This window comes from Candidatus Enterovibrio altilux (genome assembly GCF_002381345.1).
GTDB classification, from domain to species: domain Bacteria; phylum Pseudomonadota; class Gammaproteobacteria; order Enterobacterales; family Vibrionaceae; genus Enterovibrio; species Enterovibrio altilux.
In genome coordinates this window covers 1-343,518 of sequence record NZ_CP020663.1, presented here as the reverse complement: position 1 = coordinate 343,518, position 343,518 = coordinate 1, and the positions used below count along the sequence as shown (strand labels likewise).

Here is a 343,518-nt window from a genome sequence, read left to right as displayed (position 1 = left end):
AAGACACCATGGCGACGGACAAACCAACGCTGACACTCATAGGCGACAGTGAAGTCATCGAAGGTGAAGACGCAAACTACACACTAGCTATCAGTGAAGCACCAATATCTGACTTGACCGTGACCGTGGTGGTAGGTCACAAGACCTCAGAAGATGATGATGTCACTCCAATCACGCATCAAGTCGTGATTGCCGCGGGCACCACCTTTACCAGCTTTACCGTTAATACAATTAATGATGGACTTAATGAATCCGTCGATAACGATGTGTTTACTCTTTCAATATTAGGGTCTTCAGGTGGTGGTTTTGAAGAACTCCCCTCCACATTAACAGCCATTGAGACGGTTATTAGAGATGACGCAGAAGATGCCGCACAATTGATGGAAGATATAGGCACGCAATCTATTTCAGGTGTGCTGCATGTCCTCGATTCTAACGGCTTGACTCCTCTAGAATTTACTAATACCACTGTCGTAGGTAATTACGGTTCACTAACACTAGTTAATGGAGATTGGACGTATTTACTCTACCCAACCGCTCAAATACTCAATGAAGGTGAGAATGTCACCGAGTTTATAATATTGACAGCAACAAATGGCACGGTTCAAACTATTGTAATTTCGGTAATAGGAACAGAAGATTCAGCTGTCGTGACAGGTGATTTCATAGGCAGTGTTGATGTCGCTGACTTCAGTATTAATACAGAAGCAAGCAATAACATTAGGGCAAGTAATGGAGAAATTATCAGTAATGCTAATTCGGCATGGACAACGACATCCACCATGGTAAACAACGTACCGTATGTGATTGCAACTCAATGGGGAAGCAGCGGTTCTACTATCATTTCACGTGTAAACAACGACGGCACGCTAACCGAAACAGACCGCATAACATATAATCAAAGCTCTGCGAGTGTCATAACCACGTCTGGTGGGAATATAACAGCAGATGTCCGAGCTTTAGGCATTCTGCCTGAATCATTGGGTAACGGCCTGACGCAATCCAATGCTGCCAATATTGATGGGCAAAATACCCTTTTTGTGACATCGCAAAACAGTTCATCACTAACAGCATGGAACATATCAGATAGTGGAGTGCTAACAATTAATGGTGGGATCACAAACATAAATGCAGAAGATGGTCAAAGCTATATTCGGGAAAATATCACTTTTGAAGGTGCTAATGGAATTAACTATATTTACGTAACACGCCCAGGAACTGACGGTATATCTAAATTTACTTATAGCTCAAAAACAGGCGAGATGGTTAATACTAATGAATTTGTTTTTGGCGGAGAAACAGTTTCATCTATTGATGTATGTACAACAAATGACTATAACAGCTTTTTGGCTGCAGCATCCAATGATGCAGTGCGAATATTCGCTATTAATCAAAGTACTGGAGCACTAACATTGGTTGAAGCTGTGGTCGTGCCGCAAGGAACGAGTAATAGCGTTAACTATTACCACACTAACGACAACAGAAGCTACATTATCTATTCCAATAATACCAGCAATAAGGCTTCGATCTTCCAGATGGCAGAGAATGGTTCTTTAACTCTGACTGACACGATTGACGGAGCAGGACATTATTTTTCTTCGGCGGGGTACATTGACGGCGAACCTGTTTATATCATGCCAAATGCCACTGCTGGCGTTGACCTCTACACAATTGGTCGTAATGGTTCATTCGTGTTGCAAACTACGGTAGCTAACATTAGTAACGATTGGACGCCTCCTGTTATTGTCCAAACCGAAGATAGCAGTTACTACCTTGTTGACGCTGATGGGCTAGCAAGTGCTATAAAACTCACTGTTGGCAATACTGGTGATGGTTCGGTTGGTAATGAAGGCGTTAAGGTGTCAGGTTCTCTGCATATATCTGATATCGACTCAGAGGATTTTTCATCCTTCGAAAATATTACGATTACGGGTACGTATGGCACATTAGTTCTTGTAGAGGGAACATGGATTTATACTCTAGATAAAGATAAATCTAGCAACATTCTAGATGATAAAATAGCTAAAGATGCCTTCAGGTTGACTGCGATAGATGGTACGACGCAAGACATTATTATTGATGTTACTGGCCACGAAACAGCATTGGAAGGTGGTGTTTATGGAAAAAATACAGATGCAATCATTGTCTACCTCTCACCGCAAGCGGCCTCTCCAGGATTTATTGAAGAGAGTTCAGGTGATGTTAATTTTAATTTGAGAGAATATGTTGCTGACTTAGTTGATGACGCTGATCTTTCAGATGCTCGCAAAACAAGTATGCAAATTATATCTCTTCCAAATGATGGTGTTCTCTACTATTACAATGAAAGTGGAGACAAAGTGCCAGTGGTGATTAATAATGTATTGTCTGATGAAACAATATTTATATTTGAGCCTAATCGAGCATCCATAACTTTCAGTCAAAATGATATCATAATCGCGACGCAAACAACCATCATTAGTAATGGTATTACGGTTTCAGGAGGAATTTTTTCTGGTACGAAACCAGATGACAGCAGCACCATTTCGCCTGCTAATATTGTTTGGGAATTCCAGAGTGGTGAAAGTGGTATTGGGGTGGGGTTAGATAGAGAGATCACATCGTCGCTAAAAGAAGTCTTAACCATAGAATTTACAGGAAGTACAAACGTCACCAATGCTGATATTGTTGTTAGTAGCGCTTTTGGAAATTTTTCCGACACTCGTTCAGCACAAGGCAAAGGTCAGCTTATAGCTTTTCGTGATGGCCAAGTTGTGGGAGAATATTCATATGCTAATCTTTGGGAGGCGTCAGGAGGAGATGGTGTAGCTACTTTGAATATAGTAAACTCAGAGGGATTTAATGAACTCCGTCTCTACATTACTGCAAATGTTAACTCAAATTTCAGCGTTACCAGTATTTCAGCTTCAGGTGTGAACACAACCGATACACAATTTACCTATAAAGCTATCAATTCGTTCGGAAACGAAAGTGAAATTGCTACCGTTAATTTGGGTGAAAACATTATTGATTCCGTGACAATGCCGGCCATCTCTACGGTGTCAGGAACGTTAGTTATTGTAAATTCAACAGGGGTAACGGCAGTATTTGCCAACACAACAAAATCAGGCACATACGGCTCAGTCACTTTAATGAACGGTACCTGGACGTATACACTACACCCCGCACTTTTGACCGTAATTTCCAATAATCAAAGTATTCAGGATACCATTACACTTACTGCAACAGATGGGACGATAGCGGAAGTAACCATTATTATCAGTGAATCGAGCAATGCGATCATTAGTTACTATACGACAATAGCTAATAACAGTCTTTCTGGTCTTATCGATATGGGCAGTATTTCTTTTTTAGGAAACAACGATACAGATAATATTTACGCTGGGAATAACAATGATGGCATCTTAAGTCTTGATGGAGATGACACTGTTTATAGCGGTGCAGGCGATGACATAATAGATCTAGGTGCAGGTAATGACTTGGTTGTCGGAGGTGCAGGCAATGATATTCTTATTGGTGGAGACGGCGAGGATGTTTTTACCTTCCTGAATGGCAACGAAGGTACAAATGAGGTACCCACCATTGATCATATCGGCGATTTTAATACCAATCAGGACGCACTTAATGTCACAGATTTGTTGCAAGGAGAAACGAATGATACCATTGGACAGTATCTAAATATTGTCATGGATAGTCAAGGATATGCAATGTTGAATATATCTTCCATGGGTAATGGTATGGTCGACCAGCAAGTTGTATTTGATAATCTAAGTGTCAATGATATGGCTACAGCCTATCAAATCGATGCTAGTGGTATATCGGCAGATCAGATTAGTACATTGATTATTGATGCGATGATTGTACAATCAAGAATCATCATTGATTAAACTTGCATATAAATCGATAAAATAATGAAATACTGCCTTTTTTATTGTTTAGCGATCATTTTAAAGTATTATTTGAGATACTCGTAAATAGCTATGCATTCAATAAAAAGTGTAGTGAGTAGCTAACTATAAAAGTTTTATTTCTTAAATCAGAGAACTAAAGGATCAATTTATGCTCTAAACAGCTAGGTTCACTGAAATATTCAGGTCTGTGAATAAATTTCGCCACAAAACAACCAACTGAAAGCAGTATAATCAAGCTTTAATCAATCATTGTTCGCTAATATGATGGATTCATGGAGCAGCCATTTAGCTATGGAATTAAACTAAACAGGGTAATCATGGGAGATCTCGTTTATTGAAAGGCTTAGTCAGTACGACAGCCATTATGGTTAAACGCACATTTTCCATGCTATTGAGAGGTCTGTAGTGCTTCATTAATTTTGTTTTTAGACTTACTAAACTGTCATTGTCATGCCTTCACTATTCATGATAAACAAGCGGGTTAAAATGGGTAAAATTATACGCTCAAGACTAAAGGAACTATCCAGCATTTAGCCATTGATTCTACGGGGCGCAAAATCTATGATGAAGTCGAATGAAAGTAAAAAAGCATGGTATTGATGAAAAATGGTAAGTCTGGCGTAAGGTACATTTAGCGGTTGATATCAATACGCATGAAATTATTGATACTGAGTTAAGTGCATCAAATGTGACTAACAGTGAAGTATTAGCTAACTTGCTCAAATAAACTTGCAAAAAATAAATGAAATATTAAGCTATAGTGCTTACGATACATCAGATAATATTATAAAACTGTTCGTATTAAACACGCGGTTTTGCTTACTCCATCAAGAAAAGGAACAACTTTTTAAAAATAAGGTTATCCGCGTAATGTAGTGGTAAGTTACTAGAAGCTATACGGTTTAAACCAGCATTAGGAAACGAAGTATGATTATCGTAAACGTTCCTTATCAAAAATGGTAATGTTTCAAGTCAAACAATTTCTCGGAGAGACATTGAGCTTAGGAGATCACCGTGCTAAAATTCGAGAAAGTAACGTAATAATAAAAACATTAAATAAATTGATTGGGCTAAGTATGTCTAAAACGTAAGTGATTGTTTAATAGTCAACTATTTTAGAATTTGCTATTGGAACTTTAACAAAGAAACAAAGCCAATTAATGAATTCATTTAGACCTCTTAATGACATTGAAAAATATGCGTTTAACCGTGAGAGTTATCTGAATGGCTAAGTCTCTAAATAAATGAGAGCTTTTATGATTACCCTGCTTAGTTTGATTCTTAACTGAATGGTTTCTTCATCAATTTAAAACATGAGTGAGCCATGATTGATTAAAACTTAATTACATTGCTACTCGTTGGTTGTTTTGTAGAGAAGCTTATTTATAGACCTGAATATTGCAGTGAGTCTAGTTGTTTAGAGCGTAGATTAATAATTTAGTTCTCTTATTTAGGAAACGAAGCCCCTCTGCGTAGTGATCTTTAGTACAAGAGACTTTTCATACATTATAATAAAAATATAACCATTTAATTTTGCAGTTTGAGACTCTTGTGTGACATCCTTTTGGCATTTTATCATTGAACGCATTATGAGGAAGCTATTTGTTTATTCTAGCTATCATGTATTGCACGTCAACCTGTTTATTAAGATAGGCAATAATTTGATAGATATGATGGTAAGTGAGCTTGCTGAGATAATTCATAAAATAGTCATGTATTCAATAAGCATTCTTCGTGTAAAATACTGTCTTATTAATGATGATTATTATAATTATCGTTGATATTTATTTTTGCCACAATAATCACTCAAAAAGTGGAACATATTACGCTAAGTTCAATATCATGAATACATGACTACTACTTTGTAAAGCAAATCAAGCCTACTTTTGATTCATTTAATTTCTAAACAATTGGACGCTGGCCGAGGCTAATCCATTTTAACAGAAGACGATCAGTAGCTTCAGCAGCAGAATCTGCTAACTGCTGAGTTAGCTTCTTACGCTCCACATAACGAATACCTAATACGTTTTTTTCTTTTATTGCAGACATAAGGTAATCATCACTCGTGCCTATACTATCGATTAAACCTAGGGGGAGAGCTTGATTGCCAAACCAATGCTCACCAGTTGCAACTTTTTCAAGATTCAACGATGGACGATGAACGGCAATAAAATTTTTTAATAAAACGTGAGTTTCTTCTAGTTCGCTTATAAACTTATCTCGCGCTTTATCAGTATTTTCACCAAACATGGTTAATGTACGCTTAAACTCTCCTGCAGTTAATTGTTCGAATTCAATATTATATTTTTTAAGAAGTTTATTGAAATTTGGCAATTGGGCAATAATGCCAATTGAACCGACAATAGCGAACGGAGCGGCAATTATTCTATCTGCTACGCAAGCCATCATGTAACCACCACTTGCTGCAACTTTGTCTATAGATATGGTCAGCAGTATTCCTGCTTGCTTGATGCGATCAAGCTGTGAAGACGCTAGTCCATATGCATGCATCATACCTCCACTACTTTCAAGGCGAACCATTACTTCGTCGCCTTCTTTAATCACAGCCAAAACAGCAGTAATTTCTTCACGCAATGCGGTTACTTCACGCGCATCAATGCTGCCTTTAAAATCTACAACAAACAAATGCGGGTTTCGACTCGACACCAATTTTGTGAGATCAGTTATTTTCTTAGCTTCTGCTTTGACTTCCTGTGCTTTTGCTTTATTTGCTTTTTTTTCTTTCTTATTACGCACTTTTAAGACTGCGTCATCATACAAGTGCGATTCTATCGCGTGGATAAGATCTTTATGTTTATCCGTTAGGTTAGTTATTGTAAGTTTTCCTTTTTGTCCTTCTTTACCACCTGCATTTTTTATAATGGCAAAAATGATAATGACTGTACTAGCGAAGGTTAAAATTTTGGCCAAAAACAGACCGTAATCAAGCAAGAATTCCAAACTATTTTCCTCTATATTATGTATCCATATAGTCTACTACTAATCAACGGATAGATTCACGAGGAATGTTAACTAAAATGCTGGTTTCACCTCGCTTTTTGACATCAGCAGGCTGTTTATGATACTAGTAAGCACTGTAAATGCTTAGTTGCTGAATAATTCGAAATCATGGTATAAAGTATGAAAATTTTTTTAACAAGAGCTGAAAACAAAAACTCCAAATCTATCATTGTGATACTCATGATAGCCGAGTGTGTAATCGCATAAAAGCGCTTTATTTCCTAATTAAGGGAACTTCGTTTTCAATCTTCGCTACAAAATAATGAACTGGAATCAGTAGAATCAAGCCTTAGTCAATCGTCGCTCACTCACATTCTGAATTAATTTAAAAAGCTATTCAGCCATGGAATTAAACGAAGCAGAGTAATCATGGAAGATTTCGTTTACTTAGTGACTTAGCTATTACGATGGTCCTTATGGTTAAATGTGCATTTTCAATGCCATTGAAAGGTCTCCCATGATTCATTAATTCTGTTTTCAAACTTGCTTAACTACGATTGTCATGCCCTCACTATTCATGAATGAACAAGCGAGCCAAATCGTTAACGTCACGTTCAAGACGAAGAATAAAAGAACCATCCAGTGCTTAGCGATTGATTCTACGGGGACCAAAAGTCTACGGTGCAAGAGAAAGGAAAGTAAAACAGCATGGTATTGATGGGGAATGGTGAGTCTTGCGTAAATTACATTTAGTGGTGGATATAAATACGTATGAAATCATTGCCGTTGAGTTAAGTGCATCAAATGTGACTGACGATGAAGTGCTACCTAAGTTACTTAAACAGACCCGCCGAAAAATTAATGAAATATCAGCCTACAGTGCTTACGAAACCAAACAATGTTACGCAATTGTTCGTATTAAATGAGCTGGCTCACTCATCCCGCCAAGAAAATGAGTACTTTTTAAAAACGAGGTTAGCCCCGAAATTTGGCGGTCGGTTACCAGAAGTGATGCGGTTTAAATCAGCATTGGAAAACGAAATATGGTTACCATAAGCGTTCCCTATCAGAGACGGCAATGTTTCTAGCTCAAAAGCTATTAGGAGGGACATTGAGCTTAAGAGATCATAATGCTTAAATTAGCAAAACTAACGCCGTGATAAAAACGTTAAATAAGCTGATTAGGCTAAGTATGCCTTGCATAAAAGCGATTGTTCAATTGTTAGTCATGTTGGAATCAGCTATCTGAACTCAAATTAGGAAACAAAGCCTTAATTTACTGGTATTTTGCATTATTATATTTAGAACTAGTATAGTTCGCATAATATCAGATTTAATGCTAAATATATAAATCATGTTAAAAAAACAATATTTAACATTGCAAGGACGTACAAAGGTGGAATAAAAAATGGTTTTTATTAAAAAAAAAGTCTCTAAAGAGTTGGATCGTATAGATAAAAATATTCTTAATGAATTACAAAAATATGGACGAGTTTCTAACGTTGAGTTATCAAAACGTGTTGGTTTGTCTCCCACCCCTTGTTTGGAGCGTGTTCGACGCTTAGAGAGGCAAGGATATATTAGTGGCTACACTGCATTATTGAACCCGCAATTTCTGGATGCTTCATTACTGGTTTTTGTTGAAATTACGCTTAATCGTGGGGCGCCAGACGTGTTTGAACAGTTTAATAAAGCCGTTCAACAGCTGGGCAATATTCAAGAGTGTCACCTTGTTTCAGGTGACTTTGATTACCTTTTGAAAACCCGTGCTTCTGATATGTCTGCTTATCGTAAGTTATTAGGTGATACGTTATTACGTCTTCCAGGTGTGCATGACACTCGTACTTACGTGGTAATGGAAGAGGTTAAACAAACGAATCATTTGGTAATTAAAACACGATAATGACTTATATCGTTCGGATAATCCAAGTTATAATGAGTATTGTATTGGCTTTATTTCCTAATTTGAATTTGTTTTTTGAGCACGAATTAAGAAACAAAACCAATTATATTCGACAAACCGAGTAGCTTACTGCTCGGTCTGTTTTTTGTTTAGTGTACACTTTTACAAAAAGTGGATGGACTGAGTAGTCTACGTATGATGTATGAATCATTCAAAAACTTTGGCTAGCTAAAATGATTCATCGAATGCATGCAGTTTGGTAACAACATCGTACAGTTATGCAGGAACATTCTACTTGAACACGATTTTATAGATAGGTGACAATGAAGCTTTTTTGGCGTCAGGAGCATAAACAGACATACACCTCATGTCGATTAAATGGGAAGCAGCGTTTAAAAGAAACAGCTCTCATTTTGGGATTATTGTCAGCGGTGTTTATACTTATTTCTCTTTTTAGTTATGATTCAGCTGACCCTTCATGGTCTCAAACTGCTTGGGATCGTCCAGTACAAAATGCTGCAGGCACATTTGGTGCTTGGATTGCAGATACATTCTTCTTTGCTCTTGGTACTCTTGCGTACCTTCTCCCATTTATTTTGGTTTTAGGTTGTTGGGTTTTATTTCTACAACGTGATGAATTAGAGCCTATTAATTATACTATTCTCGCAACACGTGTCTTAGGTATTGTACTTTTACTTTTGACTAGTTGTGGTTTAGCTGACTTGAATTTTGATGATTTTGGGTACTTTTCATCTGGTGGTGTTGTTGGAGATCTGATTTCAAGTATTGCATTACCCTTGTTTAATCTACTAGGTACAACACTGGTATTTTTGTTTCTGTGGGCAGCTGGTTTTATGTTATTTACTGGTATTTCATGGTTGACCATTGTTGATACACTCGGTGAAAAAATGCTTTCAATAATCACTTGGGTTATTAATCATGCATGCGGCGGTAAACTGCAAATATTTGGAATAACAATTAATGTCTCCGACACGTTTGATGAAACAGGTATAGCGAATGGGAATACTTTGCTTGCTAAGAACGCTAAGTTAGAAAAGCAAGAATTAGTGAATCTGACTATACTGCATAAAGCCCAGAATATTGACCAACCAGAAATATATTCGCCACTTATTCCCCACGAGCCTTCAGCGTCAATGGGAGCTGAACATAAAGATCCTATTGTTGCTTTTGGAGATTCTTCTGTAAAATCTATTTCGTTACCTGTAGATGTGGAACATGCTTTTGAAGGAGAACATAAACATGCTCTTTTACCAGCAGTGCATTTTCATGAAAGAGCCAAGTATGAGTTAGGTCCTGACGGCTTTAATAGTGTTGAAGATATGATTTCGTTTGCTAATGTGGATTATGTAGTCTCAAATATGGTGTCACTTGAAGAGCAGAATGGAAGCGTCACTAAAGAAGAATTAGGTACTCAAAATAGCCCATTAACGGGATCATGTCTGTCATTGGACACTGACACCTCGAAAGATATGACAGAGCATGGAGTATTAATAGATGAAATGGCAAATACATTACATCCGTTGTTGTTTAAAGACGAGCTCAACTCACCAAAGCCGAGAGAATCCCTACCAACGGTAGATTTACTGGATCCACCTCGTAATACGACAACACGAGCCTCTAATGAAGAGCTGGAGTATCAAGCCAGATTGATTGAAATGCGCCTTGAAGATTACAAAATCAAAGTTACGGTAAAAGATATATTTCCGGGGCCTGTTATTACGCGCTTTGAACTTGATCCTGCTCCTGGTGTGAAGGTAAGCCGTATAATGGGACTGTCAAAAGATATTGCACGTTCTTTATCAACTAGTTCTGTGCGTGTTGTCGATGTCATTCAGGGTAAACCCTACATTGGCTTGGAGTTGCCAAATACCAGTCGAGAAACGGTGTTTATGTCTGACGTAGTCTCCAGCAAGCGATTCAAGACATCTAAGTCGCCATTATCAGTGGTTCTGGGAAAAGATATTGCTGGTGAAGCTGTTGTAACTGATTTAGCCAAAGCTCCGCATATGCTGGTGGCTGGTACGACTGGCTCGGGCAAATCGGTAGGCGTAAATGTTATGATCGTTAGCATGCTATACAAAGCAGGTCCTGAAGATGTTCGTTTCATTATGATTGACCCTAAGATGTTGGAGCTGTCGGTTTACGAAGGCATTCCTCATCTATTGACAGAAGTGGTGACGGACATGAAAGATGCAGGTAATGCATTGCGATGGTGTGTTGCTGAGATGGAGCGACGTTACAAGCTAATGTCTGCATTTGGTGTACGTAGCATTGATGGTTTTAATGATAAAATTAAAAAAGCTCATGATGCTAGTCACCCAATTCTGGATCCACTCTGGAAGCTGGGTGATAGTATGGATGACACAGCTCCTATTTTAAATAAACTTCCATATATTGTAGTCATTGTTGATGAATTCGCTGATTTAATAATGGTAGTAGGTAAGAAGGTTGAAGAACTGATTGCGCGTTTGGCGCAAAAAGCTCGCGCCGCAGGTATTCACCTTGTACTTGCAACACAGCGACCATCAGTTGATGTCATTACAGGTTTGATAAAAGCCAATATTCCGACGCGAATGGCGTTTACTGTATCAACGAAGACTGATTCACGTACTATTCTTGATCAAAGTGGTGCAGAATCGTTGCTTGGGATGGGTGATATGCTGTTCATGCCTAATGGCTCTAATCGTCCTTCACGTATTCATGGTGCCTTTGTGAATGATGATGAAGTTCATCGTGTTGTTAGCAACTGGAAGGCTCGAAGCAAATCACTGTATATAAATGATATTATTAACGGTGACCATGGCTTTGCAGGGCTTCTACCTGGGGAAACTGGAGAAAGTGGTGATGGTGAAGAACTGGATGAGTTGTTTGATCTAGTGGTTGAATTTGTAACTGAATCACGCAGAGCATCAGTTTCAGGCGTACAGAGGAGATTTAAAATTGGTTATAATCGTGCTGCACGTATTGTTGAACAATTAGAAGTGCAGGGTATTGTAAGTTCATCCGGACATAACTCGAATCGCGAAGTGTTAGTTCCGTCACGATCATCGAGAGATGGAGTGGAGTGATACGAATGAGGCAGATGTTGTTGTCTTTGCTATTATGTGCGCCTGTAGTGCTTGCATCTCCTAAGCAAGAATTGAGTACCCGCCTCGACAAATTAAATAGTTTCACTGCAGTCTTTAAGCAAATGGTGACTAGTCCCGAAGGGGAAGTAATTAGTGAGAGTGAAGGTACCTTGGCCATGAAGCGCCCTAATTTATTTCATTGGAAAACTATCATTCCTGATGAAAATTTGCTGGTTTTTGACGGTGAAACGTTATGGTATTATAGCCCAGTTATAGAACAGGTGACTGCGATGAGGCTAGATGATATGATATCGAAAACACCCTTTTCGTTGCTAATACGTAACGACTCAAGAAATTGGCAGAACTATAATGTTAGCCACGAAGGAGATAAGTTTGTGTTATCACCAAATAAAGCATCTAACATGGTTACACTTATCATTACAGTCCTGCCTAATGGTTGTATAATGAAGTTTTCAATTGTTGAACAAGATGGGCAAATTAGCCGTTTCGCCATGTCAAATATCAAAAATGTGTCACCTAAGGCATCTCTTTTTCGCTTTACTGTTCCAAATGGTGTGGAGCTGGACGATCAACGATAGTAAGTGAGTATTCCTATGGAATAATTTAAGTTTCTATCTTGCCAATGATTGTCTTCCCCGGGTTGCGTGTATACGGCTAATAAACTTAGACGGATTCATCGGGCAAAAAATGGCAGGTTCACTTAAATACTCAGGGCTATAAATAAACTTCACTATAAAATAACTGACTGGCAGCAGTATAATCAAGCTTTATTCAATTGTGGCTGACTAACATTGTGAATTGGCGAAGAAGCCGTGCAGCTATGGAATTAAATTAAGCAGGGTAATTATGGGAGGTTTCATTAATTCTATTCTTAAATTTGCTCAACTGCCGTTGTCGTTCTCTCACTATTAATGTATTAGAAAGTGAGCTAAAACGGTTAACGCTATATTCAAAATGAAGAATAAAGGAACCATTTAGAACTTAGCCATTGATGCTATGGGACCCAAAGTTTACAGTGAATGAAAATAAAAAGTATAAAAACATTGCTTTGATGGGAAACGATGAGTTTGGTGTAAGTTACATTTAGTGGTAGATATAAATATGTATGAAATTATTGTTGCTGAGTTAAGTTTATCAAATGTGATTCATGGTGAAGTGTTGCCTAATTTACGCCAGACTTGCCGAAGAATTAATAAGATATTCTGCGATGGTGTTTACAATACCAGACCGTGTTACGAAACCGTTCATATTTAATGGACGGTTCCAGTTGTTCCCCCAAAAAAGGAACAACGTTAGGAACGGCTCATCTGTTTAATTTAACAGTGAGTTATCTGCAGTTATACGGTTCAAATCAGCGCTGGAAAACGGAGCATAGTTACTGTAAACGTTTCCTAGCAGAGACAGCAAGAGTTCAAGTTAAAAAATTACTGGGAGGGACATGGAACCTAAGGAGCATGCAATTCAGGTTAGTTGAAACTGACGGCATGATAAAAGCGTCCAATAAGCTGATAAGACTAGGTATGCCTAAAACGAAAGCTATTGTCTAATAGTGCATCATGTTGGGATTTACCATCTGAGCTAGAACTAAGAAACAAAGCCCTTCGTAAGGAATAATCTATGTCGGTGGGTTCCCACGATAAAAGCAATGAACGGATAGAACCAAATCAAATGGTTTGCGTGCATTTCCTGAAATGACACTTCAATGACAATAAGTAATAGCGTAAAGCATACCAGTATTTCCTCCGAGTATAACGTTCTGTTGACGTTGCGAACGATAAAATAGAGCACTGCGCAAAATTGGACCAGAGGGAATAAAACATGTAGTGTATCTGGCGTGATGGAGTAAAGGCTGGTTGAGTCGAACTCAAGACTCATGCGAAGAATAAATACATTTGCCATTATGGCATGATAATCCCATGCGAGAAAGACAATAAGTGGCATTATACCCAACACACAGCCAATGAAAAAATTGCGCTGAATATCTTTACGTAAAAACATGATCAGCAAGAATGCAGCAGGGGAAAATTTGGATGCAATCGAAAGTCCCATCAGTATCCCGGCAAATAGCCATTGTTCTTTTTGGACGCAAACGATACCCAATAGAAGCAATGCGACGGGGTATATATCGTTTGCTCCTACTTTGAAAACTTCATACCAAAGTCGCTCTGGCAATAGAAACAATACGAGAGTGATGAGTATTGTACTGATAACCTGCCAGCATCCCTTTTTTTTGATATTATTGAAAACTAGCATACTTAAAGAAATAGACGCAATAATGAAGTATAACAAGCTCATTGCTTTGTAGCCAATATCAGGAAAAAAAGCAGCGGGAGCATATCCAAGTAACATTCCTGGGCCATAATGAAACCCACGATGCTTTGGTGCAAGTTCAGGGCGAACATTGATGTCTTGGCTAAGATATGGGTTTTGTCCAAAAAGAAAAAATTGCTTAGCAGCGTGTTCAGTAGTGTAGCCGATATCAACCGTCGGAGGTACAAATATAAACTCACCATAGACTGGTATCATACGAACAAGAATGAATGCAAGTCCAGCTAAAGCAAGTAAACATTCTGTGATAAGTAAAATATTACCAATATCGTCTTGTTGATGACGGTGTTTGAAAAGCATCAGGATTAAGGCGAATAAGCCACTAAAACAGAGAAATTTAGTAAATGAGTGCCCCCAATCATAGGTTTGAAATAGACGATAAATGAAATAAATAAAAATTAGTGAAACAAAAAATGATGCTAAACAATTTACTATGTGAAGACTTTTTTGCGATGAAGTATGTTGATTGAATGCAATGAAGCTCATAACGGTCACCCACCAAATAAATCCATGTTGGCATTATGATTAAAATACGATTTTGAACTCTTATTATCAGTGTAGTTATTAAGCAATAAAGTGCGTCAGATGAAAGACGAATTATGAGCGCTGCTATGCATTTGTGATTTTAATGAATTTTGTTTCCTAATTCGAGTTCAGGGAGCAAATTCTAAGATAATTAATTACTAAACAATTATTTTTGTTTTAGGCATACTTAGCTCTACCAGCTTATGTAACGCTTTTATCATGCCGTAAGTTTCGTTAATTTGAATATTGTTACCTCTTAAACTCAATGTTCCTCTCAGTCAATGTTTAATTCAAACCATTTCTGTCTCTGCTAGAGAACGCATATGGTAACGGGCTTTATTTCCTAAATAAGGAAACTAAATTTTTGATCAATACTCTAAACAGCTAGGTTCACTTAAATATTCAGGTATGTGAACAATATTTGCTACAAAACAACGAATTGGAAACAGTATAATCAAGTTTTAATCAATCGGACCCACTAATATTTTGGATTGATGAATAAGCTATTCAGCTATGGAATGAAATGAAGCAGTGTAATCATGGAAGTCCTTGTTTATTTAGCGACTTAGCCATTACGACGACTCTCATGGATAAATGCGTATTTTCAATGTCATTGAGAGGTCTGCAAGGGTTCATTCATTCTGTTTTTTAAACTTGTTCAATCACTGTTATCATGCTCTCATTTCTTATGCATTAGCAAGTGAGCCAAAATGGTGAACGTCGCGTTTAAGACGAAAATTACAGGAACTATCCAGTACTTAACTATTGATTTTAAAAATAAAAATTTACAACGAAGGTAAACGCCAAGTAAAAAGGCATAGCACTGATGGGAAACGGCGGGTTTAGCGTCAGTTACATTGAACGGTAGATATTAATACGCAGGAAATCATTGCTGCTGAGTTAAACGCATCGAATGTGACTAACGGCGAAGTGCTACTTAATGTGCTCAGACAGATCTGCTGAAGGACCAATGAAATATCAGACTACAGTTTTTATTCCACTAAGAAAAGGAACAATTTTTTGAAAATGAGGTTACTTGCGTAATTTATCGGTTAGTTACCAAAAGTTATACGATTCAAACAAGCGTTGAAAAATGAGGTATAGTTACCATAAAGATTCCCTCTTACTAGATGGGTACATTTCGAGTCCAAAACTCTTCGAAGAGATATTGAGCCTAAGGGATTATAATGTTTAGATTGGCTAGACTTATGCTACGATAAAAGCCTTAAATGAGCTTAAAGGCTAGGTATGTTTAAAATGAAAGCACTCACCTAATAGTTAACCATGTTCTGGTTATATGAATACGAGCTAAGCAACAAAGCTCCATTTAATAAGTGTTTTATTAAATTCATGGGTAGTGTTATCGAAATTTATATGCTCTTTTACACTCCCTTCATCATCATATTCTTCAATGGAGCTATTATGTATATGCTTGCTGTTAATAAAAATTTGACATACATATTGACCCTTATTTGACTATATTCTAGGCAACATTTCATGTTTGAGCTGAAAAAATTTATATCAACTTTACTTATGCCACTCCCTGCGCTACTAATTCTTGGTTTTTTGGGCTTGTTCTTCATCTGGTTCACGCAGAGGATAGGATTTGGTTCATTTTTGGTCTTTATTTCTTTGTTTTTAATTGCTCTGGTTTCATTCCAGCCATTATCATCTTTACTTTTGATGAAGCTTGAACGTCAATATATGGGGTTCCTCACACCGAGTGAACCCATTAACTATGTAATGGTATTAGGTCATGGCCATGTTGTTGATTATGAAATTCCTCCAACATCAGAATTGTCACCTACGGCATTAATGAGGTTAATTGAAGGAATACGTATCCACTTTATGTACCCAACGTCTAAACTCATTTTGTCAGGGTATGTAGGTGGTAACGAAGTAAGCCATGCACGAATGCTTGCACGAGTAGCCATGGCGATGGGAGTGCACAAAAACAACATACTTCTTCTAGAAACGGAAAAGGGCACTTGGGAAGAAGTATTCCATGCTGCATCTATTGTGGGGCAAAGTAACTTAGTTTTAGTGACGTCAGCAAGCCATATGCCACGAGCATTATATGAATTTAAAAATGCGGGTTTAAACCCGATCCCTGCACCCACGAATTACATGGCTCAAAAAAACATTCATCAACCTTGGATTAAATATTCGCTTCGTGCACAATACCTGGAACAATTTGAACGCTATTGGCATGTTTGCTTAGGTCAAATTTGGTATCTGTTACGTGATAAAATCACACAGCAAAAAGTGCAGCTTCAGGGTGACTCTGTAACATCATCGGAACTTACGATAAATGACTCAGTAAAAAAATATGATAACAAGTTTTTGTATGTATTAAGCTAGTATAAATAAAGTTATATTGCAGCTTGAACGCTTACACTAAAGAGATCAGCTACAAAAAATAGCTGAATATTATTAAGCCGTTTTTTATTCATCGTTTTTAAACTAAGTGGAATTTAACATAAAAAATAAATTAAATACAAAGATGAAATTCAAGCGTTAGAGAAAACCTATTGGCTGCACGAAGACCTGAACATAAATCACTTAAACTCTATTTTTATCAATATCGAAAATTTTTACCAGACTTTCTCCCTGTATTAGCTTTCTTTTTTAAATGAAAGAACTAAATTATCAATCTACACTCTAAGCTAAGTTCATTTAAGCATTTAAGCATTTAAGCATTTAAGCAAGCTTAGCTATAAAATCATCAACTGGAAGTCGTATAATTAATTTTAAGTGATGGTGGCTTATGGACATTTTGAATGTATGAAGGAATCATTCAGCTATAGTATTAAACCAAACAGATAAGTTGTGGGAAGTTTCGTTTGTTTGACCATTGAACCATTGCGCGACTCTCATGAACGAATGGATATTCTCAATGTATTGAAAAAATTTGTAATATTCGTTCTATTCTTAGGCTTGCTTAGCTGCCTTTAGTATACCATTATTATGGATTTATTACCTCATTCAAGTTTAGATAGCAAAGCTCAACATGATTAAGAATTAAATAATAGCTTTTGTTTTAGGCATACTTAGCCTGGCCGGCTTATTTAACGTTTTTATTATGGTGTAAGTTTCGCTAATTTGAGCATTATGATATCTTAAGCTCAATGTCCTCCCAAGTAGTTTTTTGACCCGAACCATTGTTGTCTTTGATAGAGAATATTTACGGTAACTATACTTCGTTTTTTAACGCTTATTTGAACCGTATAGCTTCTGGTAACTTACCATTAAATTACACGCATAACCTTGCTTTCAAAAAATTGCGCCTTTTCTTGGCGGGATGAGTGAACCGCTCATTTAATCCGAATGGTTTCGTAACATTATTTGGTGTCATAAGCATCATCGGCTGATATTTCATTAATTTTGCGTCGGGTCGTTTTGAGCAAATTAAGTAATACTTTACCATAGACTGTGAGCCCTGTAGAGCCAATGGCTAAGTTCTGGATGCTTCCTTTATTCTTCGTTTTAAACGTGACGTTAATTGTTTTGGCTTGCTTGCTAATGCATGAATAGTGAGGGCATGACAATGGCATTGAAAGTATGTATTTAACCATGAGGACCGTGGTAATTGCTGATTCACTAAATAAACAAAGTCTTCCATGCTTATTCTGTTTAGTCTGATCCCATAGCTGAATAGCTTCTGCATTAATTCATATTGTTCTCGATGAAGCAGAAGTATCGGAGTAATTTCATCAAAGGTACGGTATTTATTTTTAATATTGCTTTTTACTACATTTGCTCTTATAGCCCAAATTTCAACTCAATAGAGAAGCTCCGGAAGGTAATAAATGAAGATTCAAGGAATAGCATGTTTCAGAAGTAAATATTATTGCAAAGAAGTTATTAATTAATTTAGCATTATGACTTTTTCAATGGTTCTAGATATCTTTGATATCAAGAATGAAATACTCAAGCCTGTGTATTTAAGTTGATTGAGTATTGCTAAACCATTGTAAAAATGTTGTCCATATAATTGGCAATGAAAAAGACAAAGGATCTTTTAATGCGATTAGTTTTAACCATAAGACGAATAATTTACTCTGGCTTACTGATCATGTTTATTACGGCATGTTCCAGTACGTCTAATCAAAAAATTGCTGCAACTTTAGCTGCACAACGTGCAGATATGTTGAGTAATATCGTTCCTGTTAGCATGAAAGGTTATAATATTATTCGTGCAAAAGCAAATGGTACTAATATTGAGTTAATGCTTCTTTATTTTGGTAACAGTAACATTACACCGACAGTACTTGCATACAGTCTTAAAAAAGCGTACTGCTTGGACAATGAAATTACATGGCTAATGAAACAAGGCGTTGAGTATGATCTGTTATTTCGAGATAATCGCGGCCATTCGGTGTTTGAATGCAAGATCAATCATCATGATTGCGTACAGTAAAAAGCAGCCAAATAAAAAATTTTAACAAATTTTTTAAGGGTTTTATCGTAAAATTTTTAAAAAACTACATCTACAGCATGGCTTTGTTTTCTAATTAGAGTTTAGAAAGTAAATTTCAATATTATTCATCATAAGACAATAGCTTTTGTTTTAGGCATACCTAGCTCAGTTATCTTATTTAATGTTTTTATCATGGCATTACTTTCGTTAAGTGGAACATTATGATCTTTTAGGATCAATGTCCTTCCAATTAATTTTTTTGACTAACAACATTGCTGTCTCTGATAGGAAACGTTGATGATAACCATATCTTATTTTTCAATGCTGATTTGAACCGTACGTTTAATACGAACGGTTTCGTAAGATGATCTGGTGTCATAAGCACCATCGGCTGATATGTTATTGCTTATTCTGCTGGTCTGCTTGAGAAAGTTAGGTAGCACTTTACTATCAGTCACATTGGATGCATTGAATTTAGCAGCAATGATTTCATGTGTATTGATACTTACTGTTAAATGTAATTTACGCCAGACTTGCCGTTTCCCATCAGTGTCATGCTTTGTACTTGCTATTCGCTTTGACCGTAGATTTTGAGCCTCGTATAATCAATGAATAAGTGCTGGATGGTTTCTTGATTTTCCATCTTGAACGTGACGTTAACCGTTTTGGCTTGCTTATTAATGCATGAATAGTAAAGGTATCACAATGGCATTGAAAATATGCATTTAACCATGAGGTTCGTCGTAATGGCTAAGTGGTTAAAGAAACGAGATCTTCCATGATTATTCTGCTTAGTTTGATTCCATAGCTGAATAGCTTCTATATCAATACAAACTGTTAGTGAGTCATGATTGATTAAAGCTTGATTATACTGCTTCCAGTTAGTTGTTGTGCAGCGAAGCTTTTTTTTAAACCTAAATATTTAAATTTGCTTAGTTGTTTAGAATGTTAATTGAAAATTGAGTTTCCTGATTGTAGGAAATAAAGTCGGTTACCATAAACGTTCCCTAGCTGAGGAAGTAAAGGTTCGAGTTACAAAATTACTGGGAAGAAGATTGAGTCTAAGGGATGACACAACTCAGATTAGCGAAACCCACACCATGATGGAAGCGTTAAGTAAGTTGACAAGGTTAAGTATGCCAACACGAAAGCGATTGTCTAATAGCTAATATTGTTGAGATTTGCTATCTGAACTCGGAGTAAAAAATAAAGCTGAGATTACTTCAAATCTGAAGACTTTTTTTATTTGGCATCTCAAATTTAAACATGTCATACAGCTACTAAACCGCGGTTTGAATAATTACTGTATCCGCTTTTTTAGTATATTCATTCATCCGGTGAAAGTTCAAATAGCGGTAAGTATCAGTTGCTGTTGTGTCTATTTGTTTAGCAAACTCAAGGTACTCTTCAATCGATGGAATACGACCAATAATCGCACTGACAGAAGCGAGTTCTGCAGATGACAAGTAAACATTTGCTCCTTTACCCAAACGATTCGGGAAGTTACGCGTGGAGGTAGAAATCACGGTTGCTTTATCTGCAACGCGCGCTTGGTTACCCATACACAGTGAACATCCTGGCGTTTCGATACGAACTCCGGCACGCCCGAAGATGCCATAGTAACCTTCTTCTATCAATTGATCGCGATCCATTTTTGTTGGGGGCGCGATCCACAGACGAGTTTCAAGCGTACTACCGAACGTATCGAGAAGTTTACCCGCTGCACGAAAGTGACCAATGTTAGTCATACAGCTACCAATGAAAACTTCGTCAATTTTTTCTCCAGCAACTTCAGATAGTAAGCGTGCATCATCTGGATCGTTTGGTGCACACAGAATTGGCTCCTTAATGTCAGCCAGATCTATCTCCATCATTTCTGCATACTCAGCGTCTTTGTCAGCTTCCATCAATTCTGGGTTAGCTAACCACGCTTCCATTGCAGAGATACGGCGCTCAATGGTACGACGGTTGGAGTAGCCTTCGCTAATCATCCACTTCAACATCACAACATTGGAACTCAGATATTCAACCACGGATTTTGACGATAATTTAACAGTACAACCTGCTGCGGAGCGTTCTGCAGACGCATCAGATAGTTCAAATGCCTGCTCAACAGTGAGGTGTTCAACACCTTCTATTTCCAGTATACGGCCAGAAAATTCGTTAATTTTGCCTGCTTTTTCAACGGTCAGCAGACCTTGCTTGATACCGTAATAAGGAATCGCATGTACCAAATCACGTAGTGTGATACCCGACTGCATTTTCCCTTTAAAACGCACTAAAATCGATTCAGGCATATCCAGCGGCATAACACCAGTTGCCGCAGCGAATGCCACCAATCCAGAACCGGCGGGGAATGAAATGCCCAATGGAAAACGAGTGTGCGAATCACCACCGGTACCTACAGTATCAGGTAAAAGCATCCGGTTTAGCCATGAATGGATAACACCATCACCAGGACGAAGTGCAATACCACCTCGATTGATAATGAAATCAGGCAATGTGTGATGTGTGATAACATCCACAGGTTTCGGATACGCAGACGTATGGCAGAATGACTGCAGGGTAAGATCCGCAGAGAAACCTAAACACGCAAGGTCTTTTAACTCATCACGAGTCATAGGTCCTGTGGTGTCCTGAGAGCCCACAGTGGTCATCTTAGGCTCACAGTACGTACCAGGACGAATACCTATTACTCCACACGCTTTACCCACTATTTTTTGAGAAAGTGTAAAGCCTTTACCTGAATCAACAATAGGTTGTGAACGACGGAATACATCTGAAGCACTAAGGCCTAATGCTTCACGTGCTCTGTCAGTCAGGCCACGACCAATGATTAGTGGAATACGACCACCTGCCCGTACTTCGTCATACAGTACATCCGTTTTCAAAGAGAACGTTGACAGCACATTGTTCGTACCATGAGCGCATACTTCGCCTTTAAATGGGTAAACGTCAATTACATCACCCATGCTTAGTTTAGATACATCCAATTCGATTGGTAGTGCGCCAGCATCTTCCATTGTGTTAAAAAAAATTGGAGCAATTTTTCCACCTAGACAGTAACCGCCAGTACGTTTGTTTGGTACATGAGGGATATCATTACCCATGAACCAAAGCACTGAGTTAGTCGCTGACTTACGTGAAGAGCCTGTACCAACGACGTCACCAACGTACACAAGCCGATGACCTTTTTCTTTTAATGCCTCGATTTGTTTGATAGAGCCAATAACACCTGGTTGATCTGGTTTAATACCATCTCGTGCGTTCTTGAGCATTGCAAGTGCATGCAAAGGAATATCTGGACGAGACCAAGCATCAGGGGCTGGTGACAAGTCATCTGTGTTCGTTTCACCGGTAACTTTAAATACAGTAAGTGTTACTTTTTCTGGTACATTAGGTTTAGATAAAAACCATTTTGCTTCTGCCCAGCATTGTATAATTTTTTTTGCGTGCGCGTTACCAGCGTTCGCTTTATCTTCTATGTCATAGAAAGCGTCAAATATTAGCAGCGTATGAGCAAGTGCTTTTACCGCGATAGGTGCAAGGGCTTCATTATCTAAAAAGGTAATAAGTGATTCAATGTTGTAACCACCTTGCATAGTGCCTAACAGTGCAACCGCTTTTTCTTTACTGATAAGTGGCGATGTTGTTTCACCTTTGGCAACTGCTGCCAGAAAGCATGCTTTCACATATGCAGCTTCATCAACGCCAGGCGGAATGCGATTTTCTAACAGATCAATTAGGATTATGTCCTCACCTGCAGGTGGATTTTTGAGCAGTTCAATAAGACTAGCTGTTTGTTTTGCATCTAGTGGTTTAGGGACGATACCCTGAGCGGCACGTTCTTTTACATGTTTATAGTAGGCTTCAAGCACGATGTATTCCCTCATATTGCTGCCTGACCTATACGGTCAAACATCCTTGAAATTAAAGCTCAGTTAGCAGGCAACACGCGAAGTATAAGGGTTACTATTTTTTACGATGTTACTGCATAATGAAGCTGATATGTTATCATTTTTTGACGAAATTTTAAATTTTCAGTATGATAAGTTTTGTTCCCTGATTGAAACTTAGAGAGAAGATCCCAAGATGCTAAACTATTAAACGCTTGTTTCCTTTTTAGCCATATCTATCCAGTCAGCTTATTTAACGTTTTTATCATGGTGCAAGTTTCGCTAATTTGAGCATTGTGATCTCTTAGGATCAAGATCCCTCTGGATAGCATGTTGACTTGAACTATTGCCGTCTCTGATAGGGCATGTTTATGGCAAGTATACCTCGTTTATACTTTTTATTTGGGCAGTATAAATTCTGATAACTAACTACTAAATTACACTGATGATTTCGCTGCAAAAAAGTTATTCTTTGCCTTGGTGGGGTGAGCGGAGCTGCTCGTGTTATACGAGCGGTTTCGCAACACTGTATGGTGTCGTAAGCACCATCGCCTAATATTTCATTGATTCTTCGGCTAGCCTGTTTGAGTAAGTTAGATAGCACTTTGCCGTCAGTCATATTTAATGAATTTAACGCAACAGCAATGATTTTATGCGTGTTTATACCTACCACTACCTGTAAACTTGCGCCAGATTCGATGTTTCCCGTCAGTGTTATATTTTTTACTTATCCTTCACTTTAACCGTAGACTTTCAGCTTTGTAGAATCAATGTTAAAGTGCTGAACTATTTCTTTAGTTTACGTCTTGAGCGTAATCTTCACTGTTTTGGCTAGCTTACTAACGTATTGATAGTAATGGTATAAAATGGCAGTTGATCCAGTTTGAGCATATAATTAATGAATCCTTGCAGATCTTTCAACGGCACTGAAAACATTCATTTAACGATGAGAGTCGTCATAATGGCTAATCTGTTAAAGAAACAAAGTCTTCTAAGACTGCTTAAATCTTGATTATGATGCTTCCAGTTAGTTGTTTTGTAACTCCTCTTTTCCTTAGACCTACATGTTAAAGTTAACCTAGCTGTTTAGAGCGTATATTGATGATTTAGTTCTCTGATTTGGGAAACATAGCCTATAGTTGGTTAATATATGGATCTATGCCAGTATTTTGAAAATTTTTTAAAAAATTACGATCCAGTGATATTTTATAGAATAGATCACTGAGGAGATTTTATGCCGCAAATTATACGTTCTGCACTTGTGCCGTTTAGTGCTGAACAAATGTTTGAACTTGTTAATAATGTAGAAGCATACTCGTCATTCGTGCCGGGTTGTTCTGGTTCTTGTGTGTTGGCAGCTAGCAACAATACTATGATTGCATCAGTTGAGGTTGCTAAAGCTGGCATTCATAAAACCGTCATAACCCGCAATGAATTAGTTGTGGGTGAAACTATTAAAATAGAATTAGTGGATGGTCCATTTCGTAAATTGGTGGGTGGTTGGAACTTCACATCTTTAGATGAGGATGCTTGCAAAATTGAATTGAAGTTGGATTTTGAATTTCATACTGGTTTGATCGAAATGGTGTTTGGTCAGGTATTTAATAAGCTGGCTATTAATATGGTAAAAGCTTTCTCTGACAGGGCGAGAGTAGTTTATGAGCGACAAGATGCTGCATGTTGAAGTTATGTATGCCTTGCCTGACGAACAGCATGTGTTTGAGGTGATAGTTTCGCATACCATGCATGTAGGAGACATTATTTATAATTCAGGTGTTTTAGATGTGTATCCTGAAATAGATTTAGCAAAAAATAAGGTGGGTGTGTTTAGCCGCGTGGTAAAGCTGGATGCTTTAGTGCATGATGGTGATCGTATTGAAATTTATCGTCCGTCACTTGCTGATCCGAAAGAAATTCGCCGTCGCCGAGCTGAATGCGCAAAGCTGGAAGGTAGAGCAGATCCTGTGATGGGAGGAGAAATGAATCCTCAGCGCAAATTGAAGTAGCAATGAGCCTTGTTTCCTAAATCCGTGAACTCAATGAGTAGTTTACGCTCTAAACAGTTAGCTTCATTTAAATGTTCATATTTCTGGATAAGCTTCGCTGCAAAACAACCAACTGAAAGTCATATAATTAAGCCTTAATTAATTGTGGTTCACTAATATTCTGGATAGATGCAGAAGCCATTCAACTATGGCATTAAATTAAGCTGAGTAATCATTGAAGACCTAGCTTATTTAGCGACTTATCCCTTACGACAGCTCTCATGGCCAAACGTGTGTTCGTAAGTTTCTAGTTTAGATAGCAGATCTTAATGTGAACGGGTCGTAAGCACGATCGCTTAATATTCCATTGATGCTCCGGCGGGTTTGTTTGAACAAATGAGGTAATACTTCACCGTGAGTTATATTTTATGCACTAAATTTCGCAATAATGATTTCATGCGTATTTGTATTTATTCTTAAATGTCACTTATGTCAGGCTCGCTGTTTCCTAACAGAGCCATGCTTGTTTACTTGCTATTCGTTTTTACTGTAGACATTGAGCCCTGTAGGCTCAATGGATAAGTATTGGAAGGTTCCTTTATTCTTTGTTTTAAACATGACATTAACCATTTTGAATTATTTGCGGACGTACGCACCGTGAGGGTATAAGAACGATAGTCGAGCAAATTTAAAAACAGAATTAATTAATCCTGGCAGACCTCTCAAAGACCTTACAATATGCATTTAACCATGAGGAAGGTAGTGATGGTTAAGGCGCTAAATAAACGAGTTCTTTCATGATTACTTTGCTTAGTTTGATTCCATAGCTGCATGGCTTTTGTATTTATCCAGAATGGCTAGACAGCCACGATTGATTAAAGCTTGATTCTTAGGGGTTAAAAGTTCATGGTGAGGGCGAATACAAGCAAAAAGCATGGCACTGATGGAAAACGTTGAGTCTGGCGCAAGTCACATGTAGCGATGGATATAAATACGCATGAAAGCATTTTTACCGAATTAAGTGCATTAAATATGACTGGCGGTAAAGTGCTACTTCACTTGATCAAACAGATCCACCGAAGCATCAATGAAATATCAGGCGACGGAGCTTACGATACCGTTCGGATTGAACGAGCGGATCCATTCATTCCACAAAGTAAAGGAACAAGTTTTTGGGTAGAAGTATGATTACTCTAAACCTTCCCTATCAGAGGCGGTAATGCTTCGCATCAAAAAACTATTGAGAAGAACATTGAACCTAAGGGACGACAACGCCCATATTTGCGAAACCTACGCCATGATAAAAATATTAAATAAGCTGATAGGTCTAGGTATGCCTACAATGAAAACGATTGTTTAATCGTGAATTATGTTAAAATCTGCTATCTAAACTTGAATTAAAAAAGAAAGCTCTATAGGTCTTTGATCGTAGCAATTGTTCGTTAGGTAATAGACAAAACTGCATCTGTTTGCCTTGACCAAACCAACGTTTTGCTTGATAACGCATCTTAATATTTTTATTTATTATAGTATTAAGATGGATACAGATTTATTACGCACATTTTTAGAAGTTAACAAAACTCGTCACTTTGGTCGAGCAGCAACGAACTTGTATTTGACGCAATCCGCGGTTAGTTTCCGTATACGCCAGCTCGAAATTAAACTGAGAACACCCGTATTCACACGTAAACGTGGTAATTTACGTTTGACCTCTGCAGGTGAAAAATTTGTTCCTTATGCTGAAAATATTTTGCAGACGTGGGGGCGTGCTCGCCAAGATGTAGCGCTGACAGATAGCTATCAGCAACAGCTTACTGTTGGTGCAACCTCATTAATTTGGGAAATCAACAATACCAATGAGTGGTTGGAGCAGGTCGAAGCCATTCAGCCTGAATGGGCCCTTCGTACGGAGTCATTGAATCGTCAACAGATTCCAAGCGCATTATTGGAGAAACAAGTCGATATTGTGTTGACCAGTGAGCCGCCAAAATTGGCAGATCTTCAACAGGTGAGATTGACTAATTTTGTTGTAGTGCTAGTATCGAATGAACCTGAACAAAACATGAATACTATTATAGGATTACCGTTAGTCTATTTAGATTGGGGGACACGTTTTGCTGTTGAGCACAGCCGCATTCCTGCGTTGCAACGTGCACCAATACTACATAGTCATGGCTGTCAGCCAGCACTTAAATTTTTGATCAACCGTGGTGGCGTTGGCTTTTTACCATTGAGCATTGCACAACCTTGGATTGACTCGTGCAAATTGTACTTTGTTAAAAATAGCCCAATAATACAAAATGAACTGTTCATGGTGTGGCTGTCCAGTAACGAAAAATATGAAGACATCAGTGTGCTTATTGATGTGTTTTCTGAAACACAAAATACTTGTTAAACGTAGATAAAAAAGCGCTTTTATCGGCACTTCTTATTTTTGTACTTTGCTTACAATAGTCTGGTTTGAATTCATATGTAATTTTAAAACTTTCTCCACTTTATAATCGTTTAATAAAGTAGTTAAGTCATACTTGATGCAACTAAACTCAATATTGCAATGTATGATGTTCGTAAATATTACTGATCCCGCATTGCTTAATAATTAAGGAAATGGGTTTTGTTTTCTAAATCATGGAACTAAATCATCAATTAACCCTTGAAACATCTAGGCTCACTTAAATGTTCAGGTCTATAAACAAGCTTCGCTATAAAATAATTAACTGGAAAGAGTATAATTAAGCTTTCATTAATTGTGGCTGACTAATATTCTGAATTGATGAAGTAGCCATTCAGTTATGGAATCAAGTGAAGCGTGGTAATCATGGAGACTTCGTTTATCTAGTGACTGAGCAATTACGATGGCTTTCATGATTAAACGCGTATTTTCAATGCCATTGAGAGGTTTGAGAGAATTTATGAATTCTGTTTTCAAACTTGCTCAGCTAATGTTGTCATGCTCTCACTGTGTCTGCATTAGCAAAAGAGCTTAAATGGTTAACGTCATGTGCAAAATGAAGAATAAAGGACGCATCCAGTACTTAGTTATTTATGCTATGGGGTTTGAAATTTAGGGTTAGATACTATCTAATTTACTGAAATAGACCCGCCGAAGAATCAATGTAATATTAGGCGATACTGCTTATGACAACAGATAATGTTGCGACATCATTCGGATTAAATGCGCGGTTTTATGCATTTTATCAAGAAGAGAAGTAATTTTTTGAAAACGAAATCATTTACGTAATTTAGCGGTTAATTACCAGTAGTTATGTAGTGCAAATCAGCATTGGAAAAGGATGTATGGTTACCATAAATGTTCGTTATCAGAGATTGTAATGTTTTGAGTCAAAAATTTATCGGAGGGACATCGAGTCTAAAGGTGCTTTGGTTCTTAATTCGTGTTCAGATAGCTAATCCCCACATGATTCACTATTAGATAATTTTTTATTATAAGCATACTTAGCCTGGTCTCTTTATGTAACATTTTTATTATGGCGTCGGTTTTGCTAATCTGAGTTGCGTGATTCAGTAGTCTTTTGCCTCGAACCATTGCTGTCTCTACTCGATAATGTTTAGGATAATCATACCTCATTTTTCAAGGTTAATTGAACCGTGCAAATGCTGGTAATTAACCGTCAAATCACGCAGGTAATTTTAGTTTTAAAAAATTGCTTTTTTAGTGGGATGAGTGGAACTATTCGTTTAATACGAACGGTTTTATAACATTGTTTGGTGTCGTAAGGACTATCGCCTGATACTGCATTAATTTTTTAGCGGGTCTCTCTGTAACTGGTGTTAGACTCGCTGTTTCCAGTCAATGCCATATTTTTTTTACTTGCTATTTGCCTTTACCGTAAATTTTGAACTCCCGTAGCATCAATGGTGAAGTGCTGAATGGTTCTTGTGTTCTTCTTTTTAATGTGACGTTAACCGTTTTTATTCGCTTGTAAATGCATGCATAGTGAGGGTATGGCAACGGTAATTGAGTCAGTTTGACAACAAAATTAATTAGGTCTTGCAGACCTTTTAATGGTATTTGAAAATATGCATTTAACCATGAAAGCCGTCGTAATGGTTAAGTCGATAAATAAACGAGGTCCCCCATGATTACCCTTCTTAGTTTGATTCTATAGCTGAATTATTTTTTCATTAATGAAGAATATTAGTGAGTCACGATTGATTAAAGCTTGATTATACTGCTTTCAGTTAGCTGTTTAGAGTGTAGATTGATAATTTAGTTCTCTTATTTAGGAATAAAGTCAGAAGAAAGAGCAAGGAATGGCGTCGGAGAATTGAATCAATATAATCAACTTAATCAATAAGCTTTCCATTGAAAAAGCAGATTAATGCCCTATTAAAAAACAGGTTCAAAGCCAGTGTAATACAGTGTTCGTGCCCCGTCACGACTATTTCTGCGGTTGCAGGAATACGGTGTCATGTCCTCATTATTCATAACAGTTAACATTACGTTCAAGACGAATAATAAAGGAACTACCTGGTATTTAGTCATTGATGCAATGGGGTTTCAAATCCACGGTAGAGAAGAATGATAAACAAAAAGCATGGTTCTAACGGCCAACATTGAGTTTAGGGCCAGTTACAGGTAGTGGGAGATATAAATACGCATTAAATCATTGCTGTTGAGTTAAGTGTATCAGATGAGACTGGTGGTAAAATGCTATTTCACTTGTTCAAACAGAGCCGTCGCAGAGTCAATACAATATCAGGCGATGGTGCTTACAATGCAAGTCAATGTTGCGAATCATTCAAAGTCAACGAATGGTTCTACGCATTCTACCAAGAAGATGAATAATTTTTTGAAAACGAAATTATTTACGTAATTTAGCGGTCAGTTATTAGCAGTGATACGGTTTAAATCAGCATTGTAAAACGAGGTATGATTATAGTATATATTTTCTATCAGATGCTACAATCTTTCGAGTTAAAAAACGGTTTGAATGGACATTTAGTCTAAGCAATTATAATGCTTAGAGTGGCGAAACTTACGTTACAATAAAAGCGTTAAAGAAGATGACCAGGCTAGGTATGCAATTACACATTTACTTTATGGCGCCGGAAGGCGCTGAAGTGAATGGACAATGTATTGATGCACAACCGCAATAATTAAGGTTTATTTTCTGCATAATAAATGTTTTCTAAATTAGGGAACTAAATTGCCAGTCTACACTTTAAACAGCTAGGCTAACTTAAATATTAAGATCTATGAACAAGATGCGCTACAAAACAATTAACTGGAATGAAATTAAGTAGGTTAATCATGGGAGATCTCGTATATTTAACAACTCAGCCATTACGATAGCTCTCATGATTAAATGTGCATTTTCAATGCCATTGAGAGGTCTGCAAGGATTCATTCATTCTGTTTTTTAAGCTTGCTCAATTACCATTGTCATGCCCTCACTAATCATGCACCAGCAAGCGAGCCAAAACGGTTAACGTCACGTTCAAAACGGAGAATAAAGACACCACCCTGCACGTAATCATTGATGCTAAGAGAGCTGAAAATCTACGGTACAGGCGGACGGTAAGTAAAAAAGCATGGCACTGATAGAAAATTACAAGTCTGGTATAAGTTATATTTAGCAGCTTAGTTTTCTAATTTGAGTGTAATTAGTCAATTCCAACACGCTTAACGATTAAATAATCGCTGTTATTTTAAGCATACTTAGCCTGGTCAGTTTATGTAACGCTTTTATCATGGCGTAAGTCCCGCTAATCTTAACATTATGGTTTTTAAGTTCAATGTCCCTCTAAGTCATTTTTTGACTCCAAATATTGCTGCCTCTGATAGGGAATATTTATGGTAACTATACCTCGTTTTGCAATGCTGGTTGGAACAGCTTGTTTAATACGAACGGTTTCGTAATATTGTCTGGTGTCATAAGAACTATCGGTTGAGATTTCATTAATTTTTTGGCGAGTCTGTTTGAGTAAGTTAGGTAGCACTTTAAGGTCAGTCACATTTGATGCACTTAACTCAGCAGCAATGATTTTACATGTATTTCTATTTTCCACTAAATGTGACTTGTACCAGATTCGTTATTTTTCATTAGTACCGTACTTTTTTACTTTCCATTTGTCTACTCTGTAAATTTGGAGCCTCGTATAATCTATGGCTAAGTGCTAGATGTTCTTTTTATTTTTCGTCTTGAACATGATGTTAATCGTTTTGGCTCGCTTACTTATGCATGAATAGTTGAGGGCATGACAATGGCATGGAAAATACGCATTTAATCATGAGGACCATCATAATGGCTAACTAGCTAAATAAAGGAGGTCTCCCATGATTACCCTGCTTAGTTTAATTCCATAGCCGAATAGCTTCTTCATTAACCCAGAATATTAGTGAGCCACGATTAATTAAAGTTTAATTATACTGCTTACAGTTAGTTGTATTGTAGTGAATTTTGTTCATAGACCTGAATGTTTAAGTGAGTCTAACTGCTTAGAGTGCTGATTGAAAATTTAGTTCCCTTACTTAGGAAATAAAGTCGTTGTTTGCTGACAAAAAACAGCATTTAACATTAATGGTAGTGATAATAATAACTTCGAAAAAGAAGTGTCTTGTGTTAGGTGCAATCTGATAAATACATACTTACCTATTTTCAATGTTATACGAGTATAGATCGTTATCTATTACATAAAATAACCAATCCACATAGTAAATAAAAAATGCTTTACATATAAATATATACATCATAGAGATCCATATCTATTACAGTTATTCAAAGTAAGAGAGTGGGTTTATGCAGGTCACAAAGATAAAGATCAACAATCAAAGTGAAGACTTCTAGATTATTATTGGATCTGATTACCTTCCTGTCAAACAAATAGACCTTTATCTAAAATATTTACACTCTACTGGTAAGTCACCAAACATGATTAGATCGTATGCTTATCATCTAAAAGAGTTCTGGTTGTTTTTGGATAATTCTCAGCTAGACTGGGATGATATTAGTTTGGTTGAAATGTCATAGTTCATCAACTGGTTAAAGGTTGGTTATACTGGTAACGTTATTACATTTTTCGAAACCACCTCATTGCGCTCAGAAAGAGGATAAACTCCATAGTAACTGCCGTAAGCTCTTTCTATGACTATCACGCAAGACTAGATAACACCAAGCCATTACAGATACACAAGACAGACAGTTTTGGCGGCAAGAGTTATAAATCGTTTCTGCATCATATTAGTAAAAAAGAAAACAATAAATGTAATATCCTCAAAATAAAAGAACCTAAGCGAATCCCAAAAATCCTAACACCCGAACATGTTAAAGCTCTTGTTGCTGCCAGTGGAAATAAAAGGAATAAATTTCTAATTTGCCTACTGTATGAAACAGGAATGCGTATTGGTGAGACTCTTGGATTGAGGCATGCAGATATTCATAGCTGGGACAAAGTAATTCAGGTTATCCCAAGAAGAAACGAAAACAGAGCTAGCGCTAAAAGTAACGAGTAAAGAAGTATTGATATTAGTTCTGAGTTAATACAGCTATACACGGATTATGTTGTTTATGATTTTGACGAGATTGATTCTGACTATGTGTTCGTCAATATATGAGGTGAGAATATTGGCAGCCCATTAACATACAGCACTATTTACACTAAATTTCGCCGTGTGGCTAAAAAACAAGGTATCCTATTCTCTCCTCATATCTTTAGGCATACTCATGCTACTGAGTTGCTTATGAGTGGCTGGGATGCGTCCTATGTTCAGAAACGCCTCGGGCATAAAAATATACAGACCACGATTAATACTTATGCTCATTTGAATGGTCAAGATCTCAAGGAAACATTCCAAAATTTTCAAAAGGATAAGCAATGAACAGTAAACTTGCTCTCGTTAGTACCTAGAATACAGCTCTGGATGCAAAACAAACGAATTACTTGGCGACACACGCAAGTTAGCTATTGAGGCTATTGATCGTATTATGATGGGTTGTCCCACTAAAATTGAGCCTAACTCAAGACTGATATTTAATAATATAGTCAAAGAAGCTGGTATTTCCTCTACCGTTCTTCATCGTGAATTTCGTGATGTCATGAGTTATGTTGAAGTGGTTAAGAGGAAAGGTACGAGCCATCGAACCACTGTTCATGCCATTGATGCAAGAAAACGATGCTTTGATGCCATTGAGCGTATCGTAAATAAAGCAACATATATCATCTCAAATTCTGCAAAATTAAATACAGTAAATGTTGCAAAAGAGGCAGGGGTTGATGATGCGTATATCTATCAGGCACTACCTAACGTTCTAAAAGAAATTGCAAAACAGCAAACAGAAACAGAAGTTTTCGGAAATAAGAAAACCAATGCCAAGTTAGTAGCAGTTGTTAATCGATTGGTTGAGTCGGGTCAAAAGATTACTGTTAAAGATGTTTGCCGCGAAGTTGAGATGAATAAGTCTTTCGACGTTGTAGTTCGCAAAAGTTACCCCGATGTACATAACGCAATCTTGGATGTGATTGTTGAGCAAAAAAAGGAAGTTCGCTCAGATGAATGCATAGCCTTTTTAGGCGCACTTGAAAGGTTAAGGTCTGGCAAATCAATAAATACCAATCCGATTCCTGTTGGCGGCTATCTTAGCGTAAAAAATTAATGGAAGAGTTTGGTATCCATGAAACAACGATTAACCGACACCATAAGGATATTTGCAAGGAATGTACTTCAAGAAAAAGGCTTGGAAGTGATGATGTATGGTTTTTTAATGATGGTGAAGTTCAGTTAAAGGGCGGGACTGACGCAATAAAACTAAATTTTAGTGATTTGCCATTTGACTGGCTAATAGATTCAGCCAAAGTCTTTATTAAAGCGTGTCATGTAACAAGATCAAGCGCAACATGAGTTGCAAACCTTCAATCAATTCGCATGTTTGGTGCAGCGTTTTTGATATAAATTTGACTTGCACACCAAAGGAAATTGATAGATCAGTTATGGAGAATATGCTTTATAATTGGTCGACAACAAAATTAAAAGAAACAAGCATAAAAAAAGACTTGCGTTTTTCAGACAATATATCGAATAGTACGAAGACACCGCTATGGTCGAGTTCGGGGGGCTATTCGTTTAATTAGAGACTCAGACTATCCCAAAGAAATGAAAAGCCTACGTAAGTTCATTCCTGAATATGTCATGAGCCAATTAAATGCTAATATTGATGGGTTACACCCTCATGTCATGCGCTTCTTTCTGGTTCTCCAAGAGGTCGGAATGAAGATCAGTGAATGCTGCGGTCTGCCTTATGACTGTATTTACTCCGACGCTCAAGGTGATTACTTCATAAAATATTACCAATACAAAATGAAGAAAGAACATGTTGTCCCTATTACCAAAGAGACCGCAGAGGTTCTCAAAGAACAACAAAATGAAGTTATTTTAGAGTTCATGGGGGCAACGAAATTATTATTCCCAACCCCCGAAGTTACAAGATAATAAGCGACCTTACCCCATAGTTGGCAAGGCATGGTCTAAGGGCACGCTAATTAAAAATTATTAACGCTCTGGCGCAAGAACGCAATATTGTTAGTGAAAGTGGCTCTATTTATCATTTTTCGTTCCATATGTTTAGGAACACAACTGCAACTCGAATGATTAATAATGGCGTAGCACAGCATATCGTCCAGAGATACTTAGGTCATGAGTCACTAACAATGACTAGTATTTATGCTCATATTATGGATAAAACTCTTAAAGAGGAATACGCTAAATTCAATGACAAGATGGCAGATATTAAAGGCGCTATCTATGACGTTGCAGATGTAGCAGAAAGTTTCAGTGAAGGCTGTGATGCTGACTCGATTGATTCTCAGTGGCTTAAAAAGAATATCGCCGTACAAGCATTGCCTAATGGCTTGTGTTCGTTACCAGTTGTGCAGGGAAGTTGTCTACATGCTAATGCTTGTCTAACTTGCCCAAACTTTAGAACTGACCACAGGTATTTACCTCAACATAAAGATCAGTTAAACCGCACAGAAGAGATCATTCCTACATGCTCCAGCAAAGGTTGGGCTAGGAAGCTAGAAATGAACGAAAAAATTAAACAATCACTCGTTAACATAATTGAACCGCTAGAGGTAAAATAACATGGCGCATAAAAAATACTTCTGGCTTAAAGTCCAACGCTGGGAAAAAAAAGAAGAAGCTTTAAAGAAGACCAATGAAGCTACCAAGCGGTTGATAAAGAAGAAAGAGGTCATTAACTTTAACACTGTAGCGGAAGAGGCTGGCGTATCTAAAGCGTGGCTCTACAAAGAGAGTGACGTTGCGGAGCGAATTAAGCGAATACGAGATCAATCATCTGACAAAAAATAGTAGCAGTTAAAGCATCGACCAAAACAAGTGATTCATTAAAAGATGCATTAATCTCAACATTAAAGGCTAAAGTGAGAGAGCTAGAAACTGCAAATAGTGAGTTAAAGAAACAACATCAAGTTGTATATGGTAAATTTCACGACTCTTTTATGTAGACGTATCCACAAGGTACTAACCACTAAGTATAACGGGGTTGGCGATTCAAATGTAATCTTATGTTTAGATAGCGATAGAGATTAAGATGCCGCTTTGAATATCCGTTATGAAGGTACCCTAGGATTAAAAGCGGCTAGGCAAGTTGTTACTGCTTGCGGAGGATGATGCAATTATCATCACAAACTAATTACTACGTAGACAACAAGAAGGATCGTTAGATAGAGTGGGGAGACGTCACAAAATCAATGATTTTACAGAAAGAGAACTAAAAACAGAAATAAAATTCACTCCTTGCAAATCAGTTTCTTAACCTCCCGTACAAGTTTATCAATTCCTTTTTTAGCTTCTGATATACTTGAAGCGAGCATGTAAGCAGGTGTCGTTACTACTTTATTTTCAAAGTCAGTGACAGTCTGATCGACATCAGTAAATTTGTGCTGACCACCAAACGACTCAATACAGGCAGCAGTATCTTTATCATGACCTATTGTAACTAACACTCCTTCACCGTATATTAAAGGTAATAATACTGGAGCAATACACATGTAACCCACTGGTTTTTTGATATTTTTAAAATCATGACAAACAAACGAAATGTCCTGTTGTATTGATAAATTGCTACCTTTGAGTGTAAAATTAGAAAAATTCTTTGCAACACCCAAACCGCCTACAACGAATAAAGCAGAGAAATCACTGGCTTTGCATTCCGTTACAGGTTGTATATTACCTCTAGCAATTCTTGCTGCTTCAACCATGATATTTCTAATTTCAAACATTTCATTGCCTGTTATATGATTTATAACTTGGTGCTGATTACGATTAGGTGCAAAGACTTGATATTCTAACCCGGATTCTTCAATTGCAAGTAATGTCAACACTGCTTCGTTGATCTCTGCGCCATCAAAAGCGCCATTTCCTGATAATAAAACAGCAACTTTATTCATTCCAATTTCCTCTCGTTACTTAATGTTTTGATTAAGTGTTATATAATAATATCATTGAAAATAGCTTTATTTTTTTAACATTTAATTAATTAAAAAGTAAGCTATTTTTTATTTACAGGCTTTGTTTCCTAATTCAAATTCAGATAGCAAATCCCAACATAGTTAACGATGAAACAATCGCTTTTATTTTAGGAATACCTAGCCCAGTCAGCTTATTTAACATTTTTGTCATAGAGTAAGCTTCGTTAATCTGAGCATTACGATCTCTCAAGCTCAATGTCCCCCCCCAAGTGATTTTTTGACTCTAAACATTGTCGTCTCTGACAGGGAATATTTATGGTAACCATATCTTGTTTCCCAATGCTGATTGGAACCGTATAACTGCTAATAACTGACCGCTAAATTACGCGGATGTACCTCGTTTTTAAAAGTTGCTTCTTTTTTGGTTGGGTGAGCGGAACCTCTCGTTTAATAAGAATAGTTTCGTAACATTGTCTGATATCATAAGCACTATCGGTTGATACTTCATGGATTTTTTAGTAGATTTGTTTGAGCAAGTTAAGTAGTATTTTATCGCCAGTTACATTTAATGCACTCAATTTAGCAGCAATGATTTCATACGCATTAATGTCTACCATTCAATGTTATTTATGTTAAACTTTGCGTCTCCCATCAGTGAAATATTTTTTTACTTTCCATGCTCCATCGCCGTAGACTTTGCGCCCGCAGAATTAATAGTTAAGAACTGGATGATTCCTATATTTTTTGTCTTGAACGTGATGCTAATCATCTTGGTTCGCTTGCTACTACATGGATAGTGAGGGCATGACAATGGTAGTGGAACAAATGTAAAAATAGAATTAATGAATGTTTACAGACCTATGAATTGCATTGAGAATATTCGTCTGATTATAAAAACCGTCGCAATGGATAAGTTGCTAAATAAAAGAGGTCTCCCATGATGACCTAGCTTAGTTTAATTCCCTAGTTGAATGGCCTCTTCGTCAATTCAGAATGTTAGTGAGCCACGACTGATTAAAGCTCGATTATACTGCTTCCAGTTAGTTGTTTTGCAGCAAAGATTATTTATAGATCTAAAAATTTAGTTTCCTGATGTAGGAAACAAAGCTAGTTACCATAAGCTTTTCCTAGTAGAGGCAGCAATGGTTCGAGTCAAAAAGCTACTCGGGGGGATATTAAGCTTAAGGGAGCACGAACTCAGATTAGCGGGACCTACGCAATGATAAAAGCATTAAATCAGTTGATCAGACTAGGTATACCTAAAACGAAACGATTGTTTAATAGTGAATTATGTTTGGATTTGCTATATGAACTTGAAACTGATTTTTGCTACAAAACAACTAACTAGGAGCAGTATAACCGAACTTTAATCAGTCGAAGCTCACTAACATTCTGGATTGACGAAGAGGCCATTCAGCTACGGAATTAAACTAGGCTGGGTTATCATGGGAGACCTCGTTTATTTGGTAACTGAGCCATTACGATGGTTATCATGGTTAAATACATATTTAAAGTGCCATTGAGAGGTCTGCAAAGATTTATTAACCTGTTTTTAAATTCACTTAACTGCCATTATCATGCTGCTCACTATGCATGGCATCATTGCTGCTAAGTTTAATTCATCAAATGTGACTGACGGTGAAATGCTACCTACCTATTCAAATATACCTGCCGCAGAATCATAAAATATTAGGCAATGGAACTTATGACATAAGACAATGTTACGAAATCGTTCGTATTAAACGAGAGATTCTACTCATCCCACCAAAAAAAGAAGTAATTTTTGAAAATGAAGTATGGTTATCATAAACGTTTCCTATCAAAGAAGGTAATGTTTTAAGTCAAAAAATTTCGGAGGAACGTTGAGTCGCAGGGATCACAATACTTAGATTAGCGAAACTAATGCTACGAAAAAAGCTTTAAATAAGCTGCAGTGCTAGGTATGCCTAAAACGAAAGAGCTTATTTCATAGTGAATCATGTTGGGATTTAGTATCTGAACTCAAATTAAAAAATAAAGTTCCAGTAGACACCCAACCCGCAGTGTACTATGCATTGGTTTCTTGTTCATGGACGCCAGTTCTGTCAAGCTTTAGCGATGTGCTAAAATCCCTAAATTTCGTAAAATAATATATTCACTCATGGATTAAAGAATTAACATTTTGTTATTGTGCTAATAAGTTGAAAACCAACCCACTCATCTATATTTTCAATGCTTAACTTAGTGTAGACTAACTAATAAAATACTCTTCAGTTGCTTAGCCATATATGTATGTTGCGTTTCATACAGTGTGATTAAGGCAGGGAACTGTTTACGAGCGAGGAGGGAAATTTTAATTTTATTATCGATTTTTCAGATTAGTTTAATCTGTCATATTCACTTTTTTTAATTCAGTTGTTCCATTATAGTATGCTTAGTTAATTAAGGAATGCTGGTTTTATACTGGATATTGAAAAATTGTAGGAGTTTAAAATGGTATTAGTTGGGCGTGAAGCCCCAGATTTTACTGCAGCAGCAGTACTGGGCAATGGTGAAATAGTAGAAAATTTCAACTTAAAAAAATTCATTAAAAATAAGAAAACTGTTTTGTTTTTCTACCCACTGAACTTTACTTTCGTATGTCCTTCTGAGCTGATTGCATTTGACAAGCGTCACGCAGACTTTCAAACGAAAGATGTTGAAGTAATAGGTGTTTCAATTGATTCTCAGTTCTCTCATAATGCATGGCGTAACACTGCGATTAATGCTGGTGGTATTGGTCAAATTTTTTACCCGCTCGTTGCTGATGTTAAGCATGAGATCTGTAGAGCATACGATGTTGAGCACCCAGAAGTAGGCGTCGCATTCCGTGGCTCTTTCTTGATCGATGAAGACGGTGTAGTCCGCCACCAAGTGATTAATGATTTGCCACTAGGTCGTAACATTGACGAAATGCTCCGTATGGTTGACGCACTTAGCTTTCACCAAAAAAACGGCGAAGTTTGCCCAGCACAGTGGGAAGAAGGCAAAGCAGGTATGGACGCATCACCAAAAGGCGTAATAGCCTATTTATCTGAGCATGCTGAAGACTTGTAATCAGATTTCAAATAAACATGAATAATGCAGCGAAGTGTCTTCCCCCTAACGCATTAACGTAAAGCTCAAGGCAGCTAAAACAAAAATACTGAGGCCCAGACCACTGGGCCATTTTGTGCCTTACTATATCTTTTTACATAAAAAATCCATCCGTTTTGAGCTCTCCACTTTTATTAAATTTTACACTTTTCTTCGGTTTGTTTACTAAATTAGGGAACTACATTATCCATTTATGTTCTAAACAGGCAGGTTCATTTAAATATTCAAGTCTATGGATAAATTTAACTATAAAAGAATCGACTTGAAGGAATATAAGTAAGCTTTAATTAATCATGGTTGACTAATACTCTAGATTGATGAATAAGCTATTCAGCTATGGAATTAAACTAAGCCAAGTAAAGCTGAGAAACTTCTGTTGTGTATCAGTTTGCTCATTATGACGGTTCTCATGGTGAAGCAGGCTTTCTTTCCTAATTAGAGCTCAGATGATAAATTTCAACCTAATTCGCTAGTAGGCAATCGCTTTCGTGCTAGGGAGACCTAGTTTTGTCAGCTTATTTAACGCTTTTATCATGGTGTAGGTTCCGTTAACCTGAGTTGTATGATCTCTTAGATTCAATGTCCATTTAAAAAATTTTTAATTAGGACCATTGCTGTTTCTGCTAGGTAATGTTTATGGTAACCGGCTGTGTTTTTTCAGTAAAGGAACTAAATTTTAAATAAAACTCTAACCAGTTAGGCTCATGTAAGCATTCAGATTTATGAATGATCCTCGCTACAAAAGAACTAACTGGAAGGAGGGTAATCATGAGAGATCTCATTTATTTAGTGACTTAGCTACTGTGATGGTCCTCATGGTTAAATGTGTATTTTTAATGCCACTGAGAGGTCTGCAAGGACTCATTAATTCTGTTTTCATTCCTTTGTTATGTCCTCGCTATTTATGCATTAGCAAGCGAGCCAAAATGGTTGATGCCGCGTTCAAAACGAAGACTGAGAGAACCATCAGGGACTTATCCCTTGATTCTACAGAGCTTAACGTCTACGGTGAAGGCGAATGGAAAGTAAAAACATAACACTGATGGGAAACGGCGAGTCAGGTGTAAGTTACATTTAGCGATAGATATAAATACGCAGGAAATAATTGCTGCTTAGTTAAGTGCATTAAATGTGATGGACTGTGCAGTGCTACCTAACTTACTCAAACAAATTTGCTAAAAATCAATACAATATCAGCCTATAGTGTTTACGAATTAACAATATTACGAAATCGTTTGTATTAAAAAAGCGGTTTCACTTATCCAACCAAGGAAAGGAGCAACTTTTTTTAAAACGGGATTACTCGCGTAACTTAGCGGTCAGTTATTAGCAGTCATATGGCCCAAATTAACATTGAAAATCTAGAATCTTAATTATATGGGTATGTCAATGATTCATGAATTTATTTGGCGGAACTGAGTCACTAAACATTTTTGCGCTTGTAACGCTTGATAAAGTGCTTTAGCTTCATTCACTGATTTTTTAGCGATAACAATGGTCTCTTGTGAAACATTAGATACTGATTGGATATTTATGTCCATTTCGTTAAAAATAGCGGCTTGTTCCTGCACCGCAGCAGCAATTTGATGGTTTCTATCATTGATGTCAGTCACCAACTCTTGAGAGTTACAAAGAACTTCACCCGCCAGTTCCGCACTGGATACACAGTCAACAGACAGTGCAATACCTTGCTTCATGGATTCAACAGCCTGTTTGGTTCCGTTTTGAATTTGTAAGATCACATCTTGGATCTCAGATGTTGACTCTTGAGTCCGCTGCGCGAGTGCACGTACTTCATCTGCCACCACGGCGAAACCTCTACCTTGCTCACCAGCTCGTGCTGCTTCAATCGCAGCGTTGAGCGCAAGTAAGTTAGTTTGTTCTGCAATTCCTTGGATAACATCAGACACAGTGCCAATACGTTTACCGTGTTCATCAAGTTCAGCTATTACACTTGAAGCAGCGTTAAGTTGCTTAGCTAAATTCTGAATGGCCCCAACAGTTTTTTTTACTGTTTCCATTCCAGTAAGAGTTGTTTCTTGAGCTTTCGTAGCTGCATCTGATGCACCTTGCGTGTTACCAGACATATCGTTAGCAGTTGCAGACATTTCATTAATTGCAGCAGCAATTTGATCTGTTTCTATATTTTGCTTATCAAGGTTATCCGCTGTTTGCTGACCATTTATTTGCGCCAAATTAGCTGCCGAAAGGACTTGATCTCCACCATCCATGATTCTGCCAACTACAGCATTTAGCTCCGTTTCACGCATTTGCAATGCTAGTTCAATTTCGGAAATATCATCTATAGTACCATTATAAATATATTCCATTAATGGGTTATCATACGCGTTTCGCGCAAGCTTAGTGATATTTTCTAATCTACGAGTTAATCGATGAATCACCACAATAGATACAAGCAACTGAACGCCAATTGATGCGGCAAAACCTGCGAAAAAACCTACGCCGCTAGCAAGAATAGCACCAGCTACAAACCACATTGCTGCGCGTTGCCATATACGACTCCTTGGCATTTTAAGTGCTAGCGGTATCTTTCCCACTAGTAATAATTGATACAATTTATCAGCTCTGTCAATTATTTTTTGATTTGGTACCATACGAACAGACTGATACTCAACGATCTGACCGTTTGATTTAATTGGAGATGCAAAAGCATTTACCCAGTAATAATCGCCATTTTTAGCACGATTTTTAACCATGCCCATCCATGATTTACCGTTTTTTATATACTTCCACATATTTTCGAATGCTGCAGGTGGCATTGACGGATGTCGAACTATGTTATGAGGCTGACCAATAAGTTCATCGCGGGTATATCCAGCAATTTCACAGAATTCATCACTAACATACTTAATGATCCCGCGAGTATCAGTCGTGGATAGTAAATTGTAATCGACAGGGAATCTGATTCCCTTATCCGTTACAGGATTATTGATTTGCATACGACATTACCCTCTATTAATTGAAATAGATTTCTAATAATTAATATTAGACGAATAATTTAAAAGATATTAATAAGGTTCTTTTAAATTAACCATTTAGATCGATATAGTTTAAATTATCAATGAATTTCAGTAAGTTATATTATAAATAATTTTTTTGAAGTGAAATGACACATTAATACATAAAGGTCATCCATGTGGCCAATTGCCTCGAATAAAACAGATACTCTCAAGAGATGATTGATTATCAGATCATGTATTTAAAAAGTTTATTATAAATATCAGATCTGTTTCCTATTTAGCATTGAGTCTTCTGACTTAGGAAACAAAGCCCCTCTAAATCATAATCAACTGATTGAGCATAATTGATTTGTATATAGAATGCAGGATTTTTGGCGTCCAGAATAAATAATAAGTTTCAAGTGCTTAAGCCTTCATCTTCAAGTTGATTGAGTATAAACCGTATAATTGTGGCTACTATTCATGGTGTGTGGATTTAATTGATTGAGAATAAACATGAATGTATTAGTGACAGGTGGCTTAGGATACATTGGGAGTCACACGTGTGTACAGCTGATTGAAGCAGGTATGAATCCCATTCTTATCGATAACTTACATAATAGTAAGTTGGCGGTTTTAGAGCGTATTGAGAAACTAGTAGGTACTTGCCCAATATTTCACCAAGGTGATATTCGCAATAAAGTCTTTCTTTTCTCCGTATTTGCAAGAGAAAAGATTGATACTGTCATTCATTTTGCTGGTCTTAAGGCCGTGGGTGAGTCTGTTGAGAAACCACTGGAGTACTACGATAATAACGTTAATGGTACGTTAGTACTGATGGATACAATGCGCAATGCAGGCATAACATCCATTATCATCAGTTCGTCTGCAACCGTTTATGGTGATTCTGCATCAGTGCCGATTCGTGAAGACTTTCCTACTTTTGCGACGAATCCTTATGGACGAAGTAAATTGATGGTGGAAGAGTGCTTAACAGATTTTCAGAAAGCGAATCCCGGCTGGAGTATTACGCTATTGCGTTATTTCAATCCAGTCGGCTCGCACAAATCAGGTGAAATAGGCGAAGATCCGCAAGGCGTGCCGAATAATTTGATGCCGTATATCTCTCAGGTTGCGGTAGGACGCCGAAAGTATTTGTCTGTGTTTGGCGATGATTATCCAACCCCAGATGGTAGTGGTATTCGCGATTATATCCATGTTGTTGATTTGGCGAATGGTCATCTTGCTGCACTCCGTAAAGTCAGTACAATGTCGGGACTTCATATTTATAATTTGGGAACTGGTGATGGTACGAGTGTGTTTGAAATGGTCGCAGCATTTAGCAAAGCAAGCGGTAAAGAAATTGCATATAAGGTGGCTCTTCGTCGTTTAGGTGATATTGCTGAATGTTGGGCTGATCCGACTAAGGCTTACGTTGAACTAGGTTGGGAAGCAACTCATTCGTTAGATGATATGGTTATGGATACGTGGCGTTGGCAGTCAAATAACCCAAGTGGGTATCCTGGTAATTGATTTCGGGCTTTGGCTGTCATATGTAAGCACCGTAGGTCTTGTTCTCTAAAGCAGGGGACTCAGTTATTAAGCTATGCACTAAACAGCTAGGTTCGTTTAAATATTTAAGTCTATGGACTAGTTGTGCTACAAAACAACTAACTGGAAACAGTGTGATTAAGATTTAAGCAATGGCGGGTCACTAACATTTTGGATGAACGAAGAAGCCATTTAGCTATGGAATCAAACTAAGCAGGGGAATTAAGGAAAATTTCGTTTATTTAGCGACTTAATTATTACGAGGGCTTTCATGGTAAATACGTATTTTAAATGCCTTGAGAGGCATGGCAGGGTTCATTAATTTTATTTTTTAACTTATTCAACTACTATTCTCATGCCCTTACTATTCATGCATTAGTAAGCGAGCCAAAACAGTTAATGTTGCGTTTAAGACGAAAACTAAAACTAAAAGATTCAACCAGTTCTTAACCAAAGATTCTAGGAGGTTAGAAGCTTACGGTGAGGTGTTATCTAATTCGCTCAAACAGACTTGTAGAAGAATCAATGAAATATAAGGCAATGATGCTTACGACGCTGTTTGTATTAAACGAGCGGTTCCTTTTATTCTGCAAAGAAAAGGAGCAACTTGTCAGGAACGAGATCATTCGCGTAGTTTAGCGATGAGTTACCAGAAGTTACACGGTTGAAATCAGCATTGAAAAATGAAGTTTGATTGCCATAAACCTTCTCTATCAGAGGCGCAATGTTTTGAGTCAAAAAACTACTCGAAGGGACATTGAGCCTAAGGGATCACATAACTCAGATTGGCGAAGCCTACGCTATGATAAAAATGTTAAATAAATTGACGGGACTAGGTATGCCTAAAACAAAAGAGAGCGTCTAATAGTTAATTCTGTTGGGATTGATTACCTGAACTCGAATTAAGAAAAAAAGCCATGTGTATACGTCAGTGACGTATACTATTTTATCCTTGTGAAGAAGCGTGGGTATTACTTATTTCTTGGCACATAGTGCTCATTTTGTTTCAAATTCATTAAGTGCTTGTTACGCAGAAACTAGCCGTTTGCTGGGTAAATTAGTGTTTTAATGTTAATTCATAAAAATGCAAGGTTAAATTTCTTTGACTCTAGATACTGTGGGGGCTAGAATTTATGTTTGACACAAAAGATGAGATTTTTATTAATAGTTGATGCATTCAAGAGTGTATAAAAATATTTTAATAAAGATGGTAGTGTAATAAATCAGAGCTTTGAAAGGTAATTGAATGTGCCATTGTTGGTATAGATATTATACTTTCTTTTAACGTTGAAACGTAACTGCTATTATTGATATTAGTATTGCATGCAAAAGTTTATTCGTATTATGGTGACACAGAGTTTCGTTATAGGCTTGCCTTTAATGAAGATTAGGTTGGTACTGTACCCGACGTTGATGAGCCTACGTAGTTGATGAAAATAGTGATATTAATTTTTTTTTAGCGTATTGAAGACGAATTAATGGTGACTATGTGCGAAGAGGTTGATTACGAAGTTGATTTTAATAATATATTAGTGGATAAGTACGTCTCACTGATGAGCATTTGAATCTATTTGTTGTTTAAAAAATCTACAGTAAGAATAATGAGGATTAGGGTTAATGGCCGTACAAAAGAGCAAGAAAACACGTTCTATGCGTGGTATGCGTCGTTCGCATGATGCGCTCACTGCAAGTACATTGTCTGTAGATGTAATGTCTGGTGAGACTCACCTGCGTCATAATATAACTGCTGACGGTTTTTACCGTGGCCGTAAGGTAATCAATAAGTAAGGTTGAGTTTTTGACAGGTTTGACCATTGCACTTGATGCGATGGGTGGGGATTTTGGTCCTAAGGTTACAGTGCCTGCTACCGTGCAGGCATTATCGTATTTTCCTTCGCTAAAAGTTGTACTTGTCGGTAATAAACCTGATATTACTCATCAGCTTGTGTCATTAAATTATAATAATGCTTCCCGTATATCAATAGTACATGCGGAATCTTCTATTGGCAATGACATCAGTCCTTCTCAAGCACTTCGTTCGAGCAGAGGAACATCAATGCGTATTGCGTTAGAACTTGTTGCTGATGGCAGTGTTGATGCTTGTATTAGTGCTGGAAATACTGGCGCACTAATGGCACTTTCTCGTTCATTATTAAAACTTTTACCAGGAATCAATAGACCAGCATTGGTTTCTGCGCTCCCTACATTGGGATGTCATCAGAGTTGGTTGTTGGATCTTGGTGCAAATGTTTCTGTTAATGCGGATACTTTGTTTCAATTCGCGGTTATGGGGTCAGTATTAGCAGAAGCGCAGCTTGGATATAAACCTTCTGTAGGATTATTGAATATTGGTGAAGAAGCGATAAAAGGTAATGATTTAGTTAAGCGTTGTTCTGAAATGCTTCAACAGTGCTCTGTAGTCAATTACATCGGCTATGTAGAAGGGGATCAACTTTATACAGGGAAAGCCAACGTGATTGTCTGTGATGGATTTGTGGGTAATGTGAGCCTTAAAACTAGTGAAGGTGTTGCAAAATTACTTTTAGGTAGTATGAATGTACATATTGCAGCTAATCCTTTCAAAAAGCTAGCGGCTAAATGTCTGTTTGGGGACTTATTTAATATGCTAAATCATTTAAACCCTGATCAGCATAATGGTGCAAGTCTATTAGGATTGCATGGTATTGTAGTAAAAAGTCACGGACGTGCTGATGTTTCTGCTTTTCAACATGCTATCGAGGAAGCGGTACAAGAAGTTGAACGGCAACTCCCTAAAAAAATATGTGATCGTTTAGAAGCCGCACTACTCGAGAGGCAATATTAGTCTTCATGTTCAGTAAGATTCTAGGTACAGGCAGCTTTTTGCCAGCCCAAATTCGCAGTAATGCGGATCTCGCTAAAATGGTAGATACCAGTGATGAGTGGATTATCGCTCGAACTGGTATTAAAGAGCGTCGTATTGCTGCTGAAAATGAATCAGTAACAACTATGGCTTATTATGCTGCTTGTCAGGCTATTGAAATAGCTGGAATTGATAAGCAAGACATTGACCTTATCATTATTGCTACTACTAGTGGTGAGAGTGCATTTCCAGCAGCTGCATGTGATGTGCAAGCAATGCTTGGTATTTCAGGTTGTCCTGCGTTTGATATTGCAGCAGCATGTTCTGGTTTTGTTTATGCACTTAGTATTGCAGATCAGTACGTGAAAGCAGGAATGGCGTGCAATGCGCTAGTTATTGGCGCAGATCGTCTTTCTCATACTTGCGATCCTAAAGATCGTTCAACTATTATCTTATTTGGTGATGGTGCTGGTGCGGTGGTTTTGGGTGCCAGCGAAGAGCCTGGAGTGATTTCTACCCACTTGCGTGCTGATGGAAAATTCGGTGAACTTCTGAATTTAAAGCATCCTGCACGTAATAATGCTCGTTCGCAAGTAAAAGAAGATTCTTGGCTGGAAATGGCGGGGAATGATGTCTTTAAGGTTGCTGTGACGCAACTGGTAAATATTGTCTCTGAAACGTTAGATGCTAATGAAATGGATAAGTCTGAAATTGATTGGCTTGTTCCGCATCAAGCAAACTATCGTATTATTAAAGCCACTGCGAAAAAACTGTCTATATCTATGGGTCATGTGGTAATCACTTTGGATAAACACGGTAATACGTCTGCAGCTTCTGTTCCTATCGCGCTTGATGAAGCTGTTCGAGATGGACGTATTCAACGTGGCCAAACGATATTACTAGAAGCTTTTGGCGGTGGTTTCACATGGGGTTCTGCTTTAATTAAATTTTAACAAGGAAATACAATGTCAATTTTTGCTGTGATCTTTCCAGGACAAGGTTCACAAACAGTAGGTATGTTGGCAGAACTTGCAAAAAAATTTAAGGTTGTACAACGGACATTTGCTGAAGCATCTGACGTACTGGGTTATGATCTTTGGGCGCTGGTTCAAAATGGCCCAGACGCTGATTTAAACCAAACGCACCGTACACAACCTGCTTTGCTGGCAGCATCAGTAGCAATTTGGCGTGTATGGTTACAAGAAAGTGGTGCACAACCTTCAGTAATGGCTGGTCACAGTTTGGGTGAATATTCTGCGCTTGTGTGTGCAGGTGTGATTGATTTCAAAGAGGCCATTAAGCTTGTTGAGTTACGTGGCAAATTAATGCAAAAAGCTGTTCCTGCTGGTATTGGTGCAATGTCTGCGATCATTGGCTTGGATAACGAGTTTATTTCTAAAATGTGCGAATATGCAGCACAGGGGCAAGTTGTTTCCCCTGTAAACTTTAATTCGCCGGGCCAAGTTGTTATTGCAGGTAATAAAGAAGCGGTAGTGCGTGCAAACGAACTTTGTAAGGACGCAGGTGCTAAGCGTGCATTACTATTGCCTGTTTCTGTGCCGTCTCATTGCGCGTTAATGAAACCAGCAGCTGATAAGCTTGCTGTGGCATTAGACTCTATCGAATTTTCTTTGCCGTCTATTCCTGTCATTAATAATGCGGATATTGCAGTCGAAACATCTTCTGATGCAATTAAGTCAGCATTAGTACGTCAATTGTTTGGTCCAGTACGCTGGGCTGAAAGCATTGAAAAAATTGCAAGCAAGGGTGTTAAATTATTATTAGAAATGGGTCCAAGTAAAGTGTTGACTGGTCTAACAAAGCGCATTGATCGTAAACTTAACGCGGTTGTAGTAAACGATCCAGCTTCTTTGGAAGCCGCAAAATAATTTTTGGAAGCAGCGGTTAAATTTTTATGTCTGTGATCATTAAGGAACGAACTAAAATGGACCTGAACGGTAAAATTGCTCTTATCACGGGTGCAAGTCGCGGTATAGGACGTGCAATTGCTGAACTTTTGGCTGAGCGTGGGGCGACGGTTGTTGGTACAGCAACAGCGGAAAGCGGAGCAGCAGTAATCAGTGACTATTTATTGGGTGAAAACGGTAAAGGATACGTGCTAAATGTTACTTCTGCTGAGTTCATTGACACAGTACTAAAATCTATTAAAGAAGAATTTGGTGATATCGATATTTTAGTAAACAATGCAGGTACTACGCGTGATAACTTGTTGATACGTATGAAAGAGGATGACTGGCAATACATCATAGATACTAATTTAACATCTATCTTCCGTATGTCTAAAGTCGTGCTGAGTACAATGATGAAAAAACGCAATGGACGTATTATTAATGTTGGTTCTGTTGTGGGTACAATGGGTAACCCAGGGCAAGCAAATTATTCAGCGGCTAAAGCTGGAATTGTAGGCTTTACTAAATCTCTGGCACGTGAAGTCGCATCGCGCGGCATTACCGTAAATACTGTTGCTCCCGGTTTCATCGAAACTGATATGACAAGAGCGTTGGATGATGATCAGTACTCGGTAATTTTGGCTCAAGTACCTACTGGACGTTTAGGCTATCCGCGTGAAATTGCAGCAACTGTAGCTTTTTTAGCCTCTGATGATGCAGCGTATATTACAGGTGAAACACTGCATGTCAATGGCGGCATGTATATGATTTGAACATCATAGTTGCAACATGAAATAATACAGGTCAAACTCCGACTTACTTATACAGTAAATCGTGGTTTGATTATCATTAAGGGTATTGCAACTTCTACGTTATTGAATAAACTACTGCACATATTGCATCTGTGAATCTTGTAAGGAATCGTATTAACATGAGCAACATTGAAAAACGAGTAAAAAAAATAATCATCGAGCAACTAGGTGTAAACGAAGCTGAAGTTAAGAATGAAGCATCTTTTGTTGATGACCTTGGCGCTGACTCACTAGACACAGTTGAGTTAGTCATGGCTTTGGAAGAAGAGTTCGACACCGAGATTCCAGACGAAGAAGCAGAGAAGATTACTACCGTTCAAGCCGCTATTGACTATGTTGTTGGTGCGTCTGAGTAATCATGAAAAATTTTTCCAGGCGGTCGATTTGGCCGCCTGAGTTATTTTTAGTGCCCTGAAATATTTAAGACTTGATTTTTTTAGGAGAATCTCATTATGTCTAAACGTCGTGTTGTTACAGACATGTGGATGTTATCACCAGACTGTTGTATTTTCTTGGAAAGTGCTGTTATCTGGCCAGAGAGGTATTCAAACTATTAATTATTGCGATACTACAGAATTCGTGATAAGGATTGTGGGTTTAGTAAATAATTTTAACGGTGAAGATTAAATTTTTAAAAAGGACGCTCATAAAATGGTTTTTTTTATTTAGTACGGGATCGCAGCAAGTGTGCAAGCATTGAAAAATTCTGGTTTGGGAATCATAGAAGAACATGCTGAGCGCATAGGTATTGCTATTGATTCGAGCATCGGTTGTCTTGGTTTGATTGAAATAAATCACTGTACGTATGTTAAAAAAGTCCATAAAAATCAGTCCATTGTTGTATCGTCAATCATTGTTAACATGATCGTCGGTTATATTTCGATCTATTACGGCCCTCTTGTGCTAAATATTGCTATTTCAACTGCGTGTATCATTGGCTTGCATAATATTGGCCATGCAATACGTATGATTGCATGTGGTGACATAGATGCAGGTTACTGGTGATATTAAAAGGCTTTGTTCCCTAATTTGAGTTCAGATAGCAAATCTCCACATCATTAACCATTAAACAATTGCTTTTATTTTAGGCATACTTAGCCCAGTTAGTTTATTTAACGCTTTGATCATGACATAAATTTTGCTAACTTGATTTCAAATTAGGAAATAAAGTTCAAGTTTGAAAATAGAATTGATGAATCTTTGCAGACCTCTTAAGCGCATTGAAAATATGCATTTAACCATGAGGGCTGTCGTAATGGCTCAGTCGTTAAATAAATGATGTCTCCTATGATTACCTGGCTTAGTTTGATTCCATAGCTGAATAGGTTCTTTATCAATCCAGAATATTAGTTAGCAACGATTAGTTAAAGCTTGATTATACTGCTTCTAGTGAGTTGAATTGTAGCGAAGATTGTTCATGGATCTGAATATTTAAGTAAGCCTAATTATTTTGAGTATTGAGTGAAAATTTAGTTCTCTTATTCAGGAAATAACAAGGACTGGTAGGGACATTGATTTTAAGGGATCATACAACTCATATTAGTGAAACCGCCGCCATGATAAAAGCGTAAAATAAGCGGATAAAACTAGGTATGCCTAATACGAAAGCGATTGTCTAATAGCGAATCATGTTAATATTTTTTCTCGACACTTGAATTAGGAAACAATGCAGCATTGAAAATAGCATTGACTGAACTTGGTATTGGGGGGGTTTACTACTGTAAAAGCGCTCTCTACGCGTAATGACAGTCCATAAAGAGCTTCTCAGCCTTGGGATAAAGCCTGTGATGGTTTTGTCATCAACGCACTTGTGGTGCATGGGCAATGAAAGCTGCTATTCACGATGCGGGTATCATATTAGAATAAATCGAATATATTGATGCTCATGGTATGTTTACACTAGTGGTGACCTTATGGAAACGAAAAGTATCTGTTTGATGATAGATGCTGCTGCTGATAAGACGATGGTTTCGTCTACCAAGTCAATGATAGGACATCTTTCAGGTGCAGTTGGTTCTGCTGAATGTATTATTATGCCATTGGTTGATGAGACTGTTGCATCACCATTTATTTAAATAATTTTGAGTATGGTTGTGATTGGTATCGGGTGCTTCATGATATGTGTCAAATGAATATGGAGTATGCACTATATAAATTTTTTGATTGGTGAAATAAAGAGTCTTTTAAGTTTTTAAAATTTGGGTTTTTGTTAGATTAAGGTAGTGGAATACCCTGTATGAGATCATTTTTTATTTGTACCATCAGGAATATGTAATGATTTTGCTAAACGGGCAAGAGACTACAGCTATTGCGATTTCAGATCGTGGTCTGCAGTATGGTGACGGATGTTTTACCACCGTTTTGGTACAGCATGGTATAGTATCTGCGTGGGATCGTCATGAGGCTCGTTTACGTGATAATACTGCTCAGTTGTTTATAGTTTTGATTGATTGGAAGCAGTTGAAACGTTGGGTTCAACAAATGGCGGATACGGTAAAAAATAAAGAAAAAACAATTTTAAAAGTTATTATTACCCGTGGGACAGGTGATCGAAGCTATAGCCCAGCAGGCTGCCATTCGCCTAATGTAGTGGTATTCACGCATGACTATCCAGTTCAGTATGATGTTTGGCGTGATGAAGGTATTGCACTTATACTGTTAACTCAAAAAATGGGAATATCCCCTTTTGCGGGACTAAAGCACCTAAACCGTTTGGAACAAGTGATGCTGAAGCATGAAGTAGATGCATCTAACGCAGAAGATGGCATTGCCTGCGATATGAATGGATACATGATAGAGACTTCAGCCTCTAATTTATTTTGGCGAAAGCAAAATACATTGTATACACCAAATTTGCAGTATGCTGGCGTGAAAGGCACGATGCGTGCTCAAGTAATGGAAATCGCCCATGATTTTGGGTATAGCGTAGTAGAAATAACGTCTGCCTCTGATGTGCTTTGGGATGCCGATGAAATATTTATAACAAATGCAATAATGGGTCTTATACCCGTTAATAGGATTGAGAACACACCATACAGCGCTTTTGATGCATGTACAGCAATAGCATTAAGGTTAAATTAGTGATTAAAAAAAATAACTTTTTAGTTATTAGTCTTGCATTAACTGCATTAGCTGCATTAGCTGCTTTAGGTAGTGCATATTTGGAAATTGAACGCTATGTCTACGCACCAATAAAGATTAAAAAAAAATTTTTTTTACAGTCCCTTATGGCGCAAACTACCATTCTTTAACTCAGGATCTCGTTGAACAAAATATTATAAATCCGTCTCGGTGGGTGCGTTGGGCTGCAAAAACACACCCTGAATTGACTCAAATAAAAGCAGGCACTTATCAGTTAACCCCTCATATATCACTGGCTGATGCTTTTAACATTTTCAGCGTGGGTAAAGAGCATCAATTCGCTATTACTTTTGTTGAAGGAAGTACCTTTAAAGAGTGGCGAGCAATTATAAACCAATTTCAATTTTTAAAACATGATTCGAGTTTACTTAGTGAAAAGGAAATCGCAACAAAACTGGATTTGTCTTCAAATAAAGTAGAAGGAATGTTACTACCTGAAACGTATTATTTTGTGGCGGGTGAAAGTGATATGTCGATTTTTCGGCGCGCATCCAATCAGCTGCAAGTGGTGCTAGATTCCGCGTGGAAAGCTCGCGAAGCTAACCTTCCTATAAAGTCGCCTTATGATTTGTTAACGCTCGCATCCATCATCGAAAAAGAAACAGCAGTTGATATTGAACGCGGAAAAGTGGCGTCTGTTTTTGTAAACCGCTTAAAAAAGCGTATGCGTTTGCAAACAGACCCAACTGTTATTTATGGGATGGGTGATAAATACAAAGGTAATATTAGGGAGGAAGATTTACGTACGCCAACACCGTACAATACGTATGTGATTTCGGGATTGCCGCCAACGCCGATTGCTATGCCGGGGAGTGCTTCCATTTTTGCAGCAGCGAACCCTGACCAAACAACGTATTTTTATTTTGTTGCGAGCGGTTATGGTGGACATCAGTTTTCAAAAACACTCGCTGAACATAATTATGCAGTTCGACAATATTTAAAAAAATCAAGAAGCCCATGAACGGAAAATTTATTGTAGTTGAAGGTCTTGAGGGCGCAGGTAAAACCAGCGCCATCCAAAAGGTAATTGATACTTTAAAGGCACATGGTATTGATGATATTGAAACTACACGTGAGCCTGGGGGTACACCTCTGGCTGAACAAATACGGACATTGGTAAAAAACGGTCATCCTAATGAACCATTAACTGACATTGCAGAATTATTGTTACTTTACGCTGCGCGTATTCAGTTAGTTGAAAATGTAATAAAACCTGCATTGAGTCGCGGTGCAGTAGTGGTAGGTGATCGTCATGACATGTCTTCTCAAGCTTATCAAGGTGGTGGTCGTGGTTTTGGCAAAATGCTCATGCAGAACTTGCGTGACATAGTGCTTGGGGATTTTCGTCCTAGCTTTACGCTTTACATGGATATTGATCCGACGCTTGGTCTTTCTCGTGCTCGTGCTCGCAATGAGTTAGATCGTATTGAACAAATGAAACTAGATTTCTTCTGCCGAACACGTAAATACTATTTAGAGCTTGCAGCGGTAGAAGAAAATATTGTGATTATTGATGCATCTCAGTCCATTGGGAAAGTAGCAATTGATATCCAAGAGGCATTGGAGAGCTATCTGATTTATGAAGGCTAACATATATCCTTGGCAAACTGAGATTTGGCAGAACTGGCAGCTATTGTTGAGGCAAGAACGTTTGTGTCATGCAGTGCTGTTTACGGCACCAAAAGGTAACGGACGTTTGGCGCTTGCCGCGATGCTTGCCAAAACTCTTTTGTGTGAAAACAGTGTTACTGAGCCTTGTAGTATCTGCCATAGCTGCCAACTGTTTGAGGCCGAAACGCATCCTGATTTTCACGTTATTAAGCCAGAGACTGAAGGTAAAAAAATTAGTGTGGACGCGGTTAGAACGGTTAATAAATATGCATGGGAAACCTCTCATTTAGGCGGTCGGTGTATTATTTTAATACAAAATGCTGATAGCATGGGTGAGGCTGCGGCGAACGCCGTATTGAAAACTCTCGAAGAGCCACCATTAAATTGCTATTTTATTTTATTTACTGCTTCTATAGATCACATGTTGACAACGGTGGTTAGCCGTTGTGATAAATGGCACCTTAAATTGCCGCATGAAAGCGTGGTGAAATGTTGGGTTGAAAGTGAACTTTTTGAATCTGTTCCTTTGCAAGTAATTCGTATTAACCGAGGGGCTCCACTTGCAGCAAAAGCATTTGTTGAACGTGGTAGCTTAGCTCTGCATGAAGAGTTGATAACAGAATTTTCAGCATATGTAGCTTTGAAGCAAAACTTATTCATTGTGACTAAAAAATTAATTAAATCCGGGAGTGATGCCTTGCAATGGTTAAGCTTTTTATTGCTTGATGTGATGAAGTTACAGCTAGGTACTACTGAAGGCATAGTTCATAGTGATTCGATGATATTGGTAGAGCAAATCAGTTACTCAGTATCATTTACGCTTGTTATGCGTCAATTAACTGCCTTGAATAGGCTCAAAAATGATTTGATAAAAAATTCAGGATTGAATCATGAACTTATGCTAAGTCGTTGGTTAAGTGATTTTCAGTAACGTTTTATATTCAGTCGACTTAAACGCAGGCTTAAATATTTGAAACTTAGTATTTATTTTGTTCCCTAATTCGAGTTCAAATAATAAATTTTGATATGATTAATTATTAGATGAGTGTTGTAAAAAATATTTATTGTTATCAGCTTATTTAACGCTTTTATCATGACGTAGGTTTCACTAATTTGAGTTGCGCATCCCTTAGGCTCAATGCTCCTCTTATTAGTTTTTTGACTCGAACCATTGCTGTCGCTTCCAGGGAATGTTTATGGGAACTGACTTTATTTCCTAAGTAAAAAAACTAAATTTTTAATGAATATTTTGAATAGTTAGGCTCACTTAAATATTTAGGTCTATAAATAATCTTAATTACAAAACAACTAACTGGACGCAGTATAATTAAACTTTAATTAATTGTGGTTCACTAATATTCTGGGTTGATGCAAAAGAGGTTCAGTTATGGAATAAAACGAAGCGGGATAATCACGGAAGATCTTGCATATTTAGCGACTTAGCCATTACGACGGTCCGCATGGTTATATGCGTATTTTCAATGTTATTGAGAAGTCTGCAAAGGTTAATTAATTCGGTTTTTTTAAACTTTCTCAACTGCCATTGGTATGCCCGCATTATTCATGCCTGAGTAAGGAGTTAAAATCGTTAACGTCACGTTCAAGACGAAGAATAAAAAAAGTATTTAGCACTTAGTCATTGATTCTACGGGGTCCAAAGTTTACGGTGAGGGAGAATAAAAGGTAAAAAAGCATGATACTGATGGTAAACGTTGAGTCTGGCGTAAGTTTCATTTAGCGGTAGATATAAATACATATGAAGTCATTGTTGCTGAGTTAGGTGCATCAAGTGTGACAGACGGTAAGGTGCTACCTAGCTTACTCAAATAGACGCGCCGATAAATCGATAAGATTTTAACAGATGGGGCTTACGACACCAGACAATGTTACGAAACCGTTCGTATTAAATGAGCGGTTCCGTTCATACAACCAAAAAAAGGAGCAATTTTTTGAAAACGAGGTTATCCGCATAGTTTAGCGGTCAGTTACCAGAAATTATTTAGTTCAAATCAGTATTGAAAAAATGAAGTATGGTTACCATAAACGTTTTTTATCAGAGCAGCAATGTTTCGAGTCAAATAACTACTTGGAGGGATATTGAATGTAAGAGGTTGTAATATTCAGATTAGCGAGACTTACGTCATGATAAAAGCGTTAAATAAGCTGACCAAGCTAGGTATGCTTAAAACAAAAATAATTGTTTAATCCTTAATCATGTTGGAATTTGCTATCTAAACTCGGATTAGGAAACATAGCCTCTCGTGATATAAAATAATGGTAAATGGAGTTAATTTATGGTTCAAAATATTGACCGATTTTTTCTCGCCGTTATTATACTTATTTTAATGGGTTGCTCAAATAAGCTTGCTCCGCAAATGGAATGGCAGATTCATAAGCAAACACTATTGAACATTACTCAATTTACGGCGAAAGGAAAAATTATTTTTATCGGTCCTGAACAACGCATCTCAGCCAATTTTATTTGGGAGCAAAATCATAATGCAATATTATTACAGCTAATAAATTTTTTCGGTGTAACCTTATTAAGGCTGGAAGCAACTCCCAATTACGCAATACTGATTGATAATGAAGGCCAGCGATACGTAGGTAAAAATGCAGCTAGCTTATTAAGACAATTAACAGGGATGACTCTTCCAATAAACGAAATGACCCAATGGATTAAAGGTTTACCTACTGGGAATAATAATTTTCGGCTAAGCGCAGACAATCGTGTAGTTTTCTTGTCCACAGATGATTCATCAACTAATCAGCTAAGTTTGCAATTAGAATATCCAACATACGACTCCAATATTTGTAGCTTATTGCCTACAAAAATAAAAATAAATATAAACAATAACCATCAAAAAGTGAATTTAATTATTTCAAATTGGAAATACTAGTAATGACCAAGGATAGTTCTGTTTGGCCTTCGCCGGCCAAACTTAATCTTTTTTTATATATCACAGGACAACGTGAAAATGGGTATCATGATTTACAGACATTATTCCAATTTCTTGATTATGGTGACACATTGACTATTTCCCCTAATCAAACAGGTAAAGTCACTATATCACCAGCCATTGGTGGCGTTGCGGTGAAAAATAATTTAATATATCGTGCAGCAATGGTATTGCAAGATAAAACTGGTAGCACAAATGGCGCACATATTCACATTGACAAAATTCTTCCCATGGGAGGTGGTTTAGGTGGGGGATCTTCAAATGCTGCGACTACATTGATCGCACTGAATTACCTATGGAACACAAGACTGACTACCGATGAATTGGTTAGATTAAGTGTAACACTTGGTGCAGATGTGCCTGTTTTCGTGTTGGGGGTGACAGCCTTTGCAGAAGGGATTGGTGAACTACTCCAACCTGCTTACGCTAAAGAAAAATGGTATATAGTTGTTAAGCCTGATGTGACAATTGAAACTGCAAAAATTTTTAAGCATCCTAATTTGACACGTAACACGTCAAAACGGTCACTTAATGTATTGTTAACAAAAAAACACGAAAACGATTGTGAAAAGATAGTGAGAGAGTTGTTCCCAGAGGTTGATAAGGCTATTTTATGGCTGCTAGAATATGCGCCATCAAGATTAACCGGAACTGGCGCTTGCATTTTTGCGGAATTTCAATATGAAGCAGTGGCTCATTCAATATTAGATAAATTGCCCGATTGGCTTTCTGGATTTGTTGCTCGCGGTGTGAATACATCACCGCTTGTAATTACGTTGAATAAACAACTCCAGTGAGACTGACAAAAATCAATGGATATAATTCCGAGGTTCTTCACTGTGCCTGATATGAAGCTGTTTGCTGGTAATGCGACGCCTGTACTCTCTCAACACATTGCTAATCGCTTATACATGTCACTTGGTGACGCGACAGTTAGCCGTTTTTCTGATGGGGAAGTGTGTGTACAAATTAATGAAAACGTGCGAGGTAGTGATGTATTCGTTATTCAGTCTACGTGCGCGCCAACCAATGATAACTTAATGGAATTGGTTGTGATGATCGATGCACTGCGTCGAGCATCTGCTGGTAGAATCACTGCTGTTATTCCTTATTTTGGCTATGCTCGTCAGGATCGTCGTGTTCGTTCAGCACGTGTGCCAATTACTGCAAAAGTTATCGCAGACTTCCTATCTAACGTTGGTGTTGACCGTATTTTGACTCTTGACTTGCATGCTGAGCAAATTCAAGGCTTTTTTGATGTACCCGTAGATAATATTTTTGGCACCCCTGTCTTGTTGGAAGATATGTTGGCAAAGAAATTAGAAGATCCAGTTGTTGTTTCTCCAGATATCGGTGGTGTTGTACGTGCTCGTGCAACAGCTAAATTGCTGGATGACACGGATATAGCGATTATCGACAAGCGTCGTCCACGCGCAAATATTTCTCAAGTTATGCATTTAATCGGTGATGTTGAAGGTCGTGATTGCATTATCGTAGATGACATGATTGATACTGGTGGCACCCTGTGCAGAGCAGCTGAAGCACTGAAGAACCACGGTGCTAAGCGTGTATTTGCTTACGCAACACACGCCGTATTTTCAGGTAACGCTGCACAAAATATTAAAAACTCAGTAATTGATGAAGTTATAGTCACTGACTCAATTCCACTCACAGCTGGAATGCGAGCAACAGATCGTGTTTCTCAGTTGACTTTGTCTGGTATGCTGGCTGAAGCAATTCGTCGCATTAGTAATGAAGAGTCAATCTCTGCCATGTTTGACTAACCGAGTATTTTCGAGTAAAAACAGTTGGCATTTATGGTGAATGTTAAATTTTTATGTTAATAAGGAGTGATGGTACTATATGTTATCTTGTGAATTTGTAGTTTTGTTTGAGCCAATACTCAAAGTGTTTAACTCATTACATTAATAACAATGAGAACCTCATCGTGAGCAATCAAATTCATCTTTTAGTTGGATTGGCTAATTTAGGGCCGGAATATGCTAAAACTCGTCATAATACTGGCGCTTGGGTAGTAGAAAAATTTGCACGCATTCATAATGTGTCGTTAAAAGAAGACAAAAAGCACTTCGGGTTGACTGCCAGAATTAGTGTATATGGTGAAGATTTGCGTCTATTGATTCCTGGAACATTCATGAACCTATCAGGTAAATCTGTTACTTCGTTAGCAACTTTTTTTCAAATTAAGCCAGAAAAAATTATGGTTGCTCATGATGAATTAAATTTACCATCAGGTGTTGCTAAGTTTAAAAAAGGTGGGGGTCACGGTGGTCACAATGGCCTGCGTGATATCATTAATAAAATGGGAAACAATAAAGAATTTTATCGTCTTAGGGTTGGTATTGGGCATCCAGGTCACAAAGATGAAGTTTCAAGATTTGTTTTAACCAAAGCGCCAGTAAATGAACAAAATAAAATTGAACAAGCTGTTGATGAAGCAGTCCGTTGTATAGACATATTACTTAAAAATAATTTGGTTAAGGCGCAAAATAGTTTGCATACATTTAAAGCGCAATAAGCACCATATTGTTTTTTAACGAAAGGTTACTATTTCATGGGTTTCAAATGTGGTATTATTGGTCTGCCAAACGTTGGTAAGTCAACTTTATTCAATGCTCTGACGCAAGCCGGTATTGAAGCGGCAAATTTCCCATTTTCTACCATTGAACCGAACATTGGTATAGTGCCTGTACCAGATTTTCGTTTAGATGCTCTTGCAAAAATTGTGAATCCTAAGCGTATTATGCCAACTGCTATGGAATTCGTGGACATTGCTGGCTTGGTTGCGGGCGCGTCCAAAGGTGAAGGTTTGGGGAATAAGTTTCTTGCTAACATTCGTGAAGCTGATGCGATTGGTCATGTTGTTCGCTGTTTTGAAAACAATAATATTATCCATGTCGCGGGTAAAGTTAATCCGGTAGATGATATTACAGTTATTAATACTGAACTGGCGTTAGCAGATTTAGAAACGTGTGAGCGTGCAATTTACCACCAAACGAAGAAAGCAAAAAGTGGCTATCGTGGTGTTAAAATTGAAATTGCAGTGCTAGAAAAGCTTATGTCTGTATTGGGAGATGGCAATATGCTTCGCTCAGTTGAACTGACTAAAGACGAAAAAGCTGCGATTGATTACCTGAACTTCCTAACATTGAAGCCAATCATGTATATCGCGAACGTCAATGATGACGGCTTTAAAAACAACCACTACCTAGATATTATTCATAAGATTGCAGCAGCTGAAAATGCAATGGTTGTTGCTGTTTGTGCTGAACTAGAAGCCGAGCTTGCAGAATTAGAAGCTGATGCAGCTGGTTTATTTTTTGAAGACATGGATCTTGAAGAACCAGGTCTAAATCGTGTTATCCGTTCTGGTTATGAGTTGCTAACCCTTCATACCTATTTCACCGTCGGTATAAAAGAAGTACGTGCGTGGACTGTGCCTGTGGGTACAACTGCTCCCCAAGCAGCAGGTAAAATTCATACTGACTTTGAGAAGGGCTTTATTCGTGCTGAAATTATTGGTTATAATGATTTCATCGATAATAAAGGCGAAGCAGGCGCAAAAAGTGCTGGTAAATGGCGTCTGGAAGGTAAAGATTACATTATTAAAAATGGTGATATTGTCCACTTTCGCTTTAACGTATAATGTCTTATTATGAAAATTATCTTAATAAATAGTTTAACTCAGTTTTTTATTTTAGAATCATTAACTTCAGGTATGTGATAGGATGATAGATAATCCTAAATTTATTAATTATGCTGTGATTCGTACTCAAACTAACACGTATATTGTATCAACAAGATGAGTTATGATCACTTAAGTGAGTTTAAAAACAGATGGTAAATTGCAAAAAAGTATAAATGTAAGGCAGAAAGTGATGAAGAAAAAAGATCACCCACTACGAAGATTAAGCCGCAAAAATTTTAACAATAATAAATATTATGTATGCAACTATTGAACTATTAGTTTTTTAAAAAGTTTTATATTCGATCTAATTTATTTGACTACATAATTATGTAGTTAAATATGGGGCAGGGGTGGAGAGATTCGAACTCCCAACACGCGGATTTGGAATCCGCTGCTCTGCCAGTTAGAGCTACACCCCTTTAGCTATTTTGAAGACGCAACTTTATTTGAAATAAACGACGAGACGTTGAGTTAAGATCTACGATTCCGGCGTAACAGGATCGGTATTTTAATCGACTGAATTACCACCTACCATGGTGATCAACATCTTTATTTTTGTTTAATATATATAGTTAAAGACATATATTTATAATTTCAAGTCAGCTGATCTCTTCCTTTTATATGGAAGCACTTCCCACACTACTATCAGCACCAAAATAATTTTATTATAAGTTATTACTTATTTTTTAGCCACATGAGACACTAAACTTTTCATCACAATACTGAAGTATAATACTGATACAAACATATCCGCAAGTGATTATTTTAAATTATTTCGTTATTGATGATACGGTATACTGATTTATTATCCTGTGCTATATAAGTAAGACACTACATTAATAATAACTAATGATTATAAGTACGATTCAGATCTTAGCAAAGGATTATGGTGATAAATATTATAAAAAGCATAAAAAGCATAAAAAGCATAAAAAGCATAAAAAGCATAAAAAGCATAAAAAGCATAAAAAGTATTAATTGTGTAAGTTAATAACATTTAATACAAAAACTGGAATAAGTCTTTTATTAATTTAAACGGTTTTAGTTTTTAGATCCGGAGACTAAAATATGATCCTTTGGTTTAAATAGCTAAGTTTATTTAAATACTTAGATCTATCGGTAAACATCTTTATAAGATAACATTTGGAAGCAGTATCATTAAGCTTGAATCAATAGTGGCTCACTAACATTTAAATTGATGAATATAAAGCTAAGCAGAATCATAGTAAGTGCCACCGTTTATTTAAAAACTTAGTCATTATGACGGTTCTCATGGTTAAACAGGTATTTTTAATGCAGTTAATAGGTTTGCAAAGCTTTATTCATTTTGTTTTTATGCTTACTCAATAGCTATTATTATGCTCTTACCATTGATCGCGCCTTGTGTGTATTGTATCCACTTGCAGCATTAGGGGATGTCTTCTGCCACTCGTGTCGTTAGAATATTTGATGATAATGAGTATCGAACTGATCTGAACCTAATAAATCCCATTTCCATAAAAGCACATTTATTACTGCATAATTTTTTATCATTATCTAAAATTATTGATTCAATATGGAAACATGATGCATACTATAACTATGTTTAGTATGTTTATGCTGGGAATTTTTCAGTGTGATAATAAAAATAACATTTAACTAAAATTTTTGTCAATATAATGAGCATAAATACGGGCTAGCAGAGTGGATAATTGTCTATAATAGCCATAATTTTTTGATCTGAATCACTGCATCAGCTAGAGTCATTGTGGGTTTTGAACATGACCATGAGCAACAAGATAAATGAGGAAATTATAGCTAATTTAAAATGTAATATACTTTTTACTACTATAATTAGTCAAAAATAGTGATACTTTATAATAAATTGGTTGAATACGTTTACCAATACTGAAAAAATTAAAGTTTAGTATCTTTGACATATTATTTACTTTTCAAGTAAAAATTATTTTTCAATTATTTATTGCTGGCCATAATTATTGTATTAGGCTGAAGTTTGGGCATAAGGAACTTTTATTTCCTAATTCGAGTTCACAGAATAAATTTCAAAATGATTAACGATTAAACAATTGTTTTTATTTTAGGCTTAACTAGGTTAGCTTATTTAACGCTTTTATCATGGCGTTGATTTCTGTAATATGCGCATTGTGATTTCTGAAGTTTGATGCCTATCTAAGGAGTTTTAGACTTAAAAATATTGCTATCTCTAATAGGGAACGTTTATAGTAACTATATCTCGTTTTCCAATGTTGATTTGAACCGTAGAATTTTTGGTAATGAGCCGTTAAATTATGCGGATGTCTTTGTTCCCAACAAGTTGATTTTTTTTGATGGAATGAGTGAAACAGCTTGTTTAATACGAATAGTTTCGTAATATTATCTGGTGTCGTAAACACTATTGCCTGATATTTTGTTGATTCTCCGGTGTGTTTGCTTGAGCAAATTAGGTAATACTTCCCCCGTTAGTAATATTTAAAGTATTTAACGTAGCAGCAATGATTTCATGCGTGTTTATATCTACTGCTAAGTGTAATTTGTAACCAGATTCATTGTTTTTCATAAGTGTCCCATTCTTTTTTACTTGCCATTCTCCTTCACTGTAGATTTTGAGCTCTGTAGAATTAATTGCTAAGTGCTGGATGGTTCTGTGTGTCTTTGTCTTGAATATGACATTGACCATTTTGATTCACTTTCTTAATGCATGAGTAGTTAGGGCATGGTAACGGTAGTGGAGCAAGTTTGACAACAGAATTAATGAATCCTTGTAGATCTTTCAATGACATTGAAAATACATGTTTAACCATGAGGGCCATCATAATGGTTAAGTCGCTCAATACACGAGGTCTCTCATGGTTACCCTATTTAGTTTGATTTCACAATTGAATGGATTTTTCATCAATCCAGAATGTTAGTGAATCACTAGTGATTAAAATTTAGTTACCTGATTAAAAAAATAAAACCGGTTACTATAAACGTTTTTTAGCAGCGACAGCAGTGGTTCGATTCAAAAAATACTGGGAGAGACACTGGGCTAAGGGATTACAATGCTCAGGTTAGCGAAACTTACACAATGATAAAAGCATGAAATAAGCTGACCGTTCTATATGTACTTAAAATTAAAATGATCATTTGATTATTAATCATGTTGGGACTTCTTATCTTAACTCAAATTAGGAAGCAAAACCGCTACGAAAGGCTATGAGTGTAGAATTTGAAAATCCTGATTATTATTTAGATGCAGAAGGGCTTCGTTGTCCAGAGCCAGTGATGATGGTAAGAAAAACAATGCGTAATATGCAAAATGGAGAAGCTTTGCTCATTATTGCCGATGACCCTTCAACGATAAGAGATATCCCCAGTTTCTGTCGTTTTATGGAACACACACTAATTGCTCAAAAATTAGACAAAAAACCATACCGTTATTTAATTCGCAAAGGATTATAATTGGCTTTATATGAGCACTTTTATTATGGCGTAGGTTTCGCTAACCTGGGCATTGTAATTTTGTAGACTCAATGTCCCTTCAAGTAGTTTTTTGATTCGAACCATTGTTATTTCTGTTAGGGAACGTTTCTGATAACCATACCCTGTTGTCAGTGCTGATTTGAACCGTATAACTGCTGAGAACTAACCGCTCAGTGCGCCGGGACTTTCTTCCTGAAAGTTGCTCTTTTTTTCGGGGAGCTATGAGTGGAACTTCTTGTTTAATACCAACGGTTCCATACGCATTAATGTTCTGATATTTGATTGATTCTGCAGTAGTCTGCTTGAACAAGTTAGGTTGCTTTTCACTGTAACCACATTCGACGAGTTTAACGTCTTAACAATAATTCATGTATATTTATATTTACCACTCAATATAACTTGTGCCATATTATAGGTCTGTAGTCAATGTCATGCTTTTTTACTTTCTATTTGCCTTCACCGCAGACTTTAAGTTATAAAGTCAATAGTAAAGTGCTGCATGACTATTTTTGTCTTCATCTTGAACATGACGTTAACTGTTTTGGCTCGCTTACTAATGTATTAATAGTGAATGTAACGGTAGTCGAGCAAGTTTGAACACAGAATTAATGGGTTTATAGAGATCTCTCGATGGCATTGAAAATGCACGTTTGATTATGAGAGCTGTCGTAATGGTTAAGTAGCGAAATAAACGAGGTCTCTCCCAATTACCCTGCCTGGTTTGATGCCATAATTAAATTAATTTTTAAACAATTCAGAATGTTAGTACATTACGATTGATTATAATTTAATTATATTGCTTTCAGTTGCTAGAAGTTATACGGCTCAAATTAATTTTGAAAAATGAAGTATGGCTATAATACACGTCCTCTATCAGATACGATAGTTTTTAAATCAAAAAATGCTCGTAAGAACATTAAACCTAGAGGATAATAATATTTAGATTAGCGAAAATTTATGTCATGATTAAAGTGCTAAATAAGTTTATAGGCTTCAATATACTTAAAATGAAAGCGATCGTTTAATGGTGCATTATATTGGGATTTACTACCTGAGCTAAAATTAGGAAACAAAGTCTTATGTGTTGGTAAAACAACATTTAAGGCTAGAAGTGACTATAATGATTACCATGGGAAATTGGTATTTTATACGCAGAATAAACTATTGAATACAGGATCCAGTTTTTAATCATCATTGATGAGGCTGATTTAGAATGTAGAAATATTAATAAAAAGACCAACTTTTAAATCTTTTGCTACGTAAATCTCTTTACCATCAACTAACATATGACCGTCCGCAACACCCATAACGAGTTTACGATTAATCACACGCCGCATATGAATTTCATACGTTACTTTCTTCGCTGTTGCTAGCACTTGTCCAGTGAACTTTACTTCACCAACACCTAGTGCTCGGCCTTTTCCTTTGCCTCCCATCCAGCCTAAAAAAAAGCCAAGAAGTTGCCACATAGCATCTAGGCCTAAACAACCAGGCATGACAGGGTCACCTGGAAAGTGACAATTGAAGAACCACAAATCGGGGCTTATATCTAATTCAGCAATAATTACACCTCTATCGAAATTGCCACCTTTATCGGTAATCTTAGCAATACGGTCCATCATTAGCATATTAGGCGCTGGGAGCTGTGGACGACCTGGCCCAAATAATTCTCCTTGACTTGATGCGAGTAAGTCTTCCCTAGTGTAAGAGTGACGTTTCATTAGCATTATACTATTCCTTTAAAAATATAGTTGCACTTTAGCGTACACGTGTACGCTAAACAACTCGGATCAGTGTGCGAGCCAATTTCTAAGTTTATACATTAAGGATGTATGACGCTGTTCACCATGATGAAAAGCATCAATACGGTCGGCAATTTTGCCTAAAATGGTTTCTTGCTCTTTTTGTTTCTTGTTAGCCAGTTTATTTACGTTTGCTTGTCGTTGTTTCGTTTCTTTTGTATCACTGAATCGAAGACCAGTGATTAGTGGGAAAGCTTCTTCAACATGCTCTATTGCCCAAAGATAAAAATTTTTTTCTTTAATAGCATTAGCAACATTATGATTTAAACATAGTGCGTTCAAGTTTGTTTTAGGTAAAATTATGCCTTGGTCGCCAGATAATCCTCTGTTTTCACAGATGTAATAAAAACCTTCAATTTTTTCATTAATACCGCCTACTGCTTGTACGCGACCAAATTGGTCGACCGCACCTGTGATAGCAATACTCTGATTGATTGGCTGTTGTGCCAATGCGCTCACAAAAGCACAAAGTTCGGCAAGAGAGGCACTGTCACCGTCGACTTCACAGTAGGATTGCTCGAACACGATAGAGGCAGAATAGGGAAGAGGTTCAAATAGATTTAGCGCGGCATTTACGAAGGCTTGCATGATCATCATGCCTTTAGCGTGAATGTTACCCGCTAAATCAACTTTACGTTCTACATCTGAAATATCGCCATCGCCAAAATGAACAACACATGAAATTCGTGTTGGTTCACCGTAAGCAATAGGATGTCCTAACCTTTCAACAACAGTAAGGCCATTTACCTGCCCAATATGTTCTCCTTTAGTATCTATAAAAACTTGTCCTTTATGGATATAATCAACCGCTCGCAATGGAAGGTAAGATTCTCGGAAGTATTTTTGGCTAATAGCCATTTCAACGTCATAAGCAGAAATCTCATCGTGTTGAGATTGATAATTAGCTTCTTGCATAAGTGATTTAATCCAAAGTGGGCAAAGTGGCATACGGTCTTGATCTTCGGTAAATCTCACACCTTCTTGCATGATGCGTTTTACGGCATTTGCTGTTAATGGTTTCACGCCGTAATACGTTTGGAAGCCTTTAAGGATAGACAAGTAAGTGTCGACATTTTCTATTGTTAAAAACACGTCTTGTTCGTATTCTGTATAGATACTGATTCGGTGCAGTTCAGGTTCTTCTGTTTCGAAATCAGACATCAGCGAACGATCACCGATGACAATAATACGCAGCGATATTTCATTAGGCTTTGGAAGTTCACAATAAAACTCTTGTTTCATTCTTTTCCATGCGAGGGAGTGGGTAGCCAAAACGTGCTTTAAGCGGATCCATAAATTAGGCTGGCTAATCATGACAGTAAGAGAGATAAGAAGCACGCCACCATTAGCTTGATGCACTAATCCTTCCACTATGCGTGACGTTGTCACATCGGCTGGGTTGGAATACACCCCTCCAAACAGTGTAGTTTCATCAAAATTTTCACACAATAGAACAGGAATGTTTTTGTGCGGTAAAAAGTTTGCGACGATATTTTTAATAAGTGAGTAATAATCATGAATGTCTGGTGCTGTGACCAACAGTAGGCGAGAAGAGCTAGAATTATTCATGAGTCGCTGAATACTATTTTTCAGTCTAGGCTGTAATGCACAAGGTGGCATTGAGACTAAAGCTGCGTAGTTGTTAATTTGTTGCTCAACATTTGAAAATCGAGGAATAACGGACTGCCAGGTTAATTCTTGCATACAGTTTAAGATTCAACTTTAAATGGGTAACTCACTCAGAGTATAAATGAATACGGTCACCCAAAGTAGCTAAGATAGTGGCTTAGAGAACAACAACAAATATGTTTATCAAAATAAGAAATGGTGTAGTGCAAATTTTTTTAACGTTTAGGGCTGTTAAGTAACATTTGATTAAAAAATTAGCTACTGTTAGGCTGTAATTGTTTTAATTTGTTATTTTAAATAAAATACATAAAAGATATGAAATATCAACAATTTAAAAATGTAGAAGCTCGTTGGAAGTGGGACTATGTCGTTAAAAAATACAAAGAAGGTAGAAATGTTACACGATATATTGACATTTGTGAGGCACAAATTGCAATTAATGGTTTATTATCGCTAGAGAATGAACCTGCGAAAATCATTGAGTGGATTAGAGAGCATATGTCTCTTGATCTTGATAATAAGCTTAAGCAGGCTATTCGTGCCAAGCGTAAACGTTATTTCAATGCTGAGCAGGAATACACGCGTAAGAAGTCAATTGATTTAAATTTTTGTGTATGGGAAAAACTTTCAATGAAAGCACAAGATCTGGATGCTACCTTATCCGATACGATTGAGTATTTACTTAGTGAAGCGAACCGAGCTCAGAATGCCAATAAAAAAGTAAATGCACTTAAAAAAGATTTGAATAGTTTATTATACTCAATAAATGTGAAGGTGTAGGTTTGAGTATCTGCAACTTATTATTTATTTTAGCCGTTAAAAAATTTGCAATTTTTGAAATAGTCACAGTTAAAAATCATTCAATAGTCTTTTGAACGTAACGTTAACTATTTTGGCTCGCTTATTAATGTATGAATAGTGAGTTCATGACAATGGCATTTGAGTAAGTCTGTAAACAGAATTAATGAATTTTTGCAGACCTCTCAATGGTATTAAAAATAGAAGTTTGATCATGAGAGCCATCGTGATTGCTCAGTTGCTAAATAAATGAAATTCTCCATGATTATTCTGCTTAGTTTGATTCCATATCTAAATTAGTATGACTAATGCAGATTTACCCGCATTTGTTAAATCAAAAATATTTTGAGCCGACTCGCTCGATCGATTGGCATTTAACTTGGTCCATCTATTTTCCGTTCGTAAATATTGCGGAGGTATTTTGCTGCTTGCAGAATATTACGCCTTAAAAATATTTTGTGAATACGAATATAAATATTTTATGGGATTCACTTTGACGGAAAAAATAATGTTAAATACTGACAATCGGATTGAATTAATTCGATATCATGATGCAGACGAAGATGCCTTGTTGATGTGGTTCACCTTAACTCGCTTAAAAGTTCTTGGAACCCATTAAATGATATTCAAGATGATATTATCGCTCGTTCCTGGCTTCCGATAAATTTTAAACGATGGTAATAGATGCAAAAAAGAAGTTGTTTAATTTATGATGGCACAAGCGAAGATAATTCGCAGAGCAACTAGAGTTAAGTTGCTATCAAATAAGGTGATTACTGTGAAAGTATAACTTAGTAGATGATACAAAAGATAAATGAAGGTAGTAATGCCATCAGATATATTGATTTTTATTGGATGCTCACGTAGCCACTAGGTGATGGCGTATCTTAAGTGGTACAGTAATTCACTTAACTTTATTATATATTTATTGGCTTATGAGATCTTTATGCTGTTTACTATTTGTAGGCGTGACCATCCTCCTTTTAGCAGGATGTGAAGATCCGTTTTCAGATAACTCAGTTCGAAACCGCGGCTTTATTTACTGCGGTCTTGGTCAACCTAATACATTTAATCCACAGTTGGCGGATGGTGGGCTAACAGCTGGTGCTCTCTCTAGTCAAATTTTTGATAGGCTTCTTCAACTTGATTCGGATACATATCAACCGATCTCTATGCTTGCTCAAAGCTGGACTGTGAGTCCTGATGGTAAGCAATATACATTTACATTGAGACAAAATGTGAAATTTCAAGTAACAAAGTGGTTTATTCCTCATCGCGGTGTCACCTCAGCTGACGTTGTATTTAGCTTTAATCGTCTTATTGATTCGGAGCATTCTTTTCATAATGTATCAGGTGGTGAATACCCTTGGTTTGATAGCATGGATTTTTACGGCCTTGTAAAGAGCGTTGAAGCCATTGACGATTACACTGTTATTTTTACGCTTTCCCGACCTGATGTTTCATTTCTTTCTATACTTGCTACTAGATATGCTGTTATTCACTCTGCGGAGTATGCAGACAAATTAAGTCGCGAAAATGCTCACGCACGTATCGATACTCAACCAGTAGGATCTGGAGCGTTTTATTTAGATGAATACAAGCCGCATCAAATCATTCGCTTAAAACGCCACTGGGGATATTGGAATGGTGCGGCATCGATGGAACAAATCGCTTATGATGTAAGCATCCGTGGAACTGGCACATTAGCCAAATTAATTACTCGCGAGTGTGATATTCTTTCCTCTCCTATTGCTAGTCAGCTTTCCGTCATAGAGAAAAACTCAAATTTTATTTTAGCGTCACAAACAGGAATGAATGTTGCTTTTCTTTCACTGAACACGCGACATTCTGCTCTCTCTGAACTTGAAGTAAGACAAGCAATAAGCTTAGCAATCAACCGTGATGCATTGATTCAATCTGTTTACTATGGTACGGGTACACCAGCAATAGGTATGTTACCGCCAATGTCGTGGGCGTTTAACGAGAAGAATAAAATTCACTTTGACCCGGAATTGGCTATCGAATTAATGGCCAAAGCTGGCTATAGACATGGTTTTTCTGTTGACCTTTTAGTGCCGATGACGCCAAAACTATACAACCCAAGCCCCAGGAAAACAGCAGAACTGATCCAATCCAACCTAAAAGCCATCGGAATAACCGTGAATCTTATTCTTCAAGAAGATATGAACCGGAAGCAACTTCTAGAAAAACTAGATAGTTTAGGTATGGTGTTAACAGGATGGATTGCAGATAACGGCGATCCCGATAACTTCTTGCGCCCTTTGCTTTCATGCAATGCTAAATTTACTGGATGGAATTTATCAAACTGGTGTAATCGTTATTTTGACCGTTTGCTCGATGCCGCTATTATCACTGATGATCGTTTTGACCGTCGTGATCTTTATTTGCAAGCGCAAGGAATCTTGCGTGAACGCATGCCAATTATTCCTCTCGCTTATGGCGTTCATTATCAAGCAAGAGATGTGACACTGGAGGGTATTCAATTCAGCCCTTTCGGGGATAAATCATTTGCTGAAGTATTCAGGAGCCGATGAGTCATGTTGATTTATGCACTTCGTCAGTTTAATCTATTTATTATCACTTTGTTGATCCTTACGTTGATTGGGTACAATATTGTTCGACTTGAGACATCATCTATTTTTAACCAGCAAGAATTTTTGGTAGGTTGGACTCAGTATTTAAGAGAACTTATGCAAGGAAATCTTGGTCTTGCAGCCAATGGAACTCCAATAACAGAATCATTAGCACGTGTTTTTCCTGCAACGTTAGAATTGTGTTTTTTTGCTTTTATTCTCGCGTTAATTATTGGTGTCCCACTTGGCACTCTTGCTGGAGTCCGCCGGGGTTCACCTGCTGATATTATCATTTCATCGATTACGCTATTTACTTTCTCAATGCCTATTTTTGGGATGGCTATTTTAATGATTATGGTGTTTTCGCTTTATCTTGGCTGGCTTCCAGTGTCTGGCCGTTATAATTTGCTTTTTGAGATCCCGCAAATAACTGGTTTTGCTTTAGTAGATGTGATCATTTCTAATCACCCTCAACGTTCGCATGCATTGGAAGATATCATTCGTCATTTGATGATGCCAATTGTAGTACTTGCAGTGGCACCAACCACAGAGATAATCTCGTTGTTGCGCGACTCAGTTTCTGATGTAATGGATCAAAATTATATTAAAGTTGCCGCAACGAAAGGGCTTTCTAAATCAGAAATTGTAATGCGTCATGTCCTTAAAAATGCGCTTCTACCTATCATCCCAAAATTTGGTATTCAGATATCAACAATGATAACATTTGCCATCATCACTGAATCAATATTCAACTGGCCAGGCATTGGTACATGGTTACTTGATGCTCTCAGTTTTAAAGATTATATTGCAGTTCAAGCTGGTGTACTAACCGTTGGCAGTGTCGTGCTTTTTGCAAATATTTTTTCAGATTTAGCTGGAGTTGCTATCAGCCCTTTAGCAAGAAAGGAATGGTATGTCCTCAAATAGTATTTATTTGGAGCAACACATTCCTAACCAATTAGAACGTTGTTGGAAAACATTTCGAGAGAACACAATTTCAGTGTTTGGTCTTTGGTGTTTATGTTTATTAATACTCATCACTCTTTTTTCGCCCTGGATCTCGCCATACGGACCGCAATTTCAGACTGGGCAACTACTTTTACCTCCGTCATGGGATACTATTGGTTCTGTTGATTATTTTTTAGGGACTGATGATTTAACACGTGACATGCTATCTCGCTTAATTGCTGGTGCACGCTTAACCTTTGGTTACGCAGTTTTGGTGGCTCTTGCCGCCGGGGTTATTGGCGTATTTATTGGTGCTCTCGCTGGTATGACATCAGGGCTTAAATCTAGTTTGTTGCACCATCTACTTGATACCGTGCTATCTATTCCATCACTACTGCTTGCTATTATTGTTGTTGCGTTTTATGGTCCTGGTGAACTTAGTATTATGCTAGCGATTTGGTTAGCTCTAATCCCACGCTTTATCCGCTCAGTATACACTGCTGTGCACGCAGAAATGGAAAAAGAGTACATTCTTTCATCTCGACTTGACGGTGCCAATAATTTTTATTTACTCTATTATTCAGTGCTGCCAAATATTTTTGTAACATTAAATACGGAATTGGTGCGTGCGATTTCAGTGGCAATTTTGGACATTGCGGCGCTCGGTTTTTTGGGCTTAGGAGCACAAGCGCCTTCTCCAGAATGGGGCGCAATGTTAGGTGATTCCATTGAATTTGTTTTTACTGCACCATGGACAGTCACATTACCAGGGTTAGCGATTATGATAAGTGTGCTAGTTGTGAATCTTGTTGGTCAGGGGTTAACACAAGCGATTAACTCGGGAACTGAATAATGCCATTATTAGATATTCGACACTTGACCATTGAAATTAAGACTCCCCACGGTCTTGTTAAAGCAGTAGATCGAATGAGCTTAACCATCAATGAAGGTGAGATCCGTGGTTTAGTGGGAGAATCAGGTTCAGGAAAAAGCTTAGTTGCTAGAGCTATTTGTGGTGTTACCAAAGATAATTGTCGTATAACCGCCGATCGACTTCGTTTGGGTAGCATTGATTTATTGTCGTTGCCAGCCCGCGATCGTCGCCACGTTGTTGGTAAAGACATTTCAATGGTTTTCCAAGAGCCTTCTACTTGTTTAGATCCCTCAGAAGTTGTTGGCTACCAGCTAGAAGAAGCAATCCCGCCAAATTCTTTTAGTGGAACTTGGTGGCAACGACTCTCTTGGCGTAAAAATCAATCAATCGCTTTGCTGCATAAAGTTGGTATTAAAGACCATAGACGTATCATGACTAGTTATCCTTATGCATTAACGGATGGTGAATGTCAAAAGGTAATGATTGCAATGGCAATTGCTAATCGTCCTCGCTTATTGATTGCAGATGAACCGACTAATGATTTGGACCTTATCACACAAGCACAAATATTTCGTCTTCTTAGCAGGGCGAACCAACTGTCCAATACCACTATACTATTAATTAGCCACGATTTAACTACTGTAATTCAGTGGGCTGATCGTATAACGGTAATGTATTGTGGACAATCTGTAGAATCTGCGGATAAAAAACAGATCCTTAAAACACCGTATCATCCTTATACGGAAGCACTTTTACGTGCGATGCCAGATTTTAGCAAGAACATCCCACATAAAAGTAAGCTCGAAGCTCTACCTGGTGCTATTCCACCCCTACAGCACTTACCAATTGGCTGCCGTCTTGGTCCTCGTTGTCCTTATGCTCAGCGAAAATGTGTAGAAGTACCTCGTACACGAAAAGTGAAAAATCATAAATTTGCCTGTCATTTTCCTCTGAATATGAGGGTCAAAAAACGTGACTTCACTGCTTGAAGTGGATGGCTTATGTAAAAACTATCAGTACCGAACAGGCCTGTTTACTAAACGTGTCGTAGAAGCTGTAAAACCTGTTGCTTTCTCTTTAGATGCAGGGCAAACTCTTGCCATTATTGGTGAAAATAGTTCAGGAAAATCAACGTTGGCTAAAATGTTGGCTGGTGTCATTGAGCCTTCAGGCGGTGAAATACGCATAAATAATGAGATCATGCGGCCTCGTGACTATAAGATGCGTTGTAAAGTGATCCGTATGATTTTTCAAGACCCGAATACCTCTCTGAATCCACGGAATCAAATTGGACAAATTTTAGCAAGTCCTTTAAAACGAAATACCAACATGACCTTACAAGAATGTGAACGCAGGGTAATGAATACTCTGAGGCAAGTAGGACTTTTACCAGAGCACGCATATTTTTATCCTCAGATGCTTGCTACTGGCCAAAAACAACGTGTATCACTCGCCAGAGCAATAATACTGCAGCCTAGTGTTATTGTTGCAGACGAAGCATTTAATGGATTAGATATGTCTATGCGGTCGCAAATTCTCAATCTTCTGTTAGAGCTCCAAGAATTGTTGGGATTATCATATGTATATGTGTCACAACATGTGGGCGTGGTTAAACATATAGCTGATAAAGTAATGGTGATGCAAAAAGGTAAAGTCGTTGAGGTTGGGCCAGTGGCTGTTGTTTTTTCTGCGCCTCAGCATTTATTGACGCAACGTTTGATAGAAAGCCATGTTACTGCGTCCTCTCTTGACCGCCGCTTCCGCTGTAATATCGTCTAAAAAAACAAATTTTTAACAAAAAAACGATTTGGATATGTATAAAGCATTTGCTTAAGAGTGTGTGAGTTTTATATGCCATGTTTTCGTCTGGTAGACTTCGTTTTCTAAATCAACGAACTAAATTATTAATTTATTTTCTATACAGTTAGGCTAACTGAAATATTCAAGTCTATGAATAAGCTGTGCTACAAAGCAATTAACTGGGAGCAGTATAATAAAGTTTTAATTAATAGTGACTCACTTGCATTCTGGATTGATGAAGAAGCCATTTAGCTATGGAATCGAACTAAAAGCAAGGTAATTATGGAAGATTTCGTTTATTTAGCGATTTAGCCATTACGATGGCCCTTATGGTGAAACGCGTATTTTCAATGCTGTTGAGAGGTCTGAAAGGATGAATTAATTCTGTTGTTAAACTTACTCAACTGTTCTTGTTATGCCTTCACTGTTCATGCATTAGCAAACGAGCCAAAGCAGTTAACGTTGTGTTTAAGGATAAGATTAAATAGAACTCACTTAGCACTTAGCTGTTGCTTTTATGGGCTTCAAAATCTGCGGTAACGGCAAATGGAAAGTAAAGAAGCACGGCACTAGTGGGAAATGAAAAATTTGGCACAAATTACATTTAGTAGTAGCTGTGAATACGCATGAAATTATTGCTGTTGAGTTAAGTGCATCAAATATGACTGATGGTGAAGTGCTGCCTAATTTACTCAAACAGACTCGCCGAAGAATCAATGATATATCAGGTAATGGAAGTTATTACATCCAAAAATATAACGAAACCATTCGTATTAAATGAGTGGTTCCAATCATCCCACCCAAAAAAGCAACTTATTAGGAACGAAGTTATCTGTGTAATTTAGCGGTCAGTTATCAAAAATTATATGGTCCAAATAAGCATTATGAAAAGAGGTATGGTTACTACAAATATTCCTTATCAGAGGTGATAATGTTTCGAATTAAAAAACTCTTTGAAGGGACATTGAATTTAAGAAATCCCAATACTCAGATTAGCGAGACTTACTCTATGATAAAAAGGTTAAATAAGCTGATAGAGCCAAGTATGCCTAAAGCAAAAGTAATTATTTAATAGTGAATCATGCTAGAATTTATCATCTGAGTTTAAATTTAAAAATAAAGTCAACAAAAATCGTACTTAATGTCAACGGTAGATACAGTAATAACTCCAAAAGAACAGGTATGTTACGTTAGGTTAAAGATAATTAACACATGTCCTAGGGCATGTGTTAAGGAGAGCAACACAATACCCAATGAAAATAAAAAATAATAAAATATTCGTTCTGAAGCGAGAGGTTTTAGGCGCTTGCTGAAATATTTTTAGTTATCAAAATAACTACAATTTTGGCATAATGTATAGCGCCCGTTAGGATCATTGAGATTATTTAAGTTATTTATCTCAGATATTGCGGACGTGGCTAACCGTTTAATTATTGATGGTCGTTCAAATTGTGTATCAATACTAACAGTGGTCATAACTTGAGCAATTATATCATAAAATAATTGCTGAATGGGTGTTAATGGTTCGTGCATCCAATTTAATGAGTACTCAGAAATGTTGGCCAATTCTGCTGCAATCACAATAGCATCATCAAAGTCACCTATTTGATCAACTAATCCGTATTTCATTGCATCATGACCTGTCCAGACTTGACCTTGAGCAATCAGCTGAACATCAGCAACAGAAATGTGGCGGTCATTTGCAACCTGTTCGATAAAGTGCTGATAGGAATGATCGGTACTAAGCTGCAGGATTTCGCTAATTTTTTCAGGCATGGGACGTGTTGTTTGTAGGCCAACGAATGGGGTGGTACCAATGCCATCACTGTAAATACCACATTTCGCCAAGGCGTCTTCAATGGTGTTGTAAATAGAGATCACACCAATAGAGCCTGTTATTGTGGCTGCTTGCGCCAAAATACGGTTGGCGCTGGAGGAGATCGAGTATCCGCCAGATGCGGCCACCTCGGACATGGATACGACAACAGGTTTGCCTGCATTTACCAGTGCGTTAACTTCATGATGAATTATCTCAGATGCATAAGCGCTGCCTCCTGAACTGTCAACACGTAAGATGACGGCTTTTATAGCGTCATTAAAGCGTGCGGTTCGCAAGATTGCAGCAGTAGTATCCCCTCCCACGGTGCCTTCCCCCGCAGAACCATCAATGATCGTGCCACTTGCTACAACAACAGCGATTTGATCGGTTTTAGATGGTGTCAAATCTTTAGCGTGATAGCCGTAGATGCTGGTATAGTTGTAACTATCTTGGCCATCACTGCCAAAGATCTCAGCGAGTCTGGTGTGAGTTTGTTGACGAGTTAGCAATACGTCAACGAGGCCCAAATTTTGTGCTACTGCGGCATAGTCTCCATTTTCAATTTTGATGGCATCTAGCAGCCTTTCAGTGTCCAGTGATAACGATTCTGCAGTTACGCCACGATTCGTCGCTATATCATTTATATACGTGCTCCAAAGTTGCTTTAGCCATATTGAGTTGTTTTCACGTGCTTTTTGAGACATGTCTGTGCGGATATAAGGTTCAACATAAGATTTATAAGCACCACCGCGAAATATGTGTGTGTTAATATTAAGGCTTTTCAGTAAGTTTTTGTAATACAAGTTGTAGACGCCATAACCCTTCAATGAGACTAGGCCCTCCGGTATCATTATAACTTCATCCGCATAACTTGCGAGGTAATATTGGCTCTGACTATAGTTATCGCCAAACGCGATAACAGGTTTACCTGTTGCTTTGAATTCCTTGATGGCTTTGGCAATATATTGCAATGTTGTCAGGCTAGTCTTTGACATGTAATCAAGGTTCAGTACCATACCGTTGATATTGTTATCGTTTGCTGCAGTTCGAATTTTAGCGACCACATCAAATAAAACTGTTTCTGTTACATTAGTTCGCCCGCTTAGGGCACGTATTGCTAGATCGTAAGGAGTATGAGAATATGCTTTTTCAACGATTGGGCCTGAAAGATCTACTAAAAGTGCGTGAGCATGTTGCTCCATATAATTGGAATATTCCGTATCCTTCATGATAAAGTTGAAATAAATAGCAATAAGTACACCAATAAAGAGTAAGTTGAGGAGTAATTGACGTGAAAAACTCAATATTGTCCAGCACCATTTAAAAAAAATGCTTAAAAATTTAAAAAACTTTTTCATGGGTAATTCCAGTAACTTCCCTAGACATAACCTTAATATATCATACTAGAGACTATATGTTTTTGATTAGCGTAGTTTTATTGAGATGCTGTTTTTCAATTCACGTTTAAACAGCAAATTTCAACATGATTAACTATGAGACGATTGCTTTCGTGTTAGACATACTTAACATAGTAAGATTATTCAACGTTTCTATCATGACGTAGGTTGCTCCAATCTAGGCACTGTAACCCGTTAGACTCAATGTCTCTCCGAGAAATTTTTTGATTCAAAAGATTGCTTGTCTCTGATAGGGAACATCTATGGTAATTATACCTCATTTTTCTATACCTCATTTTTCAAGGCTTATTAGAATCGTCTAACTTCTGGTAACTAACCACCATATTACGTTACGCGAATGATCTCGTTTCCAACAAGTTGTTCCTTTTCTTGGTGGGATGGGTGGTCTGCTTGTTTAATATAAACTATTTTGTAACATGTCTGGTATCATAAGTGCCATCACCTGATATTTCATTGATTCTTAGGCGGGTCTATTTGAGCAAGTTAGGTAGCACTTCACCGTCAGTTATATTTGATGTATTTAACTGAGCCGCAATGATTTCGTGCGCATTTATGTTTACCGCTAAGTCTAACTTACGCTAAACTTCATGTTTTTCATCAGTGCCATGTTTTTTTTACTTTCCATTCGCCGTCACCGTAAATTTTGAACTCCATAGAACTAATGGTTCAGTGCTAGATAATTTCTTTAGTCCTTGCCTTGAATGCGACGTTAATCGTTTTGGCTCGTTTGCTAATCCACGAATAGTCAGTGCTTGATAACGTCAGTTGAGTACAGAATGAATCTTTGCAAACTTCTTAATGACATTGAAAATACGCGTTTAACCGACTTGTTTCTGAGTTTGAAGTCAGAAAGCAAATGGCAACATGATACACTATGAGACAATTACTTTCGTGTTAGGCATACCTAGATCGGTCAGCTCATTTAACGCTTTCATTATGTCGTAAATTTCGTTAATTTGAGCATTGTGATCTTTTAAGCTCAATGTCCCTTCAAGTAGTTTTTTGACTCGAAACATTACCACCTCTAATAGGGAATGTTTATGATAACCATACTTCATTTGCCAATACTGATTGGAACTGTGTAACTTTTGGTTACTGACCACTAAATCACGTGGATGATATCGTTTTCAAAAAGTGCTCCTTTTCTTGGTGGTATGAGTGAAATCGATCGTTTAATATGAACGGTTTCGTAGCATTGTCTGGTGTCACAAGCACCGTTGGCTGATATTTCATTGATTTTTCGGCGGGGCTGTTTGAATAAGCTAGGTAATATTCACCGTTAGTTACATTTGATGCAGTTAACTTAGCAGCAATGATTTCATTAATATTTATATTTACTGTTAAATGCGACTTGCATCAAACTAGCCGTTTTCCATCAGCACCATGCTTTTCCACGCTCCATTTTCCTTTAACATAGACTCTCTGCCCCGTAGAATCAATGGTTAAGTGCTGAATGTTTCCCTTACTATTCGTTCTGAACGTGACGTTAACCGTTTTGGCTCGCTGGCTAATACATCAATAGTGAGGGCAGGACAATGGCCGTTGAGAAAATTTACAAAAAGAATAAATGAATTCTTGCAGACTTCTAAATGGCATTGAAAATACGCATTGAACCATGAGGGCCGTCCTAATGGCTAAGTCGCTAGATAAACGAGGTCTTCCATGATTACCCCGTTTGGTTTGATTCCATAGCTGGATGACTTCTTTATTAATTCAAAATATTAGTGAGTGATGATTGATTAAGGTTTGATTATATTGCTTCCAATTAGTTGTTTGTAGGGAAGCTTGTTAATAGCCTGCATATTTAAGTTAACCTAGTTGTTTAGAGCGTAGATTAATAACTTAGCTCCCCAATTTAGGCTTTGTTTCTTACTTAGAATTAAGATAAAAAATCCTAACATGATTCACAAGTAGACAACCGTTTTCGTGTTAGACATACTTATGAGTTGTTAGCTTATTTAATACTTTTATCATGGTGCACGTTTCTTTAAGCTGAGTATTGTAATTTTTTAAGCTGAATGCTTCTCTTAAAATTTTTAATTTGAAGTATTGCCGTCTCTGCTAGGGAACGCTTATGGTAATTGAACCTCGTTTTTCAATTCTTATTTGAACGCTAAAACTTCTGATAATTGACCACTAAAGGATACGGATGACTTCGTTCCCCAACAGTATTTTTTTGTCTTGGTGGGATGATTGGAACCACTCGCTTAATGCGAACAGTTTCGTAATATTGTCTGGTGTTGTAAGCATTATTGCTTGATATTTCATTGATTCTTCGGCGGGTTTGTTTGAGTAAGTTAAGTAGTACAGCATCGTCAGTCACATGTGATGCACTTAACTCAGCAGGAACGATTGAATTCGTGTTTATGTTTACAGCTAAATGTGGCTTGTGTCAGACTAGCCGTTTTCCATCAGCGGCATGTTTTTTAACTTCACATTTGCCTACACAGTAGGCTTTGAGCCCCATAGAATCATTAACTAAGTGTTGAAAGGTTCCCTTATTCTTCGGTTTGAACTTGACGCTAACCATTTTGGCTCGCTGGCCAATGCATGAGTAGTGAAGGCATGACAACAGCAGTTGAGCAAGTTTGAAAACAAAATTAATGAATTCTTGCAGACTTCTCAATGGTATTGAAGATACGCGTTGAATAATGAGAGCCATCGTAATGACTAAGTCGCTAAATAAACGAGCTTTCCTATCATTATCCGGCTTAGTCATTACGATGGCTGAATGGCTTTTTCATTAATTCAGAATGTTAGTGAGCCACGACTGATTAAAGCTTAATGATGCTGCTCCCAGTGAGTTGTTTTGTAGGGAAGCTTGTTCATGGACCTGAATATTTAAGTGAGCCTAACTGTTGAGAGCGTAGACTGATAAGTTAGTTCTCTAATTTAGGAAATAAAGCCTGTTATCATAAATGTTCCCTAGCATAGACAGCAATGCTTCGAGTCGAAAAACTACTTGGAGGGACATTGAGCCTAAGGGATCACACTGCTTAGATTAGGGAAACCACCGCTATGATAAAAGCATTAAATAAGTTGATTGGGTTAGGTATTCTTACAACGCCAATGATCATAATAGCTTATCATGTTGGTATTTGCTGTCTGAATTTAAATTAGGAAACAAAGCATACACCATTGAAGTTTTATACTTGCGAGCAACAAAGATGCTTGATTTTAAGCAAAAGGAGGATCAAGCTACGTGTTATGAAAATGACGTTGATTCTATATTAAAAGCAAAAGCTTAAAAATAAGCACGATATCACGTGTGATAGTCGAGTGTGTGATCGGATAAAAGTAGTACTATTTGCTTCAAAAGGTTGGAATGCTAACATGATTTTTCAGGCTCAACGTATCCATGCAACCATGGTTCTACGTTACTTCAAAGATTACAAACAGTCTGAAAAACTAGGCTCAAACAATTTTTTTCAATACTAACATAATTATTGCATACCAAGTTGTTACCTATATTGGTCAGTAGTTTAGAGCTAAATACACGGTAGAGAAAATGCGTAAGTGACTTCATTATAATGCATGCAGTTATAAAATTTAGCAATGGGTTCACCACAAGTTTCATGCTAAAAAATAAAAAATTTTGTTCATCTCTGTGGTGCAATGACAGCCGCTTATATCACGTATGCATCTATTTTACGTATTATGTTAGTCATGCAGAAAATGTGGCCAAAACAACACTTAAGACTCTCTGGATACGCAAAGACCAGAATCAGATCTTAGAAATAACGGATAGTCGTAGTAATTTTAATTTTATTGATGCCCTAAACCGTTACTATATTATGGGTACTGTGGCCAGTGAGTATGGAACAATAAATAACGAAAAAATTTTGCGTGCTTCCTGTAAACTGAGAGAGTTAATTTATCAGTTTTATATGGTTTTAAATGGAGCAGGATATCATTGTAGTAGCTTTGGCAAAGAGCCGGCATTCGTTGCCAATGTTGAGCTGCACTACTTTCCTCCGTATACCACAAATTTTAATTCGTTAGAGCCTTTATGGAAGGTGAGGAATGAACTGTCAATAAACAACTGTTGCTTCAAAAGTAAACAGTTTTTCAAAAAATCTATCAATCAATTTTATTACTGTTATTTTATCAGAGATTACAGACTCTTTTACCTTCCGAATACATGATAAGTTTCAGGTGCTCAAGCCTGCATGTTCACGTTGATTAAGTATATGGATAAAAAAAAACATCGATTACTTGCCCAGTGGCTAAAAGTACAGAGCAAATTAGGCAAAATATGGCTCATAACCTCCATTGGTTTAGCATTGCTGTCAGTTATATTTTTAGTTGCTCAAGCGGCTATGTTAGCTAATATTTTGCACGAAATAATTATGTTGAAAACCAATAAATTTAACCTTTGGCTTTCATTTATCGGTCTCGCTGGCATTGTCTGCTTACGGGCACTTTGCAGTTGGGGAAAAGAACAAGCAGGTTATCGTGCTGGCGATGCTGTTCGTCTCCACATCAGACAACTTATTTTAGACAAACTCCAATTTTTAGGTCCGGCTATAATCCAAAGTAAACCTGCAGGTACTTGGGCGAGTCTTGTTCTCGAACAAGTCGAAGAAATGCAGGATTTCTACTCGCGATATTTACCTCAAATGACAATAGCTGTACTGATTCCTTTTGTTATTTTGAGTGTTGTTTTTCCGATGAACTGGGCTGCAGGCTTAATATTTCTTGTTACTGCACCCTTAGTTCCATTATTTATGGCTATGGTTGGTATGGGTGCTGCAGATGCTAACCGTCGAAATTTCAAAGCACTTCAGCGTTTATCTGGCCATTTCTATGACCGCCTGCGTGGCTTGTCGACGCTTCGTTTGTTTGATCAGACTGAGTCTGAGAGCAAGCATCTACGGGTAGCCTCAGAAGATTTTCGAAAACGCACCATGGAAGTGTTACGTCTAGCATTTCTTTCATCAGCCGTACTTGAATTTTTTACATCCTTATCCATTGCGGTTACAGCTGTCTACTTTGGTTTTAGTTACATCGGTGAACTTAATTTCGGCCATTATGATATCGAAATTACATTATTTATAGGTGTATTTGTACTCATGTTGGCACCAGAATTTTATCAACCGCTGCGTGATCTTGGCACTTATTACCATGCTAAGGCACAAGCAATAGGTGCTGCTGAGTCTATTGTAAATTTTCTAGAAGCCTTCCCCGAACACCATACTTCTGGGGAAATGAAAATTCCAGTAAAAGCTGTTACAATTAAAGCACAAGACATAGAAATTCTCAGTCCTGACGGCATAGTTATCGTTGGTCCTCTTAGTTTTTCAGTTAAAGCTGGTCAACGCGTTGGCTTGGTAGGTCAAAGTGGAGCAGGTAAAACTAGTCTGATTAACACCATACTAGGTTTCCTGCCTTACCGAGGTAGCCTCTGTGTCAACGGTGTTGAACTTAAGGATGCCGATTTGAGATATTGGAGAAAACAAGTAAGTTGGGTAGGTCAAAACCCACAGCTTTTCCATGGGTCAATCAAGGATAATATCTGTTTAGCCTCTTCCTTGACCACTGTTCATCAGATGCAATGCGTTGCTAAAGCTGCTTATGCGGATGAATTCATTTCCGGATTAGATCATGGCTACGACCATCATATTGGCGATCGTGCCAGTGGATTATCAGTTGGCCAAGCTCAGCGTATTGCCGTAGCGCGTGCCTTGCTACAAGATGGTAACTTTTGGCTTCTTGACGAGCCAACGGCCAGTTTAGATGTGCCAAGTGAGAAACTAATTATGGCAAGCTTAGAGCATGCCACTAAAGACACCACAGCACTGCTAATTAGCCATAATATTGATCAACTTGGCTTTTGTGATCAGATACTTGTAATGAAAAAAGGAAAATTGATTCAAGTGGGCACCTACGAAGAATTACAACTAACAGGCGTATTTGCAGATATGATGCAAACTGTTAACAAGAATGATCTTGATGCGTGATCTTATTCCATTTATTAAACTTTATCAAAAACATTGGTTTGGCTTAACCATTGGTATGTTGTTATCGTTTGTGACATTGGCTGCAGCAATCGGACTATTAACTCTTTCTGGCTGGTTTATCGCAGCTTCAGCGGTTGCTGGTTTTGCCACAATCCAAAATTTTAATTATATGTTGCCTGCTGCTGGAGTGCGCGCATTTTCTATTACTAGAACTGCTGGTCGCTGGGGAGAACGAGTTCTTAGCCACAATACGACGTTGAAGTTACTAGCGGACCTTCGTATTTTCTTCTTCGACAAGCTAACACCGCTCATCCCGGGAAAAATTGGAAATCTCCGAGACGCTGACATCCTAAACCGTTTAATTGCCGACGTTGATGCCATGGATCACGTATATTTACGCTTGGTTAGTCCTATGATTGTAGGTATACTTGGTCTTTTTAGCATCAGCGCATTCTTGTGCTGGTTTGATCTAAAAATTGGCTTAATACTTGGCATTATCCTGCTATTATTAATGTTTATTTTACCGATTATATTTTTTGTCCTTGGTAGACCTCATGGTATAGAAATCACTCAAGCAAAAGCATGCCTGCGTATTTCTATATTGGATTGGTTACAAGGCCATGCTGAATTACAAATATTTGGTGCGGCAAATCGCTATCGTGAACAAGCACACCGTGACGAAACGAATTTATTGAATGCACAACGTCGAATGGCAGCTATTACTGGGCTTGCAAATGGCGTATTACTGACTGCCAATGGATTAACCTTAGTCTTAATACTTTGGATTGCGGCTGATGGTATTAGTGGTAACTACCCTAACCAGATGGTTGCAATGGTAACATTCGCTACAATAGCTAGCTTTGAGTTGATGATACCAGTAGCTGGAGCTTTCCAATACCTTAGTCAAACAGTCACATCAGCAAAACGTCTCAATGAAATTATTGAAACAACGCCAGAAACGCAATTTAATCCAAACGGCTACAGCAATACCGCAAAAGGTGATATTGTGTTTCATAGTGTGAGTTACTATTACGATGGTCATGAGCAACCAGCAGTTGATAATATCTCTCTACACATTAAAGCAGGCGAAAAAGTAGCGTTGCTTGGACGAACAGGTAGTGGTAAATCTACATTGCTGAAATTGCTAACTCGCTCATGGGATCCAAGCCAAGGTCATATTGAATTTGATAGTGTGCCTCTATCAGCATGGCGAGAATCTGCACTTCGCTCATCTGTTGCTGTTGTAAGCCAACGAGTTGATGTGTTCAATGGGACGCTCCGAAATAATCTTTCAATAGCTAAGCCACTAGCAAAAGATGAAGAATTATCAGATGTTATTAAGCAAGTCGGTTTATCTGTCCTACTCAAAGGCACTGGACTAAATATTTGGTTAGGTGATGGCGGACGTCAGCTTTCTGGTGGAGAACGCCGTCGTTTAGGCATAGCCCGGGTTCTTTTACGTGATGCACCTATCTTGCTGCTTGATGAACCAACAGAAGGATTAGATGTGCAAACTGAGCAAAACATTCTTTTCTTATTGTTAGAGCACAGCAAAAAAAAGACCGTGCTATTCATTACGCACCGGCTAGTTGGTTTAAAAGAAATGGATGTAGTTTGTTTAATGGATGAAGGTAAGATCATCGAAAAAGGCTCTCACCAAACACTAAAAGCAGCAGGTGGTCATTATGCCCAGCTTATTGGTAAACAATTCATCACCCCACATGTCAACCAGCCACATACTTTAACATAGTACCTTTTTCACCGGAATAACTATGAATCAAGAGGCTTTGTTTCATAATTCTAGTTTAAAAAGCAAATCCCAACATTATTCACTATTAGATAAGTACTTTCATTTTATGCATACCTAATTTTGTCAACTTATTTAATGCTAATATTGCGCAGGTTTCGTTAATTTAAGAATGGTCATCTCTTAGGCTAATTGTTCCTTTGATGAATTTTTTGACTCGAAACATGACCGTCTCTGCTAGGGAATGCTTATGATAACCATGTCTTGTTTTTCAATGCTGATTGGAACCATATAGCTTTTGGTAGATTACCACTAAATTACGTGAATGCTCTTGTTTCAAAAAGTTGCTCCTTTTCTTGGTGATATGAATGACACCGCGCGTTTAATACGAACGGTTTCGTAAGATTGTTTGGTGTCGCAAGCACCATTGACCATTGGCTGATATTTCATTGATTTTTTAGCGGGGCTGTTTGAATAAATTAGGTAACATTCATCGTTAGTCACATTTGATGCACTTAACTTCACAGCAATGATTTCATACGTATTTATATCTATAGCTAGATGTGCAACTTGCGCTAAATTTTGCCGTTTCACATCAGTATCCTGCTTTTTTGCTTTCTATTTTTTTGCACCGTAGACTTTTAGCACCGTAAAATTAGTGGCTAAGTGCGAGATGATTCTTTTATTCTTCGTTTTGAGCGTAACGTGAACTATTTTGGCTCACTTGCTAATGCATGAACAATGAGGACATGACAACGGATGTTGAACAAATTTGAAAACAAAATTAATGAATCCTTGAAGACATCTCAATGGTATTGAAAATATGTGTTTAGCCATGAAAGCCTCTGTAATGGTTCAGTCACTAAATAAATGAGGTCCTCGATGATTGCCTTATTCAGTTTGATTCCATAACTGGATAGCTTTTTTATCAATTTAGAATGTTAGTGAGCCACGATTGATTACCGCTTGGTTATATTGCTTCCAATTAGTTGTTTAGAGTATTGATTGAAAATGTAATTCCCTGATTTAAGAAATAGAGCTGGTTACGATAAATGTTTCTGAGCAGAGGCAGCAATGCTTTGAGTCAAAAAACTACTGGAAGGAACATTGATCCTAAGGGATCGTAAAGTTCATATTAGCGAAGCCTAACCAGAACAAAAGCGTTAAATACGTTGACAGAATGAAGTATGCCTACAATGAAAGCGCTCATCTAATAGTTAATCATGCTTTGAATTGGCTATCTAAACTCCAATCAAGCAACAAAGCCGTTTTAATATCCTGAATGATGGAGAACTATTCCCATTGTTATTACTTTGCGAACGGAGAGGAGATAAGGTTTATTTCTTTGTTTGACACTGAAAGGAGTTAGGTGTTATTTCTACGGTGGGAGATAAATTTAGTTGAAATAGTTAACATCAGTAAAAAAAGTGGTTAAGTTATTCATGCTAGAATCTTTGTGCAGTTAATAAATTTTTAAAATAATAGTTAGTGTATGACTTTGGCATTTATCTCATATCTTACGTGCAGTTTAGATTAAATAGTTATATCTAACTCCTTGCTCAAATAAAACCCCACGTTTCCTCTGGGATGATGTTCTTGATCAAGGGAGCAATAATCTGAACTATTCACTCTTCTCCACAAGACAAAAAATTTGCTCATCGTTAACGTTTACATACATTATCTAAGATAATATTACAATTAATTTCAAGAATAAGAGGAAAATTTTGCATGGTTAATCAGAAGCGGATCCTAGTGGTGGATGACGATTTTGAAATCCGTGAGCTGCTTCAAGAGTACTTGTCTAAAGCGGGTTATAATCTAAGTACCGCCAGAGCGGACCAGAAATGAAAGCAAAGTTAGCCGTGCAATATCCGGAGCTTATCTTGCTCGATGTCATGCTACTAGGCGATCACGGATTTACGCTGTGTAAATATATTTGCCAATACTCCAGTGTGCCTATCATCATGTTAACGGCAGTATCAGATGAGACAGATCAAATTGTTGGTTTGGAACTTGGTGCGGATGACTATATAGCAAAGCCATTTAGCCCACGTCAACTAGTTGCACGCATTCGAGCTTTGTTACGGCGCACACAGCAACTGCAAGAAACTACCATGTCTAAACCTAAAGCCATTCGTTTTGCTCGGTGGCGTTTGGATACCAGTACACAGTCTTTAAATCATCAAGTGACAGGCCAAGATGTTGAAATGACATCATCTGATTTTGCTTTATTTATGTTATTCATAGAAAATCCACAACAATTGATGGAGAGGAATGCTATATCAAATGCAACGCGTGGTCGTGAAACAAAACGGCAAGAACGCGGTATTGATGTACAAGTGAGCCGACTACGCCAGCGACTCAAAGATAATGGTCGCCAATCAACCATTATTAAAATAGTACGTGGCAATGGCTACATTTTTATTGCAGATATTACTTATGAACCTTAAGCAATATTTTTGGCCTCGTTCACTTCTTTCGCGAACTCTGATTCTTACTGTACTGTCTGTGTTTATCGCACAGACAGTTGCAAGTATGTTTTGGTACACACAATCGAAGCAGCGAAAAGTTGAAGGCTTAAAAGCTGCGTCAGAAAGTATAGCGCAAATGTTTGCCTCAACCACTTCTTTTTTCCAATCACTACCTGTTGAATATCGGCATATTGCGTTAGATCAACTACGAAATATGGGTGGTGCTCGTTTCTTTGTTTCATTTAATACCGAAGAAATTCATATTGAGCCGCTTCCTGATACTATTGAAAAGCGCGAAGCGGTTTCCACCATCCAAAAGGTATTACAGAAAAAATTGCTCAACGTTCAAACCATTAAGGTGAACTTCTCTCGGCCTGAAACCTCACGCGTTCTCAACAACCACTTGTTCCTAACTTATTTACCCAAATCATGGGCATACCACACCTTAAGCTTAGAACCACTGAACTCAGCCATTCTTGTCATTCAAATTGAATTAATGAAAAATCAGTGGGTTTACATCGCTACTGTGCTTTCAGCGCCCTACATCACTCTTGAAAACGAAATTGTAAATGCAGAACAATTTGTTTTTTTCATTACAATTACTACACTACTGCTGGTTTTTTCTTTCATTTTGATACGTAATCAAACACGTCCGCTTAAACGTTTAGCGCAAGCTGCTAACCGTTTCAGTACAGATATTGAACAACCTGAGCTTGTTGAAGAAGGTGCCGCAGAGATTATTGCGGTAACGCGTGCTTTTAATTTGATGCAAAAGCGTCTTCAGTGTTATATGGATGATCGAAAAAAACTGTTTGGTGCAATTTCACATGATTTAAAAACACCTATTACTCGCTTACGCCTACGCGCAGAATTAATTGATGATAAAACGCAAGCAATTAAAATCAATAGAGACCTTGATGAACTGGAAATTATGGTAAAAGGAGCTATTCAAACAGTAAAAGAAACGGATATCCATGAAAATATTACTCAAATAGATGTACTTAATATTCTCATAAGTATTGCTGAAATCCATAATCAACGGCATCAACGAGTATTGATTAGTGGAAAACAAACACTGCCATTTAGCGGTAAGCACCTTGCCTTCAAACGTTGTCTCACTAATATTATTGATAACGGCGTGCAATATGGAGATGAAGTCACCATATATATCCATGACAACGAAAAGTTTTTCGAAATTACACTTTGTGATAACGGTCCGGGAATTCCACAAAAATATTTGAAGAAGGTGTTCGATCCCTATTTCCGCCTTCATACTGACTTACATGGCACTGGACTTGGCCTAGGCATTGCTAAAAATATTATTCACGCTCATGGTGGTGACATAATTTTATCTAATCGTTCATCCGGTGGACTCCAAATCAATATTTCTTTCCCCAAGGTAGAATAATGAAATATGTACCACTTTTTCTTGCGGCTTTACTGTCGTTCCTTGTCGTAGCGAATATAAACAACAATATAGATTTCAATAACGGCGTTGAAGTCCTTCACTGGTGGACAAATTATGGAGAAGCACTAGCTTTAAGCTTGTTGAAAAAAATATAGGCAAAAAGTCATCATTGGAAGATTCTGTTATTTCAGGTTTTGTAGGCAAAAAGTTATTAATGCTCTTCGAATACGTGTTCTTTCTGGCAACCTTCCAAACGTATAGCAGATAAAAAGTTCTGAAGTTTAATAATGGTGGCGTACTGACTTTCTTGCTCCATTGGATGATGCAGTCGCAGAATAATATTGAGAAGAATTAACACTCTACACAGTAGCTGGTTACCTGAAGGTTAATGATCCGTGTGTTACTGTCCTTGTTAATATTCACCGTGTTAATTTATTTTTAGCAAATTCAGACATCTTCAAAAAGCGGGCATAGAATTATCTCCAAACATTAGAGGATTTTTTCATTGCTGCAGATAAGGTTAAGGCAGCAGGTTATATCCCACTCACCTTAGGAAGAGAACTTTGACAGGAAACAACATCATTTGAAGTAATCGGCCTAGCCTCAATGGGGTCGGTCGGAGGCATTCATAAAAGCATTTATAAAATAAAATTTTAATGTGCTGGTAAGCGACATGTGCTAAAAAATCTATTCATTATACACCGCATCAAACAGTATGCAGACTCATATTTTCCAGATTAACGGTAGGCCACAATGCAAATGACGGGAGATTGGGTGAAAGGTAAATTTTTAACAGCCAATAAAATTGAAGACAAAGATTTTGTATGTATGTCATCCACTGAAACCATCAACCAATTTTCGTGCAGCATTGATGGCTTTGTATTTTTCAGAGGCAGTGACCTGCAAAAAAATCAGGCGCAAAAAGTACTCTCGAAACTAATATTGAAATCAGAGTTTCAGTGAAAGTTTCACCATTCTAAAGGTTCTATCCCTGTGCGCGTTCATGTAGATATGACAAATTTTAATGCATGTGCAAAAGACTCCATGTAGACATTTATTTGTGCTGTTACTACGAATAATCTCGTGGGAAGCCTTTCTCACAATATGGTTCTTGGTCATGCCTCACCGATAGCATTATTTAATATTATATAATGTTTTTTTAACGACGAAAATACTGATATTGATGAAACCATGTGCTAGATACGCACCGCCGTTTTTGTAGATAGACTAACTTTACTTTCTAATTGGAGTCAGATAGCAAATTCCAAAATGACTAACGATTAAATAATTATGTTTATTTTAGACATACCTAACCTTGTCAGCTTATTTAACGCTTTATCATGGCATAAGTTTCACTAATCTGAGCATTGTGATCTCTTAAGTTAAACGTTTCACCGAGGAGTTGTTTAATTCAAAACATTGTTGTCTCTGATAGAGAATGTTTATGGTAAGCATATTTTATTTTCTAATGTTGATTGGAACCGTATAACTTCTGGTAACTGACTATTAAATTGCGCGGATGGTCGCATTTTCAAATAGTGGCTCCTTTTTTTAGTGGGATGAGTGGAACCGTTCGTTTAATGCGAATGGGTTCGTAATATTGTTTGGTGTCGTAAGCACCATCGGCTGATGTTTCATTGATTTTTTAGCAGGCCTGTTTGAGTAAGCTAGATAGCACTTCACCGCCAGCCACATTTAATGCACTTAACTTAGCAGCAATGATTTCATGCGTATCTATATTTACCACTAAATGTAACTTGCGCTAGATTTGCTGTTTTTCACCACGACTATCTTTTGTGCTTTTCATTCGCTTTCACCATAGATTTTGAATTCGGTAGAATCAATAGTTAAGTGCTGGATGATCCCTATATTTTTTGTTTTGAACGTGACATTAACCGTTTTGGTTCGTTTACTAATGCGTGAATAGTGAGGACATGACAATGGTAGTTGAGTAAGCTAAAAAACAGAATTAATGAATCCTTGCAGATCTTTCAATGATATTGAAAATACGCATGTAACTATGAGGGTTGTCGTAGTGGCTAGATCGCTAAAGAAACTAGGTCTTTCATGATTATTCTGCTTAGTTTGATTTCATAGTGAAATAGCTTTTTCATCAATTCAAAATCTTAGTGACCACGATTGATTAAAACTTGATAATACTGCTTTTAGCTAGCTATTTAGAGCGTACATTGAACACTGAGTTCTCTGATTTAGGAAATAAAATCAAAACTTATGTCATGATAAAAACATTAAATAAGCTGACCGAGCTATAGGTATGCTAGAAACGAAAGCAATCGTCGAATAGTTAATCATGTTGAAACTTATTACTTGAATTCGAATGAGACAATAAAGCTCGAACATAAAATTTATTTCACCTCAGATGTTTGCAAAGCTTTTGCTTCCTTTGCGCGGCATGCAGCAGCGGTAAAAAGCACATCAGTAGAACTGTTCAATGCAGTCTCTGCAGAATCTTGAATTACACTAATGATGAAACCAACAGCAACAACCTGCATTGTAATATCATTTGGAATACCAAACAGTTTACAGGAAAGCGGGATCAATAGGAGAGAACCACCAGCAATACCAGATACACCACATGCAGATACTGCAGCAATAATACTTAAAAGAATAGCAGTTGCAAGGTCTATTTGAATGCCCAGTGTGTGTACGGCTGCCAGTGTTAGCACCGTAATGGTAATTGCAGCACCTTCCATATTAATGGTTGCACCTAACGGAATTGATATTAAATACGTGTTTTTATCTAGTTTTAGTTTGTTACAAAGCTGCATGTTAACAGGAATATTAGCCGCTGAACTGCGCGTAAAAAATGCGGTTACGCCGCTCTCTCGTATGCATTGAAATACCAGTGGGTAAGGGTTGGTATGCGTTTTTAAGTAAACAATCAGTGGGTTCACCACCAAAGCAATGAGCATCATGCTACCCAAAAGTACAACCAGTAAGTGAGCATAGCCAACTAGGGCATCAAATCCAATGTCAGCGAAAGTGTCAGCAACTAGACCAATAATACCAATAGGTGCCAATTTAATAATAAAACAAACGATAAATGAGACACTTTCTGCGATGTCACCAAACACTGTTTTTGTTGTATCTGATGCATGGTGGAGAGCAATACCCAAACCCACGGCCCAAGCCAGAATTCCGATGAAGTTACCCGTTATTAATGCGTTGATTGGGTTATCAACTACATTAAGAAGCAGAATTGAAATAACTTGTACAATCCCTTCGGGTGGGGAATTGATTATTTTTGACGTTATTAGCGTTAATTCTGTCGGGAACAAAAAGCTCATGAGTACAGCAGTGAGCGCTGCTGCAAATGTGCCAATAAAGTAAAGAGTGATAACAGGCCGAAGATGGGTATGTTGACCTTTTTTTTGGTTAGCGATTGATGCTGCGACCAATACGAAAACTAAAATTGGTGCGACTGCTTTTAATGCGTTAATGAATAAATCACCAAGAAAGCCTATGGCTTTTGCGCTGTCAGGAAAAAAACTAGCTAGAACAATACCAGCTCCAATACTGACCAGTATTTGTGCTACTAGACTGGTATTCGTCACACGTGCTAAAGTAAATTGTCTTTGCTTCATAATTTTCATTACACTGAAATGATTCACACTTGGATTAAATCAGGTGAAGAACTACTCTGTAAAGCGGAATTTGAAACAAAATATTACGATAAATTATATAAACTTCATTATAGTTTATATTTTCCTCTGAAAGTTAACGGTGGCCACTGTGATAATTATTCAAAAGAAAAGCAGTATACTACACTCGGTTTAATCAATCGCATACATGATCTTTGCAAGTGATAGCCGACATACAACACCAATATATGCGCATTATCTGCGTAAGACGGGAAAAGCTTTACTTCCTAAATTAGGGAACTAAAGTCCTTATTAGTTAAAGATTCTTAGTTGTTGAAATATGAATAATAGCCGACGGATTATTGAATATGCGAATGTTTATTACCCCCTTTAATTGGGGAGGTCAATAAAAATCATTGACGTGGCATCTTCTCACTTTATAATTTAGTATTATATCTGTATTAAACTTGAACTAAATGCGCTCTTAGCTCAGATGGATAGAGCAACGATCTTCTAAGTCGTAGGTCACAGGTTCGAATCCTGTAGGGCGTGCCATCAAATTCAAAAATCAAGAAATTTTAATTCTCTAGCTTTGTATGCAAGGAGTGTGTCGGGCATTTTATTATATATTCCTGCTAATTTTTAGGATTTGGTTGTTTTTTAATTGAACCTCCCTAAGGGAGTACAAAGGATTAGATTCACTGTCTCAATGTGTTAAATATACAATATTTGGTTGGCTTTGTTTCTTAATTTGAGTTCAGATGGCATGTTTCAACATAATTAATGATTAAACAATCGTTTTCGTTTTAAGTATACTTAGCCCTGTTAGCTAATTTAACGCTTGTAGCATGCTATAAATTTTTTAATCTGAGCATTGTAATCCCTTAGGTTCAGCGTCCTTTTTAGTAGTTTTTAACCCGAACTATTGTTATTTTTATTAGCTAAAAAATCGGATTATGTCTTATGTAGAGTTGAGCAAAGCTCAATTAATTTGGTTATAATCGCGCATAATATCCCTCCGAATCCCTTCCCATGAATCAATATTTAGCAATGACCCCTCGTGGCATTGAAAATTTATTTGAAATAGAACTTGAGCAATGTGGTGCAAGCAACAGTAAAGTGATTAATGCTGGTGTTCATTTTCGTACTGATGAAAAGAGACTGTAGACTTGCTATCTTTGGAACCGCACTGCATTACGCTTCATTCTTGTTCTTAGTGAATCTGATGTATGTGATGACATGGATCTGTATCTGGGCGTAACTGCTATTAACTGGCCTACATATTTTAGTGAAAATAAGCGTATTTTTGTCAATTTTAATGGTAGAAATAACGAAATCCGAAACAGCCAGAACGGCATACTAAAAGTTACAGGTGCTATTGTTAGCTGTTTCGTGAAAACGGATTGAGATCGCCCAAGCATCGATTGTGAACTGCTTGATCTTCGTATGCATGTGCGTTTATCGAGAAAGACGGGTATGTGAGGTATTGATATGGTTGGTAGTAGCTTGCACCAACGTGTCTATTGTGCTGAAATTGGTCTAGTATCATTACGCGTAACCAATGCCGCTGCACTTGTAATAGAAAGCGGTTGGACATTGGAGCTGTCATTGTTTAATCCAATGTATGGTTTAGCTACTGTATTGACAGAAGCCGCAATGATGGCAGCTCAAGTTGCACTAGGTCTAAAACGTAAACATTGAAGTTTTGAATCATTGCGTTCATTTAACTGTGAGCTGTGGATGGAAGTGTATGCTGGAGTAACGTTCAAATCGAAAAATGGACCAGCTACATGTAAAATGCATCTCTTTGATTATGACAATGATGTCCGTATACTTGAAATTGCTAAATCAAATGTATACTATACTGGTGTCTATGACTTGATCTTATTTGCACTACGTGATGTTGCCGAGCTGATGAAACTAGACGGTTTTAAAACGGGTCATGTCATTTTTAACCCGTCATATGGCGACCGCCATGGTACAATATCTGACTTAATTACACTGTATACTCGGTTGAGTGTGCAACTACAAACGGAATGCAAAGGATCAGTCATCTCTATCTATTCAGGTTCATATGAATTGCTTAGCTGTATTAAAATGCAGACAAAAAGTAAATGTAAGTTACATAATGGCACACTAAATTGTATGCTGAAAACCTGCCAGATTACTGCCCACAGGAAAGCTGTTATCACTGAAAGTCATAAAATGGTTGCGCCTGAATTTTTGAATAGACTTCGTAAAAACATTAAAAAATTTGAAAAGTGGGCTAAAAAGCAAGATATTGAATGCTACCGCTTATACTATGCAGATTTGCCTGATTATAATGTTGCTATTGATCGCTATAAAAATTACATAATTATTCAAGAATACGCAGCACCTAGAACAATTTCGAAGAAAACGGCACGTTGTCGGCTGTTGGATATTGTTCGTGCATCTATCGCCGTGACTGGCGTTAATGCTAACAATATAATTTTGAAAAAACGTGAAAAGCAAAAAGGCGCAAACCAGTATCAGAAGCTGAGTGAAGCAAAGCGCTTCATGAATGTTATGGAATACGGTGTTAAGTTAGAAGTAAACCTTCAAGACTATATTGATACGGGTTTGTTCTTGGATCACCGCAATATTCGTAAGATGTTAGGTGAAAAAGCAGCTGGTAAAAAATTTTTGAACTTGTTTGCGTATACAGGAGCAGCTACGGTGCATGCGGCTACTGGTGGCGCTAAATCGACAACAACAGTGGATATGTCTAAGACGTACCTTGCTTGGGCTGAGCGTAACATGCAGTTAAATCACAAAGTAGGGCACCAACATCAGTATATTCAAACAGATTGTTTGAAATGGTTGTCTATGGCTTCTGGCCAGTATGATCTTATTTTTATCAATCCACCGACTTTTTCTAATTCTAAACGTATGGAAGATACGTTTGATGTTCAGCGTGACTATTTGAAGGTAATGGTTGCCTTAAAACGTCTTCTTCGTGTAAATGGTGAAATTGTGTTTTCAAATAATAAGCGCAACTTCAAAATAGATCTTGAAAAGTTAAACGAAATAGGCTTGTTTGCTAAAAACATTACTAAAGGCTTAATACCTTTGGATTTTGAACGTAATAAATATATTAATAACTGCTGGCTCATGACTCACATGAAGGTTCATGACCTTAGTGTTTTATAGTATGAGAACTTATTTATTGCATACTAAGACGCATTGTAAATGTTTTATGTATTGATGATTTCAGGCCATACTATGAACTATAGGAGTGTTTCTAACCGCTAACCGCTAACCAAAATAGAAACTCACCATTCAGTACGATAAAATTTATGATGGTAGAGCGTATTATCGTATAATAAGAGGTACTTCTTACTTTCTAAAGTTGGAATATAGCAATGATTTTTCAGGTGTTACGTATCCATGAAATAATGGTTCTATGTCACGTTAAAAAGGCCTTATTTCTTAATCGAGTTCAGGTAACCAATTTCAACATGACTAATAATTGAATAATCGCTTTCATGTTAGGCATACCTAGCCCTGTCAGCTTAGGTAACACTTTTATCATGGCGTCGGTTTTGCTAATCTGAGTTGTGTGCTTCTTTAGACTCAATGTTCCTATCAGTGGTTTTTTGATTCGAACCATTGCTGTCTCTGCTATGGAATGTTTATGGTAACCGGCTTTATTTCCTAAATAAGGAAACTAAATTTTTAATCAATACACCAAGCAGTTAGGCTCACTTAAATATTCGGGTTTATGAACAATCTTCGTTACAAAACAACTAATTGGAAGTAGTATAATCAAGCTTTAATCAATCGTGGCTTACTTACATTTTGGATTGATGAAAAGCTATTCAGTTATGGAATCAAATTAAGCAGGATAATCATGAAAAATTTCGATTATTTCGTGACTTAACGATTACAACTGTGCTCATAGTTAAATATGCATTTTCAATGTGATTTAGAGGTCTGCAAGGATTAATTAATCCTGTTTTTAAACTTGTTCCACTGCCATTATTATGTCCTCACTATTCATGTATTAGCAAGCGAGCCAAAATGATTAACGTCACGTTCAAGACGAAGATTAGAAGAATAAAGGAAGCATACAGCACTTAGCCATTCATTTTACGGGGCTCAACGTTTACGGTGAAGAAGAATGGAAAGTGAAAAAATATAGTATTGATGGAAAATGGCGAATCTACCACAAATTACATTTAGTGGTAGATATGAATACGCATGAAATTATTGCTACTGAGTTAAGTGCATCTAAATGTGACTGATGGTGAAGTGCTACTTAGCTTGCTTAAACAGACCTGCCGAAAAATTAATAAAATATCAGCCGACGGTGCTTACGAAACCAGACAATGTGACGGAACCGTTCGTATTAAACGAGTGGTTCCACTAATACCACCAATAAAAGGAGCCACTTTTTGGGGACGAGGTTATCCGCGTCATTTAACGGTCAGTTGCCAGAAATTATACGGTTCCAATGAGCATTGAAAAATAAAGTATGATTACCATAAATATTCTCTATTAAAGACGGCAAGGTTTCGTGTCAAAACGTTACTTGGAGGGACATTGAACTTAAAAGATCATAATGCTCATATTAGCGAGATTTACGCCATGATAAAAGTCTTAAATAAGTTGATAAGACTAGGTATGCTTAAAACGAAAGCGATGGTCTAATAGTTCATCATGCTGTGATTTGCTATCTGAACTCGCATTAGGAAACAAAGCAGCCTACCCAGCTCAAGCAACAAAATGACGCGTGAATGGATATGTAAAGGGCAAAATAAAGTTGTAAAATAATGGATAATTGTAGTCATATTAATTTTACTGGGGCCAGAAATTTTGCGATATTGGTGGTTCCGTGGTCTGCAAGTATGAAAAAATAAGTAATAAAAATATTATGAAAATTTTTAGTAAACTGAGAAAATTACCTATTAATTCATCAGTTTTATATTGCTTTCAATGTCGCAGGACATTATCAGCATAACTTAGTCAAAGGTACGGCATTTGTTTGCAATATTGAGCTTCACTACTATTTTCCTTATAGTCTACGTTTTAGCCCAATAGAGTGACTATGAAAGATGATGAGTGCACATTTAAAAAACAACGTTTACTTTCAAAGTGAATGTTCTTTTAAAGTAACTTTTGAATAATTTTTTACTGTGCTTTTTTCAGAGCTTATAGATTATTTGATCTCTAGAACAAATGACAAATTTTAAGTATTCAAGCCTGAATTTTAACATTGATAGAGTATACTAAGCCATGAAAAATATTATAATATCCAACTATATTAAAAAAGTAACATTTGTTGATATGATATTTTTACGTTATGACATCACTATTTCAGTACTATATCTTCAACATGAAGGCAATTTAGTTCCCAATTTACGAGGTTTGCTCTTTGGTTTCTTTAAGTTTAAAACATGGCTAGATATACATGTCATTGATTAATATAACTAACGCCCAACTTGCGTACGGCGATAATCCGCTACTTAATAAAACGGCATTTATTCTTCAACCCGGTGAGCGTGTGTGTTTGGTGGGCCGTAATGGGACCGGTAAATCAACACTGATGAAAGTTATATACGGCACGGTTCAGCTAGATGATGGTAGCATTAACCGTAAGCAAAATTTGAAAGTATCTTGTCTTGAACAAGATCCTCCGCGTAATGTAGTAGGCACGGTTATTGATTACGTTGCTGAGGGACTGGCTGAAGTGGGGAAAATTCTTAAAGAATACCATGAACTTCTTGGTTATATGGAAACGGATTCGAGTGAAAAGGAGATTAATCGTTTAGCACGTGTGCAAGATCAACTTGATCATAGCGGAGGATGGCATTTTGAAAACCAAATTACGCAAGTATTGCATGACCTGAAATTAGAGGGTAATAAAAAGCTTGCTGAGTTGTCGGGAGGTTGGCAGCGTAAAGCCGCACTAGCGCGTGCGTTAGTGTGCGATCCTGATATTCTTCTGCTTGATGAGCCAACGAACCATTTGGATGTGGCAACCATTATGTGGTTAGAAAATTTTCTCAAAATTTTTAAAGGTTCAATCATTTTTATCTCACACGATCGTGCATTTATCCGCTCAATGGCAACACGCATCGTGGATCTTGATCGCGGCATACTTTCTTCTTGGCCGGGTAATTATGACATGTATCTCGAAGGTAAAGAAGAAGCGCTACGTGTAGAAGCAGAACAAAATATTTTATTTGATAAAAAGTTGGCACAAGGAGAAACGTGGATTCGTCAAGGCATTAAAGCTCGTCGTACCCGTAATGAAGGACGAGTTCGAGCACTGAAAAAGCTGCGTCGCGAACGTTCTGAGCGCATTGACATGCTTGGGAATGTAAATATTCAACTTGACGATGGTTTTCGTTCTGGAAAAATTATTTTTGAAGCGAAGCACATTAGTTATCGATTGGGTAAAATGCGTCTTATTGATGATTTTAGCTTCAATGTAATGCGTGGTGATCGCATTGCTCTAATTGGCCCGAACGGTTGTGGCAAGAGTACTTTGCTTAAAGTGATGCTAAAGCAGCTGAAAACTGATACCGGTAAGTTACACGTAGGTACAAAGTTAAATATTGGTTACTTTGATCAGTATCGTGAAACGTTAGATCCAAATAAAACAGTGATCGATAACCTCGCAGAAGGTAAATTGGAAGTTAATATTGGTGGACGCCAGCGCCATGTACTTGGATATCTACAAGATTTTTTATTTCATCCTAGTCGCGCTCGTACTCCAGTGAAAGCTTTATCTGGTGGTGAAAAAAACCGTCTTCTATTGGCTCGTTTATTCCTCAGACCTACTAACTTATTGGTGCTAGATGAGCCAACCAATGATTTGGATATCGAAACTCTGGAACTGTTAGAAGAATTACTTGCCAACTATCAGGGCACCTTACTATTAGCGAGTCACGATCGTCAATTCGTTGATAACACTGTAACACATAGCTGGGTTTTTGAAGGTGATGGAATTATTTTCAAATGTATTGGTGGCTATCATGACGCACTTCAACAACGAGAGAATTATTTAAAGGCTACTGAAACAAATGAACTGAAGACAGTGAAAGCACCAGTTGCATCTGTGTTGCCTAAAAAAAACGGAAACCAAAAATGTATGTAAAAAACGGTCTTATAAGTTACAAAGAGAGCTTGTAGTACTTCAACAAATTTTTGAAAACTTAGAAAATGAAATTTTGCGTGTGCAGGAGTTAATTAATAATCCTGCATTCTTCCAGCGAAGTAATGATGGAACACAGCTTATGCTGCAAAAATTGAGTGAAACAGAAACTGAATTAAAAGTTGTTTTTAAACGTTGGGAAGAACTTGGAGAGATGCAAAAGGAATAGGTAATGCAATTCAATACAATTAAATTATCAGCAACCGCTATAATGGTTATTGGAATACCTTTTTGCGTGAATGCTGCTGTTTATAATGTCACGTTAGAAACCGTTGCGGTGACCGGACAATCGTCTGCAGCAACTGCTATTTCTCCAGATGGTTCACAAGTTGCTACTGAAGTATTGATTGGCCCTGTAGGGTTGCATTACTCAGAAGAAATGCCTTACATGGTAGATGAAGAGCATATAATTAATAGTTACAAGACATTAAAGACTTATTGTGACAACCACCTAGGCTATAATACATGTAATTCATGGGCTGCTGGGCAATGGTATGGCTTGAAAGCAGAGGGGACAATTTGTGATGCTGAAGACAGCAACCAAGTCTGTTATGGAGGCTTAAAAAAAGAGATTAATGCGTGGAATGACGGTTATATATCGAACATTACTGCGGCGGTTAATGGTACGAAAACGAATCCTTTTGGAGCTGGTGTCAGTGGAACACCACCGTTGGGTTCAGCTAATCCTGATTCTACCAATGTTGTGATAAATCAAATTTTAAATTCTGGAAGCACTGTTGGTGTTTCAAGCAGCCCGTACTTTCAAAATGAATCTGTTTACGCAAGAGCATTTAAAGTTCGTGGATTCAACGACACCATGGAGTTGCTCCCACCATTCTCCTCAAATCAGTTAATTCCTTTGATTGGTCAAAGCATTGCACATGGTGCTATTATTTTCAGTGGAATAAAAATCACATTTGGCTCTGCTTCTATTAACAATATGGCGGACCCAAATAACGGAAAAAAGGCTCCTGAAGGCTCAATGCTCGAGAATTTATCTAGTTGTATAATGAATGTAAGTTATACTGATCGTGCTTGCCAGTACTTTCAGTTTGCCAATCAGGCTGCTATTTGGGTTGATTCCTATACTAATCCTGAAAATGCTCGTATTATTGCCGACTTTCAAACTGGGACAGGCAACAGCTCTATTAAAAGTACAACCAATACTCCACAAGCTTCGGTTAAATCTGCTTCTATACTAACGGGCGAAACTGCACCAATGATGGTGGGTTTTAATACTTACAATGACAATGACTTCTATGTGCGTGCAGTTAAGTATACACCAATATTAGATTTTGCTACGTGTCTGACTAATCTCAATACAAATGCGTCTTTGCGTTGTTGGACAATGTCACTCATTCCTGGTATTGACCTTAGACAAAACGGTAACATTATCTACTCGTATACTGTGGCTAATGATATAAATACGAATGGTATTGTAGTGGGTATCGTAAAGAACTCTCGTCGATCTAACGGAGCATATGCTGAAACAGTATTTATTAATGAGGGGAACTCCACTACATTACTTGGAATGTCGCAAAGTGCCTTATTTTTTCCTGGCTACAATGCAACCGTAGCCGCCATCAACAATAATAACGAGTTGGTGGGTAAGGTTGACGTGGAAACAGCACGTAATCGCTCTCGCCGTCAACGCGGGTATATTTATCTTCATGGTTCCGCGCCAAATTTGACTGATTTAAACAATAAGCGTGGCTGGTTGCTAGATGATTTAACCAATGACGGAAATTCGATGGGTAATAACAACCAATTCCGTATTGCTGAAGCATTTGATATTGCGGATAATGGTAACATTGCAGCATCTGCATTTTATTGTGTAGGAGGCTACAATTCAACGGTGCAAAATGCTTTGTGTAATGGTACTGAAGAGTTGGTAGCAGTGAAGTTAACACGAGTTACTGGTGACATTATTCCACGTGTATATAAAGTTAGCAATGTATCTCGCTCTGGTGGTAGTATTGGCTTTATTGGTTTAGGATTGTTTGCTTTTGCTTGCGCATTTTGTCGTAAAAAATAGTTTTCATTGTTGGCTCATATTTACATTTTTATCGAAATTAACCGTACAATGCTTGATTATTATTGGTGCTTGAATAAGTCTAAAATGAGTACAGTTCATAAAAAAGCAGGCTAATTGCGATCATACTGAGAAGATGAACACGTCGAAGAATAGGAGGACGGAGATATGAAAAGACAGAAGCGAGATCGTTTAGAACGAGCGCAGTCTAAAGGTTACCAAGCAGGAATAAATGGTCGATCTTCTGAGACCTGTCCTTATCAAACCATGGGCACTCGTAGTTAATGGCTAGGTGGTTGGCGTGATGGAAGAGGTAGCAAAGTATTAAACATGAAGTAAATTCCCTCCCTAAACTTATCTAAAAAGCCCCTAGATAGGGAATTTTCCTTGTAACACTAAATGGGGTGTGTACTCTAAATAAGATGATTTAACCATAAATCTATGGTTTAAATAGCTAGGTTTACTTAAATATTTAAGTCTATGGATAGTCCTTGTTACAAAATCACTAGCTTGAAGCAAGTATAGTATAATCAAGCAGAATAATCGTAGGAAACATCATGTATTTAGCAACTTAATCATTATAATAGTTTGCAGTTTGCATTACCAAATGTGTATTGTAATGCCATTGAGAGGTCAGCAAAGATTCATTTATTTTACTTCCTAATTTGAGTTCTAATAGTTAATCATGTTGGGATTTGCTATCTGAACTCAAACTAGGAGACCAAGCCCCACTGACGGCTAAATTACACTGATGATCTTGTTTATTAAAAGCTAAGCTATTTCTTAGCGGAATGAATGGAACTTCCCGTTTAACATGAACAGTATCATAAGAATGATCGTCTGATATCTCATTAGTTCTTCGGTGGATTCGTTTGAACTAATCAGGCAGTACTTCACTATCAGTCACATTCGATGGGCTTCATTCCGCAGCAATAATTTTATGCGCATTTATAACTACCGCTAAATGTCACTGACACCAAACTTGCCGTTTATCCGCCAGTGCCATTCTTTTCACTTTCCACGAATCTTCATCATAGACTTACAGCCCCGTAGAATCAATGATATTCATGCTGACCAGCTAAACTCAAGAACAAGAACAAAAATAGGAAGAAGATTAATAATTTTACCATGAAATTATGTAAAATAATAATGACACAATCATCGTCACTTTATTATAACTATAAGGTGACGAATTCATTATCCAATCTTCAAAGCAGTAACAGCCTTCAGATATTCTCATTTTGACATGCATTTTAAAATAAGATGTAATTTAGAGAGTTCTGATTGTATCTTTTAACACGGATGCTAATAGTCTAATCATCTTTCATCTGGCATACTATTTGCTGTATAAATTATATATTGTTTCAGCTTGCTTACACTGAGGCATTAATCATCTTGAGTGATAAACCTATATGAGTGACTGATGCTAGCGAGCCACTGGATTAATGAACAGCGAAAATGTTTATTAATGCGCTTACACACACACTTTATACATGCTACCGTTCTTTTCCTGGTGTTGACGTGTGGCTTATGGTTTTTTATTCCGCATCCTATCATCCCCATTGCTATAGGACTTACTCCATTCATCATTTTGATCATCATCAGCCAACCGATTTTACTTGGTCTTCTTTTTATTGCCTTCTCTTTTTTTCGTCTCCATGAAGCATTACCCTTTCTCTATTCACTCAATATACCGTTAATGTTATCAATTGGCACCACGATAACCTTAGCCTGGCATCTTGGTTTCAACGGAAAAATGCGGATATTCAATTGCAAAGAACTATTCAGTTTTTATGTATTTTTTTTATTCGTTACACTGGGTCTTCCACTGTCAAGTAATGTGGGTGAAGCTGTTAGTTACTACGAACAAGTCTATATAAAAATTGGTATTATGACGCCTGTGTTAGCGTGGCTTTTGTGTCATGTCGACTGCTACAGAAGAACTTTACATATGATATCCTTGTCTGGTCTTATTATTGCTTTGATCACTATTCATAATAAAGTTAATGGCATTGGTATGGTCGAAGAAACTCGTGTTACTGTTGGTCGAGAGTTGGGCTCTGTGTTGGGAGATCCTAATGATCTTGCACTGGTGTTGCTTTTTCCCTTTTCCTTTGCAATCAGTGTCGCGATGACATCTGGACTTTCCAAAAAGCAACGGATCTTTGGGTTAAGCACCGCAGTAGCAATTTTAATTGCCATCATTGGCACACAAAGTCGTGGAGGTATTCTTGGTATTTTATCTGTGCTAACTACGGTTGGCTGGCGTTGTATAAAATCCAAGGCTCTGCTTCTGACCTTGGGAGGAATTTTATGTACCATATTGTTTGTTACAGCAGGTATCAATGATAGAAAATCTGGTGGTGCTATGGAAGAAGGATTGGATGCATCAGCCAAAGGCCGTTTATATGCGTGGGAAGCAGCCTTCTACATGGCTATTGATAATCCTATCTTTGGTGTTGGATTGAATAACTTCTACTTTAATTACTTTTATTATTCTTCTCACTGGGATGGGGTAAACCACGCAGTACACAGTACTTGGTTTGGCGTCCTTGGAGAAACAGGATTTGTGGGATTAGTAGCTTTCTTAACCATGATATTGATCACGTATAGGTCTGCACATAAAACTGTCAACATTATTACTAAATATCCAGAGACTTACCCACCTGTTATGAGAGCCGTCAGCAATGGGATCTATTTCGGAATTATTGCGTTTTGTGTAGCTGGCACGTTCTTAACGCAGAGTTTTACATGGCCACTGTATATTTTAATTGCATTAACAGCCTCTATATCTAACTTTGTTAAAAACATTGAACATCAACGAAAGAATGAATGTAGTAGTTTGTACTCTTAATCATTTATGGTGCGTAATCTTTTAATAAATTAGACTAAACTATGAAATTTTTTTATTCACTAGTCAATAATAAAAATGCAAAAATCATCACGCTAAGATCCGTGATGGTGCTTTGTTTCCAAATTCAAATTCAAATTTAGATAGCATAATTAATTATTAGATGATTGCTGTTGTTTTAGGGATACTTAGCCCTGTTAGCTTATTTAACGCTTTTATCATCGCGTAGATTGTCGTTATTTTAGACATTACAACCACTTAGGTTCAATATCGCACCCAGTGATTTTTTGACTATAATCATTGCTGTCTTTGATAGGCAACGGTTATGGTAACTATACCTCATTTTTCAATGCTGATTGGAACCGTACAACTACTGGTAATTAACCGCTAAATTACGCGGATAACCCTCGTTCCCCAAAGTTATTCCTTTTTTGGGTAGGGTGAGTGGAGTTGCTAGTTTAATGCTAATGGTTTCGTAATATTATCGGGTGCTGTAAGCATTATTGTCTGATATCTCATTAATTTTTTTGACTGGTCTGTTTAAGAAAGTGAGGTAATATTTTACCGTCAGTGCTATGTCTTTTTTACTTTCTATTTGCTTTCATCGTAGATTTTGAGTCCCGTAGAATCAATGACTAAGTGCTGAATGGTTTATTTAGTCTTCGTTTTGAACGCGATGTTAACAACTTTGGTTTGCTTGCTAATGCATGAATAGTGAGGGTATGAAAATGGCAGTTGAGCAAATTTAAAAGCAGAATTAATAAATTTTCTCAAAGCTTTTAATGGCATTAAAAACACGCGTTTAACCATGGAAGCTATTGTAATGGCTAAGTCGTTAAATAAGTGAGAGTCTTGCACTATTACTCTGTTTGGTTTCATTTTATAACTGAATGGGCTTCTTTACCAATCTAAAATGTGATTGAGTTAAGATTAATTATACTGCTTCCAATCAGTTGTTTCATAGCGTAACTTATTTATAGTTCTAAGTATTTAAGTTACCTAGCTGTTTAGAGCGTAGATTAAGTATTGAATTCTCCAATTTAGAAAATAAAAGTGGAGAATCATTAAAGAGTAACAATGGTTAAACATAAAAAACTAGCCCATCAGGCCAGTTTTTTATGTTTTTTTTATACTTCTTAGCTTGTTAGATCATCAAAAAATTTTTTCACTCCATCAAAGAATCCAGCAGATTTAGGTTTGTGTTTTTCCGCTGTATTTCCACCTAAAGATTCCTCAAATTCTTTCAGTAATTCTTTTTGTTTAATGTTTAAATTAACGGGCGTTTCAACCACAAGCTTACAAATTAAATCACCTATCCCTCCGCTACGCACAGACTGAACACCTTTACCTCGCATGCGGAACATACGACCAGTTTGAGTTTCAGTAGGTACTTTCAAGCTTACACGACCATCTAATGTTGGTACTTCCACTCCACCACCCAGGGCCGCCATCGTAAAACTAACTGGAACCTCGCAATATAGATTATTTGCTTCACGCGTAAAAATATGGTGGTCGCGAACATGTACCTGAACATACAAATCACCAGCTGGTGCGCTAAACTCTCCTGCTTCGCCTTCACCTGTTAAACGGATACGGTTGCCTGTGTCTACTCCGGCTGGAATTTTAACATTAAGGGTTTTGGTTTTCTGAACCCGTCCCTGTCCATGGCAAGAGTCACAGGAATCTTTAATAATTTTTCCGCGGCCATTGCAAGTAGGACACGCCTGCTGAACAGTAAAGAAACCTTGACGCATCTGTACCTGACCATGACCATGACACATTCCGCAATTTAGCGGAGATGAGCCAGATTTTGCACCATTGCCACCACAAAGATTACAGCTTACATAAGTTGGAACAGCAATTTCTCTGGTAATACCGCGTACAGCCTCTTCAAGAGACAATTCCATATTGTAACGCAGATCTGCACCACGTTGAACACGTTGGGTGCCACCACCACGACGACTGCCTCCAAAAATATCACCAAAAACATCACCAAAAATATCACTAAAATCTGCACTTTCATTATTGCCCATTCCGCCTTGCTCAAATGCAGCATGTCCATATTGATCATATGCAGCACGTTTTTGAGCGTCGGTTAAGATCTCATAAGCAAGTTTAACTTCTTTAAATTTATCTGTAGCTGACTCATCACCAGGATTTTTATCTGGATGATACTTCATGGCCAGACGCTTGTATGCTTTTTTAATGTCGCGTTCGCTTGCGTCACGGCTTACGCCAAGTACTTCATAAAAATTACGTTTTGACATTTTTAAGCTGTCACCTGTTTTTGTATCAAGCGAAGATAAACCCGCTTCACATCATACAATTACGGGCGGAGGAGAATCCTCCTGCGCCCGTGCGAAATAAAATACTTCATTAACTAGTTTTATTTTTTATCGGCTTTTACTTCTTCAAACTCAGCATCAACAACATTATTATCTTGTTTCGTTTCTGCACTAGCATCTTGAGGTTGAGTAGCTTGTGTTTGCTGCTGAGCCATTGCCATCAGCTTATGGGAGGCTGCTATAACAGCTTGAACTTTTTCATCAATTGATGCTTTGTCTTCACCTTTACGTGCATTTTCAAGTGCAAAAATTGCCGCTTCAATTTTTTCTTTTTCATCAGTGGGAAGAATATTGCCTATTTCTTCTATTTGTTTTCTAGTGCTGTGAATAATTTGGTCAGCTTGATTGCGTGCTGTAACAAGCTCTTCAAATTTTTTATCAGCTTCTTTGTTTGTTTCTGCTTCCTGAACCATTTTATCAATTTCTTCAGTACTTAAACCACCAGATGCTTGAATAGTTATTTTAGTTTCCTTGCCTGTGCTCTTATCTTTCGCAGATACATGCAAAATACCATCAGCATCAAGATCAAATGTCACTTCAATTTGAGGCATACCACGTGGTGCAGCTTGAATTCCTTCTAAATTGAACTGACCTAGAGATTTATTATGCATGGATTGCTTACGCTCACCTTGCAAAACATGAATAGTTACCGCACTTTGATTGTCGTCCGCAGTTGAAAATACCTGATTTGCTTTAGTAGGAATCGTGGTATTTTTTTCGATAAGTTTGGTCATTACGCCACCCATGGTTTCAATACCCAAGGACAACGGTGTTACATCAAGAAGAAGAACATCTTTTACTTCACCCGCGAGAACACCTGCTTGCACCGCAGCACCAACAGCGACTGCTTCATCAGGATTTACATCTTTACGTGCTTCCTTGCCAAAGAACTCAGCAACTTTCGCTTGAACCATTGGCATACGTGTTTGACCACCGACAAGAATAATGTCATTGATATCACGGATAGACAAACCAGCATCCGTCAGAGCAACTTTCAAAGGTTCCAGTGAACACTGAACCAAATCTTCAACGAGAGACTCAAGCTTAGCACGAGTTACTTTGATGTTCATATGTTTAGGACCAGATGAGTCTGCAGTAATATACGGCAAGTTCACATCCGTTTGTTGTGCGGAAGATAATTCAATTTTTGCTTTTTCAGCTGCTTCTTTCAGACGTTGCATAGCCAGCGGATCTTTACGTAAGTCCATACCTTGGTCTTTTTTAAACTCTTCAACCAAGTAATTAATCATACGGTTATCAAAATCTTCACCCCCTAAATGTGTATTACCATTGGTTGCAAGAACTTCAAAGGTTTTCTCACCTTCAACTTCATCGATCTCGATGATAGAAATGTCAAAAGTCCCACCACCAAGGTCATATACTGCAATAGTACGATCACCACCTTCTTTATCCAAGCCATAAGCAAGTGCCGCTGCAGTTGGTTCATTAATAATACGTTTAACTTCTAACCCTGCAATACGTCCAGCATCTTTCGTTGCTTGGCGTTGAGCATCATTGAAGTACGCAGGAACAGTGATTACTGCACCGGTAACTTTCTCGCCAAGGTAGTCTTCTGCAGTTTTTTTCATTTTTTTTAAAACTTCAGCAGAAATCTGAGGCGCAGCCATTTTCTCGCCTTTTGCTTCTACCCAAGCGTCACCATTATCAGCTTTGACTATTTTGAATGGCATAATTTCTAAGTCTCGCTGTACTTCTTCGTCTTCAAAACGACGACCAATTAAACGTTTGATCGCGTATAAGGTGTTCTTGGGGTTAGTTACAGCTTGACGTTTTGCAGGCTGACCTACCAAAATCTCACCATCCTGGGTGTATGCGATGATCGATGGTGTAGTACGATCGCCTTCAGCGTTTTCAATTACGCGCGGCTTTCTACCGTCTAATACTGCTACGCATGAGTTAGTAGTACCCAAGTCAATACCAATGATCTTACCCATTTGGTTTTCTCCGAAATTCGTCTTATATATTGCGTAAACCCTATATGGGGTTCACTATTCAGGGTTCAACCCTAAAAAAGAAAATTTTTTATTTTCTTTCCTGACTACAGGTAAATAAGAGTAGTTTTTATGCTTGTAAAGCTTCAAAAAAATTTTCAGACAAGGAGGATTTTTTTAAAAGTATATTGTTTACGCTTGCTCATTCACAGTTCCTGTTACAGCTTTTGCCACCATTACCATAGCAGGACGAACAACTCGCCCGTTCAATACATAGCCTTTTTGCATTACCAACATCACAGTGTTAGGTGCGTGTGCTGCACTTTCTTGTATTGCTATTGCTTGATGAAACTTAGGATTGAATTGTTCACCAGTAGGATTTAGTTCTAGTAAGCCAAATTTAGCGACTGAATCACGCATGGTTTTTAGCGTTAGCTCTACACCTTCTAACATTGGTTTAATGATTTCACTCTCTCTGTCGGCAATTTCAAGGGCGCGCTCCATGTTATCAATAACAGGGAGTAACTCATTGGCAAAACGTTCTAAAGCAAACTTACGTGCTTTATCAATCTCGTGTTCGGTACGCCGACGCATATTTTCTATGTCTGCATAAGCCCGTAACACATTATCTTGTTGTTCTTTTATGGTAGCATTACTTGCCTCTAGCGCCGCTTCAAGTTTTGTGATTCGGCTAACCATTATATCCGTTTCAACATCAAGGGTAGTTTCATCTTTTACGTCAATAATATCATTTTGCAACTCTTCTTCCTGAATCTTTTTTTCTTCTTTGCTCATTTTCGCTCCGACACAATACTATGTTGAACCTCAAAAAAAATAATAATGAGGATTTAATTTAAATAATTTTGTTTATTATGGGGATGTATAGCTGCGTTTCAAAGTACTATTAACAGCAAATCACGATAATTCACTTATAGTCAAACTTCTAAACAGCACAAGATCAAAGCTTTGTTGCCTAATTTGATTCCATAGTGGAATAGTTTCTTCATTAATACAGAAGGTTAGTGAGCCTAACAGTTTAGAGTGCTGATTGAAGATGTTGTTCCCTTATTTAGAAAATAAAGCTGGTCATCATAAACGTTACCTAGCAGATATAGAAATGGCTTAAATTAAAAATTTTTGAAAGGAATATTGAGTCTAAGGCATCACGCAATTCAGATTAGCAATCTGCGCCATGATAAAAAATTAAATAACTTGACCGGGTTAGGGGGATGCTTAAAGAGAAAGCGAGTGTTTAATAGTGATTCATGTTGAAATTTGCTATATGAACTGGAATTAAGAAACAAAGCTCCTGCTAATTGTACATACAATTGCTACCAATTGTATGAATGAAAAATTTGCTTTAAAAATGCGACACCGTATTATTCGTGTTGTTTATATGGCACTTTTTTAGTTCTATCGTCATGACTTAAGTAAGTAGTAAGTAAACTTTATTAAAAATTTCTCAGTCCTTGGGTTGATAATGTTATTAATCTTCTGCTACAGCCTTGCTTCAATCTGTCTTATCACTAATTCTGCTGTCGCAAGGGGACGATAAGTTACTGTGAGTATCCTCTAATATTAGAATGTATGAAGCGTAAATATTAATATTATTACTTAAAATATGGCTGTGTTCTTTAGTCTTTACGTTTCCCCCGTGATTTATAATTAATTTTAACGCGCAGGTTGGTTTTAAAGATGACGATCGGCAGGGCTCTAGAGGCCATTCTGAGATCTCCCTAATAAGAACTATCAGTGTTTAACTTCATACAACCTATTACGAAGTGACGTAATTCGGTTTGTATCTAAAAGGTTTTAGTTTATGCGTAAATTAGTGAATTTATTTTCATTAGTGATTGGGATCTTCATGGTCTTTTCTTTTGGCAACGCCATGGCAGCGGAGATACCACAAGGGTGCATTGTAAGTTTGAATACTGGTACCAAATACTGTTTACCTATTGGTAAACGATCAGGTTATTCATTACCGAGTTGGATCAAATCACATGAAGTTTATGTCCAAGCAGAGGAGGGAACTGCTGTAATGCTTTCTGATTGGGATAACTTGCCATATAATCGTCTCGCGACATTTCCTGGCACCGTTGAAAATCAAAAAATGACGAATGTTAGTGCTTACAATGGTAAGAAGCTTGATTTTTCTTCTCCCCGTTCAATGCGAGTCGTCACTAATAACCAACCTTTGGGCTGTATTGTGAGTCTGAAAACGAATGCAAGATACTGTCTATCCGTTGGGCAACGTTCTGGCTACTCACTACCCACTTGGATAAAGTCGCATGAGGTATATGTAGAACCATCTGCAGGTACGGCAGTTATATTATCAGACTGGGATAACCTTTCCCACAATCGTTTAGGTATATTTAATTGTATGACACCAAATAGCCAACTGGAGAATGTAAAGTCGAGCAAAGGTCAGAATCTTGATTTTTCATCGCCACAGTCCATGCGTGTTATTGCAAACACTATGTCATCGGATCAGGTTATCAATGGTACTGCTAGTGATGATGTACTTCACGGTTGCTCTGGTAATGACACCATTTTTGGTGGTCCTGGTAATGACATCATTAATGGCAGTAATGGCGATAATATCCTGCACGGTGATTTAGGGGATGACAAATTATTTGGTGCAGGCGGTAATGATTCACTCTATGGTGATGCTGGTAACGATATTTTGCAAGCAAGCTATAAAAACAAAGTCATTATGAATGGTGGTACTGGTTTTGATGTATATATAGGTAGTGAAGGTAATGACACTATGCACTTTGATCAGGAAGACTTCTCTAATGAAGCCTTTTTGGTTCGAAATGGTAATATCTATACAGGTGAGGAGGTTTTGACTAACTGATTGTTAGTGGTGATGCAAATATTGATTTCTCTGGTAGCTCTTATTTTAAAAGTAGTCAAGTTCCTATTGCAAGACCGATAACATACGTGGAAGCGATTGTTGCTGATGCAGGTAATCAAACTGTGACTGTCAATGCAAATGCTATTTTTTCAGTCGGATGGTATGAAGATTGGCACAAATATTCATCCTGAGGATTGGAATGGTTTTGTGGCTTATTTAGGTACTGGAAACGATGCGCTGAACGTTGAAGCTGGTATCTGGCAGTATGATACCGCAGCTTCTGTTGCGGTGGCTATATCAAATGAAATGATTGAGTTTATAGGATTGAATTTTGCTCAAGTAACTGAACTTCGTCCTTATGTTTTTACCTATACCAATAGTAAAATGACTATTTGGACTGATGCTGAAACGGTCCAGTCAAATGGTCAAGCTCTTTAAATAATAGCCGTTTACTATCAGTGTCATGCTTTTTTTACTTGCCATTCGATGTTACTGCAGACTTTGAGTCCTATAGTATCAATGGCTAAATTAACCATGCTAGTTCATGCTTGCAAATGTATGAGTTTTGAAACAGAACTAATGAATTTTTACAGACTGCTCAATAGCATTGAAAATACGCGTTTAACTATGAGAGCTGTCGTAATTGTTAAGTGGTTAAATAAACGAAGCCTCTCGCTATTGCCCCGCTTAGTTTGATCCCATAGCTGGATGGTTTCTTTATTAATCTAGAATATTAGTTAGCTACTATTGATTAAAATTTGATTATACTGTTTCCAGTTAGTTGTTTAAAGCGTAGATGAATCAGTTAGTTATCTATTTTAAAACAAAGCTCATAGTCCATTATTTTAGAATATCTTATCTGAACTCAAATTAAGAAGTAAAGCAAAAAATTACACAAAGATGTTTCCCGCATACTTGCTTTTTACGCGTAAACAGGCAGCCGCTTACAAATTGCAAGCACTTTGGCTTTAGTTTCATTAATAACATCTTGGTTTTCAATGTCGTCTAACACGTCGCTCATCCAGTTAGCTAGTTCTTTTACATCGTTTTTTGTGAAACCACGACGTGTAATAGCAGGTGAACCGATACGAATACCAGAAGTGACGAATGGTGTACGTGGATCATTGGGTACACTGTTTTTGTTGACAGTAATGTTTGCTGCACCTAGCGCTGCATCTGCTTCTTTACCTGTAATATTTTTGTTAATTAAATCGACAAGGAACAAATGGTTTTCTGTGCTGTCAGAAACGATTTTATAACCGCGCTTTTGGAACTGAGCCACCATTACTTTTGCGTTATCAACTACGTGCTGCTGGTATGCCTTGAATTCGGGCTCCATAGCTTCTTTGAATGCAACCGCTTTTGCTGCGATAATATGCATTAAGGGACCACCTTGAGTACCAGGAAAAACTGCTGAGTTGAGCCTTTTATAGAAGTCTGCGCCTGCATTTGAGAGGATAAGACCACCACGAGGGCCTGCTAGGGTTTTATGCGTCGTTGTTGTAACAATGTGTGCGTGTGGTACAGGCGTTGGGTAAATTCCTGCGGCAACAAGGCCCGCGACGTGTGCCATATCAATAAATAGGTAAGCAATTACTTTGTCCGCAATTTCACGCATGCGAGCCCAATCTACGATTTGTGAGTAAGCAGAGAAACCACCAATAATAACCTTTGGATTGTGCTCAATCGCCAGTGCTTCCATTTCATCGTAGTTTATCTGGCCCGCTCTATCGATACCGTAATGGATAACGTTGTAGTGCTTGCCAGAAAAGTTAACTGGAGAACCGTGTGTTAGATGACCACCATGCGCCAAACTCATACCTAGAACAGTGTCACCTGGATTTAGAAGCGCCATGTAGACAGCACTATTGGCTTGTGAACCGGAGTGAGGCTGAACGTTAGCGTATTCAGCACCAAACAATTTACACGCACGTTCAATAGCAAGTGTTTCTGTTCTATCTACAAATTCACAACCACTATAGTAGCGTTTGCCTGGGTAGCCTTCTGCATATTTATTGGTTAACTGGGAGCCTTGCGCTTCCATAACACGTGGGCTAGTATAATTTTCTGACGCAATAAGCTCAATGTGCTCTTCTTGGCGTACAGTTTCTTTTTGGATCGCCGCAAAAAGTTCTGGGTCGTAATCAGCGATATTCATAGTACGCTTTAGCATCTGTATCTCCTGACTCAGATTCTTCTATGGGCTAACCTTTTTAACTTACCAAGCTGACTAAATAGCTCTAAAAGTTAAGGAATTTGATTAATTTGACTTCAATTTCAGAATGAGTTGATTTTTATCAAACCGAAACCACCAGCACTCATGCAGACGCAAACATTATTGTATTAGTTTTCTTAACTGCTGTGATTCTACAAGATTTATTCCGTAACAGGTAGTAGCAATTATCTAATTTTTACGCTACTGAAAATAAGGTTGCTTTTTATTCTTCTCATTAATTGAATTTACGCCACCATTTCATTACTGGATGTATACCATCATTAACTGGCTGTGCATAAAAAACGTACTAAACGCCAACGTCATATTCTATGTTGTTTAAATAAAATTATTGACTATATAAAAGCTTAAATACTAATAATTTAAACGCTGGTTTAATCGATATTAACGGCTTCGGTTATCTTTGCCTTCCTGCATGGAAAAACCCTAAGTTTTTAGCGACAAATGGTTTAGTTTCCTAAGTCAGGAAATTCAATTATCAATTTACATTTTAAACAGTTAGGCTACCGTAAATCTTCAGGTTTATGAATAAGCTTCGCTGTCAAACAATTAACCGAAAACAGTGTAATAAAGCTTTCATCAATCATAACTCACTAATACTCTGGATTAATGACGAAGCTATTTAGCTATGGAATCAAACTAAGCGTGGTAATTATGAAAAATTTTATGTATCAGCAAGCGAGCTAAAATGGTTAATGTTGCATTCAAGACGAAGACTAAAGGAATCATCCAGTGCTTAGTTATTGGTTCTACGGATTAAAAGTCTATGGTGGAAACTAACGGCGAGTAAAAAAGCATGGTTCTGATGGGAAACAGCAGTTTGGCGCAAGTTACATTGAGCATTAAATATAAATGCGCATTTAACCATAAAAATCATTGGAATAGCTAAGTTGCTAAATAAACGAAGTCTCTCGCTATTGCCCTGCTTAGTTTGATTCAGTAGCTGCATGGCTTGCTCATAGACCTGAATATTTAAGTTAGTCTAGCTGTCTAGAGTGTTGATTGAAAATTTAGTTTCATTATTTAAGAAACAAAGTTATAACTGATGCTTAATAGACACGTTTTTATTGTTGGTTCATAGCGCTTCCGGTGTGAAAGGTACTATGACAAAGCCTGCTCGTTATTAGTAGATGAGGTTTATAAGCTGCTTATGAATCTGTTTGATACTCGTAGTTAATTGAAACATAAGTATTGGTAAAAAAACCCGCCGCATGGGTCGGGTTTTTTATATTTGTGAGACGAGAGGATTAACGCGCACGGAAGATAATACGTCCTTTTGATAGATCATAAGGTGTCATTTCTACGGTAACTTTGTCACCAGTAAGGATACGGATGTAGTTCTTGCGCATCTTACCAGAGATGTGAGCAGTTACTACATGTCCGTTCTCTAGTTCTACTCGAAACATAGTGTTTGGCAGGGTATCCAGTACGGTACCTTGCAGTTCGATTACGTCTTCTTTTGCCATTTAATCCTCTTAGGCTAGCTCTCATTCATTTTTGACTGGCAAATGATGCCTTGATTGTTTAAGCCTGTAAAGTTCAGAACTGCAATTTTACCTCTTTGTATTCTTAGTAACCAGTAAAATGATGGGGGGTGAGTCTAAATTTGGCGTTAATTTGCAAGCTGTTTATGCGCATGGACTATGTTAAATGAGGTTATTCGGTTATCATAATGATGATATTATTATCATTTTTACGCTGGTTATCTATTCAATAAATAGTTGTATTTTAAAAATAGTGCTTACCTTAATAAATATATCCATGACTTTATAATGCATTTCCGTTAATTTTGGATATTAATTCATTTTTTTATTGAGTTATGTCAAGAATTTTATTTCCTAATATACGTTCAGATAGTAAATTTCAAGATGATTCACCATGAAACAATTATTTTCATTTTAGGTATATCTAACCCAGTTCGCTTATTTAATGCTTTTATTATGGCTCAGCTTTCGCTAATCTGAGCATTATAAGCTCTTAAGTTCCATGCTCCTTCAAGTGTTTTTTAACTCGCACCATTGCTGTTTTTGCTAAGAAACGTTGGTGGTAACCGTCTTGAGTTACTCAATTAGGGAACTGAATTGTCAATCAACACGATAAATAGCTAGGCTCACTTAAATATTCAGGCCTATGAACACGCTTCGCTGCAAAATAACTAACAGGAAGCAGTATAATCAAGCTTTAATCAATAGTGGCTCGCTAACATTCTGGATTGGTGAAAAAAATATTTAGCTATGGAATCAAACTAAGTCGTGTGATCATGGGAGACCTCCTTTATTTAGTAACTTAGCTATTACGATGGCGCTCATGGTTAAATGCGTGTTTTCAATGCCATTGAGAGACCTGCAAGGATTAATTAGTTTTGTTTCAAACTTGCTCAACTGCCATTGTGCCATGCCCTCACTAGTCAGACATTAGCAAACGAGCTACAATGGTTAACGTCACATTCAAGATGAAGGCTAAAAGAATAATCTTGCCCCTAGCCATCTATGCTACGGAGTTAAAAATCTACGGTGAGAGCGAATAGTAAGTAATATAGCATGACACTGATGGAAATGGTTAGTTTAGCCAAAGTTACATTTCAAGGTAAATATAAAGACGCATGAAATCATTGCTGCTGCGTTCAGTGCGTTAAATATGACTGGTGGCCAAGTGCTACCTAACTTGTTCAAACAGGTTAATCAAAAAATCAATAAAATATAAGTCAATGGTGCTTATAATCCAGACGATGTTATGAAACTGTTCGTATTAAACGAGTGGTTCCACTTATCCCCCAAGAAAAGGAACAACTTTGTGGGAACGAAGTTATTCGCGTAATTTAGCGATCAGTTACCAGAAGTTATACGGTTTAAATAAGCATTGAAAAGCAAGGTATGATTCCCATGCATGAACATTTCCTACCAGAGGCGGCAATGTTTTGAATCAAAAAGTTAATTGGATGAACATTGAGCCTAAGGGCTGACAAAGCTCAGATGGGTGAAAGCTACGCTATGGTAAAAGCGTTAAATAAGCTAACAGGGTTAAGTATGCCTGAAATGAAAGTAATTATCCAATAACCTATTATGTTTGGGCTTGCTATTTGAACTTAAATTGGGAAACAAATCCTATTCACAATTAAAATAAAATTTTATAGTTTATCACGGGTGTCTACTATGTTTGATTTAATGAATCCATGATTTTTTTTAAACGTGCAAGAAGATTAAATCTTATGCATTGCCTTTCACTGGCAGTCGAAACTTTGCTGCAAAGTTCAGCATACGGTTCAATGGGACCAGTGATTTCAAGCGAATTGCTTCATTAATTTGAATTTCATGCTGATCACCGCCTTCTGTTAACGCACGTTTAATCGCCTGAAGGCCATTCATTGCCATCCAAGGACAATGTGCGCAACTACGACATGTTGCGCCTGCTCCTGCTGTGGGAGCTTCAATTAGTTCTTTTTTTGGTACAATTTGCTGCATTTTGAAGAAAATACTTTTGTCTGTCGCAACAATCATTTTTTGGTGTGGTAACTCTTTTGCTGCTTTAATAAGTTGGCTGGTAGAACCTACAGCATCAGCTAATAATACTACGCTTGCTGGAGACTCAGGATGCACAAGAATTGCTGCATCAGGGTACACTTCTTTCATGTTTTTCAGCGCGTTTGCAGAAAATTCATTATGCACAATACACTCTCCTTGCCACAACAGCATATTGGCTCCAGTATTATGAGCAATGTAAGCACCTAGGTGACGATCAGGCCCCCAAATAATTTTTTTACCTTGTTCATCAAGATATTCAATGATTTCCAACGCAATAGATGAGGTAACGACCCAATCAGCACGTGCTTTTACCGCAGCAGAAGTGTTGGTGTACACCACAACAGTATAATCAGGGTGCGCATCGCAAAACGCAGTAAACTTGTCTTCTGGACAACCGATATCAAGTGAGCATTCAGCATCTAGTGTTGGCATAAGAACAGTTTTTTCAGGTGTCAAAATTTTCGCGCTTTCACCCATAAAACGAACTCCAGCAATCAGAAGAATTTTTGCAGAAAATTTATTGCCAAATTTTGCCATTTCCAGTGAGTCACCTACGAATCCTCCCGTTTCTTCTGCGAGCGCTTGAATTTCTGGGTTAGTGTAATAGTGAGCAATTATCACAGCATCTTTTTCTCTTAGCAGCTGTTTAATACTCTCGATGTAGCTGGCCTTTTGAAAGGTGGATAATACCTCCGGTTTTGGAGGAAACGAGTATACCGTTTCGACGGTATTTATAACTTGGCTCATCGGTTTACTCAGACATGCTTATAATCCGGTCATTATACAGTCTTTGTTTCCTAATTCGAGTTCAGATAGCAAATCTTCACATGATTCATTATTAGGAAATCACTTTCGTGTTAGGTGTGCCTAATCCAGCCAGCTTATTTAACGCTTTTATCATTGCTAGCTTTCACTAGCCTGGGCATCGTAAGCCCTTAGGCGCAATGTCTCTCCCAGTAGTTTTTTGATTCGAATCATTGCTATCCCTTTTAGGTAACGTTTATGATAACCGACTTTATTTTTTAAATAAGAGAACTAAATTTTTAAATACTTTAAACAGTTAGGTTCACTTAAATATGCGAGTGTATGAACAATCTTTGCTACAAAACAACTAACTGGAAGCAGTATTAGTAAGCTTTAATCCATCGTTGCTAACTATTATTTTTTATGGATACAGGAATTATTTAGCTATGGAATTAAACTCAGCAGGGTAATTGTGGAATAACACGTTTATTTAACGACTTAGTCATTACTGCGGCCTTCATGGTTAAATGCGTATTTTCAATGCAATTTAGAGGTCTGCAAGAATTAATTAACTTTGTTTTCAAACTTGTTCAACCGCCATTGTCATACCCTCACTATTTATGCATTAGCAAGCAAGCCAAAACGGTTAACATTACGTTTAAGATGCAGAATAAAGGAAGAATATAGCACTTAGCTATTGATTCTACGGGGATCACAGTTTACGGTGAAGAATAATGGAAAGTAAAGAAGCATGGAACTGATGGAAAACGGGGAGTCTGACGTAAGTTAGATTTAACGGTAGATATAAATATGCATTAAATCATTGGTGCTTAATTAAGTGCATCAAATGTGACTGACGGTGCAGTGCTACTTAACTTATTGAAAGAAGCCCGTTTAAAAATTAATGAAATGTCAGCCGATGGTGCTTATGATATCGTTCATATTAAACGAGCGGTTCCATTCATACCACTAAGAAAGGGAGCAATTTTTTGAAAACGAGGTTATTCGCGAAATTTAGTGATCAGTTACCAGAAATTATACATTCCAATCAGCATTGGAAAACGAGATTTGATTACCATAAGTATTCCTTATCAAAAACGGCAATATTTTGAATTAAAAAATTTTCTGTAGGGATATTGAGTTGCAGGGATTACACTATCTTAGATTTGTGAAACTAACGTTATGGTAAAAGCGTTAAATAAGCTGACAGGATTAGGTGTGTTCACAACGAAGCGATTATTTAATAGTGAATCATGAAAAGATTTGCTATCTAAGCATGAATTAAGAAATAAAGCTTATTATACACCGCATATTGTTGTATTTAAGCCTAGGGTGGCAGAGATTTGAAAGAAAGATATGAGTTCTATACTCATATAATCCTTGATTTTTAAATTACTTGTGTATATCTAGTTGAAGAGTAACAAAGATAAAAGCCGATATAATGTCGGCTTTTATCTAAGTAAGAAAATTTTTTTATTTTTTCATTTGCTTTTCAGCTTGGCTTGCGGTGGTCGTTCTAGGGTATTCTTTTATGACATTTTGGAACAATATCTGCGCATTCACTTTATCACCTTGACGATCTGCAATCATGCCTAGTTTAAGTAATGCATCAGCGCGTTTACTTGATTTAGCATGGTGGCTTACTGCATCGAAATGCTGCTTGGCTAAGTCTAGTTCACTCTTAGAAAAGTAAAGTTGTCCCAGCCAGTAATGTGCGTTTGGTTTATAAATAGACTGAGGGTATTCAATCAAAAATATATTAAAGGCCTGTGTCGCACCTGTGTAGTTTTTTTCTTTAAGAATTAGGTTAACCGCAGCATCGTATTCTTCATTTTCAAACTGATTGCTTGAATAGACTTCCGATGTAGAAGGTTTTTTAAGCTTATTTTCAACCACAGATTCTCGCTTGGCATTATGTAGAATATCAATTTCTTTGTACAAATTGCGTTGTCGTTCTAGTATCTGATTTAACGTGTGACTATTTTCTTCAACAGTGCCGCGCATTTCATCTAATTCGTCTGCTATTTGTGCAAGCTGACGTTGCATATTCATTTGCATTTGGTTGCGTATTTCTAGCATTCGCTCCAATCGCTCAGCGGAGCTACTGCTTCCACCCCCTAACTCAGTCACCGTAGCAGGTGTGGCAACCACAGAGGCTGTCACATTCACCAGTAACGCCAACGAAAAAAAACGTAATGTGTTACTGTTCATAATGATTTACCTGCTAACTTAGTAAACCAGAACCGCACGACGGTTCTTAGCATATACATCTTCACCTTGTCCTAGCATCAATGGCTTTTCTTCGCCGTAGCTCACAATAACAATTTGAGATGCTGGAACACCTAGTGTTTGCAGGTATTTAGCCACTGCATTTGCACGACGCTCACCCAGCACAATATTGTATTCAGGTGTGCCACGTTCATCAGCATGACCTTCTACAATAACATTAATACTATTATTTGTACGCAGGAATGCAGCGTGTGCATTTAGCATGTCTTCAAACGTTAGACTTACAGAATAGTCATTGTAATTAAAATAAACAGTTTGAGATTGACGTAATTTATTATTATGGAGCTCATGTTCCATTAAGCTACTGTGACCATCATCTATTACTGGGGTTATGACTGTGGTTTTTGCATCGTTTATTGGTTGAGAACCACTGCTATCAATTAAGCTATCAATTGAGCTACATGCCACTATAGTAAACATAGGTAGTGTAACAGCCAAATTCTTAAGTACTTTATTTAATTTCATTTTATTTTCCTTAATTTCAAATACGCGCAAATATTATTGGAATGAGGACCATGATGGTGCCTTGGCTCGACCGTTTGTCGCAGGTAATTGCGCTTTAAATCTCCCATCAATGGAAACCAGTGAAAGCACGTTATTACGTTCGTGTACTGTGCTGTAAATTACCATACTGCCATTAGGTGCAAGGCTTGGTGATTCATCAAGTATTGTTTTGGTCAGAATTTCAAGGGTACCAGTTTGTAAATTTTGCCTTGCAATGTTGTAGCCTGAATCTGAATAGTGAACCATCACCAGATATTTACCGTCTGGAGTTAATTGACCTCCAAGGTTTTGGCTACCCTGCCAAGTTATCCGCTCAATAGAACCATTGGTTAAATTTACTTGATAAATCTGTGGTTTACCACCCCTATCCGAGGTAAAAATCAAAGACTGTCCATTTGGATCCCAGAATGGTTCAGTGTTATTCGCGCGCCCTCTGGTAATTTGGTCCATTTTACGCGTTTTAAGATCCAGTATATAAATTTGTAAACTTCCTGTTTTTGACAAGACTAAGGCTAGTTTACTGCCATCTGGGGAAAATATTGGTGACCCATTGTGACGAGGAAATGCTGAAATTTTTTCGCGTTCACCTGTATAAATATTTATGCAAAATATTTCTGCTTGATCGTTTTCAAAACTTACGTAAGCAAGATTTTTTCCGTCTGGTGACCAGGCTGGAGACATTAAAGGCTGCTTAGAACGTAGTACCAATAATTCATTATAACCGTCATAATCAGAGATGCGTAGTTGGTACGGATAATCTAACTCATCATCGATAACCACATATGCAATACGCGTTAAAAATGCTCCTTTCTCACCCGTTAATTTTTCATAAACTAAATCGGAAATACGGTGAGCATATTGGCGTAATTGTTTGCCGGCAACCGTCTTACGGTTGTTAAGCAAAAGATGACCTTGCACTAATTCAACGTTAGTTGATAGCCATTTACTTTTACCACCTGTCAACTGACCACTAATAACGTCAATAAGTTGATACTCAATTAGGTACTTACCATCTGGCATAAGACTTATTTTACCCGTTACCAATGCATCCACACCCATTGCGGTCCAATCATTGAAATCCTTGTTTTTATCGCTGTAAAAAGTTTGTGACATTGTGTCAGTAAGGACTGGACTAAATTTTCCGCTGCGTTGAAGATCTGATGCTATCACATCAGACACATTGGTTGGTAATTTGCCTTCTCCTTCCCACTTAAAAGAAACAATGCCGATAGGGCGTGCAGAGTTTACCCCTTCAGTTATGACGAGCTTGAGTTCAGCATGTGCAAGCTGGATGATAGTAATCATGAGTGTAGACATACCAAATAAAACATGTTTCAACATACAGCATTCCTTTTACTTTGGTTTCACCGTCAGTTCAATGTTTTGAAGCTTGGTTATGATTTCTTTGTCTTCAGGAACTGGGAAAGATGATATTTTTAATACAGCCGTTTGTGTTGCACGGCATAAAGTGCGATTCCCGCTCACTTCATTGACATCAAATAAAAATCCAGTGCTTGATAACCGTATTCTTACAATACACTGTTGACCAAAAAAACTGCTGTCTACTAGCAAATTTTGCTGAATCATTTGTGTATAGATTGCGCCATAACGGGAAACTTCATTAAAAATAAATCTTCCTCGAGCCGAATTTCTATTGACAGATTCAAATTCGAGATCATTAAAAAGCTCATTACGAGTAGCTTCTTGCTCTATAAGTTTACGTTTGCGGATTTCTTCAATTTTTAGCGCTTCAGCTTTCTTTCGCTTTTGCTCAGCACGTTGACGGTTCGCCTTGACTTGTGCAGCAGCTTCTTCAGCTTTATACTGTTCTGCTTCTTGCCATTTCCTCTCAGTTTCTGCAGCCGCTAATTTTTCTTTAGCTATGCGAGTCGCTTCTTCTCTCTGATGTTGTTCTTCTGCTTCCTTCTGACGGGCTGCAGATATACGTTTACGTTCAGTCTCAATCTTACGTATGTCTTTTTCAGCAGCTAATCTCTCAGTCCTTAACTCATGAAGACGTTTTTTTTCTTGTTCGTGCTGTTTCTTAAGTTGATTAGTTTGTTGTTTTAACTGATGAAGATGATTATCTTCTTGTCGTTTAGTTTCGCTACGCTGCTCACGAATTTTTCGCACTTGTTCGTTCACAAGACTGGAGTCAATAACTACAGCTTCAATATTATTCACTGTGAGGTGGCTTGCTACATTTGTAAAATAATCCCCTAAAAGCAAGCCGCCTAAAAGTCCTGCATGTAGCAACACAGAAATAATTGTTACGCCAGAGTATCCTGTGTTTTCTTTTTTGTTCATTTAGTTATTATATCACGAATCAAACGGTTCAGTCATGAGTCCTACAGAGGATACGCCCTCTTGGTTCAACGCATCCAATGTGACGATGATTTTTGAATAAGGTACCCTACCATCGCCACCCACAAGAACAAGCGATGTAGGGTTGAGTACAAGTTCAGCTCTAACTCGCACCAATATATCCGGCAATGATAACCCACGCTCCATGTCACCATTGTTAACACTTAATCCCAAAGCACCATTTTGGTCAATTTCGACGATAATGAATGCACTACTATCCTTATCTGATGCCATTTTTGCCGTTTGAGTATGTGGAAGATCCACATCTACACCTTGAGTGATAAAGGGTGCTGTTACCATAAAAATAATCAGTAACACCAACATAACATCGATGTATGGGACCACATTTATTTCAGCGGTAAGTTTACGCCGTTTACTTTGATAGACCATGAATTACTCCTTTGGTGCAGCAAACGCTTGACGATGTAGAATGCTTGAAAACTCTTCCATGAAGTTAACGTAGTTATTTTCTAACTTGCTGACTCTAGATGTCAGCCTGTTGTATGCCATTACCGCAGGAATTGCAGCAAATAAGCCCATTGCAGTCGCTACCAATGCTTCTGCGATGCCAGGTGCTACCATAGACAGCGTTGCCTGCTTTACAGTACCAAGTGCAATAAACGCATGCATGATGCCCCATACAGTGCCAAACAAACCGATATATGGACTGATTGAACCAACTGTAGCAAGAAATGGGAGGTTGATTTCCAACAACTCTACTTCTTTTGACAGGGATACACGCATTGAACGAGAGGCACCATCCATAACTGCCTCTGGTACTTTGCCGTTACTGAGGTGCAGGCGCGCAAATTCTTTAAATCCAGAATAAAAAATTTGCTCGCTACCTGTCAGCTGCTCTTTACGTGCCTGTACCTCTTGGAACAACTGAGAAAGCTCCATTCCAGACCAAAAATGGTCTTCAAAATGCTCTGCTTTTGCAGCTGCCTTAGATAAAATTTGAGAACGTTTGATGATCATCGCCCAAGACACGATTGACATACCAAGCAGAACTAGCATAACTACTTTTACTAGTATGCTTGCTTGCAAAAACAGATCAAAAATTGACAGTTCAGCATTCACTTAAAATCTCCGATTGAATTGAGTTGGGTTGAATTTTATTTGATTAAAATAGATATAGGCTACTTTAACGACAGCTCGACACAACATCTTACTCTCTGAATCCGCTACATTTTGACAGAAAGTTAAGCTGAACCGATGTAATTCAGACACAATAATTTGAACGGTTAGTTGCTCGTCCAAAATTTCATATTTAATGAAGTTAGTGTCCATATCATGCACAATAAACGTAGGGTAATATTCAAATAGTACTTTGTTAGTTATACCAATAGCACGTAGAAGTTCAGTTCTTTTGTTTTGCAAATACTTGATATAATATACTAGGCTACTCACATCTGTATCCTCATAATACACATGCGTAAGCCAATAAAATGGATCAAAACGATTCATTTTATAATGACCTGTAATCCATCAAAAATTTCATGAAACACAATGATTAATTTATTTAAAGTATTCAAAGCATATTGCATTGGAGTACATCACGATTGCCGCAAAATACAACAATCTGAAGTTAAAAAATTTTCCTCCAAGGGAGGCTTTGTTTCTAACTCAAATTCAGATATCAAGTGTAAACATGAGCAACTACAGATGCTAGCTTCGTTTTAGACAAACCTGCCTAAAAATTTTTAATTTGATTATGATAATTATTTAGTTAAGTGTTCCTCCGAGCAGCTTTTTTACTCAAAAGTTTACCGTTTTTGATAGGAAATATTTATAGTAACTATAGCTTGTTTGTCTGCTCTGTATTCAATAGATTAATTGTAATTCAAAGATAATACTTCATTCAATGAATGTACTAATTATTTTATCGTACATTTTCTTTCATTTTAAGATCTGATCATTTGCCTAGTAAATTGTTTCAAGCGAATACGAAGGGTGCAATTCTTTCTCTCAATACGTTACGTATAGAGTTTACAATAATGTGTTTATTTTCGTGAAGGGTATTTATACATTAAAACGGCTTAGTTTCATTTCATAGCTAAATGACTTCTTCATCAACCTAGAATGTTAGTGAGTTCCCGATTAATTAAAGCTTGATTATACTTTTTCAGTTGATTATTTTGTAGCTAAGCTTATCCATAGACTTGAATATTTAAGTGAACCTAGCTGTTTAAAGCGTAGATTGATAATGTAGTTTCTTGATTTAGGAAACAAAGGCATGGTTACTATCAGCATTCACTATTAGATACATCAATGTTTCGAATCAAAAACTATTCGGAGGAACATGAAGTCTAAGAGATCACAATGTCCAGATTGGCGAAATTTACGCAATAATAAAAGTGCTAGATAAGCTGATAGGGCTAAGTATGCTTAAAACAAAAATAACCGTATAATAATTTGTCATGTTGAAATTTGCTATCTGAACTAAGATAGGGAACATAACTTACGGTAAATTCAGTGATGTTTGCTCTTATTTTTACGACTTTCTAACAGTTGCTAATTTTTACAAGCGACGGAGAACATAAATTGTAATGCCAGAAACTACTATCCAAAGATAAAGCGGCCAATCACCATAAAGAGTGTAAGGCGTTTGCCCTTGCGTTGTAGCAACATTAGCACGCAAAATCACAGTTTTAAACTGTGGTACCTGCTCTATCAATTTACCTTTATAGTTAATAGCCGCTGTCAAGCCAGTGTTAGTGGAACGCAATACGGGCTTACCGTGTTCCAATCCGCGCATGCGTGCTATTTCAAGGTGCTGATGTGGGCCTATTGAGTTGCCAAACCATGTATCATTCGACAATGTCAAAATAAATGTAGAATCTATAGTTAGGCTATGTCTTACTTGATCGCTAAAGGCTATTTCATAACAAATTGCAGGGGCTAGTTTATGGCCTTTAGCATTAATATTTGGTTGGGTGTAATTACCGCGGCTAAATGACGACATGGGCAAATTAAAGAGTGGTGTGAGTGGACGTATAATATCTGCAAATGGCACGAACTCTCCAAATACCAATAAGTGATGTTTACTGTAACTCTCTGGTGCAGGATAGCTATAACCCTCGGTGCTATTATTACCCAGCGTAATCACGTTATTGTAAAATTGTCCTTGTCTATTTTGATCGATCACGCCTACAATGATGGCTGAGTTGTTCTTTTTAGCTGAATTGTCTAGCCTTGTTAAAAAATCGGAAAGATCACGCTCTAATGCAGGTATGGCTGCTTCGGGCCAAATGATAATGTCAGCATCCCAATTTTGGCGTGTCATGTCTTGGTAGCTTAATAGTGTAGTCCAACGTTGGCTCGGCAGCCATTTTAATTTCTGAGGAATATTTCCTTGTACCATCGCGATATCAACAGTTTCTCCCGTTTCTTGCACCCAGGATATCTGGGTGAATACGATGGTAATTACGATAACAGCACAGGTAAATAGTAAAGTTGATACCTTTTGGTTAAGCAATGCTGTAGTAATAGACGCGGAGATAATCATGAGAGCAAACGTAATGCCTTGTACGCCAAAGACAGGAGCAATGCTTGCTAGTGGACCATCTATCTGGCTATAGCCAGGCCAGAGCCACGGAAAGCCTGTTAGGAACCAACCCCGGAACCAATCGATAACCAGCCAAAGCGAAGGTGCTAGCAGTAAGTAGGATATGGAAAGAGGCAACTGAATGCGTCTTAGGAGATAGGTGAAGAGGGCGGGAAAAAGTGCAAGATACGCAACTAATAATCCTATGAGTATTAAACCTACTGCTGTAGGTAGACCCCCAAATTGCTTAATAACAACGTAAATCCAGCCCACACCAGTAGAAAATTGGCCTATGCCCCAACTATAACCGATCAGCATTGCCTGTTTGGGCGTTTGCTGGTGGACAAGCAAGAGTAAAAAAATTAGCGAAACTAGCATTGCTGGCCAAAAAGAATAAGGGGCGAAAGCCAGTGTTGCGATTGCACCAAAAAAAATGGCTCCAATGATCCTCATGAATACTTGGCGCTGTTTAAAAATTTTACTGTTTAACATATGAAGATTATGCTGTTTCCTCTATAGTAATATCAGGAATAGTAACCTGCAATTGGACAATACGTCGACTGTCAGCTGTTGTCACTTTGAAATGAAAATTTTCGATGTTGACTTTTTCACCACGTATTGGCAGGTGACCAAAGCTAGTCATCACTAACCCGCCTATGGTGTCTATGTCATCATCATTAAATTGTGAGCAAAATCTCTCATTGAAGTCCTCTAGTGTCGTGAGCGCTTCCACTGTAAAAGTGTGCTTACTCAATTGGTGGATTTCCTGTTTTTCATTATCATCGTATTCGTCTTCAATATCGCCAACGATTTCCTCCAAAATGTCTTCGATTGTCACAATGCCAGAAACGCCACCAAATTCATCGACAACAATCGCCATGTGATAATGTTCTTCCTGAAACTCTTTAAGAAGTCGGTCAACTCGTTTGCTCTCTGGCACGACAACAGCAGGACGAATTACCTTATCGATATCGAATGATTCGCTGTCACGGATTAAGTAACGAAGTAAATCTTTCGCTAAGAGGATACCTTCTACATGATCTTTATCATCGTTTATAACCGGGTAGCGAGAATGCTGGGCATCATTTATAACATTAATTATCTCTTCCAGCAGTTGTGTGCGTTCGATGGTTACCATCTGTGAACGTGGAATCATAATATCGCGAATCCGCATCACGGAGATTTGCATTACACCTTCTAACATGTCCCGTGTTTCGTGATCAATTAGATCATTCTGTTCCGAATCACGGAATACATCTACTAACTCCTGACGATCTCTCGGGTCACCCTGAAAGATTTGGCCAAGGCGTTCGAAGAAAGTTTTCCTACTCGGACTTTCAGTACTTTGTGGGTTGTCTTCGTTCATTGTCTCAATATTTATAGTTATTTAGATGAAATCGGCGGCGTAAGGATTCGAAAACCCTAATGAAGTCATGATTGAAATCTCGAGAGATTCCATTTTTTTTGCTTCTTCATCATCCATATGGTCATAACCTAGCAGATGAAGACTGCCATGTACAACTAAGTGAGCCCAGTGGGTAAACAGGTCTTTATTCTGTTCTTCTGCTTCTTTTTCTACGATTTGACGGCAAATTACTAAATCACCTAATAAATTTAACTTTACACCAGAAGGTGCCTCAAAAGGAAATGACAAAATATTGGTTGGTTTGTTGTTGCCACGGTAATCGAAGTTTAAAGATTGGCTTTCCAATTCATCCACGATACGTATGGTCACTTCCGCGTATTCGTGAAAAGATTTCACCACATGCTCAAACCAGCCCTGAAGTTGTATCTCTGATGGTAGGTTATCATCGTTTTGTGTAGCTATTTGTAGGTCTACATATGGTTGCATGTATGATTATTTTTTCTGATTGTGCGATTATATTTAACGCAGCTTAACGCTTTTTTTAGTGATGTTCTTCTGCGTGCTTATGTGCGCGTGCGTTTTCATTTTTTCCATATCTCAAATAATACGTATCATAACGGGATGGCTAACTACATCATCTGCTTGGGTAAAATTGAAGCTAATTTTTTTCGTGCATATTAATATTTCAATGGTATGGTTAAAATTTGAATACTTATTATGAAGGTAATTAATGTATGTTACACCAACAGTAGGTTCTGTTTCTTAATTTAAACTTAAATAGTAAATCTCAACATGATTAATGATTAAACAATCGTTTTTGTTTTAGGCATACCTAGCTCGGTTAGCTTCTTTGATGCTTTTATCATGCCGTAAGTCTCGTTAATTTGAGCATTATAATCTCTTAGGCTCAATGTCCCTCACAGTAATTTTTGATTCAAAATATTGCCGTTTCTGATAGGGAACGTTTATGGTAGCCATATCTCGTTTTTCAATGCTGATTGGAGCCATATAACTTCTGGTCACTAATCGCTAAATTATGCAAACGATTTCGCTTCTAAAAAAATTGCTTTTTTTGGTAATATGAGTGGAACCGCTCGTTTAATACGAAAGGTTTTGTAATATTGTCTGGTCTCGTAAGCACCATCGGCTGATATTTCATTGATTTTTCCGTGAATTTATTTGAGTAAGTTAGGGAGTACTTCGCCGTCAGTCACATTTGATGCACTTAACTTAGCAGCAATGATTTTATGCGTATTTATATCTATCACTAAATGCAACTTGCGCCAGACTTGCCGTTTCCCATCAGTACCATGCTTTTTTGCTTTCTATTCTCCTTCACTGTAAACGTTGAGCCCCGTAGAATCAATGGCTAAGTGCTGTATGCTTCCTTTAGTCTTCGCCTTGAACTTGACGTTAACCGTTTTGATTCGTTTGCTAATGCATGAATAGTGAGAGCATGACAATGATAGTTGAGCAAGTTTGGAAACAGTATTAATGAATCCTTGCAGACCCCTCAATGATATTGAAAATACGCATTTAACCATGAGGACCATCGTAACGTCTAAGTCGCTAAATAAACGAGGTTTTTTATAATTACCCTGCTTAGTTTAATTCCATGGTTAAATAGCTTCTTCATCAATTTAAATATTAGTGAACGACGATTAATTAAAGCTTAATTATACTGCTGCCAGTTAGTTTTTTGTAGCGAAGATTATTCATAGGTCTGAATATTTAAGTGAGCCTAACTGTTTAGAGTGTTGATAAAAAATTTAGTTCCCTTATTTAGAAAATACAGTCGATTACCGTAAACGTTCTATAGCAAAGACAGTGATGTTGTGAGTCAAAAAATCTCTTGGAGGAACATCGAGCCTAAGAAATCATAATGCCTAGATTAGCGAAACTGATGCCATAATAAAAGTATTAAATAAGCTGACAGAGTTAGATATGCTAAAAACGAAAGTGAGCGTCTAGTAGTTAATTATATTAGGATGTGCTATCTGAACTCGAATCAGAAGATAAAGCCACGCTCATGGTTAAACGCGTGTTTTCAATGTCATTGAGAGATCTGCAAGGATTCAGCAATTCTGTTTTCAAATTTACTCAACTGTCATTGTCATACCCTCACTATTCATGCATTAGCAAGCGAGCCAAAACGGTTAACGTCGCGTTCAAAACGCAGACTAAAGGAACCATCAAACGCTTAATCATGTATGCTACGGGACTAACAGTTTACTGTGAGGACGAATGAAAAATAAAAAAGTATCGCACTGATAGCCAACGTCGAACCTGGCACAAATTATATTGAGCGGTAGGTATAAATACATATGATATTATTGCTGCTAAGTTAAGTACATTAAATATGACTGACGGTGAAGTCCTACCTAACTTACTCAAACAGACCCGCTGTAAAATCAATGCAATATCAGGCAATGATGCTTACGATATCAAACAGTGTTACTGATCAAAAATGGTACGGTTGCGAGCTAAAAAACTGCTCGGAGGGACATTGAGACTAAGGGATCACAATGTTCAAATTAGTGGAATCTATATAGTGACACAAGTGTTAGATAAGTTGATAGGACTAGGTACTTCTAAAATAAAAGCGAGCGTCTAATCATTCATCATGTTAAAATTTGATATCTTTAGTAGACTTAAGAAACAATTTTTATTCTCGTGTAAAAACATTCAATATATGTTTATTTATTCATGTTTATAATTGTATTTTAGTGTACAGGTAATGTTAATAGATACGCTATTTTTCTGAAGATCAATATATTATTGGCAAGCTTTATACGCAGCGTATTGATGAAAAAATTTGACCTTCTGCACTTGCTTGAAACACCTAACTCAATAAAAAAATAATTGGATACTCAAAATCAACGACAATATATGATAAGCCATGGGAATATTCATTAGAATGTAAGTATTCTCTTTAGATTACTGGTTGTAGAATTTCAAGCAAGTCTTACATTAAGCTTCTAATGCCTTATTGATCTTCTCGTAAAGATCTTTTGCTAAATTATTTAATGCTGATAATCGTTCGAGTTCTACACGCATTAAGTGCTGTCTTTTGTGATCAAATCGTTTCCATTGGAGTAAAGGATCAATCAAACGAGATGCAACTTGGGGGTTTAATTCGTTCAATTGAATAATAATGTCAGACAAAAATTTATATCCAGAACCGTTTGTTGCATGGAAATGAATTAGGTTATTAGTCGAGAATGAAGCTACCAGCGATTGTGTGCGATTTGGATTTTTCAAATTAAATGCAACGTGTTGCACTTGGAGCTTGACGTTTTCTAATGCGTTATTTGCTGGATTACAGCCTTGCAATATAAACCATTTGTCCATCACGAGGCCATCATGTGTCCATTTATTACTGAATGCCTGCATTAATGACTCACGGCAAGGTAATTGGGCGTGGTTAGCAACTGCAAGTGCGGCTATTGAATCCGTCATATTATCTGAATTATTATAGTGAACTGACACTAATTCATTACCATGATTATTTAACGCTAAATAACTAAGGCAAATATTTCTAAGATTGCGATTTCCGATAGCCTTGTAATCAATTCGATACTCGGATTCATTTAATGTATGATAAATAGCACTAAATTCATCTGCAAACGATTTAGCGAAACAGCACTTAATTGCTTCGCTAACTTGATGTATAGCATTTACATCCACAACATCAAACCAACCACTTATTTCATTTTCGCTTGGTAACGTCATTATTTCTGCTTTGAGTGCCACATCCAAATCACGATTCAACAAAATGCTTCTGAATGCATTAAGTACATCGTTCTTCAAGACTATATCCTCGCCTTGCTGAATATGAAAAATATTTATTTTAATATGCTTCGCAAGCAACATTTGTGCCGCATCCCAGCGCGCAAATTCATTACGTGCATGCACCATTAAGAACGTAAGTTCTTGGTCACTATAATTATAATTAAGTTTAACTGGTGCGGAAAATTCACGAAGCATAGAAATCATGGGTTTTTCATTCACGTTGTCAAATACAAATTGCTGCTTAGTGCCAGTGACATGAAGCACATTGTCAATAGCCTTTCCATGAAGTTGTAATTCAATCACACAGCCATCAGATGCATAAAGTTCTATATCGAACGGAATCAGTAGTGGTTGCTTATCTTTTTGATCTCTTGTCTCTGGAGTCATTTGCGCGATGTTAAGTATTAACGTTTTTTCATGCGCATCGTACTCAGTCTCAATAGTTAACGTTGGCGTCCCTGATTGACTATACCACAAACGAAATTGGGAGAGATTTACACCAGACGCATCTTCCATTGCCTTGATAAAATCTTCACACGTGACTGCTGTGCTATCATGGCGTTCAAAATATAATTTCATGCCTTTTTGAAAGCGCTTCTCTCCCAATATAGTATGCATTATTCTGATGACTTCACTTCCCTTTGCATACACAGTTAGCGTATAAAAATTATTCATTTCTATGATTTTATCAGGCCGAATAGGATGCGACATTGGACTGCAATCTTCTGCAAATTGAAGGCTACGCATAATACGAACATTACCAATGCGGGTAACAACACGAGACCCAAGATCTGATGAGAACTCTTGCTCACGAAAAACAGTCAAACCTTCTTTCAAACTAAGTTGAAACCAATCACGGCATGTAACGCGATTTCCCGTCCAGTTATGAAAATATTCATGTCCTATGACAGCTAAGATACTTAAATAATCAGAGTCAGTTGCAGTGTCAGGGTTAGCAAGCACAAACTTAGAGTTAAACACATTTAACCCTTTGTTTTCCATTGCACCCATGTTAAAAAAATCAACTGCTACGATCATATAAATATCAAGATCATATTCGAGTCCAAAACGACTTTCATCCCATTTCATTGAGTGTTTCAATGATTCCATCGCATGTTTTGCACGATATAAATTGCCTTTATCAACAAATATCTCGAGCGTAATCTCCCGACCACTTCGAGTTGTAAAGGTATCCTCTAGCAGGTCAAAGTCTCCACCTACTAAAGCAAATAAGTAACTCGGCTTCGCATGAGGATCTTTCCATTTGACCCAGTGGCGGCCATTTCCTGCATCGCCTTCACTCACTTTATTGCCGTTACTTAGTAGATAAGGGTAAGCAGCTTTATTTGCAGTGATGGTTGTAGTGAATTGTGTTAGCACGTCAGGACGATCTAAAGAGTATGTAATCCGACGGAACCCTTCGGCTTCACACTGGGTACAATATGCACCATCTGATTTGTATAAGCCTTCTAACGAAGTGTTTTCGTCTGGATTTATCTCAGTCTCAATTAAAAGCTCAAATTTTTGAGGTAATTGGAATAAAATAAGACCTTCCGCTGTTTTAAAGTAATGTGGCCAACTTTTACCATTTATATTGAGTTTTTTAAGCGTTAGACCTTCACCATTTAAAAGCATAGAATCAGCGCCGTCAACCATCTGTTTAACACGACTTCTTGCTGTTACACGCGTGTGTGTGGGCTGCAAATTAAAATCCAAATTAATGTGAGTTATCGTAAAATCAGGAGCATTGTAATCTTTTCGGTATTTCACCTGAAGTTGTTGCGTCATGTTAGATTCCTTTTGTTACATAACGAAAACGTGCGATCAGTATTTTTACTGAATTTACACGATAAAGAATACATAACTATCTAAGATACTAGCTAACAAATACTATTGCTATAGTTTCACTGTGAGTTATGTATGTGACTAATTGGTATGGATTCAAGGGTTTTGTTTCCTAAATCAGGGAATTCAATTATCAATCTACGGACTAAATAATTAGGTTCACGTCAATGTTCAGGTCTATGGATAAACTTTGCTACAAAACAACCAACTGGAAGCAGTATAATCAGGCTTTAATTAATCGTGGCTCACTAACATTTTGGATTGAAGAAGAAATCATTCAGTTATTGAATCAAGCTCAGCAGGATCATGATGGGTAACTTAATTTAGTTAGTAACGCAGCTATTACGATGGCTTTCATGGTTAAATGCGTATTTTCAATGTCATTGAGAAATCTCCTAGGATTTAGTTATTCTGTTTTTAAACTTACTTAATTGCCGTTGTCATGCCTTTATTATTAATGTCTTAGTAAGCAAATCAAAATGGTAACGTCATATTTAAGACGAATACTTTAGGGATTATCCAGCACTTAGTCATTGATTTTACTAAAAAAGCAGCTTATTAGGAACGAAATCATCCGCGCAATTCGGAGGTCAATTATCAGCAGTGATACGGTTCCAACGAGTATAAAAAACAAGATCTGGTTGTTATAAACGCTCGTTATCAGAAATGGAAATGTTTCGAGTCAAAAAACTCCTAGGAAAGATATTGAGCTTAAGGAATCATAATGCTCAGATTAGTGAAACCTCCACAATGATCAAAGCGTTAAATAAGCTAACAGAATAAGGTACGCCTAAAACGCAAGCGCTCATCTAATAGTGAACAATGTTGAGCTGTGCTATCTTAACTAAGATTAGGAAACAAAGCCTCTGTTTTTAAATTTACTCAATGGGCGTTGTCATGCCCTCACTGTTCATGTGTTAGCAAGCGAGTTAAAATGATTAACGTCACATTCAAAGACAAAATTCCAGGTATCATTCAGTACTTAGCCGTTGGTTCTACGGGGTTCATAGTCTACGGTGAAGGTGAATGGCCAGCAAAAAACATGGCCCTGATGGTAAACGGTGAGTCTGATGCAAGTTACATTTAGTAGTAGATATAAATACGTCTAAAAGTATTGCCGTTGAGTTAAGTTCACCAAATGTGTCTGATGGTTAAGTGTTTCTTAGTTTACTCAAACAGACCGGCTGAAGAACTAATGCAATATTAGGCAAAGATGCTTACGATACTAAACAATGTTATGAAAGCGTTCGTATTAAACGAAGGGTTCCATCATCCCACCAAGATAAAGAAGCAACTTTTTGAAAAACGAGATCGTCCCTGTAATTTAGTGGTTAGTCACCAGCAGTTATACGGTGCAAGACAGTATAGAAGAACAAGGCATGGTTACCATAAATGTTCCCTATAAGAGACGGCAATATTTTGAATTAAAAAAATTTTTTGGAGAGACATTTAGTCTAAGAGAGTATAATGCTCAGAGCAAAACTAACGACATGATACAAAGATTAAAGAAACTGACAGAGATAAGTGCACCTAAAAGGAAAGAAGTTATTTAATAGTCAACTTTGTTGAGATTCGCTGTTTGAACTTGAATGAAGAAACAAAGCCCCATTAATCATTAAAGGTAGACTCACTAAAACAGGAACAAAGCCTATGAAATAATAACTATTTATAGTTTTATATGTAAAATTGGTAGATGGATATCCTCTTCAGGGGGCAGTCATGAGATGCTTATACAAAACAGTAAATTATATCGTTAATACCTGAGACTTGGGGTGGTTTCAGCATCTATAAACACCTTGAACCGATTCGAGGATTTTTTATGACGGCATTAAGTAATTTTGCTATTAGAGTTCGCGATGAGCTTTTAGCGCGAGGCATTGAGACACCAATGCAATCGTATTCACCGTTGACAAAAGCAGAAAAAAAAGAAAAAATTGAATATTATATGCGAAGCATATTGTCTGTCATCGAGCTTGATCTAGATGATGATAGTTTAGCCGAAACACCAGCTCGCATTGCTAAAATGTATGTGGATGAAGTATTTTCCGGTTTAGATTATACGAACTTCCCTAAAATTACAGTTATCGAAAATAAGATGGGCTGTGATGAAATGGTAAGGGTAAAAGACATTACATTGACTAGTACCTGTGAACATCATTTGGTAACAATTGATGGTTCATGTACTGTTGCTTATCTTCCTAAAGACAAGATTATTGGTTTATCGAAGATTAATCGTATCGTTCAATTCTTTGGTCAGCGTCCTCAAATACAGGAGCGTTTAACACGTCAAATTTTAGTTGCATTACAAATTTTACTTGAAACCGAGAATGTGGCTGTTCATGTGAATGCTGTCCACTACTGTGTGAAAGCTCGTGGAGTAATGGATGCAACCAGTAAAACGACGACGACAGCATTGGGTGGTATGTTCAAAAAAAATGTGGCTACACGAGCAGAATTTTTACATGGCATTGACATGTGAATATGGGTTGTGAATATTGCTATTAACGCTCAATACCGAGGAAATAAAGCTAAAAAACGTCAATATAGATTGGCGTTTTTTAGCTTTATTTCCTCATTTTAGTTCAGATAGAAAATCCTAATATGATTCACTATGTGACAATTTCTTTCGTCTTAGGCATGCTTAATTCGAGCAAATTATTTAATCTTTTGATCATTGCGGTGGTTTCGTTAATCTGAGCATGTATCATTTTTTAGATTTAATGTTTCTTCGAGTAACTTTTTGATTCGAAACATTGACGTCTCTGATAGGGAACGTTTATGGTAATCATACCTCGTTTTCCAATGCTGATTTGAACCGTATCATTGTTGGTAACTCACCGCCGAATTACGTGAATGACTGCGTTTTCAAAAATTTGTACCTCTTCTTGGGGAATGAGTGGAGACGCTCGTTTAATACGAATGGCTTTGTCACATTGCCTGGTGTCGTAAGCCCTGTCGCCTGATATTGCATTGATTGTTAAGCGGGTTTGTTTAAGTAAATTAGGTAGAACTTTACCATCAATAACATTTGATAAACTTAATTTAGCAGTAATGCTTTTATGTATATTTATATCTACTGCTAAATGTAATTTGTGCCAGACTCGTCGTTTATCGTCAGCGCCATCTTGTTTCACTTCTATTAGCTTTCATCGTAGACTTTTAGCTCCATAAAATCAATGGATTAGTGTTGAATGAGTCCTTTCTTCTTTGTCATGAATGTGAGGTTAACCATTTTAACTCGCTCGCTACTTCATGCATAATGATGGCAGTTGGGCAAGTTTGAAAATAAAATTGATGAATCCTTGCAAGCCTCTCCACGGCATTGAAAATACGTGCTCTACTATGAGAGCCATCGTAAGGGCTCAGTCACCAAATAAACGAGGTCTACCATGACTATTTCGTTTAGTTTGATTCCATAGCTGAATCTCTTTTTCATCAATCCAAAATATTCGTGAATCACAATTTATTAAAATTTAATTAAAGTAGCTTTAATTTATTGTTTTATAAAAATATTTACTCATAGACCTAAATATTTAAGTTCCCTAATTTAGGAAATAAAGCCATACCGGAACCACAATAATATTTCAACACCAACTAAAATATTACATCAAACTACATTGTAATTTAAAAGAAAAGCTTTTATTAAGCGCACCCCACAGGGAATGCAATTACTTCATTGATGTGTGATTTTCCTAATGCTACCATGACCAATCTATCTATGCCCAGCGCAACGCCAGCACAATCAGGCAAACCCGCACGAAGAGACTCAATAAGATGATGATCGATTGGTTGAGCTTTCAATCCCATCATTTTGCGTTTGTGATTATCTTCTGCAAAACGGTTAAGTTGTTCATCTGCATTATCCAACTCATAGAATCCGTTCGCAAGTTCAACACCGTGATAATAGACTTCAAAGCGAGCGGCAACGCGTGAATCATCACTGCAAACACGAGCTAATGCAGCTTGGGATACCGGGAAATTGTAAACAAACACTGGCACTGTCTCACCTAGTTTACTTCCAACGCCCATGTTGAAAAGTAATTGCAGAAGAGTGTCTCTGTCTGTCTCATGTTTCATAACATTGGAGCAACCAAGTCTAGCCGCCGTAACGCTGAGCTCACGCATCGGGGCTTCAAGTGGACATACTCCAAGCACAGATAAAAAAGCGTTTTGATAGGTCACTTTGTCTACAGAAGCAACATTAAGTACAGTACGTAATAAGATATCTATTTCATCCATTAATTTATAGTGATTAAAATCCGGTCGATACCATTCTAACATGGTAAATTCAGGATTATGATAACGTCCAGTTTCTTCATTCCGAAACGATTTTCCTATTTGATAGATGGCTCCACTTCCTGCTGCCAGCAAACGTTTCATGTGAAACTCCGGGCTCGTCATCATGAATAACGGAACGTCATGTGCGAAGCCTGATCCCATAAATTTAGTTTTAAAAGAATGAATATGAATATCAGTCACGGTAGCCTGACTCATCGCAGGCGTTTCAACTTCTAATATATCACGATCAGCAAAAAACTGACGAATCAATTGGATCAAGTTAGCTCTGGCTTTGAGAGACTCAATGTCAGCAGTTGGACGCCACTGTAAGGTCATAAACAGAATTCTTAGTAATCATTATTTACAGCATTGTAGCAGTTTTATTACCTAATTCGAGTTTAGATAGTAAATCCTAACATTATTAACTATTAGATGATTGCTTGTATTTTAAGTATACTTAATTTTATCAGCTTCTTTAACGCTTTTACCCTGGCGTAAATTTCACTAATCTGAGCATTGTGATTTTTTAAGCTCAATGTCCCTCTCAGTAGTTTTTGACTAGAGCCATTGCTGTCTCTGCTATGGAATGTTTATGGTAACCAGCTTGATTCCTAAATAAGACACTAAATTTTCAATTAACAATCTAAACAATTAGGTTCACGAATATTCTGGGTTGATGCAGTGGCTACGTAGTCATGGAATTAAGCTAAGCAGAATAATCATGGGAGATCTCGTTTATTGCGCAACTTAGCCATTACTACGGCCCTCATGGTTAAATGCGTACTTTAAGTATCATTGAGAGGTCTGCAAGGATTCATTAATTCTGTTTTTAAGCTTACTCAATTGCCGTTGTCATGCCCTCACTATTCATGCATTAGCAAGCGAGCTAAAATGGTTAACGTCACATTCAAGACGAAGACTCCTGGCATCATCCTGCACTTAGCCGTTGGTTCTACGGGGCCAAAGTCTAAGGTGAAGGCTAATGGCAAGTAAAAAGTATTGCCCTGATGGTAAACGGTTAGTCTGGTACCAGTTACATTTAGTAGTAAACATAAATACGTATAAAATTATTGCTACCGAGTGAAGTGCATCAAATGTGACAGACGATGGTACTTGCGACGTCAGCAAATATTACGAAACCGTTCGTATTAAACGAGCGGTTTCATTCATCCCATCAAGAAAAAAAGTAACTTTTGGGGACGAGGTTATTCGTGTAATTTAGTTGTCAGTTGCCAGAAGTTATACGGTTCCAATTAGCATTGGGAAAACGAGGTGTAATTACCATAAGCGTTCCTTGTTAGAGGCGACAATGTTTCGAGTTAGAAATTTTTAGGAAGGACAGTCAACCTAAGGAATAACCACGCTTATATTAGAGAAACCTAAGGCATAATAAAAGCGTTACATTCGCCGATAGGACTAGGTATGCCTAATACGAAAGCAATTGTTTAATAGTTATTCATGTTTAGATTTGCTATCTGAACTTGAATGAAGACACAAAGCCTATTGTACTATAAAAAAAGGAATTTTAGACTTCCCTCTTTGATGTTTCGTTATCAATTAATTGTGATAATTTAGCTATGTGAAAAATAATTTAGGAAAAATCGATTGTTGCTGTTAAACACGGTAAGTATGTTGCCAAGCCCTAAGCATGCAGTTGCCATTCGGATTAACGTTTGAGCAAAGGTAAGGTTTCCATCAAATTCACTAATCACTTGTAATTTCCATGCTTTCATGCCGACGGTTTGTCCTGCTCGCGCCCAGAAGTAAGTATAGAAAAAAGCGGCAACAATAAAGACATAAGCAATGAATAGCGGGCTAATGATAGGATCACGTGTTAAGTAATCACTTATGTCAGTATAGCCTTCAATAGAGAAGCCAATCTGTATAGCGATCTCGATGCCACTAATCACAATAATAATTGCTAGCCTTTCAATCGCAGCAATTACCAATAGGTCATAAAGCCACGCGCCCATTCGTCGGGCGAAATTGGCTCCCTTTGGTACGCTATTATGAAGTAGAAGATTGCGGCACGTGTTTATCCAATAAGTAAGTATGAACATAGTTTACCAGTGTTTTAGGTTCAGGTGAATGCGTGAAGATGCCGAAAATTGACGGTATGTCCAGCTGAGTGGCTAAAAAATAAACTACTAAGGAGAATAACAAATTAAAGGCTTGCGCCGTTGTGCGGTCTGCGTATAATTTAATGTACTTGCCCGAGTGGTGAAATTGGTATACACGACGGACTCAAAATCCGTTTTCTTTGGAAATGACGGTTCAAGTCCGTCCTCGGGCACCAAATTCAAGTACTTAAAATACTACAAGTTTATAGGTAAGTTAAATCATACAATAAACGACTGGGAACAGGATAACTTAGTTCTAATTAATGGTGATTCACTAATGCTCATGATTCATAAAGGAACCATGTAATTATTGGATTAAATTAGGAAGGATAATTGTGGGGTATTTCGCCTGCTTAGCGATTTAGCGATTATGATGGCTCTCATGGTGAAATGTGTATTTGAAATGCCATGAATAAGTTTGAAAAAATTTCTTAGTCCTATTTTCTAGCTTACTTAGATGTTGTTGTTATGCTATTATTGATGCATCAGTAAGCAATCTAAAACAGTTAACGTTGCACAAAACGAAGACTACAGAACCTATCTAGTACTTAACTAGTGATGCTACTGGGCTAAAATTTTACGGTGAAGACGAATGGAAAGATTTTATTCATTAATTTGAGTTCAGAGAGTAAATTTCAACATGATTTACGATTAGACAATAGCTTTCGTGTTAAACATATTTAACTCTGTCAGCTTATTTAATATTTTATCATGGAGACGGTTCCACTAATCTGATCATGGCGATGTCTTAAGCTCAATGTTACTCTCAGTAGTTTTTTTAATTAAAAACATTGCCATATCTGGTAGAGAATATTTGTAGTTATTGTACTTTCTTTTTCAATGCTTATTTGAACTGTATAACGTTTGGTAACTAACTGTTAAATTACTCGGATAATCTCGCTTTAAAAATTTTTCCTTTTTCTTGGTAGGATGAGTGGAACCATTTGTTCAATCCGAACGATTCGTAATATTATTTGGTGTCGCAAGGACCACCACCGGACATTTCAGTTATTTTTAAGCGAATCTGTTGGAGCAAGTTAGATAGCACTGCACTGTCAGTCATATTTAATGCGCTTAATTTAGCAACCACGATTTCATGCGTATTTATCTCTACCGCTGAATGTAATTTATGCCAGACTCTCCGTTTCCCACCAGTGCCATGATTTTTTACTTGCCATTCGCCTTCATCGTAGACTTGGAGCCTCGTAGAATAAATGTTTAAGTGCAGGATAGTTGCGTCATTCCTCGTTTTGAACGTGACATTAATTATTTTGACTCGTTTGCTAATGCATGAATAGTAAGGGCATGACAACAGCAGTTGAGTAAGTTTAAATTAGAATTAATAAATCCTGGCTAACCTCTCAATAATATTGAAAATACGCATTTAACCATGAAAACCGTCGTAATGGTTAAGTTGATAAATCAACGAAGTCTTCCATGATTACCCTGCTTAGTTTGATTCCATAGCTGAATAGTTTCTTCATCAATCCAGGATATTAATGAGTCACGATTGATTAAAGCTTGATTATAGATCTTAATATTTAAGTTAACCTGTTGTTTAAAGTATTAATTGAAAAGTTAGCTTTCTTATTTAGGAAATACAGCTAGTATCATAGCTGTTCCCTAGCAGAGGCAACAATGGTTCGAATTAAAAAATTACTGTGAGGGGACATAGAGTCTATGGGGTCACACAACTTAAATCAGCAAAATCGACGTCATGATAAAAAAGTTGAACAAGTCGACTGGGTTAGGCATGTTTAAAATGAAAGCAATTGTTTAATAGTAAATCATGCTGAGATTGGCTATTTGCATTCAAATTAGGAAACAAAGTCACTTCTGTACTCTATCAAAGAAAGATATAATACATGCGAAAAATTCGTCAACTCTTCATGTTTCGGTTGATTTTTTGTATGCCTGCATGATGCAAGTACATGACGACTGTTACTATTGGGTAAATTACAATAAATTTTTTTATGTAATTCGTGAGCTATTTTATGGTTTTTAATACGAAGAGATATTAGTATTAGTAATAAATGATGGTTGTGTCACTCTCTCACTTTGAAAGACTTTGTCACTTTTTTACATCGTTCATTTGTGGGGGGTGCTGAATAGGTTGCGATAATCCTTGAATCGAAACCATGCTTACCTTAAGGATGAACTAATTGAATTTATGCACGTCCAGACAGTTTTTTCCACGCCACATTATCTCGAAGGTATACAGGACTGGCGTTTTCTGCATCAACCGCTTCACCGCGTAACAAAGCATGATGAGCGAGAATAAGCATATCTTCAGATTCAGGGTAAAGCACACTACTATTGTTTATTGCTAAGTGTAGCTGACTTGCAAGTGCTGGGTAAGCAAGCCAACCTGTCCCAGCGATAGTCCATTCACCATTAACGGTTACCACGTTGCTTGTTAGTAGTTTTTTGTTAAGATCTTTCGGTGGCAGCACTGTTTCCTCAAAGGCTACATCCCAATCGCCATTCTCTTTACGCTGGTATCCGCCAAAATATATTTCATTCATGTGCGCATCAATCGCGATCAACACTCGGGTTACTTGCTTGCGACGATACGTTTGCTGTGCCATTGCCGCCATAGTTGATACACCAACCATTGGAAGATCCGCACCAAATGCTAACCCCTGAGCGATGCCTATACCAATGCGAACGCCAGTAAAGCTACCAGGTCCACGTCCATACGCTACTGCATCAAGCTGCCCCAATGTCAAATTTGCTTCTGCAAGTACGTTGTCGATCATTGGCAATATTTTTAGCGTGTGCTCTCGTGGCGCCATTTTACAACGTGTAATTACGTCATTACCAACCGTTAACGCAACGGAACAGTTTTCAACTGCGGTGTCGATAGCAAGAATTGTGTATGCCATTCATACCTCTGCTGGGGCCGGCAATGCAGCATCATTATTATTAACTATTTCGATTACAGTGAGAGACTCGCTTACTTTTTTTAATCCATAGTACGATGCATTAGGAGCAAACTCTCGTAAGAATTTTTTATCATATCACCTGTTAACTAAACTATTATCATAAAATATAAATATACCATGAAATTTTATTTTTTGATTCGAGTTCAGACAGCAAATACCAAAATAATTAACGATTAGATAACTGTTTTCGTTTTAGGCATTCCAAGTTTTATTAGTTTATGTAATGCTTTTATAATGGTGCCAATTTGCGTATGATAATTTTTAAAATCAATGTCCCTTCGAATATTTTGTGATTCGCAACATTGGTGTCCTCTCATAGAGGACGTTTATGGTAACCATACTGCATTTTCCAATTTTTATCTGAACCGCATAAGTTCTGATAACTGACCGTTAAATGACTCGGATGACGTCGTTCCTTAAAAGTTGATTTTTATTGGTAGGATGATTGGAATGGTTCGTTTAATACGAACGGTTTTGTAACATTAACCTAGTGTTGTAAGCACCAATATTTGATATTTCATTAATTCTGTGGCAGGTTGGTTTGAGCACGTTAAATAACACTTCACCGTTAGTCATATTCAATAAATTTAACTCTACAGTAATGATTCCATACGTATTTACATATACTTCTAAATGTAACTTGCACCAGACTCTCCATTTCTCATTAGTGCTATGCTTTTTTTGCTTGCCACTTGTTGTTTCTGTAGATTGGCAGCTCTGTAAAATTCATTTTTGAGTACTGAGTTATTCCTTGACTTTTCATCTTGAATGCTAAGTGAATCGTTTAAGCTCGCTTGCTAATGCATGGATAATAATGGTAGTTGAGCAAGTTTGAAAACAAAACTAATGAATTCTTGCAGACCTCTAAATGACATTAAAAATATACGTTTCACTATGAGAGTCATCGTAATGGTTAAGTAGCTAAATAAACGTGGGTCCCCCAGATTATTCTGATTAGTTTGATTATAGTGCTTCCAGTTGATTATTTTGTCGCTCAGTTTATTTATAAACCTAAATATTTAAGTGAGCCTAGCTGTTTAGAGCGTTTAGTTCCCTGATTTAGGAAATAAATCTAAGTATACGTTACTTAAAAGAGGCTATTGATTAATTTTTCACTGTAATTCTTTTAAAATTGCAGGATCTAAGATGTCCTACTAGATGACAAATCTAAGGTATTCAAACATGTATCTTCAAATGGATTGAGTATATACCTTTAGAACTAGTGACACTTCTGCCATAATGCTCGTCTATTTTATATTTATCATTGTCGACATGAATCAAGAAACTAACCTAAATGCACTTAAAGCACGATTTCGTGGATATTTTCCTGTTGTGATCGACGTTGAAACGGCAGGTTTTAACGCTAAAGCTGATGCACTTTTAGAAATTTGTGCTATTACCCTAAAAATGGATGAAGAAGGTTGGCTACAGCCAGATAAAATAATTCATTTCCATGTGGCACCTTTTCAAGGGGCTAATCTCGTTACAGAAGCGCTGAAATTTAATGGTATCCGTGATCCTTTTAGTCCTCTTCGAGGAGCTATTGATGAAAGAGATGCACTCAAGAAAATTTTTAAATTTATTCAAAAAGAACAAAAAGCACAAGATTGTCAACGTTCTATTATGGTGGCTCACAACGCTAATTTTGATCATAGTTTTGTAATGGCCGCGGCAAAGAGAAGTCAACTGAAGCGCAATCCTTTTCATCCATTCGCTACATTCGACACAGCTGCTCTTAGCGGTTTAGCATTCGGCCAAACAGTACTTGCTAAGGCCTGTAAGATAGCAGGCATTGTCTTTGATACTAACGAAGCTCATTCAGCACTATATGATACAAGGCGTACAGCAGAGCTCTTTTGTGGTATTGTTAATAAGTGGAAAAAATTGGGAGGATGGCCAGTCGTTTCTGCCGATGACCATTTCGTACAAACTCCTACGAAATAATACGTTTATAACGCGTAAAATGAATTGTGAGTTTAAATGAAAAACAAAGTTTCGCATAATATCTGGCAACTGATTGTTAAATGTAACTTGCATTTGACTTGATGTTTTTCATGAGTGGGAGGCTTTATTACTTTCCATTTTTCTTCACCGTAAAGTTTAATGCTATAGCGTTAATAGTTAAGTGATGGACGGGTCTTTTAGTACTCGTCTCGAAACCGCTTGGGTTCACTGCTAACACATGAATAATGTATGGCACACCAAAAGCAGTTAAGTAAGCTTAAAAAAATTAATAAATTTTTTTAAGCTCTTGACAGCATTGAAAATACTCCTTTAACTATGAAAACTGTCGTAATGACTAAGTTGTTAAATAAACGAAGTTTTCTATGATTGCCTACTTAGTTTGATTTCATGGCTGAATGGTTTCTTCATCAATGTAGACTGTTAGTGAGCCATAATTGATTCAAATTTAATTATAGTGCTTACAGTTAATCGTTTTGTAGCTAAGCTTATTTGTAGACTTGAATATTTAAGTTAGACTAATTATTTTGAGTGTTGATTAAAAATTTAGTCTCCTGATTTAGGGGATAAAACCGGTTACCATAAACGTTGCCTAATAGAGTTAGAAATGGTTCGAATAAAAAATTACTGGTAGGGACATTGAGCTTAAGGGATCACATAGTTCAGCGAAATTTATGTTATAATAAAAGTCTTAAAGAAGCTGATAGAACTACGTATGCCTACAATAAAAGCGATTGTCTAGTAGTGAATTATGTTGGGATTTGCTATCTGAGTTTGAGTGAGGAAAAAGAGCCATTTTAAGCTCAAGTCTCTAATTTATTCACTCCTATTTAATACGTAGTTATCATTATAAATGCTATAGTCAATTTTACAATTATTTTCGACGCATTGACCGTAAAGATAGAGGCTGTGGTTTGCCAAACGGACATTGTATTTATTGCAATTTTTAGTTGACATTGCTTAATGATTTCATATATAAAATGAATGATTTTATCATAATTTAAGCAAACAATATGATCGTGGTGGTGTTGTCTGGAGAGTTTAAAAACTGATTTTATGCCTTCAGAGTGGTGACAAATCATAATCTCTGCGTAATCGAATTAATTGAATACGTAATATATAGCAGTTCATTCGATTACTTCACCAATCTTAATGAATTTTTTATAGAGATCTTCGGTGCTGGCAGTCTGACCTGTGTAAAATTTTTAAAATATTGCTATTTTTGATAGGGAATATTTACGGCAACTATACCTCGTTTTACAATGCTGATTAGAATCGTGTAGCTCCTGGTAACTGACCGTTAAATTACGTGGATGCTCTCGTTCCTCAACAGTTGTTTTTTTCTTGATGGGATGAGTCGAACCGCTCGTTTAATACAAACGGTTTCGTAACATTGTTTGGTGTCGTGAGAACTATCAGCTAATATTTAATTGATTTTTCGCCGGGTTTGTTTAAGTAAGTTAAGCAGCACTTCATGGTCAGTCACATTTAACGCTCGTAATTTAGAAGCAATCATTCTATGCGTGTTTATATCTACCGCTAAATATAATTTGCACCAAACTCGCTGTTTCCCATTAGCACCATGTTTTTTTGCTTTCCACTCGCCTTCACTGTGGCTTTGTTACCTAATCTGAGTTGTGTGATTCCTTAGATTCAATATCCCTCCCAGCCGTTTTTTGACTCAAACTATTGCTGTCTCTGCTGTGGAACGTGTATGGTAACCGACTTTATTCCCCAAATAAAGGAACTAAATTTTTAAGCAACACTCTCAACAGTTAGGTGTGCTTAAAAATCTAGGTTTATGAATAATCCCCGCTACAAAACAACTAACTTGAAACAGTATAATCAAGCTTTAATCAATCGTGATTAACCCACATTCTGGATTGATGAAGAAGCCATTTCTCTGTAAAATTAAACTAAGTAGGGTAATCATGGGAGATTTTATTTATTTAGTGACTTAGCCGTTACGACGGTCTCATGGTTAAACGCATATATCCAATGTCATGGAAAGGTCTGCAAAGATTCATTAATTCTGTTTTTAAACTTGCTCAACTCCCTTTATGATGCCATCACTATTTATGCATTAGCGAACAAGCCAAAACGGTTAACGCTGCATTCGAGACGAGACGAAAGGAATCATTCAGCACTTAGCCATTGATTCTATGGAGTTCAACATTTACGGTGATTGTAAATGGGAAGTAAACAAAGCATGGCACTGCTGGGGAACGGCAAGTTTGGCGTAAATTATATGTAGAGGTAGATATAAATACGTATGAAATCATTGCTGTTGAGCTAAATGTATTAAATATAACTGACGGTTAAGTGTTGCATAATGTGCTCAAACAGGCCCACTGAAGAATCAACGAAATATCAGGCGATGGTGTTTGTACGACACCAGATAATGTTACTAAACCGTTTATATTAAACGAGCGGTTCCAATCATGCTATCCAGAAAAAATCAACTTCTGGAAAATAAAATTATTCGTTCAGCACTGGAAAACTAAGTATGGTGACTATAAACGTTCTCTATCAGAGAAGGCTGTTTTTTTAAATCAAAAAACTGCTCGGAAGGGGATATTGAGCCTAATGGATTACAATGCTCAGGTTGGCGGAACTGACACCATGATAAAAGTGCTAAATAAGCTGACAGAATTAGGTATGCCTAGAATGAAAGTAATCATCTAATAGTTAATTATGCTGAAATTTGCTGTCTAAACTCAAATAAGGAAATAAAATCGATGAATCCTCATATGTGCACTTCATGGATAAGACAAAGTAGTATCATGAGTATTTTGCTCACTCTATTGGGTGTCTATTTTTTGGCATCTGTTTCAACTGAAAACTTGAATTTACTGTCTCGTGTTGCTATATCAACTATGTTATCAGACGATGTTCATCACCATGAAAATACATCAAAAAAACAGAATCATTTGTGGGTTGCATACAGGATCCCTCCGAAAGCAATTTCGCTTAGTTTAGTCTCTTTACTACGCAACTGGTTTTTTTCACTTGAATGTTTTCACAATGCAACACCGAATTACGAGCTCGTTTTTGATTTCGAGTTTTCTGATGCACGCATGCGATTGAGTAGAATATATAATACATTTGAACATTGGCACGACTGGATATTAAGAAACTTCACTTTTTTCCACCGTATCTCGGGCTGGTAAAAATCCAATTTACTTTATTGCTTTATCAGTCAATCTCATGCTTAATCTAATACGCTCCCCTTGAGTCATTGTCTCAACTCTTCTGTACGCCTACATAAACGTACTGTTACGAATTATGTGCGTAGTTAGTCATGTTATTTTAGGCCCAAACTAAGATTAAAAATACTAAAATTTAACCATCGAGAGAATTGATATGCAGCTGCAATCCAAACGAAATATCGTGCTAAATCATTATCCTGCATGGACATACGTCGTACTGATGGCGGCCATTTTTATTATGTCTCTCAGCGCCTTACCCTCATGGTTTGGTGAAGAGGCAGCTGTTTTCATTAAACACCAAAATGAGCCAATTTCTCCGACATCACTATTGCATAAACTTAATACCAATAACATTCACATTAAACGTATTGATCAAAAACACAAAGACACAGTAGTCATCCTACAAAATGAAGGCAACCAAACTAAAACTAAAAAGTTATTAACGGAATTCGTGGATAAGGAAGATACTGTTACACTTGGTATGGTTTCAGCTGCTCCTAATTGGTTATTAGCAATGGGGTTTAAGCCTATCAAGTTAGGGCTCGACCTTAGCGGTGGTGTCCAATTTTTACTTGACGTGAATATGCAAGAAGTTTTTCGCTCCCATTCTGTTCAAGCAATTGATGCCATCAAATCTTACGCGCGTGAAAACCGTATTCGTGGCTTGCGTGTGCAGCCGTACGGTCTAGATGGGTTCATTATCAAAGCACCTACAGAGTCTGCTACGCATAACCTCCGCAAATACCTTCGCGAGCAATTCCCACAATTAGAAGTAAAGGTAGATCATGCTTTTACACTAACTGTTACTCTTCGAGAATCAGAAAAAGAAACATTAATAACCCTGACCATTCAACAAAATCTGCAAACTATGCGTAGACGTATTGAAGCGTTAGGTATTACTGAAGCCGTCGTTCAACGTCAAGGTGCATACCGAATTCGCATTGAATTGCCAGGTGTGCAAGATCCTGCTACGGCAAAAAATGTCATTGGTGCAACAGCAAGTCTCGCTTTCTACGAGGTTAAGCCCAACCAAGCACCTGGTACTATACTGATCCCCGATCAGCTAGGTGCCCCAGTTTACGTTAATCGCAAACCGATTCTTTTAGGTGAGCATATTGTTGATGCACGTGCGGGAATGGGTGAAATGGGAATGCCTGAGGTAAATATTTCTTTAGACGCATATGGTGGCCAAATCATGTCCTATTTTTCAGCGAAGCATATCGGCGATCAAATGGGGACTGCGTATAGCGAATACAGCCGTGATGCTACTGGTAATGTTAAGCAAACCAATACCATCATTAGTATTGCAACTATTCAGTCTCAGCTAGGTAATCGTTTTCGCATTACAGGTGTTGGACAATTCGATAAAGCCCAAAATTTAGCTTTGTTGCTACGAGCTGGTTCTCTTACCGCTCCTGTAACTATTGTTGAAGAACGTACCATTGGTCCATCATTGGGTATTGAAAACATTCAAAACGGGTTTGCTGCACTTATACTGGGCCTGGGTTTGACATTACTCTTTATGGCTGTTTGGTACCGCAAACTAGGTTGGGTCGCAAACATTGCACTCGTTATTAATATGGTGATGCTACTGGGTTTAATTGCTTTATTGCCGGGTGCTGTTCTTACGCTACCAGGTATAGCAGGCTTGGTGCTCACCATTGGTATGGCTGTTGATACCAATGTCCTTATTTTTGAACGAATAAAAGAAAAAATGCGGGAAGGCCGCAGCTTCGCACAATCTATAGACCTTGGTTTTAGTAGCGCATTTGCGACGATTTTAGATTCAAATATTACAACATTAATCTCAGCATTAACCTTATACACGATCGGTCATGGACCAATTCAAGGTTTCGCTCTCACGCTAGGATTAGGCTTACTAACTAGTATGTTCACCGGTATCTTTGTTTCTCGCGCGGTGATTAATTTATTTTGGGGTAAAGATACTCGTCATGGTGTGAGGATATAAAGATGATTAAAATGCATAATATAACAAAATGGCGTCATACCTGCAGTTTGCTTTCTTGTGTCTTTATATTGATTTCTATATGCTCACTCGCCACAAAAGGACTTCATTTCGGGTTAGATTTTACTGGTGGCATACTTAGTGAAGTAAAACTAGATCAAATTCTCATAGCAAAAGAGATCCAAGAAAAACTTGAAATGGCACTCAATCAGCCAGTATCTGTGGTGGCTGCAGGTGAGCCACATCAGTGGATACTTCGGTATGCTGCGCCTGAAAAACTGAATTCTCAACCTGAAATAAAAGCTATGCTAACCAGTTTTTCCGATCAAGTTGAAATACTTAACGTGAGTTTGGTTGGCCCACAAGTTGGACAAGAGCTCGTTGAGCAAGGAGCATTAGCGGTTCTTATCACCTTGCTAGTAATTCTTGTGTACATGAGTTTTCGCTTTGAATGGCGACTCGCTTCTGGAGCTCTTCTTGCACTTGTTCATGATGTGATGCTACTTTTAGGCTTCTTCTCTTTCACAGGCATGGAGTTCAACCTCACTGTATTTGCCGCATTATTAGCCGTCCTAGGATATTCTCTTAATGACTCCATTATTGTTTCTGATAGGATACGTGAGCTCTTAAAAGCTAACGTTACATTACCAATCGCTGAACTCAATAATCGCTCGATTTTGTTTACATTATCTCGAACATTGATTACCTCGGGCACAACATTGATTTCTGTTGGTTCCTTATGGTTATTGGGTGGAGAGCCACTGTGTGGGTTTTCAATCACGATGTTTATTGGTATTATTACAGGTACCTGGTCCACTATGACAGTCGCCACCATTATTCCTGAATTAACGAAACTTGGACCTCAGCATTATATGTCATCAAAGATTTCTGATACGCCTTAGGTGACTGTTTTTATGAGCAGGATTAGTTTCTCAATTTTAGTTCAAATAATCAATCTCAGCATACTTAGCTTTGTCAGCTTATGGAACACTTTTATCGTGGTGTAAATTTTTTTAACTTGAACATTGTGATTTTTTAGGGTGTATGTTCCTCCCAGTAGTTTTTTGGCTCGAACTATTGCTGTTTCTGATAGGGAGTATTGATGGCAATCACATTGCGTTTCCTAATGCTTATGTAAACCGCATAGTTTTCAGTAATTGACTGCTAAATGGTACGAATGATCTTATTCCCCAGGAATGGCTCATTTTTTTGGTGGAATGATTGAATCCGCTCGCTTAATACGAGCGGTTTCGTAATATTGTCTGGTGTCATAAGTTCTATCTCCTGATATTTCATTGATTCTATGACGGATCTGTTTGAGTAAATTAGGGAAAAATTCACCTTGGTCAGATGTGGTGCACTTAACTCAGCAGTAATTATTTTATGCATATTTATATCTGCCGCTAAATGTAACTTGCGTCAAACTTGCCGTTTTCCATTAGTGCCATGCTTTTTTACTTACCATTCGACTTCACCGTAGACTTTGAACCTCGTAAAATTAATGATTAAGCGCTGAATGGTTCCTCTAGTTTTCATTTTTAATGCAGTATGAACCGTTTTGGCGCTCTTGCTAATGCATGAATAGTGAGGGTATGGCAACGGTGGTTAAGTTAGTTTGAAAACAGAATAAATGAATTTTTCATTAATCCAGCATGTGAGTGAGCCATGGCGGATTAAAGCTTGATTATACTGCTTCTAGTTAGTTTTTTTGTCGTGAAGCTTGTGCATAGATGTGAATATTTAAGTTAGCCTAGCTGTTTAGAGCGTAAATTAATGATTTAAAAATAAAATTACTTACAATATAATATGTACCTGCTCATAGGCTTGTTTGCAGTTCACGATCAATGTACATTTAAAGTTATTTTTGATAAAACACACTAAAATTTAAATGTGAGCATGACGAGAGCCAATTATGCCAATGTATGTAGTGGGACATAAAATCCCAGATTCCGATTCAATTTGTGGCGCAATTGCGCTTGCGTACCTTAAAAACCAAATTAATGAGCCAGCTGTAGCTAGTCGCTTAGGTAATATTCCTCCAGAAACTGCATTTATTCTTGAACATTTTGGTGTCGATGCACCTGAGCTAAAACTTAGTTACGCAGGTGAAGAAGTTTATATTGTTGACCATTCAGAATTAACTCAAGCACCAGATGATATTGCTCAAGCAATTATTGTTGGTATTGTTGATCATCATAAATTGGGTGACTTAACGACAGCTACACCGCTTGAGTGCTGGATCCGTCCCGTTGGTTGCTCAAATACAGTTATCAAAATGATGTTCGATTTTTTTAATGTTGTAATTCCAAAAGATATAGCAGGCATTATGCTGGGAGCGATCCTTAGTGACACCATTATATTTAAATCACCGACATGTACTACTGCAGATATCCGTTGTGTTGAAGAGCTTGCTAAAATTGCTGGCATCAAAGATTTTAAAGCACTGGGTATGGAAATGTTTATGGTGAAGTCCTCAATTGCAGACACATCAGCACGTGATCTTGTTATGCGTGACTTCAAGGATTTTAACATAAATGGTTATTTTATAGGTATCGGTCAACTTGAGGTAGTTGATCTTTCGGTTTTCGATGAAATTAAAATTGAACTTGAAGTTGGTATTATGACGTTAAAAAATGAAGGTTATCGCCACTCTGTGATATTACTTCTAACTGACATAATTAAAGAAGGCTCTGAATTACTAGTTGTATCAGATGATATAACTATTATCGAGCGTGCGTATGGCAAAGCAATAAAAAATGGTCGAGTGTGGCTTGATGGCGTATTGAGCAGAAAAAAACAAGTTGTTCCACCACTACAAAATACCTTTCGCATACGCGAAGGTCTCATGTAGTGGTTATAATTGTGAGCTCTTTTAACTTACTAACTTTATAGGACATGTATGCAATAAATTGAGCATAGTATAATGTACTTTTTTCACATAGAAATTATTGTGGCTAACGTTGATGTTAAGTGCTATTTTATCAGTAAACTAGTGTAGCTCTAAAGGCACGGTAGAAGCTATGGCCAACATATATGCTACTGTTTGTTGCCAGTAATGCAGCCATTAGACCTTCCAGGTTACATATACCTACAAAGCTTATTATACTAGTATGCGTGAAAATTTAAATTGAAGAAAATTATTACGAACGTATTTGGTTGCTATAAAAAATAAATGTTAAGAGGAAGAATTTAACTTTGCATACTCGTTTAAAAGGATTTAATAAAAAAATAAAATATGAAATATTAACAAAAAAGCATGATAGCATCATTAATAAATTCATGAAACATAAGTATTACATTACTGTGTAAATCACAGTCAATTTATTAAAGATGGAACATAATTTTAAAAAATATTAAGATTAACTATTACAAGCTTCTTCATTAAAATATCTAATTGAGTGATTTCACTTCAATAAAAGCTTATTTTAGTATAATAAACAAATAAAGTAGCAATTACCATCCGGTAATTTCACGTAATGCTTTACCAATATTAGCAAGGCTGTTAACGATCTTAACTCCCGCAGCTTCTAGCACTTCACATTTACCTTCTGCTGTACCTTTACCACCAGAGATGATTGCACCAGCGTGGCCCATGCGTTTGCCAGGAGGAGCAGTAACACCTGCAATGTAAGAAACAACTGGTTTAGTTACGTTAACTTTGATGTAAGCTGCTGCTATTTCCTCAGCTGTACCACCAATCTCTCCTATCATAATAATCGCTTCAGTTGCTGGATCTTTTTCGAACATCTTCAAAATATCTATAAAATTTGAACCAGGAATAGGGTCACCACCAATACCAACACAAGTAGATTGGCCAAAACCTTCATCGGTTGTTTGTTTGACCGCTTCATAAGTTAATGTTCCTGAGCGGGAAACAATACCGACATTACCAGGCTTATGAATGTAACCAGGCATGATGCCCATCTTACATTCACCAGGAGTAATAACGCCTGGACAGTTAGGACCAATCATACGAATTCCGGCAACATCAAGCTTAACCTTGACTTGGAGCATATCTAGCGTTGGAATACCTTCAGTGATAGTTACTATAAGTTTAACGCCTGCATCTATAGCTTCAAGAATTGCATCTTTACAGAATGATGCAGGTACATAGATAACAGATGCTATTGCACCCGTTGCCTCCACTGCGTCAGCCACAGTATTAAATACTGGAAGACCAAGGTGGATTGAACCGCCTTTACCTGGAGAGACTCCACCAACCATTTGCGTGCCATACTCAAGCGCTTGCTTCGAATGGAACGTACCCTGGCCACCGGTAAAGCCCTGACAAATAACTTTGGTATCTTTATTGATCAAAATAGACATTATTTGCTCTCCGCTGCAGCAACAACTTTATTCGCTGCTTCAGCCAGTGAAGTCGCAGTAATAATGTTCAAACCACTTTCAGCAAGTTTTTGAAGCCCAAGTTTTGCATTGTGACCTTCTAATCGAACAACAACTGGTACTTTAACACCCACTTCTTCTATTGCACCAATAATACCGTCTGCAATAAGATCACAACGAACGATACCGCCGAAGACATTAACTAAAACTGCTTTCACATTATTGTCAGAAAGAATGATCTTGAATGCTTCTGTAACACGTTCTTTCGTAGTGTCACCACCAACATCCAAGAAGTTTGCAGGACTACCATTGTGTAGGTTAACAATATCCATTGTACCCATCGCTAGGCCTGCACCATTAACCATGCAACCAATGCTTCCATCTAGTGCAACGTAGTTTAGTTCCCACTGAGCCGCATGCACTTCACGTGCATCGTCCTGACTAGGATCATGCATTTCACGAATTTTTGGTTGACGATAAATTGCATTACTATCAATAGTCAACTTTACATCTAGGCAATGTAGATTACCTTTATCATTAATAACCAATGGGTTAACTTCAACCAAGGCTACATCGTATTCAATGAATAGTTTGGCAATTCCCATAAAAATTTGGGTGAACTGTTTAATTTGCTTGCCTTGCAACCCAAGTTTGAATGCTAGCTGACGACCTTGATATGGTTGGGGACCTACGAATGGATCGATTGCAGTTCTATGGATAAGTTCCGGTGTTTTTTCCGCAATTTTTTCAATGTCTACACCGCCTTCAGTTGATGCCATAAAAATAACACGATAAGTATCACGGTCAATAATCGCACCTAAATAAAGCTCTTTCGCGATGCTTGTGCATTTTTCAACTAAAATTTTGCTAACCAGTTGACCATGTACATTTGTTTGGTATGTTACTAGGTTTTTACCTAGCCAGTTCTGTGCAAATTTTTTGATGTCTTCTTTGATGCTAACAAACTTTACACCGCCTGCTTTCCCGCGTCCACCAGCGTGTACCTGACATTTTACAGCCCACTTTTTGCCACCAATTTTATCAGCAGCTTCAACGGCTTCTTGGGGAGTATCGCAGGCGTACCCTTCAGATACTGGTAGCCCGTATTCAGCAAATAACTGTTTTGATTGGTATTCGTGCAGATTCATGATATTCTATCCGTGTCAGTATCCATTATATTGATTTAATTTTGCTTTTTATACAGTGGGTATGCTCCCCCAGTATACCGACAAAATCTGAACTACTTATATGTCAAGTAGCAAACGCATTGGGTCTTCTACAAGCGTTTTAATCGCCACCAAAAACCCAACAGACTCACGCCCATCGATCAAACGATGATCATAAGAAAGGGCAAGGTACATCATTGGAAGGATGTTAATCTGAGCATTGATTACCATCGGACGTTCTTGGATTTTATGCATACCAAGAATGGCCGCTTGAGGTGGGTTAATGATTGGTGTCGACATTAGCGATCCAAAAACCCCCCCATTCGTAATAGTAAAGTTACCTCCTGTCAAATCGTCCACAGTCAACTTACCATCCCGGCCTTTAATTGCTAATTCTTTGATGCTTTTTTCGATGTCCGCAAGACTTAAACGATCACAGTCTCGAAGCACTGGTGTCACCAAACCACGAGGGGTTAACACAGCCACGCTCACATCAAAGAAATTATGGTAAACGATTTCATCCCCATCGATAGAAGCATTTACTTCCGGATAACGTTTTAATGCTTCAACAACCGCTTTTACATAGAAAGACATGAAACCTAATCGAATACTGTGACGTTCCTTGAATATATCTTTGTACTGCTTACGAATATCCATTATTGGCTTCATGTTCACTTCGTTAAAGGTTGTTAGTAGCGCGGTGCTATTCTTAGCTGCCAGTAATCGTTCCGCAATACGCTTCCGTAAACGCGTCATTGGTACACGTTTTTCGCTGCGATAACCAAAAGACAGTGTTTCTTTTTTCTCTTGAGGTTTCGTTGCGTTTACATCAGCTTGCTTAATAACAGCGCCAATATCTTCACGTGTAATACGCCCACCAACACCGGTACCTTTTACTTGTGTTGGCCGCAGATTATTACCCGCCAACAAGCGACGTGCCACAGGACTCAGAGTATCATTTTGCTCTGAAGTCAGAGAAGCTGTGTGTCTTTTATTTGGTGATGATTCAGACGACGCCGGTACATCTTGTGTGGGTTCACCCGCGACAGTTCCTTTCTTGATTCTCGCGAGTAGCTGTTTGGACAGTACTGTCGCACCTTCTTCTTCAAGAATAACTTCCAGAACACCGTCTTCAGGTGCTGGTACTTCAATAATTACTTTATCAGTTTCAATATCGACTAAAACATCTTCTCGAGAAACAGTATCGCCCGGATTTTTGTGCCAAGTAGCAATTGTTGCATCCACAACAGACTCAGGTAAGTCAGGAACCAGAATTTCGATTGTCATATCATTGTTTTCCTTAGCTTTCTAGTTCTTAATTTAAAGTAAGCGCATCTTCAATCAACGCCTTTTGTTGTTTTAAGTGGACAGACATATAGCCGACAGCTGGTGATGCAGATGCAGCACGCCCCGCATAACTTAGCGTTGCGTCAGCTGGGATCACCATTCGCAAATTATGTTGGCTACTGTACCAAGCGCCTTGATTTTGAGGCTCTTCCTGACACCACACAAAATCTTTAGCATTAATGGACTGACTTATAGCCGCTTGTAAGTCCTCTTTCGGGAACGGATACAATTGCTCAATACGCACAATAATTATATTTTTAATGTTTTCTTTGCGTCTTACTTCAAGTAAATCGTAAAATACCTTGCCAGAACACATAACAACACGTTTAATTGTATGAGGATCTAGCTCGTCAATTTCACCAATTGCAGCTTGAAAATTACCATTAGCCAGTTCTTCAAGTGAAGATGTGCATAACGGATGACGCAGCAATGATTTAGGTGACATAATCACAAGTGGACGACGCATTGGACGAAGTACTTGGCGACGAATCGTGTGATAAATCTGTGCGGGTGTTGATGGCACACAAACTTGCATATTTTGTTCCGCACAAAGCTGTAAGTAGCGTTCTAAACGTGCGGATGAGTGTTCTGGACCTTGACCTTCATAACCATGTGGTAACAGCATGGTCAATCCGCACATACGACCCCACTTTTGCTCACCAGAGCTAATGAATTGATCAATGACAACCTGAGCACCGTTAGCAAAATCACCAAACTGAGCCTCCCAGATGGTCAAACCGCACGGCTCTGCCGTGGTATACCCATACTCAAATGCAAGTACCGCTTCTTCTGATAATACAGAGTCAAACACTTGGAATGGACCTTGTTTGTCATGAATATTTGCAAGGGGAATATAAGTACTTGCATCAATTTGATTATGTAACACTGCATGACGATGGAAAAATGTCCCTCGCCCTGAATCTTGACCACTGATACGAATACGCTTTCCTTCGTCTACAAGTGTTGCATAGGCTAACGACTCTGCCATGCCCCAGTCGAGTGCTTTTTCACCATCCGCCATTAATATTCGATCTTTATAAGGTTTATCAACACGACTGTGAAGTTTGTGACTTTTAGGATACTGACATAGGCGATGACCTAACTCACTCAGACGCTTCATATTAAATGTATTTGGCCATTCAATTGTCCAGTCATGCCCAAGGTAAGGCGACCAGTCAGCAGAGTGAAGTGTCATTGGACGGTATTCTTTCGCCACATGCTCACCACGATCCAAAGCGTCTCTGTATTCATTAACGAGGTAAGTTGCCTTTTCAAGATTAGCAACCCCTTGATCAGACAAAACATCTGCATAAATTTTACGTGGTGTTGGGTGTTTTTTAATTTTTTGATACATTAATGGCTGAGTAGCATTTGGTTCATCAGCTTCATTGTGACCATGGCGACGATAGCACACCAAGTCAATAACAACATCACGTTTAAAGGTATTACGATAATCCAAGGCTAAGCGCGCTACAAACACGACGGCTTCAGGATTATCTGCATTTACATGCAAAATAGGAGCTTGAATCATCTTTGCAATATCAGTACAATACTGTGTTGAGCGCATATCATGTGGGTTCGATGTTGTGAAACCAATTTGGTTATTGACAACGATTCGAACAGTACCACCAACACAATAACCACGAGCTTGTGACATGTTAAATGTTTCTTGCACTACACCTTGTCCCGCGATTGCAGCGTCACCATGGATGGTAATTGGCAATACCGTTGAGCCATCTTTATCGCCTAGACGATCTTGACGTGCCCGGACTGAACCAATAACCACCGGGTTTACAATTTCTAGGTGTGATGGGTTAAAAGCCATGACTAAGTGAACATTTCCACCTGGTGTTGCAAAGTCACATGAAAAACCTTGGTGATATTTAACATCCCCTGTTCCCCATAATTCACCGGGTTTACCAGCAAACTCATCAAACAGTTCTGACGGCTTTTTACCTAAAACATTGACTAGCATGTTTAAACGACCGCGGTGAGCCATACCTATAACGACTTCTCTCATTCCATTCGCTCCCGCTTGGCGAATAATTTCTTTCACCATCGGAATAAGTGCATCACCACCTTCAAGAGAAAAACGCTTAGCACCAGGAAATTTTGCTCCTAAATAACGCTCTAACCCTTCTGCAGCAGTTAATTCTTCAAGTAAGGTTAGTTTTTCTCCAGTCGAAAATTCTGGCTGACCCACAATAGACTCGATACGTTGCTGTAGCCAACGTTTTTCTTCGGTATCAGTGATGTGCATATATTCAGCCCCAATAGCACCACAGTAAGTTTTATTGAGAGCAGCATATAAAGCGAAAAGTTTCATATTCTTTTGTCCAATTGCAAAAGAACCTACGTTAAATGTCTTTTCGAAATCATCTTCATTGAGAGAGTGAAATGACGGCTCCAAATCGGGGATTTGATCGCGGTGCCAAATACCTAATGGATCTAAGTTTGCTTGTTGATGTCCTCTAAAACGATAAGCGTTGATAAGTTGCAATACTTTAACCTGTTTAGCATCTACATCTGGGTCACTAATTGATGCACTATTGTACGCTGTTTTGGTAGCGAGCCTCCTAAAATAGTCACGAACTTTAGAGTGAGTTTGCTCTGGTACTTTACCATTCACAACTGGTAATGTATCAAAAACTGCTTGCCATTCGTTATCAATAGACTTGGGGTCATTGAGGTATAGTTCGTAGAGATCTTCTACGTAAGTTGCATTGGCGCCAGCCAAATGAGAAGACTTAATCCAAGCCTTCATCACGCCATTTTGCATTGTTATCCCTTAACCACTTAGTGTTATGTGTTATAATATGACAGGGATTATCCGGTCTCCTTTAAAATTCTCTTTCAGAAAATTTATAATTTTTCTTTGGTTCATTCATAAATTAGATAGCTCTTTTAAGCAACATTGAGCGAATGTTACCAATTGCTTTTGTTGGGTTAAGTCCTTTAGGACAAACATCTATACAGTTCATTATACTATGACAGCGGAAAACACTAAAAGCGTCGTCCAAATCTGATAAGCGTTTATCTGTCGCGGTATCTCGACTATCAATAAGCCAGCGATATGCCGCTAGAAGACCAGCCGGTCCAATGAATTTGTCTGGATTCCACCAAAAAGATGGACATGCTGTTGTACAACACGCACACATGATGCACTCATAGAGACCATCAAGGTGAGCTCGCTCATCAGGTGACTGAAGATTTTCACGCGACGACGGCATTCCATCGTTGATCAAAAATGGTTTGACGCGCTCATAGTTTTGATAGAACTGTATCATGTCGACAATTAAATCTCGTATTACTGGTAAGCCAGGTAGAGGTCGAATAATAATGCTCGATTTATCTGCTAGTGTAGAAAGTGGAGTCACACAAGCAAGACCATTCTTACCATTCATGTTAATGCCATCAGAGCCACAGACACCTTCACGGCATGAGCGACGAAATGCCAATGTTGAGTCTTGCTCTTTTAATAAAATCAATGCGTCTAGTACCATTATGTCAGAATCATCTGGCACTTCAAGGGTGTATTCTTTCATGTGCGGTGCATCATCAACATCGGGATTATAACGGTATACAGAAAAATTAAATGTCATGATTAGCTACCTTTTTTAGTATACACGCACTTTAGGTGGGAATGTCTCGCGATGAATTGGTGTCATGTTAACATTTCGCTTGGTCATCTCTTCTGTTTCTGGGTTGTAAATAGTATGACACAACCAGTTAGCATCATCCCGATCTTGGAAATCAAAACGTGCATGTGCGCCACGGCTTTCGGTACGGTAATTTGCGGCAACTGCTGTCGCGCAGGCTGTTGCTAATAAATTTTCTAGTTCAAGGCATTCAATGCGCTGAGTATTAAACTCACTAGATGTATCATCTAAGCATGCTTCTTGAAGACGTTCACGAATTATTTTAAGTTCTTCTAACCCCTTCGCCATAGCATCACCTTCACGGAATACTGAAAAATTATTGTGCATGCAAGACTGGAGATCTTTACGTATTTGAACCGGATCTTCACCTTGTTGTGTTAGATTCCAACGGTTAACTCGATCCAAAGATGCCTCAATGTCTGATTCCGATGCATCACGAACTTCAACCTGAGTCAACAAAGTTTCACCGAGGTGTAGACCTGTTGCTCGTCCAAATACAATAAGATCAAGCAGTGAATTACCGCCAAGACGGTTTGCTCCGTGAACAGAAACGTTGGCAATTTCACCACATGCGAATAAGCCTTGAATTTCTACATCATTACCATGCAGGTCTTGCTTAATCACTTGTCCTGAAATTTGAGTTGGAACACCTCCCATCATATAGTGGCAAGTTGGGATAACAGGAATTGATTCTTTAATTGGATCAACGTGCGCAAATGTACGAGATAGCTCAAGAATGCCAGGAAGACGCGCTTCAAGCACATCTCTACCAAGGTGATCAAGTTTAAGCTTAAGATGTGGGCCCCATGGGCCATCACACCCTCGGCCTTCTCGGATTTCGACCATCATCGAACGTGCAACCACATCACGACCAGCCAGGTCTTTTGCATTAGGAGCATAACGCTCCATGAAGCGTTCGTTATTTTTATTCAGCAAGTACCCTCCTTCACCGCGGCAACCTTCTGTAACAAGGACGCCTGCACCAGCAATACCTGTTGGGTGGAACTGCCACATTTCCATATCTTGTAATGGCACGCCAGCACGCAGAGCCATACCTATACCGTCACCAGTGTTGATGTGAGCGTTAGTGGTAGATTGGTAAATGCGACCAGCGCCGCCAGTTGCAAGGATAGTTGCCTTAGCTTTGAAATAATAAATTTCACTATTTTCCATACACATGACGGTAGCGCCAACTATTACATCATCTTGATTTTTAACCAAATCTAAAGCATACCATTCAGAAAAAATAGTTGTTTTATTTTTTATATTTTGTTGATAAAGCGTATGAAGCAACGCGTGACCTGTACGATCAGCAGCCGCCGCTGTACGTACCGCTTGCTCACCACCGAATGCTTTTGATTGGCCACCAAAGGGTCGCTGATAAATGCTGCCATCTTCGAAACGAGAAAATGGTAAGCCCATTCTTTCGAGCTCAATGATTGATTGAGGTCCTGTTTTGCACATGTATTCGATTGCGTTTTGGTCACCTATATAATCCGATCCCTTAACGGTGTCATACATGTGCCATTCCCAATTATCTTCATGGGAATTACCAAGCGCTACTGTGATTCCACCTTGTGCAGAAACAGTATGTGAACGTGTTGGAAATACTTTAGACAGCAAAGCACAAGATAAACCTTCTTCAGATATTTGCAATGCAGCACGCATGCCTGCACCACCAGCCCCGATGACAATTGCGTCAAATTCTTTAATTAGCATACTCACTTAAACTCTCCACAATACGCAAAAGCCGGTTAATAGATAGATAAACAATAAAACAACAATACCAAACTGCATCAACACGCGAAGAAGCGTAGGCTTAATGTAGTCAGTAAGCACTTGCCACATGCCTATCCATGCATGGATAAGTACGCAAATCAAAGCCAGCATAGTAAACGCTTTATTCCATGTCTGACCCCAAAATTCGAACCAGATCTGACCAGACAACTCAGGACCAAAAGCAAAACATCCAACCATATACAGAGTATATAGTGTCATAATAATGGCAGTAGCACGGATCATAATAAAATCATGCACACCGCTTCCACCGAAAGAAGATACATGTTTTACCATACTAAAATCCCCGCGAACACTGACAACAATAAGGTTACACTAAAAGTAACTTGTGCACTCAACGTGCCAGCTTCAAGTGTTTCAAAACACTTCATATCCATCAAGATGTGGCGAATACCGCCAACAATGTGATAAGCCAATGCTGTGAGGATGCCCCACAGAATAAATTTAGCAAAGAAGCCATCTATAAAATTTGCAGCAGATTCGAAACCACTAGGGGATGAAAGAGATAGGCTTAAAATCCATAGTAGGATAGCAACCGATATTAAAGTAATAACACCAGATACACGGTGCGTAATAGACGCAATTGCTGTAATTGGGAACCTAATGGTATGAAGGTCTAGATTTACCGGTCTTTGCTTCGTTACTTTCATGATATATACTCAATCAACTTGAAGATACAGAGGCGAAAAACTGAGACTGATTATTTACTTTGAACGTTAAATAGCCTGTAATCTTTGAAATGGTCCCAGTAAATAATTGTATAATAGCCTCTTTAAACCAATGTTGATTTTTGTAGTACACACTGGTGCTTGACTGCTCATTCATTATCTGCCATAGCTGCTTTAACGGGTTGAGATCTGAGTTATAAAGGGGAGGGAAATAATGAAGCTTAATCTTAAGAATGAATACTGCGTTTTTGACGAAATTACTTCGATGATATGCCGTTTTATCGAGAACAATATGGAGCTGATGAGTTGGTGGACAATTTTTTCTTAGTTTGCTAGAAAAATGAGTGATATGTGCACTGGTTATTGCCTTATAAGTGTTGACTAAGGGATCCTTAATATCGCTAAAATCTAAGTCTTGCATAATATTATTATGACTGCGAATACTCACCGCTTCAAGGACTTTATTTTTCGATTTACGTATCCATTCATACGTTATTTGTGTCGCTTGTATTGGGTGAATGGTGTCAATGAATAAACTGGATGCTTCCTTAGTATAAACGGTTTTTAATGCATCATAGTGATAAGTAAAATTTTCTTGTTTTTTTGCATCAAACTGATGTGGAATCTCTTTCGCCATATTGTCATTGGATGTATTATGCTGATGCCACTGGTTCGTTATTGTTACCATGTGTTTCACTACAAATTGCTCATCAACATTAAAAAGAGTTTGATGGGTATGGGGGTAAATAAACTCGCTGAGGTTCTCAATAAAGGTTATTATCCGGGAGGCATGAAAGTGACTGCTTGTGTTATTATTTTTAAGTTTTAGTGTTACAAATTGCTTATGATTTTTGAGGTGACGTAGAGCTGTTATTGCATGAATACGTAGAACTTTAGAAATCATGGCAGTATTCCAACCTTAGAATATAAGAAGTATTGCATTTATGCAGCCATATACTTAGCTATCACGAGCCTTATCATGCTGGATTTCAAGTTTTTATTTTTGACTTTTAGTTTAGGAAAACTGCCACAGCTATAATATGGTTCTGAACCATTAAGAGATCCAGCATCTTCAATGCTTATGAGTGTAGTACACTCATAAGCATTGAGCAATTATTATCAGACTTTCTGATATTATATCTCGTTACAGCGTCTAGACTCATAATATCTTGATTATTCGTGACGAATGCTATTGCCATTTACTTCTATTTATGCTGCGCTTTACGCTGAAAAATATTATATAAAGCCTTAAATATCTCGGCTTTCTATAATATTCAGAGACCTTCAGCAAAGTATATGCCCTGCAACATTTAAGCATAAATTAATAAAATTAATGGAAGTACCGAAACCGAGCATTAACTTAAACTACATATATTTGTTATGCTTGCACGTACCCGACAAAGTTCACTTCTCTAAATTGACATCTTATTCAGCGCTCGGTACAACAATGTTGTTTGTATCCAGAATAGGATTCTATAATATTAAAGGTGGATATTATGACTGATCAGAAAGCTATCCTGCAAATAGAAGGGAAAGCACCTATTGAACTGTCGATTAAAGGAGGCACAGTAGGTCCAAAAGTTATTGACGTACGGACGTTAGGAACACATGGATTTTTTACATTTGATCCAGGATTTGTTGTAACTGCATCATGTAACTCGCAAATTACATACATTGATGGTGATGCTGGGGTCTTATTGCACCGAGGGTACCCAATTGATCAATTAGCTAATAACGCAGATTACTTAGAAGTTTGTTATATCCTTATGTATGGGGAAGTACCCACCCGCCAGCAATATACAGAATTTCGTCGAGTTGTAAGTCGTCACACAATGGTTCACGAACAAATTGCCAGTTTTTTTCGTGGTTTCCGTCGTGATGCACATCCAATGGCGGTTATGGTCGGTGTGGTTGGTGCGTTGGCAGCATTTTATCACGACTCACTCGATGTCAATAACGAAGTTCACCGCGAGATCACTGCATATCGTCTACTCTCTAAAATGCCGACCTTAGCGGCGATGTGTTATAAATACTCAATTGGTCAACCATTTATCTACCCACGCAATGACTTAGATTATGCTGAAAACTTCTTACACATGATGTTTGCGACCCCATGTGAAAGATATGACGTAAACCCAATACTGGCTCGAGCAATGGATAAAATTTTTACGTTACACGCTGATCATGAACAAAATGCATCCACGTCTACAGTGCGTTTAGCAGGCTCTTCTGGTGCTAACCCATTTGCATGTATTGCCGCTGGTATTGCATCTCTTTGGGGACCAGCACATGGTGGTGCTAATGAAGCCTGTTTGAAAATGCTAGAAGAGATAGGTTCGGTGGAAAACATTCATGAATACATTGAACGAGCAAAAAACACAAATGATCCATTCCGTTTAATGGGTTTCGGTCACCGTGTGTACAAAAGCTATGACCCGCGTGCTACAGTGATGAATGAAGCATGTCATGAGGTTCTTAAAGAACTGGAAATCAATGATCCATTGCTAAATATTGCAATGGAGCTTGAGCGAATTGCTCTTTCAGACCCGTATTTTATTGAGAAGAAACTGTACCCAAATGTCGATTTTTATTCAGGTATTACCTTGAAAGCAATTGGTATCCCGATGTCTATGTTCACTGTGATTTTTGCGATGTCTCGCACTATTGGTTGGATTGCACATTGGAACGAAATGCATGAAGATCCGCAAAATCGTATTGGTCGTCCTCGTCAGCTCTACACTGGTTATGCTAAACGTAATTTCAAGCCTCTTGACGAGCGTGATTAATTGCAATGTTTGTTGTATATGTGTTACATGTAAACGTCGCATATGCGACGCATTTTGAATGCGATGCATCAATATTTATACCGGATTATCAATATCAATAAAGGTCACATCAATCCCATGGTTGCTAGACAACCATTCACCCAAGGCTTTCACGCCGTATCGTTCTGTAGCGTGATGGCCAGCCCCAAAATAATGAATTCCTTGTTCACGTGCTGAAAATGTTGTTCGTTCAGATACTTCACCAGAAATAAAGGCATGAAGCCCTTTACTAGCAGCAAGATCAATAAAGCCCTGACCTCCTCCGGAAGACCATCCAACACGTTTAATGTCATTAAAAATCCTTCCATCAATATACAGAGGCATACGATGTAGACGTTGCTGAATATGCGCAGTGAAGGCAGTTACCGACATTGGTTTACTCATCTCGCCCCAAATTGCAACAGACTGTGGATTTCCGTCTTCCATGCTACCTTTAATGTCGATCTCCAATAATGCTGCAAGTTGTGTATTATTACCTACTTCTGGATGCACATCGAGCGGAAGGTGATAGGCATAAAGGTTTATATTATTTTCAATTAAGGCTTTAATTCTACGAAATTTCATGCCTTTCAACGGTTCAGGTTCACCACGCCAAAAGTAACCATGATGGACCAATATTGCATCAGCAGTATGGCTAATCGCTTCGTCAATTAGCTCCTGACAGGCCGTCACACCTGTGACAATCTTCTTTACGTTCGATGTTCCTTCAACTTGCATGCCGTTGGGGCAATAATCCTTTATGACATGGGTCTTCAAAAATACGTTGAGAAGCGTTTCCAATGTAAAATTATTCATGTGCATCCTAAATGGCGGAAAAAGTACGAAGAGTCATCTTATTGTATATTCAATAAATATAAAGATGCAGGTTTGAGAACCTGAAATTTATTATTGGCTCAGGACGTCAAAGAGGCTTTGTTTACTGAACCTGGGAACTACATTAGTAATTTACATGTTAAAAGCTAGGTTTACTTAAATATCTAGGTCTATGGGTAAACTTCGCTATAAAACAACCAACTGGAAGTAGTATAATTAAATTTGAATTAATCGTGACTCACTAGCATTCTGGATTAATGTAGAAGTTATGTAGCTATAACATCAAACCGAGCAAGATAGTTGTGGAAAATGTCGTTTATGTAATGGCTTAGCCAATACGATGGATTTCATGGCTAAACTAGCATTTTCAATGCCATTGAAAGGTTTGTAAGGATGTATTAGTGCTATTTTTAAACTTGTTCAACTACCTTTATTATGCCCCCATTATTAATGCATTAGCAAGCACGCCAAAATGGTTCACATCCGTGCCTGAGGCGAAGCTTAAAGGAATCATCCAGCACTTAGCTATTGATTGTATGGGGCTGAGAGTCTACGGTAAGGGTAAGTAATACGTAGAAAAGTATGGTATTTATGAAAACGTCAAATTTGGTGCAAGTCACATTTAGCGGTAAATATAAAGACGCATGAAATCATTGCTGTTGGGTTAAGTGCATCAAATATGATGAACGATTAAACAATCGTTTTTGTTTTAGGCATACCTAGTCCGGTCAGTTTATTTGATGTTCCTATTATGGCGTAAGTCTCGTTAATCTGAGAAGTATGATTTCTTAAACTCAATGTCCCGCCAAATAGTTTTTTGATTCAAAACATTGCCGTCTCTGATAGGGAACGCTTATAGTAAACATACCCTGTTTTTCAATGCTGCTTGGAATCGTCTAATTTTTGGCATGGACCGCTAAATTACGTGAATGACCTTGTTCCCTAAAAATACTCCTTTTCTTGGTGGTCTGCCTAGGCTTGCTCGTTTAATGCGAAGGGTTTCGTAACATGGTCTGGTGTCACAAGCGCCATCGGCTGATATTTCATTCATTTTTGGCGGTCTGTTTGAGTAAGCTAAGTAGCACTTCACTGTCTGTTATATTTGATGCACTTAACTCAGCAGTAATAATTGTATGCGTATTTATATCTACCGCTAAATGTAACTTGCGTGAGATTCTTCGTTTCCTATGAGGACCATGCTTTTCTGCTTCTCATTTTCCTTCACCGTAGACGTTAAGTCCAGTAAAATGCATGGCTAAGTGCTGTATGCTTCCTTTATTTTTCGTCTTGAACGTGACGTTAATTGTTTTGGTTCGCTTGTTAACGCATGAATAGTGAGGGTATGACAATGGCAATTGAGTAAATTTGAAGACAGAATTAATGAATTTTTAATGGCATTAAAAATACGCATTTAACCATGAGCAAGGGGGGTAAATCGCTAAATAAAGGAGGTTTTTTTATGATTACCCGGCTTAGTTTGACTCCATAGCTGAATAGCTTCTTGATCAATCTAGAATGTTAGTGAGCCCCAAGTGATTAAAGCTTGATTATGCTGCTTTCAGCTAGCTGTTTAGAGTGTAGCTTAATAATTTAGTTCCCTCATTTAGGAAGTACAGTATACACAGGTCCAGGATAAAAGTACTAGATTGAGCATTGTGAACACTGACGATGCTGTTGTAAGCTGCCTGGTAAGTCCTTCAGCTTGTATATGCTTAAATAGCTTGTCCGGCAAATATAGCAGAGCACATTGTCAAACTTGCTATGAATAATGCTGTGTATACTCAACGCATGGAAAGAAAAAAATTAACTTTGCATGCGTGCTTAAAATGACTTAATCGGGGAATAATCAGATACATAAAATCAAGAGTAATGCATAAATAGTCTGTACGTGTATTGAATGATAGTATTACCTCTAAACCATAATCAACTTATTGAATGCATGATCGTATAGTTTTACAATTCTTAATTGAAATAGTTTTTATTGCTGCTTAAGTCGTACACTTTTTCTGATTTTTATCTAAACGATACTATCAGGTATTGGGAGTATGATAGTTATTGAATGGGCCTCAGGGCGATTAACGGAAATAACAATTACACAGGACATGGCAATGGAAAATGCGATTCAAGGAGCGGTTAATTGGTATGCAGAAAACCAAAATGTACTGCTACAATATGCGGTTAATGTTATATCCGCATTCTTGATTATGATTATCGGTAACTGGGTCGTTAAAAAAATCACCAATACTGTGGCGAGAATCATGTACAAAAAACAATTCGATAAAAGTATTGTAGAGTTTCTTCATTCTTTTGCGCGTTACTTCCTATTTGTCATTGTTATCATAGCAGCACTAAGTAAATTAGGAATTCAAACTGCGTCTATGGTTGCTATTATCGGGGCGGCAGGTTTGACCGTTGGCTTAGCTATTCAAGGTTCTCTCTCCAACTTTGCTGCGGGGGTATTGCTTGTTGTTTCCCGTCCATTCAAGTCAGGAGACTATGTTGAAGTGGCGAGTATATCTGGCTCTGTTAAATTTATTCAAATTTTTTCAACAGTATTGACAACACCTGATAATAAAATGATTATTGTGCCAAATAGTGCGGTGATTTCAAGTCCTATTACGAATTATTCACGGTATAATACGCGTCGTATAGATTTTATGATTCGTGTGTCATACAGTGCAGACCTTCAAAAAACAAAAGCTGTGCTAGCGTCGGTATTAGCTGCGGAACCTCGCCTTCTTGCGACACCGAAAGCAACTATTGGTGTGATGGAATTGGGCGATTTTTCTGTAAATTTTATTGTTCGCCCATGGGTTAAAACAGTAAATTACTGGGGTGTATATGTTGATCTTTTGCAAGCAATTAAAGAAGGACTTGATAAAGACGGTATTGAAATTCCATTCCCACAGATGGATATTCATGTTCAAAAAAGTGATGTGTAAATAGGCTTTGTTTCCTAATTGGAATTCAGATAATAAATTTCAGCATCATTAACTATTAGACGATCGTTTTCGTGTTAGGTATACCTAACCATGTCTGCTTATTTAACGCTTTTATCGTTGCGTAGGTTTTGTTAATCTGAGCACTCTGATCCCTTAAGCTCAATATTCCTTCGAGTAGTTTTTTGACTCGAAACATGCCCGTCTCTGATAGGGAAAGTTTCTGGTAACCATACCTTGTTTTTTTATGTTGCTTGGAATCGTATAACTTCTGGTAACTGACCGCTAAATTATTTAGGTGATTTAGTTCCCAAAAAGTGTTCCTTTTTTTGGTTGTATGAGTGAGCCTTCTCGTTTAATATGAACGGTTTCGTAACATTGTCTGATTTTGTAAGCACTATCGGCTGACATTTAATTATTTTTTTTGGGAGGTTTGTTTGAGTAAGTTAGGTAGCACCTTACCGTCAGTCGCATTTAATGTACTGAATTCAGAACAATGATTTCATGCGTATTTATATCTACCGCTAAGTGTAATATGCGGCAGACTTGTCGTTTCCCATCAGTACCATGCTTTTTTACTTTCCATTCGCTTTTACCTTAAATTTTGAGCCCCGTAGAGTCAATAGTCAAGTGCTGTGTGCTTCCTTTATTTTTCGTTTTGAACGTGACACTAACCGTTTTGGTTCGCTTGCTAATGCATGTACAGTGAGAGCATGACAATGGTAGTTGAGCAAATTTAAAAATAGAATTAATGAATCTTTGAAGACTTCTCAATGATATTAAAGTACGCATTTGACAATGAGGGTTGTTATAATGACTAAGTAGCTAAGTAAACGAGGTCTTCCATGATTATCCTGCTTAGTTTGATTCCATAGCTGAATAGCTTTTTCATCAATTCAGAATGTTAGTGAGCTACGATTGATTAAAGCTTGATTATGTTGCTTCGAGTTAGTTGTTTTGCAGCGAAGATTGTTAATAGACCTGACTATTTAGAGTGTTTCTTGAAAATTTTATTCCATTATTTAGGAAAGTAAGCCGCTTCCCAGAAACGTTCCCTGTCAAAGGCGGTAATGTTTCAGGTTAAAAAATTACTTGTAGGGACATTGAGTCTAAGGAATCACACAACTCAGATTAGTGAAACCGACAGCATAATAGAAGCATTAAATAAGCTGACAGAATTGAGTATACCTAATACGAAAGCGATTGTTTAATAGTGCATCATGTTGGGATTCCCCATCTGAATTCAAAATAGGAAATCAAGTATTTAAATTGTATGACTCCGTTTATTCCAGCATCATTTAGGGACCAGAGGTTTTAGTGCACCAACGGCTGCATTATCTTGTTTTACTTTAGCGACTTTTTCAAGTAGTTTTAATAAAACTGTATTATTCCACGTCGTTTTTGTGTGACTATAATGACTTGCCATCATAGTAGTGACTTCAATATCGATATCTTTACGAAGTTTTTTCAAAACATAGAGCGAGTCCCATTCTCTATAGCGTGTTGAAACAACTAATGCATTATTTTCACGTACAGCTGTTTCCAAGGCATGAAGAACAGAGCTCGGTGCTTTAGTGCGGGTGTGTAGTGCGTTGCTTGTTCTTATTGTCTGCTTGAGCTTGCGAATAAACATAAACAGTGTTCCCAACCAGAGTATCGCAAAGATATAAGTCGTCCATCGCCAGTAAGTAGCTACTTGTGCTACTGGAGCTTGCGAGGAAATAACGTGTGATTGAGTTGGATTAGAGGTTATCAAATTTTGTATTATTGTGTCATTTATTCCTGATATAATCCGCAGCGTTAAACTTGGAATATTGCTTGATTTTTGTTTTCCCGCATTGGTATCAAACCAATTAATTGAGAGTGCTGGCAAAATAACTTTTCCCTCTTCACGAGGGATAACCACCTGTTTTACTTTCATCACAGTGTAACTATTTTCTTCATGGTATTCTGCTTTATTAGAATATACGCGCACATTTACAGGGTAATCTAAGCTAAAATTAGGCATTACACTTTGAGTAGTATTCTTGATTTTAAGCGTAATAGTTCGGGTGATAGGTTCTCCGATTCTAGCTGTTTGGTCTTGATTATTCAGTTCCGAACCTAGTGAATCTGGATCCCAACGTTGAGATAATTGAAGATCTGATGTAGGTAACCAGAGGCCAGTATAAGCTAGAGGTTTTTTTTTAATGTGTAAAGAAAGATTTTTGGCTTGGCGACTCAGTGGGATACCTATGGATGAATTCCAACGATTACCCGTTACATATGTCCCTGTGAATATCGGACCTTCTAACGTGAAATTGCCTGATGTTCTTGGGGTGATTTGGTACTGTCGTTGGAGAACGATATATAGACGACCATTACGCACTATTTCCGTTTGCTGGTCTTTACCTACTTGCTTAATATCTAAACCATCACCGAATGGTGATTGTAGTGTAGGAGAATCAATGCGTGTGCCAATAAATAGTTCAACGCCATAGGTAAACGTTTCACCAATGTAGCCATTTTGTCGATCAATGCTCACGTTCATCTGAATCGCTTGATCGTCAGCATGCTTGTCATGTTGGCTGCTTTTTATTACCTGTATCTGAATGGGTGTAGTTTGCATGCCTTTCAGCTGAAAGCTCGGAATAGTAAGAGTACCGACCGCTTTGCCAGCAACTGTGATATTAAACTCTGTCTTACGTGTCATAGCGCCATTTATAATCGATGTGCTACTGCTGATACTTGGGCTGCCATATATAAAATTTTTAGCAAGCGGCGTAAGATCTAGCACATTATTATCAATATTTTGATCGACTGAGATAGTTAGTTGAAATGGTTCATTGATGGCAACAACATTTTTCGACACCGTAGCAACGGCTTGTGCGGCAAATGTTAATCCAGGCATAATTATCATTATTATTGCTGAAAGCAGTGCAAAACCTTTTTTGTATTGTGAGCATGCATTCAGTGTAATTGTCAAAAATATCATTGCGCATTTACCATGAATTTTCAGTTGGTTCTGGCTTGTTTTTTTGCCGAGCCTGTAAAATTATTTGTGCGTGGATCAGTCCCGCGGTGTCATTATGTACTTGTTCTAGCTTGTTCAAAAAAGAATGACTGGTGGAAAGGCTATCTTGGCTGTTATTAGGCGCTTCACCCACTGGGTTGGGATTTTGTTCACTATTTTTATTACTTTCTTTTTTTGGGTTAGCCTCATGCTGAGGGAACGATTGCACTGGTTCGTTGGTCTTGTTACTGCTCTTTGCGTTATTAATATTGTGACTTTTCCCCTCGCTCTTTTGATCTTGCGCGCCATTGGCTGTTTGGCTCTCAGAGAGTGAAGACATATTTTTTTGTTCTAATTGTTTACTGTTTTGTTCCTGTTGCTGAACTTGATCTTGTGCTGAGTCATTTTGGTCGTTCTGCTGTTGAACTAATGGTTGTTGCTCAGATGATTGATCTTGCTGTTGTTGCTCAATCGCTTGTTGCACCACATTTAAATTTTTTTTAGCATCTGCATTATTAGGATCATTTTGCAATACAAATGTAAAGGCTTCTGCTGCTTTCTTAAGATCGCCTGATAGAGCATATGCGTTGCCAAGGTTGAAGCGTGACGTCATATCATTTAGTGTAGATAAAGTGTCAATTGCACCTGGATAATTGCCATTCTTATATTGGGCAATGCCTTTCCATTCTGGGGATGTAAACCCCTCTGCAGCTTGCTTAAAATCACCAGATATATATTGGGAATATGCTTGTTGGTCATTGGTTTGAAAAATGGCTGCGGAGACTGAATGTGTTGGCACTAAAATAAACATTACTGTCAACACGGCACCACGGCGGAAGCCAAACAGTGCTAGAAGCATCACGGGCATGATTAACCAAAAACCTGCATTCAAACGTTTTTCTATAAATTGGTTTGTGTTTTTCGTTGTGCTATCCATTGGCTTTTTTGTAAAGGTCACGAGGTTCTCAACATCACGGTCTGTTGGTTGCCATATTTGCAAAATACCACCTGTTTTTTGGGTTATTACAGACAATGATTGTAAAGCTACTTTTGCAATAACAGGTTTACCGTTCTGCTCGAGTAAACTGCCGTCTGGCAGTTGAATAGGTGCACCTTGTTGTGTGCCTATGACGAGTATTGATACTCGATATTTGCCACTATTAAGCGTATTTAATGTGGTTTTGGATTCGCGTTCTGTCATTCCATCGGTGATTAAAATAATGTCACCATGTGTAAAGCCTGCTTGTGTAAGTAATTCGATTGCCTGCATAATGCCTCCGGCTGCATTACTGCCGGTACTAGGCATAATGTTAGGTGATAGTTCTGGTATCAGGGTTTTGAGTGTTTGTGCGTCATCAGTCAGTGGGCTGATAACATAGCCATCTCCTGCATAAGCTACTAAACCAGAACTGCCTTCTTTCCAACCCGGTAACATATCAAGCGCTTTGAAACGCGCTTGAGTTAATCGGTTTGGCAGAATGTCTGTTGCATACATAGAACGTGACATGTCCATGACTAACACGCGTGCACCTGACAAGCTTACCGCAGGCATTTCGTTTTGCTGCCAACTAGGCCCAGCTAATGCAAATACTGACAATAACCACGCCAACACTAATGCGATGAGCGGCCATTGTTTTTGTTTATTTTTAGTTGCCTCTTTATCAGAAAGCAGTGCTAAAAGATGTGGAGCAATTAAGCCTGATTTTTGTGTTTTACCTCTCATCCATGGGGATAGCAGTACCAGTGGTAATGCCGCTAATAACCATGTAGGATACATCAATGTGACGTCAAACATTACGCCTCCTTATCATGACGATTATAACAGAAAACACTAATGAAACCGCCAGTGGAAAACGAAAAAGCTCATCATGAGGACGCCATGTTTGTTCTGCTCTAAAAATGGGTTCAAGCTTGTTAATGATTGAGTAAATCGTTTCTAATTCTTGAGGGCTGCGGGCTCGAAAATATTCCCCACCTGTTATTTTAGCGATTTGTGTCATGGTTTTTTCATCGAGATCTTGCGAAGGGTTTACCATGCGAGACCCAAATAAACTTCGCTGGCGTATTTGTTCAGCTCCCACACCTATCGTGTAAATAATCACGTTGTTATCTTTAGCAAGTTGTGCTGCTTCAAGCGGGTCGATTACTCCGGAGGTATTGGCACCATCACTGAGTAAAATGATTACGCGCTGTGGCGCTTTGCTGTAGATAAAGGTTTTTATTGCAATACCTAAACCTTCGCCAATGGCAGTGCTTTGTCCGATCAAGCCTAATACGACACGATCAAGCTGTTGAGCGACAGTATTTCTATCAAAGGTAAGAGGTGTCTGTAGATAGCCATGGTCCGCAAAGAAGACAAGACCGAGACGGTCACCAGAGCGTCTTTGAATGAAGTCGGATAGCACGTTTTTTACTGCGGTGATGCGATCGATGATACTACCATTGGTGGTTACCATATCTGCCATTGCCATTGAACCGGACAAATCCACGACTAACATCATGTCGCGGTGTTTGGGTTGAATTTGTATTGGGTCTCCGTACCACATGGGCCGTGCCATTGCACTTACAAGGCTTAACCAACAAAGCGTCATTAATATATGTTGATGTCTGGTTGTGGTTTGCTTCTCACCAAGGCCTTTTGGTAAACGCGGTAAATGGATAATAGTAGGGCATGTGATAGGTTTAGCAAGCTTGAATACCAGCCAAGGCACAGGAAGCAAAGCAAATGCTAACCACCATATAAATTCAAACATGGTTAACCTTTTTTCTGTCGGTGGATTTTGGGTTATTGAATGTGTGAAATGTTTTTGGTGGTAATGCTTTTTTCAGCCATTTTACGGCTAATGCTCTACATGTTCTGAACTCATCATCCGACAAGCCTTCTTGCGAAAACGAGCCTTTTTGCCAGAGACTTTCATGAGCAACAAAACTGTCTTCCCCTACAACAGGTTGTTGATCATCTAGAAAGTGAATCCATGCGTTGCCAGTGAGCCCCGCCACATGTTCTCGATCGAAGTAGCTTAATGCAGCGCGCTTAAGTAGTGAATTGATGTCTGCTAATGATGTTAATGAATTCAACGTTTGCAGAGCTTCTTTTTGCGCACACGTTTTTTTAGTATGCATTTGATACCATATAATAAAGAAGATTATTACGGACAATGTTACGGTAATAACTAACCACCATCCCCATGCCAGCGGCCAAATGCCGGGAGCGTTTTGAAGGTGGATATCCGCCAGTGGCAGTGTATTGGACGTTTGCGTAGTCATCTTGACATCTTTACCTTAGTCTTCTTTTTACTCAATTGCTGCAATAACGATTGTGATGCTGTAACTGAATGCTGCGATATCGCTAGCGAACGAGCTAAATCGGTAATAAAGGATTGGTGACGTTGATATTGTTCAGCCAAGCCATCTCTGGTTTTACGAATCGAAAAATTTAACCATGCGGTTTGTATATTGTCTGTGACTAGTTCTTGCCCGCGAAAAGCCGTTTTACCTTGTTCTAGCGGATCAAAAATTTGAATAAACTGGATGTGGTTATGTTGTCGAAGTTGGTTTAAGTGGCGTTCATCTTTCGTAGTTAATGAATAAAAATCACTTATGATGGCGATTTCACTACCTTTTGGACACAGATGATGCAAATGTCGCAGCATATTCTGCCAGTCTGCTTTAGGAGAAGATAGCAATGGTGCAGAGTGGTTAGTAGCAAGCATTTCTGCATGGGATTTAGTTAAAGCATGAATGATGGTAAGAGGCCCTTGCTGACGAGCCGTCGGTTTGCATTCTTGTAGTCGAATACCATTATAAATTATTGCCCCTATCCGATCTTGCTGGTTCACAGTGAACCAACTGAGTAAACTAGCAAAGTGTGCAGCTTGCACTGATTTTAGCATCAATTGAGAGCCGAACTTCATGCTGGTACTGAGATCAATAGCCAACATTACTGGATGCTCTCTTTCTTCGATAAACAGCTTAGTGTGTGTTTTCCCAGTGCGCGCGGTGACTCGCCAATCGATAGAGCGGATATCATCACTTGGTTGGTAAAGGCGTGATTCAGAGAAATTCATGCCGCGGCTTTTATATCGGCTGCCATGTTGACCATTAAGTTGTGACCAAATGTGAAATGCTGGCGGCAACCAACACACTGCTTGTTGCCGATAGTAAAGCAGCTCAGCTAAACATAGATTTACGCCATTACTGTGTGCAGGTAGCTCTTGTGGAAGTAAAATGTCGTTGGTGTTGTTTGAACTCATACACTGGTAACCTGATTCAGTAGGTGTTTAACCACGCTGTCTGCATCAATTCCTTCTGCTTGCGCTTCATAGCTAAGTAATAAGCGATGTCGTAGCACAGGGTAGGTCATGGTTTGTACGTCATCAGGAGTCACAAAATCACGGCCTTCTAACCACGCATGAGCACGTGCGCAGCGATCGAGTGCCAACGTTGCGCGTGGACTTACACCCATGTCAAGCCATAAGGTTAGTCGGTTGCTGTAACGATTTGGTTCGCGTGTCGCCATCACGAGGCGAATAATGTATTTTTCTACATCGTCGGCCATGTAAATACCTAACACAGATTTACGAGCTTCAAAAATACTTTCCTGATTGATGTGTATAGGTTTTTGTTTTACGACGCCCTGTGCTTCTCCTCGGTTAAGGCGAAGTATCTCTAACTCGCTATCTTCATTCGGATAATCGATATTTAATTGCAATAAAAAACGGTCAAGTTGTGCTTCAGGAAGTGGATAAGTACCTTCTTGTTCAATTGGGTTTTGTGTGGCCATCACCAGGAAAAGTTTTGGTAATGCATAAGTTTGTCGACCTGCCGTAATTTGCTTTTCTGCCATAGCTTCTAGCATGGCTGCTTGTACTTTGGCTGGAGCACGGTTAATCTCATCTGCCAGCAATATGGAATTGAAGATAGGACCCGCTTGGAAGGTGAAGTCTCCAAGTTCAGGACGATAAATATCTGATCCTGTCAGGTCTGATGGCAATAAATCTGGCGTAAATTGGATACGATGGAAATCTCCTTCGATGCAATCAGATAATACTTTCACTGCGCGCGTTTTTGCTAATCCAGGTGGACCTTGAACTAAGATATGCCCATCCGCTAAGAGGGCAATTAGTAATTGCTTGACGAGAGCAGGTTGCCCAATAATCTGACTTTGTAAGTAAGTGTTAAGACATTGAAATATATTAACTAGCATGGTAAATATAACCTTAGTGTGTCAAAAATAAAAGAAAAATAATTGATCTTAGACCACTTGAATGTTAAGGCCTTGTATCTTATTGAATTGATATGGAGCGCTTGAAGAGGTCTTTCAAGGGATGTTAAAAAAAAAGCATTAGTAGCGACCAATAAAGTTTAGTTTTTGGTGCCGCATGTGGCTCTGCTTCTTAATTTGAGTTAAAAATAAGAGGGTAAACTCAATATAATGGACTGTTAGAAGATTGCTTTCGTTTTAAGCATACCTCTAGCTCTGGCAGCTTATTTAACGCTTTTATCATGGCATAGGTTTTGCCAGTCAAGGCATTGTAATCCCTTAGGTTCAATGTCTCTTCGAGTAGTTTTTTGATTCAAAATATTGCCATGTTTGATAAGGAACCTTTATGGTAACTATACCTTGTCTTTCAATGCTTATTTGAATCGTATAACTGCTGGTCACTGACCGCTAAATCACACAAAGATTTTATTTTTAAAAGTTGCTTTTGTCTTGGTGTAGTGAGTGGAACCGCTCGTTTAATACGAATGGTTTTGTCAGATTGTCTGGTGTCGTGAGCATCATTGTTTCATGTTTCACTGATTTTTCGGAGGTCTGTTTGAGCAAGCTAGGTAGTACTTCACCTTCAGTCAGATTTGATGAACTTCATTCAGCAGCAATGACTTCGTGCATATTTATATCTACCGTTTACTGTTTTGGTTCATTTACTAATGTATGAATAATTAAGGTATGATAATGATAGTTGTACAAATTTGAAAACAGAATTAATTAATCCATGCAGACCTTTCAATGGCATTGAAAATACGCGTCTAATCAGGAGAATCCTACGTGATGACTAAGCTAAGTCGTTAAATAAACGTAATTTTTTATAATTATCCTGCTTAAGTTAATGCTATAGTTGAATTACTTTTTCATCAATTCAGAATATTAGTGAGCCATTATTGATTAAAGTTTGATTATACTGCTGCCAGTTTATTTTTTTGTAGTGAAGCTTGCTCATAGACCTGAATATTTAAGCGAACCTAGTTGTTAAGAGCGTAGATTAATTATTTTGGTCTATGGTTTTAGAAGCCAAGCACTATGTGCTCGCTTGAAATGATGCAATAAAAAAATGAGCGGCTCTTTAAAGTAGACGTCAATGCATGAAAAGTTATTGGTACATTTGCGGAACGTAAGTATGATCTTTAAATCACAATCAGTATATTGAATACATGACCCACAGGATTATCATGCTGGATTCTAGATTACTTCGTACCGGGCTGTATGCAACAGCTGAAAAACTGGCGTATCGTGGTTTTAAACTTGACGTTGATATACTCCGCGACCTAGAAAAAAAACGAAAATCATTACGAATTCGTACCGAAGAATTACAAGCGAAACGTAATTCACAATCCAAATTCATTGGGCAGGCTAAAGCGAAAGGCGAAGATATTCAGCCGTTGCTGGCAAAAGTTAAGAATCTAGGCGATGCTCTAAACAATACAAAAAAGGAATTGGTGGTACTTCAGAACGAATTAAGCGCGATTGTTCAGTCTGTTCCTAATATTGCGGACGACGCAGTACCTGTTGGTCATGATGAATCTGAAAATGTGGAAGTCTCCGTGTGGGGTGAACCTAAAACATATGATTTCGACGTAAAAGATCATGTTGATCTGGGCGAACTTTCTGGTGGTCTCGATTTTGTGAGCGCAGTTAAGTTATCAGGTTCGCGTTTCATTGTGATGAAAGGTCAAATGGCGCGTCTACATCGTGTAATTGCACAATTTATGTTAAATTTGCACACGACTGAACACGGCTACACCGAAATGTACGTGCCTTATTTAGTAAATGCAGACAGCCTTTTTGGTACTGGCCAACTTCCGAAGTTTAGTAAAGATTTATTTCATATCCAGCCTGAAGCAGCAGAAAGTATGGCTTTGATTCCTACTGCTGAAGTACCACTGACCAACATAGTACGTGATACCATTGTTGACGAAGTGGATTTACCAATCCGCATGACCGCATACACTCCATGCTTTCGTTCAGAAGCAGGTTCTTATGGTTGTGATACTCGTGGTTTGATCCGTATGCACCAATTCGACAAGGTTGAGTTAGTTCAGATCGTGAAGCCAGAGAATTCAATGGTTGCACTGGAAGAATTGACTAGTCATGCGGAAAAAGTGTTACAATTACTGCATTTGCCATACCGTAAAGTAATCCTGTGTACTGGTGATATGGGTTTCTGCTCTGCTAAGACTTACGATCTGGAAGTTTGGGTGCCAGCACAAAATACATATCGTGAAATTTCATCATGTTCTAACATGACTGACTTTCAAGCACGACGTATGCAAGCACGTTTTCGTCGTAAGTCAGCAAAGAAACCAGAGTTGCTTCATACGTTAAACGGTTCTGGTCTGGCTGTTGGTCGCACTATGGTTGCTATCCTTGAGAATTACCAGCTTGAAGATGGTCGAGTGCAGGTGCCTGAAGTGCTTCGCCCATATATGGATGGTGCAACCCATATTGGTTGATCTGGCAGCCTATTTAATGCTTTTAGCATGGTTTTGGCGTCGCCAATCTGGAATGGTAATCCCTTAGGCTCAATGTCCCTTCCAGTAGTTTTTGGACTTGACCATTGCTCTCTTTGCTAGAAAATTTTTATAATAACTGGCTTTATTTCCTGAATCAGTGAACTAAATTTTAACCAATATTTTAAACAGCTAAGCTAACTTAAATATTCAAGTATATGAACAAGCTTCGCTACAAAACAACTAATTGAGAGAAGTATAATCAAGACTTAATTAATCGTGGCTCATTAACATCCTGTGTTGATGAAAAAGCCATGCAGCTATAGAATCAGACTAAGCTGGGTAATCATAGGAGACCTTGTTTATTTAGCAACTTAACCATTACGACGGCCCATATGGTTAAATGCGTATTTTCAATGCCACTGAAAAATCTGAAAGGATTAATTAAGTTTGTGTTCAAGTTTGCTCAACAGCCGTTGCCATACCTTCACTATTCATGCATTAGCAGGCTAACTAAAATGGTTAATGTCATGTTCAAGATGAAAAATTAAAGAACCATCTAGCACTAAGCTATTGCTTCTATGGGACTCAAAGTCTACGGGGAGGGAGAATGGAAGTAAAAAAATATGGTACTGGTAGAAAACGGCTAATCTGGTGCAAATTATATTTAGCGGTAGGTATAAATACGCATGAAATCATTGCTACTGAGTTAAGTGCATTAAATGTGACTGACGATAAAATGTTACTTAACTTGTTCAAACAGATCTGTCGAAAAATCAATAAAATATCAGCCGATGGAGTGTACGACACCAGACAATATTACTAAGCCGTTCGTATTCAACGAGCGGTTCCACTCATCCCAATAAGAAAAGGAACAACTTTTTGAAGACGAGGTCGTCCGCGTAATTTAGTGATCAGTTACTAAAAATTATACGGTTCAAATAAGCATAAAAAATGAGCTATGGTAACCATAAACGTTCTCTATCAGAGATGGTAATGGTTCGAGTCATAAAGCTTCTTGGAGGAGCATTGAGTTTAAGAGATCGTAGTGCTCAGATTAGCAAAATTTTCGCTATGATCAAAGCGTTAAATAATTTGACTGGGCTAGGGATGCTTAACCTAAAAGCAATTATTTAATCGTGAATCATGTTGAAATTTATTGTACTGTTACTAGTTTGTTGTTTTGTAGCGAAGTTTATTCATAAACCTGAGTATTTAAGTTAACCTAGCTGTTTAGAATATAGATTCATCATGTAGTTCCCTGATTTAGGAAACAAAGCTGATTATAAGTGCATTGGTACTCCGAATAAATATTAAGTTTCAGGTACTAAAATCTGCATCTCAAAGTTGATTGAGTATATAATAGACTTCTTTGAAGTTATACGGAAGTTAACAACGTGCTAGTTGATTCGCATTGCCACCTTGATAAGTTGAATTATGAGGGTCTGCATAAAGATGTTGCAGAGGTCATAGAGAAAGCCAAAAAACATGGTGTGGATTATCTACTGTCTGTGGGAGTTACACTGCGTAGTTTTCCAGTAATGATGAATTTAATTCGTCCATATACAAATGTCTTTGCATCTTGTGGTGTTCATCCTTTGGAGATTGCTGAAGGTTTTGATTACGAGAAACTGAGAGCCTTGGCATCGGATGATCGTGTTGTTGCCATCGGTGAAACAGGATTGGATTATTATTACCAGCCTGATTTAGCTGATATACAGAAAGATATATTTCGTCAACATATTCGCTTGTCTGTTGAACTCAGTAAGCCATTAATCATCCATACTCGCATGGCACGTGAAGACACCGTACGTATTCTCCGTGAAGAACATGCAGAGAAAGTGGGAGGAGTCTTGCACTGCTTCACTGAAAGTTATGAGATGGCAGAAGCGGTGATTGAACTTGGCTTTTATATTTCTATTTCTGGCATTGTGACGTTCAATAATGCGTATGAGTTAAAAGACGTAGTCAGTCGTCTACCGCTAAATCAATTATTGGTAGAGACGGACTCTCCTTATTTGGCGCCGATTCCTCACCGTGGGAAACAGAATCAGCCCGCGTATGTTCGTGATGTAGCCGAATATGTTGGTTTATTAAAAGGTGTGTCAGGTGATGAGGTGGCAAAGATCACTACTGAAAATTTTTTTAAACTTTTTTCTACGGCCATGCGTTAGTCGATAAGAGCTCATACTTATGATTTTATTTGGATTTATTTCCTAACTCTAATTTAGAGAGTAAATCTCCGCATGATTCACTATATATAATCGTTATTGTGTTAGGCATATCTAGTCTTGTCAACTTATTTAACGCTTTTATTATGGCGCCGGTTTCACTAATCTGAGTCGTGTGCTTCCTTAAACTCAATGTCCCTACCAATACTTTTTTAACTCAAATTATTGCTGTCTCTGCTATGGAACGTTTATAATAACCAGTCTTATTTCCTAAATAAAAGAACTAAATTTTCAATCAAGATTTTAAACAGCTAGGCTGACTTAAATATTCAAGTCTATGAACAAGCTTCACTACAAAAGACCTAACTGAAAGCAGTATAATCAATCTTTAATCAATCGTGGCTCACTAGTATTCTGGGTTTATGAAGAAGCTATTCAGCTATGGAATCAAACTGAGAAGGGTAATCATGGGAGACCTCATTTATTTAGCGCTTTAGCCATTACGATGGCCTTCATGGTTAAATGCGTATTTTTAATGCGATTGAGAGATTTGCCAGGATCCATTAATTCTATCTTCAAATTTGTTAAACTGCTATTGTCATGTCCCCCATTATTCATGCAGCACTTAGCCATGGATTCTACAGGGCTGAAAGTCTAGGATGAAGGCGAATGGAAAGTAAAATCATGGTACTGATGGAAAACGGCGTCTGACGTAAGTTATATTTAGCAACGGATACAAATACGCATAAAATCATTGTTTCTAAGTTAAGTGCATTAAATGTGACTGATGGTGAAGTGCTACTTAATTTGCTCAAACAGCCCGCCGAAAAACTAATGCAATGTCAGCCGATGGTGCTTACGATACCGTTCGTATTAAGCGACGGTTCCGATCATGCCATCAAGAAAAGGAGTCATTTTGTGGGAACGAGATCATCCGCGTAATTTAGCGGTCAGTTATCATAAGCAATATGGTTCAAAGAAGCATTGAAAAACGAGGTATCGTTACCATAAATGTTTCTTATCGGAGACGGCAACGTTCCGAGTTAAAAAACTACTTGGAGGGATATTGAGCTTAAGAGAGCACAACACTCAGATTAGTGAAACGTGCGCCATGATAAAAGCGTTGAATACGCTGACCTAGCTAGGTATGCCTAAAATAAAAATGATTGTTTCATTATTAATCATGTTGAAATTTATTCTCTGAACTCTAGTTAGGAAACAAAGCTCGTTTCTGTCATATGTTTGATGGCTCTGTTAGAAACTCTATTAGCGAAGATGAATTAAAAATATGCATTTTTTAAATGTTTAATCGTTGCCGACAAGGATTTGTTAGAAGTGAAAAAATCTTGCAGTCTGGTGTCTCAAGTGGATAAAAATTTCTAAAACCTATATTTAATAGGTTCTTTGAAATATCATACCTAAAGTTCGTGTGTGTTAAACCCATTAAAATAATGCGGTAATCTATAATGAGAACCACATAATTAATGGAAGAACGTATCGTAGCTTTTTAAGTCTTTAGATGTGGGATTACTAGAGAGAACAGAAAACGCAGAGATAGCGCAGAAGCTGAGTGCTACTGGCTTGTTAACATATTTCGTTAATCAAACATTCTCTGGTTCGACCTCTTGCAATTAGATCCTTGTGTACATTTATGTTTTTGTCTGCAAAAATTTTTTTGATTTTCAGGACACTCTGTTTATTTTGTTCGTAATTCGATAGAATTCTGCAGTTAAAGCTTGTTCTGAATTGAGAAGTGACCATGTTTGAAATCAATCCTATTAAAAATCGCTTAGTGAACATTGTTGAACGTGTAAATATCCTTCGGGGGTATCTTTGACTATGGCACTAAGCAAGAACGTCTAGAAGAAATTAATGTCGAACTTGAACAACCTGATATTTGGAACGAACCAGAGCATGCTCAAATGCTAGGTCGCGAGCGCTCTGTGCTTGAAGCAGTAGTAGTAACCATTGATTTATTAGATCAGGGTGGCGGGTATATTAACGATTTGCTGGAATTGGCCGTGGAAGAAAGTGACCAAGACACCTTTGATGAAATTGAACCTAATTTAAGTGAATTAGAAGCGAAACTGGTGAAACTAGAGTTCCGTTGTATGTTCACGGGGGAGCATGATGACTCTGATTGCTATATCGATTTGCAAGCAGGTTCAGGTGGTACAGAAGCGCAAGATTGGACATCTATGATGTTGCGTATGTACTTGCGATGGGCTGATACAAAATGCTTCAAATCAGAAGTTATTGAAGTGTCAGCTGGCGATGTGGCTGGATTGAAATCAGCTACAATTCTTGTTAGTGGTGAATACGCTTATGGCTGGCTGCGTACTGAAACTGGTGTTCATCGCTTAGTGCGTAAATCACCATTTGATTCAGGTGGTCGTCGTCATACATCGTTTGCTTCAGTGTTTATTTACCCTGAAGTTGATGACAACATTGATATTGATATTAATCTTTCTGATTTACGTATTGACGTTTATCGTGCCTCTGGTGCAGGTGGACAGCACGTAAATACTACTGAATCAGCCGTACGTATCACACACGTACCGACAAATACCGTGGTTCAGTGCCAGAATGATCGCAGTCAGCATAAAAATAAAGATCAAGCGATGAAACAACTTCGCGCAAAACTGTTTGAGCTAGAAATGTATAAGAGAAACGCTGAGAAACAAGCGAGCGAAGATGCAAAAGCGGATATTGGTTGGGGAAGCCAAATTCGTTCTTATATTCTGGATGATTCACGAATCAAAGACTTGCGCACTGGCGTAGAAAACCGGAATACTCAAGCCGTGCTTGATGGTCATCTCGATAAATTTATTGAAGCCAGCCTGAAATCTGGGTTGTAATTTCACGTTGATTAAAGGTTAATTATGACTAATCAATTACTAGATGAAAACAAGTTAATTGCGAAGCGTCGTACTAAGTTGAACCACATTCGTCAAACTTGTAACGCAAATGGCCACCCGAATGATTTTCGTCGTGAGCATATAGCTGCAGAGCTTCAAGTGGAATTTAACGATAAGAGCAAGGAAGAACTAAATAGGCTTGGTCATAAAGTAAGCATTGCTGGCCGTATCATGGCGAAACGTGGACCATTTATTGTATTACAAGATGCTTCCGGTCGTATTCAATCTTATGCATCAAAAAAGGTACAGAATGATCTGAAAAAAAAATTTCACGGTCTAGATATTGGTGACATTATCGGTGTGAAGGGTGCATTGCATAAGTCAAGTAAAGGTGATCTTTATGTGAACATAGAAGAATGTCAACTACTCACTAAATCACTGCACCCATTACCAGAAAAGTTTCATGGTCTTGCAGACCAAGAACAATGTTATCGCCAGCGGTACGTTGATCTTATAGTTAATGAAAATTCTCGTAATGTGTTCGTTATACGTTCTAAAGTTGTTATGGCTATTCGTAACTTTATGACGGAAAGAGGTTTCATGGAAGTGGAAACTCCAATTATGCAAAGCATCCCAGGTGGAGCTTCTGCACGTCCGTTCGTGACTCATTATAATGTGCTGAATCAAGAAATGTTCCTGCGTATTGCACCGGAGCTTTATTTAAAACGCTTGATTGTGGGTGGTTTTGAGCGTGTATTTGAAATTAACCGTAGCTTCCGTAATGAAGGTGTGTCTCCACGTCACAATCCAGAATTCACTATGATGGAATTCTATATGGCTTATGCAAATCATCATGATCTGATGGATCTGACCGAAAAAATGCTGCAGAGTATAGTACTTAGCGTTCTAGGGTGCGCTATCATACCTTATGGAGAAATAGATATAGACTTTAATTACCCATACACACGTATAAGCATGTTGAAGGCTATTAAGGAATATAATCTTAATAATGTAATTATCCAAGCGCTAACTTACGAAGGCGTGCAAGATCGTGACCTGATGGCTGGTATTGCGACTAATCTTGGTATTTACGTCAAAAAATTTTGGACTTATGGTCAGTTGCTTGAAAAAATTTTCAGTGAAACAGTTGAACCTAATCTGATTCAGCCGACGTTCATTACTGAATATCCAGCGGACATTTCTCCACTAGCTCGTCGTAACGATGAAAATAATTTCATTACCGATCGTTTTGAGTTCTTCATTGCTGGCCGTGAAGTGGCGAATGGATTTTCTGAGTTGAATGATGCAGAAGACCAAGATAACCGTTTTAAAGCTCAGTTTGATGCAAAAAAATATGGAGATGAAGAAGCAATGTTTTATGATGGGGATTATATTACAGCGCTAGAATATGGTCTGCCACCAACAGCAGGTCAAGGTATTGGTATCGATCGTTTGGTTATGCTGTTCACTAACACGCACACCATTCGTGACGTGATTCTATTCCCGTCTATGCGCCCACAAAGCAAAGCCTAAAGGTTACGTTTTATTTCCTAATTTGAATTTAAAGAGCAAATTTCAACATAATTGACGATTCAATAATTACTTTTATTTTAGGCATACTTAGCCGGTCAGCTTATTTAACGCTTTTATCATGGTGTAAGCCTCGCTAATCTGAGTATTATAATTTCTTAAGCTTGATGTCCCTTCAAGTATCTTTTTGACTCGAAACATTGCTGTCTCTGATAGGGAACGTTTATGGTAACCATACCTCGTTTTTTAGTGTTTATCTGAGCCGTATAATTTTTGATAATTGACCGCTAAATTGCGCGATGACCTCGTTCTTAAAAGTTACTCCTTTTCTTGGTGGTTTGAGTGGAACCGGTCGTCTAATACAAACGGTTTCGTGATATTGTCTAGTCGTAAGCACCATCGGCTGATATTTTGTTAATTGTTCGGCGGATCTATTTGAGTAAGTTAGGTAGGATTTCACCGTCAGTCACATTTGATGCATTTAACTTAGCAACAATGATTTAATACGCATTTAATCATGAGTGCTGTTGTAATGGTTAAGTGGCTAAATGAACGAGGTCGTCCATTATTGCCTTGCTTAGTTTGATTTCATAGCTAAATAGCTTCTGCATCAATCAAGAATGTGAGTGAACCACGATTGATTAAAGCGTGATTATACTGCTTCCAGTTGGTTTTTTTGTAACGTAGCTTGTTTATAGGCTTGAATATTTCAGTGAAGCTAACTGTTTAGAACGTAGGTTAATAATTGATTTCCCTAATTTAGGGAAGAAAAGTATGACTATAACCGATTCGATATTAGCAATCAGCATTAAGTATTAAGTGTTAAGTGTTAAGTGTTAAGTGTTAAGTGTTAAGTGTTAAGTGTTAAGTGTTAAGTGTTAAGTATTGCACATTAGTATTACACATTAGTATTAATGTGGCTGTCATGTTTGAAAATTAGGAGACAGTTGTTTTTGGTCTGCATGGGAATTCCGATTAAAAAATCAATGCTTGCGTATTTGATTATCATAGAAAAAATATTCAATGTACTTTGCGATTATTTTATCTATATGTAAAGTTACGTTATGGTGTACAGATGATTTTACTGCATACAATTTTTTAGTATAAACATACTGTTGGTAACTCTATATGCAATGTATTGAGAGGGAAAGTCGGCTCTCCTGTACTTGTTTGAAACACCTTGATAGAAAAATTAGCGCGTATTTAAAATCAGCAAAGATGCACGGCAAAGTCATGGTTACATTCATTGAATGTGAGTATTACCTTTAAACCATAATCAACTTATAGAAAATATAACTCGTAAAAATTTCATTAGATCTTTTGAAAAAAGTTACTGCAATATCCTAGGCAGTAATTTTATCACTTTCACTCTAGCTTAGTGATAAACATAAGCAAGCTGCAACCGTTGTTGCAGTTAACAATAGTGATGACGTTTTTAAAGTTACCGATTACATGATTTAAGTATATACAAGGTTAACTCTCGAAGTGATGCTGGTGACCAACTCGTAACCAATTGTTCCAATATGAGCAGCTACCTCCTCAACAGGGAGATTTTCTCCCCACAAGATTACTTCATCACCTACACAATCCTGCGAGTACGAGCCTAAATCGATGGTTAGCATGTCCATTGAGATACGTCCAACCAATGGCACTCTTCTCCCGTTAATTATCACTGGCGTGCCATCCGGAGCAACGTACGGGTATCCGTCCCCGTAGCCAATAGCGACAACACCAATACTGGTATCATTTTCGGCTATCCAACGCCCGCCATAACCAACCGATTCTCTTTTTTTTATTTTTTTAATGGCAATCAAACTTGACGTCATGGTCATCACGGGTTTCAAACCAAGTATTTTACTCGTGATAGATGAGACCGATGAGATCCCATAAAGACAAATACCGGGTCTTACCCAGTCTAAATGACTCTTTGGCCAAAAGAAGCATCCTGATGATGCCGCCAGTGAACGGTAACCTTTCTGCCCTGCAATAGCATCAAAAAACACTATCATTTGTTTCTGTGTTACCGAATTTTCAAGCTCATCAGCACAGCTAAAATGACTCATAAAATGCAGTGGTTTCGCCACATTTGGACATGCATTTAATCTTTTGATGAACATGTTGACATTCTCAGGACGCACACCGATACGATGCATGCCTGAATCGATTTTTAACCACACTCGTAGAGGTCTTACCAATATAGCTTGCTCAAGCGCTTCTAACTGTTCTATGCAATGCACTGCAGTTTGCAGTTGATGCTTAACCAATAGGGATAAGTCTTTCGCAGCATAAAAACCTTCAAGTAATAAAATTGGTGTTTCTATGCTATCTGCTCTAATCGCCAGAGCTTCTTCTAAACGAGCAACACCAAACCCATCTGCATGGAATGCAAGCGTATTCGCGACAGTCAACAAACCATGACCGTAGCCATTCGCTTTTATCGTGGCCCATACACGACTATTAGCTGTTTTTGTACGAACAATGCCAAGATTATGCACCAAGTTGTTTAGTTGAATATAAGCGGTTGCCGCCTTCATAATACCTCGTCATTATTTTTCGTGAAACGCAGGGCCTGTATAATTGTCAAAACGTGAATATTGACCTTGGAAGGTCAAGCGTACTGAACCAATAGGGCCATTACGCTGTTTACCGATGATAATTTCGGCAATACCTTTCAACGGACTCTCAGGATTATAAACTTCATCACGATAGATGAACATAATAAGGTCAGCGTCTTGCTCTATCGCGCCTGATTCGCGCAAATCAGAGTTAATTGGGCGTTTGTCGGCACGTTGCTCCAATGATCGGTTAAGCTGTGATAAAGCAACAACAGGTACATGCAGTTCTTTTGCTAATGCCTTCAAAGAGCGACTAATCTCAGCAATTTCTAACGTACGATTATATTGCATGCCAGGAACGCGCATCAATTGAAGATAATCAACCATGATCATTGAAAGACCACCGCAATCACGAGCAATACGGCGTGCGCGTGAGCGTAAAGCCGTTGGCGTCAGAGCTGAACTATCATCAATGTACATGTTTTTCTTTTGAGTTAATACACCCATTGTTGTTGAAATACGCGCCCAATCATTATCGTCCAACTGGCCAGTCCGAATTTTGGTTTGATTAACACGAGAGAACGACGCAAGCATTCTCATCATCAACTGTTCTGCCGGCATTTCTAGAGAAAAGATAAGAACAGATTTTTCCTGATCCATTGCGGCATTTTCACATAAATTCATCGCGAAAGTTGTTTTACCCATGGATGGGCGAGCTGCGACAATGATTAAATCTGACTCTTGCAAGCCGGCTGTTTTCTTATTCAAGTCGGTAAAACCTGTGGACACTCCTGTCACACCATCATGTGGAATTTTGAGCAGTGATTCAATCCGCGCTAAGGTTTTTTCCAGCACTACTTCAACGTTTTGAGGCCCTTCACCTTCGCTGGTACGCTCTTCAGCGATAGCAAATACTCTACTCTCTGCCATGTCAAGCAGATCTTCTGATGAACGTCCCTCAGGTTCATAACCTGCATCTGCAATTTCATTTGCGACTCTGATAAGGTTACGTACTATCGCTCGTTCACGAACAATATCAGTGTATGCGATAATGTTAGCAGCACTCGGTGTATTTTTGGCAAGATCTGCTAGGTAAGCGAAACCACCCACATCATGCAAGTGATTTTGTTTTTCGAGGTGTTGCGACAGAGTAATAAGATCTAGAGGATTACCGCTATCAAGCAACTGTTTCGTACTTTCAAAGATCATGCGATGTGAATGACTGTAAAAATCAGATGCAACCACTTTTCCAGCCACATTTTCCCAGCGATCATTATCCAGCATTAACCCCCCTAATACTGATTGTTCGGCTTCTAAAGAATGTGGCGGCATTTTCAGGGCATCAATCTGACGATCTTTGGGTTGATTAGAGTTAAATTGCTTGTTGCGTTGCTCTGCCATATTACTTAATACCTTGTCGTTGTACTGTCATTATATTGGCTGTGCTTCCTAATGCGAGTTCAGATAAAATATTTCAACACGATTAACTCTCGGACGATGGTTTGCATTTTAGGCATACCATCCTGTTGGCCTATTTAATGCTTCTATCATTACGTAGGCCTTGCTAATCTGGGTATTATTATTCCTTGGGTTCAATGTTCTTCTGAGCAGTTTTTAGCACGGAATCTTGCCGTCTCTGATAGGGAACGTTTATGGTAACCATGTTTGCCAATACTGCTTTGAACCATATAACTTTTGGTAACTAACTTCTACATTATCGCGGATGACTTCGTTCCCAAACAGAAGCGTCTTTTCTTGGTGAGATGAGTGAAGTCGCTTGTTTAATACGAACGGCTTCGTAACACAGTTTAGTGTCGTAAGCATCATCTCCTGCTATCTCATTGCTTCTCTGGCGTGGCGGTTTGAGCAGTTAAGCAGCACTTAACCATCAGTGCCATGCTTTTTGATTTTTCATTCGCTTTAACCGTAGATTTTTGGACCATAGAATTAATGGGTAAGTACTGGATTATTCCTTGATTCTTCGTTTTGACCGCGATATTAATCCTTTTTGCTTGCTGACTAATGCATGAATAATGAGAGCATGACAACAGCAGTTAAGCAAGCGTAAAATAAAATTATGAATTTTTACAGACCTTGCAACTGCATTGAAAATATTTGTTTGACCATGAAAGCAATCTTAATGGCTAAGTTACGAAATAAACGAGGTCTCCCACGATTATCATGCTTAAGTTAATTTCATAGCTGAATGATTTCTGCACAAATTTAGCATGCTAATTAGCTACAATTGATTAAAGTTCAATTGGACTGCTTCCAGTTGGTTGTTTTGTAGCTAAATTTGCTTATAAACTTAAATATTTCAGTGGATTTAAGCTGTCTAAAACGTAGATTAATGATTTAGTTACCTGGTTTAGTAAATAAAATCCACTGATATAACTTATTCAAAAGCACGATACCCGTGGAGCTGCTTTCACTTCTGCGCTAAACTCCACAATTAAGAAGCTCTCTACAAATTGGTTAAGGATTTTGTTATGAAAAAAGCCGTAATTGCATTTAGTGGTGGGCAGGACTCTACCACTTGTCTAGTTCAGGCATTGCCTGAATTTGACGAAGTACATTGCATGACCTTCGATTATGGCCAGCGACACAAACAAGAGATTAAGGTTGCTGAAGCTGTGGTCAAAGAACTTGGTGCGACATCGCACAAAATTATGAATGTTAGCCTATTAAATGAGTTGACGAGCAGCTCGCTGACGTGTGACAATATTCCTGTATCCCATGAATTGCAAGAGAATGGATTACCTAATTCTTTCGTACCTGGACGTAATATCTTGTTTCTCACTTTGACGTGTATTTATGCGTATCAGTTAGGTGCAGAAACCGTTATTACTGGCTTGTGTGAAATAGATTTTTCCGGCTACCCAGATTGCCGGAATGATTTCGTTCAGGCAATAAATAAGGCCTTGGTACTTGGCATGGATCACCAACTAGAAATACGCACCCCTCTAATGTGGCTGAACAAAGCAGAAACGTGGGCATTAGCCGACAAGCTCAATAAATTTGAGTATATTCGTGATAATACATTAACTTGTTATCATGGTGTTATCGGAAGCGGTTGTGGTGATTGTTCTGCTTGCAAGTTGCGTCAAAAAGGCTTAAATAGCTATATCAATAAAAAATGTAATAATATTATGCAATAACTCTATTGTCTCATTGTTACTCAAATAGCCAGTGGCTTTGCTCTTTAAATAAGGAAGCTAAATTATCAATTTATGCTCAAAATAGCTAAACTTGCTTAAATATTCAGGTTTATGGACAAGTTCCGTTACAAAAGAACTAACTGAGAGCAGTATAACCAAGCTTTAATCAATTCTAGTTCAGTAACATTCTGGATTTATAAAAAAAACCATTCGGCTATAGGATCAAACTAAACAAAGTAATCATGGGAGACCTCGTTCATTTCGCAACTTAGCCATTATGACGGCTTGTATTGCCAATCAAGGCCATGGTGAGGTTTGCAAGAATCAATTAATTTTGTTTTCAAACTTGTTCAACTACCGTGACTGTGCCCTCATTATTCATGCATTAGCAAGTGATCCAAAACGGTTAACGTTGTGTTTAAGACGAAGACGGAAGGAACCATCTAGTACTTAGCCATTGCTGCTGAGTTAAGTGCATTACATATGACTCATGGTGTAGTGCTATTTAACTTGCTCAAATAGACCTGCCAGAGAATTCATAAAATATAGGCAATGGTGCTTATGATTCCCGGTAATATTACGAACTCATCGAATTGAATGAGCAGCTCCAACCATCCCACCCAAAATAAAGAATAACTTTTGAGAAATTATGTTATCCGTATAATTTAGTAGTTAATTGCCAGCAGTTATGTGGTTCAGAGTAGCATTGGCAAACATAGTGACCATAAATGTTCCTTATCATAGATGGTAATATCTCGAGTTAAAAAATTTTTCAAAGGACATTGAGCTTAAGGAATTACAATGTTCAGATTAGCGAAACCTGCGGCATGATAAAAGCGTTAAATAAGTTTACAAGGGCTAGGTATGCCTAATAACAGAAGCGATGGTCTCATAGTGAATCATGTTGGGATTTGCTATTTGAGCTCAAATTAGGAAACAAAGCTACATGAATCCTGTACTTAGCCTATTTTTTTGCTTGATTGGTGCTTCAACACTTAGGAGTGGTTGAGTAAATAACCAGAATCTGAGATTATTTAATAATATTTTTAATAAGCTAAATGCTGATCTTCTTATGAGGTATTTTGATGAGTGAATGTGGGGCTTATTCAAGCAACTTTATACGCCAAATCATCAACAAAGACTTAGCGAGTGGTGCTCATGTGACCATCCACACGCGTTTTCCGCCTGAACCAAATGGCTATTTACATATTGGTCATGCTAAATCTATTTGTTTGAATTTTGGCATTGCAAAAGACTATCAAGGTCAGTGTAATCTGCGTTTTGATGACACAAATCCTGCAAAAGAAGATATAGAGTTTGTTGAATCAATCAAAGAAGATGTTAATTGGCTTGGTTTTCAGTGGGATGGTGCAGTGTGTTATTCATCAGATTACTTCGATTGTCTGCATGGTTATGCTATCGAGCTAATTGAAAAAGGCTTGGCATATGTTGAAGAGTTGAGTCCCGAGGAAATACGAAAATTCCGCGGGACGTTGACGGAAGCAGGGAAGTACAGTCCATACCGAGATCGAAGCGTAGAAGAAAATATTTCGTTATTTGAAAAAATGAGAAACGGAGATTTTGCAGAAAGTAAAGCATGCCTACGTGCCAAGATTGATATGACGTCTTCATTTATGGTGATGCGTGATCCCGTTCTTTATCGTGTGCGTTTTGCGAAGCACCATAAAACTGGTGATAAATGGTGTATTTACCCGATGTATGATTTCACTCATTGTATTTCAGATGCTCTTGAAGGGATTACTCACAGCCTGTGTACATTAGAATTTCAAGATAACCGTCGTCTTTACGATTGGATACTGAATAATATTATGATTGAACGTCATCCACGCCAGTACGAATTTAGCCGCCTAAACCTTGAATATACTGTGATGTCAAAGCGTAAGCTGAGTATACTGGTGAGTGAAAACTTGGTTAATGGTTGGGATGATCCGCGTATGCCGACCATTGCCGGTTTACGTCGCCGAGGTTATACGCCTGCGGCAATTCGTGAATTCTGTAAGCGAATCGGTGTAACGAAGCAAGACAATACCATTGAAATGAGTGCATTGGAATCATGTTTACGTGATGATTTAAATGAAAATGCACCACGCGCCATGGCTGTTCTTGATCCCGTTAAAGTGGTTATCGAAAATTATGCAAAAGATAAGATTGAAATATTAACTGTACCGAACCACCCGAATAGACCTGACATGGGTACTCGTGAAATTCCGTTCAGCCGTGAAATTTGGATTGAACGTGAAGATTTTCGCGAAGAAGCGAATAAGAAGTACAAGCGTTTGGTATTAGGGAAAAAAGTTCGTTTGCGTAATGCGTATATGGTGAAAGCTGAGCACTGTGAAAAAGATGAAGATGGCAATATTACAACTATTTTCTGTAGCTATGATTCAGAAACCTTAGGTAAAGATCCTATAGATGACCATAAGCCTAAAGGGGTTATCCATTGGGTATCTGCTGATGCAGGTGTTGAAGCTGAAATACGTTTGTATGATTATTTATTTACAGAAGCAAATCCAAACATTGCAAATAATTTTGCGTCACTAATAAATCATAAGTCTCTCATTGTAATGCGCGGATACGTTGAACCAAGCCTTAAAATAGCAGACAAAGAACGCGCATTCCAATTTGAGCGCATAGGATATTTTTGTCTTGATCGCAAAGACAGTAATGAAGATACACTTGTTTTTAATCGAACAGTTGGTCTTCGCGATACCTGGGCTAAAATGAAAGCTAATCATTGAAGATAAAAAACCGGGGTATAAAAATTTAATGCTGACTATTTTAAGTAATGACTAAATTCTATGAAGACGAGCTTTGTTTCTTAATTCAAGTTCAGATAGCAGATCCTAACATGTTGGAGTGATGAAGAAGCCATCCAGCTATGGGATCAAACTAAGCTGAGTAATAATGAGAGACCTCGTTTATTGAGTGACTTAGCCATTACGACAGCCCTCGTGGTTAAATATGTATTTTTAATACCATTGAGGGGTCTGTCAGGATTCATCAGTTATATTTTAAAACTTGCTCAGTTGCCGTGATTATGCCCTCATTACTCATGCATTAGCAAGTGCGCTAAAAGAGTTAACGTCGTATTCAAGGCGAAGAATAAAGGAACCAGCCAGCATTAACCATTGATTTTACGAGGCTCAAAATCTACGGTAAAGACGAATGGTAACTAAAGAAGCATGGTATTTATGGGAAACAACGAGTTTGGTGTAAATTAAATTTAGCGGTAAATATAAAGACGCATGAGATCATTACGGCTGAGTCAAATGCATCAACTGTGACTGGCGATGAATGCTACCTGATTTATTCAAATGGACTCGCTAAAGAATTGATAAAATATCAGGTAATGGAGCTTACGACACCAGACAATGTTATGCAACCATTCGTATTAAACGAGCGTTTCTACTCATTGTACCAAGAAAAGGAGCAACTTTTGGAAACAAAGTTGCCAGCAGTTATACGGTGCAAATTAGCATTGTAAAGTGAGGCATAGTTGTCATAAACGTCCCCTGTCAGAGACAGCAATGTTGCGAGTCAAAAAACTTCTCGGAGGGCTATTAAGCCTAAGGGATCACAATGCTCAGATTAAAGAAACCTACATAATGATAAAAACGTTAAATAAGTTGACAGGGCTAAGTATGCTTCAAACGAAAGAGATTGTCTAATAGTGAATTATGTTGGGATTTGCTATCGGAACTTAAATTAGGAAACCAACCAGAAATATACAAAAAATTAGTGACTTTACAGTAATTATAGGCAATTGAAAAATATGACTCAACTATCGAATACACAGGTTACACCTGATTTAGAGCCGTTTTTCACTACTACCCATTTTTCTGTTGCACCAATGCTGAATTGGACTGACCATCATTGTCAACATTTCCACCGTCTTTTTTCTAAAAATACACTACTTTATTCAGAGATGGTAACCACGGGTGCCATGATCCATGGTAAAAAAAATCTTTTGCGCTGTAATGATGAAGATCATCCGGTTGCATTACAGTTAGGTGGTTCCAACCCGATTGATCTGGCGATGTGTGCCAAGCTGGCGGTTGAACGTGGTTATGATGAAATTAACCTAAATGTTGGTTGCCCATCTGACCGTGTGCAAAATGGTCGCTTCGGGGCATGCTTGATGGGTGAAGCTAATCTAGTGGCGCAGTGCATTTCCGCTATGAAAGAAGTGGTGGATATCCCAGTGACAGTGAAGACTCGCATTGGTATTGATGACCAAAACAGCTACGAATTTTTGATAAATTTTGTGCGCATTGTTCACGAGAGATCCGGTTGCAGTAATTTCACCATTCATGCGCGTATAGCATGGCTCTCTGGTTTAAGTCCGAAAGAAAACCGTGAAATTCCACCACTGAATTACTCGCGCGTTTACCAATTAAAGAAAGATTGCTCACACCTAACTATTGGCATTAACGGCGGTATTAAATCACTTGAAGAAGCGAAAACACACCTGATGTTCATGGATGGTGTAATGATTGGTCGTGCAGCATACCAAAATCCATATATGTTGGCAGAAGTGGATCAGCGTCTGTTTGGTAGTAATGCTCCAATCATCAAGCGTAGTGATGCGGTAAAAGCGATGTTCCCATACATTGAGGTACAACTGAGTAATGGTTCTTACTTGAACCATATTAGTCGCCATATGCTTGGTGTTTTTCAAAATATTCCTGGTGCACGTCAATGGCGTCGTTACATCAGTGAGAATGCTCACAAGCCTGGTTCAGGCATTGAAGTGTTAGAAACTGCACTGACAAAAATATCCTCTGAGCTGAATATATAAGTGTGAACGAGTACGACTAAGTTAGTTGGGTTTCGTTTCCTAAATTAGGGAACTAAATTATTAAGCCATACTCTAAACAGGGCTTTATTTATAATGTATATTATTTAACTATTAAAGTTGGATCGCTTCCTGCAATCTAATCGATCAAGGAGTGTTAGGATGATATAATGATTGTATCTTTATTTTTGGTAGGATTTACAATTGTATTGCTGGCGATGGGGTGGAGCCTTATCGGTATTATTGTCGCGGTAGCATTTGGATTCGTTATAATGGCGCTTGTTGGCATGATTGACCTGATATTTAAACTGCTGTTTTGGCTTGTATTGATTGTAGTGGTGATGTGGTTGTTGAAAGGCAGTAATAAGCATGCAACTTAGTACCGTGATTAATACTCAAAGCGTGCTCGTCTCTATCAATGAGCAAGCGGATATTAATTTAAAATCAAAGGTTTACACTGTTATTAATATGAACTGTCTCGCATAAATATCCAGTGGTTTTAATAACTAATTATATTTTGCTATAGTTAGTATAAACATATTTTAATAAAGTTAGGCGGGACCCTTTCAATGAAAAAAATTAATCTTTCTATTGTCGTGTTAGCAGCTGCTGGAGCATTTGCAATACCAGCGCAATCTGCAGTACTTCTAGGGGCCAAAATCGGTACTGATGCTTGGTACGCGGGTGCTAAAACCAATGATATTCATGTGGATGATGCCAGTATTCAATCTTCTTATTACATTGCGTTTGAGCACTTTATTCCGCTGATCCCTAATGCAAAAGTGCGTTACACTGGTGTTGCGTCAGAAAAATCTAAGACTGATTTTACGCAATATGATTTCATTACGTATTATGAAATTTTAGATAATAATCTCATCTCTTTTGACATCGGCTTGAACTTGCAAAAATTTACAGGCCGTTTTAACAACCTAAACTTCGACGAATGGCAGCCAAACATATACAGTGATGTACGTCTAGGCATTCCAACAACGCTTGTTTCTCTATTTGGTAGCTGTAGTGTTGGTAGTTACAATGAAACCAACACCGTTGATGGTGAAGCGGGTATTTTGTTTACTCTAGGCTTAGTTGCGGCAGACTTAAATTTCAGGGTGGGTTACCGTATTCAAAATTATAAATTCAATTACTTCGGTACTAATAACGGTAAATTCCAAAATAATGGCTTCTTTAGCGGTATTGCATTTGCCTTCTAATCTTCCATTTTGAATGAAAAAAACGACGTATTTTGAGGGTCCCACATGATTTTATTTCCTACTTCGGATTTAGATAGCAAATCCCAAGATGATTCACTATTAGGCAACCATTTTTGTTTTAGGCATGCTTAGTTCTGTCAGCTTGTTTAACGCTTGTATCATGGCGTAAGTCTCACTCATCTGAGCATTCTGATCCCTCAGGCTCAATGTTTTTCTCAGAAATTTTTTGATTCGAACCATTACTATCTCTTACAAGGAACATTTATGGTAACCACACTTCATTTTCTAACGCTTATTGGAACCGTGTAACTTCTGGTCACTGACCGCTAAATTACGTGGATGATTTCGTTCCCCAAAAGTGGCTATTTTTTTGTGGAATGATGGGAACCGCTTATTTAATGCGAGTGGTTTCGTGATATTGTCTGGTGTCATGAACACTCATCGCTTGGTATTGCATGGATTCTTCGGCGGGTCTGTTTGAGTCAGTTAAGTAACACTGCGCTGTCAGTCACATTTAATACACTTATTTAACGGCAATGATCCCATGTGCATTTATATTTACCGTTTCCCATCATTGCTATGCTTTTTTTACTTTTTATTCGTCTTCACCGTATACTTTGAGCTCTGTAAAATTAATGGTTCAGTGTTAGATAGTGCCTTTAGTCTTCGTTTTGAACGTAATGTTCACTGTTTTAGCTCGCTTACTAATGTATGACTAGTGAGGGTATGACAACAGCAGTTGAGCAAGTTTGAAAACAGAATCAATGAATTTTTGCAGATCTTTCAATGGCATTGAAAACAAGCGTTTAACTATGAGAGCTGTTGTAATGGTTAAGTGGCTAAATAAACGAGGTCTTTCATGATGACCATCCGCTTAGTTTGACTCCATAGCTGAGTGGCTTCTTTATCAATCCAGAATGTTAGTGAGCCACAATTGATTAAAGCTTCATTGTACTGCTCCCAGTTATTTGTTTTGTAGTGAAGATTATTCATAGATCTGAACATTTAAGTGAGCCTAACTGTTTAGAATGCTTATTGAAAATTTAGTCCCCTTATCTAAGAAATAAAGCTGACTACCATAAACGTTTCTTAGCAAAAACAGTAATGGTTCGAGTCAAAAACTACTAGTAGGGATATTGATCCTAAGGGATTATGAAACTCAGACTAGCGAAACTTTGATCATGATAAAAGCGTTCAATAAGCTGACAAGACTAGGTATGCTTAATACGAAAGCGATTATCTAATAGCTAATCATGTTGTAATTTGCTACCTGAACTTGAATTAGGAAATAAAGCCCATTATCCATGCTAAATTGCTTGCTTGGACAGTGGCTTTGTTTTTATTGCTCAATATGCGTATTTTTGTTCTTAGTTTTTAGTTCTTCTTGTAACGAAAACACTATGTTAAAGCATGTGACTGATTGGTATATAAGGTTTATTAATTGCTTACGCAGAATCTTAGAATAGAGCAATTACGGAATAGCCCAATGTCTAAAACCATCCGCATAACTTGCTTGGAGGTAAATAATATTTACGCACCAAGATATGTTTAGTTTGCTGAATAGCCTCTTCGAGCCACTTTAAAGCGAGTATCTCAAGAGTGAGAGATTTATGATGAAGCCATCCTAGGAGTATTCAATGTCTTCATTCGATTGACATTACTATATATGTAGGTTGCATTGCAGCTCATTCCGTTACAAGCCATTTGTTGGATATTTTGTATAGTAAGAATTACGCTAACATAGCGTTAATTGCTGTCAACACTGACATTGGGTCATCCGCTTGCGTAATAGGACGTCCTATTACGAGATAGTCAGAACCAGCAGCAACAGCTTCAACTGGTGTCATAATTCGACGCTGATCATGAGCATCACTGCCTACTGGGCGAATACCTGGCGTTACCAACTGAAATTCAGCTCCCAATGCTGATTTAAGCATGCTGGACTCATGTGCAGAACAAACGACACCATCTAAACCACTGTTATACATTAAGGTTGCCAAAGACATAACGTGGACTTGAGTAGCGTGACTAATACCAACACCATCAAGGTCACTTTGTTCCATACTAGTTAGTACCGTAATACCAATCAATAATGGTTTGTCTTTACCATAAGACTCTAATGCTTCACGTGCTGCAACCATCATTCGCTCGCCACCAATGGCATGAATATTAACCATCCACACGCCCAATTCAGCTGCCGCAGCAACGGCCCGCGCACACGTATTTGGAATATCATGAAACTTAAGGTCTAAGAACACGGTGTGACCGCGCGTGTGTAATTGGCGTATATAATCTGGGCCATATAGGGTAAACATTTCTTTTCCCACTTTCAGATGGCAACTACCAGGTTCTATGCGATCAACAAATGTTAGTGCATTATTAATATTTGGGTAATCCAATGCAACAATTATTTTTGGGTCCAGCATTTTTACTTATTCTCCATCTAACCCTTTGATAGGTTTAATTAAGCCCCACCCTTTACAAGAAGGGCAGTGCCAGTACAACGCATGCGTTGAAAAACCACATTTCCAGCAACGATAATTAGGCTTTATTTTGAGCTGTTCTTCAACGAGATGCTTTAGTGTATTTAAGCTCGATTTTGCACGGCCTTCTTCCGCTTGCTCTACATGAAGTTCCATAAGCTTATGAAAACCTTTCATTGTAGGATTTTTCGTCAATTGCCTAGTGAGAAACGTCTGCGCCATTGCTGCGTTTTCATGGCAGTTAATAATATCTGACATCATCAATTCAGCAGATACACCGGTATTTTTTTCGATACAAAGTTTAAGGAAACGGACGAATGCCATGTTTTTCTCCATATCGTGATAGCAGCCTTCAAGCATTGGAAGTGCTTCACTGACAAAGTCAGGATCTTGATCGAGCACCGATTCTAATAGTTTTACAGCACCTTTATAGTCTTTTTCATCAATGTCTAAGCGTGCCAATATTAACGATGCTCGCACACATGATTTATCTACTGACAATGCTTTACGAAGGAGTTGCCTGACAACCTTATCATCACTATCCGTAGTGGACTGCATTGCAAGTTCACAGTAAAAATGAGAGATGTCACGCTTAAGTTTATTTTTTCCCGCTTTAACTAATCGACTAGCAATCTCAATCGCTTTTTCCCATTCACGAGTTTGCTGATAAATAGCAAGTAGTTGTTGCAAGGCAAATTCTTTATAATCAGGCTCTCCAATTAACTGGTGGAAAATTTTTTCTGCACGGTCAAAGAAACCTGCAACCATATAGTCTTTGGCAAGTTGTTGTAAGGCAAGATTACGTTGATCTTGTGTGAGGTTTGGACGAGCAATTAAATTTTGGTGGATACGGATAGCACGATCGACTTCGCCACGAGAACGAAACAGGTTCCCGAGTGTTAAGTGAGTATCGATTGTCTCATTGTCAACTTGGAGCAGTTCAATGAATAGGTCGACTGCTTTATCAGATTGATCTGATAAGAGTAAATTAAGACCAGCTACATATTGGCGTGACAAATGATGAGATTGATCCTGACGACGGTAACGAGTATTCCTATTACCCATGTACCAACCATATCCAGCGGCGATCGGTAGTAATAGAAACAACAGTTCAAGCATTTAAAATTATTCCTTAACTGGGTCAGTACGGAGTTTATCCAGTTCTTTGCGCTGTTTATTTACTTGTTTCTTGAGTATAGCCGCAGACATACAAACTTTGAGATAAGGAATACTGCATATTAACCAACCGAGTGTGAATCCGGTGCCGAATATGACACCCAGAAGTAAAGATAGTTTGAACTCTCCCTGAGCGACTAAATAGTTAATTTTAACTATTTCTTGATTTTGAGCACCAAGGGCTAGCGTGATAAAAAAACACAGAACGAGTATTACTATACCAATAATATTCACAATCACTTCCTATAAAATTTCAGTAAACAATAAACATTCACTAAATAGTAGTCATACTATTTATGTCTGATTATTCCGTAATTTGGTTTGTCAGACCATTCCATGAGATATAAAAAAACGGCATACATAACATATGCCGTTTTTTTATTCAAAAGCAAATCAACTAAGGTTGATGCGATCACGAAGCTCCTTTCCTGGTTTGAAGTGAGGAACGTATTTACCATCCAACTCAACTTTATCACCAGTTTTTGGATTGCGCCCAATGCGAGGAGCGCGATAGTGCAATGAAAAACTACCGAAGCCACGGATCTCAATTCGGTTACCCTCTTCGAGTGCAGTGGCCATGTGTTCAAGGATCTCCTTGATGACATCTTCTATTCGTTTGGCAGAAAGATGAGTTTGCTGACTACATAGTCTCTCGATTAACTCAGACTTGGTCATGGATACCCCACTTTTAGTAAGTTTATCAACAGCATAATCATAGAAAAATATTTTTTCCACGGCACTAAATTATTCACTTTTCGCAGCTTTGAAAGCATCAGCCATTGCATTACCAAAGACAGTATCATCTACTTTATTAAGAGTTGTCATAGCTTCTTGCTCGTTGGCTTCATCTTTCGCTCGAATAGAGAGGTTAACCATGCGATTCTTACGATCTACACCAGTAAATTTCGCTTCAACTTCGTCACCAACAGCCAAAATAAGAGTTGCATCCTCAACACGGTCACGTGATGTTTCAGAAGCACGTAGATAGCCTTCAACGCCTTCAATAAGTTCAATAGTTGCGCCTTTAGCATCAACAGCAGTTACTTTGCCCTTAACAATTGTACCTTTCTTAAAATCAACCAGATAGCTGTTGAATGGGTCTTCTTTCATTTGCTTAATGCCAAGTGAGATACGTTCACGCTCAGCATCAACCTGAAGAACTACTGCAGAAATTTCATCACCTTTTTTGAAGTCGCGTACTGCTTCTTCGCCTATAATATGCCAAGAGATATCAGACAGGTGTACCAGACCATCGATGCCACCGTCTAAACCGATGAATATCCCAAAGTCAGTGATTGATTTAATCTTACCAGTAACATGATTACCCTTGTTTTGCGTTTCTGCAAACGACTGCCAAGGGTTAGCTTTACATTGTTTCAGACCTAAGCTGATGCGGCGGCGCTCTTCGTCAATGTCCAGAACCATAACATCAACTTCATCATTCACGTTAACAACTTTAGATGGGTGAATATTTTTATTAGTCCAGTCCATTTCAGAAACGTGTACTAGCCCTTCAACTCCTTCTTCGATTTCTACAAAGCACCCATAATCAGTCAAATTAGTTACCCGCCCTGTCAATTTGTGGCTTTCTGGGTAACGGTTAGCAATTGCTACCCATGGATCTTCACCAAGTTGTTTAAGACCTAGTGATACGCGTGTACGGTCACGGTCAAATTTAAGAACTTTAACTAAAATTTCGCCTCCAACGTTAACTATTTCTGATGGATGCTTAACACGTTTCCAAGCCATATCAGTGATGTGAAGCAGGCCGTCAACACCTCCTAAATCTACGAATGCGCCGTAGTCAGTTAAGTTCTTGACAATACCTTTAACTTCCATACCTTCTTGTAGAGATGCAAGCAGTTCATCACGCTCAACACTGTTTTCGGATTCGATCACAGCACGACGAGAAACAACAATGTTGTTACGTTTCTGGTCTAACTTGATAACTTTAAACTCCAGCTCTTTGCCTTCTAGATGAGAAGTGTCACGAACTGGGCGAACGTCAACCAGTGAACCAGGGAGGAACGCACGGATACCATTTAGCTCAACAGTGAAACCGCCTTTAACTTTACCGTTAATAACACCAAGAACAGTTTCAGCTTCTTCGTAAGCTGTTTCTAGTTGGATCCAAGCTTCATGACGTTTTGCTTTTTCACGAGAAAGCTGCGTTTCACCGAAACCATCTTCGATCGCGTCTAACGCTACGTCAACCTCAGAACCAACTACAACTTCTAGCTCGCCAGCAGCATTTTTGAATTGTTCTGCAGGGATAGAAGACTCAGATTTCAGGCCAGCATCAACAAGGACGTAACCGTTCGTAATAGCTATGATAGTACCTTTAACTATGGCACCAGGGCGAGTTTCAATCTCTCTTAGAGATTCTTCAAAGAGTGAAGCAAAAGATTCAGTCATTAATTTGATCTTCAATTATTTAAACGTCCACTGGTATCCTACCGTATGGGGTTGATATTAATGTTGGTCATCATCCTTGCGACCAAAGAAGTTACCGCTGTTTCAAAAAGTGACGGTAAATTTACTTTCAATATAAGACAAAGCATACTCAAGTACCTTCTCAATATTGATAACGGTTGAATCTAGCAATAATGCATCGTCTGCGGGACGTAATGCCGCAATTGAGCGGTTGCGATCTCGATCATCACGTTCCTTGATTGCATGTAAAAGGCAATTAAATTTAACATCTAACCCCTTTTGTTGCAACTGGTTCATGCGACGTGTAGCGCGCTCTTCTGTGCTAGCATCTAAGAAAATTTTTACTTCTGCCTTAGGAAAAACAACTGTTCCCATATCACGACCATCAGCGATTAAGCCTGGCGCCTCAGCGAATGCACGTTGACGACGCAGTAATGCTTCACGCACGCGTGGCAATTCAGCTACTTTTGAAGCCGCCATGCCTGTTTCTTCTTTACGTAATTCATCGGAAACATTTTTACCTTCTAAAATAACCTTTATAAGTTTACCTTCCGCTTTAAATTGCACATCAAGATGAGTAGCCAGAGGTACCAGCTCATCTTCAGATGTAGAGTCAAGACTATGATGAATGGCCGCTAGAGCAAGAACACGATAAATCGCCCCTGAGTCCAGTAAATTCCAGCCCAGCTTCTTCGCTAAAAGCATACATAGAGTTCCCTTCCCAGCTCCACTTGGACCATCAACGGTAATTATATGCGCTTGGGTAGACATTCTTTTCTCCAAATCTAATTTATATTTTGAATAAGTTAAGCAGTGTATCCACAAACACTCCGCATATACTGAAGCAACTGAAAGATGCAGAAAATAAATTTTGCATCTATTTTATTTGTTTACATGTTTTTTTGTGAGTTCAATGTGTTTTGTACTAAGCATAATAAATAACCAGTGCTCTTTTATTCGATGATCATTATGTTTTCAATTTCTACCATGAAGTTGAATATTTGTTGGCCACGCCGAACGTCAGAGTATTTAAAAAAGAGTATTCCATGAATTATCTCTAGTTTAGACTGTAACTATTTGACCACTTTTATGATATTCTTATTAGCTTGCACGTAGTCATTTTTGACATACTTACCTGAGGGATATTGGCTCCATGAGCAATCTTGCTAAAGAGATTACGCCCGTCAACATTGAAGATGAGCTGAAAAGCTCTTACCTAGACTATGCGATGTCAGTCATCATTGGCCGAGCTCTTCCTGACGTGCGTGATGGTTTAAAGCCGGTACACCGCCGTGTTCTTTTCGCGATGAATGTGTTGGGCAACGACTGGAATAAAGTATATAAAAAATCTGCACGTGTTGTCGGCGATGTGATTGGTAAATATCACCCACATGGTGACAGTGCGGTCTATGATGCCATCGTCCGTATGGCACAGCCTTTTTCGCTGCGTTATATGCTAGTCGACGGACAAGGTAACTTCGGTTCAGTTGACGGAGACTCCGCGGCAGCAATGCGTTATACAGAAGTGCGTATGTCGAAAATTGCCCATGAATTATTGATGGATTTGGATAAAGATACTGTTGATTATGTACCCAATTATGATGGTACAGAACAGATCCCAGAAGTTATGCCAACTCGTGTGCCAAACTTGTTGATTAATGGCTCGTCGGGTATTGCTGTAGGCATGGCAACCAATATTCCTCCGCACAATTTGACTGAAGTTATGAGCGGATGTTTGGCATATATTAGAAATGAAAACATTACTCTTGAAGAATTGATGGCTCATATTCCAGGGCCAGATTTCCCAACTGCAGCGATGATTAATGGCCGAAAAGGCATTGAAGATGCTTACCGCACTGGCCGTGGTAAAATTTACTTGCGTTCTCGTGCTGAGATTGCAGTCGATAAGAACGGTAAAGAAACGATTATTGTTTATGAAATCCCTTACCAAGTAAATAAAGCGCGCCTGATCGAAAAGATGGCCGAGCTGGTTAAAAATAAGAAAATCGAGGGTATTAATGCGCTGCGTGACGAATCTGATAAAGATGGTATGCGTATCGTTATCGAATGTAAGCGTGATGCAGTCGGTGAAGTGATTCTCAATAACTTGTATTCTCAAACGCAACTTCAAACCTCTTTTGGTATTAACATGGTCGCGTTGGATAATCACCAACCCCGCTTGTTTGGTCTGAAAGACATGCTGAAGTGTTTTGTCAATCATCGACGTGAAGTAGTAACGCGACGTACGATTTATGAATTACGCAAAGCGCGTGATCGCGCACATACCTTGGAAAGCTTAGCAATTGCACTTGCAAATATCGATGAAATTATAGAAATGATTCGTAACACACAAACTCCGGCAATCGCTCGTGAACAGCTTCAACCATGTGGTTGGAATTTGGGAACTGTTGCGGCAATGCTTGAAACGACAGGTGTTGATGTAGCTCGCCCTGAATGGTTAGAAGATGAATATGGTATTCGTGACGGGAAGTATTTCTTAACTGAGCAACAAGCACAAGCTATCTTAGATTTGCGGCTACACAAACTGACTGGTCTCGAACACGAGAAAATTTTGGAGGAATACAAAGAACTGCTGAAACTGATAGGAGAGTTAATGTATATCCTGTCTACTCCAACTCGTCTCATGGAAGTTATCCGTCAAGAGTTTGAAACGATTCGTGATGGATATGGTGATGCACGTCGCACTGAAATCACTGTGGCAAGTGCAGACATCAACATTGAAGATCTTATCAATCAGGAAGACGTGGTTGTTACATTGTCTCATGAAGGTTATGTGAAATATCAACCTCTGAATGACTATGAAGCACAACGTCGTGGTGGTAAAGGTAAGTCCGCGACTCGCATGAAAGAAGAAGATTTCATCGAGCGTCTGTTAGTTGCTAACACCCACGATACTATTCTGTGCTTCTCAAGCCGCGGTCGCATGTATTGGATGAAAGTATATCAATTACCTCTAGCGTCTCGGACAGCGCGTGGTAAACCAATTGTTAATATTCTGCCTTTAGAACCGAACGAACGCATTACTGCGGTTCTGCCCGTCAGAGAGTATGCAGATGACAAATTTGTCTTCATGGCAACTGCAGATGGTACCGTCAAGAAAACATCATTGACTGATTTTAGCCGTCCACGTAGTGCTGGTATTATTGCTGTGAATTTACGCGAAGGTGATTCACTTATTGGTGTTGATATCACTGATGGTGATGATGAAATCATGTTATTCACTGATGCGGGTAAAGTTGTTCGTTTTAAAGAAGCTGAAGAGTTTCCAGTTTTAGATGAGAATGGTAAGCCAGCACTTGATGAGAATGGTAATCCAGAGATCAAGTTTAAAGGTGTACGTTTAATGGGACGTACAGCTGCGGGTGTACGCGGTATTAAACTTGCACCAAATAATAAGGTGGTTTCACTAATTGTTCCGCGTGCTAATGGTGATATTCTTACCGTCACAGTGAATGGTTATGGTAAGCGTACCGCACTAGTTGAGTACCCTTCTAAGAGCCGTGCAACACAAGGCGTTGTATCTATTAAGGTGTCTGCACGTAATGGCTCTGTAGTAGGCGCCATTCAGGTGAGCGAAGGTGATGAATTTATGATGATCACCAACGCGGGCACATTGGTTCGTACTCGCGCATCTGAAGTGAGTCAAGTTGGCCGTAATACTCAAGGCGTTACTCTGATACGTACTAGCCAAAATGAAGCAGTTGTTGGTCTTCAACATATTGATGAACCAGAAGAAATCGGGCTGATGGAAGATATAGACGATGATGAAAAAAACAAAGATTAATTTTATTTAGTGTCATCAATGCATACGCAGCATTTACTTAAAAACACTTACTTTTAAGTAAGTGTTTTTTGTTCATATTTTCATCAAAAATTTTACACAAATAAAATTCGTATACTCAATTAACTTAAAGGTACAAACGTAATCATCTTAAACCTATTATATATTATGGGTATTTTGTAGTCTACAATGGCAGGAAGAGCCACAGTAAAAAATTGTTTCATAACCTATTTAAAATAGCTTTGTTTCCTAATTCGAGCTCAGATAACAAATCTCAACATGGTTTATTATTAGATAATCGCTTCCATTTTAAACATCTTTATCTCGGTCAGCTTATTGAACGCTTTTATCATGGTGCTGGTTTCACTAATATGAATTGTGTAATTTTTTAAACTCAATGTCCGCTGAGTAGTTTTTGGACTTGCACCATTGCTGTCTCTGCTATGAAACGTTTATGGTAATCGGCTTTCTTTTTTAAATAAAAAATTAAATTTTTAATCAACACTATAAACAGTTAGACTCACTTAAATATTCAAGTCTATGAATAATGTTCGCTACAAAGCAACTAACTGGAATCAAACTAAACTGGGTAATTATGGAAGACCTCGTTTATTTATCGACTAGCCATCACGATGGTCTGCATGGTTAACAGTGTATTTTTAATGCTATTGAGAGGTCTGAAAGGATTCATTAAATTTGTTTTCAAACTCACTCAACTGCCATTGTCATATCCTTACTATTCATGCATTAGTAAGCGAGCCAAAACGGTTAACGTCACGTTCAAGATGAAGAATGAATGAAGCATCCAGCACTTGACTATTAATTCTATGGGACTCAAAGTCCACGATGAAGAATAATGGAAAGTAAAAAAGCATGGTATTGATGAAAAACGACGAATCTGGCGTAAGTGATATTTAGTGGTAGATATAAATACGGATGAAATCATTGCTATGCGGCTCCACTCAGCATTGAAAAACGAGGTATAGTTGCCATAAACGTTCCCTATTAAGAATTGCAATGGTTCAAGTAAAAAAATCACTGGGAGAGACATTGAGTTTAAGGGCTCATAATGTTCAGATTAGCGAAACTTACGCCATGGTACAAACGTTAAAGAAACTAACAGGGCAGGTATGCCTAAAATAAAAGCAATTATTTAATCGTTAGTCCTTTTGAAACTAGCTATCTGAACTTGAATTAGAAAACAAAGCAGATATATAAAAATAATTTCGTCAAAAATACAACATTTATGCTTAATATTAAACTTCACTACTTTCTTTCTTCTATATAGCCTAAAGTTTAACTTAATAGTGCGGCCATATAAGGCGATGAATGAATAGCTTAGAAATAATTTTTACTTTGAAGCTGAAAATTGATTTAAAGAAGCTGTGAACTATTTTTACTATGATTTTTAAAAAATTGCAGGCTCTTTAACACCCCAAATAAATGATAAGTTTTAGGTGTTTAAGCCTGCATCTGTGAGTTGATTAAGGTTGATTTTATTTGCAATAATACAGTAGTAACCTGCAATCATTTTTAAAATCATTAAACCACTTACAATGACCAGTATTAATTAATAAATTATCTTTTATTACTCATTCTTTAGCGGCAGTTTTATATTAATTACTTAAAAATGTGAATAATCAGGTCCAGCACTTTGTTTGAATAACCGATTTCGTTATCGTACCAAGATACAACTTTAACGAATGTATCAGTGAGAGCAACACCTGCTTTAGCATCAAACACTGAAGTTTGAACTTCACCAATGAAATCTTGAGAAACAACTTCGTCTTCAGTGTAGCCAAGAATACCAGCCATCTTGCCTTTTGAAGCAGTTTTCATAGCAGAACAAATTGTTTCGTAAGTAGCAGGTTTTTTTAGGTTAACAGTCAGGTCAACAACAGAAACGTTAGCAGTTGGTACGCGAAACGCCATGCCAGTCAGTTTACCTTTTAGTTCTGGAATTACTACTCCTACTGCTTTAGCTGCACCAGTTGATGATGGGATGATATTTTGATAAGCACCGCGCCCACCACGCCAGTCTTTAACAGAAGGGCCGTCAACAGTTCTTTGCGTAGCTGTCGTTGCGTGAACAGTTGACATTAGACCAGATGCAATACCGAAGTTATCATTTAGTACTTTAGCGATTGGTGCCAGGCAATTCGTAGTACAAGACGCGTTAGAAACAATGTCTTGACCAGCATAAGTGTCTTGGTTTACACCCATTACGAACATTGGAGTCGCATCTTTAGATGGACCTGTTAAAACAACTTTTTTTGCACCAGCCATGATGTGCTGACGTGCAGTTTCGTCGGTAAGGAAGGTGCCAGTTGCTTCGGCTACAACGTCAACATCTACTACATTCCATTGAAGTTTAGTTGGATTACGCTCAGCAGTAACGCGAACAGTTTTGCCGTTAATTATTAAGTTACCGTCTACAACTTCAACAGTGCCACTGAAACGTCCATGAGTTGAATCGTATTTGAGCATGTATGCCATGTACTTAACATCAATCAGGTCATTAATTGCTACAACTTCGATGTCGTTACGCTCAATCGATGCACGAAATACGAAACGGCCAATACGACCAAAACCGTTAATACCAAGTTTGATAGTCATTATGTTGCTCCACGATTTAATATCTAGTGAAAGAGAATGGATAGTAAAATTACAGAATCGATACCAGTCATGCAAGGAAAAAACTGATTTAAATTGCGTAAAATTAAAATTTAATACAACACATTGATACATAATAGCTTTGTTTCCTCATTCGAGTTCAGAGAGCAAGCTCAAAGCATTACCACCTAATAGTTAATTATGTTTTTAGTTTGCTCTTGGAACTAAAATGAAGCAACAAAGTTGATAGAATCTTTTTTACGACAAGTGATTGACCATTTTTTTAAAAAGCATTGTGTATGTGTAAGGATTGGGTGCACATTGTACTCAAACTATTTAGAGAGTACAGAAAGAGTGTATTATTCTCTAATACTCTTGTCATAACAGATGTTGAATGTTAATATTTACGTTCGATTTACTTAGTATCTAGATTGTTCGCAAGCTGATACTTATTTTTAACCTTGTTATTTTGAAGGGTATATAGTATGAAATTCGAAGCAATAATACGTACGGAACATGGTACAGGTGCGAGCCGCCGCCTGCGCCACTCTGAGCAATTGCCCGCTGTAATTTACGGTGGCGGAATAGCGCCAATTGCAATCTCTTTGCAGCACAACACCATAATCAACCAAATGGATAAGGCTAAGTTTTACGAAGGTATTACTCTTATAATTGACGGCCAAGAAGTGAACGTGAAACCACAAGACATACAACGTCATCCATTTAAGCCAAAAGTTATGCATATGGATTTCATCCGTATTTAATTGATTTTTTGTCTGTAAGTAAAAGTGCCTAGTAGACGTTTTTTAAACTTATTATTTACTCCATTGATTAATTTAAATATGTTTTAATACTATTTAAGTTGTTACATGTCATTAATTCGCATCTTTTTTATCTTTAAAAATATTTATAATTAAACTGTTAAAAACTACATCTTTATTAGTAGAATACAATTCAGTCGCTAATGCATAAAATTTGCACAAATGAATATGCCACCCATGTTTTTTATCTATTTTTTTAAGCATTTGCTATCATTTAACTTCTCCAATTATTGCATTAACACAGCTTTATTTCTTGATTCAAGTTAAGATAACAAATCTCAACATGAATCACGATTAGACGTTCTCTTTTATTTTAGGCATACATAGCTCTGTTAGCGTATTTAACACTTTTATCATGGCGTAAGTTTCGCTACTTGGAGTATTGTGATTTCTTAAGCACAATGTTCTTTCTAAAAATTTGTTGACTCGGAACATTGTTGTCTCTGATAGGGAACGTTTATAATAATTATACCTCGTTTGCAATGCTGAATTGAACCGTATAACTTCTGGTAACTGAGTGCTAAATTACGCTAATACCCTCTGTCCCTAAAAGTGGTTTCTTTTTTTAGTGGAATGAGTGGAACCATTCGTTTAATATGATCGGGTGCATAAACACTGTCTGGTGTCGTAAGTGCTATCGGTCAGTATTTCATTGATTCTGCGATGGGTTTGCTTGAGTAAGTTAGGTAAAACTTTACCGTCAGCCACACTTGATTCACTTAACTTAGCAGCAATGATTTCATACGTGTTTATATCTGCTACCACCTAAGTGTAACTTGCGCTAGACTCGTTGTTTCCCATCAGTGCCATGTTTTTTGTTTGTTATTAGCCTTCACCGTAAAATCAATGACTAAGTGTTGGATGGTTCCTTTATTTTTCGTCTTGAACCTTGAACAGTGACATTCACCATTTTGGCTTGCTTGCTAATGCATGAATAGTGAGGTTATGACAATGGCAGTTGAATAAATTTAAAAACAAAATGAATGAATTTTTGCAGGCCTCTCAATGTCATTGAAAATACGCATTTAATCATCAGGACCGTCGTAATGGCTCAATCGCTAAATACATTAGGTTTTCCATGATTACTCTACTGAGTTTGATTCCATAGCTGAATAGCTTTTTCATCAATCTAGAATGTTAGTTAGCCACGATTGATTAAAATTTCATTATACTGCATACAGTTAGTTGCTATACAGGGAAACTTTTTCATAGACTTGAATATTTAAGTGAGCTTAGTTATTTAAAATACTAATTAAAAATTACTGGGAGAGACATTGAATCTAAAGGATCACATAACTTTAATTAGCGAAATCTAACCATGGTAAAAGTATTAAATAAGCTGACAGGACTAAGTATGCTTAACACGAAAATGATTGTCTAATAGTGAAATGTATTGGGATTTGCTATCTGAACTTGAATTAGGGACAAAACAGGTTCTTTAGCGTCCCGCGTAAATAATAGGTTGCAGGTATTCCAATACTATTTATTTTAGTTGTCGCACTATATTATGCGTGAGTTTAAAAAAATGTATACTTTTGAAAATGTAAAATACAGCATGAGTGGAAGCCTCACCAGCTACATCCCTGCACACATACCACAAGTACGAGCTGCTTCCTTCCGGATCTGACCCATTTCACAAGATAATGTTGCGGGAGAACTAACGAGGCCTCCATAGATTTAATACATTAAATCAAATAAATTTTTAAATTTAATATATTATGTAAAAATTTTGCGACCAATGCAAGAGATTATGGAAGTTTACGTGGAGGATTTTAACCAGCTTATATTCAACTAATTTGCAGATGCAGGTTGGAACACCAGAAACTTATCATTTATGCGGGACGTCAAAGAACTTGCAAATTGTAAAAAAATTACCGGTGAAAAATGATGTAGTAACCTCTTTGAAATAACGTTTACTTTTAAAATAAACATTATGCATTAATTGTTAATTCATCGCGTGTTATAGATGCAATATTCAGTTGTGTTTCCTAATTCGAGTTCAGATAATAAATTTTAACATGATTCACTATCTGAACTCGAATTAGAAAGTGGTGGAGCTAGACGGAATCGAACCATCCACCTCTTGTATGCCATACAAGCGCTCTCCCTTCTGAGCTATAGCCCCAAATTAAGCTTTTCTTTATGTAAAAACTGCATTTTAACATTTAGTTTATCAATGGTAGCAACCTCAAAATTAAATAGTGGGTAATACTAACCTCGAACAATGATCCTCTTCCTGGTGAGGAGGGCTCTCCCAACTAAGCGAACAACAAACGCATAAAGTTTTTAAGACTTCAATTATATTTTTACTTATCAACCTGTATGGACACCTGCAAAAATAATATTATTAAAAAGATTATAAATTCTAAGGTTACACTAGGGTTGCCATGTTATGATTTCATCTCAGTTATGAATACACTACGGCAGTCAGATCCACGATTGCTAATGATTTAGATTGCCCGGAGTCAAATTACAGACTTTGATTCGGATTACGCATGCTATCTACAATTTACTATATAGTGCTGCTTTTATATATCTATTATAACATGTATAGAAACTATTCGTAAGAGCTATAATAACTTCATGTTGCTCCCACGTTATATCAGTTTATTAATGGCAGTATCCCTACAGTTATTAACATAACTTATTGGCAAATAAGGATAAATTTTGCTAATTTGATAAAACTCAGTATGTCTAAAACAAAAGCGATTCTCTAATAATGAATCAAGTGCAAATTTGTTCTCTGAACTTGAATTAAGAAATAAAGCCGATTGATGAAAAATTCATTCAGCTATGGAATCAAATTAAGCAGGGTAATCGTGAAAACCCTTGTTTATTTAGCTACTTAACTATTACGACGATTTTTATGGTTAAACAAGTGCTTTCAATGCCATTGAGAGGTTTACAAGAATTCATTAATTCTCTTGTTAAACTCGTTCAACTACCAAGGCCATGGGCTGAAAGGCTACGGTGAAAACAAATGATAAGTAAAAAAGCGTGGCATTTACGGGAAACGGGGGGAGTTAGCATAAGCTGCATTGAGTGGCAGATATCAATATGCATGAAATCATTGTTGCTGAGTTAAGTTCATTAAATGTGACTGCCGGTGAGCACTACCTGACTTACTCAAACAGACCAGCTTAAGAATCAATGAAGTATGAGGCGATAGCACTTACTACACTAGAAACATTACAAAACCGTTCGTATTAAACAAGAGGTTCCATTCATCCCACTAAGAAAAGGGGCAACTTTAGAAAAACGGAGTCATTCGCATAATTTAACGGTCAGTTACCAGAAGTTATACGGTTCAAATTGGCATTGAAAAATGAGGTATGGTTACTATAAACGTTCCCTATTACAAACGGCAAAGTCCTTAGTAACAGAACTACGCGAGGAACATTAACAAGTTTAAGGGACTACTATTCCCCACCAGGTGACGAAGTGATAAAAGCATTAAATAAGCTGACAGAGCGAGGTATGTCTAAACTGAAAGCAATGTTTAACAGTAAATCATGTTTGGATTTGCTCTATACCTAGAATTAGGAAACAAATCCGTATGTTTAAGCGAAAAAGATTGACAGCATTGCTTTCAATGGTAGCGTTAGTGTTGAGTATGACCTATTCAGTATGTTTGGATTATGGTAGCAACAATAATCATCTCTCAATAAATGGGACATTACACTAAGTCGAGTTTATTGAATACACAATTTAAAAAATTTCGACTCATGCTGGGTGATCAGTATGTATGATGTAGTTAACATCCACGTTTTTTGGAGACAACCAATATCGTTCAGTGAGCGGGTTATAGTGCAGTCCGGTTATATGACGTTCTTTTAGTCGGGTTGAATCTATCATCCGCAATAATTCGGAAGGACGAATGAATTTATTATAGTTATGCGTTCCTTTCGGAACTATTTTCATTATGCTCTCGGCACCCACAATGGCGAAAAGCCAAGACTTAATGTTACGATTTAGTGTTGCAAAAAATACATGTCCGCCTGATTTTACCATGCGAGCACAAGAGGTAATGACCGAAGCTGGGTCAGGTACATGTTCAAGCATTTCCATACAGGTAACGATATCATATTGTTTAATATTTGATGTTGCATGTTTTTCTGCTGTCGATTGGATGTATTTTACTTGTATATTAGTTTCTACGGCATGCAAGCGAGCAACCATTAAAGGCTCTTTACACATATCAAGACCCGTAACATCAGCGTATTCTCTCCCCATACTTTCTGTAAGAATGCCACCACCGCAACCCACATCAAGAATGTTTTTACCAAAGATCCCGTTACTATGCTCAATGATATAATTCAGACGAAGTGGATTGATTTGATGTAAGGCTTTAAATGCTCCCTCTAAATCCCACCAGCTAGAAGCTATATTTTTAAATTTTTGCATTTCAACTGGATCTACATTGGCCTGATTTATCATTGAGTGTTCATTCCTGAATTTTTTGAGCAATGTAAATGTAAACCTACGTTCGATGAGTACAGGTACATAGACGTAACATTCTCAGAACTGTGATCTTGGGTTAGTTTATATTTGATATAGGCTTTTACTATTTTTAGTATAACACCGTTAACAAAGTAAAAATGTGATCACGGGGTAGAACTTTTACTTTATCCATTAAAATGCATATTGCGCAGCCACAATATGCAAAAAGAGATGATTTTTAAATTATGGCCCTGCTTCCTAAAGTAGAGAGCTAAATTATCGTTCTATGTGGTTTTATTTTCTCATTCTAGTTCAAATAACAAATTTTAACATGATTAAAGATTAAACAATCGCTTTTGTTTTAGATGCACTTAGCTCTGCCAGCTTATTTAACGCTTTTATCATGGTGTAAGTTTTGCTAATTTGAGCATTATAAGCTATTAAGCTCCATATCCCTCCCAGTAATTTTTTGATTTGAAACATTGCCGTTTTTGATAGGGAACGTTTAGTATAAGCATACTTCGTTTCCCAATATTGATTGGAACCGTATAACTTCTAGTAACTGACCGCTAAATTACACGGATGACCGCGTTCCTAAAAAATTGTTCCTTTTTTTGGTGGTATAATTGGAACTGCTTATTTCATCCGAACAAGTTCGTAACATTGTTTGGTGTCGTAAGCACCATTCGTTGATATTGCATTAATTTCTCAGCGGGGCTGTTTGAGCAAACTAGGCAGCACTGCATCGTCAGTCACATTTGAGGCGCTTAACTCAGCAACACTGATTTCATACGTATTTATATTTACCGCTAACTGCAACTTGTGCTAGACTTACTATTTCCCATTAATACCATACTTTTTTGCTTTCCATTCTCCTTCATCGTAAACTTTTAGCTCCGTAAAACTAATGGATAAGTGCTATATGCCTCTTTATTCTTCGTTTTAAACGTGACATTAACCGTTTTGGATCACTTGCTAATGTATGAATAGTGAAGGCACGACAAAGGCAGTTGAATCAGTTTGCAAACAGAATTAATCATGCTTGCAGACTTCTCAATGTCATTGAAAATACGCATTTAACCATGAGGGCCGTCGTAGTGGTTAAGTTGCTAAATATATAAGGTTTTCCATGATTACCCTGCTTAGTTTGATTCCATAGCTAAATAACTTTTTTCATTAACCTAGAATGTTAGTGAGCCACGATTCATTAAAGTTTGATTACACCGCTTCCAGTTAGTGGTTTTATAGTGAAAATTGTTCATAGACCTGAATATTTAAGTTAGCCTAATTGTGTAGAGTGTGGATTGAAAATGTAGTTCCCTTATGTAAAAAATAAAACCGGTTACCATAAACGTCCCTAGCAGAGACAGCAATGGTTAGAGTCAAAAAAACTACTGGTAGGGACATTGAACCTAAGGGATCACATAACTCAGATTAGTACCACTTTTGTGACCATACTATGTTATATTATTTATACTGTGAATTTAAGTGAATGAATTTTTTAACTCATTTGTGTTGGCTAGATGATGTAAATTTATAAAATATTGATTCATACGATAGTGAAAGGTATACTCCTTCAAGTAAAGTTAAAAGGAAGCTGCTAAAGAGTAGTTGTGCATTTAATTGCAATTTTGTGTACTTCAGTTCTGTTCCAGAATACACTTTTATAGTAGCGTGGGATGGAGAAGTTTGGTAGCTCGTCGGGCTGATAACCCGAAGGTCATTGGTTCAAATCCAGCTCCCGTAGCCACGTTAAATTATTTAGTCGTTTTTATGTTAGGCGTATTTATATCTACCGTTAAATGCAACTTACGTCAGACTCATCGTTTCTATTAGTACCATTAGTACCATGTTTTTTTACTTTCCATTCTCCCTCATCGTAGACTTTGAGCCTCGTAAAATCAATGGTTCAATGCTGCATGCTTCAATTATTTCGTCTTGAACGTGACGTTAACCGTTCTGGCTCGCTTGCTAATGCATGAATAGTGATGGCATGATAACGACATTGAAAATACGCATTTAACCATGAGTGCCGTCGTAATGGCTAAGTTGCTAAATAAACGAAGTCTCTCATGATTACTCTGCTTAGTTTGATGCCACAGCTAAACAGCTTCTTCATCAATCCAGAATATTAGTGAGCCTAACTGTTTAAAATATTGATTGAAGATTTAATGCCTTTATTTAGGAAATAAAGCTGGCTAGCATAAACTCTCTCTATTAGAGACGGCAATGGTGCGAACTAAAAAATTTATGGAATAGACATGGGGCTTAAGAGATCACAACATTTAGATTGACCGAAACTTACGTCACGATAAAAGCATTAAATAAGCTGACCGGGCTAGGTATGCCTAAAACAAAAGCGATGGTCTAATAGTGCACCATGTTGAAATTTGCTATCTAAGTCCGCATTAGGAAACAAAGCAATGTGGTGACGATTAAACATATACGCAATGTACAGCAAAGACTATACTATACTTTTCATATCTATGAGTTGTGCTAATTCACGGTGGAGTAAACCGTCGTTGCCTACGTTTAATTCAATAAGGCGTTTTAAGTGGCTAGCACTGTTGATACCAATGTAAATAATTTGAAAATGTAAGTAATCGTTATTTCCTTGAATGAGCTTTAATGCCATGCTAATGAATACTTCTGATTCATGTAGTTGAAAGTGCATGCTATATTTATCGTTGTTACCATTTTGCCATCCTAAAGGAGAATTTAACAATGCACCTTTTAAAGATAAATCTAAAATTTTAGATGACCAAGTCCTATTGGCCTGTTTTATAGTCGCAGTAGCGTAATAAACGACTCGAGAAAATTTACGTCTTTCAGTCATACAATTATTCCTATACTTAATCAACTTAAAGATACAGGCTTAAACACCTGGAATTTATTGGTTATTTTGGACCTCAAGAAGCTGGTAATTTTAAAAAAAGTACAGTAAAAAATTACTCAGTATTTTCTTTTTGAAAGAATATTTATTGTTAAAATAACCGTTGTTTCTTAACTGTCTATTCATCATCTTTCATAGTAGCCCTACCGGATTAAAACTTGAGTTATGAATAAGAGGATTATGAAACTTAATATTAAGAATAAATGCTGTACTTTTTATGGAGTTACTTCGATGGCATTCTGCTTCATTTAGAACAATAGAACTCTAAGGAGTTAATAAGATCAAGAAGATTATGATTAGCCTTCTTTTTGAGAACTTTATCTTGCCATTTACGTATCCATTAATGAACGTATCATAGTACAAGCGGCTCTTAATGCATACATAATAACGAGTAATATCCTCTTGTTTTTTGATATTAAACTTGGGTTAAATCCCTTTCGGTATTTTATAATTGAACACACTATGATGAAACCACTTGTTCATTATGGCTCCTATGTACGTCAACCCCATACCCACCTATTAAGTTAGATAGGCTGATGAGTTAATTAGCTGAGGTGCTCAATAAGGATCGTTGTCTCCGGAGACGTAAAAATTGAGACATCATGGCCATACTCCAATTTGGATATAAGGAGCACTGCATACTATGCGGTAACACACTCGACCATTACTAATTTTATTATAATGAGTTTTGAATTTGTATTTTCGACTATTGGTTAATGAAATTTTATAGTTTATAGTATGATACTAAATCATCAATAAAGTAAGCATCTTCAATAATTACGAGTATAAATATGTTTGATTAATGTCATATTTGTAACACGTGAATATGCAACACTCTATACTCAGTATAGTAGATATGGTTCTATAATTCTACTTTTGCACTTTTTGTCTATGATATTCTGTGCGCATATTGATGAGGTTGAGTAATATCGAAAGATAAATATAAAATAGTCACATTATAGCCTTCGTACAGTCATATATTTCATCCATTGTACTTAGTGTAATGTACCGTCTTTTATGGAGTAATTATGGTGGCTACCGTTAATATCTAGTGCCATTTTTGGAAGCAAAGAAATGTAGTTTAACAGTTTGAAATAGACTATATGGACATTAATGCTACCTGGCTGTATTTCCTAATGAAAACTCAGATAGTAAAACCCAACATGATTTACTATTAAATAATTGCTTTCGTATTAGGCATACCTAGTCTTTTCAGCTTATGTAACGCTTTTGTCATGCCGTAGGTTTATTAATCTGAATTGTGTGATACCTTAGGCTCAATGTCCCTCCCTGTAGTTTTTTAACTAGAACCATTGGTGTTTTTGCAAGGGAACGTTGATGGTAATCGGCTTCATTTCCTAAGTCACGGAACTAAATTTTCAATAAATACTTTAAATAGTTAGGCTCACTTATATATTCAAGTCTGTGAATAATATTCTCTAAAAAAACAATTAATTGGAAGCAGTATAATTAAGTTTTAAGCAATAGTGGCTCACTAACATTCTAGATTGATGAAAAAGTGATTCAGCTATGGAATCAAATTAAGCATGGTAATCATGGAAGACCTCATTTATTTAGCTACTTAGCTATTACGACGGTCCTCATGGCTAAATGCGTATTTTTAATGTCATTGAGAAGTCTGTAAGGATTAATTAATTCTGTTTTCAAATTTATTCAACTGCCATTGTCTTACCCTCACTCTTCATGCATTAGCAAGCAGGTCAAAACGGTTAACGTCACGTTCAAGATGAAGAATAAAAGAAGCATCCAGTATTTAATCATTGATCTTACGGCGCTCAAAGTCTACGGTGAAGGAGAATGAAAAGTAAAAAAGCATGGTATTGATGAAAAGCGGTGAGTCTGACGCAGTTACATTTAGCGGTAGATATAAATACGCACGAAATCATAGCTGCTGAGTGAAGTGTATCAAATGTGGCTAATGGTGAAGTTTTACTTAACTTGCTCAAACAGGCCCGCTGAAAAATTAATGAAAGACCAGCCAATGATGCTTATGACGCCAGACAACACTACAAGACCGTTAGTATTAAACGAACGGTTTCATTCATCTCCTAAAGAAAAAGAGCAACTTTTTTAAAAACTAGAATAGCCGCGTAATTTAGCGATCAGTTACCAGAAATTATATGGTTCAAATTAGCATTGAAAAACGAGGTATGGTTACCATAAATATTTTTTATCAGAGATGGCAATATTTTGAGTCAAAAAATTACTTAGGAGGAACATTGAACTTCAGAGATTATAATGCTCAGATTAGCGAAACTTAAGCTATGATAAAAGCATTAAGTAAACTGATTTGACTAGGTATGCCTAAAATAAAAGCGGTTATTTAATCGTTAATCCTGTTGAAATTTTCTATTTGAGCTTAAATTAGGAAATAAAGTCTACAATAGGAGTACTTGAAAATCATGTCGCGTTCGCATATAAAAGTATTACTCGTCATTCTCCTATTTTAAAATACAAAGCTATATGCTATCTAGGCATTTGTGTCTAAACAAGAGATATTATTTAACTATGGTTAAATAACAGCCTATATTATAACAAAAATATTGTGATTAGATAGGAGTATTGCGTGCACGTATCCGCCCCAGTCGTCGAGTCGTTAGACTCAATTTTACCAGACGAACCATTACTGATGATGGGAGCAGGTCCAGTGCCTATTCCAGCCAAAGTAGCCGCCGCGAATAGCATAGTAATAAACCACTTAGGTGGCGCCATGTTGCGCATTATAGAACAAGTTAAAGCCATGTCGCGTTATGTATTTCAAACTGAGTCATTACACATTTTGGGAGTAGCAGGTCCAGGTTCAGCTGCTATGGAAATGGCTATTGCAAACTTGATTGAACCTGATGATGTAGTGTTGTCTGTGAGTAATGGTTTCTTTAGTGATCGCTTAGCTGATATGTCAGAACGCGTTGGTGGTAACGTTATCTGTTTAAAAATTGAAGAAGGTCAAGCCGCAGACCCTCAGCTTGTAGAAGCAGCAATCATTTCACACCACCCAAAAATTCTTACCATTGTGCAAGGTGAAACGTCCAACACAGTATGTAATGCAGCATTGCCAGCAATATGTCTAGCAGCCAAAATCGCAAACTGTTTAGTCATTGTTGATGCGGTTTGTACCTTAAGTGCTATGCCACTAAACATGGATGCGTGGGGCATTGATGCAGTGATTACAGGGGGACAAAAAGGCCTGAGTTGTATTCCAGGTGTATCGCTAGTGGCATTTTCTAACAATGCATGGGATAAAATTACCACTCGTTCAGATACACTGCACCATTGGTGCCTAGATGCAAAACTCGCTGATAAGTTTTGGTACCAAAGTTCGTACCATTATACAGCACCTGTCTCAGGAATCATGGCAATTCACGAAGCATTACGTCTAGTTTGTCAAGAATCTTTGCCCTCACGTTTTGATCGCCATCTAAAATGTTCTCTTGCCCTGCAAGCTGGTATTCTAGGGTTAGGGCTTTCTCTCTCTGTCGATAAAGCTGCCCGCTTAAATTCAGTTATTGGCATACACGTTACTGATGAATTAAATCAAAAAGACATATTGAAGCATATATCACGAGAGTATCAGGTTGAAATTTCCGGTTCATTTGGATTAGACATTATTCGTATTGGGCAGATGGGAGAACAATGCCGCGTTCATAACATATTCCGCACTCTGCATGCACTTGGCTCTACCATTAAAGAATTAGGGGGTGCTGCAAACTTACCTCAAGGAGTTGCCATGTTTGAGAGAACGTTACAAGAATACAAGCCTGTATTTTCTTCACTGAATGTATAATACAAAATATCATGAAACAAGGCATACTATAGGATTAATTTCATTTATTTCAGATAATTGAACGATCCTTAGGAGGTATTTGTAACAAGGAGCAAGGTCGTGCATGCAATACGCTAATTACGTTTTGAACGTCGTATTTTCAGCCACTAAATACACCAATTATTTAATTATACATTTGTGTTTATTTTGAGTAGCTTTGCTTGCTAAGGTTTATTTAAACCGCATAATATATGGTATTTAAACGTGACGTTAATCATTTTAGTTCGCTTGCGAATGCATGAATGGTGAGGGCATGGTAATGGCTGTTGAGTGCGTTTGGAAACAGAATTAATGAATCCTTGTAGACATATTAATGGCATTAAAAATACGCATTTCACCATGAGGGCCATCGTAATGACTAAGTGGCTAAATAAACGAGGTCTCCTATGATTACCCTGCTTAGTTTGATGCTATAGTTGGATAGCTTCTTCATCAATGCAGAATGTCAGTGAGTCACGATGGATTAAAGCTTAATTATACTTCTGCCAGTTAGTTGTGTTGTAGTCAAAATTATTCATAGACCTGAATATTTAAGTGAGCCTAACTGTTTAGAGTGTTGATTGACAATGTAGTTCTCTTAAGTTCAATGTACCTTCGAGTAGTTTCTTGACTCGAAACATTGCCGTCTTTGATAAAAAAATTTTTATGTTAACTATACTTCGTTTGCCCATGTTTATTTGAACCGTATAACTTCTGGTAACTGACTGCTAGATTACCGAGGATAATTTCATTCTTAAAAAATTGTTCTTTTTTTGTGGAATGAGTAGACTTGCTCGTTTAATACGAATGGTATCGAAAGTTTTATCGCTTGATATTGCACTTATTTTTTGGTGTGTCTGTTTGAATAAATCAGATAATATTTCATCGTCAGTAACATTTGATGTACTTAACTCCGCAGTAATGATTTCATGCGCATTTATATTTACCGTTAAATGTAATTTGCGTCAGACTCTCCGTTTCCTATCAGTGCCATTCTTTTCTTACTCGCCCTCACCGTAGACTTTGAGCCCCGTAGAATTAATGGCTAATTACTAGATAGTTCCTTTATTTTTCGTCTTCAACGTGACGTTAACCGTTTTAGTTTGCTTGCTAATGCATGAATAGCGAGAACATGTCAACGGCTTTTGAGCAAGTTTAAAAAGCAAAATTAATTAATTTTGCAGATTGCTTTGTTCCCTAATTCGAGTTGAGAGGCCAATCCTCACATGATTCACTATATAGGTAATCGCTTTCGTGTTAGGGATGCCTAGTTTTGTCAGCTTATGTAACGTTTGCATCATGGCGTCGGTTTCACTGATCTGAGTTATGTGATTTCTTAGACTCCATGCCCCTACCGTAGTTTTTGGCTCGACCCATTGCTGTCTCTGCTATGGAACATTTATAATAATCAGCTTTATTTTTTCAATAAGGGAACTAAATTTTCAATCAATACTCTAAACAGTTAGGCTCACTTAAATACTCAGGTTATGAATAATTTTTGCGACAACATAACTAACTGATAGCAGTATAATCAAGCTTTAATAAATTGTCCTTACGAACATTATGAATTGATGAAGAAGCTATTTAGCTATGGAATCAAATTAAGCAGGGTAATCATGGAAAATTTCATTTATTTAGCCACTTAGCTATTACGACGGCTCTCATGGTTAAGTGCGTATTTTCAATGCCATTGAGAGGTCTGCAAGGATTCATTAACTCTGTTTTTAAACTTGCCCAATTGCTAGCGTCATATCTTCACTATTCATGCATTAGCAAGCGAGTCAAAATGATTAACGTCACGTTCAAAAGGAAGAATAAAGGAAGCATATAGCACTTAGTTATTACTTTTAAGTTAAGTGCATTAAATCTAACTAATGGTTGAGTTTACCATGATTAACTATTAATTACACTTACACTGCTTTCAGTTAGTTTTTGGTAACGAAGCTTCTCCATAGATTTAAATATTTAAGTGAACCTAGTTGTTTAGAGCGTAATTTTATGATTTTATCCCATGATTTAGGAAATATAGTCAAAATTATTTTTAAATTGCAGGTATCGTATTGCATACACGAAATGCATACGCCATAAGCTACATAATTAAAGTCTGCTATTTTTAAGAGCCATGTAAAAATAAGGTATTATAAGTTAGTTAATTTGCATTTATTTTAAATAATTATTGTTTAGATCACACGGATTACTTGATTGATTTGCAGGCGAGACCTTAAGTTTTATACTGAAATTTATTTCAAAAAATAAATATTTTACAGCTAATGATTATTTTTTCATGGTTTTCGGAATTTTCATTATTTTTTCAATCGTTTTACGTTGGATGACTTTCTGCCAAAAATAGTAGCCAATTATAACCTATGAAGGATTAATAAATATGAATTACCTGAAGTTAACATTGGGATGCGTAGCACTTCTGCTTGCAGGTTGTGACAGTGACGGAAACAGCGCTAATAATCAAAAGCAAGTTGACGCACTGCAAAAACAGATTGTTTCTTTAGAGAAACAGATTTTTGATGCTAAAATAGGAGCAGCTCAGACATTGGCATCATCTGCACAGGGTGATAACACATTAGATAAGGTTAAGAATGCTGATAGGGTTAGTTGTGGCGTAAGTACAGGGTTGCCTGGATTCTCAAGTCTAACGTTAAACGGTGAATGGGAAGGAATTGACGTCGAATACTGTCAAGCATTAGCCGCCGCAGTCCTAGGTGATAAATCGAAAGTTAAATATGTACCTTTGACTGCAAAAGAACGTTTCATTGCATTGCAATCAGGTGAAATCGATGTTCTTTCCCGTAACACTACCTGGACATTTCAACGCGACGGCATGTTAGGCTTGAACTTCGTAGGTGTTAATTACTATGATGGCCAAGGCTTTATGGTTAAAAAAACTCTCGGCATAGATAGTGCGCTTGATTTAGATGGCGCATCTGTATGTCTCCAATCTGGTACAACGACAGAACTTAATCTTGTTGATTATTTTCGCTCTAATGGTATGTCGTTCAAACCTGTTGTTTACGATACATATGATGCAACTGTGAAAGGTTTCGAGTCTGGTCGTTGTGATGCGCTCACAACTGATCAATCTGGTTTGTATGCGTCACGCATCAAACTATCCGATCCAGCAAGCGCTGTCGTACTACCAGAAATTATTTCTAAAGAACCATTAGGGCCTGTTGTTCGTCAAGGCGATGACAACTGGTTTGACGTTGCAAAATGGACGCTGAACACCATGATAAATGGTGAGGAATTTAAAATCACATCTTCAAACATAGATAAGATGAAAACATCGAAAGATCCCAACATCCGTCGTATCCTTGGCCTTGATGGCCCTAACGGCAAAGGTCTTGGTTTGAATCATGATTGGGGTTACCAAATTATCAAGCAAATAGGTAACTATGGTGAAAGCTTCCAACGCACTGTTGGTTCAGACTCATTGTTGAACATTCCACGGGGTGTGAACGCATTGTGGAGTGATGGCGGTATCCTTTATGCACCACCTATCCGTTAAGTAATATTGCTACCTCTGACACGCACCGAGGCATCTTATTGTGCCCCTATGTCTAAACGTCTATGGATAGAGGGGCAGTTATATGGCATTTAAAGGAAATGTATTGCATTCAGAAAAGATACCAAATTTTTATAAAAAGCAAAGTTTGATCTACAATCCAACCTGCCGTGCCACCATATTTCAAGTTATTGCGATTCTGGTCTTAATGTTTGTTGTCCATACAATTGTAAAGAATGTCCTAACAAATGTGGACATACGTTAGATTGCTACCGCTTTTAGCTTTTTTAGCCAAGAAGCCGAATTTAGAATTGGTTTAACGCTCATTGAATATGATGAAAAATATTTTTATGGCAGAACATTTATTTGTGGATCTTTTTAACACGGCATGGGTGTCTGTATTGAGTATAGTGTTGGTAACCACAATTAGTTTACTCATTGGGATTGCGAGTCTTTCAAAAACTGGTTTTTAGACCATATTGCTGCTGTCTGCATTGAAACTTTCGAAATATTTTTTTAAATATTTTTTTGGTACTTCGTAGTTCTTCAAGCATTGCCATTACTCAAACAAAGTTTTAACATTAGTGAATTATTTTTTTAAACATGCATGATTTATTTTTTATATGTCCTGTTTTTGAAGAAGGGTTCCACCTGGATCTTTCTTTCGTTGATTGTTGCTCTTATCTTGAGTTTTATACTGATACATTGTGAAAAAGATAAATAAAAAATTGCAGGGAAATAAATATTTATTATGCTATTTTCTTTGTCAATCATTATTGGTCTCTCGCTGTTAGCATTTATTACCTCTGGAATGCTAGTATCGTTGGAGTATCCTGAATTGAAAGGATTTAATTTCTGTGGTAGTTTCTCCATCAGCATAGAGCTTACAGCGCTGATGTTAGCTTTGGTTATTTATATTGCATCTTTCATTACCGAAATTGTACACTTCGGGATAGATGCAGTGAACTACGGCTAAATTCAAGTCTTCATGGCGCTTAGTCTAGCACGTAACCTAACATTACCGCTAATGAACATCTATAATGCCAAAGTCGCGCTAATAGAAAAATAAATTCATGACATCACAACATGAGTTTCAGCCAAGTCTGCTATCACCAAATACTGTGGGTGCAATTGGATGGATGAAAAAATACCTGTTCTCAACCCAAAAAAACTTTAGAATAGTTTTTATCTTGCCGTTTATTGTGTTTGAAGAACTGTGGACTGTTATTAAGTGGGCGTTTATTAATTTCGACTGGGTTGGCTCTACTCATGATGCATGCTCATATGCAGGAGTGTGTTGGGTTTTCATCAACGTGCGCTTCGAATGATTGATGCTCGATTTTTACTCATTCGAATAACTCTGGCGTCTAAAATTATTCTATCCAATCTTAGTCATCTTTATTCTTCTACTGGTTTACGAGAAAACACCGAAACGTCCTTTGATACTGCTTTCATTTGTTATTGTATTCGATTACTGATGATTCTCTTACTGTTTGGTGATGTTGTTGGGTTGTCAAAGATTGAAATACACCTTGGGTGGGTTTATTCATCACTATGATCATTGTCATCATCAGTATTATAGTTGCGTTGCCAATTAGCATTGTGCTTGCACTTGATCGTCGCTTAGATATGCGTATGATACGCAGTTTATCTATTGTTTACATTGAAGTTTGGCGTGGCGCCCCCCTTAATAATGGTACGTTTCATGGCATCTGTTATGTTGCCACCGTTTATGCCTGACGAATTTGAAACCAATAAGTTAGCGCGTGCTGATTAGCATGGTATGATTTTTGGAGGCATATATGATGGAAGTGGTGCGTGATGAATTGTAGGCTATTTTTAAAAAAATATGAAGTCGCTGATGCGCTAGGCTTCACTTACTTAAAAAAATGAGATTTATCATTTTGCCTTAGACATGGAAGATTACCATTCCTGCTATCATAATCACTCTTATTGGGCGGCTCAAAGACATGAGTTTTATCCTGATCATTGGTATTGGTCAATCTGTCAATACCGATTCTGAGTTGTTCGGTTTTGCAACGGAGAGTTACGTATTCGTAACTTTTACATTCAGGGTATTCTCTTTCGGTATGTCTCATTATAGCATTTATCTTAAAAATAAACTTTAGACTGACTACAAGAGGTAGAAAACAAGTATTGCATTATGATGAGTTCTGTGCCTAATTTAAGTTCATGTAGCAGATCCCGACATGATTCATTATTGAATAATCACTGTTATATTAGGCATATTCAGTTATATAAGCTTATTTAACGCTTGTATCATGGCGTAAGTTTCACTCATTTGAACTGTATCATCCCTTAGATCTAATGTCTTTTTCGGTAGTTTTTTGATTCGCACTATTGTTGTTTCTGCTATGGAGCGTTTATAACTAATTAAGTTCATTTTTTAAATTATGGAACTAAATTTTTAATGAACATTCTAAAATAACTTAAATATTTAAGTCTATAAACAAGTTTTACTACAAAACAACTAATAGGAAGCAGTATAATAAAGCTTTAATCAATCGTGGCTCACTAATATTCTGGATTGATGAATAAGACATCGAGATATGGAATGAAACTAAGCCGCGTAATCATGGGAGACTTCGTGTGTTTAGCGACTTAGCCATTATAATACTCCTCATGGTTAAATGCGTATTTTTAATTGCATTACAAAGATTTACAAGGATTCATGGATTTTGTTTTCAAATTTGCTCACTAGCCGTTGTTATGCCTTCACTATTGATGCATTAGCAAGCGAGCTAAAATAGTTAACCTTACGTTCAAGGTGAAGAATAAAAAACCATCCAACTCTTAGCCATGGATTATACGAAGCTTAAAGTCTACGGCAAAGGCGAATGGAAAGTAAAAAGTAGAGCATTGATGAGAAACGGTGAGCTTAACATAAGTTACGTTTAGCGATAGCTATTAATACACATAAAATAATTGCTACTGAGTTAAGTGCATTAAATATTACTAACGGTGAAGTGCTACTTAACTGGCTCAAACAGACCCAGCGAAAAATTAATGCAATATTAGTTAATGGTGCTTACGACGTTAAATAAGGCGACGAAACCGTTCGTATTAAGCGAGTAGTTCCAATCATCCAATCAAGAAAAAGAATAACTTTGGGGGAACGAAATCATTCATGCAATTTAGCGGTCAGTTGCCAAAGTTATACGAAAAGTTATAAGCATCCAATCAGCATTGGGAAACGAAGTATGATGACCATGAATGTTTTCTATCAGAGATTGCAATGCTTCAAGTTAAAAACTATTCAGAGAAATATTGAGCTTAAGAGTTCATAATGCTCAGATTAGGGAAACCTACAGCATTATAAAAGTGTTAAATAAGCTGATTGGGTGAGGTATGGCTAAAATAAAAGCGATTGTTTAATCGTCAACCATGCTGGGATTTACTATTTACATTTAAATTGGGAAACAAGGCCATTATGGTGCAACGAGTGGATTTATTTGTGATCTAATTGAGCAATGTAAATAAATGGTACGGCCAGTTTCACGGATTAAAAAACGTTAATTTTTCAGTATTTGAAACAAAAAATTATTATCTATGGCTCATCTTGTTCAGAAAAATTAACTATGATTCAATGTATTAACCGTTTAGAAGAACATCATGAAGATTCCATCATTATCGCAGGCACAGAGCGCACAGATGATTTAAAAAATATCTAGCTAGTGAGAAAAGAGGTCGGTATCTGCTTCCAATATTTCAACTTATTACCTCATTTCATAGTATTTAAAAGTTGTATCTTCGCTCCAGTTTAAGTCAAGAAAGTACCGAAAGAAGCAGTTGAAACTATTGCGATGAATTATCTGGTACGAGTAAAAATTCAAGAGTAAACAAATAAGTACACTGGTCAGCTTTTAGGTCATTAACAACATGGCGTAGCAATTGGACGTTCATTCTGCATGAGCCCAAACGCAGTGTTATATGATGAACCAACCTCATCTTTAGATCCAGAAATAGTGCGCGAAGTATTAGATGTAATGATTGAACTGGCTGAAGAAGGTATGGTAATGCTTTGTGTAACTCACAAAGTGGAATTTATTAAAAAGGTAGCAGATCAAGTAATGCTCAGGGATGCTGGTGAGGTTTTTGAAAAAATAAATTTAATGAATTTTTTAATAATCTGCAATTAAATCACACTCAACTGTCCTTGAGCCAAATTTTGCATCATTAATATTGTAAACTATGACTATGATCCTTTTAAGATAATCGATCATTTACATTTATTTACAAGATCAAATAGGCCTAACTAGAGAAATATATGAGTATTCTCAAAGGGTAAACTAATTTAGTATCAGTAATGCGACAAATATAACTTGAAAAATAGAGTGAAACACGCAATAACTATCATATAAGATATAATATATGTACCCCACTGGGAGAAAGCTATGAACGATCGGTTTGTTGTTAATGAGTACTCACAAGAGAGTCACTTTGCTACCAACAAAGTATTACGGAATACTTATTTTTTATTGTCACTTACCCTTGTATGGTCTGCAATTGTAGCAGGTGTTTCGATGGCAATGAGCATGCCATCTCCAAATATTATCATCATGTTAGTGGGCTTGTATGGTCTACTTTTTTTGACTGAAAAAAACAAAAATAACTCACTGGGTATCGTGTTTACATTCGTGCTTACAGGTTTCTTGGGTTATACCTTAGGGCCTATTCTCAACATGTATGTAGGTGCAGGTCTTGGTTGGTCAATTGCACCAGCGCTAGGTGGTACCGCGCTTACTTTTATGGCATGTTCTGCTTATGCACTAACAACTAAGCGTGATCTATCGTTTTTGAATGGTATGTTACTAGCTGGCTTCATTGTTATAGTTGTTGGTATGATTGCAAATATTTTCCTGCAAATGGCAATGCTTTCTGTTGCTATCAGTGGTTCATTTGTTTTATTCGCAACAGGCGTTATCTTATTGACGACGCAGTCAATCATTCGAGGTGGTGAAACGAACTATATTTCTGCTACAGTTAGTCTATATGTGTCTATCTACAGTCTATTTCTGCATTTATTGCAGCTATTAGGTCTTTTCAGTGGTGACGAATAAGTTAAAAATAACATAAAAGCGCTTACGTGCGCTTTTATGTTTGTTTTTTTACTGAATTATTTTATACATAATTTTTATGATTGACTCCATAAGTAGATATGTTTTGTCAGATCGAAGAATGAGATAAACTATGTTGGAAGTAGACGGTAAGTATATTAATATCGATGCTCAAGGCTATTTGAGTAATTTTTCAGACTGGTGTGAAGAAGTTGTTGTTTTTCTTGCCGAGCAAGAGAATATTAGGTTGACTGACGCCCACTGGGAAGTCATATATTTTGTGCAAGAATTTTATAAAAAATTTCACATATCACCCGCAGTACGTATACTAGTAAAAGCGATAGAAAAACAATACGGTCCAGAAAAAAGCAGTAGCCGTTATCTGTTTACACTCTTTCCTAAAGGGCCAGCTAAACAAGCCACCAAATTGGCTGGTTTACCAAAACCCACCAAATGTCTTTAAAATAGTGGTGGACACCACTTCCCTCGAATAGTAGGGATAATTTGATCCTTTACATTCGCTTACAAGAACTTAATAAAAACCTCTCAGGTGTTCAAAGTCAACGGCAATACATTACTAAATCATTGTACATTCATGAAACGTAGCATCACTTTTATATCACGATTAAATCATTGAATATAAGCTCCTTCATTCCACTGAAAAATTGCGTTTACTATGCAAAAATACTGTAATTACAAAGACAAGAGCATATTTTAAAAGTCATTAAAATACCATATTTGAAGGAATTTCACATTTTTTAGATTAGTAATAACGACAAATTAAAACGTTTCGGTTAAGCTAAATACTGTCAAGAAAAAGGCAAACCATAATGAAAATCTAGGGTAAAAAGCTGCCGGCCTTACATCACACAACGTGTATTATTGATAGCGGAGTTACTGGTGACATTAGCCTTCATATACTGGATCAATCCTGATTGTTGACAATTCTATGAGTTCACTTGGCTATGTTACCCCTTGGCCATCATTCAAAAAACGTATTGATTGAGAATAAGTCAAATGGACAAACCTAAGCTTAAGAACACTCTAAAATTTTTTGAACGTCTGGGTATAATTAAGTCACGCTCTATGTTCGGTGGCTTTGGCGCTTTTTGTGATCAAGCTACGTTTGCCCTGGTCATAAATGATTGTCTTCATATTTGAGCATGAAAGAAAAATGAAATTAAATTTAAACGCTTTAATATGCAGCCTTACATCTACAAAAAACGTAGATTTCCAGTTGTAACCAAATACTACAGTGTTCCTGATAACTGGTGGGAACAAACCGATATTTTGATGAATTTTACAACGGAAGCACTGGTCATCGCTCGTTATGATAAAAAAAAGAAAAAAACAGCTATCCTTACTCGTATTAAAGATCTGCCAAACCTTCGTCTGGCAACTGAATGTATGCTAAAAAAAGCAGGTATTACTAGTGTTGAGCAATTACAAGCAAAAGGTTCTGTATGCGCTTATCAAGCATTGCAAAAATTTCACAGCAACGCACTAAATTTTGCACTGCTGTGGGCACTTGAAGGGGCTATTGAAAGGATATATTGGTCAGTGATTACACCACAACGTCGCGACGAATTGCTTAGTTTATTAATCCATACCAATTCTACCAATACAGTCGATTATGTATTCACTGAATTAATTTTGATGCAAAGGTAATGTTCATACTGCAATGAATGTACCAATGACTTTATCGTGTATTACCTTTGATTTTAAGTATCGGTTCATTTCTCTATTAGGTTGTTTCAAGCGTGTATGAAGAGTTAAATTACCTCTGTCAATGAGCTTTGTTTCCTAAATAAGAGAACTAAGTCATCAATATATGATCTAAACAGCTAGACTCACTGACACTCTGAATATCAGATAGCAGATCCCAATATTCTTCATGATTAAATGCTCGCTTTCATTTGAGATATATCTAGCTCTGTCAGATTATCTAACACTTTTATGATTGAGTAGGGTTTGCTAATCTTGGCATTGAGCTTAAGGGAACATAATTCTTAGCTAAGCCTATGTCATGTTCGAAGCATGAACTAAGCTGACCGGACTTACTTTGCCTGCAACGAAAGTGACTGTCTAATAGTTAACCATGTTTAAATATGCCATCTGAACTCAAATTAAGAAACAAAGCCTAATAAAAAAAGTATATTACGATAGGTTCAATTTATCTGGCCTGATGGATAAAATCCAAGAATGATACTAAAGGTATTAAACATATTATGTGGCAATGGAAAACGGTTGACGCTGGATAATAAAATAGTAAGGAAATCTACCCTTGGGCTATGTTAAGAACAATAATGAAATACCCAACAAAAATTAATAATAAAAAAGTCACTCGTTCTTAAGATAGTGGCCTTAAACTCAGCGAAACTTTTTTTCAGTCTATACTTACGTAAAACTAGAAGTTGCACTTAGACTAAAGAAATATATCTATATTATAAGTGATTTGTAAGAGATAAAAAATAATAGTAGTACTGGTTATGAAGATAAGTCGAACTACATTTAGTTTCAAATTCGCAGCTACACTGTTTGTTACGTCTGGACTTAACGGCTGTTTTGAAAATAACCGCAGCACTGCACAGCTATGCAAAAATAATTCTCAACTATGTGCAAAACTTAATGTTAGAGACGGTCAGTGTCGTCATGAGCGGACAGACTTAATCTGGCAGCGATATAACGTGATGAAAAAGCCAACAGACCTTAATAAGTTTGATGAGCTCGTACTAACCAAAAAGTATGCTCGGTGCATGGAGTTAGTTGCACAGATTGAAACAACCACTCTTAAATCAAAGAAAACAAAACGCACTGAAGCACTTTTCCACGCTTTTGATTCTATTGATCGTATTGAACGAGATCTTAAAAACTCTTACCAACCTTCAATTATCTATTATCGCTGGACACAAGGTGACAATGAAGCTCTTGAGCAATTTCTCAAACTGGAAGAAACAAGATACTTAGATACATCAGAAATGCAGCTAGGATTAGCCACATACTATTTTGATAAAGACAAACTTCATACTTTAAGTCTTTTGCTGAAAGCATTGTCACTTTATGATGGTAGAGCTGGTCATACTCGGGATAACGTTGTGCCAGAAGTAATCAAATCGCTCGCAACGGCTAATCATTCTCTAGGCAATATGGATGATGCTTACCTCTGGGCATTGATTGGTTCTCAATTGGATCTGCCTGTGGCAAACCAAACACAATTAAGGCAACTTTATCCAATGAATGATTTTCGTCGCAGGCGTATTGCTAGCCTCGCACGCAATATTTCAGATGCCATAAAAAACGGTGATTTCAATGTTAGCTTATTAAGTTCGCTAACTATTATTAACGATTAGTAAACCGCGTTTACTGATCATATAGTTATTAAATTAAATTAAATTAAATTAAATTGAGTATAATATACCTATTTTATTGGAGAGATTATTGTGAATACCGTTGATATCAGTGTCGCTCTTGTCAAAAAAATATCGTCTCTGATAGGGAAGGTTTATGGCTACCGTAAACTCTTCCTATCAAAGATGGCAATGTTTTGAATTAAAAACTGCTCAGAGGAACATTGATCCTTACGGATTACAATGCTCAAATTAGCAAAATTTAGTCCGTGATAAAAGTGTTAAATAAGCTGACCGGATTAAGTATGTATTAAATGAAAGTGCTCGTCTAATAGTTAAACATGTTGAGACTGGTTACCTGAACTCGAATCAGGGAATAAAGCCCTTGAAAACGCCCTATTTTATAGGTTATTCGTGAGTTTAATTCGATGCAGATGAAAGAGGAGAAGTTTTGTATCTTTCTAACTTATTCTTTACACTATGCTTTTAAAATTACTTCATTACTATAAAATGTTCGCAGTGCAAAGCACATAAAAAGGACTAGCAATGTTCACTGGTATTGTTCAAAGTTCAGGTCAAATTATTAAAATTGTCAAAAGTGTTAATTTCCAACGTTATGCTGTGATTTTTCCACGAAAGATATTAGCAGAGTTGGCATTGGGAGCATCCGTTGCACATAATGGTTGTTGTTTAACGGTTACTAGCATTGATGATAACATTGTTTGGTTTGATCTTATGCAAGTTACTCTGGCATTGACTAATCTAGGCCAGTTGAAGGTGGGTGAAAGAATCAATGTTGAGCGTGCTGCTAAATTCGGCGACGAAATTGGTGGGCATTGTATGTCAGGTCACATCACATGTATGGCTGATATTGTTGAAGTCATTAAGACTGAAAGCGCCTATCAAATTTGGATTGAAGTACCTAGTAACACCACAAAGTATGTGCTTGAAAAAGGCTATATTGGCATAGATGGTATTAGTCTGACCATTGGTAAGATTAAAAAAAATCACTTCTGCGTTAACTTGATTCCTGAGACACTTCAAAGAACTAATATAGGGCGGCGACAGGTGGGGGATAAGTTAAATATTGAAATAGATCCTCAGACGCAGGCAGTTGTTGACACTGTTGAGCGCGTCTTGGCCGTTAAAAATTAAGTACTCATACGTTTAGTGCTTAACACAAGAACCTATTGATGCGTTGGCTTTTGCTCTTCTAACTACTGAATTAAAACAATGGATTCATCGTCTGTATCAAGATATTAATTAAATGTTATGTGCTAATTATAGCTTTCAAAGTGCAAATCAATTGCGTTAAAGCATGTCGGTCAATTGTTGCAAAATTTTAATCGTTACTATTCATGTACACAATAATATTAATGTAATGACCAGAATACGGATAAGAGTTCTGTTATAAAATTGATTTAAGTGGCTTTATTTCCTACATTAGGGAACTAAATTTTCAAGCTACGTTCTAAACAGCTAGGTTCACTTAAAGATTCAGGTTTATACATAAGCTTAGCTACCAAACAACTAATTAGAAGCAGTATAATCAAGCTTTAATCAATCGTGGCTCAGTAACATGCTAGATGGATGAAAAAGACCTGCAGCTATGACGTCAAATTATGCCAGGTAATTTGGGAGACCTCGTTTATTTAGTAACTTAATCATTATTATGGCACTGGCGGTTAAACTCGTATTTTGAATACTATGAAAAAGTCTGCATGGATTCATCAATCTGCTTTAAAATTTGCTCAAACAGACCCGCCGAAGAATTAATGGAATATCAGGCGATGGAGCATCCCCAAACCAGATAATGTTACGAAATAGTTCATATTCAACGAGGACTTCCACTCATCAAACGTTCCCTATCAGAGACAGGATGTTTTGAGTCAAAAAATTACTAGGAGGGACATTGAGCTGAAGAAATGATAATGTGCATATTGGGAAACTTACGGTATGATAAAAGCGTTAAATAATTTGACCGGGTTAGGTATACCTAAAACAAAAACATCGTTTAATAGTGAATCATATTGGGATTTGGTGTTTGGACTCGAATTAAGAAATAAAGCCATCTCAATCGCATCTCTTTAGTTATCCTCCTGATACATTGGAGCTCGAGGTAAAAATAATTCAGATACCAGCATAGGTTTGTCATTTACCCACAGCCTGGAACGACGCGCCAATAGAATATTTCCATCAATGTTGACCGTTGCCACTTCGATAGTATCACGTCGCGCGTTAGCTTGAGTAAACACACGCTGACCCAATGGCACCGCACCTAACTGTGCAATATCAGCTTCTTGTTCCGTTAGTGTTGACATTGGGACTAAAGTACGTGCGCATAACCAAGGAGCATTGTCACCGGAAAGAATAACCTCTCGTACTAAGCATACTTCGTATCCTAATAAATTGCGCTCACTTTCTGTCAGCGTCTTCACGTCACATCGATGCAAACTCAACACTTCTACGTCAAGTATTGCGCAACACAACTTCAATCGTTTTGTCATCGAATGACGTTCAAGTAGCCATTTACCTTTGTCTGTTGTCTTCAACTGTGTCCAATCTGGAGTCTCCCAATTCACCCCTATTAGGGTTGATACGTATAATTGTTTGGAATCTAACATTTCCGCATGAACCAAAAAGCAAAAAAATATGAAAATTTTGGAGATTAGGTTAATAATGATTAATGTGCTATTTTAAATTCTGTCTTCAATAAATTATTCTTCGGGTGCAATGTCTACACTCATGCTGATTATTATAGCTATAATTGATATTAAATGTCATTTTTTCAGCATGCAAAATGGGCTTTATTTTCTAATTTCAGTTCCAATAGTAAATTTCAATATGATTCATTATTAAATAATTGGTTTCGTGTTAGGTAGGCTTAGTCCTGTCAGTTTATTTAACGCTTTTAGCATAGCGCAGGTTTCGCTCATTTGATCAGTATGATCCCTTAGGCTTAATGTCCCCTCCCAGCAGTTTGTTGGCTTGAAATATTGCTATCTCTGCTAAGGAACGTTTATGGTAACTGCTTTATTTATTAGATCAGGGAACTAGATTTTCAATTAACATTTTAAACAGCTAGGCTAACTGAAATATTCAGGCCTATGAACAAGCTGCACTACAAAACAACCAACTGGAAGGAGTATCATCAAGCTTTAATGAATAGTAGCTCACTAACATCTTGGCTCGATGAAGAAGACGTGTAGCTATGGCACCAAATTAAGCCGGGTAATCGTGGGAGACATCGTGTATTTAGTGACTTAGCGATTGCGATGGCTTTCATGGTGAAACGAGTGTTTTTAACGCCGTTGAGAGGGCTGCAAGAATGCATTAATTCTGTTTTTTAAACTTGCTTCATTGCCGTTATTATGCTTTTACTATTCATGCATTGGCAAGTGAGCCAAAATGGTTAACGTCATATTTAAGACGAAGAATGAAGGAACTATTCAGCACTTAGCAATTGATTCTACGGGGCTTAAAGTCTATGGTGAAAAAAAATAAAAGATCAAAAACATGACATTGATGGAAAATGGCGAGTGTAATGTAAATTACACTTAGTGGTAGATATAAATACGCATGACATCATTGCTGCTGAGTTAAGTTCATTCAATGTGGCTGACCGATTCAATGTTATCTAAACTCGAATTAGACAACAAAGCCATTATTAGGATATCAAGCATCTTCAATAGTTACTCGTTTATTTACCAATCAAAGCTCAACTGTGAGGTCTTATTTTTATTGGTAGCAAGTAATCCTACCGTAATACCTATCAGCCTCACCCTACGATTTTTTTGCCGTGATAATGCTTCATGCATCAATTCAGGAAACACATCAGTATTATAGCGCCATTGTCGATGCTCTACCGTGGTTTGTTGAAAATCTGAAAACTTTAATTTGACGCCTTGTCGTGCGATTAATAAATCAGGACATGCTTGTTTTAACCGTACTTTCATCTCTGCGTATAGTAATTTCATCACATACAAGCATTCTGCTTCAGATTGGATATCTTTGGGTAATGTACGTTCAACACCAATAGACTTTTTAATATGGTTTGTTTCGACTTCGCGAGTATCAATACCATGACAACTATTCCACAGAGATTGGCCAAATTTACCAAACTGAACTAATAATGCATTCTTATCATATGCTTGCACATCTTCTCCTTTGTATAAATTCATTGCATAGAGCTTTGCTATTGTTACTTTTCCAACGCCAGGAATCCTTTTCAATGCTAATGTTTTCACAAAGTTCTCAACGCCATCTGGAGTAATAACAAATGTACCATCAGGTTTATTAAGATCAGAAGCTATTTTGGCAATAAATTTCACCGGAGCGATACCAGTAGATGCCGTTAAACCAAGCTCGCGTTTGACTGTGTGTCTAATATCTCCGGCGATGAGTGTCGCCGAACCGTAAAAAAGTGAAGAGTCACTAACATCTAAATACGCTTCGTCTAAGGAAAGTTGCTCAATTCTATCTGTGTAACGTCCCAAAATAGCCCTAATTTGTATAGATACGGCTTTGTACTTTTTTATATCACTGTGAATCACCTTCAATGTAGGGCAAAGCTTTAGTGCATGCGATGTTGCCATTGCTGATCGCACTCCAAATTTTCGAGCCTCATAACTACAGGTAGATATAACACCTCGAAGTTTTTCTGAGCCACCAATTGCGAGCGGTATTCCTCGAAGAGAATGATTATCTCTCATCTCTACAGCAGCGTAGAAACAATCCATATCAATATGGATGATCTTTTTCATAGGAAGATACTATTTAAAAATGATGTATATATGAATAGTATGCATTATCTGTGGCTTAATACAATGATGTCAATTGAATGAAAAAGCATTAAATACAAATAACTTTAAGGAGAAAATTTGCTTCCTAATTAAAGTGCATATAGCAAGTCCTAACATGATTCACTATTAGACAATTGCTTTTATTTTAAGCATACTTAGCTCTGTCATCCTATTTAATGCTTTTATTATTGTTGAGGTTTTTTTAACCTGAGTATTGTGATCTTTTAAGTTCAATGCTTCTCTAAGGAACTTTTCGATTCGAAAGATTGCCGTCTTTTATAGGGAACATCTATGGTAATCATACTCATTTTTTTATGCTGATTTGAACCATATAACTTTTGATAACTGACCACTAAATTACGCAGGTGAATCCGTTTTCAAAAAATTATTTTTTGTGTGGGATCAGTGGAATCGTTAGTTTAATACGAACGATTTTGCAGCATTGTCTGGTGTTGTAAGCACCATCGTAGGATATTTCATTGACTCTTCGGTGGGTCTGTTTTGAGTCAGTTAGACAGTACTTCACCATCAGTCACATTTAATTAACGTAATTCAGCCGCAATGATTCCGTGCGTATTTATATCTACCACTAAATTTAACGTGTGCCAGGCTTAACATTTACCGTCAGTACTATGCTTTTTAACTTGCTATTCGTTTTGGCCGTAAATTTTTATCTTTGTAGAATCAATGGTGAATTGTTGAATGATTCCTTTAGCTTTCATTTTGAACATGATGTTAACCGTTTTAGCTAGCTTATTAATGCATGAATTATCAAGGCATGTCAATGGTAGTTGAGCAAGTTTGAAAACAGAGTTAATGAATCTTTGCAGACCCTCTCAATGGCATTGAAAATACGCGTTTTACTACAAAAGTCGTCGTAATGGTTCAGTCGCCAAATAAACGAGGTCTTCTATGATTACCTCGCTTATTCTAATTCCATAGCTGAGTGGCTTTTGCATCAACCTCGAAAATTAGTGAACCACTATTGATTATATTACTTCCAGTTGGTTTTTTATAGTGAAATTTGTCCATGAATTTAAACATTTAAGTGAATCTAGCTGTTTAACACGTAGATTTATGATTTAGCTCGCTTATTTAAAAAACAGATCCTAACAGAGGAGCAAAATGGTTGAAAGTTTGATACTATTCTAGTTCCTGAGCTTCTAAGTGCATTCTAGTTTACTTATTTGAAGGTAAGTCAGTGAAAAAAAACATGATGAACTTTGAAACTGCGGTTCAATTTACGTCTACCTATTATCATGTATTGATCCGTTTTACCCATTATTTTCAAGAAGTAGGAGAATGCGATGGAGCCGAATGATAATTGTAAAAAACATCGTTCATGTACTAAACTATTGGTTGTTCACGCTGCAGCTTGCATGACATGAACTGGTTGATAGTGAACTGACAGAAGCTAGATTACGCTTATTCCATTTTCATGAAAGTTATAAGTATCATTTTAGTAGTTTGCTGACAATGATAGAGTTAAAAGTAAAGGCAGAGCAACCTCATGAAGTGGTTCTATACGTAAGAGTATTTACTAAATAATTCCCTCAATCGAAAGAATATAGATTGTACTTAGCGAATGAATATTGAAAAAAACAAAGAGCAGTTGTTAAACATTGAGACAAAGCATTTAGGCGCCATGCTCAAAGAAGCAAGAGAAGCGTTGGGTTTATCTGCACAAGATGTTGCGAATCGATTGAAACTCCGCGCGTCTGTTATCCAAGAATTAGAAGATGATTTTTACGATAAAAAACGAATTGTTACGTTTACGCGTGGCTATATTCGGTCCTATGCAAAACTGCTTGGACTCAATGCAGACTTACTGCTCTGCAATTTTCAGACAGCCGAAGAAAAAGAAGAAAATTCTATCCAAAAAATGCAAAGTTTTTCGCGTAAAATGCGTCTTGAAAAACAGGATAGTCGTGTGCTGGGTTTAACATGGTTCATTTTTGCGGTAGCGGTAAGTTTAACAATACTGTGGTGGTGGCAGAATCAACAAAATGTTCCTCTGCCCATCCTTCCAGATGCTGCTAATATTTTTGTACAGAAGGAAGGAGAAACCGAAAATGAAACGAACATAGTCGTTAATGAAATAGATTCTGATCTTGTTGAATCGCAAGCGATTAAAAATAGTGTAGGGGTGACGTCTGTAGTGAAAAGCACGGCAGTGATACCAAGCGAAAACATTACAGCGATAACAAATAACACTAATGTTGTGTTGTCTAAGCCAGCAACAGCTCAAACGGCTGAATCTCATCGAACCCCATTAGTAACAAAAACTGAAACGACAACTAAAACAGTGTTAATGCCCGCTATTGCAACGACATCTAAGAATCAAGCCGCTAATTCATTCGTTCCGCTTACCATGACTTTTAGTGCTGACTGTTGGGTGAATGTACGTGATGCAAACGGGACACGTTTAGTTGCTGGCATCCAAACAGCAGGTGAAACATTAACCTTGTTTGGTAAGCCACCGCTTAAAGTTATTTTAGGCGCTCCATCTGTTGTCAATTTAGTTTATAATAATAAAAAAATTGATCTTAGTAGCTATCCTCCACGTTTAGTAGTCCGTTTGAGCCTTCCGAAGTAATTTAGAGTACATTAATGCATACCAAATGTTCTATTAAGCGTCGTCAGTCAACGCGTATTTATGTGGGCGGTGTGCCAATCGGTGATGGTGCACCAATAGCTGTTCAGTCAATGACTAATACTCGTACAACTGATGTGGAAGCTACGGTTACGCAGATAAAAATTTTAAAAAACGTTGGTGCAGACATCGTGCGTATTTCTGTTCCCACAATGGAGGCAGCAGAAGCATTTAAGCTTATTCGTGCGCAAACCTCTATGCCTTTGGTGGCAGATATTCATTTTGATTATCGTATTGCCCTCCGTGTGGCTGAATATGGTGTGGATTGCTTGAGAATAAATCCAGGTAATATTGGTAGTGAACAACGTATTCGTTCTGTGGTTGGCGCTGCTTGTGATAAAAATATCCCTATCCGCATTGGTGTAAATGGAGGCTCACTTGAACGAGATATACAAAAAAAATACGGTGAGCTAACACCAGAGGCATTGGTTGAATCAGCCATGCGTCATGTTGACATTTTAGATCGCTTGAACTTTAAACAATTCAAAGTGAGCGTGAAATCATCTGACGTTTTCTTAACTGTTGAAGCATACCGACAGCTAGCTCAACGTATTGAGCAGCCTCTTCATCTTGGCATTACGGAGGCAGGAGGTGTTCGTGCAGGTTCTGTAAAATCATCAGTAGGCCTAGGTATGCTGTTAGCTGAAGGTATTGGTGATACTCTTCGTATTTCTTTGGCCGCTGACCCGGTGGAAGAAATTAAAGTGGGTTTCGATATTCTTAAATCGCTGTGCATTCGTTCGCGTGGCATAAACTTTATTGCGTGCCCAACTTGTTCCCGTCAGGAGTTCGATGTTATTGCTACCGTTAATGCGCTAGAGCAACGTTTGGAAGATGTTATAATTCCAATGGATGTTTCTATTATTGGCTGTGTCGTAAATGGTCCCGGTGAAGCTGAAATAGCTCATATTGGTGTGGCTGGTAGTAAGAAGCGCAGTGCATATTATAATGATGGAAAACGCCAAAAAGAACGTTTTGATAATGACCATTTGATTGATCAGTTGGAAGCAAAAATTCGGGCAAAAGCTGCAATGTTGGATGACAATAATCGCATTCACATAGACGTAAATACTCGGAAGTAAGCATCCTATTGACTTTACGCTAAAATATCGGGTCGGTTACGAGAATTAAAGTGATAAAATCAATTCAAGCAATTCGAGGTATGAACGACTGCCTCCCTACACAGTCTCCACTTTGGCAAAAAATTGAAGGCACAGTTAAAGATGTTATTAGTGCATACGGCTACAGCGAAGTGCGTATGCCGATCGTTGAAATGACACATTTATTCAGGCGTGCTATCGGTGAAATTACCGATGTGATAGAAAAAGAAATGTACACCTTTGAAGATCGCAATGGCAATAGTTTAAGTCTGCGTCCAGAAGGTACAGCGGGTTGTGTACGTGCAGGCATAGAAAATGGTCTATTGCATAATCAAGAACAACGTCTGTGGTATATGGGTCCTATGTTCCGTCACGAGCGCCCACAAAAAGGTCGCTACCGTCAATTCCACCAATTTGGTGTGGAAGTCTTTGGCCTGCATTGCCCTGATGTGGATGCGGAATTAATCATGATGACCACGCGTTTATGGCGCAAGTTGGGCGTAATTAAATACGTTCGTCTCGAAATAAATTCAATTGGTTCGCTAGAATCGCGTGCAAGTTATTGTAAAAAGTTGACTAATTTTTTGATGCAGCATGAGCCTGTGTTGGATGATGACTGTAAGCGCCGTATGCATAATAATCCGTTACGTATATTAGATACAAAAGTACCTGAGATCCAAGCGATATTAACAGATGCTCCGAAGTTATCTGAGTATTTGGATGATGAGTCAAAGCAGCACTTTGCAGGTTTGTGTGAGCTGTTAGACGAGGCAGGGATTCAATATACAGTTAACGAAAAATTAGTTCGTGGTCTTGATTACTATAATCGTACCGTATTCGAATGGATTGCGGAGAGCTTAGGTTCACAAAGCACCATCTGTGGTGGTGGTCGTTATGATGGCCTTGTTGAGCAATTGGGCGGTAAAGCAACACCAGCTGTAGGCTTTGCTATGGGAGTGGAGCGTCTTGTGCTGCTTATGGAAACTCTTGAGTTAAGAGCAACCCGCCATGTGGTTGATGTTTACATGGTAACTTCTGGTAAAGGTACGCTTGCTGCCGGAATGAAACTCGCAGAAACATTGCGCGAAAATATTTTTGGATTGCGTATAATGATGCACTTCGGTGGCGGTAATTTTAAAAAACAATTTAAGCGAGCTAATAGAATTGGAGCATCAGTTGTTCTAGTACTTGGTGAAGATGAAGTCGCGAAAAATGAGGTAACATTTAAAATCCTGAGAGGAGGAGAGCAACGAACCATTTCTCAGGACGATATAGCTGAAAAATTAGGCAAATTAGTTTAAGAGAGGATATAACGTGGACGTCTACACCACAGAAGAACAACAAGTTGTAGCAATTAAACAGTGGTGGCGAAACAATGGTAAAGTAGTCTGCCTCAGTGTAGTAACTTGCCTGGGTAGCTTGTATGGATGGCGTTATTTTCAGACAGAGCAAGAAACTAATCGTGAACAAACTTCTGAAATATATAACTTAGTAGTTAGTTCTTTAGTTGCTGGAGATGCAAATGCTGAAAAAAAAGTGGCAACCTTTATAGACGAGCGTAAAAAAGAAGAGGCGTATGTGTCTCTTGCATCTTTGCAATTGGCAAAATTTTTTGTAGAAACAAATGAATTAAGCAAAGCTGCTGAGCAATTTCGTGTCGCCCAAACGTCAAAAAATAAAATGCTTAACACAATTGCTTCTTTTCGTTTAGCACGTGTTGAAGCCGAATTAAAAAATTTCGATACGGCATTGCAAGAACTAAACAAAATAACGGGAGAAAGCTGGACTGCTCAAGTAGAAGAGCTGCGTGGTGATATTGAGCTGCGTAAAGGTGATGCTACGGCAGCGCGTTCTGCATATGTTGCGTCAATTGCTGCTGCAACAAACCCAGTTGTTCAGATGAAACTTGATAATCTGTCTCCTATAAGGTCTGATTATGATGAGTAAACGATGGGAACACTTTGCTGCAGCAATCTTATTTGGTACGCTGATTACTGGTTGTGCGAGTGAAGAAAATTCGACTCAAATGGCGCCTTTGCCTGTTATTGACAGTGAATTCATCCCAATATCTCTCTGGTCTTCTAAAGTTGGAAATGGTATCGGTAAATATTTTAGTCATTTGACTCTCGCATTTGCATACGAAAAAGTATTTTCAGCAGATCGAGATGGCACTGTTAGTGGGATAGATGTTAATAATGGTAAAGTACTGTGGAGCGTCAATCTTGGTAAAGACGTGCCAGCATTAATTTCTGGTGGTATAACAGCATCATACAGCAGGCTCTATTTGGGGACGGAAACTGGTGATTTGATTGCACTGGATGAAAAAACAGGCAATATTGTTTGGCATGTTAAAACTGGCGGTGAGATTTTATCAAAACCATTGGCTGATGCAGGGGTTATTGTGGTTAACTTTAGCCATGGTGTACTTGCTGCGTATGAAGCTGATACAGGTAAAGAACGCTGGAGGATTTTAAATGAAGTGCCTAATCTAACGCTTCGTGGTGATAGTTCTCCTGTTTCGATCTCTGGCGGTGTATTTTGGGGCATGGCAAATGGACGTCTCGGTGCAGCTTTTATTGAAAATGGCAATATAATCTGGCAGCAAACCATTGCAAGCCCAAAAGGCGCAAGGGAAATTCATCGCATTGTAGATGTGGATGCGACTCCTGTTATTTATGACTCATTGCTGTATGCGGTGGGTTACAATGGGTCGCTAGTAGCTATTGATTTACGGTCCGGTCACCAAATATGGCAGCGCCCGTATAGTTCGTCGACTGATATTTTGGTTGTTAGTAACTACTTATTCCTTGTTACTAATAAAGATCATGTGGTAGCAGTGAATGTGCACAATGGTACAGAAATTTGGTCAAATAACAAACTTGAATATCGTCAACTTACTCCTCCTGTTGCTATTTCTGGTTATATCGTTGTTGGGGACAGTGAGGGATATTTGCATTGGTTAGACCCAAAATCTGGTGAATTTATTGCCCAGCAACAACTAAATAATAGTGGCATTGCTGTGGCACCTGTGCTTGTTGATGACGGTTATATTGTTGTCACACGTGACGGCAACGTTAGCAAAAAACAGATGCCATAGTTAACATACAATACTTAAATTAATTCAACACATTGAGTATTAAACGTAATAAAAATATTAGGCTCCTGATCTTAAGAGGTTAGGAGTCGCTTTTATTCATAAATAAAAAATTTTTAGAGGTCAGCATGATTCCTGTAGTAGCCCTTGTTGGGCGTTCTAATGTTGGGAAGTCTACACTCTTTAATCGGTTAACACGAACACGTAATGCGCTTGTTGCTGATTGTTCTGGATTAACCAGAAATCGTAAATACGGAAAGGCAATGCTGGGTGAGCGCGAGTTTATTGTGGTTGACACTGGTGGTATTGATGGCACCGAAGAAGGTGTCGAAGTCAAGGTAGCAGAACAGTCATTGGCCGCAATTGAAGAAGCGGATATTGTGTTATTTATGGTTGACGGACGAGCTGGTTTAATTGCTGCTGACGAAGCGATTGCTCAATATTTACGCTCACGTAAAAAAAACACCTTTCTTATTATAAACAAGATTGATGGCATTGATGCAAATGCTGCAAGTGCAGAGTTCTGGAAGTTAGGTATGAAGTACATGTTTCAAATTGCAGCAGCACACGGCCGTGGGGTATTAGGTCTCATTGATCGTGCTCTTAAGCCATATGCAGACTTGATGCTTAAAAATGAAAAAAAAGATCTTGTTGACTTGGCACAAGCATATAAAAAATTAACAGAAGAGAGTACGGAAAGTGCGTTTGAACGTTTTCAAAGTAGCCCCATTAAGTTGGGTATTATTGGTCGTCCAAACGTAGGAAAGTCAACTCTAACAAACAGTATACTTGGCGAAGAGCGTGTCGTTGTTTTTGATATGCCAGGCACTACCCGTGATTCTATCTATATTCCAATGGAACGTAATGATCATGCATATGTAGTCATTGATACTGCCGGTGTTCGTAGTCGTAAACGTGTTAACGAAAAAGTAGAGAAGTTCTCTGTTATTCAAACCCTGAAAGCGATTGAGTATGCAAATGTTGTTCTTTTAGTGATTGATGCGCGTGACAACCTTTTAGACCAAGACTTGAACTTATTAGGCTTTACATTAAGCGCAGGGCGGTCAATTATCATTGCAGTTAACAAATGGGATGGTTTGGATAAAGATGTGAAGAATCGTGTTAAGTCTGAGCTAGACCGTCGTTTAGGATTTGTTGATTTTGCACGCATTCACTTTATCTCAGCCTTATATGGTACCGGTATTGGTTATTTGTTTGAGTCCATTCAAGAAGCTTATGAGTCTGCAACAAAGCGCATCAGTACTGCTAGGCTCACACAGATAATGAATATGGCGCAAGATAATCATCAGCCGCCAATGATTCGTGGTCGGCGTGTGAGGTTGAAATATGCGCATGCTGGGGGCTATAATCCGCCAATCTTTATTATCCACGGTAACCAAGTCAAAGACTTACCTGATTCATACAAACGTTATTTAATGAATTATTTTCGTAAATCACTGAAAATTATGGGTACTCCTATTCGTATTCAGTTCCAAAGTGGTGAAAATCCATTTGAAAGTAAAACTAATAAATTAACCATTTCGCAATCGCGTCAGCATAAACATTTGCTAAATATAGTTAAAAAGCGTTATAAAAAGTAAATAAATTTGGTGTATGCTCAATCAACTTTCAGTTATAAGCTTGAAAACTTGCCATTTATTTGGAGCGTTAAAAAACCTGCAATTTTATGAGAGGAGCCACAGTAAAAAATGATTCACTCGTTTCTTTGAATGTTTTTATTTTCTTTAAGTGAGAACTGTATTTGTAAATAATAGAAAGGTAATTACTTGCACTTACACCTTGCCGCCAAACATCAGATTAGATAACGGGGAATACTGATCGGTTAACTAATGCAGCTTGCTTCGATTGTATGCAATAATTTTTTCTATTATAGACGAAAGTTCATGCTTTTCACTGTGAGTGTGGCCCACTAGCCATGCGAATAGATCTGGGTCATCATACTCTAATAAAGCAATAAAATTGTATTTTTCTGATTCACTTAAATGATCAAAACACTCTTCAAAAAAAGGCATAATGCTCATATCCAGCTCCAGCATACCACGACGGCACGCCCATTTGATCCGTGGTTTGTCTTGCGTGGTCAGCATTATTACCTCATTAAATATTACTGGATTCTTTCACAAATAATATCATTGCCAAGTCAGCGAAGCTATTTACATAGATCAACATTTTCTGACCTTGTGATCTAAGTATCCCATATCCACATATACTAATCATTGAAAAGGCTTCATTTAGTAACTATTAATGATATTGTAGTAGCTTATGAAGCTTTTTTAACCAATAGTTAAAATAAAAACTCTAAATTTAATACGATAAAATTCATGATAGCTTAGTGTATGAACGCATAGAAGTAGTACCTCTTATATGGGTTTTGTTTTTTAATTCGAGTTCAGATAGCAAACTCCAAAATGATTCACTATTCAATGTGCGTTTTCATTTTAAACATACTTAGCCGAGTCAGCTTATTTAACGCTTTTATCATCGTGTAGATTTCGCCAATTTGGGCATTGTAATCGCTTAGGATCAACAATGTCTCTCCAAGTAGTTGTTTGACTCGTAAGATTACCGGTTTTGATAGGGAACGCTTATCGTAAGCATACCTTGTATGGTAATTCACCGCTAAATTATGTGGATGATCTCATTCCTAAAAAGTTGCTTCGTTTCTTGGTTGTGTGAGTGGGAAACGCTCGTTTAATACGATCGGTTTTGTAATATCGTATGGTATAATAAGCACTATTGGCTGATATTTCATTGATTTTTCAGCGGGTCTGTTTGGTAAGCTAGGTAGCACTTCACTGTTAGTTATATTGGACGCATTTAACTTAGCGGAATGATTTCATGCGTATTTATATCTATCACTAAATGTAATTTGCGCTAGACTAGCCGTTTCCCATTAGTGCTATGCTTTTTTACTTTCCATTAGCCTTAACCGTAGACTTTTAGCCCTGTAAAATCAATGACTAAGTACGGAATGATTTCTTTAATTTTTACTTTGGCTGTGACGTTAACCGTTTGGGATTGCTTGCTAATGCTGAATAGTGAGGGCACAGTAAAGACCGTCGAGCAAGTTTGAAACTATAATTAATGAATTCTTGCAGACCTCTTAATGGTATTGAAAATATACGGTTAATAATGAAAGCCGGCGTAATGGCTAAGTCATTAAATAAATAAAGTCTCTCATGATCACTCTGCTTAGTTTTGATTCTATAGCTGAATGGTTTTCCTTCACCAATCCAAAATATTAGTGAGCTATGAGTGATTAAAGCTTGATTATACTATTGCTAGTTGGTTATTTTGTAGTTAAATTTGCTCATAAATCTAAATATTTAAGTGAACTTAGTTGTTTAGAGTGTAGATTGATGCTTTAGTTTCCTGATTTAGAAAATAAAACTCATAATTATTGGTAAATAAGGTATGGTTACCATAACTGTTTCCTATTAGAGACGGCAATGCTCCGATTCAAAAATCTGTTCATAGGACATTGTTTCTAAGGGATTACAATGTTCCTATGAACAGATTAGTGACTTAGTTTCCTTATTTAGGACATAGAGCCTATAAAAGCATCAATAATTTTTACTATAAATAGTCAAAAGCATCAGCATACATCTGACTCTCTTGAGCCTTTTTTTCTTTACATAAGTTTTGGTGTATAGATTTAATCATTTCTACAGAGCCACATAAGTAAATATCATAATTTTTTAAACAGTTAAACTCTTGCATAACAACATCTAAAACAGTTCCAGTTTTGTATGATTTAGTTTTATTGAAAGATTCTAACACAGGAATATATCGAATATTGTTATACTGTTTACTTAAGTCCATTAATTCATCATGAATATATAAGAGACTATAATTTTTTACGCCCCAATACATATGAATAGGTTGAAGCAATTTTTGTAAAACACAGCTTTTTAATATACAATATGTATAAGAAATACCAGTACCTCCAGCAATCAGCAAAATAGGACGTCCATTTTCCTTTCGCAGCCACGCATTACCATATGGCCCTTCAATATCAATACCCTTACCCTTTTCAAAGTGGTCTTGGAACATATTCAACATTAATACAGTTGATTCATCTAATATCGAACTACCAATATGTAAGTCTAAGGTATCAAGCTCAAAAGGGCTGCTAGCAATTGAAAAATGTTTTTTCTTTAACTCTATTTCTGTAGTAATATATTGTCCGGCCTTAAATGCAACACAGCAATCTGGACGCAATTTTACTTTATATATATACTTTGCGAGAGGAATAATTGCATTAATTTGGCAATTCATTCTCATTCAACAGCCCTCATTATTTACGCTAGTGATTCAGACATAATTAATGCACAACCTTTTTGTCCACGTGTACTTAAACGACGAATAATTTCTACCGTTGTGCCTGAATGATGCTCATCGCTTTCACGCACAATACCAATGTCATCTGTTACGAGAAATGCAGGGTAACTGGTTGATGACGCATCCATATAACTCATTAATCCTACTTCTCCTTTTGCTAATGGTAACAATGTTTTAGGATCTAAAGTTCTTGCATACACCCAAGGAGGAACATGCTTTTGTTGATTTTCATCTTCAAAAAAACAAGTATTTAATTCCACCTGATTGAAAGTATCCCTAATTTGCTTTACGCTAGTCAGCTGAAATGTATCAATCAAGAGCTTATTAAAATCTTCTCGACTTAAGGATTCTTTTTCATTTTTTTTCCATCCTCCTCCGGTAATAATATAGATCTGATCGTCTCCTTTATAATTAACTTTATTTTTCTGCATATAGCGACAAAGAAGAAATATATAATAAGGAGGTCCGATTAAACACGTTGTCTTTTTAGAACATTTTATTCTTTCTAAGTGTTTAATTGTTCCTTCAAAATCAATTTCAGCATCTGATGCTGTAAATGCTGTTGGGTATAATAGTTCAACTAAACTCATCACATATTTAAACCATACATTAGCAGCATTAAAACGATCAGGTCCTAAGTTAATTAATTCCATCTGGTGTTCAAACCAATTGCCAATATACTTCATTCCATAATTAACAGAACCCAGTAACCGTTCAATACTTAGTCTATCTCTTGCTATATAACTTTTTATACCACTTGTTCCGCTACTTGTGAACCAGTTTTCAATGTCTTTTTCTTTTGCAGTATGAAATTTAAGGCTTTTAAATACTGATGTGGGAAAAACAGGAATATCATCAATAGACTTAATATTTTCATCTACATTCTGTAAAAGACAATATGCTCTGTAATGTTCGTTATTTTTAAAGTGATAATCAAAAGACATTTTAATAAGACGATTTCGTATTTCTTCTTGCTCTTCTAGTGTCCACATATTTGGGTTACTCATAAAAATAAGATCATCTAATTCAGAGCTAACGATGATGTCTAATTTCTGAGTTTTTGCTTTAAATACCATAAAACCACCAAATTAATATAAGGGTTATATACATTAATAAATATTTATTATATTAAAATATTTGTGGTGACTACAGGCCGGAATCACCACAGATAATAAGTATCTTACTTCCTAGCTTTGATTATTTTAATCTATATGCAGAATAGTTAGTACTACATATTATTTATTATTTTTTTGTTAATTTCATTAATAACGCTTAGCATCTTACTATTATCACCCATGGATTCAAATGATAGTAATATTCGCTTAGCACCTGTTTTAGATATTGCTAACAATGTTGAATCATAGTAATCATCATTTGTTCCGATAGCATTTTCATCAATAATTTCACCAATTTTTATCTCTTGATCATGGTCAGGGTATGCTTCAGCAATATAGCTTGCTAGGTATTTTTTTGTTTCTTCACGTGCTAAAAATCCATTATCATTAATATTAACAATAAGTGGTAATTGGTGTTCTACCATTGAAATATCAACATGGTGTTCTTTTGCCGTCATATTATATAAAGAAGAATATTTTTCTTTGGTTAATAAACTATCATCCCATTTAAATGTTAATGGTATAGCTTTTTTTGCAGCCCATTTGACAACACTTTCACTTGTAGCTATAACATATTGTTTTGGCCCAGTTTCTGTAAAACAATGTGGGTTAATTGATATTTTAGGAAAATTAAAAAAATCATTTTCTGCTTGACAATAACCTGTTGTTATAGCTTCATTGATAATATCATAACATGCTTCAAATTGTAATTGTTGGGATGTCAATTCTCGTTTAAAAAATGTCATTTCAAATTGAGAGTTACAGTCACTAAAACCTAAGATAAATCGTCCATCAGACATCTGGTCAAGTAAACTTGCTTCCTCAGCAACACGTACAGGATGATGCGTTGTAATAACTTGATTTAAACTACCGATATGAAGTTTTTTTGTTAGTCCCAGTAAAAAACTTGCGGCTGTAATGGGTGACCCAATAATACCATTTTTAGAAAAATGGTGTTCATTAATATAAACATTATCAAAATGATAATTATCATTATCAATAAATGATACTGTATTGATCATAGTATCCAATACTTCTTCTGAGCTATTATCTAGTTGAAAATTTAGAAAAAAAAGTCCGAATTTCATTATAAATGCCTTTTTTATAAAAAATACCATGAAATAATGCTATTAAGGCGATCTTAATAGACTTATATTAATTATATTCATAAAAAAAGATCGCCAAGCATATTTAAGTGTAATATGTAATAGTTAAATAATAAAATGTAATAATATATCTTCAGTTTAGAGCCAAATATCTATGCAACAGTCCTTTGCATTTCATATTTTGGTTCTTTTAAGAATGGAGCAACATGAGTCATAAACCGTTTCATAGATGCTACTATTTCATTTTCAGAACCATTAGCTTCAAAACCACAAGTAATATTTGTAATTCCTGTAGCATCAATGTCTCGTTGAATAATCTCTATGCATTTTTCTGGTGTACCCACGGGATTAATGTCGTGACTATAATTAACACGACGATTAGTATCAGTATGACCTTGAAGCACAAAGTCTCTCCACTGAGCTTTATGATAATCATAACCACGAATTTGATTACTGTCATTGAAGATGTTTGTAGCATTAACATAAGAATCATACCAGTTTTCAAGAAACTTGTGGCAAACTTCACTCGCCTTATCACCATCTTCATCAACTGAACAAATAAATGTCATACAATGGTCAATATTATGAATATCATGTCCGTTTTCTTCCGCAATTTCATTATAAAGCTCCATTTGTGCTTTTTTTTCATTTGTTGTAATAATCCAGCTCAGTACCATTGGCAAACCTCGCTCTGCCAGCCAAGTTGTTGTACTTGCTGATTCTGCTGTCATGCGTGTGGCTATAATGTTAGAGTATTTTTCTGGATAAACCTTAACATCTGGGAAGGTAATGTGTGTACCATCCGTATGTATCGAACCAGTTTGCGTACCTTCCATCATCATCTCATGGAAGTTTTGCGAGATTTCACGTGATTCTTCCATGTTTACTCCAAAAACTCGAAAATCCTTATGATATAATCCACGAACGATACCAAAATTGAAACGACCTTTGGAGAGTTGATCTAATAAAAGAAGGTCTTCTAACTGGCGCGCAGGGTGAGCAGTAGGGATAACAACACCCATGGCACCAACTTTGAGCGTTTTAGTGCGCCCTAGTATATTTGCACACGCAACATAGAGATTACCAGTGAGTCCAAATTCTGTGAAATGGTGTTCAAGCGTCCAATAAGTGTCAAAACCAAGCTCTTCTGATACCACACCAAGTCGAATAAAACGTTCCATTACTTGTTTATGGGTTTCTTCTGGTGGCTGGTATGAAAAGCAAATATTTCCGAATTTCATGATATTTTCCTCTTATTTCATATACTGCTTTAGGATTATTTAATAGTTAAACAATGCTAAGCATTTCACTTTCTATTTTATTTTTTAATCGACGTTCATTAACCGTTACTGTGGTTAACGTTTCAAATTGAGGTTCATTAATATCAATATTAATATCTATATCTACAGAACCATGATCTGCTACAATAGCAGCTTTAGTTATTGACTGGTAAAAGTTTCTTAATACAACAAGATTTGCGCCTAAGTTATGAGAACCACCAATTAAAGAATAAATTTTACATCTGTCGGAATGAATGTTATCTATAAGTTCAATTACTTCAGATTCTTTCACCCAATTATCATTATTAGCGGTAAATATAATAAATGGTATATCTAAATTATTAAGTTTATTTTTTGTTGATTCTAGTGTATCCCATTTATTATTTAAACAATCAACTACAAAAGATTTTGCTTCAAAATTATGACCTTCAAAATTAAAACTTTTTGGCAAATCTTCAATTGCCAACTGCAAATAATCACATTTAAGTGCACGTTTAAGTGTATCTCTTAAATTAATAACACCAACAGCAGTGACTAAAAAAGATAACTTAATACTAGCTGCAATTTCATAAGCAATACGCGCAGATAAACTTGCAGCAAATAAACCTAACTGATTGATGCCCCTAGTCTTTAACCAATTAATAATAGTGAGTAAATTGTTTTTACCTGCAGTCATTGTAAATTCATTTATATTGCCACTACTTAATCCAACATGATGTAATGAATCATAGCGAATAATATGAAAACCATTATTTGACAAATATTCAGCAAGACCTGAAAAATGATCCATTTTTTTAGTAAAACTAGATACAATAATAATTGTATTTTTTCTTTTTTTAGTATTTATTTTTGGCAATGTTTCCCAAATTCGGATTGACTTATTACTACCGAGATCAATTACATGATTAATCATAGTAGTATTTTCTAAATTTTCCATATTATTTTACTCGTATTAAGGGACAAAAACTAAGAATTTATCCTCTTCTAGGAAGCGGGTTTGTTCAATTTTAACTGCAACATCTTTAGCAGTAAAATCAAACGGTCTTTCCTGTGAAATAAATCTAACTAATCGTTGAAGTGGACGCATGGTGTCATGTGAACCACCTATTCTAAATATATTATTCATGCCAGATTCAACAATGCGTTCTGCGCCTTTCAATGCGAGATAATCTCGATATTTGAATGATGACTCCCACGGATATATTGATACTGTCTGTGTTTGATATTTAACAATAAATTTAAGCACTTTATCGAAATTTACAGCATGATGTAAATATACACATCGTCCTAATGGTTGATTAAACTCAACACCAGGATCAGATTCAATTATCATCCATTCATGTTCAGCATCGATATCTACATTAAGCCCTGCAAATTGACATTCTTTAACAGTAAGAGAATATACAGCTTGTTCATCAAAGTTCTGTTTTGATTTTGGAAGTATTTTTTTATATAAGTTAAGACTATTTTTTAGTTCACTTTTAAATGCTTGATAGGAATTACCAATATAAAAAACATTTTGACTAGAAAAACATGCTTGCTGATCGTAAAAACAAATATCATGAGCAACACCTGTTGCTGCGGCTGAGATATTTTCCGGATTATCAATAAGACTTAAGCTTTTTTTAGGACCAAACTTAATTACATCAATTATAGGAGGTGAATGTTTTACAGCCCATTCGATGGCAGCAGATCCTCCCCAAGCAAGAACAACATCCATTCCTTTTATTAATTGTTCAGGTAAACTTGTATCATCGTCATGAGACCAATAAACTACAGATAAAGAGCGTGTTATTGGATGTTCAGGATCAGTATCAATAAAACTCATAGCTAAAGCATGTGCTGTAAATGGATCAGCTGCCGAAGTTTTAATTATGCACTGATTTTTTGTTAATATTGCACGTATAATTGAACTAATACCTGATAAGGGAACATTTCCCGCTAACAAATGCATAGATTTTCCTTTAGGGAAAGCTCTTACATAGCATTCATCCTGTGGAATCCATTCATCAGTAATATGCCTGGATCCAAGTTCATTATCAACAGCATCGTATAAAGCACTTTTAGAGCTGAGAATCATGGCTATCCAATTTGCTTCTAACTTTGCCATTTGCTCCGAATAACCCATAAATTTTTTAAGTTCACGGATGTACGTTCTTCTTCTTGAGTACTCTTCATTTTTCCATCGCTGCCCAACTGTGTATAAAAAATTAATAATGTCATGCAATTTTAAAGTATTTATATTTTCATATTCTATTATTTTTTTAATATGTAATAGAGATATACTTGGTAAGTAAACAAGCGCGCCATTATTGAAATCAATTTTCATATTTTTTTCTGTATTTTCAAATTGTTTTTCAATCTGACCATTAATGATCATTGGAATTAATTTATCCATATACACCACATTATCTTAACAGGTTAAATTAAGGAATATGATAAGAGGTATTGATCAATTCTAATATTATTAGTTAGTTAACATATTAAAAATGAACATATTATATATACCTCACTACATTGATTTATACTAAATATAACATTAAAGTTTAACATTAAATAAATAAATAAGTGTTACTTGAATAATACTATTATCATTTACATTAAAATAACATATGATTTACTTACTTATTTTAAAATACTACTATTTAAGTTGTTTTCTATCTGCATATGAATATAGCACAATACTGATCTAAAACTAGACACTATATACAAGAATATGCATAATTTTGACATCGATCCAAAAAGCACAATAAATCATAAATCATACTTCAAACTTTATTTAATATACTAAATCAACTTGAAGATTCAGGCTTGAGTACGGTTTAGTTTTCTCAATTAAGAAACTACATCATCAATCTACGCTCTAAATAGATAGGCTCACTTAAATATTTAGGTCAACGAATAAATTTTGCTACAAAAAAACTAACTGAAAGTAGCATAATCAAGCTTTACTCGATAGTGGTTCACTAACATGCTGGATTGATGCAGAAGCTGTTCGGCGCTGGAATAAAACTAAGCTAGGTAATCATGGGAAACTACTGTTGCGCAGTGACTTAGCCATTATGATAGCCCTCATGGTTAAATGCGTATTTGCAATGCCATGGAGAAGTCTACAAAGATTCATTAATTCTATGTTTAAATTTATTCAATAGCCGTTGTCATGGCTTAATTATGCATGCACGAGCTAATGAATTAAAACGGTTAACGTCATGCTCAAAACGAAGACTAAAAGCACTATACTGCACTTAGCCATTGATTCCACGGAGCTAAAAATTTACGGTGAAGGATAATGAAAAGTAAAAAAGCATGACATTGATGGGAAACGGTGAGTCTCATGCAAGTTACATTTATCAATAGATATCCATATGCCTGAGATAATTCCTGCTGAGTTAAGTGTAACTGACGGTGTGCGCTGCCTGACTTACTCAAACAGACTCGTTGCAGAATCAATGCAATACCAGGCGATGGTGCTTACGACACCAGACAACGTTATGAAACCATTCGTACTAAACGAGCGGTCCCACTTAGCTAACAAAGAAAAGCAGCGATTTTTTAAAAACGTGATCATCCGCGTAATGTAGCGGTCAATTGTCAAAAGTTCTATGATCCAAACAAGCATTGGAAAACGAAGTATGGTAATCATAAACGCTCTCTATCAGAGATAGGTTATGTTTGAGTCAACAAATGATTGGGAGAGATATTGAACTTCTGAGATCACAATGCTTCGATTATCGAGACTCACGTATGATAAAAGCGTTAAATAAACTGACCGGGCTAGGTATGCCTAGAATCAAAGAAATCGTTTAATCCTTAATTATGTTGAGATTTGCTATTTGAACTCAAATTAGAAAACAAAGCCTGTTGAGAACGTAGATGAATAACTGAGTTGCCTCATTTATAAAATAAAATTTTTTATTTTATAAATAGTATGTAAGCTGAGAATAGCAGTTGTAAAATGACGCATTTAAGTTAAAAACTGTATTAAGCCATGGGGTTAAAAAGTTTAATAGCCTACAATAAGGAAAAATTTTTATATAATACATTGGAGTGAATATGATTTTTGGGAAGCACACGGCAATTGCAGGTGCTGTGGCATTAGTCGTTATTTGGCCTTTAGCGTCAGGACAAATAAGTCAATCTATGTATGATCAAAAAATTAAACAATTCCAAACTCCATATGCAGTTCTTACCCGTGAATCTTATGATCGCGGCTATCTGTCGTCTGATATTGTAACGAAAATTTCCTTGATCGGAGCTGTCAAAAAACAGTTAGATGTATACGATATTCCAACGACATATGTTGTAAACAGTCACGTATCGCATGGTGTCTTAAGTATTAGTAGTGATTCAACATTAAAAATAACCCCTGAGTTAAAAGTCATAACTAATAAATTTTGGCCAAATGGTGAATCTCCACTTTTTGCGCATTTAGAAACGTCAATATTAGGTGATACACAGTACAATATGACCTTTACAGGTCTTAATGCGAAAGATGAAGAAATGATGGTAACCAGTGCGCCTCTTATTATTAATGGTGAAATGAATAAAAAACATATCATTACATTTGATATAAGCTGGCCATTTTTAAATGTTAACTCCCCATTGGGTGACAAGACTGTTGCTATTAATATTACAGGTACGGGTCGTGGTCGTCTTGTTGATGACATATGGGTTGGTTCTCAATCCATAAATGTTGAAGCTATAAATATTGATACACAAAGTAGTATATTAGTAAACATGAATAATTTGACGATGGAAGTGAAGAATATGCTTTATGCTTTGGGTGGTGGTAATGTAAAATTAGCTGCAGCAAATGATCTTCGATTTAACACTGAAAATAAGATCTCCATCGAAAAATTTAATATTCAAGATGTCATCACTTTGCATAATTGTAAGATAGTGGTAGGTTTTAATGCGTTCGCTTACAATGCAATGACAACATTAGCATTGATTGCGAATGTTATGCGTCATGAATTGACAGAACAAAATATGCTTCAGATGATAACCACATTAGATTCACTCGTTGCGAAAGGTTTGAGCATTAAATTAAATTCACTTGAAATTGGTACACTGGAAGGGCATATCAATGCGAATGCAGATTTGACTCTAGAATCAGGTCTTTCAAATGTATCTCAGAATATTAAAGCATTACCAAATAAAATTAAAGGTGATGTTAATATTAGTGTACCACTTGCTTATGTGGTAATTTTTCCTAAGATAAGAAATATGATTGACAGGCTTGAAAAATATGGTTTTGTTAGCCAAAAAGAAGGCATATTGACAGTGAACGCTAAAATTAAAGGTAACCAAATTGTTTCCTTAACGGGGCAAAATATACCTGTTGGCCTTCTGATAATCTTAATGATGTAAATTAGTCATCGTTTAAGTGTGCATGTATTGATTACATTAAACTTATTGTAGTATGCTTGTTTTCTGAGGTTATGATTTATGTTAAGTATTGTCTGTACCAGCGTAGAAAGGTAGTTCAAAACTATGAAATTGAACATTATAAAACTAACGATAGGCTTGTTTCCTAATTCGAATTTAGACAGCAAGTCCCAACATTATTCACTATTAGACGATTGCTTTCGTTGTTAGTATCTTAGTTCTACTAGCATTATTTAATGCTTTTATTATGATGTCAATGCCTCCAACTTGGACATTCCTGGGCATTTAAACTTAGTGTAATTTCACACTAAAAACGTTGTTTCTGTATATTCATGCTGGAAGATTAGTCAATATTTTTCACAAAAATAGTATTGGTACCCACTGAGGACAAGATGGTACTTTTAAACCGTTTTGTCTGCTAGTAAAAATAATATTTAACGTCGTAGTTATAATGATCACCATAGCAGAAATTGGTATTTTATACAACGAACAACCTATGAAATACATGACCAGCCAGCTAAACTTTTTTATTGAGTTACTATGAGTCACTAAAACCATGGTTGATAGTAATTGTTAACTGAATTACAGAATATCCAAACAACAACAATCATGAATTTACGAAAGTACACAGCCATTATTGTTTTCTGCATTAGTTTTATTTCTACAATTAAAAAAGGAGCAAAGCTCCCTTCTATATTTTGGATGATTGAAATGGCTGCACATTTAATGACTCGTAACATCCCAATTACACAGGTTTAGATTGACATTATGCGCCAGCTTCTGGCTGAATATTAGATACTTCAGCCGGTATCGTAGTGGTTTTTAATGCTTCTTTCATGCTCAGGCGAATACGACCTTGACGATCGATTTCCATAACCTTAACTTGAACTTCTTGACCTTGCTCAACGTAGTCAGATACTTTCTCAATACGTTTATCAGCAACTTGGGAAATGTGTACCAAACCTTCTTTAGTACCGATAATAGATACAAAGCAACCGAAGTCTACGACACGTGTAACTCTACCCGTGTAAATACGATTAACTTCAATTTCAGCCGTCAGTGCTTCGATACGTTCAATCGCATCACGAGCTTTATCACCATCAGTTGCAGCAATCTTCACTGTACCGTCATCTTCGATTTCAATGGTAGTTTCAGTTTCTTCAGTTAGAGCACGGATCACTGCGCCGCCTTTACCAATCACATCTTTGATTTTGTCAGGATGAATCATGATAGTATGGATGCGAGGTGCAAACTGAGAAATCTCTTCACGTGCAGAACTAATAGCCTGATCCATGATGCTAAGAATATGCAGACGAGCACCTTTAGCTTGGTTTAAAGCGACTTCCATGATGTCTTTCGTGATACCTTCAATCTTCATGTCCATCTGCAATGCAGTAATACCATCGTCTGTACCTGCTACTTTAAAATCCATATCACCTAGGTAATCTTCATCACCCAAAATATCAGAAAGAACGATAAAATTATTATCATCTTTTACAAGACCCATGGAGATGCCCGCAACAGATTTCTTTATTGGAACACCCGCATCCATCAACGCTAGCGATGTCCCACATACAGATGCCATAGAAGACGAACCGTTAGATTCAGTTATCTCAGAAACCACACGAATTGTGTACGGGAATTCGTTTTGTGAAGGCATAACTGCTTGAACGCCGCGCTTCGCCAGTTTGCCGTGGCCAATTTCGCGACGTTTAGGTGAACCAATAAAACCAGTTTCACCTACACAGTATGGAGGGAAATTGTAGTGCAGCACGAAGTTATCAATACGCTCACCAGTGATTGAATCAATGATCTGCGCATCACGCTTAGTACCTAAAGTAGCAGTAACTAATGCCTGAGTTTCACCGCGAGTAAACAGTGAAGAACCGTGGGTACGTGGCAAAACGCCAGTACGTACGTCAAGTGCCCGTACCATATCTTTTTCACGACCATCAATACGTGGCTTACCACCAAGAATACGGCTACGAACAATTTTTTTTTCAAGATAACCCAACATACTTTCAAGTTCACGAACATTCAGTGAATCATTTTCTTCGGTCAGTCGTTCAATAATCTTTTTCTTTATCTGGTTAATTTTTGCATGTCGAGCTATTTTTTCGGTGATTTGATACGCTTCAACTAATGGTACTTCAGCGAGCTTAGTAACACGAACTTGAAGCTCTACATTAACAACAGGTGCAACCCAATTCCATAAAGGTATGGCCACTTCAGCAGCGAACTCTTTGATTGCATTAATCGTGACTTGTTGTTGGTCATGACCAAACATGATAGCTTGTAATATTTGTTCTTCGCTCAAACGATCAGCTTCTGATTCAACCATTAGAACTGCACTACCAGTACCAGCAACAACCAGATCTAAACGACTGTTTTCTAATTCTGTGTTGCTTGGGTTCAGAACCCACTGACCGTTTATGAACCCAATGCGTGCAGCACCAATAGGGCCGTTAAAAGGCAGACCAGAAATAGCTAAAGCAGCAGAAGTTGCAAGCAAAGCTACGATGTCTGGATTAACATCTGGGTTTACAGAAACCACAGTGGCAACAACCTGAACTTCATTTTTAAAATCATCTGGAAAAAGTGGACGGATTGGACGGTCAATCAGACGTGATGTTAGTATTTCGCTTTCAGAAGGACGCCCTTCACGCTTGAAAAACCCACCAGGAATCCTACCTGCCGCATAAGTACGCTCTTGGTAGTTAATCGTCAACGGGAAGAAGTCTTGATCTTCAACAGTCTCTTTCTTACCTACAACACTTACGAATACTGAAGTATCGTCCATGCTTGCCATTACAGCCGCAGTTGCCTGACGAGCCATAACGCCAGTTTCTAGCGTAACAGTATGGTTTCCATACTGGAATGTTTTTACGATTGGATTCACTATAAACTCCTTATTTTATTGACGCATTCTGAGCACATATACTTTTTTTAACGGCTTCACTAATCGTGATTAATGACAATACTCTATTGCTACTTATCTATTTAGAAACAAAGATAATAATGAATAGTTACTCAATAGTAGCAACCTGAAGGTTAACTTAGTAGATTGCAAAGTCAATGAAAGTGCCAGTATTATATACCCAAATGGTCATGAGTTGCATGTTTAGGCACGAATAACTAGGGTTCACACTTAAGGCTAGGTGATACAAAGAAATAAAACGTATTCAAATAGCTTGACTTAATCAACCTAAAAATGCAGAATTTAGTGTTTAAAACTTATTATTTAGTCAGGTTATTAAAAAATTTATCAATAACTTCTTTAAAATAACCTTTACTATTTATTCATAATGTCTATATCTGCTCTATTAGATTGAGATTGGTAAGATAAAGAGGAAGGCAAGAATGCTCAATTTAAAAACAAATATTGTATTTTTAGTGAAGTCACTTCGATGATATTCTGCTCCATTAAAAATACGCAGCTTATAAATAAAAATTATTAATTTGCAAAAAACAGGCCATATTGTAATGGTTTATTGTATTATCTGAGTTGTTCAGAGTGTCTACAACTTTGCTAAAAATTAGGCCACCAATAAGATGAATACGACTACTATTTGCCGTTGTTTTGAAAGCTTAATCTTGCTCTTTACGTATCTATCCATGCATCGTTGCGACGAATAAAATTGTTTTATTTTGTAATATAAAATTTGTACGTATTATGACGTAGCTATGTTGTTGATTCTAGCTGCCGTATAGTGAACTCCAAACGGCTTGTAAACATAGGCAACCATTTAATAGGTATAGTGGTAAGTTAATACGTTAAGCTTAAGAAATTATGGATGTATTCCAACCTTAAAGGATAAAAAATACTGAGTTTATGCAGTCACACACATAGTCACTGTGAGTCTTATTATGCTACATTTTAAGTTTTTATCTTTGGTTATCAATTGAAAAAACGTTTATAACTTATGGCACGATTGTATATGATTAATGATCAAGCTTTTTTAAGGTTCATTCATATATATTGTTCTCATAGATTTGACAATTTAGACCTAGTGTACTAGCTAAAATAAATAATAAAAGGAGTCGTATAGACTCCTTTTGATATGCGGTACATAAAAGCCAAAGCTTTATTAGCGACGTAGACCAAGACGTTTGATCAACTCAAAGTAACGGTTAGCATTTTTACGCTTCAAATAATCCAGAAGCTTACGACGACGTGACACCATGCGTAACAAACCTCGGCGACTATGATGGTCACCTTTGTGCTCAGCGAAGTGGCCTTGCAGGTGGTTGATAGAGGCTGTTAGCAGCGCTATTTGAACTTCTGGAGAACCAGTGTCATGAGTTCCTTGTGCATAGTCAGCAACAATTGTTGCTTTAGTTTCTGCATTCAGAGACATAGTCTCTTCCTAAATATTAAAGGTTAAATTTATGTCAGCCAATCTCTGATTCAGCTGACACTCGAATAATTAATTGTACAGAGTTTACTCAATAAAGCAATCAATATAGCCCACACTAACATATTCTTACTATTAATAAATTTTGTTTTCAATAAATGCTTCGTGCTGATGAATTTTTACCAACCGACGCGGCGTAATCAAACCATTAGCATTAATTTCACCTACACCAATAAATGTACGCTGCTCACCAACAGTCATGCTTACTCGGCCTTTAGACGGAGCGTTTAACACTTGCACTGCTTGACCTTGTAATACATAACTCGCAGCTGCCGGAGATAAATTAATTTCTTGTAAAGCCTGCACCGCTGAATTAAGAGGTAAAAGAAGTGGATCGAGTAATTCATGTGGTTGGGTATGTTGCTCACGCGCTTGCTCAAGCAATTCTTTCAATTGTTCCAGAGTTACTATCATTTCTATCGGGTATGTTGAAACGCCAATACGACGTAATGCACTCACGTGTGCACCACAACCTAGCATTTTACCCAAATCATTCACGATGGCACGAATGTAAGTGCCTTTCGAACAGTACACTTCCATCTCAATACTATCACCTGCAAAATGCAATAAAGAAATTTCATATATCGTAATTTTACGTGCTTCACGAAAAATTTCAATGCCAGCACGGGCGTATTCATAAAGCGGCTTGCCTTCAAACTTCAATGCAGAGAACATTGGTGGCACTTGTATGGTTTCACCACGGAAGCCTGCAATACAACCTTCAATTTGTTCGAGGTTGACGTTAACGTCATGAGTTTCAATCACTTCACCATCAGAATCTAATGTATTTGTGCGTTCACCTAATTTCACCACTACGCGATAACGCTTGTCTGAATCCAATAAAAACTGAGAAAATTTAGTTGCTTCACCAAAGCATATAGGCAACATGCCAGTAGCTAATGGATCTAAAGCACCAGTGTGACCTGCTTTTTTTGCGAAAAAAATTCGTTTTACTTGCTGCACAGCATCATTAGAAGTAATACCTCTTGGTTTATCTAGCAGAATGATTCCATCAACCTGACGTCCGCTACGACGAAGACTACGACCCACTATTCCTCTTCTCTGTTAACATCTACACGATGTTTTTTGTCTAATGTAATGGCACGAGAAATAAGGCTAGAAATACGTATACCTTCGGTCAGCGACTGGTCAAAAACAAAGAGCACTTTAGGTATTATACGCAGATTAATCGCTTTACCAAGCAGAATACGTACGTACCAAGCTTGTTCATTTAGCACTGTTAAACCATCTTCAACGGTTTGACCGCCTATGGTAAAAAAGGTTACGTGTACTTTTGCATACGAAAGGTCACGTGAAACATCAACGCCAGATACTGTTACCATACCTATACGCGGGTCTTTAATTTCGCGTTGCAAGATCAAAGCAATTGCTTTTTGTACTTGCTGAGAAACGCGCTGGGTACGGCTAAATTCTTTTGCCATCACTTTTTTTCTCATATGGAATGGAGGCAAGGTCTAAGTGCCTTCCCCCCATGGTGTTGATAGACAACTTTTCAGAGATAACTATTATTTAATAGTGCGTTTAACTTCGATAATCTCAAACACTTCGATTTGATCACCTACGCTAACATCATTGTAGTTTTTAACTCCGATACCACATTCATAACCTTTCTCCACTTCATTTACATCATCTTTAAAACGGCGTAGTGACTCAAGCTCACCCTCATAGATAACAATATTATTGCGTAAAACGCGAATTGGATTGTTGCGTTTAATTGTACCTTCAGTCGCGATACAGCCAGCAATTGCACCAATTTTAGGCGATTTAAAGACTTCACGCACTTCAGCCAGACCCATAATGACTTGTTGGAATTCAGGAGCAAGCATACCACCCATCGCTTTTTTTACTTCGTCAATTAGATCGTAAATAACTGAATAATAACGTAAATCTAAATTTTCAACATCGATAATTTTACGTGCAGATGTATCTGCACGTACGTTGAAGCCGACTAAGATAGCGTTAGACGCAGCCGCGAGAACGGCATCAGTTTCAGTGATAGCACCAACCCCTGAACCAATGATTTTTACCTTCACTTCATCAGTAGATAATTTTATCAATGAGTCAGTAATCGCTTCAACAGAACCTTGCACATCAGCTTTAAGAACAATATTGAGTTCAGAGACTTCACCTTCGGTCATATTAGAAAATATATTTTCCAGTTTTGCTTTCTGCTGACGAGCCAGTTTAACGTCACGGAATTTACCTTGACGATATAACGCAACTTCACGTGCTTTACGCTCATCACGAACAACTGTTGCTTCATCTCCTGCTTGAGGAACACCGGATAGACCTAAGATTTCTACAGGAATAGCAGGACCAGCAATATCAACGTCTTGACCGTTTTCATCACGCATTGCTCGAACACGACCATACTCAAGGCCACAAAGAACAATGTCGCCTTTCTTCAAAGTACCTTCTTGAACAAGAACGGTAGCTACTGGGCCACGACCTTTGTCCAAGCGAGATTCGATAACGACACCGCTTGCCATGCCATCGCGAATTGCTTCGAGCTCAAGTACTTCTGATTGAAGAAGAATTGATTCTAAAAGACTGTCAATGTTTAAACCTTCCTTCGCTGAAACATGAACGAAGATATTTTCACCGCCCCACTCTTCAGGAATAACATTGTATTGAGCTAGTTCATTCTTAACTTGATCAAGATTAGCAGTTTCTTTATCGATCTTGTTTACGGCAACAATCAGTGGCACTTCTGCCGCTTTTGCATGCTGGATAGCTTCGATAGTTTGTGGCATTACGCCATCATCAGCTGCAACAACCAGAACAACGATATCAGTTGCTTTCGCACCACGAGCACGCATTGAAGTAAACGCTGCGTGTCCTGGAGTATCCAAAAAGGTAATCATGCCATTATCAGTTTCAACATGGTATGCGCCGATGTGTTGGGTAATACCTCCCGCTTCACCTGATGCTACGTGTGCTTTACGGATGTAATCTAGTAGAGATGTTTTACCGTGATCAACGTGACCCATGATAGTAACAACGGGTGCACGTGGTTCACGGATTGCAGTGTCATCACGATCAGATAGAATAGCTTCTTCTAGCTCATTCTCTTTGCGGAGAACAACCTTGTGACCCATTTCTTCAGCAACTAGTGCTGCCGTTTCCTGATCAATAACCTGATTAATGGTAGTCATAGCACCCATCTTCATCATTGCTTTAATCACTTCTGTCGCTTTAACTGCCATTTTATTAGCCAGTTCGGCAACAGTAACGGTTTCACCTATTACTACATTACGGTTAACTTTTTGTGCTGGTTTTTGGAAACCATGCTGCATAGTGGTTAGTTTAGCTAAACGGCCTTTACCTTTGGTTCGACCACGGCGGTTGCGACTTGAGTCATCTTTATCTTGTGCAGATTTTCTTTTCTTACGACGGCGAGGTGTAGCTTCTTGGCGACGATCCGCCTCATCTTCTGCTTCACGTGCGTGTGTTGAGGTTGTAATGTGATGATCTGCTGTTTCCATTACGTTTGGTACTGCGTCTTGTTGACTCCAACGCTCTGCATTTAATTCTGCCATTTTGCGTGCCTCTTCTAGCTGGCGCTGGCTTTTTTCTTCAGCTTTACGCTTGGCTTCTTCTTCCTGGCGGCGCTTGAGTTCATCAGCTTCATTCTTGGTTTGCATTTCTGCAGTTACACGAACGGTTTTTTCTTTTGCTGTTTCTTGTGATAATGGCTCTTTCTTCGTCGTAATACATATTTGTTCTTCTGTGTTACGATTGGATGTCTTTCTTGCCTCACGTTTTGTTTGTTCTTGAGCTTTGCGCTTTGTTATTTTTTCAACTTCACGCCGTGCAGCCTCTTTAATCACACGTTGTTCTTCTAGTTCACTGCGTTTCACGTAAGTACGTTTTTTACGCACTTCTACCTGCACATCCTTACTTTTTCCACCGGTACCAGAAACACTCAAAGTGCTACGCTTTTTGCGCTGTAACGTCAGCCGGATTGGAGCACTACCATCATTACCATGCTCTCGCTTTAGGTGTGACAGCAAGGTTTGTTTCTCATTCTGGCTTACACTGTCGTCTGTCGATTTTTGAATGCCTGCATCTTGAAATTGCTTCAGCAAACGTTCTACTGACGTATCGATTTCGTTCGCCAGTGCTTTAACTGTAACCTCTGACATTCTGCTCCTCCTTTGCTGCATTCAAGCTTCGTTGCTGAACCAGCATATATTGCGCGCGGCCATAATCAGCTCACCCGCTTTCACTTCATTCATTCCCTCGATATCCAGAAGATCATCTATCCCTTGATCAGCTAGAGCTTCCAAGGTACAGATGCCTTTTGCTGCAAGTCGGAACGCAAAATCTCGTTCCAGACAATTCAAACCTAGTAAGTTTTCAGCAGGCTCAATCCCATCAAAAATTTCTTCTTTTGCCAGCGCAATAGTCGTCAACGCTTCTTTCGCGCGGCCTCGCAATTTTTTTGCTGTATCTTCATTAAGGCCATGAACATCAAGAAGCTCAGCAGCAGGTACGTATGCCACTTCTTCTAGTGTGGTGAAGCCTTCTTCAACCAATAGAGTGGCAAATTTTTCGTCAATACCAAGATACTTACTGAATAATTCAATAGATCTGCCTGCCTCTTCTTGGTATTTTTTTTGAAGATCTTGAACAGTCATGACGTTTAGTATCCAGCCTGTTAACTGAGATGCCAAGCGAACGTTTTGACCGTTACGGCCTATTGCTTGTGCTAAGTTATCAACTTCCACCGCGATATCCATTGTATGAGTATCTTCGTCAACAATAATAGATGCTACATCTGCAGGTGCCATAGCGTTGATAACGAACTGAGCTGGATTATCATCCCAAAGAATGATGTCAATGCGTTCTCCACCTAGTTCTCCAGAAACAGCTTGAACACGAGCACCACGCATGCCAACACACGCACCAATAGGATCAATACGTTTATCATTAGTTTTAACAGCAATTTTTGCACGAGAACCAGGATCACGTGCAGCACCCATTACTTCAATGATTTCTTCGCCAATTTCTGGCACTTCAATGCGGAATAATTCGATCAGCATTTCAGACTTAGAACGAGTCATGAATAACTGGAAACCACGTGCTTCAGGGCGCACAGCATATAGCAAGCCACGCACACGATCACCTGGGCGTAGGTTCTCGCGTGGTAATTGGTCGTCACGTTGGATTGCCGCTTCCGCATTACTGCCTAAATCAACAATAACCACTTCACGACTGACTTTCTTAACGACACCAGTGATCAACTCCCCTTCATTATCCATGAATTGATCAACCACTTGTATGCGCTCAGCTTCGCGGATTTTTTGTACTATAACCTGTTTTGCGGTTTGTGTAGTAATCCGGTCAAATAATACGGACTCAATATCATCTTCTATATAGCTGCCAATTTCCATCGTTTCGTCTTCAAACTGCGCAGCATCAAGCGTGATTTCACGCATTGGTTGAGTAACTTCTAGAACCACTTCCCACCGACGGAAGGTAGCTATTTCGCCTGTTTTACGATCGATGGCTACGCGCACTTCAATTTCAGTTGCGTATTTTTTTTTTGTAGCTGTCGCCAGAGCAATTTCCAACGCTTCAAAAATACGCTCACGTGGTACTGCTTTTTCGTTGGATACCGCTTCTACAACAGACAAGATTTCTTTATTCATGAATTAATGCCTCATTTAAATTTAAAATGAAGGAACCAAGTTAGCCTTGGCTATATTGCTCAGGGCAAACGCTTCTTCGTTACCATCTACATTGATGGTAACGGTCTCACCGTCAACAGAAATAATCAGCCCTGTCCATTTACGGCGGTTTTGAATGGCTATTTTTAGCACAATATTGATTTTATTATCGATAAATCGCTGATAATCAACTGCTTTAAATAACGGTCTGTCCAACCCGGGTGAAGAAACTTCAAGATTATAAGCTATTGTGATGGGATCTTTGATATCCATCACCGCACTGACTTGTCGGCTCACTTCAGTACAGTCTTCTACTGTGATGCCATTCTTATGATCAATAAATACTCGTAGGGTTGAATGTTGTCCTGCACGAACAAATTCGAGCCCAACAAGCTCATAGTTTAATTTTTCAACTGGCGCTTCAAACAATGCCAGAAGCTGTTTTTCTAGTCCGGTCATACAAACCCCAGAAATAAAAAAAGGGCCTAAAGCCCAGTTATCCATCCAAAATAGTCATCTTTAGATAACAAAAAACCCCGAATTACGGGGGTTTAATACAGCTGAACCCTAATGTCATGCTTCTCCATGATTAGCAACTATTTTGGTCTCACTACAAAGTCACCAATAAAGTAGTTGTGGTGTCTGAGCTTACAATGATTAAGCTGTTCTACCTAGTATCCGAGCATTTAATATTATATCTTTGTCTTACATTTTTTTTCAAGTACCGTGGACTTTAACTACGAATTTTATATTGGTACCGAGAGCGGGACTTGAACCCGCATACCTATATAGGCACTACCCCCTCAAGATAGCGTGTCTACCAATTTCACCACCTCGGTAAATTTTTTTGAAGATTATATTACTGAGGAATGTCACTCACTGGAGTTACTAGTTCACTTTGAAGTACATTTAAGTTTTTGTATTCACTGCTGACTTGAGCATTCTTAGTACTCATATTACCGAGTATTAAGCTCAGAACAAAAAAAATCACTGCAAAAGTTGCAGTCATACGAGTCAAAAAATTTCCAGAACCTCCAGAACCAAATACTGTATTTGCAGCTCCAGCCCCAAACGAAGCTCCTATATCTGCGCCTTTGCCTTGTTGAATAAGAACCATACCAATTACACCAAGTGCTGCTAACAGATAAATCACAAGTAAAATTTCGTACATGGGTTCACCTATATTACTAATTATTGAGCTAACTAGTCATATAAATATACTAGTATAGTGTTCATGATTAGTACCCTAAGAATACTAACGAATGCCAGCCAGTTAAACAAAAAAGCATACTAAAATTAGCTTTTTTCATCCCGTTTGCACATCTTATGACCAAACGCATAAACTATTCTCTCACGTTTGAATTAAATCAGCAATTTGCTTTTACTGCATTTGCGATTTCAAGTGCATACATTTTAACTTCATCAGCATCTTCGCCTTCAACCATAACGCGAATTAGTGGTTCTGTGCCTGACTTACGCAAAAGAACACGACCAGTGTTACTTAATTTGGCTTCAACAGCAGCGATAGCTGATATCACTGCATCTGATTTTAAGGGATTATTTTCACCACTAAATTTTACATTTTCAAGGACTTGAGGAAACATATTCATTCCGTTACAGAGCTCCTGCAAACTCAACCCTGTACCAACCATGCTCGCCAATACTTGCAGTGCAGCAACAATAGCATCACCTGTTGTTACCTTATCCAGCAAGATAATATGACCTGAGTTTTCAGCACCAATTTTCCAATTATGTTGGACTAATTTTTCCATTACATAACGGTCACCTACTTTTGCTCTAGTGAATGGAATACTCAGTTTTTTCAATGCTACTTCCATTCCCATGTTGGTCATCAAAGTACCAACAACGCCACCTTTTAATTCACCTCGACGAAGTGATTCACGAGCGATAATGTAAGCAATTTGGTCACCATCTACTTTGTTACCTACATGATCAACCATGATAATCCGGTCACCATCACCATCAAATGCAATACCAAGTCTTGCTTCTTCATCAATCACACGTTTTTGAAGTGATCTGACGTCTGTTGCTCCAACTGCGTCATTAATATTTATACCGTTAGGCTTAACACCCATGGCAATAATATCCGCACCTAGTTCTGAAAAAACCAAAGGTGCAATATGATAAGTAGCACCGTGTGCACAGTCAATAACGATTTTTAAATATTTAAGGCTCATTTTTGAAGGGAAGGTGCCTTTACAGAATTCTATATAGCGTCCTGCAGCATCTACAATGCGTTTGGCCTTGCCTAAATGAGCTGAATCAACACACGTTAGTGGTTTTTCAAGTTCAGCTTCAATAGCCAATTCTATGTGATCGGGTAATTTGGTTCCTTCTGAAGAAAAGAATTTAATGCCATTATCATAATAAGGATTATGTGATGCAGAAATGACAATGCCAGCTTCGGCACGAAATGTTTGCGTTAAATAGGCAATCGCAGGTGTTGGCATTGGTCCCGTAAACGCGGCTTGAAGACCCGCTGCAGATAATCCCGCTTCTAATGCAGATTCTAACATATAGCCAGAAATACGCGTATCTTTGCCAATCAGAACTTTTTTTGTTCCTTGTTGACTAAGTACACGACCAGCAGCCCAACCAAGTTTAAGAATAAAATCTGGTGTGATAGGGAATTGCCCGACTTTACCCCTGACACCGTCTGTACCAAAGAACTTACGTTCTGTCATTTTATTTTCCAAGTGAATTTGCTGCTTCGCATATGCTATTCACCACACGTACTACGTTGACAGTTTCTTTCACATCGTGAGTCCTTATTATCTGGGCACCTTTTAAGGCAGCAATAGTAGCGCAAGTTAAACTTCCACCTAAAATATCTGTAGGTTCTTTATCTAATAAATTAAAAATCATAGATTTACGTGACATACCAACAAGCACGGGTAATCCATAACAATGAAAATTTTCCAATTTTGCAAGTAACTGATAATTATGCATGAGTGTTTTCCCAAATCCAAAACCAGGATCTAGTAGTAATTTACTTCTTTCTATTCCCATTTTTTTGCATATTTCGATTCTTTGTTCAAAAAAAGCATGAATATCTTCAAAAAGATCATTATAGTTTGGATCTAGTTGCATTGAACTAGGTTGTCCTTGCATGTGCATAATACAGATAGGCACATCAGCTACCATAGCAGCTTCCAGCGCGTTAAGATCTTGAAGGGCACGAACATCATTAATTAAATTAGCACCCGCATTGACTGCTTCCGTCATCACTGTAGCCTTACTGGTATCTATAGATATCCAGCAGTCGAATCGCGCACGAATGGCTTCAATGGAAGGAAGAACACGCGCTAGTTCTTCATCCAATGAAATATTTTTTGCAGCAGGGCGCGTCGATTGTCCACCAATATCAAGAATAGAAGCACCTGAAAGGATCATTTTTTCTGCATGCAATAAAGCACGATCGAGACGTTCAAATTTACCACCATCAAAAAAAGAATCAGGCGTGATATTCAAAATTCCCATTACTTTTGGAGAGCTGAGATCTAACGTTAATTTTTTACTGGTCAATATCATCACTGGACTTTATTCAAGGAGATAATTAAATTGTATAAAAAAATTTTTTAAGTAAGGGCTAAGTTTAGTATCGATAAAAATAGTTACGCTTCTGATTGATTATCTTGGTCAAGAGGCTTGGAATCTGAATCAGTTGTAGCATTAACCTCCGTTTCTGCGTCAGGTTTTTTCGGTGTTTTACTAACATTATCTGAATCTGCACCCCAACCTGCAGGCTCTCGTACTAAACGTCGCTCCATCAAATCATTGATTTGTTCAGCATCTATAGTTTCATATTTTATTAGTGCATCTTTCATTGCATGCATAATATCCATATTTTCTTCGATGAGTTTACGTGCACGTACATAGTTCCGGTCAATTAGCTCACGAATTTCACTATCAATAATGCGTGCCGTTTCATCTGAAACATGCTTAGATTTCGCAACAGAACGACCAAGGAATACCTCCCCTTCGTCATCTGCATAAAGCAGTGGACCCAACTTTTCAGAAAATCCCCATTGCGTCACCATTTTACGAGCGATATCCGTAGCACGTTCGATATCATTTGATGCACCCGTAGAAACGTTATCGAAACCATAAATGATCTCTTCAGCTAAGCGGCCACCATACAAGCTTGATATCATCGACTCTAAGTGCAACCGTGACATACGAATGCGATCTTGTTCAGGCAGATACATGGTAACACCTAATGAACGCCCACGTGGAATAATCGACACTTTATAGACAGGATCGTGCTCTGGCACGAGTCGACCCACTACAGCATGACCGGCTTCATGATAAGCAGTCGATTCTTTGGTCTCTTCTGTAAGCACCATTGATTTACGTTCTGCACCCATCATGATTTTATCTTTAGCTAGTTCAAATTCAGCCATAGACACAACTCGTTTATTACCACGAGCAGCAAATAGCGCAGCTTCGTTTACCAAATTTGCTAAGTCAGCACCGGAAAAACCTGGTGTACCACGAGCAATGAGTGATGCTTCAATATCATCACTTAGTGGTACTTTACGCATGTGTACTTTGAGAATCTGTTCACGACCACGGACATCTGGCAGGCCAACAACAACTTGGCGGTCAAAACGACCAGGCCGTAGTAATGCTGGGTCTAGCACATCTGGGCGGTTTGTTGCAGCAATAACGATAATCCCTTCGTTACCTTCGAAACCATCCATCTCGACCAGCATCTGGTTTAGCGTTTGTTCACGTTCGTCATGACCACCACCTAAACCTGCACCACGTTGACGTCCTACGGCGTCAATTTCATCAATGAAAATAATGCAAGGGGATGTTTTCTTTGCTTGTTCAAACATATCGCGGACGCGAGAAGCACCTACACCAACAAACATTTCGACAAAATCAGAACCTGAAATAGTAAAGAACGGCACTTTAGCTTCGCCAGCAATCGCTTTGGCTAATAATGTTTTACCAGTACCTGGAGGACCAACCATTAAAATACCTGTTGGGATTTTACCACCGAGTTTCTGAAAACGGCTAGGATCACGCAAGTAATCTACCAGTTCTTTTACTTCCTCTTTTGCTTCGTCGCAACCAGCGATGTCAGCAAATGTTGTTTTAATTTGCTCTTCGCTTATCATGCGTGCTTTCGATTTACCGAAAGACATTGCACCTTTTCCACCACCACCCTGCATTTGACGCATGAAGAATATCCACACACCAATAAGGAGCAACATTGGGAACCAAGAAATAAATATAGCTGCAAGCATGCTCTCTTCTTCAGGAAGCGCACCATGCACTCTTACGTTATGATTAATTAAGTCATCCAACAGCTTAGGATCTTGCTGTACAGGCATGTAAGAAACATAACTTGTACCATCACGACGCTGCACTTTCAGCTCACGCTTATTGAATTGCACATCCTGTAGTTTATCCTGTCCGATATCCTGGATAAATGTTGTGTAGTCGACTTGACGGCTAGCATTATCTCCTGTTCCAAAACTTTGGAATACTGACATCAGCACAACAGCGATGACCAGCCATAAAATCAAGTTTTTTGCCATGTCACTCAAGGTGTTAGCTCCGCAAAAACTATAATGGTAGTGGTAGAGTACTACAAAGTATAACCTGTAGCCACAATGTAGACTTCGCGTGACCGTGCACGAGAAGCCTTGGGTTTACGAATTTTAGCTGCTTTAAACATTTGACGCACTTCAGTCAAATACTGCTCAAAACCTTTCCCTTGGAAGACTTTAACAATAAATCCGCCATTTGGTGTTAATACTTCTCGACACATTTTCATAGCAAGTTCAGCTAAGTACATAGCGTTTGGTTGATCAGATGCCAAGTTACCGCTCATGTTTGGTGCCATGTCGGACATAACCACATCTACCATATCCGGTTGAATGTAATCCAACAAAGCATTTAAAACTGCTGTTTCTCTCAAATCCCCTTGCAAGAAGCTAACGCCTGGCAATGAGTCCATAGGGAGAATATCACACGCAATAACCTCACCGCTGCTACCCACTTCTGCGGCAGCATATTGTGACCAGCCGCCAGGAACTGCCCCCAAATCAATGACGGTTAACCCAGACTTAAATAATTTATCTTTACCTTGGATTTCATCTAATTTAAAAATAGCACGAGAACGAAAACCTTTTTTTTGAGCTTTTTGAACATACTTATCATTCAAATTTTCTTTCAACCAGCGCCCAGAACTAGCTGAATGTTTTTTTTTGCTCATATTTTACCTAACCCACATTATTACCTTGATTTGATAATGAACTATTAAGTTAAATTTTATTCAATTTGCATAGAGATGACGGTAGAATGCCACGTTTTCAATCCTTATAAAACAATAAATCGAGTCAACATGAATCTAAGCATAAAACAGAAGAAGCATCTAAAAGAGCTGGCTCACGTACTTAAACCTGTCGTTTTGATGGGAGCTAATGGCCTGACAGAAGCTGTGCTTGCTGAGATTGAAATAGCTCTCGACCATCACGAACTGATCAAAGTAAAAGTAATTTCAAAAAATCGCAATACTAAAAACTTGATTGTAGCTGCAATCATTCGTGAAACTAAAGGAAATAAAGTACAGAACATTGGTAAAATACTTGTATTATATCGCCAAAGTACTGAACGTAAAATTGAAGTTTCACGTAGGTAAAAAAGGCCGCTTAGCGGCCTTTTTTACCTTGCGCGGTGCATTGTTTTTTTAATTAAAGTTCAGAAAACAAATCCTAACATAATTGACTATTAGATAACCGTTTTCGGCATCTCTACCCTTGTGAGCTTACTTAATACCTCTAGCATAGCGTAGGTTTCGCTAATCTGAATTGTGTGATTCCTTAGGTTCAATGTCCCTCTGAGAAATTTTTTGATTCGAACCATTGCCGTCTCTGCTAGGAAACATTTATGACAACTATACCTCATTTTTTTGTGCTAATTTGAAGCGTATAACTGCTGGTAACTCACTGCTAAATTGCGCGGGCGACCTCATTTTTAAAAAATTATTTCTCTTTTGATTGAATGAGTTGAACTGCTCGCTTAATACGAACGGTTTCGTGATATTGTTTGGTGTTGTAGGCCCCATCGGCTAATATTACATTGATTTTTGGCGGGTCTATTTGAATAAATTAGGTAACACTTCACCGTCAGTCATATTTGATGCACTTCACGCGTAGCAGCAATCATTTTATGCGTATTTATATCTACCGCTAAATGTCACTTGCGCCAGACTCGTCATTTTCCATCAGTGCCATGCTTTTTTACTTTTCATGCTCTTTTATTATAGACTTTGATCCTCGCAAAATCAATGGCTAAGTGCTGGATGCTTTCTTTATTCTTCATCTTGAACATAACGTTAACCATTCTGGTTCGCTTGCTAATGCGTGCATAGTGAGAGCATGACAATGATAGTTGAACAAATTTGGAAACAGAATAAGTGAATCCTTTCAGACCCCTCAATGGTATTAAGAATACGTATTTAATCATTAGAGCCATTGTAATGACTAAGTCGCTAAAAACCAAGGTATTTCATAATGACTCTGTTTAGTTTGATTCCATAGTTGAACAGCTTTTTCATCAATCAGAATGTTAGTGAGCCACGATTGATTAAAGCTTGATTACACTGTTTTCAGTTTGTTGTTTTATGACGAAGATTCTTCATAAACTTGAATATTTAAGTGATCCTAACTGTTTAGAATGTGGATTAAAAAATTAGTGCCCTGATTTAGGAAATAAAACTGATTATCATAAACGTTCCCTAACCGAGGCATCAATGATGCTAGTTAAAAAACTACTGGTAGGAACATTGAGCTTGAGCGATCCCACAACTCAAATTAGTGAAACTTACGGTATGATAAAAGTGTGAAATAAACTGATAAGATTAGATACGCCTAACACGAAAGCGATTGTCTAAAAGTGAATCATGTTGAAATTTGTTATCTGTACTTGCATTAAAAAAATAAAGCCAATTAAACACGTATTCTCAATACTATTGAGGGGTCTGAAAGGATTCACTTATTCTGTTTCCAAATTTGTTCAACTATCATTGTCATGCCCTCACTATGCACGCATTAGCAAGCGAACCAGAATGGTTAACGTTATGTTCAAGATGAAGAATAAAGGAAGCATCCAGCACTTAGCCATTGATTTTGCGGGGCTCAAAGTCTATAATAAAAGAGCATGAAAAGTAAAAAAAGCATGGCACTGATGGAAAATGACGAGTCTGGCGCAAGTGACACTTAGCGGTAGATATAAATACGCATAAAATGATTGCTGCTGCGCGTGAAGTGCATCAAATATGACTGACGGTGAAGTGTTACCTAATTTATTCAAATAGACCCGCCGAAAATCAATGAAATATCAGCCGATGGGGCCTACAATACCAGACAATATCACGAAACCGTTCGTATTAAGCGAGCAGTTCAACTCATTCAATCAAAAAAGAAACAATTTTTAAAAATGAGGTCACCCGCCCAATTTAGCAGTTAGTTACCAACAGTTATGCAGTGCAAATCAGCATAAAAGTATGAGATATAGTTGTCATAAATGTTCCCTAGCAGAGATGGCCATGTGTTGCGTTAAAAACTTACAAAGAAGAACATTAAGGTTAGAAATCACAGTGCTCAGATTAGCGAAACAAACGGCATAATAAAAGCGTTAAATAAGTGGACAGAACTAGATATGCCTAAAATGAAAGCAATAGTCTAATAGTGAATCATATTGAGATTTTCTCGCTGAACTCAAATGAAGAAACAAAATCCTGGGTTCTACTAAAATCAACAGTTTATTATGTCACTGTACTGAACATTATTTTTCAAGAAGTAACTACTCAAGACACTTGGGCTATAAACTGACATAATCTTGGTCACATTCAAATTTGACTGTTTAAGCTGTATGTACAATGTCAACGATATATTTGAAACCATTCAAGGAGAAGGAACCTTTACTGGCATTCCTGCTATATTTGTACGCTTACAAGGCTGCCCTGTCGGTTGCCCATGGTGCGACACAAAACAAACATGGAACACTTTACCTTCGGACGAAAGAGATTTTAGTACCGTAGTCGCCAAAACTGATTATAGTCAACTGTGGACAAAAGTTGATACGCAAAAAATTTTAGAACATCTGCAAGCAAACTATACTGCTAAGCACGTAGTGATCACTGGCGGAGAGCCTTGTATATTTGATCTGCAACCGCTAATCTACATGCTTGAAGCTGCTGGATATCGCTGCCAAATTGAAACTAGTGGTACCTATCATGTGAGCGTAACTGACAACACATGGGTTACAGTATCACCGAAAATAAATATGCGAGGCAAATTACCTGTCCTTAACACTGTATTAATACGCGCAAATGAGATAAAATATACAGTCGGCACTGTAACTGATATAGAAAAACTTGACAGGTTACTTAAGGGTGTTAATCTGCGACCAGATGCTGAAATAGCATTACAACCTATTAGTCAGAAATCTCGCACTACAGCGCTTTGTATTGAAACATGTATTAAACGTAATTGGCGTTTGTCGATTCAAGTTCATAAATATCTTGACATTACCTAAGCGATAATATAGCGTTACACGCTAAATTTTATTGGGCTAGGAACACTTAAGAAAAGCCTCATTGCTCTCATTTTTTCGTGCGTGTGGCTGGGTATATGTGTTAGGTGAATTAATCCCCCGTATAGATGCAACCCGCAGTGCATGTTTCTTTGATCATGATCTTACTTAAGCAAGGCAGTTCTGGTAGCAATTGTTCCCAAATCCATTTTGCTAGTACTTCGCTTGTTGGATTTTCTAGACCTTTAATATCATTCAGATAATAGTGATCAAGGCGGTCATAGAGAGGTTTGAATGCTATTTTAATTTCGGCGAAGTCAATGATCCAGCCTGTGTAGGGGTTAACCTCACCTGTCACATAAATACGCACGTGGTAAGAATGCCCATGTAATCGACCACACTTATGTCCTTTTGACACATGTGGTAAATGGTGAGCAGCTTCAAACATGAATTCTTTAAACAGTTCAGTATGCATAAATTAGCAGTCCTGTCATAGTGTTGTTCTTTGACTGTGTCAGATGCGTTAATAACGCATCGATGTTAATCCCCTTTTATTTTGTACAATACTACTCAATACTGTCTCTAAGCTCAAACCGAATCATCATTATTCTCAAGACTCAATGTTAATTGCTATATACTGTGTTGTATTCCCTTGCTGATAAAAACGCATTTTTTTAGTTTCAAAAACAATACCTGTATAAAAAAGTAACGCCAGCTGATCAAAATAAATAATGAATTATTATATAGAAAGGCAAACAACAGAATAAGAGCACAAAACATGAATAAATTATTTCATTTAAATATTCAATCAACTTGAAGAAGCAGGCTTAACTACTTTAAACTTATCATTTATTGTAGAAGTTAGGGTTTCTTTCTTCATCCTAACTCAGAGAATAGATTCCAACCTGATTCACTATTAAACAATCGCGGTTACTTTAGGCATATTTAATTCTATCAGTTTATTTAGCGTTTTTATCATGGCGTAGGTTGTGTTAACCTGAGTATTATGATTTCTCAAGCTCAATGTCCCTCCGAAGAGTTCCTTGACTCGAAACATTGACGTTTCTGCTTAGGGAACGTTGATGGTAACTATACTTCGTTTTTCAATGCTTATTTGAACCGTATAGCTGCTGGTAACTGACCGCTACATTACGCGGATAACCTCGTTCTGAACAAGTTGCTCCTGTTATTGGCGGGATGAGTGGAACCACTCGTTTAATACGAACGGCTTCGTAACATTGTCTGGTGTCGTAAGCACCATCGGCTGATATTGTATTGATTTTTTAGCAAATTTCTTTGAGTAAATTAGGCAGCACTTCACCGTCAGTTACATTTGATGCACTTAACTCAGCCGCAATGATTCATGCGTATTTACATCTACCGCTAAATGTAACTGGTGCCAGATTTTACGTTTTCCATAAGTACCATGCTTTTTCACTTTTCATTTGCCTTCACCGCAGGACTTTGAGCCCCGCAGAATCAACGGTTAAGTGCGGAATGGTGCCTTTAATCTTAGTCTTGAACGTGACGTTAACTGTTTTGGCTCGCTTGCTCATGCATGAATAGTGAAAGCATAATAATTTTCTTTGAACAAGTTTGAAAACAGAATTAAAAATATGCATTTAACTATGAAGGCCATCGTAATGGAAAAGTCGCTAAATACAAGAGGTCTACCACGATTACCTTGCTTAATTTGATGTCATAGAATGAATGGCTTATTCATCAAACTCAAATGTTAGTGATCCATGATTGATTAAATTTTGATTACACTGCTTCCAGTCAGTTGTTTTGTGGCGAGGATTTTTTATAGACCTGAATATTTAAGTTAGCCTAACTGTTTAGAGTGTTGATTGAAAATTTAGTTCCATTACTTAGGATATAAAGTAAGTTATTATAAAGGTTTCTTAGCAAAGATAGGAATGGTTCGAGTCAAAAAAACTACTAGGAGGGACATTGGGCCTAAGAGATCACAATGTTCAGATTAGCGAGATCTACGTTATAATAACAGTGTTAAGTGAGCTGATAGAGCTAAGTGTGCCTAAAATGAAAGCGATTATTTAATAATGAATCATGTTGGGATTTGCTATCTGAACTCAAATTAGAAACACAGTCGGTCTGCATGCATAAAATACAATAAAGTGTATATTGGTGTGTAATTATGGCACGGAAAAGCTTGAACTTGAGATCGTGAAAATAGCAAGAACTAAGTACAATTGAAATGCAGCAGAGCTCAATTTTATTACAATGGACCAGCATGATATAAATAAAAACTATTTTTTTAAAAATACCATGGATAAATGAAATGTTTGAAAAAATTGTTGCGGCACCAGACGATCCTATTCTAGGTCTGACTGAAGAATTCAAATCAGACCCTCGAGTCGAAAAAATTAACTTGGGCGTAGGTATTTACAAGGATGAATCTGGGAATACTCCTGTTTTAAAAACCGTAAAAAAAGCAGAAACTATTCTCCTAGCAAAAGAAACCACCAAATCTTACTTAAGTATTTCAGGCACACCCGAGTATGGTCTTGCAGTTCAAAAATTATTATTCGGCAACGAAGCGATGGTGATTGCTGAAAAACGCGTACAGACGGCCCAAGCACCAGGTGGCACCGGAGCTTTGCGTTTGGCTGCTGAATTTATTAAACGACAGCTTGGCGATGTAAAAGTATGGGTCAGTGACCCTACATGGGCGAACCATAATGGCATTTTTGCTGCTGCTGGCCTTAGCGTTGCTGCATACGATTACTACAACACAGAAACCAAAGACATGGATTTCGCTGGAATGCTGGAAGACCTTAAAACGGCAGAAGCTAATGATGTCGTTTTACTACATGGTTGTTGCCACAACCCAACGGGTATTGATCTTGATACTGCGCAATGGCAACAACTTGCAGTGCTTTGTAATAATAAAAATTTACTGCCAATGTTTGATTTTGCATACCAAGGATTCGCATTTGGCGTAGAAGAAGATGCAGCTGGTTTACGTATTTTTACTGATTCTTGTGCTGAACTATTAGTTGCGAGTTCATTTTCTAAAAACTTCAGTTTATACAATGAACGTGTTGGTGCATTTACTATTGTAGGTAAAACCGCAGAAAACACAGCTACTGCATTCAGTCAAATAAAAAACATCGCGCGCGTCATTTACTCTAACCCACCAGCACATGGCGCAGCCATAGTAACGCTGATTCTAAATAATACCAATCTACGCGCAGAATGGGAGCAAGAAGTGACTAATATGCGTGTTCGTATTCAAGAGATGCGCAAACAGTTCGTTGCGACTCTTACTGAAGAAGGTGTGGACGGTAATTTTAACTTTATTCAACGCCAAAATGGCATGTTTTCTTTTTCTGGTTTAAACCGAAAACAAGTTGGGCGTTTGAAAGATGAATTTAGCGTATATATTGTTAGTTCTGGTCGTATCAGCATTGCTGGCATGATGCGCTCAAACATTGGGACATTGTGTAAAGCAATTGCAGCAGTATCAAAATAAATTATCGTTGTACTGTTTTCGATAAAAAATACGTAGCGCAATAAAAGAGACTTAATTCCCTAGTTCAAAGAACTAAAGCACCAATCTAGGATTTTAAAAGCTAAGTGCATAAACCTTAATATTTAAGTGAATCGAGCTGTTTAGAGCGTAAATTTATAGCTTAGTTTTTTAATTTAGGAACAAGGCTAGTTTCAAAGAAAAGAAAAATGCAGAAATGCATATTGTACATTTACTACTACAAGAAAAGTTCAAGTTTAACGACGAATAGTAGAGTTATTATTGGTGTATTAGGCGTATTTTTACAAAAGACATGCGGAGACTAAAAAAAGCTGCTCCGCAGTGGCCTATACAAAGACAATCTAATGTAAAAACATTATTTTAAAAGTTTGCGCTATGGGGTACGCGGGGAAATGGAATTACATCACGGATGTTACCCATTCCTGTCACGTAAGACACTAAGCGTTCAAAACCTAGACCAAAACCAGCATGTGGAACAGTGCCATAACGACGTAGGTCGCGGTACCAGCTCATGTTCTCTGGATTGATGTTCATTGAACGCATACGAGCGTCAAGTACGACTAAACGTTCTTCACGTTGTGCGCCACCGATGATTTCGCCAATGTCAGGAGCTAGAATGTCCATCGCTGCAACTGTTTTGCCATCGTCATTCATACGCATATAGAACGCTTTGATGTCTTTCGGGTAGTTTTTCACAACTACAGGTGCTTCGAAGTATTTCTCTGCAAGATAGCGTTCGTGTTCTGATGCTAAGTCGATACCCCACTCAACAGGGTGCTCAAATATTTGGCCAGATTTGAGTAAGATATTAATTGCATCTGTGTAGTCAACTTGAGCAAAGTTAGAAGTGACGAAATTTTCTAGGCGCGTGATTGTTCTTTTGTCAATGCGTTGTGCGAAAAATTCAAGGTCATCATGACGCTCTGCAAGTACAGCTTTAAACACATATTTCAGCATGTCTTCTGCCAGTATTGCTACATAATCTAAATCAGCGAAAGCCACTTCAGGCTCGACCATCCAAAATTCCGCTAGGTGACGTCTAGTGTTTGAGTTTTCAGCGCGGAACGTTGGGCCGAAGATGTAAACCTTGCTCAGTGCACAAGCGTACGCTTCTGCATTCAACTGACCAGATACAGTAAGGAAAGTCTCTTGACCGAAAAAATCTTCATTGAAATCAACGGTTCCTTTGTCAGTGCGTGGTAAGTTTTCTAAGTCAAGAGTTGATACACGGAACATTTCACCAGCGCCTTCTGCATCTGAGGATGTGATCAGCGGAGCAGAGACCCAGAAGTAACCTTTTTCGTGATAAAAACGATGAATAGCTTGGGCCAAACAGTTACGAACACGTGCAACCGCACCAATCACATTAGTACGTGGACGCAGGTGAGCAACTTCACGCAAGTATTCGATAGAGTGGCGCGTTTTTGCCATGGGGTACGTATCGGCATCTTCAACCCAACCAACTATGTTGACATGCGTTGCATGCAGTTCAAATACTTGGCCTTGACCTGAGCTTTCTTGAACTTTACCAGTGACTTCTACAGAGCACCCTGTGGTTAGACGTAAAATTTTTTTTTGATAATTATTTAAACTATTGGGAACAACTGCTTGAATAGGGTCAAAACAAGAACCGTCATAAATGGCAAGAAAAGAAATACCGGCTTTGGAATCACGACGTGTACGGATCCAACCACGAACAGTGACTTCAGAGCCAATTTTCGTTTTGCCGTGCAGTACGTCTGCTACAGGCATGTAGTTCATAATGTGTGTTTCACTCCGTTGAGAATAACGCGATGATGACATTCATCAAGCGAAATAATTTTTATCTGAACTCGTGAGTGTACCTGTATTATGATACGCTTCAAGCGTTGTAACAAGATGTGTGTTTAAATCACCTGCTCTGCTATTAGATACAGCTTTGTTTTCTCAATCAGCGAACTAAATTATTAATTTACGCTCTAAACAGCTAGGTTCGCTTAAGCATTTAGGTCTCTGAGCAAGCTTTACTAAAAAACAACTGACTGGAATCAAACTAATTAGGATAATCATGGAAGACCTTGTGTATTGAACGACTTAGCCATTATGACGGCCTTCATAGTTAAATGCGTATTTTCAATGTCATTGTTATGCCCTCATTATTCACGCATTAGCAAACGAACTAAAACAGTTAACGTCACATTCAAGACGAAAAGTAAAGGAACCATCCATCACTTATCATTGTGGATACGAGGGCTAAGAGTCTATGATGACGGCGAATAGCAAGTAAAAAAAGTATGACACTGATGGAAAATGACTAGTTTGACTAAGTTACATTTAGTCTAGATATAAATACGCGTGCAATTATTGTTGCTGAGTTAAGTATATCAAATGTGACTGACGGTGAAGTGTTAGCTGATGTACTCAAACAGACCTGCCGAAAAATTAAGGAAATACCAGGCGAGAGTACTTACAATCTCGTTTGTATTAAACGAGCATTTCTACTCATTTTTTCAAAAAAAGGAGCAACTTTTGGGGAACGAGGTCATCTGCGTAATGTAACGGTTAGTTACTAGAAGCTATGTGGTTTTAATCAGCGAAGTATAGTTACCATAAACGTTCTCTATTAGAGACAGGAATGTTTCCAGTCGAAAGACTGCGGGAGGGACATAGAACCTAAAGGATCACAATGCTAAGATTAGCGAAACCTATGCCACGGTAAAAAGCATTAAATAAGCTGACCTAGCTAAGTAGACCTAAAAGGAAAACGATGGTATAATAGCAAATTATGTCAGGATGTGTTATCTGACCTCACATTAGGAAGCAAAGACGCAGAAATATTAAAATTTAATCATTGTGGCTGATATTTACCGTATTTGGTTGATAAAGAAGCAAACGAACAAAAACGTTATAATTAATGCGTGACACCTTCAAAAATTTATGTAAAATGCCACACGTACCCAAAAGGAAGGTAACTTCCATATGAGTGTATAGTCTATTTAATTTTTTTGACGTTAGAAGTCTGATAATAAAGGCGTGTTGGCAGAATGGCTATGCAACGGATTGCAAATCCGTGTACCTCGGTTCGACTCCGTGACGCGCCTCCATATGTGATATTATCTTAGCCAGTAGAGCTAAATTTTACCAAAATTGAGGTTACGAATTTGAACCTTATGTGCTGCTTTTTTTAGCAGACAATCGATATAAAACAGTTAACATCATACTAAAATGATGCAATACGAACGCGGGATGGAGCAGTCTGGTAGCTCGTCGGGCTCATAACCCGAAGGTCGTTGGTTCAAATCCGGCTCCCGCAACCATATTTTATTATTCAGTTAATGCTGGATAATATGCGACACTAGCTCAGCTGGTAGAGCGCAACCTTGCCAAGGTTGAGGTCACGAGTTCGAATCTCGTGTGTCGCTCCAAATTGTAATTCTATTTATATGAGGTATGTCAAGATGCATACTTCGATAATGAGCTATCGCCTTAATATAATTCCGTATGCCCTGGTGGTGAAATTGGTAGACACAAGGGACTTAAAATCCCTCGACGTTCGCGTCGTGTCGGTTCAAGTCCGGCTCGGGGCACCATCATATGAAATGAAAATAATTATCTTTAAATATAATACGGATTTGAATCTTAATAGCATATTTATTGTAATATTCTGGCTAACATTTAAAGTACTTAATTTTTTATTTTAAAGATTTTTAGAGGTCTATTATTTGTAGTTAAACCTGAACTCCGTATAAACAATAGACACAATGTTAAAAATATGATTTGATAGTTTTCAAAAACTATTAACTACACAAACACTTGAAGATGTTAAAAGAATAGTTTTATTTTTTAATTTGAGCTGTAGATAGTAAATCGCAACATAATTTACTATGAAATAATTATTTTTGATTTAGACACACCTAGGCCTATTAATTTATTTAACGTTTTTATTATGGCGTAAGTTTCGCTAATCTTAGCACTGTAATTTTTGAAGTTCTCAATGTCCCTCCACGTAATTTTTTGATCCAAAACATTGTCATATTTGCCAGAGAACGTTTATGGTGGGCGGCTTTATTTCCTAAATAAGGGAACTAAATGTTCAATCAACATTCTAAACAGTTAAGCCCATTTAAATATGCAAGTCTATGAGCAATCTTAGTTGCAAAATAACCAACTGGAAGTAATATGATCACGCTTTAATCAACCGTGACTCACTAACATTCTGAACGGATAAAGAAGCTATTCAGCTATAGAATCAAATTAAGCAGAGTAATCATGGTAAACTTCGTTTGTTTAGCGACTTTAACCATTGATTCTACGGGGTTCAAAGTCTCCGTGAAAGCGAATGACAAGTAAAAAAGCATGATACTGATAGAAAACGACTAGTCTGATGTGAGTTACATTTAGTGGTAGATATAAATGCGCATGAAATGATTGCCATTGAATTAAATACATCAAATGTGACTGACGGTGAAGTTGCTGCCTAACTTGCTTAAATAGACCCGCTGAAAAAATCAATGAAGCATCAGCTGATGGTACTTACAACACCAAACAATGTTACTAAACCGTTCGCATTAAATGAGCGGTTTCATTTAGACTAGTAATTTAGTGGTCAATTACCAGAAGTTATACGGTTCCAATCAGCATAAAAACCTAGGTACAATTACCATAAATGTTCTCTATTAGAGAACGGTAATGTTTCGGTTAAAAATTTTTCGGAAAAACATTGAGGTTAAGAGATCATTATTTTCAAATTAGCGAAGCTTCCAGCATGATAGAAACGTTAAATCATCTTACCGGGTTAGGCGTGTCTAACACGAAAGCGATTGTTTAATCATTAATTATGTTGAGCTTTGCTATTTGAACTCAAAAGAGAAAATAAAATTTCTATTTTATGCTTTTAAACTGTACTTGTGTGCTGATCCAAACAGATGTAATATCAAAAGTAACCATAACTATAACTTCATAAAAACGAATATATCAATACTTAGTATTGAAATATTACCAGTAATTAGTGCTCACGAGTTGCTAGGAAAATTACATCAGAATGGCGTTTCTCCGTCAAGTGAAGATTAACCATGGTTGGTGCAATATAGGTAAGGTTATTCCCACCATCCATCGCTAAATTAGTTTGATTTTTGCGTTGAAAATCATTCAGCTTTTTACTATTAGAACATTTGATCCAACGCGCTGCAGCAATTTTAATAGGCTCATAAAGAGTTTCTACATTGTACTCAGATTTAAGCCTCGCTACAACTACGTCAAACTGCAGTATACCAATAGCACCAATAATCAGATCGTTAGAGATAAGAGGACGGAATACTTGCACAGCACCTTCTTCAGATAACTGAACAAGCCCTTTCAATAATTGTTTTTGCTTCAACGGATCCCGTAAATGAATGCGACGGAACAATTCTGGTGCAAAATTCGGGATACCTAAAAATTTAAAATTTTCACTTTGAGTGAAGGTATCACCAATTTGGATAGTTCCGTGATTATGTAAACCAATGATATCACCTGGAAACGCTTCTTCCGCACGCGAACGATCACCAGCCATGAAAGTAACCGCATCTGAGATTGAAACTAGCTTACCAGTACGAACATGCTTCATTTTCATGCCTCGGTTGTATTTGCCTGACACAATACGCATAAATGCAATGCGGTCACGATGTTTAGGATCCATGTTTGCTTGAATCTTAAAAACGAAACCACTGAACTTTTCTTCATTTGATTCAATCAAGCGTTCATGTGCTTGACGAGCTAATGGTTGAGGCGCCCAATCGGTCAATCCATCTAGCATATGGTCAACACCAAAATTACCTAATGCTGTGCCAAAAAAAACTGGTGTCAGCTCACCTTTTAGAAACAGTTTTTGATTAAATTTATGAGATATACCAATAACTAACTCTAACTCTTCACGCAGTTGAAGTGCTAAATTTTCACCCACTACGACATTAAGTTTTGGGTTGTTCAGGCCTTTAATAACACGTTTTTTTTGTATAATGCGCCCTTGTCCTGATTGATACAAAAGCGTTTCATCACGGTGAATGTAATAAACGCCCTTAAACTCTTTACCACAACCAATAGGCCAAGATATCGGTGCACATGCAATTCTCAGCTCACTTTCAACTTCATCTAGTAATTCCATGGGGTCACGAGTTTCGCGGTCCAATTTATTCATAAAGGTAACGATTGGCGTATTACGCAAGCGCGTAATTTCCATCAATTTACACGTACGCTCTTCAACACCTTTCGCAGCATCGATAACCATCAAACATGAATCGACTGCGGTCAGTGTTCGATAGGTATCTTCAGAGAAGTCCTCGTGTCCAGGTGTATCAAGTAAATTAATTAAGCAGTCTTTATAAGGAAACTGCATGACAGAAGTAGTGACGGAAATTCCACGTTCTTTTTCTATTTCCATCCAGTCAGACTTTGCGTACTGGCTAGAACCACGACCTTTCACTGTACCTGCTTTTTGAATCGCGTTTCCGAACAATAAAACTTTTTCAGTGATCGTTGTTTTACCTGCATCTGGGTGTGATATGATAGCAAAAGTTCTGCGTCTTTTAATTTGTTGAATAAAATATGAATTCATCAAGCTTATGCCTTATTTATGTAGACCCCTGTATGGTTTTTGTTTTTTAGTTCTAGTGCAGATAGCAAGTTCCAACATAATGAACTATTAGACGATCATTTTCGTTTTAGGTATTTCAAGGCTGTCAGCCTCTTTGACATTTTTATACTTGCATAGATTTAACTAATCTGGGTATTATAATCCCTTAGACTCCATGTATCTTAGAACAGTTTTTTGACTCGGAACATTGCTACCTTTAATAAAAAATTTTTATGGTCAGCATACCTGATTGCCGATATTAGTTTGAACCGTATAGTTTCTGGTGACTCACTGCTAAATTGTACGGATGACCTCGTTTCCAACAAGCTGCACTCTTCCTTGGTGGGGGGGGAGCGTAGCATTACCATGTAATACGAACGGATTTGTAATATTATTTAGTGTCGTAAGGCATCATTGCTTGAGATCTTATCAATTTTTCAGCTGGTCTGTTTGAATAAATTAGGCGACTCTCCATCATCAACCATATTCGATGAACTTAATTCAGCAGAAATAATTTTATGTGTATTTATATCCATCCCAAATGTAACTTGCATCAAACTTAGCGTTTACTATCAGTGCCATGCTTTTTTATTTTCCATTCGTCCGCATAGTAGACTTTTAGTCCCGTAGCATCAATAGCTAAATGTTGGATGGTTCTTTTATCCTTCGTCTTGACTGTGACGTTAACCGATTTGGCTCGCTTGCTAATGCATGAATAGTAGGGTATGGCCATGGCGGTTGAGCTGGTTTAAAAACAAAATTAATGAATCCTTGTAGACTTCTAGAGAGTATTGAAAATGCGCGTTTAACCATGAGGATCGTCGTAATGGATAGGTGGCTTTGTTTCTTAAATTAGGAAATTAAATTATTAATCTCTACTTTAAACAGCTAGGTTTACTGAAATATTTAGGTCTACGAATAAGCTTCGCTATAAAATAACTAATTGGGAGCAGTATAATCAAGTTTTACTCAACAGTGGTGCGCTAATATTTTGGGTTGGTGAAGAAATTATTCCGTTATGGAATCAAACTAAACAGAGTAATTATGGGAGACCTCGTTTATTTAGCGAGTTAGCCATCACGATGGCCCTCATGGTTAAACGCGCATTTTCAATACTATCTAGAAGTCTACAAGGATTCATTAATTCTGTTTTTAAACCGGCTCAACCACCGTGGCCATGCCCTACTGTTCATGCATTAGCAAGCGAGCTAAATCGGCTAACGTCACGGTCAAGAAGAAGAATAAAGGAGCCATTTAATGTTTAACCATGGATGCTACGGGACTCACAGTCTATGGTGGAGGCGAATGAAAGTAAAATGACATAGTACTGATAAAAAAGGGTGAGTTTGGCATAAGTCACATTTAGCGGTAGCTATAAATACGCATGAAATAATTGCGACTGAATTAAGTTTATTAAATGTGACTGTCGGTAAAGTACTACCTAATGTGTTCAAACAGACCTGGTGCAGAATTAATGAGATATAAGGCGATGGTGCTTACGACACCAGGTAATGTTACTAAATCGTTCGTATGAAACGGTTGGTGCTACGCCCCCCACCAAAAAAGAGTGCAAATTGTTGGGAAAGAGATCATTTGCATAACTTAGCAAACTGTTACCAGAGTTATACTGTTCAAATTAGCATTGAAAAATAAAGTATGGTTACTATAAACGCTTTCTATCAGAGAAGGCAATGTTTCAAGTTAAAAAACTCCTGGGAGAGACATTGGGCTTAAGAGATCATAATACTCAGATTAGCGAAACCTACGCCATGATAAAAACGTCAAATAAGTTAACAGGGCTACATATGCTTAGAATAAAAACGATGGTCTAAGAGTGAATTATGTTGAAATTTGCTATCTGAACCCGAAGTAAACAATAAAGTTATTTCGGCTATAAAACAAAAAAGCCAACCTATGTAGGCTGGCTTTTTTGTTTTATAGCCGAAATAACTTACATTATTTGAACGTCAAAGTTAACTTCTGGGTTTACATCCGTATCGTAATCAACACTGTCGATACCAAAACCAAATAATTTCAAAAATTCCGCTTTATACTCAGCATAGTCAGTCAGCTCTTTTAGGTTTTCTGAAGTAATCTGAGGCCATAACTCGCAGCAATATTTTTGAATATCTTTGCGCAGTTCCCAATCATCTAGACGCAAACGATTTTTATTATCTACAGATGGTGCGGCACCGTCCTCACGGTAAAGACTGTGACTAAACATACGATAGATTTGTTCAATGCAGTTTTCATGAACACCCTCTTCCCGCATTTTTTTGAATACCATTGAAATGTATAACGGCATCACAGGAATTGCGGAGCTTGCTTGAGTTACAACACTCTTCAATACGGCAACATTTGCTGTGCCTCCTGTCGCTGACAGCTTTTTGTTAAGCACTCTTGCTGCACGTTCTAAATCCATTTTTGCACAGCCCAATACGCCATTCCAATAGATCGGCCACGTCAATTCAGTACCGATATAGCTATACGCGACGGTTTTGCAACCATCAGCAAGAACGCCAACATCAGCTAGAGATTGCATCCAAAGCTCCCAGTCTTGCCCTCCCATAACAGTGACTGCGTTTTGGATTTCTTGCTCGTTTGCAGGCTCAATGTGTACTTCAATAATTTTATCTTGGTTGGTATCGACTGATGTTGAAGAGTAAGCATTTCCAATAGGTTTTATACAAGAACGAATAACTTCACCAGTTTTTGGTAATTTACGTACTGGAGATGCCAGAGAGTAAATTACCATATTTACTTGCCCTAAGTCCTCTTTAATAAGAGAAATAACTTTACGCTTTGCTTCATCGGAGAAAGCATCACCATTCAGATTTTTGCTGTAAAGACCTTCTCTTTTAGCCAATTTATCGAATGCTGCTGTATTATACCAACCAGCAGTACCTGGCTTTTTTTCTGTGCCTGGCTTTTCAAAAAAGACACCGATAGTAGCAGCCCCACCGCCAAACGCTGCCGTAATGCGTGATGACATGCCGTAGCCACTTGATGAACCAATGATTAGTACATTTTTAGGTGCATTTGTTATAGCACTTTGTGATTGAGTAAATGTAATTTGTTCTTTGATGTTAGCTTCACAACCTTCTGGGTGTGTCGTCGTACAGATAAATCCTCTAATTTTAGGTTGAATAACCATATTTAATATTCCTTACAGTTTAACTTAGGATAATTGCTTTCATTTTAGGCATACTTAGCACTATCAGCTGATTTAACACTTTTACCATGGCATAGGTTTCGCTAATCTGAGTATGTGATCTCTTAAGTCCAATGCTCCTCCCAGTAGTTTTTTGACTCGAAACATTGCCTTCTTTGATAGAAAGCATTTATAGTAATCATACTTTGTTTTTCAATGCTGATTGGAACCGTATAACTTAGAGTAGCTGACCGTTAAATTACGCGGATGAGATTGTTTTTAAAAAATTTCTCCCTTTCGTGGTGGGATGAATGGAACCGCTCGTTTAATACAAACGGTCCTATAACATTGTTTAGTCTCGTAAGCAACCATCGCCTGAGATCAAATTAATTTTTAAGCGGCTTTGTTTGAGTAAGTTAGGTTGTCTTTCACCGTTAGCCACATTTAATGCACTCAACTCAGCGGTAGTTATTGCATGCATGTGTATTTATATTTATTGCTATATGGAATTCGTGGCAGGCTAGTAGTTTCTTATTAGTGTCATGTTTTTTTATTTTCTCTTTTCCTTCACCGTAGATTTTTAGCCCTGTAGCAGCAATGGCTAAATGCTGGATAACTCCTTTAATCTTCGTTTTGAACGCGACGTTAACTGTTTTGGTTCGCTTGCTAATGCATGAATAGTGAGGGCATGAAAATGGAAGTTGAGCAAGTTTAAAAATAGAGTTAATGAAGCCTTGCAGACTTTTCAATAGTATTGAAAATACGCATTTAACCACGAGGGCCATTATAATAGTTAAGTGATTAAATAAACGAAGTCTTCCATGATTACCCTGCTTAGTTTTATTCCATAGCTGAATGGTTCTTTCATGAATTCAGAATTTTAGTGAGCCCCGGTTGATTAAAACTTAATTATATTGCTTCCAGTGAGTTGCTTTGTAGCTAAGCTGGTTCATAGATTTAAATATTTAAGTTAATCTAACTGTTTAGAGTGTTGATTAAAAATTTAGTTATCTAATTGAGAAAATAAAGTCGGTTACATAAATGTTTTTTGGCAGAGATAGCAATGTTCCAAGTCAAAAAAACATTGGGAAGAACATTGAGCCTAAGGGATCATACAGTTCAGATAAGCGAAATCTACGCTATCATAATAGCGTTAAATAAGCTGGCAGGACTAGGTATGGCTAAAATAAAAGTGATTGTTTAATAGTTAATCATATTGAGGTTGCTATCTAAATAAGCATTAGGAAACAAAGTCTAATGCATGGCCGGTATGCTTTATTTATTGGTACAAATACATAGTAAACAGAAGGTCGACTAGTACTTTCTGTTTAGTCTCTGCAAGTAGAATTTCATTAACTTTTTCCAAGCAATTTTTACGGATTGCTTCACGTCCTGATAAGGACTTTACTCGTACTTCACTTTCCTGACCCAACGCTTTAATAATGGTATCTCGTATTAATGGTTGGTGATATTCCAACATATGGATCAACATGATGTCATCGACTATTAAGTCAACACGTATATTGATGAATCCAAGTTTATGCCCTTCAGTGATAAAATTAGTGGTGATGTCAGGTTCAAGTGTGAAGTAGTTAAATTTTGGTGTATTTTCTTTTTCTTTCGCCATAGATATAGATGATATTAATATTGTAATGAACAGAGTGTGTAAAAAAATTAAATATTTTTTCATGCTTTTTGCCAAATCTCGGATGTAATGAGTTTTCTGTAGTAGGTTAGCTGTGCGTGACAATAATCAGCTATATGCAATAGGGCCATGTATTCAATAATTAACAGTGATTGAAAGGTAATACTCATGTTCAATGAAGGTACGAATGACTTTATCATGCATTTTCTTTAATTTTAAAGCGAGTGCGGTGGGTCAAATTCTTCCTTTTAATACGGTTACGTATAGAGTTTGTCAACAGTGTGTCTATTCTTGGGAAGTGTATCGTATACAAGTGTTATTTCCTAATTTGAGTTCAGATAAGCTTGATTTTCTAAATCAGAGAACTAGATTATCAATCTACGCGCTAAACAGCGATATTTACTTAAATACTCGAGTCTATGAACAAACTACTTTATAAAATAACGAACTGGAAGCAGTATAATCAAGTTTTAATCAATCGGGGCTCACTAACATTTTGAATTTATGAAAAAGTTATGCAGCTATGGAACCTAGCTGAGCAGAGTAATAATGGAAGACTTCGTTTATTTAGTGACTTAGGGGTTACGACGATTTTCATGATTAAACACATATTTTCAATGCTATTGAGAGGTCTGCAAGGATTTATTAATTCTGTTTTCAAACTTGTTCAACTGACATTATCATGCAATAATAAGTGAGTCAAAATGGTTAACATTAAGTTCAAGACGAAGACTAAAAGAACCATTCTGCCCTCAGTCATTAATGCTACGGAGCTTCAAGTCTGCGATGAAGGCGAGTGAGAAGTCAAAAAAGCATGGCACTGATGGGAACCGGCTAGAATTTGACGCAAATTATATGTAGTGATAGGTATAAATACGCATGAAATCATTGTTGTTGAATTGAATGCATCAAAGGTTGCTGATGGTGGAGTACTCCCTAACTTGCTCAAGCAGACCCAGCTGAAAATCAATGAAATATTATTTTATAGTTCGTACGGCATCAGATAATGTTACGAAACTGTTCATATTAAACGAGCGATTCTACACGCCCCACTAAGAAAAGAAGCAACTTTCAGGGAATGAGGTCATCTATATAATTTAGTTGTCAGTTCCCAGCAGTTGTACAGTTCAAATCTACAATGGAAAACGGAGTGTGGTTACCATAAACCTTTTTAGCAAAAATGGTCATATTTTAGTCAAAAATTACTCGGAAGAATATTGAGCCTAAGAGATTATAATGCTTAGATCAGCGAAACCTATACTGTGATGAAAGCGTTAAATCAGCTAACAGTGCTAGGTATGCTTAAAACAAAAGCGACTGTCCAAGAATGAATCATGTTGGGATTTGCTATCTGAAGTCGAATTAGGAAACTAAGCTCCTTGAACGTAACGTTCACCGTATTTGTTCGTTTCCTAATTCATGAATAATGAGGTATAATAACAGTAGTTGAATCAGTTTAAAAATAAAAGTAGTAGATTATAGTAGACCTATGAATGGCATTGAAAACACACATTTGACTATGCAAACATAATGGCTAAGTTGCTAAAAAATAAAGTTTTTTATGATCACTTGGCTTTATTTGATTCCATAGTTAAATGGCTTTTTCATCAATCCAAAAAATTAGTTAGTTACTATTAATTAAAACTTGATTATACCGTTCCCAATTAGTTGTTTTTCAGCGAAATTTATTCATAAACCTGCATATTTAAGTGCACCTAGCTGTTTAAAACATAGATTACTAATTAAGTCACCTGGTTTAGAAAACAGAGCCCTAGATTGTGTATTAAAGAGTGTTATGTTTCTAGCAATATATTGGTTAGGCGCGTTTGCATCCGTTACAAAAACAAAAGGAATAGATCTTTGCTTTTTGATGCTCGCTGTTCTTTTCTTACGTTAACAATAATTGGATTATCTACGATCAAACTCCAAACGTTGTGCGAAACGTTGTTCACAGTGTTCTCCGTTTTCAAATGCAACATTTCCATTTAACACGGTCATGTTAATTGACGTGCTGAACGTGTATCCTTCAAATGGTGACCATGCACATTTGTAAAAAATATTGTTTTTCATCACTGTTTCTGTGCTTTGTAAGTCAATCAGTACCAGGTCAGCCCAAAAGCCTTCACGAATGAAGCCCCGGTCTTTTACTTGATAGCGCACAGCAGGAGCATGACATGCTTTTTGAATTACAAGTTCCAGGCTAAAGATGCCGCGATGGTAAAATTCAAACGCTGATAGCAATGCATGTTGTACAAGTGGCAGACCAGATGGAACATTAAAATATGTGGTTTGTTTTTCATTCCACGTATGCGGTGCGTGATCAGTTGCAATAATATCAATTATACCGTCTTTCACCGCTCGGATCAGTGCTCTCTGGTCGTCTTCTTCTTTCACTGCAGGGTTACACTTGATTTGGCTGCCAAGGCGTTCGTAATCGTTGCGATTAAAAAATAGATGATGTATACATACTTCTGTGGTGATTTGCTTGTTTACCAATTCTTCCAGCGTTTTAGCTGGTTCAAACTGATAAAGTTCGTCTGCAGTGGTTAGGTGAAGAACATGTAGGTTAGTACCGTATTCTTTGGCTAGCTCTACTGCCAGTTGTGATGACTTTAAGCATGCTTCTGAAGAACGAATACGTGCGTGTTCATGCATTGGTATGTTTTCGCCGTATTTATTGCGGTAGATTTCTTCAAGCTGCGCAATCATTGGTGTGTCTTCACAATGGGTTGCGATTAGCACTGGGCAATCAGCGAAAATTTTTGCCAAAGTTTTTTCGCTATCAACGAGCATGTTACCCGTTGATGCACCCATGAATATTTTTACACCACATGCTTGGTTTGGATCTAGCTTGCGTATTTCGTGAATGTTGTCATTGGTTGCACCTAGGTAGAAAGCGTAGTTCGCAAAACTTTTATCTAACGCGCGGGCATATTTTTCTTCAAGTGCTTGAAGGGTTGTCGTTTGCGGGTTGACATTTGGCATTTCCATATAAGTGGTAATGCCACCAGCGATAGCTGCTTTTGATTCTGTTTTAATCTCACCTTTATGGGTGAGTCCTGGTTCTCGAAAGTGTACTTGGTCGTCTATCATACCTGGAATAAGGTGTTTACCGGTAGCATCAATAACGCGGCAATCTGTTGGTGCCTTAATATCGTTTGCAATCTTAGTAATGCGGCCATTTTCAACAAGCAAGTCAGATTCGAAGATTTGATTTTCATTGACGATCGTCGCATTTTTAAACAATAAAATGATCATTGGGGTCCTTTACTAGTGCTAGTTGTAGTTTGATTCCCAGTAATTCCAAGATAACTTGTGATATTCAAGAAAACACCTTAAAGTGATTGGTAACATTTTAACGCAAATGATTTCATTCATCAGCATGCATAAACTTTATTTCTTAATGCAAGTTCAGATAGTAAGTCATCAACCTGATGAACTATTAGACAAGCGCTTTCATTTTGGCATACTTAGTCCTGTCAGCTTATTGAACTATTTTATCATGACGCAGATTCCACTAATCTGAGCATGGTGAGCCCTTCAGTTCAATGTCCCTCCAAGTCGTTTTTTAATTTAAAATATTGTCATTTTTAATAGGGAGTGTTTATAATAATCATACTTCATTTTCCAATACTGATTTGAACCATATAACTGTCGGTAACTGGCCATTCAATTACATGGTTAACTTTGGTTTCAAAAATTATATTTTTTTGATGGGAGGAGTGGAACCTCTCGTTTAATACGAATGTTTTTGTAACATTGTCTGGTATCATAAGCACCATCGCCTGATATTTCATTGATTTTTAGGTGGGTCTATTTGAGTAAATTAGGTAGCACTTCACCGTCAATCATATGTAATTCATCGAACATAACAGTAATGGTTTCATGCATATTTATATCTACCACTAAATGTAACTTATGCTAAACTCGTTACTCTCTTTCACCATTGCTTTGCAGGCCCGTATAATCAATGGCTAAGTCCTGTGCATTCCTTTATTCGTTCACTTTGAACGTGACGTTAACTGTTTTAACTCGCTTGCTCATGCATGAATAATGAGGGTATGATAATGGCATTGAAAATATGCATCTAACTATGAGGGCCGTCGTGATGGCTAAGTCGTTAAATAAACAGGGTCTCCCATGATTACTCTGCTCAGTTTGATTTCATAGCTGAATAGCTGCTTTATTAATCCAGAATATTAGTTAGCTGCGATTGATTAAAGTTTGGTTGTACTGCTTTCAGTTAGTTGCTTTGCAGCTAAATTATTCATAGATCTGAATATTTTAGTGAGTCTAACTGTTTAAAGTTTCAATTAAAAATTTAGTTCCCTAATTTAAAAAATAAAGCAGGTTACCATAAACCTCTCATAGTAGAGACTGTAGTAGTTCGAGTCAAAAAACTACTAATATGCACATTGAGTCTAAGAAATCACATAACTCAGGTTCGTGAAACCAACGTCATGATAAAAGCATTACATAAGCTAGCAAAGTTATGTATGCTTAATATGAAAGCGATTGTTTAATCGTGAATTATGTAGGGTTATGCTATCTGAAGTCGAATTAAAAAACCAAGTCTCTAATGTAAAGTAAAAAGCATGGTACTAATCAAAAATGGCGAGGCTGGTACAAGTGACATTTAGTAATAGATATAAATATGTATGAAATCATTGCTGCTAAGTTAAGTGCATCAAATGTGACTGATGGTTATATACTACCTAATTTACTTAAACAGACTCTCTGAAAAATCAATAATATATCAAGTGATAGAGCTTATCATCCCCAGACAATGTTACGAAATTGTTTGTATTAAATGAGAGGTTTCACTCATTCTACCAAAAAAGGAGCAATTTTTTAAAAGCAAAGTCATTCATGTAATGGACGGGCTCAATTATTAAAAGTTATGCGGTTCAAATCAGTATTGGAAAACGAGGTATGATTGCTACAAATATTCCTTATCAGAGACGGAAATGTTTTGAGTTAATAAACGACTAGGAGGGACATTAAACCTAAGGAATCAGCATGCTCAGATTAGTGAAACTTACGGTATAATAAAACGTTAAATAAGCCAATAGGGCTAAGTATGGTTAAAACAAAAGTAATTATTTAATAGCGAATTATGTTGAAATTTGCTATTTAAACTTGAATTAGGAAACAAAGTTGATTGATAAAACAAAACTAACCAAAGTAATAGAGTCAATAGTGTAACTGAAGCGACTAAAAAGAAGTTTCAATAGGATACTTTCGAATGCTATTAACGGGAGAACACTTTCACTCATAGATCTAATCACACTGTGCAGTGTCATGAGCTTGCTGTAATAGATTTTGGCTTTCTTTCAAAAAAAGCGGTGCAAAATCTCCAAACCAATTTTTCACCAGTCCAAATGTGGCAATAAAACCTTCTGTATCTTGGTTATCCAGAAATTTTATTGCATCGCCAAAACGGCGATGAAAACGCTTAATCATGTTAATATTTTGTGATGATGACATAATGATGTCAGCATAAAGCTGCGCATCTTGTGCGAACAAACGCCCAACCATGGTGAGTTCTAATCTATAAGTTGGATAACTTAAAGCAGTGAGTTGTGATAGATTTGGATTTTCTGCTGCAAGATGTAAGCCATACACAAATGAGGTAAAATGACGTAACGCCTGAATTAGAGTCATATCTTGATCGTGCTCAATCGCACTAATACGGTGCAAATTTGCTCCCCAAATGCGGAACTGCGCTAATAACCATTGATATGTTTCTGGGTTTCGACCATCACAATATACAATAACCTGTTTTGCAAGACTCGTAATCTCATGACCAAACATAGGATGGAGACCAATAACTGGTCCTGCGTGAGATTCCAGCATGGCTTGTAGAGGTGCACTCTTGATCGATGTTAGATCCGCAAGGATACAGTCGTCAGGAAGGTTACAAAGTTGACGAATAATGGCTTCCGTTTGATTAATAGGTACTGCTACTACAACCATCCCAGCGTCTATAAGTATTTCGCCAGCACAATCCCAGTCATGATTATTTAATATTTTAACATTGTAACCAGATAAATAAAAAAGTTTACAAAATAACTTGCCGAACCGACCATGACCACCAATGACCACTATTGAGCGTAATTCTGGATTCAAACATTTAAATCCTGAACTATTTTCACTAGCATAGGACTCTCGCATAGTACGTCGTAGAATATCTTCTATTAAATCAGGTGGAATCCCTTGAGACTCAGCTTCCTTACGACGAGAAGCCAGCATTGCAGCTTCTCTGTCTGGGGCATAAATAGGTAAGGCATACTTACTTTTAATTTCACCAACTTCAGCGACTAAAGACAAGCGCCGTGCAAGCAAATCCATCATTTGTTTATCAACTTCATCAATTTGGTCTCGTAAACAGAGCAACTCTGCAACCATTGAATTTAGTTTCCTTTTGAATGCTGTTCCAAAAATAGGGTTAATTTGGTGTACGCATGGATAAGTTTTTTTTCCGTATCTTGCTAATCAATGCATACGTCCATGATTGAGATACTGTACGCTATCTTTCCCTAAGATAATTCTGTTGATTGATTAGATTGATTGATATTATTGTCTACCATTAAACCAATAATGGCTTTATTTCCTGAATGGATTGAATGAAAAATATATTCAGAGACTAACGACTATCGACGCAAATTTTTTTTGCATTTATGTGGCTGCAGTCTACCGCTAGGGACGCTTTAAACCCTTCATCTTTCATTTTATGTTTCGTTAAATAAACGTAGTTAAAATCTGTTTGTTAGCTATCGTTAAAAATAACATAATTGATTAGATTTTCCCTGTATTGTCAGTAGTGTAGCACAATTCTTTTTATTTAAATCTATGAAGTGATATGCAGAAGCTATTATTATCATTGAATCAATTACCGTAGATAGATTGCCATGGGTACTATTTAAAAAAATAAATTACTGACTATTTCACGGTAGGTTTACGTTTAATTGTTCGTGCTCTTATCATCATCTAACTCAGCAAATTGACCATCTACTGATTGTTAGATTAGGTCTAGCACTTCTGTTCTTAACGAAATACTTCCGTCTGTTCACTAATGTAAAGTTAAGCGCTATATAAATTTAAAAGTATTTTTAGTTATTTTTAATAGCTTCATTAGCATCGTAAATAAAGGCAAATATTTTTATTTTAAGAGATAACTTTTTGGCGCAACTACATTGATATAATAAAAAACAGCTTCATCCTGAACATGCACGTTGATCAGTAGACTAGACGGCTTCCTTCTATCTATGCTTTCATATGTCTTGATATTCTCTCTATACTGTAAGACATAATGATATATTGTAACAATACGAGCAATGATTGCAACTTAAAATGTAAATATAGGCGTACAATATGAACTCAATTTTACAAAAAATATCACTTAGTATATCATACTAGTATGTATTGAAGATGCTTGCATCAAGACTGCATCTATTTTATTTACTACTATTGTTAATTTAATGTAAACGATAAAATCACGTTTAGATAGTAAATCCCAACCTAATTTACTATTAGGTAACAGCTTTTGTGTTAGGCATACTTAGCTCTGTTAGCTTATTTAATGCTTTTATTATGCTAAGGTTTTACTAATGTGAACATTGTGATTTCTTAAGCGCAGTGTCCCTTCAAGTAGTTTTTGATTCGAAACAAAGCCTCACTGAGATACTCAATAATTACTAGCATTTAGGTGATGAGAAGAAAGCTCTTGGAACTTCTTCTTCAAGTTTTAGTTTCAAAAATTGCACGAAAAAATTTTAGTAGCATAATGCTGTTTTGACTGTTCCTTCTGCAGCCGTAAGAAGGTTTTTAATCTGCGAAAAGCGCACAAATATATTCATGTATAATTTTTTTTGGGATTCCTTGCTTTGTTAGTATCAATAATATTTTTTGCGGCAATCAAGAAACCAACCGTTAGAAAAGCTCCTGGTGGTAGCATTGCAAGAAGGAAGGGGCTATTAAAATGAAAAATTTCAATACGCATCCCTGCAGCCCAGTTTCCAAGAAGGCGGTCTGCGCCGTTAAACAGTGTTCCATTGCCAAGTACTTCTCGAATTGAGCCTAAAATAACAAGAGATGTTGTTATGCCCATACCCATCCAGAAACCATCAAGTATCGAGAGTATTGGAGTGTTTTTTGATGCAAAGGATTCAGCTCGACCAATAATGCTACAGTTAGTTACGATTAAAGGAATAAAAATTCCAAGAGACTGATACAAGTTAAACGCATAGGCATTCATTAGTAACTGGACGCAGGTGACGATTGAGGCAATAATCATGACGAAAACTGGAATACGAACTTCTTTCGGTACATATTGGCGCACCAATGAAACAGTCAGATTTGAACCAACCAATACCAGTGTTGTAGTTAGACCCAGTCCAAGCGCATTAGCTACTGTTGCTGACACTGACAAAAATGGACACAAGCCTAACAGTTGGATCAATACAGGATTGTTATTCCATAATCCATTTTTCATTAATTTTTTATTTGGACTCATTGTGGGTCTTCATAATTATTTTGCTGGCAAATAATCTTGTCTTTATTTTGACTGGCATACCATGCTACTTTTTTAACGGTATTTACTACTGCGCGGGGCGTAATGGTTGCGCCTGTGAATTGGTCAAATTGCCCCCCGTCTTTATAAACAGCCCAGCGTTTGTCGGTTACACTTTCGATTGATTTGCCACTAAACGATAATACCCAATCAGAAATATTTAAATCAATTTTATCACCTAGTCCTGGTGTTTCATTATGCTGTAACACGCGGACACCTAAAACGGTATTGTTAGTATCTACGCCAACGAGAACTTTAATAGCCCCATTATACCCATCAAGAGCAATTGCTTCAACAGCCATAGCGAGCAGTTTACCATTCTTGATTGCAATATAGACTGGCATTGGCTGGGTAATGTTTAAGTGTAGTTTGGGAATCAAAGTGCAGCGATGAGACAGCATATTGTTGTGAATATCTGTTGGAATCACTTGGTTTAGCACTTGCAGCAATTGCAGACGTTGCTGCTCGGTAATGGTATCTTTTGTGAGACTATTGGTGATTGCAATTAACCCGGTAGAAAGAAACGCTGCGAGAGCAAGGATTCCTCCATTATTTTTCATGATGTGAATCATTTGCTCTCCTTCTTATAGCCGTAGGTTATAGGCTTGGTGTAATAGTCAATCAAAGGTACACACATATTTGCAATTAGTACGGCAAATGCAACGCCATCTGGAAAGCCTCCAAAAGTTCTGATGAGGTAGATTAACATGCCGATCATAGCCCCAAATATTAGTCGACCTGTTGTCGTTGTTGATGCTGAAACGGGATCAGTTGCAATAAAAAATGCACCAACCATGGTTGCACCAGAGAATAAATGAATAAGTGAGGACGCGACAGTATCTGGACTAACTGCATAACCGACAACACTGAAGGTCAATAAGGTCACTAGCATTGCAATAGGAATGTGCCATGAAATAATTTTTTGCTTTAGTAGGATTAAGCCGCCGAGCAAAAATGCGACGTTTACCCAACCCCAGCCTAAGCCAACGAATCCACCGAATATTGACTCTTGAACAGCGTCCGATATGGGTCTTCCTGTTATAATAGCTGTTTTAACCGTATCTAGTGGTGTTGTCATGGTGATGCCATCTACAGTAAGGAGCAATTGGTTAACACTGAAACCATCAGTGCTGAACCCCGTAAAGATGGTTGACATGCTGTCCATGATGCTCAATGGAGTTGAAAGCAAAAAGAAAGGCGGAAGCCAAGTGGTCATTTGCACAGGGAATGAAATTAGTAAAACGACATAAGCGACCATGGCAGGGTTGAATGGATTTTGTCCCAGTCCGCCATATAAATGCTTGGCAATGGCGATAGCGAATAATGTACCAATGACTGCTATCCACCAAGGAGCAAAGGGTGGAACGGCAATGCCAATCAAGAGGCCAGCTAACAAAGCTGAATTGTCTTGTAAATAATGTATAATTGGCCTACGACGTAGAGCAATTATAGTAGCCTCTGCGAGTACTGCTGTAAGTGAGGCTATTGCTACTTGTAGCAAAACACCACAGCCAAAGAAATAATAAAGCGTAATAATACCGGGCAAAGTGCATAGTATAACTATCATCATAATGTCACAGGTGCTTTTACAACTGTGGCTGTGTGGGCTGCTGGCAATCAAAAAGGCCACAATTATTTATCCTTGTTATGTGTTAAGCTGAACGGCTTTATATTTAATTAATTCAAAATTTATTCGATAGCCTCTTGGACATAGTGTTTACTTTTAAAGTGGCATTGTTTCCTAATTCACGTTCAGATAGGAAATCCCAACATGATGAGCTCTCAGACGATCGTTTACGTTTTAGGCATAATCGATCCCTATCAGTTTATCTCACGTTTTTATCATTGTGTAGGGTTTCCTAATATGTACAGGGTGATTCCTTAAGCTCAATGTCCCTCCGAAGAGTTTTTCAACTCAAAATATTATCGCATTTTATAGGGAATATTTATAGTAACCACACTTCGTTTACTAATGCTTATTTGAACCGCATAACTTCTGGTAATTGACCGCTAAATTATGCGAATGATTTCGTTACCTAAAAGTTGCTCCTTTTCTTGGTGGAATGATTGAAATCACTCGTTTAACACGAACGGTTTTGTAACATTGTCTGGTCTCGTCAGCACCATTGCCTAATATTTCCTTGGCTCTTTGCTGAGTCCGTTTGAGAAACTTAGGTAGTACTTCACCATCAGTCATATTTGATGCACTTAACTCAGCAACAATGATTTCATGTGTATTTATAGCTACCTCTAAATGTGGCTTGTGCTAAACTCGACGTGTACCGCCCATGCCATGCTTTTTTACTTTTAATTCGCCTCCACCGCAGACTTTGAGCCCCGTAGGATTAATAGCTAAGTGCTGAATAGTTTCTCTAATCTTAGTCTTACACGTAACGTTCGCCATGGTAGCTCGTTTACTAACGCCTTAAATAAGAAAGGCATTACAATGGCAGTTGAGTAAATTAAAAAATAGAATTAATAAACCCTTACAGACCTTTCAATAGCATTAAAAATATGCCTTTTATTACGAGAACTATGGAAATAGCTAAATTAATAAATAAACGTAATTTTTTACGATTCCCTGCTTAGTTTTATTTCATAGCTGAATAATTTTAACATCAATCCAGAATGTCAGTGTCATTATGAATTAGAGCATGATTATCTTGCTTCCAATTAGTTGTTTTGTAGCGGAGCTTGTTCATAGACTTGAATTTTTAAATGAACCTAGCTGTTTAGAGCATAATTTGATTATTTAGTTTCCTGATTTAGGAAACAAAGCTTTTTCCGTTTACCTTCTGCTGACGTTTATTATGCAGGTACTGTGTTTTCACTGAAGACACATCGACCTCTTGAGTGGCTTTGCGTGCTGTAGGACGTGTGATTAAAGTAACACTAGCAGCTTTTGGGGTTAGGGGTTGCGCTTATTTAAGTTCTTATTATGCTTTGTGTTCGCAACCTGGACAGTTACGGTTTTTTTAAAAATTTTTCATTTAACTGTTGTCAGCTTCCGTCTGATCTTTGGCTGCAACTTCTGCTTGTATAGCTGGAGTAATGACATCAATAACCATTAATTTTACATCATTGGCGGCCTTGTTTTGCTTAAATTTTGCTTTCATACGAGCAAGCATGGCTGCAATCACTTCGTCATCACTTAATGTTTCCATTGTTTTATGACGATTTGCAGCCGCTTTTTTGTGTTGTGCTTCGTGTTGCTGTTGCTCTATCTCCATTCGCTGTTTTTTAGCTTCGAAACGCTGTTTAGCTCGTACAGCAGCGACTTTTTTTGCATTATGATGCCGAATTTCCGCCTTTGCCTGACGATAGTACTGTACTAGTGGTATTTTACTCGGGCAAGCATAAGCACAAGCGCCACACTCAATGCAATCAAATAGATTGTATTCTTCGCACTTATCGAAGTCATTATATCTGGCGTACCACTGAAGTTGCTGAGGCAATAAGGAAATTGGACATACTTCAGCACATATGCGACACCGAATACAGGCTATTTCTCCTAGATAAGGGGTTATTTCACGTCTGCTTGGAACTAATACGCAATTAGTTACTTTAGTGACAGGTAAATCGGAATGAGGAACAGTGAATCCCATCATTGGGCCACCTATAATCAGGCGCTCTAATTGTTTGTCTGGTTGATAGCCATGTTTTTCTAGCAAGAAGCATACAGGTGTTCCCAATAATACCCAACGGTTGCATGGCTCTCGCAATGTCGTTCCCGTGATAGTGACGACTCGTTGGATCATTGGCTCACCGTCAATAATGGCACGTTTAATGGCTAACACTGTCCCGACGTTTTGCATGAGCACGCCGATGGTGGCTGGGATGCCTTTTGTAGGCACTTCCTTACCGGTGATGAGATTAATCAGTTGTTTTTCACTGCCTGACGGATACTTGGTAGGTATCACTTGCACAAAAATATCCTGTTTATTACCAATGGCTTTTTTCAGTGCGGTAATAGCGTTGGATTTATTATCTTCCACTGCAAGTACGGTTAACTGCGGCTTAATAATATGTTGCACAATTTCGATGCCTTGGATGATTTCATCAGCATGTTCTTGCATCAAACGGTCATTGGCTGTCATATAAGGTTCGCATTCTGCACCATTAATAATAAGTATTTCCGTACACTCTAGTCCTGTTTGCAGTTTACTAGCTGCGGGAAAACCTGCACCACCCATACCTGAAATACCCATTGAGTGAACATGATCAATCAAATTTTCAGCTGATACATCTAGATATTCAGTAATTGAATTTTTTGACACCCATTTATCATCTAAGTCTGGGCAAATCTCTATGCAAGTATCGCTTAAGCCTGATGGGTGCGCAATGGGACGAACTTCGATAGCGATGATTTCACCAGACGTTGATGCGTGCACAGGACAACATTGGAAAACAGCCGATTTAGTTAACGGTTCGCCTTTAAGTACACGATCACCAATATTCACAAGAACTTTTCCTGAAGTTCCAATGTGTTGTTTTAGTGGTAATACAATTTTGCTTGGGATCTCTACTGAAGCAATAGAAACCTTGCTAGATTGACGTTTATTCTCTGGCGGATGAATGCCACCTTGGAAATCCCAAATTCGACCATCTTTTATTTGTTGAAGTAGGGTATTCATGTTTTTACAATTTCTTTCACATTATCTACCTAGGGTTGAGTCACTGAAATTTGATTAAGCTGCCATTTTCAATTTTCAGGGGTGATTGTAATCGGAATCATTTTAATGCAGTTTGTTGGACAAGGAGCAACACACAAAACGCAACTTGTACATTCGTCTTTGATTACAGTGTGCATCGCTTTTGTACTGCCAATGATTGCATCAACAGGGCAGGCTTGGATACATTTAGTGCATCCTATGCAGTCGTGCTCATCAATAAAAGCAACGGTTTTAATTTTAGTTGCTTCATCGTGGACTGATTGAATGACTTTAATGCCCATCAAATCTGCGAGCTTATCCATGGTTGCTTGGCCTCCAGGCAGACATTTATTAACGTCATCTCCATTGGCGATAGCTTGTGCGTACGGACGACAACCTGTATAATTACATTGACCACACTGTGTTTGGGGAAGAATAGCATCAATTTGATCAACCATTGGATCTGCTTCACTTTTAAAATAAATAGAAGCTAAACCCAATAAAATACCTAAGATGGCGGCGAGAATAGTGATAGCAAGAACCGCAATCAAAATTTCGATCATTATGGTTTTACCAAACCAGTAAACCCCATCAAGGCGAGTGACATAAGGCCTGCAGTGATCATCGCAATTGATGCCCCACGAAATGGTTGAGGAACATCGGCTGCTGTGATACGTTCGCGCATAGCTGCAAATAAAATTAACGCTAGAGAAAAACCCGCGGCAGCACCAAAACCATAAATAATGGATTCGATAAAATTGTGCTTTTCATGGATATTTAGGAGTGCAACACCGAGTACGGCACAGTTGGTGGTAATTAAAGGTAAAAAAATACCAAGCAAGTGATAGAGGATGGGGCTGCTTTTATGTACTACCATTTCGGTGAACTGTACGACAACAGCGATCACTAAAATAAAGCTCAAGGTACGTAAATACTCTATATTTAAGGGTTCTAAGATGTAACTTTCAACAAGATATGAACTCACGGACGCTAAGGTGAGTACAAAGGTTGTTGCGAGACTCATGCCGATAGCGGTTTCAAGTTTTTTTGACACACCCATAAAGGGGCAAATACCAAGAAATTTAACCAGCACAAAATTATTCACTAAGACGGTGCCGATAAGAAGCAATAAATACTCAGTCATACCATTATTTGAATATTTTAAAGAGATCTTTATATTATCAGACTTTGAGGCGTCAATAACAACTAAATGACGGAAGGATTAGTTACGAATTGCCACAATGGATAATTTTATTTTGAGTTGTGGTAAATTTTATATCGCATCAATAACAGTAACGATTTATATTTTTACTATACTGCAGGTAAGGAATACTAAAAACTAGGTGTTTAATAGGATTGTTCTAAATGTTTAATTGTATTATATAGTGATTGATTCTCAGGGAGAGCAATACCGAAACTGGCGGCACAACGAATCAAATATCCCGTGATGAATCCTATTTCGGAAGAACGTTTAAAAAAAATATCACGATTCATTGAAGAGTAATTGGTTGCAGTCGCTACCGCCACGAAAAGTGCATGATATAATACAATTTCGCTATCTATTTCTATGTTTTTAGCGCGCATCACATTGGCAACTTCATTGGCAAGTTGGCGGAGTTGGTCTCTATATTGAGGTAGCACTAATTCACCATTCTGGATTTGCAGAATCCCCGTCAATGGATTGATCATGCAGCTGATGGCAAGTTTGTGCCAAAGAGCTCGTTCAATGTTGGTATCCCATGTGCAGGGTGCAAGTGCATCGTTAAAAATATTTGCCATGAAACCACATTGTTTTCCGGATGCATTAATACCACCCAAACGTGTTTCTCCTATTCCAGTATGCCTAATGGTATTTTTTGATATTAATAAGCTTCCCTGTGACGTTGTGGCAAGCAGCAAAGGAATGTCACCAAGCTTTCTAAGTGCATCCTTTGCCGTGCCCATGCCGTTATGCATAAGAATCACGAGCGGGGATGTGTGTAGATAAGGTAAAAAATTATTTAAAGCAGTCGTAACATGAAAGGCTTTTACGCAAACAAGAATACAGTCACTCTCAGCAAGTATTCTGGTGTTATTTGCAGGGAAAATATATTTTGATTGAAATTCGAAACTGCACATCACAGATGACTGTTTTGCTCGTGTCCAAAAATGAACATGATGTCCAATTGCATGAAGTTTTAATGCCCAGAGAGTCCCAATTGCCCCTGCGCCGACACATGTAAAGTGCATGACTTATCCTTTCTATTATTCTCCAATATAGCATACCACTGTCGTGCTCTCTCCGAGTAAAAAAATAAAAGAAGTAACCATAAAGCTTTGACTTTGTTTTTGATTTGAATTCAGATAGCACATTCAAATGTAATAAATTATTAGATAATCGCTTTTATTGTAGACATACTTTAGTTCGGTCAAAGTATTTAACGTTTTTATAATGACATAAGTCTTGTTAATTTTAGCATTATAATTTCTTAAGCTTAATGTTCCTTCCAGTAGTTTTTTGACTCGAATCATTGCTGTCTCTGACAGGAACGTTTATGGTAACCATACGTCATTTTACAATGCTGATTGGCATCGTATAACTTCGTCCCTAACAAGTTACTTCTTTTCTTGGTAGTGTGGGTGGACCCGCTTGTTTAAATTGTCTGGTGTCGTAAGCACTATCGACTGATATTGCGTTGATTTTTCGACGGGTCTGTTTGAGTCAGCTAGGTAGCACTTCACCGTCAGTCACATTTGATGTACTTAACTCAGCAATAATGATTTTATGCGTATTGATATCTACCGCTAAATGTAGCTTGCGCCAGACTTGCCGTTTCCCATTAAACAATGCTTTTTATTTTTTATTTTTCTTCGCCGTAGACTTGGAACCCCGTGGAATTAATAACTAAATTGGAAAATAAACGAATCCTCCCATGATTGCTCGCTTAGTTTAATTCCATAACTAAATAGTTTTTCCATTAATTTAAAATGTTAGTGAGCCTAACTGTTTAGAGTATTAATTGAAAATTTAGTTCCTTATTGAGGAAATAAAATCAGTTACAATAAACGTTGCCTAGCAGAAACAGCAATGGTTTGAGTCAAAAAACTACTGCCAACAAAATTGAGTCTAAGGGATCATATAATTCAGATCAGTGCAACCTACGCCATGATAAAAGTGTTAAAGAAGCTGACCAGATTAGGTATGCCTAAAACAAAAGCGACTGTTCAGTAGTGAATCATGTGGGGTTTGTTGTCTGAACTCAAATTAGGAAATAAAGCCAGTAGCATAGTCAGCGACTATGAGACGATAAATAGTAAATTAACCATTAATTATCAGCACCATACTGTTTGTGAAGTAGCGGAATATCATTGAGGTCATCTCGTCAAAACTGTAGTATACATTCTGAATATTACGCTATAATACCTTATTTCTTATAGGTCAAATATGAATCTGATAAAGAGACTATGGTAGATCATGAGTGTACAGTCAAGAAGTAATATGTACTATTTTAAATAAACGTTATTTTAAAGAGGCTATTGAGCCATTCTTCATTGTCACTCTGCTAGAGTTTATAGGCTCTTTGATGTCCAGCATAATCATACGTTCAAGGTGTTCAAGCCTGCATCTTCATGTTTATTAAGTATATATGCGGCAATATTAATGGTAATTCAGCCACTTGAAATGGGAGTGAGAATGGCAGGTTACAGCAAATTTACCAGTATCAAACACCGTAAAGCCACGCAAAATTTAAAGCGTGGTAAAATTTTCATTAAGCTGATTCACGAAATCACGGTAGCAACTAAAGAAGGCGGATTAAAGTCAGGTAATAATTCTCGTTTGCGGGCCACGATTGATAAAGTATTATCGCACAATATGATCCGAGATACAATAAACCGTGCAGTTATTCGTGGTGCTGACGGTGAAAATGACGAAAACATGGAAACGGTTATGTATGAAGGTTATGGTCCAGCAGAGATTACGGTGATGGTTGAAAGTATGACTGACAATCGTAACCGTACCGTTCCAGGTGTGCGTCATGCATTTTCAAAGTCAGGTGGAAACTTGGGAACGGATGGTAGTGTTAACTATTTATTCCACAAAAAACGTGTGATTTCGTATGAGGCAGGTTTAGACGAAGATGAAATGATGGAAGTTGCATTGAATGGTGGTGCTGATGACATTGAAACGCATGATGGTGGATTAATGGATATTTATACCACGGCGGCTGATTTTAGTTTGGTCAAAGATGTATTAGATGCGGCTGGGTTTGAAGCGTAAAACGCTGAAGTGGCGCTAGTTCCTTCGACTAAAGTGGAGTTGGATTCAACTACCGTACTTAAATTATTGCGTTTGATTGGTGCTCTAGAAGATCTTAACGAAGTGCAAGAAGTGTATCACAAGGGTCATACTTCTTATTGTGTATTCAATGAATTGAAGTTAGTGTGACATATTGTTTGTTGATGCTGATAAAAACGACATCTAATGTCAGCGGTAACTATTACAAGCCTCTTAACCGTAGATATTTTATACTAGGAATAATCTTTAGTGAGCTTTGATGTGATGTAGCAAAGTAGTTTCGTGGGTACGTAGAGCTTAATAAATCATATTAGGATTTGCTACCTGAACTCGAATTAGGAAACAGAACTGGGCGCATGGGACGCAACAAAACAAGGCACGGGCAAAAATGTAGAGTTTGACGTAAGTTACGTATAGCAATAACTATCAATACGCATGAAATTATTACTGCTGAGTTAAGTGCATTAAATGTGACTGACGGTGGAGTGTGACCTAACTTGCTCAAACAAATCCGGCGAAAAACTAATGAAATATTAGTCGACGGAACTTATTACACCAAGCAATGTTACGACTTCATTCGTAATAAACGAAGGGTTCCATTTACCTTACCAAAAGAGGAGCAATTTTTTAAAATACGGTCAGTTACTAGAAGTTATACGGTTCAAATCAACATTGAAAAACGAGGCATGACTACCATAAACATCCCCTATAAAAGATGACAATGTTTCGAATCAAGAAACTGTTAGGGTGGACATATCGGACCCTAAGAGATTAAAATATCCAAATTAGCGGAATCTCTGCACTAATAAAAGCATTAAATAAGCTGGTAGGGTTAGGTTTGCCTAAAACGAAAGCGAGTAACTAATAATTCATTTATTGGGACTTGCTATCTGAACTCGAATTAAGAAATAAAGCCAATAAATTGTTGATTTATCCGTTTTCTTTTGTTGATGCCGTAACTGAAATCGCGAGTTCTTCAAGCGACGATGGATACGCCAAACTTGGCGTATCCATCAATAAACATGCTGCAGAAGTGGTTTTTGGGAACGCAATAACATCACGAATATTCTCAGTACCACAGAGTAACATAACTAAACGATCAAAACCGAATGCGATACCAGCGTGCGGTGGCGTACCATATTTCAATGCTTCAAGTAGGAAGCTAAATCTATCTTGTTGCTCGTCTGATTCAATACCTAAAAGATCAAACACAACGCTTTGCATATCAGAGTTATGAATTCGTACAGAACCACCACCAACTTCGTAACCATTCAATACCATATCGTAAGCATTTGAAATGGCAGATGCAGGGTTAACTTTCAGCACTTCCGCAGTTATACCCAGTGGAGACGTGAACGGATGATGCATTGCGTGCAGGTTGCCATCATCATTTTTTTTAAACATTGGGAAATCAATAATCCAAAGCGGTGCCCATTTTGTTTTGTCAATTAGTTTCATATCAGTACCTAACTTCAGACGCAGCGCCCCCATCGCTTCGGTAACAACATTCTTGCGGTCAGCACAGAATAGAATGATATCACCAGATCTTGCGCTTGTGCGCTTAAGAAGTCCGTTAACAATATTTTCATTTAGGAACTCAGCAACTGGAGATTGAACGCCTTCAGACCCAGCAGAATGGTTGTGAACTTTCATCCATGCTAGACTTTTCGCACCATAAATACCCACAAATTTAGTGTATTCATCAATTCGCTTGCGAGATAATGTTGCACCGCCAGGCACGCGAATAACAGCAACACGACTTTTTGGATCGTTGGCTGGGCTAGAGAATGCCTTGAACTTAACATTTCCCAACAGGTCAGCAACATCAACTATTTCTAATGGATTACGTAGATCAGGCTTGTCCGAACCGAAACGACGCATTGATTCAGCAAATGTTATGATTGGGAACTGACCTAGATCTACATGCAAAAGCTCTTGCCACATGTTACGAACCATATTTTCAGCCACATCACGTACTTGATCAGCGCTCATGAATGAGGTCTCTATATCTATTTGGGTGAATTCAGGCTGGCGGTCCGCACGTAAATCCTCATCACGGAAGCACTTAACAACTTGATAGTAACGGTCAAACCCAGACATCATTAAAAGCTGTTTGAACAGCTGAGGAGATTGTGGCAATGCATAGAAGCAGCCTTTATGAATACGACTTGGAACTAAGTAGTCGCGTGCACCTTCTGGCGTAGCTTTTGTTAGTACAGGAGTTTCAATGTCCAAAAAACCATGGTCATTCAGGAAACGACGCACACAGTTAGATGCTTTTGCACGAAGTTTAATGCGATCGTTCATTTCAGGACGACGCAAATCCAAATAACGGAACCTCAAACGTTGTTCTTCAGAGTTAACTTGGTTAAAGTCTAGTGGTAGTGGCGCTGCATGGTTGATTATTTCTAGTTCTGTGGCCAGTACTTCTACTTCACCAGTTGCCATATTCCTGTTCACTTGGCTTGCTGGGCGAAAACGCACTTCACCCGTAATTATGATACAAAATTCACTACGCAACTGGTTGGCAATCTCGAATATGTTTTGAATATCCGGCTCAACCACCACTTGAACCATACCTTCTCGGTCACGCATATCAATAAATATAAGAGCTCCTAAATCACGACGACGGTTGACCCAGCCACAAAGTGTTACAGTTTGCCCTACTAAGGATTTGTTTAGGTAACCACAATATTGGGTGCGCATATTAATCTCCCGATCTGTTATTTACTGTCTTATTGCATCAAAAGACGCAAAGCTACGAAAGAAGGCTTACAGACTACGCTGCACGCACTTGCTGAATGAAAAAACTCACTCAATGCTAAAATATATCAAAATAACAAAACATATAAAAAATTAGTACAATGCGGAAAATCAGAGGGTAACGTAATACCGAAAACCCACTAGCTTAAAAAAATAATAGGCATTGACTTTATATTGGCTTGGCTTTGCTCGCCAATTCGAGTTCAGATAGCAAATTTCCACATGATTCACTATTAGACAATTACTTTAGTCTTAGGTATACCCAATCTTGTCAGCTTATTTAACACGTTTATTATGACGTCGGTTTCACTAATTTGAGTTGTGTTATTCCTTAGGCTCAATGTTACTCCCGTGTTTTTTTGACTCGAATCATTGCTGTCTTTGCTATCGAACGTTTATGATAATCAGTTTTATTCCTAAATAAAAAAACTATATTTTAATCAATAGTCTAAAGAATTAGGCTCACTTCAATATTCAGGTCTATGAGCAATCGTCGCTTACTAACATTCTGGGTTAATGAATAAATCTAACAGCTCTATTGATAACATTGAAAATACACGTTTGGCCATGAAAAAATCATTCATAATCGTTCAGTTACTTAATGAACGAGGTTTCTCGTAATTACCGGCTTAGTTTAATTTCATAGCTGATTAGCTTCTTCATAAAGCCAGAATATTAGTGAACCATGATAATTAAAGTTTGAGTATACAACGTCCAGTTAACTATTTTATAGGGAAATGTGACCATAGGCATAAATATTTAAACAAACTCAGCTGTCTATAACATCAATTGATAATTTGGGCCCTTATTTAGCAGCAAGGTCTAGATGGATAAACCAACGCCATGAGAAAAGGATTAAACAAGCTGACAGGGCTAGGCATGCCTAAAACAAAAGCGAGCATCTAATAGCATATCATGTTGGGAGTTGCTATCTAAATTCTAAGCAGACAATAAAGCCTAAAAATACTCATAACTAGCCTTAGTATGCTTGTGAGCCTTGATTAAAAAATTTTTATTCACAAATTTGATTGTTATGGGAAGAATAAGCTCAATCGCTTATCAATATTTAATATTGCATTTTGGTGTACATATGGTTTTAGTCTGTACGATATCTTGCTTGCTAATAAATACATTGTTAGTAAACTCTATACGTAACGCATTTAATCCATGGAACTTACTTAAAACGGCTCAATAGCGAGATTATTGTATGCTCAAAATAAACGGAAATATACGTTTAAATGATTTGTATATTCATTGAACGTGAATATTACCTTTAATCACAATCGATCAATTGAAACATATTAATACAGGCTAGGCATTCTACTGTATATTAAGTAATATCTGTGCTATCAATTCGATTAATCCTGTCAAAAAGTGAACCTTATAAACTATGGTTGCAAATTATCGAAAAATTCTGGTTACTTGCGCTCTGCCTTACGCAAATGGTTCTATTCATTTGGGTCATATGCTTGAACATATCCAAGCAGACGTCTGGGTACGTTATCAGCGCTTACGTGGCAATACGGTTAAGTTTATTTGTGCAGACGATGCACACGGTACGCCAATCATGTTAAAGGCTCAGTTGTTGGGAATTGAGCCGGAAGCCATGATTACTGAAATGCAAAAAGAGCATGAAACAGATTTTGCGAACTTCAACATTAGTTTTGACAACTACCATAGCACACATAGCAGAGAAAACCGTGAGCTTGTGTTGCATATTTATACGCAGCTAAAAAATAACGGTTTTATTCATAGTCGCAGTATTTCTCAATTGTTTGACCCAGAAAAAGAAATGTTCCTTCCTGATCGTTTTGTTAAAGGCACTTGCCCGAATTGCAAGTCCGTAGATCAGTACGGTGATAACTGTGATAATTGTGGCGCAATCTACTGTTCTACAGAACTGATGAATCCTAGCTCAGTAGTGAGCGGTGCAACTCCTTTGAGACGTGATTCTGTACACTTTTTTTTCGATCTTCCACAGTTCCAAGACATGCTGCAGGCATGGATAACTTCCGGTTCGCTTCAAGAAGAAACTGCCAATAAAATAGCAGAGTGGTTTGAAACTGGCCTGCAGCCGTGGGATATTTCTCGCGATGCACCTTATTTTGGTTTCGAAATTCCAGGTGAATCTGGTAAATATTTCTATGTATGGCTAGACGCACCAATCAGCTACATAAGTTCATTTAAGAATTACTGTGATAAAAACAAAGCAGTAGATTTCGATGAGTACTGGAAGAAAGATAGCACCACTGAATTGTATCATTTTATTGGCAAAGACATAATATACTTCCACAGCTTATTCTGGACGGCAATGCTAGACGGTGCAGGTTTCCGTAAACCAACGAATATATTTGTTCATGGTTATGTGACAGTTAATGGTGCTAAAATGTCTAAGTCAAAAGGTACCTTCATTAAAGCAAGTACATACCTGAAATATTTAGATCCTGAATGTCTACGCTACTATTACACTGCAAAACTAAATAATCGCATCAATGATTTAGATTTAAATTTTGATGACTTCGTCCAACGCGTAAACTCTGACATCGTAAACAAGGTCGTGAATCTCGCATCACGTAATGCAAGCTTTATCACTAAGCGTTTTGCAGGCAAGCTATCCGCTGATTGTGTGGAGCTTGAGCTATATGCCGGTTTTGCCGGATCTGCTAAGCTGATAGGTGATCTGTATGAAAAACGTGAGTTTAGCCGTGCAATCCGAGAAATTATGACATTAGCTGATAAAGCTAATCAATATGTTGACGAGAAAGCTCCTTGGGTTATTGCTAAAGAAGAAGGCAAAGATGAGGAACTACAAGCCATTTGCTCTATGGGTATTAACTTATTTCGTGTTTTGATTGCTTACTTAAAACCTGTTATGCCTGAATTAACATTACGCGCTGAAATATTTTTGAATGAATCGCTGACGTGGGAAGGTATCATACTACCTCTAACTAACCACACTGTAAGTCCGTTTAAAGCATTATTTAATCGTATCGACCCAAAGCAAATTAAGGCTATGATAGCAGCGTCTAAAAAAACATGACAACTAAAAAAGCAATGGCTTCATGTTGTGTATCATTGCAATACTGTTTTATTCAGACAGATTAAATCTTAAATGCAAATAAGCACGTTGACTGGTAATATGACTGTGCTGTGTGTACTGCAAATAATCCTGTTGTATAAGGTAAGGTTACAGCACATTTTTTACCGTGTCTTTCAATTCACCTATAGCAGCTGCCAAATTATCCAAACCAACAGGGCCACCATTAAATTTTTCAATAATGTGTTTCAACAGTTTATGGTCCATATAGTCTCAGCCTCAATTATCAATATCCAGTATATTCAATGCTTTTAATTCTACTTCTACATTGATATCATCGTGCGCTTTCGCTTCCGTATAGTCACGAGCACAACATAGTAAACGGATAGTAATTCGTAGTGTTCCTCTCGCATGTTTTTTAATTTTATATGTCCCTTTTTCATCAATCATAAGGTTTAGGTAACTTGCACTACCCTGTACAATACCCTTAAAATCAGTAATACTATAATGCTTAAGATGTTGTGCAATACCAAAATGATCACGAAGCGGCGATGTTAGTGAGCCCGCCCGTGTTGTCGCATCCACCAATGTGAAGGTGGATGAACGATTTTAATTGAGTGAACTTCTGATCCTTCTTTAATCATTATATCTAACTGGTAATCTTCTATTGTAGAGTGTAAAATTTTTCTATCACAACGCTGAGCCGGTGAATTTCATCAATGAAAAGTCTGTTATCCGGTTCAAGGTTCCTTAGTAACGTGGTCAAATTTCCAGTTTTCTTTAATACAGGGCCAGACGTGACTATAATACTAAAACTTATTTTATTAGCCATAATATTTGTGAAAGTCGTTTTTCCTAAACGAGAAAGGCCCAAAATCAATAAGTGATCTAGTGCTTCTTCACGTGTTCTTGCAGCATGAATGAACATTTCCATTTGGCTGCGAACATGATCTTGACCTCTGTAATCCTTTAATAATCTAGAACGGATAATAGCTCAATTATTTCATCGTCTCGCAGTGGTGGTACAATACTCATCAAGTGGTCTAACTTAATCATTCAGTGAAGTGCCATTAGGTCATTGAACGTAAAGCATTGCGTATAATGGCTTCGCTAGTCATATCAACATGTGCGATCTATTTTACCACTTTCTCAGCTTGCATTGCTTTATAACCGAGAGCGATCAGCGTGCCCATGGCTTCATCTTTCGGATTCGTCGACGCTGTCATTATGGCGTTTTTGCTGTTAACACACTGTGCAGCCACATTTGCATGCCAAGTCAGCAAATTAAAATTAGCCCAATTCTTCAGACGGTCAGGCATTTCAATCATTAGGCGCTTAGCGGTTTTTTTTCCCACCCCATGGATCTTTACCAATGTTGAAAGATCTGCACGCTCTATACTATCAATAAATTGCGGCACCGTCATACCGGATAGAATCGCCAGACCTAATTTAGGACCAACACCATTAGTTTTAATCACAGCTCGGAATAACGCACGTTCAACCGTCGTATTAAACCCATAAAGCAATTGCGCATTTTCGCGTACAAGAAAATGGGTATAAATATTAACTACTTCACCAATATTCGGAAGTTCATAGAAGCAGTTTATAGGCATACTTACTTCGTAACCGATATCATTGACTTCAAGGAGAATGTCAGGGGGTTGTTTTTCCAGCAAAATACCGCGCAATCTACCAATCACAGTGAGGGCTCATTTGTATAGAGTGAATTATCATTAAAATAATAAATAGCTGGATAAATATCTAGTTTAATCAATATGATATATTTAGACATTTTTCATGACATTAGAAAAAGCAAAAGTTAGTTGGTGACCTACTTCACAAAGTGAATAGGACGCATTAGCTAAAATATAACCATCAAAAAAGACACATACAGAAGCCATGCGTACTATTTACTCAGTATGACAAGATCGCTGCAATTAAAGCAAGACTACTAGGTTTGCTAGGCTTTGTTGCCTATAATAGGGAATGTCACTAGTACTTTACGCTCTCAACAGCTAGGTTCATTTAAATACTTAGGTCTATGGACAAACTTCGTTACAAAATAATCCACTGGAAGCAGTATAATTAAGTTTTAATGAATCGTGGTTTACTAACATTTTAGATTAGTAAAGCTTTATTTCCTCATTTTACTCTAAGTAATAAATTTTAACATGATTCACTATCAGGTGAGCGCTTATGTTTGAGGCATACTCATCCCGTCAGTTGATTCAATGCTTTTATCATGTCTAGGTTTCACTAATCTGGGGATTGTGGACCCTTAGGCTCAATTTTTCTCCCAGTAATTTTTTAACTCGAAACGTTACCTATCTCTGATAGGGAACGTTTATGGTAACCATATCTTGTTCCCCAGAATTGCTCCTTTTTTGGTGGGAGGAGTGGAAGCACATCTTTAATGTAAATAGTTTCGCAATATTGTCAAGCGTTGTAAGCGCCATCGCCAGATATTTCATTGATTTTTCAACGAGTCTGTTGGAGCAAGTTAGGTAGCACTGCACCGTCAGTTACATTTGATACACTTAACTCAGTAGCAATGATTTATGCGTATTGATATCTAATACTAAATGTAACTTACGCCAGACCTGCTATTTCCCAACCAGTGCCATGCTTTCTTACTTTTTATTTGCTCTCACCGTAGACTTTGAGCCCCCTAGCATCCATAGCTAAGTGCAGGATGATGCTGTTAGTCTTAGTCTTGAATGAGGCGTTAACCGTTGTGGCTCGCTTGCTAATCCATGAATAGTGATGGTATGATACCAATAGTTAAGAAGTTTGAAAATAAAATTAATGAATCTCTGTAGACCTTTCAATAGCATTGAAAATACGTATTTAACCATGAAAACCATTGTAATAGCAAGTAGCTAAATAAACAAAGTTTTCCATGATTACCTGCTTAGTTTTATTCCAAAGTTGAATGAATTTTTTATCAATCCAGCATATGAGTGAGTCAAAATTAATTAAAACTTGATTAAACTGTTTCCAATTTGCTATTTTATAGTGGAGCATACTCATAGACTAACATACTCAAGTGAGCTTAGTTGTTTAAAACGTATATTAATGATTTAGTTCCATGATTTAGGAAATAAAGCCATAGTAAGTTCAAAAAAGTATTCGTATTATACTAGGCCGATATGCTTGGTAAGTATATGCAAACCAAAAAATACTACAGCTTCGTTTTCAATGGTAGTGTCAGTATCTACCATGGTGTATTGTATACCTTGAAATTGTACTTGTTTGCTGATATAATCAACAATAAGCATGAATAGTAACGATAATAATTATACAAAAAAGTAGATATATTATGTTAGGCTCAAGTTAATAAATATACAATTAAAAATATATAAATAAGGATGTTGGTGTTAGTCCATGATTAATTTCTTTCGTCCATCCAGCATAGGATAATAGTCTCTAATATTTTTTCATTTGATTGATTAGGGTCATCAGAAAAATTTTCAAGTTCTAATACCCACTGATGAAGATCTGTGAATCTTACGGTTTTAGGATCAGTTTCAGGAAATTTTTCTACTAGTTCCATCGCAATATTATGAAAGTCAACCCATGTCAAGTTCATTGCACCTACTCCCAAGTTTAATCATTCAATATATATTTAGTATGTATGATATAGAACTATTTAGTTATTTTCTGCAGCGTGATTGAATGTGTAACGAGGTACTTCAATCACTAGGTCTTGATCGGCCACTTTAGCTTGACAACCTAAGCGTGATTCAGGCTCCAGTCCCCACGCTTTATCCAGCATATCATCTTCTTGTTCATCACTTTCAGTTAGCGAATCAAAACCTTTTCGAATAATCACGTGGCACGTTGTACATGCACACGATTTTTCACATGCGTGCTCAATGGCAATACCATTGCGAAGTGCAATATTCAGTACGGTCTCTCCAGTTTCAGCTTCTAAAATAGTGCCTTTCGGGCAAAGATCTTTGTGTGGCAGAACAATAATCTTTGGCATGCCCTAAATCTCATCAATTGAATGGCCAGTCAGCGCTTCACTGATGGCTTTATCCATATGGCGTAACACAAAATTTCTACTTGCTTTTTCTGTATCTTTTATGCCTTGTTCAATCGCTGATGCATCATTACCATTTTGCAACAAAATTAACGCTTCAATAACGGAAATGAGTACTTTTTTTTCATCTTTTGACAGAAGTTCGTCACTATTAGCATCCAATGCAACCAGTAGGCCTTCAATCATACGGTTAGCTTCAATACGTTGCTCTGCAAGGTATCGCGCATTTTTATCTTCTTGTGCATGAGTAAATGAAGAACGGAGCATGTTGCTCGCTTCGTCGTCACTCAGACCGTATGATGGATTAACCTGAATAGAAGATTGAACTTCAGTGCTCTTTTCCTTTGCCGTCACAGAGAGTAATCCATCAGCATCAACTTGATAGGTTACTCTAATATGTGCTGTACCAGCAGTCATGGGGGGTATACCTTTTAAGGTAAAGTTAGCTAAAGAACGGCAATCACCCACCATGTCACGTTCCCCTTGAACCACATGTATTTTCATTCCTGTTTGACCATCTTTAAACGTTGTGAATTCTTGTGTGCGTGCAATGGGAATTGTTGTATTACGCGGAATAATTTTTTCAACAAGTCCGCCTATGGTTTCAATACCAAGAGATAAAGCCATAACATCCAGCAATAACATTTCGTTATTAGGTTTATTGCCAACTAAAATATCTGCTTGTGTCGCAGCACCTATCGCAACCACTGTATCTGGATTGATATCAGTCAATGGTATACGACCGAAAAAATTACCAACTTTTTCGCGAATTAAAGGTACACGTGTAGAACCGCCAACCATAACAACTTCTGATATCTCTTTTGTTGTTACTAGTGCATCTTTAAGTGCTCGCCGGCAAAAAAGTAACGTTTTATTGACCAATGCACTAATTAATTCATTAAACTGAACGCGATTAAGCGAACCTTGCCAGCCAAGAACGTTGATATCAGCATTACTATCGTTGCTAAGCGCTACTTTAGTTGCGGTAGCTGCATTAAGTAATCGGCGGTAATCACCACCTGATAAGTTACCAACATTGGATTGTGCAGCAATCCAATCTGCAATTAAGTGGTCAAAATCATCACCGCCTAATGCCGAGTCACCACCCGTTGCTAACACTTCAAATACTCCTTTTGATAGACAAAGAATTGAAATATCAAAGGTACCACCCCCAAAGTCATAAACAGCAATGATCCCTTCTTGGCCAGAATCTAATCCATAAGCAATTGCTGCTGCAGTAGGCTCATTCAACAGTCGAAGTACATTCAACCCTGCTAATTTAGCCGCATCTTTTGTGCCAGCACGTTGTGCATCATCAAAATAAGCAGGCACGGTAATTACAACACCTTCAAGCTTATCGCCCAATGAAGATTTAGCTCGTTCATTTATAGCGCGAAGGATATCGGCAGACACTTCAATTGGATTTTTATTTCCTGCACGCGTATTAATTAACGGTAAGCCGTTTTCGGACGCAGTGAAAACATAAGGGAGATATGGGTAGCGAGACTGAATATCAGCTAATGAACGGCCCATCAAGCGTTTTACTGATATAATAGTATTAGTGCTGTCATTTTCTGACTGCGCTTGTGCATCATAGCCGATGAGAGTGGAATCTTCACTATAGTGAACAATTGATGGAATTAGTGCACGACCTTGAATATCATTTAATATTGTTACCGTGCCACTGCGTACTGATGCAACTAAAGTATTTGTCGTGCCTAAGTCGATACCGACAGTGAGTTTTTGCTCGTGCGGAGCAGCACCCTTACCGCATTCTGTAATTTGTAACAGTGCCATGCTGATTCCTATAGCTAAACCGTCGCTTCGTGCGATTAGCAGAGCAGTCGGTCTTCTATTCGTTCGATTTCTTGCTTAAGTTTGACTAAAAACTTCAACTTATGTACCAGTGTCGCGGCGGTCGCCCACTTTGCGTCACGCAGTTCATTCTCCAGTTCCAATAAAAGCGCATTATAAATAGCTGTCGTCTTCTGTTCAAAATTAAATAATAATACACCTACCTGATTGCTTTCTGCAATTTCATTAAGTTCTGCACGCAGTTTCATTTGTTGCATCAAGAAGGTGGATTCTTGCATTGTCTGTTGTTCATTGTATAAGTCTAGCTCATTCAATGAGAGCATATACTCAGCGCGTCGCACAGGATCATGTAATGTTTGGTAAGCCTCATTTATAAATGAGGCTTTTTGAACAGCAAGCAGACGATCCTGCTCGGAGGCTGTAGTAAATCTATCAGGATGAAAACGTCGCTGAAGTTCGCGAAACTTTAAAGCAAGAGAGCCAGTATCTAGCTTAAAATGGCATAGCAGCCCAAATAATTCAAAATAATTCATTATAGCTCACGTGTTAAACATTAAAACTCTCGCCGCAACCACACTCGCTGTTGACGTTAGGATTGTTAAATTGAAAACCTTCATTCAATCCTTTTTTTGTAAAGTCCAGCTCAGTACCGTCGAGGTAGAGCATGCTTTTACTGTCAACAATAATATTTACGCCTTTCTCTTCGAAGACTTGATCTTCTTTATGAAGTTCATCAACAAATTCCAATACGTAGGCCATTCCAGAACAACCAGATATACGAACACCTAGACGCAATCCAATACCTTGCCCTCGGCTTTCAAGAAAAGTGCGAATACGTGATGCTGCTGCGTCTGTTATAGTTATAGTCATTTTGTATAATAACTCTTTTATATATTAAGCGTGTGTTTTTTTTTGTAATCACTAACTGCAGCCTTGATGGCATCTTCCGCTAAGATTGAGCAGTGAATTTTTACTGGAGGTAATTCCAATTCTTCTGCGATTGCCGAGTTTTTAATGTAAGTTGCTTCATCAAGAGACTTCCCTTTAACCCACTCTGTAATTAGTGAGCTAGATGCAATCGCTGAACCACAACCATAAGTTTTAAATTTTGCATCTTCGATAATGCCTTGGTCGTTAACCTTAATTTGGAGTTTCATCACATCGCCACATGCTGGTGCACCAACCATACCACTACCAACCTTTGGATCGTTTTTATCAAATTCACCTACATTACGTGGATTTTCATAGTGATCAATTACTTTTTCGCTGTAAGCCATGATCTATCCCTCTAAATTTTAAGACTTATTTAGTGGTGAGCCCACTCAACAGTGTTTAAATTAATGCCTTCTTTGTACATATCCCAAAGAGGTGATATTTTACGCAGTTTGATAACCGCTTCACGCATTTGTTTAATTGCATGATCAACCTCTTCTTCCGTCGTAAAGCGACCGAAAGAGAAGCGAATTGAGCTGTGTGCTAATTCATCATTTAGACCTAATGCACGCAATACATACGAAGGCTCAAGGCTTGCAGAAGTGCATGCCGAACCTGACGATACTGCTAAATCTTTTAATGCCATCAACAGTGATTCACCTTCAACAAACGCAAAGCTTATATTCAGATTAGCTGTAATACGTTGCTTAAGATCGCCATTCACGTACACAGCTTCCAGATCTCTCACACCGTCATAGAATCGGTTACGCAATGCAAGTGTGTGTGCTTGGTCTTGTCTTAATTCTGCTTTTGCAATACGGAAAGCCATACCCATACCCACGATTTGGTGAGTGGGTAATGTGCCTGACCGCATACCACGTTCATGACCACCTCCATGCATTTGTGCTTCAAGACGAATACGTGGCTTACGACGAATATACAATGCACCGATACCTTTAGGTCCATACACTTTATGTGCGCTCATCGAAATGAGATCAACTTTAATTTTTTGCGTATCTAACGGCAATTTACCAATAGATTGTGCTGCATCTACGTGAAATACTACTTTATGCTCTCGACACAATTCACCTATTGTTGCGATATCTTGGATTACTCCAATTTCATTATTAACATGCATGATTGACGCGAGTACAGTGTCTTTACGCATTGCATTTTCAAACTTCTTCAAGTCAAGAATGCCGTTTGATTCTGGTTCGAGATAAGTAACCTCGTAACCTTCCCGTTCAAGCTGGCGGCATGGGTCAAGAACTGCTTTATGCTCAGTTTTACAGGTAATAATGTGTGTGCCTTTTTTACTGTAGAAATGCGCTACACCTTTAATCGCTAAATTATCTGATTCGGTCGCCCCAGATGTAAATACGATTTCGCGTGGATCTGCATTTAAGTAATTTGCAATATCCTCACGTGCAGTATCAACAGCTTCTTCTGCTTGCCAACCAAAACAGTGTGAGCGAGATGCGGGGTTACCAAATACGCCATCGCGTGTAAGGTATTGCATCATTACTTCCGCAACACGAGGATCTACTGGACATGTTGCTGAATAATCAAAATAAATTGGCAATTTCATTTGTACCTCCAAGTACTCCAGCAAGGGTGATTAAGAGCGGAAGTTCACACTCAGTGAGGCGGAACCTTCACTGCCGCTGGGGTTTAAACCATGTCCAACAATCGTTGACGAGGTTAGTGTTGAGTTTTGCCGCCCTGCTACTGTCTTAATTTCGTTATCTTGGATTAATTCGCCGAGCGTGATATTATTTAAAAAATTACTAATATGATAACTTAAATCATTCCATAGTGTATGTGTGAGGCAATGTGTCCCACTTTGGCAATTACCTTTACCTTGACACTTAGTAGTATCAATTGATTCGTTGACCGCTGTAATAACCATTCCAAGAGCAATATTATTGGCGCTTACACTGAGTCTGTAACCGCCACCTGGACCACGTACGCTAGATACTAATCCAGCTTTACGAAGACGTGCAAATAGTTGCTCAAGATAAGATAGAGAAATTCCCTGACGCTCTGAAATGTCCGCAAGAGGTACAGGGCTTGTTTCTGAATGTAGTGCGACATCTAGCATCGCTGTTACAGCATATCTACCTTTAGAAGTTAGTCGCATAGCATTCTTACCTTCGATAAGTAATCCAACAAGAATGACATACCCGACAAAAATAGTCAAGTATTTACGAGACCCAAATCGTTATACTTTAAATTTTCGTATAATAAAGCCTATTTGAGCTTAATTTTCAAAATATTATCCACTGAAGATAATACGCCACGAAGGATATTCAATTCTTGACGTTCAAGTCGAGTGCGGTTAAATATACGACGTAATTTAGTCATTATCGTCCTAGAATGTTGCTTATTAATAAAATTCGTTTGAGTAAGTATAGATTCTAAATGTATGTAAAAATGCTCTAGCTCTTCCGACAATGGATACTCTTGCTCTTCCATTTCTCCTTTGTATATTCTTGTATTAAGCCAAGCCATACGTATTTCGTAGCACATAATCTGAACAGCCATGGCTAAGTTAAGTGAATTGTATTCAGGGCTAGCAGGGATTATGGCATGGTAATGACACGCCTGCAGTTCACCGTTAGTTAAGCCGGTGCATTCACGACCGAACACAAATGCCACAGGATGCTGACTTGCTTCTTTAATGGCTCTAATGCCACTTTCGTGCGCATTGATCACTGGCCACTCTAGCGTACGACTACGCGCACTTGTTCCAATGATAAGCCCACAATCCGCAACAGCTTCTGCGAGCGTGGCAACTATACGGGCATGATTCATTATGTTATTTGCTCCAGCTGCCAATGCAATGGCTTGGCTATTCATGCTGCATTCTGTAGCAACCAAAACCATGTTTTGTAGTCCCATGACTTTCATGGCCCGTGCTGCGGAGCCAATATTACCTGAATGCGTAGTGCCAATAAGCACAACTCGAATATTTTTTAGCATTTAGAAATCACTAAGTATAATCTAAAGATATGAGTGAATAAATTTTATCATATTAATATCTAATGTGGGTCTTTTGACATGGTGGAAACGATAAGTACGTAAAAAAGAATCATTCCTCTTTTACCTCAATTGTAGGTTTTGTTTCCTAATTCGGGTTCAGATGATAAATTTCAACATGATTAATGGTTAAATAACCACTTCTATTTTAGATATACTTAGCCTAGTCAGTTTATGTAACACTTTTATCATGGCGTAAGTTTCGCTAATATGAGCATTATGATTTTTTAAACTCAATGTTCCTCCAAGTAGTTGTTTGACTTGAAACATTGCCATCTTTGATAGGGAACGTATATGGTAACCATACTTTGTTTTACAATGTTTATTGAAATCGTATCACTGTGGGTAACTGACTGCTAAGTTACGCGGATAACCTCGTTTCGAAAAGGCGACGTCTTTTTTGGTGGTATGAGTGGAACCCCTCGTTTAATACGAACGGATTCGTAACATTGTCTGGTGTCGTAAGCTTCATTGCTTAATATTTCATTGATTCTGCGGCTGGTCTGTTTGAACCAGTTAGGTAACACGTTACCGTCAGTTACATTTGATGCACTTAACTCAGCAGCAATGATTTCATGCGTACTTATATATACCGCTAAATGTAACTTACGCCAGATTCGTTGTTTCCCCATCAATGCCATGCTTTTTTACTCTTCATTTGCCTTCACCGCAGATTTTGAACCCATAGAATCAATTGCTCCATGTTGGATGATTCCTCTAGTCTTCGTATTGAACGAAACGTTAACTGTTTTGGCTCGATTGCTAATATATGAATAGTGAGGACATAACAATACCCATTGAGCCAGTTTACAAAAAAATTAATAAATCCTTGCAGATCCCTAATCGCATTGGAAATACACGTTTAACCATGAGAACCGTCGGAATGGCTAAGTCGTTAAATAAACGAAGTCTCCCATGATTACCCTGTTTAGTTTTATTCCATAGCTGAATGGCTTATTTATTAATTTAAAATATTAGTGAGCCACGATTGATTAAAACTTGATCATACTAACTTCCAATGAGTTATTTTTTAGCGAAGCTTATTCATAGACCTGAATATTTAAGTTAGCCTAGCTGTTTAGAGTGTTGGTTGAAAATTGAGTTCCCTGATTTAGGAAGTAAAGCCGATTACCATAAATGTTCCCTAACAGAAATAGCAATGGTTAGAGTTAAAAAATTAGTGTGAGGGGACATTGTGCTTAAAAGAGCACAAAGCTCAGATTAGAGAAACTTATGCATGAGTTGACATGGCTAGGCATGTAAAAAACGAAAGTGATTGTCTAATAGCTCATTATGTTGGGATCTATGATCTAACTTTGAATTAGGAAACCAAACCTCAGCTATGATAAACTTACTATTTCTTTCCATTCTTTAATATCAGCTGGAAAATTTGTATGCATCCAATGCTAAATATTGCTATTCGTGCAGCGCGAAAGGCTGGTGACTTTATTGCTAGATCTGCTGAAAATTTCGATAATGTAGAAGCGATTCAAAAAGGTGCTAATGACGTTATTACCAATATTGATACTTTTGCAGAACACATCATTATTGATGTAATCAAGAAGTCTTACTCCGAACATGGCATAGTTTCTGAAGAAGCTGGTGTAATTAAAGGTAAAAATGCTGATTATCAATGGATCATTGACCCATTGGATGGCACTTCTAACTTCATTAAAGGCATTCCTCATTTTTCAGTCTCTATTGCATTACGCGTTAGAGGTCGTACAGAAGTAGCCTGTGTGTATGACCCAATCCGCAATGAGCTGTTTACTTCCCAACGTGGTTCTGGTGCACAACTTAATAATAAACGTATCCGCGTTAGCAACCCTAAAAATTTATTTGGTACGATTATAGCGACAGGTTTTCCATACAAAGCTAAGAAACACTCTGAAGATTTTATCAAAGTTATTAGTGCCCTGCTTATTGATTGTGTAGACCTCCGGTGTATGGGTTCTGCTGCGCTTGACCTGTGCTACGTAGCCGCTGGCCGTGTAGATGGTTTATTCGAGCTAAGTCTTAAATCTTGGGATATAGCGGCTGGTGAATTTATTGCTCGTGAAGCTGGTGCACTGTGCACAGACTTCACAGGTGGCACTGATTATATAGAATCAGGCAATATTATTTCTGCTAGCCCTAAAGTACTTAAAGAGATCCTGGCTAAAATTAGCAAGAATGGCACAATACAACGAAGTAATAAGGTTTTTAAAAATTGATAAAAAATGACGGTATTTTGAATATACCATACGCTTAGGCGTGAGTGAAATATTTTGTATTTTTTCTTAATGCAATCTCAGATAAACTTTCTTTGATGTGTAATATTAACCGTTCGCCTTTGCTACATAATATTTTAATGCAAGTTTATATAGCACGTTCAATATGTGTAACCATTTTAGTTCGCTGGCATTCTAAGCATAGCTAGCCCTATCAGCTTATTTAATGTTTTTATCATGTGTAGATTTCGCTAGTCTGGGCATTGTAATGCCTCAGTTTCAATATTCCTCCGAGCCGTTTTTGATTCGACATCTCGCCCATCCGGATAGGGACGCTTATAGCAACTACGCCTACCAATGTTGATTTGAACCGTATAACTCCTGATAACTAATCGCTAAATTACGCGGGTAACCTAGTTTTTCAGAAGTTATACTTCTTCTTGATGGGATTAGTGAACCGTTCGCTTAGTACGAACGGCCTCGTAACATTGTCTGGTGCCGTAAGCACCATCGGTTGATATTTAATTAATTTTTCAGCGAGTCTGTTTGAGTCAGTTAGGTAGTACTTCACCATCAGTTACATTTAATGCGTTTAATTCAGCGGCAACTATTTCATGCGTATTTATATCTACTCCTAAATGGAACTTACGCCAAACTTGCCGTTTCTCATCAATACCATGCTTTTTTACTTTCCACTCGTTTTCACCGTAGATTTTGAGCTCTGTAAGATCAATAGCTAAGTGTTGGATGGTTCCTTTAGTCTTCGTCTTGAACATGACGTTCATCATTGTGGCTCGCTTGCTAATGCATGAATAGTAAGGGCATGACAAGGGCAGTTGAGCAAGTTTGAAAACAGAATTAATTAATCTTTGCAGACCTCTCCATGGCATTGAAAAGACGCATTTAACTATGAGGACTATCGTAATGGCTAAATTGCTCAATAGATGAGGTCTCCCATGATCATTCTGCTTAGTTTGATTCCATAACTAAATAGTTTTTTTATCAATTCAAAATGTGAGTGGACCACGATTAATTAAAGCTTGATTATACTGCTTTCAGTTAGTTGTTTTGTAGCTAAGATTGTTCATAGATCTGAATATTTAAATGAGCCTAACTGTTTAGAATATTAATGAAAAATTCAGTTTTTTACTTAAAAAATAAAGCTATTTACCATAAACGCTTCTTATCAGAGACGGCAATGTTTCGAGTTAAAAAACTACTCAGAAGGACATTGAGTTTCATAGGTTATAACGCTCAGATTAGCGAAATATACGGCATGATCAAAGCATTGAATATGCTGGCGGGACTAAGTATGCTTAACATGAAGGTAATTTTCTAACAGTTCATCATGTTAAAATTTACTATTTAATTTCGAATTAGGATGCAAAGCCCTAAGCATGTTGTATCGTCAGGCTTGCAAGATTAGTCAGCTTTACATTCTATTTACATTGAATACAGGTAAATGGAATCATCTTTATTAAATTATTGAGCGTAAATAATTGATCCAACAAGATCAACTATTTTTTAACGGGAGATCAATTACGTTATTTTATGCGAGTAGGTCAAACACAACTGATAGCGTTTCATTTGACAGGTAACTTAGTTGATTTCGATACCATAAACTGAGTGTCTCATTTGAGTTTTTTCAAGCATTAATAACATTAATGGATTGTAATATTTCACCTGATATTTCGACGATTTATCAGGTGAAATATTGAAATTACGTTAACAAATCATCCGTTGAATGAGTATAACACAAAATGTTACTAGAATATGATTTTCTTGGTATTCGATAAAAAGGCGGAAGAATACTTGGCTGTATTTTTCAATAACCTTTCATATGCTTCTTTCAATGAATGTCGTTTAACTATGATCTGTAATCGTATTAATAATTATCTGGGCTTAACCGTTGAAATCGTCAGTCATATGCTTGAACATTTCCATAAAAGTGAAATACTAAGTGTGAAAAAATACATAATGATTTTGAATCAATAGACATTAAGTCGACTGGTAGATGTTAGTCAGTAAAGGTACCATAAACTTTTATTTTAAAAGTAGTACGAGCGCGCCATTTTTTTAATTTATATCTACTTAAATTTACCACAACATTCACTGAGATTGCGCTACATTAAAGTATAACATCATCTAGCTGAAGGTTATCATGAACAGATACACTAACATGCTCGTTGCTATCACTCCCGATTACGAAGAGCAACCCGCATTTATACGGGCATTAGACATTGCACAAAGGTCCAATGTATCTGTCAAAATTACTCTTTTTTTGGTAATTTATGATTTTTTTTATGAAATGACATCAATGCTTTCTTCTGAAGAGCGCCAAGCAATGCGAGCCAGTGTTTTGCGTCAGCGTGAAGAATGGCTCGCTTCCCTAGTAAGCCAATACCACACAAAAGGGGTAAATATTGTTAAACACGTTATTTGGCACAATCGACCTTATGAAAGCATGATTGCTCAAGTATTTGATGGTAGCCATGACTTATTGATCAAAGCCAGTCATAAACATAATAAAATTAAGTCTGTCATTTTTACACCCACTGATTGGCATTTACTACGCAAATGCCCATGTCCAGTACTTCTTGTGAAAAAATACGGTTGGCCTGCCAACGGCAAAATACTTACAGCTGTAAATCTTTCCTCGGAAAATAAAACGCATATTTCGCTGAACCAAAAGTTAATTGATGAATCAAAAGCAATGAGTAGACTACTCAACGCTGAAGTTAATTTAGTGAATGCATACCCTGCACCGCCAGTTAATGTTTCAATGGAATTACCCGAGTTTGAGACTACCTTATACACTAACGCTGTACGTGGTCATCATCTACTGGCCATGAAAGCATTGCGACAAAAATATACTATTGATGAAGCTCAAACTTTTTGCCAGGAAGGTCTTCCGGAAGACGTTATTTCTGCTGTTTCTAAAACGTTAAATGCAGAACTTGTTATTGTGGGAACCACGGGGCGTGCTGGGCTTTCCGCTGTCTTCATTGGCAATATCGCAGAGCGCACTATCGATCAACTCAACTGTGATGTTCTGACCATCAAACCTGATAGTTATATCAGTCCATTAACACCTGACACCTCAAGTACTTAATGCGGCAAGCTACTATTTAACTTCAGCTCTGTATAAGTGTTTGCTTATTCAGACTAGTCATCTTGATGTGTGGCTGCTTGGGTTAAAATAAACGTGCAATGAATCCATCCAGCAAGTTGTTTATGAGACTGACATTGTTTCTTTATTTAAAGGATAAAGTCGGCTACCTTAAACATTCTCTAGCAGAGACAGAAATGGTTTGAGCTAAGATACTACTTGGAGGGATACTGAACCTAAGGAATCATACAGCCTAGATTAGCTGAACTGGTACAATGATAAAAGCTTAAAATAAGTCTGACAAGACTAAGTATACTTAGCACGAAAGCGATTGTCTAATAGTGAATCATGTTGAGATTTATTATTTGAATTCAAATTAGAAAACAAAACCTAATACTCACGGTGAGCGTAGAATTTAACATTTGTTACATTTATTGATAGATATAAATGCGTGTAAAATTATTGCTGCTAGTCAAGTTCATTGAATATGGCTGAAGGTAAAATGCTGTCCGGCTTGCTCAAGCAGACCCAGGGTGCATCATAAATTACTTATAGCTTAAGGCTAATTTTTGCATAACTAATCGTTATTTTTATCAAACTTCTACACTAACATTTTATCCCAAAAATTTTAATTTTTCACGTTTTAATATTGTTCATGCTGATGAATTTCCAACTGTAATGAACTTTATTTTTTAATTCAAGTTCAGATAGCAAATTGCAACATGATTCACTATTAAACGTTCGCTTTCCCTTTTGGCATGCCTAGCTCTGTTAGCTTATTGCATACTTTTATTACGACGTATGGTTTGCCTAGGCATGGCAATCCCTTAAACTTAATGTACTTTTTAGCAATTTTTTGATTCAAAATATTATCTATCTTTGATAGGGAACGTTGATGGTAACCAGATCCCATTTTACAATGCTTATTTGAACCGTATAACTTTTGGTAACTGACCGCTAAATTGCGCGGATGATCGTGTTCCCTAAAAATTGTACTTCTTCTTCGTGGGATGAGAGGAACAGCTCGTTTAATCCGAAAGGTTTATAATATTGTTTCGTGTCGTAAGCTCTATCGCCTGATATTTCATGAATTTTATGATGGATCTGTTTGAACAAATTAGGTTGCATTTCACCGTCAGTCACATTGCATGCATTTAACTTTGCAGCGATGACTTTATGCGTATTTATATTTACCACTGAATGTCACTTGCTCCAGACTCGCTGTTTCTCACTAGTGCCCTATTTTTTACTTTTTATTCCCTCTCATTGTAGACTTTGAGTGCCGTAAAATCAATGGATAAGTGCTGGATGGTTTCGTTAGTTTTCATCTTGAACGCAACGTTAACCGTTAGGGTTCGCTTGATAATGTATGAATAGTGAGAGTATGACAACAGCAGTTAAATAAGTATTCAAACAAAATTAATGAACCCTGAAAGATCTATCAATGGCATCGCAAATACGTGGTTAACCATGAAAGTCCTCATAATGGCTGAGTCACTAAATAAGCGAAGTCTCCGATGATTATCGGCTTAGTTTGATGCCATAGTTTGATGGCTTTTTAATCAATCCAGAATATTAGTAAATCACGATTGATTAAAACTTGATTATGCTGCTTCCAGTTAGTTGTTTTATAGCCAAATTTGTTCATAGGTCTAAATATTTCAGTGGGCCTAGCTATTTAGAGCGTAGATTGATAGTTAATCTCCTAACTCAGAAAAAAAGCCTTTCTGTTACTGTAATAATACCATTAGTCATAGAGCTAAGCTTCCTTGCCATATGCCGATCCTATCAGCTGATTGTCAGATTAATTGAACAATAATTTGCGCTTCGGCACTCAGTTTATTTTGCGTGCGCTTTGTACGGTCAATAACATCACCAACTAACTGCCCACATGCGGCATCAATGTCATCGCCACGCGTTTTACGAATGGTCACCGTGTAATTGTATTGCATTAATGTTTTCATGAACCTATCAATACGTGAATTACTCGGTTTTTTGTATAGTGACCCAGGATAAGAGTTAAAAGGAATCAGGTTTACCTTCGCTAACGTATCTTTTAGCAGCTCTGCAAGTTGATGTGCATGATCCATATCATCATTGACGTGATCGAGGAGAACATACTCTACAGTGACACGACCACGGTTAGCCTTTGAATATTCAATGTAACGGTGCACAGCAGCAAGAATCGTTTGGATATTAAACCGATCATTAATAGGCATAATCTGACTCCGAATTTCATTATTCGGTGCATGCAAAGAAATTGCCAGTGCAACATCAATATTATTGGTCATTTGCTCAAGGCCAGACACCACACCAGATGTAGACACGGTTACACGTCGCTTAGAAAGTCCGTAACCCAAATCATCCAACATTAAGCGCAGTGCTGGAATAAGGTTTTTTAGATTTAGTAACGGCTCACCCATACCCATCATCACTACATTTGTGATAGGATGATATCCAGTTTTTTTTGCAATACTAATTTCTTTGGCTGCACGCCAAACTTGACCTATAATTTCAGACACTTTCAGGTTGCGGTTAAAGCCTTGTTGAGCTGTTGAGCAAAATTTGCAGTTAAGCGCACAACCTACTTGAGAAGAGACACAAAGAGTTGCACGACTTTTATCTGGGATATAGACGGTTTCCACATCCTGCTTGCCTACACGCATAGCCCATTTGATAGTGCCATCTACTGAATACTTGGTTGCACTAACTTCAGGAGCACAGATTTCAGCCATTAGTTTTAATTTTTCACGAAGCTTTTTATTCATGTTGTTCATCTGATCGAAATCATCACAACCAAAATGGTAAATCCACTTCATAATCTGATCAGCACGAAACGCTTTTTCGCCTAATTCATCAGTAAAAAATGTTTGTAGTGCTTCCCGATCGAAGTCTAGCAGATTGATTTTTTTAGTTGTCATTAAATTGCCTCATGAAACATAATAGATATGGTGATATATCACACTCTATGCTGGCAAAAAAATAAAAAATGCTATTATATAAATTTTGTAAATGCAAAATAAAAATTAGCTCCCTTTTGTTATTTTTAAAAATTTTTATTTCCTCATTCAGGTTCAGACAGCAAATACTAATATGATGAACTACTAGACAATTGCTTTCGTGTTAGGCATACTTAGCTTTAATAGCTTATTTAATGCTGTCGTCATGGTATAGTGTAAGTTTTTCTAATCTAAGCTAAAGGGAGTAGAAGACTCAGATTGGCGAAACCTACGTAATAATAAAAATGTTAAATAATTTAATCGGGCTAGATATACCTAAAATGCAAGCACTCGTCTAATAGTAAATTATGTTGGGATTTGCTATCTGAATTTGAATTAAGAAACAGAACCTCCTATAGAACCGATTAAGGTTTACGAGGGTAGATTTCATTACAAGCAAAAAAATAAGCTATTTCGCGTTCCGCCGATGCATAGCTATCAGAGCCATGCACTGTGTTACAATTTATGCTTGTGGCATAGTCCGCACGTAATGTCCCGGAAGACGCTTCAACAGGGTTTGTATTACCCATCAATTCACGATAACAATCGATTGCATTTTTGCCTTCTACCACTTGCACCATCACCGGTCCTGATGTCATAAACTCGACCAGATCATTGTAAAAAAATTTGCCTTCATGCTCTGCGTAAAATCTGCCAGCTCTCTCTTTCGAGAGATGGATCATTTTTGCAGCGGTTATACGTAGTCCTGCAGTTTCAATACGATGATAAATTGTGCCAATTAAGTTACGTTCAATAGCATCTGGTTTTAAAATCGACAATGTACGCTCAACAGGCACCTTGTATCTCTTCTTCATATTTTTTAGTCACACCTGATTTCAGTACTATTAACTGATTATCTCAAATAGAGGTATATTAATCTACCAAAGAATAATATCAGACTTCACTTTCATCTTACTTAGCTATTAAGTATATTACCGGCTTTGTTTCCCAACTCTAGTTTGGATAACACATTCCAGCATAATTCACTATTAGTCAATCTCTGTCATGTCATGCATATTTGGCCCTGTCAGCTTATTTAATGCTTTTATCATGGCGTAGATTTTGCTAATCTGTGGACTATAATTCCTTAGACTCGATGTCATTTCTTAACTCGAAACCTTGCCGTCTTTGCTAGGGAACGTTTATGGTAACGATATCTTGTTTCTCAATGCTGATTGGAACCGTACGATTTTTGGTAACTGATCGCTAAATTACGCGAATGATCTAGCTCCCCAAAAGTTGTTCCTTGTCTTGTGGTATGCGTGGGACCGCTAGTTTAAGAACAGTTTTGTAACATTGTCTGGTGCCGTCAGCGCCATTAATTGACATTTTATTAATTGTTCAACGGGTCTGTTTGAGTAAGTTAGATAGCATTTCACCGCTAGTCACATTTGGTGCATTTAACTCAGTAGACATGATTTCATGCGTATTTATATCTACCGCTAAATGTAACTTGCGTTAGGCTAGCTGTTGCCCATCAGTACCCTGCTTAGTTTAATTCCATAACTGAATAGCTTCTTCATCAATCCAGTTATGGAATTAAACTAAGCAGGGTAATCATGGAAGACCTCTTTTATTTAGTAACGTAGCCATTACGGCGGCCCTCATGGTTAAATGCGCATTTTCAATGTCATTGAGAGGTTGGCAAGAGTTCATTAATTCTGTTTTCTAAATTTATTCAATTGTCGTTGTCATGCCCTCACTATTTACGCATTAGCAAGCGAGTCAAAATAGTTAACGTCACGTTCAAAACGAAGAATAAAAGAATCATCCAGCATTTAACCGTTGATTCTGCGGTAAGTCTCGCGTAAATTACATTTAGTGGTAGATATAAATATGCATGCAATCATTGCTGCTACGTTCAATGCATCACGAAGATAAATAGTTCACATTGTTTTCTTACGATAGGCTTTGTGAAAAAAACTTAAGTTAATTTTTTAACCCATGAGGCGTTCATGTCTTACAGCCCCCCAAGTCAAGTAATTGCTCGTCAGCTTGAATACTTGGAAGGCAAGCATATTTTACTTGCTGGCAAATTGGAAGATACCTTTGCCGGTGAACTATGTAATAGCGCTGCAAGTGTTAGTATCTTCACAACAAACTTAGCATTTGCCAACCAAATGTCTAAGTATTCGCTAATTACCACACAATTTAGTGACTGCTACCACAAAAGATCGAATGTGGACGTCGTTATACTGTATTGGCCAAAAGTAAAAGCTGAGGCTGCATTCCTTCTGACAATGCTAATGGCTGCTCTAGGTAAAGGTACTGAAATTATTGTCGTGGGCGAAAATTTAAGCGGTGTTCGAAGCATTTCAAAAATGTTCGCTCCTTACGGTAAGGTTACTAAATTTGACACTGCTCGTCGTTGTAGTTTTTATTGGGGACAATGCACCAAAGAGCCTATACCTTTTAAAATAGATGACTGGTTCAAAAGTTACGTGATGCTGTTGGGTAAGCAAAGACTTACTATACGCTCTCTACCTGGAGTATTTAGTTATGGTGAACTTGATGTAGGTAGTCAACTACTTCTCGATACACTTCCCGCTTTAAAAGGTAACGTGCTTGATTTTGGGTGCGGTGCGGGAGTTATTGGTTGCGCAATTAAACTGCTTTACCCAAATATTAAAATCACAATGGTTGATATTAGCTCCTTAGCTGTGGCATCAGCAACAGAAACGTTACGTTTTAACAATCTTAACGGAGATGTATTTGCTTCCGATGTATATAGCGCCATAAAAACAAAATTCAACCATATAATTAGTAATCCTCCGTTTCATACAGGTCTGAAAGTTCATTATACTACAACCGAAACCTTTCTTAAGCAAACTCCGTCATATTTGTTTAAAAATGGAGCGCTGACGATTGTTGCAAATAGTTTTCTGCATTACATATTTTTTATAAAAGGTGCATTTAATCACTGCGACATACCAGCAAAGAATAATAAATTTACGATTTATCATGCGATTAAAAAAGCGTAAACATTTCAGAGCTGTTCGCAGTTCTTTGTTACAAACGCCAAAATCATCGTTAGCATAACATGTTCTCGAGATCAGAGACAGCAATGTTCCGAGTCAAAATTATGTGATGGGATATTGAACTTAAGGGGTTACAATGCCTAAATTAGTGGAACTTGCGCGATAACAAAATATTAAACAAGCTGATAGGCTAGAGTTATGCCTAAAACTAAAGCGCTAGTTTAATAGTGAATCATAATGAGATTTATTATCTGAACCAGATTAAAAATAAGACCTCAAAAAGATAAAATGTACTTTTAAACATCCAAAAACTCACATAAATAAAAATTATTTTTTAACTATTCACATCGATAATTACTTTTTTTGACTGCTTTGACGTTTGGTAAGTCAGTAATAGAACCTTCGAATACTTCCGCTGCAAGACCCACAGATTCATGCAGAGTTGGGTGTGCGTGGATAGTCAGTGCAATATCTTCAGCATCACAGCCCATTTCTATTGCAAGGCCAATTTCACCCAAGAGTTCACCACCATTGGTACCGACAATTGCTCCACCAATAATACGGTGAGTCTCTTTGTCGAAAATCATTTTGGTCATTCCGTCTGAACAAACAGAGGCGATCGCACGGCCAGATGCAGTCCAAGGGAAAATAGCAACCTCGTAGTTAATGCCTTCTGCCTTCGCTTCTTTCTCTGTTTTACCCACCCATGCAACTTCTGGCTCTGTGTATGCAATAGAAGGGATCACTTTAGGATCGAAGTAATGTTTTTTGCCAGAAATTACTTCCGCCGCTACGTGACCTTCGTGCACACCTTTGTGCGCCAGCATTGGTTGGCCAACAATATCACCGATAGCATGGATGTGACCAATATTAGTGCGCAATTGCTGATCTACATTGATAAAGCCACTTTCGTCAACTTCAACACCTGCTTTATCAGCGTCCAGCAACTTACCGTTTGGTACACGACCGATAGCAACAAGAACCGCATCATAACGGGTAGGTTCTACAGGTGCTTTTTTTCCTTCCATCGAGACATAAATACCATCCTCTTTTGCTTTAATTGCAGTCACTTTAGTTTCTAACATTAGGTTAAATTTTTTCTTGATGCGTTTAGTAAAGACTTTGATGATGTCTTCATCTGCAGTAGGAATGACTTGGTTAAACATTTCATTCACATCAACTTTTGAACCTAGAGCGTGATAAATGGTACCCATTTCAAGACCAATGATACCGCCACCAATAACCAGAAGTTTTTGGGGAATATTTTTTAGGTCCAGCGCATCTGTTGAATTCCAAATACGAGGGTCTTCATGTGGAATCAATGGTAGTTCGATTGAACGTGAACCAGCTGCAATTATTGCATTATCGAAAGTAATCATCATTGAACCTTCTGTACCTTCAACAACAATAGTATTAGAGTTGGCAAATTTACCGTAACCATTAATTACATTTACATTACGCATTTTAGCCATACTGTCAAGACCGCCAGTCAGTTGACTAATAACTTTGTTTTTCCAAAATCGAATTTTATTAATGTCTATTTGCGGTTCACTAAATACAACACCATGTGCAGACAACGTTTTGGCTTCTGCAATGACTTTTGCAACATGAAGCAAGGCTTTAGATGGGATACAACCTACATTTAGACAAACACCACCCAGTGTGCTGTATTTTTCTACTAAAACAGTTGCTAGACCCAAGTCCGCGCAACGGAAAGCAGCTGAATAACCAGCAGGACCTGAACCCAGTACTACGACTTGGGTTTTGATTTTTTTATTCATTTTAACCTCATTGTAGTGTTATGTTCCTGACAGGTTAAGAAATTATTTTTATAATAAAATTTTTTTGTTTAACTGTGTGCACTTCTATATAAGAGCATACTTATTGATGCTGTATTCTATAGATATGTTAACTAGCTGAAAAATAAAAAACCATAGCTTGTGAGCTGCACGTCAAATCAGCACCAGGCATATGCTGACTGACTGATACTGGTAGAATATTATATTACAGTATCAAACGGCGAATATCAGACAAACACTTGTTCAAAAAAGTTATAAAACGTGCACCTTCTGCACCATCGATTACACGATGATCGTAAGAGAGTGATAACGGCAATATTAAGCGAGGAATAAAATTTTTGCCATCCCAAACAAGTTTCATTTCTGATTTAGACACACCCAAAATACCCACTTCTGGTGCGTTGACAATTGGGGTAAATGCAGTACCCCCCAGACTTCCTAGGCTTGAGATAGTAAAGCTTCCGCCTTTCATATCCGACGCGGTCAATTTGCCTGAGCGTGCCTTTTGGGATACTTCTACTAACTCTGCAGACAGCTCATAGATGCTTTTTTTATTCACGTCGCGGCACACAGGAACAACCAAGCCATTTGGTGTATCCACCGCGATACCGATGTTAATGTATTTTTTCAGGATCAAGCTTTCCCCGTCGTCAGACAAGGAAGAATTGAACACTGGGAACACTTCAAGTGCTTTCGCAGCCGCTTTCATGATGAACACCAATAGAGTGATCTTCATATCAGTAATTTGCTTCTTTTTTTCCTCATTTTGCTCTTTACGGAATGCTTCTAGTTCAGTAATGTCTGCATTATCCCACTGCGTAACGTGCGGGATTATCACCCAGTTACGGTGTAGGTTAGCGCCAGAAATTTTTTTGATACGAGACAGCAATTTAGTTTCGGTTCCGCCAAATTTATTGAAGTCAACTTGTGGCCAAGGCAATAAATTAAGTGCCCCGCTATTACCGTTTCCTGAAGTAGATGCCGCTATACCAGACTCAAGATGCTTAAGCATGTCTTTCACGTAGTTTTGAACATCTTCTTTCAGGATACGGTTCTTACGACCAGAATTCTTCACTTTAGCTAAGTTAATACCAAATTCACGTGCTAAACGACGCACAACTGGTGATGCATGCACGCATTCATTGTACTCAACGAAATCAACTGATGTTACAGGCGCTGTTTGAGTCGCAGGTGCAGGATCTGCCGCTTCCATAGATCCTGCACTTACCTCTTCAAAGACCATAAGTAAAGAACCAGTAGACACTTTATCACCTGCTGCTACTTTGATTTTTTTTAATATGCCAGCGAACGGCGCAGGTACTTCCATTGATGCCTTGTCACCTTCAATAGTGATCAAAGGTTGTTCCGTTGCAATGCTATCGCCAATTGTCACCATAATTTCGGTAACCTCGACTTCATCATTACCAATATCTGGAACATACACTTTTTTTACAGCAGAGGCTACAGTAGGAAC

220 protein-coding genes, 10 tRNA genes, 1 other RNA gene and 90 pseudogenes are annotated in these 343,518 nt (G+C 37.6%); 156 read left to right on the top strand and 165 right to left on the bottom strand.

The annotated features are described in order from the left end of the window. Window positions 1-8: 8 nt before the first annotated feature. Together BTN50_RS09150 and BTN50_RS09145 are read left to right on the top strand one after the other, a co-directional pair. Window positions 9-3,887: a VCBS domain-containing protein gene (locus BTN50_RS09150; protein WP_096619998.1), complete on the top strand. Its 3,879-nt coding sequence runs from the start codon at window positions 9-11 to the stop codon at window positions 3,885-3,887. Between the two features lie 265 nt (window positions 3,888-4,152). Next, window positions 4,153-5,002, top strand: a pseudogene (locus BTN50_RS09145) (IS5 family transposase). An 811-nt stretch (window positions 5,003-5,813) separates the two neighbouring features. Here BTN50_RS09145 and sohB read toward each other — a convergent pair. Then, window positions 5,814-6,872 (bottom strand): protease SohB, encoded by a 1,059-nt coding sequence (gene sohB / locus BTN50_RS09140; RefSeq protein WP_096619996.1) that lies wholly within the window; start codon window positions 6,870-6,872, stop codon window positions 5,814-5,816. 322 nt (window positions 6,873-7,194) lie between these two features. On the opposite strand from sohB, the pseudogene BTN50_RS09135 reads away from it, so the two are divergent. The 5 genes and pseudogenes from BTN50_RS09135 (at window position 7,195) to BTN50_RS09115 (ending at window position 13,432) form a co-directional block, all read left to right on the top strand. Continuing rightward, window positions 7,195-8,121: pseudogene (locus BTN50_RS09135) on the top strand (IS5 family transposase). Between the two features lie 159 nt (window positions 8,122-8,280). Beyond that, window positions 8,281-8,775, top strand: a complete 495-nt coding sequence (lrp, locus tag BTN50_RS09130; protein WP_096619994.1) for a leucine-responsive transcriptional regulator Lrp — start codon at window positions 8,281-8,283, stop codon at window positions 8,773-8,775. Between the two features lie 323 nt (window positions 8,776-9,098). Continuing rightward, on the top strand, window positions 9,099-11,864 hold the full coding sequence (locus BTN50_RS09125; RefSeq protein ID WP_096619992.1) for a DNA translocase FtsK: 2,766 nt from the start codon (window positions 9,099-9,101) through the stop codon (window positions 11,862-11,864). Window positions 11,865-11,869: 5 nt separating this feature from the next. Beyond that, window positions 11,870-12,463 carry an outer membrane lipoprotein chaperone LolA gene (gene lolA, locus BTN50_RS09120; protein ID WP_096619990.1) on the top strand — a complete coding sequence of 198 codons (594 nt, stop codon included), beginning with the start codon at window positions 11,870-11,872 and terminating at the stop codon, window positions 12,461-12,463. 138 nt (window positions 12,464-12,601) lie between these two features. Continuing rightward, window positions 12,602-13,432, top strand: a pseudogene (locus BTN50_RS09115) (transposase). A 37-nt stretch (window positions 13,433-13,469) separates the two neighbouring features. On the opposite strand, the gene BTN50_RS09110 reads toward BTN50_RS09115, so the two are convergent. Next, window positions 13,470-14,699 (bottom strand): glycosyltransferase family 87 protein, encoded by a 1,230-nt coding sequence (locus BTN50_RS09110; protein WP_096619988.1) that lies wholly within the window; start codon window positions 14,697-14,699, stop codon window positions 13,470-13,472. A gap of 449 nt (window positions 14,700-15,148) precedes the next feature. On the opposite strand from BTN50_RS09110, the pseudogene BTN50_RS11670 reads away from it, so the two are divergent. Continuing rightward, window positions 15,149-15,825 (top strand): annotated as a pseudogene (locus BTN50_RS11670) (transposase); the annotation flags it as partial. 410 nt (window positions 15,826-16,235) lie between these two features. Next, window positions 16,236-17,099: an envelope biogenesis factor ElyC gene (gene elyC, locus BTN50_RS09095; RefSeq protein WP_096619982.1), complete on the top strand. Its 864-nt coding sequence runs from the start codon at window positions 16,236-16,238 to the stop codon at window positions 17,097-17,099. A gap of 660 nt (window positions 17,100-17,759) precedes the next feature. Here the strand turns inward: elyC and BTN50_RS12715 are convergent. After that, entirely contained in the window at window positions 17,760-17,900 is a 141-nt protein-coding gene (locus tag BTN50_RS12715; protein ID WP_161493016.1) for a hypothetical protein, read from the bottom strand. Between the two features lie 48 nt (window positions 17,901-17,948). Beyond that, window positions 17,949-18,397 (bottom strand): annotated as a pseudogene (locus tag BTN50_RS11665) (transposase); the annotation flags it as partial. A gap of 365 nt (window positions 18,398-18,762) precedes the next feature. Between BTN50_RS11665 and gspS2 the strand changes: the two are divergent. Further along, a complete protein-coding gene (gene gspS2, locus BTN50_RS09085; protein ID WP_096619978.1) occupies window positions 18,763-19,158 on the top strand; it encodes a type II secretion system pilot lipoprotein GspS-beta in 396 nt (131 codons plus the stop codon). Between the two features lie 128 nt (window positions 19,159-19,286). On the opposite strand, the pseudogene BTN50_RS09080 reads toward gspS2, so the two are convergent. The 3 genes and pseudogenes from BTN50_RS09080 to BTN50_RS09070 all read right to left on the bottom strand — a co-directional run. Beyond that, window positions 19,287-20,080 (bottom strand): annotated as a pseudogene (locus tag BTN50_RS09080) (transposase). A gap of 358 nt (window positions 20,081-20,438) precedes the next feature. Beyond that, entirely contained in the window at window positions 20,439-23,036 is a 2,598-nt protein-coding gene (acnB, locus tag BTN50_RS09075; RefSeq protein WP_096620020.1) for a bifunctional aconitate hydratase 2/2-methylisocitrate dehydratase, read from the bottom strand. 254 nt (window positions 23,037-23,290) lie between these two features. Beyond that, window positions 23,291-24,104: pseudogene (locus tag BTN50_RS09070) on the bottom strand (IS5 family transposase); the annotation flags it as partial. Window positions 24,105-24,288: 184 nt separating this feature from the next. On the opposite strand from BTN50_RS09070, the gene BTN50_RS09065 reads away from it, so the two are divergent. From BTN50_RS09065 to BTN50_RS12600, 6 genes and pseudogenes are all read left to right on the top strand, one after another. Next, window positions 24,289-24,738 carry an SRPBCC family protein gene (locus tag BTN50_RS09065; protein ID WP_096619976.1) on the top strand — a complete coding sequence of 150 codons (450 nt, stop codon included), beginning with the start codon at window positions 24,289-24,291 and terminating at the stop codon, window positions 24,736-24,738. Further along, entirely contained in the window at window positions 24,713-25,060 is a 348-nt protein-coding gene (locus BTN50_RS09060) for an RnfH family protein (protein WP_096619974.1), read from the top strand. The genes BTN50_RS09065 and BTN50_RS09060 overlap by 26 nt, the downstream gene beginning before the upstream one ends. Before the next feature lie 872 nt (window positions 25,061-25,932). Next, a pseudogene (locus BTN50_RS12710) lies at window positions 25,933-26,215 on the top strand (transposase); the annotation flags it as partial. Window positions 26,216-26,258: 43 nt separating this feature from the next. Then, the gene (locus BTN50_RS12705; RefSeq protein ID WP_161493015.1) at window positions 26,259-26,399 is read left to right on the top strand and encodes a hypothetical protein; all 141 of its coding nucleotides are present in this window, start codon (window positions 26,259-26,261) and stop codon (window positions 26,397-26,399) included. 177 nt (window positions 26,400-26,576) lie between these two features. Beyond that, the gene (locus BTN50_RS09050; RefSeq protein ID WP_096619970.1) at window positions 26,577-27,434 is read left to right on the top strand and encodes a LysR family transcriptional regulator; all 858 of its coding nucleotides are present in this window, start codon (window positions 26,577-26,579) and stop codon (window positions 27,432-27,434) included. Between the two features lie 347 nt (window positions 27,435-27,781). Further along, window positions 27,782-28,104 (top strand): annotated as a pseudogene (locus tag BTN50_RS12600) (transposase); the annotation flags it as partial. Window positions 28,105-28,427: 323 nt separating this feature from the next. Here the strand turns inward: BTN50_RS12600 and BTN50_RS11655 are convergent. Next, the gene (locus BTN50_RS11655) at window positions 28,428-28,586 is read right to left on the bottom strand and encodes a hypothetical protein (RefSeq protein ID WP_223823268.1); all 159 of its coding nucleotides are present in this window, start codon (window positions 28,584-28,586) and stop codon (window positions 28,428-28,430) included. A 288-nt stretch (window positions 28,587-28,874) separates the two neighbouring features. Beyond that, window positions 28,875-29,078: pseudogene (locus BTN50_RS11650) on the bottom strand (transposase); the annotation flags it as partial. Window positions 29,079-29,711: 633 nt separating this feature from the next. Here BTN50_RS11650 and BTN50_RS10315 point away from each other — a divergent pair. Together BTN50_RS10315 and BTN50_RS11645 are read left to right on the top strand one after the other, a co-directional pair. After that, window positions 29,712-29,849, top strand: coding sequence for a hypothetical protein (locus tag BTN50_RS10315; protein ID WP_161493013.1), 138 nt, complete (start codon window positions 29,712-29,714; stop codon window positions 29,847-29,849). A 467-nt stretch (window positions 29,850-30,316) separates the two neighbouring features. After that, window positions 30,317-30,582 (top strand): annotated as a pseudogene (locus tag BTN50_RS11645) (transposase); the annotation flags it as partial. A 111-nt stretch (window positions 30,583-30,693) separates the two neighbouring features. Here the strand turns inward: BTN50_RS11645 and BTN50_RS09030 are convergent. Then, a pseudogene (locus tag BTN50_RS09030) lies at window positions 30,694-31,418 on the bottom strand (transposase). 433 nt (window positions 31,419-31,851) lie between these two features. Here BTN50_RS09030 and BTN50_RS12595 point away from each other — a divergent pair. The 7 genes and pseudogenes from BTN50_RS12595 (at window position 31,852) to BTN50_RS09000 (ending at window position 35,369) form a co-directional block, all read left to right on the top strand. Continuing rightward, window positions 31,852-32,034, top strand: coding sequence for a site-specific integrase (locus BTN50_RS12595; protein ID WP_394336798.1), 183 nt, complete (start codon window positions 31,852-31,854; stop codon window positions 32,032-32,034). Window positions 32,035-32,078: 44 nt separating this feature from the next. After that, window positions 32,079-32,882 (top strand): annotated as a pseudogene (locus BTN50_RS11845) (tyrosine-type recombinase/integrase). A 106-nt stretch (window positions 32,883-32,988) separates the two neighbouring features. Further along, window positions 32,989-33,657 (top strand): hypothetical protein, encoded by a 669-nt coding sequence (locus BTN50_RS09015; protein WP_096619962.1) that lies wholly within the window; start codon window positions 32,989-32,991, stop codon window positions 33,655-33,657. Beyond that, on the top strand, window positions 33,657-33,902 hold the full coding sequence (locus tag BTN50_RS10310) for a hypothetical protein (protein WP_096619960.1): 246 nt from the start codon (window positions 33,657-33,659) through the stop codon (window positions 33,900-33,902). Before BTN50_RS09015 ends, BTN50_RS10310 begins: the two co-directional genes overlap by 1 nt. A gap of 252 nt (window positions 33,903-34,154) precedes the next feature. Then, a complete protein-coding gene (locus tag BTN50_RS11720; RefSeq protein WP_256386991.1) occupies window positions 34,155-34,490 on the top strand; it encodes a tyrosine-type recombinase/integrase in 336 nt (111 codons plus the stop codon). 56 nt (window positions 34,491-34,546) lie between these two features. Next, a complete protein-coding gene (locus tag BTN50_RS10525) occupies window positions 34,547-35,140 on the top strand; it encodes a tyrosine-type recombinase/integrase (RefSeq protein ID WP_335582447.1) in 594 nt (197 codons plus the stop codon). 1 nt (window position 35,141) lies between these two features. Continuing rightward, a complete protein-coding gene (locus tag BTN50_RS09000; RefSeq protein WP_096619958.1) occupies window positions 35,142-35,369 on the top strand; it encodes a DUF6262 family protein in 228 nt (75 codons plus the stop codon). 440 nt (window positions 35,370-35,809) lie between these two features. Here BTN50_RS09000 and elbB read toward each other — a convergent pair whose 3' ends face one another. Both elbB and BTN50_RS08990 read right to left on the bottom strand, forming a co-directional pair. After that, a complete protein-coding gene (gene elbB, locus BTN50_RS08995; RefSeq protein WP_096619956.1) occupies window positions 35,810-36,469 on the bottom strand; it encodes an isoprenoid biosynthesis glyoxalase ElbB in 660 nt (219 codons plus the stop codon). Between the two features lie 139 nt (window positions 36,470-36,608). Beyond that, window positions 36,609-37,559 (bottom strand): annotated as a pseudogene (locus tag BTN50_RS08990) (IS5 family transposase). A 43-nt stretch (window positions 37,560-37,602) separates the two neighbouring features. Between BTN50_RS08990 and BTN50_RS12590 the strand changes: the two are divergent. The 4 genes and pseudogenes from BTN50_RS12590 to BTN50_RS11630 form a co-directional block, all read left to right on the top strand. Beyond that, window positions 37,603-37,760: pseudogene (locus BTN50_RS12590) on the top strand (IS5/IS1182 family transposase); the annotation flags it as partial. Between the two features lie 368 nt (window positions 37,761-38,128). Then, complete coding sequence (locus BTN50_RS12700) at window positions 38,129-38,299, top strand: hypothetical protein (RefSeq protein WP_449240178.1); 171 nt, start codon at window positions 38,129-38,131, stop codon at window positions 38,297-38,299. A gap of 663 nt (window positions 38,300-38,962) precedes the next feature. Further along, complete coding sequence (locus BTN50_RS08980; RefSeq protein ID WP_096619954.1) at window positions 38,963-39,565, top strand: peroxiredoxin C; 603 nt, start codon at window positions 38,963-38,965, stop codon at window positions 39,563-39,565. A 761-nt stretch (window positions 39,566-40,326) separates the two neighbouring features. Further along, window positions 40,327-40,931: pseudogene (locus tag BTN50_RS11630) on the top strand (transposase); the annotation flags it as partial. Window positions 40,932-40,998: 67 nt separating this feature from the next. Here BTN50_RS11630 and BTN50_RS08970 read toward each other — a convergent pair. Then, complete coding sequence (locus BTN50_RS08970) at window positions 40,999-42,564, bottom strand: methyl-accepting chemotaxis protein (protein ID WP_096619950.1); 1,566 nt, start codon at window positions 42,562-42,564, stop codon at window positions 40,999-41,001. 516 nt (window positions 42,565-43,080) lie between these two features. Between BTN50_RS08970 and galE the strand changes: the two genes are divergently transcribed. From galE to BTN50_RS08925, 9 genes and pseudogenes are all read left to right on the top strand, one after another. After that, entirely contained in the window at window positions 43,081-44,097 is a 1,017-nt protein-coding gene (gene galE, locus BTN50_RS08965) for a UDP-glucose 4-epimerase GalE (protein ID WP_096619948.1), read from the top strand. A 121-nt stretch (window positions 44,098-44,218) separates the two neighbouring features. Next, window positions 44,219-44,980, top strand: a pseudogene (locus BTN50_RS08960) (transposase). Window positions 44,981-45,732: 752 nt separating this feature from the next. After that, complete coding sequence (rpmF, locus tag BTN50_RS08955; RefSeq protein WP_096619946.1) at window positions 45,733-45,903, top strand: 50S ribosomal protein L32; 171 nt, start codon at window positions 45,733-45,735, stop codon at window positions 45,901-45,903. 10 nt (window positions 45,904-45,913) lie between these two features. Further along, window positions 45,914-46,939 (top strand): phosphate acyltransferase PlsX, encoded by a 1,026-nt coding sequence (gene plsX / locus BTN50_RS08950; RefSeq protein ID WP_096619944.1) that lies wholly within the window; start codon window positions 45,914-45,916, stop codon window positions 46,937-46,939. A gap of 5 nt (window positions 46,940-46,944) precedes the next feature. Next, on the top strand, window positions 46,945-47,910 hold the full coding sequence (locus BTN50_RS08945) for a beta-ketoacyl-ACP synthase III (protein ID WP_096619942.1): 966 nt from the start codon (window positions 46,945-46,947) through the stop codon (window positions 47,908-47,910). 12 nt (window positions 47,911-47,922) lie between these two features. Further along, window positions 47,923-48,846, top strand: coding sequence for an ACP S-malonyltransferase (fabD, locus tag BTN50_RS08940; protein ID WP_096619940.1), 924 nt, complete (start codon window positions 47,923-47,925; stop codon window positions 48,844-48,846). 56 nt (window positions 48,847-48,902) lie between these two features. Next, window positions 48,903-49,640 (top strand): 3-oxoacyl-ACP reductase FabG, encoded by a 738-nt coding sequence (fabG, locus tag BTN50_RS08935; protein WP_096619938.1) that lies wholly within the window; start codon window positions 48,903-48,905, stop codon window positions 49,638-49,640. Window positions 49,641-49,798: 158 nt separating this feature from the next. Further along, window positions 49,799-50,035, top strand: coding sequence for an acyl carrier protein (gene acpP / locus BTN50_RS08930; protein WP_096619936.1), 237 nt, complete (start codon window positions 49,799-49,801; stop codon window positions 50,033-50,035). Window positions 50,036-50,366: 331 nt separating this feature from the next. After that, window positions 50,367-50,684, top strand: a complete 318-nt coding sequence (locus tag BTN50_RS08925; RefSeq protein ID WP_161493012.1) for a beta-ketoacyl synthase N-terminal-like domain-containing protein — start codon at window positions 50,367-50,369, stop codon at window positions 50,682-50,684. Window positions 50,685-50,852: 168 nt separating this feature from the next. Here the strand turns inward: BTN50_RS08925 and BTN50_RS11625 are convergent. Further along, window positions 50,853-51,098: pseudogene (locus BTN50_RS11625) on the bottom strand (transposase); the annotation flags it as partial. Between the two features lie 494 nt (window positions 51,099-51,592). Here BTN50_RS11625 and BTN50_RS08920 point away from each other — a divergent pair. From BTN50_RS08920 to ychF, 11 genes and pseudogenes are all read left to right on the top strand, one after another. Next, window positions 51,593-51,754 (top strand): hypothetical protein, encoded by a 162-nt coding sequence (locus BTN50_RS08920; protein ID WP_096619932.1) that lies wholly within the window; start codon window positions 51,593-51,595, stop codon window positions 51,752-51,754. 199 nt (window positions 51,755-51,953) lie between these two features. Then, on the top strand, window positions 51,954-52,760 hold the full coding sequence (gene pabC / locus BTN50_RS08915) for an aminodeoxychorismate lyase (RefSeq protein WP_096619930.1): 807 nt from the start codon (window positions 51,954-51,956) through the stop codon (window positions 52,758-52,760). Next, a pseudogene (gene mltG / locus BTN50_RS08910) lies at window positions 52,730-53,781 on the top strand (endolytic transglycosylase MltG). The gene pabC and the pseudogene mltG overlap by 31 nt, the downstream one beginning before the upstream one ends. After that, a complete protein-coding gene (tmk, locus tag BTN50_RS08905; RefSeq protein WP_096619928.1) occupies window positions 53,778-54,410 on the top strand; it encodes a dTMP kinase in 633 nt (210 codons plus the stop codon). Before mltG ends, tmk begins: the two are co-directional and overlap by 4 nt. After that, a complete protein-coding gene (gene holB, locus BTN50_RS08900; protein ID WP_096619926.1) occupies window positions 54,400-55,362 on the top strand; it encodes a DNA polymerase III subunit delta' in 963 nt (320 codons plus the stop codon). Before tmk ends, holB begins: the two co-directional genes overlap by 11 nt. A 406-nt stretch (window positions 55,363-55,768) precedes the next feature. After that, window positions 55,769-56,636: pseudogene (locus BTN50_RS08895) on the top strand (IS5 family transposase). 89 nt (window positions 56,637-56,725) lie between these two features. Further along, a complete protein-coding gene (gene lolB, locus BTN50_RS08890) occupies window positions 56,726-57,331 on the top strand; it encodes a lipoprotein insertase outer membrane protein LolB (RefSeq protein ID WP_096619924.1) in 606 nt (201 codons plus the stop codon). Between the two features lie 2 nt (window positions 57,332-57,333). After that, complete coding sequence (gene ispE, locus BTN50_RS08885) at window positions 57,334-58,188, top strand: 4-(cytidine 5'-diphospho)-2-C-methyl-D-erythritol kinase (RefSeq protein ID WP_096619922.1); 855 nt, start codon at window positions 57,334-57,336, stop codon at window positions 58,186-58,188. A gap of 42 nt (window positions 58,189-58,230) precedes the next feature. Further along, on the top strand, window positions 58,231-59,175 hold the full coding sequence (locus BTN50_RS08880; protein ID WP_096619920.1) for a ribose-phosphate pyrophosphokinase: 945 nt from the start codon (window positions 58,231-58,233) through the stop codon (window positions 59,173-59,175). A gap of 164 nt (window positions 59,176-59,339) precedes the next feature. After that, window positions 59,340-59,930: an aminoacyl-tRNA hydrolase gene (gene pth, locus BTN50_RS08875; RefSeq protein WP_096619918.1), complete on the top strand. Its 591-nt coding sequence runs from the start codon at window positions 59,340-59,342 to the stop codon at window positions 59,928-59,930. 36 nt (window positions 59,931-59,966) lie between these two features. Continuing rightward, a complete protein-coding gene (gene ychF, locus BTN50_RS08870) occupies window positions 59,967-61,058 on the top strand; it encodes a redox-regulated ATPase YchF (RefSeq protein ID WP_096619916.1) in 1,092 nt (363 codons plus the stop codon). A 387-nt stretch (window positions 61,059-61,445) separates the two neighbouring features. Here the strand turns inward: ychF and BTN50_RS08865 are convergent. Together BTN50_RS08865 and BTN50_RS08860 are read right to left on the bottom strand one after the other, a co-directional pair. After that, a tRNA-Trp gene (locus BTN50_RS08865) sits at window positions 61,446-61,519 on the bottom strand. Between the two features lie 1,668 nt (window positions 61,520-63,187). Beyond that, window positions 63,188-64,030, bottom strand: a pseudogene (locus tag BTN50_RS08860) (IS5 family transposase). Between the two features lie 265 nt (window positions 64,031-64,295). Here BTN50_RS08860 and tusA point away from each other — a divergent pair. Further along, a complete protein-coding gene (tusA, locus tag BTN50_RS08855) occupies window positions 64,296-64,541 on the top strand; it encodes a sulfurtransferase TusA (RefSeq protein ID WP_096619914.1) in 246 nt (81 codons plus the stop codon). Window positions 64,542-64,620: 79 nt separating this feature from the next. Here tusA and BTN50_RS12585 read toward each other — a convergent pair whose 3' ends face one another. The 3 genes from BTN50_RS12585 to BTN50_RS08840 all read right to left on the bottom strand — a co-directional run bounded on the left by BTN50_RS12585 (window position 64,621) and on the right by BTN50_RS08840 (window position 68,068). Beyond that, the gene (locus BTN50_RS12585; protein WP_394336791.1) at window positions 64,621-64,872 is read right to left on the bottom strand and encodes a hypothetical protein; all 252 of its coding nucleotides are present in this window, start codon (window positions 64,870-64,872) and stop codon (window positions 64,621-64,623) included. 898 nt (window positions 64,873-65,770) lie between these two features. Beyond that, entirely contained in the window at window positions 65,771-66,289 is a 519-nt protein-coding gene (gene fabA / locus BTN50_RS08845) for a bifunctional 3-hydroxydecanoyl-ACP dehydratase/trans-2-decenoyl-ACP isomerase (protein ID WP_096619912.1), read from the bottom strand. Window positions 66,290-66,352: 63 nt separating this feature from the next. Then, the gene (locus tag BTN50_RS08840) at window positions 66,353-68,068 is read right to left on the bottom strand and encodes an AAA family ATPase (RefSeq protein WP_096619910.1); all 1,716 of its coding nucleotides are present in this window, start codon (window positions 68,066-68,068) and stop codon (window positions 66,353-66,355) included. Between the two features lie 240 nt (window positions 68,069-68,308). On the opposite strand from BTN50_RS08840, the gene matP reads away from it, so the two are divergent. Continuing rightward, a complete protein-coding gene (gene matP / locus BTN50_RS08835; protein ID WP_096619908.1) occupies window positions 68,309-68,773 on the top strand; it encodes a macrodomain Ter protein MatP in 465 nt (154 codons plus the stop codon). 147 nt (window positions 68,774-68,920) lie between these two features. Here the strand turns inward: matP and BTN50_RS09630 are convergent. Next, window positions 68,921-69,082 (bottom strand): annotated as a pseudogene (locus BTN50_RS09630) (transposase); the annotation flags it as partial. 88 nt (window positions 69,083-69,170) lie between these two features. Here BTN50_RS09630 and BTN50_RS11620 point away from each other — a divergent pair. The 7 genes and pseudogenes from BTN50_RS11620 to BTN50_RS08805 all read left to right on the top strand — a co-directional run bounded on the left by BTN50_RS11620 (window position 69,171) and on the right by BTN50_RS08805 (window position 76,079). Continuing rightward, window positions 69,171-69,410, top strand: coding sequence for a hypothetical protein (locus BTN50_RS11620; RefSeq protein ID WP_150149044.1), 240 nt, complete (start codon window positions 69,171-69,173; stop codon window positions 69,408-69,410). A 316-nt stretch (window positions 69,411-69,726) separates the two neighbouring features. Then, window positions 69,727-71,346 (top strand): ABC transporter substrate-binding protein, encoded by a 1,620-nt coding sequence (locus BTN50_RS08830; protein WP_096619906.1) that lies wholly within the window; start codon window positions 69,727-69,729, stop codon window positions 71,344-71,346. A 3-nt stretch (window positions 71,347-71,349) separates the two neighbouring features. Next, window positions 71,350-72,312 (top strand): ABC transporter permease, encoded by a 963-nt coding sequence (locus tag BTN50_RS08825; RefSeq protein WP_096619904.1) that lies wholly within the window; start codon window positions 71,350-71,352, stop codon window positions 72,310-72,312. Next, window positions 72,299-73,186 carry a putrescine export ABC transporter permease SapC gene (gene sapC / locus BTN50_RS08820; RefSeq protein WP_096619902.1) on the top strand — a complete coding sequence of 296 codons (888 nt, stop codon included), beginning with the start codon at window positions 72,299-72,301 and terminating at the stop codon, window positions 73,184-73,186. Before BTN50_RS08825 ends, sapC begins: the two co-directional genes overlap by 14 nt. Beyond that, complete coding sequence (locus BTN50_RS08815; RefSeq protein ID WP_096619900.1) at window positions 73,186-74,196, top strand: peptide ABC transporter ATP-binding protein; 1,011 nt, start codon at window positions 73,186-73,188, stop codon at window positions 74,194-74,196. The genes sapC and BTN50_RS08815 overlap by 1 nt, the downstream gene beginning before the upstream one ends. Beyond that, on the top strand, window positions 74,180-74,986 hold the full coding sequence (locus BTN50_RS08810; RefSeq protein ID WP_096619898.1) for a peptide ABC transporter ATP-binding protein: 807 nt from the start codon (window positions 74,180-74,182) through the stop codon (window positions 74,984-74,986). Before BTN50_RS08815 ends, BTN50_RS08810 begins: the two co-directional genes overlap by 17 nt. Window positions 74,987-75,157: 171 nt before the next feature. Continuing rightward, window positions 75,158-76,079: pseudogene (locus BTN50_RS08805) on the top strand (IS5 family transposase). A 248-nt stretch (window positions 76,080-76,327) separates the two neighbouring features. On the opposite strand, the gene sppA reads toward BTN50_RS08805, so the two are convergent. The 3 genes and pseudogenes from sppA to BTN50_RS08790 all read right to left on the bottom strand — a co-directional run bounded on the left by sppA (window position 76,328) and on the right by BTN50_RS08790 (window position 81,019). Continuing rightward, window positions 76,328-78,184 (bottom strand): signal peptide peptidase SppA, encoded by a 1,857-nt coding sequence (gene sppA, locus BTN50_RS08800; protein ID WP_096619896.1) that lies wholly within the window; start codon window positions 78,182-78,184, stop codon window positions 76,328-76,330. 932 nt (window positions 78,185-79,116) lie between these two features. Further along, window positions 79,117-79,984: pseudogene (locus BTN50_RS08795) on the bottom strand (IS5 family transposase). Window positions 79,985-80,173: 189 nt separating this feature from the next. Further along, window positions 80,174-81,019, bottom strand: a pseudogene (locus BTN50_RS08790) (IS5 family transposase). A gap of 135 nt (window positions 81,020-81,154) precedes the next feature. Between BTN50_RS08790 and BTN50_RS12580 the strand changes: the two are divergent. From BTN50_RS12580 to cydC, 4 genes and pseudogenes are all read left to right on the top strand, one after another. Next, window positions 81,155-81,364 (top strand): annotated as a pseudogene (locus tag BTN50_RS12580) (hypothetical protein); the annotation flags it as partial. Window positions 81,365-81,774: 410 nt separating this feature from the next. Then, window positions 81,775-82,389 carry a transposase gene (locus BTN50_RS12575; protein ID WP_096619894.1) on the top strand — a complete coding sequence of 205 codons (615 nt, stop codon included), beginning with the start codon at window positions 81,775-81,777 and terminating at the stop codon, window positions 82,387-82,389. A gap of 45 nt (window positions 82,390-82,434) precedes the next feature. Then, a complete protein-coding gene (gene cydD, locus BTN50_RS08780) occupies window positions 82,435-84,204 on the top strand; it encodes a heme ABC transporter permease/ATP-binding protein CydD (RefSeq protein WP_096620014.1) in 1,770 nt (589 codons plus the stop codon). Continuing rightward, the gene (gene cydC / locus BTN50_RS08775) at window positions 84,197-85,954 is read left to right on the top strand and encodes a heme ABC transporter ATP-binding protein/permease CydC (protein ID WP_096620016.1); all 1,758 of its coding nucleotides are present in this window, start codon (window positions 84,197-84,199) and stop codon (window positions 85,952-85,954) included. Before cydD ends, cydC begins: the two co-directional genes overlap by 8 nt. A gap of 85 nt (window positions 85,955-86,039) precedes the next feature. Here cydC and BTN50_RS08770 read toward each other — a convergent pair. Then, a pseudogene (locus BTN50_RS08770) lies at window positions 86,040-86,911 on the bottom strand (IS5 family transposase). Window positions 86,912-87,679: 768 nt separating this feature from the next. On the opposite strand from BTN50_RS08770, the pseudogene BTN50_RS08765 reads away from it, so the two are divergent. The 3 genes and pseudogenes from BTN50_RS08765 to BTN50_RS08755 all read left to right on the top strand — a co-directional run bounded on the left by BTN50_RS08765 (window position 87,680) and on the right by BTN50_RS08755 (window position 90,793). Beyond that, window positions 87,680-88,401, top strand: a pseudogene (locus tag BTN50_RS08765) (response regulator). Beyond that, the gene (locus BTN50_RS08760; RefSeq protein WP_096619892.1) at window positions 88,391-89,830 is read left to right on the top strand and encodes an ATP-binding protein; all 1,440 of its coding nucleotides are present in this window, start codon (window positions 88,391-88,393) and stop codon (window positions 89,828-89,830) included. The pseudogene BTN50_RS08765 and the gene BTN50_RS08760 overlap by 11 nt, the downstream one beginning before the upstream one ends. 753 nt (window positions 89,831-90,583) lie before the next feature. Then, entirely contained in the window at window positions 90,584-90,793 is a 210-nt protein-coding gene (locus tag BTN50_RS08755) for a hypothetical protein (protein WP_096619890.1), read from the top strand. 317 nt (window positions 90,794-91,110) lie between these two features. Here BTN50_RS08755 and BTN50_RS08750 read toward each other — a convergent pair. Continuing rightward, window positions 91,111-91,974 (bottom strand): annotated as a pseudogene (locus tag BTN50_RS08750) (IS5 family transposase). Between the two features lie 222 nt (window positions 91,975-92,196). Then, window positions 92,197-93,435, bottom strand: coding sequence for a serine/threonine transporter SstT (gene sstT / locus BTN50_RS08745; RefSeq protein WP_096619888.1), 1,239 nt, complete (start codon window positions 93,433-93,435; stop codon window positions 92,197-92,199). Between the two features lie 475 nt (window positions 93,436-93,910). Here sstT and BTN50_RS08740 point away from each other — a divergent pair. Next, window positions 93,911-93,987, top strand: a tRNA-Arg gene (locus tag BTN50_RS08740). Between the two features lie 477 nt (window positions 93,988-94,464). Beyond that, window positions 94,465-96,603, top strand: a pseudogene (rlmKL, locus tag BTN50_RS08735) (bifunctional 23S rRNA (guanine(2069)-N(7))-methyltransferase RlmK/23S rRNA (guanine(2445)-N(2))-methyltransferase RlmL). Window positions 96,604-96,892: 289 nt separating this feature from the next. On the opposite strand, the gene BTN50_RS10305 reads toward rlmKL, so the two are convergent. Further along, a complete protein-coding gene (locus BTN50_RS10305) occupies window positions 96,893-97,063 on the bottom strand; it encodes a hypothetical protein (RefSeq protein ID WP_161493009.1) in 171 nt (56 codons plus the stop codon). Window positions 97,064-97,228: 165 nt separating this feature from the next. Between BTN50_RS10305 and BTN50_RS08730 the strand changes: the two are divergent. From BTN50_RS08730 to BTN50_RS08705, 5 genes and pseudogenes are all read left to right on the top strand, one after another. Continuing rightward, a pseudogene (locus BTN50_RS08730) lies at window positions 97,229-98,103 on the top strand (IS5 family transposase). A gap of 760 nt (window positions 98,104-98,863) precedes the next feature. Further along, a pseudogene (gene uup, locus BTN50_RS08720) lies at window positions 98,864-100,781 on the top strand (ATP-binding cassette ATPase Uup). A 3-nt stretch (window positions 100,782-100,784) separates the two neighbouring features. Continuing rightward, a complete protein-coding gene (locus BTN50_RS08715; RefSeq protein WP_096619884.1) occupies window positions 100,785-102,647 on the top strand; it encodes a DUF3466 family protein in 1,863 nt (620 codons plus the stop codon). Between the two features lie 165 nt (window positions 102,648-102,812). Next, a pseudogene (gene rmf, locus BTN50_RS08710) lies at window positions 102,813-102,926 on the top strand (ribosome modulation factor); the annotation flags it as partial. 1,141 nt (window positions 102,927-104,067) lie between these two features. After that, window positions 104,068-105,498, top strand: coding sequence for an O-antigen ligase family protein (locus BTN50_RS08705; RefSeq protein WP_235611017.1), 1,431 nt, complete (start codon window positions 104,068-104,070; stop codon window positions 105,496-105,498). Between the two features lie 156 nt (window positions 105,499-105,654). Here the strand turns inward: BTN50_RS08705 and BTN50_RS08700 are convergent. The 4 genes and pseudogenes from BTN50_RS08700 to grpE all read right to left on the bottom strand — a co-directional run bounded on the left by BTN50_RS08700 (window position 105,655) and on the right by grpE (window position 110,587). Continuing rightward, window positions 105,655-106,473: pseudogene (locus BTN50_RS08700) on the bottom strand (transposase). A gap of 158 nt (window positions 106,474-106,631) precedes the next feature. Next, window positions 106,632-107,762, bottom strand: coding sequence for a molecular chaperone DnaJ (gene dnaJ / locus BTN50_RS08695; protein WP_096619878.1), 1,131 nt, complete (start codon window positions 107,760-107,762; stop codon window positions 106,632-106,634). A gap of 119 nt (window positions 107,763-107,881) precedes the next feature. Further along, entirely contained in the window at window positions 107,882-109,795 is a 1,914-nt protein-coding gene (gene dnaK, locus BTN50_RS08690) for a molecular chaperone DnaK (protein WP_096619876.1), read from the bottom strand. Window positions 109,796-109,984: 189 nt separating this feature from the next. Beyond that, window positions 109,985-110,587, bottom strand: a complete 603-nt coding sequence (gene grpE / locus BTN50_RS08685; RefSeq protein ID WP_096619874.1) for a nucleotide exchange factor GrpE — start codon at window positions 110,585-110,587, stop codon at window positions 109,985-109,987. 1,024 nt (window positions 110,588-111,611) lie between these two features. Here grpE and BTN50_RS08680 point away from each other — a divergent pair. Further along, a pseudogene (locus BTN50_RS08680) lies at window positions 111,612-113,087 on the top strand (calcium-binding protein). A gap of 484 nt (window positions 113,088-113,571) precedes the next feature. On the opposite strand, the gene glyA reads toward BTN50_RS08680, so the two are convergent. Further along, complete coding sequence (gene glyA / locus BTN50_RS08675; protein ID WP_096619872.1) at window positions 113,572-114,822, bottom strand: serine hydroxymethyltransferase; 1,251 nt, start codon at window positions 114,820-114,822, stop codon at window positions 113,572-113,574. Between the two features lie 584 nt (window positions 114,823-115,406). Between glyA and BTN50_RS11615 the strand changes: the two are divergent. Next, window positions 115,407-115,659, top strand: a pseudogene (locus BTN50_RS11615) (IS5/IS1182 family transposase); the annotation flags it as partial. 470 nt (window positions 115,660-116,129) lie between these two features. Here BTN50_RS11615 and infA read toward each other — a convergent pair. After that, the gene (gene infA / locus BTN50_RS08670) at window positions 116,130-116,348 is read right to left on the bottom strand and encodes a translation initiation factor IF-1 (protein ID WP_016961517.1); all 219 of its coding nucleotides are present in this window, start codon (window positions 116,346-116,348) and stop codon (window positions 116,130-116,132) included. 664 nt (window positions 116,349-117,012) lie between these two features. Here infA and BTN50_RS08665 point away from each other — a divergent pair. Next, window positions 117,013-117,938 (top strand): annotated as a pseudogene (locus tag BTN50_RS08665) (IS5 family transposase). Between the two features lie 150 nt (window positions 117,939-118,088). Here BTN50_RS08665 and nadA read toward each other — a convergent pair. Both nadA and BTN50_RS11610 read right to left on the bottom strand, forming a co-directional pair. Next, the gene (gene nadA / locus BTN50_RS08660) at window positions 118,089-119,150 is read right to left on the bottom strand and encodes a quinolinate synthase NadA (RefSeq protein ID WP_096619870.1); all 1,062 of its coding nucleotides are present in this window, start codon (window positions 119,148-119,150) and stop codon (window positions 118,089-118,091) included. A 91-nt stretch (window positions 119,151-119,241) separates the two neighbouring features. Then, window positions 119,242-119,432 (bottom strand): annotated as a pseudogene (locus BTN50_RS11610) (IS5/IS1182 family transposase); the annotation flags it as partial. A gap of 57 nt (window positions 119,433-119,489) precedes the next feature. Here BTN50_RS11610 and BTN50_RS08655 point away from each other — a divergent pair. Then, window positions 119,490-120,404: pseudogene (locus BTN50_RS08655) on the top strand (IS5 family transposase). A 216-nt stretch (window positions 120,405-120,620) separates the two neighbouring features. On the opposite strand, the gene ybgF reads toward BTN50_RS08655, so the two are convergent. The 11 genes and pseudogenes from ybgF to BTN50_RS08600 all read right to left on the bottom strand — a co-directional run bounded on the left by ybgF (window position 120,621) and on the right by BTN50_RS08600 (window position 130,883). After that, complete coding sequence (gene ybgF / locus BTN50_RS08650) at window positions 120,621-121,358, bottom strand: tol-pal system protein YbgF (protein WP_096619868.1); 738 nt, start codon at window positions 121,356-121,358, stop codon at window positions 120,621-120,623. A gap of 18 nt (window positions 121,359-121,376) precedes the next feature. Then, window positions 121,377-121,901 (bottom strand): peptidoglycan-associated lipoprotein Pal, encoded by a 525-nt coding sequence (gene pal / locus BTN50_RS08645; RefSeq protein ID WP_096619866.1) that lies wholly within the window; start codon window positions 121,899-121,901, stop codon window positions 121,377-121,379. A 33-nt stretch (window positions 121,902-121,934) separates the two neighbouring features. After that, entirely contained in the window at window positions 121,935-123,281 is a 1,347-nt protein-coding gene (tolB, locus tag BTN50_RS08640; protein ID WP_096619864.1) for a Tol-Pal system beta propeller repeat protein TolB, read from the bottom strand. Window positions 123,282-123,293: 12 nt separating this feature from the next. Further along, entirely contained in the window at window positions 123,294-124,247 is a 954-nt protein-coding gene (gene tolA / locus BTN50_RS08635) for a cell envelope integrity protein TolA (RefSeq protein WP_096619862.1), read from the bottom strand. Window positions 124,248-124,259: 12 nt separating this feature from the next. Continuing rightward, on the bottom strand, window positions 124,260-124,694 hold the full coding sequence (gene tolR, locus BTN50_RS08630; protein WP_096619860.1) for a protein TolR: 435 nt from the start codon (window positions 124,692-124,694) through the stop codon (window positions 124,260-124,262). 3 nt (window positions 124,695-124,697) lie between these two features. Continuing rightward, window positions 124,698-125,384 (bottom strand): protein TolQ, encoded by a 687-nt coding sequence (tolQ, locus tag BTN50_RS08625; protein ID WP_096619858.1) that lies wholly within the window; start codon window positions 125,382-125,384, stop codon window positions 124,698-124,700. Further along, window positions 125,385-125,714, bottom strand: a complete 330-nt coding sequence (locus tag BTN50_RS08620; protein ID WP_223823273.1) for a hotdog family protein — start codon at window positions 125,712-125,714, stop codon at window positions 125,385-125,387. 1,111 nt (window positions 125,715-126,825) lie between these two features. Beyond that, window positions 126,826-128,343: an apolipoprotein N-acyltransferase gene (gene lnt / locus BTN50_RS08615; protein ID WP_096619856.1), complete on the bottom strand. Its 1,518-nt coding sequence runs from the start codon at window positions 128,341-128,343 to the stop codon at window positions 126,826-126,828. 7 nt (window positions 128,344-128,350) lie between these two features. Further along, window positions 128,351-129,217, bottom strand: coding sequence for a CNNM family magnesium/cobalt transport protein CorC (gene corC / locus BTN50_RS08610; RefSeq protein ID WP_096619854.1), 867 nt, complete (start codon window positions 129,215-129,217; stop codon window positions 128,351-128,353). A gap of 21 nt (window positions 129,218-129,238) precedes the next feature. Further along, window positions 129,239-129,703: an rRNA maturation RNase YbeY gene (gene ybeY, locus BTN50_RS08605; RefSeq protein WP_096619852.1), complete on the bottom strand. Its 465-nt coding sequence runs from the start codon at window positions 129,701-129,703 to the stop codon at window positions 129,239-129,241. A gap of 317 nt (window positions 129,704-130,020) precedes the next feature. Next, a pseudogene (locus BTN50_RS08600) lies at window positions 130,021-130,883 on the bottom strand (IS5 family transposase). Between the two features lie 360 nt (window positions 130,884-131,243). On the opposite strand from BTN50_RS08600, the pseudogene BTN50_RS11600 reads away from it, so the two are divergent. After that, a pseudogene (locus BTN50_RS11600) lies at window positions 131,244-131,675 on the top strand (transposase); the annotation flags it as partial. A gap of 9 nt (window positions 131,676-131,684) precedes the next feature. Next, on the top strand, window positions 131,685-131,831 hold the full coding sequence (locus tag BTN50_RS12570) for a hypothetical protein (protein WP_161493008.1): 147 nt from the start codon (window positions 131,685-131,687) through the stop codon (window positions 131,829-131,831). A 356-nt stretch (window positions 131,832-132,187) separates the two neighbouring features. Here the strand turns inward: BTN50_RS12570 and pepN are convergent, their stop codons facing one another. Then, window positions 132,188-134,797 carry an aminopeptidase N gene (gene pepN, locus BTN50_RS08590; RefSeq protein WP_096619848.1) on the bottom strand — a complete coding sequence of 870 codons (2,610 nt, stop codon included), beginning with the start codon at window positions 134,795-134,797 and terminating at the stop codon, window positions 132,188-132,190. Window positions 134,798-135,033: 236 nt separating this feature from the next. On the opposite strand from pepN, the pseudogene BTN50_RS08585 reads away from it, so the two are divergent. From BTN50_RS08585 to folE, 4 genes and pseudogenes are all read left to right on the top strand, one after another. Beyond that, window positions 135,034-135,637, top strand: a pseudogene (locus tag BTN50_RS08585) (transposase). Between the two features lie 151 nt (window positions 135,638-135,788). Continuing rightward, complete coding sequence (locus BTN50_RS09625; protein ID WP_235611016.1) at window positions 135,789-135,941, top strand: hypothetical protein; 153 nt, start codon at window positions 135,789-135,791, stop codon at window positions 135,939-135,941. Window positions 135,942-136,206: 265 nt separating this feature from the next. Continuing rightward, entirely contained in the window at window positions 136,207-136,407 is a 201-nt protein-coding gene (locus tag BTN50_RS10295) for a hypothetical protein (protein WP_096619846.1), read from the top strand. 266 nt (window positions 136,408-136,673) lie between these two features. Further along, on the top strand, window positions 136,674-137,333 hold the full coding sequence (gene folE / locus BTN50_RS08575) for a GTP cyclohydrolase I FolE (protein ID WP_096619844.1): 660 nt from the start codon (window positions 136,674-136,676) through the stop codon (window positions 137,331-137,333). A gap of 130 nt (window positions 137,334-137,463) precedes the next feature. Here folE and BTN50_RS08570 read toward each other — a convergent pair. Together BTN50_RS08570 and epmA are read right to left on the bottom strand one after the other, a co-directional pair. After that, window positions 137,464-138,327, bottom strand: a pseudogene (locus BTN50_RS08570) (IS5 family transposase). 169 nt (window positions 138,328-138,496) lie between these two features. Then, complete coding sequence (gene epmA / locus BTN50_RS08565; protein WP_096619842.1) at window positions 138,497-139,468, bottom strand: elongation factor P--(R)-beta-lysine ligase; 972 nt, start codon at window positions 139,466-139,468, stop codon at window positions 138,497-138,499. Between the two features lie 408 nt (window positions 139,469-139,876). On the opposite strand from epmA, the pseudogene BTN50_RS12565 reads away from it, so the two are divergent. Together BTN50_RS12565 and BTN50_RS12560 are read left to right on the top strand one after the other, a co-directional pair. Continuing rightward, window positions 139,877-140,098: pseudogene (locus BTN50_RS12565) on the top strand (transposase); the annotation flags it as partial. 130 nt (window positions 140,099-140,228) lie between these two features. Then, a complete protein-coding gene (locus tag BTN50_RS12560) occupies window positions 140,229-140,354 on the top strand; it encodes a hypothetical protein (protein ID WP_394336790.1) in 126 nt (41 codons plus the stop codon). A gap of 349 nt (window positions 140,355-140,703) precedes the next feature. Here BTN50_RS12560 and BTN50_RS08555 read toward each other — a convergent pair whose 3' ends face one another. Beyond that, entirely contained in the window at window positions 140,704-141,192 is a 489-nt protein-coding gene (locus tag BTN50_RS08555) for an RDD family protein (protein WP_096619838.1), read from the bottom strand. Window positions 141,193-141,343: 151 nt separating this feature from the next. Here BTN50_RS08555 and BTN50_RS08550 point away from each other — a divergent pair. Then, window positions 141,344-141,428 (top strand) — tRNA-Leu (locus tag BTN50_RS08550). Between the two features lie 475 nt (window positions 141,429-141,903). On the opposite strand, the pseudogene BTN50_RS08545 reads toward BTN50_RS08550, so the two are convergent. From BTN50_RS08545 to BTN50_RS12555, 3 genes and pseudogenes are all read right to left on the bottom strand, one after another. Then, window positions 141,904-142,791, bottom strand: a pseudogene (locus BTN50_RS08545) (IS5 family transposase). Window positions 142,792-143,420: 629 nt separating this feature from the next. Beyond that, window positions 143,421-144,137, bottom strand: a complete 717-nt coding sequence (tsaB, locus tag BTN50_RS08540) for a tRNA (adenosine(37)-N6)-threonylcarbamoyltransferase complex dimerization subunit type 1 TsaB (RefSeq protein WP_096619836.1) — start codon at window positions 144,135-144,137, stop codon at window positions 143,421-143,423. Window positions 144,138-144,370: 233 nt separating this feature from the next. Beyond that, a pseudogene (locus BTN50_RS12555) lies at window positions 144,371-145,204 on the bottom strand (transposase). Between the two features lie 265 nt (window positions 145,205-145,469). Here BTN50_RS12555 and rnt point away from each other — a divergent pair. After that, window positions 145,470-146,141: a ribonuclease T gene (rnt, locus tag BTN50_RS08530; protein WP_096620012.1), complete on the top strand. Its 672-nt coding sequence runs from the start codon at window positions 145,470-145,472 to the stop codon at window positions 146,139-146,141. An 848-nt stretch (window positions 146,142-146,989) separates the two neighbouring features. On the opposite strand, the gene BTN50_RS08525 is transcribed toward rnt, so the two are convergent. Both BTN50_RS08525 and BTN50_RS12550 read right to left on the bottom strand, forming a co-directional pair. Then, window positions 146,990-147,241, bottom strand: coding sequence for a transcriptional repressor (locus tag BTN50_RS08525; RefSeq protein ID WP_223823274.1), 252 nt, complete (start codon window positions 147,239-147,241; stop codon window positions 146,990-146,992). Between the two features lie 344 nt (window positions 147,242-147,585). Further along, a pseudogene (locus BTN50_RS12550) lies at window positions 147,586-147,762 on the bottom strand (transposase); the annotation flags it as partial. 198 nt (window positions 147,763-147,960) lie between these two features. On the opposite strand from BTN50_RS12550, the pseudogene BTN50_RS08520 reads away from it, so the two are divergent. The 3 genes and pseudogenes from BTN50_RS08520 (at window position 147,961) to secF (ending at window position 152,236) form a co-directional block, all read left to right on the top strand. After that, a pseudogene (locus BTN50_RS08520) lies at window positions 147,961-148,844 on the top strand (transposase). Between the two features lie 678 nt (window positions 148,845-149,522). Further along, the gene (gene secD / locus BTN50_RS08510; RefSeq protein WP_096619830.1) at window positions 149,523-151,337 is read left to right on the top strand and encodes a protein translocase subunit SecD; all 1,815 of its coding nucleotides are present in this window, start codon (window positions 149,523-149,525) and stop codon (window positions 151,335-151,337) included. Between the two features lie 2 nt (window positions 151,338-151,339). Continuing rightward, on the top strand, window positions 151,340-152,236 hold the full coding sequence (gene secF, locus BTN50_RS08505; RefSeq protein WP_096619828.1) for a protein translocase subunit SecF: 897 nt from the start codon (window positions 151,340-151,342) through the stop codon (window positions 152,234-152,236). A 41-nt stretch (window positions 152,237-152,277) separates the two neighbouring features. Here secF and BTN50_RS08500 read toward each other — a convergent pair. Beyond that, window positions 152,278-153,008: pseudogene (locus BTN50_RS08500) on the bottom strand (IS5 family transposase). A gap of 238 nt (window positions 153,009-153,246) precedes the next feature. Between BTN50_RS08500 and BTN50_RS08495 the strand changes: the two are divergent. Further along, on the top strand, window positions 153,247-154,185 hold the full coding sequence (locus tag BTN50_RS08495) for a manganese-dependent inorganic pyrophosphatase (RefSeq protein ID WP_096619826.1): 939 nt from the start codon (window positions 153,247-153,249) through the stop codon (window positions 154,183-154,185). Between the two features lie 602 nt (window positions 154,186-154,787). On the opposite strand, the gene sucD is transcribed toward BTN50_RS08495, so the two are convergent. The 9 genes from sucD to BTN50_RS08450 all read right to left on the bottom strand — a co-directional run bounded on the left by sucD (window position 154,788) and on the right by BTN50_RS08450 (window position 165,003). After that, window positions 154,788-155,660 (bottom strand): succinate--CoA ligase subunit alpha, encoded by an 873-nt coding sequence (gene sucD / locus BTN50_RS08490; RefSeq protein WP_096619824.1) that lies wholly within the window; start codon window positions 155,658-155,660, stop codon window positions 154,788-154,790. After that, on the bottom strand, window positions 155,660-156,826 hold the full coding sequence (gene sucC, locus BTN50_RS08485; protein WP_096619822.1) for an ADP-forming succinate--CoA ligase subunit beta: 1,167 nt from the start codon (window positions 156,824-156,826) through the stop codon (window positions 155,660-155,662). Before sucC ends, sucD begins: the two co-directional genes overlap by 1 nt. Window positions 156,827-156,922: 96 nt before the next feature. Beyond that, on the bottom strand, window positions 156,923-158,131 hold the full coding sequence (odhB, locus tag BTN50_RS08480) for a 2-oxoglutarate dehydrogenase complex dihydrolipoyllysine-residue succinyltransferase (protein ID WP_096619820.1): 1,209 nt from the start codon (window positions 158,129-158,131) through the stop codon (window positions 156,923-156,925). Between the two features lie 28 nt (window positions 158,132-158,159). Continuing rightward, window positions 158,160-160,970, bottom strand: coding sequence for a 2-oxoglutarate dehydrogenase E1 component (sucA, locus tag BTN50_RS08475; protein ID WP_096619818.1), 2,811 nt, complete (start codon window positions 160,968-160,970; stop codon window positions 158,160-158,162). 112 nt (window positions 160,971-161,082) lie between these two features. Next, window positions 161,083-161,793: a succinate dehydrogenase iron-sulfur subunit gene (locus BTN50_RS08470; RefSeq protein ID WP_096619816.1), complete on the bottom strand. Its 711-nt coding sequence runs from the start codon at window positions 161,791-161,793 to the stop codon at window positions 161,083-161,085. A 15-nt stretch (window positions 161,794-161,808) separates the two neighbouring features. Beyond that, entirely contained in the window at window positions 161,809-163,569 is a 1,761-nt protein-coding gene (gene sdhA, locus BTN50_RS08465) for a succinate dehydrogenase flavoprotein subunit (RefSeq protein WP_394336797.1), read from the bottom strand. A gap of 6 nt (window positions 163,570-163,575) precedes the next feature. Next, the gene (gene sdhD / locus BTN50_RS08460; protein ID WP_096619813.1) at window positions 163,576-163,923 is read right to left on the bottom strand and encodes a succinate dehydrogenase, hydrophobic membrane anchor protein; all 348 of its coding nucleotides are present in this window, start codon (window positions 163,921-163,923) and stop codon (window positions 163,576-163,578) included. Beyond that, the gene (gene sdhC, locus BTN50_RS08455; RefSeq protein ID WP_096619811.1) at window positions 163,917-164,297 is read right to left on the bottom strand and encodes a succinate dehydrogenase cytochrome b556 subunit; all 381 of its coding nucleotides are present in this window, start codon (window positions 164,295-164,297) and stop codon (window positions 163,917-163,919) included. The genes sdhD and sdhC overlap by 7 nt, the downstream gene beginning before the upstream one ends. Before the next feature lie 13 nt (window positions 164,298-164,310). Beyond that, the gene (locus BTN50_RS08450) at window positions 164,311-165,003 is read right to left on the bottom strand and encodes a transposase (RefSeq protein ID WP_161493007.1); all 693 of its coding nucleotides are present in this window, start codon (window positions 165,001-165,003) and stop codon (window positions 164,311-164,313) included. 808 nt (window positions 165,004-165,811) lie between these two features. On the opposite strand from BTN50_RS08450, the gene BTN50_RS08445 reads away from it, so the two are divergent. Next, window positions 165,812-167,101, top strand: a complete 1,290-nt coding sequence (locus BTN50_RS08445) for a citrate synthase (protein ID WP_096619807.1) — start codon at window positions 165,812-165,814, stop codon at window positions 167,099-167,101. A 75-nt stretch (window positions 167,102-167,176) separates the two neighbouring features. Here the strand turns inward: BTN50_RS08445 and BTN50_RS08440 are convergent, their stop codons facing one another. Further along, window positions 167,177-167,935: a Nif3-like dinuclear metal center hexameric protein gene (locus BTN50_RS08440; RefSeq protein ID WP_096619805.1), complete on the bottom strand. Its 759-nt coding sequence runs from the start codon at window positions 167,933-167,935 to the stop codon at window positions 167,177-167,179. Between the two features lie 419 nt (window positions 167,936-168,354). On the opposite strand from BTN50_RS08440, the gene BTN50_RS10290 reads away from it, so the two are divergent. Further along, window positions 168,355-168,522: a hypothetical protein gene (locus BTN50_RS10290; RefSeq protein ID WP_161493006.1), complete on the top strand. Its 168-nt coding sequence runs from the start codon at window positions 168,355-168,357 to the stop codon at window positions 168,520-168,522. 121 nt (window positions 168,523-168,643) lie between these two features. Here BTN50_RS10290 and BTN50_RS08435 read toward each other — a convergent pair. Then, window positions 168,644-169,490 (bottom strand): annotated as a pseudogene (locus BTN50_RS08435) (IS5 family transposase). A gap of 571 nt (window positions 169,491-170,061) precedes the next feature. On the opposite strand from BTN50_RS08435, the gene BTN50_RS08430 reads away from it, so the two are divergent. After that, window positions 170,062-170,895 (top strand): mechanosensitive ion channel domain-containing protein, encoded by an 834-nt coding sequence (locus tag BTN50_RS08430; RefSeq protein ID WP_096620010.1) that lies wholly within the window; start codon window positions 170,062-170,064, stop codon window positions 170,893-170,895. A gap of 55 nt (window positions 170,896-170,950) precedes the next feature. Here BTN50_RS08430 and BTN50_RS08425 read toward each other — a convergent pair. Continuing rightward, a pseudogene (locus BTN50_RS08425) lies at window positions 170,951-171,869 on the bottom strand (IS5 family transposase). Window positions 171,870-171,962: 93 nt separating this feature from the next. Between BTN50_RS08425 and BTN50_RS10285 the strand changes: the two are divergent. Next, a complete protein-coding gene (locus BTN50_RS10285) occupies window positions 171,963-172,103 on the top strand; it encodes a hypothetical protein (protein ID WP_161493005.1) in 141 nt (46 codons plus the stop codon). Window positions 172,104-172,186: 83 nt separating this feature from the next. Here the strand turns inward: BTN50_RS10285 and BTN50_RS08420 are convergent, their stop codons facing one another. The 7 genes and pseudogenes from BTN50_RS08420 to BTN50_RS08390 form a co-directional block, all read right to left on the bottom strand. Next, a complete protein-coding gene (locus tag BTN50_RS08420; protein ID WP_235611021.1) occupies window positions 172,187-173,866 on the bottom strand; it encodes a BatD family protein in 1,680 nt (559 codons plus the stop codon). Window positions 173,867-173,873: 7 nt separating this feature from the next. After that, window positions 173,874-175,679 (bottom strand): VWA domain-containing protein, encoded by a 1,806-nt coding sequence (locus BTN50_RS08415; protein WP_096619803.1) that lies wholly within the window; start codon window positions 175,677-175,679, stop codon window positions 173,874-173,876. Then, window positions 175,672-176,637 carry a vWA domain-containing protein gene (locus tag BTN50_RS08410; protein WP_096619801.1) on the bottom strand — a complete coding sequence of 322 codons (966 nt, stop codon included), beginning with the start codon at window positions 176,635-176,637 and terminating at the stop codon, window positions 175,672-175,674. Before BTN50_RS08410 ends, BTN50_RS08415 begins: the two co-directional genes overlap by 8 nt. Further along, on the bottom strand, window positions 176,630-177,151 hold the full coding sequence (locus BTN50_RS08405) for a DUF4381 domain-containing protein (protein ID WP_096619799.1): 522 nt from the start codon (window positions 177,149-177,151) through the stop codon (window positions 176,630-176,632). Before BTN50_RS08405 ends, BTN50_RS08410 begins: the two co-directional genes overlap by 8 nt. Beyond that, the gene (locus tag BTN50_RS08400) at window positions 177,148-178,137 is read right to left on the bottom strand and encodes a DUF58 domain-containing protein (RefSeq protein ID WP_096619798.1); all 990 of its coding nucleotides are present in this window, start codon (window positions 178,135-178,137) and stop codon (window positions 177,148-177,150) included. The genes BTN50_RS08405 and BTN50_RS08400 overlap by 4 nt, the downstream gene beginning before the upstream one ends. Next, entirely contained in the window at window positions 178,134-179,090 is a 957-nt protein-coding gene (locus tag BTN50_RS08395; RefSeq protein WP_096619797.1) for an AAA family ATPase, read from the bottom strand. Before BTN50_RS08395 ends, BTN50_RS08400 begins: the two co-directional genes overlap by 4 nt. 220 nt (window positions 179,091-179,310) lie before the next feature. Further along, window positions 179,311-180,105, bottom strand: a pseudogene (locus BTN50_RS08390) (transposase). A gap of 229 nt (window positions 180,106-180,334) precedes the next feature. On the opposite strand from BTN50_RS08390, the gene serS reads away from it, so the two are divergent. The 3 genes and pseudogenes from serS to BTN50_RS08375 all read left to right on the top strand — a co-directional run bounded on the left by serS (window position 180,335) and on the right by BTN50_RS08375 (window position 183,786). Continuing rightward, window positions 180,335-181,615: a serine--tRNA ligase gene (gene serS, locus BTN50_RS08385; RefSeq protein ID WP_096619796.1), complete on the top strand. Its 1,281-nt coding sequence runs from the start codon at window positions 180,335-180,337 to the stop codon at window positions 181,613-181,615. A gap of 269 nt (window positions 181,616-181,884) precedes the next feature. Continuing rightward, a pseudogene (locus BTN50_RS08380) lies at window positions 181,885-182,749 on the top strand (IS5 family transposase). A gap of 260 nt (window positions 182,750-183,009) precedes the next feature. Further along, window positions 183,010-183,786 carry a TatD family hydrolase gene (locus BTN50_RS08375; protein WP_096619795.1) on the top strand — a complete coding sequence of 259 codons (777 nt, stop codon included), beginning with the start codon at window positions 183,010-183,012 and terminating at the stop codon, window positions 183,784-183,786. 25 nt (window positions 183,787-183,811) lie between these two features. Here BTN50_RS08375 and BTN50_RS10280 read toward each other — a convergent pair whose 3' ends face one another. Then, complete coding sequence (locus tag BTN50_RS10280; protein WP_161493004.1) at window positions 183,812-183,976, bottom strand: hypothetical protein; 165 nt, start codon at window positions 183,974-183,976, stop codon at window positions 183,812-183,814. Between the two features lie 198 nt (window positions 183,977-184,174). Here BTN50_RS10280 and BTN50_RS08370 point away from each other — a divergent pair. The 3 genes and pseudogenes from BTN50_RS08370 (at window position 184,175) to lysS (ending at window position 188,174) form a co-directional block, all read left to right on the top strand. Continuing rightward, a pseudogene (locus BTN50_RS08370) lies at window positions 184,175-184,924 on the top strand (transposase). Between the two features lie 618 nt (window positions 184,925-185,542). Continuing rightward, window positions 185,543-186,641, top strand: a protein-coding gene (gene prfB / locus BTN50_RS08365; protein ID WP_096619794.1) for a peptide chain release factor 2 whose coding sequence is annotated in 2 segments (ribosomal slippage) — window positions 185,543-185,617 and window positions 185,619-186,641 — 1,098 coding nt in all. Because the reading frame shifts where the segments join, the coding sequence is not laid out codon by codon here. Window positions 186,642-186,665: 24 nt separating this feature from the next. Continuing rightward, window positions 186,666-188,174 carry a lysine--tRNA ligase gene (gene lysS, locus BTN50_RS08360; RefSeq protein WP_096619793.1) on the top strand — a complete coding sequence of 503 codons (1,509 nt, stop codon included), beginning with the start codon at window positions 186,666-186,668 and terminating at the stop codon, window positions 188,172-188,174. Between the two features lie 28 nt (window positions 188,175-188,202). On the opposite strand, the pseudogene BTN50_RS08355 reads toward lysS, so the two are convergent. The 5 genes and pseudogenes from BTN50_RS08355 to BTN50_RS12540 all read right to left on the bottom strand — a co-directional run bounded on the left by BTN50_RS08355 (window position 188,203) and on the right by BTN50_RS12540 (window position 192,774). Beyond that, a pseudogene (locus BTN50_RS08355) lies at window positions 188,203-188,867 on the bottom strand (transposase). Window positions 188,868-189,628: 761 nt separating this feature from the next. After that, complete coding sequence (gene alr, locus BTN50_RS08350; protein ID WP_096619792.1) at window positions 189,629-190,705, bottom strand: alanine racemase; 1,077 nt, start codon at window positions 190,703-190,705, stop codon at window positions 189,629-189,631. Between the two features lie 12 nt (window positions 190,706-190,717). After that, on the bottom strand, window positions 190,718-192,127 hold the full coding sequence (locus tag BTN50_RS08345; RefSeq protein ID WP_096619791.1) for a replicative DNA helicase: 1,410 nt from the start codon (window positions 192,125-192,127) through the stop codon (window positions 190,718-190,720). Between the two features lie 249 nt (window positions 192,128-192,376). Continuing rightward, window positions 192,377-192,550: a hypothetical protein gene (locus BTN50_RS12545; RefSeq protein WP_394336796.1), complete on the bottom strand. Its 174-nt coding sequence runs from the start codon at window positions 192,548-192,550 to the stop codon at window positions 192,377-192,379. 14 nt (window positions 192,551-192,564) lie between these two features. Then, complete coding sequence (locus BTN50_RS12540) at window positions 192,565-192,774, bottom strand: hypothetical protein (RefSeq protein ID WP_150137289.1); 210 nt, start codon at window positions 192,772-192,774, stop codon at window positions 192,565-192,567. 423 nt (window positions 192,775-193,197) lie between these two features. On the opposite strand from BTN50_RS12540, the gene queC reads away from it, so the two are divergent. From queC to BTN50_RS08300, 6 genes and pseudogenes are all read left to right on the top strand, one after another. Further along, window positions 193,198-193,884 carry a 7-cyano-7-deazaguanine synthase QueC gene (gene queC / locus BTN50_RS08335; protein WP_223823277.1) on the top strand — a complete coding sequence of 229 codons (687 nt, stop codon included), beginning with the start codon at window positions 193,198-193,200 and terminating at the stop codon, window positions 193,882-193,884. 1,085 nt (window positions 193,885-194,969) lie between these two features. Continuing rightward, the gene (glnS, locus tag BTN50_RS08325) at window positions 194,970-196,643 is read left to right on the top strand and encodes a glutamine--tRNA ligase (RefSeq protein ID WP_096619789.1); all 1,674 of its coding nucleotides are present in this window, start codon (window positions 194,970-194,972) and stop codon (window positions 196,641-196,643) included. Window positions 196,644-196,748: 105 nt separating this feature from the next. Beyond that, window positions 196,749-197,573, top strand: a pseudogene (locus BTN50_RS11590) (IS5 family transposase); the annotation flags it as partial. A gap of 104 nt (window positions 197,574-197,677) precedes the next feature. Beyond that, entirely contained in the window at window positions 197,678-198,703 is a 1,026-nt protein-coding gene (dusA, locus tag BTN50_RS08310) for a tRNA dihydrouridine(20/20a) synthase DusA (RefSeq protein ID WP_096619786.1), read from the top strand. Between the two features lie 167 nt (window positions 198,704-198,870). Beyond that, a complete protein-coding gene (locus BTN50_RS08305; RefSeq protein ID WP_096619785.1) occupies window positions 198,871-199,080 on the top strand; it encodes an envelope stress response protein PspG in 210 nt (69 codons plus the stop codon). Window positions 199,081-199,269: 189 nt separating this feature from the next. Then, entirely contained in the window at window positions 199,270-199,911 is a 642-nt protein-coding gene (locus tag BTN50_RS08300) for a TIGR04219 family outer membrane beta-barrel protein (protein ID WP_096619784.1), read from the top strand. A gap of 99 nt (window positions 199,912-200,010) precedes the next feature. Here BTN50_RS08300 and BTN50_RS08295 read toward each other — a convergent pair. The 7 genes and pseudogenes from BTN50_RS08295 to cmk all read right to left on the bottom strand — a co-directional run bounded on the left by BTN50_RS08295 (window position 200,011) and on the right by cmk (window position 206,774). Further along, window positions 200,011-200,904 (bottom strand): annotated as a pseudogene (locus tag BTN50_RS08295) (IS5 family transposase). Between the two features lie 737 nt (window positions 200,905-201,641). Continuing rightward, window positions 201,642-202,337, bottom strand: coding sequence for an orotidine-5'-phosphate decarboxylase (gene pyrF / locus BTN50_RS08290; RefSeq protein ID WP_096619783.1), 696 nt, complete (start codon window positions 202,335-202,337; stop codon window positions 201,642-201,644). Window positions 202,338-202,343: 6 nt separating this feature from the next. Then, complete coding sequence (gene lapB / locus BTN50_RS08285; protein WP_096619782.1) at window positions 202,344-203,513, bottom strand: lipopolysaccharide assembly protein LapB; 1,170 nt, start codon at window positions 203,511-203,513, stop codon at window positions 202,344-202,346. Between the two features lie 6 nt (window positions 203,514-203,519). Continuing rightward, window positions 203,520-203,804: a LapA family protein gene (locus BTN50_RS08280; protein ID WP_096619781.1), complete on the bottom strand. Its 285-nt coding sequence runs from the start codon at window positions 203,802-203,804 to the stop codon at window positions 203,520-203,522. A 159-nt stretch (window positions 203,805-203,963) separates the two neighbouring features. After that, complete coding sequence (gene ihfB, locus BTN50_RS08275) at window positions 203,964-204,245, bottom strand: integration host factor subunit beta (RefSeq protein WP_096619780.1); 282 nt, start codon at window positions 204,243-204,245, stop codon at window positions 203,964-203,966. 69 nt (window positions 204,246-204,314) lie between these two features. Next, window positions 204,315-205,985 (bottom strand): 30S ribosomal protein S1, encoded by a 1,671-nt coding sequence (gene rpsA, locus BTN50_RS08270; RefSeq protein WP_096619779.1) that lies wholly within the window; start codon window positions 205,983-205,985, stop codon window positions 204,315-204,317. Between the two features lie 102 nt (window positions 205,986-206,087). Further along, window positions 206,088-206,774, bottom strand: coding sequence for a (d)CMP kinase (gene cmk / locus BTN50_RS08265; protein ID WP_096619778.1), 687 nt, complete (start codon window positions 206,772-206,774; stop codon window positions 206,088-206,090). 382 nt (window positions 206,775-207,156) lie between these two features. On the opposite strand from cmk, the gene gyrA reads away from it, so the two are divergent. Beyond that, the gene (gyrA, locus tag BTN50_RS08260) at window positions 207,157-209,808 is read left to right on the top strand and encodes a DNA topoisomerase (ATP-hydrolyzing) subunit A (protein ID WP_096619777.1); all 2,652 of its coding nucleotides are present in this window, start codon (window positions 207,157-207,159) and stop codon (window positions 209,806-209,808) included. A gap of 537 nt (window positions 209,809-210,345) precedes the next feature. Next, a pseudogene (locus BTN50_RS08255) lies at window positions 210,346-210,962 on the top strand (transposase). A 463-nt stretch (window positions 210,963-211,425) separates the two neighbouring features. Here BTN50_RS08255 and gap read toward each other — a convergent pair. Continuing rightward, window positions 211,426-212,421, bottom strand: coding sequence for a type I glyceraldehyde-3-phosphate dehydrogenase (gene gap, locus BTN50_RS08250; RefSeq protein WP_096619776.1), 996 nt, complete (start codon window positions 212,419-212,421; stop codon window positions 211,426-211,428). Window positions 212,422-212,903: 482 nt separating this feature from the next. On the opposite strand from gap, the gene rplY reads away from it, so the two are divergent. Next, window positions 212,904-213,182, top strand: coding sequence for a 50S ribosomal protein L25 (gene rplY / locus BTN50_RS08245; RefSeq protein WP_096619775.1), 279 nt, complete (start codon window positions 212,904-212,906; stop codon window positions 213,180-213,182). A 351-nt stretch (window positions 213,183-213,533) separates the two neighbouring features. Here rplY and BTN50_RS08240 read toward each other — a convergent pair. From BTN50_RS08240 to BTN50_RS08230, 3 genes and pseudogenes are all read right to left on the bottom strand, one after another. Further along, a pseudogene (locus BTN50_RS08240) lies at window positions 213,534-214,449 on the bottom strand (IS5 family transposase). Between the two features lie 356 nt (window positions 214,450-214,805). Beyond that, window positions 214,806-214,902, bottom strand: an RNA gene (ffs, locus tag BTN50_RS08235) — signal recognition particle sRNA small type. Window positions 214,903-215,288: 386 nt separating this feature from the next. Beyond that, window positions 215,289-215,364: transfer RNA gene (locus BTN50_RS08230), tRNA-Ala, on the bottom strand. 636 nt (window positions 215,365-216,000) lie between these two features. On the opposite strand from BTN50_RS08230, the gene BTN50_RS12535 reads away from it, so the two are divergent. After that, window positions 216,001-216,213, top strand: coding sequence for a transposase (locus BTN50_RS12535; RefSeq protein ID WP_096619774.1), 213 nt, complete (start codon window positions 216,001-216,003; stop codon window positions 216,211-216,213). A 749-nt stretch (window positions 216,214-216,962) separates the two neighbouring features. On the opposite strand, the gene ubiG is transcribed toward BTN50_RS12535, so the two are convergent. Both ubiG and BTN50_RS08215 read right to left on the bottom strand, forming a co-directional pair. Continuing rightward, window positions 216,963-217,676 (bottom strand): bifunctional 2-polyprenyl-6-hydroxyphenol methylase/3-demethylubiquinol 3-O-methyltransferase UbiG, encoded by a 714-nt coding sequence (gene ubiG, locus BTN50_RS08220; protein WP_096619773.1) that lies wholly within the window; start codon window positions 217,674-217,676, stop codon window positions 216,963-216,965. 345 nt (window positions 217,677-218,021) lie between these two features. Further along, window positions 218,022-218,941: pseudogene (locus BTN50_RS08215) on the bottom strand (IS5 family transposase). Window positions 218,942-219,352: 411 nt separating this feature from the next. Between BTN50_RS08215 and BTN50_RS08210 the strand changes: the two are divergent. Next, window positions 219,353-219,429, top strand: a tRNA-Ile gene (locus BTN50_RS08210). 22 nt (window positions 219,430-219,451) lie between these two features. On the opposite strand, the pseudogene BTN50_RS08205 reads toward BTN50_RS08210, so the two are convergent. Together BTN50_RS08205 and BTN50_RS08200 are read right to left on the bottom strand one after the other, a co-directional pair. Next, window positions 219,452-219,847 (bottom strand): annotated as a pseudogene (locus tag BTN50_RS08205) (transposase); the annotation flags it as partial. Between the two features lie 296 nt (window positions 219,848-220,143). Continuing rightward, the gene (locus BTN50_RS08200; protein ID WP_096619772.1) at window positions 220,144-220,515 is read right to left on the bottom strand and encodes a PilZ domain-containing protein; all 372 of its coding nucleotides are present in this window, start codon (window positions 220,513-220,515) and stop codon (window positions 220,144-220,146) included. 1,486 nt (window positions 220,516-222,001) lie between these two features. Between BTN50_RS08200 and BTN50_RS09610 the strand changes: the two are divergent. Together BTN50_RS09610 and BTN50_RS08185 are read left to right on the top strand one after the other, a co-directional pair. Continuing rightward, window positions 222,002-222,887: pseudogene (locus BTN50_RS09610) on the top strand (IS5 family transposase). A 272-nt stretch (window positions 222,888-223,159) separates the two neighbouring features. Beyond that, window positions 223,160-224,377 carry a pyridoxal-phosphate-dependent aminotransferase family protein gene (locus tag BTN50_RS08185; protein ID WP_096619769.1) on the top strand — a complete coding sequence of 406 codons (1,218 nt, stop codon included), beginning with the start codon at window positions 223,160-223,162 and terminating at the stop codon, window positions 224,375-224,377. A gap of 236 nt (window positions 224,378-224,613) precedes the next feature. Here BTN50_RS08185 and BTN50_RS08180 read toward each other — a convergent pair. After that, window positions 224,614-224,880: pseudogene (locus BTN50_RS08180) on the bottom strand (transposase); the annotation flags it as partial. Between the two features lie 1,056 nt (window positions 224,881-225,936). Here BTN50_RS08180 and BTN50_RS08175 point away from each other — a divergent pair. The 9 genes and pseudogenes from BTN50_RS08175 to BTN50_RS11580 all read left to right on the top strand — a co-directional run. Next, window positions 225,937-226,223 (top strand): annotated as a pseudogene (locus BTN50_RS08175) (transposase); the annotation flags it as partial. Window positions 226,224-226,778: 555 nt separating this feature from the next. Next, window positions 226,779-227,915 (top strand): amino acid ABC transporter substrate-binding protein, encoded by a 1,137-nt coding sequence (locus BTN50_RS08170; protein WP_096619767.1) that lies wholly within the window; start codon window positions 226,779-226,781, stop codon window positions 227,913-227,915. Window positions 227,916-228,663: 748 nt separating this feature from the next. After that, a complete protein-coding gene (locus BTN50_RS08160; protein ID WP_096619765.1) occupies window positions 228,664-228,888 on the top strand; it encodes a hypothetical protein in 225 nt (74 codons plus the stop codon). A gap of 97 nt (window positions 228,889-228,985) precedes the next feature. After that, window positions 228,986-230,041, top strand: a pseudogene (locus tag BTN50_RS08155) (ABC transporter permease subunit). Between the two features lie 337 nt (window positions 230,042-230,378). Further along, window positions 230,379-231,278: pseudogene (locus BTN50_RS08150) on the top strand (IS5 family transposase). 118 nt (window positions 231,279-231,396) lie between these two features. Continuing rightward, window positions 231,397-232,113: pseudogene (locus BTN50_RS08145) on the top strand (amino acid ABC transporter ATP-binding protein). Between the two features lie 214 nt (window positions 232,114-232,327). Then, window positions 232,328-232,993, top strand: a complete 666-nt coding sequence (locus tag BTN50_RS08140; RefSeq protein WP_096619764.1) for a Bax inhibitor-1/YccA family protein — start codon at window positions 232,328-232,330, stop codon at window positions 232,991-232,993. Window positions 232,994-233,123: 130 nt separating this feature from the next. Further along, window positions 233,124-233,453, top strand: a complete 330-nt coding sequence (locus tag BTN50_RS08135) for a TusE/DsrC/DsvC family sulfur relay protein (RefSeq protein ID WP_096619763.1) — start codon at window positions 233,124-233,126, stop codon at window positions 233,451-233,453. A gap of 554 nt (window positions 233,454-234,007) precedes the next feature. Further along, window positions 234,008-234,592, top strand: a pseudogene (locus tag BTN50_RS11580) (TfoX/Sxy family DNA transformation protein); the annotation flags it as partial. Between the two features lie 69 nt (window positions 234,593-234,661). On the opposite strand, the gene BTN50_RS12530 reads toward BTN50_RS11580, so the two are convergent. Beyond that, window positions 234,662-234,781 carry an IS1 family transposase gene (locus BTN50_RS12530; protein ID WP_096619762.1) on the bottom strand — a complete coding sequence of 40 codons (120 nt, stop codon included), beginning with the start codon at window positions 234,779-234,781 and terminating at the stop codon, window positions 234,662-234,664. Window positions 234,782-235,479: 698 nt separating this feature from the next. Here BTN50_RS12530 and BTN50_RS08120 point away from each other — a divergent pair. From BTN50_RS08120 to BTN50_RS12695, 4 genes and pseudogenes are all read left to right on the top strand, one after another. Next, window positions 235,480-236,340 carry a DUF2989 domain-containing protein gene (locus BTN50_RS08120; protein ID WP_096619761.1) on the top strand — a complete coding sequence of 287 codons (861 nt, stop codon included), beginning with the start codon at window positions 235,480-235,482 and terminating at the stop codon, window positions 236,338-236,340. 543 nt (window positions 236,341-236,883) lie between these two features. After that, complete coding sequence (locus BTN50_RS08115) at window positions 236,884-237,492, top strand: riboflavin synthase subunit alpha (protein ID WP_096619760.1); 609 nt, start codon at window positions 236,884-236,886, stop codon at window positions 237,490-237,492. A gap of 404 nt (window positions 237,493-237,896) precedes the next feature. Continuing rightward, a pseudogene (locus BTN50_RS12525) lies at window positions 237,897-238,036 on the top strand (IS5/IS1182 family transposase); the annotation flags it as partial. A gap of 45 nt (window positions 238,037-238,081) precedes the next feature. Continuing rightward, window positions 238,082-238,344: pseudogene (locus tag BTN50_RS12695) on the top strand (IS5/IS1182 family transposase); the annotation flags it as partial. A gap of 80 nt (window positions 238,345-238,424) precedes the next feature. Here the strand turns inward: BTN50_RS12695 and BTN50_RS08110 are convergent. Continuing rightward, the gene (locus BTN50_RS08110; RefSeq protein ID WP_096619759.1) at window positions 238,425-238,961 is read right to left on the bottom strand and encodes a chorismate--pyruvate lyase family protein; all 537 of its coding nucleotides are present in this window, start codon (window positions 238,959-238,961) and stop codon (window positions 238,425-238,427) included. Window positions 238,962-239,444: 483 nt separating this feature from the next. Between BTN50_RS08110 and BTN50_RS11575 the strand changes: the two are divergent. Beyond that, a pseudogene (locus tag BTN50_RS11575) lies at window positions 239,445-239,960 on the top strand (transposase); the annotation flags it as partial. A gap of 81 nt (window positions 239,961-240,041) precedes the next feature. On the opposite strand, the gene dinB reads toward BTN50_RS11575, so the two are convergent. Continuing rightward, window positions 240,042-241,100, bottom strand: a complete 1,059-nt coding sequence (gene dinB, locus BTN50_RS08100) for a DNA polymerase IV (RefSeq protein ID WP_096619758.1) — start codon at window positions 241,098-241,100, stop codon at window positions 240,042-240,044. 165 nt (window positions 241,101-241,265) lie between these two features. Continuing rightward, a pseudogene (locus tag BTN50_RS08095) lies at window positions 241,266-242,171 on the bottom strand (IS5 family transposase). Window positions 242,172-242,724: 553 nt separating this feature from the next. Here BTN50_RS08095 and rodZ point away from each other — a divergent pair. The 6 genes from rodZ (at window position 242,725) to der (ending at window position 249,587) form a co-directional block, all read left to right on the top strand. Then, window positions 242,725-243,735 carry a cytoskeleton protein RodZ gene (gene rodZ / locus BTN50_RS08085; protein WP_096619757.1) on the top strand — a complete coding sequence of 337 codons (1,011 nt, stop codon included), beginning with the start codon at window positions 242,725-242,727 and terminating at the stop codon, window positions 243,733-243,735. A 14-nt stretch (window positions 243,736-243,749) separates the two neighbouring features. After that, a complete protein-coding gene (ispG, locus tag BTN50_RS08080; protein WP_096619756.1) occupies window positions 243,750-244,874 on the top strand; it encodes a flavodoxin-dependent (E)-4-hydroxy-3-methylbut-2-enyl-diphosphate synthase in 1,125 nt (374 codons plus the stop codon). A gap of 50 nt (window positions 244,875-244,924) precedes the next feature. After that, window positions 244,925-246,193 carry a histidine--tRNA ligase gene (gene hisS / locus BTN50_RS08075; protein WP_096619755.1) on the top strand — a complete coding sequence of 423 codons (1,269 nt, stop codon included), beginning with the start codon at window positions 244,925-244,927 and terminating at the stop codon, window positions 246,191-246,193. A 13-nt stretch (window positions 246,194-246,206) separates the two neighbouring features. Then, window positions 246,207-246,839 (top strand): YfgM family protein, encoded by a 633-nt coding sequence (locus tag BTN50_RS08070; RefSeq protein WP_096619754.1) that lies wholly within the window; start codon window positions 246,207-246,209, stop codon window positions 246,837-246,839. Next, window positions 246,829-247,989, top strand: a complete 1,161-nt coding sequence (bamB, locus tag BTN50_RS08065; protein ID WP_096619753.1) for an outer membrane protein assembly factor BamB — start codon at window positions 246,829-246,831, stop codon at window positions 247,987-247,989. Before BTN50_RS08070 ends, bamB begins: the two co-directional genes overlap by 11 nt. Before the next feature lie 125 nt (window positions 247,990-248,114). Further along, the gene (der, locus tag BTN50_RS08060) at window positions 248,115-249,587 is read left to right on the top strand and encodes a ribosome biogenesis GTPase Der (protein WP_096619752.1); all 1,473 of its coding nucleotides are present in this window, start codon (window positions 248,115-248,117) and stop codon (window positions 249,585-249,587) included. 246 nt (window positions 249,588-249,833) lie between these two features. Here der and BTN50_RS08055 read toward each other — a convergent pair whose 3' ends face one another. The 8 genes and pseudogenes from BTN50_RS08055 to luxC all read right to left on the bottom strand — a co-directional run bounded on the left by BTN50_RS08055 (window position 249,834) and on the right by luxC (window position 258,247). Further along, window positions 249,834-250,094 carry an FAD assembly factor SdhE gene (locus BTN50_RS08055; protein ID WP_096619751.1) on the bottom strand — a complete coding sequence of 87 codons (261 nt, stop codon included), beginning with the start codon at window positions 250,092-250,094 and terminating at the stop codon, window positions 249,834-249,836. Between the two features lie 329 nt (window positions 250,095-250,423). Next, window positions 250,424-251,267 (bottom strand): annotated as a pseudogene (locus tag BTN50_RS08050) (IS5 family transposase). Between the two features lie 316 nt (window positions 251,268-251,583). Then, a complete protein-coding gene (gene fre, locus BTN50_RS08045) occupies window positions 251,584-252,285 on the bottom strand; it encodes an NAD(P)H-flavin reductase (protein ID WP_161493002.1) in 702 nt (233 codons plus the stop codon). A 23-nt stretch (window positions 252,286-252,308) separates the two neighbouring features. Beyond that, the gene (gene luxE / locus BTN50_RS08040) at window positions 252,309-253,424 is read right to left on the bottom strand and encodes a long-chain-fatty-acid--protein ligase LuxE (RefSeq protein ID WP_096619749.1); all 1,116 of its coding nucleotides are present in this window, start codon (window positions 253,422-253,424) and stop codon (window positions 252,309-252,311) included. 152 nt (window positions 253,425-253,576) lie between these two features. Beyond that, window positions 253,577-254,551, bottom strand: coding sequence for a luciferase subunit beta (luxB, locus tag BTN50_RS08035; RefSeq protein ID WP_096619748.1), 975 nt, complete (start codon window positions 254,549-254,551; stop codon window positions 253,577-253,579). 170 nt (window positions 254,552-254,721) lie between these two features. Then, on the bottom strand, window positions 254,722-255,810 hold the full coding sequence (luxA, locus tag BTN50_RS08030; protein WP_096619747.1) for a luciferase subunit alpha: 1,089 nt from the start codon (window positions 255,808-255,810) through the stop codon (window positions 254,722-254,724). A 46-nt stretch (window positions 255,811-255,856) separates the two neighbouring features. Continuing rightward, the gene (luxD, locus tag BTN50_RS08025; RefSeq protein ID WP_096619746.1) at window positions 255,857-256,786 is read right to left on the bottom strand and encodes a fatty acid reductase transferase subunit LuxD; all 930 of its coding nucleotides are present in this window, start codon (window positions 256,784-256,786) and stop codon (window positions 255,857-255,859) included. A gap of 15 nt (window positions 256,787-256,801) precedes the next feature. Next, the gene (gene luxC, locus BTN50_RS08020) at window positions 256,802-258,247 is read right to left on the bottom strand and encodes a long-chain-fatty-acyl-CoA reductase LuxC (protein WP_096619745.1); all 1,446 of its coding nucleotides are present in this window, start codon (window positions 258,245-258,247) and stop codon (window positions 256,802-256,804) included. 538 nt (window positions 258,248-258,785) lie between these two features. On the opposite strand from luxC, the pseudogene BTN50_RS08015 reads away from it, so the two are divergent. Further along, window positions 258,786-259,656 (top strand): annotated as a pseudogene (locus BTN50_RS08015) (IS5 family transposase); the annotation flags it as partial. 246 nt (window positions 259,657-259,902) lie between these two features. Then, a complete protein-coding gene (locus BTN50_RS08010) occupies window positions 259,903-261,219 on the top strand; it encodes a DUF945 family protein (protein WP_096619744.1) in 1,317 nt (438 codons plus the stop codon). 784 nt (window positions 261,220-262,003) lie between these two features. On the opposite strand, the gene pnp is transcribed toward BTN50_RS08010, so the two are convergent. The 13 genes from pnp to rlmE form a co-directional block, all read right to left on the bottom strand. Further along, window positions 262,004-264,136, bottom strand: a complete 2,133-nt coding sequence (pnp, locus tag BTN50_RS08005; protein WP_096619743.1) for a polyribonucleotide nucleotidyltransferase — start codon at window positions 264,134-264,136, stop codon at window positions 262,004-262,006. Between the two features lie 1,189 nt (window positions 264,137-265,325). Next, complete coding sequence (rpsO, locus tag BTN50_RS08000; protein ID WP_096619742.1) at window positions 265,326-265,595, bottom strand: 30S ribosomal protein S15; 270 nt, start codon at window positions 265,593-265,595, stop codon at window positions 265,326-265,328. A 132-nt stretch (window positions 265,596-265,727) separates the two neighbouring features. Further along, complete coding sequence (gene truB / locus BTN50_RS07995) at window positions 265,728-266,702, bottom strand: tRNA pseudouridine(55) synthase TruB (RefSeq protein ID WP_096619741.1); 975 nt, start codon at window positions 266,700-266,702, stop codon at window positions 265,728-265,730. Then, window positions 266,702-267,094: a 30S ribosome-binding factor RbfA gene (gene rbfA, locus BTN50_RS07990; RefSeq protein WP_096619740.1), complete on the bottom strand. Its 393-nt coding sequence runs from the start codon at window positions 267,092-267,094 to the stop codon at window positions 266,702-266,704. Before rbfA ends, truB begins: the two co-directional genes overlap by 1 nt. 84 nt (window positions 267,095-267,178) lie before the next feature. Continuing rightward, window positions 267,179-269,818 (bottom strand): translation initiation factor IF-2, encoded by a 2,640-nt coding sequence (gene infB, locus BTN50_RS07985; protein ID WP_096619739.1) that lies wholly within the window; start codon window positions 269,816-269,818, stop codon window positions 267,179-267,181. Between the two features lie 21 nt (window positions 269,819-269,839). Beyond that, window positions 269,840-271,327 (bottom strand): transcription termination factor NusA, encoded by a 1,488-nt coding sequence (nusA, locus tag BTN50_RS07980; protein ID WP_096619738.1) that lies wholly within the window; start codon window positions 271,325-271,327, stop codon window positions 269,840-269,842. A 21-nt stretch (window positions 271,328-271,348) separates the two neighbouring features. Next, on the bottom strand, window positions 271,349-271,804 hold the full coding sequence (gene rimP, locus BTN50_RS07975) for a ribosome maturation factor RimP (RefSeq protein WP_096620004.1): 456 nt from the start codon (window positions 271,802-271,804) through the stop codon (window positions 271,349-271,351). Window positions 271,805-272,097: 293 nt separating this feature from the next. Beyond that, window positions 272,098-272,184: transfer RNA gene (locus BTN50_RS07970), tRNA-Leu, on the bottom strand. A gap of 20 nt (window positions 272,185-272,204) precedes the next feature. Continuing rightward, window positions 272,205-272,516 (bottom strand): preprotein translocase subunit SecG, encoded by a 312-nt coding sequence (gene secG, locus BTN50_RS07965; protein WP_096619737.1) that lies wholly within the window; start codon window positions 272,514-272,516, stop codon window positions 272,205-272,207. A 196-nt stretch (window positions 272,517-272,712) separates the two neighbouring features. Beyond that, window positions 272,713-274,050 (bottom strand): phosphoglucosamine mutase, encoded by a 1,338-nt coding sequence (gene glmM, locus BTN50_RS07960; protein WP_096619736.1) that lies wholly within the window; start codon window positions 274,048-274,050, stop codon window positions 272,713-272,715. Between the two features lies 1 nt (window position 274,051). Continuing rightward, the gene (gene folP, locus BTN50_RS07955) at window positions 274,052-274,897 is read right to left on the bottom strand and encodes a dihydropteroate synthase (protein ID WP_150137371.1); all 846 of its coding nucleotides are present in this window, start codon (window positions 274,895-274,897) and stop codon (window positions 274,052-274,054) included. 83 nt (window positions 274,898-274,980) lie between these two features. After that, window positions 274,981-276,915, bottom strand: coding sequence for an ATP-dependent zinc metalloprotease FtsH (gene ftsH / locus BTN50_RS07950; protein ID WP_096619735.1), 1,935 nt, complete (start codon window positions 276,913-276,915; stop codon window positions 274,981-274,983). A 50-nt stretch (window positions 276,916-276,965) separates the two neighbouring features. Next, window positions 276,966-277,595 (bottom strand): 23S rRNA (uridine(2552)-2'-O)-methyltransferase RlmE, encoded by a 630-nt coding sequence (gene rlmE / locus BTN50_RS07945; protein ID WP_096619734.1) that lies wholly within the window; start codon window positions 277,593-277,595, stop codon window positions 276,966-276,968. A 129-nt stretch (window positions 277,596-277,724) separates the two neighbouring features. Here rlmE and yhbY point away from each other — a divergent pair, with 129 nt between their 5' ends. Continuing rightward, window positions 277,725-278,021 carry a ribosome assembly RNA-binding protein YhbY gene (yhbY, locus tag BTN50_RS07940; protein ID WP_096619733.1) on the top strand — a complete coding sequence of 99 codons (297 nt, stop codon included), beginning with the start codon at window positions 277,725-277,727 and terminating at the stop codon, window positions 278,019-278,021. Between the two features lie 89 nt (window positions 278,022-278,110). Here yhbY and BTN50_RS07935 read toward each other — a convergent pair. Beyond that, a pseudogene (locus BTN50_RS07935) lies at window positions 278,111-278,969 on the bottom strand (IS5 family transposase). Between the two features lie 315 nt (window positions 278,970-279,284). Here BTN50_RS07935 and BTN50_RS07930 point away from each other — a divergent pair. Next, the gene (locus BTN50_RS07930; protein ID WP_096619732.1) at window positions 279,285-279,545 is read left to right on the top strand and encodes a transposase; all 261 of its coding nucleotides are present in this window, start codon (window positions 279,285-279,287) and stop codon (window positions 279,543-279,545) included. 710 nt (window positions 279,546-280,255) lie between these two features. Then, window positions 280,256-280,921, top strand: a complete 666-nt coding sequence (gene queE, locus BTN50_RS07925; RefSeq protein WP_096619731.1) for a 7-carboxy-7-deazaguanine synthase QueE — start codon at window positions 280,256-280,258, stop codon at window positions 280,919-280,921. A gap of 109 nt (window positions 280,922-281,030) precedes the next feature. On the opposite strand, the gene queD is transcribed toward queE, so the two are convergent. Then, entirely contained in the window at window positions 281,031-281,393 is a 363-nt protein-coding gene (gene queD / locus BTN50_RS07920; RefSeq protein WP_096619730.1) for a 6-carboxytetrahydropterin synthase QueD, read from the bottom strand. Window positions 281,394-281,834: 441 nt separating this feature from the next. Then, window positions 281,835-282,726 (bottom strand): annotated as a pseudogene (locus BTN50_RS07915) (IS5 family transposase). A 494-nt stretch (window positions 282,727-283,220) separates the two neighbouring features. Between BTN50_RS07915 and BTN50_RS07910 the strand changes: the two are divergent. Then, window positions 283,221-284,414, top strand: coding sequence for an amino acid aminotransferase (locus BTN50_RS07910; protein ID WP_096619729.1), 1,194 nt, complete (start codon window positions 283,221-283,223; stop codon window positions 284,412-284,414). A 378-nt stretch (window positions 284,415-284,792) separates the two neighbouring features. On the opposite strand, the gene asnS is transcribed toward BTN50_RS07910, so the two are convergent. Next, on the bottom strand, window positions 284,793-286,193 hold the full coding sequence (gene asnS, locus BTN50_RS07905; protein ID WP_096619728.1) for an asparagine--tRNA ligase: 1,401 nt from the start codon (window positions 286,191-286,193) through the stop codon (window positions 284,793-284,795). A 303-nt stretch (window positions 286,194-286,496) separates the two neighbouring features. Between asnS and BTN50_RS12520 the strand changes: the two genes are divergently transcribed. The 6 genes from BTN50_RS12520 to BTN50_RS07880 all read left to right on the top strand — a co-directional run bounded on the left by BTN50_RS12520 (window position 286,497) and on the right by BTN50_RS07880 (window position 288,001). Continuing rightward, window positions 286,497-286,691 (top strand): hypothetical protein, encoded by a 195-nt coding sequence (locus BTN50_RS12520; RefSeq protein WP_394336795.1) that lies wholly within the window; start codon window positions 286,497-286,499, stop codon window positions 286,689-286,691. A gap of 110 nt (window positions 286,692-286,801) precedes the next feature. Then, window positions 286,802-286,984: a hypothetical protein gene (locus BTN50_RS12515; RefSeq protein WP_394336794.1), complete on the top strand. Its 183-nt coding sequence runs from the start codon at window positions 286,802-286,804 to the stop codon at window positions 286,982-286,984. A gap of 457 nt (window positions 286,985-287,441) precedes the next feature. Then, window positions 287,442-287,515: transfer RNA gene (locus BTN50_RS07895), tRNA-Cys, on the top strand. A 136-nt stretch (window positions 287,516-287,651) separates the two neighbouring features. Further along, window positions 287,652-287,728: transfer RNA gene (locus BTN50_RS07890), tRNA-Met, on the top strand. Between the two features lie 32 nt (window positions 287,729-287,760). Further along, window positions 287,761-287,836: transfer RNA gene (locus BTN50_RS07885), tRNA-Gly, on the top strand. Window positions 287,837-287,914: 78 nt separating this feature from the next. Further along, a tRNA-Leu gene (locus BTN50_RS07880) sits at window positions 287,915-288,001 on the top strand. A 1,415-nt stretch (window positions 288,002-289,416) separates the two neighbouring features. Here the strand turns inward: BTN50_RS07880 and prfC are convergent. Both prfC and BTN50_RS11570 read right to left on the bottom strand, forming a co-directional pair. Next, entirely contained in the window at window positions 289,417-291,003 is a 1,587-nt protein-coding gene (gene prfC, locus BTN50_RS07875) for a peptide chain release factor 3 (protein ID WP_394336793.1), read from the bottom strand. A 577-nt stretch (window positions 291,004-291,580) separates the two neighbouring features. After that, entirely contained in the window at window positions 291,581-291,754 is a 174-nt protein-coding gene (locus BTN50_RS11570; protein WP_096619726.1) for a transposase, read from the bottom strand. 169 nt (window positions 291,755-291,923) lie between these two features. On the opposite strand from BTN50_RS11570, the gene BTN50_RS12510 reads away from it, so the two are divergent. After that, complete coding sequence (locus BTN50_RS12510) at window positions 291,924-292,286, top strand: transposase (protein WP_394336799.1); 363 nt, start codon at window positions 291,924-291,926, stop codon at window positions 292,284-292,286. Between the two features lie 426 nt (window positions 292,287-292,712). Beyond that, window positions 292,713-292,853, top strand: coding sequence for a hypothetical protein (locus BTN50_RS12505; protein WP_394336792.1), 141 nt, complete (start codon window positions 292,713-292,715; stop codon window positions 292,851-292,853). 119 nt (window positions 292,854-292,972) lie between these two features. Here BTN50_RS12505 and fabV read toward each other — a convergent pair whose 3' ends face one another. Next, the gene (gene fabV, locus BTN50_RS07860) at window positions 292,973-294,175 is read right to left on the bottom strand and encodes an enoyl-ACP reductase FabV (protein ID WP_096619725.1); all 1,203 of its coding nucleotides are present in this window, start codon (window positions 294,173-294,175) and stop codon (window positions 292,973-292,975) included. Window positions 294,176-294,194: 19 nt separating this feature from the next. Then, window positions 294,195-295,071 (bottom strand): annotated as a pseudogene (locus BTN50_RS07855) (IS5 family transposase). A gap of 164 nt (window positions 295,072-295,235) precedes the next feature. On the opposite strand from BTN50_RS07855, the gene BTN50_RS10265 reads away from it, so the two are divergent. Beyond that, window positions 295,236-295,376 carry a hypothetical protein gene (locus tag BTN50_RS10265; RefSeq protein WP_161493001.1) on the top strand — a complete coding sequence of 47 codons (141 nt, stop codon included), beginning with the start codon at window positions 295,236-295,238 and terminating at the stop codon, window positions 295,374-295,376. Window positions 295,377-295,451: 75 nt separating this feature from the next. Here BTN50_RS10265 and BTN50_RS07850 read toward each other — a convergent pair whose 3' ends face one another. After that, window positions 295,452-295,862 (bottom strand): flagellar basal body-associated FliL family protein, encoded by a 411-nt coding sequence (locus BTN50_RS07850; protein WP_096619724.1) that lies wholly within the window; start codon window positions 295,860-295,862, stop codon window positions 295,452-295,454. Window positions 295,863-296,236: 374 nt separating this feature from the next. Here BTN50_RS07850 and BTN50_RS07845 point away from each other — a divergent pair. Next, window positions 296,237-297,148: pseudogene (locus tag BTN50_RS07845) on the top strand (IS5 family transposase). 577 nt (window positions 297,149-297,725) lie between these two features. On the opposite strand, the gene BTN50_RS07840 reads toward BTN50_RS07845, so the two are convergent. From BTN50_RS07840 to BTN50_RS11565, 12 genes and pseudogenes are all read right to left on the bottom strand, one after another. Then, entirely contained in the window at window positions 297,726-299,075 is a 1,350-nt protein-coding gene (locus BTN50_RS07840; protein WP_096619723.1) for a dihydroorotase, read from the bottom strand. A 234-nt stretch (window positions 299,076-299,309) separates the two neighbouring features. Next, a pseudogene (locus BTN50_RS07835) lies at window positions 299,310-300,035 on the bottom strand (transposase). A gap of 1,062 nt (window positions 300,036-301,097) precedes the next feature. Beyond that, window positions 301,098-302,225, bottom strand: a complete 1,128-nt coding sequence (gene tyrA, locus BTN50_RS07830) for a bifunctional chorismate mutase/prephenate dehydrogenase (RefSeq protein WP_096619722.1) — start codon at window positions 302,223-302,225, stop codon at window positions 301,098-301,100. Between the two features lie 1,447 nt (window positions 302,226-303,672). Beyond that, window positions 303,673-304,332, bottom strand: a complete 660-nt coding sequence (locus BTN50_RS07825) for an electron transport complex subunit E (protein ID WP_096619721.1) — start codon at window positions 304,330-304,332, stop codon at window positions 303,673-303,675. Then, on the bottom strand, window positions 304,329-304,961 hold the full coding sequence (rsxG, locus tag BTN50_RS07820; RefSeq protein ID WP_096619720.1) for an electron transport complex subunit RsxG: 633 nt from the start codon (window positions 304,959-304,961) through the stop codon (window positions 304,329-304,331). The genes BTN50_RS07825 and rsxG overlap by 4 nt, the downstream gene beginning before the upstream one ends. Continuing rightward, window positions 304,958-306,019, bottom strand: coding sequence for an electron transport complex subunit RsxD (gene rsxD, locus BTN50_RS07815; RefSeq protein WP_096619719.1), 1,062 nt, complete (start codon window positions 306,017-306,019; stop codon window positions 304,958-304,960). Before rsxD ends, rsxG begins: the two co-directional genes overlap by 4 nt. 201 nt (window positions 306,020-306,220) lie before the next feature. Next, window positions 306,221-307,091, bottom strand: a pseudogene (locus BTN50_RS07810) (IS5 family transposase). Window positions 307,092-307,379: 288 nt separating this feature from the next. Continuing rightward, complete coding sequence (gene rsxC, locus BTN50_RS07805) at window positions 307,380-309,023, bottom strand: electron transport complex subunit RsxC (protein WP_096619718.1); 1,644 nt, start codon at window positions 309,021-309,023, stop codon at window positions 307,380-307,382. A gap of 71 nt (window positions 309,024-309,094) precedes the next feature. Continuing rightward, window positions 309,095-309,604: pseudogene (rsxB, locus tag BTN50_RS07800) on the bottom strand (electron transport complex subunit RsxB); the annotation flags it as partial. After that, window positions 309,604-310,185: an electron transport complex subunit RsxA gene (rsxA, locus tag BTN50_RS07795; protein WP_096619716.1), complete on the bottom strand. Its 582-nt coding sequence runs from the start codon at window positions 310,183-310,185 to the stop codon at window positions 309,604-309,606. The gene rsxA and the pseudogene rsxB, both read right to left, overlap by 1 nt. A gap of 203 nt (window positions 310,186-310,388) precedes the next feature. Then, window positions 310,389-311,270, bottom strand: coding sequence for a 2-dehydropantoate 2-reductase (locus BTN50_RS07790; RefSeq protein WP_096619715.1), 882 nt, complete (start codon window positions 311,268-311,270; stop codon window positions 310,389-310,391). Between the two features lie 123 nt (window positions 311,271-311,393). After that, window positions 311,394-311,932 (bottom strand): annotated as a pseudogene (locus BTN50_RS11565) (transposase); the annotation flags it as partial. Between the two features lie 782 nt (window positions 311,933-312,714). Here BTN50_RS11565 and BTN50_RS07785 point away from each other — a divergent pair. Further along, window positions 312,715-313,467: pseudogene (locus BTN50_RS07785) on the top strand (YebC/PmpR family DNA-binding transcriptional regulator). 780 nt (window positions 313,468-314,247) lie between these two features. Here BTN50_RS07785 and aspS read toward each other — a convergent pair. After that, on the bottom strand, window positions 314,248-316,023 hold the full coding sequence (gene aspS, locus BTN50_RS07780) for an aspartate--tRNA ligase (RefSeq protein ID WP_096619714.1): 1,776 nt from the start codon (window positions 316,021-316,023) through the stop codon (window positions 314,248-314,250). Window positions 316,024-317,470: 1,447 nt separating this feature from the next. Between aspS and metG the strand changes: the two are divergent. Next, a pseudogene (metG, locus tag BTN50_RS07775) lies at window positions 317,471-319,114 on the top strand (methionine--tRNA ligase); the annotation flags it as partial. A 54-nt stretch (window positions 319,115-319,168) separates the two neighbouring features. Here the strand turns inward: metG and ruvB are convergent. From ruvB to BTN50_RS07710, 15 genes and pseudogenes are all read right to left on the bottom strand, one after another. Then, a pseudogene (ruvB, locus tag BTN50_RS11715) lies at window positions 319,169-320,173 on the bottom strand (Holliday junction branch migration DNA helicase RuvB). 77 nt (window positions 320,174-320,250) lie between these two features. Beyond that, window positions 320,251-320,817 (bottom strand): Holliday junction branch migration protein RuvA, encoded by a 567-nt coding sequence (gene ruvA, locus BTN50_RS07765; protein ID WP_096619713.1) that lies wholly within the window; start codon window positions 320,815-320,817, stop codon window positions 320,251-320,253. 624 nt (window positions 320,818-321,441) lie between these two features. After that, the gene (locus tag BTN50_RS12690; protein WP_449240180.1) at window positions 321,442-321,633 is read right to left on the bottom strand and encodes a hypothetical protein; all 192 of its coding nucleotides are present in this window, start codon (window positions 321,631-321,633) and stop codon (window positions 321,442-321,444) included. A gap of 121 nt (window positions 321,634-321,754) precedes the next feature. Then, window positions 321,755-321,895, bottom strand: coding sequence for a transposase (locus BTN50_RS12685; protein ID WP_449240179.1), 141 nt, complete (start codon window positions 321,893-321,895; stop codon window positions 321,755-321,757). A gap of 356 nt (window positions 321,896-322,251) precedes the next feature. Beyond that, a complete protein-coding gene (locus tag BTN50_RS10250; RefSeq protein WP_161492999.1) occupies window positions 322,252-322,395 on the bottom strand; it encodes a hypothetical protein in 144 nt (47 codons plus the stop codon). 110 nt (window positions 322,396-322,505) lie between these two features. Further along, complete coding sequence (gene iscX, locus BTN50_RS07755) at window positions 322,506-322,706, bottom strand: Fe-S cluster assembly protein IscX (protein ID WP_096619712.1); 201 nt, start codon at window positions 322,704-322,706, stop codon at window positions 322,506-322,508. A gap of 60 nt (window positions 322,707-322,766) precedes the next feature. Continuing rightward, window positions 322,767-323,105, bottom strand: a complete 339-nt coding sequence (gene fdx / locus BTN50_RS07750) for an ISC system 2Fe-2S type ferredoxin (protein WP_096619711.1) — start codon at window positions 323,103-323,105, stop codon at window positions 322,767-322,769. Between the two features lie 3 nt (window positions 323,106-323,108). Then, entirely contained in the window at window positions 323,109-324,959 is a 1,851-nt protein-coding gene (hscA, locus tag BTN50_RS07745; RefSeq protein ID WP_096619710.1) for a Fe-S protein assembly chaperone HscA, read from the bottom strand. Window positions 324,960-324,994: 35 nt separating this feature from the next. Then, window positions 324,995-325,510, bottom strand: a complete 516-nt coding sequence (hscB, locus tag BTN50_RS07740; protein ID WP_096619709.1) for a co-chaperone HscB — start codon at window positions 325,508-325,510, stop codon at window positions 324,995-324,997. Between the two features lie 13 nt (window positions 325,511-325,523). Beyond that, entirely contained in the window at window positions 325,524-325,847 is a 324-nt protein-coding gene (iscA, locus tag BTN50_RS07735; RefSeq protein ID WP_096619708.1) for an iron-sulfur cluster assembly protein IscA, read from the bottom strand. 17 nt (window positions 325,848-325,864) lie between these two features. Next, window positions 325,865-326,254, bottom strand: coding sequence for a Fe-S cluster assembly scaffold IscU (iscU, locus tag BTN50_RS07730; protein WP_096619707.1), 390 nt, complete (start codon window positions 326,252-326,254; stop codon window positions 325,865-325,867). Between the two features lie 29 nt (window positions 326,255-326,283). Next, window positions 326,284-327,498 carry an IscS subfamily cysteine desulfurase gene (locus tag BTN50_RS07725; protein ID WP_096619706.1) on the bottom strand — a complete coding sequence of 405 codons (1,215 nt, stop codon included), beginning with the start codon at window positions 327,496-327,498 and terminating at the stop codon, window positions 326,284-326,286. 30 nt (window positions 327,499-327,528) lie between these two features. After that, the gene (iscR, locus tag BTN50_RS07720) at window positions 327,529-328,050 is read right to left on the bottom strand and encodes a Fe-S cluster assembly transcriptional regulator IscR (RefSeq protein ID WP_096619705.1); all 522 of its coding nucleotides are present in this window, start codon (window positions 328,048-328,050) and stop codon (window positions 327,529-327,531) included. Between the two features lie 110 nt (window positions 328,051-328,160). Continuing rightward, on the bottom strand, window positions 328,161-328,892 hold the full coding sequence (trmJ, locus tag BTN50_RS07715; protein ID WP_096619704.1) for a tRNA (cytosine(32)/uridine(32)-2'-O)-methyltransferase TrmJ: 732 nt from the start codon (window positions 328,890-328,892) through the stop codon (window positions 328,161-328,163). A gap of 186 nt (window positions 328,893-329,078) precedes the next feature. After that, window positions 329,079-329,976, bottom strand: a pseudogene (locus BTN50_RS07710) (IS5 family transposase). Between the two features lie 367 nt (window positions 329,977-330,343). Here BTN50_RS07710 and suhB point away from each other — a divergent pair. Next, on the top strand, window positions 330,344-331,162 hold the full coding sequence (gene suhB / locus BTN50_RS07705) for an inositol-1-monophosphatase (RefSeq protein ID WP_096619703.1): 819 nt from the start codon (window positions 330,344-330,346) through the stop codon (window positions 331,160-331,162). Between the two features lie 176 nt (window positions 331,163-331,338). Here suhB and BTN50_RS07700 read toward each other — a convergent pair. Continuing rightward, window positions 331,339-332,193 (bottom strand): annotated as a pseudogene (locus tag BTN50_RS07700) (IS5 family transposase). Between the two features lie 119 nt (window positions 332,194-332,312). Here BTN50_RS07700 and BTN50_RS07695 point away from each other — a divergent pair. Both BTN50_RS07695 and uspE read left to right on the top strand, forming a co-directional pair. Beyond that, window positions 332,313-332,498: pseudogene (locus BTN50_RS07695) on the top strand (IS5/IS1182 family transposase); the annotation flags it as partial. A gap of 822 nt (window positions 332,499-333,320) precedes the next feature. After that, window positions 333,321-334,271, top strand: a complete 951-nt coding sequence (gene uspE, locus BTN50_RS07685) for a universal stress protein UspE (protein ID WP_096619701.1) — start codon at window positions 333,321-333,323, stop codon at window positions 334,269-334,271. A 730-nt stretch (window positions 334,272-335,001) separates the two neighbouring features. On the opposite strand, the pseudogene BTN50_RS07680 reads toward uspE, so the two are convergent. The 3 genes and pseudogenes from BTN50_RS07680 to ndk all read right to left on the bottom strand — a co-directional run bounded on the left by BTN50_RS07680 (window position 335,002) and on the right by ndk (window position 338,064). After that, window positions 335,002-335,916: pseudogene (locus BTN50_RS07680) on the bottom strand (IS5 family transposase). Between the two features lie 151 nt (window positions 335,917-336,067). Beyond that, the gene (locus BTN50_RS07675) at window positions 336,068-337,189 is read right to left on the bottom strand and encodes a bifunctional tRNA (adenosine(37)-C2)-methyltransferase TrmG/ribosomal RNA large subunit methyltransferase RlmN (RefSeq protein ID WP_096619700.1); all 1,122 of its coding nucleotides are present in this window, start codon (window positions 337,187-337,189) and stop codon (window positions 336,068-336,070) included. 443 nt (window positions 337,190-337,632) lie between these two features. After that, window positions 337,633-338,064 carry a nucleoside-diphosphate kinase gene (ndk, locus tag BTN50_RS07670; RefSeq protein WP_096619699.1) on the bottom strand — a complete coding sequence of 144 codons (432 nt, stop codon included), beginning with the start codon at window positions 338,062-338,064 and terminating at the stop codon, window positions 337,633-337,635. A 764-nt stretch (window positions 338,065-338,828) separates the two neighbouring features. On the opposite strand from ndk, the pseudogene BTN50_RS11535 reads away from it, so the two are divergent. Both BTN50_RS11535 and rsmC read left to right on the top strand, forming a co-directional pair. Further along, window positions 338,829-339,060: pseudogene (locus tag BTN50_RS11535) on the top strand (transposase); the annotation flags it as partial. 162 nt (window positions 339,061-339,222) lie between these two features. Further along, the gene (gene rsmC / locus BTN50_RS07660) at window positions 339,223-340,248 is read left to right on the top strand and encodes a 16S rRNA (guanine(1207)-N(2))-methyltransferase RsmC (protein WP_096619698.1); all 1,026 of its coding nucleotides are present in this window, start codon (window positions 339,223-339,225) and stop codon (window positions 340,246-340,248) included. A gap of 335 nt (window positions 340,249-340,583) precedes the next feature. Here rsmC and lpdA read toward each other — a convergent pair whose 3' ends face one another. Then, window positions 340,584-342,026 (bottom strand): dihydrolipoyl dehydrogenase, encoded by a 1,443-nt coding sequence (lpdA, locus tag BTN50_RS07655; RefSeq protein ID WP_096619697.1) that lies wholly within the window; start codon window positions 342,024-342,026, stop codon window positions 340,584-340,586. 223 nt (window positions 342,027-342,249) lie between these two features. Further along, a partial coding sequence (gene aceF / locus BTN50_RS07650; RefSeq protein ID WP_096619696.1) for a dihydrolipoyllysine-residue acetyltransferase occupies window positions 342,250-343,518 on the bottom strand: 1,269 nt, incomplete at its 5' end.

What these genes read in the sequence shown, in the direction of transcription:
- BTN50_RS09150 (WP_096619998.1), top strand. Translation starts at nt 9, where the DNA reads ATGGCGACGGACAAACCAACGCTGACACTCATAGGCGACAGTGAAGTC.
- lrp (WP_096619994.1), top strand. Translation starts at nt 8,281, where the DNA reads ATGGTTTTTATTAAAAAAAAAGTCTCTAAAGAGTTGGATCGTATAGAT.
- BTN50_RS09125 (WP_096619992.1), top strand. Translation starts at nt 9,099, where the DNA reads ATGAAGCTTTTTTGGCGTCAGGAGCATAAACAGACATACACCTCATGT.
- lolA (WP_096619990.1), top strand. Translation starts at nt 11,870, where the DNA reads ATGAGGCAGATGTTGTTGTCTTTGCTATTATGTGCGCCTGTAGTGCTT.
- BTN50_RS09110 (WP_096619988.1), bottom strand. Translation starts at nt 14,699, where the DNA reads ATGAGCTTCATTGCATTCAATCAACATACTTCATCGCAAAAAAGTCTT.
- elyC (WP_096619982.1), top strand. Translation starts at nt 16,236, where the DNA reads ATGTTTGAGCTGAAAAAATTTATATCAACTTTACTTATGCCACTCCCT.
- BTN50_RS12715 (WP_161493016.1), bottom strand. Translation starts at nt 17,900, where the DNA reads ATGGTTCGGGTCAAAAAACTACTTGGGAGGACATTGAGCTTAAGATAT.
- gspS2 (WP_096619978.1), top strand. Translation starts at nt 18,763, where the DNA reads ATGCGATTAGTTTTAACCATAAGACGAATAATTTACTCTGGCTTACTG.
- BTN50_RS09065 (WP_096619976.1), top strand. Translation starts at nt 24,289, where the DNA reads ATGCCGCAAATTATACGTTCTGCACTTGTGCCGTTTAGTGCTGAACAA.
- BTN50_RS09060 (WP_096619974.1), top strand. Translation starts at nt 24,713, where the DNA reads ATGAGCGACAAGATGCTGCATGTTGAAGTTATGTATGCCTTGCCTGAC.
- BTN50_RS12705 (WP_161493015.1), top strand. Translation starts at nt 26,259, where the DNA reads ATGCTTCGCATCAAAAAACTATTGAGAAGAACATTGAACCTAAGGGAC.
- BTN50_RS09050 (WP_096619970.1), top strand. Translation starts at nt 26,577, where the DNA reads ATGGATACAGATTTATTACGCACATTTTTAGAAGTTAACAAAACTCGT.
- BTN50_RS11655 (WP_223823268.1), bottom strand. Translation starts at nt 28,586, where the DNA reads ATGGTTCGAGGCAAAAGACTACTGAATCACGCAACTCAGATTAGCAAA.
- BTN50_RS10315 (WP_161493013.1), top strand. Translation starts at nt 29,712, where the DNA reads ATGCTATTTCACTTGTTCAAACAGAGCCGTCGCAGAGTCAATACAATA.
- BTN50_RS09015 (WP_096619962.1), top strand. Translation starts at nt 32,989, where the DNA reads ATGATGGGTTGTCCCACTAAAATTGAGCCTAACTCAAGACTGATATTT.
- BTN50_RS10310 (WP_096619960.1), top strand. Translation starts at nt 33,657, where the DNA reads ATGGAAGAGTTTGGTATCCATGAAACAACGATTAACCGACACCATAAG.
- BTN50_RS11720 (WP_256386991.1), top strand. Translation starts at nt 34,155, where the DNA reads ATGAAAAGCCTACGTAAGTTCATTCCTGAATATGTCATGAGCCAATTA.
- BTN50_RS09000 (WP_096619958.1), top strand. Translation starts at nt 35,142, where the DNA reads ATGGCGCATAAAAAATACTTCTGGCTTAAAGTCCAACGCTGGGAAAAA.
- elbB (WP_096619956.1), bottom strand. Translation starts at nt 36,469, where the DNA reads ATGAATAAAGTTGCTGTTTTATTATCAGGAAATGGCGCTTTTGATGGC.
- BTN50_RS08980 (WP_096619954.1), top strand. Translation starts at nt 38,963, where the DNA reads ATGGTATTAGTTGGGCGTGAAGCCCCAGATTTTACTGCAGCAGCAGTA.
- BTN50_RS08970 (WP_096619950.1), bottom strand. Translation starts at nt 42,564, where the DNA reads ATGCAAATCAATAATCCTGTAACGGATAAGGGAATCAGATTCCCTGTC.
- galE (WP_096619948.1), top strand. Translation starts at nt 43,081, where the DNA reads ATGAATGTATTAGTGACAGGTGGCTTAGGATACATTGGGAGTCACACG.
- rpmF (WP_096619946.1), top strand. Translation starts at nt 45,733, where the DNA reads ATGGCCGTACAAAAGAGCAAGAAAACACGTTCTATGCGTGGTATGCGT.
- BTN50_RS08945 (WP_096619942.1), top strand. Translation starts at nt 46,945, where the DNA reads ATGTTCAGTAAGATTCTAGGTACAGGCAGCTTTTTGCCAGCCCAAATT.
- fabD (WP_096619940.1), top strand. Translation starts at nt 47,923, where the DNA reads ATGTCAATTTTTGCTGTGATCTTTCCAGGACAAGGTTCACAAACAGTA.
- fabG (WP_096619938.1), top strand. Translation starts at nt 48,903, where the DNA reads ATGGACCTGAACGGTAAAATTGCTCTTATCACGGGTGCAAGTCGCGGT.
- acpP (WP_096619936.1), top strand. Translation starts at nt 49,799, where the DNA reads ATGAGCAACATTGAAAAACGAGTAAAAAAAATAATCATCGAGCAACTA.
- BTN50_RS08920 (WP_096619932.1), top strand. Translation starts at nt 51,593, where the DNA reads ATGGAAACGAAAAGTATCTGTTTGATGATAGATGCTGCTGCTGATAAG.
- pabC (WP_096619930.1), top strand. Translation starts at nt 51,954, where the DNA reads ATGATTTTGCTAAACGGGCAAGAGACTACAGCTATTGCGATTTCAGAT.
- tmk (WP_096619928.1), top strand. Translation starts at nt 53,778, where the DNA reads ATGAACGGAAAATTTATTGTAGTTGAAGGTCTTGAGGGCGCAGGTAAA.
- holB (WP_096619926.1), top strand. Translation starts at nt 54,400, where the DNA reads ATGAAGGCTAACATATATCCTTGGCAAACTGAGATTTGGCAGAACTGG.
- lolB (WP_096619924.1), top strand. Translation starts at nt 56,726, where the DNA reads ATGGTTCAAAATATTGACCGATTTTTTCTCGCCGTTATTATACTTATT.
- ispE (WP_096619922.1), top strand. Translation starts at nt 57,334, where the DNA reads ATGACCAAGGATAGTTCTGTTTGGCCTTCGCCGGCCAAACTTAATCTT.
- ychF (WP_096619916.1), top strand. Translation starts at nt 59,967, where the DNA reads ATGGGTTTCAAATGTGGTATTATTGGTCTGCCAAACGTTGGTAAGTCA.
- tusA (WP_096619914.1), top strand. Translation starts at nt 64,296, where the DNA reads ATGAGTGTAGAATTTGAAAATCCTGATTATTATTTAGATGCAGAAGGG.
- fabA (WP_096619912.1), bottom strand. Translation starts at nt 66,289, where the DNA reads ATGCTAATGAAACGTCACTCTTACACTAGGGAAGACTTACTCGCATCA.
- BTN50_RS08840 (WP_096619910.1), bottom strand. Translation starts at nt 68,068, where the DNA reads ATGCAAGAATTAACCTGGCAGTCCGTTATTCCTCGATTTTCAAATGTT.
- matP (WP_096619908.1), top strand. Translation starts at nt 68,309, where the DNA reads ATGAAATATCAACAATTTAAAAATGTAGAAGCTCGTTGGAAGTGGGAC.
- BTN50_RS08830 (WP_096619906.1), top strand. Translation starts at nt 69,727, where the DNA reads ATGAGATCTTTATGCTGTTTACTATTTGTAGGCGTGACCATCCTCCTT.
- BTN50_RS08825 (WP_096619904.1), top strand. Translation starts at nt 71,350, where the DNA reads ATGTTGATTTATGCACTTCGTCAGTTTAATCTATTTATTATCACTTTG.
- sapC (WP_096619902.1), top strand. Translation starts at nt 72,299, where the DNA reads ATGTCCTCAAATAGTATTTATTTGGAGCAACACATTCCTAACCAATTA.
- BTN50_RS08815 (WP_096619900.1), top strand. Translation starts at nt 73,186, where the DNA reads ATGCCATTATTAGATATTCGACACTTGACCATTGAAATTAAGACTCCC.
- sppA (WP_096619896.1), bottom strand. Translation starts at nt 78,184, where the DNA reads ATGAAAAAGTTTTTTAAATTTTTAAGCATTTTTTTTAAATGGTGCTGG.
- BTN50_RS12575 (WP_096619894.1), top strand. Translation starts at nt 81,775, where the DNA reads ATGCATGCAGTTATAAAATTTAGCAATGGGTTCACCACAAGTTTCATG.
- cydD (WP_096620014.1), top strand. Translation starts at nt 82,435, where the DNA reads ATGGATAAAAAAAAACATCGATTACTTGCCCAGTGGCTAAAAGTACAG.
- cydC (WP_096620016.1), top strand. Translation starts at nt 84,197, where the DNA reads ATGCGTGATCTTATTCCATTTATTAAACTTTATCAAAAACATTGGTTT.
- BTN50_RS08760 (WP_096619892.1), top strand. Translation starts at nt 88,391, where the DNA reads ATGAACCTTAAGCAATATTTTTGGCCTCGTTCACTTCTTTCGCGAACT.
- BTN50_RS08755 (WP_096619890.1), top strand. Translation starts at nt 90,584, where the DNA reads ATGCAAATGACGGGAGATTGGGTGAAAGGTAAATTTTTAACAGCCAAT.
- sstT (WP_096619888.1), bottom strand. Translation starts at nt 93,435, where the DNA reads ATGAAGCAAAGACAATTTACTTTAGCACGTGTGACGAATACCAGTCTA.
- BTN50_RS10305 (WP_161493009.1), bottom strand. Translation starts at nt 97,063, where the DNA reads ATGGTTCGAATCAAAAAACCACTGATAGGAACATTGAGTCTAAAGAAG.
- BTN50_RS08715 (WP_096619884.1), top strand. Translation starts at nt 100,785, where the DNA reads ATGCAATTCAATACAATTAAATTATCAGCAACCGCTATAATGGTTATT.
- BTN50_RS08705 (WP_235611017.1), top strand. Translation starts at nt 104,068, where the DNA reads ATGCTAGCGAGCCACTGGATTAATGAACAGCGAAAATGTTTATTAATG.
- dnaJ (WP_096619878.1), bottom strand. Translation starts at nt 107,762, where the DNA reads ATGTCAAAACGTAATTTTTATGAAGTACTTGGCGTAAGCCGTGACGCA.
- dnaK (WP_096619876.1), bottom strand. Translation starts at nt 109,795, where the DNA reads ATGGGTAAGATCATTGGTATTGACTTGGGTACTACTAACTCATGCGTA.
- grpE (WP_096619874.1), bottom strand. Translation starts at nt 110,587, where the DNA reads ATGAGCAAAGAAGAAAAAAAGATTCAGGAAGAAGAGTTGCAAAATGAT.
- glyA (WP_096619872.1), bottom strand. Translation starts at nt 114,822, where the DNA reads ATGCTAAAGCGTACTATGAATATCGCTGATTACGACCCAGAACTTTTT.
- infA (WP_016961517.1), bottom strand. Translation starts at nt 116,348, where the DNA reads ATGGCAAAAGAAGACGTAATCGAACTGCAAGGTACCGTACTGGATACC.
- nadA (WP_096619870.1), bottom strand. Translation starts at nt 119,150, where the DNA reads ATGAGCCAAGTTATAAATACCGTCGAAACGGTATACTCGTTTCCTCCA.
- ybgF (WP_096619868.1), bottom strand. Translation starts at nt 121,358, where the DNA reads ATGAACAGTAACACATTACGTTTTTTTTCGTTGGCGTTACTGGTGAAT.
- pal (WP_096619866.1), bottom strand. Translation starts at nt 121,901, where the DNA reads ATGAAATTAAATAAAGTACTTAAGAATTTGGCTGTTACACTACCTATG.
- tolB (WP_096619864.1), bottom strand. Translation starts at nt 123,281, where the DNA reads ATGTTGAAACATGTTTTATTTGGTATGTCTACACTCATGATTACTATC.
- tolA (WP_096619862.1), bottom strand. Translation starts at nt 124,247, where the DNA reads ATGAACAAAAAAGAAAACACAGGATACTCTGGCGTAACAATTATTTCT.
- tolR (WP_096619860.1), bottom strand. Translation starts at nt 124,694, where the DNA reads ATGGTCTATCAAAGTAAACGGCGTAAACTTACCGCTGAAATAAATGTG.
- lnt (WP_096619856.1), bottom strand. Translation starts at nt 128,343, where the DNA reads ATGTTAAACAGTAAAATTTTTAAACAGCGCCAAGTATTCATGAGGATC.
- corC (WP_096619854.1), bottom strand. Translation starts at nt 129,217, where the DNA reads ATGAACGAAGACAACCCACAAAGTACTGAAAGTCCGAGTAGGAAAACT.
- ybeY (WP_096619852.1), bottom strand. Translation starts at nt 129,703, where the DNA reads ATGCAACCATATGTAGACCTACAAATAGCTACACAAAACGATGATAAC.
- BTN50_RS12570 (WP_161493008.1), top strand. Translation starts at nt 131,685, where the DNA reads ATGGTACGGTTGCGAGCTAAAAAACTGCTCGGAGGGACATTGAGACTA.
- pepN (WP_096619848.1), bottom strand. Translation starts at nt 134,797, where the DNA reads ATGACGCAACAACTTCAGGTGAAATACCGAAAAGATTACAATGCTCCT.
- BTN50_RS09625 (WP_235611016.1), top strand. Translation starts at nt 135,789, where the DNA reads ATGATTAACGTCACATTCAAAGACAAAATTCCAGGTATCATTCAGTAC.
- folE (WP_096619844.1), top strand. Translation starts at nt 136,674, where the DNA reads ATGACGGCATTAAGTAATTTTGCTATTAGAGTTCGCGATGAGCTTTTA.
- epmA (WP_096619842.1), bottom strand. Translation starts at nt 139,468, where the DNA reads ATGACCTTACAGTGGCGTCCAACTGCTGACATTGAGTCTCTCAAAGCC.
- BTN50_RS08555 (WP_096619838.1), bottom strand. Translation starts at nt 141,192, where the DNA reads ATGTTCATACTTACTTATTGGATAAACACGTGCCGCAATCTTCTACTT.
- tsaB (WP_096619836.1), bottom strand. Translation starts at nt 144,137, where the DNA reads ATGGCATACACAATTCTTGCTATCGACACCGCAGTTGAAAACTGTTCC.
- rnt (WP_096620012.1), top strand. Translation starts at nt 145,470, where the DNA reads ATGAATCAAGAAACTAACCTAAATGCACTTAAAGCACGATTTCGTGGA.
- BTN50_RS08525 (WP_223823274.1), bottom strand. Translation starts at nt 147,241, where the DNA reads ATGATTTGTCACCACTCTGAAGGCATAAAATCAGTTTTTAAACTCTCC.
- secD (WP_096619830.1), top strand. Translation starts at nt 149,523, where the DNA reads ATGCAGCTGCAATCCAAACGAAATATCGTGCTAAATCATTATCCTGCA.
- secF (WP_096619828.1), top strand. Translation starts at nt 151,340, where the DNA reads ATGATTAAAATGCATAATATAACAAAATGGCGTCATACCTGCAGTTTG.
- BTN50_RS08495 (WP_096619826.1), top strand. Translation starts at nt 153,247, where the DNA reads ATGCCAATGTATGTAGTGGGACATAAAATCCCAGATTCCGATTCAATT.
- sucD (WP_096619824.1), bottom strand. Translation starts at nt 155,660, where the DNA reads ATGTCTATTTTGATCAATAAAGATACCAAAGTTATTTGTCAGGGCTTT.
- sucC (WP_096619822.1), bottom strand. Translation starts at nt 156,826, where the DNA reads ATGAATCTGCACGAATACCAATCAAAACAGTTATTTGCTGAATACGGG.
- odhB (WP_096619820.1), bottom strand. Translation starts at nt 158,131, where the DNA reads ATGACAATCGAAATTCTGGTTCCTGACTTACCTGAGTCTGTTGTGGAT.
- sucA (WP_096619818.1), bottom strand. Translation starts at nt 160,970, where the DNA reads ATGCAAAATGGCGTGATGAAGGCTTGGATTAAGTCTTCTCATTTGGCT.
- BTN50_RS08470 (WP_096619816.1), bottom strand. Translation starts at nt 161,793, where the DNA reads ATGACATTTAATTTTTCTGTATACCGTTATAATCCCGATGTTGATGAT.
- sdhA (WP_394336797.1), bottom strand. Translation starts at nt 163,569, where the DNA reads ATGCTAATTAAAGAATTTGACGCAATTGTCATCGGGGCTGGTGGTGCA.
- sdhD (WP_096619813.1), bottom strand. Translation starts at nt 163,923, where the DNA reads ATGGTAAAACATGTATCTTCTTTCGGTGGAAGCGGTGTGCATGATTTT.
- sdhC (WP_096619811.1), bottom strand. Translation starts at nt 164,297, where the DNA reads ATGAAAGTAACGAAGCAAAGACCGGTAAATCTAGACCTTCATACCATT.
- BTN50_RS08450 (WP_161493007.1), bottom strand. Translation starts at nt 165,003, where the DNA reads ATGGTAACAATAACGAACCAGTGGCATCAGCATAATACATCCAATGAC.
- BTN50_RS08445 (WP_096619807.1), top strand. Translation starts at nt 165,812, where the DNA reads ATGACTGATCAGAAAGCTATCCTGCAAATAGAAGGGAAAGCACCTATT.
- BTN50_RS08440 (WP_096619805.1), bottom strand. Translation starts at nt 167,935, where the DNA reads ATGAATAATTTTACATTGGAAACGCTTCTCAACGTATTTTTGAAGACC.
- BTN50_RS08430 (WP_096620010.1), top strand. Translation starts at nt 170,062, where the DNA reads ATGGAAAATGCGATTCAAGGAGCGGTTAATTGGTATGCAGAAAACCAA.
- BTN50_RS10285 (WP_161493005.1), top strand. Translation starts at nt 171,963, where the DNA reads ATGTTTCAGGTTAAAAAATTACTTGTAGGGACATTGAGTCTAAGGAAT.
- BTN50_RS08420 (WP_235611021.1), bottom strand. Translation starts at nt 173,866, where the DNA reads ATGATATTTTTGACAATTACACTGAATGCATGCTCACAATACAAAAAA.
- BTN50_RS08415 (WP_096619803.1), bottom strand. Translation starts at nt 175,679, where the DNA reads ATGTTTGACGTCACATTGATGTATCCTACATGGTTATTAGCGGCATTA.
- BTN50_RS08410 (WP_096619801.1), bottom strand. Translation starts at nt 176,637, where the DNA reads ATGTTTGAATTTATATGGTGGTTAGCATTTGCTTTGCTTCCTGTGCCT.
- BTN50_RS08405 (WP_096619799.1), bottom strand. Translation starts at nt 177,151, where the DNA reads ATGACTACGCAAACGTCCAATACACTGCCACTGGCGGATATCCACCTT.
- BTN50_RS08400 (WP_096619798.1), bottom strand. Translation starts at nt 178,137, where the DNA reads ATGAGTTCAAACAACACCAACGACATTTTACTTCCACAAGAGCTACCT.
- BTN50_RS08395 (WP_096619797.1), bottom strand. Translation starts at nt 179,090, where the DNA reads ATGCTAGTTAATATATTTCAATGTCTTAACACTTACTTACAAAGTCAG.
- serS (WP_096619796.1), top strand. Translation starts at nt 180,335, where the DNA reads ATGCTGGATTCTAGATTACTTCGTACCGGGCTGTATGCAACAGCTGAA.
- lysS (WP_096619793.1), top strand. Translation starts at nt 186,666, where the DNA reads ATGACTAATCAATTACTAGATGAAAACAAGTTAATTGCGAAGCGTCGT.
- alr (WP_096619792.1), bottom strand. Translation starts at nt 190,705, where the DNA reads ATGAAGGCGGCAACCGCTTATATTCAACTAAACAACTTGGTGCATAAT.
- BTN50_RS08345 (WP_096619791.1), bottom strand. Translation starts at nt 192,127, where the DNA reads ATGGCAGAGCAACGCAACAAGCAATTTAACTCTAATCAACCCAAAGAT.
- BTN50_RS12545 (WP_394336796.1), bottom strand. Translation starts at nt 192,550, where the DNA reads ATGCTTACGACACTAAACTGTGTTACGAAGCCGTTCGTATTAAACAAG.
- glnS (WP_096619789.1), top strand. Translation starts at nt 194,970, where the DNA reads ATGAGTGAATGTGGGGCTTATTCAAGCAACTTTATACGCCAAATCATC.
- dusA (WP_096619786.1), top strand. Translation starts at nt 197,678, where the DNA reads ATGACTCAACTATCGAATACACAGGTTACACCTGATTTAGAGCCGTTT.
- BTN50_RS08305 (WP_096619785.1), top strand. Translation starts at nt 198,871, where the DNA reads ATGATTGTATCTTTATTTTTGGTAGGATTTACAATTGTATTGCTGGCG.
- BTN50_RS08300 (WP_096619784.1), top strand. Translation starts at nt 199,270, where the DNA reads ATGAAAAAAATTAATCTTTCTATTGTCGTGTTAGCAGCTGCTGGAGCA.
- pyrF (WP_096619783.1), bottom strand. Translation starts at nt 202,337, where the DNA reads ATGCTGGACCCAAAAATAATTGTTGCATTGGATTACCCAAATATTAAT.
- lapB (WP_096619782.1), bottom strand. Translation starts at nt 203,513, where the DNA reads ATGCTTGAACTGTTGTTTCTATTACTACCGATCGCCGCTGGATATGGT.
- ihfB (WP_096619780.1), bottom strand. Translation starts at nt 204,245, where the DNA reads ATGACCAAGTCTGAGTTAATCGAGAGACTATGTAGTCAGCAAACTCAT.
- rpsA (WP_096619779.1), bottom strand. Translation starts at nt 205,985, where the DNA reads ATGACTGAATCTTTTGCTTCACTCTTTGAAGAATCTCTAAGAGAGATT.
- cmk (WP_096619778.1), bottom strand. Translation starts at nt 206,774, where the DNA reads ATGTCTACCCAAGCGCATATAATTACCGTTGATGGTCCAAGTGGAGCT.
- gyrA (WP_096619777.1), top strand. Translation starts at nt 207,157, where the DNA reads ATGAGCAATCTTGCTAAAGAGATTACGCCCGTCAACATTGAAGATGAG.
- gap (WP_096619776.1), bottom strand. Translation starts at nt 212,421, where the DNA reads ATGACTATCAAACTTGGTATTAACGGTTTTGGTCGTATTGGCCGTTTC.
- rplY (WP_096619775.1), top strand. Translation starts at nt 212,904, where the DNA reads ATGAAATTCGAAGCAATAATACGTACGGAACATGGTACAGGTGCGAGC.
- ubiG (WP_096619773.1), bottom strand. Translation starts at nt 217,676, where the DNA reads ATGATAAATCAGGCCAATGTAGATCCAGTTGAAATGCAAAAATTTAAA.
- BTN50_RS08200 (WP_096619772.1), bottom strand. Translation starts at nt 220,515, where the DNA reads ATGACTGAAAGACGTAAATTTTCTCGAGTCGTTTATTACGCTACTGCG.
- BTN50_RS08170 (WP_096619767.1), top strand. Translation starts at nt 226,779, where the DNA reads ATGAATTACCTGAAGTTAACATTGGGATGCGTAGCACTTCTGCTTGCA.
- BTN50_RS08160 (WP_096619765.1), top strand. Translation starts at nt 228,664, where the DNA reads ATGCTATTTTCTTTGTCAATCATTATTGGTCTCTCGCTGTTAGCATTT.
- BTN50_RS08140 (WP_096619764.1), top strand. Translation starts at nt 232,328, where the DNA reads ATGAACGATCGGTTTGTTGTTAATGAGTACTCACAAGAGAGTCACTTT.
- BTN50_RS08135 (WP_096619763.1), top strand. Translation starts at nt 233,124, where the DNA reads ATGTTGGAAGTAGACGGTAAGTATATTAATATCGATGCTCAAGGCTAT.
- BTN50_RS08120 (WP_096619761.1), top strand. Translation starts at nt 235,480, where the DNA reads ATGAAGATAAGTCGAACTACATTTAGTTTCAAATTCGCAGCTACACTG.
- BTN50_RS08115 (WP_096619760.1), top strand. Translation starts at nt 236,884, where the DNA reads ATGTTCACTGGTATTGTTCAAAGTTCAGGTCAAATTATTAAAATTGTC.
- BTN50_RS08110 (WP_096619759.1), bottom strand. Translation starts at nt 238,961, where the DNA reads ATGTTAGATTCCAAACAATTATACGTATCAACCCTAATAGGGGTGAAT.
- dinB (WP_096619758.1), bottom strand. Translation starts at nt 241,100, where the DNA reads ATGAAAAAGATCATCCATATTGATATGGATTGTTTCTACGCTGCTGTA.
- rodZ (WP_096619757.1), top strand. Translation starts at nt 242,725, where the DNA reads ATGAATATTGAAAAAAACAAAGAGCAGTTGTTAAACATTGAGACAAAG.
- ispG (WP_096619756.1), top strand. Translation starts at nt 243,750, where the DNA reads ATGCATACCAAATGTTCTATTAAGCGTCGTCAGTCAACGCGTATTTAT.
- bamB (WP_096619753.1), top strand. Translation starts at nt 246,829, where the DNA reads ATGATGAGTAAACGATGGGAACACTTTGCTGCAGCAATCTTATTTGGT.
- der (WP_096619752.1), top strand. Translation starts at nt 248,115, where the DNA reads ATGATTCCTGTAGTAGCCCTTGTTGGGCGTTCTAATGTTGGGAAGTCT.
- BTN50_RS08055 (WP_096619751.1), bottom strand. Translation starts at nt 250,094, where the DNA reads ATGCTGACCACGCAAGACAAACCACGGATCAAATGGGCGTGCCGTCGT.
- fre (WP_161493002.1), bottom strand. Translation starts at nt 252,285, where the DNA reads ATGAATTGCCAAATTAATGCAATTATTCCTCTCGCAAAGTATATATAT.
- luxE (WP_096619749.1), bottom strand. Translation starts at nt 253,424, where the DNA reads ATGGTATTTAAAGCAAAAACTCAGAAATTAGACATCATCGTTAGCTCT.
- luxB (WP_096619748.1), bottom strand. Translation starts at nt 254,551, where the DNA reads ATGAAATTCGGACTTTTTTTTCTAAATTTTCAACTAGATAATAGCTCA.
- luxA (WP_096619747.1), bottom strand. Translation starts at nt 255,810, where the DNA reads ATGAAATTCGGAAATATTTGCTTTTCATACCAGCCACCAGAAGAAACC.
- luxD (WP_096619746.1), bottom strand. Translation starts at nt 256,786, where the DNA reads ATGGAAAATTTAGAAAATACTACTATGATTAATCATGTAATTGATCTC.
- luxC (WP_096619745.1), bottom strand. Translation starts at nt 258,247, where the DNA reads ATGGATAAATTAATTCCAATGATCATTAATGGTCAGATTGAAAAACAA.
- BTN50_RS08010 (WP_096619744.1), top strand. Translation starts at nt 259,903, where the DNA reads ATGATTTTTGGGAAGCACACGGCAATTGCAGGTGCTGTGGCATTAGTC.
- rpsO (WP_096619742.1), bottom strand. Translation starts at nt 265,595, where the DNA reads ATGTCTCTGAATGCAGAAACTAAAGCAACAATTGTTGCTGACTATGCA.
- rbfA (WP_096619740.1), bottom strand. Translation starts at nt 267,094, where the DNA reads ATGGCAAAAGAATTTAGCCGTACCCAGCGCGTTTCTCAGCAAGTACAA.
- infB (WP_096619739.1), bottom strand. Translation starts at nt 269,818, where the DNA reads ATGTCAGAGGTTACAGTTAAAGCACTGGCGAACGAAATCGATACGTCA.
- nusA (WP_096619738.1), bottom strand. Translation starts at nt 271,327, where the DNA reads ATGAATAAAGAAATCTTGTCTGTTGTAGAAGCGGTATCCAACGAAAAA.
- rimP (WP_096620004.1), bottom strand. Translation starts at nt 271,804, where the DNA reads ATGACCGGACTAGAAAAACAGCTTCTGGCATTGTTTGAAGCGCCAGTT.
- secG (WP_096619737.1), bottom strand. Translation starts at nt 272,516, where the DNA reads ATGTACGAAATTTTACTTGTGATTTATCTGTTAGCAGCACTTGGTGTA.
- glmM (WP_096619736.1), bottom strand. Translation starts at nt 274,050, where the DNA reads ATGACAGAACGTAAGTTCTTTGGTACAGACGGTGTCAGGGGTAAAGTC.
- folP (WP_150137371.1), bottom strand. Translation starts at nt 274,897, where the DNA reads ATGATATTGACCAGTAAAAAATTAACGTTAGATCTCAGCTCTCCAAAA.
- ftsH (WP_096619735.1), bottom strand. Translation starts at nt 276,915, where the DNA reads ATGGCAAAAAACTTGATTTTATGGCTGGTCATCGCTGTTGTGCTGATG.
- rlmE (WP_096619734.1), bottom strand. Translation starts at nt 277,595, where the DNA reads ATGAGCAAAAAAAAACATTCAGCTAGTTCTGGGCGCTGGTTGAAAGAA.
- yhbY (WP_096619733.1), top strand. Translation starts at nt 277,725, where the DNA reads ATGAATCTAAGCATAAAACAGAAGAAGCATCTAAAAGAGCTGGCTCAC.
- BTN50_RS07930 (WP_096619732.1), top strand. Translation starts at nt 279,285, where the DNA reads ATGTTGAAATTTGTTATCTGTACTTGCATTAAAAAAATAAAGCCAATT.
- queE (WP_096619731.1), top strand. Translation starts at nt 280,256, where the DNA reads ATGTACAATGTCAACGATATATTTGAAACCATTCAAGGAGAAGGAACC.
- queD (WP_096619730.1), bottom strand. Translation starts at nt 281,393, where the DNA reads ATGCATACTGAACTGTTTAAAGAATTCATGTTTGAAGCTGCTCACCAT.
- BTN50_RS07910 (WP_096619729.1), top strand. Translation starts at nt 283,221, where the DNA reads ATGTTTGAAAAAATTGTTGCGGCACCAGACGATCCTATTCTAGGTCTG.
- asnS (WP_096619728.1), bottom strand. Translation starts at nt 286,193, where the DNA reads ATGAACTACATGCCTGTAGCAGACGTACTGCACGGCAAAACGAAAATT.
- prfC (WP_394336793.1), bottom strand. Translation starts at nt 291,003, where the DNA reads ATGAATTCATATTTTATTCAACAAATTAAAAGACGCAGAACTTTTGCT.
- BTN50_RS11570 (WP_096619726.1), bottom strand. Translation starts at nt 291,754, where the DNA reads ATGGCCATACCCTACTATTCATGCATTAGCAAGCGAGCCAAATCGGTT.
- BTN50_RS12505 (WP_394336792.1), top strand. Translation starts at nt 292,713, where the DNA reads ATGTTTCAAGTTAAAAAACTCCTGGGAGAGACATTGGGCTTAAGAGAT.
- fabV (WP_096619725.1), bottom strand. Translation starts at nt 294,175, where the DNA reads ATGGTTATTCAACCTAAAATTAGAGGATTTATCTGTACGACGACACAC.
- BTN50_RS10265 (WP_161493001.1), top strand. Translation starts at nt 295,236, where the DNA reads ATGTTCCAAGTCAAAAAAACATTGGGAAGAACATTGAGCCTAAGGGAT.
- BTN50_RS07850 (WP_096619724.1), bottom strand. Translation starts at nt 295,862, where the DNA reads ATGAAAAAATATTTAATTTTTTTACACACTCTGTTCATTACAATATTA.
- BTN50_RS07840 (WP_096619723.1), bottom strand. Translation starts at nt 299,075, where the DNA reads ATGATCATTTTATTGTTTAAAAATGCGACGATCGTCAATGAAAATCAA.
- tyrA (WP_096619722.1), bottom strand. Translation starts at nt 302,225, where the DNA reads ATGGTTGCAGAGTTGCTCTGTTTACGAGACCAAATTGATGAAGTTGAT.
- BTN50_RS07825 (WP_096619721.1), bottom strand. Translation starts at nt 304,332, where the DNA reads ATGAGTCCAAATAAAAAATTAATGAAAAATGGATTATGGAATAACAAT.
- rsxG (WP_096619720.1), bottom strand. Translation starts at nt 304,961, where the DNA reads ATGATTCACATCATGAAAAATAATGGAGGAATCCTTGCTCTCGCAGCG.
- rsxC (WP_096619718.1), bottom strand. Translation starts at nt 309,023, where the DNA reads ATGAATACCCTACTTCAACAAATAAAAGATGGTCGAATTTGGGATTTC.
- rsxA (WP_096619716.1), bottom strand. Translation starts at nt 310,185, where the DNA reads ATGACTGAGTATTTATTGCTTCTTATCGGCACCGTCTTAGTGAATAAT.
- BTN50_RS07790 (WP_096619715.1), bottom strand. Translation starts at nt 311,270, where the DNA reads ATGCACTTTACATGTGTCGGCGCAGGGGCAATTGGGACTCTCTGGGCA.
- aspS (WP_096619714.1), bottom strand. Translation starts at nt 316,023, where the DNA reads ATGCGCACCCAATATTGTGGTTACCTAAACAAATCCTTAGTAGGGCAA.
- BTN50_RS10250 (WP_161492999.1), bottom strand. Translation starts at nt 322,395, where the DNA reads ATGCTTATTGTTGATTATATCAGCAAACAAGTACAATTTCAAGGTATA.
- iscX (WP_096619712.1), bottom strand. Translation starts at nt 322,706, where the DNA reads ATGAACTTGACATGGGTTGACTTTCATAATATTGCGATGGAACTAGTA.
- fdx (WP_096619711.1), bottom strand. Translation starts at nt 323,105, where the DNA reads ATGCCAAAGATTATTGTTCTGCCACACAAAGATCTTTGCCCGAAAGGC.
- hscA (WP_096619710.1), bottom strand. Translation starts at nt 324,959, where the DNA reads ATGGCACTGTTACAAATTACAGAATGCGGTAAGGGTGCTGCTCCGCAC.
- hscB (WP_096619709.1), bottom strand. Translation starts at nt 325,510, where the DNA reads ATGAATTATTTTGAATTATTTGGGCTGCTATGCCATTTTAAGCTAGAT.
- iscA (WP_096619708.1), bottom strand. Translation starts at nt 325,847, where the DNA reads ATGACTATAACTATAACAGACGCAGCAGCATCACGTATTCGCACTTTT.
- iscU (WP_096619707.1), bottom strand. Translation starts at nt 326,254, where the DNA reads ATGGCTTACAGCGAAAAAGTAATTGATCACTATGAAAATCCACGTAAT.
- BTN50_RS07725 (WP_096619706.1), bottom strand. Translation starts at nt 327,498, where the DNA reads ATGAAATTGCCAATTTATTTTGATTATTCAGCAACATGTCCAGTAGAT.
- iscR (WP_096619705.1), bottom strand. Translation starts at nt 328,050, where the DNA reads ATGCGACTAACTTCTAAAGGTAGATATGCTGTAACAGCGATGCTAGAT.
- trmJ (WP_096619704.1), bottom strand. Translation starts at nt 328,892, where the DNA reads ATGCTAAAAAATATTCGAGTTGTGCTTATTGGCACTACGCATTCAGGT.
- suhB (WP_096619703.1), top strand. Translation starts at nt 330,344, where the DNA reads ATGCATCCAATGCTAAATATTGCTATTCGTGCAGCGCGAAAGGCTGGT.
- uspE (WP_096619701.1), top strand. Translation starts at nt 333,321, where the DNA reads ATGAACAGATACACTAACATGCTCGTTGCTATCACTCCCGATTACGAA.
- BTN50_RS07675 (WP_096619700.1), bottom strand. Translation starts at nt 337,189, where the DNA reads ATGACAACTAAAAAAATCAATCTGCTAGACTTCGATCGGGAAGCACTA.
- rsmC (WP_096619698.1), top strand. Translation starts at nt 339,223, where the DNA reads ATGTCTTACAGCCCCCCAAGTCAAGTAATTGCTCGTCAGCTTGAATAC.
- lpdA (WP_096619697.1), bottom strand. Translation starts at nt 342,026, where the DNA reads ATGAATAAAAAAATCAAAACCCAAGTCGTAGTACTGGGTTCAGGTCCT.